Origin of the sequence: Pantoea rwandensis (assembly GCF_000759475.1) — a bacterium.
GTDB lineage: Bacteria > Pseudomonadota > Gammaproteobacteria > Enterobacterales > Enterobacteriaceae > Pantoea > Pantoea rwandensis_B.
Window position 1 is genome coordinate 3102148 of sequence record NZ_CP009454.1, and the last position, 461373, is coordinate 3563520.

At 54.4% G+C, this 461373-nt stretch carries 428 protein-coding genes, 8 tRNA genes, 4 pseudogenes and 1 riboswitch (2 of these 441 cut by a window edge); of the genes and pseudogenes, 165 read left to right on the forward strand and 275 right to left on the reverse strand.

Annotation, left to right across the window (positions count from 1 at the left end; all coding sequences use genetic code 11):
- The 4 genes from LH22_RS14120 to LH22_RS14135 form a co-directional block, all read right to left on the reverse strand.
- A protein-coding gene (locus LH22_RS14120) for a GNAT family N-acetyltransferase (protein ID WP_038647520.1) crosses the window boundary here: on the reverse strand, positions 1-140 show its 5' portion. The gene continues 274 nt to the left of window position 1, outside the view; the window shows 140 of its 414 coding nt (coding positions 1-140); its start codon is at positions 138-140; its stop codon lies off the left edge, out of view.
- Between the two features lie 22 nt (positions 141-162).
- Positions 163-546, reverse strand: coding sequence for a hypothetical protein (locus LH22_RS14125; RefSeq protein ID WP_038647522.1), 384 nt, complete (start codon positions 544-546; stop codon positions 163-165).
- Between the two features lie 132 nt (positions 547-678).
- On the reverse strand, positions 679-900 hold the full coding sequence (locus LH22_RS14130; RefSeq protein WP_038647524.1) for a YgdI/YgdR family lipoprotein: 222 nt from the start codon (positions 898-900) through the stop codon (positions 679-681).
- Between the two features lie 175 nt (positions 901-1075).
- Positions 1076-1255 (reverse strand): hypothetical protein, encoded by a 180-nt coding sequence (locus LH22_RS14135; RefSeq protein ID WP_034821992.1) that lies wholly within the window; start codon positions 1253-1255, stop codon positions 1076-1078.
- A 202-nt stretch (positions 1256-1457) separates the two neighbouring features.
- On the opposite strand from LH22_RS14135, the gene LH22_RS14140 reads away from it, so the two are divergent.
- Positions 1458-1787, forward strand: coding sequence for a hypothetical protein (locus tag LH22_RS14140; RefSeq protein ID WP_034821995.1), 330 nt, complete (start codon positions 1458-1460; stop codon positions 1785-1787).
- Between the two features lie 60 nt (positions 1788-1847).
- Positions 1848-2399 (forward strand): hypothetical protein, encoded by a 552-nt coding sequence (locus LH22_RS14145; RefSeq protein WP_038647526.1) that lies wholly within the window; start codon positions 1848-1850, stop codon positions 2397-2399.
- A 26-nt stretch (positions 2400-2425) separates the two neighbouring features.
- Here the strand turns inward: LH22_RS14145 and LH22_RS14150 are convergent, their stop codons facing one another.
- Positions 2426-2632 carry a DUF2767 family protein gene (locus LH22_RS14150; RefSeq protein WP_038647528.1) on the reverse strand — a complete coding sequence of 69 codons (207 nt, stop codon included), beginning with the start codon at positions 2630-2632 and terminating at the stop codon, positions 2426-2428.
- A gap of 183 nt (positions 2633-2815) precedes the next feature.
- Here LH22_RS14150 and LH22_RS14155 point away from each other — a divergent pair, with 183 nt between their 5' ends.
- The gene (locus tag LH22_RS14155) at positions 2816-3064 is read left to right on the forward strand and encodes a DUF883 family protein (RefSeq protein WP_034822005.1); all 249 of its coding nucleotides are present in this window, start codon (positions 2816-2818) and stop codon (positions 3062-3064) included.
- A 32-nt stretch (positions 3065-3096) separates the two neighbouring features.
- Here LH22_RS14155 and LH22_RS14160 read toward each other — a convergent pair whose 3' ends face one another.
- Both LH22_RS14160 and LH22_RS14165 read right to left on the reverse strand, forming a co-directional pair.
- On the reverse strand, positions 3097-3294 hold the full coding sequence (locus LH22_RS14160) for a hypothetical protein (RefSeq protein WP_038647530.1): 198 nt from the start codon (positions 3292-3294) through the stop codon (positions 3097-3099).
- Between the two features lie 100 nt (positions 3295-3394).
- Complete coding sequence (locus LH22_RS14165) at positions 3395-3592, reverse strand: DUF6404 family protein (protein WP_034822012.1); 198 nt, start codon at positions 3590-3592, stop codon at positions 3395-3397.
- 206 nt (positions 3593-3798) lie between these two features.
- On the opposite strand from LH22_RS14165, the gene LH22_RS14170 reads away from it, so the two are divergent.
- Positions 3799-5055 (forward strand): mechanosensitive ion channel family protein, encoded by a 1257-nt coding sequence (locus tag LH22_RS14170; protein ID WP_038647533.1) that lies wholly within the window; start codon positions 3799-3801, stop codon positions 5053-5055.
- 59 nt (positions 5056-5114) lie between these two features.
- On the opposite strand, the gene icd is transcribed toward LH22_RS14170, so the two are convergent.
- Positions 5115-6365, reverse strand: coding sequence for an NADP-dependent isocitrate dehydrogenase (icd, locus tag LH22_RS14175; RefSeq protein ID WP_038647536.1), 1251 nt, complete (start codon positions 6363-6365; stop codon positions 5115-5117).
- 101 nt (positions 6366-6466) lie between these two features.
- On the opposite strand from icd, the gene rluE reads away from it, so the two are divergent.
- The 8 genes from rluE (at position 6467) to LH22_RS14215 (ending at position 14436) form a co-directional block, all read left to right on the forward strand.
- Positions 6467-7135: a 23S rRNA pseudouridine(2457) synthase RluE gene (rluE, locus tag LH22_RS14180; protein WP_038647538.1), complete on the forward strand. Its 669-nt coding sequence runs from the start codon at positions 6467-6469 to the stop codon at positions 7133-7135.
- Positions 7136-7180: 45 nt separating this feature from the next.
- Positions 7181-7654: an NUDIX domain-containing protein gene (locus LH22_RS14185; RefSeq protein WP_038647540.1), complete on the forward strand. Its 474-nt coding sequence runs from the start codon at positions 7181-7183 to the stop codon at positions 7652-7654.
- 41 nt (positions 7655-7695) lie between these two features.
- Positions 7696-8808, forward strand: coding sequence for a tRNA 2-thiouridine(34) synthase MnmA (mnmA, locus tag LH22_RS14190; protein WP_038647542.1), 1113 nt, complete (start codon positions 7696-7698; stop codon positions 8806-8808).
- Between the two features lie 35 nt (positions 8809-8843).
- A complete protein-coding gene (gene hflD, locus LH22_RS14195; protein ID WP_038647544.1) occupies positions 8844-9485 on the forward strand; it encodes a high frequency lysogenization protein HflD in 642 nt (213 codons plus the stop codon).
- A gap of 44 nt (positions 9486-9529) precedes the next feature.
- Positions 9530-10900 (forward strand): adenylosuccinate lyase, encoded by a 1371-nt coding sequence (gene purB / locus LH22_RS14200; protein ID WP_038647546.1) that lies wholly within the window; start codon positions 9530-9532, stop codon positions 10898-10900.
- Positions 10901-11124: 224 nt separating this feature from the next.
- Positions 11125-11793: a two-component system response regulator PhoP gene (gene phoP, locus LH22_RS14205; protein ID WP_034822036.1), complete on the forward strand. Its 669-nt coding sequence runs from the start codon at positions 11125-11127 to the stop codon at positions 11791-11793.
- A 3-nt stretch (positions 11794-11796) separates the two neighbouring features.
- Positions 11797-13257: a two-component system sensor histidine kinase PhoQ gene (gene phoQ, locus LH22_RS14210; RefSeq protein ID WP_038647548.1), complete on the forward strand. Its 1461-nt coding sequence runs from the start codon at positions 11797-11799 to the stop codon at positions 13255-13257.
- A gap of 57 nt (positions 13258-13314) precedes the next feature.
- Entirely contained in the window at positions 13315-14436 is a 1122-nt protein-coding gene (locus LH22_RS14215; protein ID WP_038647550.1) for a cupin domain-containing protein, read from the forward strand.
- 135 nt (positions 14437-14571) lie between these two features.
- On the opposite strand, the gene pepT is transcribed toward LH22_RS14215, so the two are convergent.
- The 5 genes from pepT to lolC all read right to left on the reverse strand — a co-directional run bounded on the left by pepT (position 14572) and on the right by lolC (position 20038).
- A complete protein-coding gene (gene pepT / locus LH22_RS14220; protein ID WP_038647552.1) occupies positions 14572-15798 on the reverse strand; it encodes a peptidase T in 1227 nt (408 codons plus the stop codon).
- Between the two features lie 119 nt (positions 15799-15917).
- A complete protein-coding gene (gene cobB / locus LH22_RS14225; RefSeq protein ID WP_034822045.1) occupies positions 15918-16751 on the reverse strand; it encodes a Sir2 family NAD+-dependent deacetylase in 834 nt (277 codons plus the stop codon).
- Between the two features lie 149 nt (positions 16752-16900).
- Positions 16901-18145 carry a lipoprotein-releasing ABC transporter permease subunit LolE gene (gene lolE / locus LH22_RS14230; RefSeq protein WP_038647554.1) on the reverse strand — a complete coding sequence of 415 codons (1245 nt, stop codon included), beginning with the start codon at positions 18143-18145 and terminating at the stop codon, positions 16901-16903.
- Positions 18145-18846, reverse strand: coding sequence for a lipoprotein-releasing ABC transporter ATP-binding protein LolD (lolD, locus tag LH22_RS14235; RefSeq protein ID WP_038647556.1), 702 nt, complete (start codon positions 18844-18846; stop codon positions 18145-18147). The genes lolE and lolD overlap by 1 nt, the downstream gene beginning before the upstream one ends.
- Positions 18839-20038 carry a lipoprotein-releasing ABC transporter permease subunit LolC gene (gene lolC, locus LH22_RS14240; RefSeq protein WP_038647558.1) on the reverse strand — a complete coding sequence of 400 codons (1200 nt, stop codon included), beginning with the start codon at positions 20036-20038 and terminating at the stop codon, positions 18839-18841. Before lolC ends, lolD begins: the two co-directional genes overlap by 8 nt.
- A gap of 375 nt (positions 20039-20413) precedes the next feature.
- On the opposite strand from lolC, the gene LH22_RS14245 reads away from it, so the two are divergent.
- Positions 20414-20623, forward strand: a complete 210-nt coding sequence (locus LH22_RS14245) for a hypothetical protein (protein WP_038647560.1) — start codon at positions 20414-20416, stop codon at positions 20621-20623.
- Positions 20624-20763: 140 nt separating this feature from the next.
- On the forward strand, positions 20764-24207 hold the full coding sequence (mfd, locus tag LH22_RS14250) for a transcription-repair coupling factor (RefSeq protein WP_038647562.1): 3444 nt from the start codon (positions 20764-20766) through the stop codon (positions 24205-24207).
- Between the two features lie 165 nt (positions 24208-24372).
- Here mfd and LH22_RS14255 read toward each other — a convergent pair whose 3' ends face one another.
- The 8 genes from LH22_RS14255 to hinT form a co-directional block, all read right to left on the reverse strand.
- Positions 24373-24915 carry a glycine zipper 2TM domain-containing protein gene (locus LH22_RS14255; RefSeq protein ID WP_038650180.1) on the reverse strand — a complete coding sequence of 181 codons (543 nt, stop codon included), beginning with the start codon at positions 24913-24915 and terminating at the stop codon, positions 24373-24375.
- Between the two features lie 296 nt (positions 24916-25211).
- Positions 25212-26516 carry an NAD(P)/FAD-dependent oxidoreductase gene (locus LH22_RS14260; RefSeq protein WP_156102801.1) on the reverse strand — a complete coding sequence of 435 codons (1305 nt, stop codon included), beginning with the start codon at positions 26514-26516 and terminating at the stop codon, positions 25212-25214.
- A gap of 212 nt (positions 26517-26728) precedes the next feature.
- On the reverse strand, positions 26729-27271 hold the full coding sequence (gene ycfP / locus LH22_RS14265; protein WP_038647566.1) for an alpha/beta hydrolase YcfP: 543 nt from the start codon (positions 27269-27271) through the stop codon (positions 26729-26731).
- Positions 27272-27310: 39 nt separating this feature from the next.
- Positions 27311-28354 carry a beta-N-acetylhexosaminidase gene (gene nagZ / locus LH22_RS14270; protein ID WP_038647568.1) on the reverse strand — a complete coding sequence of 348 codons (1044 nt, stop codon included), beginning with the start codon at positions 28352-28354 and terminating at the stop codon, positions 27311-27313.
- A 15-nt stretch (positions 28355-28369) separates the two neighbouring features.
- Positions 28370-29212 carry a thiamine kinase gene (gene thiK / locus LH22_RS14275; RefSeq protein WP_430904227.1) on the reverse strand — a complete coding sequence of 281 codons (843 nt, stop codon included), beginning with the start codon at positions 29210-29212 and terminating at the stop codon, positions 28370-28372.
- Positions 29172-29768 carry a penicillin-binding protein activator LpoB gene (gene lpoB / locus LH22_RS14280; RefSeq protein WP_038647572.1) on the reverse strand — a complete coding sequence of 199 codons (597 nt, stop codon included), beginning with the start codon at positions 29766-29768 and terminating at the stop codon, positions 29172-29174. Before lpoB ends, thiK begins: the two co-directional genes overlap by 41 nt.
- Positions 29769-29778: 10 nt before the next feature.
- Positions 29779-30144: a YcfL family protein gene (locus LH22_RS14285; RefSeq protein ID WP_038647574.1), complete on the reverse strand. Its 366-nt coding sequence runs from the start codon at positions 30142-30144 to the stop codon at positions 29779-29781.
- A gap of 18 nt (positions 30145-30162) precedes the next feature.
- Complete coding sequence (gene hinT / locus LH22_RS14290; RefSeq protein WP_038647576.1) at positions 30163-30513, reverse strand: purine nucleoside phosphoramidase; 351 nt, start codon at positions 30511-30513, stop codon at positions 30163-30165.
- 358 nt (positions 30514-30871) lie between these two features.
- Between hinT and LH22_RS14295 the strand changes: the two genes are divergently transcribed.
- Together LH22_RS14295 and LH22_RS14300 are read left to right on the forward strand one after the other, a co-directional pair.
- Positions 30872-32476: an MFS transporter gene (locus LH22_RS14295; RefSeq protein WP_038647578.1), complete on the forward strand. Its 1605-nt coding sequence runs from the start codon at positions 30872-30874 to the stop codon at positions 32474-32476.
- Entirely contained in the window at positions 32473-33612 is a 1140-nt protein-coding gene (locus tag LH22_RS14300) for a glycoside hydrolase family 88/105 protein (RefSeq protein WP_038647580.1), read from the forward strand. The genes LH22_RS14295 and LH22_RS14300 overlap by 4 nt, the downstream gene beginning before the upstream one ends.
- A gap of 86 nt (positions 33613-33698) precedes the next feature.
- Here LH22_RS14300 and ptsG read toward each other — a convergent pair whose 3' ends face one another.
- The 14 genes from ptsG to yceD all read right to left on the reverse strand — a co-directional run bounded on the left by ptsG (position 33699) and on the right by yceD (position 45927).
- Positions 33699-35132: a PTS glucose transporter subunit IIBC gene (gene ptsG / locus LH22_RS14305; protein WP_038647582.1), complete on the reverse strand. Its 1434-nt coding sequence runs from the start codon at positions 35130-35132 to the stop codon at positions 33699-33701.
- Positions 35133-35415: 283 nt separating this feature from the next.
- Positions 35416-36207, reverse strand: a complete 792-nt coding sequence (locus LH22_RS14310; RefSeq protein ID WP_038647584.1) for a metal-dependent hydrolase — start codon at positions 36205-36207, stop codon at positions 35416-35418.
- Between the two features lie 17 nt (positions 36208-36224).
- Complete coding sequence (holB, locus tag LH22_RS14315; RefSeq protein ID WP_038647586.1) at positions 36225-37214, reverse strand: DNA polymerase III subunit delta'; 990 nt, start codon at positions 37212-37214, stop codon at positions 36225-36227.
- Complete coding sequence (gene tmk, locus LH22_RS14320) at positions 37211-37846, reverse strand: dTMP kinase (protein ID WP_038647589.1); 636 nt, start codon at positions 37844-37846, stop codon at positions 37211-37213. Before tmk ends, holB begins: the two co-directional genes overlap by 4 nt.
- Positions 37836-38855, reverse strand: coding sequence for an endolytic transglycosylase MltG (gene mltG / locus LH22_RS14325; protein WP_038647591.1), 1020 nt, complete (start codon positions 38853-38855; stop codon positions 37836-37838). Before mltG ends, tmk begins: the two co-directional genes overlap by 11 nt.
- Positions 38852-39664, reverse strand: a complete 813-nt coding sequence (gene pabC, locus LH22_RS14330) for an aminodeoxychorismate lyase (RefSeq protein WP_038647593.1) — start codon at positions 39662-39664, stop codon at positions 38852-38854. Before pabC ends, mltG begins: the two co-directional genes overlap by 4 nt.
- 122 nt (positions 39665-39786) lie before the next feature.
- Positions 39787-41028 carry a beta-ketoacyl-ACP synthase II gene (fabF, locus tag LH22_RS14335; protein WP_034830699.1) on the reverse strand — a complete coding sequence of 414 codons (1242 nt, stop codon included), beginning with the start codon at positions 41026-41028 and terminating at the stop codon, positions 39787-39789.
- A gap of 86 nt (positions 41029-41114) precedes the next feature.
- Entirely contained in the window at positions 41115-41351 is a 237-nt protein-coding gene (gene acpP, locus LH22_RS14340) for an acyl carrier protein (protein ID WP_007885774.1), read from the reverse strand.
- Positions 41352-41504: 153 nt separating this feature from the next.
- Complete coding sequence (fabG, locus tag LH22_RS14345; protein WP_034830697.1) at positions 41505-42239, reverse strand: 3-oxoacyl-ACP reductase FabG; 735 nt, start codon at positions 42237-42239, stop codon at positions 41505-41507.
- Between the two features lie 10 nt (positions 42240-42249).
- Positions 42250-43182 (reverse strand): ACP S-malonyltransferase, encoded by a 933-nt coding sequence (fabD, locus tag LH22_RS14350; protein WP_038647598.1) that lies wholly within the window; start codon positions 43180-43182, stop codon positions 42250-42252.
- 16 nt (positions 43183-43198) lie between these two features.
- Positions 43199-44152: a beta-ketoacyl-ACP synthase III gene (locus LH22_RS14355; RefSeq protein WP_038647600.1), complete on the reverse strand. Its 954-nt coding sequence runs from the start codon at positions 44150-44152 to the stop codon at positions 43199-43201.
- The gene (gene plsX, locus LH22_RS14360) at positions 44153-45193 is read right to left on the reverse strand and encodes a phosphate acyltransferase PlsX (protein ID WP_038647602.1); all 1041 of its coding nucleotides are present in this window, start codon (positions 45191-45193) and stop codon (positions 44153-44155) included.
- Positions 45194-45220: 27 nt separating this feature from the next.
- A complete protein-coding gene (gene rpmF / locus LH22_RS14365; RefSeq protein ID WP_007885783.1) occupies positions 45221-45391 on the reverse strand; it encodes a 50S ribosomal protein L32 in 171 nt (56 codons plus the stop codon).
- Positions 45392-45405: 14 nt separating this feature from the next.
- Positions 45406-45927, reverse strand: a complete 522-nt coding sequence (gene yceD / locus LH22_RS14370; protein ID WP_034830691.1) for a 23S rRNA accumulation protein YceD — start codon at positions 45925-45927, stop codon at positions 45406-45408.
- 143 nt (positions 45928-46070) lie between these two features.
- Between yceD and LH22_RS14375 the strand changes: the two genes are divergently transcribed.
- A complete protein-coding gene (locus LH22_RS14375) occupies positions 46071-46652 on the forward strand; it encodes a Maf family protein (RefSeq protein WP_167540450.1) in 582 nt (193 codons plus the stop codon).
- Between the two features lie 11 nt (positions 46653-46663).
- Here the strand turns inward: LH22_RS14375 and rluC are convergent, their stop codons facing one another.
- A complete protein-coding gene (rluC, locus tag LH22_RS14380) occupies positions 46664-47620 on the reverse strand; it encodes a 23S rRNA pseudouridine(955/2504/2580) synthase RluC (RefSeq protein WP_038647606.1) in 957 nt (318 codons plus the stop codon).
- A 302-nt stretch (positions 47621-47922) separates the two neighbouring features.
- On the opposite strand from rluC, the gene LH22_RS20630 reads away from it, so the two are divergent.
- A complete protein-coding gene (locus tag LH22_RS20630; RefSeq protein ID WP_141399045.1) occupies positions 47923-48129 on the forward strand; it encodes a hypothetical protein in 207 nt (68 codons plus the stop codon).
- Between the two features lie 64 nt (positions 48130-48193).
- Entirely contained in the window at positions 48194-51691 is a 3498-nt protein-coding gene (gene rne, locus LH22_RS14385; RefSeq protein ID WP_071845622.1) for a ribonuclease E, read from the forward strand.
- Positions 51692-52121: 430 nt separating this feature from the next.
- On the opposite strand, the gene flgL is transcribed toward rne, so the two are convergent.
- The 11 genes from flgL to flgB all read right to left on the reverse strand — a co-directional run bounded on the left by flgL (position 52122) and on the right by flgB (position 62042).
- Positions 52122-53087 carry a flagellar hook-associated protein FlgL gene (flgL, locus tag LH22_RS14390; protein WP_034830684.1) on the reverse strand — a complete coding sequence of 322 codons (966 nt, stop codon included), beginning with the start codon at positions 53085-53087 and terminating at the stop codon, positions 52122-52124.
- Between the two features lie 18 nt (positions 53088-53105).
- Complete coding sequence (flgK, locus tag LH22_RS14395; RefSeq protein WP_038647608.1) at positions 53106-54749, reverse strand: flagellar hook-associated protein FlgK; 1644 nt, start codon at positions 54747-54749, stop codon at positions 53106-53108.
- A gap of 118 nt (positions 54750-54867) precedes the next feature.
- Positions 54868-55809 carry a flagellar assembly peptidoglycan hydrolase FlgJ gene (gene flgJ, locus LH22_RS14400; RefSeq protein ID WP_034830681.1) on the reverse strand — a complete coding sequence of 314 codons (942 nt, stop codon included), beginning with the start codon at positions 55807-55809 and terminating at the stop codon, positions 54868-54870.
- The gene (locus tag LH22_RS14405) at positions 55809-56915 is read right to left on the reverse strand and encodes a flagellar basal body P-ring protein FlgI (protein ID WP_052059427.1); all 1107 of its coding nucleotides are present in this window, start codon (positions 56913-56915) and stop codon (positions 55809-55811) included. The genes flgJ and LH22_RS14405 overlap by 1 nt, the downstream gene beginning before the upstream one ends.
- 11 nt (positions 56916-56926) lie before the next feature.
- Entirely contained in the window at positions 56927-57637 is a 711-nt protein-coding gene (locus tag LH22_RS14410; RefSeq protein WP_034830679.1) for a flagellar basal body L-ring protein FlgH, read from the reverse strand.
- 61 nt (positions 57638-57698) lie between these two features.
- Entirely contained in the window at positions 57699-58481 is a 783-nt protein-coding gene (gene flgG, locus LH22_RS14415) for a flagellar basal-body rod protein FlgG (protein WP_034830678.1), read from the reverse strand.
- Positions 58482-58498: 17 nt separating this feature from the next.
- Positions 58499-59257, reverse strand: coding sequence for a flagellar basal body rod protein FlgF (locus LH22_RS14420; RefSeq protein WP_034830676.1), 759 nt, complete (start codon positions 59255-59257; stop codon positions 58499-58501).
- 20 nt (positions 59258-59277) lie between these two features.
- Positions 59278-60510: a flagellar hook protein FlgE gene (gene flgE / locus LH22_RS14425; RefSeq protein ID WP_038647610.1), complete on the reverse strand. Its 1233-nt coding sequence runs from the start codon at positions 60508-60510 to the stop codon at positions 59278-59280.
- 24 nt (positions 60511-60534) lie between these two features.
- Positions 60535-61209 (reverse strand): flagellar hook assembly protein FlgD, encoded by a 675-nt coding sequence (flgD, locus tag LH22_RS14430; RefSeq protein ID WP_034830672.1) that lies wholly within the window; start codon positions 61207-61209, stop codon positions 60535-60537.
- Between the two features lie 12 nt (positions 61210-61221).
- A complete protein-coding gene (flgC, locus tag LH22_RS14435) occupies positions 61222-61626 on the reverse strand; it encodes a flagellar basal body rod protein FlgC (RefSeq protein WP_034830669.1) in 405 nt (134 codons plus the stop codon).
- 2 nt (positions 61627-61628) lie between these two features.
- Entirely contained in the window at positions 61629-62042 is a 414-nt protein-coding gene (flgB, locus tag LH22_RS14440) for a flagellar basal body rod protein FlgB (protein WP_038647612.1), read from the reverse strand.
- Between the two features lie 153 nt (positions 62043-62195).
- Between flgB and flgA the strand changes: the two genes are divergently transcribed.
- From flgA to flgN, 3 genes are all read left to right on the forward strand, one after another.
- On the forward strand, positions 62196-62855 hold the full coding sequence (flgA, locus tag LH22_RS14445; RefSeq protein ID WP_038647614.1) for a flagellar basal body P-ring formation chaperone FlgA: 660 nt from the start codon (positions 62196-62198) through the stop codon (positions 62853-62855).
- Between the two features lie 105 nt (positions 62856-62960).
- On the forward strand, positions 62961-63269 hold the full coding sequence (gene flgM, locus LH22_RS14450; protein WP_038647616.1) for a flagellar biosynthesis anti-sigma factor FlgM: 309 nt from the start codon (positions 62961-62963) through the stop codon (positions 63267-63269).
- Positions 63270-63274: 5 nt separating this feature from the next.
- A complete protein-coding gene (gene flgN, locus LH22_RS14455; RefSeq protein ID WP_038647618.1) occupies positions 63275-63706 on the forward strand; it encodes a flagellar export chaperone FlgN in 432 nt (143 codons plus the stop codon).
- 31 nt (positions 63707-63737) lie between these two features.
- Here the strand turns inward: flgN and murJ are convergent, their stop codons facing one another.
- The 4 genes from murJ to rimJ form a co-directional block, all read right to left on the reverse strand.
- Entirely contained in the window at positions 63738-65276 is a 1539-nt protein-coding gene (murJ, locus tag LH22_RS14460; protein WP_038647620.1) for a murein biosynthesis integral membrane protein MurJ, read from the reverse strand.
- 121 nt (positions 65277-65397) lie between these two features.
- Positions 65398-66318, reverse strand: a complete 921-nt coding sequence (locus LH22_RS14465; protein ID WP_038647622.1) for a Gfo/Idh/MocA family protein — start codon at positions 66316-66318, stop codon at positions 65398-65400.
- A 1-nt stretch (position 66319) separates the two neighbouring features.
- Positions 66320-66961, reverse strand: coding sequence for a DUF480 domain-containing protein (locus tag LH22_RS14470; RefSeq protein WP_038647624.1), 642 nt, complete (start codon positions 66959-66961; stop codon positions 66320-66322).
- Between the two features lie 13 nt (positions 66962-66974).
- Entirely contained in the window at positions 66975-67568 is a 594-nt protein-coding gene (gene rimJ, locus LH22_RS14475) for a ribosomal protein S5-alanine N-acetyltransferase (protein ID WP_038647626.1), read from the reverse strand.
- Between the two features lie 244 nt (positions 67569-67812).
- Here rimJ and mdtH point away from each other — a divergent pair, with 244 nt between their 5' ends.
- From mdtH to LH22_RS14525, 10 genes are all read left to right on the forward strand, one after another.
- Positions 67813-69015 carry a multidrug efflux MFS transporter MdtH gene (mdtH, locus tag LH22_RS14480; RefSeq protein ID WP_038647628.1) on the forward strand — a complete coding sequence of 401 codons (1203 nt, stop codon included), beginning with the start codon at positions 67813-67815 and terminating at the stop codon, positions 69013-69015.
- Between the two features lie 91 nt (positions 69016-69106).
- On the forward strand, positions 69107-69754 hold the full coding sequence (gene grxB, locus LH22_RS14485; protein ID WP_038647630.1) for a glutaredoxin 2: 648 nt from the start codon (positions 69107-69109) through the stop codon (positions 69752-69754).
- Positions 69755-69864: 110 nt separating this feature from the next.
- Complete coding sequence (locus LH22_RS14490) at positions 69865-70428, forward strand: lipoprotein (RefSeq protein WP_038647632.1); 564 nt, start codon at positions 69865-69867, stop codon at positions 70426-70428.
- A gap of 135 nt (positions 70429-70563) precedes the next feature.
- Entirely contained in the window at positions 70564-71610 is a 1047-nt protein-coding gene (gene pyrC, locus LH22_RS14495; protein WP_038647634.1) for a dihydroorotase, read from the forward strand.
- A gap of 68 nt (positions 71611-71678) precedes the next feature.
- Entirely contained in the window at positions 71679-71924 is a 246-nt protein-coding gene (dinI, locus tag LH22_RS14500) for a DNA damage-inducible protein I (RefSeq protein ID WP_034820137.1), read from the forward strand.
- A gap of 143 nt (positions 71925-72067) precedes the next feature.
- Entirely contained in the window at positions 72068-72337 is a 270-nt protein-coding gene (locus LH22_RS14505) for a hypothetical protein (protein WP_038647637.1), read from the forward strand.
- Positions 72338-72625: 288 nt separating this feature from the next.
- Positions 72626-72880 (forward strand): biofilm formation regulator BssS, encoded by a 255-nt coding sequence (gene bssS, locus LH22_RS14510; RefSeq protein ID WP_013508627.1) that lies wholly within the window; start codon positions 72626-72628, stop codon positions 72878-72880.
- Between the two features lie 107 nt (positions 72881-72987).
- Positions 72988-74103 carry an N-methyl-L-tryptophan oxidase gene (gene solA / locus LH22_RS14515; RefSeq protein WP_034820146.1) on the forward strand — a complete coding sequence of 372 codons (1116 nt, stop codon included), beginning with the start codon at positions 72988-72990 and terminating at the stop codon, positions 74101-74103.
- 292 nt (positions 74104-74395) lie between these two features.
- Positions 74396-74968 (forward strand): cytochrome b, encoded by a 573-nt coding sequence (locus LH22_RS14520; protein ID WP_038647638.1) that lies wholly within the window; start codon positions 74396-74398, stop codon positions 74966-74968.
- Between the two features lies 1 nt (position 74969).
- Positions 74970-75545, forward strand: a complete 576-nt coding sequence (locus LH22_RS14525; protein WP_038647640.1) for a YceI family protein — start codon at positions 74970-74972, stop codon at positions 75543-75545.
- 74 nt (positions 75546-75619) lie between these two features.
- On the opposite strand, the gene LH22_RS14530 is transcribed toward LH22_RS14525, so the two are convergent.
- Positions 75620-76675 carry a rhodanese-related sulfurtransferase gene (locus LH22_RS14530; protein ID WP_038647642.1) on the reverse strand — a complete coding sequence of 352 codons (1056 nt, stop codon included), beginning with the start codon at positions 76673-76675 and terminating at the stop codon, positions 75620-75622.
- A gap of 268 nt (positions 76676-76943) precedes the next feature.
- Between LH22_RS14530 and LH22_RS14535 the strand changes: the two genes are divergently transcribed.
- From LH22_RS14535 to LH22_RS14545, 3 genes are all read left to right on the forward strand, one after another.
- Entirely contained in the window at positions 76944-77867 is a 924-nt protein-coding gene (locus LH22_RS14535; RefSeq protein ID WP_038647644.1) for a Kdo(2)-lipid IV(A) acyltransferase, read from the forward strand.
- Between the two features lie 559 nt (positions 77868-78426).
- Positions 78427-78693 carry a hypothetical protein gene (locus tag LH22_RS14540; RefSeq protein ID WP_034820172.1) on the forward strand — a complete coding sequence of 89 codons (267 nt, stop codon included), beginning with the start codon at positions 78427-78429 and terminating at the stop codon, positions 78691-78693.
- 118 nt (positions 78694-78811) lie between these two features.
- The gene (locus tag LH22_RS14545; protein ID WP_038647646.1) at positions 78812-79210 is read left to right on the forward strand and encodes a MysB family protein; all 399 of its coding nucleotides are present in this window, start codon (positions 78812-78814) and stop codon (positions 79208-79210) included.
- Positions 79211-79213: 3 nt separating this feature from the next.
- Here LH22_RS14545 and LH22_RS14550 read toward each other — a convergent pair whose 3' ends face one another.
- The 3 genes from LH22_RS14550 to LH22_RS14560 form a co-directional block, all read right to left on the reverse strand.
- Complete coding sequence (locus LH22_RS14550) at positions 79214-79453, reverse strand: YceK/YidQ family lipoprotein (RefSeq protein ID WP_038647648.1); 240 nt, start codon at positions 79451-79453, stop codon at positions 79214-79216.
- A 139-nt stretch (positions 79454-79592) separates the two neighbouring features.
- Positions 79593-82142, reverse strand: a complete 2550-nt coding sequence (gene mdoH / locus LH22_RS14555) for a glucans biosynthesis glucosyltransferase MdoH (RefSeq protein ID WP_038647650.1) — start codon at positions 82140-82142, stop codon at positions 79593-79595.
- Positions 82135-83670, reverse strand: a complete 1536-nt coding sequence (locus tag LH22_RS14560; RefSeq protein ID WP_176505813.1) for a glucan biosynthesis protein G — start codon at positions 83668-83670, stop codon at positions 82135-82137. The genes mdoH and LH22_RS14560 overlap by 8 nt, the downstream gene beginning before the upstream one ends.
- 279 nt (positions 83671-83949) lie before the next feature.
- Between LH22_RS14560 and mdoC the strand changes: the two genes are divergently transcribed.
- Positions 83950-85101 carry a glucans biosynthesis protein MdoC gene (gene mdoC, locus LH22_RS14565; protein WP_038647655.1) on the forward strand — a complete coding sequence of 384 codons (1152 nt, stop codon included), beginning with the start codon at positions 83950-83952 and terminating at the stop codon, positions 85099-85101.
- Between the two features lie 63 nt (positions 85102-85164).
- Here mdoC and LH22_RS14570 read toward each other — a convergent pair whose 3' ends face one another.
- On the reverse strand, positions 85165-86622 hold the full coding sequence (locus tag LH22_RS14570) for a phospholipase D-like domain-containing protein (RefSeq protein WP_038647657.1): 1458 nt from the start codon (positions 86620-86622) through the stop codon (positions 85165-85167).
- A 156-nt stretch (positions 86623-86778) separates the two neighbouring features.
- Here LH22_RS14570 and LH22_RS14575 point away from each other — a divergent pair, with 156 nt between their 5' ends.
- A complete protein-coding gene (locus LH22_RS14575; protein WP_038647659.1) occupies positions 86779-87927 on the forward strand; it encodes a beta-glucosidase in 1149 nt (382 codons plus the stop codon).
- Here the strand turns inward: LH22_RS14575 and LH22_RS20745 are convergent.
- The 23 genes from LH22_RS20745 to LH22_RS14685 form a co-directional block, all read right to left on the reverse strand.
- Positions 87924-88097, reverse strand: coding sequence for a hypothetical protein (locus tag LH22_RS20745; protein ID WP_167540451.1), 174 nt, complete (start codon positions 88095-88097; stop codon positions 87924-87926). The two genes, LH22_RS14575 and LH22_RS20745, sit on opposite strands and share 4 nt — an antisense overlap.
- Before the next feature lie 315 nt (positions 88098-88412).
- A complete protein-coding gene (locus tag LH22_RS14580) occupies positions 88413-90617 on the reverse strand; it encodes a TonB-dependent receptor (RefSeq protein WP_038647661.1) in 2205 nt (734 codons plus the stop codon).
- Positions 90618-90927: 310 nt separating this feature from the next.
- The gene (locus LH22_RS14585) at positions 90928-92160 is read right to left on the reverse strand and encodes a beta-ketoacyl-ACP synthase (RefSeq protein ID WP_038647663.1); all 1233 of its coding nucleotides are present in this window, start codon (positions 92158-92160) and stop codon (positions 90928-90930) included.
- The gene (locus tag LH22_RS14590; RefSeq protein ID WP_038647665.1) at positions 92160-92891 is read right to left on the reverse strand and encodes a 3-ketoacyl-ACP reductase FabG2; all 732 of its coding nucleotides are present in this window, start codon (positions 92889-92891) and stop codon (positions 92160-92162) included. The genes LH22_RS14585 and LH22_RS14590 overlap by 1 nt, the downstream gene beginning before the upstream one ends.
- Positions 92888-93361, reverse strand: coding sequence for a hotdog family protein (locus LH22_RS14595; RefSeq protein WP_038647667.1), 474 nt, complete (start codon positions 93359-93361; stop codon positions 92888-92890). The genes LH22_RS14590 and LH22_RS14595 overlap by 4 nt, the downstream gene beginning before the upstream one ends.
- Positions 93354-94511: a beta-ketoacyl-[acyl-carrier-protein] synthase family protein gene (locus LH22_RS14600; RefSeq protein ID WP_038647669.1), complete on the reverse strand. Its 1158-nt coding sequence runs from the start codon at positions 94509-94511 to the stop codon at positions 93354-93356. Before LH22_RS14600 ends, LH22_RS14595 begins: the two co-directional genes overlap by 8 nt.
- Positions 94508-95083 carry a DUF3261 domain-containing protein gene (locus LH22_RS14605; RefSeq protein WP_038647671.1) on the reverse strand — a complete coding sequence of 192 codons (576 nt, stop codon included), beginning with the start codon at positions 95081-95083 and terminating at the stop codon, positions 94508-94510. Before LH22_RS14605 ends, LH22_RS14600 begins: the two co-directional genes overlap by 4 nt.
- Positions 95080-97401 (reverse strand): MMPL family transporter, encoded by a 2322-nt coding sequence (locus LH22_RS14610; RefSeq protein ID WP_038647673.1) that lies wholly within the window; start codon positions 97399-97401, stop codon positions 95080-95082. The genes LH22_RS14605 and LH22_RS14610 overlap by 4 nt, the downstream gene beginning before the upstream one ends.
- Positions 97367-97978: an outer membrane lipoprotein carrier protein LolA gene (locus LH22_RS14615; RefSeq protein ID WP_038647675.1), complete on the reverse strand. Its 612-nt coding sequence runs from the start codon at positions 97976-97978 to the stop codon at positions 97367-97369. Before LH22_RS14615 ends, LH22_RS14610 begins: the two co-directional genes overlap by 35 nt.
- Positions 97975-98391, reverse strand: a complete 417-nt coding sequence (locus tag LH22_RS14620) for an acyl-CoA thioesterase (protein ID WP_038647677.1) — start codon at positions 98389-98391, stop codon at positions 97975-97977. Before LH22_RS14620 ends, LH22_RS14615 begins: the two co-directional genes overlap by 4 nt.
- Positions 98384-100078, reverse strand: a complete 1695-nt coding sequence (locus LH22_RS14625; RefSeq protein ID WP_038647679.1) for a glycosyltransferase family 2 protein — start codon at positions 100076-100078, stop codon at positions 98384-98386. The genes LH22_RS14620 and LH22_RS14625 overlap by 8 nt, the downstream gene beginning before the upstream one ends.
- Positions 100072-100419: a hydroxymyristoyl-ACP dehydratase gene (locus tag LH22_RS14630; RefSeq protein WP_038647681.1), complete on the reverse strand. Its 348-nt coding sequence runs from the start codon at positions 100417-100419 to the stop codon at positions 100072-100074. Before LH22_RS14630 ends, LH22_RS14625 begins: the two co-directional genes overlap by 7 nt.
- Entirely contained in the window at positions 100406-101734 is a 1329-nt protein-coding gene (locus LH22_RS14635; protein WP_038647683.1) for an AMP-binding protein, read from the reverse strand. The genes LH22_RS14630 and LH22_RS14635 overlap by 14 nt, the downstream gene beginning before the upstream one ends.
- Positions 101731-102291, reverse strand: coding sequence for a hypothetical protein (locus tag LH22_RS14640; protein ID WP_038647685.1), 561 nt, complete (start codon positions 102289-102291; stop codon positions 101731-101733). The genes LH22_RS14635 and LH22_RS14640 overlap by 4 nt, the downstream gene beginning before the upstream one ends.
- Before the next feature lie 8 nt (positions 102292-102299).
- The gene (locus LH22_RS14645) at positions 102300-102554 is read right to left on the reverse strand and encodes an acyl carrier protein (protein WP_034820249.1); all 255 of its coding nucleotides are present in this window, start codon (positions 102552-102554) and stop codon (positions 102300-102302) included.
- An 11-nt stretch (positions 102555-102565) separates the two neighbouring features.
- Positions 102566-102823, reverse strand: coding sequence for a phosphopantetheine-binding protein (locus LH22_RS14650; protein WP_034820252.1), 258 nt, complete (start codon positions 102821-102823; stop codon positions 102566-102568).
- A gap of 3 nt (positions 102824-102826) precedes the next feature.
- Entirely contained in the window at positions 102827-103627 is an 801-nt protein-coding gene (locus LH22_RS14655; RefSeq protein WP_038647687.1) for a lysophospholipid acyltransferase family protein, read from the reverse strand.
- On the reverse strand, positions 103617-104348 hold the full coding sequence (locus LH22_RS14660; RefSeq protein WP_038647689.1) for a beta-ketoacyl synthase chain length factor: 732 nt from the start codon (positions 104346-104348) through the stop codon (positions 103617-103619). Before LH22_RS14660 ends, LH22_RS14655 begins: the two co-directional genes overlap by 11 nt.
- Positions 104349-104545: 197 nt before the next feature.
- Positions 104546-104935 (reverse strand): hypothetical protein, encoded by a 390-nt coding sequence (locus tag LH22_RS14665; protein WP_038647691.1) that lies wholly within the window; start codon positions 104933-104935, stop codon positions 104546-104548.
- 234 nt (positions 104936-105169) lie between these two features.
- The gene (locus LH22_RS14670; protein ID WP_038647693.1) at positions 105170-106540 is read right to left on the reverse strand and encodes an efflux transporter outer membrane subunit; all 1371 of its coding nucleotides are present in this window, start codon (positions 106538-106540) and stop codon (positions 105170-105172) included.
- The gene (locus LH22_RS14675; protein WP_038647695.1) at positions 106537-107625 is read right to left on the reverse strand and encodes an HlyD family secretion protein; all 1089 of its coding nucleotides are present in this window, start codon (positions 107623-107625) and stop codon (positions 106537-106539) included. Before LH22_RS14675 ends, LH22_RS14670 begins: the two co-directional genes overlap by 4 nt.
- The gene (locus LH22_RS14680; RefSeq protein ID WP_038647697.1) at positions 107622-109301 is read right to left on the reverse strand and encodes an MFS transporter; all 1680 of its coding nucleotides are present in this window, start codon (positions 109299-109301) and stop codon (positions 107622-107624) included. Before LH22_RS14680 ends, LH22_RS14675 begins: the two co-directional genes overlap by 4 nt.
- Positions 109302-109303: 2 nt before the next feature.
- Complete coding sequence (locus LH22_RS14685) at positions 109304-109735, reverse strand: MarR family winged helix-turn-helix transcriptional regulator (RefSeq protein ID WP_038647699.1); 432 nt, start codon at positions 109733-109735, stop codon at positions 109304-109306.
- A gap of 486 nt (positions 109736-110221) precedes the next feature.
- Here LH22_RS14685 and LH22_RS14690 point away from each other — a divergent pair, with 486 nt between their 5' ends.
- The 3 genes from LH22_RS14690 to LH22_RS20750 all read left to right on the forward strand — a co-directional run bounded on the left by LH22_RS14690 (position 110222) and on the right by LH22_RS20750 (position 112457).
- Positions 110222-110479, forward strand: a complete 258-nt coding sequence (locus tag LH22_RS14690) for a biofilm/acid-resistance regulator YmgB/AriR (RefSeq protein WP_034820289.1) — start codon at positions 110222-110224, stop codon at positions 110477-110479.
- A 151-nt stretch (positions 110480-110630) separates the two neighbouring features.
- On the forward strand, positions 110631-112127 hold the full coding sequence (locus LH22_RS14695) for a SulP family inorganic anion transporter (protein WP_038647701.1): 1497 nt from the start codon (positions 110631-110633) through the stop codon (positions 112125-112127).
- Positions 112128-112286: 159 nt separating this feature from the next.
- Positions 112287-112457: a hypothetical protein gene (locus LH22_RS20750; protein WP_167347096.1), complete on the forward strand. Its 171-nt coding sequence runs from the start codon at positions 112287-112289 to the stop codon at positions 112455-112457.
- 1535 nt (positions 112458-113992) lie between these two features.
- Here LH22_RS20750 and LH22_RS14700 read toward each other — a convergent pair.
- The gene (locus LH22_RS14700) at positions 113993-114283 is read right to left on the reverse strand and encodes a hypothetical protein (RefSeq protein WP_038647703.1); all 291 of its coding nucleotides are present in this window, start codon (positions 114281-114283) and stop codon (positions 113993-113995) included.
- Between the two features lie 8 nt (positions 114284-114291).
- Positions 114292-114783 (reverse strand): annotated as a pseudogene (locus LH22_RS14705) (DUF4113 domain-containing protein); the annotation flags it as partial.
- Between LH22_RS14705 and LH22_RS14710 the strand changes: the two are divergent.
- A pseudogene (locus LH22_RS14710) lies at positions 114773-115420 on the forward strand (tyrosine-type recombinase/integrase); the annotation flags it as partial. The pseudogenes LH22_RS14705 and LH22_RS14710 sit on opposite strands and share 11 nt — an antisense overlap.
- A 115-nt stretch (positions 115421-115535) precedes the next feature.
- Here LH22_RS14710 and LH22_RS14715 read toward each other — a convergent pair.
- From LH22_RS14715 to uvrY, 6 genes are all read right to left on the reverse strand, one after another.
- Positions 115536-115621, reverse strand: a tRNA-Leu gene (locus tag LH22_RS14715).
- An 11-nt stretch (positions 115622-115632) separates the two neighbouring features.
- Positions 115633-115706 (reverse strand) — tRNA-Cys (locus LH22_RS14720).
- A 42-nt stretch (positions 115707-115748) separates the two neighbouring features.
- Positions 115749-115824: transfer RNA gene (locus LH22_RS14725), tRNA-Gly, on the reverse strand.
- A gap of 267 nt (positions 115825-116091) precedes the next feature.
- On the reverse strand, positions 116092-116640 hold the full coding sequence (gene pgsA / locus LH22_RS14730) for a CDP-diacylglycerol--glycerol-3-phosphate 3-phosphatidyltransferase (protein ID WP_034820295.1): 549 nt from the start codon (positions 116638-116640) through the stop codon (positions 116092-116094).
- A 68-nt stretch (positions 116641-116708) separates the two neighbouring features.
- A complete protein-coding gene (gene uvrC, locus LH22_RS14735) occupies positions 116709-118541 on the reverse strand; it encodes an excinuclease ABC subunit UvrC (protein ID WP_038647705.1) in 1833 nt (610 codons plus the stop codon).
- A complete protein-coding gene (gene uvrY, locus LH22_RS14740; protein WP_034820300.1) occupies positions 118534-119193 on the reverse strand; it encodes a UvrY/SirA/GacA family response regulator transcription factor in 660 nt (219 codons plus the stop codon). The genes uvrC and uvrY overlap by 8 nt, the downstream gene beginning before the upstream one ends.
- Before the next feature lie 430 nt (positions 119194-119623).
- Here uvrY and LH22_RS14745 point away from each other — a divergent pair, with 430 nt between their 5' ends.
- A complete protein-coding gene (locus LH22_RS14745; protein ID WP_034820303.1) occupies positions 119624-119851 on the forward strand; it encodes a DUF2594 family protein in 228 nt (75 codons plus the stop codon).
- A 31-nt stretch (positions 119852-119882) separates the two neighbouring features.
- Here LH22_RS14745 and LH22_RS14750 read toward each other — a convergent pair whose 3' ends face one another.
- Positions 119883-120494, reverse strand: coding sequence for an acyl-homoserine-lactone synthase (locus LH22_RS14750; protein WP_034820307.1), 612 nt, complete (start codon positions 120492-120494; stop codon positions 119883-119885).
- A 122-nt stretch (positions 120495-120616) separates the two neighbouring features.
- Complete coding sequence (gene sdiA / locus LH22_RS14755) at positions 120617-121339, reverse strand: transcriptional regulator SdiA (RefSeq protein ID WP_038647707.1); 723 nt, start codon at positions 121337-121339, stop codon at positions 120617-120619.
- 551 nt (positions 121340-121890) lie between these two features.
- On the opposite strand from sdiA, the gene LH22_RS14760 reads away from it, so the two are divergent.
- Positions 121891-122565 (forward strand): DUF4396 domain-containing protein, encoded by a 675-nt coding sequence (locus LH22_RS14760; protein WP_034820313.1) that lies wholly within the window; start codon positions 121891-121893, stop codon positions 122563-122565.
- On the opposite strand, the gene LH22_RS14765 is transcribed toward LH22_RS14760, so the two are convergent.
- A complete protein-coding gene (locus LH22_RS14765; protein ID WP_038647709.1) occupies positions 122566-123264 on the reverse strand; it encodes an extensin family protein in 699 nt (232 codons plus the stop codon).
- Positions 123265-123548: 284 nt separating this feature from the next.
- Between LH22_RS14765 and cycA the strand changes: the two genes are divergently transcribed.
- On the forward strand, positions 123549-124940 hold the full coding sequence (gene cycA / locus LH22_RS14770) for a D-serine/D-alanine/glycine transporter (protein WP_038647711.1): 1392 nt from the start codon (positions 123549-123551) through the stop codon (positions 124938-124940).
- 41 nt (positions 124941-124981) lie between these two features.
- Here cycA and LH22_RS14775 read toward each other — a convergent pair whose 3' ends face one another.
- Both LH22_RS14775 and rutR read right to left on the reverse strand, forming a co-directional pair.
- Positions 124982-125956 (reverse strand): metal-dependent hydrolase, encoded by a 975-nt coding sequence (locus tag LH22_RS14775; RefSeq protein WP_038647713.1) that lies wholly within the window; start codon positions 125954-125956, stop codon positions 124982-124984.
- A 23-nt stretch (positions 125957-125979) separates the two neighbouring features.
- Positions 125980-126615 carry an HTH-type transcriptional regulator RutR gene (gene rutR / locus LH22_RS14780; protein WP_034820328.1) on the reverse strand — a complete coding sequence of 212 codons (636 nt, stop codon included), beginning with the start codon at positions 126613-126615 and terminating at the stop codon, positions 125980-125982.
- Between the two features lie 308 nt (positions 126616-126923).
- Between rutR and rutA the strand changes: the two genes are divergently transcribed.
- Genes rutA through rutG form a run of 6 tightly spaced genes read left to right on the forward strand, consistent with a single transcriptional unit; the run spans position 126924 to position 131877 of the window.
- Entirely contained in the window at positions 126924-128015 is a 1092-nt protein-coding gene (rutA, locus tag LH22_RS14785; RefSeq protein ID WP_038647715.1) for a pyrimidine utilization protein A, read from the forward strand.
- The gene (rutB, locus tag LH22_RS14790; protein WP_038647717.1) at positions 128015-128725 is read left to right on the forward strand and encodes a pyrimidine utilization protein B; all 711 of its coding nucleotides are present in this window, start codon (positions 128015-128017) and stop codon (positions 128723-128725) included. Before rutA ends, rutB begins: the two co-directional genes overlap by 1 nt.
- A 44-nt stretch (positions 128726-128769) precedes the next feature.
- A complete protein-coding gene (gene rutC / locus LH22_RS14795; protein ID WP_038647719.1) occupies positions 128770-129165 on the forward strand; it encodes a pyrimidine utilization protein C in 396 nt (131 codons plus the stop codon).
- Positions 129165-129968, forward strand: a complete 804-nt coding sequence (rutD, locus tag LH22_RS14800; RefSeq protein ID WP_038647721.1) for a pyrimidine utilization protein D — start codon at positions 129165-129167, stop codon at positions 129966-129968. Before rutC ends, rutD begins: the two co-directional genes overlap by 1 nt.
- 16 nt (positions 129969-129984) lie before the next feature.
- The gene (gene rutF / locus LH22_RS14805) at positions 129985-130506 is read left to right on the forward strand and encodes an NADH-dependent FMN reductase RutF (RefSeq protein ID WP_038647722.1); all 522 of its coding nucleotides are present in this window, start codon (positions 129985-129987) and stop codon (positions 130504-130506) included.
- A 45-nt stretch (positions 130507-130551) separates the two neighbouring features.
- Positions 130552-131877, forward strand: a complete 1326-nt coding sequence (gene rutG / locus LH22_RS14810) for a pyrimidine utilization transport protein G (RefSeq protein WP_038647724.1) — start codon at positions 130552-130554, stop codon at positions 131875-131877.
- Here the strand turns inward: rutG and LH22_RS14815 are convergent.
- Entirely contained in the window at positions 131874-132788 is a 915-nt protein-coding gene (locus tag LH22_RS14815; protein WP_038647726.1) for a DMT family transporter, read from the reverse strand. The genes rutG and LH22_RS14815 overlap by 4 nt on opposite strands.
- 110 nt (positions 132789-132898) lie before the next feature.
- Positions 132899-133063 (reverse strand): general stress protein, encoded by a 165-nt coding sequence (locus LH22_RS14820; protein WP_071845623.1) that lies wholly within the window; start codon positions 133061-133063, stop codon positions 132899-132901.
- A gap of 312 nt (positions 133064-133375) precedes the next feature.
- Between LH22_RS14820 and wrbA the strand changes: the two genes are divergently transcribed.
- From wrbA to LH22_RS14835, 3 genes are read left to right on the forward strand one after another with little or no spacing between them, the layout of a single operon-like run.
- Positions 133376-133975: an NAD(P)H:quinone oxidoreductase gene (gene wrbA / locus LH22_RS14825; RefSeq protein ID WP_038647730.1), complete on the forward strand. Its 600-nt coding sequence runs from the start codon at positions 133376-133378 to the stop codon at positions 133973-133975.
- 20 nt (positions 133976-133995) lie between these two features.
- Positions 133996-134226 carry a YccJ family protein gene (locus LH22_RS14830; RefSeq protein ID WP_038647733.1) on the forward strand — a complete coding sequence of 77 codons (231 nt, stop codon included), beginning with the start codon at positions 133996-133998 and terminating at the stop codon, positions 134224-134226.
- 53 nt (positions 134227-134279) lie between these two features.
- Positions 134280-135653, forward strand: coding sequence for an NAD-dependent succinate-semialdehyde dehydrogenase (locus tag LH22_RS14835; RefSeq protein ID WP_038647734.1), 1374 nt, complete (start codon positions 134280-134282; stop codon positions 135651-135653).
- 48 nt (positions 135654-135701) lie between these two features.
- Here LH22_RS14835 and agp read toward each other — a convergent pair whose 3' ends face one another.
- The 3 genes from agp to LH22_RS14850 all read right to left on the reverse strand — a co-directional run bounded on the left by agp (position 135702) and on the right by LH22_RS14850 (position 137788).
- Positions 135702-137321: a bifunctional glucose-1-phosphatase/inositol phosphatase gene (agp, locus tag LH22_RS14840; RefSeq protein ID WP_156102803.1), complete on the reverse strand. Its 1620-nt coding sequence runs from the start codon at positions 137319-137321 to the stop codon at positions 135702-135704.
- A gap of 256 nt (positions 137322-137577) precedes the next feature.
- Positions 137578-137665 (reverse strand) — tRNA-Ser (locus tag LH22_RS14845).
- Between the two features lie 35 nt (positions 137666-137700).
- Positions 137701-137788: transfer RNA gene (locus LH22_RS14850), tRNA-Ser, on the reverse strand.
- A 224-nt stretch (positions 137789-138012) separates the two neighbouring features.
- Between LH22_RS14850 and yccA the strand changes: the two genes are divergently transcribed.
- Positions 138013-138669, forward strand: a complete 657-nt coding sequence (yccA, locus tag LH22_RS14855; RefSeq protein ID WP_034820380.1) for an FtsH protease modulator YccA — start codon at positions 138013-138015, stop codon at positions 138667-138669.
- Positions 138670-138769: 100 nt separating this feature from the next.
- Complete coding sequence (tusE, locus tag LH22_RS14860; RefSeq protein WP_038647738.1) at positions 138770-139096, forward strand: sulfurtransferase TusE; 327 nt, start codon at positions 138770-138772, stop codon at positions 139094-139096.
- Here tusE and yccX read toward each other — a convergent pair whose 3' ends face one another.
- A complete protein-coding gene (gene yccX / locus LH22_RS14865) occupies positions 139097-139375 on the reverse strand; it encodes an acylphosphatase (protein WP_038647740.1) in 279 nt (92 codons plus the stop codon). It lies immediately after the preceding gene.
- An 82-nt stretch (positions 139376-139457) separates the two neighbouring features.
- Here yccX and rlmI point away from each other — a divergent pair, with 82 nt between their 5' ends.
- Complete coding sequence (gene rlmI, locus LH22_RS14870; protein ID WP_038647742.1) at positions 139458-140648, forward strand: 23S rRNA (cytosine(1962)-C(5))-methyltransferase RlmI; 1191 nt, start codon at positions 139458-139460, stop codon at positions 140646-140648.
- Between the two features lie 58 nt (positions 140649-140706).
- Positions 140707-141024, forward strand: a complete 318-nt coding sequence (hspQ, locus tag LH22_RS14875; RefSeq protein ID WP_034820407.1) for a heat shock protein HspQ — start codon at positions 140707-140709, stop codon at positions 141022-141024.
- Between the two features lie 32 nt (positions 141025-141056).
- On the opposite strand, the gene LH22_RS14880 is transcribed toward hspQ, so the two are convergent.
- Positions 141057-141479 carry a CoA-binding protein gene (locus LH22_RS14880; protein ID WP_038647745.1) on the reverse strand — a complete coding sequence of 141 codons (423 nt, stop codon included), beginning with the start codon at positions 141477-141479 and terminating at the stop codon, positions 141057-141059.
- 175 nt (positions 141480-141654) lie between these two features.
- Here LH22_RS14880 and LH22_RS14885 point away from each other — a divergent pair, with 175 nt between their 5' ends.
- Positions 141655-142281 (forward strand): YccT family protein, encoded by a 627-nt coding sequence (locus LH22_RS14885; protein WP_038647747.1) that lies wholly within the window; start codon positions 141655-141657, stop codon positions 142279-142281.
- Positions 142282-142348: 67 nt separating this feature from the next.
- Entirely contained in the window at positions 142349-142810 is a 462-nt protein-coding gene (locus LH22_RS14890; protein ID WP_034820416.1) for a methylglyoxal synthase, read from the forward strand.
- A gap of 3 nt (positions 142811-142813) precedes the next feature.
- Here the strand turns inward: LH22_RS14890 and helD are convergent, their stop codons facing one another.
- Positions 142814-144868, reverse strand: a complete 2055-nt coding sequence (gene helD, locus LH22_RS14895) for a DNA helicase IV (RefSeq protein WP_038647749.1) — start codon at positions 144866-144868, stop codon at positions 142814-142816.
- A gap of 123 nt (positions 144869-144991) precedes the next feature.
- Here helD and LH22_RS14900 point away from each other — a divergent pair, with 123 nt between their 5' ends.
- Together LH22_RS14900 and yccS are read left to right on the forward strand one after the other, a co-directional pair.
- Positions 144992-145435, forward strand: a complete 444-nt coding sequence (locus LH22_RS14900; RefSeq protein WP_034820431.1) for a YccF domain-containing protein — start codon at positions 144992-144994, stop codon at positions 145433-145435.
- Positions 145436-145447: 12 nt separating this feature from the next.
- Positions 145448-147586 carry a YccS family putative transporter gene (gene yccS, locus LH22_RS14905; RefSeq protein ID WP_038647751.1) on the forward strand — a complete coding sequence of 713 codons (2139 nt, stop codon included), beginning with the start codon at positions 145448-145450 and terminating at the stop codon, positions 147584-147586.
- A 1-nt stretch (position 147587) separates the two neighbouring features.
- Here yccS and LH22_RS14910 read toward each other — a convergent pair whose 3' ends face one another.
- Positions 147588-148211 (reverse strand): TfoX/Sxy family DNA transformation protein, encoded by a 624-nt coding sequence (locus LH22_RS14910; protein WP_038647753.1) that lies wholly within the window; start codon positions 148209-148211, stop codon positions 147588-147590.
- Positions 148212-148432: 221 nt separating this feature from the next.
- Here LH22_RS14910 and sulA point away from each other — a divergent pair, with 221 nt between their 5' ends.
- Both sulA and ompA read left to right on the forward strand, forming a co-directional pair.
- Entirely contained in the window at positions 148433-148924 is a 492-nt protein-coding gene (sulA, locus tag LH22_RS14915; protein ID WP_038647755.1) for an SOS-induced cell division inhibitor SulA, read from the forward strand.
- Between the two features lie 349 nt (positions 148925-149273).
- The gene (gene ompA / locus LH22_RS14920) at positions 149274-150347 is read left to right on the forward strand and encodes a porin OmpA (RefSeq protein WP_038647757.1); all 1074 of its coding nucleotides are present in this window, start codon (positions 149274-149276) and stop codon (positions 150345-150347) included.
- A gap of 91 nt (positions 150348-150438) precedes the next feature.
- Here ompA and matP read toward each other — a convergent pair whose 3' ends face one another.
- The gene (matP, locus tag LH22_RS14925) at positions 150439-150906 is read right to left on the reverse strand and encodes a macrodomain Ter protein MatP (protein ID WP_141399037.1); all 468 of its coding nucleotides are present in this window, start codon (positions 150904-150906) and stop codon (positions 150439-150441) included.
- A 53-nt stretch (positions 150907-150959) separates the two neighbouring features.
- Here matP and LH22_RS14930 point away from each other — a divergent pair, with 53 nt between their 5' ends.
- Both LH22_RS14930 and fabA read left to right on the forward strand, forming a co-directional pair.
- Positions 150960-152822, forward strand: a complete 1863-nt coding sequence (locus LH22_RS14930) for an AAA family ATPase (protein ID WP_045831668.1) — start codon at positions 150960-150962, stop codon at positions 152820-152822.
- A 67-nt stretch (positions 152823-152889) separates the two neighbouring features.
- A complete protein-coding gene (gene fabA, locus LH22_RS14935; protein WP_034820448.1) occupies positions 152890-153408 on the forward strand; it encodes a bifunctional 3-hydroxydecanoyl-ACP dehydratase/trans-2-decenoyl-ACP isomerase in 519 nt (172 codons plus the stop codon).
- A gap of 66 nt (positions 153409-153474) precedes the next feature.
- Here the strand turns inward: fabA and rmf are convergent, their stop codons facing one another.
- The 6 genes from rmf to rlmKL form a co-directional block, all read right to left on the reverse strand.
- On the reverse strand, positions 153475-153642 hold the full coding sequence (rmf, locus tag LH22_RS20315; RefSeq protein WP_007887362.1) for a ribosome modulation factor: 168 nt from the start codon (positions 153640-153642) through the stop codon (positions 153475-153477).
- A 269-nt stretch (positions 153643-153911) separates the two neighbouring features.
- Positions 153912-154478 (reverse strand): membrane integrity-associated transporter subunit PqiC, encoded by a 567-nt coding sequence (gene pqiC, locus LH22_RS14940; RefSeq protein ID WP_034820450.1) that lies wholly within the window; start codon positions 154476-154478, stop codon positions 153912-153914.
- Positions 154475-156118 carry an intermembrane transport protein PqiB gene (pqiB, locus tag LH22_RS14945; RefSeq protein ID WP_038647762.1) on the reverse strand — a complete coding sequence of 548 codons (1644 nt, stop codon included), beginning with the start codon at positions 156116-156118 and terminating at the stop codon, positions 154475-154477. The genes pqiC and pqiB overlap by 4 nt, the downstream gene beginning before the upstream one ends.
- Entirely contained in the window at positions 156090-157373 is a 1284-nt protein-coding gene (pqiA, locus tag LH22_RS14950; protein WP_038647764.1) for a membrane integrity-associated transporter subunit PqiA, read from the reverse strand. Before pqiA ends, pqiB begins: the two co-directional genes overlap by 29 nt.
- A gap of 16 nt (positions 157374-157389) precedes the next feature.
- Positions 157390-159300, reverse strand: a complete 1911-nt coding sequence (locus LH22_RS14955) for an ABC transporter ATP-binding protein (protein ID WP_038647766.1) — start codon at positions 159298-159300, stop codon at positions 157390-157392.
- A gap of 5 nt (positions 159301-159305) precedes the next feature.
- Positions 159306-161423, reverse strand: a complete 2118-nt coding sequence (gene rlmKL, locus LH22_RS14960; protein WP_038647768.1) for a bifunctional 23S rRNA (guanine(2069)-N(7))-methyltransferase RlmK/23S rRNA (guanine(2445)-N(2))-methyltransferase RlmL — start codon at positions 161421-161423, stop codon at positions 159306-159308.
- Between the two features lie 97 nt (positions 161424-161520).
- On the opposite strand from rlmKL, the gene LH22_RS14965 reads away from it, so the two are divergent.
- Entirely contained in the window at positions 161521-162630 is a 1110-nt protein-coding gene (locus LH22_RS14965; protein ID WP_038647770.1) for a YcbX family protein, read from the forward strand.
- Between the two features lie 4 nt (positions 162631-162634).
- Here the strand turns inward: LH22_RS14965 and LH22_RS14970 are convergent, their stop codons facing one another.
- The 5 genes from LH22_RS14970 to LH22_RS14990 all read right to left on the reverse strand — a co-directional run bounded on the left by LH22_RS14970 (position 162635) and on the right by LH22_RS14990 (position 168397).
- Entirely contained in the window at positions 162635-163177 is a 543-nt protein-coding gene (locus LH22_RS14970; protein WP_038647771.1) for a cell division protein ZapC, read from the reverse strand.
- Between the two features lie 271 nt (positions 163178-163448).
- Positions 163449-164459 (reverse strand): quinone-dependent dihydroorotate dehydrogenase, encoded by a 1011-nt coding sequence (pyrD, locus tag LH22_RS14975; RefSeq protein WP_038647772.1) that lies wholly within the window; start codon positions 164457-164459, stop codon positions 163449-163451.
- 117 nt (positions 164460-164576) lie between these two features.
- Positions 164577-165578, reverse strand: a complete 1002-nt coding sequence (locus LH22_RS14980; RefSeq protein WP_038647774.1) for a glycosyltransferase — start codon at positions 165576-165578, stop codon at positions 164577-164579.
- Positions 165575-167101 carry a lipopolysaccharide biosynthesis protein gene (locus LH22_RS14985; protein ID WP_038647776.1) on the reverse strand — a complete coding sequence of 509 codons (1527 nt, stop codon included), beginning with the start codon at positions 167099-167101 and terminating at the stop codon, positions 165575-165577. Before LH22_RS14985 ends, LH22_RS14980 begins: the two co-directional genes overlap by 4 nt.
- A gap of 315 nt (positions 167102-167416) precedes the next feature.
- Positions 167417-168397, reverse strand: a complete 981-nt coding sequence (locus LH22_RS14990) for a glycosyltransferase family 2 protein (protein WP_038647778.1) — start codon at positions 168395-168397, stop codon at positions 167417-167419.
- 778 nt (positions 168398-169175) lie between these two features.
- Here LH22_RS14990 and ssuE point away from each other — a divergent pair.
- Genes ssuE through ssuB form a run of 5 tightly spaced genes read left to right on the forward strand, consistent with a single transcriptional unit; the run spans position 169176 to position 173441 of the window.
- Positions 169176-169727, forward strand: a complete 552-nt coding sequence (gene ssuE / locus LH22_RS14995) for an NADPH-dependent FMN reductase (RefSeq protein WP_038647780.1) — start codon at positions 169176-169178, stop codon at positions 169725-169727.
- A 10-nt stretch (positions 169728-169737) separates the two neighbouring features.
- Positions 169738-170697, forward strand: a complete 960-nt coding sequence (locus LH22_RS15000) for a sulfonate ABC transporter substrate-binding protein (RefSeq protein WP_156102804.1) — start codon at positions 169738-169740, stop codon at positions 170695-170697.
- Between the two features lie 11 nt (positions 170698-170708).
- The gene (gene ssuD, locus LH22_RS15005) at positions 170709-171854 is read left to right on the forward strand and encodes an FMNH2-dependent alkanesulfonate monooxygenase (protein WP_038647782.1); all 1146 of its coding nucleotides are present in this window, start codon (positions 170709-170711) and stop codon (positions 171852-171854) included.
- Between the two features lie 10 nt (positions 171855-171864).
- The gene (gene ssuC / locus LH22_RS15010; RefSeq protein ID WP_034820490.1) at positions 171865-172653 is read left to right on the forward strand and encodes an aliphatic sulfonate ABC transporter permease SsuC; all 789 of its coding nucleotides are present in this window, start codon (positions 171865-171867) and stop codon (positions 172651-172653) included.
- Positions 172650-173441, forward strand: coding sequence for an aliphatic sulfonates ABC transporter ATP-binding protein (gene ssuB, locus LH22_RS15015; RefSeq protein WP_038647784.1), 792 nt, complete (start codon positions 172650-172652; stop codon positions 173439-173441). Before ssuC ends, ssuB begins: the two co-directional genes overlap by 4 nt.
- Positions 173442-173557: 116 nt before the next feature.
- Here the strand turns inward: ssuB and pepN are convergent, their stop codons facing one another.
- The gene (pepN, locus tag LH22_RS15020; RefSeq protein ID WP_038647786.1) at positions 173558-176176 is read right to left on the reverse strand and encodes an aminopeptidase N; all 2619 of its coding nucleotides are present in this window, start codon (positions 176174-176176) and stop codon (positions 173558-173560) included.
- Positions 176177-176420: 244 nt separating this feature from the next.
- On the opposite strand from pepN, the gene pncB reads away from it, so the two are divergent.
- The 4 genes from pncB to LH22_RS15040 all read left to right on the forward strand — a co-directional run bounded on the left by pncB (position 176421) and on the right by LH22_RS15040 (position 181972).
- On the forward strand, positions 176421-177626 hold the full coding sequence (gene pncB / locus LH22_RS15025) for a nicotinate phosphoribosyltransferase (RefSeq protein WP_038650193.1): 1206 nt from the start codon (positions 176421-176423) through the stop codon (positions 177624-177626).
- 149 nt (positions 177627-177775) lie between these two features.
- Positions 177776-179176, forward strand: a complete 1401-nt coding sequence (asnS, locus tag LH22_RS15030; RefSeq protein WP_038647788.1) for an asparagine--tRNA ligase — start codon at positions 177776-177778, stop codon at positions 179174-179176.
- Between the two features lie 300 nt (positions 179177-179476).
- Positions 179477-180583, forward strand: coding sequence for a porin OmpC (ompC, locus tag LH22_RS15035; protein WP_038647791.1), 1107 nt, complete (start codon positions 179477-179479; stop codon positions 180581-180583).
- 198 nt (positions 180584-180781) lie between these two features.
- Positions 180782-181972 carry an amino acid aminotransferase gene (locus LH22_RS15040; RefSeq protein ID WP_034820516.1) on the forward strand — a complete coding sequence of 397 codons (1191 nt, stop codon included), beginning with the start codon at positions 180782-180784 and terminating at the stop codon, positions 181970-181972.
- A gap of 42 nt (positions 181973-182014) precedes the next feature.
- Here LH22_RS15040 and LH22_RS15045 read toward each other — a convergent pair whose 3' ends face one another.
- The 7 genes from LH22_RS15045 to cmoM all read right to left on the reverse strand — a co-directional run bounded on the left by LH22_RS15045 (position 182015) and on the right by cmoM (position 192677).
- Positions 182015-182644: an MBL fold metallo-hydrolase gene (locus LH22_RS15045; RefSeq protein ID WP_038647793.1), complete on the reverse strand. Its 630-nt coding sequence runs from the start codon at positions 182642-182644 to the stop codon at positions 182015-182017.
- Positions 182645-182680: 36 nt separating this feature from the next.
- Entirely contained in the window at positions 182681-183232 is a 552-nt protein-coding gene (locus LH22_RS15050; protein ID WP_034820522.1) for a YcbK family protein, read from the reverse strand.
- A 188-nt stretch (positions 183233-183420) separates the two neighbouring features.
- Positions 183421-185211 carry a L,D-transpeptidase gene (ldtD, locus tag LH22_RS15055; protein WP_370585618.1) on the reverse strand — a complete coding sequence of 597 codons (1791 nt, stop codon included), beginning with the start codon at positions 185209-185211 and terminating at the stop codon, positions 183421-183423.
- Between the two features lie 180 nt (positions 185212-185391).
- Positions 185392-189858 (reverse strand): chromosome partition protein MukB, encoded by a 4467-nt coding sequence (mukB, locus tag LH22_RS15060; RefSeq protein ID WP_038647797.1) that lies wholly within the window; start codon positions 189856-189858, stop codon positions 185392-185394.
- Positions 189855-190589: a chromosome partition protein MukE gene (mukE, locus tag LH22_RS15065; RefSeq protein WP_038647799.1), complete on the reverse strand. Its 735-nt coding sequence runs from the start codon at positions 190587-190589 to the stop codon at positions 189855-189857. Before mukE ends, mukB begins: the two co-directional genes overlap by 4 nt.
- Positions 190570-191892, reverse strand: a complete 1323-nt coding sequence (gene mukF, locus LH22_RS15070; protein ID WP_034820534.1) for a chromosome partition protein MukF — start codon at positions 191890-191892, stop codon at positions 190570-190572. Before mukF ends, mukE begins: the two co-directional genes overlap by 20 nt.
- Before the next feature lie 11 nt (positions 191893-191903).
- Positions 191904-192677: a tRNA uridine 5-oxyacetic acid(34) methyltransferase CmoM gene (cmoM, locus tag LH22_RS15075; RefSeq protein WP_038647801.1), complete on the reverse strand. Its 774-nt coding sequence runs from the start codon at positions 192675-192677 to the stop codon at positions 191904-191906.
- Positions 192678-192801: 124 nt separating this feature from the next.
- Here cmoM and elyC point away from each other — a divergent pair, with 124 nt between their 5' ends.
- A complete protein-coding gene (gene elyC, locus LH22_RS15080) occupies positions 192802-193587 on the forward strand; it encodes an envelope biogenesis factor ElyC (RefSeq protein WP_038647804.1) in 786 nt (261 codons plus the stop codon).
- Here elyC and LH22_RS15085 read toward each other — a convergent pair.
- The 12 genes from LH22_RS15085 to serC form a co-directional block, all read right to left on the reverse strand.
- Positions 193567-194460 (reverse strand): YcbJ family phosphotransferase, encoded by an 894-nt coding sequence (locus LH22_RS15085; protein WP_038647805.1) that lies wholly within the window; start codon positions 194458-194460, stop codon positions 193567-193569. The genes elyC and LH22_RS15085 overlap by 21 nt on opposite strands.
- Before the next feature lie 110 nt (positions 194461-194570).
- On the reverse strand, positions 194571-195320 hold the full coding sequence (gene kdsB, locus LH22_RS15090) for a 3-deoxy-manno-octulosonate cytidylyltransferase (protein WP_038647807.1): 750 nt from the start codon (positions 195318-195320) through the stop codon (positions 194571-194573).
- Complete coding sequence (locus LH22_RS15095; RefSeq protein ID WP_007887424.1) at positions 195317-195499, reverse strand: Trm112 family protein; 183 nt, start codon at positions 195497-195499, stop codon at positions 195317-195319. The genes kdsB and LH22_RS15095 overlap by 4 nt, the downstream gene beginning before the upstream one ends.
- A gap of 94 nt (positions 195500-195593) precedes the next feature.
- Complete coding sequence (locus LH22_RS15100; protein WP_038647813.1) at positions 195594-196811, reverse strand: winged helix-turn-helix domain-containing protein; 1218 nt, start codon at positions 196809-196811, stop codon at positions 195594-195596.
- A gap of 23 nt (positions 196812-196834) precedes the next feature.
- A complete protein-coding gene (lpxK, locus tag LH22_RS15105; protein WP_038647815.1) occupies positions 196835-197836 on the reverse strand; it encodes a tetraacyldisaccharide 4'-kinase in 1002 nt (333 codons plus the stop codon).
- A complete protein-coding gene (msbA, locus tag LH22_RS15110) occupies positions 197833-199581 on the reverse strand; it encodes a lipid A ABC transporter ATP-binding protein/permease MsbA (RefSeq protein ID WP_038647817.1) in 1749 nt (582 codons plus the stop codon). Before msbA ends, lpxK begins: the two co-directional genes overlap by 4 nt.
- Before the next feature lie 34 nt (positions 199582-199615).
- Entirely contained in the window at positions 199616-201874 is a 2259-nt protein-coding gene (locus LH22_RS15115; protein WP_038647819.1) for a DNA internalization-related competence protein ComEC/Rec2, read from the reverse strand.
- A 200-nt stretch (positions 201875-202074) separates the two neighbouring features.
- On the reverse strand, positions 202075-202359 hold the full coding sequence (ihfB, locus tag LH22_RS15120; protein ID WP_003849360.1) for an integration host factor subunit beta: 285 nt from the start codon (positions 202357-202359) through the stop codon (positions 202075-202077).
- An 86-nt stretch (positions 202360-202445) separates the two neighbouring features.
- Positions 202446-204119: a 30S ribosomal protein S1 gene (rpsA, locus tag LH22_RS15125; protein WP_034820570.1), complete on the reverse strand. Its 1674-nt coding sequence runs from the start codon at positions 204117-204119 to the stop codon at positions 202446-202448.
- A 122-nt stretch (positions 204120-204241) separates the two neighbouring features.
- Positions 204242-204922 (reverse strand): (d)CMP kinase, encoded by a 681-nt coding sequence (gene cmk, locus LH22_RS15130; protein ID WP_038647821.1) that lies wholly within the window; start codon positions 204920-204922, stop codon positions 204242-204244.
- A gap of 197 nt (positions 204923-205119) precedes the next feature.
- Positions 205120-206406, reverse strand: coding sequence for a 3-phosphoshikimate 1-carboxyvinyltransferase (gene aroA / locus LH22_RS15135; RefSeq protein ID WP_038647823.1), 1287 nt, complete (start codon positions 206404-206406; stop codon positions 205120-205122).
- 81 nt (positions 206407-206487) lie between these two features.
- On the reverse strand, positions 206488-207573 hold the full coding sequence (gene serC, locus LH22_RS15140; protein WP_038647825.1) for a 3-phosphoserine/phosphohydroxythreonine transaminase: 1086 nt from the start codon (positions 207571-207573) through the stop codon (positions 206488-206490).
- Positions 207574-207886: 313 nt separating this feature from the next.
- Between serC and ycaO the strand changes: the two genes are divergently transcribed.
- From ycaO to pflA, 4 genes are all read left to right on the forward strand, one after another.
- Positions 207887-209647: a 30S ribosomal protein S12 methylthiotransferase accessory factor YcaO gene (ycaO, locus tag LH22_RS15145; protein ID WP_038647827.1), complete on the forward strand. Its 1761-nt coding sequence runs from the start codon at positions 207887-207889 to the stop codon at positions 209645-209647.
- 355 nt (positions 209648-210002) lie between these two features.
- Positions 210003-210863, forward strand: a complete 861-nt coding sequence (focA, locus tag LH22_RS15150; protein WP_038647829.1) for a formate transporter FocA — start codon at positions 210003-210005, stop codon at positions 210861-210863.
- A gap of 67 nt (positions 210864-210930) precedes the next feature.
- A complete protein-coding gene (gene pflB, locus LH22_RS15155) occupies positions 210931-213213 on the forward strand; it encodes a formate C-acetyltransferase (protein ID WP_038647831.1) in 2283 nt (760 codons plus the stop codon).
- A 159-nt stretch (positions 213214-213372) separates the two neighbouring features.
- The gene (pflA, locus tag LH22_RS15160; protein ID WP_038647833.1) at positions 213373-214113 is read left to right on the forward strand and encodes a pyruvate formate lyase 1-activating protein; all 741 of its coding nucleotides are present in this window, start codon (positions 213373-213375) and stop codon (positions 214111-214113) included.
- A 48-nt stretch (positions 214114-214161) separates the two neighbouring features.
- On the opposite strand, the gene LH22_RS15165 is transcribed toward pflA, so the two are convergent.
- On the reverse strand, positions 214162-215313 hold the full coding sequence (locus tag LH22_RS15165; RefSeq protein ID WP_038647835.1) for an MFS transporter: 1152 nt from the start codon (positions 215311-215313) through the stop codon (positions 214162-214164).
- Here LH22_RS15165 and LH22_RS20755 point away from each other — a divergent pair.
- A complete protein-coding gene (locus LH22_RS20755; RefSeq protein WP_167540441.1) occupies positions 215261-215488 on the forward strand; it encodes a hypothetical protein in 228 nt (75 codons plus the stop codon). The two genes, LH22_RS15165 and LH22_RS20755, sit on opposite strands and share 53 nt — an antisense overlap.
- A 137-nt stretch (positions 215489-215625) precedes the next feature.
- Here LH22_RS20755 and serS read toward each other — a convergent pair whose 3' ends face one another.
- The 5 genes from serS to lrp form a co-directional block, all read right to left on the reverse strand.
- Positions 215626-216918, reverse strand: a complete 1293-nt coding sequence (serS, locus tag LH22_RS15170) for a serine--tRNA ligase (protein WP_034820608.1) — start codon at positions 216916-216918, stop codon at positions 215626-215628.
- A 96-nt stretch (positions 216919-217014) separates the two neighbouring features.
- Complete coding sequence (locus LH22_RS15175; protein ID WP_038647837.1) at positions 217015-218361, reverse strand: replication-associated recombination protein A; 1347 nt, start codon at positions 218359-218361, stop codon at positions 217015-217017.
- Between the two features lie 7 nt (positions 218362-218368).
- On the reverse strand, positions 218369-218980 hold the full coding sequence (gene lolA, locus LH22_RS15180) for an outer membrane lipoprotein chaperone LolA (RefSeq protein WP_034820613.1): 612 nt from the start codon (positions 218978-218980) through the stop codon (positions 218369-218371).
- 175 nt (positions 218981-219155) lie between these two features.
- The gene (locus LH22_RS15185) at positions 219156-222623 is read right to left on the reverse strand and encodes a DNA translocase FtsK 4TM domain-containing protein (RefSeq protein ID WP_038647839.1); all 3468 of its coding nucleotides are present in this window, start codon (positions 222621-222623) and stop codon (positions 219156-219158) included.
- Positions 222624-222742: 119 nt separating this feature from the next.
- Positions 222743-223237 (reverse strand): leucine-responsive transcriptional regulator Lrp, encoded by a 495-nt coding sequence (gene lrp / locus LH22_RS15190; RefSeq protein ID WP_006118610.1) that lies wholly within the window; start codon positions 223235-223237, stop codon positions 222743-222745.
- A gap of 521 nt (positions 223238-223758) precedes the next feature.
- Here lrp and trxB point away from each other — a divergent pair.
- From trxB to infA, 5 genes are all read left to right on the forward strand, one after another.
- Positions 223759-224724, forward strand: a complete 966-nt coding sequence (gene trxB / locus LH22_RS15195; protein WP_038647842.1) for a thioredoxin-disulfide reductase — start codon at positions 223759-223761, stop codon at positions 224722-224724.
- A gap of 146 nt (positions 224725-224870) precedes the next feature.
- Positions 224871-226640 (forward strand): heme ABC transporter permease/ATP-binding protein CydD, encoded by a 1770-nt coding sequence (gene cydD, locus LH22_RS15200; RefSeq protein ID WP_038647844.1) that lies wholly within the window; start codon positions 224871-224873, stop codon positions 226638-226640.
- On the forward strand, positions 226640-228370 hold the full coding sequence (gene cydC, locus LH22_RS15205; protein ID WP_038647845.1) for a heme ABC transporter ATP-binding protein/permease CydC: 1731 nt from the start codon (positions 226640-226642) through the stop codon (positions 228368-228370). The genes cydD and cydC overlap by 1 nt, the downstream gene beginning before the upstream one ends.
- 33 nt (positions 228371-228403) lie before the next feature.
- Entirely contained in the window at positions 228404-229096 is a 693-nt protein-coding gene (aat, locus tag LH22_RS15210; protein WP_034820657.1) for a leucyl/phenylalanyl-tRNA--protein transferase, read from the forward strand.
- A gap of 349 nt (positions 229097-229445) precedes the next feature.
- Entirely contained in the window at positions 229446-229664 is a 219-nt protein-coding gene (infA, locus tag LH22_RS15215; RefSeq protein WP_002211347.1) for a translation initiation factor IF-1, read from the forward strand.
- Between the two features lie 95 nt (positions 229665-229759).
- Here infA and clpA read toward each other — a convergent pair whose 3' ends face one another.
- Positions 229760-232039 carry an ATP-dependent Clp protease ATP-binding subunit ClpA gene (gene clpA, locus LH22_RS15220; RefSeq protein ID WP_034820660.1) on the reverse strand — a complete coding sequence of 760 codons (2280 nt, stop codon included), beginning with the start codon at positions 232037-232039 and terminating at the stop codon, positions 229760-229762.
- 55 nt (positions 232040-232094) lie between these two features.
- On the reverse strand, positions 232095-232415 hold the full coding sequence (gene clpS, locus LH22_RS15225) for an ATP-dependent Clp protease adapter ClpS (protein ID WP_034820663.1): 321 nt from the start codon (positions 232413-232415) through the stop codon (positions 232095-232097).
- 322 nt (positions 232416-232737) lie between these two features.
- Between clpS and cspD the strand changes: the two genes are divergently transcribed.
- Positions 232738-232959, forward strand: coding sequence for a cold shock-like protein CspD (gene cspD / locus LH22_RS15230; protein ID WP_038647847.1), 222 nt, complete (start codon positions 232738-232740; stop codon positions 232957-232959).
- Positions 232960-233048: 89 nt separating this feature from the next.
- Here cspD and LH22_RS15235 read toward each other — a convergent pair whose 3' ends face one another.
- Complete coding sequence (locus tag LH22_RS15235; protein WP_038647849.1) at positions 233049-234689, reverse strand: ATP-dependent nuclease; 1641 nt, start codon at positions 234687-234689, stop codon at positions 233049-233051.
- 135 nt (positions 234690-234824) lie between these two features.
- Here LH22_RS15235 and LH22_RS15240 point away from each other — a divergent pair, with 135 nt between their 5' ends.
- The 3 genes from LH22_RS15240 (at position 234825) to ltaE (ending at position 238621) form a co-directional block, all read left to right on the forward strand.
- Positions 234825-235721, forward strand: coding sequence for a lysine exporter LysO family protein (locus LH22_RS15240; RefSeq protein ID WP_038647851.1), 897 nt, complete (start codon positions 234825-234827; stop codon positions 235719-235721).
- Positions 235722-235831: 110 nt separating this feature from the next.
- Positions 235832-237553, forward strand: a complete 1722-nt coding sequence (gene poxB / locus LH22_RS15245) for a ubiquinone-dependent pyruvate dehydrogenase (protein WP_038647853.1) — start codon at positions 235832-235834, stop codon at positions 237551-237553.
- Between the two features lie 69 nt (positions 237554-237622).
- A complete protein-coding gene (gene ltaE, locus LH22_RS15250; RefSeq protein ID WP_038647855.1) occupies positions 237623-238621 on the forward strand; it encodes a low-specificity L-threonine aldolase in 999 nt (332 codons plus the stop codon).
- Positions 238622-238784: 163 nt separating this feature from the next.
- On the opposite strand, the gene LH22_RS15255 is transcribed toward ltaE, so the two are convergent.
- Together LH22_RS15255 and LH22_RS15260 are read right to left on the reverse strand one after the other, a co-directional pair.
- The gene (locus LH22_RS15255; protein ID WP_038647857.1) at positions 238785-239609 is read right to left on the reverse strand and encodes an N-acetylmuramoyl-L-alanine amidase; all 825 of its coding nucleotides are present in this window, start codon (positions 239607-239609) and stop codon (positions 238785-238787) included.
- Complete coding sequence (locus tag LH22_RS15260; RefSeq protein ID WP_038647859.1) at positions 239609-239929, reverse strand: heavy metal-binding domain-containing protein; 321 nt, start codon at positions 239927-239929, stop codon at positions 239609-239611. Before LH22_RS15260 ends, LH22_RS15255 begins: the two co-directional genes overlap by 1 nt.
- A gap of 97 nt (positions 239930-240026) precedes the next feature.
- On the opposite strand from LH22_RS15260, the gene LH22_RS15265 reads away from it, so the two are divergent.
- The 6 genes and pseudogenes from LH22_RS15265 (at position 240027) to artJ (LH22_RS15290) (ending at position 244593) form a co-directional block, all read left to right on the forward strand.
- Positions 240027-240566, forward strand: coding sequence for a lipoprotein (locus LH22_RS15265; RefSeq protein ID WP_038647861.1), 540 nt, complete (start codon positions 240027-240029; stop codon positions 240564-240566).
- A 239-nt stretch (positions 240567-240805) separates the two neighbouring features.
- A pseudogene (artP, locus tag LH22_RS15270) lies at positions 240806-241535 on the forward strand (arginine ABC transporter ATP-binding protein ArtP).
- Positions 241536-241550: 15 nt separating this feature from the next.
- Positions 241551-242282 (forward strand): arginine ABC transporter substrate-binding protein, encoded by a 732-nt coding sequence (artJ, locus tag LH22_RS15275; protein ID WP_038647863.1) that lies wholly within the window; start codon positions 241551-241553, stop codon positions 242280-242282.
- A 6-nt stretch (positions 242283-242288) separates the two neighbouring features.
- Positions 242289-243002 carry an arginine ABC transporter permease ArtQ gene (artQ, locus tag LH22_RS15280; RefSeq protein WP_038647865.1) on the forward strand — a complete coding sequence of 238 codons (714 nt, stop codon included), beginning with the start codon at positions 242289-242291 and terminating at the stop codon, positions 243000-243002.
- Positions 243003-243005: 3 nt separating this feature from the next.
- On the forward strand, positions 243006-243674 hold the full coding sequence (gene artM, locus LH22_RS15285; protein ID WP_038647867.1) for an arginine ABC transporter permease ArtM: 669 nt from the start codon (positions 243006-243008) through the stop codon (positions 243672-243674).
- A gap of 187 nt (positions 243675-243861) precedes the next feature.
- On the forward strand, positions 243862-244593 hold the full coding sequence (artJ, locus tag LH22_RS15290) for an arginine ABC transporter substrate-binding protein (protein WP_038647869.1): 732 nt from the start codon (positions 243862-243864) through the stop codon (positions 244591-244593).
- 63 nt (positions 244594-244656) lie between these two features.
- Here artJ (LH22_RS15290) and rlmC read toward each other — a convergent pair whose 3' ends face one another.
- The 10 genes from rlmC to LH22_RS15340 form a co-directional block, all read right to left on the reverse strand.
- Complete coding sequence (rlmC, locus tag LH22_RS15295) at positions 244657-245793, reverse strand: 23S rRNA (uracil(747)-C(5))-methyltransferase RlmC (protein WP_038647871.1); 1137 nt, start codon at positions 245791-245793, stop codon at positions 244657-244659.
- 48 nt (positions 245794-245841) lie between these two features.
- On the reverse strand, positions 245842-246306 hold the full coding sequence (locus LH22_RS15300) for a YbjO family protein (protein ID WP_038647873.1): 465 nt from the start codon (positions 246304-246306) through the stop codon (positions 245842-245844).
- Positions 246307-246504: 198 nt separating this feature from the next.
- Positions 246505-247350: a putrescine ABC transporter permease PotI gene (gene potI / locus LH22_RS15305; RefSeq protein WP_038647875.1), complete on the reverse strand. Its 846-nt coding sequence runs from the start codon at positions 247348-247350 to the stop codon at positions 246505-246507.
- On the reverse strand, positions 247347-248303 hold the full coding sequence (gene potH, locus LH22_RS15310) for a putrescine ABC transporter permease PotH (RefSeq protein WP_034820712.1): 957 nt from the start codon (positions 248301-248303) through the stop codon (positions 247347-247349). The genes potI and potH overlap by 4 nt, the downstream gene beginning before the upstream one ends.
- Before the next feature lie 9 nt (positions 248304-248312).
- Positions 248313-249446, reverse strand: coding sequence for a putrescine ABC transporter ATP-binding subunit PotG (gene potG, locus LH22_RS15315; protein ID WP_156102820.1), 1134 nt, complete (start codon positions 249444-249446; stop codon positions 248313-248315).
- A 119-nt stretch (positions 249447-249565) separates the two neighbouring features.
- The gene (gene potF / locus LH22_RS15320) at positions 249566-250675 is read right to left on the reverse strand and encodes a spermidine/putrescine ABC transporter substrate-binding protein PotF (protein WP_038647879.1); all 1110 of its coding nucleotides are present in this window, start codon (positions 250673-250675) and stop codon (positions 249566-249568) included.
- Between the two features lie 373 nt (positions 250676-251048).
- Positions 251049-251528, reverse strand: coding sequence for a YbjN domain-containing protein (locus LH22_RS15325; RefSeq protein ID WP_038647881.1), 480 nt, complete (start codon positions 251526-251528; stop codon positions 251049-251051).
- 86 nt (positions 251529-251614) lie between these two features.
- Positions 251615-252517, reverse strand: a complete 903-nt coding sequence (gene rimK / locus LH22_RS15330; RefSeq protein ID WP_038647884.1) for a 30S ribosomal protein S6--L-glutamate ligase — start codon at positions 252515-252517, stop codon at positions 251615-251617.
- Between the two features lie 17 nt (positions 252518-252534).
- Positions 252535-253257, reverse strand: a complete 723-nt coding sequence (nfsA, locus tag LH22_RS15335; protein WP_038647886.1) for an oxygen-insensitive NADPH nitroreductase — start codon at positions 253255-253257, stop codon at positions 252535-252537.
- Positions 253258-253269: 12 nt separating this feature from the next.
- A complete protein-coding gene (locus LH22_RS15340; protein ID WP_038647888.1) occupies positions 253270-253521 on the reverse strand; it encodes a DUF1418 family protein in 252 nt (83 codons plus the stop codon).
- 261 nt (positions 253522-253782) lie between these two features.
- Between LH22_RS15340 and LH22_RS15345 the strand changes: the two genes are divergently transcribed.
- Positions 253783-254046, forward strand: a complete 264-nt coding sequence (locus tag LH22_RS15345; RefSeq protein ID WP_034820748.1) for a GrxA family glutaredoxin — start codon at positions 253783-253785, stop codon at positions 254044-254046.
- 33 nt (positions 254047-254079) lie between these two features.
- On the opposite strand, the gene ybjM is transcribed toward LH22_RS15345, so the two are convergent.
- Positions 254080-254457, reverse strand: coding sequence for an inner membrane protein YbjM (ybjM, locus tag LH22_RS15350; protein ID WP_346420987.1), 378 nt, complete (start codon positions 254455-254457; stop codon positions 254080-254082).
- Between the two features lie 249 nt (positions 254458-254706).
- Between ybjM and LH22_RS15355 the strand changes: the two genes are divergently transcribed.
- The 3 genes from LH22_RS15355 (at position 254707) to ybjG (ending at position 257945) form a co-directional block, all read left to right on the forward strand.
- The gene (locus tag LH22_RS15355) at positions 254707-256395 is read left to right on the forward strand and encodes an aspartate:alanine antiporter (protein WP_038647892.1); all 1689 of its coding nucleotides are present in this window, start codon (positions 254707-254709) and stop codon (positions 256393-256395) included.
- 202 nt (positions 256396-256597) lie between these two features.
- Complete coding sequence (locus LH22_RS15360; protein ID WP_038647894.1) at positions 256598-257359, forward strand: phosphatase PAP2 family protein; 762 nt, start codon at positions 256598-256600, stop codon at positions 257357-257359.
- Positions 257340-257945 (forward strand): undecaprenyl-diphosphate phosphatase, encoded by a 606-nt coding sequence (gene ybjG / locus LH22_RS15365; RefSeq protein ID WP_038647896.1) that lies wholly within the window; start codon positions 257340-257342, stop codon positions 257943-257945. The genes LH22_RS15360 and ybjG overlap by 20 nt, the downstream gene beginning before the upstream one ends.
- Positions 257946-257982: 37 nt before the next feature.
- Here the strand turns inward: ybjG and LH22_RS15370 are convergent, their stop codons facing one another.
- Complete coding sequence (locus tag LH22_RS15370) at positions 257983-259188, reverse strand: serine hydrolase (protein ID WP_081946740.1); 1206 nt, start codon at positions 259186-259188, stop codon at positions 257983-257985.
- Positions 259189-259464: 276 nt separating this feature from the next.
- Here LH22_RS15370 and LH22_RS15375 point away from each other — a divergent pair, with 276 nt between their 5' ends.
- Positions 259465-260121, forward strand: coding sequence for an HAD family hydrolase (locus LH22_RS15375; RefSeq protein WP_038647898.1), 657 nt, complete (start codon positions 259465-259467; stop codon positions 260119-260121).
- A gap of 1 nt (position 260122) precedes the next feature.
- Here LH22_RS15375 and LH22_RS15380 read toward each other — a convergent pair whose 3' ends face one another.
- The 3 genes from LH22_RS15380 to LH22_RS15390 all read right to left on the reverse strand — a co-directional run bounded on the left by LH22_RS15380 (position 260123) and on the right by LH22_RS15390 (position 262772).
- Positions 260123-261256, reverse strand: a complete 1134-nt coding sequence (locus LH22_RS15380) for a PQQ-dependent sugar dehydrogenase (RefSeq protein ID WP_038647900.1) — start codon at positions 261254-261256, stop codon at positions 260123-260125.
- 105 nt (positions 261257-261361) lie between these two features.
- Positions 261362-262018, reverse strand: a complete 657-nt coding sequence (locus tag LH22_RS15385) for a DUF3313 domain-containing protein (RefSeq protein ID WP_038647902.1) — start codon at positions 262016-262018, stop codon at positions 261362-261364.
- Positions 262019-262136: 118 nt separating this feature from the next.
- Positions 262137-262772 (reverse strand): carbonic anhydrase, encoded by a 636-nt coding sequence (locus LH22_RS15390; protein WP_034820773.1) that lies wholly within the window; start codon positions 262770-262772, stop codon positions 262137-262139.
- Positions 262773-263102: 330 nt separating this feature from the next.
- Here LH22_RS15390 and rimO point away from each other — a divergent pair, with 330 nt between their 5' ends.
- Positions 263103-264428, forward strand: a complete 1326-nt coding sequence (gene rimO, locus LH22_RS15395) for a 30S ribosomal protein S12 methylthiotransferase RimO (RefSeq protein ID WP_038647904.1) — start codon at positions 263103-263105, stop codon at positions 264426-264428.
- Here rimO and LH22_RS15400 read toward each other — a convergent pair.
- A complete protein-coding gene (locus LH22_RS15400; RefSeq protein ID WP_038647906.1) occupies positions 264425-264874 on the reverse strand; it encodes a DUF4385 domain-containing protein in 450 nt (149 codons plus the stop codon). The two genes, rimO and LH22_RS15400, sit on opposite strands and share 4 nt — an antisense overlap.
- A gap of 114 nt (positions 264875-264988) precedes the next feature.
- Here LH22_RS15400 and LH22_RS15405 point away from each other — a divergent pair, with 114 nt between their 5' ends.
- Positions 264989-266656 carry a methyl-accepting chemotaxis protein gene (locus LH22_RS15405; protein ID WP_038647908.1) on the forward strand — a complete coding sequence of 556 codons (1668 nt, stop codon included), beginning with the start codon at positions 264989-264991 and terminating at the stop codon, positions 266654-266656.
- Between the two features lie 417 nt (positions 266657-267073).
- Here LH22_RS15405 and gsiD read toward each other — a convergent pair whose 3' ends face one another.
- From gsiD to LH22_RS15430, 5 genes are all read right to left on the reverse strand, one after another.
- Entirely contained in the window at positions 267074-267979 is a 906-nt protein-coding gene (gsiD, locus tag LH22_RS15410) for a glutathione ABC transporter permease GsiD (protein ID WP_038647910.1), read from the reverse strand.
- A gap of 10 nt (positions 267980-267989) precedes the next feature.
- On the reverse strand, positions 267990-268910 hold the full coding sequence (gene gsiC / locus LH22_RS15415) for a glutathione ABC transporter permease GsiC (RefSeq protein WP_034820789.1): 921 nt from the start codon (positions 268908-268910) through the stop codon (positions 267990-267992).
- A gap of 49 nt (positions 268911-268959) precedes the next feature.
- On the reverse strand, positions 268960-270495 hold the full coding sequence (gene gsiB / locus LH22_RS15420; RefSeq protein ID WP_038647912.1) for a glutathione ABC transporter substrate-binding protein GsiB: 1536 nt from the start codon (positions 270493-270495) through the stop codon (positions 268960-268962).
- Positions 270496-270559: 64 nt separating this feature from the next.
- The gene (gene gsiA / locus LH22_RS15425) at positions 270560-272416 is read right to left on the reverse strand and encodes a glutathione ABC transporter ATP-binding protein GsiA (protein ID WP_038647913.1); all 1857 of its coding nucleotides are present in this window, start codon (positions 272414-272416) and stop codon (positions 270560-270562) included.
- Between the two features lie 9 nt (positions 272417-272425).
- Positions 272426-273391 (reverse strand): isoaspartyl peptidase/L-asparaginase family protein, encoded by a 966-nt coding sequence (locus LH22_RS15430; protein ID WP_038647915.1) that lies wholly within the window; start codon positions 273389-273391, stop codon positions 272426-272428.
- Between the two features lie 228 nt (positions 273392-273619).
- Here LH22_RS15430 and moeA point away from each other — a divergent pair, with 228 nt between their 5' ends.
- Complete coding sequence (moeA, locus tag LH22_RS15435; RefSeq protein ID WP_038647917.1) at positions 273620-274855, forward strand: molybdopterin molybdotransferase MoeA; 1236 nt, start codon at positions 273620-273622, stop codon at positions 274853-274855.
- Entirely contained in the window at positions 274855-275610 is a 756-nt protein-coding gene (gene moeB / locus LH22_RS15440; protein ID WP_038647919.1) for a molybdopterin-synthase adenylyltransferase MoeB, read from the forward strand. The genes moeA and moeB overlap by 1 nt, the downstream gene beginning before the upstream one ends.
- 64 nt (positions 275611-275674) lie before the next feature.
- Here the strand turns inward: moeB and LH22_RS15445 are convergent, their stop codons facing one another.
- The 8 genes from LH22_RS15445 to mntR all read right to left on the reverse strand — a co-directional run bounded on the left by LH22_RS15445 (position 275675) and on the right by mntR (position 286027).
- Positions 275675-277267 carry an ABC-F family ATPase gene (locus tag LH22_RS15445; RefSeq protein ID WP_038647921.1) on the reverse strand — a complete coding sequence of 531 codons (1593 nt, stop codon included), beginning with the start codon at positions 277265-277267 and terminating at the stop codon, positions 275675-275677.
- Between the two features lie 185 nt (positions 277268-277452).
- A complete protein-coding gene (locus LH22_RS15450; protein ID WP_034820857.1) occupies positions 277453-277854 on the reverse strand; it encodes an H-NS family nucleoid-associated regulatory protein in 402 nt (133 codons plus the stop codon).
- Positions 277855-278285: 431 nt separating this feature from the next.
- Entirely contained in the window at positions 278286-279767 is a 1482-nt protein-coding gene (locus LH22_RS15455; protein WP_038647923.1) for a sugar porter family MFS transporter, read from the reverse strand.
- 268 nt (positions 279768-280035) lie between these two features.
- Positions 280036-281553, reverse strand: a complete 1518-nt coding sequence (locus tag LH22_RS15460) for an efflux transporter outer membrane subunit (protein ID WP_038647925.1) — start codon at positions 281551-281553, stop codon at positions 280036-280038.
- 1 nt (position 281554) lies between these two features.
- A complete protein-coding gene (locus LH22_RS15465) occupies positions 281555-283123 on the reverse strand; it encodes a DHA2 family efflux MFS transporter permease subunit (RefSeq protein ID WP_038647927.1) in 1569 nt (522 codons plus the stop codon).
- On the reverse strand, positions 283120-284250 hold the full coding sequence (locus tag LH22_RS15470) for an HlyD family secretion protein (protein ID WP_038647928.1): 1131 nt from the start codon (positions 284248-284250) through the stop codon (positions 283120-283122). Before LH22_RS15470 ends, LH22_RS15465 begins: the two co-directional genes overlap by 4 nt.
- A gap of 187 nt (positions 284251-284437) precedes the next feature.
- Positions 284438-285547, reverse strand: coding sequence for an SLC13 family permease (locus tag LH22_RS15475; RefSeq protein WP_038647930.1), 1110 nt, complete (start codon positions 285545-285547; stop codon positions 284438-284440).
- A 21-nt stretch (positions 285548-285568) separates the two neighbouring features.
- The gene (mntR, locus tag LH22_RS15480; protein ID WP_038647933.1) at positions 285569-286027 is read right to left on the reverse strand and encodes a manganese-binding transcriptional regulator MntR; all 459 of its coding nucleotides are present in this window, start codon (positions 286025-286027) and stop codon (positions 285569-285571) included.
- A 265-nt stretch (positions 286028-286292) separates the two neighbouring features.
- Here mntR and LH22_RS15485 point away from each other — a divergent pair, with 265 nt between their 5' ends.
- From LH22_RS15485 to LH22_RS15500, 4 genes are all read left to right on the forward strand, one after another.
- On the forward strand, positions 286293-286487 hold the full coding sequence (locus LH22_RS15485; RefSeq protein WP_038647935.1) for a hypothetical protein: 195 nt from the start codon (positions 286293-286295) through the stop codon (positions 286485-286487).
- A 306-nt stretch (positions 286488-286793) separates the two neighbouring features.
- Complete coding sequence (locus LH22_RS15490; RefSeq protein WP_038647937.1) at positions 286794-287522, forward strand: gluconate 2-dehydrogenase subunit 3 family protein; 729 nt, start codon at positions 286794-286796, stop codon at positions 287520-287522.
- Complete coding sequence (locus LH22_RS15495) at positions 287522-289300, forward strand: GMC family oxidoreductase (protein WP_038647939.1); 1779 nt, start codon at positions 287522-287524, stop codon at positions 289298-289300. Before LH22_RS15490 ends, LH22_RS15495 begins: the two co-directional genes overlap by 1 nt.
- Before the next feature lie 11 nt (positions 289301-289311).
- On the forward strand, positions 289312-290580 hold the full coding sequence (locus tag LH22_RS15500; protein WP_052059429.1) for a cytochrome c: 1269 nt from the start codon (positions 289312-289314) through the stop codon (positions 290578-290580).
- 59 nt (positions 290581-290639) lie between these two features.
- On the opposite strand, the gene ompX is transcribed toward LH22_RS15500, so the two are convergent.
- Complete coding sequence (gene ompX, locus LH22_RS15505; protein ID WP_034820897.1) at positions 290640-291152, reverse strand: outer membrane protein OmpX; 513 nt, start codon at positions 291150-291152, stop codon at positions 290640-290642.
- Between the two features lie 379 nt (positions 291153-291531).
- Between ompX and rhtA the strand changes: the two genes are divergently transcribed.
- The 6 genes from rhtA to ybiO all read left to right on the forward strand — a co-directional run bounded on the left by rhtA (position 291532) and on the right by ybiO (position 298168).
- Positions 291532-292440 carry a threonine/homoserine exporter RhtA gene (gene rhtA / locus LH22_RS15510; protein ID WP_038647943.1) on the forward strand — a complete coding sequence of 303 codons (909 nt, stop codon included), beginning with the start codon at positions 291532-291534 and terminating at the stop codon, positions 292438-292440.
- A 295-nt stretch (positions 292441-292735) separates the two neighbouring features.
- Entirely contained in the window at positions 292736-293239 is a 504-nt protein-coding gene (gene dps / locus LH22_RS15515; protein WP_038647945.1) for a DNA starvation/stationary phase protection protein Dps, read from the forward strand.
- Positions 293240-293559: 320 nt separating this feature from the next.
- The gene (gene glnH, locus LH22_RS15520) at positions 293560-294306 is read left to right on the forward strand and encodes a glutamine ABC transporter substrate-binding protein GlnH (RefSeq protein WP_038647947.1); all 747 of its coding nucleotides are present in this window, start codon (positions 293560-293562) and stop codon (positions 294304-294306) included.
- An 86-nt stretch (positions 294307-294392) separates the two neighbouring features.
- Positions 294393-295052: a glutamine ABC transporter permease GlnP gene (glnP, locus tag LH22_RS15525; RefSeq protein ID WP_038647949.1), complete on the forward strand. Its 660-nt coding sequence runs from the start codon at positions 294393-294395 to the stop codon at positions 295050-295052.
- Positions 295049-295771 carry a glutamine ABC transporter ATP-binding protein GlnQ gene (gene glnQ, locus LH22_RS15530; protein ID WP_038647952.1) on the forward strand — a complete coding sequence of 241 codons (723 nt, stop codon included), beginning with the start codon at positions 295049-295051 and terminating at the stop codon, positions 295769-295771. Before glnP ends, glnQ begins: the two co-directional genes overlap by 4 nt.
- Before the next feature lie 162 nt (positions 295772-295933).
- Positions 295934-298168, forward strand: a complete 2235-nt coding sequence (ybiO, locus tag LH22_RS15535) for a mechanosensitive channel protein (RefSeq protein ID WP_240474716.1) — start codon at positions 295934-295936, stop codon at positions 298166-298168.
- Between the two features lie 257 nt (positions 298169-298425).
- On the opposite strand, the gene rlmF is transcribed toward ybiO, so the two are convergent.
- A complete protein-coding gene (gene rlmF / locus LH22_RS15540; RefSeq protein WP_038647958.1) occupies positions 298426-299352 on the reverse strand; it encodes a 23S rRNA (adenine(1618)-N(6))-methyltransferase RlmF in 927 nt (308 codons plus the stop codon).
- A 229-nt stretch (positions 299353-299581) separates the two neighbouring features.
- Between rlmF and LH22_RS15545 the strand changes: the two genes are divergently transcribed.
- On the forward strand, positions 299582-300211 hold the full coding sequence (locus LH22_RS15545; RefSeq protein WP_038647961.1) for a flavin reductase family protein: 630 nt from the start codon (positions 299582-299584) through the stop codon (positions 300209-300211).
- Positions 300212-300859: 648 nt separating this feature from the next.
- Here the strand turns inward: LH22_RS15545 and LH22_RS15550 are convergent.
- The 5 genes from LH22_RS15550 to LH22_RS15570 are packed head-to-tail and all read right to left on the reverse strand — an operon-like array spanning position 300860 to position 305466.
- Complete coding sequence (locus tag LH22_RS15550; RefSeq protein ID WP_038647964.1) at positions 300860-302344, reverse strand: HAL/PAL/TAL family ammonia-lyase; 1485 nt, start codon at positions 302342-302344, stop codon at positions 300860-300862.
- Positions 302341-303141: an ABC transporter ATP-binding protein gene (locus tag LH22_RS15555; protein WP_034820922.1), complete on the reverse strand. Its 801-nt coding sequence runs from the start codon at positions 303139-303141 to the stop codon at positions 302341-302343. Before LH22_RS15555 ends, LH22_RS15550 begins: the two co-directional genes overlap by 4 nt.
- A 1-nt stretch (position 303142) precedes the next feature.
- Positions 303143-303871 (reverse strand): ABC transporter permease, encoded by a 729-nt coding sequence (locus LH22_RS15560; RefSeq protein WP_038647966.1) that lies wholly within the window; start codon positions 303869-303871, stop codon positions 303143-303145.
- 11 nt (positions 303872-303882) lie between these two features.
- Entirely contained in the window at positions 303883-304602 is a 720-nt protein-coding gene (locus LH22_RS15565) for an ABC transporter permease (RefSeq protein ID WP_034820926.1), read from the reverse strand.
- A 12-nt stretch (positions 304603-304614) separates the two neighbouring features.
- Positions 304615-305466, reverse strand: a complete 852-nt coding sequence (locus tag LH22_RS15570; protein ID WP_038647969.1) for a transporter substrate-binding domain-containing protein — start codon at positions 305464-305466, stop codon at positions 304615-304617.
- A 240-nt stretch (positions 305467-305706) separates the two neighbouring features.
- Here LH22_RS15570 and LH22_RS20635 point away from each other — a divergent pair, with 240 nt between their 5' ends.
- Positions 305707-305901, forward strand: a complete 195-nt coding sequence (locus tag LH22_RS20635) for a hypothetical protein (protein ID WP_156102805.1) — start codon at positions 305707-305709, stop codon at positions 305899-305901.
- Here the strand turns inward: LH22_RS20635 and hutG are convergent.
- Both hutG and hutI read right to left on the reverse strand, forming a co-directional pair.
- Positions 305898-306689, reverse strand: a complete 792-nt coding sequence (gene hutG / locus LH22_RS15575) for an N-formylglutamate deformylase (RefSeq protein ID WP_038647970.1) — start codon at positions 306687-306689, stop codon at positions 305898-305900. The two genes, LH22_RS20635 and hutG, sit on opposite strands and share 4 nt — an antisense overlap.
- Positions 306686-307903, reverse strand: a complete 1218-nt coding sequence (hutI, locus tag LH22_RS15580) for an imidazolonepropionase (RefSeq protein WP_038647972.1) — start codon at positions 307901-307903, stop codon at positions 306686-306688. The genes hutG and hutI overlap by 4 nt, the downstream gene beginning before the upstream one ends.
- A gap of 85 nt (positions 307904-307988) precedes the next feature.
- On the opposite strand from hutI, the gene LH22_RS15585 reads away from it, so the two are divergent.
- Together LH22_RS15585 and LH22_RS15590 are read left to right on the forward strand one after the other, a co-directional pair.
- Positions 307989-309344: a formimidoylglutamate deiminase gene (locus tag LH22_RS15585; RefSeq protein WP_038647975.1), complete on the forward strand. Its 1356-nt coding sequence runs from the start codon at positions 307989-307991 to the stop codon at positions 309342-309344.
- Entirely contained in the window at positions 309341-309880 is a 540-nt protein-coding gene (locus tag LH22_RS15590; RefSeq protein ID WP_038647978.1) for a HutD/Ves family protein, read from the forward strand. Before LH22_RS15585 ends, LH22_RS15590 begins: the two co-directional genes overlap by 4 nt.
- On the opposite strand, the gene hutC is transcribed toward LH22_RS15590, so the two are convergent.
- A complete protein-coding gene (gene hutC / locus LH22_RS15595; RefSeq protein ID WP_034820947.1) occupies positions 309864-310619 on the reverse strand; it encodes a histidine utilization repressor in 756 nt (251 codons plus the stop codon). The two genes, LH22_RS15590 and hutC, sit on opposite strands and share 17 nt — an antisense overlap.
- 319 nt (positions 310620-310938) lie before the next feature.
- On the opposite strand from hutC, the gene hutH reads away from it, so the two are divergent.
- From hutH to LH22_RS15610, 3 genes are all read left to right on the forward strand, one after another.
- Positions 310939-312492, forward strand: coding sequence for a histidine ammonia-lyase (hutH, locus tag LH22_RS15600; protein ID WP_038647981.1), 1554 nt, complete (start codon positions 310939-310941; stop codon positions 312490-312492).
- 10 nt (positions 312493-312502) lie between these two features.
- Complete coding sequence (hutU, locus tag LH22_RS15605; RefSeq protein ID WP_038647984.1) at positions 312503-314188, forward strand: urocanate hydratase; 1686 nt, start codon at positions 312503-312505, stop codon at positions 314186-314188.
- A gap of 654 nt (positions 314189-314842) precedes the next feature.
- Positions 314843-316000 carry a M20 aminoacylase family protein gene (locus LH22_RS15610; RefSeq protein WP_038647987.1) on the forward strand — a complete coding sequence of 386 codons (1158 nt, stop codon included), beginning with the start codon at positions 314843-314845 and terminating at the stop codon, positions 315998-316000.
- A gap of 115 nt (positions 316001-316115) precedes the next feature.
- On the opposite strand, the gene ybiB is transcribed toward LH22_RS15610, so the two are convergent.
- The 3 genes from ybiB to LH22_RS15625 form a co-directional block, all read right to left on the reverse strand.
- Positions 316116-317084, reverse strand: a complete 969-nt coding sequence (ybiB, locus tag LH22_RS15615; protein ID WP_038647989.1) for a DNA-binding protein YbiB — start codon at positions 317082-317084, stop codon at positions 316116-316118.
- 72 nt (positions 317085-317156) lie between these two features.
- A complete protein-coding gene (gene dinG / locus LH22_RS15620; protein WP_038650199.1) occupies positions 317157-319334 on the reverse strand; it encodes an ATP-dependent DNA helicase DinG in 2178 nt (725 codons plus the stop codon).
- 54 nt (positions 319335-319388) lie between these two features.
- The gene (locus LH22_RS15625; protein WP_038647992.1) at positions 319389-320285 is read right to left on the reverse strand and encodes a LysR family transcriptional regulator; all 897 of its coding nucleotides are present in this window, start codon (positions 320283-320285) and stop codon (positions 319389-319391) included.
- A gap of 124 nt (positions 320286-320409) precedes the next feature.
- Between LH22_RS15625 and speB the strand changes: the two genes are divergently transcribed.
- Both speB and LH22_RS15635 read left to right on the forward strand, forming a co-directional pair.
- On the forward strand, positions 320410-321369 hold the full coding sequence (gene speB / locus LH22_RS15630; RefSeq protein WP_038647995.1) for an agmatinase: 960 nt from the start codon (positions 320410-320412) through the stop codon (positions 321367-321369).
- Positions 321366-322451 (forward strand): iron-containing alcohol dehydrogenase family protein, encoded by a 1086-nt coding sequence (locus LH22_RS15635; RefSeq protein WP_038647997.1) that lies wholly within the window; start codon positions 321366-321368, stop codon positions 322449-322451. The genes speB and LH22_RS15635 overlap by 4 nt, the downstream gene beginning before the upstream one ends.
- Before the next feature lie 979 nt (positions 322452-323430).
- Here LH22_RS15635 and LH22_RS15640 read toward each other — a convergent pair.
- From LH22_RS15640 to argH, 7 genes are read right to left on the reverse strand one after another with little or no spacing between them, the layout of a single operon-like run.
- Positions 323431-324792, reverse strand: coding sequence for an MmgE/PrpD family protein (locus tag LH22_RS15640; protein WP_038647999.1), 1362 nt, complete (start codon positions 324790-324792; stop codon positions 323431-323433).
- Positions 324776-325663, reverse strand: coding sequence for a polysaccharide deacetylase family protein (locus tag LH22_RS15645; RefSeq protein WP_038648002.1), 888 nt, complete (start codon positions 325661-325663; stop codon positions 324776-324778). Before LH22_RS15645 ends, LH22_RS15640 begins: the two co-directional genes overlap by 17 nt.
- Positions 325656-326501, reverse strand: coding sequence for a polysaccharide deacetylase family protein (locus LH22_RS15650; RefSeq protein WP_034820981.1), 846 nt, complete (start codon positions 326499-326501; stop codon positions 325656-325658). Before LH22_RS15650 ends, LH22_RS15645 begins: the two co-directional genes overlap by 8 nt.
- 12 nt (positions 326502-326513) lie before the next feature.
- On the reverse strand, positions 326514-327335 hold the full coding sequence (locus LH22_RS15655) for an ABC transporter substrate-binding protein (RefSeq protein WP_038650203.1): 822 nt from the start codon (positions 327333-327335) through the stop codon (positions 326514-326516).
- A 19-nt stretch (positions 327336-327354) separates the two neighbouring features.
- Complete coding sequence (locus LH22_RS15660) at positions 327355-328119, reverse strand: amino acid ABC transporter ATP-binding protein (protein ID WP_038648005.1); 765 nt, start codon at positions 328117-328119, stop codon at positions 327355-327357.
- Between the two features lie 13 nt (positions 328120-328132).
- On the reverse strand, positions 328133-329011 hold the full coding sequence (locus LH22_RS15665) for an amino acid ABC transporter permease (protein WP_052059431.1): 879 nt from the start codon (positions 329009-329011) through the stop codon (positions 328133-328135).
- A 10-nt stretch (positions 329012-329021) separates the two neighbouring features.
- Entirely contained in the window at positions 329022-330449 is a 1428-nt protein-coding gene (gene argH, locus LH22_RS15670; protein WP_038648007.1) for an argininosuccinate lyase, read from the reverse strand.
- A 157-nt stretch (positions 330450-330606) separates the two neighbouring features.
- On the opposite strand from argH, the gene LH22_RS15675 reads away from it, so the two are divergent.
- Positions 330607-331578, forward strand: coding sequence for a LysR family transcriptional regulator (locus tag LH22_RS15675; protein ID WP_038648010.1), 972 nt, complete (start codon positions 330607-330609; stop codon positions 331576-331578).
- Positions 331579-331588: 10 nt separating this feature from the next.
- Here the strand turns inward: LH22_RS15675 and LH22_RS15680 are convergent, their stop codons facing one another.
- On the reverse strand, positions 331589-332107 hold the full coding sequence (locus tag LH22_RS15680) for a GNAT family N-acetyltransferase (protein WP_038648012.1): 519 nt from the start codon (positions 332105-332107) through the stop codon (positions 331589-331591).
- Positions 332104-332667 (reverse strand): helix-turn-helix domain-containing protein, encoded by a 564-nt coding sequence (locus tag LH22_RS15685; RefSeq protein WP_038648015.1) that lies wholly within the window; start codon positions 332665-332667, stop codon positions 332104-332106. Before LH22_RS15685 ends, LH22_RS15680 begins: the two co-directional genes overlap by 4 nt.
- Before the next feature lie 151 nt (positions 332668-332818).
- On the opposite strand from LH22_RS15685, the gene LH22_RS15690 reads away from it, so the two are divergent.
- Entirely contained in the window at positions 332819-333553 is a 735-nt protein-coding gene (locus tag LH22_RS15690; RefSeq protein WP_038650207.1) for a MerR family transcriptional regulator, read from the forward strand.
- Between the two features lie 171 nt (positions 333554-333724).
- Here LH22_RS15690 and LH22_RS15695 read toward each other — a convergent pair whose 3' ends face one another.
- Genes LH22_RS15695 through osmF form a run of 4 tightly spaced genes read right to left on the reverse strand, consistent with a single transcriptional unit; the run spans position 333725 to position 337462 of the window.
- Entirely contained in the window at positions 333725-334456 is a 732-nt protein-coding gene (locus LH22_RS15695; protein ID WP_038648018.1) for an ABC transporter permease, read from the reverse strand.
- Entirely contained in the window at positions 334456-335391 is a 936-nt protein-coding gene (locus tag LH22_RS15700) for an ABC transporter ATP-binding protein (protein WP_038648020.1), read from the reverse strand. Before LH22_RS15700 ends, LH22_RS15695 begins: the two co-directional genes overlap by 1 nt.
- The gene (locus LH22_RS15705; protein WP_038648023.1) at positions 335384-336550 is read right to left on the reverse strand and encodes an ABC transporter permease; all 1167 of its coding nucleotides are present in this window, start codon (positions 336548-336550) and stop codon (positions 335384-335386) included. Before LH22_RS15705 ends, LH22_RS15700 begins: the two co-directional genes overlap by 8 nt.
- Positions 336551-336553: 3 nt before the next feature.
- Entirely contained in the window at positions 336554-337462 is a 909-nt protein-coding gene (gene osmF, locus LH22_RS15710) for a glycine betaine ABC transporter substrate-binding protein OsmF (protein ID WP_038648025.1), read from the reverse strand.
- Positions 337463-337680: 218 nt separating this feature from the next.
- Here osmF and LH22_RS15715 point away from each other — a divergent pair, with 218 nt between their 5' ends.
- Positions 337681-339147, forward strand: a complete 1467-nt coding sequence (locus LH22_RS15715) for an MFS transporter (RefSeq protein WP_038648028.1) — start codon at positions 337681-337683, stop codon at positions 339145-339147.
- Between the two features lie 28 nt (positions 339148-339175).
- Here LH22_RS15715 and idi read toward each other — a convergent pair whose 3' ends face one another.
- From idi to LH22_RS15735, 4 genes are all read right to left on the reverse strand, one after another.
- Positions 339176-339709 (reverse strand): isopentenyl-diphosphate Delta-isomerase, encoded by a 534-nt coding sequence (gene idi / locus LH22_RS15720; protein WP_038648030.1) that lies wholly within the window; start codon positions 339707-339709, stop codon positions 339176-339178.
- Between the two features lie 339 nt (positions 339710-340048).
- Entirely contained in the window at positions 340049-341611 is a 1563-nt protein-coding gene (locus LH22_RS15725) for an MFS transporter (protein ID WP_038648033.1), read from the reverse strand.
- Between the two features lie 104 nt (positions 341612-341715).
- Positions 341716-342780 carry a Gfo/Idh/MocA family protein gene (locus LH22_RS15730; protein WP_038648035.1) on the reverse strand — a complete coding sequence of 355 codons (1065 nt, stop codon included), beginning with the start codon at positions 342778-342780 and terminating at the stop codon, positions 341716-341718.
- Positions 342781-342790: 10 nt separating this feature from the next.
- On the reverse strand, positions 342791-343960 hold the full coding sequence (locus LH22_RS15735; protein WP_038648038.1) for a Gfo/Idh/MocA family protein: 1170 nt from the start codon (positions 343958-343960) through the stop codon (positions 342791-342793).
- Positions 343961-344156: 196 nt separating this feature from the next.
- Here LH22_RS15735 and LH22_RS15740 point away from each other — a divergent pair, with 196 nt between their 5' ends.
- Positions 344157-345224 carry a LacI family DNA-binding transcriptional regulator gene (locus LH22_RS15740; RefSeq protein WP_038648040.1) on the forward strand — a complete coding sequence of 356 codons (1068 nt, stop codon included), beginning with the start codon at positions 344157-344159 and terminating at the stop codon, positions 345222-345224.
- Between the two features lie 429 nt (positions 345225-345653).
- Here LH22_RS15740 and LH22_RS15745 read toward each other — a convergent pair whose 3' ends face one another.
- Entirely contained in the window at positions 345654-347549 is a 1896-nt protein-coding gene (locus LH22_RS15745) for a methyl-accepting chemotaxis protein (RefSeq protein ID WP_038648042.1), read from the reverse strand.
- 175 nt (positions 347550-347724) lie between these two features.
- Positions 347725-348834, reverse strand: coding sequence for a suppressor of fused domain protein (locus tag LH22_RS15750; RefSeq protein ID WP_038648045.1), 1110 nt, complete (start codon positions 348832-348834; stop codon positions 347725-347727).
- Between the two features lie 114 nt (positions 348835-348948).
- Here LH22_RS15750 and LH22_RS15755 point away from each other — a divergent pair, with 114 nt between their 5' ends.
- Complete coding sequence (locus tag LH22_RS15755) at positions 348949-349353, forward strand: hypothetical protein (RefSeq protein WP_240474664.1); 405 nt, start codon at positions 348949-348951, stop codon at positions 349351-349353.
- Positions 349354-349355: 2 nt separating this feature from the next.
- Here LH22_RS15755 and LH22_RS15760 read toward each other — a convergent pair whose 3' ends face one another.
- Complete coding sequence (locus LH22_RS15760; protein ID WP_038648048.1) at positions 349356-350219, reverse strand: oxygenase MpaB family protein; 864 nt, start codon at positions 350217-350219, stop codon at positions 349356-349358.
- A gap of 319 nt (positions 350220-350538) precedes the next feature.
- Entirely contained in the window at positions 350539-352836 is a 2298-nt protein-coding gene (bglX, locus tag LH22_RS15765) for a beta-glucosidase BglX (protein ID WP_038648050.1), read from the reverse strand.
- Between the two features lie 155 nt (positions 352837-352991).
- Here bglX and dld point away from each other — a divergent pair, with 155 nt between their 5' ends.
- Positions 352992-354701: a D-lactate dehydrogenase gene (gene dld, locus LH22_RS15770; RefSeq protein ID WP_038648053.1), complete on the forward strand. Its 1710-nt coding sequence runs from the start codon at positions 352992-352994 to the stop codon at positions 354699-354701.
- A gap of 36 nt (positions 354702-354737) precedes the next feature.
- Here dld and LH22_RS15775 read toward each other — a convergent pair whose 3' ends face one another.
- The 3 genes from LH22_RS15775 to LH22_RS15785 form a co-directional block, all read right to left on the reverse strand.
- Positions 354738-357182: a DUF3772 domain-containing protein gene (locus tag LH22_RS15775; RefSeq protein ID WP_038648056.1), complete on the reverse strand. Its 2445-nt coding sequence runs from the start codon at positions 357180-357182 to the stop codon at positions 354738-354740.
- A gap of 226 nt (positions 357183-357408) precedes the next feature.
- The gene (pbpG, locus tag LH22_RS15780; protein WP_038650212.1) at positions 357409-358338 is read right to left on the reverse strand and encodes a D-alanyl-D-alanine endopeptidase; all 930 of its coding nucleotides are present in this window, start codon (positions 358336-358338) and stop codon (positions 357409-357411) included.
- A gap of 190 nt (positions 358339-358528) precedes the next feature.
- Entirely contained in the window at positions 358529-359116 is a 588-nt protein-coding gene (locus tag LH22_RS15785) for a Yip1 family protein (RefSeq protein ID WP_038648059.1), read from the reverse strand.
- 168 nt (positions 359117-359284) lie between these two features.
- Here LH22_RS15785 and LH22_RS15790 point away from each other — a divergent pair, with 168 nt between their 5' ends.
- A complete protein-coding gene (locus tag LH22_RS15790; RefSeq protein WP_038648061.1) occupies positions 359285-359860 on the forward strand; it encodes a DedA family protein in 576 nt (191 codons plus the stop codon).
- Here the strand turns inward: LH22_RS15790 and LH22_RS15795 are convergent.
- Positions 359857-360635: pseudogene (locus LH22_RS15795) on the reverse strand (SDR family oxidoreductase). The gene LH22_RS15790 and the pseudogene LH22_RS15795 overlap by 4 nt on opposite strands.
- A gap of 118 nt (positions 360636-360753) precedes the next feature.
- On the opposite strand from LH22_RS15795, the gene LH22_RS15800 reads away from it, so the two are divergent.
- Positions 360754-362568, forward strand: coding sequence for a glycoside hydrolase family 15 protein (locus LH22_RS15800; protein ID WP_038648064.1), 1815 nt, complete (start codon positions 360754-360756; stop codon positions 362566-362568).
- A 198-nt stretch (positions 362569-362766) separates the two neighbouring features.
- Positions 362767-363849, forward strand: coding sequence for a L,D-transpeptidase family protein (locus LH22_RS15805; protein ID WP_034821064.1), 1083 nt, complete (start codon positions 362767-362769; stop codon positions 363847-363849).
- 227 nt (positions 363850-364076) lie between these two features.
- Here LH22_RS15805 and LH22_RS15810 read toward each other — a convergent pair whose 3' ends face one another.
- Complete coding sequence (locus LH22_RS15810) at positions 364077-365102, reverse strand: transporter (RefSeq protein WP_038648067.1); 1026 nt, start codon at positions 365100-365102, stop codon at positions 364077-364079.
- A gap of 165 nt (positions 365103-365267) precedes the next feature.
- On the opposite strand from LH22_RS15810, the gene LH22_RS15815 reads away from it, so the two are divergent.
- Both LH22_RS15815 and ppk2 read left to right on the forward strand, forming a co-directional pair.
- Positions 365268-366884, forward strand: a complete 1617-nt coding sequence (locus tag LH22_RS15815) for an inorganic phosphate transporter (protein WP_038648070.1) — start codon at positions 365268-365270, stop codon at positions 366882-366884.
- A gap of 12 nt (positions 366885-366896) precedes the next feature.
- Complete coding sequence (gene ppk2 / locus LH22_RS15820) at positions 366897-367817, forward strand: polyphosphate kinase 2 (RefSeq protein WP_038648073.1); 921 nt, start codon at positions 366897-366899, stop codon at positions 367815-367817.
- On the opposite strand, the gene LH22_RS15825 is transcribed toward ppk2, so the two are convergent.
- Positions 367814-369019 carry an MFS transporter gene (locus LH22_RS15825; RefSeq protein ID WP_081946743.1) on the reverse strand — a complete coding sequence of 402 codons (1206 nt, stop codon included), beginning with the start codon at positions 369017-369019 and terminating at the stop codon, positions 367814-367816. The two genes, ppk2 and LH22_RS15825, sit on opposite strands and share 4 nt — an antisense overlap.
- Positions 369020-369513: 494 nt before the next feature.
- Here LH22_RS15825 and LH22_RS15830 point away from each other — a divergent pair, with 494 nt between their 5' ends.
- Positions 369514-370692, forward strand: a complete 1179-nt coding sequence (locus LH22_RS15830) for a glycosyltransferase family 4 protein (RefSeq protein WP_038648078.1) — start codon at positions 369514-369516, stop codon at positions 370690-370692.
- 7 nt (positions 370693-370699) lie between these two features.
- Here the strand turns inward: LH22_RS15830 and dusC are convergent, their stop codons facing one another.
- The 3 genes from dusC to LH22_RS15845 all read right to left on the reverse strand — a co-directional run bounded on the left by dusC (position 370700) and on the right by LH22_RS15845 (position 373761).
- Positions 370700-371656, reverse strand: a complete 957-nt coding sequence (gene dusC / locus LH22_RS15835) for a tRNA dihydrouridine(16) synthase DusC (protein ID WP_038648080.1) — start codon at positions 371654-371656, stop codon at positions 370700-370702.
- A 4-nt stretch (positions 371657-371660) separates the two neighbouring features.
- The gene (rhlE, locus tag LH22_RS15840) at positions 371661-373067 is read right to left on the reverse strand and encodes an ATP-dependent RNA helicase RhlE (RefSeq protein ID WP_038648082.1); all 1407 of its coding nucleotides are present in this window, start codon (positions 373065-373067) and stop codon (positions 371661-371663) included.
- 301 nt (positions 373068-373368) lie between these two features.
- Positions 373369-373761 carry a YbhQ family protein gene (locus LH22_RS15845; protein ID WP_034821088.1) on the reverse strand — a complete coding sequence of 131 codons (393 nt, stop codon included), beginning with the start codon at positions 373759-373761 and terminating at the stop codon, positions 373369-373371.
- A 176-nt stretch (positions 373762-373937) separates the two neighbouring features.
- Between LH22_RS15845 and LH22_RS15850 the strand changes: the two genes are divergently transcribed.
- From LH22_RS15850 to LH22_RS15860, 3 genes are read left to right on the forward strand one after another with little or no spacing between them, the layout of a single operon-like run.
- Positions 373938-374699: an endonuclease/exonuclease/phosphatase family protein gene (locus LH22_RS15850; RefSeq protein WP_038648085.1), complete on the forward strand. Its 762-nt coding sequence runs from the start codon at positions 373938-373940 to the stop codon at positions 374697-374699.
- A complete protein-coding gene (gene clsB, locus LH22_RS15855; protein ID WP_038648087.1) occupies positions 374696-375940 on the forward strand; it encodes a cardiolipin synthase ClsB in 1245 nt (414 codons plus the stop codon). The genes LH22_RS15850 and clsB overlap by 4 nt, the downstream gene beginning before the upstream one ends.
- The gene (locus LH22_RS15860) at positions 375940-376914 is read left to right on the forward strand and encodes a lysylphosphatidylglycerol synthase domain-containing protein (RefSeq protein WP_038648090.1); all 975 of its coding nucleotides are present in this window, start codon (positions 375940-375942) and stop codon (positions 376912-376914) included. Before clsB ends, LH22_RS15860 begins: the two co-directional genes overlap by 1 nt.
- A 180-nt stretch (positions 376915-377094) precedes the next feature.
- Here LH22_RS15860 and LH22_RS15865 read toward each other — a convergent pair whose 3' ends face one another.
- The 7 genes from LH22_RS15865 to moaA all read right to left on the reverse strand — a co-directional run bounded on the left by LH22_RS15865 (position 377095) and on the right by moaA (position 381737).
- Complete coding sequence (locus LH22_RS15865; protein WP_038648093.1) at positions 377095-377802, reverse strand: Bax inhibitor-1/YccA family protein; 708 nt, start codon at positions 377800-377802, stop codon at positions 377095-377097.
- 57 nt (positions 377803-377859) lie between these two features.
- Positions 377860-378954 carry a DUF1615 domain-containing protein gene (locus tag LH22_RS15870; protein WP_038648095.1) on the reverse strand — a complete coding sequence of 365 codons (1095 nt, stop codon included), beginning with the start codon at positions 378952-378954 and terminating at the stop codon, positions 377860-377862.
- An 82-nt stretch (positions 378955-379036) separates the two neighbouring features.
- Positions 379037-379489: a molybdopterin synthase catalytic subunit MoaE gene (gene moaE / locus LH22_RS15875; RefSeq protein ID WP_038648098.1), complete on the reverse strand. Its 453-nt coding sequence runs from the start codon at positions 379487-379489 to the stop codon at positions 379037-379039.
- A 2-nt stretch (positions 379490-379491) separates the two neighbouring features.
- The gene (moaD, locus tag LH22_RS15880) at positions 379492-379737 is read right to left on the reverse strand and encodes a molybdopterin synthase sulfur carrier subunit (protein ID WP_038648100.1); all 246 of its coding nucleotides are present in this window, start codon (positions 379735-379737) and stop codon (positions 379492-379494) included.
- Positions 379730-380215 carry a cyclic pyranopterin monophosphate synthase MoaC gene (gene moaC, locus LH22_RS15885; protein ID WP_038648103.1) on the reverse strand — a complete coding sequence of 162 codons (486 nt, stop codon included), beginning with the start codon at positions 380213-380215 and terminating at the stop codon, positions 379730-379732. Before moaC ends, moaD begins: the two co-directional genes overlap by 8 nt.
- A gap of 2 nt (positions 380216-380217) precedes the next feature.
- Complete coding sequence (gene moaB, locus LH22_RS15890) at positions 380218-380733, reverse strand: molybdenum cofactor biosynthesis protein B (protein ID WP_038648106.1); 516 nt, start codon at positions 380731-380733, stop codon at positions 380218-380220.
- Positions 380734-380750: 17 nt separating this feature from the next.
- The gene (moaA, locus tag LH22_RS15895; protein WP_038650214.1) at positions 380751-381737 is read right to left on the reverse strand and encodes a GTP 3',8-cyclase MoaA; all 987 of its coding nucleotides are present in this window, start codon (positions 381735-381737) and stop codon (positions 380751-380753) included.
- Positions 381726-381860, reverse strand: a riboswitch (molybdenum cofactor riboswitch). Its footprint overlaps the gene before it by 12 nt.
- 194 nt (positions 381861-382054) lie before the next feature.
- On the opposite strand from moaA, the gene LH22_RS15900 reads away from it, so the two are divergent.
- A complete protein-coding gene (locus LH22_RS15900) occupies positions 382055-382954 on the forward strand; it encodes a gluconeogenesis factor YvcK family protein (RefSeq protein ID WP_034821119.1) in 900 nt (299 codons plus the stop codon).
- A gap of 49 nt (positions 382955-383003) precedes the next feature.
- On the opposite strand, the gene uvrB is transcribed toward LH22_RS15900, so the two are convergent.
- Complete coding sequence (gene uvrB, locus LH22_RS15905) at positions 383004-385025, reverse strand: excinuclease ABC subunit UvrB (RefSeq protein WP_038648108.1); 2022 nt, start codon at positions 385023-385025, stop codon at positions 383004-383006.
- A gap of 908 nt (positions 385026-385933) precedes the next feature.
- On the opposite strand from uvrB, the gene LH22_RS15915 reads away from it, so the two are divergent.
- The gene (locus LH22_RS15915; RefSeq protein WP_034821129.1) at positions 385934-386650 is read left to right on the forward strand and encodes an ABC transporter ATP-binding protein; all 717 of its coding nucleotides are present in this window, start codon (positions 385934-385936) and stop codon (positions 386648-386650) included.
- A gap of 200 nt (positions 386651-386850) precedes the next feature.
- On the opposite strand, the gene bioD is transcribed toward LH22_RS15915, so the two are convergent.
- From bioD to bioB, 4 genes are read right to left on the reverse strand one after another with little or no spacing between them, the layout of a single operon-like run.
- Complete coding sequence (gene bioD / locus LH22_RS15920; RefSeq protein WP_038648110.1) at positions 386851-387522, reverse strand: dethiobiotin synthase; 672 nt, start codon at positions 387520-387522, stop codon at positions 386851-386853.
- On the reverse strand, positions 387519-388274 hold the full coding sequence (bioC, locus tag LH22_RS15925; protein WP_038648112.1) for a malonyl-ACP O-methyltransferase BioC: 756 nt from the start codon (positions 388272-388274) through the stop codon (positions 387519-387521). Before bioC ends, bioD begins: the two co-directional genes overlap by 4 nt.
- Positions 388258-389409 carry an 8-amino-7-oxononanoate synthase gene (bioF, locus tag LH22_RS15930; protein WP_038648114.1) on the reverse strand — a complete coding sequence of 384 codons (1152 nt, stop codon included), beginning with the start codon at positions 389407-389409 and terminating at the stop codon, positions 388258-388260. The genes bioC and bioF overlap by 17 nt, the downstream gene beginning before the upstream one ends.
- Complete coding sequence (gene bioB / locus LH22_RS15935; protein WP_038648116.1) at positions 389409-390440, reverse strand: biotin synthase BioB; 1032 nt, start codon at positions 390438-390440, stop codon at positions 389409-389411. The genes bioF and bioB overlap by 1 nt, the downstream gene beginning before the upstream one ends.
- 87 nt (positions 390441-390527) lie before the next feature.
- Between bioB and bioA the strand changes: the two genes are divergently transcribed.
- Positions 390528-391820, forward strand: coding sequence for an adenosylmethionine--8-amino-7-oxononanoate transaminase (bioA, locus tag LH22_RS15940; protein WP_038648119.1), 1293 nt, complete (start codon positions 390528-390530; stop codon positions 391818-391820).
- Between the two features lie 69 nt (positions 391821-391889).
- Complete coding sequence (locus LH22_RS15945; RefSeq protein WP_038648122.1) at positions 391890-392366, forward strand: kinase inhibitor; 477 nt, start codon at positions 391890-391892, stop codon at positions 392364-392366.
- Between the two features lie 46 nt (positions 392367-392412).
- On the opposite strand, the gene pgl is transcribed toward LH22_RS15945, so the two are convergent.
- Positions 392413-393408 (reverse strand): 6-phosphogluconolactonase, encoded by a 996-nt coding sequence (gene pgl, locus LH22_RS15950; RefSeq protein ID WP_038648125.1) that lies wholly within the window; start codon positions 393406-393408, stop codon positions 392413-392415.
- Positions 393409-393557: 149 nt separating this feature from the next.
- On the opposite strand from pgl, the gene LH22_RS15955 reads away from it, so the two are divergent.
- A complete protein-coding gene (locus LH22_RS15955) occupies positions 393558-394376 on the forward strand; it encodes a pyridoxal phosphatase (RefSeq protein WP_038648127.1) in 819 nt (272 codons plus the stop codon).
- A 220-nt stretch (positions 394377-394596) separates the two neighbouring features.
- Here the strand turns inward: LH22_RS15955 and modC are convergent, their stop codons facing one another.
- The 4 genes from modC to LH22_RS20325 form a co-directional block, all read right to left on the reverse strand.
- A complete protein-coding gene (gene modC, locus LH22_RS15960) occupies positions 394597-395655 on the reverse strand; it encodes a molybdenum ABC transporter ATP-binding protein ModC (protein WP_038648129.1) in 1059 nt (352 codons plus the stop codon).
- Complete coding sequence (modB, locus tag LH22_RS15965; RefSeq protein WP_038648131.1) at positions 395655-396347, reverse strand: molybdate ABC transporter permease subunit; 693 nt, start codon at positions 396345-396347, stop codon at positions 395655-395657. The genes modC and modB overlap by 1 nt, the downstream gene beginning before the upstream one ends.
- Positions 396344-397117 carry a molybdate ABC transporter substrate-binding protein gene (gene modA, locus LH22_RS15970; protein WP_038648134.1) on the reverse strand — a complete coding sequence of 258 codons (774 nt, stop codon included), beginning with the start codon at positions 397115-397117 and terminating at the stop codon, positions 396344-396346. Before modA ends, modB begins: the two co-directional genes overlap by 4 nt.
- A 129-nt stretch (positions 397118-397246) precedes the next feature.
- On the reverse strand, positions 397247-397405 hold the full coding sequence (locus tag LH22_RS20325) for an AcrZ family multidrug efflux pump-associated protein (protein ID WP_013508338.1): 159 nt from the start codon (positions 397403-397405) through the stop codon (positions 397247-397249).
- 117 nt (positions 397406-397522) lie between these two features.
- Here LH22_RS20325 and modE point away from each other — a divergent pair, with 117 nt between their 5' ends.
- From modE to gpmA, 6 genes are all read left to right on the forward strand, one after another.
- On the forward strand, positions 397523-398305 hold the full coding sequence (modE, locus tag LH22_RS15980; RefSeq protein WP_038648139.1) for a molybdenum-dependent transcriptional regulator: 783 nt from the start codon (positions 397523-397525) through the stop codon (positions 398303-398305).
- A 76-nt stretch (positions 398306-398381) separates the two neighbouring features.
- A complete protein-coding gene (modF, locus tag LH22_RS15985; protein ID WP_038648142.1) occupies positions 398382-399854 on the forward strand; it encodes a molybdate ABC transporter ATP-binding protein ModF in 1473 nt (490 codons plus the stop codon).
- A gap of 304 nt (positions 399855-400158) precedes the next feature.
- A complete protein-coding gene (gene galT / locus LH22_RS15990; RefSeq protein WP_038648145.1) occupies positions 400159-401202 on the forward strand; it encodes a galactose-1-phosphate uridylyltransferase in 1044 nt (347 codons plus the stop codon).
- Complete coding sequence (galK, locus tag LH22_RS15995; protein ID WP_038648148.1) at positions 401203-402351, forward strand: galactokinase; 1149 nt, start codon at positions 401203-401205, stop codon at positions 402349-402351.
- Positions 402345-403379 (forward strand): galactose-1-epimerase, encoded by a 1035-nt coding sequence (gene galM / locus LH22_RS16000; protein WP_038648150.1) that lies wholly within the window; start codon positions 402345-402347, stop codon positions 403377-403379. Before galK ends, galM begins: the two co-directional genes overlap by 7 nt.
- Before the next feature lie 152 nt (positions 403380-403531).
- Positions 403532-404284, forward strand: coding sequence for a 2,3-diphosphoglycerate-dependent phosphoglycerate mutase (gene gpmA / locus LH22_RS16005; RefSeq protein WP_038648152.1), 753 nt, complete (start codon positions 403532-403534; stop codon positions 404282-404284).
- A gap of 63 nt (positions 404285-404347) precedes the next feature.
- Here the strand turns inward: gpmA and aroG are convergent, their stop codons facing one another.
- Entirely contained in the window at positions 404348-405400 is a 1053-nt protein-coding gene (aroG, locus tag LH22_RS16010; RefSeq protein WP_038648154.1) for a 3-deoxy-7-phosphoheptulonate synthase AroG, read from the reverse strand.
- 297 nt (positions 405401-405697) lie between these two features.
- On the opposite strand from aroG, the gene LH22_RS16015 reads away from it, so the two are divergent.
- From LH22_RS16015 to zitB, 4 genes are all read left to right on the forward strand, one after another.
- On the forward strand, positions 405698-406054 hold the full coding sequence (locus LH22_RS16015) for a YbgS-like family protein (protein ID WP_200681269.1): 357 nt from the start codon (positions 405698-405700) through the stop codon (positions 406052-406054).
- Positions 406055-406156: 102 nt separating this feature from the next.
- Positions 406157-406741 carry a response regulator transcription factor gene (locus tag LH22_RS16020; RefSeq protein ID WP_038648159.1) on the forward strand — a complete coding sequence of 195 codons (585 nt, stop codon included), beginning with the start codon at positions 406157-406159 and terminating at the stop codon, positions 406739-406741.
- Positions 406723-409809 carry a hybrid sensor histidine kinase/response regulator gene (locus LH22_RS16025; RefSeq protein WP_038648162.1) on the forward strand — a complete coding sequence of 1029 codons (3087 nt, stop codon included), beginning with the start codon at positions 406723-406725 and terminating at the stop codon, positions 409807-409809. The genes LH22_RS16020 and LH22_RS16025 overlap by 19 nt, the downstream gene beginning before the upstream one ends.
- Entirely contained in the window at positions 409778-410743 is a 966-nt protein-coding gene (gene zitB, locus LH22_RS16030; protein ID WP_038648164.1) for a CDF family zinc transporter ZitB, read from the forward strand. Before LH22_RS16025 ends, zitB begins: the two co-directional genes overlap by 32 nt.
- Here the strand turns inward: zitB and pnuC are convergent.
- The 3 genes from pnuC to LH22_RS16045 all read right to left on the reverse strand — a co-directional run bounded on the left by pnuC (position 410737) and on the right by LH22_RS16045 (position 413179).
- Entirely contained in the window at positions 410737-411459 is a 723-nt protein-coding gene (gene pnuC / locus LH22_RS16035) for a nicotinamide riboside transporter PnuC (protein WP_038648167.1), read from the reverse strand. The genes zitB and pnuC overlap by 7 nt on opposite strands.
- 25 nt (positions 411460-411484) lie before the next feature.
- Positions 411485-412546: a quinolinate synthase NadA gene (gene nadA, locus LH22_RS16040; RefSeq protein ID WP_038648170.1), complete on the reverse strand. Its 1062-nt coding sequence runs from the start codon at positions 412544-412546 to the stop codon at positions 411485-411487.
- Between the two features lie 135 nt (positions 412547-412681).
- The gene (locus LH22_RS16045; RefSeq protein ID WP_038648172.1) at positions 412682-413179 is read right to left on the reverse strand and encodes a methylated-DNA--[protein]-cysteine S-methyltransferase; all 498 of its coding nucleotides are present in this window, start codon (positions 413177-413179) and stop codon (positions 412682-412684) included.
- A gap of 345 nt (positions 413180-413524) precedes the next feature.
- Here LH22_RS16045 and LH22_RS16055 point away from each other — a divergent pair, with 345 nt between their 5' ends.
- Positions 413525-414985 (forward strand): AlkA N-terminal domain-containing protein, encoded by a 1461-nt coding sequence (locus LH22_RS16055; protein WP_038648177.1) that lies wholly within the window; start codon positions 413525-413527, stop codon positions 414983-414985.
- Positions 414986-415700: 715 nt separating this feature from the next.
- Here the strand turns inward: LH22_RS16055 and LH22_RS16060 are convergent.
- The 22 genes from LH22_RS16060 to sdhC form a co-directional block, all read right to left on the reverse strand.
- Positions 415701-415776, reverse strand: a tRNA-Lys gene (locus LH22_RS16060).
- Positions 415777-415808: 32 nt separating this feature from the next.
- A tRNA-Lys gene (locus LH22_RS16065) sits at positions 415809-415884 on the reverse strand.
- A 52-nt stretch (positions 415885-415936) separates the two neighbouring features.
- A tRNA-Lys gene (locus LH22_RS16070) sits at positions 415937-416012 on the reverse strand.
- A gap of 165 nt (positions 416013-416177) precedes the next feature.
- Positions 416178-416981: a cell division protein CpoB gene (gene cpoB, locus LH22_RS16075; RefSeq protein WP_034829170.1), complete on the reverse strand. Its 804-nt coding sequence runs from the start codon at positions 416979-416981 to the stop codon at positions 416178-416180.
- A gap of 9 nt (positions 416982-416990) precedes the next feature.
- Positions 416991-417506: a peptidoglycan-associated lipoprotein Pal gene (gene pal / locus LH22_RS16080; protein WP_034829168.1), complete on the reverse strand. Its 516-nt coding sequence runs from the start codon at positions 417504-417506 to the stop codon at positions 416991-416993.
- Positions 417507-417570: 64 nt separating this feature from the next.
- Positions 417571-418866 carry a Tol-Pal system beta propeller repeat protein TolB gene (gene tolB, locus LH22_RS16085; RefSeq protein WP_038648180.1) on the reverse strand — a complete coding sequence of 432 codons (1296 nt, stop codon included), beginning with the start codon at positions 418864-418866 and terminating at the stop codon, positions 417571-417573.
- A gap of 116 nt (positions 418867-418982) precedes the next feature.
- Positions 418983-420269 carry a cell envelope integrity protein TolA gene (gene tolA / locus LH22_RS16090; protein ID WP_038648182.1) on the reverse strand — a complete coding sequence of 429 codons (1287 nt, stop codon included), beginning with the start codon at positions 420267-420269 and terminating at the stop codon, positions 418983-418985.
- Between the two features lie 25 nt (positions 420270-420294).
- Positions 420295-420723 carry a colicin uptake protein TolR gene (gene tolR, locus LH22_RS16095; RefSeq protein ID WP_038648185.1) on the reverse strand — a complete coding sequence of 143 codons (429 nt, stop codon included), beginning with the start codon at positions 420721-420723 and terminating at the stop codon, positions 420295-420297.
- Positions 420724-420736: 13 nt separating this feature from the next.
- Positions 420737-421423, reverse strand: coding sequence for a Tol-Pal system protein TolQ (gene tolQ / locus LH22_RS16100; RefSeq protein ID WP_034829162.1), 687 nt, complete (start codon positions 421421-421423; stop codon positions 420737-420739).
- Positions 421420-421842: a tol-pal system-associated acyl-CoA thioesterase gene (gene ybgC / locus LH22_RS16105; RefSeq protein WP_202404442.1), complete on the reverse strand. Its 423-nt coding sequence runs from the start codon at positions 421840-421842 to the stop codon at positions 421420-421422. Before ybgC ends, tolQ begins: the two co-directional genes overlap by 4 nt.
- A gap of 177 nt (positions 421843-422019) precedes the next feature.
- The gene (gene ybgE, locus LH22_RS16110) at positions 422020-422313 is read right to left on the reverse strand and encodes a cyd operon protein YbgE (RefSeq protein ID WP_038648191.1); all 294 of its coding nucleotides are present in this window, start codon (positions 422311-422313) and stop codon (positions 422020-422022) included.
- A complete protein-coding gene (gene cydX, locus LH22_RS20330) occupies positions 422313-422426 on the reverse strand; it encodes a cytochrome bd-I oxidase subunit CydX (RefSeq protein ID WP_071845625.1) in 114 nt (37 codons plus the stop codon). Before cydX ends, ybgE begins: the two co-directional genes overlap by 1 nt.
- Positions 422427-422441: 15 nt before the next feature.
- On the reverse strand, positions 422442-423581 hold the full coding sequence (cydB, locus tag LH22_RS16115) for a cytochrome d ubiquinol oxidase subunit II (protein WP_038648196.1): 1140 nt from the start codon (positions 423579-423581) through the stop codon (positions 422442-422444).
- 11 nt (positions 423582-423592) lie between these two features.
- The gene (gene cydA / locus LH22_RS16120) at positions 423593-425164 is read right to left on the reverse strand and encodes a cytochrome ubiquinol oxidase subunit I (protein ID WP_038648199.1); all 1572 of its coding nucleotides are present in this window, start codon (positions 425162-425164) and stop codon (positions 423593-423595) included.
- Positions 425165-425867: 703 nt separating this feature from the next.
- Positions 425868-426743, reverse strand: a complete 876-nt coding sequence (gene sucD / locus LH22_RS16125; RefSeq protein ID WP_034829155.1) for a succinate--CoA ligase subunit alpha — start codon at positions 426741-426743, stop codon at positions 425868-425870.
- Positions 426743-427909 (reverse strand): ADP-forming succinate--CoA ligase subunit beta, encoded by a 1167-nt coding sequence (gene sucC / locus LH22_RS16130; protein WP_034829153.1) that lies wholly within the window; start codon positions 427907-427909, stop codon positions 426743-426745. The genes sucD and sucC overlap by 1 nt, the downstream gene beginning before the upstream one ends.
- Positions 427910-427970: 61 nt before the next feature.
- Positions 427971-429191: a 2-oxoglutarate dehydrogenase complex dihydrolipoyllysine-residue succinyltransferase gene (gene odhB / locus LH22_RS16135; RefSeq protein WP_038648204.1), complete on the reverse strand. Its 1221-nt coding sequence runs from the start codon at positions 429189-429191 to the stop codon at positions 427971-427973.
- Positions 429192-429206: 15 nt separating this feature from the next.
- On the reverse strand, positions 429207-432014 hold the full coding sequence (sucA, locus tag LH22_RS16140) for a 2-oxoglutarate dehydrogenase E1 component (RefSeq protein WP_038648207.1): 2808 nt from the start codon (positions 432012-432014) through the stop codon (positions 429207-429209).
- Between the two features lie 208 nt (positions 432015-432222).
- Complete coding sequence (locus tag LH22_RS16145; RefSeq protein ID WP_034829149.1) at positions 432223-432939, reverse strand: succinate dehydrogenase iron-sulfur subunit; 717 nt, start codon at positions 432937-432939, stop codon at positions 432223-432225.
- Positions 432940-432953: 14 nt separating this feature from the next.
- Entirely contained in the window at positions 432954-434720 is a 1767-nt protein-coding gene (sdhA, locus tag LH22_RS16150) for a succinate dehydrogenase flavoprotein subunit (protein ID WP_034829148.1), read from the reverse strand.
- Positions 434721-435068, reverse strand: coding sequence for a succinate dehydrogenase membrane anchor subunit (sdhD, locus tag LH22_RS16155; protein WP_034829147.1), 348 nt, complete (start codon positions 435066-435068; stop codon positions 434721-434723).
- Positions 435062-435451, reverse strand: a complete 390-nt coding sequence (sdhC, locus tag LH22_RS16160; protein WP_034829146.1) for a succinate dehydrogenase cytochrome b556 subunit — start codon at positions 435449-435451, stop codon at positions 435062-435064. Before sdhC ends, sdhD begins: the two co-directional genes overlap by 7 nt.
- Before the next feature lie 632 nt (positions 435452-436083).
- Here sdhC and LH22_RS16165 point away from each other — a divergent pair.
- On the forward strand, positions 436084-437367 hold the full coding sequence (locus tag LH22_RS16165; RefSeq protein WP_038648210.1) for a citrate synthase: 1284 nt from the start codon (positions 436084-436086) through the stop codon (positions 437365-437367).
- 93 nt (positions 437368-437460) lie between these two features.
- Here LH22_RS16165 and nei read toward each other — a convergent pair whose 3' ends face one another.
- From nei to LH22_RS16220, 11 genes are all read right to left on the reverse strand, one after another.
- Entirely contained in the window at positions 437461-438249 is a 789-nt protein-coding gene (gene nei / locus LH22_RS16170) for an endonuclease VIII (protein ID WP_038648213.1), read from the reverse strand.
- An 11-nt stretch (positions 438250-438260) separates the two neighbouring features.
- A complete protein-coding gene (gene pcp / locus LH22_RS16175; RefSeq protein ID WP_038648216.1) occupies positions 438261-438908 on the reverse strand; it encodes a pyroglutamyl-peptidase I in 648 nt (215 codons plus the stop codon).
- A 7-nt stretch (positions 438909-438915) separates the two neighbouring features.
- A complete protein-coding gene (locus LH22_RS16180) occupies positions 438916-439932 on the reverse strand; it encodes a DUF979 domain-containing protein (RefSeq protein ID WP_038648218.1) in 1017 nt (338 codons plus the stop codon).
- Complete coding sequence (locus LH22_RS16185) at positions 439932-440660, reverse strand: DUF969 domain-containing protein (protein ID WP_038648224.1); 729 nt, start codon at positions 440658-440660, stop codon at positions 439932-439934. Before LH22_RS16185 ends, LH22_RS16180 begins: the two co-directional genes overlap by 1 nt.
- 60 nt (positions 440661-440720) lie before the next feature.
- Positions 440721-441458, reverse strand: a complete 738-nt coding sequence (pxpA, locus tag LH22_RS16190; RefSeq protein WP_038648227.1) for a 5-oxoprolinase subunit PxpA — start codon at positions 441456-441458, stop codon at positions 440721-440723.
- A complete protein-coding gene (gene pxpC / locus LH22_RS16195; protein WP_038648230.1) occupies positions 441448-442380 on the reverse strand; it encodes a 5-oxoprolinase subunit PxpC in 933 nt (310 codons plus the stop codon). The genes pxpA and pxpC overlap by 11 nt, the downstream gene beginning before the upstream one ends.
- Complete coding sequence (gene pxpB, locus LH22_RS16200; RefSeq protein ID WP_038648233.1) at positions 442374-443030, reverse strand: 5-oxoprolinase subunit PxpB; 657 nt, start codon at positions 443028-443030, stop codon at positions 442374-442376. Before pxpB ends, pxpC begins: the two co-directional genes overlap by 7 nt.
- A gap of 149 nt (positions 443031-443179) precedes the next feature.
- The gene (locus LH22_RS16205) at positions 443180-443923 is read right to left on the reverse strand and encodes a type 2 GTP cyclohydrolase I (RefSeq protein ID WP_038648235.1); all 744 of its coding nucleotides are present in this window, start codon (positions 443921-443923) and stop codon (positions 443180-443182) included.
- A 22-nt stretch (positions 443924-443945) separates the two neighbouring features.
- Complete coding sequence (gene phrB / locus LH22_RS16210) at positions 443946-445373, reverse strand: deoxyribodipyrimidine photo-lyase (RefSeq protein ID WP_038648238.1); 1428 nt, start codon at positions 445371-445373, stop codon at positions 443946-443948.
- A gap of 12 nt (positions 445374-445385) precedes the next feature.
- Positions 445386-446342, reverse strand: a complete 957-nt coding sequence (locus tag LH22_RS16215; protein ID WP_038648241.1) for a YbgA family protein — start codon at positions 446340-446342, stop codon at positions 445386-445388.
- Between the two features lie 153 nt (positions 446343-446495).
- Positions 446496-446696, reverse strand: coding sequence for a YbfA family protein (locus LH22_RS16220; protein ID WP_038648244.1), 201 nt, complete (start codon positions 446694-446696; stop codon positions 446496-446498).
- A 245-nt stretch (positions 446697-446941) separates the two neighbouring features.
- On the opposite strand from LH22_RS16220, the gene kdpE reads away from it, so the two are divergent.
- Positions 446942-447616, forward strand: a complete 675-nt coding sequence (gene kdpE / locus LH22_RS16225; RefSeq protein ID WP_038648247.1) for a two-component system response regulator KdpE — start codon at positions 446942-446944, stop codon at positions 447614-447616.
- A gap of 83 nt (positions 447617-447699) precedes the next feature.
- On the opposite strand, the gene pgm is transcribed toward kdpE, so the two are convergent.
- Complete coding sequence (gene pgm / locus LH22_RS16230) at positions 447700-449340, reverse strand: phosphoglucomutase (alpha-D-glucose-1,6-bisphosphate-dependent) (protein WP_038648250.1); 1641 nt, start codon at positions 449338-449340, stop codon at positions 447700-447702.
- Positions 449341-449365: 25 nt separating this feature from the next.
- Complete coding sequence (gene seqA, locus LH22_RS16235; protein ID WP_038648252.1) at positions 449366-449911, reverse strand: replication initiation negative regulator SeqA; 546 nt, start codon at positions 449909-449911, stop codon at positions 449366-449368.
- A 248-nt stretch (positions 449912-450159) separates the two neighbouring features.
- Here seqA and ybfF point away from each other — a divergent pair, with 248 nt between their 5' ends.
- The 4 genes from ybfF (at position 450160) to fur (ending at position 452839) form a co-directional block, all read left to right on the forward strand.
- Positions 450160-450924 carry an esterase gene (gene ybfF, locus LH22_RS16240; protein ID WP_038648255.1) on the forward strand — a complete coding sequence of 255 codons (765 nt, stop codon included), beginning with the start codon at positions 450160-450162 and terminating at the stop codon, positions 450922-450924.
- 168 nt (positions 450925-451092) lie between these two features.
- Positions 451093-451368, forward strand: a complete 276-nt coding sequence (gene ybfE / locus LH22_RS16245; RefSeq protein WP_034829114.1) for a LexA regulated protein — start codon at positions 451093-451095, stop codon at positions 451366-451368.
- A gap of 135 nt (positions 451369-451503) precedes the next feature.
- On the forward strand, positions 451504-452034 hold the full coding sequence (fldA, locus tag LH22_RS16250) for a flavodoxin FldA (protein ID WP_034829111.1): 531 nt from the start codon (positions 451504-451506) through the stop codon (positions 452032-452034).
- Positions 452035-452389: 355 nt separating this feature from the next.
- On the forward strand, positions 452390-452839 hold the full coding sequence (fur, locus tag LH22_RS16255; protein WP_007890672.1) for a ferric iron uptake transcriptional regulator: 450 nt from the start codon (positions 452390-452392) through the stop codon (positions 452837-452839).
- Between the two features lie 61 nt (positions 452840-452900).
- On the opposite strand, the gene LH22_RS16260 is transcribed toward fur, so the two are convergent.
- From LH22_RS16260 to nagE, 3 genes are all read right to left on the reverse strand, one after another.
- A complete protein-coding gene (locus tag LH22_RS16260) occupies positions 452901-453296 on the reverse strand; it encodes a hypothetical protein (RefSeq protein WP_038648263.1) in 396 nt (131 codons plus the stop codon).
- Positions 453297-453530: 234 nt separating this feature from the next.
- On the reverse strand, positions 453531-455198 hold the full coding sequence (gene glnS / locus LH22_RS16265) for a glutamine--tRNA ligase (protein ID WP_038648266.1): 1668 nt from the start codon (positions 455196-455198) through the stop codon (positions 453531-453533).
- Between the two features lie 151 nt (positions 455199-455349).
- Positions 455350-457374: an N-acetylglucosamine-specific PTS transporter subunit IIBC gene (gene nagE, locus LH22_RS16270; RefSeq protein WP_038650217.1), complete on the reverse strand. Its 2025-nt coding sequence runs from the start codon at positions 457372-457374 to the stop codon at positions 455350-455352.
- Between the two features lie 342 nt (positions 457375-457716).
- On the opposite strand from nagE, the gene nagB reads away from it, so the two are divergent.
- The 4 genes in view from nagB to LH22_RS16290 are tightly spaced (at most 60 nt apart) and all read left to right on the forward strand, a layout consistent with a single transcriptional unit that may run on beyond the window.
- Positions 457717-458517, forward strand: a complete 801-nt coding sequence (nagB, locus tag LH22_RS16275) for a glucosamine-6-phosphate deaminase (protein WP_034829102.1) — start codon at positions 457717-457719, stop codon at positions 458515-458517.
- 60 nt (positions 458518-458577) lie between these two features.
- Positions 458578-459726: an N-acetylglucosamine-6-phosphate deacetylase gene (gene nagA, locus LH22_RS16280; protein ID WP_038648269.1), complete on the forward strand. Its 1149-nt coding sequence runs from the start codon at positions 458578-458580 to the stop codon at positions 459724-459726.
- Between the two features lie 7 nt (positions 459727-459733).
- On the forward strand, positions 459734-460954 hold the full coding sequence (nagC, locus tag LH22_RS16285; protein WP_034829098.1) for a DNA-binding transcriptional regulator NagC: 1221 nt from the start codon (positions 459734-459736) through the stop codon (positions 460952-460954).
- 39 nt (positions 460955-460993) lie between these two features.
- Positions 460994-461373, forward strand: the 5' portion of a protein-coding gene (locus tag LH22_RS16290; RefSeq protein WP_034829095.1) for an HAD-IIA family hydrolase. Its footprint extends 373 nt past the window's final position; 380 of the gene's 753 nt are visible here — the first part of the coding sequence; the start codon lies at positions 460994-460996; its stop codon lies off the right edge, out of view.

Sequence of the window (461373 nt, forward strand, 5' to 3'; positions counted from 1 at the left end):
CGGCCAGAAGCATCCTTAATGAAGACGCCAATCGCCTGCATCTCACTGGGATCGATAAAGCGGCTGTTATATTCGGTGAGGCCGAGACGAACATCATCCAGATCCTCTGCGGTAACGGTGTCGGTTACGCTTAATTGCATCGTCTTCTCCTTTGACTGGCCACTATGAATTGGGGCGCTGGCTATCGTCATAACGTTCCAGCGAAAGAATTTCCGCATCGCGTTTTTCGCTGCGATTGCAGGGAATCAGTTTATCGCTATCGGCATAGACAAAGAACGTATCGTCATTATTTTTGTTCACAATCAGCTGATCGCCATTACGAAAACGCGTGATCGCCACTTTATCCCCGCCTTCCAAACGCGTGCGCTGTTGCCCTGCTGCAATTTGAAAATGACGTGTTGGCCACATCAGCGTGCTTAAACCGTATTCCGCACGCGATACCGTCATGGTCGGGCGCCCCGGACAGGTAATTTGAAATTCGGTTTCGCTCCAGGCCGGCGCGATTTGGCACGCCATTAAGCCAACGGCAATAGCTATCGCCTTCATTGGGATCTCCGCTGAGGTTAGATGATGATTTCGTTGGGTTTTATGCGGAGAAGCGTAACACAGAAAAAAGCGGGAAGACGAATAATGGCCCGTTGAGTACGGGCCTGCAAGGATAGAAGGGTAAAGAAAACGTTAGTTCACCGAGTTCATATCTTTGATTTGATTACGGTTTATCTGCTGTTCTTTACCATCAATATCTTTGTAAGTAATCATGCCGGTATCTTCATCCACTTTAGGTTTACCCTGCACCACAATGGTTTGCCCATCGGTGGTGTGCAGGACATGATCGGATGCGCAGCCCGCCAGCAGTAGGCCGAGGCTAAAAGTACCGATTAAAAGCAATGTCTTTTTCATCTCATCCTCCTTTTGGATTCACTGTCAGGTTTAGCACAGCGCGCAGTCATGTGAACCAGGAGAAAGATTAATCTGTGCAGAACAATCGCTGCGCATCAGCCGATATCGACTGAGCAGCAGCTATATTGCATGGATTTCCATCGCAAACGGATGGGGAAGGAATGATCGGAAGGGATTACTCTGCTGCAACCTGTGCGGCGACTAACATTAACGCCAGACCCGCATCTTCCGGATCGAAGCCTTGCATCACTTCTTGTATGGCCGCTACACAGTTCATTACCTGCTTTTTTTTGTCGGCTTCTAATTTATCAATCGCGTGCTGAAGAATCATTAAACTGGCTTCTTCTTCTTTCATAGATTTGCCCTTGTTTTGCTTACCTGATGCGCAACGCTGGCAAGAATAACGTTTATCTGCTACCAAAGTCACCCCTTTACATTCTTACCGCTTAACGATTAAGCAAATGACAAATGGGAAGCGGTGCCAGACCTGCTATGATCAGCATATCAGTGGGCATTGACGGGCCACTGCAAACAAGGAATCGAACCAGGACAGGATCATGTTGCGAATCACGGTAGTACTCACCCTCTTATTATTGGCTGGTTGCAGCTCCACGCCCAAAGGTGTCGACTGCCCGGGCGAAGTCGCGACCATTTATGGACAATCAATGGGGCAGACTCAGGCGCGCATTTTCGATTTGGTGAATGCCTTTACGGTTACGCGTGATGGCGTGGCGGTGAAAAGCGGCACATTGCACTCCAGCGATCGTTTCCAGTATGTCCCTTCTGCCGTGACGCCTGAGGGCTTCACCGCTCAGCGGCTGTCAGATAAGCAATTCCGTCTGATCAACCCTTATCAGAACACCATGATTACCTGGACGTGCCCTTAAACGTGCTTAGCCGGGAAAGATGGTTTATTGTCAGGCTTCCTCACGCTGCGGACCTGTACTATGGAAAAGAGTCTGGACAATAACGGCTACATTGACTTCCCCTTCCCCGCTTCCACCAACGCAGATGGTTCGGTGAATCCTTGTGGATTTGACCTCACGCTCGAGACCGATCGCATCGACGAAATCTCAGCGGGTAAACATTCCGAAAATTTACGGCGTTTGCTGGAAGAGGTGAATTTGCAGGAGGGGGTATTTATGACCTTAGCCTGTGACTGGCAGCAGCGTGATGACGGCGTGTGCGGATTTATCGATGTGGCTTTACGCCCGGCGCTATCGAATGGTAGCAGTGAAGAGACGCAAAGTCTGGATCAGGCATTTGAACTCTATCTGAGCCGACAAGAGAAGCAGCACACCATGCAGAGCGGCACCCTGGTCAATTACGCCCGCGCCGTGCTGGATTGGGGCTGGTCACCTTTGCATCAGCGTCATATGCGCTACGAGAAAGTCACCATTCGCTATTATTGTCAGCAAGCCGACGATGCCGAGTGGTGTTTCGATCATCTACGCCATTTTTTAGTGACCTGGTATCCGGCTTACCGCGGCAATCCCTGAGGGCGTCTCGTGACACCCTATCGGGCTTAGGGTTTGACCAGACGAATCGCATGCTCCAGCATCCGCTGTTCGTCGCGTTCATCATGCGAGCGATGGTGGCGGGTTCGCTGCAGTAATTCGGTAATCTCTGCTCTTTTCGTTTCATGGCCACATTCGGAAAGGACGATCACCGCATCGCCAATTACCCGGCATACTTCATCGTAATCGTCGTCGTTCAGCACATCACGTTTCATATTTCCTCCCGCTGCCGTTGAGCTAGTTCGGCAAGATGCATCACGCCCCCTGCCATCTTCAAGCCTGGACAGAATTCTCTGTTCCTGCAAACAGCTGTTACAACCTGAATGCTCGTTGGGTTGCTGGTCTGAAAATCTGTGACTACGCTGAATCGTAATATTCACAACCAGCAGGGAGTCATCATGACTGATAAAGCGGAAGCAAAATTGAATGAAGCAGCGGGCGCAGTTGAAGAAAAAATCGGGGAATGGACCGGCTCTCGCAAACATCAGGCTAAAGGTGCGGCGCGTCGTTATCCCGCGCAAGCCAGTTATGCTGTGCAGGATGCGGCAGACTGTGTGGTCAAATCGGTACGTGATAATCCGGCAACGGGCCTGGCGGTAGCAGCCAGCATCGGCATTATTGTCGGTTTCCTGCTTGGCAGGAAATAATCGGTGATGGGGGGCCTGTGCGGCCCCAACATTTACTGATGGTGACCAGCCTCATCCAACCTCTCCTGAATATGTTCATCCGGCGTCTCTGCCACATCAGCCGTGCTGTTATTCACATCCAGATGACGCCCCTGGTGCACAGTGATATTCACTGGCACGTCAGGTAATTGCGCACAGCTGCCAAATGACACCAGTAAAAAGAACCACGCGGCTAATGACGTCTTTGCCATCTTCACTTCCACCCACACTGTTTTGAGTCGGGCCAGATTGCCTGACAGAGTGCAAATTAGCGTCAGCGCTGCGCAAAGCTGTGTGGGCAGATGTGAGCAATCAGGCTTGCGAACGCCGTGCTTTAAAGCGCGCCACCATGGTCATCAATGCCTGATAAATCAATCCAGCGTACAAGCTTTTTACCACCACCATACTGATGGCCTCACCCTGCGCCTGCCACGAAGTGAACCACATGAAAATGCCCCACAGCAGCGAAAACAGCAGCCAGCCCTTAACGAATTTGATGACACCTTGCATACCACCTCCAGAATCTGAAGCGCAGAACATAGCGGGTTTTGTCGGAAAAGGCACGACGAGGGGTTCATGGATGCTATCTGTTTCAAAGTTTTGCGAAATGTATTGTCAGGCGCGAACCGCCGTTAAGAAATTGCGCACTTGTCGCATACAGTATGATCACAGTTTGTGATTGAATCCCCGCCAACGTTGTCAGGCATGTTGTGAATATGAATTATTTAAGCGATATCCAGAAATTTATTGAGAGTAACACCCTGCTATCCACCACTTTTAGCTTGCTGCTGCTGGTAATTGCGGGAATGGTGACGCATCTGATCTGCAAATTCTTTGTGGTGAAGGTGGTGCGCAAGGTTTTCTTTAGCACACACAAAAAACAGGTTCCACTCGATAAAGATGTGCGGCTTTCTGAAAAGCTCTCTAATTTTATTCCGGTGATCACGGTCTATTACCTGCTGCAGTTTATGCCAGACCTGCCCGAACATCTGCTGATTGCTATTAAGACTATCTGCGGCATTTTGTTCTTTGTTTATCTGTCGCTGTTCTTCACAGAAGTGCTGGAGATTGTTAACAACTCCTACTCCCGCAAATCAAAGCGTAAGAATCACTCGATCAAGGGCTATATTCAGGTCGGCAAGATCCTTGTACACATTATTTCGGCGATCATGATCCTGGCCATTATGTCGAATAAATCGCCAGTGATTATTATCTCGAGTTTGGGTGCGGTTGCTGCGGTATTAATGTTGGTGTTCCAGCACACCTTAATGTCGCTGGTGGCGAATATTCAGGTGTCATCCAACGACGTGCTGCAACTTGGTGACTGGATTGAGATGCCGGATAAAGGCATTAGCGGCGAAGTGATTGATATTGCGCTGCACACCATTACGCTGCGTAACTGGGATAACACGTTGTCACGCATCCCGACGAAAAATTTCCTCACCGAAACCTATACCAACTGGCAGGCGATGTTCTCCTCCGGCGCGCGCCGTATTATGCGTAGCTTCCACCTCGACCAAATGTCGATTCGCTTTCTCGATCACGAACTCATTCAGCAGATGAGCCAGATTCGCGGTGTTAACGAGCAGCTTTCAGCGTTAATGGATGGCCGAGACAGCAATGCTGTGGGCGATCGCTGGTTTGCTGACAACGGCATGACTAACCTGACGGTGTTCCGCAAATATCTCACCGCGTGGCTGTCGCAGCGCGATGATATTAAGCAGGATATGTATATCGTGGTGCGCGCCATGAAGCCCTCGCCGGAAGGTTTGCCGGTAGAAGTTTATTGCTTCACCTCGTCGATATTTTGGGTCGAGTATGAGAATTCGCAGTCAGCGATCTTCGAATATATCTATGCGATTGTTGGCCAGTTTGGGCTGCGCATGTATCAGCATCCGGGCGGCAATGATTTTTGGCGCTTGTCGCAGCAGCATGCGTCAGCCGCCAAATCCGTTGAACAGCAGGCCGATTAATTTAGCGCATAAAAAAACGGGAGCCATGGGCTCCCGTCTCAATTTCTGGCTGGCAGAAATTACATGTTCGCGATGATCGCGTCACCAAACTCTGAGCATTTCAGCAGTTTAGCGCCATCCATCAGACGCTCGAAGTCATAGGTCACGGTCTTAGCGGCGATTGCGCCTTCCATGCCTTTAACAATCAGGTCTGCGGCTTCGAACCACTCCATGTGGCGCAACATCATTTCTGCGGACAGGATAACGGAACCTGGGTTCACTTTATCCTGACCAGCGTACTTAGGTGCCGTACCGTGGGTGGCTTCGAACAGTGCACATTCGTCACCGATGTTTGCGCCTGGTGCGATACCGATACCGCCAACCTGTGCCGCCAGGGCATCAGAGATGTAGTCACCGTTCAGGTTCATACAAGCGATAACGTCGTATTCGGCTGGACGCAACAGGATCTGCTGCAGGAAGGCATCAGCGATCACGTCTTTCACGATGATCTCTTTGCCGGTGTTCGGGTTCTTGAACTTCATCCACGGGCCGCCATCGATCAGCTCGCCGCCGAACTCTTCTTTCACCAACTGGTATCCCCAGTCTTTGAATGAGCCTTCGGTGAACTTCATGATGTTGCCTTTGTGAACCAGGGTCAGAGAATCACGATCGTTGGTGATGGTGTACTCAACCGCTGCGCGTACCAGACGTTTAGTGCCCTCTTCAGAGCACGGCTTCACGCCGATACCACACTGCTCAGGGAAGCGAATTTTCTTCACGCCCATCTCTTCACGCAGGAACTTGATCACTTTATCTGCTTCTGGCGTGCCCGCTTTCCACTCGATACCTGCATAGATATCTTCTGAGTTTTCACGGAAGATCACCATGTCGGTATCTTCTGGGCGTTTAACCGGGCTTGGGGTACCGGTGTAGTAGCGAACCGGACGCAGGCACACGTACAGATCCAGCTCCTGACGCAGCGCAACGTTCAGAGAACGAATACCGCCACCGACTGGGGTAGTCAGCGGGCCTTTGATGGCAACGCGGTATTCTTTGATTAAATCGAGGGTTTCTTGCGGCAGCCAGACGTCCTGACCGTAAAGTTCTACTGATTTCTCACCAGTATAAATTTCCATCCAGGAAATTTTGCGCTCGCCGTTGTAGGCTTTTTTCACAGCGGCATCAACCACTTTCAGCATAACAGGGGAAACATCAACGCCGATGCCATCACCTTCGATGTAAGGAATGACTGGGTTATTCGGAACAGTGAGTTTGCCCTGAACCAGGGTGATTTTTTGACCTTCCGCCGGAACAACTACTTTGCTTTCCATCAACCTCTCCTTCGAGCGATTTTTTGTTAATGATTTGTAAGATGCGGGTCAATACTACTTGAATATTTCCGCTACGCCAATCACCGCAGTTTCGCGTTATAATGCGCCGATTGTTTCTGACTGCAAAGCCCATGCGAAAAACTTCTCAACGAATTCACCAGGATAAGCGTCCAAACACCGCAGCACGCCAGCCCGTGCGCCGTGACACACGTCCAAAAGGACCGCGACGCGTCATACTCTTTAACAAACCTTTCGATGTTTTACCGCAGTTCAGCGATGAAGCGGGACGCCGCACGCTCAAGGATTTCGTGCCGGTGAGCGACGTTTATGCCGCCGGCCGCCTCGATCGCGACAGCGAAGGTTTGATGGTTCTGACCAACGATGGCGCGCTCCAGGCGCAATTGACGCAGCCCGGAAAGCGCACCGGAAAAATCTATTATGTGCAGATTGAAGGTGCACCACAGGAATCAGATTTATCCCTGTTACGCAACGGCGTCACCCTCAATGATGGACCCACGCTGCCTGCTGGCGTGGAATTGGTCACTGAACCAGAGTGGCTCTGGCCGCGCCAGCCGCCGATCCGCGAGCGTAAAGCGATCCCGACCAGTTGGTTGAAAATCACCCTGTACGAAGGGCGTAACCGTCAGGTGCGGCGCATGACGGCACATATTGGTTTTCCCACCTTGCGCCTGATTCGCTTTGCCATGGGCAAATATCAACTCGACGATTTAGCCCTGGGAGAGTGGCGCGATATCAGTGCCAACGTTTAGAGCACCACTTTTCAATAACTTTTAGTTAACAATTTCGGAGGAAGGATGTTTAAACCTCATGTAACGGTAGCTTGTATCGTGCAGGCGCAAGGCGAATTACTGGTGGTCGAAGAGCGTGTTCACGGCCGCATTACGTGGAATCAGCCGGCGGGTCATCTCGAAGCCGATGAAACGTTGCTCGAAGCCGCACAGCGTGAGTTATTTGAAGAGACCGGAATAGACGCTAAACCCGAGTATTTCCTCGGTGTGCAGCAGTGGATCGCGCCTGACGATACACCTTTTGTGCGTTTCCTGTTTGGCCTCGATCTGCCAGAAAAATGCGAGACGTCTCCGCACGATCGTGACATCGATTGTTGCTGGTGGCTGCCGCCAGAGCAGATTCTGACGGCGAATCGCCTGCGTTCACCGCTGGTCGCTGAGAGTGTACGATTGTGGCAACAAGGCGCACGTTATCCGCTGCAACTGGTGGCGCCGTTCCAATGGCCGTTTCACGAAGGTGCGCGCCCGGCTTCGGCATGATAGAATGCGCCGCCTGTTTTTATCGTAATTAAGAGTGCGTCATGTCTGACAACAGCCAGAAAAAAGTGATCGTCGGGATGTCCGGCGGCGTCGATTCTTCCGTATCCGCCTGGTTACTGCAACAGCAGGGCTATCAGGTTGAAGGCCTGTTCATGAAGAACTGGGAGGAAGACGACGGCGAGGAGTATTGCACCGCCGCTGATGATCTGGCTGACGCTCAAGCCGTGTGTGACAAACTCGGCATCAAACTGCACAAAATCAACTTCGCCGCTGAGTACTGGGACAACGTGTTCGAACACTTCCTGGAAGAGTACAAAGCGGGCCGTACGCCAAACCCCGATATTCTGTGCAATAAAGAGATCAAATTTAAGGCCTTCCTTGAATTCGCGGCTGAAGATCTCGGTGCAGACTTCATCGCCACCGGACACTATGTGCGCCGCGCCGATGTGAATGGCACCAGCCAGTTATTGCGCGGTCTCGACGGCAATAAAGATCAGAGTTACTTCCTCTACACCCTGAGCCATGAACAGATTGCGCAAAGCCTGTTCCCGGTGGGTGAACTGGAGAAGCCTGAAGTTCGGCGTATCGCTGAAGAACTGGATTTGATCACTGCGAAGAAAAAAGACTCGACCGGCATTTGCTTTATCGGCGAGCGCAAATTCCGCGACTTCCTTGGCCGTTACTTACCTGCACAGCCGGGCGAAATCGAAACCGTTGAGGGTGAGATTGTCGGTGAACACCAGGGGCTGATGTATCACACGCTGGGTCAGCGCAAAGGATTGGGGATTGGTGGACGCAAAGAGAGCAATGACGATCCCTGGTATGTGGTCGACAAAGACGTCGCACGCAACCGCCTGGTGGTGGCGCAGGGTGCTGAACATCCACGCCTGATGTCTGTTGGCTTGATTGCTCAGCAACTGGATTGGGTTGATCGCCAAACGATGACGGCCCCGTTGCGCTGCACGGTGAAAACCCGTTATCGCCAGACCGATATTCCCTGTGAAATCATTCCGCTGGATAGCAATCGTATTGAAGTGCGTTTTGACGAGCCGGTTGCGGCCGTCACGCCTGGCCAGTCGGCCGTATTTTATCTGGGTGATGTTTGCCTCGGTGGCGGCATTATTGAACAGCGCCTGCCCCTGGCAGAAGCCTGAGGTCGGCGCTGCCGACGCGATGACAGGAGTTAAGCGTGGCCAAGAACTATTATGAGATAACGCTCGCGCTCGCGGGTATTTGTCAGTCCGCGCATCTGGTGCAGCAATTAGCGCATCAGGGCAGTTGCAACAATGCCGCATTAACCGTGTCGCTGCGCAGCCTGCTGGATCTGAACCCCGGCTCGACGCTGGCGGTCTTTGGCAATGATGAAGCGAATCTGCACCTCGGTCTGGAATCGCTGATGGCCGTGCTGAACAGCGGCAGCCGCCAGGGTGCCGGGGCCGAACTGACACGTTACACCCTGAGCATGATGGTGCTGGAACGCAAACTGCACGGCAACAGCGCGGCGCTGAACACCCTTTCTCAGCGTATTGCGCAACTTGATCGCCAATTAGCGCATTACGAGCTGGAATCTGAAACCATCACCAGTGCCATGGCCGGGATTTATGTCGATGTCATTAGCCCACTGGGTCCGCGCATTCAGGTCACCGGTTCGCCGCAGGTATTACAGAATTCTCAGGTACAGAGTAAAGTGCGTGCCGCCTTGCTGGCAGGTATTCGTGCTGCTGTACTGTGGCAGCAGGTGGGCGGTGGTCGCCTGCAGCTGATGTTCTCACGTCAGCGTTTGCTGCGTGAAGCCAAAACCATTTTATCCCGGTTGGGCCCGGCGTATTAACCGCCGCCCTACCCTAATTTGTTAACGATTCAGGAGTTGCACTGATGGAATTATCCTCTCTGACCGCCGTCTCACCTGTCGATGGCCGTTATGGCGATAAAGTCAGCCCGCTGCGCGCCATTTTCAGCGAATACGGTTTGCTGAAATTCCGCGTTGAGGTTGAAGTTCGCTGGTTACAGAAACTGGCTACGACCGCAGAGATCAAGGAAGTTCCTGCATTTGATGCTGACGCAAACGCTTTCCTTGATGCCATTGTCGCCAATTTCAGCGAAGAAGACGCGGCGCGCATCAAAACCATCGAACGCACCACCAACCACGACGTCAAAGCGGTTGAGTACTTCCTGAAAGAGAAAGTGGCTGATGTCCCTGCGCTGCATGCGGTATCAGAGTTCATCCACTTCGCCTGTACTTCTGAAGATATCAACAACCTGTCGCACGCGCTGATGCTGGAAACCGCTCGCCGTGACGTCATCGTGCCTTTCTGGAACAAAATTATCGATGCGGTGAAAGGTCTGGCGCAGGAATATCGCGATATCCCGCTGCTGTCTCGTACGCATGGCCAACCCGCTACGCCCTCCACCATGGGTAAAGAGATGGCCAATGTCGCTTACCGCATGGAGCGTCAGCTGCGTCAGTTGAGCAAAATCGAGGTGCTGGGCAAAATCAACGGCGCGGTCGGCAACTACAATGCCCACATTGCTGCCTATCCGGAAGTCGACTGGCATCAGCTGAGCGAGCAGTTTGTCACCTCACTGGGCGTGACCTGGAACCCGTACACCACGCAGATCGAACCGCATGATTACATCGCAGAACTGTTTGATTGCATCGCGCGTTTCAACACCATCCTGATCGACTTTGACCGTGATATCTGGGGTTACGTTGCCCTGAATCACTTCAAGCAGAAAACCATCGCCGGCGAAATTGGCTCTTCCACCATGCCGCATAAAGTGAACCCGATTGACTTCGAAAACTCGGAAGGCAACCTCGGTCTGGCCAATGCGGTGATGCAGCACCTGGCGAGCAAACTGCCGGTTTCCCGCTGGCAGCGCGATCTCACCGACTCTACCGTACTGCGTAACCTCGGCGTCGGCGTGGGCTATGCGCTGATCGCTTATCAGGCGACGTTGAAAGGTATCTCTAAACTGGAAGTGAACCGCGATCGTCTGCTGGACGAACTGGATCACAACTGGGAAGTGCTGGCCGAGCCGATCCAGACCGTGATGCGCCGCTACGGTATCGAGAAGCCATACGAAAAGCTGAAAGAGCTGACGCGTGGCAAACGTGTGGATGCAGCCGGTATGCAGGCCTTCATCGACAGCCTCCAACTGCCGGAAGAAGAGAAAGTGCGTCTGAAGCAGATGACACCGGCCAACTATCTCGGCCGCGCCATTCAGATGGTTGATGATTTAAAATAATCATTAAGGGTGTGCCTGCGGGCACACCCTACTCTTCCTCTCAGGCAGTCGAGCGCCTGCAAATCGGCAAGTGCATCAATCCCTTGTCGCCTGCGTCCGGAATGAATACTCGCCGCGTTTTCCTGCTGTCGTTCAAACGATGACAGTCAAGTGTTGTTCTCTTGTTTAGCTCGCTTAACATATACTCTTGCCATCATCACTGAGTTTGAAGGTAAGGAAATTCTATGCGTGTTCTGGTTGTGGAAGATAATGCACTGCTGCGTCATCATCTCGCCGTGCAGTTACGTGAAATGGGTCATCAGGTGGATGCTGCCGAAGATGCCAAAGAAGCCGATTATTTCCTGCAGGAACACATTCCCGACATTGCGCTGGTCGATTTAGGCTTGCCTGATGAAGATGGCATGTCGTTGATTCGTCGCTGGCGCGGTGATGCTGTGCGTCAACCGATTCTGGTGTTGACGGCGCGTGAAGGCTGGCAGGCTAAAGTGGAAGCACTCGAAGCGGGTGCCGATGACTACGTCACCAAACCTTTCCATATCGAAGAAGTTGCTGCACGTTTGCAGGCGCTGATGCGTCGCAACAGTGGACACGCTTCACAGATCATTGCGATGCCGCCGTTCCAGGTTGATCTGTCACGTCGTGAAGTGACCGTCAATGATGCGCCGGTTAAACTCACCGCATTTGAATACACCATTGTAGAAACCTTGATCCGCAACGCCGGAAAAGTGGTCAGCAAAGATTCGCTGATGCTGCAACTCTATCCCGATGCCGAACTGCGCGAGAGCCACACCATTGATGTTTTGATGGGTCGCCTGCGTAAAAAGATTCTTGCGCTCCATCCGACCGAAGTGATTAACACCGTGCGCGGCCAGGGCTATCGTTTTGATCTCTGATTTATGAATTGGCTGAATCGCTTACGTCCTTTCTCATTACGCGCCCGGTTTTTACTGGCGACCGCCGCTATTGTGCTGTTTTTGTCGCTCTCCTACGGCATGGTTGCCGTAGTCGGCTATGTGGTGAGTTTCGATAAAAACACTTATCGCGTGATGCGCGGCGAGAGCAACCTGTTCTTCACCCTGGCGCAGTGGCAAAACAATAAGCTGACCATTGCCCAGCCAGAGCGTATGACGCTCAATTTCCCGACGCTGGTGTTTATCTACGATGAACACGGCAAGCTGCTGTGGCAGCAACGTGATGTGCCGGACATCCGCAAAAACATTCGGCGTGAGTGGCTGCTCAAGCCCGATTTTTATGAAATCGACACCACAAATCGCACCAGTCTGGCCGCCATCGGCAACAACTCCGAGGTCAAAGAGCGGTTGCATCAACTGGACAGCGACAACAACGACACCTTTACCCACTCGGTCGCCGTCAACCGTTACGATGCCACCACCAACTTACCGGCACTGACCATCGTAGTGGTGGATTCTATCCCCCAGGAACTGCAGCACTCGGATGTGGTGTGGTCATGGTTTAGCTATGTGCTGGCAGCGAACCTGCTGTTAGTGATTCCGCTGCTGTGGCTGGCCGCGCACTGGAGCCTGCGCCCTATTGGTGATTTAACCGCGCAGGTGCGGGAACTGGAAACGGGTCATCGCGAGAACCTGGACGACAATCCGCCGCAGGAGTTACGCAGCCTGGTGCGAAATCTCAACCTGCTGCTGACCAATGAGCGCCAGCGCTACACGCGTTATCGCACCACCCTGTCTGATTTAACGCACAGCCTGAAAACTCCGCTGGCGGTGTTGCAGAGTACCTTGCGCTCCCTGCGCAGCGGTAAGGAGCTCACCGTGGAGCAGGCTGAGCCGGTGATGCTGGAGCAGATCAGCCGTATTTCACAACAAATTGGCTACTACCTGCATCGTGCCAGTATGCAGGCCGATCATAATCCGCTGCAGCGCGATCTGCATTCGGTGTCGGCACTATTGGACAGCCTTTGCTCGGCGCTGAATAAGGTTTATCAGCGCAAAGGTGTCGAAATCACCCTGGATATTTCCCCCGAGTTGACCTTTGTCGGTGACCAAAATGACTTTATGGAAGTGCTGGGCAACGTGCTGGATAACGCCTGCAAATACTGCCTGGAATTTATTGAGGTCAGCGCACGGCAAACCGACAAGGCACTGCATCTGTTTATTGATGATGACGGCCCCGGCATTCCTGAAAGCAAACGCGATCTGATCTTCGTGCGCGGTCAGCGTGCCGATACGTTACGTCCCGGCCAGGGCCTTGGCTTAGCCGTGGTCCGCGACATCCTCGAACAATACGCCGGTCAGGTGATCGCCAGCACCAGCCCGCTGGGCGGTGCCCGCATGGAAGTGATTTTCCAGCGTCAGGAAGTTGAACATCACCGCGAGTAGAAAGGCCTGCGGGCTGTTATACTTGCCTGCATTCATGGCCCTAACCGGAACACTCGTATGGACTATCAGCTCGATATTAACTGGCCCGACTTTATTCAGCGCTACTGGCAAAAACGTCCGGTGGTGCTCAAGCGTGGTTTTAAAAACTTCATTGATCCCATTTCTCCTGATGAGCTGGCGGGTCTGGCGATGGAAAACGAGGTGGACAGCCGCCTGGTGAGCCATAACAACGGCAAATGGCAGGTTAGCCATGGTCCGTTTGAAAGCTACGATCATCTCGGCGAGAGCAACTGGTCGCTGCTGGTGCAGGCGGTTAATCACTGGCATGAACCTTCTGCCGCGCTGATGCGCCCGTTCCGTTTCCTGCCTGACTGGCGCATCGACGATCTGATGATCTCTTTTGCCGTTCCGGGCGGCGGTGTAGGCCCACACTTCGACCAGTATGATGTGTTTATCATTCAGGGCACCGGCCGTCGTCGCTGGCGCGTGGGCGAAAAAGTGCCGATGAAACAGCACTGCCCGCATCCCGATCTGCTGCAGGTTGAGCCGTTTGATGCCATCATCGACGAAGAGATGGAGCCGGGCGACATTCTGTACATTCCGCCAGGATTCCCGCATGAGGGCTATTCGCTGGAAAATGCCATCAATTATTCGGTCGGTTTCCGTGCACCCAATGGCCGCGAGCTGATTAGCGGTTTCGCCGACTTTATGCTGGCACATGAGCTGGGCAGCTATCGTTTCAGCGATCCAGATGTGCCTTCGCGCGATTGTCCGTCACAGATTTTGCCCTCTGAAGTGGAAGGGATCCGTCAGGTGATGTTGGATGTGATCAACCAACCAGAACAGTTCAATCAGTGGTTTGGCGAGTTTATCTCGCAGTCACGTCACGAACTGGATATCGCCCCACCAGAGCCGCCGTATCAGCCTGATGAGATTTATGATGCGCTGCAGCAAGGCGATGCGTTGACGCGCCTTGGCGGCCTGCGCGTGTTGACGCTGGGCGACGCGGTATTTGTGAATGGGGAGCGTGTGGCGTGCAGCCACCCAGAAGTGCTGGCGGCACTGGCACACAATCAGGTGTTAACGCTGGAAGATTTCGGCGATGCGCTGGACGATCCGTCGCTGCTGGCACAGCTTGCGGCGCTGGTGAACAGCGGCTACTGGTTCTTCGGTGAGTAATCTGTTGCGCTAAAAAAATCGCGCCTCTTTATCACGGCGCGATTTGCCACCCGTGTTTGCCGCGACAGAGACGCTGTCGACTGCGCCGCCACGTAAGATATTGATAAAAGGCCTGCTTAGCAGGCCTTTTTCATACTATTTCTTCTCTGCTGCCAGCGCAGACAAGCGTACTATCACATCTACCGCCTGCGACATCACATTTAATGACGCAAACTCGTGTTTACCGTGGTAGTTATAGCCGCCGGTGAACAGGTTCGGACACGGCAAACCCTTCCACGATAGCGCAGAACCGTCGGTGCCACCGCGAATCGGCTTCACCACCGGCTCGATACCGCAATCACGAATGGCCTGCAGCGCCAGCTCAATAATCTGCGGATGTGGCTCAACTTTCTCACGCATATTGCGGTAGCTGTCGCTGATCTCAACTTTCACTGAGCACTCAGCCTGCAGCCCTTTCCCAACGCGCGCCGCAATCTCTTCCAGCAGCTGTTTACGCTGTTCATAACTGTCGGCGTCGAAATCACGAATCAGATACATTAACTCGGCATGCTCAACCGTGCCTTTGATGGTGTGCAGATGGAAAAAGCCTTCATAACCGTCAGTGAACTGAGGTTTTTCTTTGGCGGGTAGCTCAGCGTGGAAACGCATTGCCAGATCCAGTGCATTCACCATCACGTTTTTCGCACTGCCGGGGTGCACGTTATTGCCGGTGATTTTCACCATCGCGGTCGCGGCATTGAAGTTTTCAAATTCAAATTCGCCGAGATCGCTGCCATCAATGGTGTACGCCCAGTCCGCTGCAAAACCTTCAACATCGAAATGAGAGGTGCCGCGACCAATCTCTTCATCAGGGGTAAACGCCACACGAATCGCGCCGTGCGGAATATTCTCTTTCACCAGGCGTGCCATCGCCGTCATGATTTCAGCGATACCCGCTTTATCATCTGCGCCGAGCAAGGTTTTGCCATCGGTGGTGATCAGCGTATGGCCAATCAACTTGTGCAGGATCGGGAACATCACCGGCGAGAGGATTTCATCGCCGTTGCCCAGCGCAATATCGCCGCCACGGTAGTTTTCGATAATCTGCGGATTGACGTTTTTAGCGGTGAAATCCGGTGACGTATCCATATGCGAGATAAAGCCAATCACCGGGGTCGGCCAGTCAACGTTGGCGGGCAAAGTGCCCATCACGCAGCAGTGATCGCTCAGGGACACATCAACAAATCCCAGTGCAATCAGCTCTTCCTGTAACTGACGCGCCAGCGTCCACTGCCCTTCACTGCTGGGCACCTGACGCGCCTGCGGTTTTGACTGAGTTTCTACTGCCACATAACTGAGAAAACGCTCAAGTAATTGATCCATTTGTCATCCCTCTAAAGAACCTGCGTTATTATCATGGCGCGTGAGGCGCGCCATGTTGCGTCAAATCATTATCCTTCAGGTTAGCGTTCTCAGCGCAAAGTGCTTAACCAGATATCGTCTTACTTATACAGCCCGCGTAGAAAGGTATGCACAAAATCCGGTACCACTTCACTGGCTAAGCCGTACTGGCTTTCCGCGAACTCATTGCCAACCTGACTTGGCTCCAGATTGAGTTCAACGGTATGCGCACCCTGCAGTTTTGCTTCATGCACAAAACCGGCGGCGGGATAGACATGCCCGGAGGTGCCAATGGCGATAAACAGATTGGCTTTCTCGATCGCCTGATAAATCTCTTCCATGCCGAGCGGCATTTCGCCAAACCACACCACATGCGGACGGAGTCGGGCCGGGAACTGGCAGCAGGTGCAGCGATCGTCCGGCTTCACATCTTCCGTCCAATCCAGCACCTGTCCACTGCTTTCACAGCGCACTTTTAGCAATTCACCGTGCATATGCAGCACGCGCTGACTGCCTGCCCGCTCATGCAGATTATCGATGTTCTGCGTCACCAACAGGAAGTTGTCGCCCAGCACCTGCTCCAGCTCGGCCAGCGCTTTGTGCGCGGCATTTGGCTGAATCTCCGGCTGTTGCAACTGACGGCGGCGCGCATTGTAGAATCCTTGCACCAGATCGGGATTACGATGAAATCCTTCTGGTGTGGCAACATCTTCAACCCGATGCTCTTCCCATAATCCGTCGGCAGCGCGAAAGGTTTGAATGCCTGACTCGGCGGAGATGCCAGCGCCGGTCAGTACCACGACGCGCGGTTGCGGGTGCGCAGCCAGTTCAGCTTTGCGATCGCGTTCAAAGATGCGCTGGCGAAAGCGCTGATGCACTTTGCGGCGATTTTTCTTGTCGCGGGCGAGTCGTAGACGGCGGCGCGGTATGCGCATAAAAGCTCCTTATGCTGCGGTGGATGTCACCGCATGTCGGGTGTTTGGCTCAGGATAATGGTTCCCGATAATAGCGGCTGCGCATGACGGCTGCATGCCACAGACGCTGAAAATGTGCGCAGCCGCGAAGGCGGCTGCGTTTTTTATCATTACTGTCCGCTCAGTACGCGAGCCGGATCGATTCGACTGGCACGCCGCGCCGGATACCAGCTGGCAATCAGGCTGAGCAAGATAGCGGTCACCAGCACCGAAATCACATCAATCCAGTGCAACTCCGATGGCAGGAAATCAATGAAGTAGATATCCCCCGCCAGCAATTGATGACCGGTAAGATGCTCCAGTCCACGCACGATCGGCGTCAGGTTGAGCGCCACCAGCACGCCCACCACGACACCGCTGATGCTGCCGAGCAATCCGGCCAGCAAGCCATACCAGATAAAAATGGCGCGGATCAGGCCATCTTTGGCGCCTAGCGTGCGCAGCACCGCAATATCACTGCTCTTGTCTTTCACCGCCATGACCAGCGTCGAGACGATATTAAAACAGGCCACGCCAATCACCAGCACCATCGCCAGATACATAATCGCGCGGATCATTTGGATATCGCGGTACATGTAACCGTAGGTGCCAATCCAGCTCTTAATATAGACATAGGAGTGCGTGGCTTCACCGGCATCGCGCACCAGTTTTTGCGCCTGGAAAGGATCGCTCATCTTCAGCGCAATGCCGCTGACGCTGTCACCCATATCAAGATATTTTTGCGCATCCGCCAGCGGCACCAGCGCCAGGCTGTGATCGAGCATCCCGCTGAGTTGCAGAATGCCTGATACCTGCAGACGAATACGCTTCGGTTGCAGCAGCTTATTTTCACCGTCATTGTTCGGGATCATGATGGTGATCCAATCGCCTTGCTTCACGTTAAGCGATTTCGCGATGCCGCCACCGAGGATGATCTGCTGTTTATCCGCGCCGAACTGCTGCCACGCATCACCATCGACAAAGCTCGGCAAAGCGCTCAGCCGCGATTCCTGTTGCGGATCGACACCCTTCACCTGCAGCGCCTGCATCTTCGCGCCACTTTCAATCAAGCCGGTAAAGTTAATGTAAGGCGCCGCTGCCGCGATACCCGGCACCTTTTCAATCGGTGCAATCATCGGCTGCCAGTTGCGGAAAGGTTGATTCACCGGTTCGATTTCACCGTGCGGGACCACGGCCAGAATGCGTTTGTTCAGCTCGCGTTCAAAACCGTTCATCGCGCTCAAGCCAATAATCAACACGGCAACACCCAGGGCGATGCCGATGGTCGAGATGATGGAGATCAGTGAGACCATGCCACCGCGCCGCCGACCGCGACTAAAGCGCAGGCCAAGCAGCAGGGATAATGACGAACCCATCAGATAGCTCCCAGCGTCAGATGCTCGCTTAGCTGACCGTCGCGCATCTCCATCTGGCGATTCAGACGTTTAGCCAGATTCAGATCGTGCGTCACCACCAAAAATGCGGTGCCCTGCTGCTGATTCAGCTCGCCCAGCAGTTTGAAAATCGCATCGGCATTACGCGCGTCCAGGTTACCGGTCGGTTCATCCGCCATTACCAGGCGCGGACGGTTCACCAGCGCACGCGCAATTGCGACACGCTGACGCTCACCGCCTGACAGCTCCGATGGACGATGCGCAGCACGTTTTTCCAGTCCGACCGCCGCCAGCATTTCCAGCGCGCGCGAGGTGGCTTCTGCTTTTGCAGTTTTGCCAATCAGCAATGGCATCGCCACGTTCTCCAGCGCCGTGAAGTCTGGCAACAGATGGTGGAACTGATAGATAAAGCCCAGCTCGCGGTTGCGCAGTTCGGCTTTCGCTGCAGAGGACATGGCATTCAGTGATTTGCCGTCAAACACCACGTCACCCGAAGTGGGCGCATCGAGGCCGCCGAGCAGATGCAGTAAGGTACTTTTACCCGAGCCGGAGCTACCAACGATGGCCGTCAGTTCGCCTGGCTGCAGGCTAAAAGCCACATTGCGCAGCACATCGGTCTGCACGCTGCCTTCCTGATAGCGTTTGCACAGGTCACGACACTGCAACAAAGGGGTATTACTCATAACGTAAAGCCTCAGCGGGTTGAACGGCGGCAGCGCGCCATGACGGATAAAGGGTTGAGAGCAGCGCGACGATCATGGAGACCAGCGCAATAGTGACCACCTGCCAGACGTTAATATCGACCGGCAACGCCGCGCCATCCAGGAACAGGCCAATCACCGGCATCAAATTATTGAGCTGGCTGGCGAGCAGCACACCCAGCAGCGTACCGAGCAAGGTGCCGATAATGCCAGCACTGGCGCCCTGCACCATAAACACCGCGACGATCTGTCGGCGGGTTAAGCCCTGAGTTTGCAGAATCGCCACTTCACCCTGCTTTTCCATGATCAGCAGACCGAGTGAAGTAATGATGTTAAACGCCGCTACCGCGATGATCAGGCTCAGCAGCAGCCCCATCATGTTTTTTTCCATGCGCACCGCCTGGAACAGATCGCCTTTACGCTCGCGCCAGTCTTTTAACGTCAGGCCATCCGGCAGGTGCTGTTCACTGAAGGCATCCACATTCAGCGGTTTATCCAGCCACAAACGCCAGCCGGTGATGTTACCCAGCGGATAGCGCATCACGCGGGAGGCATCCTGCTGATTAACCAGAATCTGATAGGCATCGACTTCACTGTTAGCAGCATAGGTGCCTGCGACGGTGAAGATACGCTGGCTTGGCAAGCGACCTACCGGCGTGAACTGGCTCACCGTCGGCACCATCAGACGCAGCTGGTCGCCACGTTTCACACCCAACTGAGACGCCAGTTGTTCGCCGAGAATTACATTATATTGGCCCGGTTGTAGCACGCTTTGCTGAGTATTGACGAGATAAGGCGTCAGCGGATCCTGCTCATCAGGATTGATGCCCAGCATCACGCCCACAGAAACGTTGCGCGCGCTTTGTAACACCACATCCGCGGTCGTCAGCGGGGCGACACGCGTGACGCCCTGCAGTTTGAGGCTCTCCGCCGTCACCTGTTGTGGATTGATGCTGCCTTTGTCGCTGGTGACCAACGCTTGCGGCATCAGGCCGAGGATATTGCCCTCCAGCTCACGCTCGAAGCCGTTCATCACCGACAGCACGGTGACCAGCGCCAGCACGCCCAGCGTGATACCGATGGTGGAAAGCCAGGAGACGAAGCGACCAAAGCGGTCTGAGGCACGTCCACGCATGTAGCGCAAACCGATGAATAACGCGACTGGTTGATACATGAGATCCGTCTTGGCAGTTGCCTGAAAATAAGTAGTGGGATGATAAAGGAGCAGCCCTGTTTATGAAACCTCTAACCCTCTGAGTCTGTGGCAAAGTTGCATCCAAATACGTCGCAATCTGCGTCAATGCATAAAATTGCGACAAAATAATGATACTCATTGTGCGTTTATTAGGCATACCCTGCGGTAGACTCGCTCTTGCAGTTAAGAATTTATGTCCAACCGGCACCGCAGTCAGCCCAAAATAATTCGCGCTGTGGCAAGGCGGCAAGCCTGTGAATCCCCGGGAGCTTACTGAAGTCAGTGGCGGGGGTTCGCAGACGCAGCCAATACCGCCACAGCGCGAAGTATGCAGGGCGAAAAGGAGTACATCTCATGTTCAGATATCCCAAAGGCAGTATCGTGAAGCACAAATCGGGAGAAATCAGAGGCGAGATCGTCAACGTCTTTGAACAGGGAGATGCGGCAACCGGCTATTACGTGAAGTGGGACGACGGCAATCACAGCTATCATCTGGAAAAAGAGCTGTCCTGGGCCAACGTTGATCGTCCGCGCATGCACTACACACAGCAATCCAGTAAGTGACTGGGGTTCGCAAACGCAGCCAACGCGGCCACAGCGCGAAATATGAAGGGCGATGAGAAATAGCACCGCGACAGATGATCCTCAGGGCGGATTATGGAATGATGACGCCCTGGAATCCAAGGAGAGAATGTCGAGTCCTTATGTCGGAACAGAGTCGTTATACCCTGCCTGCGAAAGCGGGCGATCATCGTCAGCTCGGCGAACTGATTGGCGCCGCGCAGGCGGTTGAGTGCGCCAGTATCACCGAACGCCACCCGGGTCCGGTGTTGATGATTACGCCAGATATGCAATCTGCCCTGCGTCTGCAGGAGGAGATTCGCCAGTTCACCGATCTGCCGGTCACCAATCTCGCCGACTGGGAAACGCTGCCTTACGACAGCTTCTCGCCGCATCAGGACATTATCTCCGCCCGTCTTTCCACCCTTTATCAACTGCCCAATCTGACGCGCGGCATGCTGATTATGCCGGTCAACACGCTGATGCAGCGCGTCTGTCCGCACAGCTTCCTGCACGGCCATGCGCTGGTGATGAAACAGGGGCAAAAACTCTCGCGCGATGCGCTGCGTGATCAGCTGGAGCAGGCTGGTTATCGCCATGTCGATCAGGTGATGGAACACGGCGAGTACGCCACGCGTGGCGCGCTGCTGGATCTGTTCCCAATGGGCAGCGATCAGCCCTATCGCATTGACTTCTTTGATGACGAAATTGACAGCCTGCGCCTGTTCGATGTGGACAGCCAACGCACGCTGGAAGCGGTTGATGCCATCAATCTGCTGCCTGCGCACGAGTTTCCTACTGATAAAGCAGCGATTGAGCTGTTCCGCAGCCGCTGGCGCGAGCTATTTGATGTGCGCCGCGAGCCGGAGCATGTCTATCAGCAAGTGAGCAAAGGCACGCTGCCGGCCGGGATCGAATACTGGCAGCCGCTGTTCTTTGAGCAGGAGTTGCCCACCCTGTTCAGCTATCTGCCTGCTAACACGCTGGTACTCAACAGTGGCGATCTGCACGGCAGCGCCGATCGCTTCTGGCAGGATGCTAACGCGCGTTTCGAAAATCGTCGCATCGATCCTATGCGCCCGCTGCTGGAGCCTGCAACGTTGTGGCTGCGCCCGGACGCGTTGCTTGGCGAACTGAAAGCCTGGCCACGCATGCAGCTCAGCAGCGAAACGCTGCCAGAAAAAGCCGCCAATACCAATCTCGGCTATCAACCGCTGCCGGAACTGACGGTGCAGGCCCAGGCTAAAGCGCCACTCGATCTGCTGCGTCAGTTCATGGAGCAGTTTGATGGGCAGATTATTTTCTCGGTGGAAAGTGAAGGCCGCCGTGAAAGCCTGCAGGAGCTGCTGGCGCGCATCAAACTGCGCCCACAGCCGATTGAACGCTTTGAAGAAGCCGCCAAACAGCCGCACAGTTTAATGATTGGCGCCAGCGAACGCGGCTTTATTGATAGCGCGGGCCATCGTGCATTGATTTGTGAAAGCGACCTGCTGGGTGAGCGTGTCAGCCGTCGTCGCCAGGATAATCGCCGTACCATCAATCCCGATGTGTTGATTCGCAACCTCGCCGAGTTACACCCCGGCCAGCCGGTGGTGCATCTGGAACACGGTGTGGGCCGTTATATTGGCCTGACCACGCTGGAAGCTGGCGGCATTGTCGCGGAATATCTGATGCTCTCCTATGCGGGCGACGCCAAGCTGTACGTGCCCGTTTCATCACTGCACCTGATCAGCCGCTACGCGGGTGGTGCGGATGAGAATGCCCCGCTGCACAAGCTTGGCAGCGATGCCTGGTCACGTGCACGCCAGAAAGCGGCCGAGAAAGTGCGTGATGTAGCGGCCGAACTGCTGGATATCTACGCCCAACGCGCGGCCAAAACCGGCTTCGCCTTTAAGCACGATCGCGATCAGTATCAACTGTTCTGTGAAGGCTTCCCGTTTGAGACGACGCCGGACCAGGGTCAGGCCATTAATGCCGTGCTGAGCGACATGTGCCAGCCGCTGGCGATGGATCGTCTGGTGTGCGGTGACGTAGGCTTTGGTAAAACTGAAGTGGCGATGCGCGCCGCCTTCCTCGCGGTGGAAAATGCCAAACAAGTCGCCGTGCTGGTGCCCACCACCCTGCTGGCGCAGCAGCATTACGATAACTTCCGCGACCGTTTCGCCAACTGGCCGGTGCGCATTGAGATGCTGTCACGCTTCCGCAGCGCCAAAGAGCAGAGCCAGGTGCTGGAACAGGCGCGTGAAGGCAAAGTGGATATTTTGATCGGCACACACAAGTTGCTGTCAAACGACCTGAAATGGCACGATCTCGGCCTGTTGATTGTCGATGAAGAACATCGTTTTGGCGTGCGTCACAAAGAGCGTATTAAAGCAATGCGCGCGGACGTTGATATCCTGACTCTGACTGCCACGCCGATCCCACGTACGCTGAATATGGCGATGAGCGGCATGCGCGATCTGTCGATCATTGCGACACCGCCAGCCCGCCGTTTAGCGGTGAAAACCTTTGTGCGCGAGTACGACAGCCTGGTGGTGCGTGAAGCGCTGCTGCGTGAAATTTTGCGCGGCGGTCAGGTTTACTATCTCTACAACGATGTCGAGAACATCGAAAAAGCCGCACAACGCCTGGCGGAGCTGGTGCCTGAGGCCCGCATCGCCATCGGTCACGGCCAGATGCGCGAGCGCGAGCTGGAACGGGTGATGAATGATTTCCACCACCAGCGTTTTAACGTGCTGGTGTGTACCACCATCATCGAAACCGGTATTGATGTGCCGAGCGCTAACACCATCATCATTGAGCGTGCTGACCACTTTGGCCTGGCGCAGCTGCATCAGCTGCGTGGCCGCGTCGGACGCTCACACCATCAGGCCTATGCCTGGCTGTTAACGCCGCATCCAAAAGCCATGACCACTGATGCGCAGAAGCGTCTTGAGGCGATTGCCTCGCTGGAGGACCTGGGCGCGGGCTTTGCGCTGGCGACGCACGACCTTGAAATTCGCGGTGCCGGTGAACTGCTGGGCGAAGATCAGAGCGGTCAGATGGAAACGATCGGTTTCACGCTGTATATGGAGCTGCTGGAAAACGCGGTCGATGCGCTGAAGGCCGGGCGCGAGCCGTCGCTGGAAGATCTCACCAGCAACCAGACCGAAATCGAACTGCGCATGCCTGCGCTGCTGCCGGATGACTTTATCCCGGATGTGAACACGCGTTTGTCACTCTATAAACGCGTTGCTTCAGCCAGTGACGAGCAGGAACTGGCTGAGCTGAAGGTTGAGATGATCGACCGTTTCGGCAAGTTGCCGGATGCGGCGCGCAACCTTCTGGATGTGGCGGCTTTACGTCTGGTGGCGCGAGAACTGGGCGTGCGTAAAATTGAAGCCAGTGAAAAAGGCGGGTTCTTCGAGTTCGCGCCGCAGAACCATGTCGATCCCGGTTGGTTAATTGGCCTGCTGCAAAAAGATCCTAAACAGTGGAAGTTGGATGGCCCAACTCGTCTGAGATTCACTCGTGATTTAGAAGAGCGCAAAGTGCGGATGGAGTGGGTGCAGGGCTTCATTGCCGAACTGGCTAAGAATCGGGTTTAGCGTCCTCAGCCGCATCTCGCCTGGCGAAGCAATACCTTGCGCTTCTGCAGGCAACATTGTGGCTATCGGGACGCGAGATACATCTCGCCGCTCCGGTTTACACCATAAAAAAAGCGCCTTACGGCGCTTTTTTCGTTACTGCTGCTGTGACGTGTCTTTGCCCAATCAGGCCTGATTCGAATTCAGGATCAGCTGACCATTACGGTCGAGCGGAATGCGGGTGCCAGGGTCATTTTCCATGCGGATTTTGCCCTGCTGGTCGCCTATTTTATAGGTCACATCATAACCCAGCATTTTTTCCTGTTTGTCGTAAACGGTTTTGCAACGCTGCTCGTTGGTGGTGTAGGTATCACGATCCTGCAGTGCCCCCTGCACCTGGTTACCACCGTAACCGCCCGCCAGCGCGCCCGCTACCGTTGCGACATCGCGCCCACGACCGCCACCAAACTGGTGACCGAGCACGCCGCCCGCCACTGCACCCAGTACTGAACCGGCGATGCGGTTCTCATCCTGTACCGGACGACGATGCGTTAACGTCACGTTGCGACACTCCTGTCGCGGTTGTTTAATGTTCTCTTTGATCGGCGTAGCCGAGAGAACTTGTGCATACTGCGGGCCGCGATCAAAGACATCCATGCTGGCGACTGCGGCAACCCCTAACGCTGCTGCCACGCCGATACCGATACCCGCTAACATTGATTTATTCACAGGAATGTCCTCCTGAATGTTGTTACCGCGCATTCCTGCCGCTACGAAATCCTGTGTAGCCGAGGCATAACCGGCGTGCGCGCCGCGCCGTGTTTGTGGATATAAGTTTTACAGATGGTCCGTAATTGCAACATCAGATTAATGGAGGAAACGCAACGGAAAGCCGTCAGGGCCAGTTTTTCGGAGAGTTCTGAGAGAAGCTGAAATACCGCCGTAACCTTAAACTGAATTGTCGTTTTTCAGCAGATTACGGCAGGCGGAGCGGCATCGGGCGGCAGATAACCGCCCGGCAATCATTAGTGCAGCTTGAGGCGAGGACGCAGCACGCGGTTCAGGCTACCGACCAGCATCATCAGGCCGGTTTTGAAGTATCCGTGGAGCGCAATCTGGTGCATGCGATATAGAGAAATGTAGACGAAACGCGCAATGCGCCCTTCTACCATCATCGAGCCGCGCATCAGGTTGCCCATCAGGCTACCCACCGTGGTGAAGCGTGACAGTGACACCAGCGAACCGTGATCCTTATAGACGTAAGCTTTGAGCGGTTTGCCTTTGCGTTGCGCCAGAATATTTTCCAGCGCGCGTGACGCCATCTGGTGTGCAGACTGCGCGCGCGGTGGCACAAAACCGCCGCCCGGCAGTGCGCAGGAAGCGCAGTCGCCAATCGCGTAGATGTCATCATCCAGCGTGGTTTGCAGCGTGTCTTTCACCACCAGCTGATTGATGCGGTTGGTTTCCAGCCCACCAATCTCTTTCATAAAGTCTGGCGCCTTAATACCGGCAGCCCACACCATCAGGTCAGCATTGATAAATTCGCCGCCTTTGGTATTGAGCCCCTCTTCTGTCGCGCTGGTCACCATGGTTTGCGTCAGGACGCGTACGCCGAGCTTGGTCAGTTCCTGGTGTGCCGCAGCAGAAATGCGCGGTGGCAAGGCTGGCAGAATACGCTCACCGGCTTCCACCAGCGTCACGTTCAGTGCAGAGCTATCAAGGCCTTTGTAGCCATAGCTGTGCAGCTGCTTCACGGCATTGTAGAGTTCTGCTGACAGTTCAACGCCGGTGGCGCCGCCGCCGACAATCGCAATGTTAACTTTTTCCAGGCTACCTTCACTGGCGGAGAAGCGCAGGAACAGGTTAAGCATCTCGTTGTGGAAACGACGAGCCTGATGCGGGTTATCGAGGAAAATGCAGTGATCTTTCACACCCGGTGTGCCGAAGTCATTGGAAGTACTGCCCAGCGCCATCACCAGACGGTCATAAGCCATCTCGCGCTGCGGCACCAGCAATTCACCGTTAGCATCGCGGATTTCCGCCAGCTCAATGGTTTTGTTTTCGCGGTTGATTTGCGTCAGCGAACCCAGCTGGAACTGAAAACCATGATTACGCGCGTGCGCCAGATAGCTCAGGGCATCGATCCCTTCGTCCATCGAACCGGTTGCCACTTCGTGCAGCAATGGTTTCCACAGATGGCTGTGGTTGCGATCGACGAGAATAATCTCGGCTTTCTTCTTCCGACCCAGCTTGTGACCGAGCTGCGTTGCCAGCTCTAAGCCGCCGGCACCACCGCCAATAATGACGATTTTTTCCATAGATGTAGTCAACAAAGATCCCCTCAAAGTTGTAAACCAATAGTTAATTAATGGTTACTAAAAACCTTAATAAACATAGGGTTGGCGACGTTAAATCGCGAGCTGAGGGCAGAATATCACGGCGCTAACGACATATCATAAGAAAATTGATGTACATCAATCTTTCAAGCGCATTATCAGAATGTTAAACGTTTTGTGCGCCGCATCACACGGCGCGCGGAGGCTCAGGCGAGGGATTTAAAGGCCTTAATGCGGTGTAAATGCGGCGAGATGTTCTTGAATTTATGGCTGGCCTGTTCGTCCCACACGATTTCATAGAAAGGATGCAGTTGCGCGGCCGTGCGCTGATTATCCAGCGCCTCGTCATGACGGGACAAAATGGTCAGGCAGCGATCGCGATTCTTTTCGCGAAAATCACTGACGCACTTGGTGGCGATATCCAGATACTCTTCCGGACGATCAATCTTGCCTTCCATGTTCTCAAACGGAAACAGGTTGGGATTGAAGATCACCTGGCGCATACCGCAGAGAAAACCGATACGTTCGGCCCAGTAACCCCCAAGGCCTACCCCGCAAATCAAGGGATGCGCATCACCGCCCTGCTGCTGCAATTTATCGCACTCTTTCAACAGAAACTGCATGTCATGTTTGGGGTGTTGCGTGCTGTAACTGATGAGTCTGACGTCCGGGTCAATAAACTGCAGTTGCAGCACTTTTTCGTGGTTGCCCGGACTGTTGGAATCAAAACCGTGCAGATAGATGATCATGATTATCCTCAGCGTGGAATGAAATCCGGGCAGCGACGCTTATCTGCCCGACGCTTTATGCTCCAGCCAGCGCTCCTGTAGTGCGCTCAGCTGATGATGATTCTGCTTCCAGCGTTCACTGGATTGCAGCGCTTCTCGGGTATAACGCCCCTGATGGTATAACTGCGCCACACGCTCCGCCTGGATCGGCGTCAAGTTATCCAGCACACTCACCGCTCCGGCGCGCTGATTGCACACCAGGATCATGTCGCAGCCGGCATTGAGCGATTGCTGCGCGCGCTCAGCATAACTGCCCATTACCGCAGCACCTTCCATCGACAGATCGTCAGAGAAAATGACACCGTTGAAGCCCAACTCTTTGCGCAACACCGTTTGCAGCCAGTAAGGCGAGCCGCTGGCAGGTAACGGATCCACCTCAGTATAGATAACGTGCGCGGGCATCACCGCATCCAGCAACTGCTCATCAATTAACTGTTTGAAGATGGCCATGTCATGCTGGCGCAGCGTGGCGGCATCGCGCGGATCACGCGGGGTCTCTTTGTGGGAATCAGCACTCACCGCACCGTGGCCGGGGAAATGCTTGCCGGTGGTTTTCATGCCCGCTTCGTGCATGCCGTTGATAAAACGGCGGGCAATTTGCAATGCAATCGCGGGATCTTCATGGAAGGAACGGTCGCCAATCGCCGCGCTGATGTGGCCAATATCCAGTACTGGGGCAAAGCTGATGTCGATATCCATCGCGATCATTTCCGCTGCCATCTGCCAGCCCGCCTGCTGGGCGACTTCACCCGCAGTGGCGATATCGTGCAGGGCGGCAAAAGATTGCATCGCGGGGAGTTTGGTAAAGCCTTCACGGAAGCGCTGCACACGCCCGCCTTCCTGATCCACGGCGACCACTAAACGATTACGCGAAGCGGCGCGAATCTGGCGCACCAGTTCTGCCAGCTGATCCACATCGTGGAAGTTGCGGGCAAACAGAATCAGTCCGCCCACCAGCGGATGTTGCAGAATCTCACGCTCTTCGGCGTCGAGTTCGTAGCTTTCAACATCCAGCATCAGCGGGCCGGGAGTATTCATGGTCATGGTTACAATCCTGAGTTAAAGATCCTGCCAGCTGGCCTGCGCCAGCTGTTGTAAATGAGGGTCACCGCTCTGTTCAGCGCGCAGCTGATACCAGCTGGCCATCAGCAGGTGCAGCCACGGCTGCCAGCGCCACATATGTCGCTTAAGTCGCGCTTCGTCAAGCTGGCTGCGTTGCGCGTAACCCGCAATCCAGTCGATTGGGTGTTCTCCATCGACCGCGCAGAGCGCCGCGAGTTCCAATGCCACATCACCATCGGCAGCATATTCCCAATCGATGAGACGTAAGCCGTCTGGTGTGGCAATCACATTGCCGGCGTGAACATCCATATGAATCGGCACGAGGCGTAACGGCCGGGGTTCACCCTGCCTGATCAGGCGCTGGAGTTGATGTTGCCAGCGCCAGTGGCGTTGCTGGCACAGCTGCCAGTAGTGTTGCAACAGCGGTGTCAGTCGCAAGCGATAGCCTGTCAACGGCTGCTGATGCAGGCGATGCAGCAAGGCAAGCACCGCATCACGCTGTTGATTGAACTGCGCAGGGGTCAGCACCTCGCCGGGCAACCAGCTCTGTAATAACCAGGGATGATGCCAATCCAGTGGCGACGGCCCGAGATGCGCAGCACGCATTTGACGCAAGATGCGATATTCGCGCTGACGATCAACAAACGGGAGCGGTTGCTGCGGCGCACGACGCGCCAGCAGCTCACCCTGCTCGGTTTTCACCCGAACACTGTTGCCACTCAATCCCGGCAGCGCGAAAAAATGACCGGCAGCTTGCGCCGTCGGCCATTGTTGCTGAATCCGTTGTTGCAGTAAGGGATCAGGGTTGAGCAATACCATTGCCTGACCAGATAATTTCACCGGTCTGCACCAGCATCAGCTGCATCTGCAGCGTTGGCGCTTTCACATCGCCCTGTGCGCTGCTGTAAAGCACATACTGCGCGTTGACATTGCGTGCCAGGCCAATCGCTTTGCTGCGCGAATTGAGGCTGTCATCGGCTGATAAGCCCAGCGTCTGTTTTGCCTGTGCCAGCTGTTCTGGCGTCACCAGCGTGAATTTGCCGTTGTTTGCCAGCGCATTCTGGATGGCATCGGTGGCTTTATCGCTCTGCAAAGCGCCGTTGGTGCTGTTCTTGATGCGGTCCACCAGCAGCACACTGCCTGGATTCACACCCGCAGACTGCACCATATTCCCCACTAATGGCTGCACGCTGGCATTCCAGTTAATGGTTTTCAGCTTCGGTGGCTGCGGCACATTTTCCGGCGGCGGCACCGGCTGCACAGGTGGCTGCTCCGGTTGGGTTGGCGTCGTCGGCTGGGTCGGTTCAACCGGCGCCGGAGTTTGCTGTTTCACCACACAACCGGTGAGCATCAACGCAAATAACAGCGCGCTGGAACGTTTTACACTGCGAATCACAGGTTACTCCTCAGAGATAAAGATAGAGACGCACCTTACTGGCGGTCAGGTTACCGATTTGCGAGACAACTTCAGTGCTGCCATGCGCCGGGACAATTTGGGTCTGAGCCGGCTCTTCCGGGGTAATCTCCAGTCCCTTCTCGTCATACCAATAGAAACGGTAATGTACGGTCACTGGCGTTTCCCGCTGATTAAAGAGAACGCTCGAGGCTCGCATTTGCCCATCACGGCTGGCCAGCGTGGGTTCATCGGTGATGATGCCCGCAGAAAGCACGGAAGACTCCATCACCAGCGATTGCGACGTGTTGATCATCGGTTTGTCACTGCTGCACCCGGCAAGGGACATCAGCAGCAGGCCACTCAGCCATTGACGCATCACAAGGTCCGCCTGAGGTTAGATAGACAGCATCGGACCCAGCGGCTGACCGCCGACCAGGTGCATATGAATATGATAAACCTCCTGACCACCATGACGATTGCAGTTCATGATCAGGCGATAACCATCTTCGGCAATCCCTTCTTCTTTCGCAATTTTCGCCGCCACGGTAATCATACGGCCCAACGCATGCTCGTGCGCTTCCTGCACGTCATTGGCGGTAGGGATCAATACATTAGGGATAATCAGAATGTGCGTTGGCGCTTTAGGCGCGATATCACGGAAGGCGGTGACCAGTTCGTCCTGATAAACCACGTCGGCGGGGATTTCGCGACGAATGATTTTACTGAAAATGGTTTCTTCAGCCATGGTGCATTTCCTTAAGCCTGAGTTCAGTCAGGCAGTATGCGCGAGGAATTCGTTTGCTTTCAACCTCAGTACCACTTTTCTTCTGTTAAATGGCTGCCTTTACGCCATTTCATCCCCCAGGCAGCATTGCTGTGCTCTCCCTCTCAAATTTATGCCGTCGCCGATCACTAAAATGAAACGCTGTTTTATAAATTAGAGATATCACGCCAGTTTCTTTGTGTTTTTGCCACTCAACCGTCAACCCTTGCCAAATCGCGAAGGTTTGCCGCTGCACCGCGCTCTACTTTCTATCCAATCCGGGCAAGCAGTACGGAGTAATGAGGGATGTGTCATCCGTCGATTTCAAGGAGAACCTGCCATGCAGTCTCGTAAAATTAGTCTGGGCCATTATCTGGCTTACGGTTCCGGGGATTTTCTCGGCGCCGGCACCACGGCGCTCACCGCTGCCTGGTTACTCTATTTCTACACCACCTTCTGCGGGCTTTCACCGATTGAAGCCACCTTTATTTTTGCTGCTGCCCGCGTGCTGGATGCGGTCGTCAGCCCGCTGATGGGCTTTCTCACCGATAACTTCGGATCCACCTGGCTTGGCAAGCGCTTTGGCCGCCGCAAGTTCTTTATCCTGCTCGGTATTCCGTGTGTTTTCAGCTATAGCCTGATGTGGATCGGCGACATGAGTTTCTGGTGGTATCTGCTGACCTATCTGCTGTTCGATATGGTCTACACCATGATTCTGGTGCCCTACGAAACGCTGGTGCCGGAGATGACCGATGACTTTAAACAAAAGAGCCGCTTCTCCGGCGCGCGTATCGCGTTGGCGCAGCTCTCCTCCATTCTGGCGGCCTTCCTGCCCGGCATTTTGATTGGCTGGTTTGGCAAAGAGAATCCCATCTCCTTCTTTTATGCCAGCCTGGTGTTCTCGGTGATCTGTGCGCTGGTGCTAACCCTGGTGTGGCGCTTCACCTGGGAACGCGCACCGGAGGATTTTTCCGCCGAGTCACGTCGAGCCGAAGAAGAAAAGACGCAACTCTCGCTGTTCCAAAGCCTGAAACGGCTGTATATCGAGCTCGCCTCCACGCTGCGCATCCGTATCTTTCGTCAGCATCTTGGCATGTATTTGGGCGGTTACATCGCTCAGGACGTCTTTAACGCGGTATTTACCTGGTACGTGGTGTTGGTACTGATGCAGAGCGCGCAAATCGCTTCCAGCCTGATGGGCACGATGGCGGTGCTGCAATTTATCGCGGTGATGGCAATGATCCCGCTGTGTATACGCCTCGGACCGGCCCCAGCCTATCGTCTGGTGGTGGTGCTGTTTGGCCTCAGCGCCCTCTCCTACGCCGGGCTGTGGTACAGCGGAATGAACGATAACTTCGCGCTGTTAGTGCTGATCTCGGCCTTCGCCGGTTTAGGACGTGGTGGCATTAACTATGTCCCGTGGAATACCTACACCTATATCGCCGATGTCGATGAAGTGATCACCGGACAGCGGCGCGAAGGTATTTTCGCCGGGATCATGACGTTGACACGCAAAGCCTCGCAGGCCGGTGCCGTGATGATCGTTGGCATCCTGCTGCAACTGGCCGGTTTTACCTCCGGTAAAGCTGAGCAGGTTCCTGCGGTGAGCCACAGCATTCTGCTGATCCTCAGCATCGGCACCATTGGCGTCCTGACCTGCGGTTTCATTGTGTCGCTGCGCTTCAAACTTAATCTGCATACCCACACCGTGCTGCGCGAAGAGACGCTGAAGATGCGTGAAGCCGGACGCGTTGTCCCGGAACGAATTACGCCGCAGGCACGTGCCATCGTCGAAACGCTAGCCGGGATGCCCTATGAAAATCTGTGGGGCAATAACAATGTCGGTTACCTCAACCGTAGTAAGCCCCCGGCGCCCGCGCTATCCACACAACGCGGCAGCTTACCTCCTCTCCCTACCCTGATTAACGATAGGAATGAACCATGACTGTATTTCCGGTAAAACACAGCGCTCTGTTACGCCAGCCTGAATACCTGTTGCCACGCAGTGAGTTAGTGCAACTGATCCACAAACTCACCGACAACCTGGTCAATATCACCGATCATAGCGGCGAGTTTTTGCTGCAGCTGGATGATGGCCGCGTCATTGATACTAAAGGTTGGGCTGGCTGGGAATGGACGCACGGCATCGGGCTGTATGGCATGCTGCATTACACCCAGCAGACCGGCGATCAGGCGACACTCAAGATCATCGATGACTGGTTTAGCGCGCGCTTAGCAGAAGGCACGCCCACCAAAAACGTTAACACCGTGTGCCCGTTCCTGACGCTGGCTTATCGCTATGAAGAGACGGGTAACGCAGCATGGCGCCCGGTGCTGGAACGCTGGGCTGAGTGGGTGATGTATGAAATGCCGCGTACTGAGCAAGGCGGTCTGCAGCACATCGTTTACAACAACGAAAATACCCAGCAGCTGTGGGACGACACTTTGATGATGAGCGTGATGGCGCTGGCGAAGATCGGCCAGTTACTCGATCGTCCGGAGTTTGTCGAAGAAGCCAGCTATCAATTCCTGATCCACACCCAATACCTGATGGATCGCCAAACCGGTTTGTGGTTCCACGGCTGGACCTTCAATGGCCGACACAACTTTGCCAATGCCCGTTGGGCACGCGGCAACAGCTGGCTGACCATCGTCATCCCGGATTTCCTTGAGATGATGAACTGGCCGGAACAGCATGCCACGCGTCGCTTCCTGCAGCAGGTATTGGCCAGTCAGGTAAAGGCATTAGCCGATTGCCAGCACAGCAGCGGTCTCTGGCATACCTTGCTTGACGATCCACAAAGCTATCCGGAAGCGTCTGCCACCGCAGGATTCGCTTATGGGATTCTCAAAGCGGTGCGTAAACGATATTTATCTGATGAATATCGCCCGATGGCGGAAAAAGCCCTGCGTGGCGTGATCGCCAATATTGATGAAGACGGAGAGTTAAAACAGGTCTCATTTGGCACCGCGATGGGCAGCGATTTGGACTACTACCGCCAGGTGCCGCTGACGTCAATGCCCTATGGCCAGGCGATGGCGCTGCTGTGTCTGACGGAGTATTTGCGGGTTTATCTGTAATCGTACCAATGGTGAGGTGCGAGGAAGCGGCGGCAGAAGAGTAAAGTGTCCCGCGACAGAGATGTCGCGGGACGAGCCTCTAGCCCTTACATATTACGAATATAATCATCCATCTCAGTTTTCAGGTTATCGGACTTAGTGCCGAAGATCGCCTGAACACCGGAACCGGCCACCACCACGCCACGCGCGCCGAGGTTTTTCAGTTCATTTTGATTCACTTTCGCCACATCCGCGACGCTCACACGCAAACGCGTAATACAGGCGTCGAGATTGGTGATGTTCTCTTTACCACCAAATGCAGTAACCAGTTTGCCTGCCATCTCGCTACCGGTGGCGCTGCTCTGTTCGATTGCGGTGTCCTCACGTCCAGGTGTTTTCAGATTCAATTTCACAATCAGTACACGGAAAACGGTGTAATAAATCAGGCCGTAAATGATACCGACAATCGGGAACAACCAGATCTTGCTGCTGTTACCGCTCAGCACCACAAAGTCAATCAGACCGTGTGAGAAGCTGGTGCCATCACGCATGCCCAGCAGAATACAGATTGGGAATGCCAGACCCGCCAGAATCGCATGGATAACATACAGAATCGGCGCCACGAACATGAACGAAAATTCAATCGGCTCGGTGATACCGGTCAGGAACGAGGTCAGCGCGGCGGAGATCATAATACCGCCCACTTTGGCACGGTTTTCCGGCTTAGCCGAGTGCCAGATAGCAATCGCAGCCGCAGGCAGACCGTACATTTTGAACAGGAAGCCGCCAGAGAGTTTACCTGCGGTTGGATCGCCCGCCATGTAGCGTGGGATATCACCGTGGAACACCTGACCTGCGGCGTTGGTGAACTCACCAATCTGCATCTGGAAAGGCACGTTCCAGATATGGTGCAGACCAAACGGCACCAGCGAACGCTCAACCACGCCGTATATGCCGAACGCCACCACCGGGTTCTGATAAGCCGCCCATTGTGAGAAATCCTGAATAGCGGTGCCAATCGGTGGCCAGATAAAGGACAACACGATACCCGTGAAAATCGCAGTCAGACCGGAAATGATCGGTACAAAACGCTTACCGGCGAAGAAGCCAAGATATTCAGGCAGCTTGATGCGATAGAAACGGTTAAACATATACGCGGCGATCGAACCGGCAATGATCCCGCCCAGCACCCCGGTATCGGCAAGGTGTTTGGCTTCAATTTCCGCTGGCGGCAAGTGCAACACCAGTGGTGCAACCACCGCCATGGTTTTCACCATGATGCCGTAAGCAACCACGGACGCCAGCGCCGATACGCCATCGTTATTGGTAAAACCGAGCGCCACGCCAATCGCAAAGATCAGCGGCATGTTGGCGAACACGGAACCGCCCGCCTCCGCCATCACATGTGAAACCACAGCTGGCAACCAGCTGAAGTTAGCCGAACCAACACCTAATAAAATACCGGCAATCGGCAAAACCGATACCGGCAACATTAGCGATTTACCTACTTTTTGCAGGTTCGCAAATGCGTTCTTGAACATAGAAGCTCCTGAGTATGAGTGCATATTTGCGCAGTGCGCTGGCAAAGGGGGAGGATCCTTCACCGGGGTGACGCTGAGCGTCTTTTGATTTATTACGAAGGGTAAAATAAATCGATATTTGTTACTTTGACGGCTATCACGTTTCGCTCAAGACGAACGCTTGCTTTCTGTTGTTTTTGACTGAATTGCCTGGAGAAACAGCAATAAATCACTGCCCGTGCCGCGTTATATGCCGCACAGGTCAGTGATTATGGAATTATTACAGAGTTTAAAATAAAGCGGATTAGCCGCCAAGTCGGCTCATTGGGACATGAAACAGACGCGAGAAGTTTTCTGTGGTGGCCGCGGCCAGGGTTTCGATATCAATACCTTTCAGCACAGCCATATAATCCGCGACATCGCGCGTAAAGGCTGGCTGGTTTTCTTTGCCACGATGCGGAACCGGCGCCAGATACGGCGAGTCGGTCTCTACCAGCATGCGATCCAGCGGCACGTAGCGCGCGGCATCACGAATCTGTTCAGCATTGCGGAAGGTCAAAATGCCGGAGAAGGAGATATAGAAGCCCATATCCAGCAACTGCGCCGCAGTCTCTTTATCTTCAGTAAAGCAGTGCAGTACGCCACCACACTTTTCCACCTGCTCTTCACGCAGGATCGCCAGCGTGTCTTCACGTGCATCACGAGTGTGTACGATGATCGGCTTATTCAGCGCGATGCCGGTACGGATGTGTTCACGGAACGAGGCTTGCTGCTGCGCTTTGGTCTCCTGCTGATAGAAGTAATCCAGCCCGGTTTCGCCCAGTGCAATCACCTGCTCTTCAGCGGCCAGTCGACGAAACTCTTCGACATCGTACGGCGCTTCCTGATTCAACGGGTGCACGCCGCACGCCAGAGCGATGTTTTCCCTGTCGCCGACCAGTTGCTTGATCTTATAGTAATCCGGCAGCGTGGTGGCAATCGCCAGCATAAACTTCACGTCACGCGCTGCGGCTTTGGCGATCACATCGTCCAGATCGCGGTGCTGCTTCTCATAATCCAGGCCATCAAGATGGCAGTGCGAATCAACAATAAACATACTTCTCTCTTTTGCGCTTAGCCGACCGCCGAGGGCGACATTAAGCGTCCCCAGGCTAACAGGCGATCGGTCAAAATCAGTTCACGGTTCAGGGCGGCGACATGCAACAGTTGCTCACGACACTGCATCCACTGCTGGGCGCTGGCGTTGAGCGCGCTGCTGCTAAGCTGCTGAGCCAGTTGCGATACGACCTCAGGATGGTCGCCGTTGCTCAACCAGTTGCTGGCACCCTGCTGCACTTTCATGGCATCCACCACTAATGAAATCAGCCAGCTGAGGCGCTCTGCCACATCGTCGCTGTTCAGCGCAGGCAGCAGTTGCAGTACATCGCTGTTCAACGCGCTGAGCAAGGTTTCACACAGCTTCTCACGTGCCTGCCAGCGCTCAGGCTGTAGCAGGGTCAACGCAGCAGCAGGTGCGCCATTGCTCAAGCGCAGAGCGGCTCGCAGTACTGGCTCGGATTGCGGCAACTGCTTCTGCAGCCATTGCAAACTGGGCAGCTCTTCCGGTGGGGAAAGATGCCATGTCATGCAACGGCTACGCAATGTTGCCAGCAAACGTGATGGCTCACGGACGCTGAGGAAAAACCAGCAGTTGGCAGGAGGCTCTTCCAGGGTTTTCAACAACGCATTGGCTGCGGCCTCAGTGAGCTGCGCCGCATCCGGCAACCAGACAATCTTTGCTCCGCCCTGCTGAGCAAAATGGTAGAGCTTCTCGGTGACGTCACGGACCGCATCAATACCCAGTGAGGATTTGCCTTTTTCTGCTTCCAGGCGATACCAGTCAGGATGCGTCTGCGCCTTCATCAGCTGGCAGCCGTGGCAATGGCCGCAGCTCTTCAAGCCTTCTGGATGTTGGCACATTAACCAGCGGCTCACACCCCACACTAACGCATCGTCACCCATGCCATTAATGGCCTGTATCAGCAAGGCATGGTGTGCCTGACCGCTTTGATGACGGCTGATAATCTGCCGATAGGGCTGATTCAGCCACGGATACCAGTTCATGCCGCCTGACCTGCCAGCCATTTCTGTAGCGCTGATTTAAGTGACGATGTCACCTCTTCAATATTTTGTGTGGCATCAATGGTTAAAATGGTGTCATCGCAGGCAGCTAACGCCAGATAACGGTCACGTGTGCGTTCAAAGAATCCCAGTGATTCCTGCTCAATACGATCGAGTTCCCCTCGAGCACGCGCGCGTTGCAGGCCAATTTCCGGTGTCACATCCAGGTATAGGGTCAAGTCCGGACGGAAGTCGCCCAATACCGCATCGCGCAGGGTGGTCATCAACTGCGTATCCAGGCCACGGCCACCGCCCTGGTAAGCCTGGGATGAGAGATCGTGACGGTCGCCAACCACCCAGGCGCCACGCGCTAATGCAGGCTTAATCACGTTCTCGACTAGTTGAACACGGGCAGCATACAGCATCAGCAATTCGGCTTTGTCAGTCACCTGTTCGCCATCAATTCCCTGCTTCACCAGCACGCGCAATTGTTCTGCCAGCGGCGTGCCGCCGGGCTCACGGGTGAACACCACATCGTCGATACCCTGCTCATGCAGCACCGCCACGATAGCATCACGCGCAGTGGTTTTGCCCGCACCTTCAAGGCCTTCGATGACGATAAACTTACTTTTCATTTTTTTCCTTCATGGCCAGCCGATAGACCTGTACTGCTTTATTATGGCTGGCGAGATTGGTGGTAAAGGTATGTCCGCCTTTGCCATCCGCGACAAAATAGAGATAGTTGGTTTTTTCTGGATGCGCCGCCGCTTCCAGCGAGGCTCGACCTGGCATCGCGATAGGACCTGGCGGCAATCCGCTAATCGTGTAGGTATTGTAATCGGTCGGCGTTTCGAGGTCTTTACGCGTAATCGTACCGGTATAGTTATCACCCATACCGTAAATCACGGTAGGATCGGTTTGCAGCTTCATGCCGGTGCGCAAGCGATTAATAAAGACCGAGGCAACGCGCGCGCGCTCTTCCGTCACGCCGGTCTCTTTTTCGATAATCGAGGCCATGGTGACCAGATCTTGCTCTTTTTTATAGGGCAGATTGTCCATCCGCCCCTGCCAGATCTCATCCACCAGTTTATTCATGCGCGTGTGCGCACGCTCCAGCAGCGATACATCACTGGTGTTAGCCGTATACAAATAGGTGTCGGGGTAGAAAGCGCCCTCAAGCTGATTTGCATCCATTTTCAGCGCAGCGGCGACGGTCGCAAACTGATCGTCAGTTAGCGTATGTTTGATATAGGGCGCTTGACGCAGTTCGGCCAACCACTCCTTCAGGCGTGAACCCTCGACAAACCGCACCGGAAATTGCGCTTCTTTACCGCTGGCCAGCAACTGCAGCAGCTGCCTTACTGTCATATTGCTTTCAAGTCGGTAGGTTCCGGCTTTGAATTTCGCGAGCTCAGGCTCAAGTTTCAATAGCGGCCCAAACCAGATACTTTCCGGAATGATGTGCTGGCTTTCCAGTTGCGCTTCCAGCACGACCCGACCACTACCTGCGGGCAATGTGTAGATCTTTTCCTGATTAATAGTCAAAGCGGTATCGGCTAACCGTTCAATCTGCCAATAACTCAATGCCGCCGCGAGGCCGGCAATCGCCACAGCGCTGGCGAGTATTTTTTTCATTCGGGTCATGATGCTTCCATCTTCTGGCAACTGTTATACAGCTGCTGGTACAGCGTGCGTGCGGTGAACGAAACATCGTCAATTTTCCGCACAGGTAAAACCGGCATCAGGGCATTGCAGATCACCACTTCATCGGCGTTCAGCACATCGTCCCTGCTTCCTTCAATCAACTGACAAGCCTGGCCTTCCGACGCCATCTTCGCCATCAGATAACGGCGCATAATGCCATCGACACCCGCTTGCTCAAGACGCGGCGTGAAAACCTGATCGCCTTTGCGCCAGAATAAATTGGCCGCACAGCATTCCACCACCGTCCCTGCAGTGTCAAGCACCAGCGCCTCATCAGCATCGGTGTGGTCGAGCTGCTGACGGATCAGCACCTGTTCCAGTCGGTTAAGATGTTTGAGGCCGGCGAGCAGTGGATTACGCGCCAGTCTCACGGGGCTGGTTATCAGCGCTGCACCCTGCTGCTGCAAAGTGGCGTAGTGTTGCGGCCACGGCGAAAGGGAGAGGATGCGCGTCGGGGTTGCGCAACCGGTTCGGCTATATCCCCGTCCACCGACACCTGGCGTCAGAATCACTTTTAAAACCGACTGGGTTTGACCATTGGCGGCATGCTGCATCTCCTCGGCCAGCTGCGCCATATCCGGTAAGGGAATGAATAAACGCTCACAGCCTTCCTGCAATCGCTGCAAATGGGCGTTCAGCAGTTGTATCTTGCCTGCCACTACCGCAGCAGTGGTAAAACAGCCATCACCAAACTGCACCGCGCGATCGCGCGCAGAAAGTTCGAACTGCTCTACGCCGTTTATCCACATACCGCTCACCTTTGGCTACCCTGCCAGTCTGAATACCACTGACAGCGGTAAGAATCCACGTCACTGCGTGACAAAATATAAAAAAGGCCCGCATTGCGGGCCTCTGTTTGGCTGGGTAAGGCTTATACCTTGCGGAAGATCAGCGAGCCGTTGGTGCCGCCAAATCCGAAGGAGTTACACAGCGTGTACTCCAGTCCGCTCACCTGACGTGCTGTATGCGGCACGAAGTCGAGGTCACAACCTTCATCTGGGTTATCCAGGTTGATGGTTGGCGGTACCGCCTGGTCGCGCAGCGCCAGAATCGAATAAATCGCCTCTACTGCGCCTGCTGCGCCCAGCAAGTGCCCAGTCATGGATTTGGTAGAACTCACCATCACGCTGTGAGCCGCTGCACCAAATACAGACTTGACCGCCTGAGCTTCAGCTTTGTCACCCGCTGGCGTTGAGGTGCCATGCGCGTTGACGTAGCCAATCTGTTCAGCGTTCAGCTGCGCATCACGCAATGCATTCACCATCGCTGCTGCAGCACCTGAACCATCCTCCGGCGGAGACGTCATGTGGTAAGCATCGCTGCTCATGCCGAAACCGATGATTTCAGCATAAATTTTCGCACCGCGCTTTTTCGCATGCTCGTACTCTTCCAGCACCACAATGCCTGCACCATCACCCAATACGAAACCATCACGGTCTTTATCCCACGGACGGCTTGCCGCCTGAGGATTATCGTTATTGGTTGAGAGCGCACGTGCAGCACCAAAGCCACCCACACCCAGCGGGGTACTGGCTTTTTCAGCACCACCGGCCAGCATGACATCGGCGTCGTTGTACGCAATGATACGCGCAGCATGACCAATGTTGTGCACACCTGAAGTACAAGCGGTTGCAATAGAAATGCTTGGACCTTTCAGACCGTACATGATGGTCAGATGACCTGCCACCATGTTAACAATGGTAGAAGGAACAAAGAACGGGCTGATTTTGCGCGGACCGCCGTTAACCAGTGAACTGTGGTTGTCTTCAATCAAACCCAGTCCGCCGATGCCGGAACCGATAGCTGCGCCGATGCGACCGGCATTCTCATCAGTTACGACCAGACCGGAGTCCGCCATAGCCTGAATACCAGCAACAATGCCGTATTGGATGAAGTCATCCATCTTGCGCTGATCTTTGCGCGAGATGAATTCATCGCAATTAAAATCTCTTACTAAGCCCGCAAAGCGTGTTGCGTAGGCACTAGTATCAAAATGGTCGATCAGGCTGATGCCGCTCTGACCGGCAAGGAGAGCACTCCAGGTAGACTCTACGGTATTGCCGACAGGAGACAACATGCCAAGACCAGTCACAACTACACGACGCTTAGACACGTACGTCCTCCAGGGAGGGAAAAAATAACGCTATGTGGGGCAAACATAAAACTCAGGCGGTCGAGGTGACCGCCTGAAGATATTCATTAGCCTTGGTGGCTATTGATGTAATCGATCGCTGCCTGAACGGTAGTGATTTTCTCAGCTTCTTCGTCTGGAATTTCAGTATCAAACTCTTCTTCCAGAGCCATTACCAGCTCAACGGTGTCAAGAGAATCTGCACCCAGGTCTTCAACGAAAGAAGCAGTGTTAATCACTTCGTCTTCTTTAACACCCAGCTGCTCAGCTACGATTTTCTTAACGCGTTGTTCGATATCGCTCATACTATTTAATTTCCTATCAAAACTCGCTTTCGCGATGGTTTTCGTAGTGTATAAAATGTTGAAAAAGATGCAACAAAATCCCGGCTGGTCGAACCACGATTTTGCGCTATTCTGCGGTGTTTACCGCAGATAATGCAAATGTTTTCGTGATTATCAGACCATGTACATGCCGCCATTGACGTGGAGCGTCTCACCCGTGATGTAAGAGGCTTCGTCAGAGGCTAAGAATGCAACAGCATTGGCAATCTCCTGCGGGTCGCCTAAACGACCTGCCGGCACTTCTGCCAAAATGCCCGAGCGCTGATCTTCGTTCAGTGCACGCGTCATGTCCGTCTCAATAAAGCCCGGAGCCACGACGTTTACGGTAATGCCACGTGACGCGACTTCTCGCGCCAGTGATTTGCTAAAGCCAATCAAACCAGCTTTTGCTGCCGCATAGTTTGTTTGACCCGCGTTACCCATGGTTCCAACTACAGAACCGATGGTAATGATACGGCCCACGCGTTTTTTCATCATGGCACGCATAACCGCCTTAGAAAGACGGAAGACAGATGTCAGGTTGGTATCAAGGATATCCGCCCACTCATCGTCCTTCATGCGCATCAACAGATTGTCACGCGTAATGCCTGCATTATTGACTAAAATGTCCACTTCGCCAAATTCAGCGCGAACTTTCTCGAGCACGCTCTCAATAGAGGCCGCATCGGTCACGTTCAACAGCAGACCTTTGCCGTTATCGCCGAGGTAAGCACTGATTGCTTCCGCACCGCTTTCGCTGGTGGCGGTTCCCACCACTTTCGCACCGCGCGCAACCAGCGTTTCCGCGATTGCACGGCCAATGCCGCGGCTTGCGCCAGTCACCAGCGCTACTTTACCTTCAAAGCTCATGTTTTTCCTCTTATTCCTGTGTAAGCGCAGCAGACAGTGAAGCAGAATCGTTCACGGCTGCAGCGGTCAGGCTATCCACAATACGTTTGGTCAGACCGGTCAGGACTTTACCTGGACCGATCTCCAGCAACTGACCAACGCCTTGGGTGGCAATAAATTCAACAGCTTCGGTCCAGCGCACCGGGCTATACAACTGGCGAACCAGTGCACTGCGAATCGCCGCGGCATCGGTTTCACACTTGACGTCTACGTTATTAACGACAGGCACAGTCGGTGCATTGAAAGTGATGCTTTCCAGTGCCACAGCCAGTTTATCTGCTGCAGGCTTCATCAACGCGCAATGCGAAGGAACGCTCACCGGTAATGGCAACGCACGCTTGGCACCGGCCGCTTTACAGGCAGCACCTGCACGCTCAACCGCTTCTTTGTTACCCGCGATGACCACCTGGCCTGGCGAGTTGAAGTTCACCGGTGAAACCACCTGACCTTGCGCGCTTTCTTCGCACGCTGTACGGACAGACTCATCATCGAGTCCGATGATTGCCTGCATGGCGCCGGTTCCTTCAGGAACCGCTTCCTGCATCAGTTTGCCGCGTAATTCGACTAACTTGATCGCGTCCGCAAAGTTCAGTACGCCAGCACACACCAGCGCAGAGTATTCACCCAGGCTATGGCCGGCCATCAGCGTAGGCTGCGGGCCATTTTTGCTCTGCCAGACGCGATAAATCGCGACGGAAGCCGCCAGCAACGCAGGTTGCGTCTGCCAGGTCTTATTCAGTTCTTCAGCTGGACCTTGTTGTACCAACTGCCATAAGTCATATCCCAGTGCGTCAGAAGCTTCACGGAAAGTGGCTTCAACCTGCGGGTTTTCCACAGCCAGATCGGCCAACATGCCGACGTTCTGTGAGCCCTGTCCTGGGAAAACAAAAGCAAATTGTGTCATCTGTCGTTCCTGTCAATCAAAAGCGAACCAGCGCAGAACCCCAGGTGAAACCACCACCAAAGGCTTCCAGCAAAATCAGTTGGCCAGGCTTGATACGGCCATCTCGCACCGCTTCATCCAGTGCACTTGGCACCGAAGCCGCTGAAGTGTTGCCATGACGATCCAGCGTCACCACCACTTTTTCCATGCCCATGCCGAGCTTTCTGGCTGTTGCGCTGATAATGCGCAGGTTGGCCTGATGTGGCACCAGCCAATCGAGCATTTCGCGATCAAGGTTGTTGGCTTGCAGCGTCTCGTCCACGATATGGGCAAGCTCGGTCACAGCGACTTTAAAGACTTCATTACCGGCCATAGTGAGATAGGCTGGCTCATCCTGATGTTCACGATCCTGATACGGCAGCGTCAACAGCTTGCCATAACGACCATCAGCATGCAGATGCGTTGACAGGATACCCGGCTCTTCACTTTGACCCAGCACCACAGCGCCAGCGCCGTCACCAAACAGGATGATGGTGCCACGATCGTTTGGATCGAGGGTGCGGGCTAAGACGTCCGCACCGATCACCAGCGCGTGTTTGACCACACCGTTTTTGATGTATTGATCGGCAACACTAAGTGCATAAGTGAAACCTGCACAGGCAGCAGCCAGATCGAAAGAAGCGCAGTCATTAATTTCCAGCATCTGATGGATCATGCACGCTGAACTTGGGAAGGCATGGCTGGAAGAGGTGGTCGCCACAATAATCAGGCCGACATCGCTGGCCGCAACGCCCGCCATCTCTAGCGCGCGCTGTGCAGCCGCAAAGCCCATAGTGGCAACAGTTTCTTCTGGCGCAGCAATGCGGCGCTCACGGATACCGGTACGCGTGACAATCCACTCGTCCGAAGTCTCCACCATTTTTTCCAGATCCGCATTGGAGCGAACCTGCTCAGGCAAATAGCTGCCCGTACCGATAATTTTGGTAAACATCTACGCTTTGTCACTCCTGGCTAATACAGCGTCAAGGCGCGCCGCAATCCTCTCTGGGACTTGCCTGCGCACCGCCTGCTCTGCCTGCTCTATCGCCACGGCAAACGCACGTTGATTCGCCGCACCGTGGCTTTTGATCACTGTTACGCGCAATCCTAACAGACAAGCGCCATTGTACTGGTCGGGGTTGAGATGGCCGAAACGTTTAGCCAGACGCTTTTGCAGCCAGCGCCCTACCCATTTCAACCACCACGCCCGTTTTTTCCCATCCTCTGACGACTTGAGCAGAGAAAGAAACATTCTTACCACGCCTTCCATGGTTTTAAGCGTGACGTTTCCCACGAAGCCATCACAGACCAGCACATCCGTCTTGCCGGTGAGGAGATCATTCCCCTCAAGATAACCAATATAGTTGATTTGCGGCGTCTCCCGCAGAACCGCAGATGCTGTGCGAATCGTTTCCAGCCCCTTGGTCTCTTCCTGCCCAATGTTGAGCAGCGCGACACGCGGTCTGTCGATTTCCAGCACTTCCTCAGCCATGACAGCGCCCATGATGGCAAACTGCACCAGCATATCGCTGTCCGATTCCACATTTGCGCCGAGATCCAGCACCACCGTTTTGCCCTGATGCTGATGCGGCAGAACGGTCATCAACGCCGGACGCTCAATGCCATCCAGCGGCTTCAACAACATTTTTGCCAGCCCCATTAACGCGCCGGTGTTGCCTGCACTGATACAGGCTTGCGCGTTACCCTCTTTCACCAGTTCGAGTGCCACACGCATCGAGCTGCCGCGGCTGTTCCGAATGGCTTGTGAAGGCTTGGCATCACTTGCAATAACCGATTCGGCAGGGATAACCTGCACACGCCCCAGTAACGAGGAATCCGCTTTGGCAAGAAATGACGAGATGATGTCGGGATCACCGACCAGAAGAAGAACCAGATTCGTATGAGAGGCCAGTGCCTGCAAGGATGCAGGCACTGTCACGCAGGGACCGAAATCCCCGCCCATGGCATCAACTGCCAGGGTCAAACGTGTCAAGGTATCGCCTTGCGTAACCGCAAAGAATTACTTGGTGATAACCTTGCGACCGCGGTAGTAACCATCCGCAGTGATATGGTGACGCAGATGAGTTTCACCAGAAACTTTATCTACTGACAGAGCTGCGGTGGTCAGCGCATCGTGCGAACGACGCATACCACGCTTAGAACGGGTTGGTTTATTCTGTTGTACGGCCATGGACCTTACTCCTATTACTTACGCTTTAAACTGGCTAATACGGCAAAGGGATTTGGTTTTTCTGCCTCTTCAGGCAACTTGCCAAATACCATGTCCGCGTCGGACACTTCACAGTGTTCAGAATCATGCACCGGAACTACAGGCAGCGCGAGGATGAGTTCATCTTCGATAACTGCCAGCAAGTCGATTTCGCCGAAATCATTGATATCAACTGGCTCGTAAGCTTCCGGCAGTGCCTCGGCCTGCTCATCAGAAGAGACAGGACTGAAGCAATAGCTTACGTGAACAGCATGCGGGAATGACTGGTTGCAGCGTTGACACGACAATGTCACCTGCACATCAGCTGTTCCTTGCAGAACCGCTAAGCGCTGGTTGTCAATCGCAAACGACATGGTGCATTCCACATCACTGTCCACACTCACGACCGTTTCGGCCAGGCGCGCCACCAATTCAGGTGCATACACACCTTGGTAATCAAGGCGCTTTTGCGCGGCGCGGGCCAGATCGATCGTCAGGGGTAATTTTACCTTTTGCATAGGGCGCGCATATTAACTTTGTAACGTCATAGAGTCAAAGAAAAAGGCCGGTTTACAGCATCTTTCACCCGTTAGTCGCATCCAGTGCGGCGCATAGTTTAAAATGCCTGTCATCTTTACGCTATCTATTCTGAAAAAAAATCATGACACCATTAATTCTGGCCTCCACTTCCCCATTCCGTCAGGCCTTGCTGAGCAAGCTTGGCCTGCCTTTTATTGCCGTTGCGCCCGATTGCGACGAGACGCCGCAACCGAACGAAACCGCACCGCAGTTAGTGCAACGCTTAGCACTGGCTAAAGCCCAGGCGCTAGCCGCTCAGCATCCACAAAGCTGGATTATTGGTTCCGATCAGGTCTGCGTGCTTGATGGCAACATCACCGGAAAACCGCATACGGTAGAGAATGCCTGCCGACAACTGGCTGCGGCCAGCGGCAAAGTGATTACGTTTTATACCGGGCTCGCCCTGATTCAGCCTCAAACGGCACAACAACAGGTGGTTTGTGAACCGTTCAACGTACATTTTCGTCATCTAAGCCAGGAAGAAATTCGTCACTATGTGGAAAAAGAGCAGCCGTTGAATTGTGCGGGCAGCTTTAAAAGCGAAGGAATGGGAATTTGCTTGTTTGAGCGGCTGGAGGGGCGCGATCCCAATACGCTGATTGGATTACCGCTGATAGCGTTAAATAAGATGCTGATTAAAGTGGGCATCAACGCGCTGGGTTGATGCCCGGAAAATCAGGCTTTTTTCTGACGTAGCTGCGCCAGGCAGTGTTTCAGTGCATTATCCAGCGGCGCTTCCGTTCGCAGGACTTCCCCGGTATTCGGATGGGTAAAGGTCAGCGCTGCAGCATGCAGGAACAACCGCGCCAGGCCCGTTGATGCGAGTTGGCGATCAAAGTCCCGATCGCCATAGCGATCGTCAAAGGCGATAGGATGGCCACCATGCAGCGTGTGCACACGGATCTGGTGCGTGCGCCCGGTCACCGGACTGGCTTTCACCAGGGTGGCGAATCCAAAACGCTCTTCCACTTTGAAACGGGTTTCGGATGGCTTGCCTTCCGCACTGACGCGCACCACGCGCTCACCGCTTTGCAAAATATTTTTCAGCAACGGTGCCTGCACCACTTTCAAATGTGAAGGCCAGTCACCGCGCACCAGCGCCAGATAATCTTTCTGCATGCCTTTTTCACGTAACTGCTCGTGCAGCGAACGCAGCGCAGAACGTTTTTTTGCCACCAGCAAAATACCGGAAGTATCACGGTCAAGACGATGAACCAGTTCGAGGAAACGGGCTTCAGGACGCAGCGCGCGCAGGCCTTCAATCACACCAAAGCTAAGACCGCTACCACCATGTACAGCAGTACCCGATGGCTTGTTCAGCACCAGCAGATAATCGTCTTCATACAGAATGGCGTTCGCCAGCGCGGCAACTTTATCGAGTTTCGGTGATACTGCTTGCTCTTCACGCTCGGCCACGCGCACCGGCGGAATACGGACTTCATCCCCCGCCTGCAGTTTGTATTCGGGTTTCACGCGCCCTTTATTTACGCGCACCTCGCCTTTACGCAAGATGCGATAAATCATACTTTTCGGCACGCCCTTGAGCTGAGTGCGCAAAAAGTTATCGATACGTTGTTCGGCATTTTCAGCCGTAATGGCGACATAAAGTACGCCGGGATTCTCTGTTTTCATGGCGGCGATTCTAAATAGTGTCCCTGGATAGCGCCACCCCTTTTTCTGTGCTTAACTCTCTCTTTGTCGCGCCGGAAAAAGGTCATAATGATGACTTTTTAACCGATGCGGTGTTAAGCCCTGCAAATGAATAGGTTAAGGATGCACAAACTTCACAGCTCGGCAAAAGTCGCCTTGCTATATGTGAGTGAGCAATGGAATAATGCAGGGGTTTCTGCCCTGGAAAAATTCAGGCAGGAAAAAAGAGCGAAATAAGTCATTTTGCCGGATTGAACGGACACGCAGCAATGGCGTAAGACGTAATGTTAAATCAGGCACTTAGCGGGCTGCGGGTTGCAGCCTGGACGACAGACTGGGATGTGTGGATTTCTGAATTTTCTATAGCTATTCCACCTTCAGGCGCTGTTTTTCCTTATGAAAAACAGGCCACCGACAAGATTTGCGCCCCTTTAGCCGACGACAGCCGTGAGGTTGACGTCAGTGCATTAAGACACGGGGCCATCGGTTGATTCTCGTCCAGGGTAACGATGCCCGCAGCTACATCACTCATGTGAGAATAACGAGTAAGTCACGATGAAAAGAATGTTAATTAACGCATCTCAGCAGGAAGAGTTGCGCGTTGCCCTTGTTGACGGCCAACGTCTGTACGATCTGGATATCGAAAGCCCCGGACACGAGCAGAAAAAAGCCAATATCTACAAAGGTAAAATCACCCGTGTTGAACCCAGCCTTGAAGCGGCATTTGTCGATTACGGTGCTGAACGCCACGGTTTCCTCCCTCTGAAAGAAATTTCCCGCGAATACTTCCCTGCTAATTACAACGCACACGGCCGTCCAAACATCAAAGAGGTGTTGCGAGAAGGTCAGGAAGTTATCGTGCAAATCGATAAAGAGGAGCGTGGAAATAAAGGTGCGGCCTTAACCACCTTCATTTCTCTGGCCGGTAGCTATTTAGTCCTGATGCCGAATAACCCGCGTGCCGGGGGGATTTCCCGCCGTATCGAAGGTGACGATCGCACCGAACTGAAAGAAGCGCTGTCCGCACTGGAACTGCCAGACGGCATGGGCTTGATCGTGCGTACCGCAGGCGTTGGCAAATCTGCCGAATCGCTGCAGTGGGACCTGAGTTTCCGACTGAAGCACTGGGAAGCGATCAAAAAAGCCGCTGATAGCCGCCCTGCCCCGTTCCTGATCCACCAGGAAAGCAACGTCATCGTGCGTGCCTTCCGCGACTATCTGCGTCAGGATATTGGTGAGATTCTCATTGATAACCCGAAAGTGCTGGAGCTGGCGCGTCAGCATATTGCTGCGCTCGGTCGCCCGGACTTCAGCAGCAAAATTAAACTGTACACCGGTGAAATCCCGCTGTTCAGCCACTACCAAATTGAGTCGCAGATTGAATCTGCATTCCAGCGTGAAGTGCGCTTGCCTTCCGGTGGCTCGATTGTTATCGACAGCACCGAAGCACTGACCGCCATCGATATCAACTCCGCCCGTGCAACACGCGGTGGCGACATCGAAGAGACGGCCTTCAATACTAACCTCGAAGCGGCTGATGAAATCGCTCGTCAGTTGCGCCTGCGCGACCTCGGCGGCCTGATCGTCATCGACTTCATCGATATGACACCGGTTCGACACCAGCGCGCGGTTGAAAACCGTCTGCGTGAAGCGGTTCGTCAGGATCGTGCGCGCATTCAAATCAGTCACATTTCACGTTTCGGTCTGCTGGAAATGTCGCGTCAGCGTCTTAGCCCATCATTGGGTGAATCCAGCCATCACGTCTGCCCACGTTGTAGCGGCACCGGCACCATCCGTGATAACGAATCGCTCTCGCTGTCTATCTTGCGTCTGATTGAAGAAGAAGCGCTGAAAGACAACACCAAAGAAGTGCATGCGATTGTACCTGTGCCCGTCGCCTCGTATCTGCTGAACGAAAAACGTGATGCAGTCAGTGCGATCGAGAAACGCCAGGGTGGTGTGCGTGCCATCATCGTGCCAAACGATCAGATGGAAACGCCACATTACTCTGTGCTGCGCGTGCGCAAAGGCGAAGAGACGCAGACACTTTCTTACCACCTGCCGAAATTGCATGAAGCTGAGATGGCACTGCCTTCGGAAGAAGAGCATGCCGAACGTCGTCGCCCTGAGCAGCCAGCCCTGGCCGCCTTTGTGATGCCTGATGCGCCGCCTGCGCCGGTTGAAGTGGAGAAAGAGAGCCACTCTGCGGTTAAAGCGGATGCAAAACCGGCAGCTGCCGCTGCGGCGCCTGCCGTTGCCAGCACTGGCTTTGTCGCTCGCCTGTTGGGCGGTTTGAAAAAACTGTTTGCTGGCGATGCACCTGCTGCTGCACCTGTTGAAGCTAAACCGGAAGAGAAAGCCGCTGAAAGTGAGAACAATCAGCAGCGTGGTGACCGCCGTAACAACCGTCGTAGCAATAATCGTCGCGATCGCACTCCGCGCAACGGTGAAAATGCTCAGGGTCGCGAAGGCCGTGAACCGCGCGAAGCTCGTGAGCCACGCGAATCGCGTGAACCACGTGAAGCCCGTGAGCCGCGTGACAATCAGGACAATCGCCGTAATAAGCGTCAGAACGAGCCTCGTGGCGAACGTCCAGCGTTGACCGATGAGCAGCTGCAGCAGCGTGATGAGCAGCAGCAACAGCGTCGTGAGCAGCGTGCTGAACGCCAGCGTCGTCGTCAGGATGAGAAACGTAATCAGCAGCAAGATCAGAAAGTCGCTGAAACCGTTGCTCAGACCGATATCGCTGATGAAAACGTTGCGCAGGAAGAAGAACGTGTGCAGGTCATGCCACGTCGTAAACAGCGTCAACTGACCCAGCGCGTGCGCGTGGGTGATACCGGCGAAGTGGCGGCAGCCATCCCGGCACCCGCAGTCACTGAAGCGGTTGTAGAAAATGCACAGCGCGCTACATTCAATGAGCAACCTGAAGTCGCTCAGGATGAACAGGATGATAACGAGAACCGTGATAGCGCCAACATGCCGCGTCGCTCGCGTCGTTCACCACGTCATCTGCGCGTGAGCGGCCAACGTCGTCGTCGCTATCGTGATGAGCGTTACCCAACGCAATCTGCCATGCCGCTGGAATCGGCTGCGTCTTCTCCAGAGATGGCATCCGGTAAAGTCTGGATTACCTACCCGGTTGCCCAGGCCCACGATCAGTTCTCCTCTCAGGAAGCGCTGAACGAAATGCCAGATTACAGCTATCAACATACCGGTGAAGCGGACGCACTGCCGGTTGCGGCAGCAGCAGAACAGGTTGCACAGCCAGCAGCGCAAGAGGCTGTTCATCAGTCTGAGCCACAGGCACATACAGAAGTGCCTGTGGTGAACACCGATGACCTGACCCCAGTCGCTGCGCCTGTCAACGAAGAGCCTGCCGTGATTTCTGCCGCTGTTGAGCAGATTGCACAACAAACCGCTGCTGAAGCCGTACCGGCCGATGAAGTGACAACGGCACCGGCTGAAACTGCCCTCACTAATCAAGTCGAAGATGTTCAGGCTGACGTCGCACCGGCTGCGGATGTTGTTGCTGCATCGTCTGAAGTGGCACCGGCTGCTGAAGTGGCGTCTGCATCGACTGAAACGGTTTCTGCTACTGAAGTGACACCGGCTGAAGCGGTTCCTGCTGCGGAGACTGCCGCACCACAGGCAAGCGAAGCAGTAGTAGCAGCAGCGCAAGCGCCTGCTGAAGTTGAGCCTGCTGTTGCAGCGGCTGAGCAAGCGCCTTCTGAAGTTGAGCCTGCTGTTGCCGCGCAAGTGGAAGAAGTACTGGCTGCACCAGTCGCTGCTGAAGCGCCTGCTGCACCGGTGACTGAACCGCATGCGCCTGTTGCTGCACGTGATACCGCAGTGAGCAACGCTGAAACCCGCTGGAAGCATCACGCCACGGCGCCGATGACCAAAGCACCTGCTCCGGCATGGGAGCCAGAAGTCGTTCGTCACAGCGATTGGGTTCGCCCACCGTTTGACTTCGAAGGCCGTGGTTCTGCGGGCGGCCATAGCGCCACGCATCAGGCGACGGCACCGGCAACACGTCCGGAAAGCGTTTAAGTCTTAGTCGCTAATCAGCATTAACAAAACCCCGACTGGTTCGGGGTTTTTTATTGCCTGTTGATCCTGCTCTTTCGCAGCATTAGGTGGTGATCTGGCAGAGTACACAAACAGACCGCTGCTCCGCATGAGGCAGGTGCGAAGAGGTAGTGATCTGGCAGAGTACACAAACAGACCGCTGCACCGCATGAGACAGGTGTGAAGAGGTAGTGAACTGGCAGATGACACAAACAGAGCGCTGCTTCGCATGAGGCAGGTGCGAAGAGGTGGTGATCTGGCAGAGTATGCAACCAGACCACTGTTCCGCAGGAGGCAGGTGCAATGAACTGTGCGACGAAATGACAGGCAAAAAAAATCCCACGGCCCCAAAAGGCGGTGGGAGAAACTAAGCGCGCCCGGTTTAAGCACGCTCAAATTTTCAAGTCAGATCTTATGAATTCAGCTGGAACAGTGACATCTTCGACATATCAGTGAAGGTCTTGTAAGACGCTTGCAGTGCTGTCTGTTGCATGGTGTAACTGGAAATGGCGGAGGTGTAATCGACATCCACCAAATCACTCATTTGCGAGGTCATAATAGTATCGCGATCGTCACCCTGCGCATTCAGCGTGTCGAGCTCTGACAACTGTGTACCGACTGCAGAACGCACGGTCAAAACGTTGTTCAGTGAATTACTGAGGCCACGGTTGGTTTTATCCATCGCATCCTGGAACGTTTGTTTGGTCGCATCATCCGCATTGTCTTGTGGCACTTTAAGGGCCGCAATGGCACTGTCGAGCATATTAAAGACATTGGTCTCGCTCGCCGTTCCATCTGGCTCAGCTTTCGCATTGCTGGTAATCGACATGAACACAGAAGATCCCGTGCTGCTCACATCCATTGTGCGGCCATCATCGACTTTCTGCGTGATAGCCTGATCGCCGCCCACATAGCTCACGCCAGTGCCGGCAGTATCGGTGAATGGCGCCGTATCGGTTTTGTATCCGGCAAAGATATAGCGACCATTACCATCCTGGCTGTTGGCCTGATTGAGCAATTGGGCGCGAATACCTTCCAGCTGGGTGGCGATAGAGGCACGGTCATCATCGCTAAGTGTGCCGGTAGAGCCATAAACAATCAGGGTTTGTGCATCCTGAATGCTACTGGTCGCGCCTTTAAGCGCATTCTCTTCCATCGACAAGCTTTGATCCGCGAAACTACGCGCTGTCGCATATTGGGTACTTTTCGCCTGAGACTGCGACAGCACCACGGCACGAGAGGCCGCAATCGGATCATCCGATGGGTTGTTAACACGACGACCACTGGAAAGCTGTTCGCCCACTTTTAACCAGGAAGATTGCGAGTCAGTAATCCCGCGCACCTGCTGGTCAAAAATCATATTGGTACTAAGACGCATGGTTTTTATCCTCTATGCTTAGCCGCGGATGTCCATCAGCGCATTGAAAATCGTGCTGGCGGTTTGCAATACCTGCGCATTCGCCATATAAAACTGCTGATATTTGGTCAGGTTGGCGTACTCTTCATCAAGGTTCACCCCTGAGACCGACTGCTGACGGTCGGTAAGCTGGTCGACCACGTTTTTCTGCGTGGTACTGGCCGTTTCCAGTGTGCTGGTTTTGTTACCCACCGTGCTGACGATGCTGGCATACGCTTGCGCAATCGTTGCGTTGCCGTTAACTAACTTCGCATCCTGCAAATCCAGCATTTTTTGGGCGTTGGTGTTATCACTCTCACCACTGGTCGCACTGGATGCAGCCGCGATTTGCGATTCATCCGTGATAGCCACAGACATACTGCTAATCACGTTCTGGACCGGTTTTACCAGGAAACTATCTTTATTATCAGGCGTGCCGCTAACGGTTAGTTTCAGACCATCAAAGCTCAGGGTGCCGTCTGTCGCATCAGGCGTAACGCTAAATTTCACGTTGTCAGACAAGCGAGTCACAGACCAGGTACTGCTGGCGCTGTCATAGCTCATGGAGTAGTTAGAGGCTTTAAGTGCACTGGTATCAGACCATTCTGCGGTCACCGTTGCAGTGGACGTATTCTTGCTATTACTCACTACGTTCGGTGAGCCGATGTTGAAGAATTTCGTGCCCTGATCGCCGTTACTGTCATAACCTGCAGTTTGCACGGCGTTAAAGCTGGTGGTGAAGGCAGCCGCTAACTGGCCAAGCTGATTCTGTGCGGTATCTAAATCCTGCGTGCGGAACGCCAGCAAACCACCCAGTGAGCCTGTCGTCAGGGTTTTTTCAGGAATTTCGACATTACCCGCTTGCTTGTCGACATAACCGACAGTGATACGCGAATTATCGGCGCTGGAAGGCATCGCGACCAAATTAGTCGAGTTTTTGCCGTTAACCAGAGTGACACTCCCCATCGAGACGATATAGCTACCATCTTGCTGAGAGACGTTTACCCCAACGATGTTATTGAGGTTGTTCACCAACTGATCGCGTTGATCCAGCAGATCGTTCGGTGCAGCACCGTTGCCGGTGGTGAGTTTTGCGATCTGGGTGTTGAGGTCGGCAATCTGGCTGGTGTAAGTGTTAATCTGGTCAACGTTGGACGCAATGTCCGTATTCACGCTGGTTTGCATATTATTCAAGTACTGCGCCGTGGTTTGGAACTGATTGACCAACCCCTGGGCATAGCTCAGCATTGATTGACGTGCAGACGGATCGTTTGCGTTACTTACCACGTTTTGCACATTGGTAAAGAAGCTTTGAATCGAGGTTGAAAGGCTGGTGGTCGATGTCGACAGCAGGTCATCAATGTTTGAAATCTGACTGTATTGGGTGTTCACCGCGCTGTAATTGGCACTGGATCCGCGCAACTGAGCAGTAACAAACTCATCATATTCACGCTGCACGCCATTCAGCGTCACGCCATTGCCATAGTAGCTGTTGCCCTGCAGGGTGCTATTGGCCTGCGACAGAATGGTCGTCTGACGTGAGTAACCCGCTACCGTGTAGTTGCTGATGTTGTTACTGGTGGTGCTTAATGCGGCCTGTGCGGCGCTCAGCCCACTCATCGCTGAGTTAATTATGCTGGACATCTCGGTTCCTTTATTTCCCGTTAACCGGGCTGGCAGTCATCAGTGCGATTGGGCGGGCTAAAACGCCCGCAGCTTATGATGGTTATCGGCGTGCTTAAGTGAAACTTGAGGTAAAAAATCAGAACAAATCGGTAATATCCTGGCTATACGCCTTCACCACTTTTTCGCCCATGTTTTTGAATTGCTGGATCATTCCTACCAATTTCTGCGCATATTTCGGATCGGTGGCATAGCCCGCAGCCTGCAGGGCTCGTGCGCCCTGCTCCGGCGTTGCGGCGTTGGCAACGGCGGCATAGCGTGGGTTATTGGACAGCAGTTTGACGTAGTCGCTGAGTGCTTCCATATAGGAACCATACACACGGAAGGTGGCACGCACTTTCTTCGCCACGCCACCTTCATATTCGGTGGTCATGATGTCGGTGGTTGCGCCCTTCCAGTCACCACCGGCCTTGATGCCAAACACGTTGTAGCTCGGCTTGCCGTCGCGCGTCAGAATCTGGCGTTGTCCCCAACCCGATTCCAGCGCCGCCTGGGCAAGGATCAAGTGATGAGGAATACCACTCTGCTGACTCGCGGCCTGCGCGGGTTGGGATAACTGGGCAATAAAGTCGTTGCTATCCGCTGGGAAGCTGGACGGCGAGACCGGCAGACGCGGCACCGCTTTGCGTACCATCTGCTCCAGTTGGTTGGAAGGCAGATTGCTATAAATGAAGCTGTTATCCAGCTTCATCGGTACCGTGCCAGCGGTTTCATCAGGCTCTTGCGCGGGCTGCATCTGTTTGACGATCAAATCCGCCATACCCAGCCCGCGTTTACCGATTTCCTGCGCAATCTGCTGATCGTACATTGAGGTGTACATCTTTGTTGAGTCGCTGCTGAAGATGCCATCCTGCGGCAACGCTTCACGCATGCTCTTCAACATCATCTGTACGAACATTCCCTCAACCTGTTTTGCCACTTGCAGCGCCTTCCCTTTCGGGTCGGCGGCGGCTTCGCGTTTCAGGTTGTTCAGTGAGCGGCTGTCATAAGCCGCACTCATCAGCGATTGCGTATCGGTCATCAGATGATTTCCAGTTTGGCGCGCAGACAGCCTGCACTTTGCATCGACTGCAGAATCGACATCAGCTCAATCGGCGTTGCGCCCAGGGCGTTAAGGGCACGGACCACGTTATTAAGGTTGGCGCTGGCGTTAACACGCTGCAAGGCTCCGCCGCTCTGGCGCAAGTCGATCTGCGTCTGCGTCGTCGCCACGGTTTGTCCACCGGCGAACGGCGTGTTCGGCTGGCTGACGTTCTGCTGCTGATTCACTGTCACCGACAAGTTGCCTTGCGCCACAGCACAGGTATTGAGCGTTACCTCGCGGTTCATGACCACCGAACCGGTACGCGAGTTGATGATGACTTTGGCATCTTCAACCGGCACGGAAACGTCAATATTTTGGATATCGGCCAGCAAACGCACCTGCGAGCTGTTGTTTGGCGACACACGAATTTGCACCGTGCGCGCATCGAGCGGTTGCGCTGAACCCACGCCACGGCTATTAATCGCATCGGCAATACGCTGCGCCATGGTGAAATCTTCAGTATTCAATTGGAGATTGATGGTGTTTTGGCTGCCAAAGTTACTTTGCAACTCGCGCTCTACCGTTGCACCATTAGTAATGCGGCCACCGTTTAGCTGGTTAACCTGCACACTGCTGCCGCCCGCAGATGCACCCGCACCGCCCACCAAAATGTTACCCTGCGCCAGCGCGTAAACCTGGTTATCGACCCCTTTCATCGGCGTCATTAACAGCGTGCCACCGCGCAGGCTTTTGGCGTTACCCAGCGAAGAGACCACTACGTCAATATTCTGCCCCTGCCGCGCAAACGACGGCAGCTTCGCCGTGACCATCACCGCCGCCACGTTTTTCAGCTGCATATTGGTGCCGGTGGGCACGGTGATACCGAGCTGCGACAGCATGTTGCTTACCGTCTGGGTGGTAAACGGGGTTTGTGTTGTCTGGTCACCTGTCCCATCAAGCCCCACCACCAGGCCGTAACCGATCAGCTGGTTTTCGCGCACGCCCTGCACGGATGTCAGATCGCGAATGCGGTCAGCCTGGGCCATCAGACTGACACCGAGCAGCAGGCTCAGGCTCAGACGCAGCAGAGTGTTCATTTTCATCATTACCTCGATTACATCGGCGACACGTTCAGGAAGAAACGCTGGAACCAGCCCATGGTTTGCGCCTCATTGATATACCCGTTTCCGACATACTCAATACGTGCATCGGCCACCTGCGTTGACAACACGGCGTTGCTGGCGCTGATGGTGCGTGGGTTAACCACACCGGAGAAGCGAATAAATTCGGTTCCCTGGTTAATTTCGATCTGTTTCTCACCGACCACGCGCAGGTTGCCATTCGACAACACCTGATTCACGGTGACGGTGATGGTGCCGGTAAAGGTGTTATTGGCCGTTGCGCCACCTTTGCCAGCGAAGTCATTTTTACCATTGGCATCCAGACCGGCTTTCTCACCGGCGGCGCCGACCAGACCGCTCAGGCCGGTTGGCACAGTGCTCACGCCAAAGCTGTTGCTGCCATCACGGCTCGCATTAGCTGAAGAACTTTTGCTGGCGCTGACATTCTCTTGCAGCGTAATCGTCAGGGTATCGCCAATGTTACGTGGACGGCGGTCTTCGAACAGCGGCTGATAGCCGTAGTTCAGTGGCGCAACGCCCTGGAAAATAGAACCGTTTACCACTGGCGGTGCGGAAGGCGTGGGTTCTGCCGTTGTGGCACCCTGCACCAGAGGCGTACGCGGGACTAACGCACAACCGTTTAATGTCAGTAGCAGCGTGGCTACTAACCAATGCCCAGGCTTGAGAATCACTTGCTTCGCCACGGAGTTCTGACCTTATTCATGTTCTTAATCGGGCCAGCCAGGCTGGCCCAACGACCCCAGATTAAACCTGGGTTAATTTCTGCAGCATCTGATCAGAGGTGGTGATCGCTTTGCTGTTGATTTCATAAGCACGCTGCGTCTGAATCATGGTGACCAACTCTTCCGCCACGTTGACGTTAGAGGTTTCAACATAACCCTGATACAGCAAACCCGCGCCGTTCTGGCCTGGCGTACTCTGCGTCGCCGCACCGGATGCCTGCGTTTCCTGATAGAGGTTTTCACCCAGGCTATCGAGGCCTGCATCGTTCATAAAGGTGCTCAGCGTCAACTGTCCCACCTGCGCTGGGTTGGTCTGCCCCTGCTGCGTCACGCTCACCACACCGTCACGCGAGATGGTGATGCTGGTGGCGTTCGCCGGAATAGTGATCCCAGGCTGAACCGGATAGCCGGCGTTGGTCACCAGCTGACCGTTCTGATCCACCTGGAATGAACCGTCACGCGTATATGAAGAGGTACCGTCTGGCATCTGCACTTCGAAATAACCCTGACCGTTGATCGCCACGTCTTTTGAGTTGCTGGTCTGCGACAGGTTGCCCTGGGTATGCAGACGCTCGGTGGTCACTGGGCGCACACCGGTACCAATCTGCAAGCCTGAAGGCAATGTGGTCTGTTCCGATGACTGGGTGCCCGGCTGACGCAGCGTCTGATACATCAGATCTTCGAACACGGCACGCGAACGTTTAAATCCGTTGGTTGAAACGTTCGCAAGGTTGTTCGAAATGACGTCCATATTGGTTTGCTGGGCGTCAAGGCCGGTTTTAGCGATCCATAAAGAACGAATCATGTTGTTTTCCTTACGCCTTAGCTGCTCATGTTGAGCAGTTGATTGGCTTTTTGTTCGTTTTCATCGACGTTAGTGATGACTTTCATCTGCATCTCGAAACGTCGGGCGTTGGCGATCATGTCGACCATGGTTTCCACTGGCTTAACGTTGCTGCCTTCCAGCACACCTGGCATGACCGCGACCGTTGCATCAGGCGCTAGAGCCGCACCGCGTGTCGCCTGCGTCGCCTGGGTTGGACGGAACATACCGTCGTCACCGCGCTGTAACTCTTTGCCCGTGGCCTTAACCAGCTTCAGCTTGCCAATCTGTACCGTGGCGTTTGGCGCATCACCCGCATTACGCGAGGTGATGGTACCGTCAGCCGCGATAGTCAGCTCGGAGCCTTGTGGAATGGCGATTGGACCGCCATCGCCCATCACGGGATTGCCCTGAATGGTCAAAATACCGGTCGAGCTGATCTGCATGTTGCCGTTGCGGGTATAGGCTTCAGAACCGTCAGCGGTACGCACCGCCAGCCAGCCATCTTGCTGTACCGCCACATCGAGCGGGCGTCCGGTGTTGTCCATCGCGCCTGGCGTCATATCGGCACCCGGCGTTGAGGCAGCCACTAAGGTGCGCGTCGGCAGCGACCAGCCGTTGACCGGCACCGCGCGCAACGCGTTGAGCTGGGCGCGGAAGCCCGGCGTTGAGGCGTTGGCGAGGTTGCTGGCGGTCACCGATTGTTGTTCCATCGTCTGACTGGCGGCGCCCATCGCGGTATATATTGCGTGATCCATAATGCAATCCCGTTAGCGAATTAACGTAAGTTGATCAGGGTGTTGAGGATCTGATCCTGCGTTTTAATCGTCTGGCTGTTGGCCTGATAGTTACGTTGTGCAACGATCATGTTGACCAGCTCTTTACTCAAATCGACGTTGGAGGCTTCCAGTGCACCTGAAGTCAGTGAACCGTAAGTGCCGGTGTTAGCCAGGCCGATTGCCGCCTGACCCGAAGAGTTGGTCGCAGACCAGACGTTATCGCCTTCTGACTTCAGGCCTTCCGGGTTAGAGAAGCTGGCCAGAACGATTTGACCCAGCAGCTGAGTTTTCTGGTTCGAATAGGTACCGGTAATGGTGCCGTCATCGTTGATGGCGTAGCTGGTCAGGTCGCCCGGCGCATAACCATCCTGCGTTGGGTTTCCGAATGACGTGGTGCCGGTGTTTTGTTGCTGGCTTCCCAGTACGCTCAACGTGATGGCCTGATTAGCCGCAGCACCATTAGATCCCTGAATAGTCAAGCCAACAGTGGTTGCGCCTGGGGTGGTTGTCCCGCCGCTTGTGATAGATTGCAGCTTACCGTTGGAGTCAAAGGTCATCGAGAAATCACCTGCTGACGTTCCAGTCGTGGAATCAATCGCGTGTACAGCCCAGTTGTTATCACTGGTTTTCACATAATAGAGGTCGAGAGCATGATCGTTACCCTGTGAGTCATACACAGTGACGGTGCTTTTGGCGTTGTAGCTATCGACGTCTGACGAGCTGAAGGTTGCCACTGTTGGCACGCTATCTGTGGAGTTCAGGTTAGACACCAAACCGGCGGTCGTGGTCGCGCGCGCCGACATCTGCGTCGTCGGTACGCTCAATGCCACCGGGTTTGCACCCGTCTGAATGGTCGGCGGGGTACCGGTTGCCGGATAGCCGGTCACGCTCATGCCCTGGGTGTTCACCAGGTTACGGTTGGCATCCAGCGTGAACTGACCATTACGAGAGTAGTACACGCTACCCGCAGCATCGGTCATACGGAAGAAACCGTTACCGCTCAGTGCCACGTCCAGACCACGGCTGGTTGAGGTCGTGGTACCGTCGTTGAAGTTCTGAATAACCGCAGCGACCTTGGTACCCATACCGATATTTGAACCAGCAAACATATCCGCGAACGAAATGGTGCTGGATTTGAAACCCGCAGTCGCGGAGTTGGCGATGTTGTTACCAATGACGTCCAGGTTACTGGAGGCCGCATTCATACCACTGACAGCTTGAGAAAAAGACATAACGTGTCTCCTGCTAAAATTGAATTAGAGAATCTGACGAACTTCATCAAGAGTGGCGGAGCCCATGGTGCCGAGGTCCAGTTTTGAGGTGTTATCCACCGTACTCACGCCATTCACGTAAGCGTAATTAAGCGGTTGTGCCACCAATTGTGTGCTGCCATTACTGGCGGCAATCGATACAGAATATTTGCCATCAGCCACTGTCGTGCCATTCGCGTCTTTGCCGTCCCAGGAGAAGGCGTGAACGCCGGACGTCAATGCGCCCAAGTCGACAGTGCGAACCACAGTGCCGTTCGAATCTTTGATGGTCGCGGTGGTGGCGGTAGAGGCGGTACTCAACTCCACCCCGAATGGGGTCGTGGTACCACTGCCCACCAGGATCTGGCTGCCATCAATCATCACACCATGTCCAATCAGCGTCGTACTCTGCAGTGACTGGCTGGTGGTGAGCTGACCAGAGATGGAACCCAACGTGGTATTCAGCTTCTCAATGCCGCTCAGGGTGTTAATCTGCGCCAGCTGAGTAGTGAGCTGGCTGTTGTCCATTGGGTTGGTGGGATCCTGGTTCTGCAACTGCGTCACCAGCATGGTCAGGAATTGGTTCTGCAAGTCCTGAGCACTGTTTCCCGTCCCTGTTGAACTGGACGAACTCAGTACCGTTGGGTCAAGATTGGCATTAACGCCGACTGCTACGCTCATGTTCGTGCTCCGTTATTGACCCATCGTCAGGGTTTTCATCATCATTGATTTCACCGTGTTCAACACTTCGACGTTGGCCTGATAGCTGCGGGACGCTGACATGGTGTTAACGGTTTCTGATACGACATCGACATTTGGCATCTTGACGTAACCCTTCTCATCCGCCATCGGATTACCTGGGTCATACACCAATTTGGCCGGGGTAGGATCGTTCACCACGCCCGCGACTTTGACGCCACCGGTCGCCGCGCCAGGGGCGGCATCGGTCTGGAATATCACCTGTTTTGCCACATAAGGCTGACCATCCGGCCCGGTGACACTGTCGGCGTTGGCCAGGTTACTGGCGCTGACGTTGAGGCGCTGTGATTGCGCGGTCATCGCCGAACCGGCGATATCAAAAATATTCAGCAATGCCATGGTTATTGCCCCTGCAGAACGCTCATCATGCCTTTGATTTGGCTACTGATGAGGGTGAGATCGGCTTGGTATTTCAGGCTGTTATCAGCAAACTGCGTACGTTCACGATCCATATCCACGGTGTTGCCATCCGCGGCAGGTTGATCGGGAATGCGGTACATCAGGTCCATGGATGGCTGAGAGTTGGTTTCAGCGGCGATATGGCGTGAAGAGGTGACTTTCAGCGCCATGCTGCTCCCCTCCGCGCGACCGTTTTCCATCACCTTGCTCAGCTGGCTGGCAAAGTCGATATCCCGCGCCTGGTAGCCCGGGGTATCGGCGTTGGCAATATTGGACGCCAGGATTTCCTGGCGCTGAGCACGCAGATTTAACGCTTCTGTACCAAATCGCAGCGCGGCATCGAGTTTGTCGAGCATGCTTCCTCCGCGAATGAGAATTTCGAGCTGACAGCTTAAGTGGACAAATGCAAGGGCGATCGTCTGAATAGCAGCAAAAATCACGGCTATTTTTGACATTGAATTTTTCGCGCGAAGAGTAGACTCAGGCCATCTTCTCGACAGGAGGCGTTTATGCGCAGTTCTTTACCTTTGCTGGCCACGTTGTTGTTGGCCTTCGCGCTGCCCGGCCATGCGGCGGACCTGACCGCACAGTTAACGCAGTTTTTTAAAGCGCGCGATCCGCAACATGCCGCGGGGATGACCGTGGCGGTGCGCACGCCCAAAGAGCAGTGGCCGACCTGCGAGGCGCCGGCGTTACAACTGCCGGGCAACAGTCGCCAGTGGGGCAATCTCAGCATTGCCGCCAGCTGCGATCAGAATCGTCGTTTCCTGCAGGTTCAGGTACAGGTGACCGGTCAGTACTTAGTTGCCAGCCGTCAGGTAGCACGTGGCAGCACTCTCGACCCGAATGATTTCCGTCTCGAGACCGGGCGTCTGGATGAACTGCCTCCGCGTGCCCTGTTCGATAACAACAGCGTGGCCGATGCGATTGCGCTGCGCGATATCCCGCCTGGACAGCCGGTGACCGCGATGATGCTGCGTCAGCCCTGGCGGGTTAAAGCAGGACAAAATGTGATGGTGGTAGCCAGCGGAAACGGGTTTAATGCCAGTAGCGAAGGACGTGCGCTGAACAACGCCAGCGCGGCACAAATGGTGCGCGTGCGCATGGGAAATGGTCAGGTTGTCAGTGGGCGCGTCGACGCGGATGGGAATATTCTGATATCGCTATAAAGCGTTAAAGAACCCTGTTGTTCTGCCGATAGAGATATCAACAAAGACATTACCCTATGCTGACTCAGTTGACTGACCCTCAACTGACCTTACAGGAGCAAGACCATGAGCATCGACAGAACGCAGCCTTTAAGCCCGGTGAGCACTGTACAATCCCGCGACACCAACGATAACAACGGCAAGGTGCGCCAAAATGTGACTGCTTCAACCAACGCCAGCACCAGCGAAAGCGGTGCCGAAGTGAAGTTGAGCACGGCTCAGGCGCAGTTAATGCAGCCGGGCAGCAAAGACATCAACACTGCACGTGTTGAACAACTGAAAACCGCTATTCGTAATGGCGAACTGAAAATGGATACCGGTAAGATCGCCGACGCGCTGATCGCCGATACCAAGGCGTATTTAGAGGGTAACTAATCCCAATGGACAATCTGCTGACCACCTTAGATAAAATGCAGGACGTGCTGGCTTCACTCACTGTGGTGATGGATGAAGAGCAACAGCAACTGTCTGCCGGCCAGGTAAATGGCAACCTGTTGCAGCGCATATCAGAAGATAAAAGCGCGCTGCTGACGACGTTGAATTATCTGGACGAAATGCGCCGAAACACCGAAAAGTCACTCGGTACTCAGGCGCCCTATGGTGGTCACAGCGATCGTGAACGCCGCTGGCAGAGCATTCAGCAGCATACCCGCCGTTTGCGCGATACCAACACTCATAACGGTATTCTGCTGCAGCATCAAATCAGCTTCACCAATGATGCGCTCTCGATACTCAAGCCGCACCAGACTCAGGCGTTTTACGGTCCCGATGGGTTAGGCAAAGGTCAGTCGACGCTAAGCCGCAAAGGTTAATAAAGAAAAATCCCGCCGAGGCGGGATTTTTTTATGCCAGCGTACGGCGGGCAAAATCTCTCGGGCGGAAGCCCAACAGACCCAGCATGACAAAGTAAGCCCCACCGCCAATGGCGCAGACTGCAGCCAGACGCAGTAACCGCCACCACATCTGCCCTTCTTCCCAGGCCGGCATCACATGCAGAATGCCCAGCAGTGCTGCCGCCATGACCACAACCGCAATCATCAGACGCACCAGGAAGCTAAACCAACCCGGCTGCGGCTGGAAGATATCCTGTTTACGTAATTGCCAGTACAGCAGCGCGGCGTTAAGACAAGCCGCTAATCCGATCGACAACGACAATCCGGCATGTTTGAGCGGGCCGATAAACGCCAGGTTCATCACCTGCGTCATGATCAATGTCACAATCGCAATCTTCACCGGGGTTTTAATGTCCTGACGCGAATAGAAGCCGGGCGCCAGCACTTTGACCACAATCAGCCCCATTAATCCTACCGAATACGCCACCAGCGCACGCTGCGTCATGGCGGCATCGAACGCGGTAAATTTGCCGTACTGGAACAACGCCACGGTCAGCGGGCCAGAGAGGATCCCGAGAGCAACGGCGCTCGGCAGGGCCAGCAGGAAGCAGAGGCGCAGGCCCCAATCCATCAGACGCGAGTACTCATCATGATTGCCGCTGGCGAAACTCTTCGCTAACGATGGCAGTAAAATCGTGCCCAATGCTACACCTAATACGCCCGACGGGAACTCCATCAGACGGTCGGCATAGTACATCCACGACACTGAACCCGAGACGAGGAATGAGGCGAAAATGGTGTTGATGATCAAGGAAATTTGGCTCACCGAGACGCCAAGAATCGCCGGTCCCATTTGGCGCATGACGCGCCATACGCCGGCGTCACGCAGGTTGAGGCGCGGCAACACCAGCATGCCGATTTTCTTCAGGTGCGGCAGCTGGTAGAACAGTTGCAACACCCCACCGACGACCACAGCCCATGCCAGCGCCATCACCGGTGGATGGAAATGCGGGGCAGCAAATACCGTAAAGCCAATCATGCTGATGTTTAATAACGTCGGCGCAAATGCCGGAACCGAGAAGCGATTCCAGGTGTTGAGTATCGCACCGGCCAGCGACGCCAGAGATATCAGCAGAATATAAGGAAAGGTGACGCGCAGCAGTGAACTGGTCAGTGCGAATTTATCGGCGGTATCGGCAAATCCGGGTGCGGTGACCATAATCACCCAAGGCGCGGCAATCATGCCGAGCACCGTCACCACCGCCAGCACCAGCGTCAGTAAACCGGAAACGTAGGCGACAAATACGCGCGTGGCCTCTTCACCCTGCTTGCTTTTGTATTCAGCAAGAATGGGCACAAACGCCTGCGAAAAGGCGCCTTCCGCAAAGATACGGCGCAGCAAATTGGGCAGTTTGAAGGCCACGAAGAAGGCATCGGTAGCCATACCGGCACCGAACACGCGTGCCACAATGGCATCACGGGCAAAGCCCAGCACGCGAGAAAAAAGGGTCATCGAACTGACCGCAGCCAGCGATTTCAACAAATTCATTTTGAGTGGCGCATCCTGAAAAGTGTCGGATAAATGAGCAAATTAGCGCGGACATCTGCTGATGTCCGGCGATAGTCTACTGCCACTGCGGGAAATGACCAGCATTGAGTGTTACAAGGGGTTATTCCTGTTCGGCATCGCGCCACAGTTTTTCCACCAGACGCTGCGCCGCCAGCGCCTGTTCACCGCTGGTTTCAGGCATCGTCTGATTTTGTACGCATTGGATAAAATGCTGTGCCGCACCGCTGAAACCGCGCTGAACAAGATGGCTTTGCCAGGAGGCTACCGGATCGGTGCGTAAGCCGCCGAGGTTCTCCTGCTGCCAGTCACGCATCTCATTAATTTCGATGTAGTCACCGTCGCAGATGGCGCTCACCACTTCGCGCTGTGTGCCGGCGCGACGATGCATACTGGTGGTGATTTGCAGCGGCCCTGCTGAGAAGTGATGTTCAGCGTACAGCATCGCCCCCTCCTCATTGGTTTCAATAAAGCCCTGCTCACGCGTCAGTTTGCCCCCTGCCAGCCACAACGCCGTATCCACCACGTGCAGGTAGTCATCCAGCAGAGTAAAGCGCAAATCCCCTGGACCCACGCTATCCGCGCGATGCTTTTCAATACGCAGTGAAGCCGCTCGCGGCATTTCCGCTTTCAACTGTTGATAGCGTGGCGCAAAGCGACGATTAAACGCCACCATCAGTTTGCGTTTGTGCTTCTCCGCTAAAGCCACCAGCGCTTCCGCCTGCTGCAGGGTTTCGGCTAATGGTTTATCCACGCAAACATCTTTGCCCGCCAGCAGCAACGCCTGCACTACTTCAAAATGGCTGGCAGTACTGCTGTGCACAAAGACCGCATCACTGGCGGCCGCCAGCGCGTCCAGCTGATTGAAATAAGGCACGCGATAACTGTCGCAGATGGGCTGAGCTTTTGCCTGGCTCGGCGAAAACGCCCCCGCCAGTTGCCAGTCGGTGGCGTGAGACAACACCGGCAACCAGGCTTTCTGCGCGATGCCGCCTAATCCGACAATGCCGATACGTAGTGTCATGTTATTGCTCCTTCTGCAGCAGTTGCTCCAGTTGAGATTGCAGTTGAGCCACCTGCTGTTCCAACTGCGCAACCCGGCTCAACAGGTCATCGCTGTCCCTCTCATCTGCACTCATGGCAGGCTCTTCAGCCACTTCCCCGCCAAACAGATGCATGTAACGGCTTTCGCGTTTACCCGGCTCGCGTGCCAGACGTATCACCATCGGCCCGTCATCACGGGTGATTAAGCCGTTTAGCGTCTGCTCAACCTCGTTCATATCGCTGAACTCATGCAAACGTCCACTGCGGGTGCGCAGTTCACCCGGTGTTTGTGCGCCGCGCAGGAACAGTAAAGCCAGTACCGCCACTTCCGCGCTGCTGAGTTGCAAATGACCGAATGCGGAGTTACAGAAGCGCTGTTCATACTTGCTGACGCGTTGACCGAATCCGTTGTTGGAGGTCACCAGGTGCTTCTTCACCAGCTCATCAAGTTGAGATTGCACCTCCATTTCACTCAGATTCATCACTGGTTCGCGGTTGGACTTTTGATTACAGGCGGTGACCACGCCATTGAGGGAAAGTGGATATTGATCCGGAGTGGTGACCTGCTTTTCTAGCAGGCAACCGATCACACGCAGCGCCTGCGCGGATAAAGCCATTTTCATGCGTATTTCCTTATTATTGTCCACGACGATCTGGGGTCCACTCCTGCCAGGTCAACGCGGTCAACACGTGATCCTGCCAGCGTCCATCGATCAGCAAATAATCTTTGGCATACCCCTCTTTCTCGAACCCAAGACGTGCCAGCAGATCACCGCTGCGCTGATTGTGCGGCATATAGTTGGCCATGATGCGGTGAATGCGTTGCTGCCGCTGCATGTAGCGAATCGCTGACTGCAACGCTTCAAACATCATGCCTTGCCCCTGCCACTTTTCGCCTAATGAGTAACCGAGGTAACAAGCGTGAAATGAACCGCGCAGCACGTTGCTAAAATTGGCCACACCCCGCACTTCATGCTCTTCCGGGTCCATCAGCACAAAATAGTAGGCTGAGCCCTGTTTATGCATATCCGCGATCAGTCCAAGGCGTGCCTGCCAGCCTGAGGGGTAGCAGTGGCTTTCGTCGCGCACCGGCTCCCAGGGTTTAAGGAAGACGCGGTTCTCTGCATAATAATCTGCCAATCGCCAGGCATCGCGCTCGTGAACTAAACGGACCACCAAACGATCGGTAGTCAGGCGCACGCGGGGTCCAGCAGAACGATAGCCAAACATCATGACTCCTGAAATCCATAACTTTAAGAAAGATGTACGCCGGAGGCGATACTTCTCACTATAACCGTCCCCTTCGCTACGGTAAAACCCTCGACAACATGCAACGTGATTCATCCTTAATCAGGATTAATTTTTCTGCTCATTCGATGAAAAAATATCATCCTGGATAGGCTGTCTTTCCCGTCAGTGCAGGCGGAAAATAGACCAACTGGTCACTTTTCTCATCTCTTGCTCAGGATTAAGCATGTCTCGGGTAGCGCGGGCACGACGCCTCGGTAAAACATTCCTCTTAGTCGATAACATGTTGGTGGTGTTAGGCTTTTTCGTGGTATTTCCACTGATTTCCATCCATTTCGTTGAACAGCTGGGCTGGGCGGCGTTAATGGTGGGTATCGCGCTGGGTTTGCGTCAGTTTGTGCAGCAGGGGCTGGGCATTTTCGGCGGCGCGATTGCCGATCGTTTCGGCGCGCGTCCGCTAATCGTGACGGGTATGCTGATGCGCGCAGCCGGATTCGCTTGCATGGCGCTGGCGCATCAACCCTGGATGCTATGGCTGGCCTGTTTGCTATCCGGCCTCGGTGGCACCCTGTTTGATCCTCCCCGCAGCGCCATGGTGGTGAAACTGGTACGCGCTCGCGAGCGCGGTCGTTTCTTCTCGCTATTGATGATGCAGGACAGCGCAGGCGCCGTGCTGGGTGCGCTGGTGGGCAGTTGGCTGCTGGCGTGGGATTTCCGTCTGGTGTGCTGGGTAGGTGCAGCGGTGTTTGTCGCCGCGGCGATATTTAACGCCGTGTGGTTACCGGCGTGGCGCATCTCGACGGAACGCATTGCGATGCGCGAAGGTATGCAGCGCGTCTGGCAGGATAAACGTTTCCGCCTTTATGTGCTGACGTTGACCGGCTACTACATTCTGGCCGTGCAAGTGATGTTGATGTTGCCGGTGATGGTGAATCAGGTGGCTGGCGCACCCGCCGCCGTGAAATGGATGTACGCCATCGAGGCCATGTTGTCGCTCAGCCTGCTCTATCCGCTGGCCCGCTGGAGCGAAAAGCGCTTCCGGCTGGAAACCCGGCTGATGGCGGGTTTATTCCTGATGACCTTTAGCCTGCTGCCTGTCGGCATGACCCAATCTCTGCCCTCGCTGTTTTTGTTAATCGGCGTGTTCTACATGGGTTCCATCATCGCTGAACCGGCGCGCGAGACGCTCAGCGCATCGTTGGCCAGTTCACGCGCGCGGGGCAGTTACATGGGATTCAGTCGTTTAGGTCTGGCCATCGGCGGTCTGATTGGCTACTCCGGTGGCGGGTGGATGTTCGACATGGGCCAGCAATTGGCTCTGCCTGAACTGCCCTGGATGTTGCTGAGCAGCGTGGGCATCATCACCCTGCTGGCCTTGTGGTGGCAGTTCCAGCCGCGCCCGGTGGCCCCGATCATCTTCAGCAGCTAGTTTGCCCCTTCGAAGGATCTCTTCCATACTTCCCGCACGTCCGGAAAAAGGGTGACCTTTGTCACCCTTAGATTTACACAGGAGAAACGGGATGAAACTCTACATCTACGATCACTGCCCTTTCTGCGTGAAAGCACGCATGATTTTTGGCTTAAAGAACCTGCCGGTTGAATTGATCGTTATGCTTAATGACGATGAGCAGATGCCCAAAAAACTCATCGGGCAGAAGATGGCGCCCATTCTGCAAAAAGCCGATGGCAGTGCGATGCCAGAAAGTATGGACATTGTCCGACTGGTGGATAAACAGGATCGCGAGCCGCTGCTTAACGGCAAAAACAACCCCGCCATCAGCGAATGGCTGCGCCGCGTTAACGGCTATATCAATAAGCTACTGATCCCGCGCATCGCTGATGCCTCGTTTGCGGAATTTGCCACGCCGGCAGCGCGTACCTATTTCCGTGAGAAAAAGCAGGCCAGCGTCGGAGATTTCACGGAGCTGCGTAAACACGCGCCCGGGCTGATAAAAAACATCAGTGATGACCTGCGTCAGCTCGATAAGCTCATTGTCAAACCCAATGCCGTGAACGGCGAACTGTCTGAAGACGATATCAATCTGTTTCCGCTCCTGCGTTCGCTCACCTTAGTGGCAGGCATCGAATGGCCGAGTCGCGTCGCGGATTACCGCGACAATATGGCGAAGCAAACCCAGATTAACCTGCTCTCTTCCATCGCGGCATAGCTCCGTCCGATGAGAAACGCTGCGGCGTTTCTCATCCCTCTCCTGGTGACACCTGGCCCGGTTTCAGGCAGGCTATGGCTGTTTTGCCGTATCGTTCAGGATGAGGATCTATGAAAAAGGCGATGTCTGGGCTATTGGCCCTGTTTTTAGCCGTGCTGTTGAGCGGCTGCAATCAATTGACGCAATACACCATCAGCGAACAGGAAGTGAATCAAGCGCTGCAGAAGCGCAATAACTTCGAAAAAGACGTCGGCGTATCCGGGCTGGTCAATGCACACATCGTGCTCAGCGATCTCACCAGTCAGATTGGTCGTGAAGAACCCGGCAAGATTACCCTGTCCGGCAAAGCAAACATCAACGTCAGCTCGCTATTTGGTCCGCAGCAGGCTGAGATGCAGCTGAAGATGAAAGCGCAGCCGATTTTCAATGCACAGGAAGGCGCGATTTATCTGCATGATATTGAAATTGTCGACGCGCAAGTACAGCCAGAAAAGATGGCGTCCATCATGAAAACACTGACGCCTTATCTTAATGAGTCTCTCAAACGCTACTTCAATGAGAAGCCTGCCTATGTGCTGAGCGAAGACCGTAGCAAAGGTGAAGCACTGGCGAAGAAATTTGCCAAAGGCATTGAAGTGAAGCCGGGACAATTGGTGATTCCGTTTACGGATTAAGCTCAACCACCGCACCTTCGGGTGCGGTTTTTGTTTCCGGCAATAAAATCCCGTGCAAACGGTTGCTCACACCCTTATGATTACTCCCCGGCCTAAACGTGCCCATTCGTTTTTTCTCAGCCGGAGCCTTTTTGAATGACAGCCCAACCCCAGCAAATCACGATTCGCCGCCCTGACGATTGGCATATCCATCTGCGCGATGGCGCGATGCTCAATGCCGTTTTGCCTTATACCAGTGCGGTCAATGGTCGTGCGATTGTCATGCCAAACCTGGTTCCACCGGTGACCAGCGTAGAGGCCGCCATTGCCTATCGCGAGCGCATTATGGCTGCGCTGCCTGCTGAACACGCTTTTACGCCACTGATGACCTGCTACCTCACTGATTCCTTAGATGCGGATGAAATTGAGCGCGGCTTCCGCAACGGGACCTTCACCGCAGCGAAACTCTATCCCGCGCATGCCACCACCAACTCCAGCCACGGCGTCACTAATATTGATTCTATCGCCAGCGTGCTGGACCGTATGCAGCAGATTGGCATGCCGATGCTGGTGCACGGTGAAGTCACGGATTCGCACATCGATATTTTTGACCGTGAAGCGCGCTTTATCGAAACCGTGCTGGAACCTCTGCGTCAGCGCTTCCCTGCCCTGAAAGTCGTGATGGAACACATTACCACTAAAGAAGCAGCCGAATATCTGGCCGCGGGCAACGACCTGCTGGGTGCCACCATCACGCCGCAGCATTTGATGTTTAACCGCAATCACATGTTGGTGGGCGGTGTACGTCCTCATCTCTATTGCCTGCCAATTCTGAAACGCAACATTCACCAGGAAGCACTGCGCAGCCTGGTGGCCAGTGGCAATCGTCGCGTATTCCTCGGTACGGACACCGCACCGCATCTGCGTCACCTGAAAGAGGCGAGTTGCGGCTGTGCCGGCGTGTTTAACGCACCGACATCACTGCCTGCCTATGCCACGGTATTCGAAGAGTTGAATGCGCTGGAACATTTCGAAGCGTTCTGTTCAGAAAACGGGCCGAACTTCTACGGCCTGCCGCTGAATGAGGGCACACTGACGCTGGTCCGTGACTCCTGGACAGTGCAGGACACCATCAACGTGGCCGATGACACGCTGGTGCCGTTCCTCGCAGGTGAAACCCTAAACTGGCGTATTAAAGAATAATATTGCACAGCTTGCCTTTGGGATAATTTTACTGTACAAATAACCAGTATATTATCCCGGAGGCTTTTATGCGTGTTGAAATTACCGTAGCGAAAACTCAGCCCCTTCCCGCAGGTGCACTGGATGCACTCAGTGCCGAACTCACCCGTCGTATTTCCCGTGATTTCCCCGATGACGATCACCATGTCAAAGTCCGTTATGCGGGCGGCAATCAATTGAGCGTATTTGGTGGCTGTAAAGCGTCACGCGAACGCATTAGCGATATTTTACAAGAAACGTGGGAAAGCGCAGACGACTGGTTTATTACTGATTAACTGCCACTGTGCCGTTTTTGCCGGGTTTCGCCACCCGGTTTTTTTGTTTTAATTTCCCTCTCGCCAGATAAAGTCGCTGCATCTAGACTCATGTTTAACGATCCCCTATCCTTGCCTCGTCATGCTTACGGGAGGTGTTTTACATGACTACTGAAAAACCAGAAGAGGCGATGACCTTCGGTGAATTGCTGGCATTAATTGCTGAACAGCAGCGACGTTTAACGGTGCTGGAAAATGCTTTTGCCAGTTTGACGTTCTGCCTCGACGATCGCGCCAGCCAGTTGCTGGTGCATAATCTGTCGCTCGAAGCGCAAAACCAGAACCACGACGCACAGTTACAACAGCACTTTACTCGGCTGGCAGAAGAGATTCAGCGGCGTAATGGTCAGGTACCTCCGGCAGAACAAGCCTGAAGCCTTCCCTTTTTTACCGTTCGCTGCGGCATAAAGTTTTCCCTTAACGCCGCCGATAACTACGCTATAGCCGTTGTTCAGGCTATTGAATAAATGCCCAGTACACCGGGCACTTTATTATTCGACAAAAGTCGCATTCTGAACGCATTTATTATCGTGCTCTTTTTAATCGCCACACGTTTTAACTATTGTACCGCCTGTTTCATGTTATAATTGTTCCGCTAGTGCAAGAAAAGCCGCATTGAACCTCAAGAAGCACTTCGTTTAACGAGTAATAAGGAGGTTATAATGGACAGAAATAAAGACGTCATTCAGACTCATCCGCTGGTTGGATGGGACATCAGTACCGTAGACAGTTATGACGCCATGATGATCCGCCTGCACTCGCTATCATCGCAGGATCAGAAAGAAGAAGAAGCTGACGTGGGCCCCACCTACTGGCTGACTACTGATGTAGCCAGACAGTTCATCTCGATACTCGAAGCTGGCATTGCAAAGATTGAGTCCACAGAGCAATACCTACGCGATAATCAAAAGCACTAATTTCTTACTTCGCGTGAAAGGGCACCCAATAGGGTGCCTTTTTCATGGGCGTGATTTTTTTGATATGCTGTTGAAAAATTTCGTCGTTTGGCAGGAGTTATGTGGTTATGGTTTATGATCTGATTGTGGTGGGCAGTGGATCGGTGGGTGCCGCCGCCGGTTTTTACGCAACCCAGGCAGGCTTATCGGTATTGATGATTGATAGTGCCCATCCTCCGCACAGCCAGGGCACACACCACGGTGAAACACGCCTGATCCGCCATGCCTATGGCGAAGGTGAACGCTACGTCCCGCTGGTGCTGCGCGCACAAACCTTGTGGGATGAGCTGGAACGTCAGAGCGGTGAACGCATCATGCATCGAAGCGGCATCCTCAATCTGGCCCCCCTCACCTCCTCATTTATCCAAAATGTCATCGACAGCGCCAAAACATATCAACTGGAAGTAAAAATCCTGCAGGCAGACGAAGTGCGCAAGCGCTGGCCGCAGATCTCTGTGCCCGACGGCTATATTGGGGTATTCGAACCTCACTCCGGCTTCCTGAAATGTGAGCAGGCAGTTCGTAGCTGGATACAGCTGGCTGAACAGGCGGGTTGTGCGCAACTGTTTAATTGCCCGGTGAGTGAAATCGCTCGCGATGGCGATTTGCAGCAAGTCACTACCCGCGACGGCGTGTTTCGCGCGCGTAAATTGTTGGTCAGTGCCGGTACCTGGGTGAGTGAACTGGTAAAAGATCTGCCGGTACAACCGGTGCGTAAAGTCTTCGCCTGGTATCAGGCAGATGGTCGATACAGCGAGAACAACCAATTTCCTGGCTTCACGGTGGAGATGCCTGATGGCAGTCACTTTTATGGCTTCCCTGCCGACAATAATGCATTAAAAGTGGGGCGTCACGATGGCGGGCAGCTGATGCAGAAACCCGAAGATCGTAAACCTTTCGGCAGTATCGCTGCAGACGGCAGTGAAGCCTTCAGCTTCCTGCGTCAGTTCTTACCAGGGGTTGGCGTTTGCTTACACGGTGAGGCCTGCAGCTATGACAACACACCTGACGAAGACTTTATTATAGATACCCTTCCAGGCGAGCCCAATCGATTAATTATTACCGGCTTGAGTGGACACGGATTTAAATTTGCCAGCGTTTTAGGTGAACTTGCCAGTGAATTTGCCCAGGATAAGCCCTTCTCCTTTGACCTGAAGCCGTTTTCACTTTCGCGCTTTGCTTAACGTTGTCTCGCTGGCGCCCCAGGCGCCAGCATTATTGACGCAAGCTGACATTAATAGTTTTTTCCTGACATTTTAGCGTTAAGATTGCCGCATTAGGTGTAGCAATATTCAATTCCATTTTATTTCCCCGCCAGCCGTACAGCCATTGTCAATATTTCTGACGCAGATATCGATATACACGCACAATTTCCGAATGTCTTGTTAAATTTTATAGAAAGGTAAGCTTAATTGCTTTCATATTTCAAAATATGGATGCTTATTACCATCTATTTCCAGATATGGATTCACTTTTATGTGGCGTAACTCCAGACAACATTTCGGGCTAATGACCATTATGTTGCATTGGCTAATGGCGCTGGTCATTTACGGCATGTTTGCGCTGGGTCTGTGGATGGTCGGATTGGGATATTACGATGGCTGGTATCACAGCGCCCCGGAAATCCACAAGGGTATTGGCATCCTCCTGTTTGCCACATTACTGCTGCGCCTTGGCTGGCGTGTTATCTCTCCCCCGCCCGCCCCCTTACCACACTATTCCCCCTTAATTCGCCGCTCCGCCAGCCTGACTCACGGGCTGTTGTATGGCTTGTTATTGCTGCTACTGGTCAGTGGCTACCTGATATCGACCGCCGATGGCAAAGCTATCTCTGTGTTTGGGTGGTTCGAAGTGCCTGCCCTGTTAAGTGGAGCAGGTGCACAGGCCGATTTGGCTGGCGCTCTGCATTTGTGGCTGGCCTGGGGGTTAGTGCTGTTTTCCGCCCTGCATGGGCTGGCTGCATTAAAACACCATTTTATTGATCGAGACTTCACATTGAAAAGGATGCTGGGTTACCGCATCCCGTTAACCTCTGAAAAGGAGAAGTAAAATGCTAAAGAAGACGCTACTGACACTGAGTGCCGCCAGTCTGTTAGGCACCAGTTTGCTGGCCAGCGCAGCAGACTATAAATTTGATAAAGAAGGCCAGCACGCCTTCGTACAGTTCCGTATTCAGCACCTGGGTTATAGCTGGTTATACGGCACGTTTAAGGATTTTGACGGGACTTTCACCTTTGACGAAGCCAACCCTGCGAGCGATAAGGTTAACGTCACCCTGAACACCGCCAGCCTCGACACTAACCATGCCGAACGCGACAAGCATATTCGCAGTGCCGATTTCCTTAACACCGCCAAATTCCCGCAAGCGACTTTCGCCTCAACGGCAGTCAAAAAAGAGGGTAACGATTACAAGATCACAGGTGATCTGACGCTCAATGGCGTGACAAAGCCGATCACCCTTGCTGCACGCCTGCTGGGCGAAGGTAAAGATCCCTGGGGTGGCTATCGTGCCGGCTTTGAAGCTAACGGTGAAATTGTGTTGAAGGAGTTCAATATCACTAAAGATCTTGGACCGGCATCGCAGAAAGCAGAGCTGATTATTTCAGTAGAAGGTGTGCGGCAGTAAGGCAGTAAGCAGTAAGGCAGTAAGGCAGTAAGCAGAACCAGCCTGAGGTCATGCGATCTCAGGCTGGATGTCGTTTACTTTTTCTCTGGCGCGGGAATCGCCATCGTCATATTGAGTAAACCACGCGACTTGTTGAACACTTTATTGCCGTTTTCACGGCCTGCGCGGCGTGAACGCTGCTCCTCCGGTGTTAATGTCGCCTCTTCCATGCACAGCGGGCTGCAGCAGTTGTGGTATTTCTCCGCACAGCTCGGGCATTGAATGAACAGCAGATGGCATCCGTCATTAACGCAGTTAGTGTGACTGTCGCACGGCACGCCGCACTGGTGGCAACTTGAGAGAATGTCGTCAGAAATACGTTCGCCCATACGTTCATCAAACACAAAGTTTTTGCCTTTGAAACGGACAGGTAAACCCTGCTCACGCGCACGGCGGGTATATTCAATGATGCCGCCTTCAATGTGGTAAACATCATTGAAGCCTTTGTGTTTCATCCACGCACTGGCTTTTTCGCAGCGGATACCGCCGGTGCAGTACATGACAATTTTTTTGTCTTTATGCTCCTGCAGCATATCCACGGCCATCGGCAGCTGATCGCGGAAAGTGTCGGCGGGGACTTCCATCGCCTGATCGAAATGGCCCACTTCGAATTCGTAGTGATTACGCATGTCGACAAACACCGCATCGGGATCATCCAGCATCGCATTAACGTCTGCGGCTTTTAAATAGGCACCGACATCGCTGGCATCAAAGCTTTCATCTTCAATGCCATCGGCCACGATGCGCTCACGAACTTTCAGGCGCAGTACCCAGAAGGATTTGCCATCATCGTCCAGCGCAATGTTCATTCGCAAGTTATTTAAGGCCGGATCAAACGCATACAGTGCGGTTTTCATGGCTTCATACTGGCTGGCAGGTACGCTGATTTGCGCGTTGATCCCCTCTTTTGCCACGTAGACGCGTCCAAATACCTTGAGCTTTGTTAGCGCAACGTAGAGGGCATCACGGAAGGCTTTCGGATCGGCAATCTGGAAGTACTTATAAAAAGAGACTGTAGTACGCGGCTCGTTTTCAGCCAGCATACGTTCTTTCAGCTCTTTATTGGAAACAAGGTTATGTAACACTGGCATGGTGTTCGATCCTGTTAGCAATCAGAGAAATTTAGCGCGCACATGATACCTGAATTCCGCTCAATGCAAAGCCCCTGGTCAGATAATCCTGAATGGCGTGATTACCGACGCAATTCTCCGCCGCAGTTGTAGATTAATGCGCAATCTGACTGCCTTACACCCGCCTGCAGGCTATGCTTGATTTCAGTCAGCACGAAAAAATGGCATAATCACGACAAATAACAGAAACCGGACTCTCTGGCACAAGACGCAGGATACTGACATTTCCATGACTCAACTTCCCCATTTTTCCCGTGAACTTCTTCACCCGCGTTACTGGCTAACCTGGATAGGTATTGTTTTTCTTTATCTGCTGGTGTTACTTCCTTACCCGGTGCTGCATACGATTGGCTGTGGCCTGGGCCGCATTGCCATGCGCTTCTTAAAACGTCGTGTGGAAGTCGCGCAACGTAACCTGGAACTCTGTTTTCCGGATATGCCTACCAGCGAACGTGAAGCCATGGTGAAGCACAACTTTGAATCGGTTGGCATGGGGCTGATTGAAACCGGTATGGCGTGGTTCTGGCCTGACTGGCGTATTCAAAAATGGGTGACCACTTCCGGGCTCGAACATGTCAGCCATGCGCTTACGGAAAAACGCGGCATTTTATTGATTGGCATGCATTTCCTGACGCTGGAGCTAGGTGCTCGCGTGTTTGGCATGCACAATCCAGGCATTGGCGTTTACCGGCCGAATGACAATAAGCTCATCGACTGGCTGCAAACCTGGGGACGCATGCGCTCAAATAAGAGCATGCTGGATCGTAAAGATCTCAAGGGCATGATTCGCGCCATGAAGAACAACGACATCATCTGGTACGCGCCTGATCATGATTATGGCCCGCGCAGTAGCGTGTTTGCCCCTTTCTTTGCCGTGCAAGATGCCGCAACCACCACGGGCACGCATATGTTGATTCGATTGGGCAATCCCAGCGTGATCCCGTTTCTCGCTCGCCGCCTGCCCAACGGACGCGGTTATGAGCTCAAAATGATGCCTGACATTCGCCATAAGTTCTCGCTCGAGAATGAACTCAATACCGCTATCGTGATGAATAAAGTTGTAGAAGAGACCGTTCTGTTGGCACCAGAGCAGTACATGTGGTTGCACCGCCGTTTTAAAACCCGCCCTGAAGGTCAACCATCGCTGTATTGATGTGATGTGGAGCACAGTCCGTGCTCCACGCTTTCCTGAGAAAATTTGCGTTATTTCACGACGATAGTCTGTCAATTTTAGTCAAACCGGGCCAGTCTGAATTCAGGCTGATGGCATTGTTCGGTCCATATTTAACTTTATCCATGGAGCAGAATAACCTGTCGAAATGCAGAATATCAATCTTTGTTAACGAAATGTAAACACTAAAATGCCCATCTCTTTGAATTCTCATCCAGCCGCATCAAAAAGCTTCATCCATGGAAACAGGTGGTCACGGATCTAATTTTGACGCATTCCAGGCCTATTCCTATTTAATATTGCTGAATGCTTTTGATCCGCTTATCAATCCAGTAAAATTAACTTACATAACAAGGTATTGTCTTAGTCCATCCCCTCTATATTCTGTTTCTATAAAAGAAGAGCTATGCTTATTCCTTTCTGGAATTTGTTAGCGAAATCGATTCCAGTTAATTTCAACCGTGACAGTTAGCCAAATAACTGCCCTTCTAAAAAATATAAAAAGATTACACACAGCAAACATATCGCAGGAACCTATAATATGAATAAAGGCATCTATTACTACGTGACAATCAGTACTGATCAAGAGGGCTACCACCTCTTGCATCGGAAAGAGTGTAAACGTCTGCCCGTTAAGGAGGATATGGTTTTTATCGGTACGCTCTATAATTTAAATCAGGCTTTATCAACCGCTCGTATTAATTTTAAAAAGGTGAAACCCTGTATTAAATGCTGCATTCGTTACTCTGCTCCTATTATTCGCGAGTCAGTACGTCCTGTACTGCATTTCCCGCAAAAGATGATCTAAACGGTTTGGGCGGTTGAATTGCATTCATCCGCCCGCCGTTATTCTATGCCCGTCCTGCACACTTCCATTTTTCGTCTATTCTTCTGTGAAATCCCTTTCAACAGACATGGAGTTCATTATGAGCTTATACAGCACGCTTGAAGAAGCTATCGACGCCGCACGCGAGGAGTTTCTCGCCAGCCAGACGGATGTGCACGAGGACGATGTCAGCGTGAGCCAGTTCTCGCTACAAAAGTACGTGATGCAGGATGGCGACATCATGTGGCAGGCAGAGTTCTTTGACGGTGAAGGTGAACAAGGTGAGTGTTTACCGATCTGCAGCGGTGAAGCCGCTCAGGCGGTATTTGACGGCGATTTCGACGAGGTGGAACTGCGTCAGGAGTGGCAGTCGGAAAACACCCTGCACGAGTGGGATGAAGGGGAGTTCCAGCTGGAGCCCCCACGCGATCTTGAAGAGGGTGAAGCTGCGGCAGAGGAATGGGAAGATGACGATAGCCCATCGGATAAATGGGCGTAAGCGTTACTCGTAAGGGCCGTGGCTGGCATCGACGGGCAGCAACAGCGTATCCATCACCAGCGAGAGTGGCAGATCAAGGATGGTCAGCACGCGCCATGGCCCGTCACGCACATCCCATTGCACACCGGGATAATACTGGCTGCCATGTCCCTGTCCTGGAATGGTTCGGCTGATAATACTGCCGCAACCGCTCAGCACGAGTGTGGTGGCACACAATACGGTTAATTTAAGGAAATAATTCACAACATTTACTCACAATGAACTGGCGTTAGTTTAACCGGGTCTCGGGTGGAATAACTACACTTGCGCGCGTAAAGATTGTGTTAGTCAGAATGTTGGCAAAAAAAAAGCGGCATCGCTGCCGCTTTCAGGGTTTTCAAGGTTAGCGCTGTGGAAGCGCCTCAGGATTGAGTTTCAATTTCTGATAACTCTCCACCCATTGATGATATTTCTCTGCACTTTCCCACAGGCGTGAGTGCACGCGCGCCAGTACGACTGGGTCACTGATCAACTGCAAACGTTGTTCACGGTTGAGTTTCTCAGGCGCATCGCTCAGAGCCTGGTCGACACGACGGTCACGCGCATGATCAAGCAACGCACTCTGTTTATGGCGCGACGTGGCCATAGCGGTTGCCAGGGCGTTGAATGCCGGGTTGAACAAAGCGTGCATAAAGCCATTCTTCAACGCACGCTCGCGATTCAGTTGCAGGTAGTGATCGGTATCAACCAGTTCTTTCGGTGGTTCATACTCTTCCGGGATCAGGAACAGCTTCGCATTCTTACTCTTTTGCCCCACCGTTGCACGGCTCGACATCACCGACACAAACGGCGACAGGATCAGTGAGAATACAATCGGCGCCAGCCACCACAGGAAGTTCAGATCGAGCACACCCATACCGGCCGCCCAAACAATACCTAACAGCATCTGAGAACCATGACGACGGAAAGCTTCGCCCCATGGTGTGGCATCGTCATCACGCTGCGGTGAGTTCCACACCACTTCCCAGCCGAGGAACGCGCTGACCACGAATACCGTATGGAACAGCATACGCACCGGTGCCAGCAGCACCGAGAACAGCATTTCCAGAATCAGCGAGCAGAACAGGCGAATGGCACCACCGTACGGCTTGGCACCTTTGAACCAGATCAACACCACACTGAGCAGTTTCGGCAGGAACAGCAGGACCAACGTGGTAGAGAACAGCGCGATCGCCAAATCAGGACGCCACTGCGGCCACACCGGGAACAACTGGCGCGGTTGCAGGAAGTAGGTCGGTTCCATCAGCGTATGTACCACCTGCAACGCGGTGGACAAGGCGAGGAACATAAACCACAACGGCGCTGACAGATAAGACATCACACCGGTCAGGAACACTGCACGGTGAACCGGGTGCATCCCCTTCACCAGGAACAGGCGGAAGTTCATCAGGTTACCGTGGCACCAGCGACGGTCACGCTTCAGTTCATCCAGCAGGTTCGGCGGCAGTTCTTCATAAGAGCCCGGCAGATCATAGGCGATCCACACCCCCCAACCCGCACGACGCATCAGCGCGGCTTCAACGAAGTCATGCGACAGAATCGAACCAGCAAAAGAACCTTCACCTGGCAGCGGCGCTAACGCGCAGTGCTCGATGAAAGGCTGAACACGGATGATGGCGTTGTGCCCCCAATAGTGCGATTCACCCAACTGCCAGAAGTGCAGACCGGCGGTAAACAGTGGACCGTAAACACGGGTGGCGAACTGCTGGCAACGTGCATACAGCGTATCCATGCCTGACGCTTTTGGCGACGACTGGATAATACCGGCGTTCGGATTGGCTTCCATCATGCGCACCAGGCCGGTGAGACACTCACCGCTCATCACGCTGTCGGCATCCAGCACCACCATGTAGCTGTAATTGCTGCCCCAGCGACGGCAGAAGTCATCGATGTTACCGCTTTTACGCTTCACACGACGACGGCGACGGCGATAGAAAATCTTGCCTGCGCCTCCGACATCACGCACCAGCTCCATCCAGGCTTTCTGCTCAGCGATGGCGATATCCGCATCGTAGCTGTCGCTCAGGATATAGACATCGAAGTGCTCGGCATTACCGGTGCGCTGCACCGATTCCCAGGTGGCACGCAGACCGGCGAATACGCGTTCAACGTCTTCGTTACAGATCGGCATGATCAGTGCAGTACGATGCTCCGGATTGAGCGGCTCATCACCGGTGGTTGAATACGAGATGCTGTACTTGTCGCGACCCATCATCAACTGCAGGAAGCCCATCAACGCAGTCCAGAAACCCGCAGACACCCAGCAGAACAGAATGGCAAACAGGAACAATATCCCGGTTTGCAAAATGTAAGGCAGGATCAGCTCTACCGATTGCAGCCAGTTCTGGTTAAACAACTCGATCGGATCGAGCAGCGTCCAGCCCTGATAGGGCAGAATGGTTTTCATGTACCAGGTCGCCACTACCGTCTGCAAAATCGTCAGAATCAGCAGGACATAACGGCGCATAGAACCGACATGACGCCACTTATCCTCGGTCTTTTGCTCTTCCGCTGTGGCATAACGCGGCGTGGATTTTTTCCCACGCACAGAATCCCATGCACGCGCGATAGGGTTGGTGCGCCAGATCTCAGGGAACATCAGCGAGCGCTTCACTTTAGGCATCGCCTTCAGCGTGGTGCGGTCGAGATAATCCTTACTGAGTTGTTGACCCTCAGCCAGTGAATCCGGCCAGGCCATCTGTACGCGTGATGACACCGATTTTAGCGGCGCATCATCCGGGCGATCGCTGGCGGCAACATCTTGCCCCAGCGCCGTATGAATAGCGTGGAACGCCTGGGCATTCTGTAACGAATCACTCAGACGAGCGCGCCCCGCCGCATCAAGCGGCAGGGCCTCCACGTAAGATTGAGGTAAAAAAGTCGATTTATTCATTGGCAGGTAGCTGATAGCTCCAGGTTTCCGTCAATGTCTTGTCGCCGCTCACCAGCGCCGCACGCATTTCGGTCGGCTGCTTGTTATCTTTCACGCGCAGACGCAAGACCAGACGCCAGCCTTTAGTCACCGGGTTGTAGCGCACACTCTGCTCAACCACATCGGCGTTGTTGCCCACACTGACCTGAGGCGCAACCTGGGTATTGTCCGGCAGTTTGCTCATCGCTTTACCGACGAAGTCGATGGTAAAGGCGATAGAACCATCCGGTTGACGCACCAGGTTAGACTGCTTCACATCACCCGCAGAACGCAGTGTGTTTTTCACCCAGGCCACATCATCCTGATGCAGTTGGTTTTCATCACGCGTGAAGTGCAGACGATACTGGAAGTTCATCTCTTTGCCCGGCTCTGGCAATGACTCTGGTGTCCAGAAAGCCACAATGTTGTCGTTGGTTTCATCCGCTGTCGGGATTTCGACCAGTTCGACACGGCCTTTGCCCCAGTCACCCTGTGGCTCAACCCAACCGCTTGGACGCAGATCGTAGCGATCGTCGAGATCCTGATAATGGCTGAAATCGCGGCCACGCTGCAGCAAACCGAACCCTTTCGGGTTTTCCACGGTGAACGTGCTCACCGCCAGGTGTTTCGGGTTGTTCAGCGGACGCCAAATCCATTCACCGTTGCCAGCATGAATCGACAATCCGTTAGAATCGTGCAGCTCATTGCGGAAATTGGTCACCGGTGAAGGCTGGTTAGCGCCAAACAGGAACATACTGGTGAGTGGTGCCACGCCCAGTTTGCCGACGTTATCACGCAGGTAAACTTTAGACTGCACATCCACCGTCGACTCTTTGCCCGGTTTGATAATGAAGCGATAGGCACCGGACGCACGTGGTGAATCCAGCAGTGCGTAGATCACCAGCTGCTTGTCCTGAGGTTTTGGACGTTCAATCCAGAACTCTTTAAAGCGTGGGAACTCCTCGCCTGATGGCAGCGCGGTATCAATGGCCAGGCCACGCGCAGAAAGACCATACACCTGACCTTCGCCAATCACGCGGAAATAGCTGGCGCCCAGGAAACTGGTGATTTCGTCGTCTTTACCCTTTTTGTTTAAAGGATACAGCACTTTAAATCCGGCAAACCCGAGATTCTTGACGGAATCAGCATCGTGTTTCACGTTGCCGAAGTTGAAATAGTCAGGGTTATATTTGATTTCACGTACTGATGAGGCGGTGACTTCATTGATTTTCACCGGCGTATCGAAATACATGCCCTGATGGTAAAACTCGAGCTTAAACGGCGTGCGCAGTTTGCCCCAGTATGCTTTGTCGTGGTTAAACTGGATCTGCTGATAATCCGCAAATTTCATATCACGAAACTGAGAGGGTAAATTGCTCTTCGGCGCTTCGTAACCTTTCCCTGCCAGCGCCTTGGCTTGTTTTGCCACATCATCAATGTTGAACGCCCAGCTATTGTTGGCGTACAACGCCAGCAGAACTGCCGCGCCTACCCAGCGCATTTTTACCAGTCCCACTTTTTTATTCACATTATTTAGCACATCCCCCCCTTTCGTGTGCTCAGATCAAACCCGTTTATCTTAAAGGATTATTCGGTTTTCCGACAGCTTATGCACAAGATTGTTCCGCTGATTTGTAAGCTGAAAGTGTGCTTTTCGGATAATTAAACCCTTCAGGTTAAGATACAGAATCACCTGATAGTATACGCTGTTTACAGGCGGTAGAATTTTCATCCAGCATAATCCGGTTTCAGGGTGAAACCGGCAAGTAAACTGACAAATTGGAAGCTTATGAGTTCAGCAAAACCCGAACGCGAATATTTTCTCGACTCCATTCGAGCGTACTTAATGTTATTAGGCGTGCCCTTTCACGTCTCGTTGATTTACTCCACACAGCGCTGGGCCGTGAATAGCCACGATGCCTCGATGTGGTTAACCGTTTTGAATGACTTCATCCACGCCTTCCGCATGCAGGTGTTCTTTGTTATTTCTGGTTATTTTTCCTACATGCTTTACCTGCGCTATCAGCCTCAACGCTGGCTGAAGGTCCGCATGGAGCGCGTGGGGATCCCGCTGTTAACCGCCATTCCGCTCATTACCCTGCCGCAGTTTTTTATGCTAAAAAATCTGACCGACAAAGTGGGTAATTGGGACAGTTTTTCTCTGTATGACAAGTACAACACGCTGGCATGGGAACTGATTTCTCATCTGTGGTTTTTACTGGTTTTAGTGATTCTGACGGCACTCGGCATGCTGACCTTCCGCTGGCTGCGCACTCAGCAGCGGAAGATTGATTATCAGCAGGTAGGCTGGGGGAAACTGACGCTGACATTGATGGCTTATGCATTGGTCTGGTGCCTGTTCCGTCGCGCGCTGTTCTATGCCGTACCGGCCGTGTTCGCCGATGGTCTGTTCAGCGTGGCCGTGATGCAAACCCTGACGTTCCTGCCGTTCTTTATGCTGGGCGCATTAGCATGGAAACATCAGGCGCTGAAAGCCTTGTTTGTGCGTTTCAATCCGGTGATGTGTTTTGGCGCCATTGCGGTATTTATCGCTTACAGCCTGAATCAGCGATACAGCAGTGGTGATGGCTGGCTGTATGAAATCGATGAAGTGATCTCAACCCTGATGGGACTTTGTATGCTGAATGTCTGCTTTAGCTTTGGCCACAAGCTGCTGAATAGCCATTCACCGCGCATCATGTATTTAGTGAATGCCTCGCTGTTTATCTATCTGGTGCATCATCCGCTGACGATTCTGTATGGCATTTACGTTACCCCGCACATTAGCAGCAACACCCTGGGTTTCTTTGTCGGTCTGCTGATGGTGTTTGGGATGGCCTTTATGCTGTATGAAATCCATCTGCGCATCCCGCTGCTGCGTTTCCTGTTCTCCGGTAAACCACAGCGCAATACGGTTAAAGCGCCCTCTGCCACACGGTAATCTGCATTAGCCCCTGCAATGCGGGGGCGATTGTTGTCCGGTGCGTCAGGATGTCTTTGTCATTTACAACAACCACTCCACCGGTAAGCGCCACACCAACCGCACCAGCAGTCTTTGTATCCACGTACACTGCGGCTCATGCTTGTGCACCACCTCACCTGCTTCACCGGCATACTCAACCCAGTTCACCCGCCCCCAGTTGTCCAGACGCAGTGTCCAGGCGTGATCGCGCATCCCGGCTATAAAGCGCTGATGAGTTTGCTGCGCCAGGGCTTCACTCTCAATCACCAGTCCCATTTCGGTATTCAGCACCGCAGAGCGGGGATCAAAATTAAACGAGCCGATAAACACCTTTCGGTTATCGACAGTGAAGGTTTTCGCATGCAAGCTTGAGCCGGAATTACCGGTTAACCCACGGTCATGCGGGGCTTCACTGGCATTAGCTTGTGGCTTCATTTCATACAGCGCGATACCGTGACGCAGCAGCTTTTTACGCCAGCGCGCATAACCTGCGTGCACCACGGACACATCATTGGCCGCCAGTGAATTGGTGAGTATGGCGATTTTGACACCCCGCCGCTTCAGTGCGACCAGATGAGCCACGCCGGCACGCGTGGGCACAAAATACGCCGAGATGATATCGAACTGCTGCTGCGGCGTGCCAATCACCTCCAGCATACGTTGCGGCAATAGGCTGGAACGTTTCGCTTTGCCCAGTCCCTTGCGCGGATCATCACTCAACAGACGCGATTCTGCCCACGTCATCTGCATTGATCCCTGTTCCATTTGGCTGACAAAAGAAGAGTGCTCCAGCCGCGCCAGATAACGCTGAACGGCTTCACTCTGCTGCCACTCTGCCGGTAAACGCACAGCCTGATGGGCATCGCCCGAGACATCCACTACCGCGCGCAAGGGTGAAACCGCTTTGCTCTGCCAGTAGCGCTCGAAATCGTGCGCGACCTGATGTACCACCGGGCCAATCGCCAGCACATCCAAATCGGTAAACAGCGGCTCATCGCCAGTACCGAAATATTCGTCGCCGATATTGCGCCCACCGACCAGTGTCACGGCCCCATCCACCGTCAGGCTCTTGTTATGCATGCGTCGATTAAGCCGGGCGAAATCGGTCAGGTAGCCGAGCGCGCGTAAGGTGCGAAAGGAAAACGGATTGAACAAGCGCACCGCAATATTCGGATGGCGATCCAGTTCGGCCAGCGTGTCATCCAGGCCCGGCGTATTGTTGTCATCTAATAGCAAGCGCACTTTGACGCCCCGTTCGGCAGCATCCAGCAGCGCGCTAAACAGCAAACGCCCTGACATATCGTTGTGCCAGATGTAGTACTGCACATCAATGGTGTGCTGCGCCATGCCCATCAACAGATAGCGCGCGGCAAAGGCGTCCAAACCATCGTTGAGGGGATGGATGCCACTCATCTCGGGATGCAGCGCACAACGTGCATCAATAATCTCTCGTAACCCTTCGCCCGATGGCGGCTGCTGAACGGATGCTGCTTCACTCATACCGAATCCCTGAATTCACTGGATCTATTATTGTTGGTCTTGCCCGCGCCGGATGGCAATCAGAGACATCTGCTACTGCTCGCTGACGCGCCTTTCATTTACAGTCTAGACTTAGGCTTGCGTTCTGCCCCCGACGTTTACCGTGAGGAGAGGATGATGACTCAGCAATCCCCGCGCCATCACCCGCAGCTTTTCCGCAGTTTCTTCCAGGGTAGCTTCCCCTGCTCCACCGCCTGTCGCAGTGGTGGCCGGCGTATGGATATGGTGATCAGTAGTGGTCACGACATGTTACTGGAGAAAGATTACGCTGCACTGGCGCAGGAAGGATTACACACTGCCCGCGACGGTGCACGCTGGCATTTGATCGAAGCCACGCCTGACAAATACGACTGGCGCAGTTTTTTACCCATGGTTCATGCCGCCGCACGTCATGATATGCAGATTATCTGGGAGCTGGCGCATTTTGGATACCCGGAACATCTCGATATCTGGCGCAGCGCCTTTGTCGATCATTTTGAGCGTTTCGCACGTGCCATGGCACAACTGATGCGTGATGAAGGCGTTGAACACCCTTTTTTCACCCCGATAAACCAAATCTCGTTCTGGTCATGGGCAGGAGCCGATGTTTCCTGGCTTGATCCCTATGCCAGCGAGCGTGGCCGCGAACTTAAACGCCAGCTGGTACGCGCCTCGCTGGCGGCGATGCAGGCGATTCGTGAAGTTTATCCTGATGCGCGCTTTGTGCTCACCGATCCGCTGGTACAAATCGCCGCCGATCCCGACAACCCCGACAGTAAGCCCTATGCAGATGCACAGCATCAGTCCCAATTTGAAGCCTGGGACTGGATTGCCGGGCGCGATGCGCCGGAGCTGGGCGGACGTGAAGATTTCCTCGATATCCTCGGCCTGAATTACTACCCCGATAACCACTGGTTCTTTTCCGGCGATACCATCCCTGCTGAACACGCGACTTATCAACCGCTGCATCGCCTGATGCTGCAGTGCTGGCAGCGCTATCAACGTCCACTATTACTGGCAGAGACCGGTGCGGAAGGTGACGCACGCGCTCCCTGGCTGCGGCATGTCACGGAAGAGGCGCTGTTAGCACTGGATGAAGGCGTGGCGCTGGAAGGGATTTCGCTCTATCCGGTAGTCGAATATCCGGCCTGGGCAGACGATCGACGTTCACCTGGCGCGCTGTTTGGCCTGGGCGATCCGAATGGCAATCGCACGCTGCACGAAGCGCTGGCGCTAGAGCTGCGCAGTCAGCAAATTAAGTGGCACAAGCGGGAGCAGCAGGATTAAGAGTTTTGCGTCGGATTAACTTTTGGCGGACAGGTTTGTACATCAAGTGTGGGATCGGCGGGATGGCGCACATCAGTCAGCCACGTCATAGTGAACAGAAACACCACGCCAATTAAACAGGCGGAGAGCAGGCCAATTATGGCGATCAGTTTGTCATATCGGGCTTCCATCGACATCTCCTTGCAGGCTTCCATGAACAGTTGCTGACCTTAGCTCATCCATAATGTCACCATCAGGACGAAGATTATAAGGGTAACAGAGGTCACTGCAAGTACCACAATAGCGAAGTGCGCATCATCCAGAGATTGTCGTAAAGGCTCGTCGTGATCGTCAGGTGGCGCGGGTGAACTCATGTTGACTCAATAACAAAGGACTTTTATGCGCAGGATTGCCGCACTGAGTGTAATGGAATGCGTGGCAAGGTACAGAAATATTTCAGTATAAAAGGACAACAGGGACGCGATGGCGTCCCTGTTAAGCGCGGATTAGAAATCGTAGCTCATGGAGACTTTCAAGGTGCGAGGATCGCCCTGGTAAATGTAGGTGCCGTAGCTTTCTACGCTTGACCAGTACTTCTCATTGGTGACGTTATCAACGCCCACGCGCCAGACCATATCATGGTCGTTCAGCTTGGTGCGGTAACGCACACCGAGATCCAGCGTGGTGTAACTATCCAGCGACTTGGTGTTCTGCGCATCGGCATACTGTGAGCCTGAATGGTTAACATAAGCCGTGGCTGTTAAGCCATCCACCGGTTTGATGTCGTATTCGGCACCCAGAACAAAGTAGTAACGAGGAACGCCAATCGCCTGTTTGCCATTCAATGTGCCGTTAGCAGATTCGGTGATCTGTGCATCCAGCCAGGTGGCACTGCCGTTCAGACGGAAACCTAAAACCGGTTCGCCAAACAGATTCAGCTCAACCCCGCGGTTACGTTGCTCGCCGTTCAGCGCATAAACATTATCGCTGTTAGTGATCGCGTTAGGTTTGCGGATATCAAACAGTGACAGCGCTCCACCAACACGATCAAAGTCAACCTTCACGCCCACTTCATTCTGCTTAGAGTGCGCGATCCCGGTGGTTTTACCGTAGTTGGCGGCGGTATTTGGCGCCGCGCTACCCGGTTGCAGGGCTTCGGTGTGGTTGGCATAGAAAGAAACCTCTTTCCATGGCTTATACACCACGCCGTAAGTTGGCATCCAGCGGCTGGCATCAAAGCGAGAATCGGTATCTTCCGCACCTGAGTTGTTATCGTAGCTACGTACCACGACTTTCTGATGACGAGCACCGGCAGTGAACAATACGGTGTCATCAAAGAAGCCTAAGGTATCGCTCAGCAGATAACCCTGAGTACGCGTGCGGCCCGTGGTCAGCGGATCGTGGTAATCACCACTACCTGAGGTCGTTTCCGGGACAGCAGTGGTCGGGGTGTTATAAATATTGGTGTCTACTGACGCTGCGCCATAACGCCACGCCGTTTTATTCGCCTGAGTGACAGCAGAATAACCAAAGTTAACTTTGTGGGTGACAAATCCGGTGGTGAAGTTACCGCGAATACCCGTCATGCCACTGAAAGCATCGCTGATACGGTTGGTATCTAAGCGGCCATACTGCGCATCGCCGCTGGCATCGGAGACCGCCGGGCTGGCATACAGGCCAATTTCATGGGAGTGCTGAGCACCCACCGCACCGTACCAGGTCCAGCTATCGGTTAAATCATACTCGGCCTTCGCCATACCGAATTCACTCTCGATATTGCTGTAGACCCAATGCTGGCTGGTGTTATGCGTGGCAGCTGTGGGGGCAGGAATGAAGTCTAGCCCACTCACGTTGACGCCGATACGGTCACCGTGGAAGGTCTGTTTCTGGTAGCCGACGTCCAGTGAGGTACGCAGGCGATCGCCACGGAAATCCAGGCCAAGTGAAGCGGCAGTGGTGCGGCGTTTAGCGCCATGCACTGCGGTCTCACCTTCACGATCCAGTACATTGACGCGAACGCCAAATTGATTGTTATCACCAAAACGACGTCCGGCATCAACCGATCCGCCCACCTGAGAAGACGACGTGTAATCCAGGCCGACACGCGCCATTGGCGTATCTTCCGCGTGTTTTGGCTCAAGGTTGATCATGCCGCCAACGCCTGACGTTGCCGCACCGTTAACCAGTGAGTTAGCGCCTTTAAACACTTCCACGCGATCAATCAATTGGGTATCGATGACCTGACGCGGCACGACACCTGGCAGTCCGCCATAGGTCATGTCATCGCCATCCAGCTCAAAACCACGAATGCGATAGGTTTCAGCGTAGTTGCCGTAACCCTGAACGTTCTGCACGCTGGCATCATTACGCACGACGTCAGCGATGGTTTTCGCCTGCTGATCCTGAATCATTTTCGAGGTAAAGCCGATGACGTTAAACGGCACGTCCATGGCATTCTGCTCACCCAGCATGCCGAGGCGGCCGCCGTGGGCAATTTGCCCGTCAAGGTATGCGGGCACTAAATCATTGCCGCCGGATTTGAAATCAGCTTGTGGCGTCGCGGTCACGGTCAGCGTCTGCTGTTCATTTTTGGCCGCGGTTGAAGACGTTGTGGTGTTGGTGGTAGCAGCCATCACTGGCAAACAACCGGCACTGACCAGAACAGCAAGCAGCGTCGGTTTCAGTCCGGGATTGAAAGGCGAAGTACGCATGGATATCCCCTGATGCGAAATATATTGATAATCATTTTTATTACGGTTTGCGATTATGCGGAGTGCCAATGCGAAAGCAAGTAAAATCGCTGAACTTACTCAACTAAACGTGGTCGGATGCGCTTCTTTGTTAAGAAAGCGAAAACACTGGGCGGTAATTGCACTTACCACTGTGATTTCACTCAGGATGTATAAGGATTTAAGGCCGGGGAAAATGAGAGTGCAGCGGCTTAGTTAATTGAAACCGCTGTCAGTCGGTGAATTTGGGCGTCGCGGCTTCGTTGATTGAAACCGCTGACAGTTGGGTGATTCAGGCGTCGCGCCAGCGTTTAAACACCAGCGAGGTGTTGATACCACCGAAGGCAAAGTTGTTGGATTGAATATAATCGGTATCAATCGAGCGTGATTCGCCAATGATGTAGTCAAGATCGCCGCACTCTGCGGCGGGCTGCGTCAGATTCAGCGTGGGCGCAAACCACCCTTCTCGCATCATCTCAATGCTCATCCAGGCTTCCAACGCGCCGCAAGCACCGAGCGTGTGACCAAAGTAACTTTTCAGCGATGAAATCGGCGTGTCATTGCCAAAAATTGCCGCCGTCGCCTGACTTTCCGCGATATCGCCCCGGTCAGTCGCCGTGCCATGGGCATTGATATAGCCAATCTGCTCCGGCGTGACGCCCGCCGTTTTCAGCGCGCGTTCGATGCAAATCTGCATGGTTTCACGCTGCGGCTGGGTAATATGTGCCGCATCACAGTTGGTGTGGAACCCCACCAGTTCGGCGAAAATCGTCGCGCCGCGTGCCTGGGCATGCTCCAGTGATTCAAGGATCAATGTTCCCGCCCCCTCGCCAATCACCAACCCATCGCGCTGTTGATCAAAAGGTGACGGCGATGAATGCGGTGCATCGTTGCGTTGACTGGTGGCAAACAGCGTGTCAAACACCGCCGCTTCGGAAGGACACAGTTCTTCCGCACCGCCTGCCACCATCACGGTTTGATATCCATGGCGGATCGCTTCCCACGCATAGCCGATCGCCTGGCTGCCTGAGGTGCAGGCGCTGGAAGTCGGGATCACACGGCCGCGCAGGCCAAAGAACAGCCCGGCGTTCACCGCCGTGGTATGCGGCATCATCTGCACATAGGTGGTGCCGGTAATGTTATTGGTGTGCTTTTCCGTCAGCATGGTGGCAAATTCACTGACCGGGCCGGTGCTGCCAGTCGATGAACCATAGGCAATGCCGGTTTCTCCGCTGGTCAGCACCGGGTGATCGATCAAGCCGGCCTGTTCCAGCGCCAGCTCGGTGGCGCGCGTTGCCATTAACGAAACACGCCCCATGGAACGAATGCGTTTACGCGTGTAGTGCGCAGGCAGTTCGAAATTATCTACCGGGGCACCAAGCAAGGTGTGCAATCCGTCGTAAATTTGCCACTCCGGCATTTTCCGCACCGCGTTTTGCCCCTGCTTGATGCGAGCGGCCACCGCGGGCCAGTTTTCGCCAAAGGCGGTGACGCCACCCATGCCCGTAACCACGACTCGCTGCATCACAGCATACCTCCGTTGATTGAAATCACCTGACGCGTAACGTAGCCCGCAATATCCGACAGCAAATAGCTGGCCAGTCCGGCAACTTCCTCAGCCGCCCCCATGCGCTTCATAGGAATGATCTTCAGCGCTTCGTCGATCACCATCGGCTCCAGTTCCGTCATGCCGGTGTCAATCAAACCTGGCGCGATACAGTTCACGGTGATTTTGCGTTTTGCTAACTCGATTGCCAGCGCTTTGGTGGCACCAATGATCCCCGCTTTGGCCGCGCTGTAATTCACCTGGCCGCGATTGCCCATGATTCCGGACACCGAGGATAAGGTGACGATTCGGCCGCCTTGACGCAGACCAATCATCGGCATCACACAGGGATGAATCACGTTGTAGAAGCTGTCGAGGTTGGTGTGGATTACGCTGTCCCACTCATCTTCGGTCAGGGCCGGGAAAGCGCCGTCACGCGTGATACCGGCATTGTTCACTACGCCGTAATAGGCGCCGTGTTCGGCGATATCGTTTTCAATTGCGGTGCGCGTGGCCTCGCGCTCGGACACATCAAACTGCAGAGTGCGCCCCACTCCGCCCGCATTCGTGATGTCCGCCAGCGTCTGTTGTGCACCTACTGCATCACGGTGGTAATGCACCACCACGTTGAAACCATCCTGCGCCAGGCGAAGCGCAATCGCGCGGCCAATCCCTTTACTGGCGCCGGTCACTAATACGCTGCGCGTCATGGCTGCATCCCTTGTTGTAATTGATTAAGTTCCTGTTCATCCGGCTGATAGGTATTCAGCCGACCGCTGGCAAGGACCGCATCCTGAATGCGGATCTCGCCTTCGAAGCTACCGAGCTTGTCATCACGCATCAGCAGATGCATCTCCACCCGCAGCGTGCTGTCTGCGGCAAAGGTGGCAGCAGCGGCACGATAGCCGCGTCCACCCAGTAACATGCCGGGGCGGATATCCCGATCGCCGCGCTGTCGGGCATGAAAGCCTGACCAGACGCCAACGGTCTGCGCCATGATCTCGACGCCAAACCACGCGGGCAGTTCGCCCTGCGCATTAAGAAACGGAGCGAGTACGCCCTGGTGGTTGATGGTCACTTCACACACCACGCTCTCGTTGCTGACCTGAATCACGCGATCCAGCAGCAGCATCGGTGCACGGTGCGGCAGATAGTCGCCCACCGGCAGAAAATCAGTCATGAGGCTTTCCTACAATCAGGCAGGTGTTGTTCCCGCCAAAAGCAAAAGAGTTTGAGGCGATGATGGGACGCGCCAGCGGCTGTGGCAAAGTCAGCAGTCCGCAAACCGGCAGCGTGCTATCCAGGGTAGTGGCGCTAAAATCCTGCGCCGGTAACGCCAGATTCTGCTGCACGATAAGTGCCGCCAGCGCCGCCTCGGTCGCACCCGCCGCGCCGAGCGTATGGCCCGTTAGGTGCTTAGTGGAACTACAAGGCACGCTATCGCCAAACAAGCGATGAACCACGCCCGACTCGACCTGATCGTTGAGTGGCGTCGCGGTGCCGTGCAAATTAATGTAGCCGATATCCTGCGGCTGCAATTCGGCCTGCTTCAGCGCCATCTTCATCGCTTGCTCGGCGCCAATGCCTTCAGGATGCGGAGCCGACATATGCCAGGCGTCTGATGATTCACCCGCACCAAGCAGCGCCAGCGGCTGAGGCTCACGCGTGAGCAGCAGCAGCGCCCCCGCTTCACCGATAGAAATACCGTCACGTTCTGCACTGAACGGCGCACACTGACGCTCGGATAACGAATCCAGGCTGGCAAAGCCGTTAATTGGCATGCGGCTCAATGAATCCGCACCGCCCACCAGCGCCACATCCACCAGACCGGCCTCAATCAAGCGCTGTCCGCTGATTAACGCGCGGGCGCTGGAGGAACAGGCAGTAGAAATTGTGTACGCCGGGCCATCCAGTTCAAGATAGTGCGTCAGGAAGCGCGACGGATCACCCAACTCTTGCATGCGGTAATCGTAACCCGGCAAGCCTCCGTCGACTTGACGATCGCCCTCGTCCACCCCTGACGTGCTGGTGCCCAGCACCACCGCCACGCGCTCACGACCAAACCGGGCAATCGCCGCATCCACGGCCGGACGGATCTGCGCCAGTGCCGCCAGCAGCAGCTGATTATTGCGCGTGTTATGCGCGGCAAGTGCGTCGGGCACTGACGGCAATTCGCCCGGCACCTCGCCCAGCCAAGAGGTTTTACCTTGCTGCAACCAGCCTTCGCGCGGCTGCATACCGGGGGCATGGCCTGACGTCAGCTGCGCGGCAATCTGCTCCAGTGAGTTGCCGAGCGCATTCACCATGCCAAACGCCGAAATGTAGATCATGAGGATGCGTCCAGATGCTGGATTTGAATTTGATAACCGAATGCGCGTTGGTCGATGCTGATGGGTTCACGCACGGTTCCCCGTTGCAGATAGCGAATCAACGTCACTACGTTACCGGCAGGATCGCGCAACTCACGACGATCGCCATCGTCGATCAACTGCCAGCCTGGCGGCAACTGTGGCTGCCATGCACTCAGCGGCCAGTGGCTCAGCATGACATCCGCCAGCACCTGGCTGGCGGGCGGCATTTCGGGCAGCGCCATCATCTGCTGCGTATGAATCCCGTTTTTATCATAGGTCACGCGGAACAAGCGAATGCCCAGTGAGGACAATCCCGCCAGGCTGATTTGCTGTGAATCGGCGCTTAACAGCACCAGCAGTGACTGGGTTTTACCTTTGGCGTGGCCGGTCAGCAGTTGCTGCTGCTGAAACGCGGGTGAAATGCCTGGCGCAGGTAACGTGACGCGCACGCCCGGTTTCAGCCACGCGGTGGGCCGATTGGATGCGCTATCATGCTGTGCGCAACTGCTCAACAGCAGACTCAGCATCAACAACAAAGCACCTGTTTTCATCGTTGCTTCCTTTTCCCTGGGGCCAGCGCCAGAGGGGCCAGCAAGAATGCACAAAAGATCCCGCTGCACAGCACCGTGCCAAAACCACTGATCGCCGCCGTGCTGCTGAACACCAGCATGCCCAACGTCAGCAGTGTGGTCATCATCGCCAGCGTGACGGCCAGCATTGAGGTCAGTGGCGTACCGCGCGGATTACTGAAGAACAACGTGTAGTTGATGCCGATGCCGAGCACCAGAATCAGCGCCAGTAAGGCGAATAAGTTCAGGCTGGCACCAATCCAGCCTAACGTCGCCAGCGCCGCAGCCAGCGACAGCCAGGAAGGCAACGCGCTGCGCAAACCTGCTTGCAAACCCAGCCGTACGATATAACTGACGGTAATCAGCAGCAGCGCGAGTGCCAACAGGCCACTCAGCAGCGTACGCCAGAAGCGGAACAGCTCATCGTAGCTGGCTTTGCGATCGACCCAGCTTACGCCCGCCTGCTGCGTGGCTAAGTCCAGTAACGCCGCACTGTTTTTCACGCCATTGACCGGCACCAGCACGCTACTGCGTCCATCTGGTAACGACAGCCACAGCAAACGCCAGCCTTCGCTGAGCGGACTCGCCAGCCAGTTATCGGCTTTGACTGGCATCGCCGTTAAGTCGGCATGGGTTAACGTGATGCCTGCCTGTGTTAACCGCGCCAGGATAGTTGGCGCGGCCTGCTGCAACAGCTGAAGATCCTGCTGTTGCTGATCCAGCGAATTAAGCGGCAATACGCGATAACCCGCCATCCAACCTTGCTGCTGCGCCAGTTGCAGCTTTGGTGTTAATTCGCTGAGACGCTGCAATGCCTGCTGTTCGTTATCACCCCATACCACAAACCAGGTTTGATCGGCCTGCTGCCCCGTGAGCTGTGCCAGTTGGCGATCCTGCGCCAGCAGTTTCGCGGGAGCGCTCTGCAGATGGGCAATATCGTCATCGACATGCAGTTGCAGGATACCGCTCAATGCATAGAGCGCCACCAGAAGTGGCAATCCGACTTTTAACAGCGTGTTGCGGCGCCATGCCGCTAACCAGCGCGCCAGCCACACCATGCCGGGGATGGGGCGCACCGGCAGGCCGCGCACCAGCCATGGATAAAAACAGATCACCGTCAGGCAAGAGGCACTTAACCCGCTGGCGGCAAACACCGCCAGCTGGCGCAAACCGGGGAACGGTGCCAGCAACATCAGCAGCCAGGCAATCGCCGTGGTGCCCAGTGCCAGCAGTAAAGTGGCCCGCACCTTGTGCAGGCTTTGCCATGGCGTGGATTGTTCGCCGTGTACCATGCGTTCCGTCAGATAGTACAAGGTATAATCGGCAGAGATGCCGACAATGCTGAGGCTCATCACTAACGTCGTGAGATGCAGCTCACCAAAACAGATCAAGGTCAGCACCGTACCCGCCATCGCGCCTATCGCCACCGAGAGCGCACACAGCGCCAGGGGCCGCAGCGAGCGAAACACCAGCCACACCAGCAGCAGCAAGCCGGCCAGTGTGACGCTGCCGAGCGTTTCGACATCATGCTGCGCGCGCTGGCTGGCATCATCGCTAAACAGCACTGTGCCACGCGTTAACAGCTGGGCATCTGGCCAGCGCGTTTTTAACTGCTGTTCAAGCTGATTGAGGGCGGTCACCAACTGATGACTTTGCTGAATGCTAAAGGCGTTGCTCGCCAGTTCACCGTGCAGGAAATACCAGCGGCGCTGCTGGGCGTCATTCACGGTTAACCAGCCGTTATGCAGCACCATTTTGCTGGCATTCTGCTGCAGTGCCAGCTGCGCGCCACGCACCAGCATCAGCGGGTCGTTTTGAATTTCTTTACTGCTCACACCGGCAAACGCTGAGAACAGTTGCGCCAGAATCCAGTCGGCTTGTGCCGTACCGCCGTTTTGCAGGCGTGCGCGCGTCAACGGATCGATCAGGCCGTTACGATGCTGGAAGGCGTAAGTGCCCCAACGCTGCATCTGGTCATCATCCAGCGCACCGCTAACCTGTTTCAGCATCGGCAGCGCCTGAAGCTGCGCTTGCCACCACTCTGCCACTTCATCGCCATGCGCATCATCGGCGCTCACCAGCCACACCAGTTGGCGATCCAGCCGCTGCATAAAGCCTTGCTGGATCTCAGCGGGTGCTTGACCCAGATTTTGTTGCGGCAATAAAGCCAGCACGCTGCTGTTCAGCTGGCTGCGCGGCAACAGGATGGCCAGTGCCACCGCCAATGCCAGACATACCGCCAGCCACAGCAGCGCAGCGGTTTTCTCACTGCGCTGGGGCAAAACGTGCTCGCTCTTCATCAGTCAGTTGTTTCGGCTCGGTGCGGGTGTCACTTAAAGTGATGGCGGTTTTATCGCCCTGCTTATCATCCAGCGTAATGCTGTTAAGGAAGGCTGCGCCCTGCAGATCGATGCGATTGAAGATTTTGTTCAGCGGTGCCGCCTTCGGCGTCAGGCTGAGCTGCCACTGGTCATTCCCTTTATCGTGGAAATCGAGTTCAAAATTCTCGCGCAGCACCTTTTCGTCGGCCTGGAACAAGGCGCGCAGCAGATGATTGAACTGAAACATCTGTGGATTGCTGTCGGCGGTGATCACCTGCGGCAGCTGACCGCTCATGCTCTGAACCATCCGCTTATCATCAAGAATCAAAGTCATCACAAACGGCGTGGCCTGATGCCACCACAAACCTTGTTGCTGGGCGATTAATAACTGGCCACGCGACACCAGCAGCTGCGACATACCAGAAATGGTGCGCACCTGCTCGAAGTTGGCGCGGATTACCGGCTGGCTGGCAAAACGCTGCTGCAGCTGATCCAACGTGATGGCCTGTGCACTGGCACACAGCAACGTCAGCATCAGACAAAGAGTTCTGATCACGGTTTGACTCCCAGGCGTTCAAATAAAATATCGGGTGAAACGAAATTCATCTCCTGACTCACCGCATCCACCGCCACTTGCAGCGTGTGTGCTTTGGTGGTGACCTGGCCCGCCACATTGCGGATGACATAATCGATACGCAAGCGGTTCTCGTATTCCGTAATGCGGGCTTCCACGCGGATCACCTCTTCACAGCGTAACGGCTGGCGGTATTTGACACGCGTGTCCACCACTGGCCAGACAAAACCGCTGGCGGTCATCTCAGCGTAGCTATAGTTGATGCTGCGCAACAGCGCTTCACGCGCCACTTCAAAAAAACGGAAATAGTTGCCGTGCCACACCACGCCCATCGGGTCGCAGTCGTGGAACGACACGGTTATTTCAACCTCAGCGCGCCAGATATGTTCACTCATCGCGGCTCTTCTCCTCTGGTAACGTCCAGAAATCGTAAAAGTTAAACCAGTCCAGCGGCGCCATCAGCGCATGCTGTTGCAGTCGCTCGGCATAGCGATCCACCGTGGCCTGCAGCGCCGCCTGTCGTTGGGCTCGCGGCAGCAGGATCGGATCGGCAAAAGGCTCACAATGCACACGCAGTCTGCCCTGTTCCCGCAAGGCAAACATCAACAGCACCGGACAGCGTAAGGCGGCGGCCAGCACAAAAGGCCCCTGCGGAAACGGTGCCGGACGGCCCATAAATGCACTCCACACCACGCGGCGTTCGCCCCCGCGCTGACGATGCACGGCGGTACGATCACCGACAATCGCCACCCATTCACCGGCATCCAGTTTTTGCTGCAGCAGAATGGCCGTATCCGGGCCGATATCGGTGACCGGCATCAGATTTACCCCGGCCTGCGGCGCGATGCTCTCCAGCACCTCGCGAAAGCGCTGGGCGTTATCGGTAAACACCAGCGCGTTGATCACCAGCCCGCTGACCTGCTTTGCCATCGCGCGGCAAGCTTCGATATCGCCCAGATGCGAAGCGAGGATCAAATGTCCTTTGCCATCCGCAGCACGGATGACCGCTTCGGCACCCGGCGCAAAATCAATATCGCGCCCCCACTGCACCTCTCCGCGCCAGCTGGCGACTTTATCCAGCATGCTGTAACCAAAGCGCAGAAAGTGGCGATAGCTGTTGATCGGCGCCGGCAGGGCAATCTGCTGTTTACTGGCTTCTGCCTGCACCCGCGTCAGCCATTGCTGAGAAGCGTTACGCGCCTCACGTCCGCTCAACCAGTAAACCGCCACCACCGGCCAAAGCAACAGCACAAACGGCAGCCGCCCGGCGCGACGATACAACCACAGCATAAAACGCAACCCGCTCTGACCCCGGCGTTCTGGCGTGGCGGCCCAGTGCTGCGCCGTTTTACCCCGGCTCAGTAACTGTGGGATACGCGGCACCATGCCAAAGAACAGGCGCGTGTGCATCCATGAGATACGCAGGTTGTCGCGCAAGGCATCAAAATGTGACAGGCCACTTTCCGGATAGGTGACGCGCGTGCTGATAAAGCGGCTCGGCGTACCCTGCCAGTAGAGTCGCACCATGATTTCGGTGTCGAAATCCATGCGCTGGCCAATCGGGTGGCGATCGCAGAGTGCTAATGAAGGTTGCAGCGGGTAAACACGGAAACCGCACATGCTGTCTTTTAGCGAGAAGGAGAGCGTTTCAATCCACACCCAAAAATGGGTGATGTAACGGCCATACAAACGGGATTTCGGAATGGAATCATCGTAAACAGGCTGGCCGGAGATCAGGCAATCGGGATGGCTTTCCGCTTCCGCCAGCATGCGCGGCGTGTCTTCCACTTGATGCTGACCATCCGCGTCGAGTTGGAGCGCGTGGCTGTACCCTGCTGCGGCGGCTCTGCGCATCCCGGCGATCACCGCCGCACCTTTGCCCTGATTAACCGGTAAGGTGAGGATATCCAGCTGTGGGGCCTCAAGGGCGGCGATCTGCTGCTGAGTCTGCGTATCACTGCCGTCATCGACGATAATTACCGGCAGATTAAAGGGAGCCAGGCGCGCCAGTACCGAGGCCAGCATGGCGCCGTGATTGTAACAGGGAATCAGAACACAGGGTTTGAAAGGCGCACTCAGCACAGGCGAATCTTCCCGCTGCTGGCAATCTCAATGCTGTCCACGCGAATCAGGCTGTAGCTGAAGCTCAGCAATGATTTGTCTTCCTGCCAGCTCAGCTGCAGCTCCAGCTCCGCATCAGGCGGCACCGGCTGCTGAAACTTGATGTTCTCAATAGAACGGAAATGTTTACCGATGGCCAGGCGTGACAGGCCGTAATGTAAAGCCCAGTCGAGCTGCGCCACGCCGGGTAAAATCGGTAAGGTCGGGAAGTGGCCGCGGAACCAAAACAGATCCGCGGCAGCATGCAGGCGCAACGTCAGTGTTGCGCCCTGCTGCAGGGCGTTGAGTTCAACCGGCAACATCAAACAGTTCCTCAATTTGGGGCCAGGCGCGTTTACTCTGCGCCGTCACCGGAATCGCGTTGACGACACGCCAGTAACGCGGCATGGCGACGGGGTCAAGCCAGGGTTGCAGCGCGATTTTCCATTGTTTCTTGCGTTGGGTCAGCGTTGCGGCATCCAGCGCGTCCGGCAAAGCCAGCACCACGCCAATCGCCTGGCGTCCGTGACGCTGAATCGCCAGAGCGGCAGCATCTTCCACGCCAGGTAAGGCCAGCAGTCGTCGCTCGATCTCACTGAGAGAAACGCGCTTATCTTCGATCTTCACCACCCGATCCTGACGCCCCGCCAGCTGAAATACGCCGGAGGGCTGTTGCACAATACGATCGTCGAGCGGCCAACCCTCAGTGGTTTCCAGCAACGCCGAAAACACCCGCCATTCAGCAGATGCCTGCTGCTCCAGCCTGACCTGTGGAAAACAGTGCCACGGGGCGTTTTCTTCCTGCGCACAGCGCCAGCCCATCACGCCGGTTTCGGTGCTGCCGTAAATCTCATCCACCGCACAAGCGAAGGCATCCTGAGCACGTTGCGCATCAGCCCAGGGCAAAGCCCCGCCTGCCGAAACAATCAACGCACACGACGGCGCATCCAGGGCAGGATCAAGGCGTCGCAAAAAGGCCGGACTGCTGATAAAGGCGTAGCGGCGATCGCAACGCTGATCGGCCAACTGCTCACCGTAAAAAATTTGCTGGGCGGCGAGTGGCAAACTTAACGCCATCGGTAACACAATGCGAAACGTCAGGCCATACAGATGCTGATGGCTCACTGAGGCAATGACGTGGCATTGCTGCAGACGTTCGGCCCATAACGCCGCCAGCCACTGCGCTTCGAGATCGAGTGCACGCAGTGATTTCACTACGCGACGTGGGGTGCCAGTGGAACCGGAGGTGAACAACACCAGCGCGGCATCCCCGGCGATGGCAGGCAGCTCACCCAGCGCCAGTGCACCGTCCCAGCGCAACTGTGGCAGGGACACCGCCAGCGGCATATCGCTGATCACGCCATCCAATTGTTCTGCCATCTCTTCCAGCTGCGCGGCCCGACAATGTCCTGGGATCACCGGGGTTTTACCGGCGTGCCATAACGCCAGCAGCGCAGCCGTGAAGTGATAACTGTTATCGAAGCATAACGCCCAGTGCTGGCCCGGCAGCCGTTGCAATGTTTCCACTAACGCCATCACCTGCTGGCGCATTTCCGATAACCAATGCTGTTGCTGCCCTTGCCAGGCCACGACACGATCCGGCGCTTCGAGCCAGTCGCGGATACTCACCACCTTCATGCCTTGTTCCTCATGCGCTGACGCAGCAGCCATTCGCCGCCCATCAGCGTGCCCATCAGCAGATAGCTGATGCACCCATTCCAGAGTGTCCACAGCGAGAGATCATTGAGCAGGCAAGTGACCAACGCCACGCTGCCGTTAAAAATGAAAAATCCACACCATACCTGTGTCACGCGCCGCGTATAGCGCACTGCCCGCGCGGGCAAATCCGCTTCACGCAGCCGCGCTAAACGTTCGACCAGTGGCATGGGGCTCCATAAAGATGTGCCAAACAGCAGCAGCATCAGCGTATTCACCACCACCGGATACCACAGCAACAAATGCTGGCTGCGCAACAGCATGCTGGCAAGGCACAGTAAGGTGCCCACCAGCGCCAGCAACAGCATCACTCGCCCCATCGCGCCCTGCGCGTGACGTAACTGCCAGATGCGCCAGCCAAACAGCAAGGCTAACAGAGCAATCACATCACACCATTGCGGATGGGTGACAGCGAGCCACACCAGAAATGGCCAGGCCAGCAGGGCCAGACCATTTAACAGGCGCAGAAAGACTGGCATGCCGGAAATCAGGCTTCGTCGCGCATCAGTTGATCGACGGCATCCACCACATCCTGCACGGTGCGAACCGCACGGAAGGCTTCAGGTTTGATTTTACGGCCGGTACGCTTTTGCAGGTGCACCACCATATCCACCGCATCAATGCTGTCGAGTTCGAGGTCTTCATACAGACGGGCATCCGGGCGGATATCATCGGCATCAATTTCAAACAGCGAGGTGAGTAGCGAGGCCACTTCCTGGTAAATTTCGTCTTTATTCATCATTTTGACTGTTCTCAGGCTTGCTGTTGTTCAACAAACGCGGCCAGCGTGGCCACGGAAAAAAAGTGCGCGCGTAAGGTTTCGCTTTCTGCGGAAAGCTGTACGCCGAAGCGATTTTTCACCGCCAGTCCCAGCTCAAGGGCATCAATTGAATCGAGTCCCAACCCTTCGCCAAACAAGGGTGCGTCGGTTTCTATATCGTCCGGGCTGATATCTTCCAGATTCAGCGTGTCGATAATCATCAGTTTGATGTCGTCAATCAGTGCTTGCATAACTTACTTTGTCTCTTCAGGGACCAGTGCCTGTTGCAGGTGACGCGTCAGGCGACGCGCGGCGAGCGGCTGCGCATCTTCTTCGGCTTCACTGAAGGCCTGGCTATCAATACGCGATTGTACGCGTACAGTAAAAACGGGTTTAACCAGCGGAATCTGATACCAGCGACTTTGCTTATCGAGCATACGCTGGGTGCAGCTAATATGTACCACGCGCAGATCGCATCCGGCACGCACCGCGATATTGGCGGCACCGCGTTGCAGCTTCAAAGGTTCACCATAACGGGTACGCGTACCTTCAGGAAAAATCAGGATGGTATCGCCGCGCGCTAAACGCTGCTGGCTATCTGGCAACAAGGTATCGGCTTCGCTGTTAATCAGGTAATCGGCAGATTTGATTACGCCATTAAAAAAAATGTTGTGCTGCAATTCGGCCTTAACCAGACAATCCATTTCCGGCAGTACCGAAGCAATCATCACATAATCGATCAGCGAGGGGTGGTTGGCTACAATCAGGCAGCCGCGATCCTGGCGCAGTCGTTCCGCACCGATGATCTGATAATCGTAGACGCCGACAAAGCGACAGAAGCGCAGGAAACAGCGGAAGCTCCAGGCAATGCTGCTGCGCGCAATCTGACGCCGACGCAGACCATCGCGCTGAATCAACAGTAGCAGGTTAAACCAGGTCACAGACAGCAGCAGACCGCCAACGCTGAACAGCGTAAAACTCACGGCGGTCATCATCAGTCGCCAGTAAAAGTTGCAGCCAGCACGCCAGCGCAGGGCTAACGAATTATCCGCCATGATGACGCTCCCAGTGCCACAGGTGACGTTCACCGGCAATCGTCATTCGTTCGTCACCCTGCAACATCGCCTGCAGGAATTGCAGACTTTGCGGCAAAGTCTCGGCGTCGGGGCGCGCGGGCTCTGCTGTGCAGCGCCACTCATTGCCGGATTGCAGCAACAGAGCCACCGCGTAAGGGGCGTTGAAGCGGTCAATTTCGGGTAGCCACGGCTGATAATAGGCAGGTACAACGCCGTCAAAATCCACCAGCAGCACCTGCGCGTAGCCCGCCTGATGCAAAGCCGCGACCTCAAGCAAACCCTGTTGAAAACTGTCCATGCCCGCTGAAATCGACGAAGAGACCAGCGGCTGTCGCGCAGCAATGGTTAAGCTACCCACCGCAGAGTTGTGTACGGACATGGCAAAATCGGTCGGAGACAGCGCCTGCTGATCTTTTAACGCCGTGAGTATGCGCAGATTACGTTCCAGCTCACCGTGGCGGCTGGTAAACACAATGGCATCCACCGTTTGACGTGCCAGTAGCGCCAGCCCGCTCTCCACAGCCGCACGGCTGCCCGCACTCAGGCGACGTGCAGTCATCATCGGCAAAAATTGGGGTTTGGCGATCGGTAGGGTGGCGTCTAACGCGTTTTGCTGCCCGGCCCAGTGCTGCCACTCATCGGCAGTGCTGTGACCTGGTGCAATCGCGTGCCAGTCAACCAGGGTGTAAGCGAGTTTCATACCTGTATTCTTTCATCAGCCTCAGGGATGGTCAGATTTTCGCTGTGCGGCATCCCTTCCCTGCTTGCGTTCGAGTCCGTCATCCGTCTCATGCGAATGTCGCCGATTAACAAGGCGGGCACATGGCCCGCCTGTTTTCTCTTTCGGCAGCGTTAGCGCTTTCTTTAAAACATTGTGTCAGCGATCACGCATGGCGCTTATTTTACGGCCTGAACCGCAAGACGCGTCTGAATACCCTGGTTCAGATTCTGAATCCAGCGGTTGTAGTTACGATGGATCTGGCCGCTGCCCGCTTTCAGATTGGTACTGCTCACGTAATCAATGCGGTAACTGTTTGCAGCATAAGTGATGCGAATGTCGGCCGTATGACCGCGCTCGGACAGCTTACCGTTCATCACGCCCGGGCCTGCTGGGGAAATCACCCAGTGGTTGGCCGCACCGGCTTCAACAATGGCGCGCTGCATTTGACTATCCGTGTAGCTCTGCCCAACGGTCTGGCTCACGTTCTGAATGGGTGCGGTGCGCGGTGCGCAACCCGTCATTAATGCTGCTGTCACGATTAAGGCAAGCGCCAATTTTTTATTCATCATTTCCTTTGTTTCCCCTGTCGTAGCCAATCACCACAAATGGCGACCGTGTGCGTAATTGAACTTGCACTGATCCGTTCAGACTTTGTAAAGCGCGCGAATAATACCACTATATGTAAAGACAAGTAAAAAAAAGCACGAATGACTTAAGCAGCGCCTCATTCCATGGAAAAAGCGGATATTGCCGGGTTTACAGCGTAAAATCTGCCGCAAAACCGGCTTGTGGCATGATGTTTAGCCCTGCCAGCCGCCGCCGAGCGATCGGTAAAGATCGATTTGTGCGAGCAACAGAGTGTTTTTCACTGAGACAATATTGAGCTGAGTACTGAACAAGGTGCGCTGCGCGTCCAGTTCATCCAGATAAGAGGCATAACCGTTCTGATAACGATTACGTGCGATGCGGTATGCTTCTGTCACATAGCCTTCTTGCTTCTGCAATTCCGTCAGCTGTTCCTGACTGCGACGAATGGCATCCAACGCGTTATCCACATCCGAAAAGGCACCGCGCACCACTTTCTCATAGCCATAAAGCGCCTGGTTACGTGCGGCCATCGCCACATCCACCTGCGCCGTCAGTGCTTCGCGGTTTAATAGCGGTGCGAGAATGCTGCCGCCGATGCTCCACAGGCGGAAGGGATTGTCCAGTAACTGATGCAATTGATAACTTTGCAGCGTGCCGGTCGCCGTCAGATTAAGCGACGGCAATAAATCGGCCTGCGCCGAGGCCAGCGAGGCATCCGCTGCAATCAACTGGCGCTGCGCCTGCACAATATCCGGGCGGCGGTTGAGCAACTGAGACGGCAACAACGTCGGCAGCGTCTGCGGTTTGATGTGGTCGAAGTTGCGGGTACGGGCAATCTCGCGCGGATTCATGCCCACCAGCACGCTGAGTGCATTCTCTTGTTGTTCGATTTGATGCTGTAACTGCGGCACCTGCGCTTTGGCGGTCTGATATTCCGATGCCGCCTGCATCCACTCCAGTCGCGAGGTATAGCCGGTTTCAAACTGGCGCTGTGCCAGATTTAGCGAGTTTTCACGCGTGGCCAGCGTGGCTTCAGTGACGCGCAATTGTTCGTCCAGCGCGCACAAACTGAGGTAACCGGAGGCCACCGAACTGGCAACCGTTAATTCAGCCGCTGAGGCTGCAGCACGCTGGGCATCCAGAGACGCTTGCGAGGCAAGAATGCTGTTGCTGCGACTGCCCCAGAGATCCACGTCATAGTTTGCCTGCAGCAGTCCCTGGAAGACGGCATTCTCATACGGCTGCCCGGTCACCGCCGACAATGCGCGCTGATGCGTGGCGGCAACCCCGGCGGATAGCGTGGGGAAATTATCCCCCTGCGCAGCACGCAATTGCGCGCGGTACTGATCGACCCGTGAACGGGCAATCAGGATATCGCTGTTATGCTGCAACGCCTGGTTCACTAAGCGGTTAAGGTTATCGTCGCCAAAGCGTTGCCACCACTGTGCTTCGGGAGCTGCCGATGGGCCAACCTGTTGGCGCCAGCTGTCCGGGATCGGTAAAGATGTCGGGGCCTTTTCCACTTCGGTCGCGCAGCCGCTGACCATCAACGCCATCAGCGAGGCAAGGATTAACCGCTTCATGGCGCATCCTTGTGCGGCTCTGCTGCGGTATCAATATTGACTTCAACCGACATGCCGGGACGCAATCCTTCGGTATCGCCGAGGATTTGAATACGTACCGGAATACGCTGTGCGATCTTCACAAAGTTACCGGTGGCATTGTCTGGTGAAATGGCACTGAATTCTGAACCGGCGGCGGGGGAAATAAATTCAACCCGGCCGTCAAAGCGCTTGCCGTCCAGCGCATCAACCCGAATCGTCACGGGTAATCCTGGGCGCACACGTGCCAGCTGTGTCTCTTTCAGATTGGCGATCACCCATTTGTTATCCGGCACCACTGACGTCAGGCGCGTACCCGCCGTGACATAGGTCCCTTTACGCACCGACAATTGTCCCAGCTGTCCGCTGTCGGGCGCAATAATCCGCGTATTGGCCAGATCGATATTGGCCAGTTCCAGTGCGGCTTTGGCACTGGCTACATCACCTTCCAGGGAACCGCGATTCACGATGACCGTTTGTAAACTCTGCTGCGATACCGCAACCTGCGCATCTGCCTGGCGAAGTTGCGCTTGTGCCTGCGCGTTAGCGGCACGCGCCGCGTCACGTTCACGCACGGAGAGCGACCCATCGGCCGCCAGATTTTCTACACGTTTCAGGTCAAGACTGCTTTTCAGCGCCTGGGCTTTGGCATTCTCCAGCGCAGCTTTATTGCTGAGAATATTGGCTTCCGCACTGCGGCGCTGCTGTTGGTTATTGTTTTGCGCAGCGATTTTCATATCCAGCTGCGCTTGCGCCTGATGCACGCGCTGGCGATAGATCCGATCGTCAATGGTCATCAGTAACTGCCCTTTGGTGACCGGTTGTAAATCCACCACATTGACGTCGGTCAGATAGCCGCTGACCTGCGGGCTGATAAAGGTGACCTGCCCGCGCACATAGGCATTCTCCGTTGACTGAATCGTGCTGGTAAACGGCCACAGCTGCCAGGCGTATAAAATCACCAATACGCCAACAATCACAATGCCGCTGCCGAAAGCGATGGAAAGAATGCGTCGGCGGTTGGCGCGTTCGCGCTCCGCAGCCTGAATATCGTCCTGTTGGCTCATGAATTCTCCGTCGGGTTTGAAGCTTGCTGACGCTGTTCTGTCAAATTATGGCGTGCCTGACGCCAGTTGATATAACGCAGCCGCGTCAATCGCCACAGCACCCACATCAGGGTGATCAGCGCCATCGCGGCAGTCAATAAATAGGTGTCGTTGTAGGCCAGCACGTTAGCCTGTAGTGTGGCCACGGCTTGTAGCTGGCTGCTGCTTTGCGCACTGAGCAGGAAGTTGTCGGGCAACTGGCTGCTAAATAGCGAACTGTATTGGCTGAGGCGCTCGGTGACATTGGGATCAAGCTGTGACAGCTGATCGCCCAGCAGGCTGGAGTGGTACTTCTCCCGCCACGTCTGGAAGGTGCCGAGAATCGCCGAGCCAATTAGCCCGCCCAGATTTTGGCTCATGCCAAACAGCACCACAAAACTCACCAGATTTTTCGGCTGCGTCACCACACCGCCAATCCCTAACAGCATCGCGGGTGCGAGGAAGAACGCGCTGCTAAAACCGAGTAAAAACTGACTGACATACAAGTTGTTGCCACGTGTCACTGGGCTGGATTGTGCATCCATGTACGAGGCAATGATCATCACCACCAGCGAAGTGACGATCGGCCAACTGAGATGCGTCGGTTTGATGGTCAATGCACTGGCGATCATGCCAAAAATCACCCCAGCGATAATCGCTAAAGCCAAGCCACGCATCTGGTCATTCAGCAGCCCAAGCTGTTGCAGGAAGCCCACCGCGCCGGTGTTTTGCTCGGCCAACACAATACGCATCATGATCATGACAATGCCCAGTCGCACAATCATGCCGTTGCTGAGCCATCGGGTGTTAATCAGTGGATTCGCGCGGTTATGTTCCACCACCACTGCCGCAACAATCAGCACCAACGAAATGGCTAATGAAATACCTAACCACGGCGTGGTAAACCACCACTCGATGCGGCCCAGCGATAGCACGCCGCAAAGCAGTGCCATGCCGGGTGCCAGCAGGATAAAGGTGACAAAATCCATCTTCTCAAAGGCCTTGATACGGTCGCCCGGCGGCAACTTCACCACCAGAACACAACCGAGCGCTATCATCGCCAACCCTAACTCAAACAGATAAAGACCGCGCCACTCTTCCAGCTGGAGCAATTCGGTAGAGAACAAACGGGCGAGCGGGATCGCCAGCTGGGATGCGGTAATGCCGATCACCAGGGCTTTGAGTCGGTGTTTCGCCGGCCAGGCCTGAATTTGGTAATAGATGCCAAGCGAGCTAAGCGCCGCGCCCACCATCCCGTGAGCGGTGCGCACAATAATGGCGGAACTGAGATCGTTGGCCAGGATATGGAAGAACGCCACGATCACGTAAAGCACGAGAAAAGCTTCGGTGAACAGCCGCAGGCCAAACTGCTGACGAAATTTAACCAGCAGCAGGTTGATGGAAATGTTGCCCATCACGTAAACAGCCGGCAGCCAGGCAATCTCATTGCTGTAAGCGCCAAAGGTGCCCTGAAGATTGGTGAGATTGGCTGTCACCAGCGCATTACTGAGCGCGCCGGTGATGGAGATCAGCAGTCCGATAATGCCAAACGCCACGCGCTTTGAGGGCGAGTGGATTGGGGTGGAAGGTGAACCCGGCAGCATCGGTTTTTCATGAGGCAGCCATTCACGTTGTGCATAAGGATTGCGTTTTGCCACGATTAGATACTTCCCAATCGAGCCAGCAGCTGTTGCAGCACCTTCTCGGTCACCGCCAGCGCGTCAGGATCGATGTCTGCCAGCAACTGCGCGCGCAAGCTGTCTGCCTGGGTTTTCACTTCGGCAAACGCCACGCTGCCCTGCTCAGTCAACACCAGCAAGCGTTTACGGCGGTCCTCTTTCGGCTGAACGCGCGCCAGTAACTGCTGTTTAACCAGTCGATCGACCAGTGGCACCACGCTTGCTTCTTCTAATCCCAACAGTTGCGCCAGCGCTTTCTGGGTCGGCGGCTCCGTGGCCGTGGCCACTGTCGCGATGGCCATCCAGCTGCTCATACTTAAGCCACTCTCTTTCAGGCGACGATCGACCGCCAGCCGCCATGCATGTGCCGTAAGATGTAATAAACGCGAAAAAGGTTGCGGATAGTCAGTCAAAACGTAGTAGCCTAATGATTAGATACCTAACTAGACAAGTGCGTTATTATAAACAAAGTGTCAGCCTGATGAAAAGTTTGCTTACATTAGCACTGTAGTTCGCGCGCCTTAGCCCTTCCACTTTGTTCTCAAACTGATACAGTCTGCGTTAAAGCCTATTCCTGTACAGCTATTTTGTATAAGTTTCCCGTCAGTCAAATTTATCAACTAATTGATAAAAAACAATAAGCACAAATTCCTTAAAAATATCATTGTACAAGTTAAGCTTCATTGTATAAGTTTACTTCCCGTGAGCCAGCGACTGGCTCCGTAACGAATGATGCACTTTGCGTCGCCTCTGAAGGTGTTTTTGGATTTCCACCTTCAGAGGTGTCTTTTTTGCGTTGGTTGATGAGTTTGGGTCTTACGCGCCTGTCCGCGCGTAAGTTTTTTCATCATGGAACTGAAGGCCAGGTTGCCATCAGACCGATCTGAAGGGCTTCATACATGCAAAACGCCGCCACCAGCAGTGACGCTATCGCTGACTATTTTAAACTCGCCGGTAACAGCGACAGCACCGAGATGGAAGTTTTCGGGCAGATCATCGCTGAAATCCTGCAAGCCGGCATGCCGGTCACCAATAAAGCCATCATCGCTTCGCTGATTAATCGCCTTGAGATGGAAAGTGATGTGATCCAACTGGATATTTATCGTCATCTTCTCGAACTGGTGGTTAACAAAACGCCTGACGATCTCTCGGTGTAATACCGGATTCCAGGGACGGAATCACTCTCTTCTTCGCTCTCCCGCTAGCTTCATCCCTCAATGCCCGCTAACATCATCCGCGTTTAGTGTCCAACTGGTTGCTGCCATGCCGTGACGGTATGCGCAAAATAATAAAAGAGCCTGCACATTTATGAGCCCATCTACAGAACACGCCCCTGCGGCGAACGATATTACCGTGGGCAGCGTTTTACGCTCGCCTGCGCTGCTTACCCGTGAGTGTCTGGCTGGGGTGATTACCGCTCTGGCACTGATCCCAGAAGTGATCTCCTTCTCTGTTATAGCGGGTGTCGATCCCAAAGTGAGTCTGGTCGCCTCGGTGGTGCTGTGTCTGACCTTGTCGATTTTAGGTGGACGCCCGGCCATGGTCACGGCTGCAGCGGGATCGGTGGCACTGGTGATTGGACCGATGGTGCACGCGCATGGGGTTGAATACATTCTTCCTGCGGTAATCCTCGGCGGTATTATTCAGATTATTTTTGGTCTTGCCGGGCTGTCCCGCATGATGCGCTACATTCCGCGTTCAGTGATGCTGGGCTTTGTGAATGCGTTGGGCATTCTGATTTTCTTCGCGCAGGTTCCCCACGTCTGGGGGCAATCGGGATTAGTGTGGGTGCTGTTTGCCGTGGCTCTGGCGATTGTGCTGCTGTTACCCAAAATCCTGAAAAGCGTCCCGTCACCGCTGGTCGCCATTGTCGTCGTCACCGGGGTGGCGTTGTTGCTGGGTTATCGCGTGCCTAACGTCGGCGATGAAGGGCCAATGAGTTCAGGCTTGCCAGGATTCACCACGCTGCTGGTGCCGTTTAATTTACAGACGTTGCTGATTGTCTGGCCTACCGCTTTGAGTATCGCCTTCGTGGGTTTGATGGAATCTCTGCTCACCGCCAAGCTGGTGGACGATATCACCGACACACCTTCGGGTAAGCGCCGCGAGTCCTGGGCACTGGGCGTCGGTAATATTTTGGCCGGTTTTTATGGCGGCATAGCTGGCTGTGCCATGATCGGTCAAACCATTGTTAACGTTGAGCTGGGCAAAGCACGCACGCGCATCTCAACCGTTGCGGCAGGTATTGTGCTGCTGCTGCTGGTCACCGGACTGAGTCAGATCATGGCGCAGATTCCTATGGTGGTCCTCGCGGCAATCATGATGGTGGTCGCGGTGAAAACCGTTAACTGGCACAGCCTGCAACCCGCCACGCTAAAACGTATGCCGTGGTCAGAAACCTCGGTGATGGCCCTGACGGTCGTGGTCACCGTTTGGACAGGCAACCTGGCGCTCGGCGTGTTAATTGGCGTGATCCTCGCCATGATGCTGTTTGCACGTCGTATTGCCCATGTTATCCATGCTGAACGCAAGTTAAGCGATGACGGTGAACAGGTCTATTACACGGTACGCGGCCCGCTGTTCTTTGGCAGCAGCAATGATTTGTTCGAACATTTCGATTACGGACACGATCCAAAAGTTGTCACCATTGACCTGACGCATGCACAAATCTGGGATGCATCCAGCGTCGCGGCCCTGGATGCCATTGAATACCGCTATCAACGTCACGGTGCGACAGTCACCGTCATCGGGCTGGATAACCGCAGTAGCGATTTCCGCGATCGCCTGAGCGGCAATTTGGGGTGATGATTTCAGTGAAGTGAGTTTGAGTCACTTCGTCCAGATTGATTTTTCTCTCAGCTGCCATCTCCAACGAGATGGCAGCTTTTTTATGGGCTTTCGTCAGCGATATATCGACTACGCTTAGGAAGCAACGCTCGGTTGCCCAAATAAAGGACGTGATTAATGAAGAGTTTATTCGGTGGAATGCTGATTATCACTTGTCTGGTCTCGCTGATGGGTTGCCAGCAATCCGACAGGCCAATTGGGCCTGATGGTCGTCCAAATGTGCCCACAGAGCAGCCTGTTCCGGGCGGCCCGATGAGTAAAGGTCCTGTAGGGCAACCGCAAGCTTGAGACTTATCGCGCCCAAAGCAGATGAGCAGGTGAGCAGGTGAGCAGGTGAGCAGGTGAGCAGGTGAGCAGGTGAGCAGGTGAGCAGGTGAGCAGGTGAGCAGGTGAGCAGGTGAGCAGGTGAGCAATTGTAACGTGCAGTTGATATCGAGGTTAGATATTAGGAATTGATATTATGAAGTAATATCGCAGGCACAAAAAAACCGCCCTTGGGCGGTCACGACATTACTGCATATTGCTTTGATTTTATTTGGTTTTAGCGACTACTAAACATGGTACCCGGGGCGGGACTTGAACCCGCACAGCCATAAGCCGAGGGATTTTAAATCAGTCGCTTTTGTTATTGATAACATCGTCTTGAACAATATTTTCATAAATAAGCTCAGTAAGCACACTCCATCTAATAACGGCTTGCGAGCATTGTTGTCCTGATATTATGAAGCTTTTCCGGCCCTAACTGCCGCTTCGCTAGCGTTTGTTTAAAGTCCGCCTATCATCAAATTGTCACTTCGATTCCCTGTGATGTTGACCACTAGCTCATTGGAAATGTTAGGCACAGTATTGTGCCTGGCCCGGCTGATTGGACTCATCCGGGCTTTTTATTTTTCCTTTCAGCCGCCAGCCTTACATCCTTTTCCATCTCCAGCATTCCCCCCTTAATAAATCCTTCATTCTCACGATTTCCCAACGATTTTATTCTGAAAATTATATCCGCCGCTTCGCTAGCTTTTACTTAATGCCATCCTATGATCAGAATGTCGCTTCTACTTCCCTGTACTATCGACAAACTCTGATTGATCATGATTCGCACCCATTGTGCAGCCCGGACGCCAACACTACCGGGCTTTTTTATGTTGTGAAATCATCACTATCGAAACAGAACGAAATTCGCTACTCCCCTCAGTAAATTCTTATCATCGATCGTTTTGTGATCAACACCTCAATTGTTGCTATTATAGCGACGTGATACACACAGCAAACGTGATGTTTTACGAAAGAGAATTTCCCATTGAACGAATTTTTACCCGCCTTTGTGCGGGTTTTTTTGTGCCTAAGCGGTATTGATCACATCTTTATCTGTGGCAAAGCGCATGATGCATGAAACCAGAAGGTACGATAGTTTCCCCAAAAGATTGCCCGCGCTTCATCTCACTCGCAGCGCGGGCTTTTTTGCGTAAATAGACTAGATTTGAAGTGGTACTGTCGAAAACGTGGAGGCGAGAATGCGTTATCTTTTGCTGCCAGGTATCACTACGGTTTTGCTAGTAGTAGTTGTGTTTCTGATGCAAGCACACTGGAGTCCCATGCTGTGATGATTCGACCCATCACGGCAGGCCAAGAAAAACTATAAAAGATTACGCTGAACTCTCCGCACAGGCTGAACTCAAGGGCATCCTGTGCTTTTTTTTAAGCGTGCGCTGGCTATTTCTAAGGGTAATACTATTCTCAATCGGTTCCCGTTTCCCAATGGGACGCCATCAATTACAGGCAAAACTTTTGCCGCCCGGAACCCATTGCTCCGGGCTTTTTTGAAAGCATCAAATCGGCGAGCCATCCTGCTCATGTATCGCAGTGACTTCATGTGTCACCACACCAATCACTGCCACATCCCCTGGCAAATCATCTTCCAGAGTCTGGCCTTCATCGGTGATGATTCGACGCGGATGCATATAGGTGTGCCCCCATCCGTAAATGCCTGACAAATCCGGCAGGACAGCATCACCATTCTTTGGCCGCCGTTTCTCATCAACGATGCAGCTGCGCCCCTTCCATTCCACAAGGTAACAGGTCGTGCTGGTCGCAAGCACCTTCTGCACCGGCAGTGTCATCTCGCCACTCACAGGTTCGAAATTCGAGTGGTATATGCCAGCGACAACCTTTCCCGCTTCATTGCCCACGCTTTCTGAGTGCCCTGTCCTGCGAACCATAGTTTTCCCTTCCCGCTTTGATTGAGGCCGTCTACAACGCGCATCAGCGCCTCGCTATTGGCCTGTGGTTTGTGTTCGTCAAAGAGATTGAGTTAGGAGACGCCCTGACTGAAAAAATCACCCAGCATTACCCCTGCTTTCATATAACGTCGGTTATCGAGCCAGATACGACCCAGCATCTCCATAGCCAACCGGATAATGTCTCGGTTGTCGTTTGATGGCGTTTGTAAATTGCCCATAGCCTGGTTGCCATAATAAATTCCATTAACAGCGTGCAGACTGGTGCGAACAAAAACCGCTACCTGACAGCAGAACTGGCGTTCTTCGCGTAACTTCTCTGCAGCCCGCTCCGCGTAAGCGCAGATGGCCTGACATATTTCCATGTAATCGGCTAAACGTGAGAAAGCGTTTATTTCCCGTATGTATCGCTGGGTATATGAGCGCGGCATGGTGAAGGGTAATCCTTCAAAGGGCGTTAAGAAGTTCAAAGAGGATTCTCGCGACCGCTACGTCACAGATGCGGAATATCAGGCGCTATATTCGTGTGCGCCAGATATTGTGAAGGTGGCAATGGAGTTGGCGTATTTATGCTGTGCCAGACAAGCAGATGTTCTTTCCATGAAAAAGAGCCAAATCATGGAAGAAGGGATTTTGATTAAACAGAGCAAAACAAGCGTAGCGCAAATTAAGGGCTGGTCCCCTCGCCTGACTACTGTAATCAGCATGGCAGTAGAGCTAAACCTAAAGCCAGGCATGAGCAGTATATTCATCATCCACCAGCCGAACGGTTCAGGCTATACGCGCGATGGTTTTAACAGTCGTTGGAGCGCAGCCCGTGAAGAGGCTCGCATTAAATTTCCAGAACTGCTTTTTGATTTCACCTTCCACGATCTGAAAGCAAAAGGGGTATCAGACCTTGAGGGTGATCTTTATGAGAAGAGAGCCATCACCGGGCATAAGAACGTCGAACAAACCGCAGCATACGACCGCAAGATCGTTGTCGTTCCGATTGTCGGTGGGCAGAAAAAGAGCGTTTGATATTATGAAGTCATATTATGAAGAGAACTGAAGACACAAAAAAACCGCCCTTGGGCGGTCACGACATTACTGCATATTGCTTTGATTTTATTAGGTTTTAAGCGACTACTAAATATGGTACCCGGGGCGGGACTTGAACCCGCACAGCCATAAGCCGAGGGATTTTAAATCCCTTGTGTCTACCGATTTCACCACCCGGGCAGGGTGTAAATTGGAGGCGCGTCCCGGAGTCGAACCGAGGTAGACGGATTTGCAATCCGTTGCATGGCCACTCTGCCAACGCGCCTTTATTCTGATGTGCCATCTGTCAGCAACAGACGACTAAATTTGGAGCGGGAAACGAGACTCGAACTCGCGACCCCGACCTTGGCAAGGTCGTGCTCTACCAACTGAGCTATTCCCGCATAATCTTCGTCTTTCACTTTACTGCTGCGTTAGCTTCCTTCATTCACACAGGTCACTTACTGAAGTAAGCTTTCTGTGGTTCGTTCAGTCGCCGCCTTGCTGAAAACTGAAATACTTGATTCTTTAATTCACCGAACTCGCTGATTTTATTCAGCTTCTTGCAGACTCGCTGCCGTTCGATGCGATGCATTCTACTTATCTGACGCAATGAGTCAATAGAATTATCCACACAGTGCGTCCGTTTGCTGCTTTTTAAATCGCATCGATCAGCTATCGAGCAAATCACCGCGTGCGGCGCTCAAATACTGGAACATTGACCAGAAGGTCAGCACCGCGGCGATATACAGTGCTACGACACCCACCCCCACCACCGTAGCGTCTGGACGCCACAGCAAGGCGAACAGAGAGAACATCTGCGCCGTGGTTTTCACTTTGCCAATCCAGGAAACCGCTACGCTGCTGCGCTTACCAATCTCCGCCATCCACTCACGTAAGGCTGAGATGATAATTTCGCGCGCAATCATGGTCGCTGCCGGTAAGGTAATCCACCAGGCGTGGAAATACTCGGCAACCAGTACCAACGCAATGGCCACCATCACTTTGTCAGCTACAGGATCGAGGAAAGCGCCAAAACGCGTGGTTTGCTTCCAGCGGCGGGCAAGAAAACCATCAAACCAGTCAGTCACGGCGGCAACCACAAAGATCAATGCAGTGGCAAAAGGTGCCCATTGAAAAGGCAGATAAAATGCCAGCACAAAGAATGGAATCAGTACAACTCGAAACAGGGTAAGACACGTCGGAATGTTAAATTGCATATGCCAGTAACTGTCTGGTGTGAGTAGAATTTAACGTATGTTCCTACATTGCCCCCCCTGTTTCAATGCTAGTGTTTCAGCGAGTAGTAGATTTTTTCCGCCAGCGCGAAGGAAATCCCCGGCACTTTAGCAATCTCATCCACGCTGGCATTCATCAGGGGTTGCAGGCCCCCCATGTACTTAAGCAGCTGTTGGCGCCGTTTTGGCCCGACCCCTTCAATGCTTTCTAGTGCACTGGTGTTCTTCACTTTCGCACGTTTTTTCCGGTGCCCCGAAATTGCATGATTGTGAGAGTCATCACGAATATGTTGAATCACATGCAGTGCAGGCGAGTCTGGCGGCAACGAAACCCCCTCACCTTCCGCTTCAAAGAACAACGTTTCCAGACCCGCTTTACGGTCAGTGCCTTTTGCCACGCCCAGCAAAATGGGACGATCTTTATCCCATGGCACATCCAGCTCTGCAAACACTTGTTTCGCCTGCGCCAGCTGGCCTTTACCGCCATCGATGATGATGACATCAGGGATTTTGTCCTCTTCCAGCGCTTTACCATAACGACGACGTAATACCTGGTTCATCGCGGCGTAATCATCGCCAGGCGTGATGCCTTCAATGTTATAGCGGCGGTAATCTGAACGCAGCGGTCCATCGCGGTTAAAGACCACACACGAAGCTATCGTCTGCTCACCCATGGTGTGACTGATGTCGAAACATTCCATGCGCTTGATGCTGTCGAGTTCGAGAAAGACTGCCAGCGCCGCCAGTCGCTGCTGAATAGTGGAGTGCTGAGACAGTTTCGTGGTCAACGCGGTGGCAGCGTTGGTGCGCGCCAGTTTAAGGTAGCGCGCCCGATCGCCGCGCGGTTTACTTTGAATATTGACCTTGCGGCCGGCCAATTCACTCAAAGAATCGGCCAGCAACTCGCGTTCAGGCAGGCTAAAATCCAGCAGAATATCAGCTGGCAAAGTGCGTGCTTCGCTGCCCTGCAGATAAAACTGGCCGACAAAGGTTTGCACCACTTCGGTGAGATCGGTATCGGCTGGCACTTTCGGGAAGTAACTGCGGCTGCCCAGCACTTTGCCCTGCCGAATAAACAGCACGTGCAGGCAAGCCATACCGGCGTCGAATGCCACCCCCATCACATCAAGGTCATCCCCCTGATTGGAGACAAACTGCTTCTCGGTGACGCGTCGTACCGCCTGAATCTGATCGCGCAGACGCGCCGCTTCTTCGAAGCGCAATCCATAGCTGGCCTCTTCCATGCGTTTGACCAGTTGGTTGATTACTTGATCATCTTTACCGGCAAGAAACAGCCGCACGTAGTCCGTTTGCTGCGCATACTCATCTTCGCTGACCAACCCCGCTACGCATGGCCCAAGGCAACGGCCAATCTGATATTGCAAACAGGGGCGAGAGCGGTTGCGATAAACACTGTTTTCACACTGTCGAATCGGGAACACTTTCTGCAACAGCGCCAGGGTTTCACGCACCGCATAGCCATTAGGGAAAGGCCCAAAATATTCCCCTTTCGCGTGTTTAGCACCACGATGCATCGCCAGTCGCGGATGCGCGTCTGCACTCAGGAATATATAGGGATAGGATTTATCATCACGCAGCAGCACGTTATAGCGAGGCTGATAAAGCTTGATGTAATTGTGTTCAAGCAGCAAAGCTTCGGTTTCGGTATGCGTCACCGTCACGTCGATGTTTTGGATGTTACTGACCAGGACTTCGGTTTTTCGACTGCCTACCTGAGTGCGGAAATAACTGGTCAGGCGCTTTTTGAGGTCTTTCGCTTTACCGACATAGATCACCGTGCCTGTCGCGTCATACATGCGGTAGACGCCGGGCTGACTGGTCACGGTGCTCAGAAAGGCTTTGGAATTGAAAACGTCACTCACTACTGATTAACGGCTCCGCATTATAGAGACCATGTCGAATGGCCAGATGCGTTAACTCTACGTCGCCACTGATGTTCAACTTACTGAACATGCGATAACGGTAACTGTTAACGGTTTTCGGGCTGAGATTAAGCTGCTCGGAAATTTCCGTCACCTTTTGCCCTCGGGTGATCATCAGCATAATCTGCAATTCCCTTTCCGACAAACAGCTAAAGGGCGATTCGGCTTTTTGCGGCTCGATTTGGCTAAGCGCCATTTGCTGCGCAATATCTGATGCGATATAGCGCTGACCTGAATGCACTGAACGAATCGCACTCACCACTTCCTGCGGGGCCGCACCTTTGCTCAGATAACCCGCCGCACCGGCTTGCATCACTTTTGCCGGCAGCGGATTTTCGGTATGGATGGTCAGCATAATAATGCGGATGTCAGGATTGAAGCGCACAATTTTTCGCGTGGCTTCCAGACCGCCGATGCCCGGCATATTCATGTCCATCAGCACCACGTCCACCGGATTGCTGCGGCACCATTTCACCGCATCTTCACCACAAGCCACTTCCCCGGCAATTACCAATCCCTTCATATCTTCCAGTATGCGGCGAATACCGGCGCGTACCAGTTCATGGTCATCAACAAGAAGCAGACTGATCAACGGGACGTACTCCGCAGGTTAGTGAGGGGAAAAATATATTTCAGGAGGGTCATCTTACCGGGTTTGCCGGGGAAAAAACATCTGGTTACGCAGATAAATCCCAAATGAAATGATACATATCAAATTGAGCTCATTCCCAGATATCTTTTGAGTAAAACGCACTAGCATGCAAGAATTAAAATGTGAAATTGTGACTAATATCATTATGTTATAATTTATGCTCTTTTCATTGACCGCTGGGCTTTGTAAAATAAAAATAACTTCAACGCCTGATTTTCCCTGCCTATTAATAACGCAAACATCCATTTAATGTTGGTTTAATCTCCACCGCTTCGCCTGGGATAAATTCCTCATTCAACCATATGATATACTCTGTTTTTTACACACAAATATTGTGTCTACATTCAGTAACACCACCAAGGAGTCAAAGATGAGTGATGAAGACTTTTCAACATCGCGGGATACCCAGGCACTGGCCGACGAAGTGGCTTGCCTGAAAATGATGGTGACGCTGATTCTGAAAGGAATGGGCCAGGCGGATGCCGGTAAGGTTATTATTAACATGGAGCGCTATGTGCAAAGCGCGTTAGCGGATAAGCCGCAGGCGGAGGTGTTCAGCAACACCATTCGTCAGATTAAAACCGCCTACCGTCAGTAAGCGGTGAAGCCCCGCGCGATGCGCGGGGTGATCAACTGTGCGACTGCCAGTTCACTGAAACACCCAGTGACGGCAGCACCTCTTCCGGACTAAACCGGCGTGTGCCGCGATACTTGTCCGCCAGTGCCGGCTGATGAACCGGAATACGAATGGCAAACAGATTATCCTCAGATTGAATCAAACCAGGTGATAAAGGTTCGTACACGACATGGTGCTGCTCAAACATTTTTTCCAGCATCGGCGTTGCTGAGCTGATCAGGTACTCCATACCGCTGAGTTCCGCCAACTGCACCGCATGCCACAAAATCGTCAGTGGCAGTTCTGCATCCACCTCAAGGCGTGCCGAAAAGCGTGACATTTCCCAGACTTTTTCCTGATCGAACGGCAGCACCATGCCTTCAGGCACTTCGGGTTCATGCCAGGGCAACAAACGTGCACAGCCGCAGATCCCCTGGCGCGCATTCCAGGCGATCATCCAGGTGACATCGGAGCGATCAAAGCGATCATACTCCTGTCCAGGCGTACTTAAGCGCGGCGGGATAGACCAACCTTCACCCCGCGCAAAAACGCTATAGCGATACGTTCCTAATTCTGCCAACAGAGAGGACGGCATATCCTTAAGCTGTGTTTGAATTACTTTCATCATGCGCCCCTGACATCCCCATGTTTGCAATGATTTCTTTGCGCCAGCCTGGCAAAGTTCCGGCGCAGGGTAGACAACTGACTAAAGAGTGGGAACTACTAAAATTAGTAGTTGCCTTTTTGCTATATCAGGCCAATTGCCGCCGCATAACACGCAATCTGCGTTTTATTGGAAACATTAAAACGCTTTTGCATATTCTTTTGGTGAAAATTCACCGTATGTTCTGAAATCGCTAAAATCAGTGAAATTTCCGCAGAAGTTTTTCCTTCTGCCGTCCATTTCAAAATTTCCAGTTCGCGTTGGCTAAAATCATTAGATAAAACCGCCATTGAACTATCATTTAGCCGCTCAAGCACGCGCAAACTCAGTTCCGCCAGTAGGTGCAGTTTCACCTCTAGCTGAACGCGTAAGTGTTGAGTCTGACTGTGAAGCGATGATGCTATAGATAATATACCAATGGCACGATTTGGCGCCATTGCCGAACAAGAAAAGCCGCTGTTAAGCCCTGCCGCATTCGCTTCAGCCCATAAATTACCGGCACCGGTAAATAAATCCCGTGTCCATTCCACGCCTCGTCCCGGCCGCTGACAAAGTAACAGCACCGGATCGACAGCATAATAATTTTCGCTTTCATAGCGCTTAACCCAGCTTTCCGGGTAAGTACTGAACAAAAACACGCGCGGCCGGGTAAAAGGCACGGGATGTTGAACCAGGAAAGCGAATGAATCAAAACCCATCGCTTCAATGTGTTTTTGTAATAGCGTTTTTACTTGAATCACTTCCGTCAGCGCCTGAAATTCATTTTCAGTTTTGCCACGCCAGACGAAATAATTATCGGTCGTCATTATTGCCTCAGCGTTGTTTCACGCTTTAACTTGTTATTCGTTCTGATTAACACAAAAAATAAATTAACTAGAGAAAAAATATTGATTGAAATGAGAGCAGCCCACGGGGTAACAATCATAACCATCCTGTTGTCAATGCGTTACCATTATGGGGAACTGAAAGCAGATACATTTTGCCAACAGCTTCACAACTTTAATCCTCTTTCCTGATTAGAATAGGATTTTTCCGAAGGAGTTTCAATCACCCTATTCATCGAAAATCATCATTAGATTGATAAATTTTTAGCATCGTCATTAACCAAAATCACTCACTTTGAAAGCGATTACTGAGGGTAATAGCGGTATTTGTGGGACGACGCCTATTCGGCTCATTCTTAATCCCAGTGATTTCTGTGGTGAGCGGTATAACGTGATTTCCGTCACCCTCTTTTCCAGCTACGCTTAGAGGATGTACGGGTGATGACGCTGTGGACTTTTCAGGGGAAGACGTTGCGCCCTCATGCATACTGGCGCATTGTCATGCGTATTCGAGCATCATAACGGGGCTGACTATGATGAACCAACTGGCATTACCTTTCCTTGTACTGGGCGGTTGTACAGCGCTGATGATCTTAAAAGATCTTTTCCGTCACCCGCATCCGGTGGCCATCATGAATATCATCTGGCCGCTGACCGGCCTCTATATGCCGTTCATCGGATGGTTAGCCTGGTGGTATCTGGGCCGTAAACCTTCACGTCAGGTAAAACTTGCGCTGCTGGTTCCACAAAAAATTCAGAGTAATGCCAGCTGGCAAACAATATTTATTTCCACCTCATTATCTGCTGCGGCCTGTATATTTGGCGACATAATGACCCTACCAATAATCACCTTGCTAAATCAGTTCGCCATTATGCCAACGCTTTGGATGCAGGCAATTATTTGCTTGATAGTTTCTCTGGTGGTGGGTTTATTTTTCCAGTTCCTGGCGATTCGCCAACGTGAAAAACGTTCATTTGGCCGGGCGTTATTATTAGCATTTAAAACCGAAACATTCCCCCTGCTGATTTATCAATTAGGTATTTTTATCTTTATGGCACTGGCACTAAAATTTGTTCTCAACCAGCAAATCAATCCGTTGCTGGTCGCTTTCTGGTTTATGTTACAACTGGCCATGATCATCGGTTTTCTATTCTCCTGGCCCGCTAATCATTTCCTGATAAAACGAGGGCTTAACCCCGCCGTCTAACTAACGACAGTATCCGGCGCCGCGCATGCCCAGGTGAAAATGTCCGGCATGCGCGGCGTTGTAATCCGGTCCTAACGCATTGCCAAAGGTCGCACAGCCGTTTTGCCATAAAGCGCGGAGCCCTGCAGCCGCATCCTCAGGTTGATGCCAGTTTTTTGCCACCTGCAGCCAGCGTCCATCGGCAAGCTGAAACCCTGTCACATCCCATGCATCTGCTGTTGCATGCTCGCTTAAACGCCCCTGCTGGCGATGATAGATATTTCGACAGGCGTAACTGCCGACGTGGCTGATGTGCCGAATCGGGCTGTTGATACCTGCCTGCTGCAAGGCGTGAGTGCTGTTGACGACATAGATTGTGCTGCTCACTGCCATGGGGCAACTGGCAAGAAAGCTGCTGCTCAATGTCACTTCACCAAAACCACTCACGCGCAAAGGTTGTTCAATAGGGCAATCACCTTTCAGTGCTGGCACCGCGCGAAATTCTACCCATCCCTGCTGACTGGCTCGCTGCATCACCGCCATACAGGCCGCAGGATCGTGACTCAGGCGCTGCAATTTGTAGCGCATCATCCATCCTTGTGGGTCAGTGACCGACAGCGGCGTAAACGGATTCCACTGCGGCGGCAAATGCGTTTTCAGCCACGGCAAACTCCACCAGCCACATAATGCCAACAGAGCAATCGCTAATAATGCGCGCATCACACCTCACGTTTACTCATAAAAAGAAGACGTAAGTGTAGGTGGCAAAATGGGGAGATAACGCAGAAAAGGCTTAATTGCTGAAGATTTACGCAAATGTACCGTGGATTATGCCATGTAAATATTTACTGACAGAGGAAACCCCGTAAAAGGTCACAATTGTAAAAAAACAATTACCGAGAGTTGCAACCTTTCCACTATCTTATGCCACTTGCCCTATCAAACGGCACGTTATCTAACAGCCAGTAGAGCTGACACAACATCAAAACAGGAAAGATATATTTATGGTTGATCAATCCAAAGAGGCGCTTATCGAGGCCGAACAGCCCGATAAGCTCCAGCGTAATCTGCATAACCGCCATATCCAACTGATTGCTATCGGTGGCGCGATCGGCACCGGGTTGTTTATGGGCTCAGGTAAAACTATCAGCCTGGCCGGCCCCTCGATCATTTTCGTTTATATGATCATCGGTTTTATGCTGTTTTTCGTCATGCGCGCTATGGGCGAATTGCTGCTCTCAAATCTTGAATATAAATCATTCAGCGATTTTGCTGCCGACTTACTCGGGCCATGGGCGGGATATTTTACCGGCTGGACTTACTGGTTCTGTTGGGTGGTAACGGGCATTGCTGATGTCGTGGCCATTAGTGCCTATTTCCAACTCTGGTTCCCCGACTTTTCCATCTGGATGAGTGCGCTGCTGTGTATATTTGTGTTCCTGGCGCTCAATATCGCAACGGTGAAATTGTTTGGCGAAATGGAGTTCTGGTTCGCGATTATTAAAATCGTGGCGATTGTTGCTCTGATCGTGACCGGCATCGTGCTGGTCAGCATGCATTATCCTTCACCTAACGGCAGCGCCGCGGCCCTGAGCAATATCTGGGATCATGGCGGTATGTTCCCGAAAGGATTGAGCGGCTTCTTTGCTGGCTTCCAGATTGCGGTATTTGCCTTCGTCGGCATTGAGTTAGTGGGAACAGCCGCAGCAGAAACCAAAGATCCGCACAAGGTGTTGCCACGCGCGATTAACGCCATTCCGTTGCGCATCATTATGTTTTACGTTCTGGCGTTGCTGGTGATCATGGCGGTGACGCCGTGGAATCAGGTGATGCCAGACCGCAGCCCCTTCGTTGAGATGTTTGTGCTGATCGGATTACCCGCCGCCGCCAGCATCGTTAACTTCGTGGTGCTGACTTCTGCTGCATCATCCGCCAACAGCGGCATTTTCTCCACCAGCCGTATGCTGTACGGTCTGTCAGAACAAGGCGTGGCACACAAAGCGTTTGGCCGCCTGTCGGCACGCGCGGTTCCCACCACCGGGCTGTTTTTCTCCTGCTTCTGCCTGCTGTGCGGCGTGGCGCTGATTTACCTGATTCCCGATGTGATGACGGTATTCACCATGGTTACAACGGTATCGGCGATTTTGTTTATGTTCGTCTGGACCATCATCCTGTGCAGCTATCTGGCTTACCGCAAACAGCATCCACAACGTCATGCTGAGTCGAAGTTCAAGATGCCGCTGGGCAAGCTGATGTGCTGGGTGTGCATGGCGTTCTTCGCCTTTGTCATTGTCCTGCTGACCTTGCAAGATGATACTCGCCAGGCGTTGATGGTCACGCCGCTGTGGTTCGTCATTCTCACTATGGGCTGGTTGTTACGTCGTCGTAAAGCCTGATAGCCCTGCCGAAAAAAAGCCCCGAATGCTCGGGGCTTTTTTTATAACCTTTCGCGTAATTTATGCCATGCCTGCGCCAGTGAAGGCCGTACCGAAGGCTCCCTTTCCGGTGCCGGTTCGGGAACATGTGCCGATCCCAGATTGAAGGTGAAGGTGTAATTGGGCGCTTCCCCCATCCTTAAATCCGAAATCAAGGTATCTTCACCCTGCTGGCGCATGGCGTAAAAACCATGGCTGAACCACGCCACTCGCTCGGCATACCAGTCGCCTTTAAACGCATCGAACAATTCCGGGTTGCGCGGATGCCAATGAATTTCCAGTGCACGATCGGGTGACAGCAGTGACCAATAGGCTTCACCGTAACGATCGGGGGTCATAATCACGGTTCGCCACACCAGGGTATTAAACGCCGTTGGCGTCACCAGCACCTGCTGCGGCTTGATGGATTGATCGGTCAAATCACGATTGATATGCTGCGTCGCCACGCCCTGCACCACCATGCTCCAGCCGAGATACAGCGTACTGATCAGCAAGCCCGCCTGATTCCAGCGCAGCCCTACGCCATCACGCCGCCATAACGCCACCCCCAGCGTGATCAGCAATGGCAGTGTATACAACGGATCGATGATGTACATGCTGCCAATCGCGTAGGGGAAATCGGTAAACGGCAACCCCAGTTGCGTGCCGTACACCGTTGTCAGATCGAGCAATGGATGCGTAATCAGGGCCAGCCAAATTGCCAGACACCAACCGCGCCAGTGGGAGCGACTGCGGGTTGCACCTGCGATCAGCCAGGCCAGCAGGGGCGCAACTAACGTGAGCCATATCAGCGCATGGCTCTCAGTTCGATGCAGCGTCATATTGCGAATCGCATCGCCATGATCGATAAACACATCAAGATCGGGCAAGGTGCCGGCAATCGCCCCCACCAGCGCCGATTGCCATAACGGCACGCGCTTGCCCATTACCGCAACGGTGACCGCCGCGCCCAACGTCAGTTGTGATAGCGAATCCATGCACTCTCCTGGCTAAAGCGGGATCAACGCACGCGGATCCCTTCAATAATCATGCGCTGAACATTCTCCAGCGTTTGCTCAAAAAATTCAGGGTCACTCAGGGTCTGGCCGGTGATCGCTTCAACCTGCGAAGCAAAATCCGCGTAGTGTTGCGTGGTGGCCCACAACAGGAAAAACAGATGCTGAGGTTGCACACCGGCTAACCGCCCTTCTGCAATCCACTGCTCGATGATCGCCGCCTTCTCATCCACCAGCGCTTTTAAATCCCCGGCCAGTTCACCTTTGAGTAAAGGAGCGCCTTGTAGCATCTCGAGACAGAACAAGCGCGAGGCCTGCGGGTGATCGCGCGACACCTCCAGCTTAAGACGGATATATTTCCGAATGGCGGTCAGTGGGTCCTGATCGTGGCGCAGTGCACGCAGTGGTGCCAGCCATACATCAAGGATCTCCTTCAGAACCGCGATATACAGCACCTCTTTTGAGGGATAGTAGTAAAGCAAATTGGTCTTGGAGACATCGGCACGCTCTGCCACTTTATCGAGGCTGGTACCGTGAATACCGAACTGCGAGAAGAAGCTTAACGCCGCTTCCAGTATCGCAGCCCGTTTTGCGGCAACGGCACGTGAACGTCGGCCCGGTTGTTTTTCATCGCTTTTCACACTGTTACCTCTTCAATCCTGCCTGTCTGCATCATAACAAAGCCCCTCTTTCCTGCCTAATCGCTCGCCCTGCACCTTTTTTGACCACCGTGCGCATGAAAAACGTGCAAAAAGTTTTGACCAAACGGTCTGATTTAGACCAACCGCTCTACTTTCATCCTTTAAGGGTTTTTAACACATTGTTGTATAAGGCATTTAAAAATGTGGCACAGGCTTTGCAATTCTGTGACTGAGCGCCGCTCGCAGGATGCGTGCAGGAAGCAGTGCAGCGCGTAAAGCAATGCCCGTTCAATGCAGAGAGGTTTCACATGAAAATTGGCGTATTTATCCCGATTGGCAACAATGGCTGGCTCATCTCCACCCATGCGCCGCAGTACAAACCGACTTTTGAACTCAATAAAGAGATTGTGCTGAAGGCCGAGCATTATCACTTCGACTTTGCGCTCTCGATGATCAAACTGCGTGGCTTCGGAGGTAAAACCGAATTCTGGGATCACAACCTTGAATCCTTCACGCTGATGGCGGGGCTCGCGGCGGTGACCTCACGGATTGAGATCTATGCCACGGCAGCCACGCTGACGCTGCCCCCAGCAATTGTGGCGCGCATGGCCGCCACCATCGATTCGATTTCCAATGGCCGTTTCGGCGTCAATCTGGTCACCGGCTGGCAGAAACCCGAATACGAACAGATGGGATTGTGGCCGGGTGATGAGTACTTCTCCAGCCGTTACCAATACCTCACCGAGTACGTCACCGTGCTGCGCGATTTATGGGGCACCGGTCAGAGTGACTTCAAGGGTGAATTTTTCACCATGAATGACTGCCGCGTCAGCCCGCAACCGCAGAAACCGATGAAGGTGATCTGCGCCGGGCAGAGCGATGCCGGTATGGCGTTCTCCGCGCAGCATGCCGATTACAACTTCTGCTTCGGCAAAGGGGTCAACACGCCCACCGCTTTCGCCCCGACCGCCAGCCGCATGAAAGCCGCAGCGGATCACGCCGGGCGCGATGTTGGCTCTTACGTGCTGTTTATGATCATCGCCGCCGAAAGCGACGAGGCCGCGCGTGCCAAATGGGAGCATTACAAAGCAGGTGCCGATGAAGAAGCGCTTGCCTGGCTCACCACGCAAAGCCAGCAGGACACCAAATCGGGTAGCGATACCAACGTGCGTCAGATGGCCGATCCCACCTCAGCCGTCAACATCAATATGGGCACCCTGGTGGGTTCATACGCCAATGTGGCACGAATGTTGGATGAAGTGGCAGAGGTCGATGGCGCTCAAGGCGTACTACTGACCTTTGATGACTTCCTGCAAGGCATTGAAGATTTCGGCGAACGTATCCAGCCATTAATGCAGTGTCGTCAAAACGTTATCACTTCGCAGAAGGAGGTTGCCTGATGAGTACCGTAACCTGTGCCCATACGTCGAGTTTGCCCAATATCACCCTGCCCGCCCGGCCCGAAGCTATCGCACTGCCGCCGGCGCAAAGTGCCTTGATCGTCGTGGATATGCAAAACGCCTATGCCACCGAAGGGGGTTATCTGGATCTTGCCGGTTTTGATGTCTCCGCCACCAAACCCGTGATCGCCAAAATTCATCAGGCGGTCACCGCGGCACGCGCCGCTGGCATGCAGATTATCTGGTTCCAGAACGGCTGGGACGACCAGTACATCGAAGCGGGTGATGCTGGCTCGCCTAACTTCCATAAGTCGAATGCACTGAAAACCATGCGTAAGCGCCCGGAGTTACAGGGCACGCTGCTGTCGAAAGGCGGCTGGGATTATGCGCTGGTGGATGAACTGGTGCCACAGGCAGGAGACATCGTGCTGCCCAAACCGCGCTACAGCGGCTTCTTCAATACCCCACTCGACAGCATGCTGCGCAGCCGCGGTATCCGCCATCTGGTGTTCACCGGTATAGCCACCAACGTGTGTGTCGAATCCACGCTGCGTGATGGCTTCTTCCTCGAATATTTTGGCGTGGTGCTGGAAGACGCCACTTATCAGGCTGGACCGCCGTTTGCTCAGCAGGCGGCGATTTTCAACATCGAAACCTTCTTTGGCTGGGTCAGTGACACAGACACCTTTTGTGAAGCCCTGAAGGCTTAAGGCCAATCTCACCTGCAAAACCATAACGATAAGGAACTGCGACGATGCCTAAAAGTGTGATTATCCCTGCCGGTAGCGGCACCCCGATTGCGCCCTTTGTGCCGGGAACGCTGGCCGATGGCGTGGTTTACGTGTCAGGTACGCTACCGTTCGATGCCAGTAACAATGTGGTCCACGTCGGCGATGCAGCGGCACAAACCCGCCACGTGCTGGAAACCATTAAAAAGGTGATCGAGACCGCCGGTGGCAAGATGAGTGATGTCACTTTCAACTCTATATTCCTCACCGACTGGAGCAACTACGCCGCGATTAATCAGGTTTACGCCGAGTATTTTCCCGGCGACAAGCCTGCGCGCTTCTGCATTCAGTGCGGATTGGTTAAACCAGACGCACTGATTGAAATTGCCAGCGTCGCGCACATCGGTCCCCAGGAGGCGTAATGCACCTTGAGATTCATGGTTTAACCGCTGCCGACGCGCCAACGCTGGTGCTGTCGTCCGGCCTGGGTGGCGTGGCGGGCTTTTGGCAACCCCAGCTAGCGGCACTCACTCCTCATTATCGGGTGGTGACTTACGATCAGCGCGGTACCGGTCGCAGTGCCGATACGCTGCCTGAAGGCTACAGCATGGCGATGATGGCCGCCGAACTGGCTGAACGACTGGCGCAACATGACATTCACCATTACGACATTATTGGCCACGCGCTGGGTGGCCTGATTGGCCTGCAGCTGGCCCTGGATTATCCCGACCGTGTCGGCCGCATCGTGGTGATTAATGGCTGGCTGTCGCTGGATCCTCACACTCAACGCTGCTTCCAGGTGCGGCAGGATCTCCTGCTCAACGTGGGCGTTGAAGCCTTCGTGCGGGCGCAGCCGCTGTTCCTCTATCCGGCTGAATGGCTGGCGCGCCATCAGGCGCGTATCACGGCTGAAGATGCTCATCACGTGGCTCATTTTCAGGGTATGGAGAATCTGCTACGTCGATTACATGCATTAATGAACTGTGATTTTCGTGCCCATGCAGCGCGGATTCAGCAACCGGTGTTAGCCATCTGTAGCCAGGACGATCTACTGGTGCCGTGGAGCTGCTCGCCACTGCTGGCCCAGGCGTTGCCTGACAGCAGTCTGATTGAGATGCCGTGGGGTGGACATGCTATGAGCGTGACCGATGCCGATAACTTCAACGCACTGCTGCTGCAATGGTTGGCCGAAACCGCTGCACCTGCACAGCGTGCCGCAAGTTGAACAGAGGAGTTGAATCATGAGTGTGCATGAATTGCCGCTGCCGCCCAATGTTGACCGCGATGCTTTTCGCCATGCCATGGCACGATTGGGTGCTGCGGTGAATATCATCACCACCGACGGTCCAGCGGGTCGCGCCGGATTCACCGCATCTGCGGTCTGCAGCGTGACGGATACGCCGCCTACTTTGCTGGTGTGTCTGAATCGTTCGGCATCGGTCTGGCCGACCTTTCGGGATAATGGCTATCTGTGCGTCAACACCCTCGCAGCCGGTCATGAGGATCTTTCTACGCTGTTTGGTGGTAAAACGCCGATGGATCAGCGTTTTGCTGCGGCTAACTGGCACACGCTGGCCAGCGGTTCACCGCTGCTGGAGGGTGCCACCGTGTCGTTTGATTGTAAAATCACCCAGGTGGTCAGTGTTGGCACACACGACGTTTTGATGTGTGAAGCGCTGGCGCTGGTACGTAACGATGATTCCCATGGCCTGGCGTGGTTTGACCGTGGATATCATCACCTTTTACGGCAGGACGCCCGCTAACGCCGCTCTGCGCGGCCCGGTTCCACCGCTACCCTGGAGAAAACGATGGCGAATTCCTGGTTCCCCCGCTGGCAGAAAAAGTCAGCCATGACCGAAGATGGGCTGATTGCACCGGATGAAACCCTGCCGTTTGGGCAGACATTTGTGCTGGGCTTGCAGCATGCTGTAGCAATGTTTGGCGCGACGGTATTGATGCCGTTGCTGATGGGACTGGACCCCAATCTGGCGATTCTGGTTTCTGGCATCGGCACGCTGCTGTTTTTTGTTGTGACCGCCGGCCGCGTCCCCAGTTATCTCGGATCCAGCGCCGCCTTTGTTGGGGTCATTATCGCGGTGACCGGATTTAACGGCCAGGGATTGAACCCTAATCTGGCCCTGGCGCTGGGCGGGGTCATTGCGTGTGGCGCACTCTATACCCTGATTGGCCTGATTGTGATGAAAGTCGGTACGGGTTGGATTGAACGCCTGATGCCGCCTGTCGTCACCGGTGCAGTGGTGATGGCGATTGGCCTTAATCTGGCTCCAATCGCCGTGCACGGTGTTTCTGCATCGATGTTTGACAGCTGGATGGCGGTGATGACGGTGTTATGCATCGGCGTGGTCGCGGTCTTCACTCGCGGTCTGGTTCAGCGCTTACTGATTCTGGTTGGCCTGATTGTCGCCTGGGCGATCTACGCCTTGCTCACCAATGTGTTTGGCCTCGGCAAGCCGGTCGATTTTAGCGGTGTCGCCAATGCGCCATGGTTTGGTTTACCGCACACCACCGCACCGGTGTTTGATATGCAGGCGATAGTGATGATTGCCCCTATCGCCATCATTCTGGTGGCTGAAAACCTTGGTCATATTAAAGCCGTTGCCGGTATGACGGGGCGCAATCTGGATCCCTGGATGGGGCGTGCGTTTGTCGGGGATGGCCTCGCCACCATGCTGTCAGGTTCGATGGGAGGTAGCGGCGTGACAACTTACGCAGAGAATATCGGCGTCATGGCGGTCACCAAAGTCTATTCGACACTGGCGTTTGTCGCGGCAGCAGTGATTGCGCTGATACTCGGCTTTTCACCGAAGTTTGGTGCCTTGATCCATACCATTCCCGGCCCGGTGATTGGCGGTGCCTCTATTGTGGTATTCGGCTTGATTGCCGTGGCAGGTGCGCGAATCTGGGTGCAAAACAACGTTGATTTCAGTCAGAACGGCAATTTAATCATGGTGGCCACCACGTTAGTGCTGGGCGCTGGCGATTTCGCTTTGAAGATCGGCAGTTTCACCATTGGGGGAATTGGCACAGCAACCTTCGGTGCCATCATTCTTAACGCGATCCTCAAACGTCGTGGTGCCGCACTGGCAAACCAGGCGGCACGACAGCAACCTTAAGGCTCCAGCGGTGCCTGCTCAGGCACCGCTTTCTTGCGGCGAAGTCGTAACTCGCTGACGATGACCCCACAGACGATCAGCGCACCACCCAACAGGGCGGCGGCCGGTAAACGTTCACCCGCAATACGCCCTACCACCCCTGCCCAGACCGGTTCACCGGCGTAAATCACTGTGGCACGTGTCGGCGACACGCTGCGCTGCGCCCAGTTCATTGTCACCTGAATCAATGCACTGGCCGCACCTAGCCCCAGTGCACTCAACAGCAATGGCGTTGAGATTGTTGGGACCGACTCGCCGTTAGGGATCATAAAGACAAAGGCACAGGCCGATGCGACCATCAGCTGAATCAGCGTCACACGACGCACATCTACCTGCCCGGCAAAGCGGCTAATCAGAATGATTTCAGCCGCGATGGCCAGCGTACTGAGCAATGTGGCTATTTCACCGGCGTTTAATGTCAGGCTGCCATCTTGCGGCCCGGCCACCAGCACTAAACCGGTGAACGCCAGCATGATGCCAATCCATGCCATTAATCCAGGTGGGCGGCGCAGAAATATCCATTGCAGCAATGGCACCACCGGCACATACAGCGCCGTTAAAAACGCCGACTGACTGCTGGAAATGGTTTGCATTCCCCAGGTTTGTAAGCCGTAGCCACCTGCAATCGCCAGTCCTATCAACGCACCGGCCTTAACTTCGAGCCATGTCATCTGTTTCAGGTAGCGACGAAAGAAGAAGGCCAGCAACAGCGATGCCGTCGCAAAGCGCAGCCCCACAAAGAAAAACGGACCAGAGTGCGCCATCGCCCGGTGAACCACCAAAAAGGTGCCCCCCCAAACCATGGTGATGAAGATAAGGACAAGTTCCTGACGCGTAATACGCAGGCTGAGACGTGAGCTTGAAGCGGACATAACGCACCAAAATATTCGATTGGCGGTCATTTTTGCCTGGTCATGAGGGGAAATGCAATCTTTGTTACCGCCGGGCGAACCCGGCGGAGGGGGAATCAAACACAATCACATTACTTCTTGCTGCGACTGCGTCCCCCTTTTTCACCTGCTTCGGAAGCGCGTTGCGGGTCGTTCCTAAAATTACCGCCGCTATTTTTGCCGCCTTTACGTCCGGCTTCCGCGGCTCTCTCGCGATCCTCCGCGAAATTACCTGATCCTCCACGATGTTGTGCCATCATTTCCTCCAGGGATTGAGCATCTGTGGTTAGACCTTTTCATCCAATAGGGTGAAAAGCGAGACGACGTAGTATTCGCGCCGCCTGATGAAAGAATAGTCAACTCAACTAGACATTCAGCTAATATTCACACTTTGAAACACATAATTCACTTAATTATCCATCATAAACCAGATTAATCTCCAGCTTACAAGCGGTTAGCCCGGCAAAAAGCGCAGCACTGAACTGCCCCCATATATCCTCCCTTCCGGCACCTTACGCAGTCTCTTCTATACTTCTGAATACTCATCACCCTCAGCAGGATAGAAAACCATGGCAAAAGTTTTGGTGCTTTATTACTCAATGTATGGACATATCGAAACCATGGCGCAAGCCGTGGCTGAAGGCGCAAAGAGTGTGAGCGGTGCAGAAGTCACTATTCTTCGTGTACCGGAAAGCATGGATGCGGAGAGATTTGCGCAGGTGGGCGGCAAGGTGAATCAGTCAGCGGCTGAAGCAAAACCTGAAGATTTAACCCAATACGACGCCATCATCGTGGGTACGCCAACCCGCTTTGGCAACATGGCCGGTCAGATGCGTAATTTCTGGGATCGCACTGGTGGATTGTGGGCCTCTGGTGCGCTGTACGGCAAACTCGCCAGTGTATTCGCCTCGACTGGCACCGGTGGCGGTCAGGAACAAACGATTACCTCGGTATGGACCACTCTCGCCCATCACGGCATGGTCATCGTGCCCATTGGTTATGGCACCAAAGAACTTTTCGATATTTCTCAGGTTCGGGGCGGTACGCCTTATGGCGCCACCACGATTGCTGGCGGTGATGGCTCACGCCAACCGTCTGCGGAGGAACTGGGAATTGCCCGCTATCAGGGCCAATACGTCGCCGGACTGGCGGTAAAACTGCAAGGATAAATCCACAACAGGAGACCTTTATGGCCACAGAACAGTCGAAAGCTCACCACGTGGGCGAATGGGCCACGCTGCGCCACACCTCACCTGAAATTGCTGAAGCCATTTTTGAGGTGGCGAATTATGACGAACGACTCGCGGAAGAAATCTGGCGTCAGCAAGGAAGCGACGATGTGCTGCTCCGCGCTTTTGATAAGACCGATCAGGACGTTCTGACGTGGGACGACAAAACCGTCGAGCGTAAAAACGTTTAAAACGCAGGCGGGCATGTCCCGCCTTTGTCATTTTTTCTGCCAAGGAACCCTTTATGTCAGCCTACCAAAGCATCAACCCGGCCAATAATCAGTTGCTGAAATCCTGGCCTAATCACGATGACACCTTCATGCAGCAGGCACTCAGCGCGGCTGACGAACTCTACCACTCTACGTGGTGCAAAGGCGATATGCAGCCACGCCTGCAGGTGCTGCACCGACTGGCCGATTTGATTGATCAACGCGTTGATGAATTAGCGGAGATTGCGAGTCGTGAAATGGGCAAGTTAATCGGGCAGAGCCGAGGTGAAGTAAAAATTTGCGCACAGATCGCCAGATATTATGCGGAACATGCGGCTCACTTGTTACAGGCACAACCCTATCCCAGTACGGTGGGCGATGCCTGGCTTGAGTATCACCCAATAGGGGTGGTGGTGGCCGTCGAGCCCTGGAACTTCCCTTATTACCAGCTGATGCGTGTGCTGGCACCAAATCTGGCACTGGGAAATCCGGTGCTGGCGAAACATGCCAACATTGTGCCGCACTGTGCGGATGTCTTCGAAAAACTGGTTGAAGAAGCGGGTGCGCCAAAGGGTGCGTGGACCAATCTGTTTATCTCGAATCAACAAGTCGCCGATCTGATTGCCGATCCGCGCGTGCAAGGTGTCGCGCTAACGGGCTCTGAACGTGCCGGCAGCGCCGTGGCGGAACAAGCTGGTAAGCATCTGAAAAAATCCACGCTGGAGTTAGGCGGCAATGATGTATTCGTGGTGCTGGACGATGCCGATATCGACGAAGCTGTGCGCCAGGGTGCGCAGGCGCGATTGAGCAACTGTGGTCAGGTGTGTACAGCAGCTAAACGCTTTATTCTGCACGAAAAAATCGCGACTGAGTTTATGGCGAAGTTTAGTGCGGCCCTGCAATCGGCCAAACCGGGGGATCCACTGGATGAGAGCACCACGCTGGGTCCGCTTTCATCGAAAGAGGCACGCGACCGTTTAGTGAAGCAGGTTGAAGATGCGATTAAGCAGGGTGCGCATGTTGAACTGGGCGGCAAAGTGATTGAAGGCGTGGGTTGTTATTATCAGCCGACCATACTCACCGGTCTTACGCCGCAAAACCCTGCCTATTACCAGGAGTTTTTTGGACCCGTCGCACAGGTTTATGTGGTGGCTGACGATCGCACCGCCGTCGCGCTGGCCAATGATTCGCACTATGGCTTAGGCGGTTCAGTCTGGACGCGCGATATTCTGCGTGGGCGCAACATGGCATCGCAGATCGAGACAGGTATGGTGTTTATTAATTCCCAAAGCGATACCGCCGCAGAATTGCCGTTTGGTGGCGTGAAACGCTCAGGCTATGGACGCGAATTGTCCGATCTTGGCCTGAAGGAGTTTGCGAACCAAAAGCTGGTGGTCGTGGCTGGTTAACGCAAATAAAAAACCCCGTCGCGACGGGGTTTTTTCATGGTAGCAACGCTAGTTGCTGGCAGGTGCCGGTTTTGCCGCCTCGCCTTCCGGCTTGGCTGGCGTCGCATCTGACTGCGCTTTCTGCGCTGCAGCGGCATCGGCCTTCGCTTTGTCCTCCGCCGCTTTCTGCGCGGTGGCTTTCTCGGCTTTCGCTTTATCCTCTGCTGCTTTTTGCGCAGCCGCTTTATCCGCCTTCACCTTCTCTTCAGCAGCTTTAGCATCAGCCGCTTTCTGCGCCGCTGCTTTATCTGCTGCGGCTTTGTCGGCGGCCGCTTTATCAGCCGCGGCTTGATCTGCTTTGGCCTTAGCGTCGTCATTGGCAGCAGGCGCAGGTTGTGCCGCTGGCTGCGCTGCCGGAGTCGGAGCAGCTGGCTGCAGCGGTGTGCCCTGCAGAGCAGTATTCAACGCGGTAGCAAACTGATCCCAGCTGCAGTAACCATTGGCATCGGCATCGCAGCCTGCCAGTTGCAGCGTGACTCGCTTCGGCGGGTTTTTCAGGCTCAGCACATCGGCATTACGCAGTTGTTCTGCGGTCTGATAAACGTATTCCATTTTCAGCAGGTCTTTGTTGTTTTTAGCATCGTGCCAACGCTCAAACACCACCTGGCCACCGATAGGCGTTTTCTCATCGTTGCCCGGCAGCTCGTATGGCTTAACCTGCAATGCGCTGAGCAGTGAAGCAATATTCGAATCGTGCCCCACCATCACCGTGACTTTCGGTGCGTTCGCTTTGTCTTGATCCACTAACTGGCTGCGGATGTAATCCACCAGCGGTGCGGCCACTTCGCGTGCAACATCGGGAGAAGTAAACAGCGCATCCTGATAACCATTTTTGATCGCTGCGAGAGATTTCCACTGCTCAGGGGTTTTGATCTGGCCCCAGGCCACCTGATCGGCGGGGAAACCTTCGTAATATTGCAGCGTGAAGGCGTCGACCAGGGAATTACCGATTTTCAGCGGCCCGTTCACGTTAGGCTCTTTGCCATTTTCCGCGCTGAAGGTGTTATCGCCGCTGCTCAGATCACACTGTTTTTTGCCGTTACAGGCCGGTGCAGATTTATAATCAACAATCTTTTCTAACTGCTGGAAAGCCGGTTTCAGCGCCAGCTTCTCATTCGCAGCCGTCATCGCCGCCAGCGCTTTCTTATTGAATGCGTCGCTGCCGTCCGTGATCACCGGATTAAAGATAGGATCCATGGTTCCCATCGCATCCTGATGCGTCACGGAAACATCACAGCCCGGGAAAGCACCGGTAATGAAGTACTGCGCGGTCGCTACCGTACGTTGCAGGCTATTGGCATAGACGAAGATGTTGCTGCTATCCGGGCAGGTGCCGCTTTCCACCAGGCCCTGCTGTGCCAGCCACTGACGGGTATAGTTACCCATGTAGACTTCCAGCACGCCGCCTTTGGTGGTTAACTCGCCGCCGGGCACATCCCACTGCGGCCAATTCTTCTTGGTGGATTGTTCCAGCACGCTGCCGTTGTTGGCTAACGGTGCGCGCAGATTGTGACGGCTCAGCATCAGCACTTGCTGTAACTGCATATCTCCATCTGCCGCGTAAGCAGACATACCGATCGGGAGCGCAGCGATAACTGACAACGCGCAAAGACTCAGTTTCTTGATCATTGTGCCTATTCCATAATTCATCAGTGAAACACTCTGGCATTCAGACGATTAGCTCGCCATTGAGCGAATTACCGCACAGTGTAACCCAGCTTGCCTCGGAAAATCGCCAGATGTTTACAAAAACCGTGAATGGAATATAGCAGTAAACGCGCGTGCCGTCGGGTTACGGCAGCAGATTGAAAAGCAACGGGATGTTTTTCGGAATTCAGGAACGCAGAAAAGCAAAAAGCCCGCATTTCTGCGGGCTTCTTTAATATGGCGGAGGAACAGAGATTCGAACTCTGGGATGGTTTCCCATCGACGGTTTTCAAGACCGTTGCCTTAAGCCACTCGGCCATCCCTCCGGAAATCTTTTTGTCACTTCACTCTGCAAGAGTGATGGCGGAGGAGGAGAGATTCGAACTCTCGGATGGTTTCCCATCGACGGTTTTCAAGACCGTTGCCTTAAGCCACTCGGCCACCCCTCCGCAATGAGGCGCACTATAAACATCCCCCCGAACGATGTAAAGCGTGGATTGAATCGTTCGCCTGAAAAACAGCCAAAATCCATTTTTTCGCTGTCAAAATCACCATTCTGCTCAGTGAAACAGCAATTTATCGCGTAAAGATGGGTAAAACGACTTTGCTGTCTGGGAGCCGTTGCGTATCCGCAGGCCATATTTGGTGTTCTCTCTCTATAATGGAGCGCATGATGGATAGAATAATTAGCTCGTCACAGCAGCAATCGCTGATCAGCACCCACAAAGTGCTGCGCAATACCTACTTCTTACTGGGCCTGACGCTGGCGTTTTCCGCGGTCACCGCCACGCTCAGCACCGTGTTTGCTCTGCCCTCTCCGGGCTTAATTTTGATGCTGGTCGGTTTTTACGGTCTGATGTTCCTAACCTACCGTCTGGCAAATAGCCCGGCAGGGATTCTGGCGGCCTTCGCCTTTACCGGCTTCCTCGGTTACTGCCTCGGTCCCATTCTGAGCTCTTTCCTCGCTGCGGGCATGGGCGATGTGATTGCCATGGCGCTGGGCGGCACAGCGCTGGTGTTCTTCTGCTGCTCGGCCTACGTCCTGACCACACGTCGTGACATGTCCTTCCTCGGCGGCATGATGATGGCTGGCTTCGTGGTGCTGCTGGTTGCGGTCGTGGCGAATATCTTCCTGCAACTGCCAGCGCTGCATCTGGCGATCAGTGCGCTGTTTATCCTGTTCTCTGCGGGTGCGATTCTGTGGGAAACCAGTAACATCATTCATGGCGGCGAAACCAACTACATCCGCGCCACCGTGAGCTTGTATGTCTCGCTGTACAATATCTTTGTCAGTCTGCTGAGCCTGTTAGGTTTCGCCAGCAAAGATTAAGTCATTGTAGTTAACACGACTAACCCCGCTTCGGCGGGGTTTTTGCTTTTTTACCGCAGGCGAACTTACAATACGCGCCTTAATGCTGTGAGGAATAACTGTGATTTTTGCCGGTAAAGAGATCGCCACCGATGCGGAAGGCTACTTAAAAAATAGTGCGGACTGGAGCGAAGCACTCGCTGCGGTGATTGCGGAGAATGAAGCCATTGTGATGAGTGAGGCTCACTGGGAAGTGGTGCACTTTGTGCGCGCCTTCTATCAGGAGTTCAATACTTCCCCTGCGGTGCGCATGCTGGTGAAAGCCATGGCGCAGAAATATGGCGAGGAAAAAGGCAATAGCCGTTACCTGTTCCGACTGTTCCCGGAAGGTCCGGCAAAACAAGCCACTAAAATTGCCGGTTTGCCAAAACCTGCCAAGTGTTTGTAATTAGCCAGTCGTAAATCGCGTGGGCATCGGCGTGGGTTGATGAGGTTCCACCAGCACTTTATCAACCCGAGCGCTGGTCGGCCCACCTGCTTTTAGCCAGGCGATTAACGCATCCACTTTTTGTTCATCGCCAGCGGCCAGCACTTCAACACTGCCGTCGCGCAGATTATGCGCATAGCCAGTAACGCCTAATTTATTGGCCTGTGACTGCGTGTAATAACGAAAGCCCACGCCTTGCACAATACCGTGCACCCAAATTTTATAGCAAGTGTTCGCCATGGCGATCTCCCCATTGTGCGTTGCAATTTGCCGCCATCCACCGGAAAATGGCGCCTCATTTTTTCAGGTAAGCATAGCAAACATGACTGTTCGATTGATTCTCGCTAAGGGACGTGAAAAATCCCTGCTCCGCCGCCATCCGTGGGTGTTCTCAGGTGCCGTTGCCCGTATGGAAGGCAAAGCCCAGTCTGGTGAAACCATTGATGTCTGCGACAGCAATGGTAAATGGCTGGCCCGTGCCGCTTATTCCCCGCAGTCACAAATTCGCGCGCGCGTCTGGAGCTGGCAGCAGGATGAGTCAATCGACATCGCCTTTTTTGTGCGTGCTTTCGAAAAAGCGCAGCAGTGGCGCGAATGGCTGGCGCAGCGCGATGGCCTTGATAGCTATCGCCTGATTGCCGGTGAATCGGATGGCATGCCTGGCGTGACCATTGACCGTTTCGGCAACTTTATGGTGCTGCAACTGCTCTCTGCCGGAGCTGAATATCAACGTCCGGCGATTCTCTCTGCTTTGCAGCAATGCTTCCCAACTTGCGCTATTTACGATCGTTCTGATGTTGCCGTGCGCAAAAAAGAGGGACTGGAACTGACACAAGGTCCGGTGACCGGCGAGTTGCCTCCGCCGCTATTGCCGATTACCGAACACGGTATGAAATTGCTGGTCGACATTCAGGGTGGCCATAAAACCGGTTACTACCTTGATCAACGTGACAGCCGTTTTGCCACGCGCCGCTACGCTGAGAACGCTCGTGTGCTGAACTGTTTCTCCTACACCGGTGGATTTGCCGTGTCAGCTTTGATGGGCGGCTGCCGTGAAGTGATCAGCGTGGATACGTCACAGGATGCGCTGGATGTGGCAAAACAGAACGTGGAGCTGAATGGCCTCGATCTATCGCGTGCACAGTTCGTTCGTGATGATGTGTTCAAACTGCTGCGTCGCTATCGTGACAGCGGCGAAAAGTTTGACGTCATTGTAATGGACCCGCCGAAGTTTGTTGAGAACAAGAACCAGCTGATGGGCGCCTGCCGCGGATATAAAGATATCAATATGCTGGCGATGCAGTTGCTCAATCCTAACGGCATTCTGCTGACATTCTCATGCTCAGGACTGATGGCCACCGATCTGTTCCAGAAAATTATCGCCGATGCCGCAGTCGATGCGGGTCGTGATGTACAATTTGTTGAGCAGTTCCGTCAGGCAGCCGATCATCCCGTGATCGCGAGCTATCCTGAAGGGCTTTATCTGAAAGGATTTGCCTGCCGCGTGCTGTGACTTGAAAATCTGCACCCTGCCTCCATATTAGAGACAGGGCACAGTTTTGGGAGGCACAATGATTACCAGTAAATTTGGAATTGGACAGCAGGTCCGTCACCGTCTCTCCGGGGTGCTCGGCGTTATCGTGGATGTCGACCCGGAGTTTTCACTCGATGAACCCGAACAGGATGATGTGGCCGCCAGTGAAACCCTGCGTGCCGCACCCTGGTATCACGTGGTGATGGAAGATGAAGAAGGTGAACAGGTACACACCTATGTCGCCGAAATTCAGTTAGCAGGTGAAACGTCGTATGAGCATCCTGAGCAACCTTCGATGGATGAACTCGCCGCTTCTATCCGGCAGCAGTTGCAGGCACCCAGCCTGCGCCATTAATGCTAACGGCGACCTTGGTCGCCGTTGCTGTTTTACTGCGCCAGGGGCACTATGCCCAGGCGCGGAATTTCAATTTTAGGGCAACGATCCATCACCACCGTCATGCCGGCATCTCCTGCTAACACTGCCGCCTGCTCATTGATCACGCCCAACTGCAGCCACAGTGTATCGGCACCAATGGCAATCGCTTCCTGTGCCACACCCCACGCGGCCTCAGCATTGCGAAACACATCTACCATATCCACTTTACCCGGAATTTCTGCCAGCGTGGCGTAAGCGGTCTGCCCCAGCAATTGCTGTCCCGCCAGTTTTGGACTCACCGGAATAACCTCATAACCTTGATCAAGCAAAAACTTCATCACACCATAGCTTGGGCGATCGGCGCGATCGCTCGCCCCGACCAATGCAATGCGTTTGGTTCGGCTCAACACATCACGAATCGTTTGATCATTCATTTTTTTCTCCTTGTTCGTTCGCCTGAGTGTAGTTGCCATTGCGTGACACAGTGCAAGCCCCTCGGATAAAAACTTTGCGCCTCAGCACGAATAAATATGTGAAAATGTAAATTTACTGCCATAATGTAATAATTTGCTACACATCACCCTTAATCCCCATCCTCCGGGAGTTGAAATGAAGCTGTCTTTGGCTGTTACGAGTTTACTCGTGTTACTCGTATCGGCATCCTGCCATGCCATCACCCTGAAACTCGATCCTGAAATCGATTTGCTGGTGCTCGATGGTCGCAAAATCTCAGGCTCGTTGCTGAAAGGCGCGGACAGCCTGGAGCTGGAGCGTGGGCAGCATCAATTCCTGTTTCGCGTTGAAAAACCTTGTGCGGATGCCACGCATTTTCAGTCGGTGCCGATGATCGTCACGTTCAATGCCAGCGCCACTTCAGTCGCGATTCGTTTACCCGCTTTGGCCAACCGCCGGGAACGCAGCACGTTCGATAAGGCGCTCAATTTCCAGCTAGTTGATGAACGAGGCAATGAAATCACCAGCGTGCGCGATCGCTTACCACTGGGTAGTGATAGCGATCTGGAAAAGGCCATGTTGAATTATAACCGTACTGCCCAGGCGGCATCGGTTCCTCGCTTTGCGCTGCAATCGGTGAGTGCGTCGGATGCCCAGATGAGTCTCGATTTTGCCTGGCAGGATGCGGGGGAGTTACCTTATCTGCAACAGTGGTTTCAGCGTTTTGATGCTGCTACACGCCTGAGATTTATCAGTTGGATGAAAACCTTACGCGCAAGTTGATAGTGTTGAAATGTCAGGGGTAAACTCATGCCTTAAAATTAATGCATGAGAAGAAACAGGAAGCCCTATGGAGCAGACCGTTCGTACCCTTAACGTTCAGAAACACATTGCCCTCGTTGCCCACGATCACTGCAAAGCAACACTACTGGAGTGGGTCAAAGCCAACCAGAGCGCGCTGCAACCGCATGTGCTCTATGCCACCGGCACCACCGGTAATCTGATTAATCGCCACACCGGTTTAGACGTCAACGCCATGCTAAGCGGCCCGATGGGCGGCGATCAGCAAGTGGGGGCTTTAATTTCCGAAGGGAAAATCGATGTGTTGTTCTTCTTTTGGGATCCGTTAAATGCGGTGCCGCACGATCCCGATGTCAAAGCCCTGTTACGTCTGGCCACCGTGTGGAATATCCCGGTGGCGACCAATCGCGCCACCGCAGATTTCATTATTCAGGCACCGATGTTTGCCCAGCAGTTTGAGATCCAAATCCCCGATTATCAGCGCTATCTTGCCGACCGCCTTAAAGCGTAGTGTTCAGGCCTTCCGACTTTGCGGCACGCCCAATTCGCGGAAGTGTTCGACAAAAACGGAAGGCCGATCTTTATCAAACAGCATCCACACCTGCTGACGTGCACGGGTAATGGCCACATAGGCTAAGCGCCGCTCTTCAGCATCCGGGAAATCTTCCGGCTGGGGTAATAATCCCGCTTCCATAATCGATTCACGTGCCTCAGCGGGGAAGCCATCGCGCCCCTCATGCAGCCCCAGCATAATAACAAAATCAGCCTGCTGCCCTTTGCTGGCATGGATGGTCATGAAATCGATCTGCAATTTCGGCCAGCGTGTTTTCGCTTTATCGAGGATGCCCGGACGCAAATGGTGATAGCGCGCCAGCATCAGCACGCGCTCTTCCGGTTTCGCATAGCCACTTAATTTATCCAGCAACGGTTCCAGTTGCTCCTGCGGCAGCAGCGTGACTGACTTCTTATTCCCCTTGCTCAGACTGTTGAGCGGCTTGCGCAGCTGATGGGGATTCTGCTGCACAAAGCGGTTGGCAATCTCACCGATGCGATCATTGAAACGATAGGTGGTGTCCAGCACACAGCGATCGCCGTCTCCAAAGTAGTGGTGGAAAGCCTTGGTCAGACTCATCTCGGCACCGCTGAAACGATATATTGCTTGCCAGTCATCGCCCACCGCGAACAAACTGGTGCGCTTATTCTGCTGACGTAACGCAGTCAATAAAGCGGCGCGCTGTGGCGAGATATCCTGAAACTCATCCACGAGAATATGCTTCCACGGACTGATAAAGCGCCCTTTTTCGAGAATGGCAATCGCCTGATGGATCAGCCCGGAGAAATCGACTGCCCCCTCTTCTTTCAACGCACCCTTCCAGGCTTTTAATAGCGGGGCCATCAGTTTCACGCGTTTACTGAAATTATCGCGATACTCTTCTGGCACATCGGCAATCATGGCGGCCTGCGCACCGCCGTGCATACGCATCAGCCCCAGCCAGCGCTCCATGCGTGAGGCCAGCCGTTGCGCCAACTTGTCATCCTGCCAGAATGGGCCTTCAGCGACCTCCCACGCCAGTTCCTCCTGTAACCATTGGCGCCAACCGCTCGCCTGCGCTTTTTTGCTATTACACTGTTCGCGCCAGGTGTCGATCAGCAGTTGCCGCCGCGCCTTGCTGTCACTTTCAAGCTTGCTGATCACCGGCTGCTTATTGCTGCCTTCGCGGATGATGTGCAATGCCAGCGCGTGAAACGTTCGCGCCTGAATCGCACTCTCACCTAAGCGCTGCTGAATACGCTCGTTCATCTCTTCGGCCGCCTGGCGACCAAACGCCAGCAACAGAATCTGCTCCGGCTGTGCCAGCTTGCGTTTCAACAACCAGCCGGCGCGTGCCACCAGCACCGAGGTTTTACCACTTCCCGCACCGGCCAGCACCAGCAAGGCGTCTTCACCGTTGACCACCGCTTCGCACTGGGAAGCGTTGAGCGGCGTGGTTTCGACAGTGGAGAAAAATTCGTGGTAGTCCTTGATGACCTTCGTCGTCCATTCACGGTTGCGCTGGCGAATGGCGGTTTCACCTTGCTCTAACCACTGCTGGCAAAACTGCCAGCGCGCACGGCAATTATCGAACTCATTCATGCGTGAGAGTGGCAACGGTAAGGCGGAAAATTGGCGTTGAATGCTCTCTTTTACCGTAGCCAGTTCGCTGCGCTTTAACCAGCGATCCTGTTGCGTGAAGGCGATGATCTCCTGTTCCAGAGCCATCAAGACTTGTGCACTGACTTCGCTCATCTCCTGGCTCCACTGCTGCCAGGCATGCTGCAAGTAGTGGAAGAAACGCTGCGTCTCCTGCCATTCCGTGCCGTGCAGGCGTACAACCTTATCTTCTGGCAAGTGAAATTCCAGCTCTCCCCAAACCATGCCGCGTTTACAGGCAATGCTGATTAACTGATTGAACGGGATAAGATATTCGTGACGATCGCCACTGACTTCCACGCCAGCGGCCAGCAGACGCACCCGATTATAAGGATGCTGAGCCAGACGTTTGCCCATTGATGTTGCTTTCAGTTCCATGTCCGCACCGTCTTGTGGAATTCAATTATCGCGCAGTTTACCTGTCAGACCCTTGGCGCTCCAGCCCTAAAACACGTTAAACTGGGCGACACATATTGCGGATTGCAAAAGGAAAATCGTGTTATGCGCACCGTATTGAATATTCTTAACTTCGTTTTGGGTGGCGTGTTCACCACGCTAAGCTGGCTGTTTGCCACGCTTGTCAGCATTGTGCTTATCTTTACCCTGCCTTTAACGCGATCTTGTTGGGAAATCACTAAACTTTCACTTCTGCCCTTTGGTAATGAAGCGGTGCATGTCGATGTGCTGCGCCCTGACAGTAAAAGCCACGTGCTGAATGCGGGCGGAACCTTCCTCAACATTTTCTGGCTGGTGTTTTTCGGCTGGTGGCTGTGTCTGATGCATATTTCAGCCGGCATCATCCAATGCCTGACCATCATCGGTATCCCCGTCGGTATCGCTAACTTCAAAATTGCCGCTATCGCACTCTGGCCCGTAGGCCGCCGTGTGGTCTCGGTGGAAGAGGCTCAGGCTGCGCGTGAAGCGAATGCGCGTCGTCGATACTAAGGCGGACGATTGATGCTTCTGAACGCGATGCCGGGATGGCGACGCTATTTGTTCAATAGCAGCCTGCGTTATTTATTGCGCATCTTCTTTGCGCTGGCAGGGTGCGCCGCCGTTCCCTGGTGGCTGCAGCAAATAGAGTGGACCATTCCATTGACGCTCGGCGTGGTGGCGGCTGCGCTGGCCGATCTGGATGATCGATGGACTGGCCGCCTGCGCAATCTGATGATTACGCTGGTCTGTTTCTGCATCGCTTCGGTATCGGTTGAGTTGCTGTTTCCCTATCCGTGGGCCTTTACCATCGGTTTGGCGCTCTCGAGCTGGGGCTTCATTTTGCTTGGCGCTCTGGGGCAGCGCTATGCCACTATCGCATTTGGTGCGCTGCTCATTGCGGTTTATACCATGTTGGGTATTGGCTTATTCCCTCAATGGTGGATGCAGCCCGCTCTGCTATTGATTGGTGCGCTATGGTACAACCTGCTGACATTTATCGGTCATTTGATTTTCCCGGTGCGGCCGGTGCAGGAGCAACTGGCGGCCAGCTTTTCTCAGCTGGCGAGTTATCTGGAGGCCAAGGCTAATTTGTTCGATCCCGATGCTGGTGAACAGGATGATGCCAGTACCATTGCCACGGCGATGGTGAACAGCCAGTTGGTGGCGCAACTCAATCAGACGAAAACCACCATTCAGAGTCGCTTGCGAGGCGACCGTGGATCGCGCAGCACACGTCGCAGTTTGCACTACTATTTCGTCGCGCAGGATATTCACGAACGCGCCAGCTCATCCCATCTGCAATATCACCTGCTGCGTGATGACTGGCGCTATAACGAGGTGCTGTTCCGCTTTCAGCGCCTGTTGAATATGCAAGCTCAAGCCTGTCGCAAGCTGGCTGAGAGCATCCTGCTACGCCAGCCATGGCATCATGACAGCAGTTTTGAGCGCACCTTCTCCCGGCTGGAAACGGCTTTGGAACGATTGCAACAGAATGATCCCGAGGATTCTCACATCCGCGCGCTATTTTGGCTGCTGCGTAATCTGCGTGCGATTGATGCGCAACTGGCCTCGATTGAGTCTGAACAAGCGCTGGCCGAACCACCTGCCTCAGCAGATAACCATCTTTCGCGTGAAGGGCTGAGCGGATGGGCGGATATCCGGTTACGGCTAAGCCGTCATCTGAGTCCAGGTTCAGCACTATTCCGCCATGCTGTACGCATGTCCTTCGTGCTTTGCGTGGGCTACGCTTTTATTCAGATTACCGGTCTTCATCGCGGCTACTGGATTTTGCTCACCAGTCTGTTTGTCTGCCAGCCTAACTACAATGCCACTCGCCGCCGGCTCGCCTTACGTATTGGTGGAACATTAGCGGGTATCGCTATTGGCTTACCGGTACTGTGGTTAGTGCCCTCTATTGAAGGGCAACTGATTCTCATCGTGCTAAGTGGCGTGCTGTTTTTTGCCTTTCGTCAGATTCAGTATGCGCAAGCCACACTGTTCATCACCTTGCTGGTACTGCTCTGCTTTAACCTGCTGGGCGAAGGCTTTGAGGTGGCGTTGCCGCGCATTGTTGACACACTGTTAGGTTGCGGACTGGCCTGGCTGGCAGTGGCATTTGTCTGGCCCGATTGGCGTTTTCGCAAAATTAGCGCCGTGGCGGATCGCACACTGAATGCCAATTGTCGTTATCTCGATGCTATCCTGGAACAATATCATCAGGGCAAAGATAATCGTCTGGCTTATCGTGTGGCGCGCCGTGATGCTCATAATGCCGATGCGGAATTAGCATCGGTGGTCTCGAACATGAGTAGCGAGCTTAAGCTGCAGCAACCGCTGCGTGAAAACGCGTTCCGGTTACTGTGCCTGAATCACTCTTTCCTGAGCTACATCTCAGCGCTGGGCGCGCATCGCGAACAGCTTACTGATCCCGCATTGCTCAAAGTTTTAGACGATGCAGTGTGTTTTGTTGAAGATGTGTTGCAGATTGAACGCGTTGACGACAAGCAGGCATTAGCCATGCAGCAGCAGGTGATGCAGCAATTAAGTGATATTAAAAACAGTTCGGACGTGCAGGCGCCGCTGGTGATGCAGCAGTTGGGTTTACTGATTGCCCTGCTGCCAGAAATTGCCCGCCTGCGCCGCACATTATCCAGCCATTAAGTTAACGTTGCTCCACCGCGTTTTTGGGGTGGAGCGTTTTGACATACCACGCGTAGAGCTCATCTCTGATCGCTGCAGGCAATGCTGCCTGGTGATGTCCGGAAATCGCCCCTTCCAATGCCATTAACGTTTTCAGCCCGATATGTTTGTTAACGGCACGCAGTTTGAGCCAGCTTTGGCGCGATCCCATTTCATGCAGCACTTTCACTGAACTGATGCCAACTTTATGCAGCATCATCTCCATGCGCAGGCTAAGGTTAGGCAGATCCTTCAGCCGTAAGGTCACTGTCCGGTTTGCTAACTCATGCTGTGCTGCGTGCAGCGCACTGGCCGACAACCGCAATAATTGCTCAGGATCCTGCCAAAGCTTTGCATCCACCTTGAAGTAATTCAGTTGCACCGGTATGCCGCGTTTGCGATAGACCAGCGGTTCAAGAGCACGTTGGGTGTGGTAAGTCTGCAATGCCTCACTGGCACGCAGGTAAAGCGCGTCTTCGTTGATATATGCAAAAATGACCTTTTCTACTGTCAGTGCATAGCCACCAAATTGCGTTCGGGATTCGATCTTTCCCAGCGGCGCCAGCTGTGTTTTGGATTGTTTAACGAGTGGATTGTTGGTTTTCATTACAGCTCCTTTCCGTGAATTCTCATTCGAGAAAATTCCTTAAAATCCTGGTTTTTCATCTGGTTAGGAGATAGAAAAAACCCATTAGCTGTTCAATGAATAAAAGCATTTGCTGTGTGCGTTGTGCACAATTTGCGAGGTGTTTTCAGAAATTGAGGTTGATCTTTATCCAGGAAGATATTACTGTACATCCATACAGTTCATTACTGAGTGATTAAAACATGCGTACTCAATTCTCTGGCCCTGCTGATCGTTCTCAACGTTTTGCTTCTTCAAGCCTGACGCAGCCTTCTCTGGGTGGAATTACTGAACTACGTTACAGCGAACAACCTGGCATGATGCAGTTACTGCTGTTGCCGGTGTTAAAGCAACTCAGCGAACAGTCCCGCTGGCAGCTGTGGTTAACACCAGCGCATAAGCTGAACCGCAACTGGATGCAGCAGTCAGGATTACCGCTTGAGAAAAGTATGCATATCACCGAATCTGAACGACTCACGACAGTGGAAAGTATGGTGAAGGCACTGCGCACGGGAAATTATAGTGTGGTTTTGGCCTGGATTCCGTACGAATTGAATGATGAAGAACGGTTTGAACTCGAAATGGCAGCGGCAGAAGGTGAAGCACTGGGTTTGATTATGCGTCCGCAAGGTCACGATCGCGTCTTGTCCAGACAACCAAATACGCCAAAAATTCCGTCGGATTTGTTTCATTAAGTAAAACCAGGAATTTTCTCACGCTTTTTTTTCTTAAGGATGCTGCTAAGCCACTGATTCTTTTCCCGCCAGCTTTGACAATGGTTTAGCCGCATTTTCTCAATTCGCTGGCGAAGATTTTGCCATGTGATTTGTTAATATGTGTGTATAAATCCCTGTTTTTTTGCTGGCTGGCCTCACATCATACTTGTAACTTTCCAATCTCGTTGTAGACTTTATCTCGCCAGGGTGCTCAATAACCTCCGTTTTTTCGGTAGAGTCATAAGCGAGCGTTTAGACCCGGCGAAGGATTAACACAAAGAGCAACCTTTTTGCTCATTGCCTATTTGGATGATAACGAGGCGCAAAAATGAAAAAGACAGCTATCGCAATTGCAGTGGCACTGGCTGGCTTCGCTACCGTAGCGCAGGCCGCTCCTAAAGATAACACCTGGTACACCGGTGCTAAACTGGGCTGGTCTCAGTATCACGATACTGGTTACTACGGTAACGGTTACGCGAACAATGACGGTCCAACTCACGAATCTCAGCTTGGCGCTGGTGCATTCCTGGGCTACCAGGCTAACCCATACCTGGGCTTCGAGCTGGGCTACGACTGGTTAGGCCGTATGCCTAACAAAGGCGACCAAGTTAACGGCGCATTCAAAGCACAAGGCGTTCAGCTGGCAGCTAAACTGAGCTACCCAATCACTGACGATCTGGACGTGTATACCCGTCTGGGCGGCATGGTATGGCGTGCAGACTCTAAGCAGGCCAATCTGAACACTGGCGACCGTATCAGCAACCACGACACCGGCGTTTCTCCGCTGGCTGCTGTTGGTGTTGAATACGCACTGACCAAAAACTGGGCGACTCGCCTGGACTATCAGTGGGTTAACAACATCGGTGACGCAGGTACCGTTGGTGCGCGTCCAGACAACAGCATGCTGAGCGTCGGCGTTTCTTACCGTTTCGGTCAGGATGAAGCAGCAGCACCAGTTGTTGCTCCAGCACCTGCTCCAGCGCCAGTTGTTGAAACCAAGCGTTTCACTCTGAAGTCTGACGTACTGTTCAACTTCAACAAAGCGACTCTGAAACCAGAAGGCCAGCAGGCTCTGGATCAGCTGTACAGCCAGCTGAGCTCAATGGATCCTAAAGACGGTTCTGTTGTAGTACTAGGCTTCACTGACCGTATCGGTTCAGAGCAGTACAACCAGAAACTGTCTGAGAAACGCGCTCAGTCTGTAGTTGATTACCTGGTTTCTAAAGGTATCCCTTCTAACAAGATCTCTGCACGCGGTATGGGCAAATCTAACCCAGTGACTGGCAACACCTGTGACAGCGTGAAAGGCCGTAATGCCCTGATCGACTGCCTGGCGCCAGACCGTCGCGTTGAAATCGACGTGAAAGGTATCAAAGACGTTGTAACTCAGCCACAGGCTTAAGTTATCACGCATTAAAAAACCCCGCTCTGGCGGGGTTTTTTTTATCTCTTTTCAACTGACTCACAACACCATCATAGTGCACACATCAGCGCTATTCGTTCTCTGATCCGCCTTTACCCAGAATCGCCTGCAGATCCTGCTTAAGCGTTGACATCTGGCTGGCATACTTCTCTTTGCGCTCGGCATCTTCAATCAACTGCACAATGGTTTCTGATAGCGTATTGCTGCGACGCTGCGCCAATCCTGCCAGACGCTGCCACACCAGATATTCCAGATCGATCGACTTCTTACGCGTATGCTGATGTTCCGCATTAAAGTGCCGCTTACGGCGCGCACGAATAGTCTGCTTCAGACGGTTCTCGAGATCGGGGTGAATGTGCTGAGCTATCCATTCCGCTACCTCTACTGGACTATTTTCCATCGCCAGTAAGGCATCCACCGCAGCCTGCGCGGCGCTAAGCTCAAGATGACGGGTGATCAATTCACCCTCCCGATGCTTTTTCACCAGGTATTTCCACTTCCATCCACTTTCAAGATTTTCGAGTTGCTGGTATTTCATCGGAATCTCATCGTGATCACGTAACAAACTAAGAATAACAGCTTTTTTCCCGGATGCAGCAAGGAAAAACATGTAGCGGTCATCACATTTCGGGCTGGAACTCCGCAGTGCTTAACAAGGTTGATTCCTGTATAATCGCGCTTTTCCTAAATCTGACTAATGCGAATATTTTGACCAGCACTCAAATTACGTGGCAAGCCCTGCAGCCGGATAGCATCCGCTACCAATCCATTTTCTCAAACGTCTCACTGGAAGATAGCGATAGTCTTGCCGCGGTTCAGCCGCGTCTGCTGAATGCGCTGGCGCATTTGCATCATCAAACCTTGGGTTTTCCTCTGTTGCTATTACGCAGCCAGGAAAACAGCGATTATCTCGCGTGCATCGCCGAAGCCGCGCAGCGCTTCCAGCCTGAAGAGATCGCGCTGTATGGCGGTGACTATCATGTCATGGGCGACACGGTCAGCCTGATGCCGCCCAGCGATGCTAACCGGCCATTCACCAGTCAGGGCGGCGTTCACTTTGCCGACTGGATTGAAGCAGAACAGCTGTTTGGTTGTGTGCGTCAGTACAAAGATCGTATCCAGCCCGAGCCGGGATTGATTCATCAGGCCAATGGCGGCACTTTAATCCTCTCCGTGAATACGCTACTGGCTCAACCACTGCTATGGCTGCGTCTGCGTAAGTGCATCGAGCAGGGTCGCTTTGACTGGTATTCGCAGGACGAACGCCAACCGTTGCCAGTGGCCATCCCTTCTCTGCCGCTGCAACTGCGCCTGGTACTTTGTGGCGATCGTGATGCGTTAGCCAGCTTCCAGGAATTGGATGCAGAAGTGCATGAAATGGCACTGTACAGCGAGTTCGAAGAGAACCTGCAGATCACCGATGAAGAGGACATGACCTTCTGGTGCCAGTGGACGCTCACGCAGGCTGAACAAGCCGGCTTGGATCAGCCTGCAGCCGACTTCTGGCCGCTGTTGATCAATGAGGCGGTTCGCTTCACGGGTGATCAAGAAACCCTGCCGCTCTGCCCGCGCTGGTTACGCCGTCAGCTGCAGGAAACCGCGCTGCACGGTGACGTCATCAATGCTGAAGCATTAAAAGAAGCACTGGAAGCACGCGAATGGCGTGAAAGCTACCTGGCTGACCGCATGCGTGACGAAATTCTGCTCAATCAGATTATGATTGAAACTGAAGGTGAAGTGGTGGGACAGATTAATGGTCTGTCGGTGGTGGAGTTTCCAGGTCATCCGCGTCCGTGGGGCGAGCCGTCGCGTATCACCTGTGTTGTTCATCCAGGTGATGGTGAATTCACTGACGTTGAGCGTAAAGCCGAGCTGGGCGGTAATATTCATGCGAAAGGCATGATGATTATGCAAGCTTATCTGATCGCTGAACTTGAACTCGAGCAACAGCTGCCCTTCTCAGCCTCGTTAGTGTTTGAACAATCCTATTCCGAAGTGGATGGCGATAGCGCCTCACTGGCCGAACTCTGCGCGCTGATTAGCGCACTGGCCAATCAGCCACTGAGCCAGCATATTGCGGTGACCGGTTCCGTGGACCAATTTGGTAATGTGCAGCCTGTTGGCGGCCTGAATGAAAAAATCGAAGGCTTCTTCAACATTTGCCAGTCACGCGAGCTGACAGGTAAACAAGGCGTTATTCTGCCAGCCAGCAATGTGCGCCATTTGAGCCTCAGCGAAGCTGTGGTCGATGCGGTGAAGCAAGAGCAATTCCACATCTGGGCAATCGAAAGCGTGGATGAAGCGCTACCCTTATTAACCGGTATCGCATGGCAAAGTGAGAGCGGCGAATCACTGCTCAATACCATTCAGGAACGTATTGCACAGCTGAACCAGCAGGAAATTCGTCATCGTCCGTGGCCATTCCGCTGGCTCAACTGGTTCAACCACAGCTGATTGATTTGCCCAGCGTACAACTGTTCGCTAATATTCGGGCTTCACTAAAAGAAGGCATATTGAGAACATGGTAGATAAACGCGAATCCTATAGCAAAGAAGACCTGGTTGCCTCAGGTCGCGGCGAACTGTTTGGCGAAAATGGACCGCCGCTTCCCTCTGATAACATGTTGATGATGGACCGCGTGGTCATGATGACCGAAGACGGCGGTAAATTTGACAAAGGTTTTGTGGAAGCCGAACTGGATATCCGCCCTGACCTGTGGTTCTTCGATTGCCACTTTAAAGGCGATCCGGTCATGCCTGGCTGCCTCGGGCTTGACGCTATGTGGCAGTTGGTTGGCTTCTACCTCGGCTGGTTAGGCGCTGAAGGTAAAGGCCGCGCACTGGGCGTGGGCGAAGTGAAATTCACCGGTCAGGTACTGCCAACCGCGAAGAAAGTCACTTATAAAATTCACTTCAAGCGCGTGATCAACCGCAAGCTGGTGATGGGCGTGGCTGATGGTGAAGTCTTCGTTGACGGTAACCTGATCTACACCGCGACAGATTTGAAAGTGGGTCTGTTTAAAGACACCTCTGCTTTCTAATTCCCCAAACGAAAACCTCCGCATTCAGCGGAGGTTTCTTCCTTCATTTATGGACATCCGACAGTGCTAGGCCACCGCCGACCTGTCCTCCATGGCTTGACGCCAACCTCCCAACCAGTAAGACCGCGCATCGATCATTTGATAAGGGCATATCTCTTTTGAGCGGCCTGTAATACCCGCTTGATAGCCTCGTGAATGTGCACGTTCCAGGCGGTCTCTTTTCTGTCTCTTCATGCCTCGATTCCCTCATTTCAGGTCTGGTGGATTCTGGGTGGAAAGAAAGAGTGGCGATATAATGTTCAACCACAGTAATGTTCTAACCCCAAGCAGAAGAAAGATCAATGCGCAAAATTCACGCCAATGTCATCAATTTGACGTTAAAACGACATCTATAATTGTCAATTCCGTGTATATCTGGCTGATAAGACGATAAAAAAAGCCCCTGATTTGATGTCCGTCACACAACGGCAAATCAGGGACTTAGCATAAGCATCGAACAAATCTTAATTTAGCGAAATGACACTTTTTGCGATTTGTTGTGCCGTTTGCTGCCAGCCGATAGCCAGAGTGCGCACCAGCGCATCATAGCCATCTTCGTTTTGCGGCAGAGTCAGATTAAAGCCATGTTTGATTAAGCGCCCTTGATGTTGCAGGAGCCATTCTCCGCTCACCACTACCTGGCCATCATAGCGACCCTGGAAACCGGTCACATTCACCGTCAAAGTATCATGGCTTTCACCCAGCGGAGCACTGGCAACAATTCGGCCCGGCAGCGCTTTGCTGAGGTTGCTGATCAATGTCTGTTGTAGTTGTTGATCCAGCGGACTGGCCCACAAGTTATTGGCAGCAATCACATACTTTACATCGCTGGTTTGATACACCAAACCGTTCCCTGCCATATAATCCGGCACCGACACTTGCTCGACCCAAATCATTGGCTGGTTGCCGCTGGATGCGCTGTCTACACGCGCGACGTTGCTGCCCGCAGGCAGTTGATAATAGGTGTTTTCGATGGTGCTGCTACAACCTGCCAGGAGTAGCATCGCACCAATAATCAGCCCTTTTTTCACTGTTTCGCCCTCTTTGGCTGGGGATCCTGGCCCGGTTTGGCTTCAAACACCAATGCATTGCTCTTGGTATTGAGCGTTTTCAGCACCGGCTGCAATTCGCGCAGCACCTGGTCAAGTCGCTGCATGTCTCCCACCAGTTTGTTATAAGCAGGTGAACCCGGCTGCAAGCCTTTCATGCTGCGATTCAACTCGCGCAGCGTCTGCTGCATATCTTCTGGCAGCGTTTTCATCGCCGGGCTGGCAGTGATGTGATTGAGGTTATCCAGAGTTTTCTGCAGTTGCTGCATCGTACGCTGGCTCTCTTTCAGGGTGCCTGTCGCTTCGGTAATCATCGGATTTAATGGCAGACCGTTGATCTTATCCAGCGCTGCCGTCAGCTTCTGCTGGATCTGACTCAATCCACCACTGACCGTTGGAATCACCTCCAGGCCCGCAATCTCATTTGGACCTTTATACGCCGGTGCGTTGTCATAGAAGTCCAGATCGATGTACAGCGCACCCGACAAGAGGTTACCGGTTTTCAGCGTGGCGCGCAGACCTCGCTTCTTGCCATCCTGCAGATGCTGCTCAAGGTTGAAATCTCCGCCCAGACGGCTGATAAAGCGATCCGGTTCGATGCGAATCAATATCGGAACACGATAATCGTTATTCAACGCCTGATTGACACCTGGAATGGTGTAAGGCACTTGTGAAACGGTACCCAGACGAATGCCGCGGAACTCAACCGGTGCGCCTACCTGCAAGCCACGAATCGAATCGGTAAAGAACAGCAGGAAATCAGTGTGGGTGGTATACAACGAATCCTGGATGCTGCGCTGATCGTCAAACAGATGGTATTCCGCTTTATTCTCGGCGATCTGCCCCAGCTCCGCGCCATCTGGCACATCAAAACTTACACCACCGCTAAACAGCGTAGTCAGTGAACCCATTTCCACCCGCATGCCGGAGGCAGACATGTCGACGGCGATGCCGCTGTCTTTCCAGAAACGGACGTTGGTAGTGATCAGACGATCGTAAGGGGCGGCGATGAACAGTTGATAGGTCATCATGCGTTTATCGGTATCAAAGGTGCTGGATTCAACCGTACCCACGCGATAGCCACGGAACAGCACCGGATCGCCCGCATTTAGCTGTCCGGCCTTTTTACTGTCGAGTGTGATGCGAATGCCTTTGGCATCCGGCGGTGCCAGAGGTGGCGCATCCAGCAGTTGATAGTGCTCAGGTTGATCGCCCTTCGTGCCTGGCTGCAATTCAATATAGGCACCCGAAAGTAATGTGCCGAGACCGGTAATCCCTTCGCGCCCGATTTGCGGTTTCACCACCCAGAATACGCTGTCGCCATGCAACAGTTTTTCCATACCAGAATTGAGGCGTGCTTTGATCTCCACATGGTGCAGATCGTCAGTTAATACCGCACTTTCCACTACACCAACATTGACACTGCGGCTCTTAATGGTGGTTTTTCCAGCCTCAATACCTTCAGCGCTTTCGGTGATTAATGTCACCTCAGGGCCCTGATGGCTGAAATGATAAAATAAGATCCAGCCACCAATGAATAGCGTGACGATGGGTACAATCCAGACCGGTGACCAGCGTTTAATCTGGTCGACCTTAGCAGTCCCGTGATGGTTGTCCGTCAAGACACGGCTCCTTTCGTTCAGTTTCCCGTAATCGATCCCAAATCAGGCGCGGATCAAACGTCATCGCTGCAAACATGGTAAGAATCACCACCATGGCAAACAGTAGCGCGCCTGGCGCAGGGTAAACACTCATCAGCTGCCCCATCCGCACCAGCGCGGATAACACAGCGATGACAAAAACATCAATCATTGACCAACGGCCAACAAATTCCACCACCTCATACACCACGTGCATTTTCTCATCATCACGCTGACCACGACCGCTGGCATGCCAGCATAGCCAGGCAATTGCCAGCATTTTGAGTGAAGGCACCATGATGCTGGCGATAAAGATCACCAGCGCCACTGGCCAGGATCCATCGCTCCACAGCAGAATCACCCCGGCCATGATGTTCGAGGGATACTGCGAGCCGAGCGTCTCGGTGACCATAATCGGCATAATGTTTGAGGGAATGTACAGCATCACCGAGGTGATCAAGAGTGCCAGCGTCCATTGCAAGCTGTGCTTACGTCGCGGTGCAGCGACCACGCCACAGCGGGGACACTCAGCCTGCCCGACAGATAAGATAGCGGTACAGCAAGGACAACTGCGCAGTCCCTGCTTCAATCCACTGATTCCGGCTTGCGGCACCCTCGGCAATGCCGGGAGTGGATCAATGCTCTGCCACACCCAGCGCCGATCTACACACTGAAATGCGCGCAGCTGTAATACACAGAATAGACACCACGGCCAGAAACTGCTGCCAAGGCCAATTTCGCCGTAGGCCATCAGTTTCACAAAGCTCACCAGCACGCCCGCCATAAAGATTTCGGCCATGCCCCAACTGCGTAGCTGGAATAAAATACGCGCCAGCCCAAGACGCAAGCTGCGTGGCATTCGTACGCGATTCACCAACAGAAGAATGGTGATCATGCAAAACGCGGGAATTCCCTGCACGAACAGCAGGAACAGTGTCGCCAGGCTGCGGTAATCTTCTCGGTCCATCACCGAAGGAATATCGAGCAGCGAGATTTGGCTGCTCAGCCCGGCCACATGCATATTGATGAAGGGAAACAGATTCGCCAACACCAGCATAAACAGTGCCGCAAAAGCGTACCCGGTGGGACGTTTTCGCGGCTCATGCCAGTTAGCCGTCAGCGTGGTATGACAACGTGGACAGCGCGCGCGACTGCCCACCGGCACGGCAGGCAGTTTTACGGTTAAATCACACTGTGGACAGAGAATCCACTGATGCGCCTGATCCGTTGCACACATACTGACGTCCTCTGTGTTACGCGCCGTTTTTCAGCGCTTCTAACTCTTCCCAGCGTTCAAACGCCACTTCCAGCTCTTTTTCGGTCTGCGCTAAGGCATCCAAAACGGGCTGAGTCTTGTCATGCGGCTGGCTAAAAAAGTCTGGATGGCTCATCTTCGCCTGCAGTTCACCAATACGCGTTTCCAGTTGCTCCAGTTTTTGCGGCAGCTGTTCCAGTTCACGCGTCAGGTTATAGCTTAGTTTGTTTGCGCTGCGTTTTGGCTCATTTTTATCCGCGGCTTTTGGTGCAGCCGAGGGGGTTTTCACCGTGGCGGATTTGGTTTGCTTGTAGGCGCTGCGCTGCAGTTGTGCATCGTGATAGCCACCGACAAAGGCTCCAATCTCACCGTTGCCTTCAAAGATCCAGCACTCGGTCACGGTGTTATCGACGAATTGACGATCGTGGCTCACCAGCATCACGGTGCCCTGATAACCATCCACCAGCTCTTCCAATAGCTCCAGCGTTTCCACATCGAGGTCGTTGGTTGGTTCATCGAGAATCAACAGGTTGCTGGGTTTCAGGAACAAACGCGCTAATAACAGGCGGTTACGTTCACCACCGGATAACGCACGCACTGGCGTCATCGCACGCTTCGGATGGAACAGGAAGTCCTGCAGATAGCCCAGCACATGGCGCGGCTTGCCGTTCACCATCACTTCCTGCTTACCTTCCGCGAGGTTATCCATCACGGTCCGATCCGGATCCAGTTCGGCACGGTGCTGATCGAAGTAAGCTATCTCCAGTTTAGTCCCGCAGTGCACGCGACCACTGTCGGCTTTTAACTCATCCAGCATCAGACGCAGTAAGGTGGTTTTACCACAGCCGTTCGGACCAATCAGGGCGATCTTATCGCCGCGCTGCACCTGAGTAGAGAAATCACGCACCAGCGTTTTGCCATCCACGCTGTAGTTGACGTTTTCCATCTCAAACACAATCTTGCCTGAACGCGCGGCTTCCCCAACCTGCATGTTGGCTTTGCCCATCACATCACGGCGTTCTGAACGTTCACGACGCAGCGCTTTTAATGCGCGCACGCGGCCTTCATTACGGGTACGGCGCGCTTTGATGCCCTGGCGAATCCAGACTTCTTCCTGCGCCAGCTTGCGGTCAAACTCCGCGTTCTGCATCTCTTCGACGCGCAGTGCTTCTTCTTTACCCACCAGGAATTGATCGTAATCGCCCGGCCATGAAACCAGTTTACCGCGGTCGAGATCGACAATACGCGTCGCCATATTGCGGATAAACGAACGGTCGTGCGAGATAAACACGATGCTGCCGGTAAAGGTTTTGAGGAAGGTTTCCAGCCAGTTGATAGTTTCAATATCGAGGTGGTTAGTCGGTTCATCGAGCATCAGCACGCGCGGATTGCTCACCAGCGCACGGCCCAGCGCGGCTTTACGCAACCAACCGCCGGAGAGTGAGGAAAGCTCGGTGTCGGCTTCCAGACCAATCTGCTGCAATACGTCATTAATACGACTATCCAGTTGCCACAAATTCTGATGATCCAGAATGGTTTGCAGACGACCCATTTCGTTGAGGTTTTTCTCGCTAGGATCTTCCATCACCAGATGAGAAATCGCGTGATAGGCTTTCAAATGCTCAGCCTGTTCCGCAACGCCTTCAGCGACGAAATCGTAGACTGAACCGGTGATGTTGCGAGGTGGGTCCTGTTGCAGACGTGCCACCACCAAATCTTGTTCGTAAATAATGCGGCCATCATCCAGCGGTTGCTCGCCGTTGATGATTTTCATTAATGTGGATTTACCGGCACCGTTACGGCCCACCAGACAGACGCGTTCGCCCTCTTCGATGTGCAGTTCGGTGTTATCCAACAGCGGCGCATCGCTGAATGAGAGGTAAGCGCCATGGATACTGATCAGTGACATAAAACTTATTCCTTACCGGCGTGGCTAACCAGCCAGCAGTTGTGAATTTGACGGTTGCGTGCGAAATCTTGCGACAACGTTTTTTGGGTAATTTCCTGCGCCTGCAGATCCAGAGCGGCTAAGCCGTCGAGGTCCATTTTGAAGCCGCGCTTGTTATTCGAGAACATAATGGTGCCACCACGACGCAGCAGACGTTTCAGATTCTGCATCAGCATCATGTGATCGCGCTGCACGTCAAAATCGTCTTCCATTCGTTTGGAGTTAGAGAACGTCGGTGGATCGATGAAGATCACATCAAATTGTTCGTCACTGTCACGCAACCAGCTCAGGCAATCGGCGTGCATCAGCCGATGCTGGCGTCCGGTCAAACCGTTAAGACGCAGGTTACGCTCGGCCCATTCCAGATAAGTGCGAGACATATCCACAGTCGTCGTGGTTTTCGCGCCGCCCAGACCCGCATGCACACTGGCGGTGCCGGTATAGGCAAACAGATTTAGGAAGTCTTTACCGGCACTCATCTTGCCCAGCATTTGGCGGGCCAGACGGTGATCAAGGAACAAACCAGTGTCAAGATAATCGGTCAGATTCACCAGCAGACGCGCGTCAAACTCCTGGACTTCGAAGAAGTCGCCCTTTTCTCCCAGCTTCTGATACTGATTTTTACCCTTCTGACGCTCACGGGTTTTCATCACCAGTCGATTGGCCGGGATCTCCAGCACGCTCAGGGTGGCGCTGATCACATCGAACAGACGCTGGCGTGCTTTATTGGCATCCACGGTTTTCGGCGGGGCATATTCCTGAATCACCACCCAGTCGCCGTAACGGTCTACCGCGACGTTGTATTCCGGCAAGTCGGCATCATACAAGCGATAGCATTCAATGTTGGACTGCTTCGCCCACTTTTCCAGCTTCTTGATGTTCTTACGCAGACGGTTGGCAAAGTCTTCGGCAATCTGCGCGCTACCTTCACCGCTGGTCGCGGCCAGCTGGTAGTTTTTCTGCACACATTCCAATGGGCCGTTTTTGGCTTTAAATTGGCGGTCGGCGCGCAGTTGCAGGCAGCTCAGCAGTTCCGGTGACGCACTGAACAGCGACAGATTCCAGCCACCAAACTGCTGCTTCATGATACGTCCCAGCAGGCTGTGTAACGCAATCAACGCGGGTTCGCTTTCCAGACGTTCGCCGTAAGGCGGGTTGCTCAGCACGGTGCCCGTGATCTCCTGGCCCGCCAGCGGGTTTTTCAGCTTAATCACATCCTGCTGAGCAAAGGTGAACAGCTCGAACACACCAGCACGACGCGCATTAGCACGCGCGGATTCCAGCACGCGGCTGTCATTGTCATAACCGAAGAAACGCGCGGTTGTGGCTGCGGTGCCCACACGGGCACGCTCTTTCGCCTCAGCCAGTACGTCTTGCCAGACCGCCTGATTATGGTTTTTCCAACGGTTAAAGCCCCAATGGCTACGCAGCAGGCCCGGTGCGCGATCGGTGGCGATCAATGCCGCTTCCAGCAGTAAAGTACCGGAACCGCACATCGGATCGATCAATGGCGTGGTGCTCTGCCAGCCAGAACGCATCACAATCGCGGCCGCCAGCGTTTCTTTCAGCGGGGCCTGGCCGGTTTGCTGACGATAGCCACGCTGATGCAGCGCATCGCCGCTTAGATCCAGTGCGATGCTCACGCGATCTTTATTCAGCCACGCATTAATGCGAATGCCCGGTTGTTCACGATCCACACTTGGTCGCTCCAGGTTCTGGCGCGTGAAACTGTCAACGATCGCATCTTTAATACGCAACGCGCCGAACTGGCTGTTACGGATCACCTCATTGGTGCCGCTAAAGTGAATCGCAAAGCTGGTGCTGCTGTCGAACATCTCGGTCCAGGGAATGCTCTGCGCGCCCACATACAGGTCGAGATCGCTCCAGACGCCAAATTCTCCCAGCGGCAGCAAAATACGCGAAGCCAGTCGGCTCCACAGCAGGCTTTGGTACATCACACGGTCATCGGCACGGAAGTGGACGCCGCCCTGCACCACCTGCAAATCCTGCGCACCCAGCGCGTCCAGCTCAGTTTTTAACAGCTCTTCGAGCCCACGCGCCGTACTGGCAAACAGAGAATTCATATCGTCACTTTTTACTCTTGCTAAAATTGTTGCGCATTATAGCGAATCAGCGTCCTATGTCATAAAGTTAGCTTCTTTTTGTCCTGTTGGAGTCTCGATGATTACGCTTTCTCGCCTCTATATCCATCCGGTCAAATCCATGCGCGGTTTGCAACTGTCTCATGCACAGGTGCTGGAGAGTGGTCTGGCGTTTGATCGCATCTTCATGGTGACCGAACTGGACGGCACCTTTATTACTGCACGACAGTATCCGGACATGGTGCGTTTTACCCCCGCGCTGTTGCCTGATGGCTTATTTTTAAATGCCCCAGATGGCAGCCAGGCGCTAATTCGCTTTAGCGATTTCACGGCGCAGTTGTCACCCACTGAAGTGTGGGGGAATCATTTCACCTCGCATATTGCGCCCGCTGAAATTAATGATTGGCTGAGCGAATTCTTCCCGCGTCCCGTGCAATTGCGCTGGACCGGTGTTGCTCCCACGCGGCGGGTGAAAAAATTTGATGAGGTATCGCTGAGTTTCGCGGATGGTTTTCCCTTCCTGCTGGTGAATATGTCGTCACTGCAGGATCTGCAGCAGCGTTGCCCGGCCAGCGTTCGCGTTGAGCAATTCCGCCCTAACCTGGTGGTCAGCGGCGCAGCGGCATGGGATGAAGACAGCTGGAAGCAGGTTAAAATCGGCGAGATTGTTTTTGATATGCCCAAGCCTTGCAGCCGCTGTGTATTCACCACCGTTGGCACCGAAAGCGGACGCAAACATCCCGAAGGTGAACCCCTGGCCACGTTACAACGTTTCCGCAGCGGTCAGGACGGTAGCGGAGATATCGATTTCGGTCTGAATCTGATCGCCCGTAACAGCGGGGTGATCCGCGTTGGCGATGAGCTCACGGTTTTGGCTCGTCAGACACCGCGAGCTTACGGCGCGGGCGCGGTGGTGGAAACCCTCAAACCGGTTACCAGCCAACAGGCAGAAGTGATCATTGGCTATCAGGGCAGTGAATTTACCGGCGACAACCAGCAAGTGCTACTGGAACAACTGGAGATGCAGGGCTTTCGCATTCCCTACTCGTGTCGTGCCGGGATATGCGGTAGCTGTAAGATGACGCTGGTATCGGGCGAAGTGAAGGCGCTGAAACAGAGCGCAGTGCGCACAGACGGCACGATTCTCAGTTGTAGCTGTATTCCAGCAGGCGATATTGTTCTGGCTTAAACGCTTAAACCGCCCGCGCAAAGTGGGCGTTTTGTTCCTGCTGATGCGGTCGCAAACGATCGTTCATGATCTTAATCGCATCGCCTAACTGCATACCTTTACCGGCTACCGATAATGTATTTTGCGCCAGCAGGCACAGCGCCGCATTTTCGCCACTTTCGACCACCAGCAATTGCGCCTGTTCGCCGCTATCGGCCAGCGTCACGGCCACCATATCGCCTGATGCGGGTTGCCAGCTCTGAGCATGGCTGGTGAAATGCCAGCTTTTTGGCATGAGCGGTTTTAAAAAACGACTCGCGACTAATGCGTTTAACACTAATTCAGCGCGCTGGTCGCCTTTTAATCCACTCTGTCGGCAACGCTCTTCAAACGTAAAATACAGTGCAGCGTCATCGACACAAAAACCACTGACATTAAAGGCATCCGGTGTCAGCATTTTACGCGAGAAGCGCGAACGAAATAGCATGCCATCGGCCAAATCCAGCATCATACGATCGTGTTCTGCGTCAAAATACCAACGCCAGTTATCATCAGGTTTAAACTTCATGATATGCCCTGTAGTTATCGCTGCGCTATCCCCGTCATACTTCACTCTGCAATTGCGTTGGCTGCGTGTGCTCACTCCCGTCACTTACTTAAGTAAGCTCCAGGGGATTCACCCACTTGCCGCCTTACGACAAAGCGAATTATTTAGGGGGCCGAACGCTAGATTTAAAAATATCAGCCTAAGGAAAAGCTGAAAAAAACATCAGCAGGACAAAATATAAACGAGCCGAAGGGATAAATAAACCCCCCGGCGCGGGAAAGTGGGAAATGTCTTAGAGATGGGTCACGATATCTTTAATTAAACCTGGGCCTTTATAAATAAAGCCAGAGTATATCTGCACTAATGTGGCCCCTGCGGCCATTTTTTCACGAGCGGAAACCAGTGAATCAATACCACCGACGCCAATAATAGGTAAGCGACCCTGCAACTCTTGCGACAAGCGGCGAATCACTTCAGTACTGCGTGACTGCACCGGACGGCCACTTAATCCACCCATCTCATCGGCATATTTAAGTCCAGCAACTAAAGCACGATCAAGCGTGGTATTCGTGGCAATGACACCGTCAATTTCATGGCGCACCAAACTGTCGGCAACCTGGATCAATTCTTCTTCAGAAAGATCCGGCGCGATCTTCACCGCGACCGGCACATATTTAAGGTGCCGTTCCTGCAGCTCTTTTTGTTTTAATTTGATCGCCGAAAGCAGATCGTCCAGCGCTTCGCCATATTGCAGCGTGCGTAATCCAGGTGTGTTTGGCGATGAAATATTGATGGCAATATAACCTGCATGGGCATACACCTTTTCCATGCAGATCAGATAATCGTCTTTGCCTTGCTCCACTGGCGTATCTTTATTTTTGCCAATATTGATACCGAGGATGCCTTTGAAGCGTGCTTTTTTAACGTTCTCGACTAAGTGATCGACGCCGTGATTATTAAAGCCCATGCGATTAATAATCCCTTCCGCTTCCACCAGACGGAACATGCGCGGCTTATCATTGCCAGGCTGTGGACGTGGCGTCACCGTCCCGACTTCCACGAAGCCGAAACCCATCGCACCAAAGGCATCAATGCACTCTGCGTTTTTATCGAGGCCTGCAGCAAGCCCCAGCGCGTTAGGGAAAGTCAATCCCATGCAGGTCACCGGGCGTGACGGCAGCGACTGGCGAATCAGTCCTTCCAGCGGCGTTCCGCTGATAAAACGTAATTGTTGAAAGGTGAGTTCGTGCGCACGCTCTGGATCGAGCTTAAACAGCGCCGGCCGGACGATAGGATATAACATGCACTCTCCTGAATGGCGGAAGCGAAGAAGTCGGGTGCACGGAAATTTGTGCGCCAGAATGGTAAAGGCCTCTGGCGCAAAAGTAAATTTAATCAGGTGATGCGGAGTTGATCGAAATCAGCGCTTACCGGTATAACGCGCCAGCAGGCTGCGACTCGCTTTCAGGCCGTTGTAGAGCGTGGGATAGTACCACTGCAGTTTCATGCGTTTACTTTCGCCCGTCACTTTGCGTATCAGTTGGTCAATGGTAACATGCCACTCCTGCGGGACATTAATGTCATTTTTACGCATCTCGATCAAACACCCGTACATCACGGGTTCGTAATAACGATCAAGTAACCACTCATCCGCAGCCAATCCCCACGCCTGCATGAAGCGCTCGCTGTTACCTCGCGCAATAAAGTAGTTTTCCACCCATGAAAACGTCGCTTTTCGTTGTGAGAGCGAGGTCACCATAAATCGCTTGTAGTAATAGCTTTCGTGAGAGAACACCACTTCTTGTGCCTGCATGTACAGCGCGAACATAAAAGGAGCGTCTTCATGGTTTTGAATTGGCAAAAACGTCACACCTACGCGTTCGATAAGATGGCGAGAAACGATGCTGCTCCATAACACGCGGTGCGCTGACTGATGAGTCATCATGTGGCGCAGCGTTGTGCTGCCCCCCGGGAAAGCCCCCTGCATCTTCCGCTGATGAAACGGCTGATACTGACGCTGGCCGAGCGGTAAATCAGTAAACATTTTGGCGCCAAAGCAGAATAATTCCATTTCTGGATGCTGCGCTTTGGCCCGTTGAAAATCAGCAAACAGCGTTATACCGACGAAGTCATCTGCATCCATAAAGTAGATGAAGTCACCCGTGGCGATCTCCAGTCCGCGCGTACGAGCAGCACTCACGCCGCCGCGCTGAGATTGTAATAATGTCATTTGCGGATAGCGTTTAGCCAGCTGCTGGAGTAGCTCCACGCTGTTATCGGTGGATCCGTCATCAATGACAATAATCTGGTCGGGCGGCGAAGATTGCCCCACTAGCGAATCAATGGCTTCTTCCAGCCAGGGGGCACAGTTCCAGTTAGGAATGATCACCGTGATGGTCGTTTTTGTACGCTGATCGCTCATTCTCTCTCCTCAACATTAAAGCCCTTATTGAACGGCAGATGCAGACGTTTAATCACCAGACTGTGTAGCAGACAACACACGCCCAAATTCACCATGCCAAACAATCCAAGCCACAGCAGATTAAGCCAGCGATTTTGATCCCAACTGATCGGCAACAGCGAGCAGAGCCATGCCATCACGCCAGCCACCACCCACACCAACATTACGTCACGCGTCAACCACGTAAAATGGATGCCTGGCGCGAAACGGCGATGCACCAACCACGCCCAACCGAAGAGATAGAAGACATTTTGCCCTAACCACAGCCAGCCCGTGCCATGGGCACCGAAATGGAGAGCGGCAAAGATGTTGAGTGGCACCAGCACAATGGCGAAACAGGAGAAACCTTTAACGTGAAGCTTGAGGTTGCCGTTGATGTATTGCAGGTGATAAAGCAAACCGCAGATGGCCTGCACTCCGCTGCCCAGCGCATACAAACTGAGCACGAATGACATCTGATTCACCACTTGCTGGTTCTGTGTCCATGCCCACAGCAGCGGCGCGGAGAAACAGGCAATCGTAATACTGAGCGGGGCCATGAAGATCGCGACCGCTTGGGTGGTATAGCGATACAGCACGAGCGACTGGTCATCACCCTCTTTTTTGGTTTTCATCCCGGTCATGCGCGGCACGATGGCCTGCATAATCGGGCTGCTCAGCAAAATAATGCCAGTTGCGGCCGTGGCCACCACGGTAAAGGAGCCGTATTCACTCAGCGGCAATGTTTTTGACAGCACCAGACGGTCGATCTGGGAAATAAATGTCCAGACTGCACTGGCGTAAGCCGCGCTGAGGGCAAAGCGAATAAAAGGCTTCAATACTTCTTTAAGATTTTCATGCTTCTGCCTGCGCGCCGAGGCCGGCACCAGTTGGAAGCATTTGTAAATCAGGCACACCGCTTCGGCAATCGAGACCAACAGTTGCCAGATAAAGAAACTCAATACTGGATTAGAGAACAGCTGGATAACCAGTACGGCGCCAAAGGTGCGCAGTGTGACGATCACCAGATTGACGCCATTCAGCCAAACCTGATGTTCAAAGCCGACAATAACGCTGCGATAAGGGCTGGTCCGCCAGCGAATGGCCGCGGTAATCACCATAATTGCTACTGCGATAACCACATCCGAGGACGGCAAATGCTGGGCGTCCAGCCAGTGATGGGCAATCCACGGCGTTGCCACCCAACCGATGACCACCAGCACCACAGTTGAAATCAGGAAGAATTTCGACAGCGCAGCAAATAACGAGGGGAACCAGATAAACTCAGTTTGATTAGCGCGATAGCGGGCCGCTTCACGCATCAAAGTGGTGGATACCCCGGCATCCAGCAATTGCAACCAGGTTAACAGAATCGAAAAGAATCCGACTAAACCATACGCTTCCATCCCCAAATGATGAATATAAAGCGGTACTACCAGAATACCCGACAGTGTCAGGTAAATCTGACCAACATAGTTGGCGATGGCGTTTCGTTTAATTGACATAAGTATCGAGGCGTCTGGGAAAATTCGCTAAAAATAGAGCCTGACACAGAACAGCATAACTGCCTACCGGACTTATTCTTAATTTCAGCACTGGTGCTAAAATGCGTTTTTTCCCACATTAGGTAAGACCGATTAATGAATTCCACATAGGAATAAATATGTATCCTGCCCTTCTCGCATGCGACAAAAGAAAGGATGACAATTTCATGAATGGCTCATCATCGGTAACATTTTTATCGCTGCCGAAGCGAATTATTACATTTCACTTACTACTGTTGCCACAGAATTATTTAAACTCAGTGGAATAAACAGGAATCATGCTGCTCGTTTTAACTCTCTTCCGACTTTAAAATTCAGCAACAGGATAAACATATGCGGACGCTGAATAAGCAACCACTCTTTGATATTGGCTGGCTCAAATTGCCCACCCAAAAATCGAATGGCATTAATCACATATTCCGGCACGGCTGTACCATTGTACAACGAGAGATAAATCATCAAGCGGAAAGAGTGCATTAAATAGGCTTTCTCAATTTCCTTTTTTAATGGCGAGTCCTTTAAAGCCATTTTCAGGGTGCTGTAGGCCTGCATAAAGGCATTGTACCGTTGCTGGAAGTACTCCTGACTCTTACGGCTGTTAGTCAGTGACCCGTTGCGCACGCGTTGGTGGTAATACACTTTCTGACTTACCCACGCATGATTTGAGAGAACGAAAGCCGAAAGGGTGAATTGGTGATCCTCATGAATCCGGTCACGAAAGCGCAAACCATGCTGCTGCACCAGACTTTTTTTCACTGCATAATTCCATGCAGCAGACGTGTAACTGCCGTTGCGCAGCAGGCGCGAGAACACCTGTGAGGACGGCTGTTTCCCGAACATCTCATGCCGCACTTTAGGACGTGTAACCTGGCGTTGGTGATCCTCAAACATCTGCGAATTGAAGCAGAACAGTTCGGTCTCGGGATGCGCCTGATACACCTGCTGCAGTTCAGCCACCAAGCCATCTGCAACAATATCATCCGGATCGCAGAAAAACAGGAACTCCCCTTGGGCTGCCGCCATTCCTGTATCACGCGCCTGTCCAGCGCCGCCATTTGTCGTGGTGATGATTTTCACTTGCGGCAAATGCGCGTAATGCCGCTCGACCAACGCCAGCGTGCCATCGGTAGATCCATCATTAACAATAATAATCTCATTGGGCGAATCAATTTGTTTAAGCAATGCGTCAACACATTCGACAATATAATTCTCTACGTTATAGGTAGGAATAATAATAGATAACAGGATTTTAGACATAAACCTTTCCCGAAAACGGTTGAAAGAAATGAAATGCCACTGGCAAGAAGTGCCTGTGTAAAAGCATTGCGCTAAAAGGTTAAACGCAATGTAAACGGCCAGATTGTTATTTCGGGATCAGTTAAGCAGATAGGATTTTAGTTTCACAGGGCCAAAAATTAATTAAGAGATTTAAACCATTAGCAATACATCAATCCTGCTAACTCCTTTATGAAATAATGCATACCTCACATTAATGCCTTTAACTTTTGTCGCATCTGATGAGGGAAAGTTACACATTTTATGTGCGAATAGATGTCAGGGAATACTTATCTATAAAATATAAACAGATAGATAACCCCCTCCCGCAAAGCCTGATAAGTTAAATGAAAAGTAAACAGACCTTAGCGCTCAATTGATTTATCTCATTTTTTTTCACTTTTTCAACTGTGCGACTTCACTTCATTATTTTCACTTGTCCATCAGTCCAGGTTTTTCGAAACGTAACTGTCGTTACAGATATCCGCACAGAAAATAATCTTTCTCATGCAACGATGAGTTGTCGTTTCATTCATTGTTAGTAATCATTCCCAATGGTAGTAAAGTGACCTTTTAGGACTATTCGCAATTCGTCAGCGCTAACTCTGCCACCTCTATTTTACTCTGATGAACCCTTTTGCATTTTCCGCCTTTTGATTGCCGGATAAATCATTTAAGCCCATCACCTCGCTCTGCCAGTATTGAACACATCAGTTCTCAATATCAGATAATCAATAACTTTCAGTTATAAGGAGTGACCATGCGGGTTATTACGCTGGCGGGCAGCCCTCGCTTCCCATCGCGCTCTACTGCACTGCTCAGCCTGTGCCAGCACGCGTTGGAAGCACGCGGTGTTGAAGTCATTCCCTGGAATATTCACAACTTCCAGGCAGACGATCTGCTCTATGCACGCTTTGACTCCCCAGCCCTCAACGCGTTGAAAGCCGACCTGGCGCTGGCAGACGGACTGATTGTTGCCACCCCCATTTATAAAGCGTCATTTTCGGGTGCGCTGAAAACCCTGCTTGATTTGCTGCCAGAACGCGCCCTGGAACACAAGGTGGTGTTGCCATTGGCCAGCGGCGGCAGTGCATCCCATTTGCTGGCCGTGGATTACGCGCTCAAGCCGGTATTGAATGCCCTAAAAGCCCAGGAAGTGCTACATGGCGTGTTTGCCACCGACACGCAAATAGTGAATTACGACCGCCAGCCAGAGCTGGATCCACAGCTGGCCGATCGCATCGACGACGCGCTGGATACATTCTGGCATGCACTGCATCGTCGCCATCAAACTTACGCACAAGCGGTATAAAGGAAGAATCATGAAAAGGATGTTTACAGCTTTACTGCTACCGGCCTTTGCCGCGCTGATTGCGCTGAGTGCCAACGTTAATGCCGCTGATGCCCCGGCGCAGCTGCGTGTGGGATATCAAAAGGGATCGGTGAGCATGGTGTTAGCAAAATCTCACCAGATGCTGGAACAGCGTTTCCCACACACACAGATCAAATGGATTGAATTTCCAGCAGGACCGCAAATGCTGGAGGCGCTGAATGTCGACAGCATTGATTTAGGTAGCACCGGTGATATTCCGCCGCTGTTTGCACAGGCAGCAGGCGCGGATCTGCTTTATGTCGGTTCCGAACCACCGAAACCTCAGGCTGAAGTGATTCTGGTGCCCAAAGACAGCCCGATTCAGCGTGTTGCCGATTTGAAAGGCCATAAAGTGGCCTTTCAGAAGGGCTCCAGTTCACACAACTTATTGTTGCGTGCGCTGGAGCAGGCCGGCCTGAGTTTTAAAGATATCCAGCCCACCTATCTGACCCCTGCCGATGCGCGAGCCGCTTTCCAGCAGGGCGATGTTGATGCCTGGGCAATCTGGGATCCCTACTACTCTGCCGCCTTACTGCAAGGCAACGTGCGCGTGCTGGCTGATGGCAGCAAGCTCAACCAGACCGGTTCCTTCTATTTAGCCACACGCAAATATGCCGAAGCCAACGGTCCATTTGTCCAGCAAGTGCTGCAAACCTTTAGTGATGCCGATGCGCTGACCCGCAGCCAACGCGGCCAAAGCATCGACCTGCTGGCACAGGCGATGGGCTTACCCAAGCCGGTGATTGCCAGCTATCTCGACCATCGTCCACCCACCACGATTACGCCGGTCAGCGCACATACTGCGCAGGCCCAACAGCAAACGGCCGACCTGTTTTATGCCAATCATCTGATGCCGGTAAAAGTGAACATCACTGACCGCATCTGGCATCCACAGTCCGCCCAGCCATAAGGAATTGAATCATGAGCATATCCGTATTCTGGTTTCTCCCAACCCACGGTGATGGGCACTATCTTGGCACCGCCGAAGGTTCGCGTCCTGTCGATCACGGTTATCTGCAGCAGATTGCTCAGGCCGCCGATCGCCTTGGTTTTGGCGGCGTGCTGATCCCCACCGGTCGCTCCTGCGAAGATGCCTGGCTGGTGGCCGCGTCACTGATTCCGGTGACGCAACGTTTGCGCTTCCTCGTGGCGCTGCGTCCGGGCGTGATTTCACCAACGCAGGCAGCGCGCCAGGCCGCGACGCTTGACCGTCTGTCCAACGGGCGCGCGCTGTTTAACCTGGTCACTGGCGGCGATCCTGAAGAGCTGGCGGGTGACGGCGTGTTCCTCGATCATCGCGAGCGTTATGAAGAATCCGCGGAGTTCACCCGCGTATGGCGTCGCGTTTCAGAAGGCGAAACCGTGGATTACGAGGGTAAACACGTCAAAGTGCGCGGTGCACGCCTGATGTTCAAACCGGTGCAACAGCCACGTCCACCGCTGTGGTTTGGCGGTTCATCCGATGCCGCGCAGGATCTCGCCGCTGAACAGGTCGATGTTTATCTCACCTGGGGCGAGCCCCCGGCATTAGTCAAAGAGAAAATTGACCAAGTGCGTGCCAAAGCGGCTGCGCAGGGCCGTAAAGTGCGCTTCGGCATTCGTCTGCACGTCATCGTGCGCGAAACCAATCAAGAGGCCTGGCAGGCAGCGGATCGACTGATTGCTCATCTCGACGATGCCACCATTGCCAAAGCGCAGGCGGCCTTTGCCCGTACCGATTCTGTCGGACAGCAGCGCATGGCTGCGCTGCACGGTGGCCGTCGTGACAAACTGGAGATCAGCCCGAACCTGTGGGCAGGCGTAGGTTTGGTGCGTGGCGGTGCCGGTACTGCGCTGGTGGGCGATGGCCCAACCGTGGCTGCACGTATGCAGGAGTACAGCGACCTCGGCATCGAGACCTTTATTCTCTCTGGCTATCCGCATCTTGAGGAAGCCTATCGTGTCGGTGAGCTGCTGTTCCCACACCTTGATTTGGCTATCCCTGAAGTGCCGAAACCTCGAGTGGTGCAAGCGCACGGTGAAGCGGTTGCCAACGATTTCACCCCACAGAAAGTGTCTCAGAGCTAAGGAGTTCAGGATGGCAAAGTTTCAAAAACAGCTGAGTAATGCCCTGCTGCCCTGGGCCTTACCGGTGCTGCTGGTTGCGGTGTGGCAGCTCGCCTCTCAGGTGGGCTGGCTTTCAACACGTATTCTGCCATCACCGGAAAACATCATTATTACGTTCTGGAAGCTGACGGTGAGTGGTGAATTGTGGCAAAACCTCGCCATCAGTGGCTGGCGTGCGGCGATTGGCTTTGCCATTGGCGGCTCGATCGGCTTGGTGCTTGGCTTGATCACCGGCACCTCACGCGTGGGTGAACGTTTGCTGGATACCTCAGTGCAGATGCTGCGCAACGTGCCGCATCTGGCATTGATCCCGCTGGTGATTCTGTGGTTTGGCATCGATGAGTCAGCCAAGATTTTCCTGGTAGCGCTTGGCACCTTATTCCCGATTTACCTCAACACTTATCACGGTATCCGTAATATCGATCGCGGTCTGGTGGAGATGGCGCGCAGTTATGGTCTTTCTGGCTGGAGTCTGTTTATTCAGGTGATTCTGCCGGGTGCGCTGCCCTCGATCATGGTCGGCGTGCGCTTTGCGCTGGGCCTGATGTGGCTGACGCTGATTGTGGCTGAAACTATCTCGGCCAATTCTGGCATTGGCTATCTGGCGATGAATGCACGTGAGTTTCTGCAAACCGATGTGGTGGTGGTCGCCATCATTCTCTATGCGCTGCTCGGCAAACTGGCCGATGTCGCCGCTCAACTGCTGGAGCGCGTATGGTTGCGCTGGCATCCGGCTTATCAATTGAAGGAGAACGCATGAGCAACGCAACGTTAAGCCCGTCGCGTCTGAACAGCGGCACCCCGGTTGGCGTTAACGGCGTCAGCAAGCAATATGGTGATCGCACCATCCTCAACAACATCAATCTGCATATCCCGGCAGGGCAGTTTGTTGCGGTAGTGGGCCGCAGCGGATGCGGTAAAAGTACCCTGCTGCGCCTGCTGGCGGGACTGGAATCCACTTCGCGCGGTGAACTGCTGGCAGGGACTGCGCCGTTGGCGCAAGCTCGCGAAGACACGCGCCTCATGTTCCAGGATGCGCGTCTGCTGCCGTGGAAAAAAGTTATCGATAATGTGGGTCTGGGTTTGAAGGGGCGTGAATGGCGGGCTGCCGCGCTGGAAGCACTGGAGGCGGTAGGTTTAGCCGATCGCGCTAACGAGTGGCCAGCGGCGCTATCGGGTGGGCAAAAGCAGCGTGTGGCGCTGGCTCGCGCGTTGATTCATCGACCGGGTTTGTTGCTGCTGGATGAACCCCTGGGTGCGCTGGATGCACTGACGCGTATTGAGATGCAGGGATTGATTGAATCGCTATGGCAACAACATAACTTCACGGTGTTGCTGGTCACCCATGATGTCAGTGAAGCAGTGGCGATGGCCGATCGCGTATTGCTGATTGAAGAGGGGCAGATTGGGCTGGATTTAACCGTGGACCTCGCGCGACCACGTCGACGTGGGTCGGCGCGACTGGCGGAACTGGAAGCAGAAGTGCTGGATCGTGTGATGAAGCGCAGTCCGGCAGAGCAGCCGCTGAAATTCGCCCAGCAGCGTTAGTCGGATTCGAAGTCGAAGTCGAAGTCGATCGGGATAGTGCCACTGCCACTCCACGCAACCAGAGAAAGTGGCAGTGAGTTCAGCAAAAGCCGCATCATTGTGATGCGGCTTTTACCTTAACAGGCGTTCAACGCTTTGGTGATCTTCTCGTACAGATCGCCCGACAGCTTATCCAGCCCTTTTAACGTATCCAGCGCCTGACGCATCAATGCCTGACGACCGGCATCATAACGTTTCAGACGAATCAATGGCTCGATCATACGTGCCGCCACTTGCGGATTACGCGTGTTGAGATCGGTCAACATCTCCACCAGGAACTGATAACCACTGCCGTCTTTGGCGTGGAACGCTGCTGGGTTGCCGGCCGCAAAAGCCCCAATCAGTGAACGAATGCGGTTCGGGTTACCCATGGTGAAAGAACGATGATTGAGCAGTTCACGCACCTTGCTCAATGCGTTGTCCGCCGGGCTGGTGGCTTGCAGCACAAACCATTTGTCCATCACCAGGCCATCCTGATGCCAGCGCTCGTCATACGCGGCCAGCAAGGCTTCACGACACGGCAACTGCGCTGCCACTGCTGCTGAGAGCGCAGCCAGTGCATCCGTCATATTGGTGGCCTGCTGATACTGCGCCTGCACTAACTTATCCGCCTGCTCTACATCGGCGAACGCCAAATAGCTCAGGCAGACATTTTTCAGTGAGCGCTTGCCAATCTCTGCATGCTCTACCTTGTATTCCTGGCTCTGGTTTGCCAGATACACGGCATACAATTCATCGCTCAGTTCGGTTGCCAGCGCGTGTACCAGCGCGGCACGCACTGCAGAAATCGCCTGAGGATCGATCACCTCAAACAGCTCCGCGATTTCATTCTCGGAGGGCAGCGATAAAATCAGTGCCGTTAACGCCGGATCGCTCTGCTCTTCCAGTAACACCGCGCGGAAGGCATCCGCCACGTGCAACGGTAACGACAGCGGTTGTCCCTGCTGATGGCGTGCCACATTCAGGCGAATGTAGGTCGCCAGCAGGCTTTGCGCAGCATCCCAGCGCGAGAAATCATTGCGGGCGTGACGCATCAGGAATGTCAGCTGCGCATCACTCCATTTATAGTCGAGCTTCACCGGCGCAGAAAATTCGCGCAGCAGTGACGGTACTGGCTGGAAGTGCACGTTATCGAAAATAAAGGTCTGGAACTCCTCGGTGACATTCAGCACATGATGCACCGGATGGCCGTTATGCTGCAGCGGAATCACCTTGCCTTCGTTGTCGTACAGTTCGATATCCAACGGGATATGCAGCGGCAACTTCTCTTTCTGCTCGGCCGTTGGTGGCGTGTGTTGTGTCACATGCAGCGTGTACTGCTCCAGCTCAGGATTGTAGTCGTCACGCACCGTCAGCACCGGCGTACCGGCCTGGCTATACCAGCGACGGAACTGTGACAGATCAACATTGGAGGCATCTTCCATCGCCTGCACAAAATCGTCGCAGGTCGCGGCACTGCCATCATGACGCTCAAAGTAAAGCTGCATGCCTTTCTGGAAATTCTCTTCACCGAGTAAGGTATGCATCATACGAATCACTTCAGAGCCTTTCTCGTAAACGGTCAAGGTATAGAAGTTGTTCATCTCGATCACCTGATCCGGGCGGATCGGGTGCGCCATTGGGCTGGCGTCTTCAGCAAACTGCGCGCCGCGCATCACACGTACGTTGTCGATGCGGTTCACCGCACGCGAGCCGAGATCAGAACTGAACTCCTGGTCACGGAACACGGTTAAGCCCTCTTTCAGGCTCAGCTGGAACCAGTCTCGGCAGGTGACGCGGTTGCCGGTCCAGTTATGGAAATATTCATGCCCAATCACCGCCTCAATGCCGAGGTAATCTTTGTCGGTCGCGGTCTCGGCTTTCGCTAGCACATATTTGGAGTTAAAGACGTTGAGGCCCTTATTCTCCATCGCGCCCATATTGAAGAAATCCACCGCGACGATCATGAAGATATCGAGGTCATATTCGAGATTGAAGCGCTCTTCATCCCATTTCATGCTGGCTTTCAATGAAGTCATCGCCCAGTCGGCACGATCCAGATTGCCACGATCGACAAAGATCTCCAGCGCCACATCACGGCCTGAGCGCGTGGTAAAGCTATCACGCAGCACATCAAAGTCACCGGCCACCAAGGCAAACAGGTAGCAAGGTTTCGGGAACGGATCCTGCCACTTCACCCAGTGACGACCATCCTCATGACGACCGCTCTCCAGTTTGTTGCCGTTTGACAGCAAGAACGGATATTTCGCGGCATCAGCAATAATCGTGGTGGTAAAGCGCGCCAGCACATCCGGGCGATCCAGATACCAGGTAATATGGCGGAAACCTTCCGCTTCACACTGGGTACAGAGCGCATCACCCGACTTGTAGAGCCCTTCCAGCGCGGTGTTTTTGTCTGGATGGATGTCATTAATGAGGGTCAGCGTAAAGTTCTCCGGTAGCTGGCTTAACACCAACACACCTTCTTCCTCACGATAGTGTGACCAAGGATTGCCATCCACTGCCAGCGAGATCAGCGTGAGATCTTCGCCATCAAGACGCAGTTCGGCATCTGCAGCACCGAGACGCTTCACCTGACTGACGGCGGTCACGCGCGTGCAAGCCGCATCGAGGTCAAAAGTCAGGTCAATATCAGTGATGGTGTAATCGGGCGCTCGATAGTCGTGGCGATATTTAATTTGCGGCTGTTGCGTCATAAGTCCTTCTCGCATCGTTGAAATGTCTACCCGTCAAAGTCTAAGCGGGTTGCGCCTTCGTTGCCACGCACAATGCGTGCCTTTGCTGAAAAGGCTACAATTCATTAACAATGGCACAAATGACCCTCGACCTGCCACCCGCAATTATGGTGTGATCCCGGTCATTACTGTTTTATACTCCTGCGTCTTTATGACTTTGTTGACACCGGGCTCTGCTCCGCGGAAGAGGATGCTGAAACGCACCATGACTGGACATGCTTCCCCGATTTTGACCACGCTGCTTGATACCGATGCGTATAAGCTTCATATGCAGCAGGCCGTTTATCATCGTTACTATGATGTCCCGGTAACGGCAGAATTTCGTTGTCGCGGCGATGAATTGCTCGGCCAGTATGCCGATGAGATTCGCGCGCAACTCGATACACTGCCCTCTCTCACCCTGAGCGACGACGAATATAACTACCTCAGTGGCTTACCTTTCTTTGAATCCGATTACCTCAACTGGCTGCGCCAATTCCGCTTTGATCCTTCTCAGGTCAACGTACGCAATGAGAATGGCCGTTTGGCCCTTCAAATCAGCGGGCCATGGCGCGAAGTGATTTTATGGGAAGTCCCGCTGCTGGCGCTGATCAGTGAAGTGGTGCATCGACATCGCACACCGGACATTGGCGTAGAGCACGCGGTGGCTCATCTGCAGCAAAAACTGGTGACGTTCCGTGAACAGGTTGGCGATCTCGATATGTCGCGCTTCCAGCTGATGGATTTCGGCACACGCCGTCGTTACTCAAAAAACGTACAGGAAACGATCGTCGCGACCCTGAAAGCCGAATTCCCGTGGTTGGTGGGCACCAGTAACTATGATCTGGCGCGCCGCTTACAGCTCAACCCGGTGGGCACTCAGGCACATGAATGGTTCCAGGCGCATCAACAAATTAGCCCGGTGCTGGCCAACAGCCAACGTGCGGCACTGCAATCCTGGCTGGATGAATATGATGACCAACTGGGTATCGCGTTGACAGACTGCATCACCATGGATGCTTTCCTGCGTGATTTCGGTCCCGGTTTTGCACATCGTTATCAGGGCTTGCGCCATGATTCGGGCGATCCGGTGGAATGGGGCGAAAAGGCGATTGCCCACTATCAGCGTCTGGATATTGATCCTAAAAGCAAAACGCTGGTGTTCTCCGACAACCTCAATCTGGACAAAGCGCTGGCGCTCTATCGCCACTTTGGCCAACGCGCCAACGTGGTATTCGGCATCGGCACCCGCCTCACTTGCGATATCCCCGGCGTGACGCCGCTTAACATCGTGATCAAATTGGTGAGCTGTAACGGCAAACCGGTGGCGAAACTGTCTGACAGCCCAGGTAAAACCATCTGCCAGGACAAAGCCTTCGTGCGCGCCCTGCGCAAGGCATTCGACCTCCCTCTGGTGAAAAGAGCCAGCTAATCATTGATGCAGGGTGTTCGCACCCTGCGCTTTCACAACAAATCTCCCCTTTCCCCCTGCAAAATTGCTTGTTTCCTGATGGCTCGCAAGTAACATAGCAAAACCCCGAAATGGGGCTTTTATCCACTTCTATATATAGAGAGATATTTATGAGCGTAGTGCCTGTAGCGGATGTACTGCACGGCCGTGTCGCGGTTGACAGTGAAGTCACCGTACGTGGTTGGGTGCGTACCCGAAGAGATTCCAAAGCCGGTCTTTCCTTTATCGCCGTTTATGACGGTTCCTGCTTTAATCCCGTTCAGGCCGTCGTCAATAATTCTCTGAATAATTATCAGGATGAAGTGCTGCGTCTGACCACGGGCTGTTCAGTGATTGTCACCGGTAAAGTGGTGGAATCTCCTGGCGAAGGCCAGGCATTCGAATTGCAAGCGACCAAAGTGGAAGTCACTGGTTGGGTGGATGATCCGGACACTTATCCGATGGCAGCGAAGCGCCACAGTATTGAATATCTGCGTGAAGTCGCACACCTGCGCCCGCGCACCAACCTGGTCGGTGCGGTAGCCCGTACACGTCATACTCTGGCACAGGCGCTGCATCGCTTCTTCCACGAAAATGGCTACTTCTGGGTTTCCACCCCACTGATCACTGCATCCGATACGGAAGGTGCGGGCGAGATGTTCCGTGTTTCTACGCTGGACATGGAAAACCTGCCGCGCGATCCGCAAGGCAAAGTCGATTACGATAAAGACTTCTTTGGTAAAGAAGCCTTCCTGACCGTGTCTGGTCAGCTGAACGCCGAAACCTATGCCTGTGCGCTGTCAAAAGTCTATACCTTTGGCCCAACCTTCCGTGCCGAAAACTCCAACACCAGCCGCCACTTAGCGGAATTCTGGATGCTGGAACCGGAAGTCGCTTTCGCCAACCTTGACGATGCTGCTGCACTGGCTGAGGCCATGCTGAAGTATGTGTTCAAGGCCGTACTCGAAGAGCGTGCTGACGATATGGCGTTCTTCGCAGAACGCGTAGACAAAGATGCGATTGCGCGCTTAGAACGTTTTGTCACTACCGATTTCGCGCAGGTGGACTACACCGATGCGGTCGACATTCTGCTGAAAAGCGGCCAGACATTCGAAAACCCAGTCTCCTGGGGCGTGGATCTTTCTTCCGAACATGAACGTTACCTGGCTGAGAAGCACTTCAAAGCCCCAGTGGTGGTGAAGAATTATCCAAAAGATATCAAAGCGTTCTATATGCGTATGAACGAAGATGGTAAGACCGTGGCGGCAATGGATGTTCTGGCGCCGGGCATTGGTGAAATCATCGGTGGTTCACAGCGTGAAGAGCGTCTGGACGTATTGGATGCACGTCTGGCAGAAATGGGGCTGAACAAAGAAGATTACTGGTGGTATCGTGACCTGCGCCGTTACGGCACCGTGCCACATGCTGGCTTCGGATTAGGTTTCGAACGATTAATCGCCTATGTCACTGGCGTACAAAATGTAAGGGATGTTATCCCCTTCCCACGTACCCCGCGTAACGCTAATTTCTAAAATTCGCGATTAAATATAAGTAATTCATATATATAACGAGGTCGGCACTGCCGGCCTTTTTTTATTTTTGTAAATTTAGAGTTCTCTCACAAAGTTCCCGATATTTTACAAATTGTAATACATAATTTCTTTTTGATACGTAATTGCGAGATTTGAATCATTTTCGGGCTAGAAATAGCAACCCTGTGATGGAAAGATGCGTGCAGACACAGGAGACATCAAACTTCTTTCAAGGTTCCCGTAAAGGTTTCTTGACGGCAGTGGCAGATGTCCAAATAACTCCAATGAGGGTAATAAAAAATGATGAAGCGCAACATTCTTGCAGTGGTTATCCCTGCTCTGTTAGCTGCCGGCGCAGCAAACGCAGCAGAAATTTATAACAAAGACGGCAACAAACTGGACCTGTACGGTAAAGTTGATGCGCGTCATCAGTTTTCCGACAACGCTGGCTCAGATGGTGATGAGACTTACGTTCGTTTCGGCTTCAAGGGTGAAACCCAAATTAATGACCAACTGACCGGTTACGGCCAGTGGGAATACAACGTTCAAGCCAACAATTCTGAAGCTCAGGGTACTGACGGTAACAAAACCCGTTTAGGCTTTGCTGGTCTGAAATTCGGTGAATTCGGTTCATTCGACTACGGCCGTAACTACGGTGTTGGTTATGACCCACTGGCTTGGACCGATGTTCTGCCAGTGTTTGGTGGTGACTCTGGCTATTCAGATAACTTCATGGTTGGCCGTTCAAATGGTCTGGCTACCTACCGTAACAACAACTTCTTCGGTCTGGTTGACGGCCTGGCCTTTGCTGTTCAGTATCAGGGCAAAAACGAAGAGTCTGCCAACGGCCGCTCTGCATCTAAAGCAAATGGCGACGGCTGGGGTACTTCTTTAACTTATACCTCTGATATCGGTGTTGGTGTTTCAGCAGCTTATACCTCTTCAGATCGCACTAACGGCCAGCAGGGTTCATTCTACGGCAACGGCAGCAAGAAAGCTGACGCATGGTCAACTGCTCTGAAATACGACGCTAACAACCTGTATCTGGCTGCAATGTACGGTGAAACCCGTAACTCAACCTGGATCACTACTGACGCTGATACCGTTAATGAACTCAGCGGCGCGATCAACAAAGAACAGAAATTCGAAGTTGTTGCACAGTACCAGTTCGATTTCGGTCTGCGCCCATCCGTCGCATACGTCCAGTCTAAAGGCAAGGACATCGAGACTTGGGGTGACCAGGATATCTACAAATACGTTTCTGTTGGTGCGTACTACTACTTCAACAAAAACATGTCTACCTATGTTGATTATCAGATCAACCTGATGGACGAAAACGACTTCACCCGCGCAGCCGGCATCACTACTGATGACACTGTTGGTGTTGGCCTGCAGTACCAGTTCTAATCTTCGATTAGAAACGAATACTGTTTAAAAACGGAGCCTTCGGGCTCCGTTTTGCTTTTCAGTGATCAGCTTCTCAATTAGCGCCACTACTTTATACACGCGGCTTATTTCTTTTTTATGTCAGCGGTTGGCAAGCGTATCATCTGACGCTAACCTGATAGCTCATTTCGCTAAAGTTCACCCAAACGGAACTGACTCATGTTTGAATCGATCTCTGCCGCACCCGCCGATCCTATTCTGGGACTGGCTGACCTGTTTCGCGCCGACGACCGCCCGAATAAAATCAACCTTGGCATTGGTGTCTATAAAGATGAAACCGGTAAAACACCGGTACTCACCAGTGTTAAAAAAGCTGAGCAGTATCTGCTGGAAAATGAAACCACCAAAAATTACCTGAGCATCGATGGCCTGGCCGATTTTGCTCGCTGCACTCAGGAGTTGCTGTTCGGCAAAGAGAGCGCGCTGATTTCAGCGGGCCGCGCGTGCACAGCACAAACGCCAGGCGGCACCGGTGCATTGCGCGTCGCTGCGGATTTCCTTGCGACGCAGACCAATGTGAAGCGCGTGTGGGTGAGTAATCCTAGCTGGCCGAACCACAAAAACGTATTCAACGCGGCGGGTCTGGAAGTCTGTGATTACCAGTACTACGATGCAGCCAACCATAGCCTCGATTTCGCAGGCATGGTCGCCTCGTTGCAGGAAGCCAAAGCCGGTGATGTCGTGCTGTTCCACGGCTGCTGCCACAACCCGACTGGCGTCGACCCTTCCGCGGACCAATGGCAACAGCTGGCGAAGCTGTCGCAGGAAAAGGGTTGGCTGCCACTGTTCGACTTCGCTTACCAGGGCTTTGCACGTGGCCTGGATGAGGATGCCGAAGGCCTGCGTATTTTCGCCGCGTCTCATCAGGAGCTGATCGTTGCCAGCTCTTACTCCAAAAACTTTGGCCTGTACAACGAGCGTGTCGGTGCACTGACGCTGGTTGCCGCCAACAGCGATGTCGCGAAAACCGCCTTTAGCCAGGTGAAATACAGCATCCGTGCTAACTACTCTAACCCACCGTCACACGGTGCCGCTGTGGTCGCCACTATCCTCGGTAACGACGCGCTGCGTACCATCTGGGTGCAGGAGCTGACAGACATGCGTCAGCGCATACAGCGCATGCGTCAGCTGTTTGTGAATACCCTGGCAGAGAAAGGCGCGAAACAGGACTTCAGCTTTATCATTAAGCAGAACGGCATGTTCTCGTTTAGCGGCCTGACCAAAGATCAGGTTGTGCGCCTGCGTGACGAGTTCGGCGTTTATGCCGTTAACTCTGGTCGTGTGAACGTGGCTGGGATGACGCCAGACAATATGTCTGCGCTCTGTGAAGCGATTGTCGCTGTACTCTAAACAAGTCAGTAGCATGAGAAATGGGCCTAAATGGCCCATTTTTTATTGCAGGAACGGATTACTGATGCGCTCCCGACCTAAGGTGGAAATCGGACCGTGGCCCGGCACAAAGGTCACATCATCACCCAGCGGTAACAGCTTAGTGTTAATCGCATTGATTAAATCGCTGTGGCTGCCCTGCGGGAAATCGGTACGTCCGACACCGCCATTGAAAATCACATCGCCCGATATCAATAAGCGTCCAGCCCGATCAAAGAAAACAATGTGTCCCGGCGTATGACCCGGGCAAAGCAGCACTTCCAGCGTGACATTCCCAACCTGCACCGTTTCGCCCTCTTCCAGCCAGCGATCCGGCGCCAGTGGCGCACATTCCGGCAGGCCAAACATGCGGCTTTGCGTTGGCAGATTATCCAGCCAGAACGCGTCCAGCTTGTGAGGGCCAACAATAGGAATTTGATAATGTGCGGCGAGTTCAGCAGCAGCCCCTACATGATCAAGATGACCATGCGTCAGCAGAATTTGTGCAGGCGTTAATCCCCGTTCAGCCAATACGGCAATAAGGGTCTCTGCATCACCGCCGGGATCAACCAGCGCCGCCTGCTGGGTTTCGTCATCCCAGATGACCGAGCAGTTCTGGGAAAAGGCCGTAACCGGAATAATGTGGTAATTCATAGCGCTCCATGACCGACACACGCAGCGCTGCCGGTATCAGGACCAGTGCCTTGCGGGCCCGGTATCAATGTGTACGAAGTTGCTGCGCGGATAATATCCTACACCACCGGCGCGCATAGATAACGCCGCTTTGCGAACATTGCTCAATGAAATCCCCTCAATGTGGAAATCCATCGCCTGCCCTTTGGTGTGATAGCTGTGTTTAGCCACGCCAGGACCCGATTCGCGCAGCATGTTGTTAGTGGCCAGCGTACGGTAGCCTGAGATCAGCTGCACCGGTTTGCGGGTGTTGAGTACCATCTGTAAACGATAAAGTTGATCAAACAGATGCGGATCGATGTGTTTCACTTGATTGGCGCGGTAATCACGGAAGAAGTGATTTAAGCGGGCTAACTCATCCTTGTCATAACTCTTGCCGTTAAAAAACTCCGTTTTAAGGGTTTCACCGGTGTGAAGGTTATTAAGCGTCAATACTCGGGGGCGCGAGGTGGAAAGCGAAGCCAGCGCGGAACCAGGAAGCAGAGACAAACCTGCCGCTGCGCCTCCAATCAGGAGTAATCGACGACGTTGGGAATCAAAATTAGCCATGTAGCGGGGTTACCTAATCTAAAGCGACAAAAAAATGTGTAAAAAGTACACAAGGCCGAACAGTAACCGCAGCCTGGAGGTCAGTCAACCCGCAATGTGTCAGAGAATGACCAAAACCCGCGCAAAACCGAAATTTTGCGACGGGTACTGGTCTTTTCGAAGAGAGGTGAAAACTGGCAAATCAATGACTAGAGGAGAAGTTTTCCTGCTTTTGACAGAACCTGGCTACCAGAACGCGCAGGGTTATCATAATTGTAAATATCTGTACGATACTGCGGCTGTCCATCCGCCGCGACCCATGCGGTTAAGTAGTAGAGATTGACCGGGATGCGGTGGCGAATCGGCACGTAGCGCGTGTCGCCCTGTTTCAGCGTGTCGGTGATGCGGCTGTCATTCCAGCCCACATCCTGCAGCAGCAGGTCGGCCAGTTCAGAGGCCTTATTCACGCGCACACAACCGGAGCTCAGTGCGCGAATATCGCGCTGGAACAATCCGTGGTTAGGCGTGTCGTGCAAATAGATGGCATCGGAACTCGGCATATTAAACTTATAACGACCCAGCGAGTTCATCGCGCCCGGCGCCTGACGAATGCGATACGGGAAACTGGCTGCAGAAACCATATGCCAGTCAATCATCGACGGATCGATCACCTCCGCATCCGCACTCCAGCCCGACAGTAAGGTATAGCCGTGCTTGTAGAGGTATCCGGGATCTTGTTTGACCTTCGGCACGATATCCTGACGCACTAACGTAGTCGGCACATTCCACGGTGGATTGAGCACCACATTATTCAGCGCACTGCGCATCAGTGGCGTTTTACGATCGGGACGACCGACAATCACCCGCGATGACAAAATCGTGGCACCGTTGTTGTAATAGGTGAGCGAATAGTTGGGAATGTTCACCATAATGCCGTTATGCATATCATCCGGCAGCAGACGCAGGCGCTGGATATTCAGTGCCAGCAACGATGCGCGCATCTGCGGTGACACATTCAGCCACTCACGCGTGCGAGGGCCTATCGCCCCATCATCCGCCAGACCTTGCCAGTGCTGGAAGCGTTTTACCCCTTCCACCAGCGCGGCGTCATACACATTGTCGCCAGCAGGGGGCGAACCCGCCAAGACGTTACCGGTTGCCGCTGGCGCCTGCGCAGACAAATCATTGACGCTGGCCGCCGAAGGGCTAACCGCGATCGGCTGATTGCTCTGGCTGACCGGCACAGGTGCTGTCGGCACGGCATCATCAGCTGGGGTCGGTGTGCTGCTGTGCGTTGCGGCAGTCAGCATGCCGGTCCGCTGCAATATCTCTCTTAGCGCAGGCACATCGTTGCTGATTTGACCGGGGCGGAGCGTCCCGCTGTCGCGCAGTTGCGGCCATGGGCGGTTATCGGTCAGCAGCGCTTTGAGCGCACTGTGCATCGGCGCATATTGAGGATGTTGCGGTGCCAGCGAGATGACAAACGCGCGACTGCCACCACCGTTCACCGCATTCTGCCACTGGTTAATGGCAGCCACGCCCGGCATCGTCAGTTTGTAAGGGACATTGCTGTACAACCAGGTTTCGCCCTGCGTCGGCACATTGGCGACAAACTGCAAATAACCCAACATGGCATCGCTCAGCACGATGTCGCGCGCCATGCCGGTAATCGTGGGATTCGTCAGTAATTCAACCCAACGGGTAAACTGTGGCTGGACACCAGAAAGCGCCACTTCCGCCAGCTGTTGCTGGAATGCCTGCACCGCTTGCTGATCCTGCCAGAGTGGCGCCATATTACGCGCGGCGTAGATACCGGCTAATCCCGGCAGATAGAAAGGTTGCTGACTGGGGCTAAAAGCCTGCTGAATTTGATGCTGACTCGCCGCCACTGACATGGCGCTATGTGACGTTCCGGGTAAAGCGGCAATGATCGCGGCATGGCTGGTGGCCAGCGGCGACAATACCAGTGAAACACTGAGTGCGAGTACCGCACGATTCATTCTGCTTCTTCTATTCAGCCACATCCCTGCCCCCTTCTCACCTAAGACACAGCGCCCTGTTATCGCTATGTACAGCCTTACTCTTATTGTTGAGTATACAAATAAAAAACGGCATCTGCCTCAGTGTGCAGATGCCGCTTACAGATTAAACGGTGCGCTGTTTTTTAACCAGATTCAGCGTCAGGTATTTTCTGTTTCTAAATCGATATCACTCGTGTCGCGTTTTGCTGGCACAGGATCTGCCGAGAATCCACGCAGCCCCACCACATGCACGTGTTCAGTGTTGTTAAACACTTTACGCACCAGCTTGTAGGTAGTGCCTTTCTCCGGGCTGATGTTCTCTGGCGCAGCAATCACCAGCTGCATCTCCAGACGCTCACACAGTTCGAACAGGGTGGCGATGGAGCGGGCATCAAGACGTGCCGCTTCATCAAGGAAAAGCAGTCGGCATGGCGAAATATCTTTGCCGCGCAGACGACGAGATTCCTCTTCCCAGCTCTGCACCACCATCACCAGAATTGACATACCGGTACCGATCGCTTCACCGGTTGACAACGCACCACTCTCCGCGCGCAGCCAGCCATCAGAACCACGGTTCACTTCCACTTCCATCTCAAGATAGTTGCGGTAGTCGAGCAGCTCTTCACCGATGGTTTGTGGTGTGCGCTGCCCCATATCAATCTGCGGATTCAGACGTTGATAAAGTTTCGCCAGCGCTTCGGAGAAGGTCAGACGATTGCTGGTAAACAGATCCTGATGCGCTTCATGCTCTTCAGACAAGGTATCGAGCAGCGTGGAGTGCGCTTCACGCACGTTGACGTTAAGACGCACACTGCGCACCTGACCAAAACTCACGGCCTGCAAGCCCTGGTTCAGCTGGCGAATACGGTTCTGCTCACGCTGAATGGTTTTACGAATGATATTCGCCGCGCTGCGTGAACTGATGGCCAGCGTCTGCTCGCGTGCTGTCAGCTCTTCCGTCAGACGATTCAGCTCAATTTCCATCTGCTCGATGGCTTCAACCGGATCGTCAGTGCGAATGATATCCTGACGAATACGTTCGCGCAGATGTTGATACACCGCAATAAAGAACTGCACTTTACGTTCTGGACGTTTTGGATCTTCCGACATGCGCAATACATCACGCAGATGTTCGTTATCCGCTACCGCCAGACGCAGTGCACCCAATGCCTTATCTGACATTGAACGCAGTTCATCTCCGCCCAGATAGGCCATCTCACGACGATGCAGGCGACGCTCCATGCCGTTCTCTTTCACCAGACGCAGCACCGTACACCAGCCTGCTTTAGCGCTGACGACTTGCTCACGAATCTGATGATAATCGCGCTCCAGCTTGCGCAGTTTCTTCTGCAGGCCGTCCATTTCGGCTTCGCAGAACGTGAGCTGTTTCTCCAGCTGATTACGACGAGCACGGTTATGGCTTAATGCGGTATACAGTTCGTCGCGTCGGGCGCGGGCGCGCTCTTCGGCGCTGGCATCGGCATGCACACCGATATCCTGCATCTCCTGCTGCAACTCTTTCAGCATGTCGCGCTTGGCGTCATAGGAACTTTTCAGTGATGCCAGCACTTGTGAATATTGTGTCAGCTGCGCCTGATGTTCGCGCAGACGTTCACGCGCACGGCTGCGCTCCCCCTCCGCCTGCTCCAGACGCTGGCGCAGTTTTTCATTGAGATCGCTGTTGCCGGTCAGCATGCCGGCAGAATCTTCATAGCTAAAGTGGGCGCGACGCTGCACCACCTCCGTCAGGGCAAAGGCCTGCTGACGCGCATCACGCTGCTGCTGCTGTGCTTGCTGATAATCGCGCTCCAGCTGATCGTGCTGCTGCGGATCGCTTTGCAACACCGACACCAGCGGCTCCAGCTTGCTGATTTTAGCGCCATGCTGATGCAGGAAGCGCGCCGCTTCCTGAGCTTCTTCGACGCGTTCACGTATCTCTTCGCAGCGATCGCCAAGTGAATCATCCAACAGCAGATTCACGCGTGGCAGCAGGCGGTTGAGCTGGCTGACGCCCTCTTTAGCCTGCTCAAACTGGGCACGCTGCTGCTGGTTATCATTCTCATGTTGTGCCAGCCCCCGTTCCAGCTCGCCACGGCGGCTGTTCAGCTGGCGGATCAGCGCTTCAGGATCTTCATCAAACGCCACTGCTAAATGGCTACCGATAAAGCGGCTGAAGGATTGATGCAAACGCTGCGTTTTCTGTACGTCAAAGGACAAAGTGGCAAACCGTTCTGCCAGCTGGTCGCGTTCATTGTTCAGCAGTTCCAGCTGGTTTTCACGCGCAGCACGGCCAAACAGCGGCACTTTCGGGAAGCGGGAGTAGCGCCACTGACGCTCAGCCACCTTCACAACCACGGCGTTTTCCAACTCATCAACACTGAAGACGCTATCATCAAACGCCTGCGGATCCCCTTCAATCAGATAGAGATCTTCCGGGCAATCCTCCAGGCCATCCAACAGTTCACGCACCAGAGATAAATCGGGTACCACAATCGCATGACGCGATGGGCCATACAGCGCCGAGAAGTACGGTGCGTCATCCAGCGTGACGTCATCGTAAATTTCCGACAGCAGTACGCCGCCAAATCGTTCCGCCAGTTGCGTCAGGCGAGCATCTTCCGCCCCGCCAGGTTGACTTAAACGCTCGATCTGCTGCTCGACTTCACGTTTGCGTGCCGCCACATTGTCACGTTCAACGGTGGTTTCGCGCTCACGTTCCAGCAACTGCTGCATGAACTCAGTAATCTGCTGGCTGTTGGTCAGCTCTTGCCCGGTCTGCTCGCTGAGCTGCGTCAGGATTTCCTGCGCGGCCAGCCAATGCGGCGCACGTGCCGTCAGTGCAGTGATGCGTTCACGCAGCTGTTCCAGTTCCTGGCGCATCAGCATGCGGCGTTCACCGGCATCGGACACGCTTTCGTTCAACTGTTCAATCTGTGCTTCCAGCTCGCGCTGCAGCCCTTCCAGCGCTTCGGCATCGTACTGTTGCCCCTGACGCTTGCAGAAATCGGCTAACAGGCGCTCGGCATCATGCTGCTCGCGCAGGCGCGTTTCCAGCTCATTGAGACGCAGGCGCAGCGAAGAGAGCTGATCGGCATGGTGACGCTGGTTCGCGGCATCGCGCAATAAGTCGCGCCCCACTTGCCATGCATCCTGACGGCTCACTTCGCCGGCGATACTGGTCACCAGCGCTAATGCCTGCTCAAACTGGCTGTGCGCCGCTTCGGCCACACTCAGTTTCTGCTCCAGACGTAAAAGTTGCTCGGTGGCTTCTTCTTCGCGTGCCTGGAAGGTTTCCTGCCATTCCGTCGCATTATCGATGGTCAGATCGGGCAACTGACACTGCGCGCGCGCTTTTTCCAGCGCCTGCAATGCCTGTTGATACTGGATGGCACGGGTTTGCTGTACATCGAGAGCCTGCTGGAAATCGGCTAACTGGCTTTTCAGCTCATCAACTTCAATTTCAGCCGCTTCGGCACGCGCTTCGTTCTCTTCCTGCACTTCGCGGGCTTCCGCCACCACTTCATTCTGCTCTTCCAGACGATAGGTCAGCTCTTCGAGATCGGCATCATAGCGCTCGATCTTCTCCTGCTGACGCATGGCGGTCTGGACCAGATTCAGGTGATCGCTGGCGCCTTGATAGTCGGTTTCCAGATCGCTTTCTGCACCGTTGTGCTCAGAAAGTTCACGCGCCATTTCGATGTGACGATACTGCTCGGAAGCCAGCTGATTACGGCTGGTGAACAGTTCATTACGTAACTGCAGTGCGCCGTCGAGGTGAATGCGGCGCTCGTTGGCGTGACGCATATAATCCGCCGACACATAGCTGGTGGCTTCAGAGATCAAATGCTTGAACAGGTCGCGATCGGACTGCGTGACGCGAATCGCTTCCAGCGTCATGCGGTTTTCACGCAGCGCGGCTTCCATATCCTGGAAGGCTTTACGCACGCCACCATTTTCCGGCAACAGATAATCACGCAGGGAACGGGTGATGGCGCTGGAAATACCACCGTACAGCGAGGCTTCAATCAGGCGATAGAATTTACTGCGATCGCTGGCGGTGCGAAGACGACGCGGCACCACGCCCAGCTCGAACAGGACGGCGTGGTAATCTGTGACCGAGTTGTACTGACGGAACTGCACGCCTTCCTGCGCTTCAACGCGTTCTTTCACTTCCGCCAGCGGTAATACGCGCGCCTGGCGGCTGTTAAGGATTTCAGTCAGCATATCCGTCGGCAGCGAATCGGTCGGCAGACCATGAATACTGAACGGTTTGATATCGACTTTCTTGTCGCGTCCGGCAACCTGTTGCAGACGCACGCCGACCACCACGCGCTGATGGCGCGAGTTGACCACATCCAGCACCGCATAACAGACACCTGCGCGCAGTTTACCGTGCAGACCTTTATCGCGTGAGCCAGAGGTCGCCCCCGCTTCCGTGGTGTTACGGAAGTGCAGCAAGGTGAGATCGGGGATCAGTGCCGTGACAAAAGCCGCCATGGTGGTTGATTTACCGGCACCGTTACCGCCGGAGAGTGTGGTCACTAGCTCATCGAGATCAAAGGTACGCGCAAAGAAGCCGTTCCAGTTGATCAGCGTTAGCGAACGAAACTTACCGCGTTCAATCATTCCTGTTCATCCTCCGCGTTATCATTCGCATCGCTTTCAACGTCATTGTCGTTATCTGCATCATCACTCTCGTTGGCCGCGGCTTTGTTCTCCAGCGTCATGGCTTCGCCATCGCGGATCAGATGCAGCTGTGCTTCACGAGCATCATCACCGCTGCGCACATCCGCACCGAAGCGGAACACCGACTCCATGATGCGGAACTTGCTGCTGTCGTTGCCCATGTACCACACCATACCTAAGCGGCGCAGGCGGCTGATAGAAGCACGCATTTTTTCCTGCAGCTTGGCACGATCCAGGTCAGAGCCGGTCGAACGCTGGTTCACCAGCTTGAGCAGTTTGCTCTCATCCGCCAGTGACAGCAGTTCGTCATACAATTCCTGCTGGGTGAAAATCCCCTCATTAGCCAGACGCTCCGGGCTGAGGTAGAGGTAACACAGGATCTTGCCGACCATCATATCCAGCTCGGACAGCACCGAGCGTGGAATCAGTGTGGTTGAACGTGGACGCAAATAGAAAAAACCTTCCGGCGCGCGCATCAGCTCAACGTTGTAGCGCGCATAAAACTCTTCCAGGTACTCCTGGTAATCCATCAGAAAAGCGTGATTATCCAGCTCTTCAATACCAATGTGGCGTCCCGCGCGTAACTGGCTATCGAGCGCCGGGAAAATCGGGTTTGCCAGTGCCAACGCCAGTTTAACTGGCATCACTTGTTCAATATTTGTCGATGACATGTGCCTGCACCTTGGCTCCGTAATCATTAATAGTCTGCCATTCTGCCGGCAGACCGGCTAAATCAGCTTCGGCGACACCGAGGCGTACTGCCTGATCGATGACGATACGCGCCAAATCAAAGTGACGCGCACGCGGGTATTGCGCCAGATAATCGCGCATCACCGTCGCGAGATGGAGCGGCTTTTGCTCCAGCTTGTAAATCTGCAATGCTTCTTCGATCATCGCGGCAAGCTGCTCGCGAATCTCGTTAAACTCTTCGTACTCCATCTCTGGCGGCAGTTCGCCCATCACCTCATCATTACGCAGCGTCATCTCTTCATCGCGCATATCGTAAAGACGGTCGGCATTCGCGTAGGTCAGCGCCCAGGGCTGATCGAAGTAGTTCTGCACCGAAAGACGTAAACGCTGCGCGAAGACGCGGTTCTTATCCATATCGATGGCGGTACGAATAAATTTGTGCACGTGGCGGTCGTAGCCAATCCACAAATCGATGGCCTGCTGACCCCAACTGATGATGCGGTCCAGCTTATTTTGCAGATCAAACACCAGCTTATCGACAAAGCCCAAATCCGGGCTGCTCAGCGTAGCGTCCTGAATGCGCAACAGATTGGCCTGCAATTTGTCACCCGCCGCTTCCAGCGTATCCTGCAGTTCACGCAGTGTGCCGGAGGTTTCGGACAGCAGCAGTTCACAGCTTGAAATCGCGGCACGCCAGTCTTTGTTGAGCAGGTCCGCAATATCGGTTTTCACCGCTTGTTGCTGCTCATCCATCAGACGTTGTGTCATGTCGATGCTGTCGAAGATCTCGGCCACGGAATATTTCAGCGGGGCAAAGACATTGCGGTGCCAGTGGAATTCATCACCGTCTTCTTCAGCGGCATCGGCGGCGCGTTTCAGTTCCTGTGCCACAATCGACAGCTGCATTGACAGGCGCAGCGTGGAAAACTCGCGCTGGCGAATGTAGTAATCGGTAATGCCGATGGCCAACGGCGTCAGACGATAAATCGCGTGGCCTTCAGTTAGCTCGCTGGTAAAGCGATTGAGCAGGCGTTGACGCACCATGTCATTAATGGCGTTGTTGGCACGCACCTGCACGGTTTCGTGGGTTTGCTCAAAGGCTTTACTGACGTGACGAAACGCGTCGATCAGTTCACCTTCACTCATTTCACCGTCCATGCGCTCACCGTTTAAGGTGGCGATAGCCAGCAAAAAGGCCAGACGTTCTACCGGCAACGCAAGTGAAAAGTCATTCTTGCGCGCCCATGCCACCAATTCGGGGACCGTCTGGGAAAATTCGCTCATAGTTGATCCTTCTACCTGGGTTTGCGCGCGGTCACGTGGATATAGCGCCCTAAACTTAAAAAGGGCTCCTGACGACAGTAGCGCCGTTCCATCTCAATAATCTCTTCAACGCTTTTGACGACGCCGGGCGGTGGCGGTTTCATGTAATCACAAAACACGCGAATGCCTGCACGCTGTTCAATCTCAAAGCCCGCATCACTCAACCAGCGATTAACGTCCTGAGGATCGCGCGGGAAATCCGGTGACAGCGTACGCTTTTTGCGTTTAGTCATATTGGCACGCAGATAGCCGAAATTGCCGAGTTGCAGGGTGCGGAACGTCAGGGCATGCGCATTGTAAAACATCAACGACAGCACACCACCGGGCTTCAGCGTGTGCCACAAGGCACGCAGCACCGCTTCCGGTTCTGCCACCCACTCCAGCACAGCGTGAAACAATACCAGATCAACCGGCCGATCCAAATGTTCGCCCACCTGCTGCGCGCTAATTTGTTTGAATTGCATGTTGTGGCTCACACCCTCGGTGTGCGCATGCGCTTCAGCCAGCTTTAACATCTCAGCGGAGAGATCGCACAACAGCACCTGATGGCCGCGTGCCGCTAATCCACAGGAGATTTGTCCTACGCCACCGCCGGCATCCAGCACTGACAGTGCGCCTTCAGGCAATGTCGGTAACAGCGCATCCAGTTCGTCCCACAGGATCGCCTGCCGTACCTGCCCTTTGCGGGTGCCATAAATGTTCTGCGAAAATTTGTCCGCCAGATCGTCAAAGTTACGATCCTGCATGATGATGGCTCCACTGTGCTGCATTCAACTTGTGCTATTTTGTCACAGGCTCAACAAGAATGAACCTTTCACGCCACAGTAACTGTCTGGCTGCTGTTTTTTCGGACAAAAGGAGCAAATTTCGATGTTTTTTGCCTTAAAGAAATGGATTGGCGCGATGTTATTACCTTTACCACTGCTGTTGTTGCTCATGGCGGTGGGACTTTTACTTCTCTGGTTTAGCCGTTGGCAAAAAGGCGGCAAAATTCTGATCTCTTTTAGCTGGTTGCTGCTCTTATTGCTCAGCTTGCAACCCGTAGCCGATCGTCTGTTGCGCCCCATCGAACAGCATTATCCCACCTGGAACGGTAGCGAACCGGTGGATTATATCGTCGTGCTGGGCGGTGGCTACACCTTCAATCCGGATTGGGCACCGAGTTCTAATTTGCTCAACAACAGCCTGCCACGCGTAACAGAAGGTGTGCGCCAATGGCGTCGGAATCCACAAGCAAAAATGATTTTCACTGGCGCTGCTGCAGGATACAACCCTCGCAGTAACGCCAGCGTGGCGGCGGAAGTCGCCGAGAGTCTGGGAGTGCCGGGTTCGGCGATTATCACGCTGGACCAACCGCATGATACGGGTGAAGAAGCGCTGGCCGTCAAACAAACTATCGGCAATCACCCTTTCCTGCTGGTCTCATCGGCGAACCACTTGCCACGTGCGATGCATTTCTTCCTGAGCGCAGGTCTGAACCCCATCGCCGCACCGGCCAATCAGCTCGCGATTACCTCGCCAATCAGTGCCTGGGACCGCATGCTGCCTTCTCCGATGTGGTTGGGGCATAGTGAACGTGCGATTTACGAAACCCTGGGCCAGGCCTGGCAAAGGCTGCGCGGCGATGATTTCCTGTCATCCGAGCCAGGGAAGTAACTGCTCACGGGCGTGATCAAAGCGCGGACGATCAAACTGTCCGCTGCTCACCAACGTATCGACACAATCCCATAGCTGATACAACCAGCGCCGCCAGATAAAACCTTCAGAGACGGGCGCGCGCTGCAGGTAGTGCTGCAGCAGTGAGGCTTCGGCCCCACTATCCGCCAGACGAATTAACTCATATTCACGCGGTGCCCAAAGAATATTGCCCGGTTGCATCATCGCCACCAACTGGTCACTGCGCGCATCTTTCAACATGCTGGATAAGCGCAGGTTGCCGTGCATCAGCACGCAGGGATCGTCAAAGTCGTTAAAAAGTCTGGTTAATTGCTGACGACTGCGATACAGGATTTGCCGATCCTCCAGAGTGAAAAATGGCGGTGACAGATAGCCCAGTGTGGCCCATAGCACTTCGACGCGCTGGCGATACCAGGCTGGCCAGTTGTTTTCCTGCACGCTATCAACCCTTCCCACCAATCCATGGCTGTCAATGCGGTGCCAGCCGAGTACACCCTCGACAATCTGCTCACACAATTGCTCCCAGCGCACGGCAGTGCGGGCTGGCGCCTCGGCGGAGACGCCATTGAAACGCGCCATCAGCAGCATTTCATGTACCGGCGGCTGCTGACTCAGCACCAGGCCAAAAACCGCAGGGACTGTCACCAGGCCATCATGACCTAACATAGTGAGTTTTTTGGCTTCAAGCGCTGCGCGGCCTTGATGACGAAAATACTTCGCCACCAGCGGCATCGGTTTACCGTCGTTGTCATAGAGTGCATACAGCCGCGATTGCGCCTGTTCGCTAATGGTTTCGAGGCGGCTGATACCTTCACCCAGTATCAACGCCAGTTCTGAACGGAGCTGTTCCATGCGTTATCCTCCGCAGTCAATTGACTTCACTATCCTGGAGGTCATGGTGGCGCGAAACTTAGCGCCAGATCAAACTTTATGGCCAGCGCGAGCGGCTGGCCGGTCGGGCTTTACCCCTGCATAGCCGCACGAACACGAACCAGATCCTCTGGTGTGTCCACGCCAACGCTTGGTACGGTTTGCGCTACGGCAACGTGAATCTTCTCGCCGTACCACAGCACGCGCAACTGCTCCAGCAATTCAATCTGCTCTAACGGGCAAGGTTCCCACGCAATGTAACGTCGGATAAAGCCAGCGCGATAGGCGTAAATGCCAATGTGACGCAGCAAAGTGTCGCCAATCTGTTCACGCGATTTCGCATAGCGCTCGCGATCCCACGGAATGGTGGCGCGTGAGAAGTAAAGTGCATAGCCTTTCGCGTCCATGACCACTTTAACCGCGTTGGGGTTAAAGGCCTCTTCTGCATCGGTAATCGGCACGGCTAATGTCGCCATCCCCGCATCGGCCTGCGCCAGATTATCGGCGACCTGGCGCACGATCTCTGCCGGAATCATCGGCTCGTCGCCCTGCACGTTGACGATAATGGTGTCATCGGCAAACTGATATTTCTCAATCACTTCCGCCAGACGCTCGGTGCCCGACTGGTGATCTGCGCGCGTCATGCACACTTCTCCACCGGCGGCCTTGACCGCAGCAGCCACTTCGGGATGATCGGTCGCCACAATCACACGATCGGCACCCGACTCGCGTGCGCGTTCCATCACGTGTACGACCATCGGTTTACCGTGAATATCCACCAGCGGTTTGCCGGGCAGGCGCGTTGATGCGTAACGCGCCGGAATAATGGCGACAAAACTCATGGATGGATCTCTTCAACAGACAGGGTACGTGCTTCCACTTCCAGCAATACCGGAATGCCATCGCGCACCGGGTAAGCCAGGCCGTCTGGTTTACAAATCAGCTCCTGCTGCTCTTTGTTGAAATACAGTTTTCCGTTGCAAACCGGACAGGCAACAATCTCAAGTAAACGGTGATCCATAATTTTCTCCTTTCAGCACCGATTTGTCTGGCGCCTAGCATACCATAGCGCACCCGAAGCACAGTGCGCCGGGCGCGGCATTATTACGATGAACTTAATCGTTGATAACCCAACGGTGCGTCCAGACAGCAAGCAGTTCGGCAGGGGCATTTTCAACGATGACCTCATCGGCACCTTGCCATTGTGCAAAGCGACTGATGGCTTTTTGCACATCACTCAGAAAAGCCTGGGTGACACGCACGCCCGGCTCAAGCCAGAATGCGCGAATAATCAGCTGCTGCGCCTGGCGGTCCATCTTTGCATCAATACGCGCTTTGAGTGCACCTCGGTGTAACACCGGCAGAACAAAGTAACCATAGACGCGCTTCTCAGCGGGGGTATAGCACTCAATGCGGTAATCGAAATTAAACAACTCCAGAGCGCGCCGGCGATCCCATACCACCGGATCGAACGGTGACAACAAGGCCGTGTGGGTGGCGCTGGGCATTTTGTCCAGCAGAGGTAACAAGCTCGTATGCAGCCACATCTCACCGAGCTGTTCCACCTCAACGCACACGATTTCGCCCTTTGCTTCGGCATCCTTAATCCAGGATTGCAGGGGGGCACGCTTCAGTCGATAGTAATCGGCCAACCAACTGGCGCGAAATATACCCAGGCTGCGGGCACTGTGCCCCAGCATCGCCTGTACCGCTTCCGCTTCACTGAGTGCATGTTGTTCATCATCCCAATCAGGCATCACTCGCGTTCTCAGATCGTACACACGCTGGAAATTACGCCGCTCGACCACCATTAACTCACCTGCGCTGAACAAGTTTTCCAGATGCCGCTTGTGGGGTTTCCAGGCCCACCAGCCGGGTTTGGTGTGCTTATCACTGGCAAAATCAGCCGCACGTACCGGGCCATTTTCAGTGATGTGATTGAGTAAAGCAGCAATTTCCTGCTGATGTTCGTTTACCCACTGCTCGTTATATTTCCATCCCAGCCGCTGCGGCTCCAGCATGCGATGGCGCAGCAACGGGTAATCTTCGAAGGGGATGAAACAGGCTTCGTGCGCCCAATACTCAAACAGCGCACCGGAGGCCAATGTTTCTTCCAGCCACTGTGTGGGATAAGCGCCAAGGCGGCTGAACAGCACCAGATAAGGGCTGCGGGCGACGACATTGATGGTGTCGATTTGCAGCAGTGACATCTGCCGCACGCAGGCATGGATATCGGCCAGGCGGGCGCGGCGGCTCGGTGGGCGTAACAACCCCTGAGCAGACAGGTGTAAATGACGAGCAGTTTGTAATGAAAGGGACGATGATGTGGTCATGACTCGATTCCCTTTGAGCAGGTTTAGCGCGAACGGGAGTCGCGCGCAGTCGTGCAGAGTTGGGTCACATCGGCGAGTAAAGCATCAAGGGATGCCCCCGACAAATCGGCATCAACCGGTAGATACCACCAGTTGTCACGTGCAAAACTACGGCATTTTACTGCGTCTTTTTCGGTCATCAGCAGGCATTGATGAGTTTGCGTCAAACGCTGCAACTCCTCTTCGCTATAAGCATGGTGATCGGCAAACGCGATTTCTGCCACCGGCTGGATACCGTGCTGCTGCAACGTATTGAAGAACCGCGGCGGATGACCAATGCCGGCCATCGCCACCGTTTCTGGCAATTGTTCGAGGTTCGCTGTCTCACCGTTCATCAGATTGATCGCCTTACCGGGACGCAACGTCATGGCGATCTCACCGGCTTGCGCCTCTCCACCATTGACGATGATGGCATTGACGCTCTGCAGCCGGGATGCGCGCTCACGCATCGGACCTGCGGGCAGCCACCAGCCATTACCGAAGCGACGGACACCATCCACCACCACGATTTCACGATCGCGCTGCAACGCGTAATGTTGCAGCCCGTCGTCGGTAATGATTACATCCAGATCCTGTGCGGCCAGCAGCCCTTCTACCGCCATACGGCGTTGAGGTGCGACGGCTACCGGCACCTGAGTACGCTGCGCGATTAACACCGGCTCGTCGCCGGCTTGTGATGTCGGGGTATCGGCCGTCACCAGCAGGGGATAACGCTCAGCCTTTCCACCATAACCGCGTGAGACAACGCCAACGCGCAGGCCACGCTGTTGCAGCGCCTGAACCAGCCAAATCACCACCGGGGTTTTACCGTTGCCGCCAGCCGTCAGATTACCCACCACAATCACCGGGCAAGGCGCACGCCAGCTTTTACGCCAGCCACGCTGATAGCTGAGGCGTATCAAACTGCTGATTGCCCCATACAGCAAACTCAGTGGCCACAATAGTAGCCACAGTGGCGAGCGCCCGCTCCAGATGCGTTCAATCATTGACCAAACTGCAGTTTGTGAAGCTGAGCATAGGCACCCTTTTCGGCCAGCAGCGCGCTGTGCGTACCGCGCTCAACGATACGACCATCTTCGACGACCACTATTTCATCGGCTTTTTCGATGGTCGACAGGCGGTGTGCGATAACCAGCGAAGTGCGGTTTTTCTGCAGCTCATCCAGAGCGGCCTGAATCGCGCGCTCGGATTCGGTATCCAATGCTGAGGTCGCTTCATCTAGGATCAGAATCGGGCAATCACGCAGCAATGCGCGCGCGATGGCGATACGTTGGCGCTGGCCACCTGATAGCAACACGCCGTTCTCACCAATCACGGTATCCAGACCGTTGTCCATCTTCTTAATGAAGTCCATGGCGTGCGCCATAGTCGCTGCCTGTTCAATCTGTTCGCGGGTGTATTCACCATTGCGTGCATAAGCAATGTTATTGGCGATGGTGTCATTGAACAGATGGACATTCTGGGAAACCAGCGCCACCTGATTACGCAGGGAGCGCAAGGTATATTCGCGCAGATCGTGACCGTCGAGCAGAATTTCGCCGGCATCAATATCGTAGAAGCGGGTCAGCAGGCTCGCCATGGTCGATTTACCCGAACCAGAACGCCCTACCAGCGCCACCGTCTTGCCCTCTGGCAGCGACAGATTAATATCACGCAGCGCAGGCACTTCACGTCCCGGATAAGTGAAAGTCACATTGCGGAATTCCACATCGCCTTTGGCACGCGTGATTTCACGCTTGCCATTATCGATTTCCTGCTCGCTATCCAGAATTGAGAACAAGGTCTGACAAGCAGCCATACCGCGCTGGAACTGGGCGTTGACGTTAGTCAGTGACTTCAATGGGCGCATCAAGGCAATCATTGATGAGAACACCACGGTGATGGTACCGGCGGTGAGGGTTTCCATCACGCTAGGGAAACTGGCAGCGTAGAGCACGAACGCCAGGGCCAGAGAAGCAATCAGCTGAATGACCGGATCGGAAATGGAAGAGGCCGAAACCAGTTTCATGCCCTGCTGGCGCATTTTGTTGCTCACCAGCGAGAAACGCTGCGCTTCAACATCCTGGCCACCGAAGATCAGCACCTCTTTATGCCCTTTTAGCATCTGTTCCGCGCTGGTGGTGACTTGTCCCATGGTGTTCTGCATGTTTTTACTGATGCTGCGGAAGCGTTTGGACACCGTGCGAATCGCAAAGGAAACAATCGGCGCAAGGACAATCAAAATCAACGACAGCTGCCAGCTGTAGTAGAACATCATGATAAACAGGCCAATGATCGAGGCACCTTCGCGTACGACCGTCACCAGTGCACTGGAAGAGGACGAAGCAACTTGCTCGGAATCATAAGTGATGCGTGACAGCAATGTGCCGGTTGATTGCTGGTCAAAGAACGCCACGGGCATGCCCATCATGTGGCCAAACAAGCGGCGACGCATATTCATGACCACGTTGCCCGATACCCAAGAGATGCAATAACTGGAAATGTAGCTGGTCACGCCACGCACCAGCATCAGGCCAATCACCACCAGAGGCATCCAAAGCATGACGGAACGATCGGCCTTACCGAAGCCATCATCCAGTAAAGGTTTCAACAGCGACAACATTAAGGTATCGCCGGCCGCATTAAGAATCAGCGCCACCGCAGACACAAACAGTCCTGCTTTGTGCGGCGCAATCATCGGCCAGAGTCGGCGGAACGTTTGCCACGTTGAGAGATCTTTGTCTTGATGCATTATTTATTCACGCTGTTTGAAATAGCCGCTCATTCTACCTGGATTCACGTTTGACGCCAAACCACTGATGATACCAGCGAGGTTTTATTTGCTCCCTCAATCCCTTAATCTGCCATTCACCCTGCCGAATACCAATGTGGACCTGCCCGGATTGTGCCGTGTCATACCAGATATAGCCCTGTTGGCGATAGCGTTCCACCACTGCGGCGGCTGGCATGCGCCAGGCGTTATAGCGCGCTACCGATGCCACCGCGCCCTTTCCTGCAACACTACGTAACAGTAAAGGCCCCGAAGAGGTTCGGCTACCATGATGTGGGACCTGCATTAACGTACTGGTGAGCTGAGCTTTCTCTAATGCCACCAATTTTCTTTCTGCTTCTAACTCAATATCCCCGGTGAGCAGCAGACTGACAGCTCCATCGTCTACACGTACGACACAGGAGTCATTATTTTGCCCTTGCGTATTCCCTGCGGGTGGCCAGAGTGCCGTGAAGGTCAGTTTGCCCCATTGCCACTGCTCTCCTCGCTGACAGGGTAAATGCCCCGCTTCACCCAATGCACTGCGGATCATCATATTGGGATTGACCTGATGCAGTGAATTCAGCCCACCCCGATGATCCAGATGCTTATGACTTACCACCACCGTGTTTAGCTGTCGTCCCTTATACAGTAACCATGGCAGTATCACGCGCGCGCCCGCATCATCTTCATTCCAGCGTGGACCCGCATCGTACAACACCACTTCGTTACCCTGTGTAATAGCGATGGCCAGGCCATGGCCCACATCCAGCACATCAATCTGCCAGTCATCTTGCTCAGACTCATGACGCCATAACAGAAATGCCATTGCGCAGCCGCAGCAAAGCATCAGCGTGTTATTCAGCAAACCACTGCGCCACAGAAATAAACCACCCCATAGCAGGGCCACTGCGGGCAAGGCATCATTAAACGGCCACCATCCTGCTGGCAAGTATGCCAGACCCTGCATAACCTGATTGACAGAAAAATCCGCCAGCCGCCACAGCACCGAAGCGATGGGTTGTATGGGCAGCAAAAGCGCCAGCAGTATCAATGGAACGGTGAAAAGCGATATCACCGGCACCGCGATGAGGTTAGCGACCAGTGCACTGAGGCTGATTCCCTGAAATAAAAAAATCTGCAGAGGAGCCATCAGTATCATCATGCCGAGCTGTAAGTGCAGCAATCTCAGCGGCAGCCAGCGCCTGGCCTGACGGTAACGATCCGGCAAGGCAAACCACTGGAACCAGATGATTAACATGGCGACGGCAAGAGCAGAGAGCCAAAAGCTTTCAGATAAGACGGTGAGGGGATCAAGCCAGAGCAGTATACCCATGCAAAGTGTCCAAATCTGCCAGCCTGTTAACTGCCAGCCCGCGATTCTTATCGTGGTCCACAGTAGTAGCGCGACCAGCGCGCGCTGTGCTGGTGCATGGCTGCCCGACAGCCAGCAGTAGATTGTCGCGGTAATGATGCTCCCCATCAGTGGCAGCAGATAACCGATGGTGTGCGCAGGCTGCAGCAGCTGCAAGCCACGTACTATCATCCAGCCAACACTGGCCGCTAGCGCAATATGCATGCCGGAAATCGCCATTAAGTGTGCGGTTCCGGTCTCACGTAATAGTTGTCGCTGAGTTTTGGTCATGTTCTCACGTTCACCAAAAGCCAGCGCCTGCAAAATGGCAGATTGTTGCAGGTGTTCAAAAAGAGGTTGATGATGGCGCATAACCTCTGTTCGCAAATGACAATCCACAGATTCCGCCTGCTGGTTAATGATTCTCCCCTGCAAAGGCGTATGGTTTGCCAGCGCAAAACGTTGGGCATCAAACCCGCCTTCATTCAAGCGACCATGCACTGCACGCAAGCGTAAGGTCATTTTCCAGCGCTGCCCCGCACAATACCCCGATTCACCTGGCTCCGCATTGATACTGACAAACAAGGGCGGAAACTGATAGCGCTCACCCACACGAATAATCTGGGCTTTAAATTGCTGTTGATTTTCCTTCACATCAACAATACGCAGCGTCACTTCGGCTGGCGCCATTGAAAGCTGATCAATCACATTCAGCATCTGTCTCGCTTCCAGTAGCGCCCACGCCAGAAGCAGGATACCCATGCCAATAAGACGCAGCCCAGCCCAAGGCAGGGATGCCACAATCAGTGCTAATAGCACCATCACAGCAATCATTTCCATGGTCGGTATTTGAGGTAGCAAACCTAATGGTAGCGCTGCCAGGATCATGATTCTGGCTAATGCAATCCCTGTTATACGCATCACTTTTCTCCCGCAATGGGCACCAGTTTGCGTGCAATTGGCAGGAATAGCTTTCAGGAATGGGGAGAGCTGGATTACGGATGCCAAAAAATCGGCGTGGTTTTCATTGTTGATGTGGGTTTAGGAATTATGTTCACAACAATGAATTTAGAGCAAAAAAAACGACACCCGGAGGTGTCGCTTTGTCGTTCGGTAACGGCTTAGCCGTAGATATTTGCACGGTCACGCAATTCTTTGCCCGGCTTGAAGTGGGGAACGTATTTACCTTCCAGATCCACTTTGTCACCCGTTTTCGGGTTACGACCAGTGCGCGGTGCGCGGTAGTGCAAAGAAAAGCTGCCGAATCCCCGGATTTCAATGCGCTCGCCCTGTGCCAACGTAGTGGCCATGTGCTCGAGCATCTCTTTAACTGCATCCTCAACGACTTTCGCCGGAATATGAGTATGCTGTCCAGCAAGTCTTTCAATAAGTTCTGACTTGGTCATGTAACCTCCGGTTAATCCTTAATGGGAAAGGTATGACAGCTTTTACCGAAACCGGACGATTGACATCGTCCGGTGCCTCGGGTCGATTACTCGCCTTTAGCCGCTTTGAACGCTTCAGCCATAGCGCTAGAGAAGTTGCTTTCTTCCTGTTTGGTGTTAACAGTGTTGATAGCTTCTTTCTCATCAGCCTGGTCTTTAGCACGAACAGACAGGCTTACAACGCGGTTCTTACGATCAACGCCGGTGAATTTAGCTTCAACGTCGTCACCAACACTCAGAACCAGAGTTGCGTCTTCGATACGGTCCAGTGAAGCTTCTGAAGCGCGCAGGTAACCTTCAACGCCATCAGCCAATTCTACTGTAGCACCTTTAGCGTCTACTGCAGTGACTTTACCGTTAACGATAGCGCCTTTCTTGTTCAGGGTGATGTAGTTGTTGAATGGATCTTCAGCCAACTGCTTCACGCCCAGAGAGATGCGCTCGCGCTCTGCATCAACCTGCAGTACAACAGCAGCGATTTCGTCGCCTTTTTTGTACTCACGAACGGCTTCTTCGCCAGTCGCGTTCCAGGAGATGTCTGACAGGTGAACCAGACCGTCGATGCCACCGTCCAGGCCGATGAAGATACCGAAGTCAGTGATTGACTTGATTTTACCTTCAACGCGATCGCCTTTGTTGTGGGTCTCAGCGAACTGCTGCCATGGGTTGTTTTTGCACTGCTTCAGACCCAGGGAGATACGACGACGTTCTTCGTCGATGTCCAGAACCATAACTTCAACAACATCGCCCACGTTAACAACTTTAGATGGGTGAATGTTTTTGTTGGTCCAGTCCATTTCAGAAACGTGTACCAGGCCTTCAACGCCTTCTTCGATTTCAACGAAGCAGCCGTAATCGGTCAGGTTGGTTACACGGCCAGTCAGCTTGGTGCCTTCTGGGTAACGCTTAGCGATAGCAACCCATGGATCTTCGCCCAGCTGTTTCAGGCCGAGGGATACACGAGTACGCTCGCGGTCGAATTTCAGCACTTTAACAGTGATTTCGTCGCCCACGTTGACGATTTCGCTCGGATGCTTAACGCGTTTCCAAGCCATGTCAGTGATGTGCAGCAGGCCGTCAACGCCACCCAGATCCACGAATGCGCCGTAGTCAGTGAGGTTCTTAACGATACCTTTAACTTCCATGCCTTCCTGCAGGTTTTCCAGCAGCTGATCGCGTTCAGCGCTGTTTTCAGATTCGATAACTGCGCGGCGAGAAACCACCACGTTGTTACGTTTCTGATCAAGCTTGATGACTTTGAACTCAAGCTCTTTGCCTTCCAGGTGCAGAGTATCGCGAACCGGACGAACGTCAACCAGTGAACCTGGCAGGAACGCACGAATACCGTTCAGCTCAACTGTGAAGCCACCTTTAACTTTGCCGTTGATAACACCGGTAACAGTTTCAGCTTCTTCGTAAGCTTTTTCCAGCGTGATCCAAGCTTCGTGACGCTTAGCTTTCTCACGGGACAGCAGGGTTTCACCGAAGCCGTCTTCAACTGCGTCAAGCGCAACGTCAACTTCGTCGCCAACCTGGATTTCCAGTTCGCCGGCTGCGTTCTTGAATTGCTCTGCAGGAATTGCAGACTCAGATTTCAGACCCGCATCAACCAGGACTACGTCTTTGTCGATAGAGACAACAACGCCACGAACGATGGAACCCGGACGGGTTTCGATTTCTTTCAGTGATTCTTCAAATAGTTGAGCAAAAGATTCAGTCATATTGATAATCTTAGGATTCTTCAATTTAACGTCCACCTGACGTCATTGTCGGATGGGGTTGTTTCACATGCCCAGCACCGGGTCCCTGGTACAGGGTTACAACAATTCAGTTACCGAATAGATTAAATGCCCAGCTTGTGGCGGGCATAATCAAGTGCCTTTTCAATCACTTGCTCAATGGACATACTGGTCGAATCCAGCACCAGAGCATCAGCGGCAGGCACTAAAGGCGCGATTGCACGATTACGATCGCGGTCGTCGCGTTCCTTTATCTCGGATAAAAGGCGATCAAAGTTAACATTAAAGCCCTTCTCCTGCAACTGTAGCATACGTCGATGAGCACGCTCTTCTGAACTTGCATCAAGGAAGATTTTTACCGGTGCATCGGGGAACACGACTGTGCCCATATCACGGCCATCTGCAATTAAGCCCGGCTCTTCACGGAATGCTCGCTGACGACGCAGCAATGCTTCACGCACGCGTGGGAAGGCAGCAACCCGCGAAGCCGTATTACTCACTTCCTGCGTGCGGATTTCACCGGTCACATCCTCACCTTCTAAAATGACCTGCATCTCACCTTCTACGGACAAGAAACGTACGTCAAGGTGAGCGGCCATAGGCACTAATGCTTCTTCGGATTCAATATCCACCTGATGATGAAGTGCAGCCAATGCAAGTACGCGATAAATGGCACCAGAATCCAGCAAGTGCCACTGCAATGACTCCGCCATCGCTTTACACAAAGTCCCTTTACCTGCGCCACTTGGGCCATCAATGGTAATTACCGGGGCGATTGCCGTCATTGTTCTCTCCTGTTGCTGCGTGCTTATTATCAGCCTTCTTGGCTGTTTGAATGCGCGGCATTATACGCTGCCCGCGTCAGGTTAGTTACCCTTTAGCGTAGACAGCGCCAGAATTTTAGACAGATTCAGAAGAATTTCCGCCCAATAAGGCCACAATAGAGCGAGGAAACCCGGCACAAGCGTACCGGGTAGCGGGATCAATAAGTCTGGCTGATTTTAGCCAACTGCTGGAAGTAATCCGGGAAGGTTTTAGCTGTGCAGCCTGGATCAAGAATGGTGACAGGCGTGTCCGATAACGCCACGAGAGCAAAGCACATCGCCATACGGTGATCGTTATAAGTGCCAATATCCGCATGCTGAAGCTGAGCCGGTGGAGTGACACGAATGAAATCGTGACCTTCTTCTACTTCCGCACCCACTTTGCGCAATTCGGTCGCCATCGCCGCTAAACGGTCGGTCTCTTTTACGCGCCAGTTGTAAATGTTACGCATCAAGGTCGTGCCTTCCGCGAACAACGCCGTGGTGGCAATGGTCATCGCCGCATCAGGAATATGGTTCATGTCCATATCAATCGCGGAGAGAGAACCTCGTGTGCAGGCAATATAGTCATCACCCCATTCAATCACCGCACCCATTTTTTCCAGCACATCGGCAAAACGGATGTCGCCCTGAACGCTATTACGGCCAATCCCGGTTACGCGAACCGTTCCACCTTTAATGGCAGCGGCGGCGAGGAAATAAGAGGCAGATGAGGCATCGCCCTCCACCAGATAATCGCCCGGAGATTGATACTGTTGCTGGCCTTTCACCACAAAGCGCTGGTAGTTCTGGTTATCGACTTCGACACCAAAACAACGCATCAGGTGCAGTGTAATATCAATGTACGGCTTAGAAACCAGATCACCTTTGATGGTAATCACAGTGTCTTTCGGTGCCAGAGGCGCGGTCATCAGCAATGCTGTCAGGAACTGGCTGGAAACACTACCGTCCACACTGACTTCACCACCGACAAACCCGCCGTTCAGACGCAGCGGCGGATAATCCGTCTGCTCCAGGTAATCAATATTGGCTCCGCCCTGACGCAGCGCATCCACCAAATGACCAATTGGGCGCTCTTTCATGCGTGGTTCGCCAGTCAGTACAATCGACTGTTGACCCAGGCACAGTGCGGCAGCCAGCGGACGCATGGCAGTACCAGCGTTGCCCAGAAAGAGTTCCAGAGCCTGATCACTGTGCAGCGGACCTGCATTTCCCACCACTTCGCACACGGTACGATCAGCAGAGAGCGTGTAGTTAACGCCCAGCGCCTTCAGCGCATTCAGCATGTGTTTGACATCATCGCTATCCAGCAAATTGGTCAGGCGAGTTGTGCCATTTGCCAACGCAGCCAGTAACAATGCGCGGTTAGAAACGCTTTTTGAACCCGGTAAGTTTACCGTGCCGTCAACGCGAGCAATCGGTTGTAGAGTCAGGGAGTCCTGCATGTGAAACCAAATCTCCAGAAAAGACAAAACCCCGTGATAGAACGGGGCCAGTGGCCAGCCAGGCTGGCCTGTGTTGATTAATTAGCCGTGACGACGTTCAAAGTCGATCATGAACTCAGTCAGGGCTTTCACCCCTTCCAGCGGCATCGCATTGTAGATCGATGCACGCATACCGCCAACCACGCGATGCCCTTTCAGTGCATGCAGGCCAGCCTGCAGTGACTCGTCAAGGAACACCTTATCCAGCGCGGCATCAGCCAGCTGGAACGGCACGTTCATACGTGAACGGTTCGCAGCAGCAACATCGTTACGGTAGAAGCTGCTGTTATCAATGACGCCATACAGCAAGTCAGCTTTTGCCTGATTAACCTTATCCATCTCAGCAACACCCCCCTTCTCTTTCAGCCATTTAAATACCAGGCCAGAGAGGTACCAGGCAAAAGTCGGCGGTGTGTTGAACATGGATTCGTTTTCAGCCAGTACCTTGTAATCAAGGATAGATGGCACATAACGCTGCGCCTTGCCCAGCAGATCATCACGCACCACCACCAGCGTTAATCCCGCTGGGCCGATGTTTTTCTGAGCGCCTGCGTAGATCACACCGTAACGGCTGACATCAATAGGACGAGACATGATGGTTGAAGAAAGATCAGCCACCACGACTTTGTCACCAAAGTCAGGCTCTTCATCGATAGCAATACCATCAATGGTTTCATTCGGGCAGAAATGCACATAGGCGGCATCATCGTTCAACTGCCATTCACGCATTGGTAACAAAGCACGTTTACCGTCAAGCGTGGTTTTGACGTCGATGGTGTTCGGAGAGCAATATTTTTCCGCTTCTTTGATCGCGCTGTGTGCCCAGTAACCACCATCAATGTAGTCAGCGGATTTCGCATCACCTAACAGGTTACCAGGGATAGCTGCGAACTGCGCGCGAGCGCCGCCATGGCAGAATAAAACTTTGTAGTTCGATGGGATCTTCAGCAGATCGCGAAAATCCTGTTCTGCGGCTTCAGCGACAGCAATGAACTCTTTACTGCGATGGCTGATCTCCATTACAGAGGTGCCTAATCCGTGCCAGTTTGTCAGTTCTTGTTCTGCACGACGGAGCACTTCTACCGGCAGCATCGCTGGGCCGGAGCTAAAATTATAAACCTGCGTCATTTCCCCTCACCACTGTCATATCGAACGGTTATGAATACCGTATCGGTTTTATCATTGCCTCCGAATGGCTGCAATCATTAATCCGATAGCGATCACAATTCCGGGGCGGGCTCCACCGCAGCTTATGTCATAAATGCAATAAGCCACGGAATTATGTGAGGGAGTTTCCCGAACTAAAATCAGAATGCTGCCAGGTGATGAAATAGCCGTGACAATACCGCGATAAATTTAGACCACTGAATAGCGAAGCAGGCGCAAAACCCGTATCATTGCGCGCTTTACGCCCACCCCATCGACTTGAGAGAGCGCCAACATGACGCAAACGTTTATTCCAGGAAAAGACGCCGCACTGGAAGACTCCATCGCACGTTTCCAGCACAAACTGCAGGACCTGGGCTTCAACATTGAAGAAGCCTCCTGGCTGAACCCGGTTCCACACGTCTGGTCTGTGCATATCCGCGATCGCGACTGCCCGCTGTGCTTTACCAATGGTAAAGGTGCCAGTAAGAAAGCGGCACTGGCTTCGGCGTTAGGCGAATATTTTGAGCGTCTCTCAACCAACTACTTCTTCGCCGATTTCTGGCTCGGTCAGTCCATCGCCAACGGCGATTTCGTTCACTACCCGAATGAGAAGTGGTTCCCATTGACCGACGATGACAGCTTGCCAGCAGGGATTCTGGATGCGCGTCTGCAGAAATTTTACGATCCTGAAGATAGCCTGAGCGCCTCAGATCTGATTGACCTGCAGTCAGGTAATGTTGACCGTGGTATCTGCGGCCTGCCATTTACCCGTCAATCCGACCAGCAGACGGTCTACATCCCGATGAACATCATCGGCAACCTGTATGTTTCTAACGGCATGTCTGCCGGTAACACCGCGAACGAAGCGCGTGTACAGGGCCTGTCTGAAGTCTTTGAGCGCCACATTAAAAACCGCATTATCGCTGAGTCAATTAGCCTGCCAGAAATCCCTGCTGAAGTGATGCAGCGCTACCCCGGCGTGATTGAGGCGATTGAACGTCTGGAAGCCGAAGGTTTCCCAATCTTCTCTTACGATGCTTCACTGGGCGGCAAGTACCCGGTTATCTGCCTAGTGTTGTTCAACCCGGCCAACGGCACTTGCTTTGCTTCATTCGGCGCGCACCCAGACTTTGGTGTGGCATTGGAACGTACCGTTACTGAACTGCTCCAGGGCCGTGGACTGAAAGACCTGGATGTCTTCACCCCACCAACCTTCGATGATGAAGAAGTGGCTGAACACGCCAACCTGGAAACCCACTTTATCGATTCAAGTGGTTTAATCTCCTGGGACATGTTCAAAGACGATGCGGATTATCCTTTCGTCGACTGGAGCTTCTCAGGCAGCACGCATGAAGAGTTTGATACGCTGATGGCCATCTTCCGCGCGGAAGATCAAGAGGTTTACATCGCGGATTATGAGCATCTGGGCGTTTACGCCTGCCGTATCATCGTACCGGGCATGTCAGATATTTATCCGGCAGAAGACCTGTTATTGGCCAACAACAGCATGGGCGCGCCGCTGCGTGAAACCTTGCTGGCGCTGCCAGCCAGTGAGTGGGAACCGGAAGCGTATCTGAACCTCATCGAGCAGTTGGATGAAGAAGGTCATGACGACTTCACTCGCGTCCGTGAGCTGCTGGGTCTGGCGTCAGGTAAAGACAATGGCTGGTACACCCTGCGTATTGGCGAGTTGAAAGCCATGCTGGCATTGGCGGGCGGAGATCTGGATCAGGCTCTGATCTGGACGGAGTGGACCATGGAGTTCAACCAGTCAATCTTCAGCGCCGAACGCGCCAACTATTACCGTTGCCTGCAAACCCTGCTGTTGCTCGCCATGGAAGAAGAACGCGATCCGCTGCAATATCATCGTGCCTTTGTGCGGATGTATGGCGAAGCCGCTGTTGATGCCGCTTCTGCAGCGATCAGCGGTGAAGCGCCATTCTACGGCTTGCAGGCAGTGGACCTCGATCTGAAAGCCTTCCCGGCGCATCAGGCCCTGCTGGCCGCCTATGAAAAACTGCAGGCAGCAAAGCGCAACTACTGGTCGAAGTAATATTCACGAACGCTTAGCGCGATATTTTTGCTAACGTAGAGAATGGCACTGATTAATCCCGGTGCCATTTTTTTTGCTTCACATTGTCATACTCAACATTGAATATTGATAATTAACAATTCAGTTTCATTGGTTAAACTGAATTAACATTGAGTCACTCTCAAAGACCAATCGTTAAACTTATTTTGCATAAATTAAAAAATTTTTAGTTTATATAATTCAACAAGTTAAGTGTATATTCTTTAATTTAACGCCTCGCTTACCCCGTACCTCCCTGCCATTTATGATCCACATCAATTCCTGACCTATACTCCTTTGTTAGTATCTTTACAGACAATTTCAGGAGAGCGTTAGTGTGAAAGCTGACAACCCTTTTAATGCATTATTACCCGCGGCCATGGCGAAAGTTGCTGAAGATGCCGGCGTCTATAAAGCCACTAAACATCCTTTAACCACCTTCTTCTTAGCCATCACTGCTGGCGTATTTATTTCTATCGCGTTTGTTTTCTACATTACTGCCACCACGGGCAGTGGCGCCATGCCCTACGGTATTGCGAAACTGATTGGCGGTATTTGCTTCTCATTGGGTTTGATGCTGGTTGTGGTTTGTGGCGCGGACCTGTTCACTTCGACGGTTTTGATTGTGGTGGCGAAAGCCAGCGGGCGCATCACCTGGATGCAACTCGGTCGTCATTGGCTGAATGTCTATATCGGTAACCTGTTTGGTGCGCTGTTCTTTGTCGCGCTGATTTGGTTAGCAGGTGAACATATGGTTGCCAATGGCGCGTGGGGGTTGAATGTCCTGCAAACCGCCGACCACAAAATGCATCACACGTTTATTGAAGCCGTTAGCCTCGGCACACTCGCTAACCTGATGGTTTGCCTGGCGGTGTGGATGAGTTACTCCGGCCGCAGTCTGTTCGACAAAATGTTCGCCATGATTTTGCCCGTCGGGATGTTCGTCGCCAGCGGCTTTGAGCACAGCATCGCCAACATGTTTTTGGTTCCGATGGCAATCGTCATTCGCGACTTCGCCAGCCCGGAATTCTGGCAAATGGCCGGTTCCAGCGCCGCACAGTTCCCCTCTCTCAGCGTTGGCGACTTTATTGTTAATAACCTCATTCCAGTGACAATCGGCAACATTATCGGTGGCGGATTGTTAGTCGGTTTGACCTACTGGGTCATCTATCTGCGCGGTGATGATCCGGTGCATTAAGAAATTAAAACGGGCGTGCCCGAGGGCGCGTCATCGTCAGAGTCTCCCTAAATAAGGCAGGTATATCATGTCCGAACTTAACGAAAAAATGGCGTCAGCCTGGGAAGGATTTAGCGCCGGCGAATGGCAGAACGGTGTCAACGTCCGTGACTTTATCCAGAAAAACTACACCCCCTATGAAGGTGACGAATCTTTCCTCGCGGGCGCCACACCAGCCACCACTAAACTGTGGGACAGCGTGCTGGAAGGTATCAAGATTGAGAACCGCACTCATGCACCGGTTGATTTCGATACCGACCTGGCTTCAACCATCACTTCACATGATGCGGGTTATATCAATAAGTCGCTGGAGACCATTGTAGGTCTGCAGACTGAAGCACCGCTGAAACGCGCCATTATCCCATTTGGCGGCATCAAAATGGTCGAAGGTTCTTGCAAAGTTTATGGCCGTGAACTCGACCCTGCCCTGAAAAAAGTCTTCACCGACTATCGTAAAACCCATAACCAGGGCGTGTTCGATGTCTATACTCCGGACATTCTGCGCTGCCGTAAATCCGGTGTATTGACTGGTCTGCCAGATGCTTATGGTCGTGGTCGTATCATCGGTGACTATCGCCGCGTGGCGCTGTACGGCATCGATTATCTGATGAAAGATAAAGTGGCGCAGTTCAATTCACTGCAAAGCGATATGGAAAATGGTGTCAATCTTGAAGCCACTATCCGCCTGCGTGAAGAAATCTCCGAGCAACACCGTGCGCTTGGTCAGATTAAAGAAATGGCAGCCAAATACGGCTCTGATATTTCTCTGCCCGCGACCACAGCGCAAGAGGCTGTACAGTGGACCTACTTCGGCTATCTGGCCGCTGTGAAATCACAGAACGGCGCCGCGATGTCATTCGGTCGCGTATCCACCTTCCTCGATGTTTATATCGACCGTGATATTAAAGCGGGCAAACTGACTGAAGAAGGCGCGCAGGAGTTAATTGACCACCTGGTGATGAAACTGCGTATGGTGCGTTTCCTGCGTACCCCAGAATATGACGAATTGTTCTCAGGTGACCCAATCTGGGCAACCGAGTCTCTGGCCGGTATGGGTGTCGATGGCCGTACTTTAGTCACCAAAAGTACCTTCCGCTTCCTGAATACCTTGTACACCATGGGCCCGTCACCGGAACCTAACATGACCATTCTGTGGTCAGAAAAACTGCCGGTTAACTTCAAAAAATATGCAGCTAAAGTCTCTATCGATACGTCTTCATTGCAGTATGAGAATGACGATCTGATGCGTCCTGACTTTGATAACGATGACTACGCGATCGCCTGCTGTGTGAGCCCAATGATTGTCGGCAAACAGATGCAATTCTTCGGCGCCCGCGCCAACCTGGCTAAAACACTGCTGTATGCAATCAACGGTGGCGTGGACGAAAAACTGAAAATGCAGGTTGGCCCGAAAGAAGCGCCAATCACTGATGAAATTCTGGATTTCGACATTGTGATGGCACGTCTGGATCACTTCATGGATTGGCTGGCTAAACAGTATGTCACCTCATTGAATATCATCCATTACATGCATGATAAGTACAGCTACGAAGCTTCACTGATGGCGCTGCATGACCGTGACGTCTATCGTACCATGGCGTGTGGTATCGCAGGCTTGTCAGTGGCGGCGGATTCCCTCTCTGCCATTAAATATGCCAAAGTAAAAACCGTGCGTGATGCGGATGGTCTGGCCGTAGATTTCGAGATTGAAGGCGAGTATCCGCAGTTTGGTAACAACGATTCACGTGTCGATGATATGGCGTGTGACCTGGTTGAACGTTTCATGAAGAAAATTCAGAAACTGCAAACCTATCGTAATGCGGTGCCAACGCAGTCGGTGCTCACCATCACCTCTAACGTGGTATACGGTAAGAAAACCGGTAACACCCCTGACGGTCGTCGTGCAGGTGCGCCATTCGGTCCAGGTGCTAACCCAATGCACGGTCGCGATCAGAAAGGTGCGGTGGCTTCTCTGACTTCGGTAGCCAAACTGCCGTTTGCCTATGCTAAAGATGGTATTTCTTACACCTTCTCCATCGTGCCTAATGCACTCGGTAAAGATGATAATGTGCGTAAAACCAACCTTGCGGGCTTGATGGATGGCTATTTCCACCATGAAGCCAATATCGAGGGGGGTCAGCACCTTAACGTCAACGTTATGAACCGTGAGATGCTGCTGGATGCGATGGAACATCCTGAGAAATATCCTCAGCTGACCATTCGTGTTTCCGGTTATGCGGTGCGCTTTAACTCGCTGACCAAAGAGCAGCAGCAGGATGTGATTACCCGTACGTTCACTCAGTCCCTGTAATCCTCACTGAAATGTCAAGGCTCCTGCGGGAGCCTTTTCTCCACAAGTCTGTTTTGCCAGTTTGCTTTCGCTGGCAGCCTCGCAAAATCGACTTTAATCCAAGAGCACAACACAGATTGTGCCGCCTGATGTTGAGGCTAACCCGGAGAATACATCGCAATGTCAACCATCGGTCGTATCCACTCATTTGAATCCTGCGGCACCGTTGACGGTCCCGGCATCCGTTTTATCACCTTCTTCCAGGGCTGTCTGATGCGCTGCCTCTACTGCCATAATCGCGACACCTGGGACACTCACGGTGGCAAAGAAGTCACAGTGGATGACCTGATGAAAGATGCACTGTCGTATCGTCACTTTATGAATGCCTCTGGCGGAGGAGTAACGGCATCAGGAGGGGAAGCAATCTTACAAGCCGAGTTTGTGCGTGATTGGTTCCGTGCCTGTAAGGCAGAAGGCATTCACACCTGCCTGGATACCAACGGCTTTGTACGTCGTTACGATCCGGTGATTGACGAACTGCTGGATGCCACCGATCTGGTGATGCTCGACCTAAAACAAATTAATGATGATGTGCACCAGATTCTGGTTGGCGTCTCTAATCATCGCACCCTCGATTTCGCGCGCTATCTGCAGAAGAAAGGCAAACGTACCTGGATTCGCTTTGTGGTCGTGCCTGGCTATTCCGATGATGATGACTCTGCCCATCGACTGGGTGCATTCACTAAGGATATGGAGAACGTCGAGAAAATTGAGCTGCTACCCTACCATGAGTTAGGTAAGCACAAATGGATTGCCATGGGAGAAGAGTACAAGCTGGATGGGGTAAAACCACCCAGTAAAGAGACGATGGAACGGGTCAAAAATATTCTGGCAGGATATGGTCACGAAGTGATGTACTGACAAAAAAGGGAGCTTACCGCTCCCTTTTTTCATTGGTTCATTCAGATATTAAGCATGTGCGATTGGCGTGGCATGCTGGTCAGCTTTACGCAGCAGCATCACCAGATAGACCAGTGCCACAGCGGCAATCATCACAAACAGCAAACGGTCAGAGTAATTTTGCATCAGCATCGATGTCATACCCGGCCCGACCAGGCTGCCGATGGTGTAGCTAAACAACAGCGCCTGATTCATGGCAACCAGCTCATGATGCGCAACGGTTTCGCATGCCCATGACATCGCCACTGGATAGAGCGTGAAGCCAGCCAGCCCCAAAACAAACAGTGCAGGCGCCATGGCAGTATCGCCCAACATGGCGATGGCACCCAGAATCACCACAAACACCTGAACGCGCAACACCATCAGGCGCCCAAAACGGTCGGCAAGACGTCCCACCGGCCACTGACCGACAATGCCCGAACTCACCAGCAGCGCCATCCAGTAACCCACATTGGCATCACTCATTCCCCGATGCGACAGATACAACGGCATCAGACCATACAGTGAGCCCAGTACGATACCGGAAATAATGCAGCCGTTGATGCCCAGACGCGAGCTGCGACGGCGCAACATGGTCCAGATGCGACCGGTAGAAGCCTCTTCAGTCGCTGAGCTGGCATTAACACGCAGGAAGACCACTGGCAGCACGGCGCAGACGATCAGCGCGGTGACCCATGGAATGACATGCAGAAGTTCAGTCGACACGCGGCTCACCAGCAACTGGCCTGCAACTGTACCGAGATAATAGATAATCATATAGGCAGCCAACAACTGACCGCGATTACGCACTGTACCGCTGCACAGCAACGCACTCTCCACCACCACCCAGATCAGCGCACAACCGACACCCGCAACAAAACGCAGCGCAGTCCAGCTGTAGAAACCCTCTAAAAGTGCCATTCCCATGGTCGCTACGGCAAACAGCGCACTGGCCAGATAAAAACAGCGATTAAAGCCATAGCGGTTGATCAACCAGCCTGCGAGCAGCGTCCCCAGCAGATTGCCGGTGTAATAGGCTGAACTGGCCATACCCACCTGCCATGTCGGCAGTTGATCATGAGTAAGCCAAAGCGGTACCAGCGTATTCAGCACAGCAATAGACACCGTCATGAGCATTAAGCCGCAAAGCAGCAACACGACGGGGCGCGACCAGGTAGACATAGGGATTAAAAACCAAAGAAATGAAGATAATTGCGCGCAGTTTGCCATTCGCTATTTTAAAGTCAACGGGCAAAAAATCACCGCCGCACAATTTGCTGCTGAACAATTTATTATTTTTATCTTCAGCAGTTTAGAGGAGATATATCATTATAAAAACTCAATGCTATCTGCATGAATTTATGGATTTTAGTGTTTTGAGGAAGTCTGCTGACGATAACGTTTATTTCTGATTAATTCTTACTAAAAAATAATCGGCTTAAGCTAAAAACAAAAAACCCGGCATTGCCGGGTTTTACTATCAGAAAGCTGGGGTTAACCAATGATTTCCAATCCGCCCATATAAGGACGCAGCACTTCTGGTACTTCGATACGGCCGTCAGCCTGCTGGTAGTTTTCCAGCACCGCAACCAGCGTACGACCTACCGCCAGTCCTGAACCGTTAAGCGTATGTACCAGACGCGGTTTCTTATCAGTTTTACTGCGGCAGCGAGCCTGCATGCGACGCGCCTGGAAATCCCACATGTTGGAACAAGAGGAGATCTCACGATAGGTATCCTGCGCCGGCAACCATACTTCCAGATCGTAGGTTTTGGCTGAACCAAAGCCCATATCGCCAGTGCACAGCAGTACTTTACGGTATGGCAGATTCAGCAATTGCAGCACTTTCTCGGCGTGGCCAACCAGCTCTTCCAGTGCGTCCATTGACGTTTCTGGCGCAACAATGTGCACCATCTCAACTTTATCGAACTGGTGCATACGGATCAGACCACGCGTGTCGCGTCCATAAGAACCCGCTTCAGAACGGAAGCATGGCGTGTGCGCAGTGAGTTTAATCGGCAGATTTTCTTCTTCCACGATCTCATCACGCACCAGGTTGGTCAGCGGCACTTCCGCCGTCGGGATCAGTGCGTAGTTGCTGCTGCCCGCTTCTTCACCCAAAGGCTTGGTGTGGAACAGGTCTTCACCAAACTTAGGTAATTGACCCGTTCCAAACAGCGTCTCATGGTTAACCAGATACGGCACGTAGGTTTCCAGATACCCGTGCTGCTGAGTATGCAGATCAATCATGAACTGGCTAAGCGCACGGTGCAGGCGAGCAATTTGCCCCTGCATCACGATAAAGCGTGAACCGGTCAGTTTCACTGCGGCAGCGAAATCCAGGCCTTTAACCGCTTCACCCAACTCAACGTGGTCTTTTACCGGGAAATCGAACTGGCGGGGCTGGCCCCAGCGGCTGACTTCCTGATTCTCAGTATCATCTTTACCCAGCGGCACTTCATCGACCGGCAAGTTAGGCAACGAGAGGGCAAAATCGCGGATGGTATTTTGCAGTGTATCCAGCTCAACCTTCGCCGCATCCAGGCGTTCGCCCAACACGTTCACTTCCTGACGCAGTGGCTCGATGTCTTCCCCACGCGCTTTGGCCTGACCGATGGATTTGGATCGGGAATTACGCTCTGCCTGCAGATTTTCAGTTTCTACCTGCAGTACTTTACGACGCTCTTCGAGCGAGCGCAGCGTTTCCACATCCAGTTTGAATCCTCGGCGTGCCAGTTTTTCAGCGACTGCGTCTGGCTCATTACGCAGCAGATTGGGATCGAGCATGCTTATCCTGTGTAATTAAGGTTGATTGAACGAATGAAGGGATGCATCCCACTGGAATGCATTGAAATACTTGCTCACCTTACCGTAAGGCGTTTATCAGCGGTAGCGTTTTATCGGGCTATTTTGATCCTGTTCAGCCAACCAGGCGAGTTTTTCGCCGATTTTCCCCTCAAGCCCCCGATTGGTGGGTTGATAGTAGCGCGTTTGCGCCATTTCAGGCGGGAAGAACACCTCTCCGGCCGCATAAGCATTGGGTTCGTCATGTGCATAACGATACTCTTTGCCCAGCCCCATCTCTTTCATTAATTTGGTGGGTGCATTGCGCAGGTGCTCAGGCACATCGTAATCCGGGAATTCTCGCGCATCGCGCATGGCCGCCTTGAACGCGGTATAAACCGCATTACTTTTGGGTGCGCAGGCCAGATAAACAATCGCCTGGGCTATGGCGCGCTCGCCTTCAGCAGGCCCGACGCGGGTGAAACAGTCCCATGCCGAAATAGCCACCTGCATACCACGTGGATCGGCGTTGCCCACATCTTCCGAAGCTATCGCCAGTAAACGGCGTGCAACGTACAACGGATCACCCCCGGCCGTGATGATGCGGGCATACCAGTAGAGAGCGGCGTCCGGCGCCGAACCGCGCACGGATTTATGCAGCGCCGAAATCAGGTCGTAGAAACGATCGCCTTTGTTATCAAACCGCGCCGCCCTTTCTCCTGAGACTTCATTCAGCAACTGTGGCGTCAGCTCACGCTTTCCTTGCGCATTGCTCTCTGCCATATCCGCCATCATTTCCAGCGTATTCAGCGCACGACGCGCATCCCCGTTAACCAACTCAGCAATCATACGCCGGGTGTTGTCCGGCAGCAGAATGTCGCTATTACCGTACCCTCGCGCACTGTCCTCCATCGCCTGGGTGAGCACCTGTTCAATATCTTCAGTGGTGAGCGATTTCAGCAGATAGACGCGAGCACGCGATAGCAGTGCCGAGTTGAGTTCAAAAGATGGATTTTCGGTGGTCGCACCGATAAAGGTAATGGTGCCATCTTCAATATGGGGCAGGAATGCATCCTGCTGGCTTTTATTGAAACGATGAACCTCATCCACAAACAGGATGGTACGGCGGCCCAGTTGACGATTCTGCCGGGCGCGCTCGATGGCTTCACGAATCTCTTTCACGCCGGATGTCACGGCAGAAATTCGCTCAACATCCGCCTTGCCATAGTGCGCAATAATCTCTGCCAGCGTTGTTTTCCCTGTTCCTGGCGGCCCCCACAAAATCATTGAGTGCAGATGCCCGGCTTCAATCGCGCGCGGCAGCGGTTTACCCGCCGCCAGCAGATGCTGTTGCCCGATATACTGCTGCAATGTGGCTGGCCGCATACGCGCGGCCAGCGGCTGGAACTCATTTGAAGAGGCGAAATCCAGGGACAGGTTACTCACCGCGACCTCACTGACGTTGATCGTCCACCGTTACCCCTTTTGGCGGTGTAAAGGTGAACTTATCTGGGCTAATCGCACCGTTTTTCTGGCTCTTCAGCTGATAATCACTGTGTTGACCATCTTGCTCAATCGCACTGAATTTGTTGATGGTTCCGGATGCAGAAACATTGATGGTGAATTGCTTCAGGTTGCCATCGCTGCTTTTTGGCGTCAGCTCGAAATTATCACCCTGCTGCTTGATGTTGTACTGCTGCCAGTCGCTTGGCTGATTACGGGCAATCAGCATAAACGGCGTATTGCTGGTGGCGTTCTGCAGCAGGCTAACGCTGGCTTGCTCAACAAACGGATTATAGAACCACAGGTTTTTGCCATCGGAGATAATCACGCTTTCGTCTGGCGCGGTCATATGCCAGTTGAATAAACTTGGGCGTTTAACCCACAGTTCACCTTCACCATCCTGCACATTCGCACCGCTGCCATCTGTCACTTTCTGGCTAAAGCTGGCATGGAAGCTGTTCACTTTGTTCAGACGCTGCTGCAAATCGCTCGACGCATCCGCCAATACCGACGAAGAAACAAAACCGGCCAGCAGGCCGCAGGCAATAACGCGTAATTTCATCTGATTCGATTCCTTATTCATGGTTTCCCGACACTTACTGCATTAAACGTAGTTGCCGCTCTGTCTGTTCGACAGAAGAAAAAGCCGAAAGCTCCCATCGATATGGGGATCGTTCTGCAGATAAACAACGGGCCAGTGTTAACTGGCCCAGAAGTAAGTCATGGCGTGCGCTAGATTACATCTCGTGCGGCGGCGGTGATAGCACCTCGCGGTTACCATTATGGCCCGGTTCAGAAACAATACCCTGCGCTTCCATCTGTTCAATGATGCGCGCTGCACGGTTGTAACCAATACGGAACTGGCGCTGAACACCGGAGATAGAGGCGCGACGTTTCTCGACCACAAATGAGACCGCCTGATCGAATAGCGGATCAAGCTCTTCATCACCATCAAGACCGCCCGCTGCACTCTCGCTCTCTTCACCCGCGGTAATGCTGTCGATGTATTGCGGACGTCCACGCGCTTTCCAGTCCTGCACTACCGCATGCACTTCCTGATCGCGCACGAAGGCACCATGGACACGCACCGGCATTGAGGAGTTAGGCGGCATGTAAAGCATATCACCCATCCCCAACAGTGATTCCGCGCCGCCTTGATCAAGAATGGTACGTGAGTCAATTTTACTGGACACCGTAAAGGCGATGCGCGTTGGGATGTTGGCTTTGATCAAGCCGGTAATCACATCTACCGACGGACGCTGCGTTGCCAGCACCAGGTGAATACCCGCCGCACGCGCTTTCTGTGCCAGGCGAGCAATCAACTCTTCAACTTTCTTGCCCACCGCCATCATCAGGTCAGCGAATTCATCCACCAACACTACGATGTACGGCAGTTTTTCCAGCACAGGCGGCGTGGTCTCCATACTGTCACCCGGCTTCCAGAACGGATCTGGAATTGGGCGCCCCATGGCAGCAGCCTGCTCAATTTTCTCGTTGTAACCGGCAAGGTTACGCACGCCCAGAGCAGACATCAGCTTGTAGCGGCGTTCCATCTCACCCACACTCCAGCGCAGCGCGTTCGCCGCATCTTTCATGTCGGTGACCACCTCAGTCAGCAAATGCGGAATGCCTTCGTAGACGGAGAGCTCCAGCATTTTCGGGTCGATCATGATAAAGCGCACTTCTTCTGGTGTGGCTTTATACAGCATGCTGATGATCATGGTGTTCACACCAACCGACTTACCGGAACCGGTCGTACCAGCAACCAGCAGGTGCGGCATCTTCGCCAGATCGGCCACCACCGGTTGACCCGAGATATCTTTACCCAGCACCACCGACAGCGGTGACGGGTTATCGCGGAACTTGTCACAATCCAGCACTTCGCGCAGATAGACGGTTTGCCTATGTTTGTTCGGTAATTCCAGGCCGACATAAGGTTTGCCAGGAATCACTTCAACCACACGCACCGCGACAGCTGAAAGCGAACGAGCCAAATCGCGCGACAGGTTAGAAATACGCGCAGCTTTCACGCCAGGAGCAAGATCCAGCTCAAAGCGGGTGATCACCGGACCTGGTGAAATACCGACGACTTCGGCTTTCACACGATAATCGGCCAGACGCGCTTCAACCAATCGTGCTGTCTGCTCAAGCGCGAACATATCCACCGGCTCTTCTTCCGAAGGCGGAGAGGTCAGCAAATCAAGCGTCGGCAGCGGCGTAGAAGGCTTTTCCAACGGACGTTCATGACGAACCAGGAATGGATGGAACAGGCTATCTTGCGCAGGGGCGGCCGGTTGAGGCGCTTCTGCTGGCGCAGCATAGCTTTCGGTCTCGGATGACGACCATGGGCTATTGTGCTCATTCAGCGATGGCATGGCTTCTGGCTGCGGTGCGGCAGGTTGTTGCCACTGCGCAGGTGCTTTGGATTGTGGTGCGGCAGGTTGTTGCCACTGCGCAGGCGCTTCGGATTGTGGTGCAGCAGGTTGTTGCCACTGCGCAGGCGCTTCCGGCTCAGGCGTTGCAGCGATGGTAAACAATGGCTCGCTTGGGCCGTCATCGACCAAATCTTTCATTGGCGAAAAATCAAAGGCTGATGAAGTATCAAGGTTAAATACAGGGCCTTCATTGGTTTCAGATTGCTGATAGCGTTGTTGCTGCTGAGCTGCAAACTGATTGGCCAACTGCGCCTGATGTAAAGCCTCTTCATCTTCTTCGACTTGATGCTGTCCGCTTTCTGCATAACGCTGCTGTTGCTGAGATGCAAACGCTTCGCGCAGGTGTGCTTCCTGCAAGGCGGTATCCTCTTCATGATCCTGTGAGGGTTCATGATAGGTCGCTGTCATTTCAGGCAACAGCTGCTCGGCTTCTTCGCGCGCTTTGTCTTCTGCCATACGCTGTGACGGCAACTTAATGCCGTAAGAAGCCAGTTCACGACGTGTTGGCAGTTTAATTTTGTTCGGACGCGGCAATTCAGGGCCAATACCCTGCTTCACCTGCGGATTGTAATCACGCTCCGGCACCACATCGAAGGCTGGTGTATACGCAGAAGCCGTTTTCGCAGCAGCTGCCCCCACTGCTGCGGCTGCCGCAGTGTTCAGAGAAGCAGATGATTGAGCGGCATCCTGCCAGTTCCCCATGCGTGGCCCTTCATCGTCATCAACGGGTGAAAACGCTGAGGGTGCCGGTTCGCCCGGAACTTCAAAGCGATACAGCGGCGGTGCGGGTTGAATAACCGGTTCAGGCGCAGGCGGTACCGCAACAGGTGCTACTGCCGCAGGCACCTCAGGGGTATGAGCAACAGGTGCCGCTTCGGCGGGTGCATTGACCACGGGTGACGGCACAACGGGCGCCTGGTGTGCAGCTTCGGCGGTCACCGCAATGGCCGCGGCTGTCGCGGCACTGGCTTTGGCTAGCAGAGGATCATCCGGCAGCTGTTCGGCGATAGGCTCAGCCACCTTACGCGGTTTAGCCAGCAGAACGTCATCATCGTCATCATGCGATTGCGCAGCACGCAGTGAAGGCGCAGCATGTTCGGCATGCTCTTCCTCTTCTTCGTACTCCTCTTCTTCCTGCCAGGGTTCGTCATGACGAGAGCGGTTGCTGGCGAAGGTCAGTACGCCCATCACCACGCTCCCGATTTTTTCGGCGATGGTTAGCCACGACCAGCCCGTGTATAAGGTTATGCCTGCCGCCCACACGCAGATCAGCGTCAAAGTGCCGCCGGCAGAACTAAACCAGGGCGCCATCGCATTACTGACGAGGCTGCCAATTACACCGCCCGAAGCAAAGTACCAGATGTCATCAACGTTCAGCGCAGCTAAACCACAAGTGGTCACCACCAGCGCCAGCACGCCAATCAGGCGTAAGCCCACCGCAAAGTAATCGATGTAATCCTGGCGATCGCGCTGACGGAATGTAATCCAGCACAAACCAATGATGACCGGAGGAATGGCATACGCCATCACGCCGAAAATGAATAAGAGCGTATCCGCCAGCCATGCGCCGACACTACCGCCCAAATTATGGATCGGTTCATGCCAGGCGGTCTGCGACCAGCTTGGATCGGAAGGATTGAAGCTAACCAGCGACACCATCAAATAGATGGCGAACAGGGCCACAAGGATGAGCAACGCTTCCAGCAGCCTGCGTCCACTGCTCAGCGGTTGTAACGAAACGTCTTTATCTTCTGTATATTCCTGGCTCAAGAGAACTCTCCAGGTGCCTGTAAATTAAGAAGGCAACAGCGCCGGGCAAGCCCGACGCTGGTCCTGTATGAATTCACAGGAGTGTACCGAATTCCTGCAAGTTTTGCACCTGCCCTGCATTACCGGGTTTTGATCACCAGACGATTGCTCTGTTTGACCTCTTCCATCACCACGTAAGTACGGGTGTCGTTTACGCCCGGCAGGCGCAGCAAGGTTTCACCCAAAAGCTTACGGTAGGCGGACATGTCCGGTACACGGGTTTTCAACAGGTAGTCAAAGTCACCGGAAACGAGGTGACACTCTTGAGTTTCCTCAAGTTTTTGCACAGCGGCGTTAAATTGTTCAAACACATCTGGCGCACCACGATTCAGAGTAATCTCAACAAATACCAGCAGTGAAGCATCCAGATAATGTGGGTTCAGTTGTGCGGTGTAACCCAAAATGAAGCCCTGACGTTCCAGGCGACGCACACGCTCAAGACACGGCGTAGGTGATAAGCCAACACGTTTTGAAAGCTCAACATTAGAAATACGGCCGTCTTTCTGTAATTCATTCAGAATGTTTCTGTCGATACGGTCCAGATCTTTTCCGGGGCGTTTCTTATTGTCTACCATTATTATTGTCTCTCTTAATTCCTTCCCTTTACCTGCCACACCCTGAAAACGCTCATTGTTCAGGGCCTTACTGAAGTGAAGACGATAAGTCTGTGCAGTAACGCTTCCATCCGTATGACGTATGTTGTCTGTCCACATCATGCGTCATTACCAATGTCAGACTGAGTTTATCCGGCAAAAACGTGCAAAACAGAAATGAAATTCTGTTTTGAACCGCTAAATATTCTCCGCTTCTGGTAATGTTTTCGCAAAACAGCAGGCGATTGTCAAAGTAAAACATCCAAATTCAGTACAAGATGCCAGATAGAGTTCTGGGTTGCTGTTTTTAAATGAGAATTTTTATGCTGCTGCACCAGAATTTGCCGAGCATTGCCCCCTTTTGGCGCAATCGACGTGCAGAATTTGCACTCATCGACTACGCCGCTTACAGCGATTGTTATCAAAATTGCTGAAACCTTTTTTTGCTGCGCTAATTTCCCTACAATCAAAAACTATGTTGTCGTAAAAAAACTGAGGAACGCATGAGTACGGCCAAACACAGTAAGCTGCTCATTTTAGGCTCCGGTCCTGCCGGATATACCGCTGCAGTCTATGCCGCGCGCGCTAACCTGAATCCGGTATTGATCACCGGGCTGGAAAAAGGCGGTCAGCTCACCACGACCACTGAAGTTGAGAACTGGCCAGGCGATCCGAACGATCTGACCGGCCCGGCGTTGATGGAACGTATGCAAGAGCATGCCGAAAAATTCAACACCGAAATTATTTTCGACCATATTCACACGGTTGATTTGCAAAACCGCCCCTTCCGTTTAACGGGTGACAGCGGTGAGTACACCGCTGACGCGCTGATCATCGCGACCGGTGCATCCGCGCGTTATTTGGGTCTACCTTCGGAGGAGGCGTTCAAAGGCAAAGGTGTTTCCGCCTGTGCGACCTGTGACGGTTTCTTCTATCGTAATCAGGAAGTCGCGGTGATTGGTGGCGGTAATACCGCGGTGGAAGAGGCCCTTTACCTGGCAAATATCGCGGCGAAAGTCCATTTGATTCACCGTCGTGATAGCTTCCGTGCGGAAAAAATCCTGATCGATCGTCTGATGGATAAAGTGCGCAACGGCAACATCGTACTGCACACCGATCGCACACTGGAAGAAGTGGTCGGGGATCAGATGGGTGTCACCGGTGTGAAACTGCTTTCCACCAAAGGTGAAGAGCCGGAAATGCTGGATGTTGCCGGGCTGTTTGTGGCGATTGGTCATAGCCCGAATACCGCCATTTTCGACGGCCAGCTGGCGCTGGAAAACGGCTATATCAAAGTGCAGTCCGGCTTGCAGGGCAATGCGACCCAGACCAGCATTCCAGGCGTATTTGCGGCGGGTGACGTGATGGATCATATTTATCGCCAGGCGATCACCTCTGCCGGTACCGGCTGTATGGCGGCGCTGGATGCAGAACGCTACCTTGACGGGCTTGTTAAAACCGATCTGTAACTTGTTAATAAGCTGATCATAATTGCAAAGAGGCGACCTGTTTAGGTCGCCTTTTTTATTGCCTGCATGCTAAAGTTCATGCGCTTAATATTTCCGGATACTTTATCCGGTTTTGCCTCTCTCCATCAGTGATCAAACGGCTTCGCATGGAAAAATCACGGCAGCAACATCTTCTTCGCTGGCTACGTCAGCAACGTCTCCACGGCGCAAGCAGTTTACGTGCCGCATCGCTATTCGGTTTTGCCGGTGCATTGGTGATTATTGCTCAAGCCTGGTTGCTGGCCTCGCTGCTGCAGAATCTTATCGTCGCCCAACAACCGCGCGGTGCCCTGCTGACTGATTTCATCCTGCTGCTGTTCTGCTTTGCTCTTCGCGCGGGTCTGCACTATGCACGGGAAATGGCAGGTTACCGTGCTGGCGTTGCCATCCGTCGCGCTCTGCGCAAGCAGGTACTGGATAAGCTAAATGATTTAGGTCCTGCCTGGGTTCAGGGCAAACCGGCGGGAAGCTGGGCAACACTGCTGCTTGAGCAAATTGAAGAGATGCAAGAGTATTACGCGCGATATCTGCCACAGATGTCTTTAGCCGTTTTTATTCCCTTCGCCATCCTGATAGCCATCTTCCCGATTAACTGGGCGGCCGGATTGATCCTGCTCGCGACCGCACCGCTGATTCCGATTTTCATGGCGATGGTCGGCATGGGAGCCGCCGATGCAAATCGTCGGAATTTCCTCGCGCTGGCGCGTCTGAGCGGCGATTTTTATGACCGCCTGCGCGGGCGTGAAACATTGCGCCTGTTCCACAGGGCTGCCGCTGAGCAGCAGGCAATTGCTGAAAGCACCACGGATTTTCGTCAGCGCACCATGGAAGTGCTGCGCCTTGCTTTTCTCTCTTCCGCGGTGCTGGAATTCTTTGCCTCACTGGCGATTGCCGTGGTCGCGGTTTATTTCGGCTTCTCCTATCTTGGCGAACTTAATTTTGGTCATTATGGAACGGGTGTGACCTTGTTTGCTGGATTCCTGGCACTGATATTGGCGCCTGAGTTTTTCCAGCCGCTGCGCGATCTGGGTACTTATTACCACGCTAAAGCGCAAGCCGTTGGCGGCGCCGATGCACTGGATCGTTTTCTTAACGAAAGTCCGGAAATCCCAGCATCAGCCTCCAGCCTGTCAGTCGCTTTCGATACCCCTTTAAGCCTTGAAGCACAGGATTTGGTGGTGATGACAGCCAAAGGTGAAGTGTTATCACAACCGCTGAATTTTACGCTTGAGGCGAATAAACGCGTGGCGCTGGTGGGTCAAAGTGGCGCAGGAAAATCAGCACTGATGAATGTGTTGCTCGGCTTTCTACCCTATCAAGGTTCGCTGTGCGTCAATGGGCATGAACTGCGGGATATTGGCCGTGATAGCTGGCAGCAGCATCTGGCGTGGGTGGGTCAAAATCCACATTTGCCCGCGACCACGCTGCGCGAAAACCTGTCTCTCAACAGCAGCATGGATGAAGCAACACTGCGCAGCGTTTTACAACAGGCGGGCGTGGATGAGTTTCTCGCCCGTTTGCCGCAAGGCCTCGACACACCCATTGGCGATGGCGGAATGGGCCTTTCTGTTGGCCAGGCGCAACGCGTCGCCGTTGCGCGTGCCCTGTTAAAACCGGCACAACTCCTGCTGCTGGACGAGCCGGGTTCAGGTCTTGATAGCCAAAGTGAACAGCATGTGTTGCGCGCATTAAACCAGGCAGCCACACAACAAACCACCCTCATGATCACCCACCAACTTCACGATCTTGCCAGTTGGGATGAAGTTTGGGTGATGCAATCCGGGCAACTGGTGCAGCAGGGGCAGTGGCAACAACTGATTGCTCAGGACGGGCCGTTGCGTGCCATGGTGCAGCATCGCCAGCAGGAGATTGTCTGATGAATCCATTATTGCCGTTTCTGCGCCTGTTTCGTCGTCATCCGTGGCGTTTAAGTCTGGGTATCATCTTAGCTATTGCGACTTTGCTCGCCAGTATCGGCTTGCTCACCCTATCTGGCTGGTTCCTCGCCGCCTCATCGCTGGCTGGCGTGGCTGGCCTGTACAGTTTCAACTATATGTTGCCCGCAGCAGGGGTGCGTGGAGCGGCAATCACTCGTACTGCGTCGCGTTACTTCGAGCGTTTAGTCAGTCACGATGCCACTTTCAGGGTGTTGCAGCATTTGCGTGTGTTCACCTTTAGCAAACTGATCGCGCTGGCCCCCGAACAACTGGCCTGTTTCAGACAGGGCGAACTGCTTAACCGCTTTGTCAGCGATGTCGATACGTTAGACCATCTCTATCTGCGCGTTATTTCACCGCTGGTCGGCGCGGCGGTAGTGATAGTGGTGGTCACTTGCGGTCTGGCGATATTGGATGTGCCACTGGCGCTGCTGTTGGGCGGAATAATGCTGCTGACGCTTTTGCTCATGCCGCCGCTGTTCTGGCGATTAGGCACTTCAGCCGGGCATCGCATCGCCCAGCACCAAGCCAGTTGGCGTTTGCAACTGACGCAGTGGGTAACCGGACTGGCTGAACTGCAAATTTATGGTGCTGCGGTCTTATGGCGTAAAAAACTGGATGCCGAAGAGATGCGCTGGCAGCAGGCTCAGCAGCATCAGCATCGTCTGCAAGCGCTGGCGCAAAGCCTGTTATTGTTAATCAGCGGCTCAACCGTCGTCTTGCTGCTGTGGATCTCCGCAGCGGGCGTAGACGGCGATAGCGCACCTGGCGCATTCATCGCGCTTTTCGTGTTCTGCGGCCTGGCGGCATTTGAAGCGCTGGCACCGGTAGCAGGCGCATTTTTGCCGCTTTCGCAGGTCAGTGGCGCGGCACAGCGCGTACAGGAAATCATTGAGCAAGCGCCTCTGATTCGTTTTCCCTCCTCGACCGTGTCCTCTGATTCGGGCATCAGCCTGACGCTGGAAAAGATCACTTTCAGCTATCCGCAGCGACCGGAGCCGGTACTCAGGCACTTCTCGCTTACGCTACGAACCGGTGAGCATCTGGCACTGCTCGGCCCCACCGGCTGCGGCAAATCCAGTTTGCTGGCATTGATCACGCGTGGCTGGCTGGCGCAGCAGGGCGACATTCGACTAAATAATATTCCACTTGCCGAGTGGGACGAAAAAAGTCTGCGTCAACGTATCAGCGTGGTCACGCAGCGCGTGCATCTGTTTAGTCAGACGTTACGCGATAATTTGCTGCTGGCACACCCTGCCGCCAGTGATGAACAACTGAATGCAGTCCTGCATCAGGTTGGACTCACCCATTTGGCGGAACATGATGAAGGGCTCAACGCGTGGATGGGCGAAGGTGGTCGCCCGCTGTCGGGAGGCGAACTGCGTCGCCTGGCCATTGCGCGCGCCCTGTTGCACAACGGCGATCTGTGGTTGCTTGATGAGCCCACCGAAGGCCTGGATGCCACCACCGAACAGCAGATATTGACGCTGTTGCGTCAGGTCAGTCAGGGTAAGACGGTAATCATGGTGACCCATCGCCTCAGTGGCCTGGCAACAATGGATCGGATCTGCGTGATGGACCAGGGGCAGATTATTGAGTCGGGCACGCATGACGAATTAATCTCAAAAGCAGGACGCTATTGGCGTTTCCACCAGCGCTTTGCGCTATAGTCTTAGCGAGCAGCCCGAAGGGTAATTGACGCAATGAGACTGGTACAACTTTCACGGGATTCATTAAATTTTCCTCCGCCGGAGATGGCGCTGCGCGAGCCGAATGGATTATTGGCGATGGGCGGCGACCTCTCCCCTGCCCGACTGATGAACGCCTATCAGCGCGGCATTTTCCCCTGGTTTTCACCCGGCGATCCGATTCTATGGTGGTCGCCCGATCCGCGTGCCGTGATGCTTCCGGAATCTTTTCATCTCAGCCGCAGCATGGCGCGTTTTCACCGCCGTTCACCTTTTCGCGTCACCATGAATCATGCCTTCCCGCAGGTACTGGAAGGCTGTGCCAGCGGCAGACAAGAAGGCACCTGGATCACCTTTGAAGTGAAACGTGCGTGGCTACGCTTGTATGAACTGGGTCACGCGCATTCGATTGAGGTCTGGAGTGATAATCGACTGGTGGGCGGCATGTATGGCCTGGCACTTGGGCAGATCTTTTGTGGTGAGTCGATGTTCAGCCGCCAGGAAAATGCCTCAAAAACCGCGCTATGGGTTTTCTCTCAGCATTTCCTCGCTCATCAGGGACGCTTGATTGATTGCCAGGTGCTTAACCCACATACGGCTTCGTTGGGCGCCGTTGAAATCCCGCGTGTTGATTATTTACAGTACGTGCAAACACTGGCGTGGCAGCCTGTTTTAAGCGGTTGCTGGCAAACACAAACCCTTTTTTGACCCAGCTCGCAGATGTTTTGCACACAATTCCCGACAAAAGTGATACAATAAGCGAGTTTGGTATGTCGTCCGCGCTTCGCTGTGGCGAGCCGGAATTGCCAGGTTGGGAATCTCATCCATTTCCCGAAGCTGTTGCTGTTGTGCACTTGATGCTGATTGCGACAACTTCTTAGCCCGCTAATCCCCCGCAGACGTCAATAAAAACACCCGAATTTTTCCGTAATGCACGCGCAATGGCGCGACGCACGGCGAAGCGTTGGCAAAATCGCCGACGGTTCTTTACATAAATCATGGAATTCGGCATTATCTTGCCGGTTCAACAGTTTGGTAGTTCACCCCAGAGGATTCGATGGCCAAAGAAGACAATATTGAAATGCAAGGTACCGTACTGGATACGTTACCTAACACCATGTTCCGCGTAGAACTTGAAAACGGGCACGTGGTTACCGCTCATATCTCCGGTAAAATGCGCAAAAACTACATCCGCATCCTGACGGGCGACAAAGTGACTGTCGAGTTGACCCCGTACGACCTGAGCAAAGGCCGCATTGTCTTCCGTAGTCGCTAAGTTGTTGTCCACATCTCGCGTTTGTGGCAATTAACTGAGCGCGAAAAAAAAGGCCGGATTTTCATCCGGCCTTTTCTTATCTGCGACTCAGCACATCAGTGCACAGTCCCTTCGGTTTTGCGTTTTTCCGCACTCAGGAAATGGTAGGTCAACTGGTTTTTTTCTTTATCCAGCGCCACCGAGACTGAACCGCCATCCACTAATGAACCAAACAGCAGTTCGTTAGCCAGTGGTTTCTTCAGATTCTCCTGCACCGCACGTGCCATTGGACGGGCACCCATCGCTTTGTCATAACCCTTATCCGCCAGCCAGTCACGAGCATCATCACTGACTTCCAGCGAGACGCCTTTTGCATCCAGTTGCGCTTGCAACTCGACGATGAACTTATCCACCACCTGATGGATCACCGCGGTATCCAGATGACGGAACCAGATAATGTTATCCAGACGGTTGCGGAACTCTGGCGTAAAGATCTTTTTGATCTCTTCCATCGCGTCGGTGCTGTTGTCCTGCTGAATCAAACCAATCGACTTACGTTCAGTTTCGCGAACACCGGCGTTGGTGGTCATCACCAGCACCACATTGCGGAAGTCCGCTTTGCGGCCGTTGTTATCGGTCAGCATGCCGTTATCCATCACCTGCAACAGCAGGTTAAAGACATCCGGGTGCGCTTTCTCGATTTCATCCAGCAGCACCACCGCATGTGGATGCTTAATCACCGCATCGGTGAGCAAACCACCCTGATCGAAACCAACATATCCCGGAGGTGCACCGATCAAACGGCTAACGGTGTGGCGTTCCATATACTCGGACATATCGAAACGCAGCAGCTCAATCCCCAGGGCTTTCGCCAGCTGAACCGTCACCTCGGTTTTACCGACGCCGGTTGGACCAGCAAACAGGAATGACCCCACCGGTTTACGATCCTGACCGAGACCGGCACGGCTCATCTTGATGGCTTCAGTCAGTGCTTCAATCGCGTTATCCTGGCCAAACACCAGCATTTTCAGACGATCGCCGAGATTTTTCAGCGTGTCGCGATCGGTGGCTGACACACTTTGCTCTGGGATACGCGCAATACGTGCCACCACAGATTCAATATCAGACACATTGACCGTTTTCTTACGCTTACTCACCGGCACCAGGCGCGCACGCGCACCGGCTTCATCGATCACGTCAATCGCCTTATCCGGCAGATGACGATCGTTGATGTATTTCACCGCCAGTTCCACGGCTGCACGCACCGCCTTCGCGGTATAACGCACATCATGGTGAGCTTCATACTTCGGTTTCAGACCGTTAAGAATCTGCACGGTTTCTTCGACAGAAGGTTCGGTAATGTCGATCTTCTGGAAACGACGCGCCAGCGCACGGTCCTTCTCAAAGATGTTGCTGAACTCCTGATAGGTAGTTGAACCCATCACGCGGATTTTCCCGCTGGAGAGCAACGGTTTGATCAGGTTAGCGGCATCCACCTGGCCACCGGAAGCGGCACCCGCACCGATAATGGTGTGAATTTCATCAATAAACAGGATGCTACTGGTGTCTTGTTCCAGCTGTTTTAGCAGCGCTTTGAAACGTTTTTCAAAATCACCACGGTATTTGGTACCCGCAAGCAGCGAACCGATATCCAGCGAGTAGATGGTGCAATCTTTCATCACTTCCGGAACATCGCCCTGCACAATGCGCCAGGCCAGCCCTTCCGCAATGGCGGTTTTACCCACGCCAGATTCACCCACCAGCAGCGGGTTATTCTTACGTCGACGGCACAATACCTGAATGGCACGCTCCAGCTCTTTATCGCGGCCGATCAGCGGATCGATTCCGCCGACACGAGCAAGCTGATTAAGATTGGTGGTGAAGTTTTCCATACGTTCCTCCCCGCCTGCTTGCTCTTCGTTAACCGGATTCTCCGCATTATTTTGCGGCTGGCCCGGCTCATCTTTACGCGTACCATGGGAGATGAAGTTCACCACATCGAGGCGGCTGACTTCGTGTTTGCGCAGCAGGTAAGCCGCTTGTGACTCCTGCTCGCTGAAAATGGCGACCAGCACGTTCGCGCCTGCAACTTCGCTGCGACCGGATGACTGGACATGGAACACCGCACGTTGCAACACGCGCTGGAAGCTGAGCGTCGGTTGTGTATCGCGCTCCTCTTCACTGGCTGGCAGCACCGGTGTGGTTTGTTCGATGAAGGCTTCGAGTTCCTGACGCAGAGCCACGATATCCACCGTACAGGCTTCCAGTGCCTCTCTGGCCGACGGGTTACTGAGCAATGCCAGCAACAGATGCTCGACGGTCATAAACTCATGACGGTGCTCGCGCGCTCTGGCGAAAGCCATGTTTAAACTGAGTTCCAGTTCTTGATTGAGCATTTGGCACCTCCCCCAATTATCGCTCTGACGACCTTTCCCCTATATGGAGACGGGCTCAGGCTTTTTCCAGCGTACACAGCAACGGATGTTCATTCTCTCGTGCGTAATTGTTCACCTGGGCGACTTTGGTTTCCGCCACTTCTGCAGTGAATACACCACAAATCGCCTTTCCGTGGTAGTGAACTTTCAACATCAGTTGCGTTGCACGTTCAACATCATAAGAAAAGAACTTTTGCAGAACGTCAATAACAAATTCCATAGGTGTATAATCGTCATTATTCAGAATGACTTTATACATCGAAGGCGGCTTTAACCCTTCGCGTACTTTATCTTCGGCTAAATGTTCAAAATTAAGCCAGTCGTTTGTGTTTGCCATAATGTTCCGTCGAAATTCTGCGTTACGATTGCGCGCATTTCTGCGCCCATTCCTAAGTTTAACACGTCTGTCAAGCCACCTTTCCCTTAAGAAAAAACGGTCCTAAAAGCCCATGCGCGACCTGTATCACAAAATTTGCAATAGCGTTAACTGCCTCAAATTTTGATGAATTTCTCCCCGTGCGCCAGGGCCGTTTGCTTGACGATAAGGACCGTTTCTCTACATTCTACTTACACAAGCTGATTGAGTTTTAAACAAACTCGACTCACAGCTTCAATGACCTCACCTACTGTTCAAAATGTCTTGCGAGGGAAGTAAAAGCATGGAGACGGGTACTGTTAAATGGTTCAACAACGCCAAGGGCTTCGGCTTTATCTGTCCGATTGGCGGCGGCGACGATATCTTCGCACACTACTCCACGATTCAGATGGAGGGATACAGAACGCTGAAGGCCGGCCAGCAGGTTCAGTTCGATGTCCATGAAGGGCCAAAAGGCAATCACGCCAGCTTGATTGTGCCCTGTGAAGTCACGCAAGTCGCCTGACGCGCGCCTCTTCATTCATTCTGACCACTCCCGAAAAAAAATGCCAGCCGCAGACGCTGGCATTTTTCTTTTGCGAATTTTCCCGCCCCTCAATCCGCCCGTCCGCGTGCTAACCACATCACGCGAGCAAACAACTGATCCAGCAAGGCGGGAATCGCCTGCGGCCCACGCTCTGCCGCCGCCATGGCTACCGCAATCGCCAGCTCGGGTTTCGAGCTGTGATGAATCGCTTTGGTAATAATACGCCGCGCATTCATCGGCACGTTTAACGGCAGGTGCGCCATGTCGTGATAAACATCGCTGAACCCCTGCTTATAGAGAAAATGTTCTATATCCGGGGCCGGGAACTGCGTCAGATGATCGTCTTGCCGTTCATGCTCCTGCAGTTGGCTCCGGGCGCTGGCTGCATACTTATTGCCCGCTTCATCGCCATCCGTTAACACATGCCAGGCGATGCCCATGCGTCTGGCAAACTTCAACAGCGGCTTAAGACCAGACTGCGCAAATTCGATGACTTTGACCCCTTCGGCCGCAAAATGGTAGCCGCGCTGCCGTGCCAGTTCATTGATGATCCACACTTCCGTTTCTCCCTCCACCAGTAACCAGCAGCGGGCAAAGAGTGCCGAGGGGCGATTCACGCGGATATGAAATCCAATACGGCGGCTCTCCTCTGCGCTCAATCCTTCAGGACCAATCCGCCATGCCGCAACGCGTGTGGGTTCACGCACCAGGCGACAAATATTCTCCAACGGCACCTGAGATAACAGCTCCCCCGAATTGGTGGTGGTGATTTTTTGCAGCGGCATTAAATCCAGCAGATTCCACGCCACTGACAGCATAATCGGATGCAGTCGCGTTTCCGGATCCTCCACCAGCAGCAATGGGTGAGCGCCCGGCGGCAGCGCTTCATTGCCGTGCGCCTGAATCAGTAAAGAGAACATGCGCAATAAAATAACCTTGCGACTGCGTGATTCCGTTCCGGCAATCAGGTGGTTAAGCTTGTCGAGTGAGCGCCAGCCTTGCGAACCGTCGCGCAATTCAGGTGCGACACGCGCCGCGCTGACCCCCGGTTGCTGCACAAGAAAGTAGTGCTCCAGCAATTGCTGCATGGTGTGCAAGCCCTGACGCAGTAAATCGTCACTTAAATTCTGTGGCTGCACGACCAAATCCCGGGTTAATTTCTCGACTTCCTGTGACAATTCACTCAGCGTCGTAGCCCGGCGATCCGCATCGATGCTGCTGTGTCGTCCACGCCGGCCAAAGCGCGCATCGCGTAGTCTGAGCACTGGATAGAAGGCACGCAGATGCGCCAGCGCCGCCTCAGTGCCTTCCATCGCCAGCACATCGCCATTTTGGTCGATGAAGCGCCAGGTGGTTTTCACGCCATGCTCATTGCGGCGCGCACGGGTGCTAAAGCGGATAAAGCGCCCGTTTTCATCACGCTGCCAGAAAGGCTGGAACACCGCTTCGTCATCGCCCGCTTGTGCACGAAAGCGAAACACCAGTTGCAGCTGACGCAGACGGGCTTCCAGATCGCCCGGTGGGAAGTGAAAGTCATGTTCGGTAAATTGATAAGGTTCAGCCGCAGGCGCCAGTAATAGTGTCAGCGCATCCAGCAGGCTGGATTTACCCCAGGCATTTTCACCAATCAGCAGATTGGTATCAGTGAGTGGCAACGACAGCCGATTGATGCCACGAAAACCGCGAATATCGATATGTTCCAGAAACATCATGCCATCCCTTGAGTGCTTTGCCTGAGCATGGTTCGCCTCGTTAAGTTGGTCAAGTTAATGCAAGGGTAAAAGGTTTACACTTCAACTCTTTTCCGCTAGCTTGCGGCCCTCTCCCACGGCTGGAAACGCTCTATGTATGGCTTAATCATCATTCTGTTGCCACTGATTGCTGGCTATTTACTGCATGTGACCCGTGCCAATCTGCTGCGTGGCGTCGCCCGCCTGTTGAGCGCTCTGGTGTACATCATCCTGTTTTTTATGGGCACCAGCCTCGCTTTCCTCGATAACCTCAGCAGTAATCTGCTCACCATTTTTCACACCGCCTTGATCAGTATGCTGTGCATTCTCGCTTGTTCCCTGATGGCTTTCTGGCTATTGGAGAAGCGCGTGCCGTGGCATCACCCGCACAAGCAGCAAGCCCTGCCTTCCCGTCTGCACATGGCGCTGGAATCCCTCAAGCTGTGTGGCTCGGTACTGGGCGGATTCCTGTTGGGATTAAGCCAGTGGTCAATTCTGCGCCACGCATCAACCATCAGTGAATATGCCCTGATGCTGATGTTGTTCCTGGTCGGCATTCAACTGCGCAGCAGCGGCATGACCTTGCGTCAAATCACGCTCAATCGTCGCGGCATGCTGGTGGCGGCGGTGTCGCTGTGCAGCGCCTTAATTGGTGGGATGCTGGCCGCATTATGGCTCGATTTGCCAATCAAAACCGGCCTGGCGCTTGCCAGCGGCTTCGGCTGGTACTCGCTTTCCGGCATTCTCATGACGGAATCGTTTGGGCCGGTGATTGGCAGTGCCGCTTTCTTTAACGATCTGCTGCGTGAACTGATCACCATTATGCTGATCCCGCTGTTGATCAGCCGTCAGCGCAGTATGACGCTGGGTTTGAGTGGCGCCACCTCAATGGATTTCACCCTGCCGATTCTGCAACGCACCGGCGGCATGGAAATTGTCCCGGCCGCGATCGTGCACGGTTTTATCATGAGTTTACTGGCCCCGATTCTTATCGCGCTGTTTTCCGCCTGAGCACCGAGCGCATTTTTTCACGGCTGCGCGCGCCTTCCTTCGTCTACGCTTTCTGACTGACAGGTTTCCGCCATCGGGACGGATGGCAAAACACCAGAAAGGAGCGAACGATGAAGCAAACTGTGGCGGCACTGCTGGCCAAAACCCTGGAAAGCGCCGGTGTGAAACGCATTTGGGGTGTCACGGGTGATTCTCTTAATGGACTCAATGACAGCCTGAATCGCATGGGCACCATTGAATGGATGCCCACTCGCCATGAAGAGGTGGCGGCCTTTGCGGCAGGCGCTGAAGCGCAAATCAGCGGTGAACTGGCGGTATGCGCCGGTTCCTGCGGCCCAGGCAACCTGCATCTGATTAACGGGCTGTTTGACTGCCACCGCAACCATGTGCCAGTGCTGGCGATTGCGGCTCATATCCCCTCGAGTGAAATCGGCAGCGGTTACTTCCAGGAAACGCATCCGGAAGAGCTTTTCCGCGAATGCAGTCACTATTGCGAACTGGTGTCCAACCCTGAGCAACTGCCGCAGGTTCTCGGCATCGCCATGCGCAAAGCGATTCTCAATCGTGGTGTATCGGTCATCGTGCTTCCGGGCGACATTGCCCTGAAACCGGCGCCGGAAGGGGCGCGTAGCGAGTGGTATCCGCCGCAATTACCCCATGTTGTGCCTAACGCCAGTGAAATTGCCCGGCTGGCCGACACGCTCAACCATGCCAAAAATATTACGCTGATGTGCGGCAGCGGCTGTGCTGGCGCTCACGCTGAAGTGGTGCAGCTGGCAGAAACACTGAAAGCGCCCGTGGTGCACGCCATGCGCGGCAAAGAGCACATCGAGTATGATAATCCTTACGACGTCGGCATGACCGGCTTGATCGGCTTTTCATCCGGTTATCACGCCATGATGAACGCCGACACGCTGGTGCTACTGGGTACACAGTTCCCTTATCGACCGTTTTACCCGGCTGATGCCCATATCATCCAGATTGATATCAATCCCGCCAGCCTCGGTGCGCATAGCCATGTCAACATGGCGCTGATTGGCGATATCAAAGCCACACTGCAGGCGCTGCAACCTCAGCTCGCCAGCAAAAGCGATCGACATCATCTCGACAGCGCGCTGGAACACTATGCAGAGGCGCGTAAAGGCCTGGACGACCTGGCCACCGCCAATGATAAACAAGCGATTCATCCGCAATATCTGGCGCAACAAATCAGCCATTACGCGGCCGAGGATGCGATTTTCACTTGTGATGTGGGCACGCCTACGGTGTGGGCTGCGCGCTATCTGAAAATGAACGGCAAGCGCCGCCTGCTGGGATCGTTCAACCACGGTTCGATGGCCAACGCGATGCCACAGGCGCTCGGCGCTCAGGCCATCGATAAGCAACGGCAGGTCGTGGCGCTGTGTGGGGATGGTGGCTTCAGTATGCTGATGGGCGATTTTATTTCCGTCGCCCAGTTAAAGCTGCCGGTAAAGCTGGTGATTTTCAACAACAGCGTGCTGGGCTTTGTGGCAATGGAGATGAAAGCGGGCGGCTACCTCACCGATGGCACCGATCTGGAAAACCCCGATTTTGCCGCGATTGCCACCGCCTGTGGCATTAAAGGCATTCGCGTCGAGAAAGCCTCTGAACTTAACAGCGCGCTGGAACAGGCATTCGCACATGATGGTCCGGTGCTAATCAATGCGATTACCGCTAAGGAAGAGCTCTCGATGCCACCGCAGATCAAAGCCGAGCAGGCCAAAGGGTTCAGCCTGTATATGCTGCGCGCGATTCTGAATGGACGTGGCGATGAGATCGTTGAACTGGCGAAAACTAACTGGCTGAGGTAAAACGGATAACCAGGCCAGATAACTCACAACGCGGGCGCTCAGCCCGCTTTTTTGTTTCAGGAGAGCGATGTGATCGATTTACGCAGTGATACCGTAACCCGCCCAAGTGCCGCCATGCTGGATGCGATGATGGCCGCCGAAACTGGCGATGATGTCTATCGCGACGATCCCACCGTCAATGCGCTGGAACGCGAGGCCGCACGCCTGAGTGGCAAAGCCGCTGCGCTGTTCTTCCCTACCGGGACCCAGGCCAACCTGGTGGCACTGCTCTGTCACTGCCAGCGCGGCGATGAATATATCGTCGGCCAGCAGGCACATAACTACAAATACGAAGCGGGTGGCGCGGCGGTGCTGGGCAGCATTCAGCCTCAACCTATTTCTCATGCCGAAGATGGATCGCTGCCGCTGGCGGATATTGTTGCCGCCATCAAACCGGATGACATCCATTTTGCGCGCACGCGCCTGCTAAGTCTGGAAAACACCCATCACGGCAAAGTGCTGTCGCAGAGCTATCTGGAGCAAGCGTGGAAGCTGACGCGTGAGCACAAACTGGCGCTGCACATTGATGGCGCCCGCATTTTCAATGCCGTGGTGGCGCAAAATGTTGAGCTGAAAGATATCGCGCGCTATTGCGATACGCTGACCATCTGCCTGTCCAAAGGGCTGGGCACGCCGGTCGGTTCACTGCTGTGCGGTGATGAAGCCTATATTGAGCAAGCTCGTCGCTGGCGTAAAATGACCGGTGGCGGCATGCGTCAGGCAGGCATCCTGGCCGCGGCGGGTCTGTACGCACTGAAGCACAATGTGGCGCGCCTGAAAGAAGATCATGACAATGCCGCCTGGCTGGCGGAGCAGCTTAGCGCGATTGGCGTAGAGGTACTGAATCAGCACACCAACATGCTGTTTGTGAAAGTACCGGCGGATCAGGTGGACGCACTGAAAAGCTGGATGCACTCCGGCGATGTGTTGATGAGCGTAGGCCCGGTCACACGTATTGCCACCCACCTCGATGTCAGCCGTCAGGATTTACAACGTCTGGTTGCACACTGGCAGGCGTTTTTAGCGTAACAAAGCTCAGGTTGTCTTGCAGGGACGGTCTTCGGGCCGTCCACAAGTTCACCCTGGCGAGCCCCCTACTTCATCTTTATATCACCGTGCCGTACCGTTCTTCGCCAGTCACGTCTGTGCTATCGCCAGGGTTTCTGCATCGGCGATGTCATACACCGTTTCATCACTGCGCTGCGCCGTATTTCGCCAGTAATGCTCGGGCTATCGCCAGGGTTTCTGCATCGGCGACGCCTCGATAATCCCGCGCACGGAAGTGCATCTGAAACGCCGCGATCAGCTTACGCTGCATTTGCGGGGTATTCGCTGAATTGACGTCATAACCATAGCGCTGCAGCGCATCCAGCAGCTCGGCCTGATCGATGGGCGCACCCGCCGCGTGCCCGTTCAAATAACGCTGTACCGTGTCGCGATCGGGCCATGCGCCCAGTCCCTGCTCCGCCAACTGCTGCCAGGGGAACAGCGGGCCAGGATCCTGCTTCCGCTGCGGCGCGATATCGCTGTGCCCCACCAGGTTCTCAGGCGTAATGGCATAGCGCTGCGTGATATCTTTCACCAGCGCCACCAGCACGCTGATTTGCGCCGGCGTAAACGGCTGCCACTCCACGCCAGTTAATGTCCGCGCATAACCACGATTGACGATCTCGATACCAATCGACGTGTCATTGATGCGGGTCGCACCGCGCCAGAAACTCGGCCCGGCATGCCACGCCAGTTCAGGCTCCGGCACTAGTTGCCAGATCACACCCTTACCCCGTCTCTGCGCGGGCTGCCGTGGAATGAGATAGTGTGCGCTGACTTCACGATCGGTCAGCGTGGCCAGTGAGGAAGGCAGATCTTCGGCGGTATAGTGGATCACCACCACTTTGATACGAGGCCGCGCGCCCTGTGCCGGATGCGCGGTATCGACCCAATAACCCTGTCTTGATTCCAGCGAGGAGTGGCAGGCGCTGAGCAGCAGCGCCATCATCAAAGCGACAACTACCCGCATCAGCGAATGATCACAGCCGTTCCGGTCACGCTGACCATCAGCATGCTACTGTCTTTGCCCACGGTTTCATAATCGATATCAATGCCCACGACCGCATTCGCACCCAGCGCCTTTGCTTGCTCTTCCAGCTCTTCAAATGCAATCTGCCGCGCTTTGCGCAGCTCTTTTTCATAAGCTCCGGAACGACCACCGACGATATCGCGAATCCCGGCAAAGAAGTCGCGGAAAATATTGGCCCCGAGAATCGCTTCACCGGTAACCACACCGCAATATTCACTGATGCTGTGCCCTTCTAACGTGGGCGTGGTGGAAAATTTCATTTTTCTCTCCTGAGGTGAACAGCTCGTACGGCGTAAAAGCGAGACTATACTCTATGCTAAAAATGACGCTTTGCCAGTGAACAATAAGGAAATCGAGATGAGAAACAATGCCTTTGCGCTGCTTGTTCCCGCTGCGTTACTGCTCAGTGCCTGTACCACCGTCGAACCGGTGATCAAAGATAACGGACCGCGCACTGCCAGCTGTGTCGACGGTGGCCCAGATAGCGTCGCGCAGCAGTTTTACGATTTACGCATCAGCCAGCCCGGCCAGGGTCTGCCCGATAGCACCACGCTGGCAAAATATCGCCCTTACCTGAGCGATCACCTGTATCAAAAACTGCTGAGCGCCAGCAAGCAGAGCAGCAAACCTGCCTCGTGGAGCCAGGGCGATTTGTTCTCCAGCCTCGCACAGGGTCCAACGTCGGCGGAAGTTGCCAGCGCCTCAACCATTCCTAATCGCGATGCACGTAATATTCCACTGCGCGTCGATTTGAGTCGCGAGGGTAAAAGCTGGCATGACGAGGTATTGATGATTCATGAAGGCACCTGCTGGGCTGTGGATGATATTCGCTACGTCGGTGACTGGCCGCACGCAGGTGGCGGGTCGCTCAGCCAACTGCTGGAAGAGAAGAAATAGCTGTTTAATTTTACCGCACTCAGTTCTAAACATAAGCGCGCCGCATCTTTGCGGCGTTTTTTGTTAATTTTTAATCAATAAATTGCAGCCAGCGAGCCCTTCCCGGCGTTGACCTGCGCGATATTGTGCTACGCTTTGGGGACTTAACTGCTGTTTAATAAATTTTAACCCACCACAATTGCATAACTATTCTGGTGACGTTAAGATCCGCGGCACTAATTACTATTCATTTTTTGCGCATGAGTATTCAACTAAACGCCATAAACTGTTTTTTACGGTGCCCATCAGGCACTGTTCGATATCAACCTGGCTTGCCCGCAGGGAGAGACGCTGGTGTTGCTCGGGCCGAGTGGCGCGGGTAAAAGTTCGCTCCTGCGCGTCCTCAATCTGCTGGAGCAGCCGCGTTCCGGCAGCTTGCAGATTGCCGGGAATCACTTCGACTTCAGCAAAGCGCCGTCAGACAGCGCTATTCGTGAACTGCGCCAAAACGTGGGCATGGTGTTCCAGCAATACAATCTGTGGCCGCACCTCAGCGTGGTGCAGAATCTGATTGAAGCACCGTGTCGCGTGCTTGGTCTCAGCAAAGAAGCCGCGCGCGCGCGCGCTGATAAACTGCTGGAACGTCTGCGTCTGACCCCTTTTGCCGATCGTTTTCCCTTGCATCTTTCCGGTGGCCAGCAACAGCGTGTGGCGATTGCCCGAGCGTTGATGATGGAGCCGCAGGTGCTGTTGTTTGACGAACCCACCGCAGCCCTCGACCCTGAAATCACCGCGCAGATCGTCAGCATCATTCGTGAGCTGGCACAGACGCAGATCACTCAGGTGATTGTGACCCACGAAGTGGAAGTGGCGCGTAAAACCGCCAGCCGCGTGGTGTACATGGAGAACGGCCATATCGTTGAGCAAGGCGATGCCAGCCACTTTACACAGCCGCAAACCGAAGCGTTTGCACATTATCTTTCGCACTAAGTCAGGATGCATCTAATGAAAAAAGTCGTACTTGCTGCACTGCTTGCCGGTCTGAGCCTCAGCGCTTCTGCTGCGCAAACCCTGCGTTTTGCCACCGAAGCTTCATATCCTCCGTTTGAATTTGTCGACTCTGACAACAAGATTCAGGGCTTCGATGTCGATCTGGCCAATGCGCTGTGTAAAGAGATTGATGCGACCTGTACTTTCACTAATCAGGCGTTTGACAGCCTGATCCCAAGCCTGAAATTCCGTCGTTTTGACGCCGTAATGGCGGGTATGGATATCACCCCAGAGCGTGAAAAGCAGGTGCTGTTCTCCAAGCCTTACTACGATAATTCCGCGATCTTTATTGCCCAGAAAGGCAAGCTGGCGAACGTTGATGCGCTGAAAGGTAAACGCGTTGGCGTTCAGAACGGCACCACGCACCAGAAATATCTGTCTGATAAACACAGCGACATCACCGTTGTGCCTTATGATAGCTACCAGAACGCGGTTCTGGACCTGAAAAATGGTCGTATCGATGCGGTATTTGGTGACACCGCCGTGGTGAACGAATGGCTGAAACAGAATGCCAACCTCGCACCATTGGGTGAGAAAGTGACCGATAAAGATTACTTCGGTACCGGTCTGGGTATCGCCGTCCGTCAGGGCAACACCGAGCTGCAGGGCAAATTCAACACCGCCCTGGAAAAGATCAAAGCTGACGGCACCTACAAAACCATCTACAACAAATGGTTCCAGCAGTAATCCCTGATGAATGAAATGATTCCACTCGCAAGCGCCGCCGGCATGACTGTCGGCCTTGCTGTTTGTGCACTGATCGCCGGCCTTGTGCTGGCGATGATTTTTGCTGGCTGGGAAACCGTCCGCTGGAAACCGCTGGCGTGGATCGGTACCGCGCTGGTGACGCTGATCCGTGGCCTGCCGGAAATTCTGGTGGTGCTGTTTGTCTACTTTGGTGCCTCACAGCTGCTACTGACCTTATCCGATGGCTTCCATATCAATCTGGGCTTGTTCAGCATTCCCGTGCAGGTACAGATTGAAAACTTCGACGTCAGCCCCTTCCTGTGCGGTGTGATTGCCCTCGCGATGCTTTATTCTGCCTATGCCTCCCAAACGTTGCGCGGCGCACTGAAAGCCGTGCCTGTGGGCCAATGGGAATCCGGCCAGGCGTTGGGTATGAAGAAGTCGGCGATTTTTTTCCGCCTGATCATGCCGCAAATGTGGCGTCATGCGCTGCCGGGTCTTGGCAATCAGTGGTTGGTGTTACTGAAAGATACTGCGTTGGTGTCGCTGATTAGCGTGAATGACATCATGCTGCAAACCAAAAGCATTGCCACGCGCACACAAGAACCCTTTACCTGGTATCTGGTGGCTGCGGCCGTCTACCTGATTATTACGCTGTTCAGTCAGGCGATACTGCGCCGTATTGAATCGCGCACCACGCGTTTTGAACGGGGAGCCTGACGCATGCTGGATTACTTACCCGAGCTCCTGAAAGGGTTGCATACCAGTCTGACCCTGACGGTGGCATCACTGATTGCCGCGCTGCTGCTGTCGCTGCTGTGCACCATCGTGCTCTCACTGAAAGTCCCGGTGCTGAACTGGCTGGTAAAAGGCTACATCACGGTATTTACCGGCACCCCACTGCTGGTGCAAATCTTCCTGATTTATTACGGCCCAGGCCAGTTTCCCAGCATTCAAAATGTGCCGTGGTTATGGCATTTGCTATCACAGCCCTGGCTTTGCGCGCTGATTGCGCTGTCGCTCAACAGTGCAGCCTATACCACTCAACTGTTCTACGGTGCAGTTCGCGCTATCCCCTCCGGGCAGTGGCAATCCTGCGCTGCGCTGGGTATGAATCGCAAAGACACGCTGCGTATCCTGCTGCCGTATGCGTTTAAACGTGCTCTATCTTCTTACTCAAACGAAGTGGTGCTGGTGTTTAAAAGTACCTCACTGGCGTACACCATAACGTTGATGGAAGTGATGGGACACGGTCAGTTGCTGTATGGGCGCACCTATGACATCACGGTGTATGCCGCTGCCGGGCTGATCTATCTGGTGGTCAACGGTTTGCTCACGTTGATGATGCGTTTAATCGAAAAGCGCGCACTGGCATTCGAACACCGCAATTGATTGCTGTCGTGGCGCGATTTATCGCGTTTGTCTGAGATGAAAGTGTTGCGGACAAACGCGTCATATCTCGCGCTGCTACACCGACAACAACATATGTAATTTTTTAATCATATTATTTGCATATAAATTCATTTGCTGGCATCGTGTAATCCGTTCTATCTCTGGCATGGTTTACAGGAGTCACATAATGAAAAAATGGATTGTTGCTGCGGCGCTGGCAACACTGGCAATGAATGCTTATGCGGCGGAAAAAATTCGTTTCGCCTCTTCTGCGACCTATCCCCCGTTTGAATCCCTCGACCACGACAACCAAATTGTCGGCTTTGATATCGATCTGGCAAAAGCCTTATGTCAGCAAATGAAAGCGGATTGCACCTTTACCAATAACGCGTTTGACAGTTTGATCCCTTCGCTAAAATTCCGTCGTTATGATGCGGTCATCTCAGGCATGGACATCACGGCAGAGCGCAGCAAACAGGTCGATTTCACTCAGCCTTACTATGCCAACTCCGCGATTGTGATTGCCCAAAAGGGACAGTTCACCGACTTTAGCCAGTTGAAAGGTAAGCGTGTAGGGGTAGAAAACGGCACCACGCACCAGAAATACCTGCTGGAGAAACATCCAGAAGTGATCTCCGTGTCTTACGACAGTTATCAGAACGCGATTCTCGACCTGAAAAATGGTCGTCTGAACGGCGTGTTTGGTGATAGCGCGGTGGTCAATCAGTGGCTGAAGGCTAACGACGATCTCAGCGCGGTGGGTGAGCATATTACCGATACCGAATACTTCGGCACCGGCTTAGGCATTGCGGTGCGCAAAGGCAATGCAACGCTACTGAAAGAGATGAATGACGCACTGGTGGCGCTGAAAGCCGATGGCACCTGGCAGCAAATCAACCAGAAGTGGTTCCCGGAATAAGCATTATGGAGCCGCGTGGCGTGCCACCTGACAGGTTCTGCACGTCCTCCGTTCAGGCGGTGGCTACGTGGCTCCACCCTTCTTAATCAGCAGCGTTAGCACTTCAAAGTGTGCGGTGTGTGGAAACATATCAAACAGCTGGACGCGGCTCACCGCGTAATCTGCCAGGCGTGCAATATCCTGCGCCATCGTAGTGGGATTGCAGCTTGAATAGAGAATGTAGTCTGGCGCCATTTCACTGAGATAAGCACACAGCTCAGCCCCAATACCGCGACGCGGCGGATTAACCAGCACCAGCTGTGGCACCTGTTCATGCGATGTCGCGAACCGGGTGGAATCCAGCGCGGCGAAACTCACTTTATCGAGCCCCAACTGTTCAGCCGATTGCTGCGCACAGGCAATGGCTTCCGCATTGATTTCAATACCGGTCAGCTGCATTTCAGGCGTGGCACAGTGCAAACCGAAACCGCCCACGCCGCAGAACAGATCCCACATACTGGTCACCGGCAACTCTGCGACCCAATCACGCGCCGTGGCATACAAATCTGCTGCGACCTGCGGGTTGGTCTGAAAGAAACTCTGCGGACGAATATACAGCGGGACCTGATTGAAACATTCTGCCAGTGCCTGATCGGGCGTCAAAGCAATCTCTTCTTCCCCTTCCAAAATCGCCATGTGTACTGGCTGGATATTGGCGGAGATCACTTTTAACTGCGGCAACTGCTGCTGCAACCAGGGTAAAGCCGCGCGCAACTGCTCCAGCTTGCGGGTGGATCGCAGCACAAACCGCAGCATCATCCCACCTTGCGAACTCTCGGTAAGCAGCAGGAATTTCAGTTCGCCGCGTTGACGCGCCACGTTGTAGGGTGTCAATCCAGCGCGGGCAATAAAGGGTTTTAGCACATCAAACACCGGCGCAAAGCTGGCGGGATAGAGTGGGCAATCACACAGATCCACCGGTTCGCCATCACGCGCCATCATGCCGAAAATCGGCCGTTCGACGCTGCCGCTCACCACCATTTTGGCTTTATTACGAAAACCCTGCAGCGGCGAGGTCACCGGCGGTAAATATTCTGCCACCGCAGTCTGCGACAGCAACTGCTCGAGCAGCGACTGCTTCTCGCTGAGCTGCTGCGGATAGGGTTTCTCCAGCCACTGGCATGAACGACAGCGACCGGCATCATAAAGCGCGCAATACATGGAAAGGCCTGTATATCAAAATCGGGAGAAAAACGGGGGCAGATTGTATCACCGGGCGCGGAAAAAAGCGCGGCTGCTGGCCGGCACAAACAGTAGCAGCAATACCAGCGCATCCGGTACTTTCTGCATCAACGTGTGATGAATGATCTGCGCATTGGTTTCACCAGGAATACTGAAAATTTCCGGGTAGATCCAGCCGACAGATGCCATGAGCATGTAACCGAGCACAATAATTTGCGCCACCACATAACCCCAGCGTCCGCGATTGCTGCCACGCAGCAGGGTAAAAGCACAGCGCAGTTCAAACAGAAAGATCAGCTGACTGGCGATAAAAATCAGTGTGGAATCCCACGCCTGTGCACTGCGGTGGACAAAGTTGGCTATTTCGTCGTAACCCAGCTCATTGGCCAGCATCAGCACGCTGAGACAGCGTGTGGCAATGATGGCGATCCCCGCGACCATCACTGGTGCAGGCGTTGAATTGGCCATCGCGTTTTTGAGGGTTTCCGACATGGTTTGACTCCGTAACCATAAAAAAACGGGCAAGTCTTACCCCAAAATAATTCACGTTTTAGCAAGGCGGCAAGTGTGCGAATCCTCAGGAGCTTACCTGAGTAAGTGACTGGGGTGAACACACGTAGCCAACGCCCCTACAACGTGAAGTATGAAGGATAAACCGGCCCGTTATTATATTGGCAAATGTTACGGGTTTCAGCCACGTCTGGCTTTCTGAATATCGCGTAAACGTTGCTTTTCTTCGTGCGCCATAAAGCGCCAGGCGATGAAACCGACCAGGCCGACGACAAACAAAATCAATGAGGCTAACGCATTGATCTCTGGATTGACGCCGCGTCGCACAGTAGCAAAGATCGCCATCGGCAGCGTCGTGGCGCCCGGCCCGGTGACGAAGCTGGCAATCACCAGATCATCCAGTGACAGCGTAAAGGCCAGCAGCCAACCGGTGACAATTGCCGGAGCAATCATTGGCACGGTTATCACGAAGAACACTTTCAGCGGCGTCGCCCCGAGATCCATTGCCGCTTCTTCGATGGAGCGATCCAGCTCGCGCAGGCGGGAGTTGATCACCACCGCCACGTAAGCAGTACAGAAGGTGACGTGCGCCAGCCAGATGGTGAGCATGCCACGATCGCTCGGCCAGCCGAAGGTATTGCCCATCGCCACAAACAGCAGCAGCAGTGACAACCCGGTGATCACATCTGGCATCACCAGCGGCGCGGTGAGCATAAACGCAAAACCGCTATGCCCACGGAAACGGCCGAAACGCACGATGATCACCGCCGCCATGGTGCCCAACACCACCGCCATGGTAGCGGAGAGCGCCGCAATGGTCAGGCTGAGGCCAACGGCATCCAGCATCGCATCGTCCTGGAACAGCACTTTGTACCAGTGGAATGAGAAGCTCTCCCACACGGTGACCAGCTGCGAGCTGTTGAAGGAGTAAACCACCAGCAGCAGCATCGGCGCGTACAGGAACAGGAAGCATGCGGCCAAAATCGCCGTACGCCATGGAGAGCGAATGGTCGGTAACTGATTCATTCCTTCTCTCCTAACTCACGATTTTGATGCTTGTGGAACCAGATGATCGGCAGAATCAAAATTAACAGGATGATCACCGCCAGCGCCGAAGCCACCGGCCAGTCGCGGTTGTTAAAGAACTCCTGCCACAGGATACGGCCAATCATGATGCTGTCCGGCCCTCCCAGCAGTTCCGGGATCACGTACTCACCCACTGCCGGGATAAACACCAGCATCGAACCGGCAATAATGCCGCCTTTGGTGAGTGGCACAATCACGCTGAAGAAGGTTTTCAGCGGACGCGCCCCCAGATCCAGCGAGGCCTCGACCAGCGAGTAGTCGATACGGGTTAACGCGGTATAGATGGGCAGCACCATAAACGGCAGATAGCAGTAAACGATACCGATATACACCGCGGTATTGGTGTAAAGAATCACCAGTGGATGATCGATAACCCCCAACCACATCAGGAAGCGGTTAAGAATACCGTTGTTGTTCAGTAAGCCCATCCACGCGTACACGCGCACCAGGAACGAAGTCCAGGAAGGCAAGATGACCAGCAACAGCAGAATAGTGCGCATTGAAGGCTTACTGTGCGCCACCGCCCAGGCCAGCGGGTATCCGATCAGCAGACAGATCACGGTAGAAATCGCCGCCACCTTGAGTGAAGTCAGATAGGCTTCGGCATACAGCGGATCGTCCGTCAGTGTGATGTAGTTACCGAGATTCAGCACCAGATTGAGTTGGTCATCGGCCCAGGTCACCAGATCGGTGTAAGGCGGAATGGCACGCGCAATATCGGCGAAACTGATCTTCAGCACGATCAGGAACGGCAGCAAAAACAGCAGGATCAGCCAAAGATAAGGCAAGGCGATCACCAGCTTGCGGCCATGCAGCATTTTAATACGCGTGCCCCAGCGCTGCAGCGGTGTACCCACCACTTCCGGCTCGCTGCGTTGAGAAATCTGGCTCATTACGCCTCCTTAAACCGTCAGAACCACACAGCTGTCGGCGTCCCAGCACAGGCGAACTTCATCACCCCATGTTGGCGCACCTTTGCGGTAGCGATGTGCATTCTGCAGCTGCGCGCTGATCATCTGACCGCTACGCAGGCGAACGTGATAAATCGACAGGTCTCCGAGATAAGCGATATGCACCACTTCACCCACGGCAAAGTTGCAGCCATCCGCCGGCACCTCTTCGCACAGCATCACTTTTTCCGGACGTAAAGCGACATGCACGGGCACGTTATCGATGATGGAGACATCGGTCTGCACTTTAAGCGGATGCACCAGGCCCGGCGCATCGATCACCACGCCCTCTTCCGTGCGCTCACGCAGCAGGCCATCAAACACGTTAACTGAACCGATAAATTCGGCGCTGTAACGGCTGGTAGGATGCTCATAGATCTCTTCCGGCTCACCAATCTGCACAAATTTGCCACGGTTCATGATCGCGATACGACCGGCCATAGTCATCGCTTCTTCCTGGTCGTGCGTGACCATTACGCAGGTCGCGCCAACGCGTTCAAGAATATCCACCACTTCGTGCTGCATGCGGTCGCGCAGTTTCTTATCCAGCGCGCCCATCGGTTCATCCAGCAGCAGCAGTTTGGGGCGTTTAGCCAGGCTACGCGCCAGCGCCACACGCTGGCGCTGGCCGCCAGAGAGCTGGTGCGGCTTACGTTTCGCAAACTCTTGCATGTGCACCAGCGTCAGCATTTCTGCTACGCGGCTGCTGATTTCGCCTTTCGGCAATTTATCCTGCTTCAGTCCAAAGGCGATGTTCTGTTCCACCGTCATGTGCGGGAACAGTGCGTAAGACTGGAACATCATGTTGATCGGTCGCTGGTAAGGTGGAACGTGCGACAGGTCTTGCCCATCCAGCACAATCTGCCCGCTGGTCGGTGGCTCAAAGCCTGCCAGCATGCGCAGTAAGGTCGATTTACCGCAGCCGGAAGCACCCAGCAGGGCAAAAATTTCACCTTTATAAATGGTCAGGCTGACATCATCCACGGCGTGCTGGCCGTCAAAAGATTTGGTCAGGTTGCGAATTTCCAGCAGCGGCGTTAACGCCTTAGCCGTTTTATTTGGGGGGCGGGGAATCGCGTCGTTCACTAACATTTCTCCGGCGCTAAGCGGTGTAGCGCGGCACAGCCAGCCGCTAAAATGGCACAACAGAGGCCATCACCGCGCCTCTGTTGTCGTCTACAGGTCATGAATCCGTTTAGAACGAATTACTTACCACTTTTTACTTTAGTCCATGCACGGGTGCGCGCACGATCCAGTTTCGGATCCTGGACTTTGAGCACAAACAGCTTGGCCATCGCATCCGGCGTTGGGAAGATGCCCGGATTGTTGCGCACATCCGCATTGATCAATGGCAGTGACGCCTTGTTGCCGTTGGCGTAGTTCATCTTGTTAGAGACATCCGCGATCACTTTTGGATCCATGATATAGTTCAGCCACTGATAGGCTGCATCGAGGTTTTTCGCGTCTTTCGGAATCGCCATCATGTCGAAGAAGGCCAGAGCGCCCTCTTTCGGCACGCTGTAACCCAGGTGCACGCCGTTGTTGGCTTTGACTGCACGATCTTTCGCCTGCAGGATATCGCCCGACCAGCCGATCGCCACGCAGATGTTGCCATTGGCCAGGTCGTTAATGTACTGAGACGAATGGAAGTAACGGATATTAGGACGCAGCTTCAGCAACAGATCCGTGGCGGCGCCGGTGTAATCTTTCGCGTCAGAGCTGTTCGGATCTTTGCCGAGATAATTCAGTACGGTCGCGAAAATCTCTTCCGGTGCATCGAGGAAGGAAACACCACAGCTTTTCAGTTTTTCCAGGTTTTCTGGCTTCAGCACCAAATCCCAGCTGTTGACGGGCGCATCAGTGCCCAATGCGGCTTTCACTTTATCGACGTTGTAACCGATGCCAGTGGTTCCCCACAGATACGGAATCGCATATTTGTTACCCGGATCGTGCTGCGCGACTTTCGCCATCAAATCAGGATCGAGGTTTTTGTAGTTTGGCAGTTTGCTCTTATCCAACTCCTGGAACACACCCGATTGCAGCTGACGTGCGAGGAAGCTGGAAGAAGGCACGACGACGTCATAACCGGTTGAACCGGCCATCAGTTTACCTTCCAGCACTTCGTTGGAATCGAAGACGTCGTAGACCACTTTGATGCCGGTCTGCTTTTCAAAATTCGGCACGGTGTCGGCCGAAATATAATCGGACCAGTTATAGACGTGCAGCGTTTTATCCTCTGCCTGAGCACTAACGGCCGTCGCCATCAGCACACCTGCAACCACACCTGGCAACCATTTTTTACGTTGGTTGATCATGTTTTACTTCCTCCTGAGGGGGTCATCACAACGCTGCATACACGCGATCCTGACGTTGCGTTTTTTCTGTTTAATCACAGACACACAATGAATCAATATTCAGCGGGAGTTTAATAGCAAAAACCTATAGTTGTGCTGAGGTTGCATGTCTCAAGCAGCCCCGCAAGAATAGCCCCCCTGCTTCACGCGTGCCAGATCTCAGCGTAAAAAACGCCTTTTTGCGATATTTTATGCATGTTTCTGCTATGGGGTTTGGCACTAGCGGCATAAAGCACGACTAATATCTGGCAATAAAGGGCAAAATGCAGAATAAAAAGTGGTAGGGCTAAAATGAAAACTGCCGCAAAAAGCGGCAGTTAGCGAGGCGGGGAACTCAGTGCAGCATCGCGTGGCTGCTGGAGCTGGGTTGTCGCTCCTCTTCTTCGCCCATCATCAGCAAATTATTGGCAAAGGCTTCCATAATCACCATGGAAACGCCCTCTTCACTTTGCTTCATAAAGTGCGAGAACTGACCAAAGGTTAATCCGGCAGTGGTACTGATCGACTGGCAGACAATCAGCTTAGGCAGATTGTCATCCTGAATATCGATAAAGGCCTTCACCGTAAGCGAACTGGCATTGATCTGCGACAAATCGCCGACCAAAGGAATAAGTGCTGTGGGTTTCACTTCCGCGAGGGCCGAGAAAAGGATGACGTTGTCCACCAGGTCGATTTTTGCATCAAACACCCCGTCAAAATTCTGCATGTGCGGCAGGTGCAGTGCCTGGCAGGCATCGCATTCGAACCAGGTGATATTTTGTTGATCCAGCCAGCGACGCAGGATGTCGATGTCAGGAACGACCAGTGAATCCATCGTTATGTCCTGTGGGGTGAAGAAATAAGCGCCTTAGCTTACGGAAAAAGTCCCTCTGATGCCACGAAAACCACGTAAAAGCGCGCCTAGCCCCCGGTTTTAAGACGATAGCCGGGGCAGGCATGCGCTTCTACCCAGTGAATCATCATTGAAGCGATGTCGAGGCCGGTGGTGCCTTCAATGCCCTCAAGCCCTGGCGAGGCATTCACCTCCATAACCAGCGGGCCGCGATTGGCGCGTAAAATATCCACCCCTGCGATTTCCAACCCGAGCGTGGATGCGGCTTTCACCGCGATTTCGCGCTCTTTTTCGGTGATGGTCACCGCGTGCGCTTTACCGCCACGATGAAGATTCGAGCGGAAATCCCCCTCTTTCGCTTCACGCTCAATCGACGCCACCACTTCATTGCCAATCACCAGGCAGCGAATATCTCGCCCCTGTGCCTCTTTGATAAACTCTTGCACCAGAATGTGGGCGTTAAGGCCACGAAATGCATCAATCACGCTCTCCGCCGCCTGCCGCGTTTCAGCCAGCACCACGCCAATCCCCTGCGTGCCCTCCACTAATTTCACCACCAGCGGCGCACCACCCACCATGGCGATCACATCCTGGGTATCGTCAGGCGAAGAGGCGAACCCGGTGATCGGCATATCAATGCCTTCACGCGCCAGCAGCTGCAGCGATCGCAATTTGTCACGCGCCCGGGTGATGGCCACCGATTCATTCAGCGGATAGCTACCTAACATCTCGAACTGGCGCAGCACTGCCGTGCCGTAAAAGGTGGTCGCCGTGCCAATGCGTGGGATAACGGCATCAAAGTGGCCCAGCGGTTCGCCACGATAATGCACTGCGGGAGAATCGGAATTGATGTTCATGTAGCAAGAGAGTGGATCGATCATCTGCACCTGATGACCACGCTCTTCCGCGGCGTCGCGCAGGCGCTTACACGAATACAGCGTTCCATCACGCGTGAGAATGGCCATCTTCATTGCAGAGTTCCTTGTGCTTAGCGCGTTGCCCAGCCCTGTTGATGCAGATAATCCAGCATAAACGGACGCGTTTCTTTAATGATCAGGCGTTGAATCAGTTCGCTCCAGGTTTCCGAACGCTGGTTGCTGTCACGCTGCTGGTAATAAGCCGTGATTTGGTTATCGTACTGGGCCAGCACGCTTTTATCGACAGGTTGATAGCGATTTTCATGCACCAGCATCGCCGCTGGCATGCGGGGTTTCACGTCTGGGGCAGAAGCGGGATGACCGATGCAGAAACCAAACAGTGGCAGCACGAATTTCGGCAGTTCCAGCAAATCTGTGACTTGCGCGATGCTATTACGGATGCCACCAATAAACACCCCACCCAATCCCAGCGATTCCGCTGCGACCATGGCGTTTTGTGCCATCAATGCCGTATCCACACAGCCCAATAGCAACTGTTCGGCACGCCCAAGATGGGCATCCGGGCAGATCTGCTGATGACGATTAAAGTCGGCACAAAACACCCAAAATTCAGCGGCGGCACTCACCCACGGTTGCCCGCCGGTGAGTTGCACCAGCTGTTGACGCTTTTCCTGGTCGGTAATGCGAATAATTGAGGAGCACTGCAAAAAGCTGGAGGTCGAGGCCGCTTGTGCTGCAGCAATGATCGCGCTGCGCTGGGCATCATCAATGCCCTGCTCGGTAAAGGCGCGAATGGAACGGTGGCTGCACAGTAAATCGATGGTCGGCGTCATAATCCTCTCCGGTTACTTCTTCTTGTGGTTGTGATTGAACAACTGCGGTGCCATCGCTTGCGCGGTACGCCACATCATCAGCCAGGCGGCTGGCAACATCAGCGCAATGCCAAGGAAAAACAGCAGCGTGGCCAGCGACTTTTTCGCCATAAAATCCGGCGCGCTAATCCAGTCGTTGACCAGCAACAGCGCCCCCGTCACCGCAAGTACGCCAAGCACTTCCAGTAACAAAACCGGTTTAGGCAACGTGGCCAGATTACGCATGGGTGATTTCCTCAGTTGCTCAATAGGTCAGTCGCATTTTAGACCCGAATAATTCGCTCTGCAGCAAGGCGTGGCTATCACCAGCCGCTTAACTTGAGCCAAACACATCTGCAGAGTGAAGTATGATGGACATAGATTGCGGTCATTAGAGTAACAGGCATTTTCTTCTTTGCTTAAGCAGGATGGGCGGGCATGATGTTAGCCATTATTCACGCTGTAATGTGAAACTGGTCACAAAACAGCAGCGGAAGGAGAGAAGCAATGATTGCAGTGATTTTTGGCCGTTCAAGCTGCCCATACTGCGTACGTGCGAAAGAGTTAGCCACCAAGCTGACCAGCGAGCGCGATGATTTCAACTATCAGTACGTCGATATTCAGGCGACCGGCATCACCAAGGCCGACCTGGAAGCACGTGCCGGCAAACCGGTGACCACCGTGCCGCAGATTTTCCTTGATGACCAGCACATCGGTGGTTACACCGAATTTGCGGCCTGGACCAAAGAAAATCTGGGTGTTGAAGCCTAATCAAGCGGGCCTGCGGGCCCGTTTTTGATTGTGCTATTCGGCACGCATCGCCAGCATAATTCGCATCAGGCGGATCAGTAACGCCCCGCATCCAGCCCAAAACAGCGCACTTAAACTCCATACAACAATCATCAGCCAACTGTGCATCTGCGTGACGGTGAGCCACATCCAGGCCATACCCAATAGCGTGCCCACCACGGCGACCCACAGTGTACTGACCAGGGGGCTATCTGGCTGCAACACCGCCATTAACATGCCCGGCAATAAAAACAGCAATAATTCAGGCTGTCCGCGCATAGTTTGTTCCGCGGCAAGGGCCCAAAAATGGTGTGCAAAAATAAACACCAGCGTATAAAGCATCATACCCAGAACTGATGCTGGCCAGCGATTATTGCGCTGCAACATAACCATCCTCAACTTTGTTGTTAACAATATTGAAACGTTTACTGCCCTGATGCGCACAAGTGGAAATAAAAAGAAACAGCCGCTGGCAGAAGGATTAAAAACTGCTGATAGCTGAGGAAGTTATTTATGATTAGAATGACGCCGTTTTAAATAATGGTCTGCACCTTGCTGGCGGCAAGGACGCTAACGGCTGCCACAAGATAGCGAAAAAAGGCCTTCTCATCAACTTGTTACAGGTAAAGAAGAAGTTAAACCGTGAACATTAACGTCGCAGAATTGTTAAGCGGAAATGACGTTCTGTTATTATTTGTCGTCTTAGCCCTGGGGCTGTGCTTAGGTAAATTACGCCTGGGCTCGGTACAGCTAGGAAATTCCATTGGTGTCCTCGTTGTTTCATTGATTTTAGGCCAGCAGCACTTTGCGATAAATACCGACGCACTCAGCCTCGGCTTTATGTTGTTTATTTTTTGTGTCGGTGTTGAAGCCGGACCTAACTTTTTTTCGATCTTTTTCCGCGACGGTAAAAATTACTTCTTCCTCGCCATTGTGATGGTGGTCAGTGCGCTGCTCATTGCGCTTGGGCTGGGTAAAGTGTTCGGCTGGGATATCGGCCTGACGGCGGGCATGCTGGCCGGTTCCATGACTTCCACGCCGGTGCTGGTGGGCGCGGGTGACACACTGCGGCAAAGCATCAGTGACAGCCATCAGCTCAACATGATGCAGGATAACCTCAGCCTCGGTTACGCCCTCACCTATTTAATCGGTCTGGTCAGCCTGATCTTTGGTGCACGCTATCTGCCCCGTCTGCAACATCAGGACTTACCGACCTGCGCGCAGCAGATTGCGCGAGAGCGCGGACTGGATGCCGACAGCCAGCGTAAAGTGTTCTTACCGGTCATCCGCGCCTATCGCGTTGGCCCGGAACTGGTGGAATGGAGCGGCGGCAAAAACCTGCGCGAGTTAGGTATTCATCGTCAGACCGGCTGCTACATTGAACGTCTGCGCCGTAACGGTATTCTCGCCAGCCCGGATGGGGATGCGATGCTGCAACTCGGTGATGAAATTTCGCTGGTGGGCTACCCCGATGCACACGCACGCCTTGATGCCAGCTTCCGTAACGGCAAAGAGGTGTTCGACCGCGATTTACTCGACATGCGTATCGTCACCGAAGAGATTGTGGTGAAAAACCACAATGCGGTGAACAAACGGTTGAGTCATCTGAAACTCACCGATCATGGATGCTTCCTCAATCGGGTGATTCGCAGCCAGATTGAGATGCCAATTGATGACAGCATCATGCTCAACAAGGGCGATGTGTTGCAGGTCAGCGGTGAAGCGCGCCGAGTGAAAAGCCTGGCGGATCGCATCGGCTTTATTGCCATTCACAGTCAAATGACCGATCTGCTGGCCTTCTGCGCCTTCTTTATCATTGGGTTGATGATCGGCATGATCACCTTCCAGTTCAGCAACTTTAGCTTCGGCATCGGCAACGCCGCCGGTTTGCTGTTCGCGGGTATCATGCTCGGTTTCCTGCGCGCGAACCATCCGACCTTCGGCTACATTCCGCAGGGTGCGCTGACCATGGTAAAGGAGTTCGGTTTGATGGTGTTTATGGCAGGTGTCGGTTTGAGCGCCGGTAGCGGCCTGCAACATGGTCTGGGCAGCGCAGGCGCTTTGATGTTGCTCAGCGGCCTGCTGGTGAGTTTGATCCCAGTGGTGATTTGCTATCTGTTTGGTGCCTACGTGTTACGCATGAACCGCGCGCTGCTGTTTGGCGCCATCATGGGCGCGCGCACCTGCGCCCCGGCGATGGAGATCATCAGCGATACCGCGCGCAGTAGCATTCCGGCACTGGGCTATGCAGGAACTTATGCGATTGCTAACGTTTTGCTGACGCTGGCCGGCACGCTTATTGTGATAATTTGGCCGCTTTTGCCTTTTTAAAAATATTTTTACCGCGTTCAGAACTTTCTATTTGGGCCGCAGTCTGAATAAGTGCCACTGCTTTTCTTTGAAATCCCCAAATTGTGGAGCCCGCCGGTCACTGACTTGCGGGTTTTTTTATGCCTGCAATTCCTGCCGCTTAAGGTTCTCCTAAGCGTAAATTGCGACCCTGCCACTCTGGTTTCGCTATTTTAAAATATTCATGCAACTTTCATCAAAGTTAAACACTCCAACAACCCACGATAAGATTAAGAGCCCGACTATTTATTGTTTGTCTGGTCGCTTTTACGCTATCAACTTTATTTTACTGGCAATTTCGGCACTGGTGTTTATGTGGTGGTCGCGCCACGAAAGCCTGGATATCGCCATCAGCCAGCTGTGGTTTGACCCACAGACGCAGACGTTTCCGTGGCAACACAACCGCTGGCTGGACCTGATCAATCATCGCTTGTTCAAGGATGTGATCATCGCCGGTGCGGTATTGATGTTGTTACGAGGTGTGCAGAAGCGTGATGGTCGCCGCGTGCTGGTGGCCCTGCTGTTTGGCATGGGGCCGCTAGTGGTGGGCATCCTGAAGGCGCACAGCGCGCACTCCTGTCCATGGGATTTGGCGATGTTTGGCGGTAAAGCGGCCAGTTTTGTGCTGCTGGACCCTACTCCGGCCAACAGCGGTCCCGGGCAATGCTTCCCAGGCGGTCACGCTTCCAGCGGCTTTGCTCTGATGGCGCTGTTCTTCCTGTGGTGGCCAGAGCGTCCGCGCCGCGCCGTGCTGGCGCTGCTGTTTGGTATCACCGTGGGCTTACTGATGGGATACGGACAGGTGATGCGCGGTGCCCACTTCTTCTCTCACAATCTGTGGTCGGGATGGTGGGTGTGGCTGAGCCAGGTGCTGATTTTTGCTGGTGTTTCTTTTTGGGTAGACAAGATGAGGAAAAGCAAACGTGATGGAAGCGCTCAACCATAGCCTGTTTCTATGGATCAACGCCACGACGGATTCACCGCCATGGTTGATTAACCTGGCGACCTTTATCGCCAAAGATGTGATTGCCATTGTCCCGCTGCTGATTGTGGCCTTATGGTTTTGGGGGCCGCGCGATCAAGTGCAATCTCAACGCGCGCTGGTACTGAAAACCGGTATGGCGCTGATTTATGCATTGAGCATTTCATGGTGCGTGGGCCAACTGTTGCCGCATCCGCGTCCATTTGCCATTGGCTTAGGGCACCAATTCCTCGCTCACGCCGCCGATGACTCTTACCCCAGCGATCATGGCACCACCATCTTCACTTTTGCACTGGCGTTCATCTTCTGGCATCGCCTGTGGTCTGGCGTCATTCTGCTGGCCGTGGGCAGTGCGATTGCCTGGTCACGCGTTTATCTTGGCGTACATTGGCCTATGGATATGCTGGGCGGATTTTTGGTGGGCTTACTGGCGTGTCTGGCCTCGCATATGGCGTGGCAGTTGTACGGCGAACGCATGCTGACATTCACCCACCAGCTGTATCGCGCTCTGTTCGCTATGCCGATCAAAAAAGGGTGGGTACGCGGATAAGGTAAAGGGCGGCTCACTCGGGCCGCCCGATAGGGGACTAGCTAAACCACTTCCCAAACAAGCCGTTAAATTTCATCATGATGAAATCCCAGATACGACCCATAAACCCGCCCTCCGGCACCGCTTCCATCACCACCAGCGGGCGCTGATCCACGGTTTTGCCATCCAGTTGGAAATCAATGGTCCCCACCACCTGGTTCTTCTCCAGCGGCGCCTCCAGCTGCGGTGAATTCAAAGTGAAACTCGCCTTAAGGTTTTTCATTTGACCTTTCGGGACGGTGATCGCCGCATCTTTCGCCACGCCGAGATTGACCTGGCTCTGTTCACCAAACCACACACGCTGCTGGGCAAAAGGCTTGTCGCTTTTTATCGGCGTCACGGTTTCGTAGAAACGGAAACCCCAGGTGAGCAACTTCTCACTTTCACGGAAGCGAATCGCATCACTTTGGGTACCCAGCACCACCGAAATTAAACGCATATCCCCGTCGACCGCAGACGCGACCAGGTTATTCCCCGCGCCCGAGGTATGTCCGGTTTTAATCCCATCCACTTTCAGGTTACTGCTCCACAACAGGCGGTTACGGTTCATCTGCTTGATGTGATTAAAAGTGAACTCTTTCTCGCTGTTTAACGCGTACTCTTCTGGCACATCGCTAATCAGACGCTGCCCGATGATCGCCATATCGCGCGCGGTGCTGTATTGCCCATCGGCATCCAGCCCGTGCACCGTCATAAAGTGGGTATTTTGTAGTCCAAACGCTTTAACGTAGTTGTTCATCAGGCCGATAAACGAGTCCTGGCTACCGGCGACATAATCTGCCAGCGCGATACAGGCATCATTGCCTGACTGAATCACCACGCCTTTATTGAGCTCAGAAACCGGAATGCGGTCACCGGGTTTGAGGAACATTAGCGAGGAGCCGCGCAGTTTTGGATTGCCGGTTGCCCATGCATCCTGACCGATAGTCACCAGGTCATCGTTATGGATCTTACCGGCTTTCAGCGCCTGGCCGACCACATAGCTGGTCATCATTTTGGTCAGGCTGGCGGGATCTAACCGCTGGTCGGCATTGGACTCAGCCAGTACCTTGCCGCTGTTGTAGTCCATCAGAATCCAGGCTTTAGCCTCAATTTGAGGGGCTGCAGGCGCCTGTTCAGCCTGAGTGGTGACGGGAAGGAAAAGCACTAATAATGAAGTGGCAGCCAGCGGCCGCAAAGCAGAAATGACGGAGTTTTTTCTCATGAGCGTGACCAGATTGTCCTTGTTAAATCATGGTTTTCTAGCAGGTAAGACATGTCTTAATAAAAGCTACACGCTTACCACCTGCGAACAAAACCGTCCAACCGTAAAGTTTTATAGAGTTTATTAGAGTAACCCTGGCATCAACCCTGCTGCGCTGCCACTTTTACGGTTCGGCCGTAGTGGAAAAAGTGAGAGAAATTCCGATTTTTCGCAGAACGGTTAAGCCAGTCACAAAATTCCGCTAACCTGATGCCAATCAGCCCGAGGAGAACCACGATGGACTTAGCCGTTTTCGATCTGGACGAAACCCTGATTTGTGAAGACAGTACCAGCCTGTGGCTGCGCTGGCTGGTCTCACAGGGATTTGCCCCCGAAGCACTCATCTCTCAGGAACAAGCCTTGATGGAGAAATACCATGCCGGCACCCTGTCAATTGAAGAGTATATGAACACGACGCTTTCCCCGCTCGCCGGTATGGCGACCCTGACGGTTGAGGGTTGGGTGCGGCGTTTCATCCATCGCGATATCCTGCCACGCGTGTTCCCCGCTGCGCGGGAACGCATTAACTGGCATCAGCAGCGCGGCGATACCGTGATGATCATCACCGCCAGTGGCGATCATCTGGCGGTACCGATTGCACAACGTCTGGGCGTGCACGGTGCGCTGGCGATTGGCGTGGAAGTGGTGGACGAGCGCTACAGCGGCCAGATTTACGGCACCGCCACCTATCGTGAAGGGAAAGTGACCCGTCTGAGTGACTGGAAGGCTTTGCAGCAGGATCAGCGCTTTGAAAAAACCTGGGCTTACAGCGACTCCATGAACGATTTACCCCTGCTCAATCACGCCGATCACGCCTGGGTGGTCAACCCTAATGCGCTGCTGCTGGAGCAAGCACAGCAGCGCGGTTGGGAAGTCTGTAACTGGGTGCGTTAAGTTATCCGCGCGCGGCGCTGGCGGGTTCCGCCAGCCCGACTTTTAGCAGCTTGCCGTTGGCTTCATCGGTGAGCACATAGAGATAACCATCCGGTCCCTGGCGCACATCGCGAATACGTTCGCCGCGATCCCCCAGCAATCGCTGCTCTTCCACCACTTTCTCACCGTTCACCCGCAGGCGAATCAGACTTTTTTCCTTCAGTGCGCCGATGAACAGCGAATTTTTCCACTGCGGGAAACGTGCGCTGTTGTAAAACGCCATCCCGCTGATGGCCGGTGATACTTTCCACCAGAACTGCGGTTGTTCTGTTCCCGCGACATGCGTGCCCTGCGCTTCCGGTACTTTCTGCCCGCTATAATCAATACCGTAGGTGGCCAATGGCCAGCCGTAATTTTTGCCTTTCTGCGGGATATTCACTTCATCGCCGCCGCGTGGGCCGTGTTCACTTTCCCACATTTGCTGCGTCCACGGATTGAAAGCTAATCCCTGCGGATTACGCATGCCGTAGGACCAGATTTCTGCACGCGCGTCTTTACGTTGCACAAAGGGATTATCCGCGGGGACATCACCGTTCTGCGTCAGGCGCACGATTTTTCCTGAAAGCTTGTCGAGCTGTTGCGCGCTCAGGCTGGAAAAGTTGTCGCCAAACGCGATAAAGAGAAAGCCCTGCGCATCAAACGCCAGCCGGGTTCCTATATTCGCGCCGCTGGAGAGTTTCGGTGTCTGTTCCAGCACCACCTTAAAGTCACTCAACTGACGATTATCGTCACTGAGATGACCATAGCCGACGACACCGCCCGCTCGCCCCTGCGCATCAGCCGTGGTGTAACTGAGCCACACGCGGCGGCTCTGGGCAAAGTCAGGTGCCAAAACCACATCCAGCAGGCCGCCCTGGCGGTTTGCCCACACGTTTGGCACACCGCTGATGGGCTGCGACAATCCTTTTCCCGGCTGCCAACTGCGCAGATGCCCGGCGCGTTCGGTGATCAGCAGCGTTTGATTGTCGGGCAGGAAAGCCACCGACCAAGGATGGTCGAGTTTGTCCTGCAACACCTGAACCTGGACATCGGCAGCCAGGGTCGAATGAGCATAGCTTAAAGCGCCAAGCAGCAGCGCGACAGGCAGTAAACGCATGGGATTCTCCTTTATCACGGTCTGCCGTTAAGGGTAGTCAGCCAGTAAGAAAGGATGTGCAGGATTTACAAAACATTAAGCCCGACATAGCGCCGGGCGACGGGATTAAGGCGCGGAGAAGGCCACAACATCACGAATCATTTCGTCGATGCCCGGACGAAGATCGTTGAGCGTAATTGGCGTACTGTTGTTCGGCAGGGATTTACCAAAGGCTTTGCGCACGACTTTGATCATTGGCTTGCCGGTCTGCGCATCGACCGCTTCCACTTCGAGGAACAGCGCACTGTTCTGAGTACGATGGCCGGTGGCCGCCATGGTGCTTGCTACAACTGCCGCAATCGGCACCACTTCGTAGAACTGCACTCCTTCGTTTTCTGCCGTTACGGCGGTGATGGCGCTTTTCACCCTAAGCGTATGTGCACCAGGCTTGCCCACCACCGGTTTACGTTCTGCGACCGCGCGTTTTAACTGGCTATCGGTGTACTGACGGATTTCATCCAATGTTTGCTGGCTGATGCGTTCAGTCGGTCGCGCGGCGGGATAGTAAACCACGGGTTCGAACACCACGTTGGTGTAATCCGCGCTGTGATAATCCGGCGAGATCCAGCGCAATGTCGGTTTACCGCTCGGTGACTGTTCAGATTTTAACTGGCTGTAATCGCCGAGAAAGCCGGAAAACTGCTGTTTATCCGCAAAATGAGAGGTACAACCTACGGCCAGAAATGCCAGTGTCAAAGCAGGAATATAAAGACGAAATCGCATGAGAAGGCCCTTATAAGAGGTATATCGCTTCTCAAGTGTAGAGCGCACGCTGCGCTTTAGCGGGAAATTTTCACAGATTGAGAGAAGAAACCACCTGCATTGCAGGTGGTTAGAGGAATTACTCGAAGCAGGTTTCTGGATTCTCAGACAACGAAATGAAACTTTCGCCGCCTTTGGTCAGGGCAATAATGCCGCCGCTCTCAATATCATAAACCCACCCATGCAGACGCACTTTGCCTTTACGCAGCGCCACCGCTACCGAAGGGTGTGTTTTGATATTGTTCAGCTGAGCAATCACGTTCTCTTTGACCATTTCATTGAGACGGGTTTCCACCGCTTCATAGTTACGCTCTTCCACCACAGCTTTCGCTGCATTGGCGTAGTGCAACCAGTGATCAACTGCGGGCATGCTTTCCAAATCCGCATTGGATGCGATGGCGTTCATGGCGCCACAGTTGGAGTGACCGCAAATAATGATTTCAGTCACGCCCAGCGCAACTACCGCGTACTCAATCGTGGCGGACACACCACCCGGTTCGGGACCAAACGGCGGCACAATATTACCGGCGTTACGGATCACGAACAGCTGGCCTGGCTCGGATTGGGTGACTAATTCAGGCACCAGACGGCTGTCTGAGCAGGAGATAAACAGGGCTTTGGGATTCTGGTTTGACGCCAGACTTTTGAAAAGATCCTTCCTTTCAGGGAACACATTCTGTTGGAAATTCAGAAAACCTTTAACGATCTCTTGCATTTGTCTGCTCTCACTTTATCCGCATCTGCGCTGGCGATACGATCGGCACCGTCAGCACGCGTTCAAATTCTTCAGTGCGGTGAATAACTTACAATCACCAACCGAACATTTAAGCAAAACAGGCGGGTTTACACAACTCGGATCACCGTTAACGGTTCGCAGCCACCAGACTTATCGGCGATGATTTGAACGGATAACGGCTCCATTAAGCATAGCGGGAAACGCCCATTACGCTGTTAAGGAGATTCTTACATCACCTATACATTTTCCCTCGCAACCTCTGTACAATCCCCCGCCTATCCACACTAATTATGATGAATTATTATCCTTATGAGCCATGTCAAAAATCCGCCGCGCGTAGGCTTCGTCTCACTCGGCTGCCCAAAAAACCTCGTCGACTCAGAACGCATCCTGACGGAACTGCGTACTGAAGGCTACGATGTGGTGCCACGCTACGATGATGCGGAGATCGTCATCGTTAACACCTGTGGATTTATTGATAGCGCCGTACAGGAATCACTGGAAGCCATCGGTGAAGCGCTGAACGAGAATGGCAAAGTGATCGTCACCGGTTGCCTGGGTGCCAAAGTGGATCAGATCCGCGAAGTGCATCCTAAGGTACTGGAAATCACCGGCCCGCACAGCTACGAGCAAGTGCTGTCGCACGTTCACACTTACGTGCCAAAGCCGGAACACAACCCGTTCCTGAGCTTAGTGCCAGAGCAAGGCGTGAAGCTGACGCCGCGCCACTACGCTTACCTGAAAATTTCCGAAGGCTGTAACCACCGTTGCACTTTCTGCATCATTCCTTCTATGCGTGGCGATCTCGACAGCCGCCCGATTGGTTCGGTGCTCGACGAAGCCAAGCGTCTGGTGGAAGCCGGCGTCAAAGAGCTGCTGGTGATCTCACAGGATACCTCGGCTTACGGCGTGGATGTGAAACACCGCACCGGTTTCTGGAACGGATCCCCGGTGAAAACCAGCATGGTCAGCTTGTGCGAACAACTGGCGAAACTCGGCGTGTGGGTGCGTCTTCACTATGTCTACCCTTACCCGCATGTGGATGACGTGATTCCGTTAATGGCCGAAGGGAAAATTCTTCCGTACCTTGATATTCCGCTGCAGCACGCCAGCCCACGCATCCTGAAGTTGATGAAGCGTCCAGGCGCGGTTGAACGCACGCTGGAGCGCATCAAACGCTGGCGCGAAATTTGCCCGGAACTGACGCTGCGTTCGACCTTTATCGTCGGCTTCCCCGGCGAAACCGAAGAAGATTTCCAGATGCTGCTCGACTTCCTGAAAGAAGCGCGTCTGGATCGCGTTGGCTGCTTCCAGTACAGCCCGGTTGAAGGCGCGACGGCCAACCAGCTACCCGATCAGGTGCCAGACGACGTGAAGCAGGAACGTTTCGATCGCTTCATGCAACTGCAGCAGAAAATCTCCAGCGAACGTTTGCAGGAGAAAATCGGCCGTGAAGTGTTGGTGATCATCGATGAAGTGGATGAAGAAGGCGCGGTGGGTCGCAGCATGGCCGATGCACCTGAGATCGACGGTGCAGTGTATCTGAATGGCGATCGTCAGGTGAAAGTCGGTGATGTGGTGCGTGTCAAAGTTGAACACGCCGATGAGTACGATTTATGGGGTACGCGCGTTTAACCGTGCTTCTGCTGGTGCGCACGTTTGCGCGCCAGATAATCGGTGTCCGCTCTCAGCCGATCCCAGCATGATTTGAAGATGGCCGCTGCTGCGGCCTTTTCTTTTTCTGTAGTACGCGGCAACTCATTGCCATCCGCATCATATTTGCGTCCGCCTTTGTGATTACTGTAGCGACGCGCGCGGGTATAGCCCATCTGAATAAATTTTCGCGCCATATCCATGCCGACAAAGTCGTCCTGTGCACGATACTTCTCAAACAATTGCATAATCTGAACGGAAGATTCCTGAGCCAGTTCCACGGTACGGAAGCGCCAGAACGGCAGAATTTCGCTCTTGTAAGGCTCCACCATTAACACCCCCTGCTCACCGCGCCCAACCTGATAAAGGTCTGGCCGCTGTCGGAAATCGATATTCTTGAAGTCTTGTTCGTAATCAAAGGGTTTCACTGCATTTCTCCTGCACGACATTATCACATACTGCAATTATTTTTCTTCGGCACTTAAGCAATGCGCTTTTACACCGATAACTTCACTACTAGCCTACTTTGCTCTGAGAAAATCATGTTGACGAAAATGAAAATTGTGACTGCCATCATATTGATGCTGTTGGTATTCACCGCTATGCAGGCCATCTCCGGCTCGCTGTTTTTATCTTCCCTGATCGCTGGCCAGCATAACTTCACTGCCAGTAACCAACTATCGCATCAACAGCGTGAGTTCTCCGACAGTTGGCAAACGCTGGTGAAAACGCGCGTCATTATCAACCGCGTCGCGATTCGCATCCTGAAAAATCAGACTGATGATGCTTCGCGCGCTGCCATTGGCAAGCTGCTGGTTTCCGCGGGCGCATCGCTTGATGAAGCTAAGCAGCACTTTGACCGCTACAAAAGTGTCCCACGGATTGCGGGGCAAAGTGCAGAGTCCGCCCAGCTCATTGAGAGCAAGTTCACGGCTTATTATCAGCTTTTAAACCAATCCGCCGCATTCCTAAAAGCCAACAACTACGCCGCCTATGGTGAGTTGGATGCACAGCAGGCGCAGGATGATTTGGAAGCGGCCTACAAACAATGGCGTGGCGACAACGTGCAGTTGATCAATGCGCGCACTGCGGATAACGATAGCACTTATCAGCATATGCTGGTGATGTTCGCCGTGATGGCAGTGATTGTGGTGCTGTTGTTGCTGGTGGTTTGGCTGCTGGTTCGCCGCATCCTGTTAGCGCCGATGAAGCAAGTGCAGCAGCAGATGGAGCGCTTCGCCGAGGGCGATCTTTCTGCCAGTTTGACGATTGAAGGACACAGTGAAATGGCCGCCATTGCCGCGAGCCTCAACCATATGCAGCAAGCACTGCTAGGCACTATCAACAATGTTCGCGACAGTGCCGATGCCATTTTTGGCAGTGCCAGCGCGATCGCTAATGGGAACAACGATCTCTCCTCCCGCACTGAGCAACAGGCCGCCTCGCTGGAAGAGACCGCCGCCAGCATGGAAGAGCTGACCGCCACCGTTAAACAGAATGCCGATAACGCACGTCAGGCGACGCAGCTAGCGAAAACCGCGTCGGAAACGGCTGACCGAGGCGGCAACGTGGTCGATGGCGTCGTAAAAACCATGCGCGACATCGCCGACAGCTCGAAAAAAATCGCCGACATTACCAGCGTGATCGACGGCATTGCTTTCCAGACCAATATTCTGGCGCTGAATGCTGCCGTTGAGGCAGCGCGCGCAGGTGAACAGGGACGTGGCTTTGCGGTGGTCGCGGGTGAAGTACGTAATCTGGCACAGCGCAGTGCGCAGGCAGCGAAAGAGATTAAGCTGCTGATTGAGGGCTCCGTGCAGCGCGTCAATTTAGGCTCACAGCAGGTAAGCAGCGCCGGCGATACAATGCAGGAGATCGTCAGTGCGGTCACGCGCGTGACTGACATCATGGGCGAAATTGCATCAGCTTCAGACGAGCAGAGTCGCGGTATCGACCAGATTGGTGTGGCAGTGAACGAGATGGATCGCGTGACGCAACAGAATGCCACGCTGGTGCAGGAATCGGCTAACGCCTCGGCTTCGCTGGAGCAGCAAGCCAGCAGCTTGTCCTCGGCGGTGGCGCGCTTTAAAACCGGGACACGGGCTGTGATTGCACCGATAGCAAAAACCGTGAAAGCCCCTGTCGCAGCCACACCACGCGCTTTGCCCGCTGCCGCTGCGCACAGCAACGACAACTGGGAAACCTTCTGAGGTAACTGAAAACGAGGGGCGCCAAAAGTGGCGACCTGCTCGTCTGTTTAGCAATGGATGATTACGCAGTGCTCATTATTAAAAAGGGCACGATAGTGGAGGCGAGAGCGCCTCTGCTGCTGCAAGGGCTATCCGCAGCGCTGAGGCTTTTACGTTGGGCCAGGAGCCAGTCGCAGGGATGCGACTGGCAGTTCGGGTTGGCCAGGACGGCCTTACCCGAACGATCCGTCGGCACAATGTGGAAGCCGAAGGCACCGCGTCAGCGGCGCGAGGACCGCCTGGCACCAGCAGAGGTGCGCTGGCCCGCACTCCGGCATGCTCACCCAAACGAAAAAAAGCTGCCACTTTTAACCGTGGCAGCCTTTGCGAAAATGACCTCAGCTGACGAACTCGGCCCCCTAAGGCGTGCAAACGGGATCAGGTCTTTAACTTCGGATCCAACGCATCTCGCAGTCCATCCCCCAACAGATTAAACGCCAACACCGTCAGGAAAATCGCCAGACTGGGGAAGATCGCCACATGCGGCGCAATCACCATATCGGCCCGCGCTTCATTCAGCATCGCGCCCCACTCCGGCGTGGGCGGCTGTGCGCCCAGTCCGAGGAACGACAAACTCGCCGCCGTGATGATCGACGTGCCGATACGCATGGTGAAATAGACCACAATTGACGACACGGTACCGGGCAGAATGTGACGCATAATAATCGTCCAGTCTGATGCGCCGATGCTGCGGGCTGATTCAATAAAAGTTTGGTGTTTCAGCACCAACGTATTGCCACGCACCAGACGAGCAAAGGCTGGAATACTGAAAATCGCCACCGCCACAATCACATTGCTCATGCCGCTGCCCATGATCGCCACCACCGCAATCGCCAGCAGAATGCCAGGGAAAGCAAACAGCACGTCACAGATACGCATGGTAATGCGATCCCACCAGCCCTCGTAATAACCGGCCAGCAAGCCCAGTAACGTACCTATCAGCGCACCGATCGCCACCGAGAAAAAACCGGCAATCAGTGAAATACGCGTACCGACCAGTACGCGGCTAAATATGTCACGCCCCAGCGAATCCACACCAAACCAGTGCATCATCGATGGCCCATCATTCAGCCGGTCGTAGTCAAAATAGTTTTCTGCATCAAACGGGGCAATAAACGGGGCGATAAACGCCACCACAATCAACAGCAGCACAAATAAGCCCGCCACCATCGCCACATGTTGATGACGAAAGCGGCGCCAGAATTCACGCCACGGCGTACGTACCCGGGTTTCCGTCATCATCGGCATGGTTTTCAATGCCGCTGCGCGTCGCCAGTTTTTCAAGTGCGACTCCTTACCTGTAACGGATGGCCGGGTTGATCGCCGCATACAGCATATCGACAATCAAATTGATCAAAATGAACTCCAGCGAGAACAGCAGCACCTCGGCTTGAATGACCGGGTAATCGCGCATCTCAACAGAATCCACCAACAGGCGGCCTAAACCTGGCCAGTTAAACACCACCTCCACCACAATCGAGCCACCCAGCAGGAAACCAAACTGCAGGCCCATCATGGTCACCACCGGGATCATCGCATTGCGCAGACCGTGTTTGACCACCACCAGCGACTCACGTACCCCTTTGGCGCGCGCGGTACGCATGTAATCTTCCTGCATCACCTCGACAAACGAGGCGCGGGTAAAGCGTGCCATCACCGCCGCCACGGCTGCACCCAGGGTTATCGAAGGCAGAATGTAGTGTTTCCAGCTGTCGGCACCGACGGTTGGCAGCCAACCCAGCTCAACAGAGAACACCTGCATCAGCAGCATGCCTAAGGCGAAAGCGGGAAAAGAGATACCAGACACAGCCAGCGTCATACCGATGCGATCGGGCCAGCGGTTGCGCCAGACGGCCGATGTAATGCCGATGGTCATACCGAAAATCACCGCCCATACCATGCTGGTCAGCGTCAGCCATAGCGTTGGGAAGAAGCGTGCAGCAATCTCTTCCGAGACCGGACGTTTCGATACCATCGACTGGCCGAAATCCCCCTGCAAGGCATTGAGAATAAAGTGCCAGAACTGCTGGATCAGCGGTTGGTCGAGGCCCAGCTCCTGGCGCACCAGTGCCACCACTGAGGCATCCGCTTCCGGACCCGCGATCAGGCGCGCCGGATCGCCCGGCAGCAGGTGGACAAATAAGAACACCAGCACCGCAACAATCAGCAGCGTGGGGATTAACCCCAGTAGTCGTTTGAGAAAATAGTTGAGCATGCAAAATCCTGCGCAGCAACGGCCAGCCTCGCAAGGCTGGCCTTGCCAGTTACTTCAGATCCGCCTCATCAAAATTGAATGAGGTATCGGGCATGACATAAAAACCGGTGAGGTTTTTATTGTTCGCGGAGAGCAACTGCTCAACCACCAGCGGAATCCACGGATGATCGTTCCAGATACGATCCTGAGCGTCTTTGTACAGTTTGGCTTTCTGCTCACGATCGGTGGTTTTCAATGCATCACTCAGATCTTTATCCACCTGCGGATTGCTGTAGAACGCCGTGTTAAAGATAGCTGGCGGCCAGGAGGTGGTGGCAAACAGCGGCATCAGTGCCCAATCTGCTTCACCGGTCGAAGCCGACCAGCCCGTGTAGAACATGCGGACACCGCTCTCTTTCTGCCCTTTACTCTCGACTTCTGCGGCACGTTGGCCAGCATCCATCGCGGTGACTTTAACCTTCACGCCGACCTGCGCCAGCTGCTGCTGAGTGAACTGCAACACTTTCTGCGCCGTGCTGTGGTTGTGAGAGGACCACAGTGTGGTCTCGAAACCGTTCGGGAAACCGGCTTCCTTCAACAGTTCACGCGCTTTGGCCGGATCATATTTGATTGCCGGATAGGTCTGCGCAAAATCAATCGCCGGCGGCACGATGCCGGTAGCCGGTGTGGCATAACCCGCAAACGCCACTTTGACCAGCGCCTCACGGTTAATGGCGTACTCCAGCGCTTCACGCACTTTCGGGTTATCAAACGGCTTCTGCGTCACGTTGAGGCTGATGTAACGCTGCATAATCGATGGCGTGGTGACGACGTCGAGTTTGCTGTTGCCCTGCAGCAATTTCGCCTGCTCAAACGGTACCGGGAATGCAAAGGTCGCTTCGCCGGTCTGCAACATCGCCGCACGGGTATTGTTGTCTACTACCGGGCGGAAAGTGATGCTGTCCAGCTTCGGATAGCCTTTCTTCCAGTAGCCATCCCACTTCTTCACTTTGACGAAGTCGGTCTGATTCCAGGTGACAAACTCATACGGACCGGTCCCCACCGGATGGAAGCCAATGTCCTTACCGTATTTCTTCAGGGCGGTGGGTGAAATCATCACTGCCGCCGGGTGTGCCAGATTGTTGATGAAGGCCGAGAACGGCTGCTTCAGCGTAATCTTCACCGTGGTCGGATCCACCGCCTCGGTGCTGGCGACATACTTAAACAGGTTATAACGCTTGAGATGATTATCCGGATTGCTGGCACGGTCGATGTTGGCCTTCACCGCTTCAGCATTGAAATCGGTGCCGTCCTGAAACTTCACGCCCGAGCGCAGTTTGATGGTGTAAGTTAAGCCATCACTGCTCGCCTGATAGCTTTCCGCCAGCACGTTTTGCAGCTTCATGTCCTTATCAAAGCCGAACAGTCCCTGATAGAACGCCTTGGCCACCGACTGCGACAATGTGTCATTGGCGTCGTACGGATCCATAGTGGTAAAGGTTGACGCCACAGCAATTACCGCGTCCTTCGCTGCCCACGCTGGCATTGCCAACGCTGAACTCAACAACCCGGCAGTGATAACCCCTTTTCGCATAATGTGGTGCATTGTTATCGTTCTCCTGTAATCCCTGTCATGCGCGGCATCCGTGGATGACGCGGTTGCTTGCTGCTCAGGCGCCGCTAATGGCGTGGCGGGCAACAAAATGCCCCGGTGCCACTTCCAGTAACGGTGCCACTTCTGGCTCATCACCCAAGGGGCGAATCGGGCTGGGGATCTCATCCACCATTAATGCCCGCTCACGATGACGGTGCGCCGGATCGGCGACCGGCACCGCGGCCATCAGTTTTTTGGTATAGGGATGGCGCGGCTGCTCAAACACCGCCTGGCGCGGCCCCATTTCCACAATCTGTCCGAGATACATGACGGCCACGCGATGGCTGATGCGTTCTACCACCGCCATATCGTGAGAAATAAATAAGAAGGCGATACCAAACTCGCGCTGCAAGTCGAGCATCAGGTTAATGATTTGCGCCTGAATTGAGACGTCCAGCGCCGAGACTGACTCATCGGCAATCACCACTTTAGGATTCAGCGCCAGCGCACGGGCGATGCAGATACGCTGACGCTGACCGCCTGAAAACTCGTGTGGATAGCGCTGCGCATGCTCCGGCAGCAAGCCAACGCGCTCCAGCAGCCAGGCTACGCGCTTCTCCGCCTGTTGCCGATCCATGGTTTTATGCACCAGCAGCGGTTCCATAATCGAGAAACCCACCGTCAGGCGCGGATCGAGCGAGGCGTAAGGATCCTGAAAAATGAACTGAATATCGCGCCGCAGCGAAGCCAGCGCGTTGCCCTGCAGTGCATCAATGCGCTGACCATTGAAAGTAATCGTGCCGCCCTGGCTGGCGACTAAGCGCAGCAGCGATCGACCGGTAGTGGATTTTCCGCAGCCGGACTCACCGACCAGCGCCAGCGTCTCGCCGGCGTGCAGATCAAAGCTGACCTTCTCCACCGCATGCACACGGCGCTTAACGCGATTCAGTAAACCACCACGAACATCAAAGCGCGTCACCAGGTTGCGCACCTGCAAAATCGGCGGTTCATCGCTGCGCACCGTATCCTGTGGTGTCGCCACTTCTTCACGACCATTGGTGTGCAGCAACGGGAATTTGGCCGGCAGCGGCTGGCCGCTCATCGCCCCCAACTTCGGTACTGCCGCCAGCAAGGCGCGGGTGTAAGGCTGTTGCGGCGCATCAAACAGCTGCTGCACCGGCGCACGCTCAACCACATCGCCGCGATACATCACCTGCACGCGGTCGGCCATCTCCGCCACCACGCCCATGTCGTGAGTGATAAAAATCACCCCCATCTGCATCTCTTTTTGCAGCACGCGAATCAGCTGCAGAATTTGCGCCTGGATGGTCACGTCCAGCGCGGTGGTGGGTTCATCGGCAATCAGCAGCGCCGGTTTGCACGACAGCGCCATGGCAATCATCACGCGTTGACGCATGCCGCCAGAGAGTTGATGCGGAAAACGCGATAACACATTATGGGCTTCAGGTATGCGCACCAGATCCAGCATACGCCGCGCTTCGGCCTGCGCTTGCTGGTGGCTTTTGCCCTGATGTAAACGGATGGATTCGGCGATCTGCTCACCCACGGTGAAAACCGGGTTGAGTGAGGTCATCGGCTCCTGGAAAATCATCGCCATATCGGCACCGCGCACTTTGCGCATCTGGCTGGCGGTGGCGCGCATCACATCCAGCACCTCGCCGTTACGTCGACGCAGGCGGATATCGCCACTGACATCGCAGCCCGTCTGCTGAATCAAGCGCATCAGCGCCAGCGACGTGACCGATTTGCCCGAACCGGATTCGCCAACCAGTGCCAGCGTTTCCCCACGATGCAAATCCAGCGACAGGTGACGAACCGCTTCGGTGATTCGCCCTTCATGCTCAAACCGTACGTTGAGGTCACGCACCGCCAAAACCTGCTCGGGTGCAAACTGCTGATGCTGCTGCGTCATGCCTGCTCCTTAGCTATCGCGGTAAATCGCTACCTCGACTTCGCCACCGACATAGGCGAATCCCCGATACATCCCTTCGCTGTTGAAGGGCAGCGCCACATTGCCGTGGCTGTCGACGGCAATCAGCCCGCCGCTGCCTTCCAGCTCCTGCACTTTGTCATGAATCACGTTGGCGGTGGCTTGCTGCAGGCTACGGCCACCGTACTCCATCTGTGCAGAAACGTCATACGCTGCCAGAGTACGAATAAACACTTCACCGGTGCCGGTACAAGAGACCGCCACGGTTTCATTATTAGCGTAGCAGCCCGCTCCGACGAGTGGGGAATCACCCACGCGCCCGACCTGCTTGTTGGTCATGCCGCCGGTTGAGGTCGCAGCGGCCAGATTACCCTGAAGATCGAGCGCCACGGCACCCACGGTGCCGAATTTGCGATCGGGGTCGAGCGGATCGTCGCTGTGACTTTGCGCGGCGCCATCATGGTCGAGCACCATCTGCTGGCTGCTGAGCGCACGCTGTAATTGCTCCCAGCGTTCAGGCGTGGAGAAGAAATCCGGTGCAACCTGTTCCAGCCCCTGTTCAGCGGCAAAGGCTTCTGCCCCCGCACCGATAAACAGCACGTGAGGGCTGTTTTCCATTACTTTACGCGCCGCCAGAATCGGGTTACGAATGTGATTCACGCCCGCCACCGCACCGACATCGAGGGTACGACCATCCATAATGCTGGCATCGAGTTCGTGGGTGCCCTGATGGGTAAACACCGCGCCTTTGCCTGCGTTGAACAGTGGGCACTCCTCCAGCAACCGCACCGCCTCGGTCACCGCATCCAGCGCACTGCCGCCTGCAGCCAAAATCTGCTGGCCTGCGGTAACGATTGCGTTCAGTTGCTGACGATAGTGCTGCTCTTTTTCGGCGCTCATGGCGGCACGCGTGATTGCGCCCGCACCGCCGTGAATTGCGATAACTGCTTTAGCCATAACCGGTACCCTGTCAGGAAATCAGAGCCAAAAACACTGATTTAGAATGGTTTTCATCTTTTTTTGGCAATTTTCGACTATAGAAAGGCACTCCCGGCTTGTAAAGCAGAAAGTGTATCTCCGGTCATAACCTTTTAATGTGGATTATGCTTTTTTAGTCGCATGTGACTCGGCAGGCAAATGCCACCATAATAGGCAGCATCTGAAATTCATCACGCAGAGACAGACATGGAACCTTTCACCGCAGGATTAATCTCCCTCGAAGACGCGCAGCAAAAAATGCTGCAACAGCTTACCCCCATCAGCGATAGCCTCAGCGTCTCGCTGTTTGAAGCAGCAGGACGCATCACGGCAAAACCGGTCACTTCTCCGCTGGATGTGCCACCGTTCGATAATTCCGCAATGGACGGTTATGCCCTACGTCTCAGCGATATCTCGCCAGAACATGTGTTTCCCGTTGCGGGCAAAGCCTTTGCCGGTGCACCGTTCAACGGCGAATGGCCCGCTGGCAGCGTGATTCGTATTATGACCGGTGCGCCGATTCCGGCAGGCTGCGATGCGGTGGTGATGCAGGAGCAAACCGAACAGCGTGCGGGTGGCATCGCCCTCACCGCCGCCGTGACACCCGGGCAAAATATCCGCCGTATTGGTGAAGACATTCAGGCTGGCAAACAGGTGCTGGAGGCGGGGGTTCGCCTCGGTGCCGCCGAGTTGCCGCTGCTGGCTTCACTGGGGATTGCCGAAGTGAGCGTGCTGCGCAAACTGCGCGTGGCGATTTTCTCCACCGGCGATGAATTGCAGGCGGTGGGCCAGCCTTTGGCTGACGGGCAAATCTACGACACCAACCGCTTTACCGTATCGTTGATGCTCAACAAACTGGGCTGCGAAGTGATCGATTTGGGCGTGATTGCGGACGATCCCGAGGCGCTGCGCCAGGCGTTCAGCGAGGCCGATCGTCAGGCAGATGTGGTGATCAGTACCGGCGGTGTGTCCGTCGGCGAGGCGGATTTCACCAAAGCGATGCTGGAAGAGTTAGGCGTGATTACCTTCTGGAAACTGGCGATGAAGCCGGGCAAACCGTTCGCTTTTGGCCGTTTAGCGAACAGTTGGTTCTGCGGCCTGCCTGGCAATCCCGTATCAGCTACCGTGACCTTCTATCAGCTGGTGCAACCGCTTCTGGCGACCCTCACCGGCCAGACCACGCGCATTATGCCGCTGCGCCAACGCGCTCGCGCTATCCAGCGTTTGAAAAAATCGCCTGGCCGCCTCGATTTTCAGCGCGGCATTCTCAGTCGTGGTGAAGACGGCGTACTGGAAGTCCGCAGCACCGGCGCCCAGGGTTCACACGTGTTTAGCTCTTTCGCCCTGGCCGACTGTTTTATTGTGCTAGACCGCGATCGTGCGGATGTGGAGCCCGGCGAATGGGTTGAGGTTGAAGTTTTCAATAGCCTGCTGGAGGGCTAATGAGCGTCGAACTGAGCCATGAGGAGATGCTGCGTTACAACCGTCAGATCATACTGCGGGATTTTGATTTTGACGGTCAGGAGAAGCTTAAAGCCTCGCGCGTTTTGCTCGTCGGACTCGGCGGACTCGGCTGTGCTGCTGCACCCTATCTTGCTTCGGCTGGCGTGGGCCATCTTACCTTGCTGGATTTCGACACCGTTAGCCTCAGTAACCTGCAGCGCCAGATTCTGCACAGTGATGCCACCCTCGGTCAGCCCAAGGTGGAGTCTGCGCGTCAGCAACTGTCGGCGATGAATCCTTATTGCCAGCTTGAAGCGATTGATGCACAGCTGGATGATGCCCAACTCAGCGCCCTGATCGCGCGCCATGATGCGGTACTGGACTGTACTGATAACGTCAGTGCGCGTGAACAGATCAATCGTCTGTGTTTCCAGCACAAGGTGCCGCTGATTTCCGGTGCGGCCATTCGTATGGAAGGTCAACTCAGCGTGTTTACCTGGCAGCAGGACGAGCCGTGTTATCGCTGTATTAGCCGCTTGTTTGGCGATCAGACATTAAGCTGCGTGGAAGCCGGCGTGCTGGCGCCGTTGGTCGGTGTCATTGGTGCGATGCAAGCTTTAGAGGCCATAAAAGTGCTAACGGCGCTAGGGCAACCTGCCCGTTCACGCCTGTTGATCTATGACGCGATGAGTGCAGAATTCCGTAGCATGAAGGTGATGCAGGACAGGCATTGCGAGGTGTGCGGGAAACCATGATTTCCCGAAAATAATAACGGCGCGATTCTCCGCGCCGTTATTACTGTCATTCAATCATTTATAATTAAACAATACCCTGACTGCGCAGATAATCTTCGTAGTTGCCGGTGAAGTCGATAATGCGATCGCCCTTCATCTCCATCACGCGGGTTGCCAGTGAACTGACAAACTCACGGTCATGTGAAACGAAAATCAGAGTGCCTTCGTAACCTTCAAGTGCCAGGTTAAGCGATTCAATCGATTCCATATCGAGGTGGTTGGTCGGTTCATCCATGATCAAGATGTTCGGCTTTTGCATCATCAGCTTGCCAAACAACATGCGGCCTTTCTCACCACCGGACAGCACTTTAGCAGGCTTCTTGATTTCATCATGACCAAACAGCAGACGGCCCAGAATACTGCGCACCGCTTGCTCGTCATCACCTTCCTGCTTCCACTGGCTCATCCAGTCGAACACGCTCAGGTCATCGGCGAAATCTTCGGCATGATCCTGCGCGTAATAACCAATGAGCGCATTCTCGGACCATTTCACAGTGCCGTTGTCAGGCGTTAGCTCGCCGACCAATGTTTTCAGCAACGTGGTTTTACCGATACCGTTGGCGCCCAAAATAGCCACTTTCTCGCCAACTTCAACCATCAGATTAAGCTTGCTGAACAGCGGACCGTTATCGAATCCTTTTGTCAGAGCCTCAACTTCCAGCGCATTACGGAACAGCTTCTTATCCTGTTCAAAACGGATATAAGGGTTCTGACGGCTGGACGCCTTAACTTCATCCAGTTTAATTTTATCAATCTGCTTGGCACGTGAAGTAGCCTGACGCGATTTAGAGGCGTTGGCACTAAAACGGCTAACGAACGATTGCAGGTCAGCAATTTGCGCTTTCTTCTTCGCGTTATCAGAAATTAAACGTTCACGCGCTTGCGTCGCCGCGGTCATATATTCGTCATAATTTCCTGGATACACGCGCAGCTCGCCGTAATCCAGATCCGCCATGTGCGTACACACCATATTCAGGAAGTGACGGTCATGCGAAATGATAATCATGGTACTGTTACGTTCGTTTAGCACCTGCTCCAGCCAACGAATGGTATCAATATCCAGGTTGTTCGTCGGTTCGTCGAGCAGCAAAATATCCGGGTTTGAGAATAATGCCTGCGCCAACAGCACACGCAGTTTCCAACCTGGTGCGATTTCGCTCATCGGACCGTAATGCTGTTCCACCGGAATACCCACGCCCAGTAATAATTCACCGGCACGAGATTCCGCGCTGTAACCATCCATTTCACCGTATTCGACTTCCAGGTCGGCAACTTTATAGCCTTCCTCTTCGCTCATTTCTGGCAAAGCATAAATACGGTCGCGCTCTTCCTTCACCGCCCATAATTCGGCGTGACCCATAATCACCGTATCCAGCACGCTAAACTGCTCAAAAGCAAATTGGTCCTGGCGTAACTTACCGATACGCTCGTTAGGGTCGAGTGAAACATTACCGTTGGTCGGTACCAGGTCGCCGCCCAGTATTTTCATGAAGGTCGATTTACCGCTGCCGTTCGCACCGATTAAACCGTAACGATTACCGCCGCCAAACTTAACGGAGATATTCTCAAACAGCGGCTTACTGCCGAACTGCATAGTAATATTGCTGGAAACTAACACGGCATTGACCTTTGTTACGCAGTGGAGGAAAAAACAGCGGGCATTATGCCAGAAAGCAGCACCGGGACGCCACCTCTGCGCCTGCGGGCAGCGAGCGAAGGCGTTGAACGCGTTGTTGCAAATAGAGAAATAAAAAAGCCGAAGACAACGTGGTCTTCGGCTCCCGCTTACAAGGATTGTGCAGATTATTTGATCAGGAAGCTGTCCAGGCTTTTACCAGAGTCCAGCGCTTTCTTAATCGCTGCTGGGGTACGGCCCTGGCCGGTCCATGATTTCTCTTCACCGTTCTCATCGGTGTAAGAATATTTAGCCGGACGCGGTGCACGCTTCGCGCGTTTTTTACCGGTTTCCAGCGCACCCAGCAATTCGTTCGGGTCAATACCGTCAGCCAGCAGCATTTCGCGGTATTTAGACAGCTTTTCTTCTTTCTCGCGATTCTGCGCTTCTTCTGCATGAACTTCGTCGCGGCGCTCAGTCACCACCACGGTTAATTTCTCCAGAATCTCTTCCAGATCGGTCAATGGCAGTTCACGAGCCTGCGCACGTAATGTGCGAATGTTGTTCAGAACTTTAAATGCGTCACTCATCACAAGGTCCTTGCTTAAGGGGGTTTAAATAAACTGTAGTGGCAAGATTACCCAATTCAAATAAAAAAATAAATTAATTTATGCGGACGGATAATTCCTAACTGATTAACGTATTCACAATTTGAGCGGTCCCCCCAGCGAGAAGCTTTAATTAACGGTGAATTAACAACAACATTTTAGTACCACCGACTGGAACTGGTACCGATTTCAGAGGTTATTCCCGGCTGATAAACAAGCATTTAGCGGCTAATGCCTTGTCTGGCTGAAGTGTGTTAGCAGATTAATGAAGATTAATGTTATGGACGAAAATCTATTTTCACAGGTGATTATTATATTTTTACAGTTGAGAGCACAATCGCATTTTTATCCCCCTTTACGATAAAAAGCCAGTGCATGCACCGGCTTTTACCCTCATAAAACGTCACCTCAGGTTACGAGCTTTTCTTCACAGCGTGCGTCAACTGCGGTTGCGGTTCTTCATTTGACAGCCAGTCGTGCAAATAATGCTCGATCTGTTCCAGCGAACGATTTCGTGTTTCTGGTACATAGCGAACCACAAAAATGGCTCCCCCTATTCCGACTAGCGCAAAAATAAAGAACGCTCCCGATAAACCCACCGATGCCAACAGGATCGGGAACATCAGCGAGATAAGGAAATTAGCGATCCACATAGCAAACACGGCGCCGCCCATAAATATCCCACGCAGACGTGTAGGGAAAATTTCAGACAATAGCAACCAGGTCACGGGTGAGAGTGCTCCTTGCTGGAAACTCAAAAACATCAGCATTCCCAGCAGCACCATATAACTGCGCAGTACATCAGGTTGACCATTTACTGTCTCCGGCATGAAATAACTGACGGCACCAATAAACACCAGACAGGCGGTACAGCCAAACTGCCCTAACATCGTCATGGTACGGCGCCCAATGCGCCCCAGCAGCCAGATACCAACGAAAGTCATTAATACCGAAATAACGCCATTGGCGATGGTGGCAATTAAGGCTGCGTTATCGCTCATGCCCACGGCTTTTAACATGGTCGGAGCGTAATACATGATGGTATTCACCCCGGTTAACTGCTGTATGACCGCAATCCCCACGCCAATCAAAAATAATTTAAACAGCCAGGGTTGGCGAAGTTCACGCAGGCGTGGGCGCGTTTCATGTTGCTCTTCAGCTAAGGTCTCTTCTATTTCCGTGAGTTCCCACTCAACATCTTGTTTAGCTCGCGTGCGCTCCAGCACCTGACGCGCTTCCGCCAACCGCCCTTTCATCGCATACCAACGCGGTGAGTCGGGCATAAACAGCATGCCAAACCACAGCAGCACGGCAGGCACCGTCGCGACCGCCAGCATCCAGCGCCAGGTAGCATCACCGCCCCACACCGCGTTAAATCCAGCGTTGGAGATGTAAGCCAACATCTGCCCGGAGACGATCATCAGTTCTTGCATGGTCACTAACTGGCCACGTTTGTTGGCGGGCGCCATCTCCGCGATATACACCGGAACCGTCGCTGACGCTCCCCCCACCGCCACACCCAATACCAGGCGGAAGAAAATCATCCATTCAACGTCAGGTGCTAACGCGGTGCCGATTGCGCCAATGGCGAAAATCACCGCCAGCACCAGAATGATTTTTCTCCGCCCGGCCGCGGCGGCAAAGTGGCCTGACGCCAGGGCACCAAAAGCCGCGCCAAACAGCAGGCTGCTGGTGACCAACCCCGTGGTAAAGGGTGTCAGATGGAGATCGTTACCCATAAATAACAGTGCGCCAGAAATCACACCGGTGTCATAGCCGAACAGCAACCCCCCTAAGGTGGCAATCATTGCTATCACCTTCACAAAGGGTTCAGTGCGCGTGCTGCTGTTCGGCCCTGATGCTTTGTTGGGGGTAAGGTAGTTTTCCCGCGGCATAATCCACTCCTTAACAGTGAGAGAAGATTTAAAAATAGTTTATTTCAACCAACAGGAATAATTATGAAATTTAAATTTTGCGCGACAGATCATAAACACCGCATTTGCATGCGGAGTAGATCACAAAAAGCGGCTTTACTGCGTGTAAATCGGTGAAGAGTGATCAGAGGGGAATTTGCATTTAATCCAAAATGAAAATTTTCATTCCAAAATGGGTGGAGTGTAATGCCTGATGCTGGGGCAGCCCGCAGACTGCCCCCTTTTATGATTAAGGCACCGTGGTGGCAGGGCCAAACACGGAATATTCAGGCAAATTAACGTTCTGATAAGGTTCCCAGCCGCCGCCCAGCGCTTTGTACAACGCGACTAAATCCAGTGCACTCTGCATGCGTGCCTGTGTCGATTGTGCTTCTGCCTGCGCTAACTGGCGCTGTGCGTCCAACACATCCAGGAAGGTGGAAATCCCCTGCTTGTAGCTATCACTGGCGAGATCAAATGCTCTCTGCAATGCGCCAGTGGTTTCATCCAGAGCTGTCACCTGCTGCTGATCGGCGCGATAGCTGACCAGGGCATTCTCGACATCCTGCAAGGCGGTCAGCACCGTCTGGCGATATTCCAGCGCCGCATTGGCCTGCTGCGCGCGCGCCAGTTTCACACTGGAGACCAAACGCCCGCCCTGGAAAATCGGAATGGAGAGCGAAGGTCCAATGCTGTAGAAATGGCTGCTCCAGTCATCCAGATAGCTGGCATCGGTGTTGCGAACCCCGAGTTGACCCGTCAGTGACAGGCTGGGGAACAGATCCGCCACCGACACGCCGATGTTGGCGGTCTGCGCATGCAGATTGGCTTCCGCTTGCCGAATATCCGGACGTCGTCGCGCCAGCGTGGATGGGATCCCCACCGCCACCATTTTCGGCAGCGCGGGTAACGCTTTACTGCTCATCAACTCGTTATCCAGTGCGCCCGGCGTTTTGCCCAGCAAAACTGCTAAGCCATTCATGGCCTGCCGCTCCTGCGATTGATAACCTGGCAATTGCGCATTCAACGAGGCCAGCTGTGCACGCGCGTTTTCCACATCGGTGAGCGGTGCCATGCCGTTACGCTGCTGGCTTTGCGTCAGTTCCCAGGTTTGCTGCGCCACATCGATTTGCTGCTGCAGCGTGTTGAGCACCGCTTGCGCGCCGCGCAGTTGCAGATAGGCGCGCGCCACTTCCGCTTCGAGCGACACGAGCGCATCATTGCGCTGTTCAATGGCGGCCTGCTGCTGCGCATCTGCGGCTTCCATCTGACGCCGCACTTTGCCCCACAGATCCAGCTCCCAGCTGGCGTCAAAGCTACCCTGGTATAGCGTAACAGAGTGATCGAGGCCATTCAGTTGGCTGGCAACGTCACTGTCCACCTGATCGTAAACCCCGTTGGACTTAAGTAAGCCTTTTAAACCCAACTGCTGACGGGTCACTTTGGCTGAACCATTGAGTGACGGAAAAAGCCCGCCGCGCGCCTGTGCCAGTTGCTCACGTGCACCGGCAATGCGCAGCACCGATTGCTGCAAGGTTAAGTTACCTGCGATGGCGCGTTCGATCAGGCTATCCAGCTGTGGGTCATTAAAGCTTTTCCACCATAGCGGGTTGGTGGCCGCCGATTGCGGCTTTGAGGCTTCCTGCGACGGTAAATCGCGATAGCTGCCCGGTGTCTGTGCATGGGGAGGCTGATAATCAGGACCCACAGCGCAACCCGCCAGAAGCAGAGAGAGCGCCAGCAAACTCAAGCGCGAAGAGGTGATCATTTTAGTGTGCTCCTGCACTGCCTTCGCTCTTGATCGGCGAAAGCAACCAACAAAATGGAATCAACAGCAAGGCCACAATACTCAGACCCATAAAGACGTCGATATACGCAAGGATACGCGCCTGCGCAATCATCTCTTTGTACAGCTGACCGGTCGCCAGCGTCAGTGGATCACCGACGGCGCTGGTAAAGTCGCGAATCGCCTGCGCCCAATGCTGCAAAGTCAGGTTGAACGGCTCGTTAAGCGGCGTCATGTTATGCACCATATTCGCTGAGCGCGTCTGCATACGTTCGGTAATCCCTGCCGTTGCCAGTGAAATCCCGATCGATCCCGCCACATTACGGAACATGGTAAACAATGCCGATGCATCCGCATTGAGCCGTTGCGGCACCGTAATAAAAGCAATGGTAGTCAGCGGCACAAACAGAAAACCCAGCCCTATCGATTGCGCACTGCGCATTAATACCAGGGTGGTAAAATCAACGTTCGGCGTTAAGGTCGTGGAATAAAAGAAGGCGCTGGCGAGACAGGTAAAGCCGAAAGCAATGATGTAGCGTGTTTGCACAATCGGCATCAGCTTCAGCACCAGCGGAATAGTCAGAACGATCAATATCGCACCAGGCGAGAGTACCAGCCCCGACCAGGTCGCGGTATAGCCCAGATCCTGCTGCGCCAGCTGTGGAAGTACCACCGAACTGCCATACAGAATCATCGCCATGCCTGCCATCAGCAAACCGGCCACCCAGAAGTTACGATCTTTCATGACCGTGATATCCACCACTGGTTTACGTGCATACAGCAACCAGTAGACGGCGCCGACAATGCCGATCACCGCCAGCATGCAAAACAGGCGAATAAAGTGCGAGGCAAACCAGTCTTCATCTTCGCCACGGTCGAGGAATACCTGCAAACAGCCGAGTCCAAGGGTGATCAAGCTGATGCCGATGTAATCGATCTTCAGCTTGCCCTTCGCCCATTTACGCTCCCACGGCGGATCTTCCAGCAGCTGATAGATCGCCAGCACCGTTAAAATGCCGACCGGGATGTTAATGAAGAACACCCAGCGCCAGCTATAGTTATCGGTGATCCAGCCGCCGAGTGTGGGGCCGATCACTGGCGCAACGATAATCGCAATCGACGAGAGACCAAAAGCTTTGCCACGATCTTCCGCTTTAAAGTAATCGAGGAGCACCGATTGCTGCACCGGCTGCAAACCGCCGCCGAAAAAGCCCTGCAACACGCGGAACAGAATGATTTGCCATAGCTCGGTGGCGATACCGCACAGGAACGAGCAGATGGTGAACATGACAATACAGATCAGGAAGAACTGTTTACGCCCAAACAAGCGGCTAAAGAAGGCGGAAATGGGCAACACAATGCCGTTGGCTACCAAATAGGAAGTCAGCACCCAGGTGGATTCGTCGTAACTGGAAGAGAGTGAGCCGGCAATGTGCGGCAGCGCCACGTTAACGATGGTGGTGTCAAGGATCTCCATAAACACCGCCAGCGTCACCGTGATGGCGACCAACCAGGGATTGCTGGCCGGACGCCAGCTTTCACTCGCACTCATTCGACGGTGACCTTCGGCTCAACCGACAGGCCCAGCGGCAGCGGATGATTCGGATCCAACCCTTTATCGATAACGATTTTCACCGGCACGCGCTGCACAATCTTCACATAGTTACCGGTGGCATTTTCGGCCGGGAAGGTGGAGAAGCGCGAGCCGGAGCCCATCTGCACGCTATCAACGTGCCCTTCCAGCTTCATATCAGGCCAGGCATCGATACTGATATCCACTTTGTCACCGGGATTCATCCGAGCCAGCTGTGACTCTTTGAAATTGGCATTGATCCAGATATCCGGCGACACCAGTGAAAACAGCGCCGTGCCGGCCTGTACCAGTGTGCCGACCTGCACGTTACGCTTGGTGACAAAGCCATCGTAGGGGGCGCGCACTTGGGTATAAGAGAGATTCAGTTCGGCGGTGTTGAGCTGTGCCTGCGCCTGCTCAACCTGCTGCTGGCGCGCCTCCACATTGGTTTCCTGCTGACGAATCTGCAATTGCACCTGTGAAGCCACTTCGACCTGCGCTTTAGCACTTTGCATTTGTGCTTCAGCGGAGCGCAACTGCGCGGCCGCAGTATCGATGTTACGTTGGGAAGTCGCGCGAGGATCTACGCCGCGCTGACGACGATAATCCGCCTGCGCATTCAAAAGATTGGCCTGAGCTTTTGCTTGATCGGCTAACGCCTGATCGCGCTGCGCAGGATACTGCACGCGAGACAGCGCTAATTGCGCCTGTGCCTGATGCAGTTGCGCCTTCGCCAGACCGAGTTGGGCTTTGGCCTGATCGCGTTGGGCACTGGTATCGCGCGGGTCGATCTCCACCAGCAAATCGCCCTGCTTCACCCGCTGGTTGTCTCTCACCAGCAGCTTCACCACATAACCCGCTGCTTTCGGCGCAATAGTCACCGCATCGCCTTCGGTAAAGGCATCATCCGTGGTTTCAATATTGCGCGTGGTAAACCAGAACCACAGTCCCACCAGCAGCATGATCACGACCACGATGGCAAGAATGATCAGGGGCTTTTTGCCGGGGCGTTTACGTTGCGGTTCGTTGTTTTCTTGACTGGAGTCTGAAGCGTGCTGTGCATCCTGCTGCTCGCGAGCGGGCGGCTGATTGTGGTTATCACTCATAAGTTATCATCGCTGGCTGTGATCCCGATCCACGGGCAAAAACGGTCAACTTAACCTTAGATCGAAAATTGACAAATGCCAGTACAACTTTACACAACCCAACAATCAACGCATTTTCTGCCACTGAGTGCGATAACGCGCTGAATAACCAGCGCGTCAGCTTCACCTGCAGGACAAATTGGCTACCTTAATGTAGCCAGTGCAACAGAAACCAACCGCACAGCATCGACCACGCCAGCATGGGCAGAGAAAACAGGTGAAAGCGCCACCAGACTTTGCTGTCCTGCGCCATACGCAGCGCAATCAGGTTAGCCAGTGAACCCGGCAACAAGCCGAATCCGCCAATGTTGACGGCCCAGGCGAGCACCTCGGTGGGCGGCACTTTTTGCAGCAAAAGAATGGTTGCCGGCACATTACTGATGACCTGTGAAAGACCGATCGCCAGCAAATATAACCCCCCTTCGCTTAAATGACCTATCGCGGCAAAATACGGTTGCAGCAGGGGAAGATGCATCAGTAAAAACACATCGATGAACATCGCGACAAATACCAGTAACAAGCTCCAGTCAATACTGATCAATACGCTGCGCGCCATGATCAGGAAGCAGCCTGCCACCAATAACAGTGCCCATCCGGTCATTTTCAGCTCTAAAGCCACAATAAACACCAGATAGAGCAGCACGCTGATGATAAACAACGGTTTTTGCCATTGATGCGCTTCGCTTTGCGCATGCTTCTGAATGGTTCGTTTTGGAAAACTCCACCAGGTGAGCGCCATCAGGCTGATCATTAATACCGCAGCCAACGGTGCCATTTGCAGAATAAAACCTGGCACGCTGAGTGTGCCGTGACTCCACAACAGAATATTTTGCGGATTGCCTACTGGCGTCAGCAGCGATCCAGCATTCACCGCCAGCGCTTCAAAAATAATCAGACGAGAAATCGGCAGACGCGAGAATTTGCGCAACGTCAGCGTCAGCGGCACCAGAATAAACAGCGCCACATCGTTGGTGAGAAAGGTGGAAAGTAGCGCTGCGGCACAGACCATAAACAGCGCCAGCGTGCGCTCATGTTGAAAGCGCTGTACCAGACGTGCGCCGAGCACATCGAAATAGCCGCTGTTTTCCAGTCCTTTGGTCAGCATCAATAGCCCGGTGAGTGTCATGATGGTGTGCCAGTCAACGGCGGCAGGCAATTGCGGCCAACGATACTCCGCCAGCGGCAATAAAATCACACCCAACAGCAACAACAAATGCAAAATACGATCACGCATTAAGGAACGCAGTACGATGGGCATGATGGCGTAAGGCCTTGTAGGTTAGCGGCTCTCGTAAAACTTCTGGAAGACGGCGAGGGTTTCATCACTGACGTGATGTTCCAGACCTTCTGAATCCCGGCGGGCAGTTTCCGGGCTGACACCTAGCGCCAGCAAGAAGGTTTCCACAATGTGGTGACGCACACGGCTCGCTTCAGCCAGCTTTTCACCTTCAGCCGTCAGAAAAACGCCGCGATAGGGAACCTGTTCCACCAGACCCGTGGTGCCTAAACGCTTCAACATCTTTGCCACGGTGGGTTGTGAAACGCCAAGGCGCGCGGCCATATCGACCTGGCGGGCTTCACCAAATTCACGAATTAAATCAGAGATTAACTCTACGTAGTCATCAATAAGTTCACGTCGATGCGCTTCGCGCACCTGGCGAAATCCTTCGACATGCTCCTCTATATCTTTAAGCGGCCCCTGGGGCGTATTGGTGGCGCTCTTTGCACGACGACTCATTCAGCTTCCTCTTTATTATCTGCCGCACTTTACCTGCGGTGCGGGCCTGGCTGCGCTCATTGTAAACCAGGCACAAATAAGCACAAATTTTTCCTAAATAGTGTTGGCTAAAGAGTATAGCCAGTGCTATCTTTGTTCGTAATGTAAGCGAATAGCTTATTTAGGAGGCAATGATGAGCGCACCCTATCTGCTGCTACTCCTTTTCCTGCTGTTTATCGCAGGTTTATGCTTACTGTTACGTCGTTATTCATTCGGGAGGTGAACATGACCACCATGAAAAACTGCCTCGACTGTGGCAAATGCTTCCAGGTTGAGCAGAGCAAATCGGCTTTTGAGCTGAAATCGCTGCTGTGCCTGTTTAAACGCTCGCCCTTTGCCCTGCGTCTGATGCTGATTGAAAAGCTGACCGGCAAACAGCTGACCGAGCGCCCCTGCCCCAATCTCATCTGGCGCGGCTGATTCATCCATAAATTCCTTCTCAGGATCCGTTTCTCTGACGGATCCTTTGCACGATCTCACATTTTGTTACCTTTTTCGTCCCACTCTTTCTAATGTTATTGAACAAATTCCAAATCCCTGCGCTTACTGTGGCTGAATCGCTTCAGGCACTGACATAACTTTACCTTCAACTTCGCTTAAACGATTAGGCTGCTAACTTTTAGCTTGCAACCTATTGTGACGTCTGATTAATCTCCTCATAACAAAAAATTACATACTTATAACAAAATCAACCCAGGGTGGGTTTTTTCGTAAGGAAGATTAGCAATGTCACTTAAAAAGCCTGAAGAGCAACCGTCGGGCCGGAGACGATTTTTACAAAAATCGCTCTCGCTCATTCCCCTCGCCGCCGCAGCCAGTACCGGTGTGGTTTCTCTCTCCTCCCCCGCAGCCGACAAGCCACAAGGCGTGTTATCTGATTATGTTCCGGCCTACTTCAACGATAAAGAGTGGAAATTTCTGCTCGCGGCACTGGATCGCCTGATTCCCGCCGACGCCAACGGTCCTGGCGCCGTCAGTGAAGGTGTACAGGTGTTTATCGATAAGCAGATGGAATTGCCTTACGGCTATGGTCGCCTGTGGTACATGCAAGGCCCGTTCGCCGATTCGATTCCGGAAATGGGTTACCAATCCCATCTGGTGCCACGCGATACCTATCGATTAGGCATCGCCTTAGCTGACCAGCATTGTCAGCAGCAGTACCAAAAAGATTTTTATCAACTGGAAACGGCGCAGCAGGAAGAGGTTCTGCATGCGCTTGAAGCCGACAAACTGCGTAATGATGCTATTCACGGCAAGCAGTTTTTCGAGCAGCTACTGGAAAACGCCAAAGAGGGTTATCTCGCCGATCCGATTCACGGCGGCAACCAAACGCTGGCCTCGTGGAAAATGATTGGTTTTCCCGGTGCACGTGCGGATTTCGTCGATACCGTACAGCAGCCTAATAAACCCTACCCCCTTGGCCCAGTCAGCATTTCCAGTAAAAGGAGCGTGTAATGGCGGCAGTAAAAAAAGCGCCCGTCGATGTGGTCATCGTCGGGTTCGGCTGGACCGGTTCGCTCATGGCGATGGAACTGGCCAGTTCTGGTTTAAATATAGTGGCACTGGAGCGCGGCGAAAATCGCGATACCTACCCCGACTTCTCCTATCCGCGTATTGCCGATGAACTGACTTACGGCATTCGTTTAAAACTGTTCCAAAACGCCTCGAAAGAGACCGTGACGGTTCGCCATACCACGCAGGAAACCGCGCTGCCATATCGTCGCTTCGGTTCCTTCCTGCCCGGTGATGGCGTGGGCGGTGCCGGTACGCACTGGAACGGTCAGCTTTGGCGTCCGCTGGAAGCTGACTTGAAAATGCGCAGCACGGTCATCGAAAAATACGGGGCTGATTTCATTCCGAAAGACATGACGGTGCAGGATTACCCATTCACTTATGACGAGATGGAACCCTACTTCGATAAGTTTGAGAAAATTTGCGGTGCGGCGGGTCAGGTTGGTAATCTCAACGGTGAAAAAGTCGAAGGGGGTAACCCGTTCGAATCCCCACGTAAAAATGGCTATCCCACTAAGCCGCTCGAGACGTTGTATGCTGGCGAACTGTTCTCCAAAGCAGCGAAACAACTCGGCTATCATCCGTTCGAATGTCCCGCCGCTAACTGTACCGAAGCCTGGACAAACCCTTACAACGTGCAGCTTGGCGTGTGTAACTACTGTGGTTACTGCGAACGCTTCGGTTGCTTCAATTATTCCAAAGGTTCACCGCAAAGCTGTGTTATCCCTGCTCTGAAACCGTTTAGTAACTTTGAGTTACGCACTCAGGCGCACGTGATTCGCGTTAATACCGACAGCAGCGGCAAAAAAGCCACCGGCGTAACCTATATCGATGCGCAAGGTAACGAAGTCGAGCAACCGGCTGACCTGGTGATCCTCAGCGCCTTCCAGCTGCACAATGTGCGCTTACTGCTGCTGTCAAAAATCGGTAAGCCATATGATCCACAAACCGGTGACGGCGTAGTGGGCAGGAACTATGCCTACCAGATGACCGGCGGCATCAAGCTGTTTTATGACAACGACAACTGGTTCAATCCGTTTGCGGCAACCGGTGCAACCTCTACCGTTATCGATGATTTCAATGCAGAAAACTTCGATCACAGCAAAGTCGGCTTTGTTGGCGGTGCCACCATTTCGGCAGCCTTCTCCGGCGGACGTCCCATCCAGCAGATGGGCATCCCTAAAGATGCGCCGCGCTGGGGTTCCGGCTGGAAACAGGCCATCAAAGATAATTATCTGCACAACATGAACGTCGGCTCGTCCGGTTCAGTGATGCCGTATAAGCAGTGCTATCTAGACCTTGATCCTACGTACCGTGATATCTACGGCCAACCATTGCTGCGTATGACGTTCGACTGGCAGCAGAACGAGCTGAAGATGACCAACTTCATCAAAGATAAAGCCGAGGAGATCGTCAAGGTGATGAATCCTAAGCACTATGAAGTGGGCTTCAAAACGCTCAACAGCCATTACGATGTCCGCCCTTACCAATCAACGCACACCACAGGTGGTGCTGTGATGGGCGACGATCCGCGTACCAGCGTGGTGAACAAGTTCCTGCAAAGCTGGGATGTACCGAACGTGTTCGTGACGGGCGCATGCTGCTTCCCGCAAAACCTGGCGTACAACCCCACCGGGATTGTCTGTGCCACCGCATTATTCGCGGCGGATGCGATTCGCAACCGCTATCTTGCTAACCCTGGTCCGCTGGTTCAGGCCTGATAAGGAGCGTTATAGTGAAATTTTCCACACTCTTTTTCGCTCTCAGCGGCGCGCTGATCAGCCACGCCGCATCGGCCGCGACCGATGCCTCGGTTAAGCAAGGCGAGTATCTGGCCAAAGCGGGCGATTGCGCCGCATGCCATACCGCAGCAGGTGGACAACCTTTCGCTGGTGGGCTCAAAATGAGCACGCCGATCGGCGCCATTTACTCCACCAACATCACGCCAGATAAAACGCACGGTATTGGTGACTACAGCTACGACGACTTCGTCAAAGCGGTACGCGGGGGTGTCGCCAAAGAGGGCAGTTCGCTCTATCCGGCTATGCCATACCCGTCATATGCCAAAATCAGCGACAGTGATATGCACGCGTTGTATGACTACTTTATGCAGGGTGTGAAACCGGTAAGCCAGGAGAATCACAAAAGTGATATCCCCTGGCCGCTCAGCATGCGTTGGCCGCTGGCGTTCTGGCGCTGGACCTTTGCCGACGACAGCACTTACGCTCCGGTTGCCGGTCAATCGGCACAGTGGCAACGCGGTGCTTATCTGGTGCAGGGGCTCGGTCACTGTGGCTCCTGCCACACTCCTCGTGGCATCGGCTTCCAGGAGAAAGCCATGGATCAGAACAGCAAAGGCTATCTGACCGGCGGCACATTGGAAGGCTGGCATGCGCCAGACCTGACCGCCAGCCCGGCAGCGGGTTTAGGCAGCTGGTCCGAACAAGATATCGCCCTCTTCCTGAAAACCGGCGCGAATAAGCAAGGCGCTGCCTTTGGTTCGATGACGGATGTGATTGCACACAGTACTCAGTACCTCAGTGATGAAGATCTGAATGCGATTGCCGTCTATCTGAAGTCTTTACCGGCTGCGGATAACACCGCTGCACCACAGGCCAGCGATGCGACGTCGCAAGCGCTGTTCAAAGGGGATGTCAGCCAGCCAGGCGCGCAGGTTTACGTGGATAACTGTGCTGCCTGCCATCGTACGGACGGTAAAGGCTATGCCAGTACCTTCCCGGCGCTGGCGCATAATCCGGCCTTGCTGAGTGAAGACCCGTCATCAGTGATCAGTGTCATTTTGAAAGGCGGTCAGCGTGCGATTACGCAACAGGCGCCGACCGGTTTCACCATGCCAGATTTCGCCTGGCGCCTGGATGATCAGCAGGTCGCTGATGTCGCTAACTTCATCCGCAATGGATGGGGTAATAAAGCGGCACCGGTAACGGCCGATCAGGTGAAAAAGATCCGCGCGACCCTTCCTCCTGCCCCGCAAAAATAGGCATAAAAAAACGGCCCATAATGGGCCGTTTCTTGTGCAACTCTGGTCTAAGCAAAAACTTAGAAGCTGTAGCCTACGCCAGCAATCCAGGTGCCTACGTCTACGCTACGGATACGGCTCTGCTCGTAACCCACGTCAACAGCAACGTTCTGGATTGGGTTGAACTGCATGCCTGCGCCGTAGGAGAAACCGTAATCGCTGGTGTCAGATTTAGACTGTGCAGCTGCGTCATTCGCCTGGTACTTACCGTAACCGATACCGACCACGCCGTAGATGCTTGCCCAGTCGTTCAGACGGTAAGCAGGACCACCGGTGATGCCGTAGTACTGGCCTTTGTTGTAAACGCCAGCGTCAGTGCGGTCTTTTTCGGTGTAGGTGAAAGAACCGATCCAACCCAGTGGGTTAGTACCATCTTCGTAACGGTATTTCAGGTTGAAGCCGTTTGCTTTGTTAGCAACGCCCTGATAATCGCTCTGCGCGTAACCAGCAGAAACGGTGCTCTGCGCCATGGCTGAACCTGCTGAAACTGCCAGTACACAAGCCAGTGCTGAAAGACATGCAATTTTTTTCATAAACCACCTCAAATGTGAATATACTTCTCTCCTGACAACGCTGAAAATATAACAAAAATTAGCAAGAAACTCTGCCCGCTATTTGTTGTCTAACAGATTGTTTGGTGTAACAGAAAGTTAATGAAGCTTCCTATGTCATTCATTTTACTTATAAAAAGCGTCATCTTCCTGCAATAATATTTCGTGCTATAAAAAATGCCTTTAAGGATATTCCTAAACTAACCTGACATTTCTTTACTTAAATGGCCCGAAAAACGGTTATTTCCCAGGCTGTCGCAGCATTTATTTTCCCTCTTACACACCTCCTTATTTCCTTAAGATTCCTTTACACTGGCGTTTTGTTGCTGTGTTGTTAATCACTACGGGATTGAATTACAGGATGTCTACGCCTCAGACGAACGCCAAAATGGCCCCGGTTTTGTTTCCGATTGCCGTGCTACTGATTGCCATGCTCTCGCTTCAGGGCGGTGCTTCCCTGGCAAAATCACTGTTTCCTACCGTAGGGGCTCCGGGCATCACCGCATTGCGTCTCGGACTGGGCACCCTGATTTTGTGCGTCATCTTTAAGCCGTGGCGTTTACGTTTTACCCGCGCACAGCGTAAACCGCTCTTGATGTACGGTCTGGCGCTCGGTTGTATGAACTATCTCTTCTATCTATCGATCCGCACCGTGCCGCTGGGCGTGGCGGTTGGGCTGGAATTTCTGGGTCCTTTAACCCTGGCGCTGGCCGGTGCGCGACGTCCCCTCGATTTCCTGTGGGTACTGCTGGCGGTTACCGGTTTGTGGTTTCTACTGCCGATTGGTGATGGCATCAGCCATATCGATCCGCTGGGTGCGCTATTAGCCGTGGGAGCAGGTGCCTGTTGGGCGGTCTATATTCTGGCGGGGCAACGCGCCGGTGCGGAACATGGTCCAGCGACGGTTGCCATGGGATCGTTGATCGCCTCAGTGATCTTCGTCCCCCTCGGGTTAACTTTTGCTGCGCCCGGCATCTGGCACTGGGAAATACTGCCACTGGCGCTGATTATCGCCCTGCTCTCCAGTGCCATTCCTTATTCACTGGAGATGATGGCCTTAACCCGCTTGCCGGCTCGCATCTTTGGCACGCTGATGAGTCTGGAACCCGCGATGGCCGCACTTTCAGGGATGTTGTTCCTCGGTGAGCTGCTAACGCTGAAGCAGTGGATCGCGCTGCTGGCGATTATCGCCGCGTCGGCGGGTTCGACACTCACCATGAAACAGAAGAGTGCCAAAATAAGCGAAGTGGATATTAATAACCCGCAATAAATAATGCCAAATTCAGCCTGTTAAGCTGCAGGCTGAATATATAAGCATTCTCATTCTCTTTTTTCTCATCACCATCTTCGGTTTTATTATTATTTTGCAACATCATTGAAAAGCAATTAACACGCAGTGTAAATCATTGTTATGAATGCAAAATATTTAAAACGCTCAAATCCCGCACAACATGAAGGTTTATCTATTCCTGTCATCGGTTTAAACAATCCGGCACAGCCGAAAACTGCTGCTATACTTATTCCCGTGCTTGATTAGGACAACCATCAATTAGAGGATATTAATGATGAGTACCGCAAAACTGGTTAAAACTAAATCGTCTGATCTCATTTACACCCGTAATGATGTTGCTGATAGCGATAAGAAAGCGACCATCGAGGTGCTCAACCGTCTGGTAGTGGAGTTTATTGATCTGTCACTGATCACCAAGCAGGCGCATTGGAACATGCGTGGTGCCAACTTTATCGGTGTGCACGAAATGCTGGATGGCTTCCGTACTGCCATCACCGATCATCAGGACACCATTGCAGAGCGTGTTGTACAGCTCGGCGGCGTGGCGCTGGGTACCACTCAGATCGTCAACGACAAGACGCCATTGAAAAGCTATCCGCTCAACATCCACACCGTTCAGGATCATCTGAAAGCGCTGGCCGATCGTTACGCGATTGTTGCGAACGATACGCGTAAGGCCATTAGTGAAGTAAGCGATGAAGACACTGCAGACATTTTCACGGCGGCATCGCGTGATTTGGATAAATTCCTGTGGTTCATCGAATCCAACATCGAATAATGTCAGTTACAGCGAAGGCGGGTTATCCCGCCTTTTTTTATGTCTGTAACATTTTGGTGCTTTTTTTGACGTCGTTAACAAATTCTTAATCCTACCTTTCCCTTGCTAAGCCCTTGGTGCACACTGTGCCTGCACCACAACAGCACGATGCACTATTTTGGTGACCCATATTAGTGCAGACTTTTCAACTACAGCAAAATCGCTTCAGCCAGGCCCTGCATCCTGCTGATTTCGACCGAAATGAAAAGTTGGCATAATTTTTTCATATGAATAGCCGTACATCAGGCCATCAGGTCTGAAGGGTAATAAGGAAAATAATGATGAAGTCTTTGATTAAAGTCTCCGTGGCCGCGCTGGCGTTGGCCTTCTCGCTTTCTTCCACTGCAGCAGATAAGAAACTGGTTGTTGCGACCGACACCGCATTCGTTCCTTTTGAATTCAAACAGGGTAACGAATATGTTGGTTTCGATATCGACCTGTGGGCCGCTATCGCCAAAGAACTGAAGCTGGATTACACCCTGAAGCCAATGGATTTCAGCGGTATCATCCCAGCACTGCAAACCAAAAACGTTGACGTGGCTCTGGCCGGTATCACCATTACCGACGAGCGCAAAAAAGCCATCGACTTCTCTGACGGCTATTACAAAAGTGGTCTGTTGGTGATGGTGCGTGAGAACGAAAACAACATCAAAGGCATCGACGATCTGAACGGCAAAGTGGTTGCGGTGAAGAGCGGTACCGGTTCTGTTGATTACGCAAAAGCGCACATCAAGTCTAAAGATCTTCGTCAGTTCCCGAACATCGACAACGCTTATATGGAGTTGGGCACCAACCGTGCTGACGCCGTGCTGCACGACACGCCAAACATCCTGTACTTCATCCACACCGCCGGTAAAGGTCGCTTCAAAGCGGTTGGTGAGTCTATCGAAGCTCAGCAGTATGGCATCGCCTTGCCAAAAGGCAGTGATGAGCTGCGTAATCAGATTAATGGCGCGCTGAAAACCCTGCGCGACAACGGCACGTACAATACAATTTATAAAAAATGGTTCGGCAGCGAGCCAAAATAATTCCGGCCTAAGCCGATTTTTTCCAGCAGGGAGCTTCGTCTCCCTGCTTTTTACATTTCCATTGCAACAGATTTTGGAGTTACACCATGGAGTTTGACTGGAGCGTCATTTGGCCAGCCCTGCCGATTTTGATCGAAGGCGCCAAAATGACCCTGATAATTTCCGTACTCGGCTTAATTGGCGGGTTAATCATTGGTTTAGTCGCCGGCTTCGCACGCGCGTACGGTGGATGGATAGCCAATAACATCGCACTGGTGTTCATCGAGCTGATTCGCGGTACGCCAATCGTGGTGCAGGTAATGTTTATTTACTTCGCCTTGCCGATGGCCTTCCCGGACCTACGTATCGATCCGTTTACCGCTGCCGTGGTCACCATCATGATTAACTCCGGTGCCTATATCGCGGAAATCACGCGTGGTGCCGTGCTGTCGATCAACAAAGGCTTCCGTGAAGCAGGCCTGGCGCTGGGTCTTTCCCGTCGTGAAACCCTGCGTTACGTCATCATGCCGTTGGCACTGCGTCGTATGCTGCCACCGCTCGGTAACCAGTGGATCGTGAGTATCAAAGATACCTCGCTGTTTATCGTGATCGGCGTGGCGGAACTGACCCGTCAGGGTCAGGAAATCATCGCCGGAAACTTCCGCGCGCTGGAGATCTGGAGTGCCGTTGCGATTATCTATCTGGTTATTACGTTGGTGTTGAGCTTTGTACTGCGCCGTATTGAGAAGAAGGTGAAAATCCTGTGATTGAATTTAAAAACGTCTCTAAAAACTTCGGCCAGACCAAAGTCCTGCACGACATTAACCTGAAGATCAATCAGGGTGAAGTGGTGGTGATTATCGGGCCATCTGGCTCAGGTAAATCGACCCTGCTGCGCTGCATCAACAAGCTTGAAGAGATCACTACCGGTGACCTGATTGTTGATGGCATGAAAGTTAACGATCCTAAAGTCGATGAGCGTCTGATTCGCCAGGAAGCCGGTATGGTGTTCCAGCAGTTCCATCTGTTCCCACAGATGAGTGCGCTGGACAACGTGGCTTTCGGCCCAATTCGCGTGCGCGGTGCTAAAAAGGACGACGCACAGAAATTGGCGCGTGAACTGTTAGGTAAAGTCGGCCTCGCCGAGCGTGCGCACCACTTCCCAGCCGAACTGTCTGGTGGTCAGCAGCAGCGTGTCGCCATCGCCCGTGCACTGGCGGTGAAGCCGAAAATGATGCTGTTTGATGAGCCAACCTCTGCACTCGATCCAGAACTGCGCCATGAAGTGCTCAAGGTGATGCAGGATCTGGCTGAAGAAGGCATGACGATGGTGATTGTGACGCACGAAGTGGGCTTCGCTCAGAAAGTGGCTTCGCGTCTGATCTTCATTGATAAAGGCACCATCGCTGAAGATGGCAATCCGGATGAGTTGATCACCAACCCACCGAGCGATCGTCTGCGTGAGTTCCTGCAGCACGTATCATAAATGACGAGGCGGCTGTAAAGCCGCCTCTTCTTCCGTAAAGAATTTTCCTTTCAGAATCTTCACCTTCCATCACTGACTATACTTTTTCTCTTGTGCCGTTGCGCGTTGCTCAAGGAGAAGGTCATGTCGTTTGCCCGCCCATCATGGTGCCTCACCATATGGATGCTGCTCTGTCTGTTCCTCGTTCCCACCGCAAACGCGGTCAATCTGCCGCAGGCCGCCGTCGCCGCTCAACAAACGTCAACGCCCGCTGCCAACACCACCGCTGAAGCAGAGCCAACGCTGGAAGATAAAAAAGCCGCTTATGCCGCGCTGGCGAATATTCTGGAGAATAACGATTCGCGTCAGGAATTGATCGATCAGCTGCGTCAGGCCGCCACCAGTAAAGCCAACAATGAACAACCCGTCCTGGCACCACCGCAGGCTGAGCAGGAAGATCCCACGGTACTGGAGAGCGTCACCAACGTCACACGCGAATACGGGGGCGCCGTTGCCTCGCAGTTTGTCCGTTTGCACGACAACATCGTTAACGCGCCGCACAAATCCTTTAATCAGCAAACCTTCTTCAATGCACTGAGGTATTTCGCCGGGCTCGCCGCTGCCGTTTTTGCTTTTTACTGGTTCACGCGGCTGTTGATGTATCCCGTGTGGCAGCGCATGGGCCGCTGGGGGCGCAATCATAATCTGGAACGCACCAAGTGGCTGCATCTTCCTGTCACCATCGTCGTCGCTTTTCTGCTCGACTTACTGCTTCTGGCGCTGACGCTGTTTGTGGGTCAGATCATCAGTGATAACTACCACAACAACAACCGCACCATTGCCTATCAGCAGGGGCTGTTCCTCAATGCCTTCGCGTTGATTGAGTTTTTCAAAGCGGTGTTGCGATTGATATTCTGCCCACGCTTCCCCACACTGCGCTTCTTTCATCTTTCCGATGCACGCGCCGCATACTGGAACACGCGTCTCAGCTGGCTCAGCGGCACCATTGGTTATGGCTTGCTGGTGGTGGTGCCGATCGTCGGCAATCAGGTCAATATGCAAATCGCTGCATTGGTGAATATGCTGATCATGTGCATTATGACCGGCTGGGCGCTGTGGTTGATTTTCCGCAATCGACGCAACATCCACGATGAATTATCGCGTTTGGCCGATCGCAGTATGAGCTTCTTTGCCTTGTTTATCCGCGCCTTCGGCATGGTGTGGCATTGGCTGGCGAGCGCCTACTTTATCGCGCTGTTCCTGTTCTCGATCTTCAATCCGGGTGACAGCCTGAAGTTTATGATGTCGGCCACGGTACGCAGCATGGCGATTATTGTTATCGCTGCACTGGTTTCTGGCATGCTGACGCGCTGGATTGGCAAAACGCTCACGCTGTCGCCGGATCTGCGTCGCAACTATCCTGAGCTGCAGAAACGCGTCAATGACTGGGTGAAAGCACTGCTGAAACTGGCGCGGGTGATCACCGTGTTCGCCACGCTACTGCTGCTGCTCAATGCCTGGAATCTGTTTGATCTCTGGCACTGGCTCACGCTGGGAGCCGGGCAGAAAATGGTGGATGTGCTGATTCGTATCGTGATGATTTTACTGCTTTCCGCCATCGGCTGGACACTGCTGGCTAGCCTGATCGAAAGCCGTCTGGCTTCGGATTCACACGGAAGGCCGATGCCCAGCGCACGTACGCGCACCTTACTGACGCTATTCCGTAACGCGCTGGCGGTGGTGATCAGCACCATCACCATTATGATTCTGCTGTCAGAAGTGGGCGTTAACATCGCGCCGCTGCTGGCGGGTGCCGGTGCGCTGGGGCTGGCAGTGTCATTCGGTTCGCAAACGCTGGTGAAGGATATTATCACCGGTATCTTTATTCAGTTTGAGAATGGCATGAATACCGGCGATCTGGTGACCATTGGCCCGATTACCGGCACGGTGGAGCGCATGTCGATTCGTTCCGTCGGCGTGCGACAGGATACCGGTGCCTATCACATCATTCCCTGGTCTTCGATTACCACTTTCGCCAACTTTGTGCGCGGTATTGGCTCGTTTGTCGCCAACTATGATGTAGACCGCAGTGAAGACACCGAGCGCGTGAATGCGACCTTGCAGGCGGCGGTGAAAGCGTTGCTGGAGAATCCGGATATTCGCGGCATGGTGATTGGCGAACCGAGTTTTTCCGGACTGGTAGGCTTGACCAATCAATCCTTTACCGTGCGCGTCTCATTCACCACCCAACCGCTGAAGCAGTGGACAGTGCGTTTTGCGCTGGATGATAAGGTGAAGAAGCATTTTGATGCCGCAGGGATTAGAACGCCGCATCAGACGGTGGAAGTGATGCAGACGGGTAACGATGTGGCTTCGGCGGCTACGCTGGCAGCACTGCCGCCGCCCAATCCATCGTAGCATCACACAGGGACGGCACCGGGTTGTCAGATTCCGCGCCTGCATGACGGGGCCGGAACTCGCACCTGCCGTCTAACCGGTGCCGATTGCGATCGCTAAATTCAGCGCGAGAACTGAAGTGGGACATTGCCAGGGCTCATTTCAATGCGGACTGCAAACACAAGGCGGTACGACTTAGCGCAAGTGATCAAATGGGCGGGCCAGAACCCGCCTCCATATTTTACACCCAGAGAAATAAGGCCTCCACGCCCGTTGAATCAGCGCACGAGGCGTTTAGTGCGCGCAGCGGGCGGCAGGAAAGTCCAGGCGATAAAGCGGCTCTGTTTCTGCCCCTGTGCCATCTCAATGATTCGCACTTCCTCAACATCGAGATCGCGCAACTGATCACGCAGCGCAGGCAGGTTCTCTTTGCGCGAAACCAGTGAGGTAAACCAGACAATACGATCCGCGTAAGCCACACTCTCGTCGATCATCTTACCCACGAACTGACGTTCTCCGCCCTCGCACCACAGTTCCTTATGCTGACCACCAAAGTTGAGTGGTGCATTTTTACCTAAGCCTAGATTACGCGTTTTACGCTGACCCACCATCGCCGCTTCCTGTGCCGACGCATGGAACGGTGGGTTACACAGCACCGCATGGTAGCGCTCATTTTTGTGCACCACACCGGCGAAAATGGCGGAATCGTCTTTCTGACGACGCAGGCGCACACCGCGTTGTAAGCCGGGATTGCTGGCGACAATCTGGTTAGCAGCGGTAATCGCTTCAGCCGTGATATCCGTACCGGTGAAACGCCAACCGTATTCCGCGTGTCCGATTAGCGGATAGATGAGGTTGGCACCGCAACCGATATCCATAATATCGACATCGCGTGGCACTTTGCCGCCGTTGTCGCTGGCCAGCAAATCAGCCAGCGCATGCACATAGTCAGCACGACCTGGTACGGGTGGTGTTAGGTAGCCTTCCGGTAGCTGCCAGTTCAGGTTATAAAACAGTTTGATCAGCGCCTGATTGAGCAGCATCACTGCTTCAGGATCGGCAAAATCTACCGACAGCTCGCCGTAGCCATTTGGACGCACTTTCACCGCCAGCGGCGGATGGGCGGCGGTCAGAGCAGCAAAATCATAACGGCCCTGATGGCGATTACGGGGATGGAATGGCGAGGTGGCGGTTGGCTTGTTCATAGATTCTCCGGAAAGTAGCGCGGGCGTAAGATACGCTGGATGGCGGCATCGCACAATCCGCTTACACGATTATCTGTATTGCATTTAAATCTAATATCCCCAAATTGAGTCCCAAATAATTCGTGCTACAGCCAGGCGGACATTAAGGTCATCCCTTTCCTGATAACCGTGATTGGGATGCCATGACACCGTTGTGGTGTGAAGTTTATCAGACAAGCCAGGAGCGCTAATGCGACAACGTTATACTTATCAGCCACGAAGCGGGCATGGTTTACCACACGATCCGCTGAACGCTATTGTTGGTCCCCGCCCTATCGGCTGGGTGAGTTCGCTGAGCGCCAGTGGCCAGCGCAACCTGGCACCCTACAGTTTCTTCAACTGTTTTAACTATCATCCCCCCATCATCGGTTTCGCCAGCAGCGGCTGGAAAGACAGCGTACGCAATATCAGTGAGAGCAAAGAGTTTGTCTGGAATCTGGCCACTCGTCCGCTCGCCGAAGCGATGAATGAAAGTTCTGCGTCAGTGCCGCCCGAGCAGGATGAGTTTGCGCTGGCGGGATTGACCCCAATTGCCGCCTCGCACGTCAACGTCAGCATGGTGGCAGAGAGCCCGGTGAATTTTGAGTGCCGTCTGACTCAGCTGATTCGTCTGCAAGATGTGCAAGGCACTGAACTGGAGAGTTGGCTGGTGTTGGGTGAAGTGGTGGCGATCCATATTGATGAGACGCTGCTGGAAGATGGCATCTACCAGACCGCAAAGGCGCAACCTATTCTGCGAGCCGGTGGCCCATCGGCGTATTACGGCATCAGCGAGGATTTGCGGTTTGATTTGGTGCGCCCGGATGCGCGCCGGGGTTAATTTTTTGCAGGCTGGCGGTTCCGGTTCAAATTCAGTTTGAAACATAGGTTAGGATTGCAGGCTGAAATGCGGGTTGCCAAAAACAGCTCAAGTGTTAGTGGCCTAGCACCTCTGATGCTGCAAGGGCTATCCGCAGCGCTGAGGCTTTTACGTTGGGCCAGGAGATCCACGCAGAGGGGATTCAAGTCTTCCAGTCTGCTGATGAGCGCAAGTGAATGCTGTTGAAAGGGGCACAATTTTTGAGGCCGTAGCACCTCTGATGCTGCAAGGGCTATCCGCAGCGCTGAGGCTTTTACGTTGGGCCAGGAGATCCACGCAGGGATGCGTGGATCAGTTCGGGGCCGACCAGGGATGGTCGATCCCCGAACGATCCGTAGGCACGACGTGGAAGCCGAGGGCACCGCGTCAGCGGCGCGAGGACTGCCCGGCGGCAGCAGAGGTGCTACGGCCCGCACCTACACGCACCTTACACGCACCAAGCAGTTAAGCAGTTAAGCAGTTAAGCAGTTAAGCAGTTAAGCAGTTAAGCAGTTAAGCAGTTAAGCAGTTAAGCAGTTAAGCAGTTAAGCAGTTAAGCAGTTCAGCAGTTCAGCAGTTCAGCAGTTCAGCAGTTCAGCAGTTCAGCAGTTCAGCATCGCTTAAGAGCACTCAGCTAGCACCGTTTTTCATCACCTGAACCGCCCGGGCAATTTCCGGTGCCAGCCAGCGGTCTTCCTGCCAGTTCGCCACCACTGCCCGCAAACGGCGCAACGCCTGTTTCGTACCTTCCGCCAACTCCGCCTCGCCATGAAAATCCAGCGCCTGCGCAGCCAGCAAATACTCAATCGCCAGAATCTGCCATACGTTCCCTACCAGTTTCAGCAACTTAAGCGCGGCCCCGGTACCCAGGCTAAGATGATCTTCCTGCAAACCCGAGGTCACGTAATTATCCAGCACCGCCGGTTGTGCCAGCTGACGGTTCTCTGCGCACAACGATGCCGCCACATACTGGGCAATCATCATGCCGGAATTCACGCCCGGCTGCGCCACCAGAAACGCAGGTAAACCACTGACCAGTGGATTCACTAAACGATCCAGGCGCCGCTCAGCAATACTGCCAATTTCCGCCATGGCAATGGCCAAAACATCAGCCGCCATCGCTACCGATTCACCATGCGGATTGGCCTGCGACACCACACGCCAGTTATCCACGGTGCCCAATACCAAAGGATTATCGGTACAGGCATTCAACTCGGTATTCACCTGTCGCGCGGCGTGATCAAACTGATCGCGGCTGGCACCGTGCACCTGCGGCATCGAGCGTAAACTCAACGCATCCTGCGTGCGCACGCCCACGCTTTTTGCCAGCAGCGGGCTATCGCTCAGCAACTGACGCAAACGCAGGCCACTCTCCTGCATGCCAGGACTGGCTTTCAGTGCAATCACTTCTGCATCAAATGCCACTAACTGGCCACGCAGCGCCTCAAAACTCATCGCGCCGGTCACGTCAGCCCAATCCAACAGCCGCGCCGCATCATCCAGTGCCAGGCAAGACAACCCGGTCATGCACGGCGTACCGTTCACCAGGCTCAAGCCCTCTTTGGCACCGGGTCGATAAGGTGTTAACCCGGCCTGCGTCAGCGCTTGCCCGGCAGGCACGATCTGTTGCTGATACTCAACATCGCCCACGCCAATCAGCGCGAGCCCAATATGCGCCATATGGCTGAGGTAACCCACAGAACCTTGCGACGGCACCTGCGGCGTAATCTGATGATTCAGCAGCGCCAGCAAATGCTGCACCAGCGCCACCGACACGCCCGATTTACCGTGGCTGTAGTTCGCAATCGCCGCACACAGGATGGCGCGCACCTGTTCACGCGTCAGCAGCGGCCCGACACCACAAGCGTGACTCAACAGCGTATTGCGCGACAGCTGACTCAGCTGTTCTTCCGGCAAGGTAATATTGCACAGCGCCCCCAATCCGGTATTGATGCCATAAGCGATATGACCGCTGGCCACAATCAGCTCGACGATCTCACGCCCCAGAGCAATACGCTGCCAGGCACTGGCGCTTAACGTCAGTTCGGCATTGTGCCGCGCCACCTGCACCACATCCTGCCAGGAAAGCGTTTCATCGCCCCACACTAACGTCATGCTGGTTGCTCCGTGTGATGGCTCTGATGGCTGGAGATAAACTGCTTAAAGCGCTGCGAGCCCTGTGCGCCAAACATCTCTTCCGGCGTCCCCTGACAATCAATGGTCCCCTGATGCATAAACACCACGCGGTTGGAAACATTACGCGCAAAGCCCATTTCGTGGGTCACCACCAGCATGGTGCGCCCCTCTTCCGCCAGGCTGCGCATCACTTTTAATACTTCGCCCACCAACTCCGGATCGAGCGCCGAAGTTGGCTCATCAAACAGCATCACCTCCGGATCCATCGCCAGTGCACGGGCAATCGCCACTCGCTGCTGCTGGCCGCCGGAGAGCTGTGCCGGGTAGAAATCTTTGCGGTTCAACAGGCCAACGCGATCCAGCAACTGCTCCGCCTGGGCAATGCAGCTTTTCTTATCGCGCTTCAGAACATAGTGCGGTCCTTCAATCACGTTTTGCAGCACCGTCATATGCGACCACAGGTTAAAACTCTGGAACACCATGCCCAGACGCGAGCGCAAACGCTCAATCTGTTTTGGGTTGGCCGCCAGCTGATGGCCACGCGCATGGCGCTTCATCTCAATCGTTTCACCACCGACGCTCACCACGCCAGCATCCGGCGTTTCCAGCAGATTGATGCAGCGCAATAAGGTACTTTTACCCGAGCCGCTGGCACCGAGAATCGAGATGACATCGCCTTGGTGCGCCTGCAGCGAAATGCCTTTCAGTACTTCCATCGCGCCAAAGGATTTATGAATATCGGTGGCGCTTAAGGTTACGGGGGACGTGGATTGCATATCACTCTCCGGCAAGCGGTTTAACGACGGGTAACGGCTTTTTTTCAACGCGATGCACCGGGGTTAAACGGCGTTCTAACAACGCGTAAAGCTGGACGATAATGAAGTTCAGGATCAGATAAATGGCGGCGGCGCAGATAAACACTTCCATGGTGCGATAGGTACGCTGAATGATCTGCTGCGCCACACCAGTGACATCCCATACGGTGACCAGGCTGGCCAGCGCCGTGGACTTCACCAGCAAAATCGCTTCGGTGGAATAAGCCGGCAGAGCATAACGCAGCATGATGGGCGCGATGATGCGACGCAGTAGCAGCCAGCGCGACATGCCGCAGGCCAGCCCGGCTTCCACCTGGCCGGGCGGCACCGCCAGCAAAGCACCACGTAAGATCTCCGCAGTATAAGCCGCCGTACACAGCGACAGTGCCAGCACGGCGCAGGTAAACGGCTCGCGCAGGAATGGCCAGACAAAGCTATGGCGGATCACCCCAAACTGGCCCAATCCGTAATAGATCAAGAACAGTTGAATCAGCAGCGGTGAGCCGCGAAACACCAGAATATAGCCGCGCGCAAAGCCGCTCAGCACCCGCCAGCGACTCATGCGCAGTGACAGAATCCCGATGGCGAGAATGCCACCACAGAGAAATGCACTGATAAATAGCCCCAGCGTTACCGGCAACGCTGCGCTTAGCTTGAGGAAAGTGTCAGTCAGAAAGGCGAAATCAATCATACTGCTGCTCCTTAGTGCTGTGCCGCAGTGCGACTTTGCCATGCGCGTCCGAGGCGGGATTCTGCCCGACGGAATGCATGATTAGACAGCAGCGTCAGCACCAGATAGCAGCCACCGCCAATCAGATAGAAGGTGAAGTAATCGCGCGTGGAACCCGCCGCCACCTGGCTGGCGCGCATCAGCTCAACGATGCCAGTCACCGACACCAGCGCCGAATCTTTCAGGCTCATCTGCCAGACATTCGACATGCCCGGCAGCGCATAGCGCACAATCTGCGGCAGCAAAATGCGCTGTGCGATGCGCCAGCGCGGCATGCCAATCGCCACTGCGGCTTCCACTTCGCCTTTGGCCAGCGCCAGACGTGCCGCACGATACACTTCACCTTGATAGGATCCCGAGATGAGCCCGATTGCCAGTGCACCAATCAGGAACGGTGGCGCTTCGATAAAGCCATCCGCACCGAACATCTGCCCAACGAGGGTAATCAGGCCCGATCCGCCAAAATAGAACAGGTAGATCACCAGCAGTTCCGGGATGCCGCGAAACACCGTGGAATAGGCTTCACCCAACCAGCGAACCCAGCGCTGTGGCGACAGTTTCGCTGCCGCCACGCCAGAACCGACCACTGCGCCAATCATCAGCGCCGCCAGCGACAGCAGCAGCGTGGTGAAGGCAGCCCCCAAAATCAGGCGGCCCCAGCCATCAGCACCAAAACTCAGCAGGCTCATCATCTTTCACCTCACTTACGGGGTTACGTCAGTTTTAAACCACTTCTCACTCAGCTTTTTCACGGTGCCATCGGCCAGTGCGCCTTTAATGGCCTCGTCGAGTTTGGCCTTCAGATCGTTGTCAGCCATGCGCACGCCCATCGCCTCGCCCTCACCCCAGATCGGGCCACCCAACTGCGGGCCACTGAAGGTCAGGTTGCTGTTCTCTTTGCGCGCCAGCATCGATTGGGCGAAGGTTACATCGTCGAATACCGCATCAATACGCCCCGCCTGAAGATCGAGAATCGCATCTGCTGAGGAAGTGTATTCACGCACGTCGGCGACATCTTTGAAGTACTTATCAATAAATGGCGTGTAAACCGTGCCGGACGCGATGCCAATGGTTTTGCCTTTTAACGCCGCTTTCAGAGGGGCAATCGCCGTGTTGATCTCCTTCTCATCATCATGCAGCTTGATGATGTTGTGATCGGCAGGCATCAGCGGACTGTCTTTGGTGGTGATAAAGGTGGCCGGTGTGGACGCGTAAGGCACGGTGAAATTCACCACTTTTTTGCGGTCCGGCGTAATGACAATCGCATCCATGATCACGTCATATTTGCCAGCATTCAGTCCGGCGATCATGCCGTCCCAGTTTTGCACCACCAGCTTGCACTGGATGCCCATGCGCTTACACAGGTCTTCCATCAGTTCAGGTTCAAAGCCACCTAACTTGCCGCCCGGCAGCGTCAGGTTCCAGGGTTCATAACTGCCTTCGGTAGCGATGGTGATCGATTTCCACTCTTTCGCCTGCACAGCCATCCCGCTGATCATCAGGCTGGCAAACAGGGTCGTGAGGCAAAAACGGCGAATCGGGGCGCGGTGCGTCATGCGGCTTCTCCTGGTCATTAATCGAATTGGCTGTCTCTGTTGGCTGATACAGCGCAGATGACATTTCATGTATATACAAGTTAGCTTGCGGCAGATCATTGTCGGCATAAGCTTTTTGTGAGCCAGCCAGAATAAAAAGTGATAATTACCACGTGGTCTTTACTTGTACATACAACCTAGCAAGCGGTGTGCCAGGTCGGCAGAAGCGGTAGAATCAGGGAATGGTTACGATGTGGACGTATGGGTGCACATTTTTGGGGCGCGATTGCACTGTTATGGGGATGTCAGGGTTTAGATGGAAGCGAGATGGGTATGGCGCGTGACATGAGTTTGCACTGTAACACCGATCAAAAACTGCCACCCTTCGAAGGTGGCAGCCTGATGCAAATTAGCCCTGGCAAGCATGACGTCTTGCCCTACGACTCAGGCGATTAGCGCGGCTTCCCGGCCTGTAAAAACGCCTGCATCATTGGTTTTAGCACTTTCTGCAGCTGCGCGGCGCGATCCTGCTGCCAGGCAAACGGCGGCGTTTCATCCATATAATTCAGTTGCGCCAGTTCGAGCTGAACGGCCTGTACACCCTGCTGCGGCTGACCGTAGGCACGCGTGATATAGCCGCCTTTGAAACGTCCGTTGACGACCCAGCTGTAATCGCTTTGCGCGGCACAGACATCCTTGATCGCTTCGATTACCGCGCCAGAGCAACTCTCACCGCTGTTGGTGCCAATGTTGATATCCGGCAACTGACCATCAAACAAGCGCGGAATCACTGAGGCAATGGAGTGGGCGTCAAACAGCAGCGCATAACCGTGTTCAGCTTTCAGTCGCGCCAGCTCTTGCTGGATCTGCTGGTGATACGGCTGCCAGATATTATCGAGATAACCCTGACGCGCGGCGGCACTGGGCGTTTTCCCCTCGGCGAAGGTCGGCGTACCATCAAATAACGTCTCTGGGTACAGCCCTGTCGTCGCGGTGGTATACAGCGGCTGATTATCCGCCGGACGATTCAGGTCGATGACAAAACGGGAGTAGTGGCCAATCAGCACGCTGGCCCCCAGATCACGCACAAAATCGTACAACAGCGGAATGTGCCAGTCGGTATCCGGCAGGCCGCGTGCCGCGTCGCTCAATCCGGCATCCACTTCAGGCGTTAACTGGGTACCCGCATGCGGGATGCTGACCAGCAGCGGAAGCTTACCGGCGGTGAAATGAAAAGGTGTCATTGCGCTTCTCCACGATAGATAACCTGGCACGGCAGTTCGCCGCCCAACCAGTAAACCAGTTCTGCCGGGCGCGCCAGCGGCCAGTGCACAAAGTTTGCCACTTTGCCGGCCTCGAGCGAACCGTGCGAGTGCTGTAATCCCAACGCTTTAGCGCCCCATAAGGTCACGCCTGCCAGCGCCTCTTCCGGCGTCATGCCAAACAGCGTGCAGCCCATATTCAACATCAGACGCAGCGACAGCGCCGGTGAAGTTCCCGGATTCGCATCGCTGGCCAGCGCCATTGGCACGCCGTGTTTGCGGAACAGATCCACGGGCGGGCGTTGCGTTTCTCGCAGCAGATAGAATGCGCCCGGCAGCAACACCGCGACAGTACCGTGTTGCGCCATCGCTTGCGCATCAGCTTCAGTGGCGTATTCAAGATGATCGGCTGACAAGGCGCCGTATTCAGCCGCCAGCGTGGCGCCGCCCAACGCAGAAAGCTGCTCGGCGTGCAATTTAATCGGCATCCCCAGCGCTTTGGCTTTATCAAACACCGCGCTGACCTGCTCAGGGGAGAAGGCCAGATGTTCGCAGAAGGCATCGACCGCATCCGCCAGACCTTCCGCCTTCACCTGCGGTAGCAAGCGATTACAGATGATATCGATCCAGCCCTGTGGATTTTCCTTAAATTCCGGCGGGAAACCGTGCGCGGCCAGACAGGTCGCCAGCACATCGGCGGGGACTGTTTCTGCCAGCTCGCGGATGGCGCGCAGCATGGTCAGCTCGCTGGTTTCATCGAGGCCATAACCCGATTTAATCTCCACTGTAGTGACGCCTTCTGCCAGCAATCGATCCAGACGCCAGCGCGCGCTTGCCACCAACTCCTGCTGCGATGCCGCGCGCGTAGCACGCACCGTGGAGAGAATACCGCCGCCCTGCGCTGCAATCTCAGCATAGCTGACGCCGTTCAGACGTTGCTCAAACTCCTGGCTACGGTCGCCGCCAAACACCAGATGCGTATGGCAATCGACCAGACCCGGCGTGATGATGCCACCGTCAAATTGCTGCTGCGAACGCGGAGCAAAATTTGGCAGTTCGCTGCGCGGCCCTACCCAAATCAGCTCACCGTTATCCACCGCCAGCGCACCGTCGGCAATCAGGTTATAGTGCCCGTCTCGCATGGTGACGATATCGGCCCCCAGCCACAGGCTGTCGATCTGCTTCGCTTCTGCCATCCCACTCCCCTTCACGTCTGACGATTTACAGTGCGTCTCAAAGTATGTATATGTATATACAACTTTCCGCCCTTAAGGATCAACCATGGCCGTTTTTTTTGCCCCACGCGCGCTGCTGGCCGACGGCTGGCATGAAGACGTATTGATTACCACTGACGCATCCGGACAGATCGCTTCACTCACCCCCAGCAGCACGCCAGGCAGCGCCATCCGCCTTGCTGGCCCAGTGATCCCCGCCATCGCCAACCTGCACTCACACGCCTTCCAGCGTGCCATGGCCGGGCTGGCAGAAGTGGCGGGCGATCCGCAGGACAGTTTCTGGACATGGCGCGATCTGATGTATCGCATGGTGCAGCGCCTGTCGCCGGAGCAGGTCGGCGATATCGCCACCCATCTCTACATCGACATGCTAAAAGGCGGCTACAGCCAGGTGGCGGAATTCCACTACTTACATCACGATGCGCAGGGCAAACCCTATGCCGATGACGCGATGCTGCTCAACCTGATGGCCGCCGCCGAGACCGCTGGTATTGGTCAGACGTTGCTGCCGGTGCTTTACAGCTACAGCGGATTTGGATCGCAACCCGCCAGCGATGGCCAGCGCCGTTTCATCCAGCAGACCGATGCTTATCTGCAACAACAGCAACGCGCAGCGCAATGGAGCGCCAATAAACCGCTGCTTAATCATGGCATCTGTTTCCACTCGCTGCGCGCGGTGAATGAAACCCAGATGCGTGAAGTACTGGCCGCCAGCGCTGCTGATGTGCCGGTGCATATCCATGTGGCGGAGCAGGAAAAAGAGGTGAATGACAGTCTGGCGTGGAGCGGTGAACGTCCGGTGGCCTGGCTCTACAATCGCTTCGAGGTGGATCAGCGCTGGTGCCTGATTCATGCCACCCATCTGGACGACAGCGAAATCCAGCGCATGGCCGCCAGCGGTGCGATTGCCGGTCTCTGTCCGACCACCGAAGCCAATCTTGGCGACGGCATCTTCCCGGCGGTGGAATACATCGCACGCGGTGGGCGCTGGGGCATTGGATCGGACAGCCATGTGTCGCTCAGTGCGCTGGAAGAACTGCGCTGGCTGGAGTACGGTCAGCGCCTGCGCGATCGCCGTCGCAATCGTATCACCCTGCCCCACCAGCCTTCTGTGGGCGATCTGCTGTGGCAGCAGGCGGCACAAGGCGGTGCGCAAGCGTGCGCGATCAACACAGGTGAACTGGCCGTGGGTAAACGCGCCGACTGGCTGGTGCTGGAAAACGATGCCTTCCTGGGCAGCGTGAGTTCAGCATCACTTCTTAACCGCTGGCTGTTTGGCGGTAGCCAAAGCCAGATCCGCGATGTGTTTGTCGCCGGTAATCAGGTCATCAGCGAGGGCCATCATCGGGCAGAAGAAGCTGCTGCAGCACGCATTGCCGAGGCGATGAGGGCGCTGCAATGAGAACACGCTTTGACTACAGCCAGCTGCCCGTGAGCCGCTGGCGCAACGGCGGCGGCGAAACGCGTGAAATCGTCAGCTTTCCGCCCGGTGAGGCAGAGTTTGGCTGGCGCGCCAGTATTGCCACCATCGATGCCGACGGACCTTTCTCGCCGTTCCCCAGTATCGATCGTGTGATTACGCTGCTGAATGGCGACAGCGTGGTACTTCGCAGTGATAGCGTCGAGCACGCGTTGTTGCCGCATCAGCCGTGGGCATTTCCCGGTGAATGGTCGATCGATGCGCAGATCAGTGGCAGCTGTCAGGATTTCAATATCATGACCCGCCGTGACAGTTGGCAGGCTCAGGTGGAGGTTGTGCAACACGCTGTTGCCAGCGAACACGGTGTCGCGTGGGTGCTATCGGGTGAATGGCAGAGTGCGGACGGCGAAAGCATCGCGGTTAATCAGGGGATGTGGTGGCTGGATGAAGAGACGCAGCTGGCACCGCGAACCTCGGATGCCAGCCTGCTGTTTGTGGCGCTTAGCCGTGTCCTCTGAAACGCCCCAGTAACTTATAGCGCGAGCCGGGATAGAGCAGGCGCGCGTAAGTCACAATCTTGTTGTCGCTCCAGGTCTGACGACGAATCAGCAAGCAAGGCTCATGCTCATCCAGCGCCAGATGTTTACGCTGGCGCAGATCGGGCAGGACCGCTTCCACAATATGCTCACCGGCAGTCAACGGCGCCACGCGCATCAAATAGGTGTAGGGCGTCAGTTGATGATAATCCTGGCTGAGGTAATCCGGTGCCACCAGCGGGTTAACCAGACGATCTTCCAGTTGCACTGGCATGTCGTTTTCGTAATGCACAATCAACGAATGATACAGCGTCTGTCCGGTGGACAAGCCCAACACAGCGGCTTGTTCTGGATCGGCCTTCATCTGCCCAATCGACAAAATTTTGCAGCTGTGGCGATGACCGCGCTGAGCAATCTCATCGGCGATGTTATGCACTTCCAGCATCGCGGTGTAGCCCTTCATCTCCGCGACAAAGGTGCCGACGCCTTGCATGCGCACCAAAAAACCTTCGCTGGTGAGTTCACGCAGCGCACGGTTAATGGTCATGCGGCTCACGCCCAGCTCGTTAACCAGCTCACTTTCGGACGGTACGCGCTGATTCGCTTTCCAGTGACCTTCACGGATCTGGCTGACGATCGCCTGTTTCACGCGCTGATAAATCGGTGCTGGCTCATCGCCCATCGCTGCGGCCAGCTGCGCTATTGCCGTTTGCTCCGCCATATCCTGTTCCTTTTCCGAATAATGCCCAAAGTTTACTGTCTCAGCACGTAAATGTATATACATCCAATTGTGCAGACAGCGCGTCAACAGTGCAGCGTTCTCCCTGTTTCGGTGCAATGCGGCTGCGGCTGGATGACACATACCGCATTGCGGCGCATTTCACAGAATCCAATCAATCTGGCACAGCCCTTGCTACTTGTATAGACAAGATTAGACACTTATGCTTCACTCAGCTCATTCAATGGTGCTACCCCTTGCCAGATCGTCAACTCAGGGCGTGCAGGTAGCACTCGATCACTTGTATAGACAGGAGTAGACTATGTCAGGTTCGGTTCAGGAAATTCGCCTCGTTCCCGGTGAAGTGGACCTCGCGACCTTGCGGGCGATTTATCAAAGCAAGGTGACGCTCACGTTAGCGGATGACGCCCGTGCGGCCATCGATCGCGCGAATGAAACCGTCGATGCCATCGTGGCATCAGGCAAAGTGGTGTACGGCATCAATACCGGCTTCGGCAAACTGGCCCAGACACAGATTCCTTCTGAACGTCTGGCAGAGTTGCAGCGCAATCTGGTGCTGTCGCATAGCGTGGGCTTGGGCAACTTACTGCCCGATAACGTTACGCGCTTAGTGGTCGCCACCAAAATCATCAGCCTGGCACGCGGTCACTCCGGCGTGCGTATCCAGTTAATTGAAGCCCTGCTGGCGCTGTTTAATGCCGGTGTCATGCCGTGTATCCCGGAAAAAGGTTCGGTTGGCGCATCGGGCGATTTGGCCCCGCTGGCCCATCTGTCTTTGATGTTGCTGGGCGAAGGCCAGGTGCGCGTCGGCGGAGAACTGATTCCTGCTACGGAAGGGCTGGCACGCGTTGGCCTGCAGCCGATTGTGCTGGGACCGAAAGAGGGTTTGGCACTGCTGAATGGCACTCAGGTCTCTAACGCGCTGGCACTGCGCGGCTTGTTTGAAGCCGAAAACCTGTTTGCCGCAGGCTTGATGGCGGGTGCATTGTCGCTGGAAGCGATCAAAGGCTCAGTAAAACCTTTCGATGCGCGTATTCATCAGGCGCGTGGTCAGCACGGGCAAATCGCGGTGGCCGCTGCGGTTTCTTCCTTATTGGAAGGCAGTGAAATCCTCAGCTCACATACGAATTGTGGTCGCGTGCAGGATCCCTACTCGATTCGCTGCGTACCGCAGGTTATGGGCGCGTGCTTAGACAATCTCAGCCATGCGTCGCGCGTACTGCAAATTGAAGCCAATGCGGCCTCCGATAATCCGCTGGTGTTCAGTGAAAGTGGTGATGTGATTTCAGGCGGTAACTTCCACGCTGAACCGGTGGCGTTTGCCGCCGATATCATCGCGCTGGCGATTGCCGAAATTGGAGCGATTTCCGAGCGCCGTATGGCACTGTTGCTGGATACCGGTCTCTCTGGCCTGCCGCCATTCCTGGTGCGCGATGGTGGAGTGAACTCTGGCTTTATGATTGCTCAGGTCACCGCTGCCGCACTGGCTTCTGAAAACAAATCGCTGGCGCATCCGGGCAGTGTAGATAGCCTGCCGACCTCCGCTAACCAGGAAGATCACGTATCGATGGCCACCTACGCCGCGCGTCGCCTTGGTGATATGTGCTTCAACACCGCTGCCGTGGTCGGCATTGAAGCCATGGCTGCGGCACAGGGCATCGACTTCCACCGCCCATTGCAAAGCTCGACTGCACTGGAACAAGAGATAGGGCGCATCCGCGAACACGTCGCCTTCCTCGATCAAGACCGTTTAATGGCGCCGGATATTGAATCCATGCGCCTGTGGGCCAGCCGTCACGCCTGGCCTGAATCCCTTACTGCACTGCTGCCAAGCCAGCGTTCACCTTCCCTTTAAGGAATTGATGATGAGCGAAACTTTATCTCAGGCTGTTGCCCGCGAAATCCGTGCGCCGCGCGGTAATGAACTGCATTGTGCGAATTGGTTGATTGAAGCGGCTTACCGCATGATCCAGAACAACCTCGATCCTGATGTGGCTGAGCGCCCGGAAGATCTGGTGGTATACGGCGGTATCGGTAAAGCGGCACGCAACTGGGAGTGCTTTGAGCAGATTCTACGTTCACTGCGTGCGTTACAGCCCGAAGAAACCTTGCTGATCCAGTCAGGCAAACCGGTGGGTGTGTTCCGTACCCATGCCGATGCACCACGCGTCTTGCTGGCTAACTCCAACCTGGTGCCGCACTGGGCTAACTGGGATCATTTCCACGAGCTGGATAAAGCCGGCCTGATGATGTACGGCCAGATGACCGCCGGTTCCTGGATCTACATTGGTGCGCAAGGCATCGTGCAGGGCACCTTTGAAACCTTCGCCGAAGCGGGTCGCCAGCATTATGACAGCGATTTGAGCGGCCGCTGGATCCTGACAGCAGGCCTGGGCGGCATGGGCGGCGCGCAACCGCTGGCTGGCGTGCTGGCCGGTGCCAGCGTGTTAGCCATTGAGTGCCAGGAATCACGTATCGATTTCCGTCTGCGCACCCGTTACGTCGACCACAAAGCTTATACCCTAGACGAAGCGCTGGATCTGATTGAGAAAGCCACCAAAGCCAAACAGGCGATTTCTGTTGGTCTGCTGGGCAACGCCGCCGAAATCGTGCCGGAGTTGGTGAAGCGTGCCAAAGCGGGCGGCATGAAACCGGATATCGTCACCGATCAGACTTCCGCACACGATCCGATCAATGGCTATCTGCCAGTGGGTTGGGATCTGGATCGCTGGCAGGCCGAGCGCGTCAGCAATCCTAAAGCTGTTGAGAAAGCGGCACGTGCGTCGATGGCGGTGCATGTGCAGGCGATGCTCGACTTCCATCATATGGGCGTGCCGACCGTGGATTACGGTAACAACATTCGTCAGGTGGCGCTGGATGAAGGGGTGAAAAACGCCTTTGATTTCCCAGGCTTCGTGCCCGCCTATATTCGTCCACTGTTCTGTGAAGGCAAAGGTCCCTTCCGCTGGGTGGCGCTGTCAGGCGATCCGGAAGACATCTACAAAACTGACGCCAAGCTGAAAGAACTGTTCCCGGAACACAAGAACCTGCATCGCTGGCTCGACATGGCGCAGGAACGTATTGCCTTCCAGGGGCTACCAGCGCGCATCTGCTGGTTGGGTCTGGGCGAGCGCCATAAAGCCGCGCTGGCATTCAACGAAATGGTGCGCAACGGTGAGCTGAAAGCGCCTATCGTCATCGGCCGTGACCACCTCGACTGTGGTTCCGTGGCGTCACCCAACCGTGAAACCGAAGCGATGAAAGACGGTTCGGATGCGGTGTCTGACTGGCCGCTGCTGAATGCCCTGCTGAACACCGCAGGCGGCGCGACCTGGGTGAGCCTGCATCACGGCGGCGGCGTTGGCATGGGCTTCTCGCAGCACTCCGGCGTGGTGATTGTCTGCGACGGCACCGCCGAAGCGGATGCGCGTCTCGGCCGCGTGCTGTGGAACGATCCGGCGACGGGCGTGATGCGTCACGCGGACGCGGGCTATGAACTGGCACAGAGCTGTGCCAAAGAGCATGGCTTGAATCTGCCGATGCAGAAGTAATTTGTCGTGATAACTGAAGTCGCCTTTCACCGGGCGACATTTTTTCGTCTTAGTTCAGCCGCCAAACCTTCTCTCTACTCTCTACTCTCTACTCTGTACTCTCTACTCTCTACTCTCTACTCTCTACTCTCTACTCTCTACTCTCTACTCTCTACTCAATGTTTCGTGCCATATCCCGGACTGACAACCATAGATTGCCGCATAAAACTCGTGAATCCCCCCTTTAACCCTTCAGCCCCTACAATCCCTCATTCCCTCATTCGCTCATCCCCTCAGTCTCTCAGTCTCTCAGTCTCTCAGTCTCTCAGTCTCTCAGTCTCTCAGTCTCCCAGTCTCCCAGTCTCCCAGTCTCCCAGTCTCCCAGTCTCCCAGTCTCCCAGTCTCCCAGTCTCCCAGTCTCCCAGTCTCCCAGTCTCCCAGTCTCCCAGTCTCCCAGTCTCCCAGTCTCTCAATCACTCAATCCTTAATCCTTAATCCTTAATCCTTAATCCTTAAATGCAGCATGCTGCGGAGCATATTCCATTCCGCTATAGCCTATAGCCAAATTATTCCGTTCCACGATAGACGCCGCCCTGCGCTTACCACTACAGTGGAGACATCGCGTTATGTGTCAGAAAAATCGCAGCAACTGCTGCTGATGGAGAGCCTAACTTTATGAGCCTGCCTGCCGTCCTGCTGGAAAACGCCCTGAAATGGCGCCGTCAGTTACACCAACATCCTGAACTCGGTTACCAGGAGCAACAAACCAGCGAGCTGGTTGCGAACGTGCTCTCCGAAGCAGGATTACAAGTGTTCCGTGGCCTGGCAGGCACTGGCGTGATTGGCACCCTGGAAAACGGTCCTGGGCCGGTGATTGGCTTGCGTGCCGATATGGATGCCCTACCGATGACCGAAAAAGGTGCACCGGAGTGGAAATCCAGCCGCCCTGGCGTGATGCACGCCTGCGGTCACGATGGACATACGGCGATTCTCCTCGCAGCAGCCTGCCAATTGGCCAGCACCCGCAACTTCAAAGGCACGGTGCACTTCCTGTTCCAGCCTGCGGAAGAGAATCTTGGCGGTGCGCGGAAAATGGTGGAAGAAGGTTTATTTAAGCGTTTCCCAATGGATGCGGTTTACGCCATGCACAACTGGCCGGGTTTGCCGTTGGGTTCACTGGCGGTGAATCCAGGTGCGATGATGGCCTCGCTGGATTCCTTTGAGATCACCCTCAACGGTAAAAGCTGCCATGCGGCGATGCCAGAGAGCGGTGCCGACCCGATGGTGGTGGCAGCAGAATTGATTATGGCGCTGCAAACCATCCCGTCACGTCGTTTGTCACCGCTGGCGTCAGCGGTGGTGAGCGTGACGCAGATCCATGGCGGTGAAGCGATTAATGTGATTCCCGAGCAGATTGTGTTGCGTGGTACGGTGCGATGTTTGCAGACTGACGTACGTGACCGCGTGCGCAGTCTGATAGAAGATTTTGTCACTACCCTGCCGCGCCCGTTTGGCGTCAGCGGCGAGATTCACTGGTATCCGGGTTACCCCGTTACCGCCAACCATGCCCTCCCGGCGGAACAGGTACGTGAGGTTGCCCAGCGCGTGTTAGGCGAATCACAGGTGCATTGGCATGTGAATCCTTCTATGGCATCGGAAGATTTTGCCTGTATGCTGGAATCCTGCCCGGGTGCTTACTTCTGGCTCGGTGCCGATGGCACAACACCTTCCGCTCCATTGCACAACGCGCATTACGATTTCAATGATGAGTTGTTGCCAATTGGTATCAGTTTCTGGCAGCAACTGGTTGAGAACGTGCTGGTCAAAGCCTGACTAGCAGGATTCGCGGAATCCAGGAATCTCAAGCGGCATTGCGCGCTTGATCTTCTATCATCTCTCGGCTGTGCATTTGACCCGCAACCAAAGGCTGCGGGTATTGTTCTACCCGTCAGATCCCAGCTTGCTGCAAGCGGGTTTCCGCCTCATCCAGCGTCGCTGATTCCCCGGTTGCCACTAAGCAGCACGCCAGCTGTAAACGCAGCGCCTGTGGCACCGCTCGTTCGCCGCACAGCACCTGTTTTATCCAGTCTGCGGTGTCCTGCGCATTTTTACTTTCTGGCAGTTCCACACTGATTTCTGGCTGGCGCTCTACCCACACTTCCGCCTGTGCGCCCGCACCGGCAATGTAGTTAATCGCCGGACAGCGCTGTGGATTCGCATACACTTCACCTTCGGTGCCGTTCAGCAGAATGCCGGGTGCATCGATATCCTGAAAGAACTTGCCGACGCGCGGCACATATTCCGGATGGGAAACACTCGCCAGACGCAACGCGGCACGTTCGGCAAACGGCGTGGCCAGCTTCGCCAGCGTGTGCGCACTATTACGCACGCCCATGCGCCAGCGCAGCGACAGCTGTTTTGCCATCGGTGCACACAGGTGATCGATGGTGATAAAGGCCAGTTCGCCGCTCTCCAGCTTCGCTTGTGCCTGTTGCGCGTTGGTGACCGGCGCAATATCCAGCGCCGCCAGCACGGCTTCGGTGGTGATGCGCGTCGGATCGTCACTCACACCGTGCAGCAATACCGGAAAACCGAGTTTGCTTAATAGTAAGGCTAACAGCGGCGTGAGATTGCCCTGACGACGTGCGCCGTTGTAGCTGGGGATCACAATCGGCATCGGGCGATTGGCGGGCGGCTGCAACTGCATCATCTGCTGCTGCATGGCGTGGTAAAAACCGCGCATCTCCTCTTCACCTTCGCCCTTGATACGCAGGGCGATCAGCACACCACCAAGTTCCAGTTCGGGTACTTCATCCGCCAGCATCGCGCTGTACAGCGCAACGGCGGTGTCAAAATCGATATCGCGCGCGTGATTCTTACCGCGCCCAATCTCTTTGATGATTTTATTCAGTTCCATCAGGGCATTCCCGCTTCCAGGGCGCGCCGATATCTGGCGGCCAAAAGGTCATTGAGGTGCGCCTGGGCACACCTAAGATTTCTTACTTTTACGCTTCGCTGATTTTACTGGGGCTTTAACCACTGCTTTTACCGCTGGTTTTATGCTGGCTTCAGGCACCATCGGTTGCTCAATCGGAAACACCGGTAAGGCGGCCAGCAGCCGACTGCCATAAGCTTTATTAAGCAGTCGCCGATCGTATATCACGATCTCCCCGAAGCAGTGATGGCTACGAATCAGACGCCCGACTTGCTGAATCAACGTAAACGAGGCGCTGGGTAAACTCTGCACTTCGAACGGGTAGCGTTTGAGGCTCTTCAGCCACTCCCCTTCGGTCAAAATTACCGGACTGTCCACCGGGGGAAAAGCAATTTTATGGATATGCACCTGCGTCAGCAGATCGCCCTTTAAATCCAGTCCTTCAGCAAAAGACTGCAGTCCGACCAGAATACTGGTTTGCCCCGCTTCGACTCGCTGGCGATGCAGCTCCACTAAGCGCGAACGAGGTTGATCGCCCTGCACCAGCATCGATAAGCGTAATGCGCTGACATGGCTGACAAACTGCTGCATCGCGCGCCCGCTGGCAAACAGCACCAGCACGCCTTTGTGCTTCTCTTCTGCCATTTGTTGCAGGAAAAATCCTGCCATCTCGGCGATGTGCTCTGCTTCATTCGCCATCAGCGGTTCATAGCGCATTTGCGGGATCACCAGCTTGCCTTGATCGACATGATTAAATGGCGAATCCAGCGCCACAAAGCGATCGCCCGCTTTCTCGTTTAGCCCTGACATCTCTTGCAGCCGATTGAAGCTGTTCAGTGAGCGCAAGGTCGCCGAGGTCACTACCACATGCGGGATTTTACGCCACAGCAGTTTTTCCAGCTGATCGCTGACGCGAATCCCGGCGCAGTGAAACAGCAGATGCGCCTGGCCGTCGCGAATTTCTCGCGTAATCCATTTCGATACCGGCGCATTAGAGGCTTTCTCCATGGCCGCCAGTCGCCAAAGTTTACTGATCGATTCGAACCAGCCAAACTGACGGTTAAGCTGAATAATCGCCCGATGCAGTCGCATAATGTCGGCTTTGCCGGTTTGCTCACCTAACTCATTGAGTAACCCTTCGCTCAACCCGCGTAAGGCATCGCTCAGTTTGAACAACCGTGCGCACATCGTCATCAGTTCTTCCGGCAACTCACCCAGCACAAAACGGAACTCACCCGGCTGGTTGTGCGCGGGTAATAACGGATTCAGCGCGTCGCACAGAATTTGCAGCAGTTCACGCATCTCATCACAATGGCCTTTTAACCGCTCAGGGTTGGTCAGTGGAGGAGGCGATTTCGGGCGGAACTGCGCCATGATGGTTTCCACCAGCCGCACAAACAGATCGAGCTGCAAACTGCTCCAGCCGGGGGTGATTTCCGCGCTCATCTCCAGCGCGTCACGCGCCACTTCTGGCAGATGATGACCTTCGTCTAGCACCAGCATCAGGTGTTTGGCAGGCGGTAAGACGGATTCATTCTCCATCGCCGCCATCACCAGCGCATGGTTCGCCACCACCACATCCGCCTGTTCTATTTCACGACGTGCAACAAAGAACGGGCATTCACGATACCAGCGGCAGTGATGCCCCAGGCAGTTGGCTTTATCGGTGGAAAGGCGCTGCCACAGGCTGTCATCAATCGAGACATCGGAGTGATCGCGCAGGCCATCCCATTTGTAGCTGCTGAGTTGCTTTTCCAGTTTGGCGCAGAACTTCTGCTCTTCTTTCGACCCGGTTACCGCTTCTTCATCGAGATACAGCAGCAGGTCACCCTGCTGATCCTCGGTCGCGGCCAGCGCCGCGAGATTGCGCGGGCAAACATAGCGGCCACGGCCAAACGCGGCAGTGAAGGTGAGATCGGGGATGATTTTTTTCAGCAGCGGCAGATCTTTGCTGAAGATCTGATCCTGCAGCGCGACGTTGGCGGTGCTGATCACTAACCGCTTCTCTTCGGCGCGGCTCACCGCGATGCCGGGAATCAGATAAGACAAGGTTTTGCCCACGCCGGTGGGGGCTTCAATCACCAGATGGCGGCCTTCATCACCGGCCAGACTTTTTGCCACTTCGGCAATCATCTGACGCTGGGGCGCACGGGGGATAAAGTCAGGAACCTGCTGCTGCAGCGCCTTATACCATTGCGCAATCTGGCTTTTTATCGCTGCTGTCAGGGCCATGTTCATTACTGTTTGCTGAATTGGCCTGTATTTTTACACAGTATCGGCGCAGCGTCAGCTTTCGCTGCTATTTTTTCGCGCTGGATTCAGAATTTCACGCATCGCGCGGATCAGCGTTTCGCGGGCTCGTCCCCGACGGAAGGCAAAGGAGAACGGTGCGCGGAAGTGAAAATGTTGCGGCAACAAGCGGCATAGCGTGCCCTGCTGTTCCCCGCTTTGCGCGTAGTGTTCCGGCAAATAGCCGATATATCTCCCGGAGAGGATCAGCGTCAGCTGCGCCTCTATACTCTCCACTGAGGCGTTAGTCTGGCGGAAGCCGCGCTTGTTTAACTCCTGCTGATTCCAGTAACGCCGCGTCACCATGCCGGTTTGCTGCACGGTGCGCATATCCGGATCGCCCTGCGCCAGGGGATGTTGCGGACTGCAATACAACCAGTGTTGCTCCTCATAAAGCGGAATGGTGACCAGATTGCTGGCACGCAGCGGAAAGTGCCCGATTGCCAGATCGAGGCGGTCTTCCAGTAACTGCTGCTGCAGTTCGTTGGGATCGCGCACGCTGAGATTGAAAAATACCGCCGGAAAACGCTGATTAAAGCGCGCAATCGCCGCCGGCAGATCCAGCGTGCTGTCGGTGACAGTGGCATCCACCACGCCCAGCGAAAAGGTGCCACCCTGGGCACTTTTTAGCGTCTCAACCTGCTCTTGCCAACCCGCCAGCGTGGCCAGCATTTCCTGACTGTAACGATGAAACTGTTCGCCTTTCGTGGTGAGGGTAAAACCGCCACGTCCGCGCTGACACAGAATAAAACCCAGCTGCGTTTCCAGCTCGCTCATATAGGCGCTAATGGCGGGCGTGGTCATATTCAGCGCCTGCTGAGCACGTGAATAGCCCTGATTCTCCACCACGCTGGCGAACACCTGGAGCAGTTTGAGATTGGGGAGCGTTTGCACCTCATTTCCTTCAGTGATTACAGACTAAAGTTAACCAATCTATGAAGTGATTATTTGCTGTCAAGGATTTTTCCCGCGCCTGCCTCAGGCCATGATGAGACTCACTTAGCCGAAGGAGTTCGTGATGACCGATTTTCCTCAGCCGCAGGGCGGCAACGAGATGCCCCGTTTCGCCGGCCGTGGCACCATGATGCGTTTGCCTGCTGCCGAATCCCCTGCCGATCTTGATGTCGCGTTTGTAGGCATTCCGCTGGATATCGGCACGTCGCAGCGTAGCGGCACGCGCTATGGTCCACGCGCCATTCGCGCTGATTCCGTGATGATTCGCCCGTATAACATGGCGACGGGCGCAGCGCCTTTTGATTCGTTGCGCGTCGGCGATCTCGGCGATGTGCCCATCAATACTTACAGCCTGCTGAAGTCGGTCGATATCATCGAAAACTATTATACCGAGCTGAACAATTGGCCGATTATCCCGTTAACGCTCGGGGGCGATCACACGCTAACGCTGCCGATTTTGCGGGCGCTGGCGAAGAAGCACGGGCCGATGGGCCTGATCCACATTGACGCGCACACCGATACTAACGATGAGATGTTCGGCGAAAAGATCGCCCACGGCACCACATTCCGCCGTGCGGTAGAAGAAGGCCTGCTCGACTGCCAGCGCGTGGTGCAAATTGGTCAGCGCGCTCAAGGCTACGCCGCCGATGATTTCCAGTGGGGCGTCGATCAAGGCTTCCACCTGGTGCCGGCCGAGCAGTGCTGGTATCGATCCATGACACCTCTGATGGCCGAAGTGCGTGCGCGTATCGGCAACGGTCCGGTGTATCTCAGCTATGACATCGACAGTTTCGATCCTGCATGGGCACCCGGCACCGGTACGCCAGAAGTGGGTGGATTGACCTCAATGCAGGGACTGGAGATTGTGCGCGGCTGTCGCGGACTCAATCTGGTCGGTGGCGATCTGGTCGAAGTGTCACCGCCGTACGATATCAGCGGCATGACCTCCCAGCTGGCAGCCAATATCCTTTATGAGATGCTGTGCGTATTGCCCGGCGTCCGTTACACAGAGAAAAAAGCATGACACAACAGAATTTGGTGTTTCCGGCGCGCGTGCTGCGCGGCGCGGGTGTGATCAATCAGCTGGGCGAGATTTGCGCGGGGCTGGGCAAACGCGCTCTGCTGATCGGCGGCCATCAGGCACTGCAGTCGGTGGAAGCGCAGGTGCGCGCTCAACTGCTGGCGGCGAACGTGACGCTGCTGGCGCAGGAGTGGTTTGGTGGTGAGACCTCGATTAACCAGATCAACCGTCTGGCCGCCATCGCCACCGAGCTGCAAGCAGAGGTGATCATTGGCGTCGGCGGTGGTAAGTCGCTGGATACGGTGAAAGCCGTGGGGGCGCAGTTGGGGCTGCCGTTTATCACCATCCCGACCATTGCCGCCACCTGTTCAGCAGTGACGCCGTTGACCATTCGCTATGATGATAACGGCAATTTCTTCGATATTTTCCCGCTGCCACAGGCACCCGCGGCAGTGATCATCGATAGCGAGTTGCTGGCTAAAGCCCCTGCTCGCTGGCTGGCTGCTGGTTTGGGCGATACCCTGGCTAAATGGTATGAGTTTCGTGCAGTGAGCGTCAGCCATCCGGCGCGTGAAGGCAATGCATTGTCATCATTGGCTCATAGCCAGATTTGCTATGACGTGATCGCGGAACACGGCCCGGCGGCCTATGCGGCGGTGCTGCGCGGCGAGAGCAGCGCCTCATTGGATCAGGTGCTGGATGCGATCTTTACCTGGGCCGGATTGACCTCGCTGATGAGCAACGGCGCCCATGCGGCAGCATCCCATGCAATTTATGAAGGATTTACCTTCTGCGATAAGACGCGTGAGTTCGGTCATGGCCTGTTGGTTGGCTTTGGCAACTTGTGCCTGTTGGCGCTGGAAGATCGCAGCGATGAAGAGGTACTGGATGAGATGCGTCTGGCGCGCGATTGCGGTGTGCCATTGACGCTGCATGAGATTGCCGAGTTGGATGATGCCGAGCTGGCGCTGATTGTGCGTGAATCCGTGCATGCACCGGACATGGAGAATATGTCGGTGGCGGTCACCGAAGCCCGCCTGCTGGCGGCGATGCAGCGGATTGAAGGGTTGGCTGATCGGGTTTAAACCCGGGGGTGAGTGCTTGTGCGGGCCGTAGCACCGCTGCTGCTGCCGGGCAGTCCTCGCGCCGCTGACGCGGTGCCCTCGGCTTCCACGTCGTGCCGACGGACCGTTCGGGGATCGACCATCCCTGGTCGGCCCCGAACTGATCCACGCATCCCTGCGTGGATCTCCTGGCCCAACGTAAAAGCCTCAGCGCTGCGGATAGCCCTTGCAGCATCAGCGGTGCTACGGCCTCAAATATTGTGCCCCTTTCAATAACATTCACTTCAGCTCATCAGCCGACTGGGAAATTTGGCTCATTGCTGCGTGGATTTCCCTGCCCAACGTAAAAGCCTCAGCGCTGCAGATAGCCCTTGCAGCAGCAGCGGTGCTACGGCCTCAAATATTGTGCCCCTTTCAACAACATTCACTTCAGCTCATCAGCCGACTGGGAAATTTGGCTCATCGCTGCGTGGATTTCCCAGCCCAACGTAAAAGCCTCAGCGCTGCGGATAGCCCTTGCAGCATCAGCGGTGCTTCGGCCTCAAATATTGTGCCCCTTTCAACAACATTCACTTCAGCCCATCAGCCGACTGGAAGATCTGGATCAACATGCCCGCTATGGACTTAAACCCGGAGGTCTTTAACAGCAAGCACGATGGTTAATGAGCAGGCTGGGGGCGCTTTGGCGCAGGCAATCCGCAGCGCCGAACAGAGTGAGTCTGCCAGGATAGCCCGCAGGGACGCGGGCGAAAGGCGGGGCGGCACAGGGATGTGCCATCCCCGCCGTTCCGTCAGGCAGACGAACGAAGTGAGGGCACCGCGTCAGCGGCGCGAGGACGCCAGCGCCAAAGCGCCCCCAGCCTGCGTCGCCACCTGCGGACAACAACATCATTACCTGCGAACTACCACTTCAGCTGTGAATTAATCTGCGAGCATGCAACTGCATCAGCCAGCCTCAATATTTTCTACAGATTCAGGTGCAAAATTCAGCACCCGAACCCTATGCACGAGCCAGCAGCGCCACCAGTTCCTGCACATCCGCGACGTCATCCAACTCCATACAAATCGCTTCCAACTGTTCAACCTGCTCAACCGGCAATACACGCCCCGCTAAGCTACGGTATTTAGCCAGCAGCGCTTCAAGACTTAACGGATTGGCGGGCGCACCCGACGGCACCGGCACATGCTGCTGCCACTGCTCGCCCTGCTGGGTTTCAATCCGCACCCACGGCTCGTCATCGCGCCCCTGCTGCTCATCAATCATCAGCTCAATCCGCGCCATAAACGCATCAACCTGAGGGTGCAGACGTTTGGCATCATCGTAACTGGCTAACTCAGCGGAGCCGTACAACGCTCGTGCTGCCAGTGCATACGGCAGGCTCATTTGTGCACTTGCCAGGCTTTTCAGCTCACGTCCGCCACACATCTCCAGCAGGAACGGATTTAATCCCACCAGGATACGTTCAATCTGTGCAGGCTGTACCGAATGCTGCGTCAGCATCAGGTTCAAGGCATCCACCGCAGAATGGGTTCCACGACAGGCGGCATACGGCTTGATCGAGCAGCGTGCCAGCTTCCACACCACGCCAAGATCGGCGGTTAACGCAGCGGGTTGCTGTGTTTCAGATGCAAGGGTTTGCAGGAATCCGCCCCACTTCGCTTCGAATACCGCCGATGGCCCATTAATACCGCGCTGCGCCAGTTGCGCTGCCTGCACCCCACCTTCAGCTGCACGTGCGGCATGCAGCTTTTTGGTGTGCGAACCGTCGTGAATAAAGCCCCACAACCCACCGCTAAAGCTGGCGGCAATGCCCATGGCCGACGCGCACTGTTCACGATCCAGCTGCAGCAGTGAACACACCGCCGCTGCGGCACCAAACACGCCACAGCTGGCGGTGGAGTGCCAGCCTGCGCCGTTGTGCGCAGAGTAGCCGCCGCAAGCTTCCAGCACCCGGCGTCCGACGTCATAACCGATCACCATCGCCACCAGCAGCGTCTGGCCGTCAACCGGCTGCGTCGCCAAAGGCAGCGCAGCCAGAATAGCGGGAATCACCACCGCGCCCGAGTGATCGCAGCCGCCGGTATCATCCAGCTCATACATATGCGCAGCCACGCCGTTGAGCCATGCCGCCTGGCGTGGACTCACCTGCTTTGCACTTCCCCACACTTGTGCCTGCTGATGCCCACCTTCTGCGAGCGCCAATAGCAGACATTCGCGCCAGATTGGGCTGTCGCTGCCCGCCAGTGAAGCCCCGAGCGTATCCAGCAAATGGCGTTTTGCCTGTTCGACCAGCGCATCAGGCAGCTGTTCAAAACCTGTTTCGGCGATAAATGCCGCCAGTTGATCAAGCGAACTGCCCATGCGTACCTCCTGTGATGCGGGTAAACACTTCGGCTGGATGGGAGATATCGTTACCCGGCTGCGTTTGCCAATGCGTCACCAGCTGCTCCGCCGTGGCGATCCACACGTTGTGCTGTTGCAGCGTCTCGATCAATTCACGCAGCAAGCCGATGCGCCCGGCAGTGCCGATGATTTCCGGATGCAGGCGCAGCAGATAACACAGGCCAAAGCGGTGGAAGCCCTGGAAGTCTTGCGTCATGTTTGCCAGCGTTTCGGCATAAGGTGCAATCCGCGACTGCCCCGGCGGGATGGCCGGGCTCAGGTTAAAGGCGAAATAGGGTTCGTCTTCCAGCGAGTAGTGCATCGGCAATTCCACCAACTGCGTGTCGGGATGGAAGTACGGCAGATCGTCGCCGCGCCAGCTGGATGACCAACGAATACCCTGATCCACCAGCGCCTGTGCCAGACCCGGTTTCCACTGCCCTGCTGGGGTGCGGAAGCCCTGAATCGGTTTGCCGGTAAACTGTGCCAGCTGCTCACAGCCGCGCGTCACGCTGGCAATCTGCTGCTCCAGCGACAGCACCGAGAAATCTTCATGGCGCTCGCCGCTACAGGCGATTTCATGGCCATCAGCCACGATGCGTTTAATCAGTTCCGGCTGCTCTTGCGCGACGATTGCCGGTAAGCACCAGCTGGCTTTCAGCTGTTTATCTGCCATTAATGCCAGTAAACGATCCACACCGCGCAGGGTGCCATAGCGCCATACCGACAGGGTTTTATCGCGTCCGGCGACGGCCGGTGCCTGCGTCAAAATGCCGTGAATGTCGTTGAAATCGATGGTCAAAACGGCGGCGGACTGGAAGCCCAGCGGCCAGCGGGAAGATTCAGTCATGCTGTTGCTCCTGCAAATACCACTGCGCCACCGCATCACAGCGTGCAAACCACACGTCGTCACGCGCTGTCATATGTTCAAACAACTGCTCCAGCAGCAAGATACGCCCTGGCTGGCCAGAAATTTTCGGGTGGAATAACGTGGTCAGGCACAAGCCTTCATCCATCGCACCATCGAATTCGCGCTGCCAGTTATCGCGTGTGTGCGCATAGCTGGCGATGCGGTCGCCGCCTTTCGGGAAATCGGGCTGGCGCGTGTAAGCCAGCGAGGCGTAATCATCCATCTCCCACTTGCCAGGGATCTCGACCAGCGGCGTGTGACCCGCCACCGGGATGCTATAAGGACGGTCGTCGCCGCGCATGCTGCTGGAGTATATCACCCCAGCATCACGCAAAATTTGTGGCGTTTCGGCATGCCAGTCACCCGACGGCGTGCGGAAACCGCAGGCCGTAATGCCCAAATGCTGTTTAAAGATTTCAGCGGATTTCGCCATCACGGCACGCTGTTCATCCGGCGAAATCGCCCAGAATGATTCGTGACGATAGCCGTGATAGGCCACTTCGTGGCCTTGTTCGATAATCGCCTGACACTGCTGCGGCCACTGCTCCACCACCCACGCCGGCACAAAAAACGTAGCGGGAATCTGGAAAGCGCGCAGCAGGTCGAGCAACCGCCCGAGCGCACGGTACGGCCCATACGCACCGAAGGTGAAATATTCTGGCGTTGACCACAGGCTGCCATTCAACATGGCATCGCCAGTGGGACCATCAAGGTCAAACGCCAGCGCCATACAGCCGCGTTTCCCCTGCGGCCAGCGCACTGCGCCCGGTTGTTGCATCGCTACGCTCCTTTAGCCCTGGTTAACGGTCGCCTGAGTCACGCCATTGTCGGCCAGACCCCATTTCGCGAGGATCTTCTGGTAGCTGCCATCGGCAATCATCGCGTCAATGGCCGCCTGAATGGCTGTGGTCAGCTCGCCTGCATCTTTACCGATTGCCATGCCGGTGTACTGGAAGGAGAAGGCTTTATCGAGCGGCTTATATTTGCCTTTCTCAAGATCCATGATGTACGGCAGCGTTTCACTCCCCTGCACCACGCCATCCAGACGGTTTTGACGCAGCTGAGTACGCGCATCGGCCGTCCCTTCGGCGCCGACCACAATGATCGCTGGCTTGCCGGCGGCTTCGCAGTGCGCTTTCGACCAGTTGGCAATCTCTACCGGGAAGGTGGTACGACGGCTGGTGCCGACTTTCTTGCCGCACAGATCCATGGCGCTGTTGATGTCGCTGCGCGCGGCCTGGGTGTAGAACTGCGGGCCGGTTTTGAAGTAATCGATGAAGTTAACCACCTTCTGGCGTTCTTTGGTGTCGGTCATACCGGACATCACCAAATCGACACGCTTGGTCACCACGGCGTTCACCATCTGCTCAAAGGCGATCTCCTGCCAATTGATCTTCACACCCAGCTTCTCACCGATCGCCTGACCGAGATCGTAATCCACACCAGTGAGCTGGTTGGTGGCCGGATCTTTGAAATCCATGGGCGGATAGTTCGGCATGATCGCCACGGTCAGGCCTTTCTCTTTGATGGCGGCCGGCACGGCGATGTCCGCCCAGGCGGAAGATTGCAGTAACAGCGCGGCACTGATGGCACTCAATAACAGTTTTTTCATGTTTTTCACCCCGGTCACGTTAAAGAAGAATCGCGTTAATAAAGTTTTTCATCCGTGGGTTTTGCGGGTTCAGCAGAATGTCTTCTGGTGCGCCCTGCTCGATAATGCGTCCCTCGTCCATAAACACCACCTGATTGGCCACTTCACGGGCAAAGCCCATCTCATGAGTGACCACCAGCATGGTGGTGCCCTCTTTTGCTAACTGGCGCATAACGGCCAGCACTTCGCCCACCATCTCCGGATCCAGCGCCGAAGTAGGTTCGTCAAACAGCATCAGTTTCGGTTTCATCGCCAGCGCACGCGCAATCGCCACACGCTGCTGCTGCCCGCCAGACAGTGACTGCGGGTAGTCGTGCGCTTTGTGTGCCAGACCAACGCGATCCAGCAGTGCCATTGCCTCTTCCGCCGCCTCACGCTTCGGACGCAGCAGGACACGGCACGGCCCTTCGATAATGTTCTCCAGCGCGGTTTTGTGCGGGAACAGATTAAAACGCTGGAAAACCATGCCGGTTTGCAGGCGCTGGCGGGCAATCTGCTTATCGCTTAACGCATGCAGTTTGTTGCCTGCAATGCGATAGCCCGCTAATTCGTTGTCGACCCAAATGCCACCCTGATCGACCTTCTCCAGCTGGTTGATACAGCGCAGGAAGGTGCTTTTACCGGAACCGGAAGGCCCGAGGATGCACATCACCTCGCCGTAATTCACTTCGAGGCTGACATCCTTCAGCGCGTGGAACTGGTCGAAATATTTGTTCACCTTGACGGCGCGCACGATGTTTCTCATCTCTCTCTCCCAATTACTGACGCTGGCGGTGGCCGCGTGAGAAGAAGCGCTCAAGGCGACTTTGACCAAACGACAGCACGGTGACGATGATCAGGTACCAGATGCCCGCCACGAACAGCAGCTCCATCACGCGCGCATTGGCGAAGTAGATGGTTTGCGTGTTGTAGAGCAGTTCGGAGTACTGGATCATGCTCGCCAGACTGGTGGTTTTGATCATGCTGATGAATTCATTGCCCACCGGCGGCAAAATCACGCGCATCGCCTGCGGCAGAATAATGCGTTGCAGCGCTTGCAGACGTGGCATGCCAATCGCTTTCGCCGCTTCATATTGACCGGTATCCACAGACAGCAAGCCGGCGCGCACCACTTCGGAGGTGTAAGCCCCCTGGTTGATGCTCAGACCCAGCAGCGCCGCGAGGAACGGCGTCATGATGGTGACGGTTTGCACGCTGAACACGCCGGGAATATTGATGGTGGGAAACACCAGCGCGAGGTTAAACCACAGCAGCAGTTGCAAAATCAGCGGCGTACCACGGAAGATCCACGCGTAGCCCACGGCGATGTAGTGCAACACCGGATTGGGCGACATATACATAATCGCTGTGATCACGCCGAACAGGATGCCGAGCCCCATTGCCAGCACCGACATAATCAGCGTGTTCACCACGCCGTTGAGGATCGCCTGAGCAGTAAAGAACTGGCCGACAAATGACCATTCAATGTTGCCGTGGGCGAAGGCATTCACCAGCAACGCCAGCAGCACCAGGATCACCGCCGAGGCAGTGATGCGACCGTAATAACGGCGCGGCACCACCTGATAGCGATCCAGATCGTAATGCGTCTGCTCGCGGCTGTTTTTCAGGCTGGGTTCAACCGGGGTGGTTTGCGACATCAGCGTCTCCTCAGGCGCGCGGGCCAGCGTAATCTTCAGTCCAGCGCTGCTGGTCCTGCATCAGAATTTGCAAACGCGCTAACTGTTCACGTACCCGGGCGGGTGCAGTGCCGCCATAGCCACTGCGTGCCGCCAGTGCGGCTTCCAGCGTCAAAGCGCTGCGCACTTCTGGCGTTAAACGCGCGTCGACGGCCTGCAACTGCGCATCGCTCAGGTCGGACAGACCGCAATCTTCGCGTTCACACAGTTGCACCAGCTGGCCCGTGATTTCATGCGCTTCACGGAAAGGCACACCGCGCATCGCCAGCCAGTCGGCGACTTCGGTGGCCAGGGTGAAACCGTCTGGCGCCTGCTCACGCATGACGTCGGTGTTGAATTTCAGCGTCGACATCATGCCCGCCATGGCAGGCAGCACCAGCAGTAGGGTGTCTACAGCATCGATCACGTTGCGCTTGTCATCACTGAGGTCGCGGTTATAGGAGAGCGGCATGGCTTTCATGGTAGTGAGCAACGCCATCAGATTGCCGACCAGACGTCCTGAACGACCGCGCGTCAGTTCGGCAATGTCCGGGTTTTTCTTCTGAGGCATGATTGAGCTACCCGTGGCATAGCTGTCATGCAATTCCACCCAGCGGAACTGGCGCGACGCCCACATGCACACTTCTTCGCACAGGCGAGACAGGTTGATACCGATCATGCTGGTGACGAACAGGAATTCTGCGGCGTAATCGCGGCTGGCAACGGCATCGATCGAGTTCTCGCACGGTGCCAGATAGGCCAGATCTTCAGCGGCTTTTTCCGGCTGGCGCGCAATTGCCGATCCTGCCATCGCTGCGGCACCCAGTGGGCAGCGCGCGCTGCGGCGATCCCAGTCCTGCATACGCTCGATATCGCGGGCAAAAGATTGCGCATGAGCCAGCAGTTGGTGACCAAACACAATCGGTTGTGCCTGTTGTAAATGGGTGAAGCCCGGCGCCACGCTTTCGGTGTGCAGTGCCGCTTGCTCAACCAGAGATTGCTGCAGTGCCAGTAAAGCACTGACCACTTTGCGGCCGTTATCACGCAGGTAGAGACGCAAATCGTTGACTGTCTGATCGTTACGAGAGCGACCGGCGCGCAGTTTGCCGCCCAGTGCTCCTAAGCGCTCAGTCAGTGCGCGTTCAATGAACGTGTGGACATCTTCATCAGCAGCAATCGGGTGCAGATTGCCCGCACGATAATCAGCATCCAGCGCATCAATCGCTGCCAGCATGGTTTTGAGTTCTTCACTGCTCAGCAGATCGCCGCGTGCCAGTTCACGGGCATGTGCCCGGCAGCCTGCTAAATCGTAAGGTGCCAGGGCAAAGTAATAATCCGGGCTGCGCGACAGCGCGGTTAAACTGGCCGCCGGTGCCGCTTTAAAACGCGCGCCCCATAATAGTTCGGCATTATCAGACATGCTATTTCCCCTTACAGATACTCGTCAGCGATATGGAAAAGATATGAATAAACCAGCCGTGATAATAAAAACTTATTTCACACTCACACTGGTAAATACGTCATATTTCAGGTTCACTGTACTTTCACCGCAATTATTCCGGAGTTGAATAGCAAAGATGGAAAGTAAAGTTTCCCAGTCTGGAAACAATGCAAATAATCGCGGCGACAATGCGGTTCTGGCACTGAGTAATATCGACTTAAAATTGCTTCGCGTATTTAAATGCGTGGTGGAAGCCGGAGGATTAACCGCTGCCAGCAACGAACTGAATATTGGTTTAGCCGCCATCAGCAAGCAGGTTTCCGATCTGGAGATTCGTCTCGGCATGACGTTATGCAGCCGTGGACGCGAAGGCTTTGAACTGACGCAGTACGGCATTAATGTCTATCAGGCCACGCTGGAGCTGTTCGTCTCCCTGAATCTGTTCCGCGAACGTCTGCACAACAGCCGTAATGAGTTGCTGGGTGACATCGCCATCTGTGTGGTGGACAACACCATTTCTGATCCACATTCACCGGTCACTGCGGCGGTGCAACAGTTGCACCAGAAAGCACCAAAGGTGCAGATTCGCTTACAGACTGCGCAATTAGATGATATTGAACGGGGCATGAGTGAAGGTCGTTTTCATTGTGGCATTGCGCCGGTTTATGAAATGAAAAGTGATTTTGATTACTTCCCGCTTTATAAAGAATATTCGAAATTATATTGCTCCATGTCACATCCTTTATATTCTGGATCTTGTGATAAGAATATATCGGTGGAAATATTACGTGAGCAGAAAATCATTAATCATTTATATGTCACGCCGCGCGATGACCGCCGCCTCATTCCATTACAGGACAGCGGTGCGCAGGCGGTGCAAGTGGAATCCGTCGCCATGCTGATTTTAACCGGGCACTTTATTGGTTATTTACCCGAACACTATGCTGCTCCCTTTATTGCGCGGGGGCAGCTTTGCGAGTTGGGTGATGAATCGGTGCGCCGGGAAAATCCGTTCTGCCTGATGATGAAAAAAGGCCGGAAAATAAATCCGATTATCCGGCTGTTTATGCAATCACTGGGCCTGGCAGAGGCCGAAGAGGCGCACTAAGTTGGTGCAATCACCCCACCACTTTATACATCACCGTGGTGGCATCTAACGCCCCTTCCGTCGATTCGGCGTACAACGGAATGGAACCCGCAATTTGCCAGTCCATCGATAAGTAGAGTTGCGTGGCCACATCGCCGCTGCGCGTATCCAGCACCAGCAGTGTTTTACCCTGCTCAACCGCTAATTGCTCAGCCTGCTGCATCAGACGACGCGCAATTCCCTGACGCCGGGCACGGGGATGCACCAACAATTTACTGATTTCTGCGCGATGACGACCATTCGGCATGGCGCTAAACCCGACCATCACCGTCGCAACAATCACACCCTGCTGCCACGCCACGAGGAGTTGATTATCGCCGCTCGCCAGGCTGTAGATTTTATCCTGCCAGAAGCGTTCCATCGCTGCGCGATCATCGGCAGCAATAAAACCGACGCTGGCCCCGTCAGCCACGCAACCGTGTAACACCTCGGTCAGCGCGGCTAGCAGGGGCTGTGCCTGAGTGGCACTTAACTGTTCTATTTCAGTCATGGTTTGCACACCACCAAAATGTAACGCGCGCCGCCTTCAGGGTGCGCCTGGAATGATGATTTGCCGGTGAGATGAAAACGCAGGCAATCCCCCGCCTGCAGTGTCCAGCGCTGATCGTCCATGGTGAACGTCAGCTCGCCGGATTGCAGCCAGATATGCTGTTCCAGCCCCTGTACCGGAGGTGCGTCATAATCAATGCGCGCGCCGGGACGCAGCACGCCTTCCACCATTTCCGCTTTGAAGTGGCTGGCCGGTGGCGAGACGCTGCGGCGCTGATACCCGCTGGCATCATCACGCCACACCGTTTGATCGCTAACCTTGAGTAGCAGCGCCGCCTCCTCTTCCACTTCACTCAGCAGGCGTGACATAGTCAAGCCATAGGCAACGCACAGCCGGTTAAGCAAAGCGGCTGTGGGGCTGGTTTCAGCCCGTTCAATGCGCGACAATGAAGCCCGGCTGATGCCGGTAGCCATCGCCAGTTCGTCCAGTGACCAGCCACGTTGCACACGCAATTCGGCTAAACGTGCGGCCAGTCGGTCTTCGGTATCCGGTACAGACATGTTCACCTCTCATATATGGGAAATAATTCTCACATATGAAATAAAGCCTTAATTTGCATAAACCGTCAAGTTGTACAAACATAAAAGAGTTGTACAACCCAAACGAGGCAGTTAAGGTGTTGTAATGCAGGTCAGAATTTTCGAGGACGCCATGGCCTTATACAGTATCGGCGATGTTGCCGAACGCTGTGGAATCAACCCGGTAACGTTGCGCGCCTGGCAGCGCCGTTACGGTTTATTAAAACCTCAGCGTACAGAAGGCGGTCACCGCCAGTTTGATGATGAAGATGTTCAGCGGATTGAAGAGATCAAACGCTGGATAGAGAGTGGTGTGCCTGTTGGCAAGGTCAAAGCCCTGCTGGAAGGCCAAAGCATTAATGTGCACGATGGCTGGACCGCACTGCAGGAAGAGCTAATGAGCGTGCTGCGTCACGTTCGTCCGGCTAAACTACGCACTAAAATTGCCACCATTGGCCGCGAACATCCGGTGGATGCACTGATTGATCATGTGTTTGTCCCGGTGCGTCAACGTCTGGGATTGGATCAGCACACCGCGCGCACCATGTGTAGCCTGTTAGATGGCGCACTGATTGATTACGTGGCGTTTTGTCTCGCTGGCGGCCGAAAAAAGGCCGGCAAAGATGCTTTAATGATTGGCTGGGGCGTGGAAGATCGTACCCGTCTTTGGCTCGAAGCCTGGCGCTTGTCACAGCAGGGCTGGCGCATGGATGTCTTAGCCGAGCCGCTGGATATGCCGCGTCCTGAACTGTTCCCCGGTCAGAATCTGTTTATCTGGACCGGTAAAAAACCAACACGACGCCAATTAGAGCAGTTTGAGCACTGGCAGGCGCAAGGGTTTGCCACCCATATTCACGAACCCGCCTGACAAAAAATCGCACACACGGCCTTTGCCTTGCCGGGTGTGCGCGTTATCATGCCGCACTCCATGACTTTTCTCAGGTTTCCCTTATGAACTGGAATAAAATTCTCATTGGCACCCTGTTTGCCGTGATGGCCATTGGCGGCATGGGTGGCATGATGCTGGTAGGCTACAGTCTTATCCTTCCCAGCCACTGAGTTGACGTTGCACGCGTTCTAACACGCGGTCGCAAATCAGTGCCAATAGCGCCACCAACAGCGCGCCCTGAATGACATAGGCGGTGTTAAAGCCGCTCAGTCCGATAATCACCGGCGATCCCAGACTTTCTGCGCCCACCGTAGAAGCGATCGTTGCGGTGCCGATGCTGATCATCACCGATGTACGCACGCCAGCCATGATCACCGGTGCGGCCAGCGCCAGTTCAATCTGCCATAAGCGCCGCCAGGGCCCCATACCCAGCCCAACGGCAATTTCCCGGTTGCTGTCGGGCACGCTATCTAATCCTGCCAGCGTGCCCTGCAAAATCGGCAACAGCCCATAAAGAAACAGCGCCATAATGGCAGGTGTCGCGCCAAATCCCATCACTGGCACGGCTATCGCCAGCACCGCTACCGGCGGAAAAGTCTGCCCTGCTGCCGCCAGCGTCTCCAGTAACGGTCTGAATGCCCGCCCGGCACGTCGCGTGGCGAAAACACCACAGCCTACGCCAAAAATAATCGCCAGGGCGCTGCCGCTGACCACCAGTGACAGATGCGCGAGGGCCAGCCGCCAGAAGCTCTCCTGCTGATACAACGGACGTTCCAGCTGCGGGAACCAGTGAGCAAACAGCGATCCGGTGTGCGGCAATCCCCACAGCAACAGCAAAAACGTCGCCAGCAGCCAGTAAAGGGGATCGCGCCATAACCGCATCACATCGCCTCCCGCTGGCGCAACAGATCGCTGAAGTGCAATACACCCAACGGCTGTTGATGCTGATCGATCACCGGCAGTTTGTCGGTGCGCCGGGCGATAAACTGTGACAGCGCCTCACGCAGCGTCAGGCTGGCGGCTATCGGCTCACCGTCCAGCCACTCACCGCGCCGTGCTGCACCGCCCGCACGGCCCAATGCCAGCAACCGTACGCCTAGCTCGCTGCGGCCAAAGAATTCACGGGCAAAATCCGTGGCCGGTTGCGTCAGCAGTTCAATCGGCTTGCCCTGCTGCACGATTTCACCGCCATCCATCAATACCAGTTGATCCGCCAGCGTCAGCGCTTCGTCGATATCGTGCGTCACCAGCACCACCGTGCGTCCTGACAGCTTCTGAATGCGCAGCATCTCCTGTTGCAGCGCCTGACGGTTCACCGGATCGAGCGCGCCAAACGGCTCATCCATCAGCAACAATTCAGGATCGGCCGCCAGGGCGCGCGCCACGCCAACCCGCTGCTGCTGCCCCCCGGAGAGTTGATGGGGAAAACGCGTCGCCAGATGCGTATCCAGATTCAGCAACGCCAGCAGTTCCTCTACGCGCTGTTGAATTTTTGCCTGCGGCCAGCCGAGCAGTGACGGCACGGTGGCGATGTTCTTTGCCACGTTCCAGTGCGGGAACAAACCAATCGACTGAATGGCGTAGCCAATGCGCCGCCGCAGCGCGCGCGCATCCATGCGTTCAATCGGTTCACCGGCAAAGCGGATTTCGCCGCTGTCATGTTCCACCAGCCGATTGATCATTTTGAGCGTGGTGGATTTGCCTGAACCGGACGTGCCAATCAGCACGGTGAAACTGCCCTTCTCAATGTGCAACGTGAGATCACGCACCGCCGCTTTGCCGGCAAATATTTTGCTTACCTGGTGAAACTCAATCATCGGTTCTCTCCAGCAGTGCTGACAGTAAACGCAATGCGGCATCAAACACCACCGCCAGCGCGACCACCGGAATCACGCCCAGCAACACCAAGTCCAGTGCGCTGCTGAGTAATCCCTGAAAAACAATGGCGCCAAAGCCACCGGCACCAATCAGCGCCGCAACCACCGCCAGGCCAATGGTTTGTACCACCACCACGCGCAAGCCCGAAAGCCACACCGGCAGCGCCAGCGGGAGTTCGGCGAGCCAGAACTGTTGCAGCGCGCTCATGCCCATACCGCGTGCGGTTTCACGTACCTCCTGCGGCACCTGCTGCAACCCCGCCACCACGCTGCGCACCAGCGGCAGCAGCGCATACAGCACCAGCGCGATCAGCGCCGGAGCCAGGCCAATACCGCTGATGCCCCAACTTGCCAGTACCGGGAAGTGAGCTACCAGCCCCGCCAGCGGCGCAATCAGCAAACCAAACAACGCCACAGAAGGCACGGTCTGGATCAGGTTGAGTAGGCTGAAAGCGGCACTTTGCCAGCGCGATCGCCGGGCAATCACCAGGCCGAGCGGCAAACCAATCAATACCGTCGGCAACAGCGTGCCAGCCAGCAACAGCAGATGCTGGCTGAAGGCGGCATCAAATACCGCCCTGCGGTTGGCATACTCTTTCATCAGAGAGAGGTGGTCGAGATGACCGCTGAGCAATAACAGCAGCGGCACCAGCCAGATTTGCAGATTCAGCAGGATACGCCATGGCGTACTGACGGTGAGTTGGCGGATAGCCTCAGCGGCCAGCAATAACGCCAGCGCCGCCGCACACCATAAACCGCTGCCAAAGGCGGTGCGTGCCAACGGGCTGCCATTGTTAGCCAGCTGCGCCGCCGTCTGCCCGCCAATAAAGATCAGCAGCGCAAACAGAATCTCAGCGTCCAGCAATGCCATCACCAGATTGCGACGCCGTGGCTTCCACCACAATCCTTGCCATAACCAGAGTAACGGCAGCAGCAACAGCCAGGATTGCGCCACTTGCCATAACATCAGCGGCTGTCCGGACACCAGGCGGTTGGCGGCGAAACTGAGTAACGGCAAAGCCATTAGCGCGCAAGTGATCAGCAGCGTGAGTACCAGCAGCACCGGCTGCTGGCGCGGTCTTGATAACAGTAACGACACCGCTTACAGCAACTTATTCTGCTGCAGCCACTGCTTCGCCACCTGGCTGGCATCCTGACCGTCAACCGCAATCTGCGCATTGAGCTGTTGCAGGGTTTTCTCATCCAGCTTACTGAACACCGGCTGTAACCAGTTACCGATGTCCGGATACTGTTTCAGCACGCTTTCCCGAATCACTGGCGCAGGCGCATAGATCGGCTGCACCCCTTTCGGATCGGTCAGGGTTTGCAGTCCGAGCGCCGCCACCGGGCCATCGGTGCCATAGGCCATCGCCGCATTCAAGCCAGACGTTTGCTGCGCGGCCGCTTTGATGGTCACCGCTGTATCACCGCCCGCCAGCGACAGCAGCTGTGACTGTTCCAGCTTGAAGTTGTAGGCTTTTTCAAACGCAGGCAGTGCATCGCTGCGTTCGATAAATTCCGCCGACGCCGCCAGCTTGAAGGTGCCGCCTTTTTTCAGGTAAGCGCTGAGATCGTCGAGGGAGTTAAGATTATTTTTCTGTGCCACATCGCCGCGCACCGCAATGGTCCAGGTGTTATTGGCGGGTGCAGGAGCTAACCACACCAGATGGTTTTTATCCGCATCGAGCTTTTTCACCTTTTCATAGCCCTGCTGCGCATTTTTCCAGGCCGCATCTTTCTCATCACTGAAGAAGAACGCGCCGTTACCGGTGTATTCCGGGTAGATATCCAGTTCACCTGCGGTGATGGCTCCGCGCACGACCTGCGTGGTGCCGAGCTGGATCTTGTTAACCGTTTTCACCCCATGTTTATCCAGCACCTGCAGAATAATGTTGCCTAACAGCGAGCCCTCCGTATCAATCTTTGAACCGACCTTAACCGGATCGGCGGCATTCGCTGCGCTCACACCCATCGCGAGTGCGATTATCCCCAATAAACCCTGCTTAATCATGCCGCTGTCCTCTGCTTATGTTTTCAGTCTGTGACTATCAAGCGTAGCCTGGCGAAACAGGATGGGGGCGGTCAAGCGCCTAAGTTCGAGCTTTTTCTGCTATTTAATGCACATTGCTTATAACCCATTCGCAGGACATATAACCAAATGGAATTTTTATTGCGTTTTAGTAGGCTTATTCTCATAGGCCCACTCTTTACAATAAAATACATAACATCATGTCCGATTTAGCTTCTCCGGCGCACGTCGCGCTGGCAGGGAATGCGCCAACTGGCGAAACCAAGTGGATACGCAGCGCGGCTGACGTATCGAATCTCGTTAACAACAGCAACGAATCACGCAGCAATGCGCGCATCGTGGTGGCCATCGCCCTCGGCGGTGTGTTCCTGGATGCCTACGATCTCGGCGCACTGGCCTTTGGTATCAAAGATGTCACGCGCGAATTTAACCTGACGCCGACCGGCACCGGCATGGTGGCCTCCGCGATTACCTTCGGCGCGATTGTGGGTGCGCTGATTGGCGGTTATCTCACCGATAAAATTGGCCGCTACCGCGTGTTTATGGCCGATATGTTCTTCTTTGTGATTGCCGCCCTCGCCTGCGCTTTTGCCCCTAACGAATATGTGTTAGGCGGTGCGCGCTTTGTGATGGGGCTCGGCGTTGGCATCGATTTGCCGGTCGCCATGGCGTTTCTTGCCGAGTTTTCTAAACTGCGCGGGCAAGGGAATAAGGCCGCTAGTGTGGCGATGTGGTGTCCCACCTGGTATGCGGCGATCAGTATTTCCTATCTGCTGGTGCTGCTGCTGTATGCGGTGCTGCCGGAGAGTCACACCGATTGGTTATGGCGGCTGATTCTTGGTTTCGGCGCGGTGCCGGCGTTGCTGATCATCGCCATTCGCAGCCGTTATATGAGTGAGTCACCGGTATGGGCGGCCAATCAAGGCAATCTGCACGGCGCCGCGCAGATCCTGCAGCGCTCTTACAACATCAATGCACACGTTGCGGATGATGCCGAACTGACGCCCGCTAAACCGGTGCGCAAAGCCAGCTGGCGTAACTATGGCGCGCTGCTGCAGGGGGTTTATCGTCGCCGAACGATTCTGGCCACCGTGACCTCTATTGCTTCATCGTTTGCCTATAACGCGGTGGCTTTTGGCCTGCCGGTGATTATTTCCAGCTTCTTTGCGCAATCGATGCTGACCACGATTTTGGTGTCACTGGCGTTGAATTTGCTGTTCGCTTTCGTCGGTGGCTTGCTGGCCGTGCGTCTGGTGCCGCGTCTCGGCGCGTGGAAGATGTCGGTGGCGGGTTACAGCTGTCAGTGCATTGCGTTACTGGGTCTGGCGCTGATTGGTCGTCCGGAAGGCGGTGAACAAGCGGCATTGGCGATTGCGATGCTGGCGCTGTTCCTGTTTGGTCAGGGATTCGGTCCGGGTTCACACACCATGACCTTTGCCTCGCTGAGCTACCCTGCATCATTGCGTGGCGTGGGTGTTGGCTTTAACCAGACACTGATGCGCGGCAGTTCAACCGTGTCGCTGTTCCTGTTCCCACTGCTGGTGGCGGCCTTTGGCACTGGCGTGTTCTGGGTGATTTTCCTTGCCCCGCTGATTGGCTTGCTGGCGCTGCTGGCGATTCGCTGGGAACCCTCAGGCTACGATGTGGATGCGGAAGATTTTGTGTAAATAACAACGCCCCTTCACGGGGCGTTTTTTATGCGGTCAGGCGGAAATCGCCGAACGTATGGGGAATGCGTGGGAAGGTGTGCAGGAACCAGGGCGTAAATTGTTCTGGCTGATCCTGCATCTCCTGCTGAATCTGTTCAACCGAACGATAACACCAGGCATCCGCTTCTTCCGGATTGAGTTTCGGCTCAACATCACTAATGGCGAAGAAGACGTGGCCATACTCGTGCTCGGTCAGCCCATTGCTAAGTGGCAGGTTGTAGCTCAACTCGAACACCGGGGTCAGTGCCAGTTGCATCCCCATCTCTTCACGCAAGCGACGTTCAGCGGCATCACGGGTCGATTCCTGCGGATAAGGGTGGCCGCAGCAGGTGTTGCTCCACAGGCCGCCACAGTGATATTTACCGTTTGCACGACGTTGCAGCAGCAGTTCATGGCGCGAATTGAACACGTAGACCGTCACCGCACGATGCAGCAATCCTTTCTCATGTACTTCCAGCTTTTCCATCTTGCCGGTGGGACGATCGAGGTGGTCGACGAGAATAACTTCAATGGCGGGCATGACAACTCCTTCAGATAATTCTCAGCTATTGTACACAACCTCAAAGACCGAAACTGAGGAAATCGCGCACATTCCGTGCGCTTAAGTGGCGAAATTTAAGCTTAGCAGTCATCAGACAAAGCGGTAACGACGACGGAGGCAGAAATCATATTGATCGGCGATGAGCAGAATAAAGCTGTCGTAGTCATCAGCTGAACTGCGGTTGCGAGCGCCATTCCGGCCCCTTTGCATCCCACGTCATCGCATCTTTAAAAGCTCGAACGGTATAAGCGCGCAAAAGCTGCCATTCCTCACATGGCAGCCCTATTTGCAAAAGTCCCAAACGGGGAGGCATGCGTTCTAAGGTCGCCCCTTTAGTTTTAGCTCGGATTCGATCGTCGTATCGCGGGCAGTTGTGTGACGGGTTGCGCCCCACACTTCATCATATTCATAGCCAGTGAGATCTTTAATCACCACACGCGTTTCAGCATCGCAACCTCTCGCCGTGCCACCCAATTTGCGGCGCGCCACCTCTTTGATCAGCAACTTATGGCTACGCTGCGTCAGTTTGAATTTAAAGGTCAGCCAGAAGCTCGCCACCAGCAGAGCCGTGGTGACAAACACCATCAACCCGACAATCGCATGGATGGCGCTTTCTGGTTGCGCGCCGTTGCCTTTTACAAAACCACTCTCCTGCAGCACGATGCCAATCATGAAAATGGCGATGGCCACCGAACTTTTGCGCGTCAACACCATGACACCAGCAAATATCCCTTCACGTCGCTTACAGGTCACCATCTCATCAATATCGGGAATAAAGCTGTAGATGTTCCATGGGATGTAAAACAGCCCGGCGCGTACGATGCCCAAAAACACAAAGACTGCGCTGAACAGCAGCGTGGGCACCTGCCATTGCCACAGATAAACTGCAAACAGGAACAGGAAGATGACGACGATACTCAGGTAGGAGATCCGTAGCGCGTTGGAGGGCGTCATATTAAAGCGGCCCAGCAGCATCATGAAGATGAAGGTACCGGGAATCGACATAAACATCATGTTGCTCAGCAGCAGCGAAGCCAGTGAGGCATCCTGCTTCAGGCCATAGATCACGAAATAGGTGAACACCGCCAGAAACGCATCCATCGCGGTGAAAGAGCAGATATAGATCAGCAGATGCTGGCGAAAGGCTCTGATTTTAAAAGACGATGCCAAATCGACAAACAGATACTTCAGGTGGGCTTTGAGGCTGCCTTGACGCGCCGAATGTTGCGCTACATCCTCTTCCGGCTGGATGTCTTTGGCCTCCCAGGTGGTCAGCCAGGTAATAAACACCGCCACGCAATAAATCACCGAGAAGATGATGCCGGTCAGCGTATAGGTAATGGCATTATCTTTGCCGGTATAGGTCATGATGACGCCCGGCACCGAGACGGCGAGGAAACTGCCAAGCGCCGAGAACATCAGGCGCACGCCCGAAAGACGTGTGCGCTCGCTAAAGCGATTGGTCATCTCCGAGGACAAGGTTTCCCACGGCACCAGCACCATCGCTGACAGCAACTCGATGGTGAGATAGGTGCCGAGATAGTACCAGTAGCCCATATCCGTGACCCACAGTGCGCCATACAGCAGCATCAAGGGAGAAGAGATCAGCAGGAAGAAACGACGGCGGCCAAACTTACGTCCCAGCCAGGTGTTGCCGAAGTTGTCGGTAATGTAGCCCATGATTGGGCTTAATATCGCGTCAATGACGCGGGCGATGGCAAATATCGAGCCCGCTTCAAACACCGATAATCCGCAGTAGGTGGTATAGAAAAACAGCAGCCAGGTGCCAATCACCGCAAAGGCACCTCCACCAAATAAGTCCGTCAGGCCGTAGCCGATTGCGACGCCATAACCGACGCGACGTTCTGTAGGTTTAACCATCGATCCGATTCCTGTTCTGGTAGGGTATGTAGTAGCGGCAAGGTGCTATGCCCTGCCGCCGTTGTTATCAACAGAATTGGAAATCAACTTATTGGGCCGGGATGCTATCCCGCATTGGCTAACATCTGCGCTTTGACACAGAGTTCCGCCGCCTTAAAAGCATGGGCTTGCGTCATGGCGTGCTCTGTACGATGGAGGCAGTCGTTAATCAGTTGTCCAAAGAACGGGAAGCCAACTTCGCCGGAAACGGCATAGCGGAACTCGCCCTCTTTGTTCACCAGATACACAACGTCCTGCTCGCCACGCGTGAGATCGGTGTATTTGCGAATCTCGATGTAACCGTCAGTGCCGAGCAGCGTCATGCGTCCATCGCCCCAGGTCGATAAGCCGTCCGGTGTAAACCAGTCGCAGCGGAAATAACCGGTGGCACCGTTCTCGCCTGCCAGCATCGCATCGCCAAAGTCTTCAAATTGCGGATGTTGAGGATGGCGGAAATTCCGCACCTGGCTGGCCACCACCGTGGCTTCGCTGTTGCCGGTGTAGTAGAGGAATTGCTCGATTTGATGGCTGCCGATGTCACACAGGATGCCCCCGAAATAGCGACGCTGATAGAACCAGTCGGGCCGTCCGGTGCCTTCACGATGTGGCCCCGTGCCAAGGGTTTGCACCACCTGGCCGATAGCCCCTTTTTCCACCAACTGACCGGCAAACACGGCGCTCTCCACATGCAGACGCTCGCTGTAATACACCGCATATTTGCGCCCGGTTTTAGCGCACATCGCTTTGGCATCTTCCAGCTGTTCCAGGCTGGTGAGCGGGGCTTTATCCGTGAAGTAATCCTTGCCCGCCGCCATCACTTTCAGCCCCAGTGCACAGCGTTCTGACGGAATCGCCGCGCCTGCCACCAACTGCACCTGCGCATCGGCCAAAATTGTCTCCAGCGAGTCGGCGATCTGGACCTGCGGGAATTGCTGCACAAACTTATCGACTTTGGCGGCATCGGGATCAAATACCCACTTCAGCGTGGCTCCGGCTTCGGTCAGGCCATTGCACATGCCGTAAATGTGGCCGTGATCCAGTCCGGCCGCCGCAATGATAAATTCCTCCGGCTGCACCACCGGCTGCGGTTTGCCTTTCGGCGCGTAGTTCATGCCATCCTGCTTATTCATGGTTGTTTCCTCACGCAAAGTTTTTGCCCAATGGGATGTCATCGACATCGGCGAAGTTGTCGACCGAAGCCTGTTTTTCATAGAAGTGCGGTGCATGGGCGATCAGCCCGCCGGTGCGATAAAAGGCATCATCTTTAGGGATAGGTAACGAGACGGTGCTTTTGGTGATGGCCGATTTATAGATGGCGGTAATCAGTTCCAGCGAGCGTTTGCCCTGCTCGCCATCAATCAGCGGTGCACGCTGCTGCTCAATCGCCGAGAAGAAGTCATCGACCTGTCCGGCGTGCAGCGTCCATGTGAGAGGTGCGGTGCTGGCATGCAGGCGATCCAGCTCGCGCTCCAGCGCCAGATTGTTCTCTTTTTCCGGGAAACCGTTCTCCGCTGCCTGCATGGCGACCGCTTTCCACGGAGCCGACAGGCGCGCGTTCTCCCCCTGCAGCACGATTTTCTGATCTTCACCGTGATGCACAACGGAAGCGGTCAACTGCGCCAGCGTGCCGTTGGGATAGCGGAATATCGCGGCGCTGAGGTCTTCCACTTCGGCGTTGTCATGTGCCACGTTGCCGATCATCGCCACCACTTCACTGGGCGCACCGAGCATCCACTGCATGGCATCAATGTGATGAACCGCATGGTTAAGCGTGCAGCCGCCGCCCTCTTTTTCCCAGGTGCCGCGCCACCACAGGTCGTAGTACGAATGGCCACGCCACCAGAATGAATCGATCTGCGCGTGGCAAATTTTGCCTGCCAGCCCCGAATCCACCGCGGCTTTCAACTGCCAGAACGCATCAGTGAAACGGTTCTGCGCCACCACTGACAGAATTTTGCCGCTGGCTTTTTGCGCGGCAATCATCGCATCGCACTCTTCCAGCGAAGCCGCCATCGGTTTTTCGCACAGCACATGCTTGCCCGCCTGCAGCGCTGCAATAGTGTTTTCCGCATGCACATATGGCGGCGTACAGACATCGACCACGTCGATATCCGCGCCCTCGGCCAGCATCTCGCGGTGATCGTGGTAAACCCGCACATCGTGCAGACCGTAGCGCTGCAACTTCTCCCGCGCTTTTTCGGGATACATATCCACCACCGCGACAATTTTGCCGCGCTCTGGAAACTGCAGAAACGCCTGGATATGTGAATTGGCGATGTTGCCCATGCCCACTATGGCAATTTTTAACATGGTGATTCTCCGCTCATGACCGCTGTTGAGGTGTTTGCGAGGAACATAAAAAAGCGCTGCCAACCGGACAATCTGTTTTTGTGAGAATGCTCGCAGAGCGATGCAGGAGTTTGTGAACCAAATGTAAAACCGTCTTAATATCAGTCCACTGCGTCTGCAAAAATTTGCAAAAAATGATTGGGATGGGGATCACACTATGGCCGGCAAGCTCAGGATGGACGAAATTTCAGCAATTACGGGCTACTCGGTCAGTACCGTTTCGCGCGTGCTGAGCGGAAAATCCTACACCAGTGATAAGGCGCGTGAGGCGATTGTCGACTGCGCCCGCCGACTGGGCGTCTTGCAGGAAATGGTGAGTGGTCGTCTGCTGATCAATGACATTGTGGTATTTGCGCCGGGACGCACCTTCACGCCACGCGGCGATCACTTTTATCATGAGGTGACACGCGGGATAGCCGAGGCATGCGCATCGCATGATGTGCATATCAGCTATTGCCCGCTGGAAGAGCAGCGCGCCGATGTGAAGCTGTTTCTGGAGAAGGCGAGTGCGAAAAACATCAGCGCCATCATCATTATCGGTATCGACGATCAAGCGATCTTTAGCTTGGCGGCGTCACTCGGCAAACCCTGTGTGCTGATTAACTCTCGTGATAAAGATATGCGGCTGGATGCGGTGTCCCCCGATCATCGGGCGATTGGTTTCAGCGCTATGCAGCATCTGTTTGAACAAGGCCACCGCCGGGTGTTGACCGTCACCTGTCTGCGACGTGAGACGCTATTTTTGCGTCTGGAAGGGATCAAAGACGCTTACCGCCATTTTCATATGCCGTTTAATGCGCAGCAGGATTTGATTGTCATCGAAGCTTACTCCTCGCAGGACACCGAGATCGCACTGAATCACTGGCTGGATACACACCCACGCGATCAATGGCCTGATGTGATTTTGCCCGGCGGCAAAGGCATTATTACCGGCGTGCAGAATGCACTGCTGTCACGCGGCTTGCGCATTCCCGAAGATATTTCGCTGATGACGACAGATTTAGCCAGCCGGCTGGAAGGATCGCCAGAGATGCCCATCACCGGCTTTGCGGTGCCGTGTCGCGAGCTGGGTTATGAGGCGATCCAACTGATCCAGAACCGCCTTAATCGTCCGCAGTCGTCGATTTACAATCTGTTGTTGCAGGGAAAACTGGTGGATCGCGGTACGGTGGCGAATGCCACTCGCCATGCCGCGCGTGAGGAGATCCGTAACGCGTTTCCGTGAGATGCCCCAGACCAAAAACGAACGTAATAAGAACATCGTGCCTGCGCACCCAAACCCAACGTCAAATCCTCGGCGCTGAAATAACCCTTTGAGTCACCAATCCATTCAAGCCTGAAACACATAGGCCTTTTCTAACAAGCCACACAAAAGTTCAGAAGCAAGCTGGTGTCGCGCAGGGGCAGGCAATCCGCAGCGCCGAACAGAGTGAGTCTGCCAGGAGAGACCGCATGGATGCGGTCGAAAGGCTGGGCTGGAACAGGGATGTTCCATCCCAGCCGGTCCGTCAGGCGGACGAATGACGTGAGGGTACCGCGTCAGCGGCGCGAGGACACTCGGCCCCTGCGCGGCACCAGATTGCGTTATCACCTTTCGCTCAACAGACAGCTTTCAACGCTACAGCAAGTGCGCACTCCTTGCGCACCGCTTCTCTTACAACTTAAAGCTCTGCACCACCAGCTCCAGCTGCACGCTCTGCTCTTCCATCGCGCGCGCGGCAGCCGACACCTGCTCGACCAGTGCGGCGTTCTGCTGGGTGCTGCCATCCAGCTGGGTGATCGCCTGGTTAACCTGCTCGATGCCCATACTCTGTTCGCGGCTGGCAGACATGATTTCACTCATCAGGGTGGTCACACTGCTCACGCCCTGCATCAGCTCATCCATGGTCTGTCCGGCTTGTTCCACCAGTTGGCTGCCGGTATCGATATTCGCCACCGACTCCTCAATCAGCTTCTTAATCTCACGCGCCGAGTTCGCGGAACGTTGCGCCAGATTACGCACTTCTGACGCCACCACGGCAAACCCACGACCCTGCTCACCCGCTCGGGCCGCTTCCACCGCCGCGTTAAGCGCGAGGATATTGGTCTGGAAGGCGATGCTGTCAATCACACTGATGATATCCACCACTTTACGGGATGAGTGATTAATCGCCCCCATGGTGGTGACCACCTGACGCACCACATCCGTTCCGCGCGCCGCCACCTGCGAGGCGCCGTCCGCCAGTTGATTGGCGTGGGTGGCATTGTCGGCGTTCTGACGTACCGTGCCGGTCAGTTCTTCCATTGAAGCCGCAGTTTCAACAATCGAACTGGCCTGCGACTCGGTGCGAGCAGACAGATCGGCGTTGCCGCTGGCAATTTCACGTGAGGCAGAGGTAATTGCCAGTGCGCTGTCGCCCACCTGACGCATCAACCCCTGCAGATACTCAATAAACTGGTTAAAACTTTGCGCCACCGCGTTAAATTCCGGGCTGTTGCTGGCAGGCAGACGCTGAGTTAAATCCGCGCCGCCAGTCGACAGCGCTTCGATATTGCGATTCAGCAGGCTAAGACGTTTCATCATGGCGCGCACAAAGCCGAGCAGCACCAGCAGCAGAATCACCGCCAGCGGGATCTGCACCAGGCCGAGGCGAGTCAGCATGCTGTGGGTTTGCGCATCCAGCAAACTGGACGGCACATCGCTGGCGAGATACCACGGGCTACCGGCAATCGCCTGCAGGAACAGCGTGTGCTCGCCATCTTCGCCTTTAAAGGTGGTTTGCGTAGGCTGATTACCTGCCTGGCTCAGCAGACCTTTCAGCGCACCCGCCATCGGCAGTTGCGTATCCGCGAGATTTTCCAGCTTCGGTGCGCCTTCCAGCAGTGCGGCGTTGCCCACCACTTTGCCATCCGCTTCAACGATCAATACACGTCCGTGAATGGCGTCGCCCATCTGTTTCGCCAGTTGGTTGAAGAAACCGAGCGTGACGTCGATGGTTGATACCCCCCACACCGTGCCATCACGATAAATCGCCATCGCACAGTTGGTTCGCGGCTGCGGGCTGGCCGCATCCTGATAGGCTTTAGCCCAGGCACATTGCCCTTTGGCCGCGGCCATACCGTCTTTGTACCACGGCTGCTCCCAGTATTTGTCCGCTGCATCGGAGTTCCAGTAGGTGTTGACCTGTAACTGGTTGCTGGCGTTACGGGCGAAGAACGAACTGTCTTTTTCCTTCGCCGGATCGCGACGATTAGGCAGCGGCCAAATACCGCCGCCAAACACGTTGCTGTCCTGATACTGGTTCACCAGCGCAGGTAGCAAGTTGTCGATGGCCGCGCTATCCATCACGCCTGCGGCTTCGGTAATGGCACGTTGCTGCGCCTGCACGCGGTTCATCTGCTCGACGATACGTCCCGCCAGGCCATCCACTTCATAGCGCACCAGACGGCTTTCGTTTTGCGTTAACTGCGGAGCGATAAACTGATTGATCACCACCACGGTAACCAGCATCAGCACCACGAAAAATGCGACCAGCGTCGCGGTAAAACGAGATTGTGTAGTTTTTAACATCGATGTGCCCTTACCCTGGTTGGCGAGTTGCCTGATCGAGGTTAACGGCGTGTTGCAGGGGAACTTGAGGTGCGCCAGATCACAAAAATGCAAATAGTTGATTTAGGTGATCATTAGGCGGGTGACTAACGTTGCGCTTACTGAGTCGCGTGCGGGCAACCGCCCGCAGAGAGGGCTATTGCGGCGGATCCACCACTTCCTGACGTGGTCGAAATACATGGTCATTACCTTCTGCCTGCAAACGCTGCAGCAGCTGTTGTCCACCGCGATCGTCGGCCTGAGCAAACTGACGTTCCGCTTCGGTGATTGGGGTGGCCCACAGCAGATTCGGCCGATCGCCATCGCGCTTGGGCAGTCGGAACTGGGCACCTTCCGGTGCTAAGCCATTGGCCAGCAGGAAACTCTCGAAGCCCACTGGCGCCACTTCCGATGCCAGCGTATGCCCTTCGCCAATCCACGTCAGGCGCGCCCACGGCAAGTGCGCGAATTCCGCCAGCGCGCTGGCCATCTGCACCGCATTGGCTTCGGTCATCACTTCGCCGTCCACTGCCATCGCCAGCTCAACACGGCGGTACTGCGGGGCCAGCTCATCAAACAGGTAATCCACTTGCGGCATGGGCCGAATCCCCATACCCAGCGTGAGAAAAACCCACACGCCATTGTGCCAGTGCTGAGAGATTGCCATTGGCGGCCAGCTCCCCTGATCGATGGCGTAATACTTTACCGACTCACCAAACTGCGCCTGGTAGCACTGCATCAGCTCATGCTGCACAACATCCCATAAATGGCCGTCATGCCAGTCACGCCAGAAGTGCCGCTGCTGCTCGGCGCGAGCATAGTAATCATTGGTGGAGGCGGAGCCGAGCGGCGCGGTCAGGCGATTCTCTTTGATGCAGCCCGCGGAGAAACTGACCTGCTTATCCTGATACAGACTCCAGCCAGGGATCACCGCCAGCAGTTGGCCGTAATACCACAGGGCTGCGCCGTCATCACTCGGTTCCCACAGAATCTGTAGACCGGCAGGATCGAGCATCGGCTCGGCTTCTAAGGTGCGGCAATACTCTGCGCTGAGCAGGGGCGCAATGCCCTGCTCCATCGCTTCACGATCTTCACGCGCCGGTGCAGGCAACAGATTGCGCAGCCAGCAGCCGCGCACCGCATACTGGCTGCGAAACAGATCGTTCGGCCAGATGTAAAAGTAGGCCGTGCGCGCATCCTGTTCGACGATAGCGGTGAGTGTGTTTTGCTGATTTGGCACCTCAGCAATCAGAGGTTGGTGTGTCATAACGCCTCGACAAAGCCTTGAGGGATCCATTTTCCCTGAGAATAGAGCAGGATCGGCACTCGCACCACGTGACGCAAGGGTAAAACTCTCAAAGTGCAGTCAGAAACCGTGAGAATGGCTGATGAATGCCAGCACAACGCCCTGACAAACTTCAAATTAATTCGCGATTCATTTGCCGCCTCGCATGCTATTGTCTGCACATTCCTCCTTGCGGAGCTGCTCAGCATGGTGCTGCAAAACCTCGATTTGAACCTGCGCGATGTCGTGATTTTCGCGATTTTGGCGTGGCTGTTTCTTCGCTATACATGGGTGATGTCAGCGCTCACGTTCATGCTCGGTGGTGCGGTACTCTTGGTGTTGTTACCCATCGACATTTACTACAGCTTGTTGCCATTAGCGCTGCTGGGAGTGGGATTAGGGATGCTGCTTCATCATTATCAGCAGCGCCAGCTCACCCTTAAACGTGAAGCCCGCACACCGCGCACCTACACCAAAAAGCAGGACGAGCTGCATTTGTAGCGTTAGCGTCCCATGCGTTGCATGGCGCGGGAATAAGCCCCGCGCTGAATTGACCAGCGCAGCAAACCGGCAATCACCGCGATCTCTTTATCCACGCGCCACTGTGTCAACGGGCTGATCGGCTGCTGAATTTGCTGTTGCGCCCAGTCCGGTAGCAATCCCATCCCGGCTTTTAGCATCACCCGCATCGCCGGTTTCGCCTGCCAGCTTGGAGCCGGTGCATTGATTAGTAGCTGCATCACTTCCAGCGTGCGTTCATCGCAAATCAGTTCCGGGCGCATGGCTTGCAGATAAGCGTCCACCGCCTGCACCGTTTTCGGTACCTTTTCCGCGCCCAGCGCTTCGGCGATGAGCGCCGCTTCATCGTAATAGCGATCCTGCTCGGCCAGCGAGAGCTGCGGATTTTTATAGCGCAGATGCGCGGCGAGGAAGCGGCTGGTTTCCGCCACGTGCACCCAGGTCAGTAAATGCGGATCGCTGGCGGCGTAAGGTTGCCCGGCGTTATCAATACCGGTGACGCGCAGGTGGATACCTTTAACGCGCTCGATCAGGATGTTGGCATCCTGCGTGTTACCAAAGGTGGTGACAGCGATGAACTGGCTGGTGCGCCGTAAACGGCCCAGCATGTCCTGACGAAAATTAGAGTGATCCCACACGCCCGCCAGCGCTGCCGGATGTAGCATTTGCAGCATGAGTGCGCTAATCCCACCGCACAGCATCGAAGGAAAATCGCCGTGCACACGCCAAATCACGTGATCGGGGCCAAACAGACCCGGATCGCCCAACGGTTGCGAGATATCGAATTCGTTCAGTGCGAGGCCATTCAGGCGAAAGACTTGCTGTTGAATGCGGTTACGAAGATTCATGGTGTCTGGATGATGAGCTGATTGATGTGGAAGGCATAAATGCCAACCCTACAAACCCGGCAAGCAGAGCATTGCAGGAGCAGCACTCCGGCCAACCCTGCAAAACCTGGCAAGCATGGCGTTGTAAGTTCAGCATAAATGCCAACCCTGTAAAATCTGGCAAGCAAAGCATTGCAGGATCAGCACTCAGGCCAATCCGGCAAAACCTGGCAAGCATGGCATTGTCAGATCGGTTTTTAGGTCAACCTGACAACACCCCGTCAGCATAGCATTACAGGGACAGCATTCCTGCTGACCCTGTGCCAAATCGCACTAACGTTTACAGATAATCAAACTGCCCGTCTCGCGTGCGGACCGAATCCAGGCCAATCATCACATTGAATTTGCCCGGCTCGGCGACATGCTGCATTTTTTGATTCCAGAATTTCAGTGCATCCACATCAATCTTAAAGCTTACGGTCTGTGACTCGCCCGCTTTCAGCATGATGCGTTTGAAGCCGCGCAACTCCTGCACCGGACGGCTGATGCTGGCCACCGGATCGTTGAGATACATCTGTACCACCGTGGCACCATCACGTTTGCCGGTGTTGGTAACAGTGACGCTCGCTTCAACGGATCCATTGCGCGGCATGGTTTTGGCGGACATTTTCACCGGCGAAACGGTGAAAGTGGTGTAGCTCAGACCGTAACCAAACGGATACAGCGGGCCATTCACCGCATCGTAGTAATGCGAGGTGTACTTGTTCGGCTTCGCGAAGTTGTACGGACGCCCGGTTGGCAAGTGGTTGTAGTAAATCGGCAGCTGGCCCACGGAGCGCGGGAAGGACATCGGCAGTTTGCCCGATGGGTTGTAATCGCCAAACAGTACATCAGCAATCGCATTACCCCCTTCGGTGCCGCTGAACCAGGTCTCTACCATCGCATCCGCGATACGATCTTCATTCACCACCGTCAGTGGACGGCCATTCATCAGTACAATCACCAACGGCTTGCCGGTCGCTTTCAGCGCCGCCAGCAGTTTTTGCTGGCTTGGCGGAATCACCAGGTCACTGCGGCTGGAGGCCTCATGCGCCATCCCCTGCGCTTCGCCCACGGCAGCAACCACCACATCCGCTTTCTTCGCCTGGGCAACGGCTTCATCAATCAACTCCTGCGGCGAGCGTTTATCCACGCTAACCGCCTGCTCGTAGAGGTTGAGGAAGTCCTGAATACCTTTGTTATCGGTGATGTTGGCCCCTTTGGCATACAGCACGGTGCCTTTGCCCGCCATCGCATTGCGCACGCCCTGCAGCAGCGGAATCGACTGTTTCGCCACGCCTGCGGCTGACCAGCTGCCCATAATGTCACGCTGGCTGTCGGCCAATGGCCCCACGAGCGCCACTGTGGCGTCTTTTTTCAGCGGTAAGGTTTCATGCCAGTTTTTCAGCAGCACAATGCTTTTACGCGCCACGTCACGCGCTTCGGCACGATGCAGACGGCTCTCGGCATTGGTGTCCTGCGGATCGCTGCCTTTTGGCCCCAAATGGCTGTAGGGATCGTTAAACAAGCCCATATCATATTTGACGTTCAGCACGTGACGCGCTGCATCGTCGATCTCTGCCATGGTAACAGCACCACTCTTGACCAGCCCTGGCAGGTATTTGCTGTAGTACTCATCGCTCATACTCATATCGATGCCGGACTTCAGCGCAATACGCACCGCATCCTGCGGATCGCTGGCCACGCCGTGTTTCAACAGCTCTTTGATCGCGCCGTGATCGCTGATGGTGATGCCTTTAAATTTCCACTCACCGCGCAGCAGGTCTTTCAGCAACCAGCCATCCGCCGTCGCTGGCGTGCCGTTCAGTGAGTTGAGCGCCACCATCACGCCGCCGCTGCCCGCATCCAGAGAAGCTTTGTACGGTGGCAGATAATCCTGGAACAGGCGCTGTGGGCTCATATCCACGGTGTTGTAATCACGTCCGCCCTCCACTGCGCCATAAGCGGCGAAGTGCTTCACGCTGGTCATGATCGAATAACGGTCGGCGGCGCTTTTGCCCTGCATGGATTTCACCATCGCGCTGCCCATTTGTGAGGACAGGAAAGTGTCTTCTCCGAAGCCTTCAGACACACGTCCCCAGCGCGGCTCGCGCGTGACATCCACCATCGGCGCCCAGGTCATATTGAGACCATCATCGGCGGCTTCATAGGCGGAGATGCGCCCGACTTCACCGATCGCATCCAGATCCCAGCTGGCTGCGAGGCCGAGCGGGATCGGGAAAATGGTACGCTGACCGTGCACCACGTCGTAGGCGAAGAACAATGGAATTTTCAGGCGGCTGAGTTGCATCACCTGATCCTGCATCGCGCGAATATCCGGACGCGTCACGGTATTGAAGATTGCGCCAACCTGACCGTGCTGGATCATGTCGCGAACCGCCTCTTTTGGCGTGTCTGGCCCCACGCTGATCAAGCGCATCTGCCCGATTTTTTCATCAAGGGTCATTTTGCCGAGCAGCTGATTAACAAAGGCGTCACGCGCCTGTTCAGTCATCGGATGGGGGCCAAACAGGTCATCTGCGAAGGCAGGCTGTATGGCAAGGGAAACAGCGAGGCTAACAGAGCAAATCCATTTCATCAGGTCGGGTTCTCTTAAGTGACTGCGCAATATCGAAATAACCGGGCCAGTGTGCCACAAGTTCAGGATAGCAGGTAGCCACCGATGTCACACCGCGACCATGCCGTTGACGCGTGCTAAAGTAGATGCGCAACGTTAACGACAAGGACAGGTTCATGAATAACAACACCTCACACCCTACACTGCTGGCTGAATTGCGCCGCCTCGTCGGCCCTTCACACCTGTTAACCGAGGCGGAACAAACCGCACGCTATCGTAAGGGTTTCCGCTCGGGTGAAGGCGATGCGCTGGCGGTGGTGTTCCCCGGCTCCTTGCTAGAGTTGTGGCGGGTATTGCAGGCGCTGGTGCAGGCCGACGCGGTGATTCTGATGCAGGCCGCCAACACCGGCCTGACCGAAGGCTCGACGCCCAACGGCAATGATTACGATCGTCCAGTGGTAATCATCAGTACTTTGCGCCTCGATAAATTGCAGCTGATCGATGGCGGCAATCAGATTCTGGCCTTCCCCGGCAGCACCCTTTATCAGCTGGAAAAAGCCCTTAAGCCGCTGGGACGTGAACCGCACTCGGTGATCGGTTCCTCATGTATCGGCGCGTCGGTCATGGGCGGGATTTGTAATAACTCCGGCGGTTCGCTGATCAAACGCGGTCCGGCCTACAGCGAAATGGCGCTTTATGCGCAGATTGATGCCGACGGCAAACTCAAGCTGGTCAATCATCTCGGCATGGATCTCGGCCACTCGCCGGAAGAGATGCTCGGTCGACTGGATGACGATCGCTGGCAGCAGAGCGATGTGCGCTGGGATGAACGTCATGCTTCGGATCATGAATATGCAGAACGCGTGCGCGATATCCATGCGGATACACCCGCTCGCTTCAACGCCGATGAGCGCCGCCTGTTCGAGGCTTCGGGTTGCGCGGGCAAACTGGCGGTATTCGCCGTGCGTCTTGATACCTTCCCCACCGAACCGAAACAGCAGGTGTTTTATATCGGTACTAACGATCCGGCGGTATTGGGCGATCTGCGCCGCCATATTCTGGCCGAGTTTAAAAACTTACCGGTAGCGGGCGAATACATGCACCGCGACATTTTCGATATCGCCGAAGTGTACGGCAAAGACACCTTTGTGATGATCGACAAGCTCGGCACTGACAAAATGCCGCTGTTCTTCACGCTGAAAGGTCGGGTGGATGCCTGGCTGGGTAAGCTGAGTTTTGTTAAACCGCACTTCACCGATCGCGTGTTGCAGCGCATCAGCGGTTGGTTACCTGCCCATCTGCCGAAACGCATGAAGCAGTATCGCGATAAGTTTGAACATCACCTGATGCTGAAAATGTCCGGTGAAGGCGTAGCGGAAGCGCAGGAGTATTTGCACGAATACTTCCGCGAAGGCGGTGGCGAGTTCTTTGCCTGTGACGGCAAGGAAGGCGCACATGCTTTCCTGCATCGCTTCGCCGCTGCCGGTGCCGCGGTGCGCTACCACGCGGTGCATGCGGATGAAGTGGAAGATATTCTGGCACTGGATATCGCGCTGCGCCGCAACGATAGCGACTGGTTTGAACGTTTACCCGCCGAGTTCGACAACGATCTGAGCCATCGCCTCTATTACGGCCACTTCTTCTGCCATGTATTCCATCAGGATTACATCGTGAAGAAAGGCGTGGATGCGCATGCGTTGAAGGAGAAGATGTTGGCAATTCTGAGCGAGCGTGGTGCCGAATATCCTGCCGAGCACAACGTCGGGCATCTTTATCAGGCGAAACCGCAGTTGCAGGCGTTTTATCGTCAGCTCGATCCGACCAATACCTTTAATCCGGGGATTGGTAAAACCAGTAAGCAGAAGGGATGGGCGGTGAAGGCTTGATTAAACTAATGGGCGGCCCGAGAGCCGCCCATTGGATTATGACAGTTGCTCGCCTTCATCCTGTGCTGCGGCAGGTATTGCCCGACGTTCAATGATCATCGTCTGCGGTGTCGAGAGCACAATGCCCTCTTTACGCAAGCGCGTCAGAATATCGAACAGCAAGTCACTCTTGGCGCTGGAGATCTGACGCTGGCCCGCCACGTTGCCGGTGACGCTCAACACGATACCCGCAGAGGTCAAATCCTTGAATGAGACGGATGGCTCAGGCGTTTCCAGAATACGCTCGTTCTCCTGGTAAACCTCCAGCAGAATCTCACGCACGCGCACCGGATCGATATCCAGCGGGAAGGTCAACATAATGGTCACCACACCCTGTGCATTGCCCATGGTGGCGTTACGCACGTTCTGTGAGATGAACTGTGAGTTCGGCACTATCACCGTGGATTTATCACTCAGCTGAATCTCGGTGGCGCGCACATTGATACGGCGAATATCCCCTTCAATGCCGCTGATACTCACCAGATCGCCCACTTTCACCGGGCGCTCGGTTAACAGAATCAAACCGGAGATAAAGTTCTTCACTATCTCCTGTAAGCCGAAACCGATACCGACCGACAAGGCGCTGACGATCCACGCCAGTTTGTTCCACTGCAGGCCCATGATCGACAGCGTCAGCAGAATGATCAGCACATAGCCGATATTGCTGAACAGCGTCACCAACGATACGCGCATGCCCACGTCCATGGTGGTTTTGGGCAGGAAATCTTTATCCAGCCAGCGACGCACCGAACGCAGCACGTAGATGCCCACCACCAGACACAAAATGGCATTCACCATATGCGCCGGCACGATGTTCAGTGATTCCAGACCTTTGCCGCCCCAGAACTCAATCACTTTCTGGATCAGTTCGATCGGCGTTGAAGAGGCGAAGGTGCCGTTCAGCAGCGCCAGCACCACAATCCCTATCAGTGCGGTTTTACCCATAGCGCCCAGCAGCGTAGCCGCCTGCTGCAGATGACGTTCATCAATGTTCAATGACGTCTGCAGACGTTTGCCGGTGGCGTTGTTAGTGGAGAAAAGGCTTTCACAGCCGTCATTGATCAAATGGCTAAGGAAGTAGAACGAGCCAAACAGAATGCCGCACCAGATCACTTCATAACCGAGGAAGCGGGCCAGCGTGACATAACCGATGATTAACGAAATCAGAATCGCCAGCGCGGTCAGGGTTAACGCGAGTTGAACCAGGCCAACGATGGTCGGTCGAGCTTCCGGCGCATTGCCCTCTTGCACCATACGACGACGTACGCGATTAGTGCGCATGCTGATCGCCATACCGGTGGTGCCAATCAGCAGCGCCGTCAGGCCGTTCGCGAAGATGGTGGTATTGAGACTGGTGCCGACGCTGTAGTTAAAGGACTCTGCCGTCTGGAAAAGAAACACCAGTCCTGCCGTAATCGGCGGGAATGGCTTGAGCGCCTGCGCCACTTCATTGGAGATACTCGGCAAGCGCCAGCTCGGACGACGCGTGGACAGGAAGGCGCGGCCTAATCCGGCGATCAAACCGCAATAGACGCTGAGTTGCACCAGGCGCTCAACAAAATCCTGCACGTCAGTTGAAACTTCATCACGGCGAGTAAATGCCAGCGCGATAAAGTTGAAGGTCAGCACCACGGCCGCCAGGGTAGTTAAGGCAATTGCCGCAGCCAGGAAGCTACGACGCAAGCGCCCTTCTGGCAGTTTATTTATGCTCACCCAAGCCAAAAACTCTTCGCTGTAGCGACGACCCAGGGTCATGACCAGCATCGCCGCAATCAACCAGCCAATGGTGCCGAAACGCCAACCGGGTTCCCAGGAGAGCGCCGCCGTGTCCTGCAGTTCAGCGATAAAATCACTGATCTTCTCACCGTCCAAATCCTGACGGCTGACCATCGGTGCCCAAAAACGCGGCCCCAGGATACTGCCAGAGTTGAGCGCCAGCTGGCTTTTCAACTGGTCACGACGCAGGTTGACGATCTGCGAGGAGAGCACCAGCGCACCATTTTTAATGCCATCGGCCTGCTTGATCTGGTCATCCAGCTTGCTTTTCTGGCTCTCCAGCGAGGCGCGCTTGCGCGTCACTTCCGGCGTCTCTTTCACTCCGCTGTCCGGTTTCGGTGCCGGACCGAGAACCGCTAACTGTGCATCCAGCTGCTGCCCTTGCGGGATCAGCGCCTGGCTGAGGGTTTCCGCGTTGCCGGATAACTCCAGCGCCATTTCATTCAGCTGGTTCAGCTGGTTTTCATTGGTATCGCCTGAAACCTGACCTTTGATCTTGTCGAGGATTTTCTGCATTTTCGGCAGCTCAACCGCCGGATTGACCTTGGGTGCGGCGTCCTCTTGCTGAGCCGCGGCGGCAGTGTTGTCATCCGCGTAGCTCAGTGCCGGGCTTAACAGCACCAGCAGCAGTATAAATGGGGTAAATAGCGAACGAAGCTTGTACATATGAGTGAGATTCCAGCGCAATGACAGCCGATAAATGCCAGTTAACTTTAGATGGCGGCCAGTGTAGAGCGTAGCCGAAGCGGAAACTATAGGAATGAAGCGCGAAAACTTTGGTGCTAACGATTAGGGATTTTTTTGGTCGTTCGGGAGTGCTTATCCCGCCAATCGGAAGCACTCACAGACGCACAATCCATTGTGCATCTGTGAAGGGAAACAGACGTCGTGATTACTCGTTGCTGGCCGTTTGCGACGATTTCTGCTTCTTGTAGGCCAGCGCCGCTGCCGGAACCGGCGCCGCTTTGCCGGTTTCCAGCCAGTCACGCAGACGGTTGGCATCGGCAAAGTGGGTGTACTTGCCAAACGCATCCAGCACCACCAGCGCCACCGGACGGTTGTTGATCACCGTGCGCATCACCAGGCAGTGGCCGGCTTCATCGGTATAACCGGTTTTGGTCAGCGCGATACGCCAGTCGTTTTTGTACACCAGGTGATTGGTGTTACGGAACGGCAGCGCATAGTTCGGATGTTTAAACACCGCTGTATCTTCTTTGGTGGTGCTCAGTTCACCAATCAACGGATATTGACGCGTGGCTTTTGCCAGCTTAATCAGGTCTTCCGCGTTCGAGACATTTTGAATCGACAAGCCCGTCGGTTCAACATAATGAGTGTGCGTCATGCCCAGCGCACGCGCTTTGGCGTTCATCGCGCGGATAAAGGCGTCATAACCGCCCGGATAGTGATGCGCCAGGCTGGCGGCAGCACGGTTTTCCGATGACATCAGCGCCAGCAGCAGCATATTGCGGCGGCTGATTTCACTGTTCAATTTGACGCGCGAGAACACACCGCGCATCTCTGGCGTGTGGCTGATATCCACCGACAGCATCTCGTCCATCGGCAGTTTGGCATCCAGCACCACCATTGCCGTCATCAGCTTGGTGAGTGACGCGATAGGCCGCACACGATCCGGATGGCTGGAGAACAGCACTTTATTGGTTTCAAGATCGACAATCATGGCACTGCCGGAGGCGATTTGCGGTTGGGCAATCGGCGCCAGATTAGACAGCGCAGCAGGCGCGGCCAGTGCCGGAGTGACAGCTGCCGGTGCGGCGACAAATAGCGCCAGCGACAGCAAGGAAATACGCATTTTTACAGACATCGTGTCAAAAAAATCCGGTAAGGAGTTTTGCGCCGTGTTTAAGACACAGGCCGCGCGCATCAAACCAGACGGGATGCGGGCTGGCAGCAGCATAATACGCGCTTATCTGCGAAATTTCTTAGGTAGATTGTTTCTGAGCGTTAAAAAAACGGGAGACCTAATGGCCTCCCGTTCACGGTGTCATTGCAGGTTAGAACAATCGTGGTCCGTAACCCCACAACACCACGGTCAGTGCCAGCAGCACTTCAAACACCAGCACACCAATCGCCAGTGTCGATCCTGAGAAGCGCATGCTCTCTTCACGATCAATATTGAGGAACACCGGAATGCCGACGTACAGCAGATAACCGGTATAGAGTAACGCCACCGCGCCGACCAACACACACAGCCACACCAGCGGATAAAGTGCCACCAGCCCACTGATAAACAACGGGGTGGCGACATAGCCGGCAAACACGGTACAGCGCTGAACGCTGGGACGCTGCGGATAATCGCGCGCCATCCAATGAATGACGCGACCCATCACCGCCACGCCGCCTAAGATAATCAGATAGAAAAGAATGCCGAGACCGATGCCCGTCAGCAGGTTGAGTTGTACGAACTGCCCTTCGCCCAGATTCCAGCCCAGTTGTGTGGTACCGATAAAGGCACAGATCACCGGGATCGCTGCCATCATCAAAACATGGTGGGTGTAGTGGTGCGAAACGCTCTCATTTTCTTGCTTGATATCGCGCATTTCCTGGTTAGGATGCGCCAGAAGACCCCAGACATGATTCATAAAATCACTCCTCTGATGCGATGGGCTGCCCCTTCAGCGATCAGGCCATGCAACTCAGGCAGCTTCCCTTCAAGTATAATCGGGGCTGCTGTTTTTGCGGACAGCGGCACAAAAAAAGCTGCTGGCGTATAAACTGTTACCTGAATCACTCGCGACAGGGAGGAAAATTTGCATCTCGATATCAATGGATTAATTACCCAATACGGCTATCTCGCCTTGCTGATCGGCTGTATCGCGGAAGGGGAAACTTTTACCCTGCTGGGCGGCGTGGCGGCGCATGAAGGCCTGCTGCACTTCACCGGCGTGGTTCTGGCCGCGATGATCGGAGGGATTATCGGCGATCAGCTGTTGTTCTGGCTGGGCCGTCGCTACGGCACGCGCATCCTGCGCCGTTTCCGTAAACATGAAGACACCATTCGTAAAGCCAATCGCCTGATTCAGAAGCGCCCGAGTCTGTTTGTGATTGGCGTGCGCTTTATGTACGGCTTCCGCATTATTGGCCCGATCATCATCGGTACCAGCCGGTTAAAACCGCTGCGCTTCTTTGTGCTCAACGTGATTGGTGCAGCACTGTGGTCGCTGATTTTTGTCACCCTCGGCTACTTCGCCGGGGAGATCATTACGCCGTGGCTGCATAAGCTCGACCAGCACCTTAAACATTTGCTGTGGTTGGTGGCGGCGATTGTGTTCGGCATCGCACTACGTTACGTGATTCGCCGCTGGAACCGCCGCCGGGCGGACTAATGGTGATAGCCTTTAAACTGCGGGTTGGCCAACATAAAGCCACCGTCAACAATAAACGATTGTCCGGTGGTATAGGTCGCCCATTCCGAACACAACCACGCCACTAAACTTGCTACTTCACGCGTATCGCCGGGACGTCCAATCGGAATTTCCGGCATACGTGTGCTGCGCGCCTGATCGTCAGTCAGATGGTTCATCGCGGTGGCAATCGCGCCCGGCGCCACGGCATTCACCAGAATGTGATGGGGCAACAAACTTAACGCCATCGATTTGGTCAGACCGCCGAGCGCATGTTTCGCCGCGGTGTAAGCGGTGGCATCCGGCAACGGAGTGTGTTCATGCACTGAAGTGATGTTAATGATGCGCCCACCATCGCCCTGATCGACCATATGACGGGCAGCGATCTGTCCGCAGATAAACGAACCATCCACATCGACGCTGAACGTTTTCCGCCAATCTTCAAAGGTGACATCGAGAAAATCAGCTTTCATCATCACGCCCGCGTTGTTGACCAGTACGTCAATGCGACCCAGTGAATTGATGAGCTGCGCCAGTTGCTTGCCCCCTTCTTGCGGATCGGAGAGATCCAGCTGCCGCACCTGTGCGGTTTGCCCTTTACTCTCGACCAGTCGCGCCGTTTCCTGTGCCCCGCTTCATCTGAGCGCCAGGTGATCCCTAACGTGTAGCCCGCTTCAGCCAGCATGACGGCACAGCTGCGGCCAATGCCGGAATCGGATGCGGTAACCACGGCCACTTTCTGTTTGCCCAGTGCCATAACATTCTCCTGCGTGATGGGTGTCTTCACAGTATAGAAGTTATCGATCTGTGCCTCGGGTCAGCCGAAAACACCCTTTCGTCTATAGTTAACAATTAGATGCAGTCAAGGAGGCAGGATGAGCAAAATTAAACGCAGAATTGATGATCACGGCGTGATTGGGGATTTACGGACCTGTGCATTGATCGCCAATGACGGCACCATCGATTATCTCTGCTGGCCGGAACTGGATAGCCCGTCCGTGTTTGCTGCGTTGCTGGATGGCGATGATGCCGGTCTGTTCTCACTGGCACCGGACTGGAAAAATGCGCGCCAGCAGCAGCTCTATCTGCCGGATACCAATATTTTACAGACGCGCTGGTTAGGCGATGCGGGCGTGGCAGAGATCACCGATTACATGCCGATCTGCGACCAGCCCAATAAAGTGCCGCGACTGGTACGTCGGGTCAAAATGGTGCGCGGAACGGCCACCTTCAATCTGCTGTGCTCCCCGCGCCATGATTATGCCCGTGCCGAAACCCATACCGAACTGCGCCCCGGTGGCGTGGCCTTTCTTGCCGAAGGCCAGCCCGCGTTACGGCTGAGTGCTACGGTGGTGATGACCCGGGAAAACCACAGCGCAGTGGCCGAATTTACCCTCCAGGCCGGGGAATCTGCTGAGTTTGTCTTTGGCAGCGATGACGATCCCTTTGTGGCGGAGATTGCCACTGAACAGTGCTTCAGCGACACACTGGCCTACTGGCGGCGCTGGAGCAGCCACAGCACGTATCGCGGACGCTGGCAGGAAATGGTGACGCGATCCGCACTGGCACTCAAACTACTTACCTCGAAACAGCACGGTTCGATTGCCGCTGCGGCAACCTTTGGCCTGCCGGAAGAGTTAGGCGGCGAGCGCAACTGGGATTATCGCGCCTCGTGGATTCGGGATGCCTCCTTTAGCATGTATGCGCTGATGCGCCTGGGTTATGTGGAAGAAGCGCGAGACTTTACCCATTGGGTGGGGCGCTGCGTCGAGCACAGTCATGACGACACGCCGCACCTGCAGGTGATGTACCGTCTGGACAGCGGTACCGAACTGCATGAAACCGAGCTGCTCAATCTTTCCGGCTATGCCAACTCGCGCCCGGTGCGCATCGGCAATGATGCGTGGCGGCAGACCCAACTGGATATTTACGGCGAGCTGATGGATGCCATTTACCTTGCCAATAAATACGGTGAAGCCATTTCACAGCGCGGCTGGCGGCATGTTTCCAGCATGATTGATTATGTCTGCGGCAACTGGAATCAGCCCGATGCCGGTATCTGGGAGATGCGCGGTGAGCCAGAGCACTTTCTGCATTCGCGCCTGATGTGCTGGGTGGCGCTGGATCGCGCCCTGCGTCTCGGCCTGAAGCGTTCATTGCCGATGCCGTATGAGCGCTGGGATCGTGTGCGCAGCGAGATCCGCGATGACATCTGGCAAAACTTCTGGAACCCGGAACTGGGCCATTTTACCGCCACACGCGGCGGCAAGTTCCTTGATGCATCTATGTTGCTCATGCCGCTGGTGCGCTTTGTCAGCTCCACCGATCCCGACTGGATTGCCACCCTTGACGCGATTAAAACGCATCTGGTGAGCGACGGTTTAGTGCGCCGCTATAACATTAGTGAAACCCCTGCCGATGCCTTAACCGGGGGTGAAGGTTCCTTTGCCGCCTGTTCCTTCTGGTATGTGGAGTGTCTGGCGCGGGCCGGGCGCGTGCATGAAGCCCATTTTGAGTTTGAAAAGTTGCTGAGCTATGCCAATCCCCTGGGGTTGTACGCCGAGGAATTTACTACGCATGGCGAAGCGCTGGGGAATATGCCGCAGGCGCTGTCGCATCTGGCGTTAATCAGTGCCGCTTTTTTCCTCAATCGTAAATTGAGCAATGAAGTGACGCTGTGGCAGCCTTAAGAAAATTCACATTTTGGGCGGTACGGCAACGAGATGGGTCGGGAAATGCCCACTATTTAAGTAAAGTATCATCAGCCATTGAAAATCCTGATTCCCATCACTGCGCCTATGCACATATAATGCGCACCGGGTCATTGAGACCAAGATGGATTCGACACACTGACAAGCCTGAAACACGGCTATAACGACTTGAAAAACATGAAAAAGAGCATTCGCGCGTTCGCTTCACTTGCTTTGGTACTGGCGGCGTTCAGCCAGTCGGCATTCGCAGTAGTGTATCCGCTGCCAGCGGCTAACAGCCGTTTGATCGGCGAAAACCTTGAAATCACCGTGCCTGATGACAGCCGACTTCCGCTGGAAGCCTTCGCTGCTCAGTACCAGATGGGCCTCAGCAACATGCTGGAAGCCAATCCGGGCGTTGATGTTTATCTGCCAAAAGCGGGCACCAAAATGGTGATCCCTCAGCAGCTGATCCTGCCTGACGCCCCGCGTGAAGGCATCGTGATCAACAGCGCGGAAATGCGTCTTTATTACTATCCGAAAGGCACCAAGACCGTGGTTGTGCTGCCAATCGGTATCGGTGAACTGGGGAAAGACACGCCAGTGAACTGGACCACGACCGTTCAGCGTAAAAAAGCCGGTCCAACCTGGACGCCAACCAAAGCTATGCACGCAGAATACGCATCACGTGGCGAAAGCATTCCAGCCGTATTCCCGGCAGGTCCGGATAACCCGATGGGACTGTATGCGCTGTATATCGGCCGTCTGTACGCAGTTCACGGTACTAACGCCAACTTCGGTATCGGTTTGCGCGTGAGCCACGGCTGTGTGCGTCTGCGTGCTGACGACATCAAATGGCTGTTCGACAACGTGCCGGTTGGCACTCGCGTACAGTTTATCGATCAGCCGGTGAAAGCCACCGTTGAGCCAGACGGTTCTCGCTATGTAGAAGTGCACAACCCACTCTCTACTACCGAAGAGCAGTTCAACTCACGTGAAGTGGTGCCGATTACGCTGACCGCTGCGGTGACCAAAGTGATTGCCGATGGCAGCACTAACCAGGATGCGGTGAATAACGCGATACAGGCGCGTAACGGCATGCCAACTAAAATCAACGGTCCGCAGGGTGAAGTGATGCCTGCTCCGGTACCGGTTCAGGAATCTTCTGACGCCACGCCAAAAGAAGAGCCGATGACCCCGCAGGGCGCCAGCGCCGTTGCACCGCAGAGTGATGTGGCTCCGGCTGCTCAGCCTGCGCCAGCGACCGGCAACAGCCTGTAATCGCTGACTCGCCATGCATTAAAAAGCCAGCCCATTGTGGCTGGCTTTTTTTTGCCCGGTCGCCATAAGTGGCAACCCTACGATGATATTGCGTAATGCTTGTCACTTAACCCGGTACGCATAAATGCGCCCCCTACGAATACCATACCCATACTCAACTTTGTAGGGTCGCCATTAATAGCGACCAAAGCGCACTTAAATACGCACTCATTGGCTTATCTACGGGGTTATTCCCGCCGCCGTCTCAACGCCAGCCAGCCCGCCACCAGGGTAAACACCAACACCACAATCACCAGCAGTAAGAAACCGTGCGGATTATTCGCCAGCGGAATCCCGCCCACATTCATACCGAAAAAGCCGGCAATGATGTTAATCGGCAGCGCCAGCACGGTGATCACCGTCAGTAAAAACAGCGTGCGGTTACTCTGCTCCATCAAACTCGCGGCAATCTCTTCCTGCAACAAGCGAATGCGTTCCATCAGTCCCGCCAGGTCATTCAGTGCGACGCTGAACTCTTCGGTAAAGATGCGCAATTCACTTAGCGGTTCGCGCTTGAGCCACTTTGGTGGCCGATTTAACAAACGAAATAGCGCGGCGGGTTCCGGTGCCAGCAAACGCTGCACACGCAGTAGCATACGGCGTAAATGGCCCAACTCACTGCGGTTGGTTTTAATCGCGGCACTGAGCAAACGCTCTTCAATGGCATCCACCGCCTGACTGGAGCGGCGCACCACTTGCTCTAGTTGCGCTTCCTGCTCACCCAGCAACCACAACAGCATCGCATCCGGCTCGGCGAACGGGAGACGATCAATTTGCTGATGCATGCGCTCAATCATTCCCACCGGACGATAACGCGCGGTGACAATGGTGTGCGTACAGCACCAAATCCACAGCGTGGCATTCTGTGTACTGCGCTCTTCTTTACTGAAAGTCACATCATTGAGCACGGCCAGCAGCGCATCGTTTTGATGGGCCAAACGCGTGCGCGGTGAAGCAGAATGGATCTCATCGAAAAAATCATCGTCTACACTAAAGTGGTCCTGAACCCAGCGCTCGGCACGGGCATGATTCAGGTTGATGTGTAGCCAAAGAAAATAGGATTCCGGCAAATTCTGCTGCGCGAGCTGCGAAGCTTCACGCGCGTTGAGCCGCTGTGGCGGTGCTTCCGGCGTGAACAGATACCCATGAATGAGTCCGGCCACTTCATTATTGAAGTCCGGCAATGAGGCAAGCGGTAAGACAGGCTGGAGCATGGCAGCGTGAGGATCCCGAAGCGGTCAGATCCACAGACTGCGACAGCCGTGTTACAGCAAGATGACAGAGCGTGATCGCGATCATCATTCTGTCATACAAACCACGTATCACACTGCGGGTAACGGATGCCAATCGAGCATCGTCAATCCACACCGGGGTGTGTTATGGCTGAAAACAGTTTACCTGCATCTACATCAACATCATCGTCCCAAAACGGTCGCCCGAATCTTAACCAGGGCAACGGAAAAATCTCACGCATCATCTTCCTGATCTTGCTGTGCGGCGGCCTGCTGTTCACCGCCATCAACCTGTTTAATGACGTTGAGGAGACCGGCGCGCCTGTCACCAGCTATACGCCGTTCCTGCTGCTGGGCGTGGCTTTAGTGATTGCCCTCGGCTTTGAGTTTGTTAACGGCTTCCACGATACCGCCAATGCTGTCGCCACTGTGATTTATACCCATTCGCTGTCGCCGGGTGTTGCCGTGGTGTGGTCTGGCTTCTGCAACTTCCTTGGCGTTTTGCTCTCCAGCGGCGTGGTGGCGTTTGGCATTATCTCACTGCTGCCGGTGGAGCTGATTCTGCAGGCAGGTAGCGGCAACGGCTTCGCTATGGTGTATGCGCTGCTGTTCTCAGCGATCATCTGGAATCTCGGCACCTGGTACTTCGGCCTGCCGGCGTCCTCTTCACACACGCTGATCGGTTCGATCATCGGCGTGGGCGTGGCGAATGCCCTGCTGCACGGTCGTAGTGGTACCAGCGGTGTGGATTGGGGTCAGGCGATCAAAGTGGGTTACGCCCTGCTGCTGTCGCCGATTGTCGGCTTTATCTGTGCGGCGCTCCTGCTGCTGGCGATGAAGGCCTTTATCCGCAACCGCCAGCTGTATGAAGCACCAAAGGGCAATCAGCCTCCACCGGCATGGATTCGCGGCCTGCTGATCCTGACCTGTACAGGTGTCTCATTTGCCCACGGTTCAAACGACGGCCAGAAAGGCATGGGCCTCATCATGCTGATTCTGGTGGGCACCATGCCCATTGCCTACGCCCTGAACCGTTCGCTGCCGCCGGATCAAATCCCGCGCGTGGCCGCATTAACCCAGGTCACCGAACAGCAGCTGCTGACGCTGCAACCGGCACCCGCCGCGATGCCCGCGCCGCGTGAAGTGCTGACCGAGTTCGTGCGCACCAGCCAGAACCGCCCTCAGGTACTCCCTGCCCTCGGCATGATGCTGGGCGATATCGGCGATCAGATCCGTCGTTATGGTGCCGTGGAGAATATCCCGGCTCAGGCGGTAACAAACACCCGTAATGATATGTACCTCGCCTCCGAAACTATCAAACATCTGCAATCGGCCAAAGTCGCGATGCCGGAAGATATTGCCAGCAATCTCACCGCCGTGAAGAAAGAGTTGGATGCCGCCACGCGCTTTATCCCGATGTGGGTGAAAGTGGTGGTGGCGATTGCCCTTGGCCTCGGCACCATGGTGGGCTGGCGCCGCATTGTGGTCACCGTCGGTGAGCGCATCGGCAAAACCCATCTGACCTACGCACAGGGTGCCAGTGCGGAGCTGGTGGCGATGGCAACCATCGGTGCGGCGGATGTGTTCGGCTTACCGGTCTCCACTACTCATGTCCTGTCATCAGGCGTGGCCGGTTCGATGGCCGCTAACAAATCTGGCCTGCAGCTCTCGACGATTCGTAACCTCGCGCTAGCGTGGGTGCTGACGCTGCCGGTCTCAGTCTTACTTTCAGGGCTGCTTTACGCTCTGTTTATTCATCTGTAACGGGGAAAAGTCATGGCGACACACGACAATAGCTTCCACAGCGAGACCTTCAATGCGCGTCTGCTGCAGGAGTTTTACGACAGCTACGACGAAGAGCTGGAAATGGAGCTGGATGATCTACGCTTCAATGATAACGGTGAACCGCAGCAGGAAGGCGATAAGGCTTTCCGCCGCCGCTACTTCCGTGAGTTGCTGCATCTGCAGGGCGAGCTGGTGAAGCTGCAGGATTGGGTGATGCGCACCGGACATCGCGTGGTGATTTTGTTTGAAGGCCGTGATGCCGCCGGGAAAGGCGGGGTGATCAAGCGTATCACCCAGCGTTTAAACCCACGTACCTGTCGCGTCGCCGCCCTGCCCGCGCCGAACGATCGTGAGAAAACCCAGTGGTATTTCCAGCGCTATATCGCTCACCTGCCTGCAGCCGGTGAGATTGTGATGTTTGACCGCAGCTGGTACAACCGCGCAGGCGTCGAGCGCGTGATGGGCTTCTGTAATGAAGCCGAAGTCGAAGAGTTTTACCGCAGCGTGCCGGAATTCGAAAAAATGCTGACCCGCAGCGGCATTCAGATCATCAAATACTGGTTCTCGATCACCGATGAAGAGCAGGAGCTGCGCTTCCTGAGCCGCATCCACGATCCGCTGAAACAGTGGAAATTGAGCCCGATGGATCTCGAAAGCCGCCGCCGTTGGGAAGATTACACCGAAGCGAAAGAAGAGATGCTGGAGCGCACGCACATCCCTGAAGCGCCATGGTGGGTGGTGCAAGGTGTGGATAAGAAGCGTGCGCGCCTGAACTGCATCAGCCATCTGCTGCAACAGGTGCCGTACGAAGAGAGCGAGAGCAAAACCATAATGTTACCGACGCGCGAACGTCATGAAGATTATCGCCGCGCGCCAGTGCCAGACAACATGGTGGTACCAGAGAAGTATTAGTTAACAGTTTGCACGGCTGCCTCGCGGCCGTGCTGCTGTTGCAAACGCAATGTTATGGCAAATGCGCCCAGCACCATCAGGGCCGCCGCCAGATACACTGATTGCATCCCCCAATGACCAATCAGCAATCCCGCCACCGGACCGGTTAATCCCAGCCCTAAATCAAGAAACGCCGAGTAGGTGCCCAGCGCCGATCCCTGATCCTGCTGCTGCACGCGTTTAACCGCTTCCACGCCCAGCGCCGGGAACACCAGCGAGAAACCACCACCGGTCAGGAATGCACCGATATCCACCAGCCAACTGCTATCAGCCTGCCAGATTAACAGCAGACCGGCACACTCCAGCACAAATGACACCAGCGACACTTTCAACCCGCCAAAACGAGTGATGTAGCGGCCACCGGCCAGACGCACCAGCACAAAGCCCAGACTAAACAACGTCAGGGCAAAAGCAGCGCCGCTCCAGTCGCGGCTGGCAAAATAGAGCGTGATAAACGTTGAGATGACGCCAAATCCGATGGTGCCAAAGCCCAATGCCAGCCCAAACAGCCAGACGCGGCTGACCACGCGATGAAAAGGGATACGCACGCCCGCGGTGACGCTGACCGCCGCTTTACGGCTCGCCATGCAGAAACCGATGACGCCCATCAACGCCACAAGCCCGGCAAAGCCGCTGATGCCGAACATTTGATTGAGCAGCACCCCGAGCGGTGCGCCTATCGCCATCGCAAAGTAGGTGGCAACGCCATTCCATGAGATCACACGCGCCGTCTGCAACGGTCCGACAATGTTCATCCCCCACAGCGTTGACCCAGTACTGCTAAAGCTTTCACCCACCCCCAGAAACAGCCTTCCCACTGCCAATAGCGCCAGACTGAGCATCGGCACATCGGTGAACAACGCAGCGAAAAGGGAAAGTACGCCACTCATGCCGCAGCACACCAACCCCATCATCACCACACGTTTCGGGCCATAACGATCGGCCAGACGGCCCGAATGCGGACGGCTGAGCAGCGTGGCGATGTACTGCAGGCTGATGATCAATCCGGCGATGAACGAACTGAACCCCAGTTGGTTATGCACAAATCCCGGTAGCACCGCGAGCGGTAGCCCTACCGAGAGGTAGCAGAAAAACGTGAAGACAATAACGGAGATGATGCGTTTATTTAACTGAGCATGACTCAGTACAGCGGCGTCAGACATAAGTGATGGCATTACAAATGAATGTGAAACGCTACTATAGCGCAATTAGCGTTGAGCTTGAACCTGACTTTACATGGGACTGTGTCATAGGGTAATTCTGTATAATTCCATTATCAGGCTTATTTAAATATCGCCCCGGAATTTCACCTTCGATTAATAACAGAAATTAATTCAATTTCTTTTACACATCGGCCTGACAAATCTGAAAAAAAACCTTTTCGGAAAACGATTATCCAAAAAATATACCATTAAAATAGCAACAAAACCAACTGCTAATCTTTTCAGGTCGCGCGAATGCTGAGAGAGGCGCGCGCAATCATTCACATTAATACATAGATTCCGCCCCTGATTGCCTTTAGGTTACAGACTTATCAATCAAATACCGTTCATTACTTTCGGTGAGTAATAGGCATAACGGCAACGTTGAGCCTGTGCACCCGCTTAAGCAATTTCTGACCTCTGTTCATTCTGTTCCCTACCGACCAGGAGAGATTATGAAGATAATCATCAGTGGAAGCGGATATCCTGAAAAAAGAAATATCATCACTAACCCACACAACAAATATATTGATTGCCGCAAAAAGAATATCTATTTCTATTTAAATGCCGTCAAAGCAAAAATCTTACATAAAAATAAACAATTTATTTTTCTTCCGCTCCCCGGCTTACTGCCACACGAGGCGGATGTCATTCACCTTTTCAATGAAGTGGCCGACACCAAAAGGAACTGGATCGCCACCTTTGAAACCGAGATCCCACGCGTGCTGCCGGTGCCCGGTGTGGCAAAATACGACAATCCTGAATTGAAGTCGCAGCTGCAATTAATCGCGAAAGCGGAATGCCTGACGTTGATTGCCATCTCGCAAGCGACCCTCGACATCCAGTGGAAGCTGCTCGATGCGTTTCCCGCGATCAAAGCCGCCGTCAGACACAAACTACACGTTCTGCATCCGCCGCAACCGCTGTTGTGCGTTAAACCGCGCCTGATCTCGCCCGGAGAAATACGTTTCATCTTTATCGGCAATGAGTTCTATCGCAAAGGCGGCGCGGAAGTGGTACTGGCCATCTCGCAATTAACCGAAGAGGATGTGTTCACCCGCGGCCAGATTCAGGTCACGCTGATCGGTGACATCACACAGCGTCATAATATTGCCCATCGGCAATTTCAGGATGATGAGGCGTTTTACACGCGCATTGAGCACTTAATCAAAATTTCGCCCCACATTCAGCATTTCACTACCCTGCCCAACAATCAGGTATTGACCTTACTGCAGCATTCGCACGTGGGATTGTTGCCCAGCTGGCAGGATACCTACGGCTTCTCGGTGCTGGAGATGCAAGCCAGTGGCTGTCCGGTGATCACCACCAACATTCGCGCCTTGCCGGAGATCAATCCCCCCGGTGCAGGGTGGCTGATTCAGCAGCCGGTCAATGACGAATATGAGTATGTGGTTGATTCTCTGGAGAGTAAATTGCAGATCCGCCGACAAATCGTGCAGCAGCTAAAGGGGCATATCATTGATATTTTGCGCAATCCGGGCGTGATCACGCAATACTCTGCGCAATCACTGAAGAGAATTGCTGAGCAACACGATCCCGGCAAATTCAGCGAGCAACTTGCCCTCTTCTATTCAGCCAGCAAGCAGATGCACTACACAACGGCGTTTAAATGAGGATGGGTTAAACCGGTGCGGTTAACTGAAGAGCGTGGCGCTCAATCGCCGTGGCGATCTCGGCCGATACGCGCAGGGTGCGGATTTCACTGAACAGCCCATCGGCTTCGTTATAGGCTTTACGCAAATAGCCGAGCCACTGTTTGATGCGGGCGACGTGATACATGCCGGTATCGCCCTGCTTCTCTAACTGCGTATATTTGAGCAGCAGTTCGACCACTTCAGGCCACGGCATCGGTGCTTCGTTATATTTCACCACACGACCGAGATTCGGGATGTTGAGCGCACCGCGGCCCAGCATCACCGCATCGCAACCGGTGATGCGCAGACAGTCTTGCGCATCCTGCCAGCTCCAGATCTCACCGTTGGCGATCACCGGAATCGACAGACGCTGGCGAATTTCGCCAATTGCCTGCCAGTTAATGCTTTCAGCGCGATAGCCCTCTTCTTTGGTGCGACCGTGCACCACCAGCTCGCTGGCGCCGGCCTGCTGCACCGCATCGGCAATTTCAAAGCGGCGTTCACCCGAATCCCATCCCAGACGCACTTTCACCGTGACGGGAAGGTGATCGGGTACGGCTTCGCGCATCGCTTTCGCGCCGCGATAAATCAGCTCAGGATCTTTGAGTAAGGTGGCGCCGCCGCCACTGCCGTTCACCAGCTTTGATGGACAGCCGCAGTTGAGATCGACGCCCCAGGAGCCAAGCTCCACCGCACGCGCGGCGTTTTCTGCCAGCCACTCAGGGTATTGCCCGAGGAGCTGCATACGCACGCGCGTACCGGAAGGCGTTCGGCTGCTGTTGTGCAGCTCGGGACACAAACGGTAAAAGGATTTTACTGGCAGCAGTTGATCGACCACGCGCAAAAACTCAGTGACGCACAGATCATAATCATTTACCCCGGAGAGCAGTTCGCGTACCAGCGAATCCAGCACGCCCTCCATCGGTGCCAGTAATACCCTCATGGCGTTAGATGTTCCCGCTCTTTTTCGCTGCCGGACGACGACGACCGCTGTTGGCGGCTGGCGTATTTTGACCGGCACTGCTGCCCTGGCGACGTGCCGGGCGCGCTTCGCCTTGTGGACGTGCGCCATTGCCACCCTGTGGACGCTGACCGTTGCCACTGTGCGGGCGAGAGACATTACCGCCTTGTCCACGACCCTGACCACCCTGACCACGGCCCTGGCCGCGACCCTGCTGCTGGCGACCATTCTGAATCGGTTCCGCTTTAATGCTCGGGTCTACTTCAAAACCTTCCAGCTCAATGCGCGGGATCTCACGCTTCAGCAAACGCTCAATGTCACGCAGCAGTTTGTGTTCATCGACACACACCAGTGACAGCGCGGCGCCGGTTGCCGCAGCACGACCGGTACGACCAATACGATGCACATAATCTTCCGCCACGTTTGGCAGCTCGTAGTTCACGACGTGTGGCAGTTCTTCGATATCCAGACCACGCGCAGCGATATCCGTCGCCACCAGCACACGAATGCCACCGGATTTAAAGTCAGCTAACGCACGGGTACGCGCGCCCTGGCTTTTATTGCCGTGGATCGCCGCTGCGGTGATGCCATCTTTGTTCAGCTGTTCAGCCAGATGGTTAGCGCCGTGTTTGGTACGGGTGAACACCAGCACTTGCTGCCAGTTATCGCGACCAATCATCAGCGACAGCAGTTCCCGCTTACGTTTCTTATCAACGAAGTGTACTTGCTGTGAAACCTGTTCCGAGGCGGTGTTACGACGCGCCACTTCAACCTGTTCCGGGTTAGTGAGCAGTTTTTCCGCCAGGGTTTTGATCTCATCCGAGAAGGTGGCAGAAAACAGCAGGTTCTGACGTTTCGCCGGCAGACGCGCCAGCACACGGCGGATGTCGTGGATAAAGCCCATATCGAGCATGCGATCCGCTTCATCCAGTACCAGAATTTCGACCTGTGACAGATCAACCGCATTTTGATGCGCCAGATCCAGCAGACGGCCAGGGGTCGCCACCAGCACATCCACACCCCCGCGCAGTTTCATCATCTGCGGGTTGATGCTCACGCCACCGAAGACCACCAGTGAACGGATATTGAGATACTGACTGTACTCACGGACGTTCTCGCCCACCTGCGCCGCCAGTTCACGGGTTGGGGTGAGGATCAACGCACGTACCGGACGACGGCCGCGCGCGTTAGAAGGATTCGCAGTGAGACGCTGCAACAGTGGCAGCGTGAAACCGGCGGTTTTACCGGTACCGGTTTGGGCGCTCGCCAGCAGGTCACGGCCCGCCAGCACTACGGGAATGGCCTGACGCTGAATCGGCGTCGGTTCCTGGTAGCCTTGTTCCGCTACCGCACGCAAAATATCGGCACTTAAGCCGAGAGAGTCAAATGACATGCAGGTGTATTACTCCGAACCGCCCTGTTCGCCGTCAGCGATGTAGTTTTCAGGGGGTATATGACGCAAGCCTGGTGGGCTCACGTGTGAAAAGGGCACAAACTACCATGCGTAAGGGCGGGAGTTTAGCAGGTTTCCGCTGCCACCGCGACTGACAATAGTCACGGCACTGTAACATGATGTGGGTAATCTTCCTGACGTGGCAAGCGTGGTGCCGTTGCTCACCGCGCCCGTTATCGCGCGGCGCATAACAAAAAAGGAGCCGCATTCGGCTCCTTTCTGTTCGCCACTGAGCTTGAGCTTAGCTGCGTTTTTTCTCCACGCGATGCGCGGGTTCTTTCGCCAGCAGTGACACCAGTGCCGGCCCGACCAACATCACCACGCCCAGGCAACCGATCAACAGGTTGTTATGGATGAAGCGAGAGATCAGGAACAGCGTCAACATCGCTGCGCCGAAGTAGTACGTTGTCGTGACTTCTTCCAGCGCGTCACCCATGCGACGTAAACGGGCACTACGCTGCAGAGCCAGCATGGCGATAAACACCACTGCATAAGCTGCTACCAGGGTACTGCTCACTTCAACCAGCGCCTTGTGCTTCCAGCCCCAAACCAGCGCGGCAATCACCAGCAGGTGCATGGCAATGTGCAAACAGGTTTGACCGGTAACGATCTGAACACGATTAGACCATTTCATTCTCTTCTCCTGGCAGACCCAACAGGTCGCCCAAGTGTATCTGGCTGCGGCCAGACGGATTTCCTCAATGTAAAGCAAATTTCGGATAACGCCCTAATTTTCTGCGCCCTTCACCACCCATTTGTGACAAAGACTACACTTTGTGCTGTTGATGATGAAAAGGAGCGCGTCGAAGTATGCCACAAAACACGCAAGGATTTTCATTTAAAGTCCTGACGATCAATACCCACAAGGGGTTCACCAGCTTTAACCGCCGCTTTATCCTGCCGGAATTGCGCGACGCTGTCCGCGCCACCTCGGCGGATATCGTCTTCCTGCAAGAGGTGATGGGCACCCACGCTATCCATTCGCTGCACATTGAGAACTGGCCGGAAAACTCTCATTACGAGTATCTGGCCGATACCATGTGGCATGATTTTGCCTATGGCCGTAACGCAGTTTATCCCGAGGGACATCACGGGAACGCGATATTGTCACGTTTCCCCATTGTTGAATATGAAAATCTCGATATTTCTGTGGCGGGAAGCGAAAAGCGCGGCATGTTGCACTGTCAGATTCGCCTGCCGGATCGGCCCGATCCGCTGCATGTCATCTGTGTGCATTTAGGGCTAAAAGCGCAGCATCGCCAGGCGCAGATGAAGATGATGAGCGATCGCATCAACGCCCTGCCACATGATGCGCCGCTGGTGGTAGCCGGGGATTTCAACGACTGGCAGGTGCGTGCCAACCGCTTCCTGAAGCGCAGCGCGGGATTGCAGGAAGTGTTCAGCATGAAAAATGGCCGCCCGGCACGCACCTTCCCGGCACGTTTTCCGCTGTTGCGGCTTGATCGCATTTATATCCGCAACGCCACCGTCAGTCAGCCCTGGGCGCTGCCAGTGAAACCCTGGTCACACCTTTCCGATCATGCCCCTTTGGCCGTGGAGATTTTTCTATGAATTTCAGCTGGCGTGAAGGCAATCAATTACGGTTGCTGGAGAACGGCGATCAATTCTTTCCCTGCGTTTCAGCCGCGATTCAACGTGCCGAGCGCTCGCTGTTGCTGGAGACGTTTATTCTGTTTGAAGACGACGTCGGCAATGCGCTGCATAGCGATCTGCTGGCGGCGGCGCAGCGTGGCGTGAAGGTCGAAGTGATGGTGGATGGCTATGGCTCACACGATCTCTCCGACGCGTTTGTGAACACGCTAACCGAAGCCGGCGTGCGTTTTCTCTATTACGATCCGCGCCCGCTGGTGATGGGCATGCGCACCAATGTTTTCCGCCGCCTGCACCGTAAAATTGTGGTGGTGGATGATGCCCTCGCCTTTGTTGGCGGCATCAACTTCTCCGCTGAGCACAACACCGATTACGGCCCGGAGGCAAAGCAGGATTATGCGGTTGAAGTTAAGGGACCGGTGGTGCTGGATATTGCTCGCTATGTGCAGCAGGCCATCGGCAGCAAACAGACTACACGGCGCTGGTGGGGAGGACGTTCACCGCGGCTGGCGGTCAACGCCATGCCCGGCGATGCGCAAGTGCTGTTTGTCTATCGCGATAACGATGACCATCGCGACGACATTGAACAGCACTATCTCGATATGCTGCGCAAGGCAAAGCAGGATGTGATCATCGCCAATGCCTATTTCTTCCCCGGCTATCGACTGTTACGTGAAATGCGCAGTGCAGCACAAAGAGGTGTGCGCGTGCGGCTGATCGTGCAGGGCGAACCGGATATGCCCATTGTCAAAGTGGGCGCCGAATTGCTTTACAACTATCTGGTGGATGCCGGGGTTGAAGTCTACGAATATTGCCGCCGCCCGTTGCACGGCAAAATTGCGGTGCAGGATCAGCACTGGGCCACGGTAGGCTCCAGCAATCTCGATCCCCTGAGTTTATCGCTCAATCTGGAAGCCAATCTCATCGTGCACGATCGCACTTTCAATCAGACGCTGCGTGACAATCTGGAAGCCTTGCTTCAGCACGATTGTGTGCGTGTGCAGGATGACAAACTGCCGCCGCGCACCTGGTGGCACCTCACCAAAAGCGTGATTGTGTTCCATTTCCTGCGTCACTTCCCGGCCATTGCCGGTTGGCTGCCCGCGCACACGCCTTCGCTGGCGCAGGTTGATCCCCCGGCTCAACCGGAAATGGAAACCCAGGATCGGGTCGAAACCGGCAACGAAGGAGCGAAACCCTGATGAACAAAAAACATTCGCGCTGGCAATGGGCAAAGAAAATCCTTACCTGGCTGTTTTTTATTGCGGTAATCGTGCTGCTGGTGATCTATGCGCGCAAAGTGAACTGGCAGGACGTTTATCAGGTGATCGTAGGCTATAACCGCTATGTGGTGCTGGGCGCGGCGGCGCTGGTGGTGGTCAGCTATCTCACCTATGGCGTGTATGACTTGATCGGCCGCGCCTACTGCGGACACAAACTGGCCAAGCGTCAGGTGATGCTGGTGTCGTTTATTTGTTACGCCTTCAACCTGACGCTCAGTACCTGGGTGGGCGGCGTGGCAATGCGTTATCGTCTCTATTCCCGTCTCGGCCTGCCCGGCGGCACTATAACGCGCATCTTTTCCATGAGTATCGCCACTAACTGGCTTGGCTATCTCCTGCTGGCGGGCGTGGTGTTTGTCGCGGGCATGGTACCGATTCCGCCGCGCTGGTTTATTGGCGAAAGCACTCTGCGCATTATAGGTGCCGTGTTATTAGCGCTGGTCGCGATTTATTTGTGGGCCTGCGCCTTTGCAAAAAAACGCCGCTGGACAGTCAAGGGGCAGCATTTACAGTTGCCGTCGCTACGTATGGCGCTGATTCAGTTTGCCGTCTCCAGTGCAAACTGGCTGGTGATGGGCACCATTATCTGGCTTCTGCTGGCGCGACAGGTGGATTACCCGCAAGTGCTGGGGGTGTTACTGATCAGCAGTATCGCTGGGGTGATCATTCATATTCCGGCGGGCATCGGGGTGCTGGAAGCGGTGTTTCTGGCGCTACTGGCTGGCGAGCATGTTTCGCACGGAACCATTATTGCCGCCCTGCTGGCTTATCGCGTGCTGTACTTTATTTTGCCGCTGCTGCTGGCGCTGGTGTTGTATCTGGTGCTGGAGAGCCGTGCAAAACATCTGCGGCAGAAGAATGAGCGCAAGATGGCGAAATCAGACGCGGGATAACCGAAGAGAAGGTACTCACACGCAGAGGGCACCATCAATGGCGCCCTCTAAAAAATGCGGTGCAGATGGATACGGTCGACACTGATGCGCGCGGGCCAAAATCAATTTCGCCCCCTACACGCATCCTGTTCGGAGGTTGTAGGAGGCGCAATCACACAAGCCAGAAGCGGTGAGCGTAGGTTAACGGCGGTTGCCGAAAATACGCAGCAGCATCAGGAACAGGTTGATGAAGTCGAGATACAGCGTCAATGCACCCATGATTGAGTAACGACGCAGGTTCTCTTTGTCATTGACGTCAATGGTCTCGCCAATCGATTTCAGCTTCTGGGTGTCATAAGCGGTCAGACCAACAAACACCACCACGCCGATATAGGTGATCGCCCACATCAGCGCCGGGCTTTTCAGCCAGAAGTTCACAAGTGACGCCAGCACGATACCAATCAGCGCCATAAACAGCAGGCTGCCGAAGCGGCTAAGATCACGCTTGGTGGTGTAACCGTAGAAACTCATGGCACCGAACATCCCTGCCGTCACGAAGAAGGTGCTGGCAATCGAGGAGTAGGTGTAGACGAGGAAAATACTGGCCAGCGTCAGACCCGTCAGCGCCGAATAGAGCATAAACAACCCGGTGGCTAAGGTACTGCTCAGGCGATGCACCATGCCCGACAACACAAAGACCACCGCCAGCTGCACAATGATCAGCCCGAAGAAGGTGATGCGATTGGCAAACACCAGCTCCATCACCGCCGGCGTGCGCGCTGCAAACCAGGAGACAAAGGCGGTTAGCAGCAAGCCGCAAGTCATCCAGCCATAAACCTGCGCCATATACGCCTGCAGCCCGGTGGACGCCTGCTGCACGATAGAATTATTACGTGGATATCGGTCCATGATGCACCTCTTTAAGTTAGACAAACGCTCTAAGTGTGGAGTCTACACCGCATTGCGTCAACGGCGCGTCAAGCACTGCTGATATCGGCCATTTACGCGCTGGGCAAACCAGGCGGTAGTCAGGTTGCGGGTAATCTTGGGGCTCTCAAGTTTAATGCCCGGCAGCATTTCACGCGGCAGACGTTTACCGGCCATTTTATCAGCCAGAATAAACGTCTGCTTCCAGAGGGTGCTGTTGCTGAAGCTTTCCGTATCGCCCTTCTCCAGGTCGCGACGGATTTCCCGATTGCTCATATCCAGTTGCTTGCTCAGCGTGCGTACCGCTAATTCGGTGGAACCCGCTTGCTCGCTGCCGTACATAATCAGATCGCCATCCAGCGCCAGTTTGATGCCGCTGGCGCGCGCCACGGCTGCCTGGAAAGCGGCGTTGCGACTGGCGTACCAACCCGCATTGAAATCGGCAAAACGGTACAGCATCTGGCTGTAATCCGCCGGATAGCCGAGCAGATGCAGCGTGCCAAAGTAGATGCCGCCTCGGCGGGTAAACACCTCACGACGAATCGAGCCATCAATCGCGTACGGATAGCCTTTGGCATGTGCTTCAGCAAATTCAATGCTGACCTGCATCGGCCCGCCGGTGTGAATCGGATTGAGATTGCCAAACAGCTTCTGCCCCATCGGCACCATGTCGATAAAATCATCGAAAATTGCGCTCAGCTCTTTCTCACTGCGCACCTTATCCAGTCGCGCGGCGTAGCTTTCCCCGGTGGGCGACTTAATCAGTAAGGCGGTGCGCACTAAGAACGCGGGGACATGGACTTTGGCAGCGCGGCGGTCAATTTCACCCCAGGCGATTTTGGGTAAACCTGGCACTGGCGCATCGGCACTGAAATTGGACTCCTGATCGGTGACGGCGATCACCGCGCAGACGTTACTGGCGCTGGGATCGATCTGCTGGACGCGAAATGCCGTGTAGATGTCGTCCGCCCAGGCGCTTTTTTGGCTGACATCGTTCGGCAGTAACTTCTGAATTTGGGATTTGACGTCGGCAGGTTGACGCGCAGGGGCCTGCGGTTCTTTTTTGGTACTACATCCGGCCAGTACCAGCGCGGTGAGCAGCGCCGCGCCTTTGAGCAATTTAGTGGTATTCATCTTGTTCCCTGACAGGCCAGCAAAACCCGTACCTTAACGTTTTCAACTCGCTACGGCTATCAGAGCAGGTCGGTTTTACGCGCTACTTCCAGCGATCGGCGGCCTGATGGTCACTGTCGCGCGCATCGACCCAGCGTTCGCCCTGTTCAGTGGCTTCACGCTTCCAGAACGGCGCGCGGGTTTTCAGGTAGTCCATGATGAATTCGGTGGCGGCAAACGCGCTGCTGCGGTGGGCGCTGCTCACTCCCACAAACACAATTTCATCGCCGGGGAACAGTTCGCCCACGCGATGAATCACCGTCACCTGCTGCAACGCCCAGCGCTGACGCGCCTCTTCGACAATTTCTGCCAGCGCTTTTTCCGTCATACCCGGATAGTGTTCCAGGGTTAAAGCGGCCACGCTGTCACCGAGATTGTGATTGCGCACTTTGCCGGTAAAGGTGACCACCGCGCCATCACTGTCATGCGCGGCGAGTTGGCGATACTCCTCGCCGACATCAAAAGGCTCAACGCCAACGCGAATACGTGTGACCATGCTCATCCTCCGGTGACCGGCGGGAAGAATGCCACTTCATCACCCGCACGCAGAGGATGAGTCATCGGCACCAGCGTCTGATTGACCGCTGCCAGCAACTTGCCGGATTCGAGCGCCAGCGCCCAGCGATCGTTCTTGCTGGCCAGCGCGGCTCGCAGCGTGGCGACATCCTGATACTCCGGTGCCAGCTCCAGCGTGCTGGTGCCGGTCAATTCACGGACCTGAGCGAAAAACAGCACCTTAATCATGTGCCACCGCCTGAAAATCGCCGGATTTGCCGCCGCTTTTGCTGAGCAAACGCAACTGATCGATCACGATATCTTTCTGCACCGCTTTGCACATGTCGTAAATGGTCAGCGCAGCCACCGATGCGGCGGTCAGCGCTTCCATTTCCACGCCGGTTTTTCCGGTCAGACGGCAACGCGAGGTCACGCGCACGCGGTTGTGCTCAGGCTCGGCCACCAGCGTCACTTCCACCTTGCTCAACATCAGCGGATGGCACAGCGGGATCAACTCCCAGGTGCGTTTCGCGGCCTGGATCCCGGCGATGCGTGCCGTGGCGAACACATCGCCTTTATGATGGCTGCCGTCGATGATCATCTGCAGCGTTTCCGCGCTCATCAGCACCAGCGCTTCGGCCTGGGCTTCACGCACTGTTTCGTTTTTACCGGAGACATCCACCATGTGGGCTTCGCCAGCGGCATTGATATGAGTTAATGATGACATGCTTACAACTTCTTCAAATGAGAGACAAAATTACAAGGGCGCGTGCGTGCATCCAGCTGTTCTTCAATGATGCGTTCCCAACCGCTGCGGCAGGCGTTGGTCGATCCCGGCACGGCAAAAATCAGCGTCTGATTCGCCAGCCCGGCCACCGCGCGTGATTGCAGCGTGGAACTGCCAATCTCTTCGTATGAGATCATGCGGAACAGTTCGCCAAAACCGTCAATTTCCCGATCAAACAGCGGCAGCAGCGCTTCCGGCGTACTGTTTTTGCTGTTAAAGCCGGTTCCGCCGTTGACGATCACCACCTGCACATCATCGCTGGCAATCCAGCGCGACACCGTGGCGCGAATGCGGTAACGGTTATCAGGCACGATCGCGCGATCCACCACCTGATGCCCGGCTTCTGTCAGTGCCTCGCGCAAGTAGTCGCCCGAGCTATCATTGCTGGTATCACGGCTGTCCGAGACGGTCATCACCGCCACATTCAAGGCGACAAACTCGCCGGTAGGTTTACCCATGGCTGTAACTCCTGTGTTTAGCCGCCAATGAAGGAGAGGTTTTGTGTGATGCCGGTATTGCCCTGATGCAGGAAGTGCGTCTGCTTTTTCTGTCCGAGACTGTGGGCAATACGCGCCTGTAACTCACTCTGCTGGGCATCGGATGCCAGTAAATCGCGCAGCGGAACACCGCCGTCGCCAAACAGGCACAGATGAAGATTACCCATGGCTGACACGCGCAGACGGTTGCAACTGGCGCAGAAATCTTTTTCGTAAGGCATGATCAAACCGACTTCACCCTGATAGTCAGGATGGCGGAACACCTGCGCAGGACCGTCACTGCGACCGCGCGACTGGCGTTGCCAACCCTGCATGATCAGTTGATCGCGAATCACCTCACCCGAGATGTGATGACGCCGGAACAGATCGCCGCCCTCGCCGGTTTCCATCAGTTCGATAAAGCGCAGCTGAATCGGACGGGTGCGGATCCAGTCGAGGAAGGTCGCCAGGCTGTGGCTATTGAGATCGCGCATCAGCACGCTGTTGACTTTGACCTTCTCGAACCCGGCGTCAAACGCGGCATCAATTCCGGCCATCACTTCCGCGAATTTGTCCTGGCCGGTGATGGCGTGAAACTGGCGCGCATCAAGGCTATCGACACTGACGTTAATGTGGGTGAGCCCGGCATCACGCCACGCGCGCACGTCTCGCGCCATTCGGTAGCCGTTGGTGGTCATGGCGATCTGGCGAATGGCATCGTTTTCGCGCACCGCTGCGATGATATCGGTGAAGTCGCGACGCATAGAGGGTTCGCCGCCGGTGAGACGCACTTTTTCCGTGCCCGCGGCCGCAAAGGCACGCGTCACGCGGCGAATCTCGTCCAGCGAGAGAAAACTTTTGTTGTGATTACCGTTCGGTTTATAACCATCGGGTAAACAGTAGGTACAACGGAAGTTACACACATCCGTGACCGACAGGCGCAGATAGTAGAAGCTGCGCGCATAGGCATCTGTAAATTGTGGCACCTGAACACCTTTCCAAATACGGGAGATGCAGTCATTTCTTTCTGCACCCTGGCAGCGATGCTGCGGCCAGGCATCCATATCGTTATGACTTAGGCATGCCAGGCTTGGGAGTCTGTTGTCATTGTGGACAACACGGTTAATTCGAATGGTAGCGCGATTTCTCCCTCGCATCCATCAGTGAATTTCGCTATATATATTGATACATAACGTTTTTTCACCGCATTTTCGCCGCAGGATACGGTAAAATGCGCGACAGATATTGATACACATCACTTCAACTGCACGACAACCTGCAGTTGTCAGTTAAAAGGAACAGCATGAATCGTACCCTGGCAGATTTGGATCGCGTGGTAGCACTGGGCGGCGGGCACGGCCTGGGTCGTGTGATGTCGGCGCTGGCACCGCTGGGCTCACGCCTGACCGGCATCGTGACCACCACCGATAACGGCGGATCCACCGGACGCATTCGTCGTTCGGAAGGCGGTATTGCCTGGGGAGATATGCGTAATTGCCTGAACCAGTTGATCATGGAACCGAGTGTGGCGTCGGCAATGTTTGAATACCGCTTTGCCGGTAACGGTGAACTGGCCGGCCATAACCTCGGTAACCTGATGCTGAAGGCGCTCGATCACCTTAGCGTGCGACCGCTGGAAGCCATCAACATCATCCGCAATCTGCTCAAAGTCGATGCCTTCTTGATTCCGATGTCGGAGCAACCGGTAGACCTGGTGGCGCAGGATTGCGAAGGCAATATGGTGTATGGCGAAACGGCAATTGATGAGATGAAGCTACCGCCGCAAGAGTTGATGCTGCATCCCAATGTCACTCCCACTAAAGAAGCACTGGATGCGATTGCGGAAGCGGATTTGATCCTGATTGGCCCAGGCAGTTTTTACACCAGCCTGATGCCCATTCTGCTGATGGAGGAGATGGCACGCGCACTGCGCCGCACCCCAGCCACCATGGTGTTTATTGGCAATCTTGGACGCGAGTTAAGCCCGGCCGCCAGCCTGACGGTGGCGGATAAACTGGCGATGATGGAAAAAGCCATCGGCAGGCGAGTGATTGATGCCGTGGTGGTTAGCCCATCAGCGGACGTCAGCGGTGTGGAAGATCGCCTGATTGTACGCGAACCGCTGGAGGCCGCCGATATCAAGTATCGCCATGACCGCCAGCTGCTGCGGATTGCATTAGAACATGCGATTCAGGCAGTGTGACCCTGCGAAAGCCGTGTGCGTGATGGCGACCCAAACCCTCACGCTTCTATTAAGAGGCGGCGATAAACAACTCGCGCAGCTGGTGCAACTGGTCGCGCACGCTGGCGGCCTCTTCGAACTCCAGATTCTGCGCGTGCTGCTGCATCTGCACTTCCAGCTCGTGAATTTTCTTCTGCATGGCTTGTGGCGTCAGCGCCAGATAGTTGGCCTCTTCTTCTGCCGCCACACGTGAGGCAGTTTTGCCCTTGCCGCGCGTTTTCACCACATTTTTGCCCAGCTCAAGAATATCGGTGATTTTCTTGTTGAGGCCCTGCGGCACAATGCCATTCTCTTCGTTGTAACGCTGCTGCTTCTCTCGACGACGTTCGGTTTCGCCCATCGCGCGTTCCATCGAAGGGGTGATCTTATCAGCGTACAGAATCGCCTTACCGTTGATGTTACGCGCCGCACGGCCAATAGTCTGGATCAGTGAACGTTCGGAACGCAGGAAGCCCTCTTTATCCGCATCGAGGATCGCCACCAGCGACACTTCCGGCATGTCGAGACCTTCGCGCAGTAAGTTGATGCCCACCAGCACATCGAACTCACCGAGACGCAAATCACGAATGATCTCCATACGTTCAACCGTATCGATATCGGAGTGCAGATAGCGCACCTTCTCGCCGTGCTCCACCAGATATTCGGTAAGATCTTCCGCCATGCGTTTGGTCAGCGTGGTGACCAGCACACGTTCATTGATCGCCACGCGTTTGCGAATTTCTGACAGTAAGTCATCCACCTGAGTGGCGACCGGTCGCACTTCCAGAATCGGATCCAGTAGCCCGGTGGGACGTACCACCTGATCAATCACTTCGTCACCGGATTTTTCCAGCTCATATTTACCCGGCGTGGCCGAGACATAAATGGTTTGCGGTGCCAGCGCTTCAAACTCTTCAAAGCGCATCGGACGGTTATCCAGCGCCGAAGGCAAGCGGAACCCATATTCTACCAGCGTCTCTTTACGTGCGCGGTCGCCACGATACATGCCGCCAATCTGGGGAATGGTAACGTGCGATTCGTCCACCACCAGCAAACCATCGGCGGGCAGATAGTCAAATAAGGTCGGAGGTGGCTCGCCCGGACCGCGACCCGAGAGATAGCGCGAGTAGTTTTCAATGCCGGAGCAGTAGCCGAGTTCGTTCATCATTTCGAGATCGAACTGGGTACGCTGGCTGATGCGCTGCTCTTCCAGCAGTTTGTTGTTCTCCAGCAGCACCTTACGGCGATCCACCAGCTCAACTTTGATCTCTTCCATCGCCTGCAGAATACGCTCGCGCGGCGTCACGTAGTGCGTTTTCGGATAGATAGTGAAACGCGGAATCACGGACTCAATCTGGCCGGTCAGCGGATCGAACAGCGACAAGCGCTCAACTTCTTCGTCAAACAGCTCGACACGCAAGCCGATGTCGTCGGATTCAGCCGGGAAGATGTCGATCACTTCGCCACGCACGCGGAAGGTGCCACGCTGGAACACCTGGTCGTTGCGGGTATATTGCAGCTCCGCCAGACGACGCAGAATGCTGCGCTGGTCGATAATCATGCCACGCGTTAAGTGCAGCATCATTTTCAGATAGAGATCGGGATCACCCAGGCCGTAAATCGCCGAGACCGAGGCCACCACAATCACATCGCGGCGCTCCAGCATCGCTTTGGTGGCCGAGAGACGCATCTGCTCAATGTGTTCGTTCACGGCCGCATCCTTCTCAATAAAAGTGTCGGAACTCGGCACATAGGCTTCAGGCTGGTAGTAATCGTAGTACGAGACGAAAAACTCCACGGCGTTATCCGGGAAGAACTCTTTCATCTCACCGTACAACTGCGCCGCCAGCGTTTTGTTCGGTGCCATCACCATCGTCGGGCGATTGAGATCGGCAATCACGTTGGCGATGGTAAAGGTTTTACCCGATCCAGTTACCCCCAACAGGGTTTGGTGTGCGAGACCATCCTCCAGCCCCTCTTCAAGACGACGAATGGCCTCAGGCTGATCGCCTGAAGGTTTGAATTCAGAGTTGAGTTTGAAGGCTTTACTCATGGTTTTGCGGTTCCTGCAGAAGATGTCAGCGAGCAGGCTGATAATTCTACTCTGCTATGACGAATTTGCCAGAAAAAAATACTGGATATATTTACAGATATCTTGCACGATAACGGGGAAAGCACCTGTTTCGCTTCAGTGCAATTTAAGCGGCAAAAGGCAAAAGCTTGTTGCGCAAGGTTATCCCCAGAGCCGTGACGCTTTTAACATTTGTCAAGAGAGCGTCATTAAATTGCAGTCCGATGACAAGGCAGAAAAATCTCAGGCTTGCTTTTAATTAACCTGCTGATTTTATTGATAATGACTTCAAAGTCCAGTTTCGCAGCATAATGTATGCAGGCCGCGTATTTCCTCGCTTCCACACGGTTTTCAGTCGCTAATGCACAAGGTTATCCACAGGAATAGTGGATAACTGAATCCAGCCCCGAGCCCATCAGCTGTGTATAATTTTCTCCGCTCTTATCCTGGCGTGCGAAATATTTTTTTTTGCGTTTTTTTTCCGCCTGCCTTAAACCGCTTTAACTATCCTTTTCGCAAGTCAAGCACCATTGTTGTCGTAAAAACCGTACCTTGAGACCACTTATTTCTTCAGTGATTGCCTTATCAGTGAACAGATGCACCAGAAACGTTAAGCATTCAGCACCGTCAAAGTGCAGCCAGGTTATTACCCAGTGGAATTATTAAGCATTACTCACCTTTTAAGCCCGCTTTCACCTGATTCTGACGCAGAATGCCTCGTCCCACTAACCTGGCCTGGTAATTGCAGTAGTTTAACCATGGAGTGACGAGTCCATACGGCTTGCCTTGCGAGCTAACAACAGCAGTGTCCACCCTAATCGTGCACGACTGTATGCCAGACGACACAGAGCGGGAGCATTCAGGCAAATAATCTGGAAGGAGTATGTCAGATGCTGAGTTTACGTTCGGTGAATCAGTTCTACGGTCACAACCATATCCTGTGGGATGTGGATCTCGATCTGCCGCCCGGTACCTGTACGGGTGTGCTGGGCAGTCCTGGCATGGGCAAAACCACGCTGGTGAACTGCATTATGGGTCGCTTGCCCATTAACAGTGGCTCGATGATCTGGCAGGAAGATGGCTCGCCACCCGAGAATTTGTTGCTGCAGCCCGCTGAACAGCGTGCGCGCATGGGGATCGGTTATGTGCCGCAAGGTCGCCATATCTTTTCGCAGATGAGCGTGGAAGATAATTTAATGATCGCCCTGATGGCCGCCCAGGACGATCGCAGCCGCGCCATTCCTGAAATGGTATTTGATCTGTTCCCGGCACTCTATTCCTTGCGTCATCAGCGCAGTGGCGAATTGCCGATGGATCAACAGCAGCAGCTGGCACTGGCGCGTGCATTAGTGCTGCAACCTAAGCTACTGATTCTGGACGAGCCGACCGAAGGGATGTCTCCGTGGCTGGAAGAGGAGATGGGCAACCTGATCCGCCGTCTTAATCGCGATTACGGCCTGACCATTTTGCTGCTGGAGCAGCATGTCTCCTTCATCCGCCGCGTGGCAGACTATTTCCTGCTGCTTCACCGTGGTCGCAATGTGGCGCAGGGTAAGGTCGCTTTGCTGGATGATGTGACGGTGAATAAGTGGCTGACAGCGACCTGATGACCTGGTCGCCATCAATCAACTGCACCCCAAATGCTGGTTCATAATCTGACATTGAAGGTGCGGGTCTATGGCGGCCCTACGGACGAAATGACGTCAGGTGCGCATTGTTGCGCACCTGAGATAGGTTCGCCATTCATAACGATCCTACGGGCGATATAAACCAGAGTGCGCATGGAAGCGCATCTTAAACAGGTTCATTATTGCGGCAACGTCAAATACTGACCGCACTCGGCCTGTTGTGCTTCACTGTCCAGGTAGGGAATTTCACCGAGAAACGGTGCATCAATACGTTGACGCAGGGTGGCCATATACTCAGCATGTCGCTTACCCGGCGGCTGAATATCATTGGCAATCCAACCGGCTAACCGCAACCCACGCGCCTTCACCGCTTCCCCTGTCAGCATCGCATGGTTAATACAACCCAGCTTTACACCCACCACCAGAATCACCGGCAGCTGTTCTGCTTCGACCCAGTCGGCATAGGTCTGCGTCTCGGATAACGGCGTAAACCAGCCACCCGCGCCCTCTACCAATACCCATTCGGCCTGCTGCTCGAGCGCACGCAATCCGGCGGATAAGGCAGAAAAAGCGATCGGCCTGCCCTCTTCCGCGCTGACAATATGCGGTGACGTCGGCTCGACAAATGCCACTGGATTAACCTGCTCATAGCTGAGCGTCAGGCTGCTGTAGCGCTGCAACGCCAGCGCATCGCTGTTGCGCACGCCTTCAGGGGTGATCTCACAGCCCGATGCCACAGGCTTGTATCCTGCGGTACGTAATCCCGCTGCGCTTGCCGCCTGCAACAGTGCGCCACTGGCGACCGTTTTCCCCACTTCGGTATCCGTTCCGGTAATAAACCAGCGTGTCATTTATGCAAAACTCCATACATCAGGTGATAACTAAGGCGATAACCCTGCGCATCCTGCGGCCAGTACTGCTCCAGTTGCGCGAGCTGCGAGCGCGTGAGCGGCTGCGCGCCACGTCCGTCGTGCAGATGCGTGGCACCAATGCCTTTCAGAGAACGCATGGCACTCAGCGCGCTGGGGAAATGCAGCGTGATAATCTGCGGCTGGCACTGTGCCGGTAAGCCAGTGAGAGCGGCAGAGAACTGTGCTGCACTGAGAAATCGGTTGGCGTGCTGACGGCCATCTAACCTAGCCCAGGCTTCATGCACTTCATGCAGGGAGCCATCAAGCAAGGTCGAGAACAGCACGCTCCCCCCTGGCCGCGTGACGCGCAGGAACTGATGCAGCGCCAGACGCAGATCGCTACTCCACTGCACCGCCAGATTGCTCCATACACCATCAACGCACGCATCCGGCAGCGGCAGGTTATCGATATCGCCTTGCAGATAGTGCTGCGCCGAGCGCTGCTCTCGTGCGGCATCCAGCATCACGCTGGAGAGATCCAGCGCCGTCAGTTCGCGCCCACGATCGCGCCAGTAGCGGCTGTACCAGCCGGTACCACAACCCGCATCCAGCAGATGCGGCCCGAAACCCGCAGGCGCCAGTGCCAGGAGCGCATCGCCGCTCAGGCGTTGCAGTTCGGCATGCTGCTCATAATGCTGTGCCGCACGGCCAAATGCTTTGGCAACGGCTTGCTTGTTAACCTGCAGCGTCATACAGCGCCTCCAGCAGACGATCAATATCGTCATGATGATGAGCAGCCGTGAGCGTAATACGCAGCCGTGCCGTGCCCGGTGGTACGGTCGGTGGACGAATAGCACTGACCCAGTATCCGGCTTGCGCCAGCCGTTGTGATAACGCCAGCGCCGCGCTATTTTCACCGACGATCAACGGCTGAATCGCACTGTTCGATGGCATCAGCTGCCAGGGCAAATCAGCGGCACCGGCGCGGAACCGCGCAATGTGGCTGTTTAGCCGCTCACGCAACGCATCGCCCTGCTGAATTTGCTGCAATGCCGCCAGCAGCGCACAACACTGCGCCGGTGGCATCGCGGTGGAATAGATGAGATGGCGTGAAAATTGCTCGACATAATCCGCCGTGGCATCATCACACAGCAGCGCGGCACCACTGACGCCGAAGCCTTTGCCAAAGGTGACAATCAGCAGTTCCGGCTTCACGCCTTGCTGCCAGCAACTGCCGCGCCCCTGCTCACCACATACGCCAATGCCGTGCGCATCATCCACCAGCAGCCAGCCGTTGGCGCGCCGCGTCTGTTCCGCAAGGGCGGCGAGCTGTGCGCTGTCACCATCCATGCTGAATACGCCTTCCGTCACCACCAGCGTGCCGCCTTCTGGCGGGGTAGCCAGCAGCTTCGCCAGGCTCTCTGGCTGATTATGCGCAAAGCGGCGTAACGTCGCCGGGCTGTGGCTGGCCGCATCCAGTAACGAAGCATGCGCCAGCTTATCGGCAAGGATACGATCCTGCTTTTCCGCCAGCAGGTGGATCACCGCCTGGTTGGCGGCAAAGCCAGAGATAAACAGCAGCGCACGCTTGTAGCCCAGCCAGTCAGCCAGCTGCTCTTCCAGTTGTGCATGATGACGGCTATAGCCGGTGACATGTCCCGATGCGCCAGCCCCCGCACCCGCTTCTGCTGCGCCCTGTTGCCAGGCCGCAATCACCGCTGGATGCTGGCTCAGCCCGAGATAATCATTGCTGGAAAAATGGCGGTAGGTAAGCCCCTCCAGCGTTATCTCACGCACGCTGTTGTGTTCAACCCGGCGCCGCAGTCGCCAGCCATCGGCTTCACGTCGCGCCGTCAGCGCCTGTTCGATGCGTGATGACCAGACCATCACACCGCCGCGTTGTAGAACTGCTCGGTATCGGCGTGCACCAACTGCTCGCTGAGCTGATACTGCTGTTCGTTATCACCGGCAGTCGTGGCGGTATGTTCTGGATTAAGACCCAGCTTGCGGAACAGGATCAGATCTTTGTCCTCTTCCGGGTTTGGCGTGGTCAGCAGTTTGCAGCCATAGAAAATCGAGTTGGCACCCGCCATAAAGCACATCGCCTGAGTCTGCTCGCTCATCTGTTCACGTCCTGCGGACAGGCGGACATGCGACGATGGCATCATGATGCGCGCCACGGCGATGGTGCGGATAAAGTCGAACGGCTCAACGTCATCGTTATCGGCCAGCGGCGTGCCTTTCACTTTCACCAGCATGTTGATCGGCACGCTTTCTGGCGGTGTTGGCAGGTTCGCCAGCTGCACCAGCAAGCCAGCGCGGTCTTTCACGGTTTCACCCAGCCCGACGATGCCGCCAGAACAGACTTTGATGCCTGCGCCGCGCACTTTATCCAGCGTATCCAGGCGTTCCTGATAGCTGCGCGTGGTGATGATGCTGCCGTAGAATTCCGGCGAGGTATCAAGGTTGTGGTTGTAGAAATCGAGTCCCGCTTTGGCAAGGCGTGCCGCTTGCGTATTTTCCAGCGTGCCCAGCGTCATACAGGTTTCCATGCCCATCGCTTTAACGCCCTGCACCATCTGCTCCAGATACGGCATGTCGCGTTCGTGCGGGTTTTTCCACGCAGCGCCCATGCAAAAACGGCTGGATCCTGCCGCTTTCGCTTTACGCGCCGATTCCAGCACCGCTTCCACTTCCATCAGCCGCTCGGACTCCAGCCCGGTTTTGTAGCGCGCACTCTGCGGGCAGTATTTACAGTCTTCCGGGCAGGCACCGGTTTTGATCGACAGCAAGGTGCTGACCTGCACCTGGCGCGGGTCAAAATGTTGACGGTGAACTTGCTGCGCTTCGAACATCAGCTCAAGGAAAGGTTTATCGAACAGTGCCTGGGCTTGTGTCAGTGTCCAGCGGTTTGCCATTGCTTACTCCAAAAAAAGGGGTTCATCCCGACGATTAACGTGGTTATACTCGTAAACTAAATCTTTTCAAAATGGTTTACAAGATCGATGTTCACCCAAGACGACCTCCACTTTGATCGCCAGCATATCTGGCATCCTTACACGTCAATGCGCGATCCCCTGCCCTGTTATCCGGTGGTCGCGGCGCACGGTTGCCAGCTTCAGTTGGCCGATGGACGCGAACTGGTCGACGGCATGTCGTCGTGGTGGGCAGCGATTCACGGCTATAACCATCCTCGTCTCAATAAGGCGCTGACGCAGCAAATGGCGCAGATGTCACACGTGATGTTTGGTGGTATTACCCATCCGGCAGCCGTTGAACTGAGCCGCCAGCTGGTTGCCATGACACCGGAAGCGCTGGAGTGTGTGTTCCTCGCCGATTCGGGGTCGATTGCCGTCGAAGTGTCGATGAAAATGGCGTTGCAGTACTGGCTGGGGCGCGGTGAAACGCGACAAAAATTCCTGACGTTAAAACGTGGCTATCACGGCGATACCTTTGCCGCAATGTCGGTGTGCGATCCGGAAAATTCGATGCACAGCCTGTGGCGCGGCTATCTGCCAGAACATCTGTTTGCTGCCGCACCGCAGTGCGGTTTTGATGATGCATGGAACGAAGCGGACTTCGCCGATTTCGCCCGGTTAGCCGAGACGCACCATCGCGAGATTGCCGCCGTGATCCTTGAACCCATTGTGCAGGGAGCGGGCGGCATGCGTTTCTATCACCCGCGCTACCTGCAACAGGTACGTGAGCTGTGCGACCGTTACGGCATCCTGCTGATTGCCGATGAGATCGCCACCGGCTTTGGCCGCAGCGGCAAGCTGTTTGCCTGCGAACACGCCGGGATTACGCCAGACATTCTCTGCCTCGGTAAAGCACTCACCGGCGGTACCATGACGCTTTCCGCCACGCTGACCACGCGTGAAGTCGCCGACACCATCAGCCGCAGTGCGGCAGGCTGCTTTATGCATGGCCCGACCTTTATGGGTAATCCGCTGGCCTGTGCGGTGGCCATTGAAAGCCTGACGATGATCAACGAGGGGCTCTGGCCCGCGCAGGTGGCGGCGATTGAACAGCAATTGCGTCGTGAGTTGTTGCCGTTGCGTGAGCATCATGCGGTGGTGGATGCACGCGTGCTGGGCGCGATTGGTGTGATTGAAACGCGTTCACCGGTCAATATGGCGGCACTGCAGCAATTCTTTGTCGAGCGTGGCGTATGGATTAGGCCGTTCGGCAAGCTGATCTATCTGATGCCACCTTATCTGATTTCTGCCACAGAGCTGGCGCAGTTAACCCAGGCGGTGCGCGCGGCATTGGACGTTGAGGCGCATTTCCTGCCTTAAGCTAACTGGAAGTGCCGCGTGTTTTCCACCATGATGGAGGACACACTGCACAACGGAAAAGGAGAAGTCATGCGCGTAGTTAGCCAGGATTTTAACGATGGCGATAAGATGCCAGAGCGACACGTATTCAACGGCATGGGTTATCAAGGCGATAACCTATCACCGCATCTGGCGTGGGATAATGTGCCCGCGGGGACCAAAAGTTTTGTGGTGACTTGTTACGATCCTGATGCACCGACCGGTTCTGGCTGGTGGCACTGGGTCGTGGCGAATATTCCGGCGGACGTTACCGAGTTGCCGCAAGGCTCTGGTTCAGGCGTGGTCGAACTGCCTCAAGGTGCACTTCAAACCCGTACCGATTTCGGACAAACCGGCTACGGCGGCGCAGCACCACCGCAGGGCGAATCTCATCGCTACATCTTTACCGTGCACGCGATGGGCACCGATAAGATTGATGTCGACGCCGGCGCGAGCGGCGCTATGGTAGGCTTTAATGTGCATTTCCATGCACTGGCGAGTGCATCAATCACGGTGATGTATTCTTAACATGCAAACGGCGCCAAAAGGCGCCGTTTCTCAACCTGGATTCAGATCAATCCAAGGTGTGAATCACCACCCACATCGGGCCTTGACCCACCGCATAACGCGCCAGCGGCTGCAACAGACCGCGATCGGCAATCTTGTAGACTTCGATATGGTGCGACTTCTGCCCTGCCGCCACCAGATACTGACCGCTGTTATCGATATTGAAGCCGCGCGGCTGAGTTTCGGTCGGCTGATAACCTTCAATCGCCAGCACTGAGCCATCTTCGCTGATGCTAAATGCGGTAATGGTGCTGCTGGTGCGATCGCAGGCATAGAGGAAACGGCCGTCTGGCGTGATATGGATATCGGCCGCCCAGCGCGTATCGCTGAAATCTTTCGGCATCATATTCAGACTCTGCACGCGCTCAACCTGACCGTGCACGTTGTTCAATGCCCACACATCTACGGTGCTGTCGAGTTCATTGACCACATAGCCATAATCGCCATTCGGATGGAAAGCCATATGACGCGGGCCTGCACCTTCAACCGTGGTGACCTGCGCTTGTTCGCGCGGTGTCAGAGTGCCATCCGCATTGAGCTGGAACAGGCAGATACGATCCTGCTTCAGTGCCGGTACAAACAGCGTTTGGTTGCCGAGATCGATATTGGCTGAGTGGCAGCCATCCATGCCGCCAATCACCTGGCTTGGGGCTTGCGGTAAACCGTCGCTGTCGATCGGGCTGATGCTGACGCACGCGTCGTTGTAGGAGCCGCAGAACAGATAGTTACCCTGGCGATCGGTCGAAATATGCGTTGGGCTGCCCGGCAACGGCGCTTCACCCGCCAGACTCAGGGAACCATCGGCCGCAATGCGGTACGCTAACACGCGAAAATTCGGACGAACGCCGACATAGAGGAAATCTTTCTTCGGGCTCACCACCATCGGCTGCACCTGACCGGCCACGTCCGTGACCTGCAATAACGTCAGTGCGCCATCTTCCTGCAACTGCCATGCGTGGATCTGCTGGCTCTCTGGACTGGCGGTATACACGACTTGTTTCATGCGTTTTTCCTTATTCGCTGCCTGATGAAAGGGATAACTGTAGCGCGTTTCATTTTGCCGCGCTGAATTCATTTGTGCCCTGTTTTTTGTCTCAGGGCCGCTGCCGGGTGTAGACTTAACGCTTTGCTAACTCCCGGACGGAAAGTGTAATGAGCTACCGCGTAATCGCCCTTGACCTTGACGGCACCCTGCTGACCCCCACAAAAACCATTTTGCCTGAATCGATCGAAGCTTTAGCCCGCGCACAACAGGCGGGTGTCAAAGTGCTCATCGTTACCGGTCGCCACCACTGCGCGATTCATCCTTTTTATCAGGCGCTGCAGTTGGATACACCCGCAATCTGCTGTAATGGCACCTACTTGTACGATTATGCAGCGAAGAAGGTACTCGCTGCCGATCCGCTGGAGAAAAGCCAGGCGACCCGCGTCATTGAGATGCTCGATCAGGAGAACATTCACGGTCTGCTGTATGTCGATGATGCCATGCTGTATCAAGAGCCGACTGGCCATGTGACCCGCACCCTGAACTGGGCACAATCCCTGCCGGAAGCGCAGCGTCCCCTGTTCCTGCAGGTGCCAAGCCTGGCGCAGGCGGCGCTGGATGCGCAATCCATCTGGAAATTCGCGCTTTCCCATCCTGACACTCGTGCATTGCAGCAGTTTGCGGAACGCACCGAAGCGGAACTCGGCCTGGCGTGCGAATGGTCGTGGCACGATCAGGTTGATATCGCTCAGGCAGGCAACAGCAAAGGCAAGCGTCTGGCACAGTGGGTTGAGAGTCAGGGCTTCAGCATGCAGGATGTGCTGGCGTTCGGCGATAACTACAACGATCTCAGCATGCTGGAACAGGTCGGTCTAGGCGTGGCGATGGGCAATGCTGACGAGGCGATTAAAGCGCGCGCCAAAAAGGTGATTGGCACCAATCTGGAGCCGGGTATTGCCGAAGTGATTTACAAAGAGGTTCTATAACTCTCTGATTTAACAGGTGTGCATAAATGCGCTAATGCCGCTAACTTAGGCCAATGAGAGCATATTTAATCCGGTACGCCTGAATGCGACCCCTACGAAAACCGCACCAACTTTGTAGGGTAGCCATTAATGGCAACCGAAACGCACTTAAATGACCAGCAGTAGTGGATAAATGCACACCTTACAAATGACTCTGGGCCGTTATTGATCATGCCCCTAACTATGCCGTGATCGCCACGCTCTTAATTTGCGCATAAAGCCACTGATCGGGTCGAATCCCCAACTCGTCTCGCGCCCACGGCGAAATCCGCGCCCACAGCTCGCTAATGCCAATGCGCAGCTTCACTTCAACCTGATCGTCAATCTCTAATAACTCGACCACCTGAGCTGGCAGGATATTGCGCACCGAGGTGTTTTGTGGCGGCTGCAAAGCGAGTGAAACATCTCCAGAAGCGATACGAATGCGCAGTGCCGTTTTCAGCGGCTGGTTAACACGGCTTACCCAGATATGCTGATCGCCCAATGAGAGTGCCGTCATGGGATAATCGGGATGCTGCTCCAGCACCTGCACTCTCAGCACGCTGCTGCGATCGGCAATCGGCAGCCACGGGCGCATGGCTGCGCTGCTCCACACTTTCTCCAGCGAACCAAAGGCTTTGACTTTGCCGTTGTCGAGCACCAGCACGTTGTCCGCCAGTTGCAGAATTTCATCCAGACTGTGAGAGACATAGAGAATCGGAATATCGACCTGTTTCGCCAGCTTTTGCAAATACGGCATCAATTCGCGCTTGCGTGGTAAATCCAGCGATGCCAGCGGCTCATCCATCAACAAAATATCTGGCGCGGTGAGCAGCGCACGGCCAATCGCCACACGTTGCTTCTCACCACCTGACAGCGACGCCGGAAAGCGGCTCAGTAAAGGCTCCAGGCCAAGCAAAGTCACCAGCGCGTTAAACTGTGGCTTCATCGCCGCAGCCATCCCGTATTGCAGGTTGCCGCGTACCCGATAGTGCGGGAAGAGACGTGCATCCTGGAACACGTAGCCAACGCGGCGTTTTTCGGGTGGCAGATTGACCTGCGTCGCCGAATCAAACAGCAGACGATCGTTGAGCTGAATCTGGCCGCTTTGCGGCTGTGTCAAACCGCCAATCGCGTTGATCAGCGATGTTTTGCCCGCACCGGATACACCGAAAATAGCCGTAATGCCGCTGCCGGGCACCTGCACGTTGACGTCCAGTTTGTGATCGCCCAGCAGCTGGGAAATATTGAGATTAAGCATCAGGCCGCCCCTAACCGCTTGCGGCCCCAGCGTGCCAGTAGCTCAGAGGCCACCAGCGATAACAGCGCCAGCGCAATCGCCACCGCACACAAGCGGGCGGCGGTACCTTCTGCGCCGGGGGTTTCAATCAGGGTAAACATCGCCGAGGGAATGGTGCGCGTTTCGCCGGGGATATTTGAAACGAAGGTGATGGTGGCGCCAAATTCACCCAATGAGCGAGCGAAAGCGAGAACGGTGCCGACAATGATGCCCGGCAGCGTCAGCGGCAAGGTGATCGTAAAAAACACGCGCCAGCGACCGGCCCCCAGCGTGCGCGCTGCCTGTTCCAGTTTGGTATCAACCGCTTCCAGCGCCAGACGAATGGCGCGCACCATTAGCGGGAAAGCCATCACTGCCGAAGCCAGTACCGCCCCGCGCCAGCTGAAGGCCAGGGTGAAGCCGAACCAGTCGTATAGCCACTCGCCGATAAATCCACGTCGGCCCAGTGCAATCAGCAACAAATATCCCACCACGACCGGTGGCAACACCAGCGGCAAATGGATAAGACTGTCGAGTAAGGTTTTACCTGGAAACCGGCAACGTGCCAGAATCCAGGCCATCATGATGCCAAACGGCAAACTCAACAGCACCGCTACGCTGGAAACTTTTAAGCTGAGAAAAACGGCCTGCCATTCGGGATCACTGAGTATCATTTCTTCGGCGCAAATCCATACTGTTTAAACACAGCAGCGGCATCCGGCCCCTGCAAATATTTGTAGAAGGCTTCAACCGTTGCGTTCTGATGATCTTTTACCACCGCCATCGGATATTCCACTGGCTTGTGGCTATCATCCGGGAAACGTCCTACCACCTGCACTTTGTCACTGGCGACCGCATCAGAACCGTACACGATGCCAAAAGGTGATTCATTGCGTTCTACCAGCGCCAGTGCCGCACGAACATTATTCGCCGGAGCCAGTTGCGTCGAGATGCTGTCCCACGCGCCCAGTTTTTGCAGCGCTTCCTTCGCATAAATTCCGGCCGGAACATGATCCGGGTCGCCCACCGCCAGACGTTCGCCTTTCAACAAACTTTTCCAGTCGGTTTGGGCATTAATGGTCACCGCTTTTGCGCTGTCGCTTTTCGGTGCCACCAACACTAAATCGTTGCCCAGCAGCGTGTAGCGCGTGTTCTCCACCACACTCTTTTTATCCACTGCATAGTCCATCCACTGCTGGTCGGCAGAGATAAACAGATCGGCCGGTGCGCCCTGCTCAATTTGACGCGCCAGCGTGGAGGAGGAAGCGAAGGACGATACCACTTCAAGGCCGCTCTTTTTCTGATATTGCGAGGCAATATCCTGCATCGCATTGGTTAACGATGCCGCAGCAAACACAGTGATCTTCTCTGCCGCCACGGCGTGACCGGCCATGGAAACAGTCAATACGGTAACAGCGGCCCAACGGTAATTGATTTTCAGCATTTTTTACTCCTTGTTACGTTATATATTCGATAATACAACGTGGGAACAAATGCTGTCATGAACTTAATATCGGCAGGATTGAGGGGAAGTTAAAGAAAAAACGCCCGCTGGGTGCGGGCGCTTGTAAAATCAGTGTTGCGAGCTGTTGGCAGGACGATCGTCGCGGCGGCCAAATTTGGAGATGACGTTGAACACTTCACCCAGGCCGTAAATCAGACCGAGCATAATGGCCATCACAATTGGCACCATGATGACAGCCACAGCCAGGCTTTTAAGCAGTTCCAGCATGGAAACCTCACGCAGAAAATAAAAAAGTGATTGTAACGGTTAGGGAAAAAAACGCACTGCCCTTTTCGTGCTTTTACTTTTGGCCTTACACTTGTCGCACTAACTTAAGGAGCTGACATGCAGGCAGAACTTTCTCTACACATTCGTCTTCAGCACAAGCTGTTTGCCGACCCACGCCGCATTGAACTGCTTAAGCGCGTTCAGGAAACCGGCTCCATCAGCCAGGGCGCTAAATTAGCGGGTATCAGTTACAAAAGCGCCTGGGACGCCATCAACGATATGAATCAGATGGCTGATCAAACCTTAGTTGACCGCGCCACCGGTGGCAAAGGCGGCGGCGGTGCGCAGTTGACCCGTTATGGTGAACGTCTGATTCAGCTGTTTCAGCTAATGGAACAGATTCAGCAGAAAGCCTTTGATGCGCTGCAAAACGACAGCCTGCCGCTGGACAGCCTGCTGGCAGCGATTGCGCGTTTCTCGCTGCAAACCAGCGCACGAAATCAGTTGTTTGGTACGGTCATGGCGCGCGACCATCAGCAGGTGCAGCAACACTTTGATGTGCTGCTGGCCGACGGCGTCACACGGTTGCAGGTGGCGATCACCGAACGCAGCGCTGAGCGCCTGCAGCTCGACAGCGGCAAAGAGGTATTAGTACTGATTAAAGCGCCATGGATACAGGTGAGCCGTGATGCCCTAAACAGTGATAATCAATTGCAGGTGACGATAAGCGCGATCGAGCCGGGTGAACAGGTGAGCGAAGTGTTGATGACATTGCCGAGTGGTGAAACCCTGTGTGCAACGGTGAACAACGCGCAGGTGCAACAGCAGAATCTGCAGCCAGGCGATAGTGTGACCGCCAGTTTTAATGCTGAACACGCCATCATCGCCACACTGCTCTGAAATCAAGGCCATGATTTGACTTCGTCTGCGTCGCTCGCTACAACTGAGTAACACGATGCATAAAACGGAATGAATCATGGCTTCATTGCAAATTTCGCAAGGCATATTTCACCTTAGCGACACCCGAGCACTGTCCCTTAACGATCTTATCCTCAACAGCGGCGAAAGTTGGGCCTTTGTCGGCGCCAACGGCAGCGGCAAATCCTCGTTAGCGCGAGCGCTTTCCGGTGAACTCTCACCAGGTAAAGGCACGGTCACGCAGGATTTTCAGCGTCGCACACGCCTCTCACTGGAGCAGTTACAGAAGCTGGTGGCGCAGGAGTGGGAACGTAATAACACCGATCTGCTGAGTGAGGGCGAAGACGATACTGGTCGCACCGCCGCACAGATCATTCAGGATGAAGTCAAAGATGCAGCACGTTGCCAGGCACTGGCCCAGCAGTTTGGCATCACCTATCTGCTTGATCGTCGCTTCAAATACCTCTCCACCGGCGAAACGCGCAAAACGCTGTTGTGCCAGGCGCTGATGGCGCAGCCGGATTTGTTGATTCTTGATGAGCCTTTCGATGGACTCGATGTGGCCTCACGCGCCAGCCTGGCGGAGACGCTGAGCGATCTGCACCAGCAGGGTTTTACTGTGGTGTTGGTCCTCAACCGCTTTGACGATATTCCTGACTTTGTGCAACAAGTCGGTGTGCTTGCTGAGTGCACCCTGACGCACTTGGGCGAGCGCCAGGCGATACTGGCAGAAGCGCTGGTGGCACAACTGGCGCACAGTGAGAAACTCGATGGCATGGCGTTGCCAGAAGCGGATGCACCGGATCAGTTACCCCAACTGGCGGAAGATGCGCCGCGTGTTGTTCTGCGTAATGGCGTGGTGTCGTATAACGATAAAGCGGTGATCGAGGGGCTAAGCTGGCAGGTGAATCCCGGCGAGCACTGGCAAATTGTGGGGCCCAACGGCGCGGGAAAATCGACCCTGTTGAGCCTGGTGACCGGCGATCATCCACAAGGCTACAGCAACGATTTAACCCTGTTTGGCATTCGTCGCGGCAGCGGTGAAACCATCTGGGACATCAAGCAGCACATCGGCTACGTCAGTAGCAGTTTGCACCTCGATTACCGTGTTAGCTGTAACGTGCGCACCGTGGTGCTTTCCGGCTTTTTCGATTCGATAGGCTTGTATCAGCCCGCATCAGACCGCCAGAAAGCGTTGGCGCGCCAGTGGCTGGCACTGCTGGGCATGGATAATCATCTGGCTGATGCACCGTTCCACGGTTTGTCATGGGGCCAGCAGCGCCTGGTGCTGATTGCGCGTGCACTGGTCAAACACCCTTCCTTGTTGATTCTCGATGAGCCGCTGCAGGGGTTGGATCCGATCAATCGCCAGTTGGTACGCCGCTTTGTTGATGTGCTGATCGGTGAAGGACGAACGCAGTTACTGTTTGTCTCACACCATGCCGAAGATGCGCCGCAGTGCATTACTCACCGCCTGAGTTTTGTGAAACAAGATGAGGGGTACGGATTCCAGCAGGACGATTTACGCTAATCTCGTCGTCATCCACCCCGCCCCTGCATCGTAGGGGCATATTCATGCTTCTATCCGGTCGTCAGCTAAACCCTTCAGCATTGTCGTGTGCGCATTGATATGCACTTCATTGAACAGTCTATGTAACCGCTACCATTTACCCGCCTGGTATTTCAGCAAATACGCGCTATAACCCCACAAAATGAGAATCGTCACCTTGTGTAAACGATACCATTTATCCAGACTGGATCACGCTTTGGGGCCCGCCTTTGTGCTACCTTGATCGCAGTGATTTTGATCCGTTTGCCGTTTACCAGGACTCGTTATGGAAAAATTTAATCCGGTTGATCATCCGCATCGCCGTTATAACCCATTGATCGATCAGTGGGTGCTGGTCTCTCCGCATCGTGCCAAGCGTCCGTGGCAGGGTGCGCAGGAAACGCCTGCGCTGGAACAACTGCCTGCGCACGATCCTGACTGCTTCCTGTGCGCGGGTAATACCCGCATCACCGGGGATAAAAACCCGGATTACCAAACCACCTATGTTTTCACCAACGACTTTGCCGCGCTGATGACCGATACACCCGATGCGCCGCAAAGCGACGATCTGCTGATGCGCTGTGAGAGCGCACGCGGCACCAGCCGGGTTATTTGCTTCTCACCTGACCACAGTAAAACGCTGCCGGAATTGCCGCTCAGTGGACTGGAAGATATCGTGCGCACCTGGCAAGAGCAGACCGCCGATCTCGGCCAGCACTATCCGTGGGTGCAGGTGTTTGAGAACAAAGGCGCAGCGATGGGCTGCTCAAATCCGCATCCGCACGGCCAGATCTGGGCCAACAGTTTTCTGCCAAATGAAGCGCAAAAAGAAGATGATAATCAGCGCCGCTACTTTGACGAAAAAGGTTCGCCGATGCTGGTGGATTACGCCGCACGCGAGCTGAAAGACGGTAGTCGCACCGTGGTGGAGACCGAACACTGGCTGGCCGTGGTGCCGTGGTGGGCGGCGTGGCCATTTGAAACCCTGCTGCTGCCGAAAGCCCATATCAAACGCATTACCGATCTTACCCCGGCGCAGCGCAGCGATCTGGCGCTGGCACTTAAGCAGCTGACCAGCCGTTACGACAACCTGTTCCAGTGCTCCTTCCCCTATTCGATGGGCTGGCACGGCGCGCCATTCAACGGTGAAGCCAACGATCACTGGCAGTTGCACGCTCATTTCTATCCGCCGCTGCTGCGTTCAGCCACGGTACGCAAATTTATGGTTGGCTACGAAATGCTGGCCGAAACCCAACGTGATTTAACGGCGGAACAGGCAGCAGAACGTCTGCGTTCTGTCAGCGATATCCATTTCCGCGAGGCGCAATAAATGTCATTAAAATCCATCACTCAACAGGTTTTCGCTGACACTTTTGGCTATCAAGCCACGCACAGCATTCAGGCACCAGGCCGTGTGAACCTGATTGGCGAACACACTGACTACAATGACGGTTTTGTCCTGCCCTGCGCCATCGACTACCAAACCGTGATTGCCTGCGCGAAGCGTGACGATCGCCAGGTGCGCGTGGTCGCGGTTGATTACGACAACCAGCAAGACAGCTTCTCGCTGGATGCACCGATTGAAGCGTTGAAAGAGCCGATGTGGGCCAACTACGTGCGTGGCGTGGTAAAACATCTGCAAAAGCGTGATGCCAGCTTTGGCGGTGCCGATCTGGTGATCAGCGGCAACGTGCCACAGGGTGCGGGCCTGAGTTCATCAGCGTCACTGGAAGTGGCGGTCGGCACCGTATTCCAGCAGCTCTATCAGCTGAAGCTGGATGGCGCGGCCATTGCCGTGAACGGTCAGGAAGCGGAAAACCAGTTCGTCGGCTGTAACTGCGGCATCATGGATCAGCTCATCTCGGCACTCGGCCAACCTGATCACGCCATGCTGCTGGACTGCCGCACGCTCGGCACACGCGCCGTCTCGATGCCGGAAGATGTCGCGGTGGTGATCATCAACTCCAACTTCCGTCGCAGCCTGGTCGGTAGCGAATACAACACCCGCCGCGAGCAGTGCGAAACCGGTGCTCGCTTCTTCAACAAGCCCGCACTGCGCGACGTCACGCTGGCCGAATTTGAGGCCTCTGAATCGCAACTGGATGCACTGGTGGCAAAACGCGTGCGCCATGTCATCACCGAAAATGCCCGTACGCTGGAAGCCGCCGATGCGCTGAGCAGTGGCGATCTGAAGCGCATGGGTGAGTTGATGGCTGAATCTCACGCCTCAATGCGTGATGATTTTGAAATCACCGTTCCCCCGATCGATCAGCTGGTGGAAATCGTTAAGGCAGAACTCGGCCCACGTGGCGGCGTTCGTATGACGGGCGGCGGCTTCGGCGGCTGCATTGTGGCCTTGATGCCAACCGAACTGGTGGATCAGGTGAAAGCTGCCGTTGCCGAAAAATATGAGGCGCAGACCGGCATCAAAGAAACCTTCTACGTATGCAAAGCCTCTGCAGGAGCGGGCCAATGGTAAGTGATGTCAATTCACATGCGCCAGACGGGCAACCTTGGCGCATCACCGTATTACGCAATCACAACGGCATGGTCGTGACGTTTATGGATTGGGGCGCGACCTGGCTCTCCGCTCGCGTGCCCATGCAGGATGGCAGCGTACGCGAAGCGCTGCTCGGCTGTGTCACACCATCGGACTATTTGCATCAGGATGCTTACCTTGGCGCAACGGTGGGCCGCTACGCCAACCGTATCGCTTCGGCAGAGCTAAAACCGTTAAACCTGCTGCTGGCCGCTAATCAGGGTGCGCATCAACTGCACGGCGGACCGGAAGGGTTTGATAAACGCCGCTGGCAGATTGTCAGCCAGAGCGAGACCGAAGTGCACTATCGCCTCGATTCACCGGATGGCGAACAGGGCTTCCCCGGCAATCTGATTGCCGACGTGGTTTACCATCTTGACGATGATAACTGCCTGTCGATCCGCTATGAGGCGCAGACTGACAAGCCCTGCCCGGTGAACCTGACCAACCATGCTTACTTTAATCTTGATGCGCATCATGGCGATGCGCGCCAGCATCGCTTACAACTGCATGCGGATCGTTACTTACCGGTCAACAGCGAAGGCATTCCTAACGCGCCATTGAAAGCCGTGTCTGGCACCAGCTTCGATTTTACGCAGCCGAAGCGCGTGATGGATGACTTCCTCGCCGATGACGATCAAAAAGCGGTGAAAGGCTATGACCATGCATTTCTGCTTAACACCGCGGGCGACAGCAGCCAACCCGCCGCCGAACTGTGGTCGGCCGATGGCAAACTGGCGCTGACCGTGTTTACCGCCGCACCGGCGTTGCAGTTCTACTCCGGCAACTATCTGGATGGAACACGCGCCCGTGAACAGGGCAGCTATACTGCTTTCCAGGGCATCGCGTTGGAGAGTGAATTTTTACCGGATTCTCCCAACCATACCGAATGGCCGCAGCCTGATTGCTGGCTGCAACCCGGCGACCGCTGGCAGTCTGTGACGCGTTATCGCTTCACACCGCAGTAAGCCAGCGGATGAAAAACGCGCACTGCGTTAGCGACAGGCTTACGCCGTGCGTTGTTTTCCGCTATGGTATGGCGCTATCAGTGTGCCGCTTTTCAGGTGGCCGCAGCCGGTTTCTATAATCATCGAAACATCAAGCATTAAGGAGTTAAGCTATGGCCGTAACTAAGCTGGTTCTGGTGCGACACGGCGAAAGCCAGTGGAACCAGGAAAACCGCTTCACCGGATGGTATGACGTGGATCTGTCAGACAAAGGTCGCACCGAAGCCAAAGCAGCCGGTCAGCTGCTGAAGAAAGAAGGTTTCGTGTTTGATTTCGCCTATACCTCCGTGCTGAAACGTGCCATCCACACCCTGTGGAACGTGCTGGATGAGCTGGATCAGGCGTGGCTGCCGGTTGAGAAAACCTGGCGTCTGAATGAGCGTCACTACGGTGCGCTGCAGGGTCTGGATAAAGCCGAAACCGCCGCCAAATACGGCGACGATCAGGTGAAACAGTGGCGTCGTGGCTTTGCCATCACCCCACCAGAACTGGATCGTGCGGATGAGCGTTTCCCGGGCCACGACCCACGTTACGCATCACTGACCGATGCACAGCTGCCAACCACCGAAAGCCTGGCGCTGACCATCGAACGTGTTATTCCTTACTGGAATGAAAGCATTCTGCCGCGCATCAAAAGCGGTGAGAAAGTTATTGTTGCTGCACACGGTAACTCACTGCGTGCACTGGTAAAATATCTTGATAACCTGAGCGAAGATGAAATCCTCGAGCTGAATATCCCAACTGGCGTGCCGTTGGTGTATGAGTTCGACGAGAACTTCAAACCGCTGAAGCGTTACTACCTGGGTGATGCAGACGAGATTGCCGCGAAAGCCGCAGCCGTTGCTAACCAGGGTAAAGCCAAGTAATTCCCGGCTTAAAAGCAAAAAGGCCAGACGCGAGTCTGGCCTTTTTTATTGCGCGTTAAGCGATTAGCCGCGGCGCTGTTTGATCGCCTGCGCCAGTTGGCGCAACGCTTTCTCGGTATCGTCCCAACCAATACAAGCATCGGTTACGCTCTGGCCGAAAACCAGCTCTTTACCGCTGTCGAGGCTCTGATTCCCTTCCACCAGATGACTCTCGATCATCACGCCGGTAATCGCCTGCTCACCGCCCGCGATCTGCTGCGCCACATCATCAGCGACGACCATCTGACGCTGGAACTGCTTGCTGCTGTTGGCATGGCTAAAGTCGATCATCACCTGCGGACGCAAGCCCGCTTTCTCCAGACCGGTTTTCACCGCTGCCACGTGTTCTGCACTGTAGTTCGGCTCTTTGCCGCCGCGCAGAATGATATGGCAATCTTCGTTACCGCTGGTTTCGACAATCGCCGAATGACCGAATTTGGTGACGGAGAGGAAGCAGTGTGGCGCGCTGGCAGCACCGATAGCGTCGATGGCCACTTTGATGGTGCCATCCGTGCCATTTTTGAAGCCGACCGGGCAAGATAAACCGGAAGAGAGTTCACGGTGCACCTGGGATTCGGTGGTACGCGCACCAATTGCGCCCCAGCTCATCAGATCCGCCATATATTGTGGGGTGATCATATCCAGGAACTCGCCAGCCGCAGGCAAACCGATGTCGTTGATGTCCACCAGCAGCTTACGCGCCAGACGCAGGCCATCGTTGATCTGGAAACTGCCATCCATAAACGGATCGTTGATCAGCCCTTTCCAACCCACGGTCGTGCGCGGTTTTTCGAAATAGACACGCATCACCACTTCAAGCTCGCCTTTCAACTCGTCACGCAGCGTCAGCAGACGGCTCGCGTACTCTTTAGCGGCTTCGGTATCGTGGATCGAGCAGGGACCGATCACCACCAGCAGACGATCGTCCTGGCCGTGCAGAATACGGTGAATCGCCTGACGTGCCTGCGCAACAGTTTCAGCGGCTTTATCGGTAGCGGGGAATTTTTCGAGCAAAGCAACAGGCGGTAATAATTCTTTGATTTCTCTGATGCGTAAATCGTCGTTCTGATAATCCATACATAATTCCATTCAAATTTCTGGCCCCGCGTACGCCGGGCGCAACCCGTTAAATGTATCCCTTCAGGCTGCAGGTGTAAATTCCACGCTCGCGTAAATGCTTCTGTGAAATTTGCATTTACACACCCATGGACTAAGCTTTTTAAACGCAAGCACTGAGGAATGAGCTTCTTGCGATATTTAATTTTTAAGCGAAGCGTTAAGGATGGAATTTTATTCCGTTACGGTACGTTATTTTCGGCACTCAACACCCGTGGTGTTTGACGGCAACTCTCCATCGATTAAAGGAGCATAATGATGAATAAGTTTGCAATTATCTTTCTGACGGCAGCGATGACCCTGGGCAGCGGCGCGGCAATGGCTGCGGACAGTAATAACGGTGACGCGAATGCCTCAGCAGAAGCTGGCGCGGCGGCAGGCGGCGCGAAACAGAATCTGCCTCCCAATAATGTGGACAATAGCAAAATTAACAATGGCAGCATGAACACTAACAGCACTGCGACGTCTGGCACCAGCACTGGCAATATGTCAGCTGAGCAGATCCACAAAAATTCTATGTGTAAAGACGGTAAATGTCCGGATATGAATAAAAAGGTCGATACCAAAGAAGGTGGCGGCCATGTGAAACACAAAACGGACGGCACGACCCAATAACCGGTTATCCGATCACATAAGGGAGAGCATTGGCTCTCCCTTTCTATTTCCGTGCAGGCTTTTCCGCTATGCTGAAGCCATGAAATTCAGAGGAACTGTTTCATGGCTTCACTGCTGCTTATTGATGATCATCCTTTAGTTGAAGTCGCGCTGGAAGCGGCCTGTATTCACTCCCCTATCCCGGTAAAACTGCACGCCGCCGCGACCGAAGCTGAGGCGCGTCAGCTTTTACAGCAGCATCAATTTGATCTTATTGTGCTCGATATCGGCCTGCCGGACAGTGATGGTCTCGAACTGTTGCGCCGTCTGCGCGCCCGCGATCCGCACTGCCCGGTGTTGATTTACTCCGCGCAGCAGAGTCGCCACACATTACTCAGCGCCGTTTCGCTCGGTGCGGCGGGTTATGTGGTGAAGAGTCAAAGCATGGCGCAGTTGCTCAGTGCGATTCTGGCCGTGCTTGGCGGACAGCAGGCGTTTCCACCGCTGCCTGAACGTATCGAACTGCCACTCACCGAGAAAGAGCAGCAAATTGTCGCACTACTGGTGCGCGGCCTCTCGAATTTGCAGATTGGTGAACAGTTGCATATCAGCAATAAAACCGTCAGCACCCACAAGAAAAACATTCTGGAGAAAACCGGCGTGCAGTCAGTGGTGGAACTAGCTGAACTGTGGAAAGCCCAACAGTGAAAGCCATTCTCTGGCTGTGTCTGCTGCTGATTAGCTTTACAGTGCGAGCCGACCTACAGCCTGCCAGCAGCGTGATGCTCCCCGCCATGATGCCTGCACCGCATGTCGAGCCATGGCCGCAACCCACCTTACGCGTTGCCGTGCCGGCGCAAAACAGCGCGCCCTGGGCGATGCAAATTGGCAATCGTATCTGGGGCATTGATGCCGATTACCTCAGCGCGCTGAGCCAATTGACCGGCACGCACTTTAGCCTGCAAAGTTACGCCGATCGCGCCCAGCAGTTGGCAGCACTTGAGCGCGGTGACGTCGATGTCGTGCTGAGCAACGAACATGCGCAGTTGCCGGAAAACATCCTGGTTAGCGACAGTTGGGTTAACAGCCCGATCCGCATCTACCGCAATCGTGATAATCAACGCGCGGTGATGTTCAACAGTGAAAACGCCCAGCTCACCATCGCGCAAGCAACACTGGCGCAGCTGCCTGATGCCTTTGTGCAAAACCATCGCTGGCACAGCCTGCCCGGCGATTTGCAGGCGCTGTATGCGCTGCTCAATCAGCAAAGTGACTATCTGGTGGCGGATGAAACCAGCGCCGGATTTCTGCTTAACCAGCTGCAGCAGGGACAGATTTACCAGATCACCGCCGATCCCGGCGCCGGTGAACTGTCGCTACGGGCGCTGGCGCGCGATCCCACGCTGATTCACTGGCTCAATACTCAGTTACGTCTGCTGCCCGCAGAGTTCAGTAATCGCGTGCAACAGCGCTGGAGTCCGCCATTGCTGCGCTATCAGGATACGCAAACGCTGATGCTGTCGGCTGCCGAGAAGCAGTGGCTGGCCGCACACAGTGAGATTCCTTATGCCGCAGAAGTGGATAACGCCCCCTGGAGCTATCGCGATGGCAACGGTAATGCGCGCGGTTTTGGCATTGATCTGCTTAATGCGTTAAGCCAAAGCACCGGATTGCGCTTTACGCCGCACTGGGTAAACAATCCACAACAGGCGCAGACGCTGATGCAACAACATCAGGTGATGCTCAATCTGTTACAGCCTTTGAATGGCGACGATGCCAGCAGCAACACACTGCCGGTATGGCGTGCAATTTGGGGGATCTACACGCTTAACACGCAGCAGCCGATGAGTTGGCTCTCTCTGCAAAAGCAGCGTGTGGGCGTACTGCGAGCCGATCTGGCGCAACGCTTGCTGCCTGAAGACATCACGCCCCAACTGTTCGATGAGCGTGCGCAACTCTGGCAAGCCCTGAACAATGGGCAGATTGATGCGCTGGTGGATAATGTACTGTCTGCACGCTGGCGCATGGCCAGCCACGCGGATAATCGTGTCCATTTAGCCTTTGCCGCCAGCGATGTTGCCTGGCCACTGGCACCTCAGGTGAGCCAGGATCAGCCGCAACTCCAGGCGCTGCTGGACCATGCACTGCAGCAAATCCCACCGGATACGCTCAATCAGATGCGCATTAACTGGTCACAGCCCCCCCAGCCCGGCACCAGTATGGCGATGCGCAATGTGCCGCTGATGATTTTGATGGCTGCCGGGATGATCATTGTGCTGCTGTTAGTGCTGCTGCTGCGCCGCTACCTGCAACAGCGGCGCGATCGCCTGCAGCGTGAACAGGCAGAGCGCGCTAACGCCGCCAAAAGTCAGTTCCTCGCCACCGCCAGCCACGAATTGCGCACGCCAATGCAGGCGATTCTCGGCCTGCTGGAGCTCGAACAGCAGCAGCATCCCAGCGAACGTTTGACACTGATGCACAGCAGTGCGCGCTCGCTGATGGCGCTGCTGAACGATCTGCAAGACCATGCGCGTATTGAGAATCAGAGTTTTCGCCTCGCACCGCATCCTCTCAATCTGGCAGATTGGCTGCAGCAACAGCAGCAGTTTTATCACCCTTTGATGCGTGAATCCGGTCCGATATTGTTGGTTGAGGCGCTCACGCCTTTGCCGACGCGCGTGATGCTGGATGGCGATCGCTTGCAGCAGGTGGTGAACAATCTGGTGGCCAACGCGCTGAAGTTCACGCGCCAGGGCGAAGTGCGGCTGTCGCTCGCCGTGACGGATCGGATTCAGTTCACGGTCACCGACAGCGGCAGCGGCATTCCACTCAGCGAACAGGCTCAGCTGTTTGAACCCTGGTATCAGGCTCCGTCTGGCAAAAGCCATGCGGTACAGGGCAGCGGGCTGGGTTTGTTTATCTGCCGCGAGATAGTGCAACGTATGGGCGGCCAGTTAACGCTGACTTCTGCGCCGGAGCAAGGCACCACGGTGGAGGTGATATTACCGCTCGACATTTGTGAGGATGCGCCCACCGAACGCCATGCTGCCTGGCCGCGCTATCCGCACCTGCGCGTGGCGATTGTCGATGACCATCCCACCAATCTGCTGGTATTGCAGCAGCAGCTGGCTCAATTCGCTATCACGGCGCAGGTGTTCGAAGAGGGGCGCAGCCTGTTGCGCGCCGATGCGCTTCAGCCGTTTGATGTGCTGTTGATTGACCAGATGATGCCGCGCCCGGATGGATTAACCCTGCTGCGCATTTTACGTCGCCGCCAGCAGCGCCGCAGCAAGCCGGCACTGCGCGTGCTCTGCTCTGCCGATGTGCAACTGCTGAAGATCGCGTTGCAAGAGGACGAAGCACTGTTGTTGAAACCGATTGAGCTCGATCATCTGGCAGCACTGCTGGCACGGACGGTGCGCGATCCGCTCCGTCAATTGCCTGACAGTTTATTGATTCTGGCACAGCACAATGAGGCCTTTATCCCGCGGATTTGCCAGACACTGCAACGCACGCTGCAGCAGGATCGCGATGCGCTGCTGGCCGCCAGCCTCCAGCCTGACTGGCCCGCTGTCGAGCGTGCCGCCCATCGCATGAAAGGCAGCTGGCTGTTGCTGGGCATGGATGAGATTGCCGAATATTGTCAGCAGCTGACTGATCAGGCAAAACAGCAGCGTCTGGACGATGATGCGTTCAATTTACTGATATCATTAACGAACAGGTTACTCGAACAACTGGAAAGTTATGGCACACACTCATTCTCACGGCGCGCATAACGGCAATCGTACGCGTCTGGCGGCGGCGTTCGGCGTCACCGCGCTGTTTATGGTTGCCGAAGTGATTGGCGGCGTGGTGTCGGGTTCGCTGGCGCTGCTGGCAGATGCCGGACATATGCTCACTGACGCCGCCGCGCTGTTGATGGCGCTGCTGGCGGTGCAGTTTGCCCAGCGCAAACCCAGCGCCCGTCACACCTTTGGCTTGCTGCGCCTCACCACACTTGCCGCCTTTGTGAATGCTATCGCGCTGTTGGTGATTACCGTATTGATTGTCTGGGAAGCACTGCGCCGCTTCTATCAGCCACAACCTATCCAGGGTGGGTTGATGCTCGGCATCGCCATTGCCGGCCTGCTGGCCAATCTGCTCTCTTTCTGGCTGTTACATCGTGGCAGTGAAGAGAAAAACCTCAACGTGCGCGCGGCAGCACTGCATGTGTTGGGCGATCTGCTCGGCTCCGTCGGCGCGATTGCCGCCGCCATTATCATCATGCTAACCGGCTGGACGCCGATTGACCCGATTCTCTCGCTGCTGGTTTCACTGTTGGTGGTACGCAGCGCGTGGTCGTTGCTGCGGGAAAGTCTGCATGAGCTGCTGGAGGGCGCGCCGAGCGGCATTAACGTGGATAAACTGGCGCGCGAACTGACACGCAACATCGCGGAAGTGCGCAACGTGCATCATGTGCATGTATGGCAAGTGGGAGAGAAGCCGGTGCTGACATTACATGTGCAGGTGATCCCACCTTATGATCATGATGGGTTGCTGGTGCGTATTCATCAGTATTTGCATGAGCACTATCAGATTGCGCACGCCACCGTGCAAATGGAGTATCAGCCTTGTACTGGTCATGATTGCGAACTCTGCGCGGAACAGAGCTCGCATCATCACTCACATGAGCATCTCACGCTGGATGGCCACGCCCATCACCCTCATTGATTCGACAGCGCGCGTGATCCGTGTTCGCGCGCGCTTTGCATCCACAAGCGTGAACCGTTAAGTGCAATCAACGTTAGAATCACGTACTCCAGCGACATCGCGTAAACGCCCTGGCGGGCAAAGATCATCACGCTAATCACGTTGATCACCACCCACAGTAGCCAGTTCTCGACGTATTTTCGCGTCATCAGAATCATCGCCACAATCGACAACACCATCATGCAGGAATCCCAGAACGGGAACGCATCCGGCTGCAGTTGTGGCATCGTCACGTTCAGGCCGAAACTTTGCATGATACCGACGGCAGTTTTGGTCAGAAACGCGAAGACCGGATCGATATACAGCGTCATCAGCGCAATGGCGATGACGCACGCCGCGCCCCAGCCGAGGGCTTTCGGCAACGGCAGCCAGCGAATCTTCAGTGCGGCTTCGTTGGCGGTGTTTTGTCGACTCCACGCGTACCAGCCGTAAACATTGGCGACAAAGAAGAACAGCTGCAGCAGTAAGCTGGCATACAGCTGAATCTGGAAGAAGATCACCGCAAACAAGGTGACGTTAATCAGCCCGAAGAAGTAGTTGATGATCTTCTCCAGGCTGGCAAGCCAGATGCACAGCAAGCCCGCAAGCGTGCCCACCGCTTCGATCCATGAGAGGTCATAGCCCCCAACGCCGATAGGAATGTGAACCAAAATATTTTGTGTGCTGAAGAAGTCCATGATCTGCACCTGTATGAAAGCCGCCTCAGGCGTTCCCTTTCACCTTGAGTTTGAGTTGTGCTGCAAAGTCTAGCATGCGATTTAGCGGTATCAATGCGGCTTCACGCAGCGCGTCATCGACATGAATTTCATGCTCGCTACCGCCGTGCTCCAGCCCTTCCGCAATCGCTTTCAGGCCATTCATCGCCATCCACGGACAGTGCGCACAGCTGCGGCAGGTCGCGCCCTCGCCTGCGGTTGGCGCTTCCAGCAACTCTTTATCCGGCACCGCCTGCTGCATCTTGTAGAAGATGCCGCGATCGGTCGCCACGATCATTTGCGGATGTGGCAGGTTTTTCGCCGCCTGAATCAACTGGCTGGTGGATCCCACTGCATCTGCCAGGTCGACGATCGCCTGCGGGGATTCCGGATGAACGAGGATCGCCGCTTCTGGATAGAGCGTCTTCATGCGCTGTAAGGCCTGGGTTTTGAACTCATCATGCACGATGCACGCGCCCTGCCAGCACAGTACGTCCGCTTTGGTCTGTTGGGTGACGTAACGGCCCAGATGACGATCCGGCGCCCAGATGATTTTTTCGCCCAGGCTGTCGAGATGCTCGATCAGTTCAACCGCAATGCTGGAGGTGACGACCCAATCTGCGCGCGCTTTGACGGCGGCTGAGGTGTTGGCGTACACCACCACGGTGCGATCCGGATGTTCATCACAGAAGCGATTGAACTCGTCGATCGGACAGCCGAGATCCAGCGAACACTCTGCATGCAGTGTCGGCATCAACACCGTTTTTTCCGGGCTGAGGATTTTTGCGGTTTCCCCCATAAAACGCACGCCCGCCACCAGCAGCGTTTTTGCCGGGTGGGTGCTGCCGAAACGCGCCATTTCCAGTGAGTCCGAGACACAACCGCCGGTCTCTTCCGCCAGCGCCTGAATTTCTGGATCGGTATAATAGTGCGCGACCAGCACCGCATCGCGCTCCTTTAATAAGCGTTTGATTTCAGAGATGTAATGGGATTTTTCATCCTGGCTGAGACGCGCCGGTTTCGGCGGAAAGGGATAAATCGCGCTTTCGGGATCGAACATCAGACTCATGACACGGCTCTCGTTTTCTCAATTTAACAAAATCGCCTGTTACAGCGATGATGCGGCATCAAAACCGCCATCGTGTTTTATATGCTAAACACGATAGCGGAAATGCGCGAGAGTGTCGTCTCTTTTTTACCCGGTTTACAAGCCACCTAACAATTTCTGCGGGTTTTCCAGTTCCAGCAAGAAAGCTTTCACCGGCAGACCGCCCGCGAAGCCAGTAAGCTTACCGTTGCTGCCGATCACCCGATGGCAGGGTGCCATGATCGACAGAGGATTTTTACCGTTAGCTGCGCCCACCGCGCGCATGGCTTTCGGGTTGCCGATCTGTTCCGCGATTTGCTGATAGCTACGGGTTTCACCAAACGGTATGGTGAGCAGCGCTTGCCAGACTTTTTTCTGGAAGTCAGTGCCGACCGTGTCGTATGGCATGTCGAACTGCTGGCGCTCTCCGGCAAAATATTCGCGCAGCTGGCGTTCGGCCTCGCACAGAATCGGATGCTGATCGTTACGGCTGATGGGTTTCAGCGGCACGCGTTGCGAGCCTTCGTTTTCCCACAGAATCGCTGATAACCCATTATCGGTAGCAATCAACGTCAGCTCACCAACTGGCGTTGGAATGATTTTGGCATGATACATAAGGCACCTCCGGCATAAATCAGTGTGTCATTATCGCACTTCTGCCGCGATAAACTGGCTGTTTTCGGTCATGAGCATAAACTGGTTAGCTGTCCGAAAGCAGCGAGTTTTGCTTTGCCACTTGCGCGACGATACCCAAAATAATGCAAGGCGCATAAAGGCGGCAAACGAGAGACTCTTCGAACAGCCGATTCAAACCGCGCTGGCCCGCAGGGGAACCTTCCTTAGGAAGTTCATCATCCCGATGCACTTTATCAAGTACGTGATTCGGATGAACGAGAGCAGCCAGCGCTTCAGCGCTTTAAAGTAGGAAAGGTATAGCCGGTTTATGAACTGGAGACGATGATGTTTGATCCCGAGATTGCATACCAGGCGCTGACCTCGCGCGACAGTCGTTTCGACGGCGTGTTCTTTGTTGGCGTGACCTCAACCGGCATTTACTGTCGGCCCATTTGCCCGGTGAAAGCGCCGATGCAGAAGAACTGCCTGTTTTTTAACAGCGCCGAAGCCGCCGAGAAAGCGCATTTCAGACCATGCCTGCGCTGCCGTCCTGAACTGGCACCGGGCTTCGCCCCGGTCGATAGCCATCACCGCATCGCCGATCGCTTGATTCGTCGTATTGAAGAGGGCTTGCTGGAGGAACAAGAGACGCTGGCCGATATTGCCAGCGAGTTTGACCTGAGTGAACGCCAGCTACGCCGCGTGATCCAGCAGGAGCTAGGCGTGTCACCGTTGGAACTGCGCCAAACGCGGCGCATGCTGCTGGCGAAGCAACTCTTAACTGAAACTTCGTTGCCCGTCACCGATATCGCCTACGCCAGCGGCTTTCGCAGTTTGCGCCGCTTTAATGATGTGTTTCAGGCTCGCTACCGTATGACGCCTTCGCGTCTGCGCAAGCAGAGTCAGCCGGAGAGCGTGACCACCGTACAACAGAGCGCGGAACTGCGTCTGAGTTATCGTCCCCCTTATGACTGGGATGCCATTCTGGATTTTCTTCAGCAGCGCGTGATGAAAGAGGCTGAGTGGGTTAGTGAAGGGGCTTATCACCGTACCGTGGCGCTGGGAAACTGTCGGGGCTGGGTGCGTGTCAGCCATTTGCCAGAAAAACAGGCGCTCAAGGTGCAGTTCACCACCACCTTAACGCCGGTTTTGCCTGCTCTGCTGCGTCGCCTGCGTGACCTGTTTGATTTGGATGCCCAGCCACAGCGCATCAGCGAGCAGCTAAGCCAGGATCCGTTGTTAGCTGAGAGTCTGGCGCGTTATCCTGGGTTACGCGTTCCTGGGGCGTTTGACGGCTTTGAGTTGGGGGTGCGCGCAATTCTTGGTCAGCAGGTGACGGTGAAAGCGGCCACCACACTGAGCAGTCGCGTGGCGCAGCGTTTCGGCGAGCCTTTAGCAACGCCCTGGCCTGAACTCTCTCGCCTGCCCCCGACTGCGGAATCGCTCGCTAGCGCAACCAATGATGATATCGCCAGTCTCGGCATTGTGAGCGCTCGCTCGCAGGCGATTCAGGCGCTGGCACAGGCATGCGCCTCCGGTGCGTTGCGTTTTAACGGCGCAGTGAATCCTGACGTGGTCCAGCAGCAGTTGCTGGCATTAAAAGGCGTAGGGCCGTGGACGGCGAGTTATATTGCCATGCGCGCCCTGCGCTGGCCGGATGCGTTCCCTAAAGAGGATATTGCGATTCGTAATAATCTGGGTGGGGTGAGTGCCAAAATGGCAGAGCAGTTATCGCAGGTTTGGCGCCCGTGGCGCAGCTATGCGGTGTTGCATATCTGGAAGAGTTTGACGCCGGGTAAGAAATAAATTCGTGCGGTTAAGGCGAGAGCGGAAGAGCGAAGCGTCCGAGCCATGTATAGGGTCATCGAGTGCACACTTAAGCCGTTAATAAAACAACGACAGTGCGTTCCAGTCGGCAATAAGGGGCGGTTGCGTAAAGACGCCGTAAATACATCCCTGTAGGCTCTGGCGGCGCATCCCTGCGCCGCAAGCTTTACTCCACCGCCCCTTATCACCGCCTTCATGTCACATTTGTGCGCTTTTTAGGAAGCAGCAACTAAGCCTCATAAGCTGGCCAAGACGGGAGCGGAAGAGCGAAGCGTCCGAGCTATAGGACAGGGTCATCGATTGCACACTCAGGCCGCAAGCAAAACAACGACTGTGCGTTTCAGTCGGCAATAAGGGGCGGTTGCGTAAAGACGCCGTAAATACATCCCTGTAGGCTCTGGTGGCGCATCCATGCGCCACAAGCTTTACTCCACCGCCCCTTATTGCCGCCTTCATGCCGGATCTGTGCGCTTTTTAGGAAGCAACGATTAAGCCTCATAAGCCAGTCAAGGCGGGAGCGGAAGAGCGAAGCGTCCGAGCCATGGATGGCGAGGCCGATCCACAAGGATGTGAGACTCCTTCACGATCCGTTCCGCCTTGACGGGCTGACGCTCAGACTCACAGCAATCCCAGCTAACTTCTTTGAGAAACGCAGAAAAGCAAAAAGGCGCCTTTAGGGCGCCTTTCTACATAGTGGTGGGTCGTGCAGGATTCGAACCTGCGACCAATTGATTAAAAGTCAACTGCTCTACCAACTGAGCTAACGACCCGCTCGAGGAGCGGCTTACAACTTTAAACTTGATGGTGGGTCGTGCAGGATTCGAACCTGCGACCAATTGATTAAAAGTCAACTGCTCTACCAACTGAGCTAACGACCCATCAAGGTTGTGAAGCTTCTGAAGAAAACATCTAACATACAGCAGGTTAAGATGGTGGGTCGTGCAGGATTCGAACCTGCGACCAATTGATTAAAAGTCAACTGCTCTACCAACTGAGCTAACGACCCATCTTCAGGCTGCCGGACGCTTTGTTAAACTGCCCGGGCAACGGCGGCATATATTACTGATTTAGCGGGAGGGCGCAACCCTTATTTATCACCAAATCACTCAATTGCTTACCTTTCATGCTGCAAGACCAGAAATCATACGAAATCCGGTCTCTGCTGCACAAATTACATCCCAGCCAGACGCTTTTGCGCCAGCTTGGCAGACTCGCTGGTCGGGAATTGTTTGATCACTTGTTGATAGACCGCTTTGGCTTTCGCCGTATCGTTCTTCTCTTGCATGATCACACCAACCTTAAACAGCGCTTCCGGGGCTTTCGGCGATTTCGCGTAATTTTTTACCACAGTGGCAAAATAGTAAGCGGCATCATCTTTCTTGCCCTTGTTGTAATACAACTGACCGAGCCAGTAATTGGCATTGGGCTGATAGGTGGAGTCGGGATATTTCTTCACCCACGCCTGCAGGGCCGTGATGGCCTGATCGAACTGCTTCTTCTCAAGAATCAGCGCGACTGCTGCGTTGTAATCGGTATTCGCATCGCCGGTTTGTGCAGGGGCAGCGGTACTTCCACTGGCATTGCTACCACCTGCATCAGCGTTTCCCGCTGCTGCACCAGCCGCTGCGGCATCACCGCCACCACTCGCCTGTGCCCCCGCATTACCGCTGCTCAACGTGTCAATCTGCTGATAGAGCTGCTTCTGGCGCTCAATCACCTGATTCAGTTGATAGCTGTTCTGCTGGATTTGGCCGCGCAGCGAATCGATATCGCTTTGGTTGTCACTCATCTGCTGCTGCAACTGCTGCAGAAGCTGAGCCTGGGCATTGGAGATACGTTCAAGATTGGTGACACGGTCTTCGACCGAGCCTGAGCCAACGCTACTGATTGACGCCTGGGCATTAGCGGCCCAGGGGGCCGCTACGCCAACCAGTAACGACAGACTCAATAGATGAAGTCTGAAGTTACTCATCATGTGATGCTCTTAGTAAACCAGTACGGCACGACGGTTTTTAGCGTAAGCCGCTTCGTCATGACCCAGTACAGCTGGTTTTTCTTTACCGTAAGATACGATAGACATCTGGTCAGCAGAAACGCCTTTACCCTGCAGGTACATTTTAACGGCGCTAGCACGACGTTCGCCCAGGGCGATGTTGTATTCTGGAGTACCGCGCTCATCCGCATGACCTTCGATGGTCACTTTGTAAGACGGGTTGCCACGCAGGAATGCTGCGTGCTGATCCAGCATCTGAGCGTAGTCAGAAGCCACGTCATACTTATCCAGACCGAAGTAAACGATGTTGTTCTGCTGCAGCTGCTGCATCTGCAGACGCGCTTGCTCATCAGAAGACATGTTACCGTTCTGGCCAGCACCGTAAGCGCCGTTGTCTGCGCCCATACCAGTCTGGTCGTTGTTGTTGTTTTTGTGAGAGCTACATGCAGCTACCGCGATTACCGGCAGAGCCAGCATCAAACCCTTCAGCACTTTGTTCAGTTGCATTTCTTTATCCTATTATTTTGTTTGCTATACATTGTCATCCCCCGCTATGCAGGGGATTCATGCATTACAGATACGGCGACCAGGCAGGGAATTTGACCTGTCCATCAGTTGCCGGAAGACGCGCTTTGAAACGCCCATCTGTTGAAACCAACTGCAACACGGAACCCATCCCCTGAGTAGAGCTATAGATTACCATCGTGCCGTTAGGCGCCAGACTTGGCGTCTCATCCAGGAACGTGTCCGTTATTGTTTGAACGGCTCCCGTTACCAGATCCTGTTTGGCGACATGCTGAGCGCCACCGGCGCTGCTGATCATCACCATGGTTTTGCCGTCAGTTGACACATCCGCATCCTGGTTCTGAGAACCTTCCCAGGTAATACGTTGTGGCGCACCGCCGTTGATACCCACTTTATAAATCTGAGGCGCACCTGCCTGATCCGAGGTATAGGCCAGTGTCTGGCTATCCGGGAACCAGGTCGGTTCAGTGCTGTTGTAGCGACCGTCGGTCACCTGACGCGTCTGACCTGAGGCCAGATCCATCACGTACAAGTTCAGACTGCCAGTTTTAGACAGCGCGAACGCCAGTTTCGATCCATCCGGCGAGAAGGCCGGAGCACCGTTGTGGCGCGGGTAAGAAGCAACCTGACGAATGGCACCGTTTGACAACGTTTGTACCACTAACGCCGACTTACCGCTTTCAAAGGTCACGTAGGCCACTTTGCTGCCGTCTGGAGACCAGGCCGGTGACATCAGTGGCTCTGGTGAACGGTGCACGGTGAACTGGTTGTAACCATCGTAGTCAGATACGCGCAATTCATACGGGAACTGGCCGCCGTTGGTTTGCACCACATACGCGATACGCGTGCGGAATGCGCCTTTGATACCGGTCAGCTTCTCAAACACTTCATCACTGGCGGTGTGGCCTGCATAACGCAGCCATTGCTTGGTGACTTTGTAAGAGTTCTGCGCCAGCACCGTGCCCGGTGCACCGCCGGTGTCCACCAGCTGGTAAGCAATCTGGTAGCTACCATCCGGGTTCGGCGTGACCTGACCTACGACAACCGCATCAATACCCAACGCGCTCCAGGCTGCAGGTTGCACTTCCTGCGCGCTGGTCGGCTGCTGCGGCAGACGTGAACGATCCAGCGGGTTGAATTTACCGCTGTTGCGCAAGTCAGCCGCCACGATGCCGCCAATGTCTTCTGGCGCCGCGCCTGGGCCAGCCCATTTGAACGGCACCACACCAATTGGGCGTGCGGTGTTCACGCCCTGCGTAATTTCAATGCGCACTTCTGCGTGCAGCATGGCTGCCCACAGCAGTACAAAAAAACCTAAGGTTACACGAAGTGCCTGCTTCATCTTTTCTCCCTTATCTGAACCTGAGTCCACGATAATTCGCACAGTTCCTGAAAAACACGAGTGTTCATAAATTACGGCAAGCTAACCTTAGTTCAACCTGCCGTGAGTTACTGCATTTATTGAGGCTTGAAATCCAGTGGTGCATTTTTAAAGACTTGATACACATCCTGACTTGGAGGCTTAGGAATGCGAGCCTGTTGAGCAGCTGCCACCGCAGCCTGACATAGCGCAGGGTCACCTCCTTCAGCTTTAACGCCAGCCACTGTACCATCTGGCATCAGCTGAATTCGCAACGTACAGGTTCGGCCTTTAAAGCTTTCCCAATCGTAAAACTTACTCTTGATCGCTGCCTGGATTTGGCCTGCATAATTGCTAATATCTGCACCTGAAGCACCGGACTTCTTCTGATTCCCCTGCCCTGCCGCACCGCCAGAAGCCGTGCCACTTTTCGGTGCATTCTTACCAGACGAGAGTCCACCTAACAGGTCATCAACGTCACTTTCATTCTTCGCAGCTTCAGAAGCGGCTTTCTTTTTAGCATCTGCGGCTGCTTTCGCTTTGGCTGCTGCATCAGCTTTCGCTTTCGCGGCAGCATCCGCTTTAGCTTTCGCATCGGCAGCCGCTTTCTCTTTCGCTGCCTCAGCGGCTTTTTCTTTTGCGTCTGCGGCAGCTTGCTCTTTAGCCTCTTTGGCTTCCTGAGCAGCTTTTGCCTTAGCATCAGCTGCAGCCTGCGCTTTAGCCTCGGCGGCAGCTTGCGCTTTCGCTTCGGCGGCGGCTTTGGCTTGCTCTACCGCTTTCTCTTTCGCCGCTTCAGCCGCCGCTGCTTTGGCCTGTTCGTCCGCTTTCTTCTTCGCGTCCGCTGCTGCCTGCTTCGCTTCTTCTACCGCTTTCGCTTTGGCATCTGCCGCCGCTTTAGCCTGCGCATCAGCTTCGGCTTTCGCATCGGCTTTGGCTTTTGCCGCAGCAGCTTCCGCCGCTTTCTGCTGATCCTGCGCCTGTTTCGCTGCGGCTTCAGCGGCTTTCTGCTGCTCAGCCTGCTGTTTCGCCTGCTCTTTGGCTTCCTGCTGCGCCTGCAAACGCTCTTTTTCCATCTCTTTCAGGCGCTGCTGCTCAGCAGCTTGCTTCTGCTGTAACTCTTCGGCCTGCTGCTGCGACTGTTTCTGACGCTGCTGCTCGGCACGCTGGCTGTCGCGTTGCTGATTCTGCTGGCGATTGTACTGTTCAACCACCGCGCCGGAATCGACCATCACGGCATCAATGTCACTGCCGCCGCCACCGCCGCTGGATTCGATCTTTTCGTTAAACGAGCTCCAGATCAGCAGGGCGATCAGCACGATGTGCAGAATCACCGAAATGATTATCGCGCGTTTTAACTTGTCGTTCTGCTCGGTTACCTTCGACACTCTCGGATCCCAAAAACGGTTCGCTTTAAATCGGCTGTGTCATCAAACCGACAGATTTCACGCCTGCCTGATGTAACAGGTTCAACGCCTTGATGATTTCGTCGTAAGGCACGTCTTTCGCTCCACCAATCAGGAACACCGTCTTTGGATTGGCTTCAATGCGACGCTGTGCTTCACTCACCACCTGTTCCGGCGGCAGCTGCGTCATACGATCATGATCCACCACCAGGCTGTATTGCCCGACGCCAGCCACTTCAACAATGACCGGAGGATTATCATTCGTTGAGACCGTTTTCGAGTCGGTGGCATCAGGCAGATCCACTTCCACGCTCTGCGTAATAATCGGCGCGGTTGCCATAAAGATGAGCAGCAACACCAACAGCACGTCCAGCAGTGGAACTATGTTGATTTCCGACTTAAGGTCGCGGCGCCCGCGACCACGGGTTCTGGCCATCGTTAACCTCGACTTACTTCGTGTTGTCGGTGGAGAAAGCCTGACGATGCAGGATAGCCGTGAACTCTTCCATAAAGTTGTCGTAGCCCTGCTCCAGCTTATTGACACGCTGGTTCAGACGGTTATACGCCATAACGGCAGGAATGGCCGCGAACAAACCGATTGCCGTGGCGATCAACGCTTCGGCAATACCCGGCGCAACCATCTGCAACGTCGCCTGCTTCACCGCGCCAAGCGCGATAAAGGCGTGCATAATCCCCCACACCGTACCGAACAGACCGATATACGGGCTGATAGAACCGACGGTGCCAAGGAAAGGAATGTGGTTTTCCAGCGCTTCCAGCTCACGGTTCATTGAGATGCGCATCGCACGGCTGGCGCCCTCTACCACCGCTTCGGGTGCGTGGTTGTTTGCACGATGCAAACGGGCGAACTCTTTGAAGCCCGAATAGAAAATTTGCTCAGAACCGCCCAGTTCATCACGGCGCCCCTGGCTTTCCTGATACAGGCGCGATAATTCGATACCTGACCAGAACTTATCTTCAAAGGCTTCGGCTTCGCGACCCGCTGCATTCAGGATGCGCGTGCGCTGAATAATGATCGCCCATGAGGCAATAGAAAAGCCGATCAAAATCAACATGATAAGTTTGACCAGAAGGCTCGCCTTCAGGAACAAATCAAGAACATTCATGTCAGTCACTGCTTGAACTCCGCGACAATAGACTTGGGAAGCGCAATCGGCTTCATTAGATGTGGGTTGATGCAGGCAATCAGGACTTCTGCTTCATTCAGCACCTTGCCTTCTGCATTCACGATACGCTGCGAGAACGTCATGGTGGCGCGAGTCATGGCGGTCACTTCACTCTGGATATCCAGAAGATCGTCAAGACGTGCTGCGGCAACAAAGTCTATCGTCATGCGTCGTACCACAAACGCCACCTGTTCTTCTAACAGGGCTTGTTGATTGAAATGGTGCTGGCGCAACATCTCGGTACGTGCTCGTTCATAGAAAGCAAGATAACTGGCGTGGTAAACCACACCACCGGCGTCGGTGTCTTCGTAATAGACCCGAACCGGCCAGCGAAACAGCGTTGTACTCACTCTACATCCCGGTCTCATTTTAAACGTTGCTACTATACGCAAGTGAGATCGGCTTGGGAATGGTCCGCCAGAGCCAGGAGAAAATAATTATCACACGTTAACAACTGGAAGGAATTTCAGGATATTTCTTGACCAGGCACTGACATAAACTCACGTCAGTGCCCGAATAAAGCGGATAAAAACAGCATCGGGGACTCAATGATAGAACCAATAGATTCCCAGCATCAGTACGATCATCGCGGGCAACGGTGAAAACACGGCTCGCCAGCGCGTTTGCAATGGCCGGAAACCCGTACCATGAATTACCCCAGTGCACACCGCCCAAATCATCAATAATCCGTGCCAGATGGCTAAGTCGCTGGTGCGGGCGGCAAAGCGTGACGGTTGCCAGATAACACAGCCCGCCAGCCACAGCGCCAGTATCAGCGAAAGGGCCCGTAACGGGCCCTTGTCCATCAGACGATACAGCGTCTGAATCAGTGTGCGCATCAGTGTTGTTTATCCTTTACGCCACTCTCTTCTGCTTGCTCAATCGCCAGCGCCGTGATCACGCCAAACGCACAGGCCAGCAAAGTGCCAAGAATCCAGGCAAAATACCACATGCTCAATCTCCTTAATCAGTACAGGGAGTGCGTATTGCTCTCAATGTGTTCTTTGGTGATACGGCCAAACATCTTGTAATAACACCACGCGGTATAGGCGAGGATAATCGGGACAAAGATGATGGCGGCGAAGGTCATCACTTTCAGCGTCAGCAGGCTTGAGGTGGCATCCCACATGGTCAGGCTAATGCCCGGCACGGTGCTGGAAGGCATAATGAACGGGAACATCGCGATGCCTGCGGTCATGATAACGCATGCCAGCGTCAATGAAGAAAAGACAAACGCCCAGGCGCCCTTCTCCATGCGCGAACAGAGCACTGTCAGCAGCGGCAGCACCACGCCAAGCAGCGGGAACAGCCACAGGATTGGCGTCTGCTCAAAGTTCACCATCCACGCACCGGCTTCACGCACCACTTCTTTACCTAACGGGTTGGATGCAGCGTGATGATCGATGACGCTTTTCACCACATAGCCATCAATACCGTATTTCACCCACACACCGGCTAATACGAAGCACACCATCATCACCAGCGCACTGATTTGCGCGGTGCCGCGCGCACGCAGATGCAGTTCGCCGTTAGTACGCATCTGCAGATAGGTCGACCCTTGCGTCAGGATCATCGCGACGCTGATTACCCCCGCCAGCAAACCAAACGGGTTCAGCAACTGGAAGAAGTTACCGGTATAGAACAGGCGCAGATATTCATCCGCATGGAAAGGTACCCCCTGCAACAGGTTGCCAAAGGCCACGCCAATCACCAGCGGTGGAACGAAGCTGCCGATGAAAATGCCCCAGTCCCAGGTGTTACGCCAGCGCATGTCCTCAATCTTCGAACGGTAGTCAAAACCTACCGGGCGAAAGAACAGCGAAGCCAGCACCAGAATCATCGCAACATAAAAACCGGAGAACGCTGCGGCATACACCACTGGCCAGGCTGCGAACAACGCACCACCGGCCGTAATCAGCCAAACCTGGTTGCCATCCCAGTGCGGTGCGATGCTGTTGATCATAATACGACGTTCAGTATCAGTGCGGCCGAGGATGCGCGTCAGCATCCCCACCCCCATGTCAAAGCCATCCGTCACAGCGAAACCAATCAGCAGAATGCCAATCAGCAACCACCAGACAAAGCGCAATACTTCATAATCAAACATGGTTGCTCTCCTTATCCACGTGCTGGCTGAGCAGCCGCTTTCACGGTTTCATGATGGTAACGGCCCGTTTTCAGGCTGCTTGGTCCCAGTCGGGCAAATTTGAACATCAGATACATCTCTGCCACCAGGAACAGCGTGTAAAGACCGCAAATCAAAATCATCGAGAACAGCAGATCGCCCACGGTGAGTGAAGAGTTCGCCACCGCAGTCGGCAGGACTTCACCAATCGCCCAAGGCTGACGGCCATACTCAGCGACAAACCAGCCTGACTCAATGGCGATCCACGGCAGCGGAATGCCATAGAGTGCCGCTTTCAACAGCCAGCGGCTTTTGCCGATGCGGTTACGAATCACACTCAGGAATGAGAGCGCGATAATGCCGAGCAGCAGCACGCCACACAGCACCATGATGCGGAAGGCGAAATAGAGCGGAGCCACACGTGGAATCGAATCCTGCGTGGCCTTCTGAATCTGCGCTTCGGTCGCATTAGCGACATCCGGAGTATAGCGCTTCAGCAGCAAGCCATAACCGAGATCCTGTTTGCTGGCTTCGAACTGGCTACGTACCGCCGGATCTTTGCTCCCCGCACGCAGTTCGTTCAGCAACGCGTAAGCTTTCATGCCGTTGCGGATACGCACTTCATGTTGCGACAGCAGATCTTTCAGACCGGTGACCGGCGTATCCACCGATCGCGTCGCAATCAACCCGAGCAAATACGGGATTTGAATGGCGTACTTGTTCTCCTGCGAATCCTGATCGGGAATACCAAACAGCGTGAAGGCCGCAGGTGCAGGCTGCGTTTCCCACTCAGCTTCAATTGCTGCGAGTTTGGTTTTCTGTACGTCACCCATTTCATAACCGGATTCATCACCCAGTACGATCACGGACAGGATCGCCGCCATGCCGAAGCTGGCTGCAATACCGAATGAGCGCTTAGCGAAAGCCACATCACGGCCTTTCAGCAGATACCAGGCACTGATACCCAGCACGAACATCGCGCCAGCGGTGTACCCTGCCGCCACGGTGTGAACAAATTTCACCTGCGCAACCGGGTTGAGCACCAGCTCGGAGAAGCTCACCATCTCCATGCGCATGGTTTCGAAATTGAATTCAGAGGCGATCGGGTTTTGCATCCAGCCGTTAGCCACCAGAATCCACAGTGCGGACATGTTAGAACCGAGCGCCACCAGCCAGGTCACCGCCAGGTGCTGGACTTTGCCGAGGCGATCCCAACCGAAGAAGAACAGACCAACAAAGGTGGATTCAAGGAAGAACGCCATCAAGCCTTCAATGGCGAGCGGCGCACCAAAGATATCGCCGACGTAGTGGGAGTAATATGACCAGTTGGTCCCGAACTGAAACTCCATGGTGAGACCGGTTGCGACACCCAGTGCAAAGTTGATACCGAACAACTTGCCCCAGAACTTGGTCATATCTTTATAAATTTGCTTACCCGTCAGGACATATACGGTTTCCATGATCGCCAACAAAAACGCCATACCCAGCGTTAAAGGGACGAACAGGAAATGGTACATCGCCGTCAGGGCAAACTGTAAACGCGACAGCTCGACAATATCTAACATGATGACTCCTTGCTCCTCGCATGAATTTACTCTGCGGCTGACAACGGTAAACAACGAACATTGACGTGCAGAATAAGATCCAGGAACGACTGATTATTGATTCCAGTTTTATTACTGACAGAACAGAGAAATCTGTAGCCCGAAATGAGTGAGTAACAGTGTTGAAAATTTCCCGAAAAACCGATCGCTTCAATCTGTTTCGAGCGGGAGTGTGATGCAAGGAGGCGACAGAATTGCGCTAACAACGCCTGGCTCAAACTCCTGAAAATTCGCGGAAAAGACTGAATTGATGCAGCGCAATTTATACCGTTTGTCGTGCGTGATGCCAGCAGTAAAGTTTGTTATATCTCACGCTTTATTGATCTGGATTAAGACAATATTTTTTCAGATATGTAGTGTTAGCGTTGTTGTTAATTAGTTGTCATATACGCGTGATGCAATTAAGGAAATAATTACTTCTCTCGTATTTTTTTAACGTTAATACCGGATGCTAAGGTTTAATTTCTCATGTGAAATCACGCACATTTTCCTATCTTTACCTTACCAACTTAGTAAGCATAGCGGCAGATTTTATCTCCGTTACGGTTTTTCCCTGCTTTTTGTGTCACTCTGCACAGGGCGTTGTTGCCACTGGCTTCCCCTGCCCTTTCAGGCATAAAAAAAGCCACCCGAAGGTGGCTTAATGCGCATCACAAGTGACGGCTTATTTGATTGGCAGAACCGCTTTAACGGCGTCGCCGATGTCAGCCAGGCTGCGTACGGTTTTCACACCGGCCGCTTCCAGTGCTGCGAATTTCTCGTCAGCGGTGCCTTTACCACCGGCAATGATGGCGCCTGCGTGGCCCATACGCTTGCCTTTCGGTGCAGTCACACCTGCGATGTAACCAACAACTGGCTTGGTCACGTGCTCTTTGATGAAGGCTGCGGCTTCTTCTTCAGCGCTACCACCGATCTCACCGATCATCACGATCACTTCGGTCTGTGGATCATCCTGGAACATTTTCAGGATATCGATGAAGTTGGAACCTGGGATCGGGTCACCACCGATGCCTACGCAGGTTGACTGGCCGTAGCCGATGTCAGTGGTCTGCTTAACGGCTTCATAAGTCAGGGTGCCTGAACGGGATACGATACCGACACGGCCTGGCTGGTGAATGTGGCCCGGCATGATACCGATCTTACATTCGCCTGGGGTGATCACGCCTGGGCAGTTCGGGCCGATCATGCGCACGCCAGCTTCATCCAGTTTCACTTTCACAGTCAGCATATCCAGCGTTGGGATACCTTCGGTGATGGTGATGATCAGTTTGATGCCTGCGTCGATGGCTTCCAGGATACCGTCTTTGCAGAACGGTGCTGGAACGTAGATCACGGTGGCAGTTGCGCCCGTGGCTTCTACCGCTTCACGCACGGTGTTGAACACTGGCAGACCCAGATGCGTGGTGCCGCCTTTGCCTGGCGTGACACCGCCAACCAGCTGCGTACCATAGGCCAAAGCCTGCTCAGAGTGGAAAGTCCCCTGGCCACCGGTGAAACCCTGGCAAATGACTTTGGTGTTTTTGTCGATAAGAATGGACATTATTTACCCTCCGCGGCAGCAACAACACGCTGCGCAGCGTCTGTCAGGCTGGTTGCTGCAATGATGTTCAGACCGCTGTCGGCCAGTTTCTTCGCGCCCAGCTCGGCGTTGTTACCTTCCAGACGTACCACTACTGGCACGTTCACACCCACTTCTGCAACTGCACCGATGATGCCGTCTGCGATCAGGTCGCAACGCACGATGCCGCCGAAGATGTTAACGAATACCGCTTTAACGGCATCGTCAGACAGGATGATTTTGAAGGCTTCGGTTACGCGCTCCTTGGTCGCGCCGCCGCCGACATCGAGGAAGTTAGCAGGCTGGCCACCGTGGTGTTTCACGATGTCCATGGTACCCATTGCCAGACCGGCACCGTTTACCATACAGCCGATATTGCCATCCAGCGCAACGTAGTTCAGTTCCCACTGTGTCGCGTGTGCTTCACGTGGATCTTCCTGGCTTGGATCGCGCATTTCACGCAGCTCAGGCTGACGGAACAGGGCGTTACCGTCTGCGCCCAGTTTGCCATCGAGGCAGATCAGATCGCCCTGCTTGGTGATCACCAGCGGGTTGATCTCGACCATTGCCAGGTCGCGCTCCAGGAACATGGTCGCCAGACCCATGAAGATTTTGGTGAACTGGCTGACTTGCTTACCGGACAGACCCAGTTTGAATGCCAGTTCACGGCCCTGATAAGGCTGAGGACCGGCCAGCGGATCCAGCGCCATTTTGTGGATCAGGTGCGGGGTTTCTTCCGCCACTTTCTCGATTTCCACGCCGCCTTCAGTTGAAGCCATGAAGATCACGCGACGGGTAGCACGGTCAACCACCGCACCCAGATACAGTTCCTGGTCGATGTCAGTCGCTGCTTCAACCAGAATCTGGTTTACCGGCTGACCATCAGCATCAGTTTGGTAGGTCACCAGACGCTTGCCCAACCAATGCTCAGCAAATGCACGGATATCTTCCTTGCTGTTCACCACTTTCACGCCACCCGCTTTACCGCGGCCACCGGCATGTACCTGACATTTTACTACCCACGGACCTGCGCCAATTTTAGAGGCGGCTTCTTCTGCTTCACGTGGCGTAGCGCAGGCGTAACCAGTTGGAGCTGGCATGCCATAGCGAGCAAACAACTGCTTCGCCTGGTATTCATGTAAGTTCATGATGTTCTATCCATTCAGATATGAGTTTGGGCGCACCGTTGTGCGATGCGCCCGGCGAAAATTAGACGTCCAGCAGCAGACGTGCCGGATCTTCCAGCATCTCTTTCACCGCGACCAGATAGCCAACGGATTCACGGCCATCGATCAGACGGTGGTCGTAAGAGAGAGCCAGATACATCATTGGCAGGATGACAACCTGACCATTGACCGCCATCGGGCGCTCTTTGATCGCGTGCATGCCCAGAATCGCGCTCTGCGGTGGGTTGATGATCGGGGTAGACATCAGGGAACCGAACACGCCACCGTTGGTGATGGTGAAGTTACCGCCGGTCAGCTCGTCAACCGTCAGCTTACCGTCACGGCCTTTCACCGCCAGTTCTTTAATTTTCTTCTCGATGTCAGCCATGCTCAGAGCATCGACATCTTTCAGCACTGGGGTTACCAGGCCACGCGGCGTAGAAACCGCGATGCTGACGTCGAAGTAGTTGTGGTAAACCACATCTTCGCCATCGATAGAAGCGTTCACTTCCGGATAGCGTTTCAGCGCTTCAACCACGGCTTTGATGTAGAAGGACATGAAGCCCAGACGCACACCGTGACGTTTCTCAAACGCGTCGCCGTACTGCTTACGCAGATCCATGATCGGCTTCATGTTGATTTCGTTGAAGGTGGTCAGCATCGCGGTGCTGTTTTTTGCTTCCAGCAGACGCTCAGCCACACGCTTACGCAGACGCGTCATTGGAACGCGTTTTTCGCTGCGGTTAGCCACAGCAGCCTGTGGTGCCGCGGCCGCAGCTGCAGGCGCCGCTTTCGCGCCGTCGGCTTTCTTCGCAACATGCTTCTCAACATCTTCACGCGTCAGACGACCACCCACACCGGTGCCTTTGATCTGGCTGGCGTCGAGGTTGTTTTCAGCGATCAGGCGACGAACCGCTGGGCTCAGCGCATCGTTGCTCTCATCTTCCAGAGACGCGGTTTTACGCTGTTCTGGTGTCGCTTCTTTCGTTTCTACTTTCGCAGAGGTCTCTTTACCACCGCTGTTGCCTTCCACCAGGCGGCCTAACAGCTGGCGCGAGAGCACCGTTGCGCCTTCGTCTTCCAGAATCGCTTCCAGTACACCGTCTGCTGAAGCAGGCACTTCAAGCACAACTTTGTCCGTTTCAATCTCAACCAGTACTTCATCGCGACTGACCGCATCGCCGGGTTTTTTGTGCCAGGTTGCAACCGTTGCGTCCGCTACGGATTCAGGCAAATCGGGAACCAGAATTTCTACGCTACTCATTTTCTTTCCTTTTAATTAACCAAGGTTCAGCGCGTCGTTAACCAGGTCTTGCTGCTGTTGTTGATGTACGGACATGTAGCCCACGGCTGGTGAAGCAGAAGCCGGACGACCTGCGTAACGCAGTGACGCACCGAATGGAACCACTTCGCGGAAATGATGCTGACTGCAATACCATGCGCCCTGGTTCAGCGGCTCTTCCTGACACCAGACGAAATCCTGCACATGCGCATAATTTTTCAATACGTCCTGCACCACTTTGTGCGGGAACGGATAGAGCTGTTCGATACGCACGATGGCGACATCGGTCTGCTCATTCTTGCGACGCTGTTCCAGCAGATCGTAATAAACCTTACCAGAACACATCACCACGCGTTTCACTTGCTTCGGATCCAGATCGTCAATCTCGCCAATCGCCGGTTGGAAGCTGCCATTGGCCAGTTCTTCCAGGCTGGAGACCGCCAGCGGATGGCGCAGCAGCGATTTCGGTGACATTACGATCAGCGGACGGCGCATACCACGCAGCGCTTGACGGCGCAGCATGTGATAAACCTGTGCTGGCGTTGACGGCACGCACACCTGCATGTTCTGTTCAGCACAGAGTTGCAGATAGCGCTCCAGACGCGCAGAGGAGTGCTCTGGGCCCTGGCCTTCATAACCGTGTGGCAGCAGCATCACCAGGCCACACATACGGCCCCACTTCTGCTCGCCAGAGCTGATGAACTGGTCGATGACCACCTGAGCACCGTTGGCGAAGTCGCCGAACTGCGCTTCCCAAATGGTCAGCACGCGCGGTTCTGCGGTGGCATAGCCATATTCAAAGGCCAGTACCGCTTCTTCTGACAGCACGGAATCCCAGACTTTGAACTGACCCTGGCCGTTATGGACATGGTGCAGCGGGGTGTAGGTTGAGCCGTTGGTTTGGTTGTGGATCACCGCATGGCGGTGGAAGAAGGTACCGCGGCCGGAGTCTTCACCTGACAGACGGACTGGAATGCCTTCATCTACCAGCGTGGCGTACGCCAGGTTTTCCGCGCCGCCCCAGTCAAATGGCTTGTTGCCTTCCGCCATCTCTTTACGGTCGTTGTAAATCTTCGCCACGCGCGACTGCACTTCTACCGCTTCCGGTACGCTGCTGATGCGGCGCGCCAGCTCTTGCAGGCGTTTGTACTCAACCGTGGCTGGATAGTTTTCATCCCACTCGTGGTTCAGGTACGGCGACCAGGTGAAGGAGTGCAGGCTCATCGGACGCCATTCTGGCACCACGCATTCGCCTTCATCCAACGCATCACGGTAGAGATTGACCAGTTCGGTCGCATCTTCTAACGTCGCCACACCTTCGCTTTCCAGCTGATCGGCGTAGATCTTACGTGGCGTTGGGTGTTTCTTGATTTTCTGGTACATCAGCGGCTGGGTTGCACTTGGCTCATCCGCTTCGTTATGGCCGTGACGGCGGTAGCACACCAGATCGATAAACACGTCGCGTTTAAAGGTGTTGCGATAATCCAGCGCCAGGCGAGTCACGAAGGCCACCGCTTCTGGATCGTCCGCATTCACGTGGAAGATTGGCGCCAGAACCATTTTGCCGATGTCGGTGCAGTAAGGCGTTGAACGCGCATCTTTCGGGTTCGAGGTGGTGAAACCGACCTGGTTGTTAATCACGATGCGAACGGTACCGCCCACTTCGTAACCACGCGCCGCAGACATGTTCAGGGTTTCCTGCACCACGCCCTGGCCGATCACCGCCGCATCACCGTGGATGGTGATCGGCAGAACTTTGTTGCTGCTTGGCTCAGCCAGACGATCCAGACGTGCACGCACCGAACCCATGACCACTGGGCTAACGATTTCGAGGTGTGACGGGTTAAACGCCAGCGCCAGGTGCACTAAACCACCTTCGGTTTCAACGTCAGACGAGAAGCCCATGTGGTATTTCACGTCGCCGGTGCCGAGGTGCTCTTTGTGTTTGCCGGAGAACTCGTCAAACAGATCCTGTGGCTTTTTACCCAGTACGTTGATCAGGACGTTGAGACGACCACGGTGCGCCATCCCGAGAACCACTTCACGCGTACCGCTTTTGCCTGCATGGCGAATCATTTCGCGCAGCATCGGCACCAGTGCATCACCGCCTTCCAGTGAGAAGCGTTTTGCACCCGGGAATTTCGCGCCGAGGTATTTTTCCAGACCTTCAGCCGCAGTCAGCTCTTTCAGGAAACCTTTTTTCTCGTCGCTGCTGAATGACGCATGGCCGACCACCGATTCCAGACGCTGCTGAATCCAGCGCTTCTCATCGGTGTTGTTGATGTGCATGTACTCTGCACCAATCGAGCCACAATAGGTCTGCTGCAGCGCCGCGAACAGATCAGCCAGCTTCATGGTCTCTTTGCCAATAGCAAAGGAACCTACGTTAAAGCTTTCCTGAAAATCGGCGTCGGTGAGATCGTGATAAGAAGGTTCGAGATCCGCAACCCGATCCTGTTTCCACAGGCCGAGCGGATCGAGGTTAGCGTGCTGATGGCCGCGGAAGCGGAACGCATTGATCAGCTGCAGCACTTTAACCTGTTTGGAATTGGTGGCCGGATCGGTGACTGAGGATGTGTAGCGGGTCGCATCTTTTGCCAGGCGGCGGAAGTAATCACGCGTGGTGGAGTGAAACTGCTCAGGTTTCACGCCAGTGCCGGGCAGCTGTTGGAACAGCTCGCGCCACATTTCATCAACTGAGTCAGGATCGGTCAGGAAATCCTCATAGAGTTGCTCTATGTAGGATTGGTTCGCGCCGGCCAGCCAGGAGGAGTCCAGCCAGGGTTTCATCGCGCTGTTCTGCATTGTGATCCCTTAAGCATTAATCTGCTTTTTATGAGGTTTCATTTGTTGCCGCTTTCGCGGCTTGCCGTAGTGAGTTCAGCGATACGAACCTGTGCGCAACCGGCGCCTGGCCCGTAAGGGAACCTTTATAAGCGTGGTCAGTACCGCGCTTATAGAGGCTTCCGTAAACTGCCGGGAACCTAAGTTCCCGGACAGTGACTTCAGTGTGTTACGCCCCGCGTTGCAGCAGCATCGACTTAATATGGCCGATAGCGCGCGTCGGGTTTAGTCCTTTCGGGCACACGCTCACACAGTTCATGATGCTGTGACAGCGGAATACACTGAAAGCATCGTTCAGATTGTCCAGACGCGCATCGGTTTCGGTATCGCGGCTGTCGATCAGGAAACGGTAAGCGGCTAACAAACCTGCCGGACCGATGAACTTATCCGGGTTCCACCAGAACGATGGGCACGAGGTCGAGCAGCAAGCGCACAGAATACACTCGTACAATCCATCCAGGTGCTCACGGTCTGCCGGGGTCTGCAGATGCTCGCGTGCTGGCGGATTTTCCCCATTATTCAACAGGAAAGGCTTAATCTTCTCATACTGCGTATAGAATTGTCCCATATCAACTACGAGGTCGCGGATCACCGGCAAACCAGGCAGTGGACGGATAACAATTTTCTTGGTGCCATTACCCAGCGCGGACACTGGCGTGATGCAGGCCAGACCGTTTTTGCCGTTCATGTTGAGGCCGTCAGAACCGCACACGCCTTCACGGCATGAGCGACGGAAGGCCAACGTAGGGTCCTTCTCTTTCAGACGAATCAACGCGTCCAGCAACATCATGTCGCGACCGTCTTCTGACTCCAGCGTGTATTCCTGCATACGCGGTTTGTCATCGACTTCCGGGTTGTAACGATAGATAGAAAATTCGAGTCTCATGATGATCTCCGCAATTAGTAGGTACGCGCTTTCGGCGGGAAGGCCGCACGCAGTTTCGGTTGCATGTTCACCTCACGGCGCGTCATGCTTTCCGTTTGCGGAACATAGAGGCTGTGACACAGCCAGTTTGCATCATCACGTTCCGGGTAGTCGAAGCGGCTGTGTGCGCCACGGCTTTCGGTACGGAAGTTTGCGGCGACCGCAGTGGCGTACGCGGTTTCCATCAGGTTATCCAGCTCAAGGCACTCAATACGCTGGGTATTGAAATCTGGCGAACGGTCATCAAGACGCGCTGACTTCAGGCGTTCACGAATCACTTTCAGCTCTTCCAGACCTTCACGCATCGCATCACCTTCGCGGAATACCGAGAAGTTGTTCTGCATGCAACGCTGCAGCGCTTTACGGATTTCAACCGGATCTTCACCCGTGGTGTTGTTTTCCCAGCGGTTGAAGCGCGCCATGGCGGCATCGATGTTTTCCTGCGTGGCTTCACGCAGTTCACCCTGCTCTTCCAGACACTCCAGCAGGTGTACACCCGCCGCACGGCCAAATACCACCAGGTCCAGCAGCGAGTTACCACCGAGACGGTTGGCACCGTGTACTGATACGCAGGCAATTTCGCCTACCGCGAACAAGCCCGGAATCACTTCGTCTTCGCCCTGCTCATTCACGCGCAGCGCCTGACCGGTCACTTTGGTTGGCACGCCGCCCATCATGTAGTGGCAGGTTGGGATAACCGGAATCGGTTCTTTAATCGGGTCAACGTGGGCAAAAGTACGAGACAGCTCAAGGATACCCGGCAGACGCGATTCCAAAACTTCTGCGCCCAGATGGTCGAGTTTCAGCTTGATATGCGGGCCCCACGGACCATCGCAACCACGGCCTTCACGAATCTCCACCATCATGGAACGGGCTACCACGTCGCGACCCGCCAGGTCTTTGGCGTTTGGCGCATAACGTTCCATGAAACGTTCGCCGTGTTTGTTCAGCAGGTATCCACCTTCACCACGGCAACCTTCGGTTACCAGTACACCCGCACCAGCGATACCGGTTGGGTGGAACTGCCACATTTCCATATCCTGCACCGGCACACCGGCACGCAGTGCCATGCCTACGCCGTCGCCGGTGTTGATGTGTGCGTTGGTGGTGGACTGGTAAATACGGCCTGCACCACCGGTCGCCAGAATGGTGGCTTTGGCTTTGAAGTAGACGGTTTCACCGGTTTCCATGCAGATGGCGGTACAACCGACAATCGCACCGTCTTCGTTTTTCACCAGGTCTAGCGCATACCATTCTGAGAAGATGGTGGTTTTGTTTTTCAGGTTCTGCTGATACAGGGTATGCAGCAGTGCGTGGCCAGTACGGTCGGCTGCTGCAGCGGTACGCGCCGCCTGCTCACCACCGAAGTTCTTCGACTGACCACCAAACGGACGCTGATACACGCGGCCGTCATCAAGACGTGAGAAAGGCAGCCCCATGTGCTCCAGTTCCAGAATCGCTTCTGGACCGACGTGACACATATATTCGATCGCGTCCTGGTCACCGATGTAGTCGGAGCCCTTAACGGTATCGTACATGTGCCATTCCCAGTTATCTTCATGGGTGTTACCCAGCGCAACGGTAATACCGCCCTGCGCCGATACGGTATGAGAACGGGTTGGGAAAACTTTGGATAACAGGGCACAAGTCTGGCCCGATTGGGAGATTTGCAGAGCCGCGCGCATTCCCGCGCCACCCGCGCCGATCACCACGGCATCAAATTCTCTGACTGGCAAACTCATTTACACACCCCACACAACAACGATTCCATAAATGGCATACGACAACAGCGCGACCACAATCACAAACTGCAGCAGCAAGCGGGTTGCCACTGGTTTAACGTAGTCGGTCAGGACCTGCCACATGCCAATCCAGCCGTGGATCAGAATCGAGAACAGCGTCAGTATCGTAAACACTTTAGTGAAGGCAGAGGCGAAGAAGCCGTGCCAGGCGTCATACGTCAGGGTGCCGGTCATCACCACAAAACCGAGAAGGTAGATGATGTAGAGCGTCATTAAGATTGCAGCAGCACGCAGTAACAGCCAGTCATGAATACCGTTGCGTCCTAATGCAGAAGCATTGCTTACCATACGAGGACTCCAGCCAAAATTGAGAGCACGACAGTGATACCAAAAGCCGCCTGCGCGGAACGGGTTCCCACCTGCAGGGTTTCTTCCATAAAGCCAAAATCAGCCAGCATGTGACGAATGCCGCCCACGACGTGATACGCCAGCGCAGTCAGGATGCCCCACATAATGAATTTGGCGAAGAAGCTATCCATGATGGATGCCGCTTGCTGGAAGCCTTCAGGAGAAGAGAGAGAGAGACCCAGTAACCAGAGCAGTATTCCGAGAGCGACAAAGGTGATCACGCCGGAGACGCGGTGGAGAATGGACGATATTGCAGTAACGGGAAACCGGATCGTCGAGAGATCCAAGTTAACAGGTCTTTGTTTTTTCACGGTTTTGCCCACACAGCTCTTTTTTATTTTGCTTCCTCCGGACCTGAGTCGCATCAGAGCACAGCGCGTGTTCAGACTGCAACCGCCACCAAAAAAGCAACATCCAGTGTTAAGTGAAGCGAAAAAAACGCTGGGTGGCTCCTGGTGTCAGGGTATTCCGGAGACCTGGCGGCAGTATAGGAGGATCACATTCTGATTACAATTCCCCTACAATCTCTTTGGTCACATTTAGGCTGAACAGTGATCCGACTCACGAATTTCACAATTCATACATTTTTAATTATCTGATTTGACAAAAGATCAACATTTCAGTTACAAACAAACGCATTAAAGCCCTATGATGCACAAAAGTTATGGGGATACACTTTCCCCTAAGCTCAAGTTATGTAACATTGCCTTTACGAGCAACACAAAGCATCAGGTTATTGGTTACCAAGAAGTTATGTCGTGACAGGATCTTTAACATCCGCGCTGTTCAGCATGTCATGCCCGAACGCCACCGACTGGCCCTAATACATTTCCCTGTAACCCTGCACGACAAACGTTACCGCAGAGTGATACTGTGAAGATTGTGGTTTTATACAACATGAAGGCTATTCTGGTGTCTAAGATCCTTACCTACTAAGGCGCTATGGAGACGAAAAATGACAGATAAAAAAGTGACGCTAACCCTACAAGATAATGCTTCCGTTGAACTGGATGTGATGCAAGGTACGCTGGGACAAGACGTTGTTGATGTCCGTACACTTGGCAATCATGGCCTGTTCACTTTCGATCCCGGTTTCACCTCTACTGCGTCATGCGAATCTAAAATCACTTTTATTGATGGTGATGAAGGCATTCTGTTACATCGCGGCTTCCCGATTTCCGAACTGGCAACCCACTCCAACTACCTCGAAGTGTGTTACATCCTGCTGAATGGCGAAGCCCCGACCCAAGCCCAGTTTGAAGAGTTCCGCACCACCGTTACCCGCCACACCATGATCCACGAGCAAATCACCCGACTGTTCCATGGCTTCCGCCGCGATTCGCATCCGATGGCGGTCATGTGTGGTGTCACTGGCGCTCTGGCGGCGTTCTATCACGACTCCTTAGACGTCAACATTGAACGTCACCGTGAAATCGCTGCCTTCCGCCTGCTGTCCAAAATGCCGACCATGGCAGCGATGTGCTACAAATATTCGATTGGCCAGCCGTTCGTTTACCCACGTAACGACCTGTCCTACGCAGGCAACTTCCTGCATATGATGTTCGCTACTCCGTGCGAAGAGTACAAAGTGAACCCGGTGCTGGAACGCGCCATGGACCGTATTCTGATTCTGCATGCTGACCATGAGCAGAATGCCTCTACCTCAACCGTGCGTACCGCCGGTTCTTCTGGTGCAAACCCATTTGCCTGTATCGCTGCGGGTATCGCTTCGCTGTGGGGACCGGCACACGGTGGCGCCAACGAAGCTACCCTGCGTATGCTGGAAGAGATCAGCACCGTTGAGCACATCCCGGAATTCGTACGTCGCGCGAAAGACAAAAACGATTCGTTCCGCCTGATGGGCTTCGGTCACCGTGTTTACAAAAACTATGACCCGCGCGCCACCGTGATGCGTGAAACCTGTCACGAAGTGCTGAATGAGCTGGGTATGAAAGATGACCTGCTGGAAGTGGCGATGGAGTTGGAACATATCGCCCTGAACGACCCGTACTTCATCGAGCGTAAACTCTATCCAAACGTCGATTTCTACTCTGGCATTATTCTGAAAGCGATGGGCATTCCTTCGTCTATGTTCACCGTGATCTTCGCGATGGCGCGTACCGTAGGCTGGATTGCACACTGGAAAGAGATGCACGACGAAGGCATGAAGATTGCGCGTCCACGTCAGCTGTACACCGGTTACACCGAGCGTCCATTTACCTCGGCGCTGAAAAAGTAATCCACAGCTAAATGAGTGTGAAAGAAAGGCTGCCATTTCATTGAGATGGCAGCTTTTTTATTGATCGTATTTTGTTTCACACACCCTTGCGCGTCAAAACTGACATCCCGGGCACCAGTAAAATGGTCGCGACGATAGCGTACCCTTCTCAATCAGCGTGCCGCAGCGCCGACATGTCTTGCCCTGGCGATGAAACACCTCAAAGCGAAACGCCGCATCGGCATGGTATTTCTTCATACTGCCGCGCATCTGATACGACAAACGTGGCACCGCCAGCATCGCCTCACTTAATGCATTGAGCTGTATCTCAGTGAGATCCTGCGCCCGATGCGACGCCAGCAATCCGGCATGCCATAAAATCTCCACGCGCAAATAATTACCCAATCCCGCCAGAAAGGCCTGATCGAGTAACAGCCCGCTGAACTGACGGCGACGAAAACGCGGCGATAGCAACCGCTCTCGCACCGCTTCCACCGATAATGTGGCATCCAGTACATCGGGACCAACACGCTGTAAAAAAGGGTGTGCGCCAAGGGTATCCGCATTGAGCAGTTCGATATCCGAAGCGCTGTACAGCAGGATGGTTTGATCGGCATTGGATAAACGCACACGTAGCTGCCGCGAAGTGTTGGGTTCAGTACCGGTCGGTACAACCCGCCACACGCCGTACAGTTGGTTATGGCTATAGAGAGTTAAGCCATTCGAAAAATGCGTCAGCAGTGCTTTGCCACGTGTTTCAAAAGCCGTAATGGTTTCACCCATTAATGCCGGTTCATAGGTTTTCAGCTCAGGGAAGGCAAACCACACATCAGTGAGTGGCTTGCCTTCCATCGCCGCTGCCAGTTGATCCGCCGCACGGCGGATCTCCGGTCCTTCAGGCATAACTTCTCCTGTTAATGCGTCGCTCCACCGACCACGCGGATGTCATTTTCAGTGCTCAACATCACCTGCAACGAGGTTTCCAGCGCCAGGATCACGCTGGCCGTCGCCATACTGGCGACGCCGGGATGATTCACCGCCTGTTCCGGCATATAGGGGATATGAATAAAGCCACCGCGTGCCTGGCTGTTGGTGGTCTTCAGCCAGTGCAGCAGGCTGTACATCACGTTGTTACAGGTGAAGGTTCCGGCGGTTTGGGATACCGAGGCCGGCACACCAACCTCACGCAGGGCTGCGACCATCGCCTTGATCGGTAATGTAGAGAAATAGGCTGCAGGGCCATCCGCAACGATCGGTTGATCGATGGGCTGCTGATTATCGTTGTCGGGAATACGCGCATCATCCACGTTGATCGCCACACGTTCGACGGTGATATCAACACGCCCACCGGCCTGGCCCACGCACAATACGCGGTCAGGTTGGATCTCATCCAGCGCTTGCGTTAGTACCTTTCCGCAGGTGGCAAACACCACGGGTAGCTGGCGCACCACAATTCGGGCTCCGGCAATCACTTTACCGTCAAAACTGCGCACCGCTTCCCATGAAGGGTTAATGGTTTCGCCACCGAACGGCTCAAACGCCGTCATCAATACCGTTTTCATTACGACCTCACAAGAACATCAGGAAGTAGAGCAGGAATACGTTTACCACCAACAGTAGCACACCGGTTGGCACCTGAGCCTTGATCACCCCGTTTCGATCCGGCAACTCCAGTAAACGCGCGGGTACGATGTTGAAGTTCGCCGCCATCGGCGTCATCAAGGTGCCACAATAGCCAGAGAACATGCCAATTGCCGCCATTACCGCCGGATTGCCGCCGTGTTGCAGCACCAGAATAGGAATCCCAATGCCAGCCGTCACTATCGGGAAGGCAGCAAACGCATTACCCATCACCATGGTCAGCAGTGCCATGCCAATCGCGTATACCGCGACCGCAATCAGACGATTGTCCACTGCCAGATACTGTTCAGTCAGATGTGAAATCGCGGTGCCAACGCCCGCGCTGGTGAACAACAGACCGAGCGTGGCAAGGATTTGCGGCAGAATAAATGCCCAACCCACCGCATCCAGCAGTCGGCGGGTTTCCTGCATCGACTGCAGCGGTTTTTCATGGGTGATTTGCAGCGCGATGATCCAGCCCAGTACGCAGCCGACCATCATCGAGAACAGGGTCACCAGCGTTGAATGATTACCCGGGCCAAACACGGCATACTGCAAACCCGGGATGTTGTTAAACGCCAGCACGCCAATCACCGTCACCACCGGAATCGCCAGCGCGGGCAGAAACAGCTTATTGCGCAGACGCTGCGCACTTTCGCGCTTCTGCTGATCGCTGCGCTGATGGTAGCTGCCGAGACGCACGCCGCCGAAGCCGGCAATTAACGCCATCAACACCACGGCAACACCCACGCCAATGTGCAGCATGCGTTTACCGGCGACAGCATCGCCCGCCCATTGCCCCATCAGTTGATAGGCACCCTCACCAATCAGGAACATCAGGCCATACAGCGCCCAGAATAAACCGGTCGTAAATCGTCTTGGGTTAGCCGCATCGCGCCAGGAGAGAACGGCGACCACCAGCAGGATCACCCCTGCCAGCCACATCAGATATTGTTGCTGAAACATTATTTCCCGCCTTTGGCGTGCAACGCCTGCTGATTGATAGCACCCAATTCACGCGCCAGTTGGCGGTCAAGGCGCACCAGTCGCGCCGAATGGATCAGGAAAGCGCAGAGTGCGGTGGGAATACCCCACAAAGCGATATGCAGCGGCTCGGTGCTGATGCCTGCCGACTCCTGCATAAAGTTGTGCATGAAGATAATCGCGCCGAATGCGACAAAGATATCTTCACCAAAGAACAGCCCGACGTTATCGGTGGCTGCCGACATGGCGCGCAAGCGATGGCGCACTTCATCGGGCACTTCACCATAGCGGTTTTCCGTGGCGCCTTCTGCCATCGGTGCCAGCAGTGGACGCACCATCTGCGGATGACCTCCGAGGCTGGTTAAACCCAGTGCGGCGGTGATTTCACGCACGAACAGATAGACAATCAGCAAACGGCCCGCCGTCGCGGTTTTGATCTGCGCGATCCAGCTTTGTGCGCGCTCCTTCAAACCGTGGCGCTCCAGCAAACCGATCACGGCCAGCGGCAGCAGCAAAATCAGCGGCAGGTTGCGGGTATTCAGGAAGCCGGAACCAAGTTTCTCCAGAATATCGGCCAGCGGCAGATGCGCAGCCAGGCCGGTAACAAAACCGGCAACAATTACCACCAGCACCGGGTTAAAGCGCAACACAAACCCCAGTACGATGGTGGCAATGCCGAGTAACGGCCAGAGATTGACCACGTTATCCATTTATTTCCCCTTCATCTGAAAATAAAAAGCCCGACAGCGTGCCGGGCGAGTTGTTATTTTTTAAGCACTGGTGACAGCAATTTGATGGGTAGCAAACGCAGCACGCAACGTGCGCGCAAATTGCAGCGCATGTGCGCCATCACAATGTAAGCAGACGGTCTCGGCATTCACTTTCACCCACTCCCCGCTGATACTCTGCACCTGACGCTGCTGCACCATGGTGAGTGTTTGTGCCAGCGCCTGCTCGGCGACTTCAATCATCGCCCCTGGCTGGCTACGCGGCACCAGCGCACCGGTTGCCTGATAGCCACGATCGGCAAACACCTCTTCTCGCGTGCGCAGACCATAATGCGCAGCCGCTTTGATCGAAGCACTACCTGCCAGGCCGACCAGTATCAATGCGGGATCCACCGCCTTCACCGCGCGGGCAATGGCGTCGGCGAGCGTGGCATCCGCTGCCGCCTGGTTGTAAAGCATGCCGTGCGGCTTCACATGCACTAAACGCTCACCTTCACTTTCGGCGATGCTCTTCAATGCACCGATCTGATAGATCATCTGCGCATACACCGTTTCCGGCGGCAGCTGCATCGCAGTGCGACCAAAGTTCTCGCGATCCGGAAAGCTGGGGTGGGCGCCGATCGCCACACCTGAAGCTTTGGCCCAGCGCACCGATTGCAGCATGGTTTGCGCATCACCGGCGTGGAATCCACAGGCGATATTGGCTGAACTCACCAGCGTCAGCAGCTCCTGATCGCTGGCGCTGCCTTCACCCAAGTCAGCGTTGAGATCAATCTTCATGTGCAAGCCCCCAGGCTATTTGGTCAAAGGAGCGCTGTTGATGCTGCTTCGCCAGCAGCGCTTCTTCCAGAGTGCAATGGATAAAGTGAATCGGTTCGCCGAGTCGAATCTGCGCCAGTTGATACAGGTCAGCTTCGATAACACAGGCGATACGCGGATAACCGCCGGTGGTTTGCGCATCGGCCATCAGCACAATCGGTTGGCCATTAGGCGGAACCTGCACCACGCCGGGGACTAACCCGTGCGACAACAAATCACGCGTGGCTTTACGCTGCAGTTGACGGCCCTGCATGCGGTAACCCATACGATTACTCTGCGGACTCAGCTTCCACGGACTGCGCCAGAAACCTTCCTGCGCTTCGCGCGTGAACTCGTTATACTCCGGGCCCGGTAAGGCGCGAATGCGGTTGCCCCACAGCAGTTGACGTACGCCCGCTTTGCCCTTGAACGTTCGTGAGGGTTTGCCCAACGGCAGCTGATCGCCATCCTGCAACTTACGGCCCTGGAAACCACCAAAAGCAGCCTTGAGATCGGTACTGTGCGAGCCGAGCATCTCATCAATGGCGAAACCACCATTGACTGCCAGATAGCTACGCATACCGCGCACCGGCATCGCCAGCGACAACACCTGGCCTTTTTTCACCGGTAAGCGCCAGCCAGTCCACACCGGTTTGCCATCCAGATCGGCATTACAGCCCGCCCCAGTGAGTGCAAACCAACCGTCACGTTTAAATTCGGCTTTGAACTGGCCAAGCACAATTTCGAGTACCGCACTCTCCTCCGGATTGCCCACCAGCATATTGGCAGTACGCATCGAAGGTTGATCCAGTGCTCCGCTGACGCTGATGCCATATTGCCGCCAGCCGGTGCGGCCCTGATCCTGAATCGAGGTCATTAATCCGGCGCGTAGAATGTTTAACATACGCCCTCCTGTTGCGGCACAAAGCGCACGCTGTCACCCGGCCGCAGCAGTGTCGGCGGATGCTGTAACGGATCGAAAAGGCTGACCGGGGTATGACCGATCAGTTGCCAGCCGCCTGGTGCTGCCAGGGGATAAATGCCGGTCTGACTGCCACCGATGCCTACCGAGCCGCTGGGCACGATGACACGGGGTTCAGCACGGCGCGGCGTGTGCAAACGCTCATCCAACCCGCCCAGATAGGGAAAACCCGGCTGGAAGCCGATAAAATAGACCACGTAATCAACACTGCTGTGCAGTTCGACGACCTGTTTTGGCGACAGGCTGGCACCCTCAGCCACCACTTGCAGATCGGGGCCACCCGCGCCCCCGTACACCACCGGAATCTCTACCCGACGTGATTCAGGAATCTGTTCCTCACTCTCTTCCCACCAGCGCTGTAGACGCTCAATGGCATCCAGCGCATTCAATTGCGGATCGCGCAGTAGCAACGTCAGGTTATTCATTCCCGGAATCGCTTCCTGAACCTGTTCATTGTGCTGCAGGCGTTGGCACAGTCCCCAGATGCGCTGCTGGCTGGCGAGTGAAACGGGCGGTTCCAGCTCCAGCACAACGGCTCGCTCACCCAGTAGATAACAACGTGCTCGTTGCAAAACCCACCTCCCGGTCATGATTAACGCGGACAAAAAATGTCCACAAATCGCTTTGCTTATAATGAAAGTCAATAAGTTATGCGAAAGTGACAGAGATGTGTCAACAGATTTGCGTCCTTAACGTGGGTTAAGGACGCGAAGAGGAGAAATCAGGCAGGATTGTCGATATCAATAAAGGTCACGTCGAGGCCGTAGCTTTGCGCCAGCCATTCGCCCAGCGCCTTGATACCGGCACGCTCGGTAGCATGATGTCCGGCGGCGAAAAAGTGCAGGCCTTGTTCGCGTGCGCTGTGAATGGTTTGCTCTGAGACTTCACCCGTGATGAAGGCATCCACGCCAAAAGCGGCCGCGCTATCAATAAAGCCCTGTCCACCGCCACTGCACCAGGCGACACGTTTGATCAGTGCCGGGGCGTTATCACCACAGTGCAACGGTTTACGGCCTAAACGTTCGGCGATTTTCGCGGCAAGCGCTTCGCCGCTCAACGGTTCAGCCAGCTCGCCCCATGGCACTAACGGCTGAATTTCCCCTTTCACGTCAATATCAAACAATTTTGCCAGCTGTGCATTGTTGCCGAGTTGCGGATGGGCATCGAGCGGCAGATGCCAGCCATACAGGTTGATATCATTGACCAGCAACGTGCGCAGGCGCTGGCGTTTCATTCCTTTAATCAGCGGCGATTCGCTCTTCCAGAAATAGCCGTGATGGACCAGGATAGCATCGGCATTACGCGTTACCGCTTCATCTAAAAGCGCCTGACACGCGGTGACGCCCGTAATGACGGTTTTCACTTCCGTACGGCCCTCCACCTGCAAACCATTGGGCGCATAGTCGCTGAAGGCGCTGGTGTTCAGCTGCTGATTAACGATATGTTCTAACTCAACATGATTCATTTAGTACGGCTCCCTGATCGCCTCAGGCCGCGCTGCGCGCGCGCTCAAAGGCGTCTAATGTCTTTTTACGTGCGTCCTTATGTTCCACGATTGGCGCGGGATAATCGAGTTTCTTGTTGTTTTTCTTCGCCCACACCTGCGGCTGGTGAATGTCACTCTCCGGCACATCTTTCAACTCTGGTACCCACTGGCGGATAAATTCGCCTTTTTCGTCAAAGCGTTCCCCCTGAGTCGTTGGATTGAATATGCGAAAGTACGGTGCCGCGTCGGTGCCCGTTGAGGCCGCCCACTGCCAGCCACCGTTGTTGGCCGCCAGATCGCCATCAATCAGTTGTTGCATGAAGTAGCGTTCCCCCTCATGCCAGTCGATCAGCAGGTCTTTTACCAAAAAGCTGGCAACAATCATGCGCAGGCGATTGTGCATCCAGCCCAGCGTGTTGAGTTGACGCATTGCCGCATCGACAATGGGATATCCCGTTTTGCCCTGCTGCCAGGCCGTGAGATGTGCATCGTTTTTTTGCCACTGTACGTTATGCGTCCACTCCACAAACGGCTGGTGCTTACACAACGCCGGAAATGCCACCATCAGATGGCGATAAAACTCGCGCCAGATGAGTTCATTGAGCCAGGTAAAGGCTTTGCCTTCGTTCAACGCATCAGGATGTTCTTTCAATATACGATGTAAGCACTGGCGCGGAGACAGTACTCCTATGGCCAAGTAGGGCGAGAGGCGGCTGGTGCCATCTAATGCCGGTAAATCACGCACGTCGGGATAGTGCTGCACGGATTGTTTGCCGAAATGGCGCAACTGCTTTAACGCGGCCTCTTCCCCAGCCGGAAACAGCGATGTATCGAACGCTTCCAGTGGATAATCAAATGCTGGGATTTTCTGACCCGCACTGACCGGCGCATCCTGGCGCGCTTTCGGTGCATGATGGCACTCCGGTAATCCCTGATGCAGTCGACGGACAAAGGCGCGGCTGAACGGTGTGAAGACTTTAAACATGGTGTGATTGCCGGTCTGCACGCTGCCGGGAGGCAATAACAGGCTGTCATCAAAGCCCTGACAAATTACGCCCTGGCCATCGAGACGCTTTTCGGCGGCCGCATCACGTTCGCGCTCGTTAATTTCATACTGATAGTTGTAATACAACTCATCCACCTGATGCTGGTCGCAAAACGCACTCAGGTAATCCACTGAAGCAGCAAAGTCATCGCACTGATGGTAATGCAACGGAATACCGCGCTCGGCCAGTGAATCTTGCAACGAACACAGATTCTGATGAATGAAAGCCGCCTGCCTCGGTGCCATATGGTGTTGCTGCCACTGTTTGGGCGTGGCAATAAATAGCGCCAGCACCCTCGCATGGCTGTCGCGGCAGGCAGCAGCCAGCGCAGTGTTGTCATTGATGCGCAGATCGTTACGCAACCAGACTAAGTGGGTGGTCATAATGCTCCGGGATTATTGTCCGTAGCGCAGACGCAGCGCTTCCGGATAAGGATCAAAGTAACGTTGCTGCGCCAGCCACGGATGCGGATATTCCGCCATGTAGTGTTTCAGCATGGTGATAGGAACCAACAGCGGCTGGACGCCAGTGCGATAACGATCGATGAGCTGCGCCAGTTCCTGGCGCTGCGGTGACGATAACTGCGGGCGGAAGTAGCCCTGTACATGCATCAACACATTGGTGTGATTACGGCGCGAAGCCTGATGGGACATCAAATGCATCAGGCGAATTCGGTATTCAAAGGCGTAATCATCCAGCGAATCCCACTGCTCCATTGCCGCCACAAAACGTCCCATCTCGCGATACTCATCCTGCGCGTGCGACAGCAGCAGCAACTTGTATCGACTGTGGAAGGCGATCAGCTTGTGGCGGGTTAAACCGCTGCGCCACATCTCATTGAACTCATGCAACGCATACACGCGCCCCATAAAGTTTTCGCGAATGGCATCATCGTGTAAGCGGCCATCTTCCTCCAGCGGCAGCCAGGGCATTTCCTGCTGCAGGAATGAAGTGAAAACACCGGTGCCGGCTTTGCGATTATCATTGGTATCAGGTTGATAGACGCGCACGCGCTCGAGGCCACAGCTGGGTGATTTTGCACAGAGAATGTAGCCACACAGATGATGCAGTGATTTCACCCGTTCGGCTGACCACCGCTGCATCTCATCCGTGACCTCCTGGCCGCCATCTTTACTAAAACAAAGATGAATTTGCTCGTCCGACTCTTTGACTAAACGCAGGGCAGGACGCGGTGTGGGCAAGCCAATCGCCATTTCCGGGCAAACCGGTTCAAAGCGGATAAAGGGTGTCAGTTCTTCGGTTGCAAAAGCGAAACGCTTGTGGCCACCGTCAAAACGGACCTTATCCCCGAGCAGGCAAGCGCTGATACCGACAGGAATTTTTTCGCTCATACTTGTACAACCTCCAAAATCTTGTAGAGGTTTAAGTGTAGCTGAAACGGAGAGGGATAACAGCGGTTAAGCGGGGAATACAGACAAAGTTGAGAATAAAAAAACCCGGCGCTTTTTTGAAGCTGCCGGGTTCTTAATGAATCGTTAAAACGCTTACCAGTGGATGCTGCCTACTGCTTCGGTCTGCGCCAGCCAGACGGGTTTGGTGCTGGTCTTACACCAGACGCGGTGCAGATAGCTGTAGAAACGGGCACGATCCTGGCGGAACAGCATGACAGGTAAGGCAAGTATGCCGACCAATACCGCCAGAAAACGGCGCAACACGATTTTATAAAGTGGATAAGCCTGATACATGATTGCCTCCTGGGGTAAATTTTGCGTTGAAATGTGATCTGCCTCAGATATTACGCTTAGTTGTGTAATTTTACTACTCATCCGACCACTAATTTTGGTCTTTTTTTGTGCTTTACGGCGCTGCATGAAAGTAAGTTACATAATTGTAAACATAGAGATATTGCGAGGTTACAAACATCATGACGGACGCGGTGTCCGATTCTTGATAAAGTGCCGTGTTAACTTTACCTGTGGCAGGAGTCAGCGTGACGACCATCTTGATTGTTGAAGATGAAAAAGAGATTCGCCGTTTCGTGCGCCTGGCGCTGGAAAGCGAAGGCCTGAAGATTGTGGAAGCGGAGCAATTACAACGCGGACTGATTGAAGCGGCTACGCGAAAGCCGGATTTGGTGATCCTCGATCTCGGACTGCCGGATGGTGACGGCAACGACTTTATCCGCGAAGTACGCCAGTGGAGCAGTATGCCAGTGATCGTCCTGTCTGCACGCAGTGATGAGCAGGACAAAATAGATGCGCTGGATGCCGGTGCCGATGACTATCTGACTAAGCCGTTTGGTATTGGTGAGCTATTGGCCCGCGTGCGCGTGGCATTACGTCGGCATCAAAGCAGCCAGCCAGAGCCAGTGGTGAAATTCGGTGAAGTGAGTGTCGATCTGGCCGCACGCCGCGTGTTACGTAACGATCAGGAAATTCACCTGACACCTACCGAGTTTCGCCTGCTGAGTTTATTGCTGAACAACGCCGGGAAGGTGCTGACGCAACGTCAGTTGTTGAATCAGGTGTGGGGGCCGAATGCGGTGGAGCACAGCCATTATCTGCGCATTTATATGGGGCATCTGCGTCAGAAGCTGGAAAGCAATCCGACCCAACCCAGCCATTTGCTGACCGAAACCGGTATTGGTTACCGCTTTATGCCATAAAAAAACGACCCACGTTGTCACGTGGGTCGTTTCAGGAATCGCGTGAAAAGGCGCACATTAATCAGCGCGCCTCAACGGTTCTGTTACGCGTTTTTCAGCACTTCGCTAACAATCTCTACCGCTTCTTTCTCGATCTGCTGGCGATGCTCAGCGCCAAGGAAGCTTTCACAGTAGATTTTGTAAGCGTCTTCAGTGCCTGAAGGGCGCGCAGCAAACCAGCCGTTTTCGGTCATCACCTTCAGACCACCGATTGACGCGCCGTTACCCGGTGCTGCGGTCAGACGTGCAGTAATCGGATCGCCCGCCAGCGTGTCAGCACTCACCATTTCCGGTGACAGCTTAGACAGTGCCGCTTTTTGCGCTGAGGTCGCCGGCGCCTGCAGACGGTTATAGCTTGGCGCACCAAAGCGTTCTGCCAGTTCGTCATAGTGCTGCTGCGGGTTTTTGCCGGTCACCGCAGTGATTTCGGCTGCCAGCAGGCACAGGATGATACCGTCTTTATCGGTTGACCAGGCGGAACCGTCGAAGCGCAGGAAGGAAGCACCCGCGCTCTCTTCTCCGCCGAAACCGAAGCTGCCATCAAACAGGCCATCAACAAACCATTTGAAACCAACCGGCACTTCAACCAGCTTGCGACCAATATCATTGACCACACGGTCGATCATTGCGCTGGAGACCAGGGTTTTACCCACGGCAACATCTTTGCCCCACTGCGGACGATGCTGGAACAGGTAATTAATCGCCACGGCCAAATAGTGGTTCGGGTTCATCAGGCCTGCAGGCGTGACGATGCCGTGACGGTCGTAATCCGGGTCATTACCGAACGCCAGATCGAACTTATCTTTATACGCCAGCAGACCCGCCATTGCGCACTCAGATGAGCAATCCATACGCACCACGCCATCTTTATCCAGATGCATGAAGCGGAAGGTCTGATCGACAGCATCATTAACGATGGTCAGATCCAGCTTATAGTGCTCAGCAATACGCTGCCAGTAAGCGATACCGGAGCCACCTAATGGATCAACGCCGATTTTCAGGCCCGCTTTCTGGATTGCCGGGAAGTCAATGACCTCAGCCAGACCTTCAACATAAGGCTGAATCAGATCCTGCTCAACGATATGGCCGCTTGCCCAGGCCTGATCCAGCGGCAGACGTTTCACGTCTTTCAGTTCGCCTTTGATCAGCTGGTTAGCGCGATCTTCGACCACCTTGGTGACGTTGGTATCAGCAGGACCGCCGTTTGGCGGGTTGTACTTGATGCCACCATCTTCTGGCGGGTTGTGTGAAGGCGTGATGACGATACCGTCCGCCTGCGCGCCACCGCGTTTGTTGTGTTCCAGAATGGCGTTGGAGATCGCCGGCGTTGGCGTGTAGCCATTGTCCTGCTGCACGATCACATCCACACCGTTCGCCGCCAGCACTTCCAGCACTGACAGAATGGCCGGTTCAGACAATGCGTGGGTATCTTTACCCACATAGCACGGGCCGGTGATGCCATTCTTTTTGCGCTCTTCCGCGATCGCCTGCGCAATCGCCAGAATGTGCACTTCATTGAAGCTTTGGCGTCCCGCGCTGCCGCGGTGGCCAGAAGTGCCAAATTTCACCGCATGGTCCGGGTTCGCCGCATCTGGCTTCAGGACGTAATACTGCGAGGTTAATTGTGCAACGTTAATCAAATCGCTCTGCTGGGCAGGCTGCCCGGCACGGGGGTGATTGGCCATTGGCGCTTCTCCCTGACGCTTCAGTTTAAATGGTGCCGCGAACTTTCTCTGTCAGTTCCTGAGGGAACTGCATCGCCAACATGATGTGTTCCACCATGCTGCATTTGCGGCCTGTATTGGTATTGGTGATCACCCAGTACGGTGTGCCAGGAACGTGCTTCGGCTTAGTATGGGTGCCATTTTGCAGCAGCGTGTGCTCGTCACCCGCAAAATAGACGCGAGTGCGGCCCTGCAGCGAGGCAGTGGCATCAGCAAAGGCTGCTGGATCAAGACGATAAAGCGTTGACAGTACCAGCATAAAGCGATTAACCGCCTTATTCTGCTCGGCATACTCATCAGAGAGCAGCAGTTCACGCACAGCGCGTACGCGATCCTGAGGACGCGCTTCGCTGCGCACTGGCTGCGCTTCCTTCACCGAAGCCGAAGCAGCAGCGACAGGTGCAGTCGGTGCAGTCTGGCCCGCGGTGAATTTCAGCATGCGGCGCAAAATATCGGAGGCACTTTCACCAATGTGCTGCGTGTGGCTGGCAATATAACGGTAGAGTTCTTCGTCAACTTCAATCGTTTTCATCTTATTCCGTACAATTCTGGCAAATGACAGAACCACGCATTATTGCAACGGCCTTAGCAAAATCGAGCTGTGCAAAACGTGAGCGGGCTCTAACATAAGGATTATAAAGTTAAATCCGTGGCAGCCGATAGCGCTGGCGTTGTTTCAGGGCAAAAGTCGGAATATGCCCTAATGCCTGGCCGGCTGGCTCCTGGACAGGTGAATCCATGATACCCTAAGCCAAGGTCACAACCGTAAGAACTTTAGCCATGATTTTGAACGCCCGTCTGCAAACTGAACAATCTACCCCTGAAGCCCCCCCTATTCTGTTAATTCATGGCCTTTTTGGTAGCCTGGATAACCTTGGCGTGCTGGCGCGCGGTGTCCGGGATGCACGCCCCACGTTGCAAGTGGACGTGCGCAACCATGGTTTGTCTGAACGCAGTGAGGTGATGGATTATCACGCCATGGCGCAAGACATCGTGGAGACGCTGGATGCACATAAGATTGAACGTGCTGGCGTAATAGGCCATTCAATGGGCGGTAAAATCGCCATGGCGCTCAGTGCCGTGGCCCCCGAACGTATTGAGAAAATGGTGTTGATCGACATTGCGCCGGTGGATTATCAAACCCGCCGCCACGATGAAATCTTCGCCGGTATCCGCGCCGTGACAGCGGCGGGCGTGTCCCGTCGCAGTGAAGCGGCCGAGGTGATGCGTCATCATGTCGCTGAAGAGGGGGTGATTCAGTTTATCCTCAAGTCCTTTGTGGAGGGCGAGTGGCGCTTTAACGTGCCGGTGCTGTGGGACAACTACACCACGATTTCTGGCTGGGAGGAGGTTCCGGCCTGGCCACATCCCGCATTGTTTATTCGCGGTGGCGATTCCCCTTATCTGGACAATCAGCATCGTGATGCACTGCTGCGTCAGTTCCCTCACGCCCATGCGCACGTGATCAGCGGCGCCGGTCATTGGGTACATGCTGAAAAACCTGATGCGGTTTTGCGCGCAGTTCGTCGCTTTTTTAACCTGTAAAAGCAAAAGCTTGCCGTATGCGGTTTAGGGTTGGCGTCGCGGATGGTGCTGGAGTATGATGTCGCGCTAAAAATTTGCCGCGGATGATTTTTTCGCCGTGGTCGGGCCGATAATGTATAAATCGCGCAGCGCCTTTCCGCCGTTCGCGCCCACTCAGTTTCACAAATCATGGCAAAAGAACAGACAGACCGTACCACGCTTGATCTTTTTGCAGACGAGCGGCGTCCCGGTCGCCCCAAAACCAGCCTGCTGACACGCGACGAACAGTTGCGTATCAACAAACGTAACCAGCTCAAGCGCGATAAAGTGCGAGGGCTGCGTCGTGTTGAGCTGAAAATGTCCAGCGAAGCGGTTGACGCCCTGAACACGCTGGCCGAGCAACAAAACATCAGCCGCAGCGAATTGATTGAACAAATGCTGCTAGCGCAACTCAAACTGTCTTAGCGCGCTGACCGCACGCAGGAACACAAAGTTCAGGCTTTACTCGTTCCGCCCTTTTCAACGGTCTGCTATCATTCGCTAACATGTGCAGTCAATTGACTTACTTTCACAATCAGGCTTTAAGAGGTTACTTAACCCATGGCAATCGTAGGCATTTTCTTCGGCAGCGATACCGGCAACACTGAAAACATTGCAAAAATGATCCAGAAACAACTGGGTAAAGATGTCGCCGAAGTGCATGACATTGCTAAGAGCACCAAAGAAGATCTCGCAGCGTTCGACATCCTGCTGCTAGGTATTCCTACCTGGTATTACGGCGAAGCACAGTGTGACTGGGATGACTTCTTCCCTACGCTGGAAGAGATCGACTTTAATGGCAAACTGGTGGCGCTGTTTGGCTGTGGCGACCAGGAAGATTATGCAGAGTATTTCTGTGATGCGATGGGCACGATTCGCGACATCATTGAGCCCAACGGCGCGGTGATCGTGGGCCACTGGCCGACCGAGGGTTATCATTTTGAAGCCTCAAAAGGTCTGGCCGATGACAAACACTTCCTCGGCCTGGCGATTGACGAAGATCGTCAACCTGAGTTGACCAACGAACGCGTTGACGCCTGGGTGAAACAGATTTTTGATGAGCTGCAGTTGAAAGAGATCATCGAAGCCTGATGCCTCGCCTCCCCAATGTGAGCGCTGGCTCACGTTGGGGCAAAGGAAATTCCTATAAAAATAATAGCTACGGTTTTTTAACTTTTCCCCGCAAATCTGTAGAATACCCGCAATGGTCATCCGCTTATTCCTCTGATTGTTGACTGAGGCTGAGTGAAATGGAAACCCAAACCACACCGTTCCGCGCTGGCGTAGGCGATGTTTATCCTTACGACTTTTGTTGATTTGCGCGCTACCCTGGTTTTCATTTCACTGCTTGAGTTCTATAATGAGACGCAAATGAGAATACGCGTGACCTAAACATTCAAGGCCCCTGCGCCGTAAGTGACATGCAAAGTAACAGGACAATATCCGAATGACTGACAACAACTCCGCATTGAAGAAGGCTGGCCTGAAAGTCACTCTCCCAAGATTGAAAATTTTGGAAGTGCTTCAGGGACCGGGCCCCGAGTCCCATCACGTCAGTGCGGAAGATTTGTATAAGCGCCTGATCGATATGGGCGAAGAGATTGGCCTGGCAACGGTTTATCGCGTTCTTAACCAGTTTGATGACGCGGGTATCGTCACCCGTCATAACTTCGAAGGCGGCAAATCCGTATTCGAACTGACTCAGCAGCATCACCATGACCACTTGATCTGCCTGGATTGTGGCAAAGTGATCGAATTCAGTGATGAATCAATCGAAACGCGTCAGCGTGAGATTGCTACTCGCCACGGCATCAAACTCAGCAACCACAGCCTGTACTTGTACGGTCACTGTGCACTGGGAGACTGCCGCGAAGACGATACGCTCCACGATAAGTAATTGAGTGTGCTATGCAATATAAAAAAACCGGTGCTGGTCACCGGTTTTTTTATGCCTGTTATCAAGCGATAAAGGTTTCGTGGAGGTAGCGCCAGCGAGGAATGGTGGTGCTGCAATCCAGCACAGCCAAAGAGATGCGTGTTTGATGGGTGCCGTTCAACATCTGCAGTTCACGATACTGAATCGTCACTTCCTGGCTCTGTTGAGAAATGATGGCATGCTCACTGGTGGCAATGCGCAGCCCTTCCCGCTGACCGTGCAGTTTGCGAAACAGCACTTCGGTCTCATTCAGATCCAGCTGCTTACCCAGCGGCGTCACCATTTTGAAATCCGGGTGAAAGTGTGACAAAAGCAGTTCCATGCTGTCATCACTGCCTTCTACCTGGTTAAAAACACGTTCAATAAGCTGATGTAATACCACCACGCTATGCTTAGCTTCCAGGGCGAGACTTGTCATTTTTTTTCCTTTGATAACCCGCAGAGCTCTATTTAGAGCGCATAGCCTACCTGAAATACAATTTTTCACACTCGCAAATGGGTTAATTTTGCTAAAGTCAGAATTGTCGCAAAATAGACAACAAGCACAGCTTGCCGCCTTCAGCATAATTCATTGCCCGTGGCGAATTACAGGCAATAAAAAAGGGCGATTGCTCGCCCTTTCATGATCATATTGTGCTATCGACGAAAGATATTACTCGCCAATCTTCGCGAAAGTATCACGCAGTCCAACCGTGCGGTTAAACACCAATTTACCCGGCTGTGAGTAGACGCTATCGGCACAGAAATAGCCTTCACGTTCAAACTGATAAGCTGCGGTAGTGGCAGCTTCACGCAAACCTGACTCCACGAAGCCCTGTTTGATTTCCAGCGAGTTCGGGTTAATGGTGGTGAGGAAATCCTCAGCCGCCGCTGGGTTTGGCACGCTGAACAGACGGTCGTAAAGACGGAACTCAGCTGGCAGTCCATGAATGGCGGAAACCCAGTGGATCACACCTTTCACTTTGCGACCATCCGCCGGATCCTTGCTCAGGGTATCGACATCACAAGTGGCATAGATGCAGGTAATGTTACCCTCTTCGTCTTTCGCCACACGCTCAGCACGAATCACATAAGCATTGCGCAGACGCACTTCTTTGCCCAGAACCAAACGTTTGTACTGTTTGTTGGCTTCTTCACGGAAGTCAGCGCGATCGATCCACACTTCACGGCTGAACGACACTTCACGCGTGCCCATCTCCGGCTTGTTTGGATGATTAGGCATGGTCAGCGTTTCTTCGTGGCCGGCGGGCAGGTTTTCGATCACCACTTTCAACGGGTCGAGTACCGCCATCGCGCGTGGTGCGTTCTCATTGAGATCGTCACGAATACAGGATTCCAGCGACGCCATCTCAACGATGTTGTCCTGTTTAGTCACGCCGATGCGGCGGCAGAATTCACGAATCGAGGCCGCGCTGTAACCACGACGGCGCAAACCTGAAACAGTCAGCATGCGGGGATCGTCCCAGCCTTCCACTACTTTCTCGGTGACCAGCTGCGTCAGCTTACGCTTCGACATCACCGCGTACTCCAGATTCAGACGCGAGAATTCGTACTGACGCGGATGCTGCGGAATGGTGATGTTGTCCAGCACCCAATCGTAGAGGCGACGGTTGTCCTGGAACTCCAGCGTACACAATGAGTGGGTAATGCCTTCGATCGCATCCGAAATGCAGTGCGTGAAGTCGTACATCGGGTAGATGCACCACTTGCTGCCGGTCTGATGGTGATCGGCAAACTTAATGCGGTACAGCACCGGATCGCGCATCACAATGAAGCTGGATGCCATGTCGATTTTGGCACGCAGACACGCTTTACCTTCCTCGAAACCGCCATCACGCATCTTCTGGAACAGCGCAAGGTTCTCTTCCACGCTGCGGTCGCGGTACGGGCTGTTTTTACCCGGCGCAGTCAGAGTGCCGCGATATTCACGGATCTCTTCCGCCGACAACTCATCAACGTAAGCCAGACCTTTATTGATCAGCTCAACGGCGTAGTTAAACAGTTGGTCGAAATAGTCTGAGGAGTAACGAATGTTGCCGCTCCACTCAAAGCCCAGCCATTGCACGTCACGCTTGATGGATTCAACGAACTCCAGATCTTCTTTCACCGGGTTAGTATCGTCAAAACGCAGGTTGCACTGTCCTTGATAATCTTGGGCGATACCAAAGTTCAGGCAGATAGATTTCGCATGGCCAATATGCAGATAACCATTGGGCTCAGGCGGGAAACGGGTATGCACACTGCTGTGCTTACCGCTCGCCAAGTCTTCGTCGATGATCTGACGAATAAAGTTCGTTGGGCGGGCTTCAGCCTCACTCATCTCAAAATCCTCAAAACAATAGCGGGTGATTTGTACCACGAAGTAACGGAGTATGATCCACAAAGCGCAGGAGGGAAACAACCGTTTGTTGGTCGTTTTAAAACAAAAAAGGCAGGAATTGCTTCCTGCCTTCTGGCTAAATCACAAGGACTTAGTTTTTCACTTCATACAACGGTGTCACACCTGCAACCACTGAACCGCTTGCCAGCAGATTCAGTCCGGCGAAATCATCGCTGTTGCTGACCACCACCGGGCTGATCATTGAGCGCGCGTTGGCGTTGAGGAAGTCCAGATCCATCTCCAGAATCGGCTGACCAGCAGTGACGGTTGCCCCCTCTTCCACCAGACGTGTGAAGCCTTTTCCTTCCAGCGCCACGGTGTCCAGGCCCATGTGTACCACGATCTCAACGCCGTTAGCGGCTTCCAGACAGAACGCATGGTTGGTGTTGAAGATTTTCACCACGGTACCGGCAATCGGTGCCACCACGGTTTTGTCCGTTGGTTTGATTGCCAGACCATCGCCCACCGCTTTGCTGGCGAACGCCTCATCCGGGACTGCGTCCAGCGCGACAATCTCACCGGTCACCGGTGCCACCAGCGTAGCAATCACCGCTTTTTCAGTGTTCAGCACGGCCTGGGGTTTAGTCGCGACCGGCGCAGCGGCGGCAGGAGCGGAAGCCGCAGCAACCGGGCCTTTGCTCAATACTGTTTTCATTGCGGTGGCGATACTTTCAGCCTGAGTGCCGACAATCACCTGCACGCTCTGTTTGTTCAAACGAATCACACCGGACGCACCCAAACGTTTCGCCACGCCTTCATTCACCTGGGCTGAGTCTTTGACGTTCAGACGCAGACGGGTAATGCAGGCATCGATGTTGGTCAGGTTGTCTGAACCGCCGATGGCAGCAATGTAGCGGCGTGCCAGTGATTCAGTCTGGCTTTCACCATTACCGCTATGGTCGACGTTAACGTCATAACCATCAGTTTCATCGCCCGCAGACAATTCGCGGCCCGGGGTCATCAGGTTGAATTTCTGAATAGTGAAACGGAACACCACATAGTAGATGGCGAAGAACACCAGACCTTGTGGGATCAGCATCCACCAATTCACCGCCAGCGGGTTACGCGTTGACAGCACCATATCCACCAAACCGGCACTGAAGCCGAAGCCTGCAATCCAGTGCATGCTCGCAGCAATAAATACCGAGATACCGGTCAATACGGCATGGATCACATACAACACCGGCGCCACGAACATGAAGGAGAATTCCAGCGGTTCAGTGATACCCGTGAAGAAGGCCGCGAAGGCCGCAGCCAGCATGATACCGCCGACTTTCGCGCGGTTTTCTGGACGAGCGCAGTGGAAGATAGCCAATGCTGCACCCGGTAAGCCAAACATCATGATCGGGAAGAAGCCCGCCTGATAGCGACCGGTGATGCCCGGGATACCCGTACCATTCGCGATAGATTGTGCACCGCCAAGGAACTTAGGAATATCGTTAATGCCTGCCACGTCAAACCAGAATACGGAGTTCAGTGCGTGATGCAGACCGACCGGAATCAGCAAACGGTTAAAGAAGGCGTACACGCCTGCGCCCACCGAGCCCATTTTCTGAATGTGCTCACCGAAGTTCACCAGGCCGCCGAAGATGATTGGCCAGATGTACATCAGGATAAACGCCACAACGATCATCAGGAATGAGACAAGGATCGGCACCAAACGGCGCCCGCTGAAGAACGACAGCGCTTTGGGCAGCTCAACATGGCTGAAGCGGTTATACACTTCAGCAGAGAGAATACCGACCAGAATACCCACGAACTGGTTGTTGATCTTGCCGAAGGCAGCAGGCACCTGATCGACCGGGATCTTCTGAATCATCGCCACCGCAGCAGGTGAGCAGAGTGTCGTCACCACCAGGAAGCCCACAAAGCCGGTTAACGCGGCCGCACCATCTTTATCTTTGGACATACCGTAAGCCACACCGATGGCAAACAGCACTGACATATTTTCGATAATGGCAGAACCGGACTTGATCAGCAGAGCGGCCAGCGCATTGCCTGCACCCCAGCTGTCTGGATCAATCCAATACCCTACCCCCATCAAGATTGCCGCTGCCGGCAGTGTCGCTACCGGCACCATAAGCGCGCGGCCGACCTTTTGCAGATATCCTAAAATACTCACCTTTTTCTCCCCCTATGAGACTGGCGTTTGCCGTAGCGTGGGTTGATTTTATTATCCCTACGCCCGGTACCTTGATGACATCTTTCACCACGAGGCGCAGTGTAAAGATAAATTAATTCGCCTCGCAAATTAAAACCACGGTAACTGTGACTTTAATCACCATAATGGACGTTTATCACTGCGAAATGCTAGCCACCACCACAAACTTATTTTATGATGAAAAATATCAGGTCGCACTTTTCCCTGCTGGTTGCGCTTAAACAGATTACGCTTAATGGCAGCAACCTAAACCAGCATCGGCGACAACATTTTCCTAATCTTAATTGAGGTGAAGACATGAGACTGATCCCTTTGGCCACACCGACCCAGGTGGGTAAATGGGCTGCACGCCACATTGTTAACCGCATTAATGCGTTTAAGCCTAGCGCAGAACGTCCCTTCGTGCTGGGCTTGCCAACCGGTGGTACGCCACTGGAAGCTTACAAGCACCTGATTGATATGCACAAAGCGGGCCAGGTTAGTTTCAAGCACGTGGTGACGTTCAATATGGACGAATACGTGGGCCTGCCAAAAGAGCATCCGGAAAGCTACCACAGCTTCATGTACCGCAACTTTTTCGATCACGTTGATATCCAACCAGAAAATATCAATCTTCTGAATGGCAATGCGCCAGATATTGACGCAGAATGTCGCCAGTACGAAGAGAAGATTCGCTCTTACGGCAAAATTAATCTGTTCATGGGCGGCGTGGGCAACGACGGACACATTGCCTTTAATGAGCCGGCTTCTTCACTCTCTTCCCGCACCCGCATTAAAACCCTGACGCACGATACCCGCATCGCCAACTCGCGTTTCTTTAACGGCGATGTCGATCAGGTGCCAAAATACGCTCTGACCGTGGGTGTGGGTACGCTGCTGGATGCTGAAGAAGTGATGATTCTGGTGACGGGCCATCTGAAAGCGCAGGCGTTGCAGGCCGCTGTAGAAGGTAACGTTAATCATATGTGGACCATCAGCTGCCTGCAGCTGCATGCGAAATCTGTGGTGGTGTGTGACGAACCGGCCACCATGGAACTGAAAGTGAAAACCGTGAAATATTTCCGCGAAATGGAAGCGGAAAATATGAAAGGTGTGTGAGAACACGTTGTGAAAAACCTGCTGCCTGAAGGTGGCAGGCTTAGCCGGGAGAGAAAAACGATGTACGCATTAGTGAACGGCCGGATTTTTACCGGTCATGAAATTCTGGACAATCATGCCGTGGTGATTGCAGATGGCCTGATTGAGCGCGTGTGCCCACGAGATGCGCTTGATGCAACGATGGCACAGCAGGATGTGGCTGGTGCGTTTATCGCTCCCGGATTTATTGATTTGCAGTTAAACGGCTGCGGCGGCGTGCAGTTTAACGATGATATCGATGCGCTGAGCGTGGAAACGCTGGAAATCATGCAGCGTGCCAACGAAAAATCAGGCTGCACCAGTTATCTGCCAACGCTGATCACCAGCACTAATGCGCTGATGAAGCGTGCCATCGAAACCATGCGTGCCTATCTGGCAAAACATCCGAATCAGGCGTTAGGCCTGCATCTGGAAGGCCCATGGTTGAACAAAGCCAAAAAAGGCACTCACAATCCAGATTTGATTCGTCTACCCGATGCGGAGATGGTCGATTTCCTCTGCGCTAACGCGGATGTGATTACCAAAGTGACGCTGGCGCCAGAAAACGCCGGTGCCGAGGTGATTAGCAAGCTGCGCAATGCCGGCATTATTGTTTCTGCGGGCCATTCAAACGCCACTTATGAAGAAGCCAAAGCGGGCTTTAGTGCGGGTGTCTCTTTTGCCACTCACCTTTATAATGCCATGCCGACCTTCGCCGGTCGTGAGCCTGGACTGATCGGTGCGCTGTTTGATTCACCTGATGTATACTGCGGCATTATTGCGGATGGTTTACATGTCCACTACGCTAACGTGCGCAATGCAAAGCGTATCAAAGGTGACAAGCTGGTGCTGGTAACGGATGCGACCGCACCTGCCGGCGCGTCGATTGATAAATTTATTTTTGCAGGCAAAACAATATACTATCGCGACGGCCTTTGCGTTGACGAAAACGGTACCTTAAGCGGTTCTGCGCTCACCATGATTGAAGCGGTGCAAAACAGCGTAGAACATTGTGGTATCGCGCTGGATGAAGCATTGCGTATGGCAACGCTCTACCCGGCCCAGGCAATGGGTGTGGAAAAACAGCTGGGTTCAGTGACAGCAGGAAAAGTCGCTAATCTCACTGTCTTTACCCGCGATTATCAAATCATTAAGACGTTAGTCAATGGAGACGACGTCCTCAGCGAGTAAGTACTGAATGACCACTGGCGGCCAGACTCAAATAGGAAATGTCGATCTTGTCAAACAACTCAATAGCGCAGCCGTTTATCGGCTAATTGATCAACAAGGGCCGATATCGCGTATACAGATCGCCGATCTCAGCCAGCTTGCGCCCGCCAGCGTCACGAAAATTACCCGCCAGCTTATTGAGCGCGGCCTGATCAAAGAGGTAGAGCAACAAGCCTCTACCGGTGGTCGCCGCGCCATTTCCATCATTACCGAAACTCGCCATTTTCATACCATCGGCGTTCGCTTAGGACGCAATGATGCCACGCTGACATTATTCGATCTGAGCGGCAAATCGCTGGCGCAGGAAGATTATCCCCTGCCTGAGCGCACCCAGGAAACGCTGGAGAATGCGCTGTTCAATGCCATCACGGCATTTATGGCGGCGCATCAACGCAAGATTCATGAATTAATCGCGATCGCGGTGATTCTGCCGGGCCTGGTAGACCCGATTAACGGCATTATTCGCTATATGCCGCACATTGCTGTCAGCCACTGGCCGCTGGTATCCAGCTTGCAGAAACGCTTTAACGTCACCAGCTTTGTCGGTCACGATATCCGTAGCCTGGCGCTGGCGGAGCACTATTTCGGTGCAAGTCGCGACTGTGCAGACTCCATTCTGGTGCGTTTACACCGCGGTACCGGCGCGGGCATCATCGCTAACGGCCATATTTTCCTCGGCAGCAACGGCAACGTGGGGGAAATTGGCCATATCCAGGTTGACCCATTGGGCGAGCGCTGCCACTGCGGCAACTTTGGCTGCCTGGAAACTATTGCCGCCAATGGCGCGATTGAAAATCGCGTGCGCCATCTGCTCAACCAGGGCTATCCCAGCACGCTGACGCTGGATAACTGCCTGATGCCGCAAATTTGCCGTGCCGCCAACCAGGGCGATGCGCTGGCCTGCGAAGTGATTGAGTATGTAGGACGTTATCTCGGGAAAGCGATTGCGATTGCCATTAACCTGTTCAACCCACAAAAGGTGGTATTGGCAGGGGAAATCACCGACGCAGACAAAGTGCTGTTCCCGGCGATTGAAGGCTGCATTAATACCCAGGCGCTAAATGCCTTCCGCAAAAACCTGCCGGTGGTTCGTTCCGAACTGGATCACCGTTCCGCTATTGGCGCCTTTGCCCTGGCGAAACGTGCGATGCTGAATGGTATTTTGCTGCAGCACCTGCTGGAAGAATAATTGAAGCCTGCCGTCTGGCGGGCCCGACCGGAAACTAATATGACCATCAAAAGCGTAATCTGTGACATCGACGGCGTGTTGATGCACGACAATACCGCCGTGAAAGGCGCGAATGAGTTTCTGCAACGCATCCTTGAAAAAGAGATGCCGCTGGTAGTGCTGACCAACTATCCGTCGCAAACCGCTCAGGATCTGGCAAACCGTTTTGCCAATGCAGGTGTCGAGGTACCGGATTCGGTGTTCTATACCTCGGCGATGGCGACCGCCGATTTCCTGCGCCGTCAGGAAGGCAAAAAAGCCTACGTGATTGGCGAAGGCGCGCTGATTCATGAACTGTATAAAGCCGGATTTACCATCACCGATGTGAATCCCGATTTTGTGATCGTCGGCGAGACGCGCTCCTTTAACTGGGAAATGAT

What these genes read in the sequence shown, in the direction of transcription:
- LH22_RS14125 (WP_038647522.1), bottom strand. Translation starts at nt 546, where the DNA reads ATGAAGGCGATAGCTATTGCCGTTGGCTTAATGGCGTGCCAAATCGCG.
- LH22_RS14130 (WP_038647524.1), bottom strand. Translation starts at nt 900, where the DNA reads ATGAAAAAGACATTGCTTTTAATCGGTACTTTTAGCCTCGGCCTACTG.
- LH22_RS14135 (WP_034821992.1), bottom strand. Translation starts at nt 1,255, where the DNA reads ATGAAAGAAGAAGAAGCCAGTTTAATGATTCTTCAGCACGCGATTGAT.
- LH22_RS14140 (WP_034821995.1), top strand. Translation starts at nt 1,458, where the DNA reads ATGTTGCGAATCACGGTAGTACTCACCCTCTTATTATTGGCTGGTTGC.
- LH22_RS14145 (WP_038647526.1), top strand. Translation starts at nt 1,848, where the DNA reads ATGGAAAAGAGTCTGGACAATAACGGCTACATTGACTTCCCCTTCCCC.
- LH22_RS14150 (WP_038647528.1), bottom strand. Translation starts at nt 2,632, where the DNA reads ATGAAACGTGATGTGCTGAACGACGACGATTACGATGAAGTATGCCGG.
- LH22_RS14155 (WP_034822005.1), top strand. Translation starts at nt 2,816, where the DNA reads ATGACTGATAAAGCGGAAGCAAAATTGAATGAAGCAGCGGGCGCAGTT.
- LH22_RS14160 (WP_038647530.1), bottom strand. Translation starts at nt 3,294, where the DNA reads ATGGCAAAGACGTCATTAGCCGCGTGGTTCTTTTTACTGGTGTCATTT.
- LH22_RS14165 (WP_034822012.1), bottom strand. Translation starts at nt 3,592, where the DNA reads ATGCAAGGTGTCATCAAATTCGTTAAGGGCTGGCTGCTGTTTTCGCTG.
- LH22_RS14170 (WP_038647533.1), top strand. Translation starts at nt 3,799, where the DNA reads ATGAATTATTTAAGCGATATCCAGAAATTTATTGAGAGTAACACCCTG.
- icd (WP_038647536.1), bottom strand. Translation starts at nt 6,365, where the DNA reads ATGGAAAGCAAAGTAGTTGTTCCGGCGGAAGGTCAAAAAATCACCCTG.
- rluE (WP_038647538.1), top strand. Translation starts at nt 6,467, where the DNA reads ATGCGCCGATTGTTTCTGACTGCAAAGCCCATGCGAAAAACTTCTCAA.
- LH22_RS14185 (WP_038647540.1), top strand. Translation starts at nt 7,181, where the DNA reads ATGTTTAAACCTCATGTAACGGTAGCTTGTATCGTGCAGGCGCAAGGC.
- mnmA (WP_038647542.1), top strand. Translation starts at nt 7,696, where the DNA reads ATGTCTGACAACAGCCAGAAAAAAGTGATCGTCGGGATGTCCGGCGGC.
- purB (WP_038647546.1), top strand. Translation starts at nt 9,530, where the DNA reads ATGGAATTATCCTCTCTGACCGCCGTCTCACCTGTCGATGGCCGTTAT.
- phoP (WP_034822036.1), top strand. Translation starts at nt 11,125, where the DNA reads ATGCGTGTTCTGGTTGTGGAAGATAATGCACTGCTGCGTCATCATCTC.
- phoQ (WP_038647548.1), top strand. Translation starts at nt 11,797, where the DNA reads ATGAATTGGCTGAATCGCTTACGTCCTTTCTCATTACGCGCCCGGTTT.
- LH22_RS14215 (WP_038647550.1), top strand. Translation starts at nt 13,315, where the DNA reads ATGGACTATCAGCTCGATATTAACTGGCCCGACTTTATTCAGCGCTAC.
- pepT (WP_038647552.1), bottom strand. Translation starts at nt 15,798, where the DNA reads ATGGATCAATTACTTGAGCGTTTTCTCAGTTATGTGGCAGTAGAAACT.
- cobB (WP_034822045.1), bottom strand. Translation starts at nt 16,751, where the DNA reads ATGCGCATACCGCGCCGCCGTCTACGACTCGCCCGCGACAAGAAAAAT.
- lolE (WP_038647554.1), bottom strand. Translation starts at nt 18,145, where the DNA reads ATGGGTTCGTCATTATCCCTGCTGCTTGGCCTGCGCTTTAGTCGCGGT.
- lolD (WP_038647556.1), bottom strand. Translation starts at nt 18,846, where the DNA reads ATGAGTAATACCCCTTTGTTGCAGTGTCGTGACCTGTGCAAACGCTAT.
- lolC (WP_038647558.1), bottom strand. Translation starts at nt 20,038, where the DNA reads ATGTATCAACCAGTCGCGTTATTCATCGGTTTGCGCTACATGCGTGGA.
- LH22_RS14245 (WP_038647560.1), top strand. Translation starts at nt 20,414, where the DNA reads ATGTTCAGATATCCCAAAGGCAGTATCGTGAAGCACAAATCGGGAGAA.
- mfd (WP_038647562.1), top strand. Translation starts at nt 20,764, where the DNA reads ATGTCGGAACAGAGTCGTTATACCCTGCCTGCGAAAGCGGGCGATCAT.
- ycfP (WP_038647566.1), bottom strand. Translation starts at nt 27,271, where the DNA reads ATGATCATCTATCTGCACGGTTTTGATTCCAACAGTCCGGGCAACCAC.
- nagZ (WP_038647568.1), bottom strand. Translation starts at nt 28,354, where the DNA reads ATGACCATGAATACTCCCGGCCCGCTGATGCTGGATGTTGAAAGCTAC.
- LH22_RS14285 (WP_038647574.1), bottom strand. Translation starts at nt 30,144, where the DNA reads ATGCGTCAATGGCTGAGTGGCCTGCTGCTGATGTCCCTTGCCGGGTGC.
- hinT (WP_038647576.1), bottom strand. Translation starts at nt 30,513, where the DNA reads ATGGCTGAAGAAACCATTTTCAGTAAAATCATTCGTCGCGAAATCCCC.
- LH22_RS14295 (WP_038647578.1), top strand. Translation starts at nt 30,872, where the DNA reads ATGCAGTCTCGTAAAATTAGTCTGGGCCATTATCTGGCTTACGGTTCC.
- LH22_RS14300 (WP_038647580.1), top strand. Translation starts at nt 32,473, where the DNA reads ATGACTGTATTTCCGGTAAAACACAGCGCTCTGTTACGCCAGCCTGAA.
- ptsG (WP_038647582.1), bottom strand. Translation starts at nt 35,132, where the DNA reads ATGTTCAAGAACGCATTTGCGAACCTGCAAAAAGTAGGTAAATCGCTA.
- LH22_RS14310 (WP_038647584.1), bottom strand. Translation starts at nt 36,207, where the DNA reads ATGTTTATTGTTGATTCGCACTGCCATCTTGATGGCCTGGATTATGAG.
- holB (WP_038647586.1), bottom strand. Translation starts at nt 37,214, where the DNA reads ATGAACTGGTATCCGTGGCTGAATCAGCCCTATCGGCAGATTATCAGC.
- tmk (WP_038647589.1), bottom strand. Translation starts at nt 37,846, where the DNA reads ATGAAAAGTAAGTTTATCGTCATCGAAGGCCTTGAAGGTGCGGGCAAA.
- mltG (WP_038647591.1), bottom strand. Translation starts at nt 38,855, where the DNA reads ATGACCCGAATGAAAAAAATACTCGCCAGCGCTGTGGCGATTGCCGGC.
- pabC (WP_038647593.1), bottom strand. Translation starts at nt 39,664, where the DNA reads ATGTGGATAAACGGCGTAGAGCAGTTCGAACTTTCTGCGCGCGATCGC.
- acpP (WP_007885774.1), bottom strand. Translation starts at nt 41,351, where the DNA reads ATGAGCGATATCGAACAACGCGTTAAGAAAATCGTAGCTGAGCAGCTG.
- fabG (WP_034830697.1), bottom strand. Translation starts at nt 42,239, where the DNA reads ATGAGCTTTGAAGGTAAAGTAGCGCTGGTGACTGGCGCAAGCCGCGGC.
- fabD (WP_038647598.1), bottom strand. Translation starts at nt 43,182, where the DNA reads ATGACACAATTTGCTTTTGTTTTCCCAGGACAGGGCTCACAGAACGTC.
- LH22_RS14355 (WP_038647600.1), bottom strand. Translation starts at nt 44,152, where the DNA reads ATGTTTACCAAAATTATCGGTACGGGCAGCTATTTGCCTGAGCAGGTT.
- rpmF (WP_007885783.1), bottom strand. Translation starts at nt 45,391, where the DNA reads ATGGCCGTACAACAGAATAAACCAACCCGTTCTAAGCGTGGTATGCGT.
- yceD (WP_034830691.1), bottom strand. Translation starts at nt 45,927, where the DNA reads ATGCAAAAGGTAAAATTACCCCTGACGATCGATCTGGCCCGCGCCGCG.
- LH22_RS14375 (WP_167540450.1), top strand. Translation starts at nt 46,071, where the DNA reads ATGACACCATTAATTCTGGCCTCCACTTCCCCATTCCGTCAGGCCTTG.
- rluC (WP_038647606.1), bottom strand. Translation starts at nt 47,620, where the DNA reads ATGAAAACAGAGAATCCCGGCGTACTTTATGTCGCCATTACGGCTGAA.
- LH22_RS20630 (WP_141399045.1), top strand. Translation starts at nt 47,923, where the DNA reads ATGTTAAATCAGGCACTTAGCGGGCTGCGGGTTGCAGCCTGGACGACA.
- rne (WP_071845622.1), top strand. Translation starts at nt 48,194, where the DNA reads ATGAAAAGAATGTTAATTAACGCATCTCAGCAGGAAGAGTTGCGCGTT.
- flgL (WP_034830684.1), bottom strand. Translation starts at nt 53,087, where the DNA reads ATGCGTCTTAGTACCAATATGATTTTTGACCAGCAGGTGCGCGGGATT.
- flgK (WP_038647608.1), bottom strand. Translation starts at nt 54,749, where the DNA reads ATGTCCAGCATAATTAACTCAGCGATGAGTGGGCTGAGCGCCGCACAG.
- flgJ (WP_034830681.1), bottom strand. Translation starts at nt 55,809, where the DNA reads ATGACCGATACGCAATCGCTGATGAGTGCGGCTTATGACAGCCGCTCA.
- LH22_RS14405 (WP_052059427.1), bottom strand. Translation starts at nt 56,915, where the DNA reads ATGAAAATGAACACTCTGCTGCGTCTGAGCCTGAGCCTGCTGCTCGGT.
- flgG (WP_034830678.1), bottom strand. Translation starts at nt 58,481, where the DNA reads ATGATTCGTTCTTTATGGATCGCTAAAACCGGCCTTGACGCCCAGCAA.
- LH22_RS14420 (WP_034830676.1), bottom strand. Translation starts at nt 59,257, where the DNA reads ATGGATCACGCAATATATACCGCGATGGGCGCCGCCAGTCAGACGATG.
- flgE (WP_038647610.1), bottom strand. Translation starts at nt 60,510, where the DNA reads ATGTCTTTTTCTCAAGCTGTCAGTGGTATGAATGCGGCCTCCAGTAAC.
- flgD (WP_034830672.1), bottom strand. Translation starts at nt 61,209, where the DNA reads ATGAGCGTAGCAGTCGGCGTTAATGCCAATCTTGACCCAACGGTACTG.
- flgC (WP_034830669.1), bottom strand. Translation starts at nt 61,626, where the DNA reads ATGGCATTGCTGAATATTTTTGATATCGCCGGTTCGGCGATGACCGCG.
- flgB (WP_038647612.1), bottom strand. Translation starts at nt 62,042, where the DNA reads ATGCTCGACAAACTCGATGCCGCGCTGCGATTTGGTACAGAAGCGTTA.
- flgA (WP_038647614.1), top strand. Translation starts at nt 62,196, where the DNA reads ATGCGCAGTTCTTTACCTTTGCTGGCCACGTTGTTGTTGGCCTTCGCG.
- flgM (WP_038647616.1), top strand. Translation starts at nt 62,961, where the DNA reads ATGAGCATCGACAGAACGCAGCCTTTAAGCCCGGTGAGCACTGTACAA.
- flgN (WP_038647618.1), top strand. Translation starts at nt 63,275, where the DNA reads ATGGACAATCTGCTGACCACCTTAGATAAAATGCAGGACGTGCTGGCT.
- murJ (WP_038647620.1), bottom strand. Translation starts at nt 65,276, where the DNA reads ATGAATTTGTTGAAATCGCTGGCTGCGGTCAGTTCGATGACCCTTTTT.
- LH22_RS14465 (WP_038647622.1), bottom strand. Translation starts at nt 66,318, where the DNA reads ATGACACTACGTATCGGCATTGTCGGATTAGGCGGCATCGCGCAGAAA.
- LH22_RS14470 (WP_038647624.1), bottom strand. Translation starts at nt 66,961, where the DNA reads ATGAAAATGGCTTTATCCGCGCAGGCGCTGCGTGTGATCGGTTGCCTG.
- rimJ (WP_038647626.1), bottom strand. Translation starts at nt 67,568, where the DNA reads ATGTTTGGCTATCGTTCTGCTGGACCCCGCGTGCGCCTGACTACCGAT.
- mdtH (WP_038647628.1), top strand. Translation starts at nt 67,813, where the DNA reads ATGTCTCGGGTAGCGCGGGCACGACGCCTCGGTAAAACATTCCTCTTA.
- grxB (WP_038647630.1), top strand. Translation starts at nt 69,107, where the DNA reads ATGAAACTCTACATCTACGATCACTGCCCTTTCTGCGTGAAAGCACGC.
- LH22_RS14490 (WP_038647632.1), top strand. Translation starts at nt 69,865, where the DNA reads ATGAAAAAGGCGATGTCTGGGCTATTGGCCCTGTTTTTAGCCGTGCTG.
- pyrC (WP_038647634.1), top strand. Translation starts at nt 70,564, where the DNA reads ATGACAGCCCAACCCCAGCAAATCACGATTCGCCGCCCTGACGATTGG.
- dinI (WP_034820137.1), top strand. Translation starts at nt 71,679, where the DNA reads ATGCGTGTTGAAATTACCGTAGCGAAAACTCAGCCCCTTCCCGCAGGT.
- LH22_RS14505 (WP_038647637.1), top strand. Translation starts at nt 72,068, where the DNA reads ATGACTACTGAAAAACCAGAAGAGGCGATGACCTTCGGTGAATTGCTG.
- bssS (WP_013508627.1), top strand. Translation starts at nt 72,626, where the DNA reads ATGGACAGAAATAAAGACGTCATTCAGACTCATCCGCTGGTTGGATGG.
- solA (WP_034820146.1), top strand. Translation starts at nt 72,988, where the DNA reads ATGGTTTATGATCTGATTGTGGTGGGCAGTGGATCGGTGGGTGCCGCC.
- LH22_RS14520 (WP_038647638.1), top strand. Translation starts at nt 74,396, where the DNA reads ATGTGGCGTAACTCCAGACAACATTTCGGGCTAATGACCATTATGTTG.
- LH22_RS14525 (WP_038647640.1), top strand. Translation starts at nt 74,970, where the DNA reads ATGCTAAAGAAGACGCTACTGACACTGAGTGCCGCCAGTCTGTTAGGC.
- LH22_RS14530 (WP_038647642.1), bottom strand. Translation starts at nt 76,675, where the DNA reads ATGCCAGTGTTACATAACCTTGTTTCCAATAAAGAGCTGAAAGAACGT.
- LH22_RS14535 (WP_038647644.1), top strand. Translation starts at nt 76,944, where the DNA reads ATGACTCAACTTCCCCATTTTTCCCGTGAACTTCTTCACCCGCGTTAC.
- LH22_RS14540 (WP_034820172.1), top strand. Translation starts at nt 78,427, where the DNA reads ATGAATAAAGGCATCTATTACTACGTGACAATCAGTACTGATCAAGAG.
- LH22_RS14545 (WP_038647646.1), top strand. Translation starts at nt 78,812, where the DNA reads ATGAGCTTATACAGCACGCTTGAAGAAGCTATCGACGCCGCACGCGAG.
- mdoH (WP_038647650.1), bottom strand. Translation starts at nt 82,142, where the DNA reads ATGAATAAATCGACTTTTTTACCTCAATCTTACGTGGAGGCCCTGCCG.
- mdoC (WP_038647655.1), top strand. Translation starts at nt 83,950, where the DNA reads ATGAGTTCAGCAAAACCCGAACGCGAATATTTTCTCGACTCCATTCGA.
- LH22_RS14570 (WP_038647657.1), bottom strand. Translation starts at nt 86,622, where the DNA reads ATGAGTGAAGCAGCATCCGTTCAGCAGCCGCCATCGGGCGAAGGGTTA.
- LH22_RS14575 (WP_038647659.1), top strand. Translation starts at nt 86,779, where the DNA reads ATGACTCAGCAATCCCCGCGCCATCACCCGCAGCTTTTCCGCAGTTTC.
- LH22_RS20745 (WP_167540451.1), bottom strand. Translation starts at nt 88,097, where the DNA reads ATGGAAGCCCGATATGACAAACTGATCGCCATAATTGGCCTGCTCTCC.
- LH22_RS14580 (WP_038647661.1), bottom strand. Translation starts at nt 90,617, where the DNA reads ATGCGTACTTCGCCTTTCAATCCCGGACTGAAACCGACGCTGCTTGCT.
- LH22_RS14585 (WP_038647663.1), bottom strand. Translation starts at nt 92,160, where the DNA reads ATGCAGCGAGTCGTGGTTACGGGCATGGGTGGCGTCACCGCCTTTGGC.
- LH22_RS14590 (WP_038647665.1), bottom strand. Translation starts at nt 92,891, where the DNA reads ATGACGCGCAGCGTATTAGTGACCGGCGCCAGTAAAGGGATTGGCCGC.
- LH22_RS14595 (WP_038647667.1), bottom strand. Translation starts at nt 93,361, where the DNA reads ATGACTGATTTTCTGCCGGTGGGCGACTATCTGCCGCACCGTGCACCG.
- LH22_RS14600 (WP_038647669.1), bottom strand. Translation starts at nt 94,511, where the DNA reads ATGATCTACATTTCGGCGTTTGGCATGGTGAATGCGCTCGGCAACTCA.
- LH22_RS14605 (WP_038647671.1), bottom strand. Translation starts at nt 95,083, where the DNA reads ATGAAAACAGGTGCTTTGTTGTTGATGCTGAGTCTGCTGTTGAGCAGT.
- LH22_RS14610 (WP_038647673.1), bottom strand. Translation starts at nt 97,401, where the DNA reads ATGAAGAGCGAGCACGTTTTGCCCCAGCGCAGTGAGAAAACCGCTGCG.
- LH22_RS14620 (WP_038647677.1), bottom strand. Translation starts at nt 98,391, where the DNA reads ATGAGTGAACATATCTGGCGCGCTGAGGTTGAAATAACCGTGTCGTTC.
- LH22_RS14630 (WP_038647681.1), bottom strand. Translation starts at nt 100,419, where the DNA reads ATGTTGCCGGTTGAACTCAACGCCCTGCAGCAGGGCGCAACACTGACG.
- LH22_RS14635 (WP_038647683.1), bottom strand. Translation starts at nt 101,734, where the DNA reads ATGAAGGTGGTGAGTATCCGCGACTGGCTCGAAGCGCCGGATCGTGTC.
- LH22_RS14640 (WP_038647685.1), bottom strand. Translation starts at nt 102,291, where the DNA reads ATGCCAGTCTTTCTGCGCCTGTTAAATGGTCTGGCCCTGCTGGCCTGG.
- LH22_RS14645 (WP_034820249.1), bottom strand. Translation starts at nt 102,554, where the DNA reads ATGATGAATAAAGACGAAATTTACCAGGAAGTGGCCTCGCTACTCACC.
- LH22_RS14650 (WP_034820252.1), bottom strand. Translation starts at nt 102,823, where the DNA reads ATGCAAGCACTGATTGACGACATCAAACTGATGATTATCGACACGCTG.
- LH22_RS14655 (WP_038647687.1), bottom strand. Translation starts at nt 103,627, where the DNA reads ATGGCGGATAATTCGTTAGCCCTGCGCTGGCGTGCTGGCTGCAACTTT.
- LH22_RS14660 (WP_038647689.1), bottom strand. Translation starts at nt 104,348, where the DNA reads ATGAAACTCGCTTACACCCTGGTTGACTGGCACGCGATTGCACCAGGT.
- LH22_RS14665 (WP_038647691.1), bottom strand. Translation starts at nt 104,935, where the DNA reads ATGAATAAAAAATTGGCGCTTGCCTTAATCGTGACAGCAGCATTAATG.
- LH22_RS14670 (WP_038647693.1), bottom strand. Translation starts at nt 106,540, where the DNA reads ATGAAGCGGTTAATCCTTGCCTCGCTGATGGCGTTGATGGTCAGCGGC.
- LH22_RS14675 (WP_038647695.1), bottom strand. Translation starts at nt 107,625, where the DNA reads ATGAGCCAACAGGACGATATTCAGGCTGCGGAGCGCGAACGCGCCAAC.
- LH22_RS14690 (WP_034820289.1), top strand. Translation starts at nt 110,222, where the DNA reads ATGCAAAACGCCGCCACCAGCAGTGACGCTATCGCTGACTATTTTAAA.
- LH22_RS14695 (WP_038647701.1), top strand. Translation starts at nt 110,631, where the DNA reads ATGAGCCCATCTACAGAACACGCCCCTGCGGCGAACGATATTACCGTG.
- LH22_RS20750 (WP_167347096.1), top strand. Translation starts at nt 112,287, where the DNA reads ATGAAGAGTTTATTCGGTGGAATGCTGATTATCACTTGTCTGGTCTCG.
- LH22_RS14700 (WP_038647703.1), bottom strand. Translation starts at nt 114,283, where the DNA reads ATGACACTGCCGGTGCAGAAGGTGCTTGCGACCAGCACGACCTGTTAC.
- pgsA (WP_034820295.1), bottom strand. Translation starts at nt 116,640, where the DNA reads ATGCAATTTAACATTCCGACGTGTCTTACCCTGTTTCGAGTTGTACTG.
- LH22_RS14745 (WP_034820303.1), top strand. Translation starts at nt 119,624, where the DNA reads ATGAGTGATGAAGACTTTTCAACATCGCGGGATACCCAGGCACTGGCC.
- LH22_RS14750 (WP_034820307.1), bottom strand. Translation starts at nt 120,494, where the DNA reads ATGAAAGTAATTCAAACACAGCTTAAGGATATGCCGTCCTCTCTGTTG.
- sdiA (WP_038647707.1), bottom strand. Translation starts at nt 121,339, where the DNA reads ATGACGACCGATAATTATTTCGTCTGGCGTGGCAAAACTGAAAATGAA.
- LH22_RS14760 (WP_034820313.1), top strand. Translation starts at nt 121,891, where the DNA reads ATGATGAACCAACTGGCATTACCTTTCCTTGTACTGGGCGGTTGTACA.
- LH22_RS14765 (WP_038647709.1), bottom strand. Translation starts at nt 123,264, where the DNA reads ATGCGCGCATTATTAGCGATTGCTCTGTTGGCATTATGTGGCTGGTGG.
- cycA (WP_038647711.1), top strand. Translation starts at nt 123,549, where the DNA reads ATGGTTGATCAATCCAAAGAGGCGCTTATCGAGGCCGAACAGCCCGAT.
- LH22_RS14775 (WP_038647713.1), bottom strand. Translation starts at nt 125,956, where the DNA reads ATGGATTCGCTATCACAACTGACGTTGGGCGCGGCGGTCACCGTTGCG.
- rutA (WP_038647715.1), top strand. Translation starts at nt 126,924, where the DNA reads ATGAAAATTGGCGTATTTATCCCGATTGGCAACAATGGCTGGCTCATC.
- rutB (WP_038647717.1), top strand. Translation starts at nt 128,015, where the DNA reads ATGAGTACCGTAACCTGTGCCCATACGTCGAGTTTGCCCAATATCACC.
- rutC (WP_038647719.1), top strand. Translation starts at nt 128,770, where the DNA reads ATGCCTAAAAGTGTGATTATCCCTGCCGGTAGCGGCACCCCGATTGCG.
- rutD (WP_038647721.1), top strand. Translation starts at nt 129,165, where the DNA reads ATGCACCTTGAGATTCATGGTTTAACCGCTGCCGACGCGCCAACGCTG.
- rutF (WP_038647722.1), top strand. Translation starts at nt 129,985, where the DNA reads ATGAGTGTGCATGAATTGCCGCTGCCGCCCAATGTTGACCGCGATGCT.
- rutG (WP_038647724.1), top strand. Translation starts at nt 130,552, where the DNA reads ATGGCGAATTCCTGGTTCCCCCGCTGGCAGAAAAAGTCAGCCATGACC.
- LH22_RS14815 (WP_038647726.1), bottom strand. Translation starts at nt 132,788, where the DNA reads ATGTCCGCTTCAAGCTCACGTCTCAGCCTGCGTATTACGCGTCAGGAA.
- LH22_RS14820 (WP_071845623.1), bottom strand. Translation starts at nt 133,063, where the DNA reads ATGGCACAACATCGTGGAGGATCAGGTAATTTCGCGGAGGATCGCGAG.
- wrbA (WP_038647730.1), top strand. Translation starts at nt 133,376, where the DNA reads ATGGCAAAAGTTTTGGTGCTTTATTACTCAATGTATGGACATATCGAA.
- LH22_RS14830 (WP_038647733.1), top strand. Translation starts at nt 133,996, where the DNA reads ATGGCCACAGAACAGTCGAAAGCTCACCACGTGGGCGAATGGGCCACG.
- LH22_RS14835 (WP_038647734.1), top strand. Translation starts at nt 134,280, where the DNA reads ATGTCAGCCTACCAAAGCATCAACCCGGCCAATAATCAGTTGCTGAAA.
- agp (WP_156102803.1), bottom strand. Translation starts at nt 137,321, where the DNA reads ATGATCAAGAAACTGAGTCTTTGCGCGTTGTCAGTTATCGCTGCGCTC.
- yccA (WP_034820380.1), top strand. Translation starts at nt 138,013, where the DNA reads ATGGATAGAATAATTAGCTCGTCACAGCAGCAATCGCTGATCAGCACC.
- yccX (WP_038647740.1), bottom strand. Translation starts at nt 139,375, where the DNA reads ATGGCGAACACTTGCTATAAAATTTGGGTGCACGGTATTGTGCAAGGC.
- rlmI (WP_038647742.1), top strand. Translation starts at nt 139,458, where the DNA reads ATGACTGTTCGATTGATTCTCGCTAAGGGACGTGAAAAATCCCTGCTC.
- hspQ (WP_034820407.1), top strand. Translation starts at nt 140,707, where the DNA reads ATGATTACCAGTAAATTTGGAATTGGACAGCAGGTCCGTCACCGTCTC.
- LH22_RS14880 (WP_038647745.1), bottom strand. Translation starts at nt 141,479, where the DNA reads ATGAATGATCAAACGATTCGTGATGTGTTGAGCCGAACCAAACGCATT.
- LH22_RS14885 (WP_038647747.1), top strand. Translation starts at nt 141,655, where the DNA reads ATGAAGCTGTCTTTGGCTGTTACGAGTTTACTCGTGTTACTCGTATCG.
- LH22_RS14890 (WP_034820416.1), top strand. Translation starts at nt 142,349, where the DNA reads ATGGAGCAGACCGTTCGTACCCTTAACGTTCAGAAACACATTGCCCTC.
- helD (WP_038647749.1), bottom strand. Translation starts at nt 144,868, where the DNA reads ATGGAACTGAAAGCAACATCAATGGGCAAACGTCTGGCTCAGCATCCT.
- LH22_RS14900 (WP_034820431.1), top strand. Translation starts at nt 144,992, where the DNA reads ATGCGCACCGTATTGAATATTCTTAACTTCGTTTTGGGTGGCGTGTTC.
- yccS (WP_038647751.1), top strand. Translation starts at nt 145,448, where the DNA reads ATGCTTCTGAACGCGATGCCGGGATGGCGACGCTATTTGTTCAATAGC.
- LH22_RS14910 (WP_038647753.1), bottom strand. Translation starts at nt 148,211, where the DNA reads ATGAAAACCAACAATCCACTCGTTAAACAATCCAAAACACAGCTGGCG.
- sulA (WP_038647755.1), top strand. Translation starts at nt 148,433, where the DNA reads ATGCGTACTCAATTCTCTGGCCCTGCTGATCGTTCTCAACGTTTTGCT.
- ompA (WP_038647757.1), top strand. Translation starts at nt 149,274, where the DNA reads ATGAAAAAGACAGCTATCGCAATTGCAGTGGCACTGGCTGGCTTCGCT.
- matP (WP_141399037.1), bottom strand. Translation starts at nt 150,906, where the DNA reads ATGAAATACCAGCAACTCGAAAATCTTGAAAGTGGATGGAAGTGGAAA.
- LH22_RS14930 (WP_045831668.1), top strand. Translation starts at nt 150,960, where the DNA reads ATGCAGCAAGGAAAAACATGTAGCGGTCATCACATTTCGGGCTGGAAC.
- fabA (WP_034820448.1), top strand. Translation starts at nt 152,890, where the DNA reads ATGGTAGATAAACGCGAATCCTATAGCAAAGAAGACCTGGTTGCCTCA.
- rmf (WP_007887362.1), bottom strand. Translation starts at nt 153,642, where the DNA reads ATGAAGAGACAGAAAAGAGACCGCCTGGAACGTGCACATTCACGAGGC.
- pqiA (WP_038647764.1), bottom strand. Translation starts at nt 157,373, where the DNA reads ATGTGTGCAACGGATCAGGCGCATCAGTGGATTCTCTGTCCACAGTGT.
- LH22_RS14955 (WP_038647766.1), bottom strand. Translation starts at nt 159,300, where the DNA reads ATGTCACTGATCAGTATCCATGGCGCTTACCTCTCATTCAGCGATGCG.
- rlmKL (WP_038647768.1), bottom strand. Translation starts at nt 161,423, where the DNA reads ATGAATTCTCTGTTTGCCAGTACGGCGCGTGGGCTCGAAGAGCTGTTA.
- LH22_RS14965 (WP_038647770.1), top strand. Translation starts at nt 161,521, where the DNA reads ATGATTACGCTTTCTCGCCTCTATATCCATCCGGTCAAATCCATGCGC.
- LH22_RS14970 (WP_038647771.1), bottom strand. Translation starts at nt 163,177, where the DNA reads ATGAAGTTTAAACCTGATGATAACTGGCGTTGGTATTTTGACGCAGAA.
- pyrD (WP_038647772.1), bottom strand. Translation starts at nt 164,459, where the DNA reads ATGTTATATCCTATCGTCCGGCCGGCGCTGTTTAAGCTCGATCCAGAG.
- LH22_RS14980 (WP_038647774.1), bottom strand. Translation starts at nt 165,578, where the DNA reads ATGAGCGATCAGCGTACAAAAACGACCATCACGGTGATCATTCCTAAC.
- LH22_RS14985 (WP_038647776.1), bottom strand. Translation starts at nt 167,101, where the DNA reads ATGTCAATTAAACGAAACGCCATCGCCAACTATGTTGGTCAGATTTAC.
- LH22_RS14990 (WP_038647778.1), bottom strand. Translation starts at nt 168,397, where the DNA reads ATGTCTAAAATCCTGTTATCTATTATTATTCCTACCTATAACGTAGAG.
- ssuE (WP_038647780.1), top strand. Translation starts at nt 169,176, where the DNA reads ATGCGGGTTATTACGCTGGCGGGCAGCCCTCGCTTCCCATCGCGCTCT.
- LH22_RS15000 (WP_156102804.1), top strand. Translation starts at nt 169,738, where the DNA reads ATGAAAAGGATGTTTACAGCTTTACTGCTACCGGCCTTTGCCGCGCTG.
- ssuD (WP_038647782.1), top strand. Translation starts at nt 170,709, where the DNA reads ATGAGCATATCCGTATTCTGGTTTCTCCCAACCCACGGTGATGGGCAC.
- ssuC (WP_034820490.1), top strand. Translation starts at nt 171,865, where the DNA reads ATGGCAAAGTTTCAAAAACAGCTGAGTAATGCCCTGCTGCCCTGGGCC.
- ssuB (WP_038647784.1), top strand. Translation starts at nt 172,650, where the DNA reads ATGAGCAACGCAACGTTAAGCCCGTCGCGTCTGAACAGCGGCACCCCG.
- pepN (WP_038647786.1), bottom strand. Translation starts at nt 176,176, where the DNA reads ATGACGCAACAGCCGCAAATTAAATATCGCCACGACTATCGAGCGCCC.
- pncB (WP_038650193.1), top strand. Translation starts at nt 176,421, where the DNA reads ATGACTGGACATGCTTCCCCGATTTTGACCACGCTGCTTGATACCGAT.
- asnS (WP_038647788.1), top strand. Translation starts at nt 177,776, where the DNA reads ATGAGCGTAGTGCCTGTAGCGGATGTACTGCACGGCCGTGTCGCGGTT.
- ompC (WP_038647791.1), top strand. Translation starts at nt 179,477, where the DNA reads ATGATGAAGCGCAACATTCTTGCAGTGGTTATCCCTGCTCTGTTAGCT.
- LH22_RS15040 (WP_034820516.1), top strand. Translation starts at nt 180,782, where the DNA reads ATGTTTGAATCGATCTCTGCCGCACCCGCCGATCCTATTCTGGGACTG.
- LH22_RS15045 (WP_038647793.1), bottom strand. Translation starts at nt 182,644, where the DNA reads ATGAATTACCACATTATTCCGGTTACGGCCTTTTCCCAGAACTGCTCG.
- LH22_RS15050 (WP_034820522.1), bottom strand. Translation starts at nt 183,232, where the DNA reads ATGGCTAATTTTGATTCCCAACGTCGTCGATTACTCCTGATTGGAGGC.
- ldtD (WP_370585618.1), bottom strand. Translation starts at nt 185,211, where the DNA reads ATGAATCGTGCGGTACTCGCACTCAGTGTTTCACTGGTATTGTCGCCG.
- mukB (WP_038647797.1), bottom strand. Translation starts at nt 189,858, where the DNA reads ATGATTGAACGCGGTAAGTTTCGTTCGCTAACGCTGATCAACTGGAAC.
- mukE (WP_038647799.1), bottom strand. Translation starts at nt 190,589, where the DNA reads ATGTCATCGACAAATATTGAACAAGTGATGCCAGTTAAACTGGCGTTG.
- mukF (WP_034820534.1), bottom strand. Translation starts at nt 191,892, where the DNA reads ATGAGCGAATTTTCCCAGACGGTCCCCGAATTGGTGGCATGGGCGCGC.
- cmoM (WP_038647801.1), bottom strand. Translation starts at nt 192,677, where the DNA reads ATGCAGGATCGTAACTTTGACGATCTGGCGGACAAATTTTCGCAGAAC.
- elyC (WP_038647804.1), top strand. Translation starts at nt 192,802, where the DNA reads ATGTTTTTTGCCTTAAAGAAATGGATTGGCGCGATGTTATTACCTTTA.
- LH22_RS15085 (WP_038647805.1), bottom strand. Translation starts at nt 194,460, where the DNA reads ATGGAACAGCTCCGTTCAGAACTGGCGTTGATACTGGGTGAAGGTATC.
- kdsB (WP_038647807.1), bottom strand. Translation starts at nt 195,320, where the DNA reads ATGAGTTTTGTCGCCATTATTCCGGCGCGTTACGCATCAACGCGCCTG.
- LH22_RS15095 (WP_007887424.1), bottom strand. Translation starts at nt 195,499, where the DNA reads ATGGATCACCGTTTACTTGAGATTGTTGCCTGTCCGGTTTGCAACGGA.
- LH22_RS15100 (WP_038647813.1), bottom strand. Translation starts at nt 196,811, where the DNA reads ATGACCACATCATCGTCCCTTTCATTACAAACTGCTCGTCATTTACAC.
- lpxK (WP_038647815.1), bottom strand. Translation starts at nt 197,836, where the DNA reads ATGATTGAACGCATCTGGAGCGGGCGCTCGCCACTGTGGCTACTATTG.
- msbA (WP_038647817.1), bottom strand. Translation starts at nt 199,581, where the DNA reads ATGCATCAAGACAAAGATCTCTCAACGTGGCAAACGTTCCGCCGACTC.
- LH22_RS15115 (WP_038647819.1), bottom strand. Translation starts at nt 201,874, where the DNA reads ATGCGTATAACAGGGATTGCATTAGCCAGAATCATGATCCTGGCAGCG.
- ihfB (WP_003849360.1), bottom strand. Translation starts at nt 202,359, where the DNA reads ATGACCAAGTCAGAACTTATTGAAAGACTTGCTGGACAGCATACTCAT.
- rpsA (WP_034820570.1), bottom strand. Translation starts at nt 204,119, where the DNA reads ATGACTGAATCTTTTGCTCAACTATTTGAAGAATCACTGAAAGAAATC.
- cmk (WP_038647821.1), bottom strand. Translation starts at nt 204,922, where the DNA reads ATGACGGCAATCGCCCCGGTAATTACCATTGATGGCCCAAGTGGCGCA.
- aroA (WP_038647823.1), bottom strand. Translation starts at nt 206,406, where the DNA reads ATGCAGGACTCCCTGACTCTACAACCGATTGCTCGCGTTGACGGCACG.
- serC (WP_038647825.1), bottom strand. Translation starts at nt 207,573, where the DNA reads ATGACGCAGGTTTATAATTTTAGCTCCGGCCCAGCGATGCTGCCGGTA.
- ycaO (WP_038647827.1), top strand. Translation starts at nt 207,887, where the DNA reads ATGACGCAAACGTTTATTCCAGGAAAAGACGCCGCACTGGAAGACTCC.
- pflB (WP_038647831.1), top strand. Translation starts at nt 210,931, where the DNA reads ATGTCCGAACTTAACGAAAAAATGGCGTCAGCCTGGGAAGGATTTAGC.
- pflA (WP_038647833.1), top strand. Translation starts at nt 213,373, where the DNA reads ATGTCAACCATCGGTCGTATCCACTCATTTGAATCCTGCGGCACCGTT.
- LH22_RS20755 (WP_167540441.1), top strand. Translation starts at nt 215,261, where the DNA reads ATGAGCATTAAGCCGCAAAGCAGCAACACGACGGGGCGCGACCAGGTA.
- LH22_RS15165 (WP_038647835.1), bottom strand. Translation starts at nt 215,313, where the DNA reads ATGTCTACCTGGTCGCGCCCCGTCGTGTTGCTGCTTTGCGGCTTAATG.
- serS (WP_034820608.1), bottom strand. Translation starts at nt 216,918, where the DNA reads ATGCTCGATCCCAATCTGCTGCGTAATGAGCCAGACGCAGTCGCTGAA.
- lolA (WP_034820613.1), bottom strand. Translation starts at nt 218,980, where the DNA reads ATGAAATTACGCGTTATTGCCTGCGGCCTGCTGGCCGGTTTTGTTTCT.
- lrp (WP_006118610.1), bottom strand. Translation starts at nt 223,237, where the DNA reads ATGGTAGACAATAAGAAACGCCCCGGAAAAGATCTGGACCGTATCGAC.
- trxB (WP_038647842.1), top strand. Translation starts at nt 223,759, where the DNA reads ATGAGTACGGCCAAACACAGTAAGCTGCTCATTTTAGGCTCCGGTCCT.
- cydD (WP_038647844.1), top strand. Translation starts at nt 224,871, where the DNA reads ATGGAAAAATCACGGCAGCAACATCTTCTTCGCTGGCTACGTCAGCAA.
- cydC (WP_038647845.1), top strand. Translation starts at nt 226,640, where the DNA reads ATGAATCCATTATTGCCGTTTCTGCGCCTGTTTCGTCGTCATCCGTGG.
- aat (WP_034820657.1), top strand. Translation starts at nt 228,404, where the DNA reads ATGAGACTGGTACAACTTTCACGGGATTCATTAAATTTTCCTCCGCCG.
- infA (WP_002211347.1), top strand. Translation starts at nt 229,446, where the DNA reads ATGGCCAAAGAAGACAATATTGAAATGCAAGGTACCGTACTGGATACG.
- clpA (WP_034820660.1), bottom strand. Translation starts at nt 232,039, where the DNA reads ATGCTCAATCAAGAACTGGAACTCAGTTTAAACATGGCTTTCGCCAGA.
- clpS (WP_034820663.1), bottom strand. Translation starts at nt 232,415, where the DNA reads ATGGCAAACACAAACGACTGGCTTAATTTTGAACATTTAGCCGAAGAT.
- cspD (WP_038647847.1), top strand. Translation starts at nt 232,738, where the DNA reads ATGGAGACGGGTACTGTTAAATGGTTCAACAACGCCAAGGGCTTCGGC.
- LH22_RS15235 (WP_038647849.1), bottom strand. Translation starts at nt 234,689, where the DNA reads ATGTTTCTGGAACATATCGATATTCGCGGTTTTCGTGGCATCAATCGG.
- LH22_RS15240 (WP_038647851.1), top strand. Translation starts at nt 234,825, where the DNA reads ATGTATGGCTTAATCATCATTCTGTTGCCACTGATTGCTGGCTATTTA.
- poxB (WP_038647853.1), top strand. Translation starts at nt 235,832, where the DNA reads ATGAAGCAAACTGTGGCGGCACTGCTGGCCAAAACCCTGGAAAGCGCC.
- LH22_RS15255 (WP_038647857.1), bottom strand. Translation starts at nt 239,609, where the DNA reads ATGCGGGTAGTTGTCGCTTTGATGATGGCGCTGCTGCTCAGCGCCTGC.
- LH22_RS15260 (WP_038647859.1), bottom strand. Translation starts at nt 239,929, where the DNA reads ATGAAATTTTCCACCACGCCCACGTTAGAAGGGCACAGCATCAGTGAA.
- LH22_RS15265 (WP_038647861.1), top strand. Translation starts at nt 240,027, where the DNA reads ATGAGAAACAATGCCTTTGCGCTGCTTGTTCCCGCTGCGTTACTGCTC.
- artJ (WP_038647863.1), top strand. Translation starts at nt 241,551, where the DNA reads ATGAAAAAAGTCGTACTTGCTGCACTGCTTGCCGGTCTGAGCCTCAGC.
- artQ (WP_038647865.1), top strand. Translation starts at nt 242,289, where the DNA reads ATGAATGAAATGATTCCACTCGCAAGCGCCGCCGGCATGACTGTCGGC.
- artM (WP_038647867.1), top strand. Translation starts at nt 243,006, where the DNA reads ATGCTGGATTACTTACCCGAGCTCCTGAAAGGGTTGCATACCAGTCTG.
- artJ (WP_038647869.1), top strand. Translation starts at nt 243,862, where the DNA reads ATGAAAAAATGGATTGTTGCTGCGGCGCTGGCAACACTGGCAATGAAT.
- rlmC (WP_038647871.1), bottom strand. Translation starts at nt 245,793, where the DNA reads ATGTATTGCGCGCTTTATGATGCCGGTCGCTGTCGTTCATGCCAGTGG.
- LH22_RS15300 (WP_038647873.1), bottom strand. Translation starts at nt 246,306, where the DNA reads ATGTCGGAAACCCTCAAAAACGCGATGGCCAATTCAACGCCTGCACCA.
- potI (WP_038647875.1), bottom strand. Translation starts at nt 247,350, where the DNA reads ATGAATCAGTTACCGACCATTCGCTCTCCATGGCGTACGGCGATTTTG.
- potH (WP_034820712.1), bottom strand. Translation starts at nt 248,303, where the DNA reads ATGAGCCAGATTTCTCAACGCAGCGAGCCGGAAGTGGTGGGTACACCG.
- potF (WP_038647879.1), bottom strand. Translation starts at nt 250,675, where the DNA reads ATGATCAACCAACGTAAAAAATGGTTGCCAGGTGTGGTTGCAGGTGTG.
- LH22_RS15325 (WP_038647881.1), bottom strand. Translation starts at nt 251,528, where the DNA reads ATGGATTCACTGGTCGTTCCTGACATCGACATCCTGCGTCGCTGGCTG.
- rimK (WP_038647884.1), bottom strand. Translation starts at nt 252,517, where the DNA reads ATGAAGATGGCCATTCTCACGCGTGATGGAACGCTGTATTCGTGTAAG.
- nfsA (WP_038647886.1), bottom strand. Translation starts at nt 253,257, where the DNA reads ATGACGCCGACCATCGATTTACTGTGCAGCCACCGTTCCATTCGCGCC.
- LH22_RS15340 (WP_038647888.1), bottom strand. Translation starts at nt 253,521, where the DNA reads ATGCGTAATCTGGCCACGTTGCCTAAACCGGTTTTGTTACTGGAAGTG.
- LH22_RS15345 (WP_034820748.1), top strand. Translation starts at nt 253,783, where the DNA reads ATGATTGCAGTGATTTTTGGCCGTTCAAGCTGCCCATACTGCGTACGT.
- ybjM (WP_346420987.1), bottom strand. Translation starts at nt 254,457, where the DNA reads ATGGTTATGTTGCAGCGCAATAATCGCTGGCCAGCATCAGTTCTGGGT.
- LH22_RS15360 (WP_038647894.1), top strand. Translation starts at nt 256,598, where the DNA reads ATGCAACTTTCATCAAAGTTAAACACTCCAACAACCCACGATAAGATT.
- ybjG (WP_038647896.1), top strand. Translation starts at nt 257,340, where the DNA reads ATGGAAGCGCTCAACCATAGCCTGTTTCTATGGATCAACGCCACGACG.
- LH22_RS15370 (WP_081946740.1), bottom strand. Translation starts at nt 259,188, where the DNA reads ATGAGAAAAAACTCCGTCATTTCTGCTTTGCGGCCGCTGGCTGCCACT.
- LH22_RS15375 (WP_038647898.1), top strand. Translation starts at nt 259,465, where the DNA reads ATGGACTTAGCCGTTTTCGATCTGGACGAAACCCTGATTTGTGAAGAC.
- LH22_RS15380 (WP_038647900.1), bottom strand. Translation starts at nt 261,256, where the DNA reads ATGCGTTTACTGCCTGTCGCGCTGCTGCTTGGCGCTTTAAGCTATGCT.
- LH22_RS15385 (WP_038647902.1), bottom strand. Translation starts at nt 262,018, where the DNA reads ATGCGATTTCGTCTTTATATTCCTGCTTTGACACTGGCATTTCTGGCC.
- LH22_RS15390 (WP_034820773.1), bottom strand. Translation starts at nt 262,772, where the DNA reads ATGCAAGAGATCGTTAAAGGTTTTCTGAATTTCCAACAGAATGTGTTC.
- rimO (WP_038647904.1), top strand. Translation starts at nt 263,103, where the DNA reads ATGAGCCATGTCAAAAATCCGCCGCGCGTAGGCTTCGTCTCACTCGGC.
- LH22_RS15405 (WP_038647908.1), top strand. Translation starts at nt 264,989, where the DNA reads ATGTTGACGAAAATGAAAATTGTGACTGCCATCATATTGATGCTGTTG.
- gsiC (WP_034820789.1), bottom strand. Translation starts at nt 268,910, where the DNA reads ATGCTCAACTATTTTCTCAAACGACTACTGGGGTTAATCCCCACGCTG.
- gsiB (WP_038647912.1), bottom strand. Translation starts at nt 270,495, where the DNA reads ATGCACCACATTATGCGAAAAGGGGTTATCACTGCCGGGTTGTTGAGT.
- gsiA (WP_038647913.1), bottom strand. Translation starts at nt 272,416, where the DNA reads ATGACGCAGCAGCATCAGCAGTTTGCACCCGAGCAGGTTTTGGCGGTG.
- LH22_RS15430 (WP_038647915.1), bottom strand. Translation starts at nt 273,391, where the DNA reads ATGGCTAAAGCAGTTATCGCAATTCACGGCGGTGCGGGCGCAATCACG.
- moeA (WP_038647917.1), top strand. Translation starts at nt 273,620, where the DNA reads ATGGAACCTTTCACCGCAGGATTAATCTCCCTCGAAGACGCGCAGCAA.
- moeB (WP_038647919.1), top strand. Translation starts at nt 274,855, where the DNA reads ATGAGCGTCGAACTGAGCCATGAGGAGATGCTGCGTTACAACCGTCAG.
- LH22_RS15450 (WP_034820857.1), bottom strand. Translation starts at nt 277,854, where the DNA reads ATGAGTGACGCATTTAAAGTTCTGAACAACATTCGCACATTACGTGCG.
- LH22_RS15455 (WP_038647923.1), bottom strand. Translation starts at nt 279,767, where the DNA reads ATGCCGCGGGAAAACTACCTTACCCCCAACAAAGCATCAGGGCCGAAC.
- LH22_RS15460 (WP_038647925.1), bottom strand. Translation starts at nt 281,553, where the DNA reads ATGATCACCTCTTCGCGCTTGAGTTTGCTGGCGCTCTCTCTGCTTCTG.
- LH22_RS15465 (WP_038647927.1), bottom strand. Translation starts at nt 283,123, where the DNA reads ATGAGTGCGAGTGAAAGCTGGCGTCCGGCCAGCAATCCCTGGTTGGTC.
- LH22_RS15470 (WP_038647928.1), bottom strand. Translation starts at nt 284,250, where the DNA reads ATGAGTGATAACCACAATCAGCCGCCCGCTCGCGAGCAGCAGGATGCA.
- LH22_RS15475 (WP_038647930.1), bottom strand. Translation starts at nt 285,547, where the DNA reads ATGCCCATCGTACTGCGTTCCTTAATGCGTGATCGTATTTTGCATTTG.
- mntR (WP_038647933.1), bottom strand. Translation starts at nt 286,027, where the DNA reads ATGAGTCGTCGTGCAAAGAGCGCCACCAATACGCCCCAGGGGCCGCTT.
- LH22_RS15485 (WP_038647935.1), top strand. Translation starts at nt 286,293, where the DNA reads ATGACCACCATGAAAAACTGCCTCGACTGTGGCAAATGCTTCCAGGTT.
- LH22_RS15490 (WP_038647937.1), top strand. Translation starts at nt 286,794, where the DNA reads ATGTCACTTAAAAAGCCTGAAGAGCAACCGTCGGGCCGGAGACGATTT.
- LH22_RS15495 (WP_038647939.1), top strand. Translation starts at nt 287,522, where the DNA reads ATGGCGGCAGTAAAAAAAGCGCCCGTCGATGTGGTCATCGTCGGGTTC.
- ompX (WP_034820897.1), bottom strand. Translation starts at nt 291,152, where the DNA reads ATGAAAAAAATTGCATGTCTTTCAGCACTGGCTTGTGTACTGGCAGTT.
- rhtA (WP_038647943.1), top strand. Translation starts at nt 291,532, where the DNA reads ATGTCTACGCCTCAGACGAACGCCAAAATGGCCCCGGTTTTGTTTCCG.
- dps (WP_038647945.1), top strand. Translation starts at nt 292,736, where the DNA reads ATGAGTACCGCAAAACTGGTTAAAACTAAATCGTCTGATCTCATTTAC.
- glnH (WP_038647947.1), top strand. Translation starts at nt 293,560, where the DNA reads ATGAAGTCTTTGATTAAAGTCTCCGTGGCCGCGCTGGCGTTGGCCTTC.
- glnP (WP_038647949.1), top strand. Translation starts at nt 294,393, where the DNA reads ATGGAGTTTGACTGGAGCGTCATTTGGCCAGCCCTGCCGATTTTGATC.
- ybiO (WP_240474716.1), top strand. Translation starts at nt 295,934, where the DNA reads ATGCTGCTCTGTCTGTTCCTCGTTCCCACCGCAAACGCGGTCAATCTG.
- rlmF (WP_038647958.1), bottom strand. Translation starts at nt 299,352, where the DNA reads ATGAACAAGCCAACCGCCACCTCGCCATTCCATCCCCGTAATCGCCAT.
- LH22_RS15545 (WP_038647961.1), top strand. Translation starts at nt 299,582, where the DNA reads ATGCGACAACGTTATACTTATCAGCCACGAAGCGGGCATGGTTTACCA.
- LH22_RS15550 (WP_038647964.1), bottom strand. Translation starts at nt 302,344, where the DNA reads ATGACGTTAGTGTGGGGCGATGAAACGCTTTCCTGGCAGGATGTGGTG.
- LH22_RS15555 (WP_034820922.1), bottom strand. Translation starts at nt 303,141, where the DNA reads ATGCAATCCACGTCCCCCGTAACCTTAAGCGCCACCGATATTCATAAA.
- LH22_RS15560 (WP_038647966.1), bottom strand. Translation starts at nt 303,871, where the DNA reads ATGATTGATTTCGCCTTTCTGACTGACACTTTCCTCAAGCTAAGCGCA.
- LH22_RS15565 (WP_034820926.1), bottom strand. Translation starts at nt 304,602, where the DNA reads ATGATGAGCCTGCTGAGTTTTGGTGCTGATGGCTGGGGCCGCCTGATT.
- LH22_RS15570 (WP_038647969.1), bottom strand. Translation starts at nt 305,466, where the DNA reads ATGACGCACCGCGCCCCGATTCGCCGTTTTTGCCTCACGACCCTGTTT.
- LH22_RS20635 (WP_156102805.1), top strand. Translation starts at nt 305,707, where the DNA reads ATGGGTGCACATTTTTGGGGCGCGATTGCACTGTTATGGGGATGTCAG.
- hutG (WP_038647970.1), bottom strand. Translation starts at nt 306,689, where the DNA reads ATGACACCTTTTCATTTCACCGCCGGTAAGCTTCCGCTGCTGGTCAGC.
- hutI (WP_038647972.1), bottom strand. Translation starts at nt 307,903, where the DNA reads ATGGCAGAAGCGAAGCAGATCGACAGCCTGTGGCTGGGGGCCGATATC.
- LH22_RS15585 (WP_038647975.1), top strand. Translation starts at nt 307,989, where the DNA reads ATGGCCGTTTTTTTTGCCCCACGCGCGCTGCTGGCCGACGGCTGGCAT.
- LH22_RS15590 (WP_038647978.1), top strand. Translation starts at nt 309,341, where the DNA reads ATGAGAACACGCTTTGACTACAGCCAGCTGCCCGTGAGCCGCTGGCGC.
- hutC (WP_034820947.1), bottom strand. Translation starts at nt 310,619, where the DNA reads ATGGCGGAGCAAACGGCAATAGCGCAGCTGGCCGCAGCGATGGGCGAT.
- hutH (WP_038647981.1), top strand. Translation starts at nt 310,939, where the DNA reads ATGTCAGGTTCGGTTCAGGAAATTCGCCTCGTTCCCGGTGAAGTGGAC.
- hutU (WP_038647984.1), top strand. Translation starts at nt 312,503, where the DNA reads ATGAGCGAAACTTTATCTCAGGCTGTTGCCCGCGAAATCCGTGCGCCG.
- LH22_RS15610 (WP_038647987.1), top strand. Translation starts at nt 314,843, where the DNA reads ATGAGCCTGCCTGCCGTCCTGCTGGAAAACGCCCTGAAATGGCGCCGT.
- ybiB (WP_038647989.1), bottom strand. Translation starts at nt 317,084, where the DNA reads ATGGAACTGAATAAAATCATCAAAGAGATTGGGCGCGGTAAGAATCAC.
- dinG (WP_038650199.1), bottom strand. Translation starts at nt 319,334, where the DNA reads ATGGCCCTGACAGCAGCGATAAAAAGCCAGATTGCGCAATGGTATAAG.
- speB (WP_038647995.1), top strand. Translation starts at nt 320,410, where the DNA reads ATGACCGATTTTCCTCAGCCGCAGGGCGGCAACGAGATGCCCCGTTTC.
- LH22_RS15635 (WP_038647997.1), top strand. Translation starts at nt 321,366, where the DNA reads ATGACACAACAGAATTTGGTGTTTCCGGCGCGCGTGCTGCGCGGCGCG.
- LH22_RS15640 (WP_038647999.1), bottom strand. Translation starts at nt 324,792, where the DNA reads ATGGGCAGTTCGCTTGATCAACTGGCGGCATTTATCGCCGAAACAGGT.
- LH22_RS15645 (WP_038648002.1), bottom strand. Translation starts at nt 325,663, where the DNA reads ATGACTGAATCTTCCCGCTGGCCGCTGGGCTTCCAGTCCGCCGCCGTT.
- LH22_RS15650 (WP_034820981.1), bottom strand. Translation starts at nt 326,501, where the DNA reads ATGCAACAACCGGGCGCAGTGCGCTGGCCGCAGGGGAAACGCGGCTGT.
- LH22_RS15655 (WP_038650203.1), bottom strand. Translation starts at nt 327,335, where the DNA reads ATGAAAAAACTGTTATTGAGTGCCATCAGTGCCGCGCTGTTACTGCAA.
- LH22_RS15660 (WP_038648005.1), bottom strand. Translation starts at nt 328,119, where the DNA reads ATGAGAAACATCGTGCGCGCCGTCAAGGTGAACAAATATTTCGACCAG.
- LH22_RS15665 (WP_052059431.1), bottom strand. Translation starts at nt 329,011, where the DNA reads ATGTCGCAAACCACCCCGGTTGAACCCAGCCTGAAAAACAGCCGCGAG.
- argH (WP_038648007.1), bottom strand. Translation starts at nt 330,449, where the DNA reads ATGTCTGATAATGCCGAACTATTATGGGGCGCGCGTTTTAAAGCGGCA.
- LH22_RS15675 (WP_038648010.1), top strand. Translation starts at nt 330,607, where the DNA reads ATGGAAAGTAAAGTTTCCCAGTCTGGAAACAATGCAAATAATCGCGGC.
- LH22_RS15680 (WP_038648012.1), bottom strand. Translation starts at nt 332,107, where the DNA reads ATGACTGAAATAGAACAGTTAAGTGCCACTCAGGCACAGCCCCTGCTA.
- LH22_RS15685 (WP_038648015.1), bottom strand. Translation starts at nt 332,667, where the DNA reads ATGTCTGTACCGGATACCGAAGACCGACTGGCCGCACGTTTAGCCGAA.
- LH22_RS15690 (WP_038650207.1), top strand. Translation starts at nt 332,819, where the DNA reads ATGGCCTTATACAGTATCGGCGATGTTGCCGAACGCTGTGGAATCAAC.
- LH22_RS15695 (WP_038648018.1), bottom strand. Translation starts at nt 334,456, where the DNA reads ATGCGGTTATGGCGCGATCCCCTTTACTGGCTGCTGGCGACGTTTTTG.
- LH22_RS15700 (WP_038648020.1), bottom strand. Translation starts at nt 335,391, where the DNA reads ATGATTGAGTTTCACCAGGTAAGCAAAATATTTGCCGGCAAAGCGGCG.
- osmF (WP_038648025.1), bottom strand. Translation starts at nt 337,462, where the DNA reads ATGATTAAGCAGGGTTTATTGGGGATAATCGCACTCGCGATGGGTGTG.
- LH22_RS15715 (WP_038648028.1), top strand. Translation starts at nt 337,681, where the DNA reads ATGTCCGATTTAGCTTCTCCGGCGCACGTCGCGCTGGCAGGGAATGCG.
- idi (WP_038648030.1), bottom strand. Translation starts at nt 339,709, where the DNA reads ATGCCCGCCATTGAAGTTATTCTCGTCGACCACCTCGATCGTCCCACC.
- LH22_RS15725 (WP_038648033.1), bottom strand. Translation starts at nt 341,611, where the DNA reads ATGGTTAAACCTACAGAACGTCGCGTCGGTTATGGCGTCGCAATCGGC.
- LH22_RS15730 (WP_038648035.1), bottom strand. Translation starts at nt 342,780, where the DNA reads ATGAATAAGCAGGATGGCATGAACTACGCGCCGAAAGGCAAACCGCAG.
- LH22_RS15735 (WP_038648038.1), bottom strand. Translation starts at nt 343,960, where the DNA reads ATGTTAAAAATTGCCATAGTGGGCATGGGCAACATCGCCAATTCACAT.
- LH22_RS15740 (WP_038648040.1), top strand. Translation starts at nt 344,157, where the DNA reads ATGGCCGGCAAGCTCAGGATGGACGAAATTTCAGCAATTACGGGCTAC.
- LH22_RS15745 (WP_038648042.1), bottom strand. Translation starts at nt 347,549, where the DNA reads ATGTTAAAAACTACACAATCTCGTTTTACCGCGACGCTGGTCGCATTT.
- LH22_RS15750 (WP_038648045.1), bottom strand. Translation starts at nt 348,834, where the DNA reads ATGACACACCAACCTCTGATTGCTGAGGTGCCAAATCAGCAAAACACA.
- LH22_RS15755 (WP_240474664.1), top strand. Translation starts at nt 348,949, where the DNA reads ATGGCTGATGAATGCCAGCACAACGCCCTGACAAACTTCAAATTAATT.
- LH22_RS15760 (WP_038648048.1), bottom strand. Translation starts at nt 350,219, where the DNA reads ATGAATCTTCGTAACCGCATTCAACAGCAAGTCTTTCGCCTGAATGGC.
- bglX (WP_038648050.1), bottom strand. Translation starts at nt 352,836, where the DNA reads ATGAAATGGATTTGCTCTGTTAGCCTCGCTGTTTCCCTTGCCATACAG.
- dld (WP_038648053.1), top strand. Translation starts at nt 352,992, where the DNA reads ATGAATAACAACACCTCACACCCTACACTGCTGGCTGAATTGCGCCGC.
- LH22_RS15775 (WP_038648056.1), bottom strand. Translation starts at nt 357,182, where the DNA reads ATGTACAAGCTTCGTTCGCTATTTACCCCATTTATACTGCTGCTGGTG.
- pbpG (WP_038650212.1), bottom strand. Translation starts at nt 358,338, where the DNA reads ATGTCTGTAAAAATGCGTATTTCCTTGCTGTCGCTGGCGCTATTTGTC.
- LH22_RS15785 (WP_038648059.1), bottom strand. Translation starts at nt 359,116, where the DNA reads ATGAATCATGTCTGGGGTCTTCTGGCGCATCCTAACCAGGAAATGCGC.
- LH22_RS15800 (WP_038648064.1), top strand. Translation starts at nt 360,754, where the DNA reads ATGAGCAAAATTAAACGCAGAATTGATGATCACGGCGTGATTGGGGAT.
- LH22_RS15805 (WP_034821064.1), top strand. Translation starts at nt 362,767, where the DNA reads ATGAAAAAGAGCATTCGCGCGTTCGCTTCACTTGCTTTGGTACTGGCG.
- LH22_RS15810 (WP_038648067.1), bottom strand. Translation starts at nt 365,102, where the DNA reads ATGCTCCAGCCTGTCTTACCGCTTGCCTCATTGCCGGACTTCAATAAT.
- LH22_RS15815 (WP_038648070.1), top strand. Translation starts at nt 365,268, where the DNA reads ATGGCTGAAAACAGTTTACCTGCATCTACATCAACATCATCGTCCCAA.
- ppk2 (WP_038648073.1), top strand. Translation starts at nt 366,897, where the DNA reads ATGGCGACACACGACAATAGCTTCCACAGCGAGACCTTCAATGCGCGT.
- LH22_RS15825 (WP_081946743.1), bottom strand. Translation starts at nt 369,019, where the DNA reads ATGTCTGACGCCGCTGTACTGAGTCATGCTCAGTTAAATAAACGCATC.
- LH22_RS15830 (WP_038648078.1), top strand. Translation starts at nt 369,514, where the DNA reads ATGAAGATAATCATCAGTGGAAGCGGATATCCTGAAAAAAGAAATATC.
- dusC (WP_038648080.1), bottom strand. Translation starts at nt 371,656, where the DNA reads ATGAGGGTATTACTGGCACCGATGGAGGGCGTGCTGGATTCGCTGGTA.
- rhlE (WP_038648082.1), bottom strand. Translation starts at nt 373,067, where the DNA reads ATGTCATTTGACTCTCTCGGCTTAAGTGCCGATATTTTGCGTGCGGTA.
- LH22_RS15845 (WP_034821088.1), bottom strand. Translation starts at nt 373,761, where the DNA reads ATGAAATGGTCTAATCGTGTTCAGATCGTTACCGGTCAAACCTGTTTG.
- LH22_RS15850 (WP_038648085.1), top strand. Translation starts at nt 373,938, where the DNA reads ATGCCACAAAACACGCAAGGATTTTCATTTAAAGTCCTGACGATCAAT.
- clsB (WP_038648087.1), top strand. Translation starts at nt 374,696, where the DNA reads ATGAATTTCAGCTGGCGTGAAGGCAATCAATTACGGTTGCTGGAGAAC.
- LH22_RS15860 (WP_038648090.1), top strand. Translation starts at nt 375,940, where the DNA reads ATGAACAAAAAACATTCGCGCTGGCAATGGGCAAAGAAAATCCTTACC.
- LH22_RS15865 (WP_038648093.1), bottom strand. Translation starts at nt 377,802, where the DNA reads ATGGACCGATATCCACGTAATAATTCTATCGTGCAGCAGGCGTCCACC.
- LH22_RS15870 (WP_038648095.1), bottom strand. Translation starts at nt 378,954, where the DNA reads ATGAATACCACTAAATTGCTCAAAGGCGCGGCGCTGCTCACCGCGCTG.
- moaE (WP_038648098.1), bottom strand. Translation starts at nt 379,489, where the DNA reads ATGGTCACACGTATTCGCGTTGGCGTTGAGCCTTTTGATGTCGGCGAG.
- moaD (WP_038648100.1), bottom strand. Translation starts at nt 379,737, where the DNA reads ATGATTAAGGTGCTGTTTTTCGCTCAGGTCCGTGAATTGACCGGCACC.
- moaC (WP_038648103.1), bottom strand. Translation starts at nt 380,215, where the DNA reads ATGTCATCATTAACTCATATCAATGCCGCTGGCGAAGCCCACATGGTG.
- moaB (WP_038648106.1), bottom strand. Translation starts at nt 380,733, where the DNA reads ATGGGTAAACCTACCGGCGAGTTTGTCGCCTTGAATGTGGCGGTGATG.
- LH22_RS15900 (WP_034821119.1), top strand. Translation starts at nt 382,055, where the DNA reads ATGAATCGTACCCTGGCAGATTTGGATCGCGTGGTAGCACTGGGCGGC.
- uvrB (WP_038648108.1), bottom strand. Translation starts at nt 385,025, where the DNA reads ATGAGTAAAGCCTTCAAACTCAACTCTGAATTCAAACCTTCAGGCGAT.
- LH22_RS15915 (WP_034821129.1), top strand. Translation starts at nt 385,934, where the DNA reads ATGCTGAGTTTACGTTCGGTGAATCAGTTCTACGGTCACAACCATATC.
- bioD (WP_038648110.1), bottom strand. Translation starts at nt 387,522, where the DNA reads ATGACACGCTGGTTTATTACCGGAACGGATACCGAAGTGGGGAAAACG.
- bioC (WP_038648112.1), bottom strand. Translation starts at nt 388,274, where the DNA reads ATGACGCTGCAGGTTAACAAGCAAGCCGTTGCCAAAGCATTTGGCCGT.
- bioF (WP_038648114.1), bottom strand. Translation starts at nt 389,409, where the DNA reads ATGGTCTGGTCATCACGCATCGAACAGGCGCTGACGGCGCGACGTGAA.
- bioB (WP_038648116.1), bottom strand. Translation starts at nt 390,440, where the DNA reads ATGGCAAACCGCTGGACACTGACACAAGCCCAGGCACTGTTCGATAAA.
- bioA (WP_038648119.1), top strand. Translation starts at nt 390,528, where the DNA reads ATGTTCACCCAAGACGACCTCCACTTTGATCGCCAGCATATCTGGCAT.
- LH22_RS15945 (WP_038648122.1), top strand. Translation starts at nt 391,890, where the DNA reads ATGCGCGTAGTTAGCCAGGATTTTAACGATGGCGATAAGATGCCAGAG.
- pgl (WP_038648125.1), bottom strand. Translation starts at nt 393,408, where the DNA reads ATGAAACAAGTCGTGTATACCGCCAGTCCAGAGAGCCAGCAGATCCAC.
- LH22_RS15955 (WP_038648127.1), top strand. Translation starts at nt 393,558, where the DNA reads ATGAGCTACCGCGTAATCGCCCTTGACCTTGACGGCACCCTGCTGACC.
- modC (WP_038648129.1), bottom strand. Translation starts at nt 395,655, where the DNA reads ATGCTTAATCTCAATATTTCCCAGCTGCTGGGCGATCACAAACTGGAC.
- modB (WP_038648131.1), bottom strand. Translation starts at nt 396,347, where the DNA reads ATGATACTCAGTGATCCCGAATGGCAGGCCGTTTTTCTCAGCTTAAAA.
- modA (WP_038648134.1), bottom strand. Translation starts at nt 397,117, where the DNA reads ATGCTGAAAATCAATTACCGTTGGGCCGCTGTTACCGTATTGACTGTT.
- LH22_RS20325 (WP_013508338.1), bottom strand. Translation starts at nt 397,405, where the DNA reads ATGCTGGAACTGCTTAAAAGCCTGGCTGTGGCTGTCATCATGGTGCCA.
- modE (WP_038648139.1), top strand. Translation starts at nt 397,523, where the DNA reads ATGCAGGCAGAACTTTCTCTACACATTCGTCTTCAGCACAAGCTGTTT.
- modF (WP_038648142.1), top strand. Translation starts at nt 398,382, where the DNA reads ATGGCTTCATTGCAAATTTCGCAAGGCATATTTCACCTTAGCGACACC.
- galT (WP_038648145.1), top strand. Translation starts at nt 400,159, where the DNA reads ATGGAAAAATTTAATCCGGTTGATCATCCGCATCGCCGTTATAACCCA.
- galK (WP_038648148.1), top strand. Translation starts at nt 401,203, where the DNA reads ATGTCATTAAAATCCATCACTCAACAGGTTTTCGCTGACACTTTTGGC.
- galM (WP_038648150.1), top strand. Translation starts at nt 402,345, where the DNA reads ATGGTAAGTGATGTCAATTCACATGCGCCAGACGGGCAACCTTGGCGC.
- gpmA (WP_038648152.1), top strand. Translation starts at nt 403,532, where the DNA reads ATGGCCGTAACTAAGCTGGTTCTGGTGCGACACGGCGAAAGCCAGTGG.
- aroG (WP_038648154.1), bottom strand. Translation starts at nt 405,400, where the DNA reads ATGGATTATCAGAACGACGATTTACGCATCAGAGAAATCAAAGAATTA.
- LH22_RS16015 (WP_200681269.1), top strand. Translation starts at nt 405,698, where the DNA reads ATGAATAAGTTTGCAATTATCTTTCTGACGGCAGCGATGACCCTGGGC.
- LH22_RS16020 (WP_038648159.1), top strand. Translation starts at nt 406,157, where the DNA reads ATGGCTTCACTGCTGCTTATTGATGATCATCCTTTAGTTGAAGTCGCG.
- zitB (WP_038648164.1), top strand. Translation starts at nt 409,778, where the DNA reads ATGGCACACACTCATTCTCACGGCGCGCATAACGGCAATCGTACGCGT.
- pnuC (WP_038648167.1), bottom strand. Translation starts at nt 411,459, where the DNA reads ATGGACTTCTTCAGCACACAAAATATTTTGGTTCACATTCCTATCGGC.
- nadA (WP_038648170.1), bottom strand. Translation starts at nt 412,546, where the DNA reads ATGAGTCTGATGTTCGATCCCGAAAGCGCGATTTATCCCTTTCCGCCG.
- LH22_RS16045 (WP_038648172.1), bottom strand. Translation starts at nt 413,179, where the DNA reads ATGTATCATGCCAAAATCATTCCAACGCCAGTTGGTGAGCTGACGTTG.
- LH22_RS16055 (WP_038648177.1), top strand. Translation starts at nt 413,525, where the DNA reads ATGTTTGATCCCGAGATTGCATACCAGGCGCTGACCTCGCGCGACAGT.
- cpoB (WP_034829170.1), bottom strand. Translation starts at nt 416,981, where the DNA reads ATGATGAGTAACTTCAGACTTCATCTATTGAGTCTGTCGTTACTGGTT.
- pal (WP_034829168.1), bottom strand. Translation starts at nt 417,506, where the DNA reads ATGCAACTGAACAAAGTGCTGAAGGGTTTGATGCTGGCTCTGCCGGTA.
- tolB (WP_038648180.1), bottom strand. Translation starts at nt 418,866, where the DNA reads ATGAAGCAGGCACTTCGTGTAACCTTAGGTTTTTTTGTACTGCTGTGG.
- tolR (WP_038648185.1), bottom strand. Translation starts at nt 420,723, where the DNA reads ATGGCCAGAACCCGTGGTCGCGGGCGCCGCGACCTTAAGTCGGAAATC.
- ybgC (WP_202404442.1), bottom strand. Translation starts at nt 421,842, where the DNA reads ATGAGACCGGGATGTAGAGTGAGTACAACGCTGTTTCGCTGGCCGGTT.
- ybgE (WP_038648191.1), bottom strand. Translation starts at nt 422,313, where the DNA reads ATGCGCACACTGATTCAGACGCTGTATCGTCTGATGGACAAGGGCCCG.
- cydX (WP_071845625.1), bottom strand. Translation starts at nt 422,426, where the DNA reads ATGTGGTATTTTGCCTGGATTCTTGGCACTTTGCTGGCCTGTGCGTTT.
- cydB (WP_038648196.1), bottom strand. Translation starts at nt 423,581, where the DNA reads ATGTTTGATTATGAAGTATTGCGCTTTGTCTGGTGGTTGCTGATTGGC.
- cydA (WP_038648199.1), bottom strand. Translation starts at nt 425,164, where the DNA reads ATGTTAGATATTGTCGAGCTGTCGCGTTTACAGTTTGCCCTGACGGCG.
- sucD (WP_034829155.1), bottom strand. Translation starts at nt 426,743, where the DNA reads ATGTCCATTCTTATCGACAAAAACACCAAAGTCATTTGCCAGGGTTTC.
- sucC (WP_034829153.1), bottom strand. Translation starts at nt 427,909, where the DNA reads ATGAACTTACATGAATACCAGGCGAAGCAGTTGTTTGCTCGCTATGGC.
- odhB (WP_038648204.1), bottom strand. Translation starts at nt 429,191, where the DNA reads ATGAGTAGCGTAGAAATTCTGGTTCCCGATTTGCCTGAATCCGTAGCG.
- sucA (WP_038648207.1), bottom strand. Translation starts at nt 432,014, where the DNA reads ATGCAGAACAGCGCGATGAAACCCTGGCTGGACTCCTCCTGGCTGGCC.
- LH22_RS16145 (WP_034829149.1), bottom strand. Translation starts at nt 432,939, where the DNA reads ATGAGACTCGAATTTTCTATCTATCGTTACAACCCGGAAGTCGATGAC.
- sdhA (WP_034829148.1), bottom strand. Translation starts at nt 434,720, where the DNA reads ATGAGTTTGCCAGTCAGAGAATTTGATGCCGTGGTGATCGGCGCGGGT.
- sdhD (WP_034829147.1), bottom strand. Translation starts at nt 435,068, where the DNA reads ATGGTAAGCAATGCTTCTGCATTAGGACGCAACGGTATTCATGACTGG.
- LH22_RS16165 (WP_038648210.1), top strand. Translation starts at nt 436,084, where the DNA reads ATGACAGATAAAAAAGTGACGCTAACCCTACAAGATAATGCTTCCGTT.
- nei (WP_038648213.1), bottom strand. Translation starts at nt 438,249, where the DNA reads ATGCCTGAAGGACCGGAGATCCGCCGTGCGGCGGATCAACTGGCAGCG.
- pcp (WP_038648216.1), bottom strand. Translation starts at nt 438,908, where the DNA reads ATGAAAACGGTATTGATGACGGCGTTTGAGCCGTTCGGTGGCGAAACC.
- LH22_RS16180 (WP_038648218.1), bottom strand. Translation starts at nt 439,932, where the DNA reads ATGTTTCAGCAACAATATCTGATGTGGCTGGCAGGGGTGATCCTGCTG.
- LH22_RS16185 (WP_038648224.1), bottom strand. Translation starts at nt 440,660, where the DNA reads ATGGATAACGTGGTCAATCTCTGGCCGTTACTCGGCATTGCCACCATC.
- pxpA (WP_038648227.1), bottom strand. Translation starts at nt 441,458, where the DNA reads ATGAAGATTGATCTCAACGCTGACTTGGGTGAAGGCAGCGCCAGCGAT.
- pxpC (WP_038648230.1), bottom strand. Translation starts at nt 442,380, where the DNA reads ATGTTAAACATTCTACGCGCCGGATTAATGACCTCGATTCAGGATCAG.
- LH22_RS16205 (WP_038648235.1), bottom strand. Translation starts at nt 443,923, where the DNA reads ATGAATCATGTTGAGTTAGAACATATCGTTAATCAGCAGCTGAACACC.
- phrB (WP_038648238.1), bottom strand. Translation starts at nt 445,373, where the DNA reads ATGACCACCCACTTAGTCTGGTTGCGTAACGATCTGCGCATCAATGAC.
- LH22_RS16215 (WP_038648241.1), bottom strand. Translation starts at nt 446,342, where the DNA reads ATGAGCGAAAAAATTCCTGTCGGTATCAGCGCTTGCCTGCTCGGGGAT.
- LH22_RS16220 (WP_038648244.1), bottom strand. Translation starts at nt 446,696, where the DNA reads ATGTATCAGGCTTATCCACTTTATAAAATCGTGTTGCGCCGTTTTCTG.
- pgm (WP_038648250.1), bottom strand. Translation starts at nt 449,340, where the DNA reads ATGGCCAATCACCCCCGTGCCGGGCAGCCTGCCCAGCAGAGCGATTTG.
- seqA (WP_038648252.1), bottom strand. Translation starts at nt 449,911, where the DNA reads ATGAAAACGATTGAAGTTGACGAAGAACTCTACCGTTATATTGCCAGC.
- ybfF (WP_038648255.1), top strand. Translation starts at nt 450,160, where the DNA reads ATGATTTTGAACGCCCGTCTGCAAACTGAACAATCTACCCCTGAAGCC.
- ybfE (WP_034829114.1), top strand. Translation starts at nt 451,093, where the DNA reads ATGGCAAAAGAACAGACAGACCGTACCACGCTTGATCTTTTTGCAGAC.
- fldA (WP_034829111.1), top strand. Translation starts at nt 451,504, where the DNA reads ATGGCAATCGTAGGCATTTTCTTCGGCAGCGATACCGGCAACACTGAA.
- fur (WP_007890672.1), top strand. Translation starts at nt 452,390, where the DNA reads ATGACTGACAACAACTCCGCATTGAAGAAGGCTGGCCTGAAAGTCACT.
- LH22_RS16260 (WP_038648263.1), bottom strand. Translation starts at nt 453,296, where the DNA reads ATGACAAGTCTCGCCCTGGAAGCTAAGCATAGCGTGGTGGTATTACAT.
- glnS (WP_038648266.1), bottom strand. Translation starts at nt 455,198, where the DNA reads ATGAGTGAGGCTGAAGCCCGCCCAACGAACTTTATTCGTCAGATCATC.
- nagB (WP_034829102.1), top strand. Translation starts at nt 457,717, where the DNA reads ATGAGACTGATCCCTTTGGCCACACCGACCCAGGTGGGTAAATGGGCT.
- nagA (WP_038648269.1), top strand. Translation starts at nt 458,578, where the DNA reads ATGTACGCATTAGTGAACGGCCGGATTTTTACCGGTCATGAAATTCTG.
- nagC (WP_034829098.1), top strand. Translation starts at nt 459,734, where the DNA reads ATGACCACTGGCGGCCAGACTCAAATAGGAAATGTCGATCTTGTCAAA.